The sequence below is a fragment of the Paenibacillus sp. GYB006 genome (assembly GCF_036577645.1).
GTDB lineage: Bacteria > Bacillota > Bacilli > Paenibacillales > Paenibacillaceae > Paenibacillus.
In genome coordinates, this window is sequence record NZ_JARBDA010000002.1 from 288357 (window position 1) to 749729 (window position 461373).

Genomic DNA, 461373 nt, shown 5'->3' on the forward strand with positions numbered 1-461373 from the left:
AGCGTTACCTTCTGTACGGAGCTTGGCATCGGATATCGGCATTAATTTGCACACCGTAAACAAAGCTTATCAGCTTCTTAAGCAAGAGGATTATATCCATATTCATCGCCAGAAAGGTGTCGTTGTGAATCCAAACGGTATGCCTGAGGCCAATAAGGAATTCAGTGATAAACAAAATGCACAGATTAGACCGCTGATCGCTGAGGCAATTTTAAGAGGGGTTACCCTAACGGAAATGAAGGAAATGATGGAGCGTATATATCAAGAGATTGAGCCTCCCGTGAATAAAGCTGGTAATAAAAAGGAGTGATAGGCATGCCTGGAATTTATTTTGTCTTGCTGATTACGTTGTTTTTACCCATGGTAGTTCTTACCTCATTCATCCCTTATTTTACAAGACAGACAGAAAGTTTTGGGATTACGGTGAGTGAAGAAGTGTTCCACAGTGCGGATTTGAAAAGGATGCGTAAAGGGTATGCGGTTAGCAATTTTGTGATTCAAGCTATTCTTGCTGCATTCGCCATGGCAATGACGGTTAGGATTTCTGATTCTGCTAACGTTTCGGCCATGTGGATTATGATCTATGTGCTCATAAGTATTGTGACACAGTTATTAACCATGATTTACTTTCATAAGAAAATGAAAAAATACAAAGAAGAACGTTTAACGGATATGAAAATGCCTCAAGTGAAATTAACGATTGATATGAACTTCCGTAAGCAGAAACTCGTGATCTCCAAAAAGTGGTATTTGATTCATGTGGTCCTGATTATAGCGACTTTTATTTTCACACTGGCGAATTATGATCTGTTTCCTGACAAAATTGTGATGCAATATGATTTCCAGGGAAATCCGACAACGATTAAAGATAAGACGATCGGTACTATATTTATGCCAGTCGTTATGCAGATCATGATGACCCTGCTGTTTATGTTTATCAATACGGTCATTTACCGTAGTAAACAACAGGTAGATACAGAGCACCCAGAAGTATCTTTGGAGAAAAATCGGATCTTTCGGCTGCGGAATTCGGTCTTTAATTTATTTGCTTCCCTGATGCTTATTATGCTCTTTAGCTTTATGCAATTCCAAATGTTATATCCAGTAGATCCGGTAATATTAGCGACTGTCTGCATTTCAGTCGTTGTTCTGATCCTAGTCGGTACAGGTATTTTATATGTCACGACGGGTCAGGGAGGAAGCAGAGTCAAGTCGCCTGTGGCACCTTCTTCAAAACCACCTCGTGATGATGATCAGAACTGGAAGCTCGGGATGTTTTATTTTAATCCTCAGGATCCTTCCTTATTTGTAGAAAAAAGAATGGGGTTTGGGTGGACGATTAACCATGCAAGACCACTGGCCTGGATTATTTTCGGTGGAATCATTGGGTCGATCGTGCTTGTAAGTGTCCTATTATAAGAAGTAATTGTTTGAGTGTTTCATTCATCATAAAAAGCTAGTAACTCTCTTCATAAAGAGCAGATACTAGCTTTTTGATAAACCGTATTTATTTAATGGCGAGTTTGTTCTTCAATCACGCGTTCAATCTGTTCAGCGATGTGGGAAGCACCTTGTGCAATGTCAGCACGATCGAAGTAAAGACGAATATGACGTTCATCCAGATCAAAAGCTTGTTCAAAAAATCCCATGAGGCCTCTTGCTCTCCGGTCAACCTCCACAAGCACATGAATACCTTCTTCATCCAGATTCATCATGAGTTCCAGCTCATGAACACGGCCAGCGAACCGGGAACTTGGATAGTATTCAAATTCCTGTACGAAAGGAACTCCGCGGCCGAGCTTAGTAGCATGTTCACAAGTAGAGGATTTAAAATGGAATCCTAAATATTCAACTGCTTCAAAAACCGCATCCATATAGAAGTGAGGCTCCACTTTAATCGCATCATGATCTGTTGGATCAATGGCCATTTCAATATCAAGCCCTGTACTTAGCCACACGGGCTGTCCGTCATATGTAACAGGTGTCTCAAGAGGGAGAGGAAAACTAAAAGGAATCTCTATTTTTTCTCCACTGCGAAGAAGCAGGCGATCCGAGACATCAAAGCAGGCGAGTGTATGTTTGTATTCCGATTTTCGATCGTTTTGTTCTCTTATGTAGCGTGTCATCAGCTGAATGTAAATGCGTTCAATTTCTTGATCCACGTGGCCTCCTTGAATGCGAACGACACCTTTCACGGTTTCACCGGGTACATAAGATACTTTCTCGAGTAAAGTGTCAATCTCAGCAGAACCGATGCCTACCTTTGCAAGCATTTTGTTAAAAAAAGACATAAATGATAAGCCTCCTTATGGATATAAATGGTTTAATCCTATTACGTATCAGATCACCCCTATGTTTCACCTTTTGATACAGCTATATAATACCGATTGGACTGTTATGAAACCGAGTACTTATTAAAATTGCGCAGAATGATTTTGTTTTCCCTGTTTTTTGAGATATACTGCTATATGTAGTATGCACCAGGATTTGATAGAAACCACCCATTATACCTAACAAGGTATGATAGATTCGTAGAAGTTACCGGAGGTATCATCATGCAGTTAATTAATAAGGCATTGGTACAAGAACAGCTGGACCGATATGCAAACGAAGACTTATATCTTCATATGGAACTTACAATGGGCGCTTATGCCGCCCATAATGATAGCTCGAAGCATCCTGCTTCGAACTTTATTAAGAATATACCAGTTCAATATTCAAAGGGCACGATTGAAGGGGATACTTACTATCGTGTTGGTTTAAAGATTAACGATGGATGGGTATACACGGAAGGTCTTACTCACTGGGAAGAAAATGAAGAAGGACGTGTACTGCTTGCAGGTCATGACGCAGAAGGGCGCCTCATCGTATCTTTGCTGCTTAGCAGAACACTGTTTTAGAAAGAGGGGTTCTTTATGGAACAAAAACGTATTCTAGTTGTATTACCGCATCCCGATGATGAATCATTTGGTATGTCAGGGACGCTTGCTAAATTGATTAATGAAGAAGGGGCAGTGGTTACCTATGCATGTCTCACACTCGGTGAGATGGCTCGAAATATGGGGAATCCGCCCGTTGCTAACCGTGTTACGCTGCCGGCAATTCGCAAGGAAGAACTCAAGCAGTCTTGCCGTGCGATTGGCATCCAAGACTTAAGAATGCTTGGCTTCCATGATAAAACGATTGAATTTGAAGATCGCGATCTTTTGGATGGCACGATATCAGCACTGATTGAGGAGCTGAATCCGTCGATCATCTTTACGTTCTATCCGGGGTACAGCGTACACCCAGATCATGATGCTACAGGAGCAGCTGTTGTGCGTGTTGTTGAAGCGCTCGAAGAAGACAGACGTCCAGCCATCCAGTGCGTTGCGTTCTCAAATGGTCATAAAGAAGCACTCGGCGAACCGGATGTCTCTTATGATATTCAGAATTTCAAACTTAATAAAGTGAAGTCTATTCAGGCTCACAGCTCACAGTTCCGCATTTTGTCCGGGGATTCTCTCTTAAAAGACAAACAGTTCCAAAAACGTTTGGAGACGGAATACTTTTGGACTTATCCTGTAAAATAATGATTCATTAAAGAAGGTATTCTAAACCTTTCTTTATCGTATGTCTAAGCATGTCAAAACCTCCTGCCGAGTTAAGGCAGGAGGTTTTTTGTAAGCTTACCTATTAGGAGGTAGGCGTATCAAGCAGGTGAGACCATTTCTGGATCATGGCCGGAGAAGCTTCAACGGTAAGTTTTGTACCGTCTTCCTCATAACGGGTTGATTTTACATACGCATGTTCATGTAGATAAGAGACGAATTGATCATCACCATAAGGAATGGTGACCTCGACTTCTTTATAGTGGCCAAAGATAGCTTTACGGATCGCTTGCTCCATTTCCTCAAGACCGGCTCCGGTCTTGGCTGAAACGAGAACAGCAGGCTGCCGAAGATCTTTTGATTCAAGCGGAAGCATTCGAAGATCCGTTTTGTTATAGGCATAAATAACTGGGATTTCGTCTGCTCCGAGCTCTCGAAGTGTTGTACTCGTAACCTCAATGAGCTGCTCCGCATCCGGATTAGCACTATCGACGACATGGATTAGCAGATCTGAATCCAGTACCTCTTCCAAGGTTGAACGGAAAGCTTTGACCAAATGATGGGGCAGCTTGCTGACAAATCCGACGGTATCGGTGAGAAGGAAACTTTTTCGATCTGCAAGTTCCAGCTTTCTAACGGATGTTTGTAAGGTAGCAAACAGCATATCTTTTGCAAAAACAGCTTTAGCCTCGGGTGCATGGTGCTTCTGCAATAGAGCATTCATAAGACTTGATTTACCCGTGTTGGTGTACCCTACAAGGCTGACTACCGGAATTTCTGTTTTTTGCCGTCGTCTTCGCTGAGTCTCACGCTGTGAGACAAGCAGTTCAAGTTCCCGGCTGAGTTCGGTAATCTTATCCTCTATACGGCGCTGAGACAGTTCTAGCTTTGTTTCACCAGAGCCTCTATTCTTGGTGCCAACACCGCCTCGCTGTCTGCCTGACGAAGAACTAATACCAGATAAACGGGGCAGCACATATTGTAATCTGGCGAGTTCTACCTGCAGCTGAGATTCTCTCGATCTTGCACGTTCGGCAAATATATTCAAAATTAATGTTGTTCGATCAAGAACGGATGCCTCTAGTCGTTTCTCCAAATTGCGAACTTGGGAGGGGGAAAGTTCGTCGTTAAAAATAACAATATCCACCTCTAGTGTATCCAGGAGCCTCGCCAGTTCTTCAATTTTACCCGTACCTAGATATAAGGAAGGATGTACTCGCTCCGCTTTTTGCGTAATGACAGCCTCCACGGATATATGACATGCGTCAGCCAGATTTGCGAGCTCCTCCATAGAATAATTAAAATCTTCCTGTCCCTTGCGCTCAAGACCCGCAATAATTGCTTTTTCTTTGATTATTTGTTCCATTTGGTTGTCCTCCTTAGGTTTGAATAATAAAAAAACACAGGCGGACTGCTGCCTGTGTTACGCATGAGAACTCGGTGATCATTGTCGTTGATGTGATATTACGAATACAAATATACATTCCTTCTCATGGGAGAATAGAGCTGAACAAGTTGCATCTTCTGCTGAGCTCTATCAATATTCAACTTTGTTAACTGCCGAATCTTGAAAGAATAATATACGTAAACGAAAAAAGGGCAGGCATGATTCGTCCTGACCTCGTCGCTCTACATTATGCTGGATTTTTGAATACCCAAATAAAATAGATCGAATCCGAGTCCTCTGTCCGCACACAGTAGACAGAGTCTTTGCCTATTTAGTTAGTAGGGGCAAAAGTAAATCTTACTCGAATCCAATTAATAATCATTCCGGTATCCCTCCGTTCCTAAAGTTAGGGTCATCTTAGCATAATAGAAACAAAGATAGCAAAAGAAAAGATAGATATAATGATTTTTTACCTGATCAGCTTGTCCTTTTATTTTTGTAAGTAAGCCATCTTTTCCTTACCATCCGCATACATATGTTCATAAAGGAGCGTGATAGGGTATGGAATTATTACTACATCGTTATTTTGAATTGAAGCAGCGAAAGAAAGCGATAGATGAAGAACTGTCCGTACTTCGGGATGAGATTATCCTGGTGATGAAAGAAGAGGGTGTGAATCTGATCGATGCAGGAGACTATACTGCAAAACTCGTAGGTCAATCGAAAAAAGAATATGATGATGATAAATTATATAAAGCACTCCCTGATGCAGACGTATGGAAGCTGATTTCAAAAGCAGATCATGCCAAAATTGCTGCACTGCTGAAACTAAAAGTGATATCAGAGGAAAGCATTGAGCATACGTATGATACGAAAAAAACGGAACTTTTGATCGTAAATAAAATATAAGTATAACGGCAAGGACAATTCCATATAAGGACAGGGTAGAAGCGGCAAAGAAGTAGAATGTGGTACGATAGTAACATCAAGAACAGTCAGAAAGGCGGCAGGTGGCTTTATTTTATGAAAAATTTATTAGTAACCGGATATCGGGCTCATGAGCTCGGTATTTTCAACCAAAAACATCCCGGCATTCCTTTTATCAAGCAGGCTCTTCGTTCCAAACTTGTCCCGCTGATTGAGGATGGAATTGAGTGGGTCATTACACCCGGACAGATTGGAATAGATCTATGGGCTTGTGAAGTTGCCATTGAATTAAAAAAGGAGTATCCACAGCTCAAATTATCCATTATTTCGGCCTTTGCTGATCCGGAAGAAAACTGGTCGGAGGATAAGAAAACGTACTATGAAGAAATTAAACGCCATGTGGACTATTATGGTGTGGTGAGTAAACAGCCTTATATCGGTCCTTGGCAGTTTGCTGCGAGAGACGAACTGTTATTTCGGAAAACGGACCATTTACTGCTTGTGTATGATGAAGAGAGCGGCCCAGGGAGTCCTAAATTTGTGAAGGAACAAGCACTCAAAAAGCAGCAGGAAGATGGATATGGCATCACCATCATTCACTCTGAAGATATCCAGAACATGGCTGATGAGATGACCGGTTTCTACGAAGAAGGAGAAACAGACTGGGTGGAATAAATAGGTGCGTATGGCATTCATGCGTTGACACTGATAATCATTATCGTCTAGTATAATGATATAGGTAATGATATTAGAGAGGGTGTTTAGATCATGTTGGTCCAACTTCGTAAAATTACGGTAAAAGAAGGTTTCAGTGAAAAGATTGTAGAGCGTTTTGGCAAACCAGGCGGACCGATGTCCGAGATCCCAGGTTTTATTGATCGATCGGTGATGGTGAAGAAAAACCGTAAAAAAGGGGAAGAAACAGAAGAAGTAATCGTCATGATTCGCTGGGAATCAGAGGAAGCATGGAAGACTTGGGAGAAGAGCCCTGCTCACATTGAGGGTCATCGGAACAAACGAAATCAGGAGAAACCAGACTATTTGCTAGATACCGAAGTATCCATGTATCTTGTGAAAACGCCAGAACAGGTGGAAGTGTAATCATCTTTCTACATAATCATGAATAAGGCCATACAAAACATGGGACATAGGTATCTTCCCTATTATTAATATGTTATAATTTACCACATGATTCTGCTAACGTTATGAGGTGAAAGAGTGCATATTTTATGGGAAAATATCGTGATTACGTTAATCCCCATTGTTTGTGTCATCGGATTTATTGTGTATGTATTGATACCGCCAAAAAGAAAATAAGGAATAAATAAGAACTCTATCAATCTCCGGATTGGTAGAGTTTTTGTGGTTTACCTGAGTTTTTCGTCCAAGCAAATACTAGATCAAATCATATATTACAAGGGAGGTGATAAATCATGGTTAAGATATTTATTGACCCTGGTCACGGAGGATCCGATTCAGGGGCGCTAGGGTATGGTCTAAAAGAAAAAGATCTAACACTGGCGATCGCTACTCGGGTTCGTTCGATATTGCTCACAGAATATAGTAACGTATCTATTTTAATGAGCCGCATGAAGGATGAAACGGTGACTCTGACACAGCGTACCAATGCAGCGAATACATGGGGAGCCGATTATTTTTTATCAATACACATTAATGCTGGCGGAGGTTCAGGATATGAGGATTTTGTATATTCGGGATCTAGCACACGCGCCATAAACTATCAGACGAATATGCATAATGAAATTATAAAGTTAAATACACTAACTGATCGAGGGCAAAAGACGGCAAACTTTCATGTACTAAGGGAATCTCGTATGCCTGCCATCTTGACGGAGAATGGATTTATAGATACAAACAGCGATGCAGCCCTGCTTAAATCAGCTTCACATCTTGATTTAGTTGCTCGCGGACATGTGAATGGACTCGTGAGAAATTTCAATCTAACAAAGAAAGTTACTACTGTACAGCATACGGTTGTTAGTGGAGATACAGTCTATGCTCTAAGTCTAAAATATGGGAGTACATTACAGCAGATCAAAGAGTGGAATAAACTGGACAGCAACTTTACCATTCATGTTGGTCAGGTTCTGAGAGTGAAATAATGTTGTAAGGCTACTGGTAGCTGTTGGAGCACGCTGTTGGCAAAGAGCCAAACAGGTGCTTTTTTTGATTTTAGTTATATAGATAGGAATAATAGCGCGTTAGAGTATAATGTTAGAAAATGGAACTTTAGGAGGGAACTGCTTGTCCGCATCACATCATCAGCGCATTTATTGTGTACATTGTAATGCTGAGATTGAATCAAGGTATGATCTCTTGGTGAACCTCTCTTTTTTTTCGTTATCTGCCTATCACACTTCTTGTTATGCAGAAGCCTCAAAAGGCCAATCTATTTTTATAAGCAACAGCCCAGTAAATGGTGCAGAATTCAGCTGGACTTCTGGTTTTGCCTTCCTTCTTGGAATGATTTTCTTATTTATTCCTAAAGAAAACATAGGGGGTTCAGGAATGTGGAGCCTGAATGTGATCTTGTTACTTCTCCCGTTTGCGCGGGTATGTTCTTGGTACATTTACGAGCGGCATCTTGATAAATAAAAGGTTGAGGAGAGTATGGAGAATTGATGAAAGCCACTCAGCAAAAAACGGGGAATGAACTTGTCTCCATCGAAAATAACAATCCTATTTTACATTGAACATGCAAGAGTAAATTCAGCCCATTAACTGATGCAGTTAGCGGGCTATTTTGCATGTGCATGGCTCTAGCTGAAAGTGAACGTCACAGAATAGTAAGATTTTATGGAACAAAATAGGTGTAAAGTAGCTCTAAAGGGTCATTTCAGTTATAGAATCATTGCTTTATCATTATAATGAGTATGGAACATCATGAATATTGTTTTTCGAGAGGAACGGATTGATTATGAATAAAAAATTACCGAAATGGTGGCCTTTTGCCGCAATTGGAGTGGTCGCTGTAATCCTCATAGCAGGGGCTTTGTTTATGTTTAGCGGAAAGGAAATTATGCCGTCTGCTGGAGGGAGCGGGCAGGCAGAAGAAGAACTGGAAGGATATGAAGTCATTACGGTTCAGGTCAAATCAGACGGTTTCTATCCCGATAAGATTGAGGTAAAACAAGGAGTACCGACCAAAATTAATTTTAGAAAAGATACCTCCCTCACATGCATTACGGATGTTGTATCCAAAGATTTAGATATGCTGAAATATTTGGAGAAAGGTGATAACTACTACACCGTGGATACCACCCTTGATCCAGGTTCTTATTCATTTAATTGCGGAATGTATATGTATTACGGAAATATAACAGTAATTTGACACAAAGTGACCTTATCTAATATATCTGCGGAAAAGAATAGATAAAAGGACTGTTGCCTGATAGGTACAGTCCTTTTATCATATATAGAGTAGCTCATCCTCATCTATGTATAATTTTTCGTATCAACCAGATAACAAAGACAAGAGCTGCAATGAGCAAAATTAGTCCAGGTATACTTATATTATTCATAATTGTGACCACTCCTTATCGTAATATATAGTAAATAATACCATTTTATTAAATGTAAACATATAGGAAATGAAAAGTAAATCTCAAATGAAGGCGGGAATTTTAACAATGAGTACATATAAAAAGCCAAAAGTAACGGTGATCGGAAGTTCTTCAATGGATCTTGTAGTCACGTCAAGTAAACGTCCTGGCGCAGGTGAAACGGTACTTGGTGAATCTTTTCGGACGGTACCTGGAGGAAAAGGAGCTAATCAGGCTGTGGCTGCTGCGAGACTTGGAGCCGAGGTTTACATGGTAGGACGTGTTGGTGAAGACACGTATGGAAAAGCTATTTTGGACAATTTTAAGCAAAATCAAGTGATGGTTAGCTATGTTCAGCCGGTAGCCGAGATGGAGAGCGGGACAGCTCATATCATTTTGGCTGAAGGAGATAACAGCATTATCGTAGTAAAAGCAGCTAATAATGAGGTGACCCCTGCTTATATCGATCAAGCCGCTGAAGTGATTCGTACCTCCGATATCGTACTTATTCAGCAAGAGATACCGGAAGAGACGGTGGAACATGTAGCTGCAATTTGTAAAGAAGCAGGTGTACCTCTTGTCCTCAATCCGGCGCCAGCAAGGAAAATAAGTCAGCAACTCATTGAAGATGCTGCCTATATTACACCAAATGAACATGAAGCACAGATGATGTTTGAGGGAGAGGATACAGAGGATTCTTTACGTAAATACCCGAATAAACTGATCGTGACCGAAGGAAAGAAGGGAGTTCGTTATTATGACGGCGAACAAGAGGTAGTGGTCCCTGCTTTTATCGTGGAAGCAATAGATACAACAGGTGCAGGCGATACATTTAATGCGGCATTTGCAGTGGCGCTGGCAGAAGGAAAGTCAATAAAAGAAAGTATCTCCTTTGCTAATCTAGCAGCTTCTATATCGGTAACCAAATTCGGAGCGCAAGGTGGAATGCCGTTTCGTCATGAAGTGGAGGATCGGCAGTAGTATCCTGCAACGATAGTTTTTTGCTGAAATATTAAAATTTAATATAAATTTTACATGATACGGGTGATAGGGGAATAAGAGCATCGTATACTAAACTAGATTACAGACTAGATTACAGATTAGAATACTGACATCTTATTTCTTCTATCTTGTGAGGAAGGTGCTGATTTTGTATGAAAACACCGCTGATTATTGCCCATCGAGGGGCAAAAGGGGAAGCTCCAGAGAATACAATAGCTGCTTTTGAACTTGCTTTACAGCAAGGCTGTGACGCCTTTGAACTTGATATTCATCTATCCCAAGATGGAGAAATCATGGTTATTCATGATGATACCGTCCGTCGTACTACGAATGGAAACGGGTATGTAAAAGAGATGACGATGGCAGAACTTCAGCAGCTGGATGCCGGATCGTGGTTTGATTCTTCTTATGAAGGAGAATCGATCCCTACTTTAAGGGAAGTATTTGAGCTTGCTCCCCGTCATCTGATGATTAATGTTGAAATTAAGGGCGGGATTTCCGAAGGGGTGGAAGAAAAATTGGTAGCGCTCCTAGAGGAGTATGACCTGTATGATAATGTCGTCGTATCTTCTTTTCATTTTGACAGCTTACGCACTTTGGAAACATTGAATTCGAAAGTCAAAACGGGCCTACTATATGCTCAGAATTTCGCTCACCCTGAGTTATTACCGAATACGGCAGGAGTAAATGCTTTTTCTCTGCATCCGTATTTCATTCACTTAGAAGAGACAGACTTTAGATCGGTACAGAATGAAGGATTGCAGATGTATGCTTGGACGGTAAATGAAGAGAGTGTGATGAACAAATTGATAGAAAAAGGAATCGATGGCATTATTACCGATTATCCTGGCCGATTAAAAAAAGTAATGGAAGAAAAGAAAGTTAACCGCTGAGCGCGTAACCCGGCGGCTAGTTATATACAAAAAGAGAGAAATCTACTCATCCGTAGATTTCTCTCTTTTTTTTGGATTCGAAAGCGCAGAATAATTACGTCGATAAGTGGATGAAAGCCACATATGCTGCGCTTCCTGATTATCGCTTTTCTTCTTCATCCTTATTCTCATCCGTTATCCCCTGTTCATCTTCGGTAAGATTAGAAATCGTAATGGAATCCGAGTTTTTGGTCCAATCAATCTGTTCGAATCTCGGATCCGGTTCAACAATAGAATCAAAACCGGCACCGCGGTCTGTTTTGTCTTCATGCATCTTATTTTCACCCTTTCCGTTTGGATAGTTTCACCCAAAATTTTCGTAATTATGTATCATTACCGCATGAGGATAAGAGTGAAACAAATAATCGATAGGTGTACAGAGTGTGATTTTGATAAGAAAAGTCCAATCGCACAGGCATAGCGAAGTTTTCTGTAATCTAATAGGGTATACCCTGGCTGAAAGGAGGCAAAGTAAATGGAACTGCATGAATTAAAGGGTGGGTATGATGTCCTTTGTAGTCTCGGCCATAACTGTCTTCCTGCAAGCCAGCTGAATCACAGTAAAATTCGGAATATTGCTGGAGTTATCGACTGGATGATTTCCCCTCATTTATCAGGGGTCAGTGCCCTGCTACGTGATCGATTCCGACATATCATGCTAAGAGATAATCTCAGATATTATGGGGCAAGTATTGATTCAGGTTGTTATGTCATTCGGGACGCAGCCTATGATCTATACTCCGTTCATGATTTTCCGATGGAAGATAATGACCCAGAGATTCTTGAAAGCTATTCTGGTCTAAAACAAAAGCTGGATTATAGAGCAAGCCGATTTTTGCAGCTTATGCAGAGTGGCAAGCGAATCTTTTTTTTACGAACGGAAGCCACTTCACATGAAACAGAAGAGCTGTTACAAGTTCTAGATGACCTCGTGGCAGGTGATTATAAATTACTGGTTGTGAATCACGCGCAGGTACCTTATATAGTTCAAATTGATTATCAACTGCCGAACGTTTGTACACTGCTCATTCCAGAGGTAGCAAACATGTTTCAAGATAACCACACCTTATGGCGAACCATTCTGGAAGGGATCTATAACACCATGACCAACGAAGAAGTAAATAGCTATCTATTACAAAATTACAACATATGAAAAATTCACATTAATAATAAGAGGTTTCTTGTTTCTTTTAATCGAGGCAACACTACTACTTTACCTATCATGAAAAACGAAAAACATCCGGTTCATGAACGTAGTCCATATCGCCGGATGTTTCTATTCGTGTTATAAAGTGATCACTGAATCCTCAGATAACGAGGCTTGTACATCAATAATTCGCTGATTTCGGCTTCCGCGAAAAAGAAGCGTAGTATCTTTCAATTCCATTTGAAAAGGACCATCGATGATGACATCACAAAGCTCAGCAAGCGAGCGCATGTCTGGGTCCTCCAGCAGTTTTTCATAAACAAAACCGGTATAAGCCCAAAGGGTTTTTCCTGGACAAAGTTCTTTATACTTCCGAATGAAATCGGTGCATGCAGGAGCAGAGAAGAAAGGATCTCCCCCGCATAAGGTCAGCCCATCAAGTAATGGGTTGTCCGCAATTTCCTGGATGATACGCAGTTGTTCTTCTTCCGTAAAAGGTTTACCTGCTCTAAAGTTCCAGGAAGATGGATTAAAACAGCCGGGACATGCATGCTTACAGCCACTTATAAAAACAACAGCCCGAAGACCCGCACCTTCATTAATAGATTCTGGAATATAACCGCAGATGTGTAAAGGGATCATAGATGTTTAACCCGATCTCTGACTTCCGCTTGTTTAGCTGAATTGAATCGAACTGTGTAATCTCCAGTTAAATATCCAGTTACTCTGCGAAGTCGGCTAAAATGAATGTCATTTTCATTTATTCCACAGCTTGGACATTCCGTACCAATGACACCTTCATAGCCGCAGGAAGGACAGCGATCTAATGGGTGGTTGACTGAGAAATAACCGATATTTTGAGACAGCGCATATTGTACAATTCGGCGGAATGCATCCTGATTATTACGGGCATTTCCATCCAGCTCTACATAAGAGATCGCCCCTGCATTGCAAAGTTCATGGAATGGTGCTTCCAGCTGAATTTTCTTCGCAGCGGAGATCGAATAGTAGACAGGAACATGGAAAGAGTTCGTATAGTAATCACGATCATTAATTTCAGGTAGAATTCCGTATTTATTTCGATCCAAAACGGTGAATTTTCCTGACAAGCCTTCTGCTGGAGTGGCAAACAGGGTAATGTTCAGATTGTATTCATCCCCTTTTTTGTCACAGAAGTTCCGCATGGTTTCAATAATATGAACCGCTTCTTTATAGGATAATTCGTCTTCCGCATGATGTTTTCCATATAATGCTTTCATACATTCAGCGAGTCCAATAAATCCAATCGACAATGTTCCATGCTTCAGCAGGGCTGCTACGGGTTCATCAGGATTTAGATGTTCGCCGCCTTCCCAGACACCTTCCCGCATCATAAAGTCAGAAGCTTTTGCAGGTTGAACAGATTGAATAGCGTATCTATGCAGCAGTCCTTCTAAAGCAATCTCCATTACGCGGTGTAAATTCTTGTAGAATTCTTTCATATCAGGTTCTGTCCGTTTACGCAGCGCAATCCCATGTTCAATGCCAAGCTTCACAAGGTTAACCGTATTAAAAGAGAGGTTTCCTTTTCCGCTTTGACGGTTGCGGCCAAATCGGTCAGCGATCGTACGCGTGCGGCAACCCATGGTAGCAATAATGGTATCTGGTTCATTTTCACGATAAAACGGCAAATTAAATGTAGCATCGACATTTACGAAGTTCGGATATAATCTCCGGCTGGAACATTCGAGCGCTTTTACAAAAATATCGTAGTTGGGTTCGCCAGGAGCTTGGTTAATCCCTTGTTTACACTGGAAAATATGTTGAGGGAACACAGGAGTTTCTCCATGGCCGAGTCCTGCGATTGTAGCATCAAGAAGCGCATTGGATACAAGTCTTCCTTCCGCAGACGTGCATAATCCATAGTTTAGGGACGTAAACGGAATTTGACCGCCTGCCCGGCTGCTCATTGTATTTAAGTTATGAATAAGAGATTCAGCAGCTTGATGTGTCTCTTGAATGGTTTCATTCATGGCAAAAGCGTAGGCTTTAGGACAGGTCGTTTGTGCGAGTTCGCTATTCATATGGATATGTTCTTGATCTACTTCCGCTGTTTCTTCAAATAATTGTTTTCCTTTTCGGAAGTGCTTTCTAAAGGAGCGTGCTACATAAGGAGCCAGGTCCCAATCGATTTTGTTGGCAGAGACACCGCCAAATTGACTGTTTTGCTGAGACTGAAAAATAATAGCGACAAGTGACATCGCTGACATGATCGACTGAGGGGTTCGAACAGAACCATTTCCTGTGTTAAAACCACGTTCTAGAAGCCGATCAAAAGGAATAAAGATGCAGTTTGTTGTACCAAGCGCATATTGGTCAAGGTCGTGAACATAAAGTTCGCCTTCTGTTATAGCTTGAGCAACCTGTTTGGGAAGGACATGCTTCATGACATGTTTTTTCGCAGTTTCAGATCCGATTTTACTCATCTTTCCGCTGAAAGAGTCTCCATTCAGATTTGCATTTTCTCTAAGCAGATCGGTGTCCTTACTGCCTAAGATTTGGTCCATTATATCTGTGAGTTCATCTGCTTGTTTAGGGTTAGGTATAAATGCTTCTAATTTTGCCATAATGAATGATCTCCTTCTAAATCCGTTTTCTGTTATGTGTAGTTTGTTTTGGATGAATTCTATGTTTTTGTAATACGGTACATACTATATATTGATCTATTTGAGTATCATACCTACAAGATGTACTCGGAGTGTATGACAAAAATCACAGTTTGGCCTGTGTAAAATCCTAAACAGAGACTCAAAAAAGTTCATAAACCCTTGTCATTATGGGAGGAAGCGCTATGCAATATGAAGTGAAAAAAACATAAAAAATAAAGGGAGAATGCTTTATAAATAAAATAATTAAAAAACAGTTATAGAAAGGAAATACAGATGCAGAAGGAACTGGGATGTGTTATGTTGTAGCAGTGCGATAAATCACTATAAGTAAGGATACTTACTCCTTACATTGTCCGTATACCTCATCTTCAAAAAAGGAAGGTGAACGGATTTACATATACATAGATAGAATGGGATGGAGGAGAAAAATTGAATACAACTTCACTGAATGATTCGGCAGATAACAACGAAAATAAGAGTGCCGACTCTCCGAAAACCGGTTTGCTTCTTGCTGTTTTATTGTCGGGTGCCTTTGTAGCTATTCTTAACGAGACGTTACTGAATGTAGCTTTATTTCAAATCATGGGTGACCTGAGTATTGAACCTCACCTAGCTCAGTGGCTTTCGACTAGCTACATGCTTGTCATCGGTATACTTATCCCCGTATCTGCATATTTAGTTCAGCGGTTTACAACAAGACAACTTTATCTATCTGCAATGGCCTTATTCCTGATCGGGACAGTTCTTGCCGCAATTAGTTCAAGCTTTGGTATTCTTCTCTTAGGAAGGGTCATTCAAGCCGTCGGTACGGCTGTGCTGATTCCACTGATGATGAATATTATCCTGGCTGTCATTCCTATGGAGCGCAGAGGAGCTGCAATGGGACTGATTGGACTTGTTCTTATGTTTGCGCCCGCCATAGGACCGACATTATCTGGTTTTATCCTGCAGCATTTATCATGGCGCTGGTTATTTATTTTGGTAGCTCCGATCGTTGCCTTAACGTTGATCTTCGGATTTATGAAGTTAAGAAATGTTACAAGTACGAGCAGACCGAAGCTGGATGTGTTCTCCGTTATTCTTTCAACCATTGGCTTTGGAGGAATTGTATTCGGATTTGGAAGTATGGGGGAAGGCGGCAGCACAGCGATTCAGAGCTATGTGATCTTTATTATCGCGATTGGTGCTATATCTCTTGCTCTCTTTGTGTGGAGGCAGATGAAGTTGACCGCGCCTGTTATGGATATAAAGGTATTTATCTATCCGATGTTTTCTGTTGCTGTGGTATTATCCATCATCGTGATGATGACTATGTTTGCTATGATGCTCGTTTTACCTCTTTATTTGCAGGAAGTCATGCTTTATAGTGCTCTGATGACCGGACTTGTCATGTTGCCTGGCGGACTTCTGAACGGACTCATGTCACCAATCATGGGGAAATTATTCGATAAATATGGGCCACGGGTGCTTCTTTTGCCTGGAATGTTGATTATGATTGTTACAATCACTTGTTTCTTATTGCTGCCTTTACAGTCTGCTTGGCTCGTGGCCATTCTTCAAACGTTCTTAATGATCTCTATTGCGATGATTATGATGCCTGCACAAACCAATGGACTGAATGCTCTTCCTGCAGAGTTATATCCGCATGGGACAGCGGTTCTGACTACGCTGCAGCAAACGTCAGGTGCTCTCGGTGCAGCAATCTTCATCTCGATCATGCAGAATGGGGAGAAGAAAGCGCTAAGCGGCATAGCGAATCCTGGAACGGCTGAATTGAATGCAGCAATGACTGCGGGTGTAATGGACGCATTTAAGATCGGACTGATTCTCGCATGTCTCGGTTTCGTCCTTGCTTTGTTCGTGAAAAGGGTGGCAGGACAGACAGCGAATAGTACAGCATCTTCGGTACTTAGCGAGACGGAACTTGTTACAGGAACGGCAACTGTAAAAGGAAAATAAATTAGTATGCAATTGTACTTACTGAATCATATATGGCAGAGTGGAATGCAATATGAAAAGGTGGATCAAATTGAACTCAATTTGATCCACCTTTTTTGTGGTTATTAGGATTTACAACACTTATCTCCCCTCATTTGCTAATTAGTGGTAAAATAATGTCTTGAAATGAGGTGGGTACAGGTGAATACGCCGAAATGGCTAACTGCAAGAACAGTATTCATTGGATTTTTATTGCTGTTAATCATGAGTTGGGCAGGGAATGTATGGTATTACTTCGGGGTGAGACTCGATAAACCTTTGTTCCTTGTGCATTTGGGGAGTTACGATGTAAACCAAGAAGAAATCCCAATTTATTATCTGGAGAACAAAACGGGTGATAACAGGGTCATATATATCAAGTTTGATGAGCTGCCTTATTCGAGCTACCGAATCGAAGAAGTGAAGGAATATACACACCATGTTCTAAAGGTCCTTTACTATAAGCCGCTAAGAGAAGAAAATGAGCAAAATGAACAGCAGGACCTTGTCATTCATGAAATGGAAGTGGTGTACCAAGGGATTGAGCCTGAACGAATCCCGATCGGTGAAATTCGTATTGAGACATTTGATCAGTCAGATGAAGATTCGATTGTCCTTACTACGTCTAGCGGCGGTTCTCCTGATGGCAGCGGACTTACGGCTCTTCGGATGAAAGAACCCGCAATCCTTGAACGCGTGTCTCTAAATCAGTCTGATATCGAACCGGTTCTTCAGCTTATGGTGAATGATACGGATTATACCGATCTACAGGAATGGAAATTGAACGCAAATGACCCCATTCGGATCAGCTACAAGTGGAATCTTCCGAAGAAGGGTGAAGGATCAATGAGGGTATATAACCCCGTGGTTCAGCTTCATTTTAAAAGGGAAGATGGTTCAACCAAGGTAGAAGCAATAGCGCTCAATGAGAGTTCTGTTTATTTCTCAGAAGAGCAAGTGAGGTCCTATATACAAGAGAGGTAAATGGATTGGAGTATTTATTGCGTACAAAGGTCACTACACCCCTTAGGAGAATGGGGATCGGATTTATTTTCATAATCATTAAAGTTAACTTTCATATTAATTCCTATTCATTTGATATATTTGCTGATTTTATAGGGTTTTTCTTGATTTATAGAGCTGCTGTGGTATTAAGCGAAAAAACATCTGCTTTTCATGTTGTCTCATGGCTTGCTCTTTTGCTATCCATCCTCTCCCTGCCTAAGAATTTCATGCCGTCAGTAAGTACTGCTGAAACATTTCAAACCATCTCGGTTGGTAACCATATCTATACGCAAGGCTTACAATTACTCATGATTATACTCCTATATTTCATATACAAGGGTCTTTGTGATCTTCCTTTATGGTACTATATAAGATCGGGTTTACTAAAACAGTCGATGCAAAAAAGAAGCTTATGGCTGATCGGCTGTCTGATGCTGGAAATGCTCATCTATCCATTTTTTCTTAATCTAGTTGAGGATAAGCTCGTTTTTGTCATTGTTCCTGTGCTGCTTTCGGCTATCCTTTGTATCCTTTTCGTACGAGTATTGTACCGAATGGCAAAAGCAGCCGAGCACATCAGAGGATGACGTAACAAAATATTATGCGATGAGAAGGAAGGAAGAACACGATTGAAGTACAAAGAACTGATCCATTCATCAAAGAAGCGTAAGACTACATTTATAGGATTAGGGCTATTATTTATTTTGCTAATCTTATGGGCGGGAAACATTGGGTATTACAACAGTATGCAGCTTAAGAAACCTGTTTTTCCTACCCACTATTTGACGACAACGATTTTTAAAGGAACCAATTGGATGGAAATTGATTACTTTGAAAACAAGGGACCGGGAAAGAAAGTGAAGTCTATCTCGATCGAAGAATTCAAGAAGGAATCTTATGCCAAAAGGGAAAAAACATCTTATAAGTATCAGTCAGCATACCAAATGCATTTTGAATTCACCGAAAAAGATCTAGAGTATTTGCCTGATCAGAATAATGAACTCATCGTAAACACCATAACCGTAAATTATGATGACGGCACCTCGGAACAGGTTCCGATTGGTGAACTTATCTTTCGTGCCGATCCAGAAAAATCTCAGGGTTTAGCCATGATTCATGGGGGATCTTCTTCTGACGGTTCGGGATATGAGGTATTTGAGATGAACTCAGATGCAGTGCTTGAGAAAATTGAATTAAGTCATACCGATAAATTAAAAGATTTATTCCAGCTTCGTGTGTATGGCAAACCGTATGATCAAGTTACATACCCTAAACAAATTAAAAAAGGTGATCGTATCCATTTTCAGTATGCGTCTATAGAACCGAGACTTGCGCAAGATGGGTTTATTTCATATTCTGTAGGAATTTTAGTGCATTTTAGATTACCAGACGGTACCAAAATAGTTTACGATCTTCTGACAAGCAACCATTTTTATTATTCATCGGATGAAATTAAAACGATTGTGCGAGATGGGGGTGCAGTGAAATGACGAACCTCTCAATTCAGCACATCAGTGAAAAAGCACTTCGCCGAATGGCATGGGGATTTACCCTGCTTATACTGGATATTAATATCATGAATTTTGACATTTTTAATGACCTGTTAGGATATGTACTCATTTTATACTCGCTTTCTTCCTTAGAAGCAGAGTCTGCTCTATTTCAAAAAGTGAAATGGATTACGTTTATTCTTTTGATCGAATCTTTTATAAGAGATTGGGTTCCGAATTTAAATAGTGGGATCTGGTTCCCAGACATATCTCTGTCTTCCATTGTATATGCGCAGTCTTCCTCCATAGTCAATTTACTGATGATCATGCTGTTGTTTACTTCACTTGGGCAATTATCGATATGGCATCAAATGAGTGATCCATCGCTGGAAGAGGCGTTCATAACTAGACGCAACGCATTAATTGGTTTGCTTGTCCTTCAGCAATTTTTCTATCCTTTTATTATCAATTTGGAAAAAGAATGGGCAATCGTGATGACGATCTATGCAGTCTTATACGTGTTTTTCATGTTCTTATTGATTCGGCTTTTGTTTCGCTTGGCTAATGCATATGGTGCGGTACACCAAGGACAAGATAAAGATAAGAGTATTATGGAGAGCGGTAATCCATACTTATAGAATGGGTATTTATTATTACGTCGGATACTAAATAGAGATAGAAGGGAGAAATGAGGGATGGCAAGAGAAGTACACGCAGTACCTTTTGGTTACGAACCACCGAAGGAAATGTATAAAGGATCACTGATCTATTATGATGATTTTGAGAAAATAACAGATATACAGTTATCTAAAGCATTCCAAACCGTAAAAGAACGTAAATTCACAAAGTTCATTCTCTATCCACTGCATGAAGCGACAGTAAATCGGATGACGAATCACCCAGTGCTTCCGTTTTACAAAAGAGAAGATCGTTTGCATGAATGGAAAAGAGAACAGAATGATAGCATCATTACCTTGGAGAACTGGGAAGGCAAAAGAAAAAAATATACGCCTATGGAAGCGGCACTACGACATGTAACCGAGAAGTACAAAGGCCCTTTTTTTCTGATGCTGTCAAGCGAATATGCGAATTGTTTTGCTTCTTACCCTTTTTTTGATGAGTGGATCACTAAGATTAGATTGATACTCGTTGATCATCCTAAATTTACGCATCCAAAATTAGAAAAGAATCAGCATCGATGGGAAGTTTTATCGTAATGTGATAAGGAATTCAGAAATTACTCGTGTTCCTTTTATATATATTAGATCTTCCATCGCATAACTTGATTAACGCCCATGGATACTACTCCTACACCATTATGAACGCAAAGGAGATCTACAATGACAACAGTGCTACAGGTGGGAACAGGCATCGCGTTTTTATTGCTGGGGATGAGTAAATTTATGTCCAAAGAGGTGGCCGCCAAATATAAAAGTTTTGGCTTGCCGAAGTGGTTTCGTTATGTGATGGGAATCTTAGAAATGGTAGGGGCTATTTTACTCTTTATTGGCAGCTGGAATCTCTTGCTTGGAGCAGTAGGTGCTTTTTATCTTGCGATTATGATGGCAGCGATGGTTGTTATGCAAATCAGGCTCGGAAAAGGATCCATGTCGGGAGTCTTACCTTCTGTTACTTTAATGATGATTTGTTTTGTTATAGTGAGCATGAACCTTGTAAGTATATCGTAAGCAAAAGAAAGACTGCATTTTCTTATCATAAGAAGATGCAGTCTTTCTTTTTTTGCCTGAGGAAAGTTGTTGGTGGTAAATGGAATAAAAAATTTTCACTATTTTTTAATTCAAAATGAATAAATTTGTTTACATAATATTGAGTATGTCTATATATCCATAATTACATATATTTTTATGGAACATAATGACATATCTTCGATATTTATAGAGAGAGAAGGATTAGGAATATGGATATTTTTTTCGCAATCTTACCCGCTATATTCTGGGGGAGTCTTGTTCTGGTTAATGTCAAAATTGGGGGAGGACCCTACACCCAAACGCTTGGAACTACGTTAGGTGCTTTACTATTTTCAATAGGATTATACATATATGATCCGGTTCATCTGGATATGAAGACAATAATCATTGGTCTCATTTCCGGGTTCTTCTGGGTTCTGGGACAAGGTGGACAGCTGAAAACGATTGATGTGATGGGTGTCTCTAAAACATTGCCTATATCTACCGGTATGCAGCTGGTGGCGACAACGTTATTTGGGGCCTTTATCTTTAATGAATGGAATTCAGGGAAATCGGTCACGTTAGGAATCATTGCACTCGTACTTATTGTTACCGGGGTTATTTTTACATCCATTAAAGGAAAGAACGAAAAAGACGACGGTGAAGGAAACTTAAAAAAAGGGATTCTTATATTACTTGTATCCACCTTTGGTTATCTTGTCTATGTGGTTATCGTTCGTTTATTTGGAATAGATGGTTGGGATGTACTGCTTCCGCAGGGGATCGGGATGGTAATTGGTGGTTTAGTCCTTACGGCAAAACACAAACCTTTTAACACTTATGCACTTAAAAATATATTACCAGGCCTAATTTGGGCAGCAGGGAATATGTTCTTGTTTATCTCGCAAGATAAGGTCGGGGTGGCTACAAGTTTTACCCTTTCTCAAATGAGTGTAGTAGTAGCTACACTAGGCGGGATCTTTATATTAAAAGAACATAAGACAAAAAGACAACTCGTTTTTATTTCCATCGGAATTCTACTTATTATCATTTCTGCAGTTCTACTTGGAATTTCAAAATCCTAGAACAAAACCCTCAGCGTAAGGTCTTAGACCGAAACTGAGGGTTTTTCTTTATAATGCTGAATAGCTAGTTCTTTAAACCTTTCCGCAGCACAAGATAAATAATGTCCTTTCATCCAGCATAGCGATACCGTTCTTGAACTGCCGGCATTTACAATACGGCGCAGCACGATACCTGAATAAGCAGACGATGTCCATGATCTCGAAGGAACAATCGCAAGTAATTGTCCTGCTGAAACCATACGTTCTACAAGGATGGGATCCTCACTCTCTAGTGCGATAGAGGGCTGTATGCCAGCCATTGCGAAACAACGGTCTGTAATGACACGCAGGCTGCTTGAAACCGGGGCCATAATAAAGGATTCGTGCCTAACTGATTGCAGATGAATCGTCTCTAAGCTGGCAAGCGGGTGAGAATCCGGCAGGGCTAGAAGGAGTTCCTCATTGTATAAACAAACTCTTTCCATGGTCTGCGGTATGACCGGCATACTAGTCAAGCACAGGTCATGATGATAGCTTCCCTCTACATAGGGTACAATTGCTACATTAAACTCCGGAAAATTCTCTTTAAACTTCATAATAAGTTCTGGAACATCTTGAGTATGTACGTCTATTGCCAGCTGAACAGAACCTTTTTTGCCATCTGTTGTATCTTGTAACTGTTTTTTACCTTCCTCCAGCAGCTGTAAGGCTTCTGTCGCATACTTCAAAAAAATTCTTCCATTCTCATTTAGACGTATATATTTACCCAGTCGATCAAACAGAGGGGTATTTAATTCTTTTTCCAGTTGACGAATTGCTTTGGTTAATGCGGGCTGTGCCATATGTAATTCTTCAGCTGCACGGGTCACATGTTCTAGTTCGGCAACTTTAATAAAATAGGATAGTTGAGCAAGTTCCATCAAGATTAACCTCCATTCTGACAGTAAGAACACACTCCACCCAAGCTCCTATTATATTTAAATTTTTCCCATGTGTAGTATGAAGTTGGTTACAAAATGATGAACATACCTCAAAAAAACGAGTGAACTCCAACTATTTTCCTTCATAAGTGTTTAATGTATAGAAAGAATACAATGGGATTAGAAAGAAGGGTTCTTCTTATGAAAAAATATTGGAATCATATTGTATCTGGTTTATTGATCTTCTCGGTTGTTGCCGGCTCTTATGCTACCGCATCATTAGCAGATGCAAGAGAAATGCAAAAAGAGGTTTCCATAGATGATAAAAGTTCTTCATACGGATCAAAAGCTGCAATTCAGAATGACGTGTATATTCTTCCTTTAAGAATGATCCATGATTTAGCGAAAGTGGAGCTAACCTGGGATAACGTTCATAAAAGAGCAGAGGTCAAATCACAATTAAAAAAATATATAATCACCGCTGGAGAAAAGATAGTTCAGACCAGCTCTAACCCGGTTCGACTTAAAACACCGGCTGAACTGCGAAATGGCAATATCTTTGTTCCAGCCACTTTATTGGCAGAGATGTCTGGAGCAAAAGTAACCATATCCGAGGACGATGTTGCAGCAAAGTTCACTACAGCCAATTACTATATAATGCATCCTGAGGGAGAGCCAGATATTACCCTGCTTCCAATGAAAATAGGGAAATATGATTATATCGAAGGGATGAAGCTGAAAGTCTCAGGAAAAACCTACTCCTTTCCTGATTGGAAAGGAATGTGGGGATGGAACTATAAACCTGAATTGATCACGGAAGACATTTCTGGAGACGGGCACAAAGAAATTATTGTCGTGAATACGCTGGGGTATGGTACGGGACTATTCAATCAAGAAGTTAAAGTATGGAATCCAGTAACCCTGAAAGAGGAAAAGATCGATTCGCTTAAAAAGATAGTAGAAGAAAATATAGAAAAATCTACGATTAAGGCAGATAAGAATCAAATACAGATTAGCCTTCAGATCAAAGGGCACAAAGAACCCATCACTCAAGTGATTAAAGATCCGTATGCGAGCGAAATGAGTTTGAATGACGGTCTTGGTTTTGGTGCATGGGAGAGATACATGGTAACTGACGGGAAACTAATGATGCGAGCAAGTGCAAACTATACAAATACATCTCCCGCGGGGGATCTCATCGTGACGTTTCAATACAAAGATCATAAATATCAAGCCGACGAAATAAAATATGAACCGCTTGGTGATTAGGATCCTGCATATACTCAATGATGAAAGGTACTACTATTCATAATAAATGCATGAAAAAGCGTAGTAGTATATAATAAAAATGCACAATATAAATAGACTTGGATAGATACACTGGAGGAGATTGTATGTTTAAATGGTTAAAAGGCAAGACACAGGCAAAAATCGAACTACTTGAAGTGATGGCACCTTTGACAGGTAAGGTCGTTCCTTTAGAACAGGTTCCGGATCCGGCATTTGCGCAAAAAGCAATGGGAGAAGGAATTGCAATTGAACCAACCGAAGGAAAAGTGGTAGCTCCTTTTGACGGTAAAGTTGCTCATTTAATTGAAAAAAGTAAACATGCTGTTATTTTAGAGCATGCTTCAGGAGCGCAAGTTCTCATTCACATTGGTGTTAACACTGTATCTCTCAAAGGAGAGGGATTTAAAGCTCATGTAAGCACAGGAGATGAAGTAAAAGCAGGTCAACTTCTGATTGAGTTTGATATGGATGCTATTCAGGCTGCTGGATATCCGGTAATTACCCCGGTTCTGATTCCAGACGGAGTAGATGCAATTAAGAGTGTAGAGCCTCTTGAGAATGCAGGTTCCGTAACAGCAATGTCTGAAACGGTTCTTCGTGTACATCTTAACTAAATAATAATTTTTGATAGTATTTTACGGGATGATTGCCCCTGCTGGCAGTCATCCTTTTTTATTGCTTTTTTAAAAGGTCTTTTGATCCAATCCTCGGTGGGTATCTGGCAGCTATGTTTAATTAATTATCTGATGCAACGATATGCCTGCTTATACGTACTATTTTTTAATAAGTAAATCTGCAAAAAGGAGCAGTGAATGATGTCTATGTCTATCTATTCAGCACAGCAAGAGGCTGTTTTAAAAGTACATATTGAGGAAGCGGGATATGAAACGGGGTCAGCTGCCATTCAGGATATTGAATTTAAAGTTATGCCAGGAGAACTTCTCGGTCTTATTGGCCCTAATGGGGCTGGAAAAAGTACAACTATTAAAGCCATTCTGGGCTTACTCAAAGAATGCAAAGCGAGTGTAACGATCTCAGGTGATCCGCCGAGATATGCATATGTACCAGAAAGTCCAGTGTATTATGAGGATTTAACACTTTGGGAACATTTAGATCTCGCCGCTGCTGCTTTTGGTATGGAAGATCAGCAATTTGAGATACAGGCTAATTTGCTGCTGGAACAGTTTGACATGACAGCAGTAAGAGACAAACTACCCGGAGGTTTTTCCAAAGGGATGAAGCAGAAGATGATGTTAATGATTGGATTCTTATCGAGACCTGATGTGTATATCGTAGATGAACCTTTTATCGGGCTGGATCCAAGGGCTACTAAGGATTTTCTTGAGCTGCTTGATAGGGAAAGAAAACGTGGTGCAGGCATTCTCATGTGTACGCATGTGCTGGATACCGCAGAGCGGATATGTGATTCTTTTATCCTGATGTCAAAGGGAAAGATTGCGTCCAGAGGTACCCTTGAAGATATAAGGTTGGCTGCAGGGCAGCCGAATGCTTCACTATTTGACTGTTTCACTCTTTTAGCATGAGCATGAGCAGGAAGAGGGAGGAGAGTGATGTCATGGTGCAGATAACACCGAAAATGATATTTTGGCGTAGGTTTCGTACCTATATCGAACAGCAAAGAAAGGCACTCGCTACAGTTGTAGACTGGATCGTGATGCTATATATCCTCATACCCGGTTTGTTGATTGGAGGAGGTATTTATATTGACTTCTGGACAGACCCACTTCCCGTTTGGTCCGAGCGGATTCCCCTTTCTTTATTTGCTATCTTGATCTGGTTCTTGTTCTCAGGTAAGATGTTGCTCTTTTTAGAAGATGCGGATGTGTTGTTTCTCAGGCAGCAACAGACGTGGATGAAGAAAATTATGTTTCGTGGTGTGCTCGTAAGTTCTTTAATGAACATAGGTAAAGGTTGTTTATTGTCCGTACTCGTCCTTCCTTTTATGGTGAGGAATTTTGAATTTTTTCTTGAGGATTGGATCACATTTTTTATTTATATCGCAGTATTGTCTTGTGTAACTGGTTTAGCAGGAAGAATCGTTAGTGTGAGCAATAGTGGATGGAAAGGAAAGTTTCGATCACTACTCCCTGATGTAGCAGCGATTTTACTAATCATTATATCGACACTAAACCATGCCTTATTATTATCCGTAGCTGGAATCCCCCTTATCATCCTGCTGGCCGCCCTACTTCTATGGCTAGTACGAAGAAGGATCCATATGACGGGGACCTTTATGAGAGATGTCGAAGAAGATAACACAACCAAGATGGGGCTTACGGGGAAATTATTGTCGCAAGCTACGGAGAAACCTACAAAAAGCACCAGTAAAACGTGGCTGTTCACTAAATCACAGCGATTATATAGGGGGCAACCGGAGAAAAGACTAGCCAATGCTGGAATTAAAGCTTTTTTAAGAAAGAAAGAAACTCTGCTTATGTACATGCAGATTTCGTTCATTGGCATACCGGCAATCTGGCTTCCTCCTATATACATCAAATGTATCGTGTTTGTGCTTATCCTATTTATGATTGCTTATTGGTTATTTACGAGATGGCACATTTTTTCAAATTCTGATTATCTGAAAGTACTACCCTATACGGAAGTCCAACATCAGTCAGCAGCTGTTCTGGCGGTTCGTACATTATATAGTTTTCCAGCTTTTCTGTTATCCGCGGCCTTTGGTCTCAGTGTCCAGCCAGGAATTTACGGAATTTTACTGGGTATAGTTACGACGGCCGTCTCCATTTGGATCGTTCCCGGAGTGGCTATAATTGCTACCTATAGGCAGAAATCTAAAGAATAATAAAACCTCAAGTTAGGAGCCCTGTAGGGAAGATCCAGAAACCTTTTATCATGCCGTCATCTCGGACAGTGCTGCTCTAGTACGTTTTATAAGGACGATAATTTTCTTGTGGATAGTAGTAATTAAAAGGATGAGCCTGGTTCCACCCATAGCCGTCGGAAGAATATCCTTGAGGAGACGGGATTCCACTTTGTGGATGAGAATAGGGATGCGATGGATGTGAAGGATGTGAAGGAGATGGAGCAGGGGTTTCAGATGATGGATCTGTAGCTGTAGAACCACTCCGTTTCTTACATCCTAGCGGAGGCCCTAAAATGATAGATTCCTGTATAGGTGCGACGGCAGCAGCATATTTTTCTTCATCAACGCAATAAGCAAGACTCATAATTTCTTTTGGAGTAAAACGTAGGAAGTCTGAACCGTATACAATATCCGGCGTTGCTTCATCAAAAATCGTAAGAAAATGAGTGTCGTCTTTCATAGCTACAATCCAGTGAAACCAACCGAGCGGTAACATGGATACTTGGCCGGGCTTTATCCGATAGGATTTGAGTTTCTGAGTAAAGGGGTCAAATACGGAAGTTACAACTTCACCGCTGATCACAAAGACGAGTTCATTTACATTGGTATGCCAGTGTGGCTGTACAATAAACCCTTTATTCATATGGACATTGAAAAAACCAGTTTTGATAGCGGGGAGCTGCTCCTCAAAAACTTGTGTAATATAATTATTTGCATCTCGCTTGTAGTTGATGGTCTTGTTTGAATCCGCGCTTAGATTAAGGTTCGGTGATTTTAAAATGGGATCCTTATTCATTGAGTGGCCTCCGCTTCAGGTATATTTATCTCACACCATATGCAGGCCGAGCAAAGAATGCTCCGCATATCCCCATTTTTTAAGATTTAGGAACTTTTCTTAGACATGCAAAAAAGCACATGATCCTAATTTTCATAGAACCATGCACTTTGATATCGGGTAAGGAGTCTGTTTATACTGATTTTTTCGCTTTGAGGGGTTTAACGGCTTTCTTGCTGTTTTCCTTCTCTTTGATTAGATCGGCAGTCAGCTGCCCAGATAGGGTTACCATAGGTACTCCGCCTCCCGGATGTGTGGAACCTCCCACGAAATAAAGGTTGTTCATGAGCTCACTTTGACTTGGTATTTTAAATCCGCCGTTCATTTTGCGGTCTGTGACCACTCCATAGATCGAACCGCCGTTTGATCCGTATAAATTTTGAAGGTCATCTGGAATAAAAGTGTACTCATATTCAATATGATCACGTATACCTGTAAGTCCCATTCGTTCCAGTTTGTTCAGCACCAGCTCACGGTACTGATCTTTATAAGCCTGCCAACTTTTGCCCGTTTTAAGCGGCGGAACATGGGTTAAGACAAATAAATTTTCCTTGCCTGACGGAGCCTGAGAGGCATCTGATTTACTGGAAACACCAATATATACGGTTGGGTCATCAGACGGAATTCCTTTGTTAAATATATCATGGAATTCTTTCTCTGGATTATTTGAGAAGAAGAAATTGTGATGCAGTAACTGTTCATAAGTTTTGTCCACACCAAGGAGCAACACAAGTCCGGAAACGGTTGGTGCATATTTGTTTAATTTCTTCGCTGTACTGATCGCTCCATTCTGATCCTTCAGCAGGGAGTAATAAGTAGGGATAGCCTCTAGGTTGGATACAACGAGATCCGCATCGATGATTGTGCCATCTTCGAGTGTTACCCCTGTTGCAGTCTGACCTTTGGTATTAATACGGGTGACTTTTGCATTTGTTCTTACGGGAACTCCTTGTTCTTCGAGAACGCGCAGCATTCCTCTTGCGATATTATACATTCCGCCCTCAACATAATAGATCCCGAGTCCGAGCTGTACATATACAAGCTGGGAAAGTACGGCAGGTGCGTGATAGGGTGAGGACCCGATATACATAATGAAAAAATCGAACAATTGACGCAAATGTTTATCTTTTACGTATTTTGACGTACTCTGAGACATGGTGCGGAGCGGGTCCATTGCGAGCAATTCTTTTACCGTATGCATGGCACGAAGCTCTTCGAGTCCAGATAAACTCTTACTGTATATGCTGCTTCGATTGAGATCATAAAGTTTCTGGCAGTACTGTAAATATTTCAAAAAACCTTTTGCGTCTTCTTCTGAAACATCCTCGATATTAGACAGCATCTGCGGGAGATCACTTGTGACATCAATAGATACGCCATCTTCGAAAAAAGTTCTCCATTGCGGTTCTACGCGAACAAGCTTTATATAGTCTTCCAGTCTTCTCCCTGTACTTTGGAACAGTTGTTCAAGAACCCAAGGCATGGTTAGAATGGAGGGCCCGGTGTCAAAAGAGTAGCCTTTTCCAGAACGGATATTTAGTTTTCCACCGGCTCGTTCATTCTTCTCAAGTACCTCAACATCATATCCGTCTGCAGCTAGACGCATGGCACAGGATAGACCGCCAAGACCGCCGCCAATGACAACTGCTTTTTTACTCATAAGGATTGCATCCTTTCTATATCACCATGTAACTGGTTCATTATTATTAATGCACAAGGCTGTAAATGCATGTTAATTGTATAAATGACATCAGCTCAGGTTCATAATGTTGCTAGTATTTGATTTCAAGTTCCATCTTTTCCGTTTTTTTAAGAGATTAAACCAAGTTCACTACTCATTTAAAGAAAAGAGGTCTTATAAGTGACCTATGTATGGATTATTGCAGGATGGATTTCCGGCTTACTCATGTTAAGTGGGATGAAGCCTTTGATTCAGCAAACAAAACATAATCAAAGGGACAGGGGGGAGAAGAGAAAAGTAGATCAGCTCCCTTCTGTGAGTATTATTATTCCGGCTCGGAACGAGGAGGGCAATCTTACTTCGTTACTGCGCTCCATACAGGAACAAACCGCTTTGCCTATTGAAGTTATCGTTGTTGATGACGGCTCTGTAGATCGAACAGCAGAAATAGCGGCCTCATTTGGAGCAAAGGTATTGGACCCAGGTGAACTGCCGCAGGGCTGGCTTGGTAAAAACCATGCCTGTGCAAAAGGGGCTGAAGTGGCGAAAGGTGAGATTTTTATATTTCTGGATGCAGATATCACTTTAAGTCCAAATGGAATAGAGATCTTACTTTCTCGTTATACAGAGGGGCTCTTGTCTGTTCAGCCGTATCATCAGATGATGCGCCCTTATGAACAGTGGTCCGCATTTTTTAATGTCATTATCCCGGCCTCCATCGGCAGTGGGAAAGATGGAACAGGCGCTTTTGGTCCTTGTATTGTCTGTAGCAGAGATGCGTATAAGGAAAGCGGAGGCCACGAGCTCGTAAAAGGGGAAATCCTCGATCATCATACACTTGGGAAATGTTTTGCGAGCTTAGGATATCAAGTGCGAAATTATATAGGAATTTCGGTCTTGTTTTTTCGAATGTATCCTGAGGGTTGGAGCTCTTTATGGCGAGGGTGGAGTAAAAGTATGGCATCCGGTGCAGCTGCCACCCGGTTTCGTCGGCTCCTGCCGGTAATCGTCTGGATCATGGGTATGATTTCGTCCTTCTTTTTATTAATAGACAGCTTTTTTACAGAGGATATTTGGATTGGAATGGTCATCTATGCTCTCTACGCTTTAGAAATAGCAGTGTTACTCAGAAGAGTAGGGAATTTCCGCTCGTGGGTGTGGAGTTTCTATCCATTGCCGTTGCTATTTTTCCTTCTCTTGTTTATTCGTTCTATCTTAATGACGTTTGTGAAGAAAAAAGTGAAATGGAAAGATCGTGAAATTGAGCTTTAGTGTCTAATAAGTAGCGATGGAGCTTAAACAAAGCAAGCAAACGATTCATATGTGAAAGGAGTGGACAGGTGCAAATATGGGAGTGGTCAGGACCGATTACGATAGTGGCTAATATTGCGGCATGGTTTATTCTTCATATGAGTATTTCCTATGTGTTCACTGTTCTACCGGATCGGTGGTTTGATGGACTGCGTTTAAGGGCTTCTAGCAAAGAACTTTCATTTTATGATCATGTTTTGCATATTAGACGATGGAAAAATAGATTGCCCGATGGAGCGGTATGGATAGGACAGGATTTTAGAAAGCAACGGATCATGAGAAGTGATACCGCATATCTTCACATATACCAAAGAGAGGCCTATAGAGGAGAATGGTGTCATTATGTATCCATTATGCCGGTACCGTTGTTCTTCCTATGGAATATGCCGGCTGTAGCATGGGGGATGGTGGTGTATGCATTAGCAGCCAATGTACCCTGCATTCTGTCCTTACGTTACAACCGGGCGCGTATTGTTCGAATTCTGCAACGAAGAGAAGAAGTGATCCCTGCTTATTTAGGTAAGATGAACGAAGACCCCTCAATGGATTGAAGGGTCTTTTGGTCGTTCTATTTTATTAAGGGTAAAATACAGATTCTAGATCGCGTCTTGACTTACCTCAATTTTCTTCAAAATTCGTGCTGGATTTCCGCCAACGACGACGTTATCCGGTACATCTTTGGTTACAACCGAACCCGAAGCCACAACTACGTTGTTACCAATCGTAACGCCTGGGTTAATGATGGCGCGTCCCCCAATCCATACTTTATCTCCAATCGTGACGGGTGCGCCATATTCCTCACCTCGGTCACATCTGGAAGTCGGATCAAGCGGATGCGTTGCCGTGTATATATGAACTCCTGGACCAAGCAAGCAATATTTCCCTATGTTTACTTCGCATACATCAAGTATGACACAGTCGAAGTTTGCATAGAAATGATCACCTACATGGATATTATAGCCGTAGTCACAGCGGAATGTTGGTTCAATATAGAAATGTTCACCAACGGTTCCAAGCAGTTTTCTCATGATCTCGGCCCGATGTTCTGGGTCATTTTCAGTGGATTGATTATAGATTCTTGTAAGACGTCTTGCCTGCTCACGATCTTGTGTCAATTCAGCATCCCATGCTAAGTACAGTTCCCCTGCGAGCATTTTTTCTTTTTCTGTCTTCATCGAAAGCTCTCCTTTAACGATTGCTGCCATTCATAGAAAAATGTTAGTTTCATATCATTTAATGTTCAGTTTAGTGTACTCAGTCATGAGATGCAATGGATGACGAGTCTATTGATGAATAGAGTTCGCGGAAAGATCAAGCCACTCTACTTCCTCTCGAGTAAGCTGTATCTCAGCACCTCTTTGGCAGGACTCGAGTTCTGCTGGATTCTGAGCACCGATCAGGGCACAGGTTGGATAAGCTTGACTCAGTACATAGGCAAGAGCAATCTGGATGGTAGTGACTCCTTTTTTCTTAGCCAGCTCCTCGGCTCTGCGAAGTCGTTCCCAATTATCGTCATTGTAGAATACACGCACCAAATCTTCGTTGTCTGTTATTTCAGGAGTATACCGCCCTGTGAAAAATCCTCGTGCTTGGGAAGACCAAGAGAGAACGGGGATCTGGGTTTGTTCATGGAACTTGCTTGTCGCTTCGTCAACAGAAACACAGCCGTGCCAAAAAGGTTCTTTGGCTTTGGCTAGACTAAGATTAGGACTGCTGAAGGTAAATCCTTGCAGCCCGTTTGTCTTCGCATAGTGATTCGCTTCCTGAATCCGTTCCCAGGTCCAATTTGACGCGCCAGCAGCCCCGATCCGCCCTGCATCAATATGTTCATTGAGTGCTTCGATAATATGTTCAACAGGAACAGATGGATCATCCCGGTGAAGGCCGTATAGTTCAATATGATCTGTCCCAAGCCGTTCTAGACTTACAGACAGGTCGTGGTCGATTGCTGCTTTATGAACTCTTGCTCCCGTACGATCTGGATGAGCACCTTTGGTAAAAATAACGATCTCGTCACGATTATTCATTTCTTTCAAATACCTGCCGATAACTTCTTCACTTTGTCCTCCGCAATAAATATGAGCAGTATCAATGGTATTTCCACCAATCGCAAGGAAAGCATTCAAGTTGGTTACGACCTGATCATAGTTGTCATGACGAAAATAATCCGTTCCTTTTATGAGCCGAGAGACAGGTTTGCGAGAACCTTTGATCGTTATTTTTTCCATGGACGGTTCCTCCCTATAGTTCGATTCGTTTCCGTTGCTCGGCTGAGCGCAGGGCAGATTCCAGTACTTTCATGTTAAAAACAGCATCTTGTGGATCAAATTTAGGCTTGCTTCCATCCAGTACAACATCAGCAAAATCATCAGCCATTAAGGCATAATGATTCACTCGTGGGACTTCTACCACCCGATTACCGAGTTTTCCTGTGATCGAGAAGGAAGAATCGGTGTCTGGATCACTCGCAAAAGCGGAAGGGACTTTAAGTACGCCATCTGTGCCGAGCACTTCCATCTCATTTCGGAAAGCAGCCCACATTCCGCAGTCAAAGATGAGAGAGATGGAATTCGGGAATTCAACAAAACCTGAAGTCATCATGTCTACTCCGCCATGCTTCTCTGAGAACAATGCTTGTGCGGTTACCGCCTCCGGTTCTTGACCGATGAGAAGTCTTGCTACGCTGATCGGATAGCAGCCTACATCGTAGAGGGAACCGCCGCCCCAATCTTTATGATAGCGAATATTTTCCGTGTTAGCAGCACTATTGAAAGTGAAGTTCGCATGAATTCCGCGCAGCTCTCCAATCTCTCCAGATTGAATAGCATCTTGAATCATTTGATACCTAGGATGATGCCGATACATGAATGCTTCAGCAAGATGAACACCAGCTTTCTGACATGCTTCCACCATTTTCTCAGCTTCCGCTGAATTCAGTGCAATCGGCTTTTCGCATAAAATATGTTTACCGGCTTCTGCCGCACGTAAGGTCCATTCAAGATGAAGATGATTCGGCAGCGGGATATATACTGCATCAATATCATCGCTCGCGAGTAATGCTTCATAACTTCCAAAAGCGTTTTCGATATGTAACTCTTTTGCCGCTTCATCTGCTTTTTCTTGATTTCGGCTTGCTATTGCGACAACTTCATTTCGGATGGAACCGCGAATTCCCGGAATTACCGATCTTTTCGCAATACTGGCTGTTCCAAGAATGCCCCAACGTAACGTTTGATTCATGTTTTTACCTACCTTCTGATATATTATTATCATGATATTGTCATTGTATTGAATTCTATTCAAATTTAAAATGATAATATTTTGCAGTTTATTAACACAATATTGTCTTTATAAGGGAGACCAGCGATGGAACGCCAAAGTCACTTAGTTACGATAACAGATCAGCGATTTTTTTGTTACCCTGAGTCTGTCGGCATGTTTAGCAATACCCCCAAACATTCGGTAACCCGTGAGAAAGGGGCCCTTAATAATTTTAATATTCACTACGTAGCAGCTGGCAAAGGTTATGTGGAGATGGAGGGGGCTGTATACGAACTTGAGGAAGGTGACGCCTTTTTGTATTTTCCTTTACAGGAACAAAGGTATTACAGCAGTACGAGTGAACCTTGGGATATCAGATGGGTGCATTTTTATGGAAGCAGCAGTTTAACTGACTATATGCTTGGGCGCGGGTTTCAGGATCACCGGATCTGGACGCTCCGTCAGCCGGAAGGGTGGAAGAAAGCGCATTTGGACCTGCTTACCGAAGCGGAGAATCATAAAATGCTGAACCCGACCATTCTATCTACATTAACCTATGCCGTAATTACAGAGTTTGTCCACCAAGCAGAAGCGCATACGAAGAGCAGAACCGGACGTTCTACGGACCGAATTACGAAACTGCTGCCTAAAATTCAAAAAGAAGCGGCAAGTCCGTTTATTTTAGAAAATTGGGCGGAAGAAGCAGGGGTCAGTGTCCATTACTTTTGTAAATTATTTAAAAAAGCGATGCAAATGACGCCGATGGATTTTATAACGCAGTGCCGTATTCAAATGGCGAAGCAAGCATTGCTGGAACATACAGAAAGAACAATCGGTCAGATCGCTTCCGAAACAGGATATCCAAGCGCCAGTTATTTTAATCGTCGGTTTCTTGAACATGAAGGGATGACTCCAACCGAATATCGGAGATTATTTGGAAAATAAAACGGAGTTACCTTAAATCGAATGAGATAGATAACGAAATGTGTTCAGTGATGTGGGAGGAGAGGAAGAACGAAAATTTGATGTTTGTATTATGGGAACATTTGTTCTATAATAAGGAAGTTGATTTGTTCTAACTATAAATTTCCTATCAGACCGTAATCTAGGAGGCGCTACTATTTATGTCTAGTGTACTAAGTAAGAATGAGGTCATCCGTCATCGTGAATTTCGTTTCTTGGGTAAGGCAGCAGTGACCAGCAACCGAGCTGAATTGAAGGGAGAAGGGATAATTCCTTCACTTTGGTCTAATTTTTATGCAAACAATGTACTAGAACGTATACCAAACAAAATAAATTCATCAATTATTGCCTTATATACGAAGTATGAATCAGATGAGACCGGTGCCTATACAATTGCGCTAGGAACAGAGATTATAGAAGGACAAGCTGTCCCTTCTGGATTAGAAGAATGGGTAGTTCCTGAATCTAAATATGTTGTGTTTACGACGCGTATAGGTCCGGTACAAGAAGTTGTTGTTGAGACTTGGCAGGAGATATGGGAATGGTCTAAATATAACGAGCGGGCATTTCAGTCAGATTTTGAGTTGTATGATCTGCGTTCAGTTGATCCAATGAATGGCCAAGTCGATATTTATATCTCCGTTAAGTAATGATTTAGTTGCTGATTGAAGTGGAGTACCGTTAGGTGTGTAACGTAGCTTTGTTATTATTCCGCTTTTTGTTTCTACTGAAGAACAAGACCCACCATATAAGTAAATATAAGTATCCTATACTTACATAGATAGACCAGGTGGAACCTTGCAGCAACTGATGAAATAAGTGTTCCAATTCATTATGTCCTTCCGCTCTTCCGATGCTGTTGACGATACTAATTAAAGGCACAGTTACAGTTACTATAATCGCGAGTACAGACCAAATAAGCATCTTCATTCGAAACGCACTAAATAAAGCAGTTCCGAGTGTTACCCACTCCATTTACTTACCTCCATCTTAGATCGTTTCATACAGGATAGTGAGTAGAGTAAACTTCCCTTAAAGCTTCTTGCGCTAAATCTGCATATAACAAGGGAGTTTACTCTATCGTATGGAAGCAGGGAACCAAACATGCCGGAGATCAATCCATCCCTGACTTCCTAGCTTTATCCCACGGATACCGGGCAATACTGCTGTTTCAAATGGTTTGTCATATAGGATATGAAGGATGCTTTCTTCCATGAGCATAAGTTCCAGATCGATTAATTTGGTGAGACGGTTGCTCGGATTCTTTGTCCGTTCGATTTCTCGTAATCTCGTCAGAATCGGATTCTGAAGATCCTGTCCTACATGAGAAGATATTGTCAAATAAAGATCATGTCTACGGAGTGATTCGTCTTGATCGAGCAGAAGCGAAAAGAGAATCAGATCGGCTTCCATACGAACAGGCCCTTTAAACAATTCCACAGGTACAATTTTAACCTTGCAGTTATATCCGTTTTTTTCTAGCTGATAAGCAATGATAGCGGCATCTTTTCGGTACTGAGGAATGGTAGCGAGTATAAGGGGGATGCCTGATTCCTCACGGTTATCCTTAGACCCATTGAAGGGTTCTAGTACATATTCTGACGCAGACAGGCTTATACTCGTTAGCACTTTTTTTCGGATATTTGGATCCTGAAGCGGTCCGTCTTTTTTGGTATTACAAGTAACTAGCTTCCGTACAAAGGATTTGCTTAAAGCCTGTGTATCCCCTGTATAATTGGCAGAATTTCCTCCAAGTAGAACAGGAAACAAAGGATTAGAAGTTTCCGCTAAATCTGAATCTTGATCTTGTATGTTCCAAGGGACTTGAATGATTTCTACCACGTCAAGATGCGGTCTCGTTTTGAAATAGTCTGGAAAAGCCTCCAAGATACACATACTTGTATTATGCTCGGTTATTCGGAATGGTCCAGTACCGTATATGTTGGTTAAATTTTGAACAGACTCTTGCTGTTCTAGATTCTGATCTGAAGGAACAATGGCAGCCCGGGTGGTACATAAAAAAGAAGGGAAGTACTCGTTAGCTTGATGCAGAGTAAATTCAACACACCGACTGGAGATCGCAGTCACCGAAGCAATGGATTGAATTACAAAATGGTATAGCAAGGGTTCATTACATCTCTTTAGTCTATTAAATGTATAAAGAACATCTTCGGCATGAAGTGTTTTTCCGTGATGAAATCTTACCTCTTTTCTCAAATAAAAGGTCCATACTTTTCGGTCATCACTCACCTCGTATTCATGTGCGAGATGGGGCAGGATTGCTCCAGTTTCTGGATCTGAGGTGAGTAAACCATCAAATACATGACTTGATACAAATGACTCAGCAAGCAGGTTGATTCGAAGCGGATCAAGCTCGTGAATCTGCTGACGTAAGGGAAGACGCAAGATATCCCACTGTTCACCCACTCCATTCTGCTTGGAATGGTGTCCAAAATAACTCATGAGCCAACCCTGTAAACGTTCAGGTAGTCGAGTAGAGTTTGTATACGTTTTAATATCATCCATCACTTTCTTCATTTCATGACGATCGATCGCTTTTATCATCGTAAGCGCTGCAATTTCTTCAGGATCGACCCGAAAAAATAACTCTGAACGTTTGCCTCGTCCTCTTTGTGCATGCCATTCAATCCAGCCGCTTGCTTCCATTTTACGGATTATATTGAGGGCATTTCGATGTGTGCATTCAAGGGTCAGCGCAAGTTCATCCAGTGTAATCTGCACCGAAGGTTCAGCTCCATAATAACCATGTAATCGCAAAAATTGAGAATGTAATTTCATTACGCTACACCTCCGTTTATAAAATACGAAAATTCTAGAGATTATCTTTCTATTTATTTTCTTATTTTATCACCTAAGATAAAAGGTATAAACCAATTTCACTTCGGAGGTTGTAACGTATGAATCTTGCATTGCCAATCTGGAGGTCTCCCATAAGGAATCTGATGACATTGTTAGCTGCGTGTATACTAGCAATCCTGCATCAGTATTTATTTTATGGACACATACCTGGTATTTCAGTTCCTATTTTTGTTCTCTTTTTTTATGGGTTTATGTTAATGTTTGCGGGCGATCGTCTTGTCCCATACACCAAATTCAACGGATTACTTTCTTTGGTCATTGTCATGTTGTCATTTTCCTATGTTCTATTTGATCAATTTTTCTTTCATTTTCTTAATTTGCTTGTTCTCCCAATTCTTATAGCGATTCACCTTACCATGTGGATGGGATATCAGACGAGAGATTGGTTCCAAAAAGGGATTATTTATGACACTCTGCTTCATGTAATTCCTAGAAATTTCAGACACTTTCCTACCGCATTTTCGAGTGTTACTTCTTTTATTTCTGAGAAGATGGCTGAGGGTACTAGGAAAACAGTTCTCAAGATATTTATTGGTGTGGCCATTTCAGCACCGTTGCTCGTTTTAGTTATCACATTACTTTCATCCGCAGATGGTTTATTTGAAGCCTTTTTAGGTTCGATTCCGAACTGGCTAAATCAGATCACGTACAGTGAAGGCTTTTTCCGTCTGACATGGGTATTTATCTTTACGCTGCTGTTTTTTGGTTATGTGACTGGTTTTGTTAAGCCGGAATCGCAGAAAGAACAGATTATGAATTCATTTTCTAAGGAAGATGACTCTGATGACGTAGAGAAAGGAGCTATTTCCGCTGACAGAGTCCCGGTACAATCACAAAATGAGTGCAATTCGAAGAATGAAGAGATTGAGCCGAAGACGCTGTTGCTTGATCCTGTTATTAGCGCTACGGTCCTTGTACTCATTAATATCGTATATATTATCTTTATTGTGCTTCAATTCTCTTATCTATTCGGAGCTTGGGAGGGAGCACTGCCTGAGGGAATCACTTATGCGGATTATGCACGAAAAGGGTTTGCTGAACTGATGCTTGTGGCTCTGCTTAATTTCACCATACTGATGACGGTTCTTTTGCATACCGCAGAGAGCAACCCTATAGTAAGGCGCATCAATCATTTCATGACGTACATACTTGTGCTTAATTCCCTAATTATTTTGTATTCCGCTTACTCCAGACTCCATATGTATGAAGAAGCGTACGGCTTTACGCACATCCGTTTTCTAGTTCATGTTTTTATGCTGTTTTTAGCTGTACTCATGATCATTGCAGGACTATGGATTCATAACAAGCGAATACCGCTTGCAAAATGTTATATTATTCTTGGGTTGATCGCTTATGTCATAGTGAACTATGCAGGGATGGATTCTTATATCGCTGAGAAAAATATTGAGAGATATCATCTTACGGGAGTACTTGACGAACCATTTTTAACTTCTCTTTCTGCAGACGCCGTTCCGATCTTGATCGAATTCAGTGACGAGTATCCACAAATGAATGATCATTTGAAAGGTCTTTATCAGGAGTTTGCAGGGCAGGAGAAAGCATGGCCCTCGTTTAATATGGCCGAATATAAAGCGCAGCAAGCAATAATCAAGCATTTATCATCCCAGCCTTCAGTCAAATAATCGTATAGAGCAGGAGATAGGATATGAATCAAAAGGTACTTACAAAACAAGAAGAAGCTCTGCTTGAAGCAGCAGAAGCATATGTAAAGCAAGAACTTAGCGGAGAAGGTACAGGGCACGACTATTGGCACATTTACCGTGTTGTTCAGACAGCAGAGAAAATCGCGATCGCAGAAGGAGCGGATCTTTATATCTGTAAACTGGCTGCCTATTTACACGATATCGCGGACGAGAAACTGAATCCTTCCAAAGAAGCGGGGATGTCTAAGGTAGATACATGGCTTAAAGAACATCATGTATCTGATGAAGATCGCTCGCATGTACTCGAGATTATAGGGAATATGTCTTATAACGGCGGGCATAATCCGCCTATGCGAACACTTGAAGGCAAGGTTGTTCAAGATGCGGATCGGCTGGATGCGATTGGTGCGATTTCTGTGGCTAGGGCTTTTGTATATGCCGGTTCCAAAGGGCATTTAATCTATGACCCAGAGGTAAAACCGAGAGAAGAAATGACACAGGAACAGTATCGTACAGGCAAAAATACAGCAATCAATCATTTTTATGAAAAACTTCTAAAGCTCAAGGACTTAATGAACACAAAACATGGAATTGAACTTGCTGAAAAAAGGCATCAATTTATGGAACAATATCTAGATCAATTCTTTAAGGAATGGGAAGGAAATGTTTAAAAACAGCAATTTATTTAACTGATATTGTTGCTTATACTGCTGAGACGTATAGACTATGCATTTATTTTACAAGATGCATAGTCTATTTTATTTTCCAATCCTATGAAACAAACTTCATATAACAACGTTATATATTTTATGAATGAGTACAGTACAGAGAATGAAGGGAGAGAAGGATAGATGAAAAGATTACATGTTCTTAAGATAGGGACAGCTGTTATTGCAGCAAATATATTATTCACATCACAGCCAGTGCAAGGAGCAGCTGCTTCAAGTCCTTCCTATGAACTAGTATTAGATTCAGGGAGTGTTATTGAAGGAAAAGCAGTAATCAAGCAAGGGGTTTCTTATTTGCCGCTTCTGCAGATCAGTAAGGATCTTTCATTATCCGCTACTTTAGATCAATCTGGGAAAAGAGTTACCGTCCTCAGTCCCTCCATGAATTTAGCAGTTAGACTAAACAGTAAGCAGGCAGTAGTTAATGGCAAGGGAACTACGATGTCAGCGGCTCCTTTTAAGAATGGACAAGAGATATACGTGCCCGCTTCTTTTCTTGTTTCCGCACTGAAGGGAGAAGGACTGACATATGACCGCTTGGCAAAGAAGTTATCCGCTACGGGTATATATTCGGGGAATGATTCCAGCGTTTATGGTGGACTACGGTACGAGATTAGCCAAGAGGGCAAACTTTTTACAATCAATGCAAAGGGGAAGAAAAACCAACTTTATGATTTTAAAAAAGAAATATATAATCAGCCCGTGTATCAATTTACGAAAACAGCGAAAGGCCTCGTTATCTTGAATATCTCTGATTATTATGGAGAGCCCATGCTGAATAAGCAAACTTTTACGGTTGTCATTAAGAATGGTGCTGTCATTAGACAGAGCTATGTGAAGTATTACAATCGTTTCGAAGAAAATGCAGTTCTGTCTGTAGATAAGAAGGAAATTGTTCTTACGGATGGAGATACGTTACGTATACTTGAAGATGGAACAGGAAAGATCTCTCAAACGTATGATTTGAAAAAACTGGGAGGCGAAGATGATACATACTTCGTAGAAGCGGTTGACAAAGAGTACCTGCTTATTCGCCCAAATAAAAAAGGATTGCTAACCTATATTGATCGTCCTACGGGAGAGCAGAGTTTACTTTATAAAAAATTGCTAGGTAAAGCAGATCAGGAATATGCTGAAATCAACGACGTTCCATTTTTTGGCGATCAAATTAGGTTTACCGAACGTAAAGGGGATACCCTTACTTTTCATATCGGACCCATGACGGGAAACGCTTCTGATCAAACAATGAAGATTCTGCCGAGTTTATAAGCTGCTGAATAAGGAAGAGACCTTCTGTTATTCATCCATAACGGGAGGTCTCACTTATAAATCAAAAAAATACAGTGATATTTTTAATAATGTGAAAATAATCACAAACATATCTTGTTTCTCATGTTAAATTGAATTCAAGAGATAAAACAAGGAGATGAGAGAAATGAAAGCAATCGAAAATGACCAAGTAACCCGGAACTTACTCATGTACTGTTATACCTGTGAAGATGCAACATTTTGTACTACAGAAGAGGAGTGCAGAGCTTGCTGGGCCGACCAAGGAATGTTTGATGCAGAAGTAAACGATGGGGCAGGAGAAACACAGCAATTCCTTCGCATGGTACACATGTAAAGGTAAAGGGAGAAACCAACTGTATAGAAATTTAGAACCTACTGTAGAAAGACCATCCCGGTATAATTAAAAAAATAGAGATCATACCCGGAATAGAAGTAAGCCGAATATAGATTGTAGAGAGATTCACATCATAAAAAATGAATACAATCGTAAAAAGCAGAGAACTCCTGAGGTCAAAGCAGAGGGGTGTCTGCTTTTTTGGTTTTACACATATTTTCATAACTCTTTAAAAGGTATAATGAAATTGACACATTTATATTTCTTTTGTTATAAAATTGATGAAATTAATACCATTATTCATTTGTAAAAAGGATATAATAATAGTAGTTAAAGGAGGTGAATCCTTTTGTTATGGTTTGAGCTTCAAGAACTCCATGATTTTATTCCATATTTAGTATCGATCGGTTTGATTTTTGCTGTTACTTGTATTTCATTGTTACATCTATCAGGTGAACTTCGTAGACTTGGTGTGCAAGGCGAAGCCGTATGGCCTGAATATGTTCCTGAACCAATGCCGTCGGATGCCGATTTTTATGTAACATCCGTCATTTTGCTCCTTCGAAGATATAAAATAGCACCTGATGATGATTCTGATAAGTATCACTCCTCGTTATTGAATGATGCAAAACACAATAACGAGGAGGATATACATGGAAAAAGCAAAAGGATTCTTTCCTATTCAAAAACGGACGGTGCGGATTTACGCTATACTAGCAAGTTTACTAGCGGTATTTTTACTTTCAGGTTGTAGCTCTAATGTGAGTGAAATCAGTAGTACAACACCAGGGTTCTTTAATCACTATATTGTCTTTCCGATTTCTTATATCACACAGCATCTGGCGGGATGGTTTAACGGCAGTTATGGGCTAGCCATTATAGCTCTGACACTCATTGTTCGGCTGTTATTATTTCCGCTCATGATGCGTCAATCGAAATCACAGCAGAAAATGAAACGTGTAATGAAGGCAATGCAGCCTGAACTCGATGCGCTGAAAAAAAGCTATGAGAACAAGAAAGATACAGCCAGTCAGCAAAAAATGCAGCAAGAAATGATGGAACTTTATAAAAAACATCAGTTTAATCCACTTAATATTGGCTGTCTGCCTATATTAATTCAACTGCCGATTCTTTCGGGAGTGTATACTGCGATCAGACTTATGCCGGATATGAGCAGTCACTCGTTTTTATGGTTTAAACTTGGGGAACCAGATATGATACTGGCACTCATTGTAGCTGCCATTTACTTGCTTCAATCTCGCATATCTATGCAAGGAATGCCAGCAGAACAGAAGAAACAAATGGCCATCATGGGCTACATTTCACCGATCATGATGGCATTCTTCTCAATGAGTGCACCTGCAGCAATCCCGCTATACTGGATGGCAGGCGGTACTTTCCTTATTTTCCAGACACTTTTATTCCGTAAAATGTATCCGGTAGATCAAGGAACCGAAAATACGGAAGCAATATCACTTCCTGGTTCAAAATCGAAGAAAACTAAAGATCCCAATCCCGCATAATATAAAGAATCTAAAGAACAGCTTCCTGATTGGGAAAGCTGTTCTTTTTTATGTCTAGAGTATACGTTCACCAAGAAGTGATCCAATAAGACCGACCAGGAGCTCGGAAGAACGCTCATGATCATCAAAAAGGGGATTGTTCTCTACGATTTCAGCAGAAGTAAGAATGCTGGATTCGTAGAGCATTTCCATAGCAAGGTGTACTTCCCGGTAACTAAGCCCTCCAGGAACCGGAGTGCCTGTCGCCGGAGCAATCTGCGGATCTATACTATCAATATCAAAAGAAAGATGGACACCATCTGTTCCAGACGAGGAGATACGAATGGCTTCTTGCATTACATACGCCATACCAAGTTTGTCAATATCATGCATCGTATAGCAAGTAATGCCTTCTCTACGGATGAATTCTCGCTCTCCATAATCGATTGATCTTGCCCCTACAATAACGACATTTTTGGGATTGATGGACGACTTATTGCCGCCAATCGATGTAAGCTTTGGATCTCCCATCCCTAGATTGACAGCTAAGGACATGCCATGAATATTACCAGAAGGGGTAGTAAGCGGCGTGTTTAAATCCGAATGTGCATCCATCCAGATGATACCTAGACTCTGATGATGTTTTCTAAGTCCGCTAATCGTTCCAATCGCAATACTGTGATCTCCGCCAAGGATAAGGGGGAAAGCTCCATTATTAGATAAACGGTATACCTCGTCAGCAAGTTTGGAATGGACTAATATGTTCTCGTTTAGATGTTTCAATAGTGGGGAACTTGAATTACTTTCTTCTATAAAAGGGGGGAAGTGAATTTCTTGGAGTGTGTGTTTCATTTGGAGCGCATGCAGTTTGTTTACAAGTCCGGCCTTCAGAATGGCTTTTGGGCCTTGGCGAGTTCCTCGCTGACTCGCTCCAAGATCAAAGGGGACAGACAAAATAGATACAGGGGTATTTGGATTTTTCATAACCATGCCAACCTCCTCAAGACTTGAATAAATTCCTGATTAAGATCCCGAAGAAGTAACGTAAAGGCGGTCTTTCTTTTTTTATAACTTATTCTGATTTTGGTTAACACGTTCACTTCTTTTCAATGTATTTTGCAATAGGATATTCCATTCCTTACGTAGTTGTCATGTGATGAAGGTTTGTATATGATTAGTCATAATTGCAAGTCTAGTAGTCTCGGATTCTCATTCTAATAGGGCAAGGAGGGAATGAAAATATGAATATAGAGGAACTAAATTTAGCTGCTGATCGTCTGAAATTGCTTGGTGATAAAACAAGATTGACGATGTTGTTACTCCTACAAGAACGGGAATGGTGTGTATGTGAATTCGTTGATATCTTTGAAATGTCCCAGCCAGCCATAAGTCAGCATCTGCGAAAGTTGAAATCTCTCGGCATTGTTAAAGAGGAAAGACGTGGTCAATGGATTTATTACTCTTTATTTATTGAGGATAAGCCTTATATCTCTGCAGTACTTGAACAACTTCCTAGTGGGAGTGCTTTACTCCGCGAGAAAGGCATCAGCGAACAACGATCCGAGTGTGGTCCAAAAGTATAATATTTTTTCTGTAATATATAATCATATTCCTATATAATAATGATCTCACAGAGCTAATTAGTAGAGGTTTAGACAACAAGAATTTGTAGCGGGGGGCGTAAGGTGGGCTTGGTATTTATACCTATTATTATTTTTATCGTAACGCTGATTTTGGTCATATGGCAGCCTCGAAATCTATCGATTGGCTGGTCTGCTTGCGGGGGAGCTGTAATTGCTTTGCTCGCAGGAGTGGTTGATTTTCATGATGTGTGGGATGTGACCCAGATCGTATGGAATGCGACACTGGCATTTATAGCGATCATTCTCATTTCGTTAATACTCGACCGGATTGGATTCTTTGAATGGGCTGCACTACACATGGCAAGAGCCGCTAATGGTAGTGGTGTTCGCATGTTTATTTACATCAGTTTGCTGGGCGCGATGGTGGCTGCTTTTTTTGCTAACGACGGGGCAGCACTTATTTTAACGCCCATCGTTCTTGCTATGGTTCGTGCTTTACATTTTGATGAGAAGAAGATCTTTCCATTTATTATCGCAAGTGGATTTATTGCGGACACGACATCACTTCCGCTTGTAGTGAGCAACCTTGTAAACATTGTGTCTGCAGACTTTTTTGGAATAGGATTTGCTGAATATGCAGGTCGAATGATCATTCCTAATCTGTTCTCATTAGCTGCAAGTATCGGTGTTCTCTATCTATTTTTCCGTAAAAGCATTCCAAAGCACTATGACTCTACGCATCTCCGGAATCCTTCCGAAGCCATAGCAGATGTAAGATTATTCCGAATCTCATGGATTGTGCTTGCCTTTCTATTGATCGGCTATTTCACAAGTGAGTTTATCGGTATACCTGTTTCCTTTATAGCCATTCTTATTGCTATGGTATTCTTAATTGCAGCAAGAAAAAGCGAAGTCGTTCCCGTGAAAGAAGTCGTTAAAGGTGCTCCTTGGAACATCGTGTTCTTCTCCATTGGAATGTATGTCGTTGTTTATGGACTTAAGAATGCCGGATTAACCGATATCTTGGCACAGGTGATAGAGTTTATTGTGCAAGAAGGACTCTTTGCAGCTACGATGGGAATGGGCTTTATTGCTGCGATCCTTTCTTCTGTTATGAATAATCTGCCTACAATTATGATCAATGCACTTGCGATCGATGCAGCAGAAGTAACGGGAACTATAAAAGAGGCATTGATCTATGCGAATGTCATTGGATCCGATCTCGGTCCAAAGATAACGCCGATTGGCTCTCTTGCGACACTATTATGGCTGCATGTTCTCTCTGCAAAAGGAATCCGTATCTCGTGGGGAACCTACTTTAAGACAGGTATTCTCATCACGATTCCTACTTTATTTATCACGCTGCTTGGTTTATATCTTTGGTTGTTAATTTATTAAAATCTACATACTTATTCAGCAGAATAAGCTGCATTAGTTTAGAATGCAAAAGATTGAGTGTAAAGAGAGCTATAAAATGGTACCTGCTCGGGACGTTTTATAGCTCTTTTTTTATCCAATCATGATTCATTTTGTAATGAATTCGTTTATTAACGTTGGGGTTAGATTCGTAATTATTGACTTTGTAAAAAGGATGTAGTAATATTCATGCATGTGCATGCATTGATTAATTTGACTGTAAGCTGTTTGTTGGAACGCAATGCTTCATACCTCAAATGTAAAAAAGGAGAGTGTATATATGTTAGACTTATTTAGTTCGTATCAGATCAAAGGATTAGATCTTAAAAACCGGGTGGTTATGCCCCCGATGTGTCAATATTCAGTTACCAAAAAAGATGGAGTAGCAAATGACTGGCATCATACGCACTATGTTAGCCGTGCAATTGGCGGTACGGGTCTGATTATCGTTGAGATGACAGATGTAGAGCCGGATGGACGAATAAGTGATTACGACCTTGGACTATGGTCCGACGAACAGATTGCACCACTCGCTAAAATTGTGGAAGATGTACATCACTACGGTTCAAAAATCGGCATTCAAATTGCTCATGCAGGACGTAAAGCGGAGGATGCGAATCCACCTGTCGCTCCGTCACCTATCGCTTTTGATGAGGGATGGAAGACACCACGAGAACTGACAACGGAAGAAGTAAAAGGAATGGTAGAGAAATTCCGCCTTGCGGCACGTCGTGCTGTGCAGGCTGGATTTGACACGATTGAACTTCATGGAGCACATGGGTACCTTATTCATCAGTTCCAATCACCGATTACAAATAAAAGAACGGACGAATACGGACAGGATCGTAATAAATTTGCGGTTGAAGTCATTCGTGCAGTAAAAAGTGAAATGCCGGAAAGTATGCCGCTGATCATGCGTATCTCAGGAACCGAATTTGTTGAAGACGGATATCGTATTGAAGATAGTATCGAGTTCAGCAAAGCTTATAAAGAAGCTGGAGTAGATATGATCCATGTAAGTGCAGGGGGAGAAGGCCAGATTACAGCAGCAGGACGTCCGGGCACGCATGTTGCTTATCAGGTTCCTTTAGCAAGAGCGATCAAACAAAATGTTGATATTCCTGTCATTGCTGTAGGCAGATTGGATGATGCTGCGCTTGCGAATGCGGTTATTGGTAACGAAGATGCAGATCTTGTTGCTGTAGGTCGTGCTATGCTTAAGAACCCGTACTGGACTTTAAATGCGGCAGAGCAGTTAAGAAAAGAAATAGAACTTCCTGAGCAGTATAAAATGGGATTCCGATTGAAATAAGTACAGAATGTATTGTAACTCGTGTTCATTCTTAATGTTTGCTATACTACAGTTATTGATTGTTTTGTCGTTGCATGGGTTCATTTATTATCCTGAAGGGAAATTACAATATGGAATCAAATCTTATGAATGACTTGATCTCGAACTGGCAGTCGCTAACTCAAATGATAACGAATATCGAGAATACACTTGAACAACAGTTACAAGAAAAACACGATTTATCGCTGAATGAATATTATATGCTCTTGTTCCTATCGGAAGCACCCATGAAGAAGTTGCGATTGCAGCAGCTTGAATCCATGGTGGGACTCAGCCAGTCGGCTATGTCGCGACTCGTAGCTCGCTTCGAGAACAAAGGATGCGGGGCGCTTGCGCGGCATGCTTGTATAGAAGATCGCAGAAGTGTATATACGGCGCTGACAGAGATTGGTCAAGAAAAAGTGAATAAGGCTACACTTACGTTTCAAAAAGCACTTGCAGATGCATTGCCAGATATGGAGATGGAAGAGCTTATAGTTAAGCTGCTTCAGTCCAAGCGTAAGTTCAAGTGAATATTTTACTACCGAAAAGGCTGTTGATTGATTACAATTAGCAGCCTTTTTGGTATGTGCAAAGAAGTTCTCTACATGAATTATTGTAAAACTGAATCAATTTCATAACTCATGAAAACGATAAATTTGTCACTGTATATAGAAAAATAGAACCATTTTGATTTACATAGTCTTATTTAAAGCAACTAAAGGTATTACGAAATTGATTTACTATAAATGAAATTCAAACATATATCTTTTCTGTAAGTTATATCCATAATATGTCACGTTGTGATACAATCACGGTACGACATATTCACTTCATTTTAGCTGCATGGGTATAAGTAAAAGGAGGAAAGTAGTCTGGTTATCGAAAAAACACTAAAAAAGTATCTACCTATGTCAGAAACGGCATTTTATATTCTGCTCTCCTTAGCAGAGCCAAGGCATGGATATGGAATTGTGAAACATGTAGAAGACATATCAAATTCTAGACTTCGTTTAGGTTCGGGAACGGTATATGGAACGTTAACAAAAATGCAGAAAGATGGAATTATAACGGTATTTGCCGATGAGGAAAGAAAGACAGTTTATGAAGTGACTGATCTAGGCAGGACGTTAATCACAGCGGAGATCAGCAGACTTGAAGAGTTACACGATAACGCGCAGAAATACAGGAGGTTTTTTGGTGAAAATAAAAGTATGTAAACCCTTTTGGAGTTATGATGTGCAGAAAACAGAGGAATGGCTTTCATCGATGTCGGAGAAAGGTCATGAATTAATAGAATTGAATCGGTTAACTCGATATTTTATATTTCAGCAAGGGGAACAGAGAAAAAGGTTGTACAAGATAGGGTTCGATAAAGTTCAAAAGAAGTCATTGTCTAGCTTTTTATCACATAATGGATGGGCAATGGTTTTGCAGAGTGGAAACTGGTATGTAGCGGCTAATGATAAACCTTCAAATGAAATTGAAAGCTATCCTGTACGTGAAAACATAATCAAACATAATAAAAAAATCATGTATCTTTTTGGGAGTATCTCTATTTATTTAACAGTAATTGTTTTATTCTACTTGCTAATAGGATTTGTTTTATCCTCCAAAGTTCAGTTTGGTTTTGTGAAAAGTCCGCTTTGGATTATCACCTTCCTCTCCGCAGGAATGGGGATCATGCTATGGTCACTTTCCTTTTACTCTATTACCAAGATAAAGAGGTCAAATAAGAGGTTGCTTGGTGAAAGTAATCATTCACTAGAGAGCAATTATTCACAAGAGAGCAGAAGACAAGAGGAAGAAAGACCGAGCAGGGATGAAATAAAGCGGATAAGACGTTCAGGGCAAATCGTAGTAAAGCGAAGGTATGCTTGGACTTATGCGCCGGATAAGCTTGAAAAATGGCTGGAGACAATGGAGGAAAATGGGCTCAATCTATATTATGTGGGGAAAACAGGAAGCACTTTTTATTTCAAAAAGGGGACTCCCCGTAAAGTAAGTTATTGTGCAGATTACCAAAACTATGTAGATGAAGATTACTATACTTTTCACAAAGAGGCGGGTTGGAAGCTGATTTATTTTACACCGTTCAACTTTCAAATATGGACTTTATGGAGCCATGAGTATGCAATAGGGGAAGAGCCGCCTCACATCTATAGTGATAAATCTAATCAGTTAAAACATGCTAAACGCATTGCTGCTACCTACTCATGTATATCTATACCTATTGTAGTTGTCCATCTTCTAAAAATAGGAGAATACAGTCAGTTACTACACATTCAAAATTTTGATTTATCTCAAATAGTTCAGTCTTTGCTCAATATTTTGGTCGTTTGCATTTTTGGTTCTTTCACCATTCGAACCTGGTTGTATTATAGACGACTTCGATCATTATAGATAATTAGTAAAACCGCTTATTCCAAATAGCAGGGCCAAGCATATGATAATCTATCACTAGAAATAGGAGGTAGAGAAGGTATGAGCCAATTTATAGACTCTAGAACATCTCAGAATGCTTCGACATCAAACTCGATATCCATCCCCATTCTTCTGCTTAATACCCCGCAGTTATTTGGCCAAATTGGACTATTAACAGCTGGTGCAGGACCCAATCCGCGTGTGGTATTCAGTGGGACGATTTCCGTACAGGTTCCGCTTGCTTTAGCAGGTATTACGATAAGAATTGTGAGAGGAACAGCACCGACAGATCCCATCGTATATTCTGCAACTTCCACATTTGACCTCAGCCTATTAGCTCCACAGATTATTAACTTTACTGCAACAGACTTTAATCCACCCGTCACTCCTCAGTTGACCTATTCCGCTTATGTCATCTCGAATCTACTTGGTACGATACGTGTAGGACCAGAGACATTTAATGGACAACTTTATACGGATTAATGTGTGTTATCAGGTATTGAATAGAATAGATTCTATTTGAAAAAAGAGAAAGGCAGTGAGGTGACCTCACTGCCTTTCGTATGTAACAACGTTAACCTTCCATGATCTTAATATAACAATCCCGGTTACGTGGTCCATCAAATTCGCAAAAATAGATCCCTTGCCATCTTCCAAGCAGTAGTTTCCCGTTCTGTATAATAACTGTCTGAGATGTTCCTGTCGTGATTGCTTTCAGATGGGAGGCAGTATTACCTTCGGCATGCCGATATTTCGGATGGTTCCAAGGATAAACTTCATCCAGTCTCATCAGTACATCATGTTTGACATCAGGATCGGCATTCTCATTAATGGTGATACCTGCAGTTGTGTGCGGGGTATAGATGACTGCTAGGCCGTCTAAAATCCCGCTTTTACGTACATAAGACTGTACGTCCCGCGTAATATCTCTCATTTCATCTCTTTTGGATGTATTCATTTCTATTTTGTGCAACATGTCTTTCCCTCCTGAACGAAATGTTATTTATACATTACACATCGTTTACGTAAATATAACTATTTCTTTAATGATGAATCAATGAGTTATGAAATTGATTCTATAGATTATGTATTACATCATGAAACGAAGTAAAGCCATACAGGCAACACCAATAATGACGGTGAGAGAGAGACTTTTTGTCCATATAGCAGTAATGACGGATGGAATTAGTGCAATCACTACATGCCAGTCAAAACGAAGCAGGCTGCCCGTATCTAGCAGCATACTTTCAGTAACCAGCGCTGTCAGAATGCATACAGGGATATAAGAAAGCCATTTTAGAACGACCTCAGGCATCTGTACACTGCGAACAAAAATAAAAGGAATGATGCGTGGAAGCAAGGTAACGATCATACATCCTAGAATCAGCCCAATCATATTCATACTTATCGTCATCGATCTGTCACCACCCCAATGGTTGCCACAACAATGGTTGAAATGAGTACGGCGATATGAGAAGGAAGCAGGGAAGAGAGAACAATCATCGAAATAATCATATACAGAACTAGGGACAAGCGGTGCGTTAGTTTGTTTTTTGGAGTAGATTGTAACTGCAATACTAATAAAGCCGCAAACATAGCGACAAGAGCAAAATCAAGTCCGAGCGCTTCAGGATTGGATATCCACTGGCCCGACACCGCTCCTAGCGTACAAGCAGCGATCCAGCATAGATAGGCTGTAATATTTAATCCGTTCATCCAGCGATTACTGAGTTTACCCTGTGCGGCGATCCGGCTTGCAGCAACACCAAATGTCTCATCGGTTAATAATGCTCCAAAACCTATGTTTTGCGGCAGCGAGTAACGGGTCAAATAAGGCGCAACGGTCAGACTTAGTAGAAAGTGCCTCAAATTAACAATAAAAGTGGTAAAAATGATCGCTGAAGCAGGTGTGCTCGTCACAAGGAGCGCGCAGATAATGAACTGTGCCGATCCCGCATAGACAAGAATAGATAATAAAGCGACTTCAAGAATGCTTAGATTAGAGGAGATGCCTACGATTCCAAAAGCGAATCCGATGCTCATATATCCTAGTAAAGTGGGGACACAGTCTTTTACACCCTGTACAAACGAATCCTCGCTAGCTGTTCGGGTTTGATGAAGCAGAGGTAAGCTCATGAAGATTTCTTCCTTTCAAGTAATAAAGTGCTTTTTTATATCAGATTACTATAGTAAAGAGTTCAGCTGGTTGTCAATCAATGGCAAAGAAAGATAAACTCTATATAGTTAAAGTGACCGCAATAATAGGGAGGGGCAGGTTGAGATGATAAATGATTTATGGATGAAAGATAGGGTTAGCACGAAAGAACAACTTCGTATGAAGATTGAAGAGCCTCGGGAAGCGATCATCAGAAAATCTGTGGATGTCGTAGACGAACATATTGAAAAGTATTTGCAATTGTCTTCCTTATTCTTTCTAGGTACAGCGAATTCCAAAACACAGTTGGATGTTTCTCCGAGAGGAGGAAAACCTGGATTTGTTAAAGTGCTTGATCAGAAGCATATTGCTTTTCCAGATCGTAGTGGGAATAAGAGAGCGGATTCTTTACTTAACATCATTGATAACCCGAAGGTGGGTATGGTCTTTATTATTCCGGGTCTTAATGAAGTGCTTCGTATCAACGGAAAAGCCTTCATCACTCAGAATGAAGATTTTATTCAAAGTCAGGAATGGGACGGGACAACGACAGGACTTGCCGTTGTGGTCGAAGTTGAAGAATGTTTCATTCACTGTCCAAAAGCCTTTATCCAAGGCGCAGTATGGTCATCCGAAAGCTGGCCTCAGAAAGACGAATTGCCTAATACGGCTGAGATGTATAGAGCACATCTCCTGTTGAATGGGATCACATTATAACTCTTTTTGTTTTAAGAATGGGGACAGGAGGGATTGACCAAGAATGCTGAATATACCGCAGATCACATTGCTGAGTAAAAATCGGAATATGTTCTGGGCATTTGCGGGTATGCTGATCTCTCGTCTTGGAGATGGTGTATATTCTGTTGCCGTCATTGCGCTTGCCTATGGGATTACACAATCTGGAGCTGGAACTGGAATCGTACTGGCTGCTTTTGCACTTTCTAGCTTTCTGTTTGGATCCCTATCTGGCGTAGCATCGGATCGGTGGAATCGTAAGATGCTGCTCGTTAGTTCGAGTCTTCTATGCAGCGGTGTTGTTATAACAATGGCTGTACTGTCTTACTCAGGAACCTTGAACGTGACAAGTTTAACGATCCTCTCTTTCTTACTTGGTGCGGCTACTCAATTTTTTGAACCTATTGTGAATACCTTAATTCCTAGGTTCGTGACCAAAGATGAACTCACAACCGCGAATGCAACGATCGGGATGACAGATAGTCTTGGCTATATTGCTGGGCCCGCTGCAGCTGCCGTTCTTCTTGCATGGTTACCGATCGAGATCGTTCTACTGATCAATGCAGCTTCCTTCTTATTCGCCTCTCTCGCTGCATGTTTCCTACATATACCGCAAATACCCAAGACCGAAAAGAAGCAAACTTCTGTTTTTACAGAGGCAGTGGAAGGATTTACATTTGTCTATCAAACCAAACGTATTCGGCAATTGTTCATCATTAGCTGCTTGTCCTTACTAGCATATTCCCCCTTCTTTGTACTTCTACCCTTATTTCTAGACCAAGATTTATTATTATCTGCTGAGCGCCAGTCTGCCGTGATTGGAATGATTTATTCTTCACTTGCGTTAGGACAATTAGCAGGGTATGCGGTGGTATCGTATTTGCGCTTCAGTACATTTAAGCTGCTCGGCATAGGGTATTTGCTGCAAGCGATCGGCTTTGGCTGCCTGATATTCGTTCATGAAGAGCTGTGGATTGTCTTTTTTATTTTTATTGCCGGGATTTCTTTTGGTCTAACCGGATCTGCCTTCCACACGAATTTGCAGTCTAACACTCCAGATGATCGCCTTGGAAGAGTCTATGGTGTGAATTATACCGTCAGCGGACTTATTGCACCGATCGGAAGAAGCGGCTCAGGTATACTGGCGGATGCTCTGGGAACCAAAGTGATGTTTTCAGGCATGACGTTTCTGTTTCTCGTATCGTCAGCGATGTCATTTTGGCAGACGAAAGGGAAAGCGGCTGCACAAGAGGAAAATAACCACTTGCCTATGTAAAAGGACTTATAATAAACGCATTTTAAAATGTACACTAAAACAAAGCATACGAAGAGACATTTTGTTTCTTCCTTGCTTTGTTTTTTTGATTTAAGGCTAATTTCATTCCATAACTCATACGATGAGTTAAGGGAAGTAATTAACCATGTGAAATAAGGGGAGATGCGAAGTTGTTGTCCTTCTTATTATTTGTTTTTGCTGTGGCGGCTGCGATATCAAGTGTTGATACGACATGTGGACTAAATGTGCTGGGAAGCCTTGAGAGTACAAAGGTCAGCAAAATGAAGTATGCAGTAGTCTATATTTTTTTCTGTACACTTGGGGGTTTGTTAACAGGACTAATTATCGGCGGAGCAAACCTTTTACTGAAAGGAATTCAAGTGGACTTGTATTATAAGCCTGTTATTATCATTATTTTCCTGATTTTTATTGGACTTGAACTGTGGAACAAAGCAGGGCTGTTGCCTTCCGGTAACTTTATCGTACCATCTGTCTGGATTAAAGATGCAGGATACCGCACAGCAGCGCTATGGGGAAATATTCTGGGGATGGGCTTTATTACTTTGCAAGCAGGCGTATTATTTCATTGTTATGTCCTAATCTCTTTGTTTTCTGCTCCCTGGTGGCTAAGTGTGGTAGCGGGTTTTTGTTTTGGAATCGTTCGAGGTATGGTGTTCAGTCTTCCTTTTATAAGGTCGGTCGTCTATCAGATGCTGGAGAAAAGGGTGTTCAGACACACAGCGCTTACTGCCATGCGGCTATTCGCTTCTTACATACTTCTTGTAGGTTCCATTATTCTTATTTTCATGAACTAGTCTAAGATCGAAGGAGACCTGATGATCATGTATGATCTTACAGCGATGTTACTAACACTTCCCATGCTCTTTTCTATAGTCAGCTATATATGGAGTAAGATCTTCCGTGATCCGCATCATTTCCCAGGTAATTCCCATATGCATCTATTATTAATCGTAATGCAGTTTATCTCGGTTACTATCCTTTTTACAATATCATCCGCTATGGGATTACTTAGTTTGTCTGTTCTTTATCTTATTCAAGGAATCGGTGTTATCTATTATTTACAGCGTAATGGAAGGGTCGATTGCGGATGTTTTGGTTCACAAATTGCATCTAAACTAAGCTACCGGCTTGCCGCTGGCAATGGGATTTTAGCTGTCATTTCTCTCTTTATTTTCATGGATCGCTGGCTGCAGACTAAGGAATTACCTTTATCTTTATCGCTGGAAGGTCTCCTGATGGAACTTTTGTGTATGATATTTGCTCTGGTTTGTGTAGTCGGAGTGCCGGATGCCGTCTACGCTATTCGCGCTTACCGTGCTATAGCCGCTACCTATGTTGAAAAAATAACGAAGTAGAAGGTGTTTTCTCATGTCCACATTCTTTTGGGTATCGTATGCGATTTTATGGCTGCTCGTTGTTCCGTTAGTTATCCTCAATCTAATCTTGTTCAGGCAACTCGGCATTATGATTATGGGGACAGCAAGAGGAGTGAATCAGTCAGGTATTCCTGTTGGTGAGAGGCTTCCGGCAGCCACAACTCCCCACCTAGATGGCAGGCAGTGGTCTACAGAAGAACTGAATGGAAGACCTGCTCTGATGTTATTTGGGTCGCCAACGTGCAGAGAATGTGCTGAAATCCTGCCTGATTTTCAGCTGATGACGAGAGAGCATCAGGTACAGCCGGTTCTTATGTTATTCTCATCGGCAGAACTGGCCGAGGATTATGCTCATCAAATGGAGTACGAGAATGAAGTCGTTCTAGTAAGTTCCGAATTTGCTCATCAGCTGGATGTTCAAGTGACTCCTTATGCTTATGCAATCGATTCGCAGGGTGTCATTAGACATAAAGGACTCGTCAACAGCCGGGAACAACTAGAAAGTTATATTAAATCGGCAAAGGTTTCCTAGTTATAAGGGGGAATTGGATGTGGCGTAAACCTGTTAATAAAGACGAGCAAACACAAGATTCGATCAGCCGCATCACTCGAAAATGGACGCGTAAAACCTGGCTGAACCGAATTTCTGAGCAGATTGCTTTGATGCTCGCTAAGTTATTGATTAATCCAAGAGAAGATGTGGCTAAAGTCTCTTTTTTATCGGGAGCTTGCTCTCCGCCACACGGACAATTTTGCACCGGATGCGGAGCGGACGGCTCTTGCCCCTCCACGTATGTTACTTGCACAACGAACAATTCATTGAATGGATGCAGAGGTTTATGTCCGCATCCTTCCGGCTGGTGGTATACGAGTGATCCGGTAGGGGTAAGAGCGAAATGTATGGATTGTGTGAGTCAGTACGTTCAGCCTAACAGCGGGAATATGTGGTGTTATAAAGGTGCTCAGATTACGGGACAATATGTCATTTGCGGTTGTAAGTCTACGAACTTATATTAATTTAGGTGAAACAATTTCATAATACCTTTCGTTGCTTTAATCAGGAGTATATATAGGTGATAAAATTTTGGAGGAAATGAAGATCATAAAAAAGAGCACTCGTAACCTGACAGATCAGGCGATGAATGCTCTTTTTTTCGTAAAAATGCTCTCTTTTATTTAATGAGATTAATTTACGAGTTCAATAAATTTGCTGGCTGCCGTGGACAGCGGCATATTACGCATAGTCATAAGACCCACTTGAGAGGGAGGCATTTGGATATCGAGTTGAATTTCAAATAGAGAGCCTTCTTCAAGTTCTTTCGAAATGAACTCTTTCGTTACATAAGAGATGCCAAGACCTTTTCGTGCAAGTTCAATTAACAAATCTACACTGCCTACCTCGATTTCAGGTTTGATTTGATGTCCGTAGGTCTGAAAAAGTTCTGTTATTGCCATTCGTGCCCGGCTGTTGCGTGAAAATAAAATGATTGGATACTCAAGCAGGTGTTCGAGTGTTAATACGCGATCTTTAAGTTCCGCATAACGAGCTCCCGCCACAAAGCAGTCCTGCAGGTGAACACCACCAATGACCTCGATTTGTGGATCAACGATCGGCATCCGAACGACACCTAGATCAATCTTGCCTTCCTTCAAGAAAGCAATGGTTTCTGGAGTTGTCCCGTGATTAAGGTGAAGCTTAATACCCGGATATTTCTGATGATAGCTCTCTAGATAAGGAAGCATGTAATGTTTGAACAAGGAATCGCTTCCGCCGATTCGCAGATCACCGCTATCTAGTTTCTTAAGTGCCGTCATTTTTTCTTCAGCGAGTGAAATTAGAATATGGGACTGTTCTATATAAGAATATAGAGTTGCCCCTTCTTGGGTTAAAGAGACCCCTTTGGAAGTTCGGTAAAACAAGGTGACACCCAGGCTTGCCTCCAGTTGTTTGATCGCGTGACTGACACTTGGCTGAGTAATAAACAGCACTTTTGCTGCGCTAGAGAGGCTTCCGGTTTTCGCTGCCCAATAAAATACTTTGTATAGTTCGTGATTGATCATAGACGTCATCTATAGCTCCTGTGAAATATATTAATTACCTGTATAGGTGTGATTTGTATTATAGTGGATTAAAGATTGAAATACCAGATTTAACTAAAAGGTTTAACTAACAGGCATCAACGGAGAGGAGAGAAATCATGGAGGCTATTACATTTGTATTGTTTGGAGCCACAGGGGATTTAGCGAAAAGAAAAATCTACCCTGCTTTATATAATTTATTTATTGATCAAAAATTACCTGAATCGTTCTCTGTATTTGGTCTTGGAAGAAGAGAACTTTCCGATTCTGATTTTCAGGCCAATGTTGAGAAATCTTTACGGATGTTCTCCCGGCGCAAAGTGATAGATCAAGAAAATCTTCAAAAATTTATAGAGGTATTCCGCTATCGTGTTCTTGATGTTGGTCATAAAGAAGATTACAAAACATTGCTGCAAGAAATTGAACAACAGGAACAAAAAATTCAGACGAAGTCGAATCGGATGTTTTATTTGTCTGTAGGACCTCAATTTTTTGGAACCATTGCTGCTAATATTCAGGAAAGCGGACTCGGAAGAACAAGTGGATGGAAGCGCCTGGTGATCGAGAAACCGTTTGGACATAATTTACAGTCTGCACGAGAGTTAAATGAAAGTTTGTCCATTGCTTTTAAGGAAGAAGAAATTTTCCGTATTGATCATTATCTTGGCAAACCGATGGTTCAGAAACTGGAAGTTCTCCAAAATAACAATCCAGTCTTTAAAGCCTTGTGGGACAATCGCTATATAGCCAATATTCAAATTACGTCCAATGAGACCGTAGGTGTGGAAGAGCGGGCTGGTTATTATGATCAAGCGGGAGCAGTAAGGGATATGTTCCAGAATCATATGCTGCAATTGCTCATGATGCTGACGACTCACTCTCCGAATAATACAACAAATGATGATGTTCGGGAGAAAAAGAAAATCGTCATGAATTCTTTGGAGCAGCTGCATAAAGAAGATGTCAAATCTTATGTGATCCGTGGACAATATGGGGCAGGAGTGATTGATGGGAATCCAGTCGTAGGCTATACTTCGGAACCCAACATCCCTGAAGACTCCAGTAATGATACTTTTATTGCGGCGAAGCTAAAAATTGACGACTATTTCTGGCGCGGGGTTCCTTTTTATATCCGTACAGGTAAGAGAATGAAGGAGAAATCGACACGTATTGTGATCGAGTTCAAAGAGCCATTGAAGAAGTCCGGCGGAGCACAAGAAGAGAATAAAAAGCCGAATTTGCTCGTTTTTGAAATCAGTCCAGACGAAAGAATTTCGCTGCATCTGAATACAAGAGATCCTCTGAATAAAGAGAAGATCAAACCGATGTATATCGATTTCCACGAGAGCCAAGCGAATTTACCGGAAGCATATGAGAATCTAATCGGTGATGCGCTACACGGAGACTCTACGTTCTTTGCACATTGGGAAGAAGTGGAGTTGTCATGGCAATGGGTCGAGCCGATTTTAGAAGCATACAACGAGAATCTTGTACCTCTTCATATATATGCTGCGGGAACCAACGGACCTTCTGCTTCGGATGAATTGCTTGAGCAGGATGGATATCACTGGTGGTTCGATCAAGAAGAGGAAAAGAGAACTGAAATAATAGAAGAAGAGCTTAGTCTTGCAACAAAAAGCCCTGTGCTTCAATAGAAGGAACGTATACAACACGTTTACGATAAATTTGAAGCCTACAAATCATACCCAATAAACGGAGGTAATATCGATGAAATTCTTTATTGACACAGCTAATCTGGAAGACATCAAAAAGGCTTACAAAATTGGAGTGTTGTCTGGAGTTACAACAAATCCCTCTCTAGTTGCTAAAGAAGGCGTGAAATTTGAAGATCGTATCGAGGAGATTTTACGTGAAGTACCTGAAGTTGAATCCGTATCGGCTGAAGTAACACCTGATGCAGAGACAGCGGAAGACATGATTGCACAAGCTAATGAACTGATCAAAATCAATAATAATGATAAAAATATTACGATTAAACTTCCGATGACACTTGCTGGTTTAGAAGCATGCCGTTATCTGACTAAAAAAGGTGTAAAAACCAATGTAACCTTGATTTTCACAGTTAATCAGGCGCTTTTAGCAGCACGTGCGGGTGCAACCTATGTATCCCCATTCCTGGGTCGTTTGGATGACATTTCAGAAGATGGCGTATTGCTTGTAGCTAAAATTGCTGAATTGTTCAAAACTCATAATTTGGATGCACAAATTATTGCCGCATCCGTTCGTCATCCAGACCACGTAACACGTGTTGCGATGGCGGGTGCACATATTGCTACTATTCCTTTCTCTGTTATTGAACAATTGTCCAAACATCCGTTAACGGATCAAGGAATCGAGAAATTTGCAGCAGATTGGAAAAAAACGGTTCAAGTATAATCGAATATAAGTTTATATTCTTGGCGGTAGCTCTCAAGCGAGGGCTGCCGTTTTTATATACCGAATAGTTATTCCCGGCTTATCCAAATATATAATTAATGGCATACCTGTCATGTAAAGTTTGGAAAATAAGAGGTTATAAAAGTATAATACGAGTGTAACAGTTTATTAAAAGGAGTGGAGACAATGCAAAACCTTACAGGGAAAGTCGCCCTAATTACGGGTGCAGGAAGAGGCATTGGACGAGCAACAGCTATTGAATTTGCAAAAGAAGGCATTCACGTAGGCCTCATCGCACGGAATAAAAGTCACTTGGAAAAAGTAGCAGAAGAACTACAACCCTACGGTGTCAAAGTATCAATCGCAACCGCGGATGTATCCGATCTTGAGTCTATTACAAAAGCTGTAGAGCATGTCAGTCAAGAACTCGGACCTATTGATATCCTGATTAACAATGCGGGCATCTCGAAGTTCGGTAATTTTATGGAACTTGATCCGAAGGATTGGGAACAGATTATTAAAGTTAACTTGATGGGTGTTTACTATACAACCAGAGCTGTTCTACCGCAAATGATCGAGCGTAAATCAGGCGATATTATTAATATCTCTTCTACAGCAGGCCAAAAAGGAGCACCTGTAACAAGTGCGTACAGTGCTTCGAAAGCAGGAGTTCTGGCATTAACGGAATCTTTGATGCTGGAAGTTAGGAAACACAATATTCGCGTAACTGCGCTTACGCCAAGCACAGTGGCCACAGATATGGCAGTAGATCTGAACCTGACTGATGGCAATCCAGATAAAGTAATGCAGCCTGAAGACTTGGCTGAATACATGGTATCTCAATTGAAACTGAATTCCAGAATCTTCATTAAATCGGCTGGTATGTGGTCCACGAATCCTTAAAACAAAAGAATGATGAACCGATGTAACCTCTTTCTATAGGCAAACACCCTTTATGAGTCGGCTGCATACATTGTGAGCAGGATGATTTATAAAGGAGGAATAGGAAGTGGCGTATCGCGGACATCAATTAATGTATCAATGTGAGCATCAGCTCGCAGACCACTTGAAAAAACATAAAGAGCATGCAAAACATACTTGCAAGCAATTGGTTAATCACAAGGTGAAAGTACTTACCATAGATGGAGAATCAATTGAGGGTATCGTAGTAAATGTAGATGATCATTATGTATTTTTGCAAGTCGAAGATCAGCGTGGATTTTATCCAGGCGGATATGGACCGGGTGGGGGTGGTCACGGCCATGGTCACGGCCCAGGACCTGGTTGGGGTCCTCCTGGCCACGGACCCAATCCCAATGTGATTCTTCCATTAGCTTTATTTAACTTACTGACAATCAGTTTATTATGGTGATTGATAAGGAGAGCCGCAGACTGCGGCTCTTTTTTATGTTGTTTACTTCCATAAGTTTTCACGCCCTGTTTAGTGAGCTGCACTTTTCATACATACAAGCGATGATTAGAATAGAATTAACGTGATTAACAATCAAGAAAGGCAGGCTATGAAATGAAGCAAGAAAAGACAAATGCGATGCGAATGCTGGATAAGCAGAAGATTTCCTATGACATGCTGACTTATTCCGTTGACGATGGAGACATTGATGGTCTATCTGTGGCGCGCAAAGTAGGAAAGTCTCCAGAACTTGTCTATAAAACCTTAGTGGCGCAAGGCAGTAACACGAAAGGGTATTATGTATTTGTAATTCCTGTGCAGTGTGAATTAGATCTGAAAAAAGCAGCGAAATCCGCAAAAGAAAAGAAAATCGAACTTATTGCTGTCAAAGACCTACTCGAAGTGACAGGTTACATTCGAGGGGGATGTTCTCCGATTGGAATGAAGAAACGTTATCCTGTATTTATTGATGAGCAAGCCAAAGATCTTGATAAAATCATAATTAGTGCAGGGAAAGTAGGATTCCAACTGGAAATAACGACAAACCAGCTTGTAGAAGTTACCGATGCTACATTAGCTCATTTATGTAAGTAACAATTTTTACGGCCATGGACTTTAACCCGCCTGTTACACCACTGCTGACTTATACAGCATTTGTTAGTACGAACTTGCTAGGAACGATTCGTGTAGGTCCCGAATCATTTAATGGATAACTTTACACAGATTAAAGCATGGTGTTTCCAATCAGAAAGAGATGCCTTTCTTGTTATCAGAGAAGGCATCTTTGTATTATCCTTTTCGAGTTGTTTTAGAGAGAGCATTCCATTCCTCTTCGGTGAGTTCTACTAGCCCGTTAAATTGTCCCGCAGCCTGAAGCCACTCCCCGCCGTCAATAGTGACGACTTCCCCGTTAATATAACCTGCGTAATCAGAAATAAGAAAAGCAGCAAGCGCACCGAGTTCTTCTTTGTTTCCGGCACGTTTTAAAGGTACTCTGTCGATTAATTTTTGTTCGAGACCAGGAGTCGGAGTTAATCTGGACCCAGCTCCCTCGGTTGGAAATGGACCTGGCGCAATAGCAACTTGGCGAATACCGTAAGGAGCCCATTCGACTGCAAGTGAACGTGTAAGCGCAAGTACCCCCGCTTTGGCTGCAGCAGAAGGAACAACATACCCCGACCCGCTGCCGCTAGATGCATAAGTAGTTACGATATTCAGCATGGTTCCGGTTTCTTTACGCACAATCCATCTTTTCCCAACTTCCAGTGTCATGTAAAAGGTACCGTGTAACACAATATTCAAAACCGCATCTACGGCCCGCGGAGATAACTTTTCCGTAGGACTAATAAAGTTCCCGGCAGCATTATTAACAAGGATATCAATCTGACCGAAATGAGCAGTAACCGCTTCCACAAAAGACGCTACTTGTGCTGCATCTCGTACATCACAGCTTTGGTAGAATACTTCAACTCCTTTAGCTGTAAAATCACGAGCGGACTGTTCGAGCACTTCAAATCTCCTCCCGCACCAAGCGAGTTTTGCGCCTAGATCTGCAAACATTTCACTCATGGCAAGTCCGAGACCGGTTCCACCGCCGGTAACAATAATGACTTTGTCTTTTAATAGATCAGGTGAGAAAGGATGCATAATAAGTCACTCCTTTGGGGATTAATCTAACCTTGTAACATGGAAGGTATACGGGATGCAATCTATCTACAGACTATCATGTAAAGCGGGTTCCGTCAGCATGTAGAGGTTCATATGATGAAGGATGGGGTACCGTACTAAGAGGATAGATGGTACGATAAAGTATATTCAAAGAAAGGAACATCGAGAATGAGCAACCCCATTGCGATTCAGGCTTATTACAAAATGGAGCGAAAGATTAATTCCTTGAACATGGAGATCATAGAACATCAGCGACTCCTAAAGTTATACCCGGATAAAATCGTATCAGCATATCGTGAGTTTCCCATCGAAAAAGTATTTGATTTATCTTACCGCTCCATGGGCAGTGGTCATGGGATGTTATATATACATACGCAGCAAGGTGTGTATCCTTACACACTGAGAGAGAATCCAAAATCTTTTATATTAGCGGTAAAACAATTCATCTAGAAGATGGGCGAAGGATCACAGCAAGAAAATTGTGAATGGAATTCAGCAACAAGTTTTTCTGACAACTGAAAAAAAGGGGATTATACAATATATGGAATCCCCAACTCCCTATGCTGCCATGGTGATCGGCGGTCTATTGTCTATTTTATGTATCATTCTTTTCTTATGGTATTCCCTTCTATTGGAATAATACGCTGATTTTCTGATTAAGATTTATCATTTTGGTGTAATTAACTTATCTAAAAAGAGTTATTACTAAAATGGTAGAGGTGAGTCTGTGATTGGCAAATTATTTAAGAATAAAGTATTTTCCATTTCTGCAATAGTTGCTGCTATTATTGCTTTGATGGGCGCAATTATGCCTGAGGCTTTCGGAAATACTGCAAATTATTTATTTGATTTCTCTAAAGATAATTTTGGATGGTTTTATTTGTTGTCAGTAGTCGTAATCATTGTATTTCTCATGTGGCTTGCAGCTAGTAAGTATGGTGCAATTCGCCTTGGAGGAGAAAAAAGCAAACCAGAGTACTCGTTTTTCACGTGGTTAGGTATGTTATTCTCCGCTGGATTTGGCGTTGGTCTTGTATTCTGGGGAGTAGCCGAGCCGATGAGCCACTTTTTTAACACACCGTTTGCGGGTGTGGAAGCAGGAACAACGGAAGCGGCACGCGTAGCGATGGGATATTCCTTCTTTCATTGGGGTATCAGTCAGTGGGCTGTATTTGCGCTCGTAGGTCTCGCTATTGCTTTCCTGCAATTTCGTAAAAATAGGGATGGTCTTATATCCACCGCTTTAGAACCTGTAACCGGGAAAAAGACAACCGTTAAAAATGGGATTGATATCTTAGCTGTTATTGCAACCGTGATGGGGGTTGCCACTTCCATTGGGCTTGGCGTTCTTCAAATGAGTGGAGGAGTCGAACAGGTTTCTGGTATAGGAAACAACACCATGATTCAACTGTTGATGTTATTTCTTATCTTCGTATGCTATATGATCTCGGCGATGACAGGACTTGATAAAGGGATCCGTATATTGAGTAATTTTAACCTCACTTTGGCGATAGCATTTTTGGTGTTTGTATTTACAATGGGGCCAACCGTCTTTATACTCGAGTCATTTACATTAGCAATCGGGGATTACATAACGAGTTTTGTTCAGTATAGTTTGCGGCTTCAACCTTATTCAGAAGGAACTTGGGTAGGAGAATGGACTATTTTTTACTGGGCATGGGCAATTGCTTCATCACCTTACGTTGGTGCTTTTATAGCAAGAGTATCAAAAGGAAGAACAATCAGGGAATTTATTGTGGGTGTCACGATTATTCCGACGTTGATTTCTTGTTTATGGATTGCCGCATTTGGCGGTACCGCGTTATGGTTTGATCTTCATGAAAATACAGGAATCGCTGCAGCTGTAAATGAAGATGTCTCAGTAGCTTTGTTCCAAATGTTTGATCAACTGCCGTTCGCCGGAATTATGTCCGTATTAGCGATCCTGCTCATTTTTACGTTCTTAGTAACGTCTGCAGACTCTGCAACTTATATTCTCGCAAGTATGACCAGCGGTGGTAGTTTGAATCCATCCAGTATTGGTAAACTTGTGTGGGGTACTTTAATGGCTTCTATTGCGGGAGTACTAATATACTCAGGGGGGCTTGAAGCTCTGCAGACCGCTTCCTTAATCGCTGCTTTACCATTTACGTTATTATTGTTACTGCTTCTTGTCGCGATGACAAAACTGATCAGAAAAGAACCGCTTCCGGTCAAGAAAGCTGATCTCAGACGATATCAGAAGATAAAAGAAGAGGCTAACAAAACACGGGTGTAAGTGGAAAATAATATAGTAAATAAGAGGAACCTCGATTCGTATTCGAGGTTCCTCTTATTTATATGAAAGCATTTATAATCGATATCCGATCGATTGTAAAAACCAATGAAGCGATACGATGGCTACGGCAATATGCAGCAAAATATTCAGCCAGGATTTTCGGGAAAGCTGAATGTCTTGAACAATCATTACAACCGACCAAATGAAAATAACAAGATAAGCGAGTTGAACCAGGATCGTTGGCATGATTCACCCCTTTTCTGTACCGTTTAAAATACTACTTGAATTTGATTTTAACTGGCTTCTTCGTATCTTGTTCTGCTGCCGGGTGAATGACATCACCAATCGCCTCTGAAGCTTGCTTGACCGTTTTCGTCACGCTGTGAATGGCTTCACCCACATCCCCGGCAGAGTTAAAGATTGGCTCGACGGAGCGGATTTTACCCTTTACATCGGAGGTAATGACATTGGCTGTTTGTATGAGTTTGGTTGATTCCTGAGTCAGCCCATGAATCGCATTTCTGACTTCGGATAATGTTTTGTTCGTTTCACTAAGCGTGCTCATCCCTTTCACCAGAACGCGTACTACATAATAGACTAAAACAATAAAAGCAATAGCACTTGCAGCAACGCTGATCGATATAATCATCTTCAAGCCTCCTTCACGTAAATATATGTCGTCCACATTAGGTTATTCCAAATTTAAAAGAAAGAACGGTATATTTATCTTTTTATAACAATACGATGAGGATGGATACTGTTGTAAAAAGGAGGCCTGACATTTATGTCTAAGCATCAGGAAGCCCAGCTAACTCAGCTTGTCTTGTCCCATCTGCCTAGTACGGCAACGGTCATAAACATAGAAGGACCATTGCCTCATCAGGCAATTTATATAGGGGATCTAACAGGAGATGAAATTCCTGAGATTTCTGTCGTTTACAAGGTAAATGAAGAGTTATATCTGATGGTGCTTGTTTTTACTGATCAGGAATGGAAGGTCGCTGCGAGAATAAAAGGCCACGGGTATGGTCTTACGCTATTGACCAGTGGACCTATCTTACATAACGATAGGAAGAGTTTACTGATTGGCTGGCAGATCGGAGCCGTTCGCTCTAAACTGTCGATCTATAAATGGGAAGATGGAAAGTTCATCGATGCAGCGCCGGAAGATTTATCTTATAGTTCCATTGAAATAATAAACATACCCGGAATATCCGGTGGGAATCAGACGAGTGACATTGCACTTTGGATACATGATACGGGGGAGGCTTACCGTGTAGAAGTACTCCACTTCAGGGAAGGAAAGTTCGTGCCTGCATGGGATGTCTATCCCTATTATTTTGTGAATGTGGTTCGATATTACGAGCGAAAAACGGAAGAACATCCGAATTATCCTTTGTATTGGTATTACCTGGCGGACGCTCAGTACCGTGCGGGAATGCTGCCCGCTGCGCTGCAATCGATTCATAAGAATCTGTTGTTCCAAAATCCTTATCCTTCTCGTAAAGAGATTCAGCAGTTACAATCAAAGATTGAAAATATTTACAAACATATGGGTGGGCAGATTACGGAAAAACAGATCACGGAAGAACAGATTATAGAAGAACGAATCATGGAAGAACAGATCATAGAACAAACGGCAACATCTACTATGAATAAGCGAGGAACATCCCTATTCCTCATAGCGGAGAAAACGACCGATGGTACGAAGTGGGGATATATAAATGCAGAGGGAGAATCTGTAATTCCTCTACAATATAGCGAAGCAAGGGATTTTCAGAAAAATGGACTTGCTGTTGTAGCTCAAAAACGGAAATATGGGTTGGTCGAGCTCTCAGGCGAGTATCTAGTAGAGCCTATCTATACATCGATATCGCCTTACGTAGAGCAACGGGCAATCGTAACTGTGGATGAGTATCATTTCGCTATGTTGAACGAAGAGGGGAAGAAAATTACAGAGCAAACTTATCCTTTTATCTCTAATTCGGCTGAGAATCGGTCTATTTATTCTACGGAGACAACAAATAGCTCAGGAAGTAGTGTTATACAGTATGGATATCTTGATTCCGAGGGGAACGAAGTCATTCCTGCACAATATGAAGAAGCAAGCGACTATGATCAGCAGAAAGCGATTGTGAAAATTAAGGAATATGAGTATGCGTTAATTAACGAAATAGGAGAGAGGCTGGCTACATATCCCTATTATTATGTAGGAAACTATAGTGATGGGTTCCTTGTATTTAAGGAGACAGCAAGTGGAACATATGGATATATGGATGAGAGAGGAACAGCGATGATTCCTCCTTCGTTTACAGGGGCGACCGCATTTCATCAGGGGCAGGCTATCATAAACACTTCAGATGACTATAAGCCAGGCTATGGAGTGATCGATAAGCAAGGAGTGTATATTATTCCTGCGGAATACCATGATATTCGTGATCTAGGAGAAGATCGCTGGGCTGTTGGAAGAACAGCAGATGCAAAACATCCGTTAGGTTTACCGCTTTACGCAATAGCCGATCGATCAGGCACACTACTGACTGATTTTTCATTCTTTGATGTATCCGAGTTTATAGATGGTCTTGCTTCTGTGAATAATCATGAACAGACCTATTTTATAGACCAAAGTGGAAATCCCGCTCCAGGGTATCCACATATCGAAGGAAGGGGCACATTAACCGTCAAAGAAGACGATGTGATCCAAGCGTTCATTGATCAAAGGCTATTCTATATGAACCGTGCGGGAGATGTCATCTGGGAGCCGAATAAGATGATTTCGCTTAATGGAACATACCGAGTTAAGGAAGAGAAATATAAGCCAAATCAAAATTACCTCGTTTATTATCCAGTAATAGAAGGAATGCCTGATGTAATTAGCGAACAAAGAGTGAATATCCGAATGAAGCAGCTGGCTGAAGTAAATAAGGTCCCTCTAAATAAGGAGAAAGAAGAGACTTTCACAGGGGATTATGATGTTATTTATTATAAAAAAGATCTTGTTGTCATTGAACTAAACGGTTATCACTATACCATAGGAGCGGCCCATGGCTTACCAACAAAAATACACGCGCTGATTCATCTTGTAACCGGTCGTATATTTATGTTGAGAGATTTGTTTAAAGCGGGTGCGGATTACGTGAAAGAACTGAGTAAACGGATTAGAAAGATCATCACAGATGATCCTGCGTATTCCTATGTATTTTCCGAGAGTTATCAAGGGATTAAACCCAATCAGCCGTTCTATGTATCTGACAATGCTCTTCATTTATATTTCGCTCCTTATGAAATTGGACCCTATGCTGCAGGTTTTCCTACATTTACGATTCCCTTTGATGAGATCAAGGAACTGATCTATAAAGAGGGTGAGTTTTGGAAATCGTTCCAGATTTGATAAAATAAAGACGTTAGTTAAAAGCTTTCCTGACTAGCAGGAGAGCTTTTTCTTCTTATTTCATCTTAGCTTTAAATGAATTCATGGCGTTAACCTATGAAAGAAAAATAGTGTCTTAACAAAAGGAGGGGATATTATGGTTGCTGGATTTATGCTGTTAATTATTGTACCTCTTATGCTGGTGATGCTGGGCTTGTATTATATTACGCTGGCGATATGGGAACTTCGTGCAGGAATAGACAGAACAAGATATGTGAAACTGATGTTTGGAGGGCTTGTTCTTGTTGTAATTGCTCCTCTTCTGTTTATTATCTATTCGTATGCCGGTATTATGAGTTTCTAATTCTTATAAAATTGTTTACTACGATAAATAGATCTTACATACACGTAGACGTGAAAACGCTAATCCGTATAATATATAATCATCTTCCTCTTCTAGAATATAGAAGATACTAGGATAACTCGGATGAATACAATATGAATAGGAGCGTAAACATCATGGACATCAGAATCGATGATCTAACCGGGCCAGAGATCATTACGTTAATTGAGGAACATTATAAAGAAATGTTGTCACAGTCTCCCGAAGATAGTATGCATGCGCTGGATTTGGAGCGATTGAAACAACCAGAGATTACCTTTTGGACGGCATGGGAAGATAATGAACTGCTTGGCTGCGGGGCAATGAAAGAACTTGATCCCACGCACGGAGAGATTAAATCGATGCGCACCGCTCCCCTGCATACCCGAAAGGGAGTCGCGAAGCGAATCCTTGAACATATGTTAGAAGAAGCACAAAGAAGAGGTTACCATCAGGTCAGCCTGGAGACAGGTACGTTAGATAGCTTTAAGCCGGCAATAAGTTTGTACATAAAAATAGGGTTCGAGTATTGCGAACCTTTTGCCGATTATGTAGAAGATCCATACAGTGTGTTTATGACGAAGCAACTGACAATGAAATGACGAAATGAAAATAAAAGAATTACAATACTAAAATTACAATGAAAGACGGAGAAATCTAAAGCAAGCCTGAGAAATCAGGCTTTTTTCGTTTTTTGCAAACGAATACAGCATGTTTATATTCGATTTATATTCGTACGAGTATACGTGTTAAGAGAGTTAGTAGATATAATTTATATCTAAAAAATGTTTCATTTTACCTTAATTGATAGTAATTAGTTATATAAGAATCGATTACATAAGTTATGGAATGGATTCAACTTGTGTTTATTACACTGTATAGGTGGACGTAATTAACATGAGGGAACTCGCTAACAGGAGGAATCGTATGTCTATATTGAAGAAAAGGATAGGGAACGTCGTATTGCTGTTCACCAGTATGCTGATGGCAGGAGTATTTTTCTCACATGTGAACGTTGCTGATGCCAAGAGTTCAAAAGTTTATGTCCAGGCAGGAGTAGAGACAGCAGATCAATATTCAAAACTTGAGGACCCGATCATTATACAGCAAGGCCGGATTTTGCTGCCTATTCGAGAGATTAGTGATTATCTAAGTCTGAATGTTTCATGGAACCAGAAGACGAAGTCAGCTACTTTATATGGTGTGAATAAGGAAATTAAGCTGACACATGGAAGCAAAACAGCATACGTAGATAAGAAAAAAGTGCTGCTTGATGTACCTCTTCAAATGGAAAAAGGTAAAATTTATGTTCCATTACAGTTTGTTGCCTCCTCGGTCAAACAGAAAGTGACCTGGGATCGTACTCTAAAGACGATTCTTATCCCTAGAACCTATGCGAAGGGGACAGCAGATCAAATGACCTATTGGATCAAACTCACTACAGGAGAGTTATTCCAGGCTAAAACTAATCAGATAGGAACAAAAATAGGTCAGGTCAGTAAGAGGTTTAAAACGATGAGGGAGTTTGAAGTGGAGAAGATCGCAGCAGGTACGTATTATTTACGGATGGAAGAAAGTTTTGGCATGGCAGGTACCAGTAGAAATACAGGACAAGTACTCGTTAAAAATGGAAAAGTGCTTGATGAAGACAGCTTCTCATTCCAAGGTTATTACGAGGATACAACACTTCATAAATCACATGGAAATGTGCTGTTGACCAACGGGAAGCAGGCAAGATTCTTAGATAAGAATGGTAAAGTAATTGCCTTATATAACCTAACAGACATAATGCGAAAAGATGAAATCTACATGGTAGAGCATTATAATCAGCGCATGCTGATCTTACGGGAGTATTCATCGCAGCATCTTATTGTTTATAATGTACAGTCTGAAAAAGCGGCTTACGTTCATGAACTCATCACGCTTCCTGAAAGGGAAAGAGAGTATTTAGAACAGGCAGGATTTGATCGGAATAATGAAATGGTACGGGATCATATTATCTTTTTTGACAGTATTATTGATGGAGTTATGACTTTTCATTATAAAAATAAATCGAACAACATGGTAAATACGTATACTCTTGATTTAAGTCAGATTTAACAAGGGAATGTGCGTCTCTTTTGATTTTGCTTTTTGTCAGGATAAAAAAGAACAAACAAACCGGCGTGAGAAGACGCGGCGGTTTGTTTGTTCGTATACTCGTATAGTAGTTATATCTCTTAATCCATCCCTATCGACCAGATATTTGAGGTGATTTTATTTTACGAAAATTCGCCATTGATTTTTGCTGATACCGCAAAGGATGATAACCAGCAGTGATGATCATATTCTTCGATCTTCCTAAACCTCCTGCATATAGAGAAAAAAGATCAACTACAGGAAAAAGAGAGGAAAGAGACCGGTAAAAGGACTGTACATAAGGATCCTGAGGTCCTCTTCCGATAATGTTCATCAGAAGGGTTCCATCTTCAGTTAGTTTATTGCAAGCCGTTTCAAAAAAATCCATCGTTGTCAGTTGTTCAGGAATACCACCTTCATGGAAAGCATCCACAACGATATAATCAAAACGGCCGCTCGTCATCTGTTTTAGTAATGTATATCCATCCTCAATGAGAACGGGGGGACCATCGTAGCCAAAGTATTCTTTACTTACGTCTGATACTTTCTGGTCAATTTCTGAAATGACTACATATTTGTCACGTAAAGCAGAGGATAAGGTTCCGATTCCATGTCCAATCAAAAATACATCTTCGTAAGAAGGGTTGTTGACTTCCATTAAATGCAGAATCGCTCTGGGATATTCAAACAAGATTCGCTCCGGCTGATTTAGATCAAGGATTCCCTGAATTGCATCATTTCCGAATTCAAGTACACGAAATCTTCCTTTTTCTCCGTAAACTTCAGAAGTATCATAGACGTAAATGGGTCTTGGTACCGTTTCTTGGTGTAAGTACTGTGTCATGTCTTAAACTCCTTTATCTATAGCCATCTTCTTATCTCACTATACCAACTTCTGTACAAGAAAATACAGTTTTATGTCATAATGGAGGATGGAATAGCAAAGGAAGAAAAGATAAAGTTTATTTCCGTTTATTTTTGTTGCAATCCGCAGAATAAGAAGAAGGTTCTTCGTACGTAACTCTTATTCCTAGAGCAGGATAAAATTCTTCTTTATATTCGCATTCCGCACAAGATTTGGTTACATGCAGTATGGTTAATTTGCTGGATAAAGGTTGCTTGCATTTGGGGCAATGCTGGCGAAAGAGACGGTTCAAACCGATCATAAGTATCACCTTTATTCCTATTTATTTAGTTGGGATTATTATAACTTGCCTTTTCAAGTTTGTATAGTCATCTATGTTGGGCGAATTAATTAATTGTGTTGTGAGCGAGAGGAGGGAACATCTTATGTTTATACTGCTTATGATCCTGCTCGGATTCATCGGTTCATTTTTTTCAGGTTTGCTGGGAATTGGCGGTGCGATTATCAATTATCCGCTTCTTTTATTTATCCCGCCGCTTCTCGGGATGGGTGAATTTACAGCCCATGAAGTAGCTGCTATTAGTATATTCCAGGTGTTTTTCTCATCCCTTTCTGGAATCATTGGGTATGGACTGCAATCTCGAAAAACAAAAACGAGGTTAATTCATTACTCACTCGCTGCTTGGATGGGCACCAGTATATTAATAGGAAGTCTGCTAGGAGGATTGTGGTCTTCGCGCTTTGAGGAGCAAACGATTAACATCATCTATGGAATCCTGGCGGTGCTTGCCGTAATTCTTATGTTATTCCCTGCAAGAGGCAAAGAAGAGATGCAAAAGGTAGAGGAAATTACTTTCCACCGATTTTTGGCGAGTTCGCTTGCTTTTGTTGTAGGGGTAGTTTCAGGTATTGTTGGAGCTGGGGGAGGGTTTATTCTTATTCCCATTATGATGAAAGTGCTTCGAATACCGGTCCGAATTACAATTGCGACTTCTTTATCGATCGTCTTTGTCTCGGCAATTGGCGGAGTGATCGGTAAAATAGGCGGGGGAGATATTCCGCTTCTTCCGATTCTTTTCACGGTTATTGGGAGTATCGCAGGGTCTCCTGTCGGTTCTTTGGTAGGTTCAAAAATGGATGTGAAGTATTTAAGATATGCCCTTGTCCTTTTGATTACCATAACGGCGGTAAAGGTATGGTCTTCTGTTTTATAATCGTTAAACTTACCAAAAAGACTGCTCACCGAAAGGTGAACAGTCTTTTTTGGAGTTGTTGTCATTTCATTTTCACGGTAATATTTCACGTTAAAATCGTAATGTAGCTTGGCATTTTTACTATTAAAGTCGTTTACGTTTGTAGAAAGTGACGAAAAGACAAGCCAGTATGACAATGATTAGAGATACGGCAACCGCAATGAAGTCTTGTGTAGTCCCTTGCTGCACATTTTGTTGATTTCCTCCACCGCCAGGGAATCCACCACCTCCCATCATACCGCCTTCAGGACGTTCCATACCGCCGCCAAAACCATCTGGTGCTTCACCCATGCCTCCGCCGAAGCCATCAGGAGGTGTGAAGCCATTTCCTTCTTCAGGCTGTACGTCTGGCTGAGCTCCATCAGTAGGAGTAGTATTACTCTGCTCACTATTTTGGCTAGCTATGTCTGATGGAACTTCTCCATCAGGAGGCTGGTTTGCTGTATTAGATTGATCCGTTGCAGCATCATTTTGGGTATCATTCTGAACAACGTTGTTTGCGGTATTAGCAGCCGTATGATCAGGTGCTGTTTGCGCATTCGCATTCTGTTTGCTAAAAGAAGCACCATCCGCTGCTGTTTGATCATCAGCAGTTGCACCGCCAGTATTACCACCGGGAGCAGTGCCATTAGGAGCAACATTTGCACCGTCAGTATTACCACCAGGAACAGCGCCGCCAGGAGCAACACCTTCTGCTGCATCGCCTCTGCCCATACCTCCGCCTCTGCCTCCGCCGCCCATGCCACCGCCGCTTCCGGAGCCGTCGCCGGAAGAAGGAGAGGTACCATCGAGCTGTTCAGAAATATCGGTGACTTGTGATGCATTGGTGGAGATCAGGCTCGTAACTCCTTTTTCAAATTCATCATAGGTATAAAATGCATTTGGATCTGCTTTTACATATTCCTCAATCATAGATTTGACTTCTTGCACTCTTGCAGTAAACGTATCATTAGCAAGGTATCCACCAATCGCTTCTGAAAGAATCTGATGATATTGCTCTTTATACTCATCTACAGCAAGCAGTTTTGCAATGAGTGGACGCTCATCCAGAGCTCCTTGCGTTGGCTCATCGATATACAGGCTATTTCTACCTAAGCCCCCAAAAGCCATATTGTAATCCCAAGGAAGTATAGAGAAGACTCCATCTTCTTCATAAAGATAGTAGTTTTGTTTATTCGACCCAAGATAACTATCTGTATTATTCGTCAGAACGTTCAGGGCAATATATCCTAATGCATCCTCTATATCGATATACTTCTCGTAGTCAGAACCATTATTGAGTTCGTTAAGCATAGCGATCAGTGCATCGCCATCTGATTTTTCAGACTTCACTTCAAGACCAGTATAGAGATCCGGATCATCACCGAGCCAAGTTAAATCACTGCCTTGCCCGGTCATTACACCTTTGTATAGTGAGCCATAGGAGGAACCGAAGTTCCGCTCCAGATAAGATTCATCGATCTGTTCAACAGCAAGATAAAATCCCCATAATTCATCATTAATGTAGATGTTAACGAAAGAATATTCAGGGGTAGGAAGACCCATCAATTCTGCTAATTCATAGGTCAAAAATTCTCGCATGCTGGTCGCATCACTATAGTTATTGTTTAAGTTGATTTTGCTAATGCCTTCGAGTGTCTGATTCACGTATTCATCAAAGGAAAGCTTGAAGCTGTAGCGATTCGAGTCTTCCATTTGAACAACAGAGCGAAGACTTAAATTCCCCTTCGTGCGAATACCAACGTTATCGAGTTTAATTCCGTTATATTCCACGCTTGCAGGTTTATATTCTTCCGCGCTTGCGTTGTCCAGCATGTCTTGAAATTGATCTCCGTCGATCGTTATTTTTACGTCGACAACTTTGTCTTTTGGAAAAACCGTTTCTTCTATTTTCTGTGTTTCCTTGGATACAGCGGTTCCTGATGAATCCGTGGAAGAGGACGAGCTGCCAAATTGACAGCCCGCCAGAATCAGACAGATGGAGCAGAAGCATAGAAGAAGACTAGTACATTTGTTCTTCATCTAGAGCACCACCTTATCTTTAGGATACATAATCACCGTTATAGCTGATAAGTACCGCATTTTTAACACCTTGAATTCCAGTAAGTTCGTTAACAAAGCTGCCTTCGCTATCTTTCAAACGAACTTCGAAGGTTACTTCAATATTGCCTGCAGTCACCGTTTTTTGTTTTACATTGTAACGTTTTACGATGCTGCCCAGTTGTTCGTGAATTAGTTTTTCCGTAGCATCGCTTTCGCAGTTCACGACAAGAAGGTAAGGAGTATCAAGAGATGTCCGTTTAATAAAGAAGAAGAGAATGAGACCGATAATAGCGGAACCGAGTGCTGCAAGTGTATAGAATCCTGCACCGGAGACAATCCCCGCTGCCGCAGCCCAGAACAAGAAAATCAGATCTGTCGGGTCTTTAATCGGTGTTCTAAAACGAACGATGGACAGCGCACCAACCATACCAAGAGACAATACGAGGTTGGAGTTGATCGCAATGATGACCATCGCAGTTACCATCGTCATCCCAATCAGAGAAACATTAAAGCTTTTGGAGTAAAGCACTCCACTGAATACACGCTTATAAAGTGTGAAAATGAAGAGACCAATCAGAAAAGCGACCGCTAAACTGATAATAATTTCGGAAATACTAATATCGGATGTGAAGTTTTCCATCACCGATTTTTTAATAATATCTGTAAAATTCGTAGTGTCGGTAGTAGCTTGTGTCGCTGCTGCCGTCGTAGAAACTGTTGCTGACATCTTAATAATCCTCCCAAGTGTTATACTTTAGAAATTTACGGCAAATGACATATTTTGAAGCCGATTGCCGGTTTAATCCTTCAAGCTGTAATGCAATCCGTATGTATTCCGGAATGTACTCATCAAATTTCACTTCCAGAATCATCAGATTTTCGTCGATTGCCCTTACAGGATGTAAATCTTTGTTGAACATATCAAGAGAGTGAAGGCCGGTTCGAAGGTCCTTATCAAACGTAATCCTCACATTGCCATGGTGACAAACAAAGGGCTCTCTTACATAATCAACAATGACTTTGGGACGTAACATCCGGTCCCGCATTTCATGATAAATTTCATACATCAGCGGTTTTTCAGGAACATTCAGTACTTCGTAATCACCAGCGACAATGGATTCATACATTTCTCTTGTCAGGGATACTTTTTGTTTTGCGATGAGATCCCCTTTTTTTACTTTCTTCTCAAAATGAATGACCTTGTCTTCCACATTGTAGATTCGAATCCGGTATTTAGCCCGATCGCGAACACCACCCAGTTTTTCGTGAAGAGCACGGTTGTCCATATCATCAAAGTACAAACTTCGAATGTGGTACTCTCCGGTATCTCCTACATTCTCATCGTACTTTACAATGTTTCTAAGTCTTTGCCGCAGAATCGTATACTGATGCTGATTGATAAGAAACTTAAGTTCATTGCGGTACTTTACAGGTTTACTCAGCTGCACATGAGCTGGGGTGAGCATAATTACACCTCTCTTTCTAGGGTAGATTCCACAAGTTACTCTGCTAACTGGAATCTGATTGTTTTCGGCTTGAGACCCATCTTACTTGGACTGTGTGAACTGTATTTGAACTGAACCTTAAAAATAGATGAATTTTACATTCTGATTACAAAAAGAATGAACAAAGTTAATGATTGTCAAATGAAGCACATAAAAAAAGACGGCCGACCACAAGGGTAGACAGTCTCACAGTTTTAGATTATGTAGATTAAAGACGTTTCCGTTTATAGAGATGTACAAATGCGGAAGCTAATAGAAGGAAGAGGATAGATACTACAGAAGATATGAAATCGGTCATTGATCCTTGTTGTGTATTTTGTTGATTAAAGGAAGGAAAACCTTCTCCTCCACCACCTGGTGGAAATCCCATGCCTCTTTCAGCACCTCCTCCAGGAAATCCTCCTCCAAATCCTCGATCTTGGCCGGGTACCTGGTTCCCTTGGGCACCATCTGGAGTGACAGACGGCATGGTCTGTTCAGGGGTGTTTGCATTCTCAGAAGTAGGAGTGGGAACAGCCGCTGCAGCAACGAATGAAGAGGACGAACTGCCGAATAGACAAAGGACCAGAATCAGACAGATGGAGCAAAAGTATAGAAGGAGAAGAGAGTATTTGTTTTTCACAAAAGAGCACCACCTTATTTTTATACTTTAAAACTTTCGGCAGATCCCTTCTTCAAGGTGAATTGCCGCTTCAAACTAAACGAAATAAATGAAAGTATAATAAAAGTTTGTGAACTGAATTTGAACGAATCCTTAAAAACGGATGAATTTAACATCGTACCCATAAAACGACGTAACGAATTTGGAAAAGGTTCGTTTGACTTCTAGTTTCATTCGGGTGTATCTTAGCAAACAGCTGCAGTTACCACCTCAGACTTTAAGTTACGTTATGGAATGGAGGAAGGAGATGAACCGAAAGGATACAATGTGGATTATCATATTTGCTGTAGTCATTGTTGCGGCTGTGCTAGGTATGCAGTGGTACTCCAAAGGGGATTCAGATACGAAAGCAAACCCGGTCGTAATAAGTACGATAAGCGAAGATTCTACGACGAGCCGTGCGTTTACTTGGCAAACGGATAATCCGAACTTGTCTGCAAAACTTCAGATTGTACAAGGGAAGGACACTTCTTTTGAAGGGGATCAAATCTTGAATTTCGAAGGAACAACGACATCACTTGTGCTGGATAACGGGGCAACGGTCGGAGTTCATAAAGTAGAGGCAACCGGGCTAACACCGGGAACCGTATATCAATACCGTGTAGGAGACGGATCAAAGGAAGGATGGAGCGATGTACTAACTTTTGAAACTGCTCCAGAAGAAGAGGATTTCTCCTTTATTTATACTACGGATTCGCAAGGTGAGACGCAAAGTGATTTTGAACTTTGGAAAAATACAATGAATAAAGCCTTTGAGACGTTTCCAGGTGCTTCGTTTGTCGTTCATGCGGGAGACTTTGTGGAAGATTCGGGTTCGGATGATGCGTGGAACTATTTTCTAGAAGAAAGCACTTCCTGGATTAGCCGTATCCCCATCGTGCCTGTCATCGGTAATAACGATGTGATGGATGATAAGTTTGAGCGATTTGCTTCTTACTTCCATATGCCAGATAACGGTGCATCCAAATTAACGGGAACAGAAACCAACTACTCCTTTGATTATGGCAGTGCACATATCGCTGTACTCAATACCGAAGGGAGTATCAAGCAGCAGACAGAATGGCTGAAAGAAGATTTGGCAAGTACAGATAAAGAGTGGAAAATTGTAGCGATGCATCGTCCAGTATATGGTGGAAACTCATATAAGAAAATCCAAGACTGGGCGGAAATTTTTGATAAATATGAGGTGGATTTAGTTCTGCAAGGCCACAATCATGAGTATTCGAGATCTTATCCGCTTAAACAAGGAGAAATTACGGGAGATGGGTCTGATCTGGTTCGTAATCACGAAGGAACCGTATATGTGGTTGCAAATGCAAGCGGTCCTAAATTCAATGAGAAAAAAGAGGACCAATTCTACCACAAAATTCATTTCCAGAATAACAAACAAATGTTTGCTGGAATCACGATTCGAGGTAATACTCTGACCTATCAGGCTTATGATGTGGATGGCAAATTGTTAGATGTGTTTAGTATTGAACATGAAGAGTAGTAACTTTTAATTTAAATAACGGCTGCTTTCGGAACGATTCTGTGTATTATTACTGCAGATTGTTTCGAAACAGCTGTTTTTTTTTAGTTTAAAAATAGATGAATACAAACGGACCATACATCTCTTGTTTTCTTGATGAAAAGAAGAATATATAATTTGTAAGGGTTTCCATTTTTGTATTGAAAGAATACATCATCAATGCTATTATTTAACAAAGAGCTAAATAGATTTACATAATTATTAAGCATATCAATTCTGTAAGCGTTTCATCTGCGAAGTGTATTCCCCTATTTGTACATGAAAAGGAGAGGGTAACGTTGTATCCATTATTCAAGCGAAGTAAGAAAGCAGCACTGCTCACGACAACCTTGACAGTTTTGTTTAGCGTCTTTGGTTCTACAGGAGCGATTTCTGTTAGTGAAGCGAAGGGGGCGAATGAGCAGACAAGTCCAGTTTTTCAAGAAGCTTCTGTTCATGATCCGTCCTTGATTAAAGTAGACAACACGTTTTATGTATTTGGTTCCCACCTTGCCGCTGCAAAATCTACAGATCTGATGAGTTGGAACTTGATTGATTCGGGAGTAAGAGACGGTAATAAGCTCATTCCGAACGTTACGGAAGAACTCAAAGAAGCTCTCGCCTGGGCACAGAGTGATACGCTTTGGGCAGCGGATGTCATTCAACTCGAAGATGGACGTTTTTATATGTACTACAATGCTTGTAAAGGAGATTCTCCTAGATCTGCGCTGGGCGTAGCTGTAGCGGACAATATCGAAGGTCCTTATAAGGACGAAGGTATTCTGCTGAAGTCAGGTATGTGGGATGAGATCTCAGAAGATGGCACGATTTATGATGCTACAAAGCATCCAAATGTAGTCGATCCTGATGTGTTCTATGATAAGAATGGGAAGCTGTGGATGGTATACGGATCCTATTCGGGCGGAATTTTCATTCTTGAAATGGATCCAAAGACAGGCAAGATCTTGCCTGATCAAGGATATGGCGAGAAATTAATTGGCGGTAATCACAGCCGTATTGAAGGACCTTATATTTTGTATCATCCAGAGACCGATTATTATTACATGTACTTATCTTATGGCGGACTTGACTCTGTTGGCGGATATAATATGAGAGTTGTTCGTTCCAAGAACCCGGATGGTCCGTACCTTGATGCAGAAGGCAATGATATGACTCAGGTCAAAGCAGATCCATCTCTGCCGCTCTTTGATGATCGTTCCATTGAGCCTTTCGGCGTGAAACTAATGGGGAACTTTCAGTTCACAAGAGAAATTGGTGACCCTGGATCAGGTTCCGGTTTAGGTTATGTATCTCCGGGTCATAACTCTGCTTATTACGATGAAAAGACAGGGAAATCATTTTTAATCTTCCATAGTCGTTTCCCGAACCAAGGCGAGGGACATGAAATTCGTGTACATGAGATGTATATGAATGCAGACGGCTGGCCTGTGGTAGCACCTTATCGTTATACGGTTCAGGAATTCAAGAAAAATATCAATGCAAATGATGTTCAGGGCACCTACCAAATCATCAATCATGGTAAAGAGATAACGAATGCGATCAAAACTCCGTTAAAAGCGGTGTTTGACAAGAAAGGTAAGATTACGGGTGATGTAAAGGGTACCTGGAGTCTTGGGAAAAATGGGGAAGCGGTAGTGAATGTAGATGGTTCACAGTATAAAGGCGTCTTCTCCAGAGAATGGGATTCATCCAAAGAACAGACGGTTATGACGTTTACTGCACTTTCGAATCAAGGGATTGCTCTATGGGGTAGCCGTGCGGAAGAACGGAAAGATAAAGATGTCGTAGCTGCTGTGAAAAAAGATCTATCGATCGGCGATACGACCGCCGTATACCAAAATCTTGTGTTACCCATTAAAGCTAGTGAAGACAGCACAATCAGCTGGACTTCGTCTAATAAAGAAGTTGTTTCTAATAGAGGGATAGTGAAAAGACCTGCAGCTGGTAAGGGGCAAGCTACCGTTCAACTTGTCGCAAAGATACAAAAAGGAAAAGTCGTAGGTACAAAAACATTCAACGTGACCGTTCTGCCCGAACTCACAGGACCCGTCATTGCGAATTATAATTTTGACGATGTACAAGGAACGAAAGTAAGTGATCAATCTGTAAATGGACTAAACGGAGTGCTTCAAGGGGGCGCGACGCAACTAACATCAGGTAAAAAAGGAGCTGCCCTTCAGTTTAACGGGAAAGATGGTTATGTGCAGGTACCAGGACTCGTTACCGATGCTCAAGATTTCACATTTGCTGCATGGGTGAAATGGAATGGTGGAGGAGACTGGCAGCGTATCTTTGATTTTGGAAATGGGCTTGGAAAACATATGTTCCTGACTCCTTCTCAGCATACAGGCGTACTACAGTTCACGATTCATAACGGAGTTGATCAAAGTTTGCTGTCGCAAGCGAAACTTCCTCAGAACGAATGGACGCATGTAGCCGTAACGCTTGAGGGGAATACCGGTATCATGTACGTGAATGGACAGCCAGTTGCTACGAATAAAGAAATGACGTATAACCCGAAAGACTTGCTTGCTAACGAATCTTACCTGGGTAAAAGCAGATTTGCAGCTGATCCCTACTTCAACGGAAGTTTAGATGAGGTTAGCATCTATAATCAAGCATTGAGCAAGGAAGAAATTCAGGATCTTATATCAAAATAATAAATTTACAAGTGCACAATAGAAAGCCGTAAGATTCATGGACTGGTTCTCTCAGATCCATCTGTCTTACGGCTTTTTTCTTTGTTTTTCATGTGTTTAAATCAAATTGATTTGCTTTATTGTCTACTTCGTAATGAGGAAGGTTGCCAGAAAAGATAAGTAAGTGATACGAACAGAAAGCCGAGAATGACGGAGTCAATTACTCGCACGACAAGGACTCCATATTCAGATAAGGATAACGGATCAATTACCATCCATAGCACGAATATTAAAACCATCAGAACCCCGAGAGATAACCAGTACCTCCACTTCCTTGAATTGAAATCCAAGATATAGGCAGAGATCGGCACTTCGTTTCGATGCTTCCATAAACGGCTTAGAGAGAAGAGAAATATAATGGTTAAACCAAACAAAGTACTGCCATGCTGCAATATTTTATAAACGGGAAGGTCATACGTGGAAATGGATAGAGTTTCTTGTAAGAGACTCCAGCGTAAAACCATAAACCCTCCTTGGTGTGTAAACGAGTCCCAGATCACATGGGTTGCCATACCGAGCCAAGCGGAATATACAAAAACAAGGAACTGAATCACCCTTGGCTTCCGTGGATGTTCTGACTTCGAAGGTGAAGTGAGGATACCCTGCACATCAGAAGGCAGATTGCTGAATAAAGGAGGATATACAATATACCGATATACTAGATAAGTTAGGATAACGAGGAAAAGGTTCAGCGTCATGAATCCATTTATCGTGTGGCCAATTTCGCCGGAAGGTCTACCTCGCAGGAAATACTCGAAGTCGGGTGCCATACTCCCAAGAACAAGCGCGGGAAAATGAAGATAAGTTTTGTTGCGAACGAAAGGAAGTACAGCGGCTGGATGAGCAAAGGTGAGTGGCATAGATGTTCCTCTTTCTTTTTTCTATTTAGCTAACTTTATGGCTTTTTAGACGTTAACTATGTGTATGGTTTAGCAATAACTAAAGAAATGGCGGGAAGCACATATGAAAGACGAAGTGGAAGAACAAAATGTAGCACAAATGATGAAAAAAGTATCGAATGACTCTTCTAAAAGTCAACTTCCGGAATTAGATGCCGAGAAATTACCTCGGGACAGAAAGAAACCTCGAAATAGATTATCAAAACGATTGTTTTATATCACTGGGTTCACCGTTATATTTCTTTTGGTCATTCTCGTACTGGAGAGGAATGGATTATCAGAAGAGGATAGGATCTTAATGGAAAAATTATCAGGGAAATTAAGCTATTTGGAGCTGTTACGAGAAGATCAAACGCTCTATAACGCGGTGAAACATGATTTATTGCAAGATTTACATATCACAGATACAGACGGAGATTATTCATTAACGGTAGATGGTCTCATAGCTGATGAGAAAAAAGCTGTTATTCTGTACACGTTAACTGCACCGAATCAAGCAAGCAGGAAAGATTCTTCTCTTAGGTATGAAATACTTGATGGAAAGAAAAATCATCTTAGTAGTTTTAGTTATGCAGCTCCACTTTCAGTCTATGATAAAGAAAAAGCTGAAAAAGTGCAGGTAGATGCCAGATTGTTGGATATCTCATGGTTTCCAGAAGGAGGAACCACTCCGGATACATTAATTTTAAATATTGAACTCGATGATAAAAAATTTAGTATAACCATTCCGAATGATCAGAGTCGTTATGCTGGTATGAAGAAAACATACCAACCTGAACAAGCTCTTACTATTGGGGATCAAAAATTAACGGTACATGAAGCGGTTATTACTCCGCTTGTAGCTTACGTAAGAATCTCAGCAGATCCGCTGAATACAAGAAACATAAACGGGATGATTTCCTTAGCTTTAATGAATGAGGAGGGGAAACACTATCCAAGTGGAGGTGGAACAGGAGATCTCATGTCTCCAGAAGGTTTGAATGCACGATTTATCAGTAATTACTTCGATTCCTTACCAGTGTCTCTGGTGTCAGAGGGGGCATACATTTCGGATAGGAATAAAAAGTTAGTTATTAATACCGATACGAAAGAAATGCTGCTCACTCCAAGTGAACATATAACCCTCTCGGAAGCCATTGTAAAGGATGAAGAGATTGAAATTTCGATTCTGACTAAAGACATCGATATACCTATTCCAAATATATATAAATTTTTTACGCTGTTAAGCAGTAATATTGCATTTACAGATGCATCAGGAACTGAATTTATGATACTTGATATTTCGAGAACAGCATCGGATAGTGATGGTGAAAAGGAAGAACAAACGTTATACTTTACGATCCCGAAAGAAGATTATCAGCAGCCGCTGACCTTTGAAGTCCATGAGTATCCTGGTTTTGTGAAGGAAAAAGTGAAAATTATGCTTGATTCAAAATAGATCATTTATAGGGAAGAGTCACTGCTTGTGCTGGTGGCTCTTTTATTTTTGGTGGAATAAAAACCAAATGGGCTGCACGTCAGTCTAATTAACAAATAGAGGAAATCAGACCGGGTGGAAAGGAGGAGGGAATGAGTGGATTTAATTGAATTGGCTGTGAAAGCAAAACAAGGAGATGAAGAAGCATTCTTAGAGCGAATGAGTGTAGACAAGCATAAATTATACGGCATTGCCTATTCCTATATGCTCAATCAGCAGGATGCGCTAGACGCGGTCCAAGAAACGGTGAGCAAAGTATGGGCAAAACGGAAATCACTGAAGCAACCTGAATATTTTACAACATGGGTCATTCGAATCTTAATACGCGTATGTATGGATGAACAGAAGAAGAAACGTAGAGAGGTGCCTACGGCTGCGGATCATATGGGATATGATGCAATACTTGCTCCGCAAAGTGTAGATTCCGATCACAAATTAGATATGGAAAAGCAGATTAGAAAGCTACAGCCGAAATATCGGATGGTCATTGTACTGAAATATTACCGTGATCTTACCATTCCGGATATCGCTGAACTTATGGACAAGCCGGAAGGGACGATCCGAACCTGGCTTCATAAGGGACTGAAACAAATGAGAACAGAAATGTTGGAAGAAAAGGATCAGGAAGAAAAAGAAAGCCCATGGACTGAGGACAGGAAGGTGAGGAAATATGTCTGAAAAACAAGATAAGAAATGGGAGAATGCTTTTGAGCTAAATAAACAACTTCATGATCAGCGGATGATGATGGTATCTGACTTCGAACTTGATCATGCAATCCGTAAGGGATTGTCACAAGGAAAGAAAACGGATAGGGATGTGAGAAAAAGGAGATCTATTTTTGTAGCAGCCGCAGCTATGATGAGTGTTTTTATGATATTCGTTGCGAGTATCAGAGTTTCACCAGCCTTTGCTTCCACAGTTCGGGACATGCCGGGTTTGAATAAATTCGTAGATCTCATTCGGTATGACAGCTTATTTGCAAAAGCATGGGAACATGATTTTCTACAAGAAGTGGGAATCTCAGATAGATCGGAAGATACCGTGTTTACGGTGGGAAGTATACTTGCGGATGAAGACCGGATTCTCATTCTCTATTCTCTGAAGGGTCCAGAAGTGAGGGAAGGGAAAGCGAATGATTATATGGCTTTTGAATTGACGAATGGAAAAGGAGAAAAGATTAGCGAGCAACGACTAAGCGTTCTTCCTAAAGAGATTGAGGAAGCAGTTGATACTTATGAAAAACTTGATTTTCGATTGTTAGACGGTCAAACGATGCCGGAACGGTTAATTCTGAAAGTGAATATGATTGGTCATCATTATGAAATTCCATTTACCGTGGATAAAGAACGTTTTGCGGGTATGAGAGAGGTCATTCCAGTCGATAAGCAGATGGAAGTAGATGGTCAGAAAGTGAACATTGATCAAGTAACGATTACGCCTCTTCAAGCAAAAGTACATGTCACAGCAGACCCCAATAATACAATGCAGATCAATGATCTAGTTGATTTAAGATTAAATGATAATACCGATTACAAAAGAAGAATGGAGACCGTACAGGGCGACTTATCAACAGGAGAGCGAACTTATTACTTTGAAAGTCCTTATTTTAGTCAAACGGACTCGTTGACTTTAGAAGCAAAAGGATTCTTTTTGAATAAACGAGATCAAGTATTTACATTTAATATAGAGACGGTAGAGACCATACACACACCTAACCCACACATTGTCTTAGATAAGGTAGAGGAAACAGGAGACGGAATTCAAGTAAGCATCAGTACAGAAGGAATTTATGACCAGACGGAATATCCATATTTCAATCCTTATGTACAATTTTTCAATGAAGATAACACATTCACAGATGCTGCGGGTAAAGAATATCCAATGAACGACGCTAAATTGTTAATGTGGACGGGACCCGGCACGGAGAGCCACGAAATGACGTTCTCTATACCCAAAAGGGAATATAAACAGCCTTTGTCTTTTAAGGTGAAGGAATACCCAGGATTTGCGAAAGCAGATATCAATATTAAAATAAAATAGAATTTGTCCTTATGTCGTTCATGTATCGCTTACAAGAAATGTGACGTGTAAACTTTTCAACTCATTCCATAAAAGCTATAATAGAAAGGATTGAGCCTGATTCTAAGTGAAAGAGAGCGATATATTATGGGTCGTAAATGGAATAACATCAAAGAGAAAAAGGCAAATAAGGACGCTAGTACTAGCCGAATCTATGCCAAATTTGGACGTGAAATATATGTAGTTGCTCGCCAGGGTGAACCTGATCCTGAGTCGAACCGTGCACTGAAAGTAGTACTTGAGCGTGCCAAAACTTATAACGTACCAAAAGCGATCATCGACCGCGCACTGGAAAAAGCAAAAGGCGGTTCCGAAGAAAACTTTGACGAACTTCGTTATGAAGGTTTTGGACCTAACGGTTCCATGGTTATTGTGGATGCCCTCACGAACAACGTGAATCGTACTGCTTCCGAAGTACGTTCCACTTTCAGTAAAAACGGAGGAAACCTCGGTGTAAGTGGTTCCGTTAACTACATGTTTGATTCAACAGCCGTTATCGGTGTAGAAGGAAAAACAGCGGATGACGTGCTTGAACTGCTAATGGAAGCAGATCTTGATGTACGTGACATTATCGAAGAAGATGATTCTGTTATCGTGTATGCTGAACCAGATCAATTCCACGCTGTACAAGATGCTTTCAAAAATGCTGGTATTTCCGAATTTACGGTAGCCGAGCTTACAATGCTTCCACAAACCTTCGTATCTCTAGAAGGCGATGCACTTGCTCAGTTCGAGAAACTGATCGATGTGCTTGAAGATCTGGAAGATGTGCAGCAAGTGTATCACAACGTCGAGTTCGAAGATTAAGGTGTACTCTAGCCATTTCTCTAGCCATGAAACGGAAAGTTGTTCTTAAAACCACCAATTGTTTCAATAAGCGAGAATATACATTTTTTTGCTTGTTGGATTTTATAATGATCTACGTTTTGAGTCTGAATTAATGAGAATGGCGTATTGTTAAACTCACTTTTTGTATTGAATATCTATACAAGGAGTGAGTTTTTATGTTATTAGAAGATGTTTAAAAAGAGTTTTTATTTGATCTGGAGATAAAGAATTACAGTGTTCGCACCATTAAAGGCTATCGAAATAACAATAGAGCTTTCCTGAAATTCTTGTGTAACGCATTTGCAGTTACAGAATTGAGGAAGTTAGTACATCGCACATTAAATCGTATCTTATGAACTTGAAGAAAAAAGGATTGTCTAAATCGTATACTAATGGGATTCAAAAAAATATTCGTTCAATTTTCAAATTCAATGTGGAGAAGGTTATATTGCTGAGAAAAGAAATCCTTTTATAGGGGTAAAGTCGTTGAAGCAACCCAAAAAAGTTCTTATTCAAACATTCGATGATGATGAAGTGAAGAGAATGATCAGTGCATTCAAAGGTGATTATTATTTGAGTTTACGAAACAAGTTGATTCTGATGTTATTTGTAGATTTAGGAATCAGGAATCTGGAGCTTTGTACTCTGGGTACACTTGATGTGAGAGATAGTGTTATAAAGATACATGGCAAAGGAAATAAAGAAAGAAATTTGTACATTTCACCTTTTCTTAAAAAGCACATCATCAAATACGAGAGTGAAAGAAGCATATTTCAAAGACAAGCTGATGACTGATTCAAATTTTTTTATCTCAAAATGGTAGAATAATCCAATATCCGTGAGCATATTCGTTGCAGTCGTCATACACTAAGACATTATTATGTCAGAAACAATTAAGATTGGGTTTAGATATTTATAGCCTTAGTAGATTGTTAGGTCATGAGTCAACAATCATTACAAATCGCTATCTGCAATCGATCCAAGATGAGCAGATTCAGAATTAGCTAAAAAGACCACAAAAAGTGACGGCATTTAAAGATGTAAGATTGTCAGCTCAACATTCAGGCATACAATGGCCCATCGAATGAGTGCAGATGTGTTCTCACTTCAAAAAATGTTACGGCACTCTGACTTGGATATGAGCAAGAAATACTTGGCTTTATGGGGAACTGCCTCGAAAGAGCAAAATAATAAGTTTAATCCTTTAAATCATTTGGATTTATAAGGTTTTAACGCGCTCTCATAAACATTAGTTGATTTGTTACATACATCCTAACGTAGATAACCATTCGAGAATATTTTGATTTAAAGCTAATGTGATTTCACCTAGAAGTCGTATAAACCGGCTGTAGAGTATCGAAGTCAACACTCAGTTAAGGAGTCGGTCTTAATTATTAAATCTTTTACACATGTAAATATAGAGTCACCCATTCGAACATTACAAATGGGTGACTATTCAAGTGCTTAACATCCTTGGCAAGTCTGAGAATCATTTGTACCTCGGCAGTCTGCCTTAATAACGAGTTAATTGCTTTGATGAGAAGCCTTTTATCAGCCCTATCTTCGATAGCTTCTATTCCTTCAATTCGAATAACTCAATTGTATTCACATCTAAATCCGAAATCACTTTCTTTAGTTTTCCGTCGAAATGTTTCGTTCGCTGGGCTCAATATGTGAAATATATGTAACGTGGATTTCGCTTTTTCAAACAAAGTTTCCTGTGTGTGGCCGTTTTCTTTGCGTAACATTCTCATACGTTCTCCAACGAGTTATAAAAAATCAGAAGACATTCTTTCACTTCCCTTCCGTTCAAGCGTATGGAAGGAGTGTGGACATTCACATAATCTTATATCAGAATTTTTATTGAAAGAATATTATATATACGATACTATATTTGGTATGTGACTTTAGAACTAGGAAGGTGCGTGAAGATGAGAATAAGGAACTACATAATCAGCTTTACTTGTATATGTTTGATTCTACTGGGAACAGCCTGTGAATCAGAGAGTGATAAACGGAAGGCAAGAATTAAAGAACTTGATAAGGAGATTAATCAGTTAAAGAAAGAAACTGATTTAATGAATGATTATCTCGACGCCTGCGAAAAGGTGAGCAAATGTTAAAATATACTATGGATTTGGGGATGTAAAAATGTATCTTGGCTTTGGAGGGGTATTAGCAATCCTTGCGTTCATCATGTTTTTCATTGCTATTGGTGGCGGTGGTGATTATCCGATTGTAGGGTGGATTCTATTTATCGGATTTGGAATTGGTTCGTGGTACTCCTATAAGAAGAATAATGAACTTGAAGAAGAAAAGATGTCTCAGAAGCGGCATGAAACGGATGATAGGTTAAAGCGTATTCCCAACTACAAATCGTCACAAAGATACACCTCAGCCAATGGCGATGTTACATTATCAATTGACGAAACGAACAAGCAAATATCATTAGTTTCCCTTAATTCATACAAAGATAAAGTGTATAGCTACCGTGACATATTGAAATCTGAGATTTTGACAGATGGTATGAGTGTTACTTCTACAAACAGGGGTAGCCAAATTGGAGGAGCGTTGCTAGGCGGTTTGCTTGCTGGAGGAGTAGGGGCATTGATAGGAGGACTTTCTGGCTCGACGACAAGCCAAGAAAAAGTGAAGAAGATTGAGTTGAACGTAATTGTTAATGATACAGTAAACCCGATACATAAGATTGCTTTTTTAGATTCGGAATTTTCCGCATATGCAAAGGACACTCAGGAATATAAAGATAGCTACAATACAGCATATCATTGTCATCAATTAATCGGTGTTCTTATTAGGCAAGCCGACGAGGAAGACAAGCGAACAGAGACTTCAACGATTAGCAATAGTTCTCAAAGTAATGTGTCCGTTGCTGATGAACTTAGAAAACTTGTCCAGTTAAAGGATGAGGGAATAATCAGCGGCGATGAGTTTGATATACAGAAGAAAAAGCTAATAGGGTAAAACAAATAAACCAGTAAGAGGAGAAAACTTGTTACTGGCTTATTTTTGTAAGGCGTTATACTATCGTTTGTATTGTTCTTTTAATCTGCCTCATTGTATACGTATCAAGAGAATTATAATCTTCTCTCAGCATTGAGTACATTGTGAGATTTTTTACAGTGACGCCCACCTCCATAGCGAGTTAAATAATTGAAAATCTAAAATTTTTTTCTGACACAATAAAATAACAGGTTTATAAGAGCCCACTGCAGATTCCTAGCGAGTGGGCTTTGTTTTTCTTTTTTTGTTTCTCACAAGCGATAAAATACATCTGAAGGAGAAGTATAAGAACATAATTATCAATTGTAAAAAAACAAGCAGATGATAAGTTGGTTGTGATAGTGTCGTGATACAGGGGGCTTGTCCAAAGTGAATACTAAAGGTTTAAATAAATTGAATATGATAGGATGGATATAACAACAAGTTATACTATCTGTTTCTATAGTAATATGTAAATATCGATAGGAGAGGTTGAGATTGAGCTTTGACTACAGGTTATTAGGGAGAAAACTAAAAGAAGCTAGACAAAATCAAGAGTATACTATCGATGAAGTTGCAGAATATATTAATAAATCTGAAAAAGATTATAAAATGATTGAAGATGGTGAATATGTAACTCTTGAAGGAGATACTGTTGTATTGTTATCGAAGTTATTTAAAGTTGATTTCCGTTATTTAATTACAGGTAATTATCCGTCAGCAGAATCTCAAATCACTAGTTTATTCAGACAAAATAGTGAACTATCAAAGAACGATAGACGGGCTATACAATCGTTTATTAGATTATGTGAAACGAAAAATGATATTGAGGAAATGCTTGGATCTTATAAACCTGTACCTCCGAAGTATTCGATGAATGACTTTAATGTGGATAATGAAAAACAACAAGGGATTTTAGCAGCTGATTTCGAAAGGAATCGGCTCAAAATTGTCGGTGATATTCCTAATATTTATTCATTATTACGACAACAAAAAATTCACATTTTCAGAAGAACCTTAGATGATAAAAATATCTCGGGGGTATATATTAAACATCCCTATGCCGGTCATTGTATTTTGATAAACTACGTTGATGATATTTTCAGACAAAATTTTTCAGCAGCGCATGAATATTGCCATGTGTTATTTGACTCAGATAGCGAGCAAAGAATAAGTTATGAAAGAACCAATGATTATGTTGAAGTTAGGGCTAATAACTTCTCTAGTAATTTCTTAGTGCCATCATCTGCTTATCATCAATTAATAAATAAAAAAGACGTGTCCTATGAGTATCTTTCCAATTGGATAATTACTATTTGTAGGAAATATAAAGTGAATAAACATGTTGTTATTTATAAACTTTCAGATTTGAAAATAATTACAAGTAACACAAAAAATAAACTGTTATCTGATTTTAGTTTTAAAGTTATTAGCAATTATAAGGAAGATCCTGAATTAGTAGGTGTTTCTCCGAATCTTGTTAAACCAATCACAGAGTTAATAAAAAATGGTATATCACTTGAGTATATAAAGTTATGTAAAAATGCTTATGACGATGGGGTGATCACATTTTCGAAATTAGTTAATTCCCTAAATACAGATTTTTATAAGGGAAAACACATAGTTGATATTATGGATTTTATAATGGAGGTGTGATGTATGACGACGGTTGCGGTTATTGATACATGCGTTATTCAAAATTTCTGCAATATAAATCGATTTGATTTGTTTGGAAAGTTGAAATATTTTCTTTTTACAACAATATATGTTGATTTGGAGATAAGTAACGCTGACACTGCTACTAAGCTAAAGTATGAGTCTCTTATCAGCAAGGAAACAATTAAAAAAGTGAATCTTACTATTCAAGATTTAGTTCAAATGTCACAAATACCCGAAAGTAAAAAATATAGTGATGCAGAATTGTCTTGTATTGTAAAAGCAAAACAACTTAATTCTTCTGCTCTTACTGATGATAAGAGAGCCATTAATTTTATCAGAAATTATATAGATGGTGTTCTTATCAAGGGAACAAAAGAGATTTTAGTTGAAGGGTATGTTCAAGATTATTTAAATGATAATGATTTGAAAGAATTGCAAGACAAATTAAAGGGGTATAAATTTCATATAAAAGAAAACCTAGTATTTGAAGCAGCTGCTTTAAAAATGTTAGGTATAAGTAATTAGATATATAAATTTGATAATTTGAATTGGATGTAATAATAAAGAAAATCAGGCAGTACTAGTTTTTTTACAAAAATATAAGCGAAAAGCTTATGAAGTAAGGTTTATAAGATTTAATCCTGTGCTTAGCGAATTTTGGGGTCATATTAAAGTAGGCTACGCTGATCATAAGACGAAATAAGTTATCATCCACAATAACCGTAATGAATACTTGGTAGTAGCAATCATTGTTTTGGATGAGTCATTTAGTGTTTTGAATTGTAATAATTTTGGTGAAAAAGATAATTTAATGATGTAAACTTGAGTGGTAGTACTTGGGTCGATTAATGTGTCCCCAAATACAAATTTAGAAAAGAAGAGTTGATTATATGGAAACGAACTTTATCCAAATTTCGGATATTCATCATCATTTTTCAAACTACGATTCGTTGAAAATGAGACTAATGTTAGAAGAATATCTAAAAGAATTGTCACAGGGAACTAGGTTCGACTTTGTATTGATAACTGGCGACTTAAGTGACAAAGGAGCTGGTTTTAATGATGAGATAAGTGGTTTTTTAGATTTGATATTATCAAGCCTAAACTTAACAAGAAAAGATATTTTTATTGTTCCTGGGAATCATGATTTGAAGAGAAACGTCCCGAGAAAATATGTAATAGAGGGTATAAAAGCTTCATTATCAAAAGATGAGCTAGATGAAGCTTTAAAAACAGAAGATACTAAAGGAATATTACTCGAAAGTTTCAAAGATTTTTTTGAGTTTTATAAAGAGTATACAGAAGAAGATTATCCGAGAGAGTCTTTTCATTTTATTAAAACCAAGGGTAAATGTAATATAATCCACTTGAATACCTGTTTGACAGCGTACACTTCAAATGAAGAAGGAACTCTTTTGATAGGAAGACAGAAATTGATTGGTTGCCTTTCAGCGTTAAAGAGAGATCCAAGTAAAATCAACATAGCGATTGGTCATCATACAATTGATTGTTTTCATCCAGATGAGATAACAAGTATTGTTGCAAATTTTGATGACTTTGGGATTGATATGTATTTATCTGGACATGTACATAAACCAAAATACCATATTGAAGCAAATGTCCATACTCCTTACATCAATTTGGTAAGTGGAGCAACACATTCTGATGATTATGCGGTTGGTGGATTTATATCTGCAAAAGTTGCCTTTGATAGTCATGAATTGGAAGTTCAGTATCATAAGTGGCACAATGTAGACGAATATTGGTCTACAACAAATGATATGGGGAGATTGGCAAAAAGCGGAACTCTTAAACATAAATTAAAGAAATTTGAGAAAAGAGCAAAACAACTAGATGTTTCAGTTGATTTAACCTCTCTAAGGGATGATATTGAGGATAAAGTAAGGATTGATGAGGACGAATTTAAACAATTCATAATTGATTTTCATCAACATCCTAAGAAGAAGGGGGAAATTACAAGCTATCAGACAAAACAAAAAGAAATCGAAGAAAAGTTTGATAATATGCGTTGTAGCTCATCATTTGAAAAAATGTTTCTTGATTACGCTCAATATTTCACAGCGATAGAGGAGATATTAAATTCAACTTCATATATTGAAGCAGATAAGAAAGAAATTGTTTCAGAATTAGTTATTGAAACTTATTTGGGCATTCATAGTAAATATGATTCAGGGGATGTTATTTTCACAACTATGGTGGATGCGATACAAAAACAATATTCGGAAACGTTGAGCTATTCACCTGCAAAGACTAGAAGGTATATCCGTATTCTAACTTGTTGGAGTATTTATGACTGTAATATTTTCAATGAAAACAAGGTTGAGGCTTAAAAATGCTGAGTCAAATAAACTTTATAAATTCACTATTCCGTTATGTCAATGTTCAAGAAATTAGCATAGCGGAGGAGGTAATCAAAATGGACTATTTCCTAGTCTCTAAACATCAAATAGTAGAAGAAAATATTCTATTCACTTCTAAAGTGTTATATCAGTTGTTAGATAATGAATTACATGTTGATGAATTATTTTTAAAGTATGCTAATGAAAGAAATATCATATTAAATCTAAACATAGAAAGAATTTTATATCTATCACTTACTTTGCTTTTTGCAATGGGATTAATAAGTGCTAACCAAAATATGATAATGAGGGCTATACAATGATATTAAACGAGTTAGTTATTTATAGTAGTGACTCTGAAACGATTTTAAAAAAGTATCCCTTCAATCGATTTGGACTAAATGTCATTCTAGGTGAAAAGAGCATACTCAACGAAGAGACAAATGGTGTTGGCAAATCTACGATGATAGATTGCATCGAAATCTTGCTTGGAAAGACAATAAGTAAGTCTTACGAACAAAATTCAGAATTAATAAGTCGTAGCATCTTCTTGATCTTAAAGATTGAATCCAATGGAGCAATTATGTATTTGGGGCGTCACCTTAATACTCCTAAAAAGGGATTTATTCTTGTTTCCGAAGAAATTTCGTTTCAAATAAGCGAATGGGAGAGTTACTCTCTGAAAAATTACAAAGAAAAAATTGGTGATTTGCTATTCTTGAAACAAAATGAAACTTCTTTTTCGGCACTGCGCGAATATATAGTCAGGAACGAGAAATTTGGATTTAATGATATAACTTTGGCTGGTCGAAAATCTATTGTTAATTATTCTCTTTTGGCATTTTTATTTGGACTACCTCATAGATTTGAGTTTGAGATTCAGAATATTAAGGCTTCAATTGATTCATTAAGACAACAAATTAAGTTGATTGAATCAATCGGTATTCAAGTAGACAAGCTAAAAATTAAAGAAGAAGAGTTGGAATCAGAAGTATCTCAAATAAAAGCTGCCTTGGATTCGTTAGAGATATCAGATAGGGTTCAGATTAACACTGACAGATATTCAAAGCTTAAAACTGAACTACAGTTAACTCAAAGTAAAATATTTGAACTGGAGCATGTTATTAAGCAATATCAAAAAAACATAAATAATTTAACAAAGAAAACAAGAGACATTAAACAACTGAAGGACATAGAACCTTTTTTTGAACAGCTTGTTGGGTATTTTCCATTTAAAGTAAAACGGAATTATGAAGAGATTGAAACTTTTTATGATTTTATGGTTGACAATCGAGGTAAGTATTTTAATGACAAGATAAGTGTCATGCAATCAGAAATAGCTGAGTTAAAAGAGAACAGACAGAAAATAGAAGATGACTTAAGAAATGTAAGTCAACTTCTGAAAAACAAGAAATTTGTTGAAGATGTTGCTTCAGTAATAAAAGAACTAGAAGAAAAACAAATGGAATTAGCACAAATAAAGGTTAGATTAGCAGAATACAACAACAAAAATGGGATAAATGATAAAATTAACAAACTTGAAGCTGAAAAATTGAGACTCACATCAATAAAGAATGATGAGTTTAATACGTATAAAGAACATGTTGAATATTTACAAAAAATATTTAACTCGATGTGCTTGGAGACATATAATCAAATAGGAGTTCTAAATTTTGAGTTTGAGAACTCCTCAAAAAGTACTGCTTCCACCGGAAGAATTAAAATCAGATGCACTATTCCAGATGAGAACTCGCATGGAAGACTATACATGAAAATTAATATGTTTGATTTGACTTGGTTATTATATAGAATTGAAAAACATTTACCAATTAATTTTTTATTCCATGATGGTTCTTATTCAAAGCCAGATGTGGCGGTTAAACCAAAGCTATTGAGCTATATTGACTCCCAATTAAAGACTGGTGAACGAGGGCAATACTTCGTTACTATTAATATTGATGAATTAGATACGAGTGACATTGAGGTTCTGGAAGACAATAACTGTGTTATTGCAAAGCTAAATAGGAGCAAAGATGAGAATAGATTTTTTGGTTTCAAATTTTAAACGTACCGATTCCCTAAAAAGTTATTAAAGTAAGGGATGGACTTAATCGTTCTCTAATTTTATACAAAAAGTGAGTTGTAACAAACCAGTTTTTCGAACTGAGCCTGTGCATCCTCGGGAAGTTCAATATGGTTTTCAGCAAATGTATCACAATGTTGAGTTTGAAGAGTAGACGTACACGTAAGTTCGTTTCGAGAGTTTAACTTTCGATATTAAGAACCCTCCATACCGCCTCAACAAGCGGCTGGAGGTTCTTTTTATTTGTTTGAAAGAATCAATTTCATAACACCTTCATGAGTTATGAAATTGATTCGAATAAGATAAAATATAACACCATCAAGGAGAGAGACATGAAACTGGTATCTTGGAACGTAAATGGGCTTAGAGCTTGTGTGAAAAAAGGGTTTATGGATTATTTTCATCAAATGGATGCGGATATTTTCTGTCTACAAGAAACAAAACTGCAAGAAGGACAGATTGAACTGGAGCTCGGGGAAGAGTATCAGGATTACTGGAGTTACGCCGAGAAAAAAGGATATTCGGGAACTGCGATATTTACTCGTATTAAACCTTTGTCCGTTCAGTATGGAATGAGTGAAGAAGACCCGGACGTGGAAGGCCGAATGATCACTTTAGAATTTGAGTCTTTCTATCTGGTGAACGTGTATACACCGAATGCTCGGAGAGATCTATCGAGACTAGCTATGCGGCTGGAGTGGGAAGAACAATTTCGAGAGTATATTACGGGCCTGGATCAGAAAAAACCTGTGGTGATTTGTGGAGACCTGAATGTCGCGCACCAAGAAATAGATATCAAGAATGCGAAGAGTAATCGGGGCAATTCCGGATTTACAGATGAGGAACGAGAGAAAATGACGAGACTGCTGGAATCCGGATTTGTAGATACATTCCGTTATTTTTATCCTGATCAGACAGATGTATATAGCTGGTGGTCTTATATGGCAAAGGTTCGAGAGCGAAATATCGGCTGGCGTATTGATTATTTTCTAGCATCAGAGAGAATTGCTCCCCAATTAATAGACGCATCGATCGATAGTCAAGTTCTCGGAAGTGATCATTGTCCGATCGTGCTTGAAATAGATATAACTAAATAAAATGGATTAATGCAATTTTGTTTGGTTTTGTTAGGTTAGGTATGTCATGCTTTTTATCAAAATAACTATTTTTGTTATGGAATTTTACGAAAACCTATTTCCAATTTGAACTGATAGCGTTATCATAGGGGATGGAAATGAACGTATATATCAGGTAATTGGAGAGGGGAAGTAAGCCGTGAGCCAACCGTTTCAACAGGGAGAGACCGTTCTTTTTATAGGAGACAGCATTACTGATTGTGGTCGAGATTACAGTAACAATTGGAGCCTTGGCAGTGGATATGCTCTGCTGACAGCAGCTGAAGTTGGGAAACAATATCCTGAGCTAAATATGAGGTTTTTAAATCGGGGTATTAACGGCAACCGAATTACGGATCTGCAGCAACGATGGGAAGAGGACTGTATCGCTCATCAGCCTGATTGGGTGTCGATCTATATCGGTATTAATGACACTTGGCGTTATTATGATCAAGGTGAATTTACTTCACCCGAAGATTTCTATCGTACATATCGTGATCTGATTGTTCAAACCAAGGAAAAAACAAATGCAAAACTGGTCCTCATCGAACCATTTGTTCTTCCTGTTCCGGCAGGGCAGAGAGAATGGAGAGCAGACCTTGATCCAAAAATCCATGCGATTCGCCAGTTAGCTCGTGAATTTAAAACATATTATATTCCTCTAGATGGTTTATTTGCTTCAAAAAGCACGCAACTCGATCCGGCTTTCTGGGCCGAAGATGGAGTACACCCAACAGCGGCAGGCCATGCACTGATTAGTAAAGCATGGCTCGATGCAGTTCAATCCTAATATAGGGAAGACACAAAACTTTTATCAATAAAAGAAAAACTACCTCTGCAAGCATCCATTAAGGATGAGAGCTAAAGGTAGTTTTTTTATTTTACAATCAAATCAATTTCATAATACCAACATCAACCCATTATACAAGCACTTTACGGAATTCTTCGGTGAGAAGCGGTACTACTTCAAATAAATCGCCAACAATACCATAGTCTGCGACTTTAAAAATCGGTGCTTCTGGATCTTTATTAATGGCAATAATGACTTTGGATTGACTCATGCCCGCCAAATGCTGGATTGCTCCGCTTATGCCGCAGGCGATATAGATCTCAGGAGTAACGACTTTACCGGTCTGACCGATTTGAAGGGAATAATCACAGTATCCTGCATCACAAGCTCCACGGGAAGCGCCGACAGCGCCTCCTAGTAAATCGGCAAGTTCTTCGAGCGGTTTGAATCCTTCTTCACTCTTGACACCGCGGCCTCCAGAGATCACTACTTTGGCTTCCGTCAGATCTATTTTTCCTGTAGCTTTGCTCACGACATCTTTAATCACGGTACGCAGGGAAGGAGCAGGATAAGCGATATCCACTACACTTGATGGAGCAGCAGTCTCACTTAATTCAGCAGGTTTAATATTATTTGGACGAATGGTAACGACAGCAGGAGTGGATTCGAATACACGTTTCTCAAATGCTTTCCCTGCATAAAGGGGCCGGGTGAAAATCGTTTCCCCGTCTTCATTATCAATCGCGGTTACGTCAGAAATTTGACCTGCTTGTAAATAGGCTGCTACTTGCGGAGCAAGATCCCGTCCAATGGCGGTATGACCAAAAAGTACGATATCTGGTTTCATTTGATCCAATGCAGCCTTAATTGCAGCAAAGTAAGCATCGGGATTATAGTGCGTAAGGTCTGCATGTTCCATGGCGACAACCTGATCTGCTCCGTAAGGAAGAATCGCAGATACCGCTTCTGTAATTAGAGATCCAGCAACAAAAGCGCAGATGGTATCCCCTTCCTTCGCAATGATCTGAGCTGCACCTAACGTCTCCTTAGCAACTTGACGTAACTTACCTTCACGGCTTTCAGCGTAAATGAATATCGTTTTGCTCATTAGCTTAACCTCCCGGGCAATATAGAATAAATTAAGCAGGGGATCATGGTTCACAAAAAAATTGCATGTAGGACATTCTACTTGCCATACAGTTATAAAAACATCACAATTGAAAACGCATTCAAAAGTTAAATCACTTTAGACTTCGTTCGCAGTAAGGAAACAAGTTCGGATACCGCTTCGGCAGGTTCACCTTTTAGAATTTGCCCAGCACTTCGTTCTGGGGGGAGCGTGAGTTCGGTTTGTTTTGTCGCTGGCTTCACTTCATCCTCCGTAAGGTCCAGATCTTCAAGTGTATAGGTTTTGAATGGTTTTTTCTTCGCTTTCATAATGCCGGGCAGGGAAGGATAGCGGGGTTCATTTAGTCCTTGTTGAGCGGTGAATAGGGCTGGTAAGGGGAGGGTAAGTATTTCAAGATCTCCCTCAGCGTCACGGTGAACTTCCGCGGTCGTACCGTTTATCGTAAGTTTAGTGATGGAAGCGGTATGGGGGATATTGAGCAGCTTTGCAAGCCGAATCGCCACTTGGCCTGATCCGCGATCGACTGAGAAATTACCGCCAAGAATGAGGTCCGGATTTTCTTTGGATAGATAGGTATATAGAACTTTGGAGACAGCATACTCATCATTCGGAATTCGATCATCCGAGATGAGGACTGCTTCATCGGCACCCATTGCAAGGCCAGTGCGCAGCGCTTCTGCGGTTCGACTGGGACCGAGGGATACAAGGGTTACGCTGCCGCCAAGCTCATCACGAAGTTTAACGGCTTCCTCCACTGCATATTCATCATAAGGGTTAATGACAAACTTGACTCCATCTTCCATAATCGTACCTTGCTTCACTACGATTTTTTCCTCTGTATCAAATGTTTGTTTCATGAGCACTACAATTTTCATCGTTTACGCTCTCCCTTCAAAATGAATGCTTGTGAGTTTTTTATATGTGAATCGTAGAGATGTAGAACCTCTCTACTTGGAAACGCCGTGAATAAAAAACTGAAGTGTTTCATCCACTTGATCACGTAAGGAGTACTTTTGACCAGAAAGAAGCCAAGAAGTAACGACCTCGTCCATGGAACCGAAAATTAAATTTCGCACAAGTTTCACATTGAGGTTCGCCCGAAACTGTCCATTGTCGATCCCTTGTTGAACAATATTCTCGATCAGCTCGATGTAAGGTTTCAGCGTAATCCCTATTTCTTTTCGCAGTTCTAGTTCACTTTGCCGCATTTCAATCTGAGTCACATAAGCAAGCTCTGGATTATTCTCAAGTTCCGTGTAATGAATGGTGCATATTATTCGCAGCGCTTCACAAGCATCATTCGTTTCAGCTACGCTTTCATGAAACTTATTTACCAGTTCTCCAAGCTTCTCTTGGAACAGATGAATGAGTATGTCCTCCTTTCTTTTGAAATACAAATAAATCGTTCCATCCGCTACGCCGGCTGCCTTGGCAATCTTGGAAACTTGCGAACGGTGATAGCCGTTTTCAGCAAATACCTTGAGAGCGCCCTGAAGAATCAAATCATATTTTTCTGTTTTTTTACTTGTCATATCGTCACCTCGATGTTAGACTACAATTAAATTTATGAATGAATACTCATTCAGTTTCTTTTCATCATCATAGAATACGTTCTTATCATTGTCAACGACGGGTTAACAAATCCTAAATATGCAGCAGTTACATCTACTTTACACAGAAATAGAGACGTTCATCATTCACGGTATTTGACGATTTCCATGTTGTTTTACAGTCAAACGGAGTATGGAAGTCTCTTTTTTACACACTAAATGAAAGCGCTTCATACACAAGTTTCCCTGATCTTGGCTTGGTGAGAAATAAAGAAGGGAGTGACACACGGTAGAAAGACGATAAAGAGAAGGATTCAAGGAAAAGAATGAAGATACAAGGGGCTGATGAGGATGATCTTGCAAATCGGTAATGCGCTGCTCTTTTTCCTCGTTACCGGTCTAGCGGTATATCTGTTCCTAAGAGTCGTGTATCACCGGTATCTGTACATTCGTTTAGGAAAGCCGGCTGACCTCAGGCGAGATGTGAACGAACGATTACGAACCTTTGCCGTTCAGGTATTTGGTCAAACGAAACTTTTTAAAGATCCAAGAAGCGGTATTATGCACTTTGTTGTCTTTTACGGTTTTATTATTTTGCAGTTTGGTGCACTGGATATTATCTGGAAAGGCCTAAGTGGTCATCGGCTTCCGATTCCAGGTTATGAAGGATTTATTCTCATGCAAGAGGTTACGGTAGTTCTCATTCTTTTGGCGATCGCGTACGCGGCATACCGCAGATATGGGGAGAGGCTGGACCGATTAAAACGTGGGTTTAAACCTAGTATTGTCGTCATCTTTATTACTACGCTTATGATATCAGTACTTTTTACCATGGCATTCGAGAGAGTAAGAGAAGGCGTGGCACCGTCTCTACTGGCTCCGATCTCATCAAGTCTTGCTGCTGCTGTAAGCTGGATGCCTGACATGGCAATAAACGCACTATACTACGTATGTTGGTGGCTGCATCTCATCATCTTGCTATCATTCCTGCTGTATGTTCCTCAATCAAAACACTTTCATCTCATAACAGCCCCTATCAATATTTTATTTCGCAGAACAAATGCCCCAGGGAAATTAACCGCATTAGACCTCGAAGATGAAGAAGCTGAATCCTACGGTGTAGGTAAAATAGAAGATTTTACTCAGAAACAAATGCTTGATTTTTATGCATGTGTTGAATGTGGACGCTGTACGAATGTATGTCCTGCAACAAGCACAGGAAAGATGCTGTCTCCAATGCATATGATCGTGAAACTGAGGGATCATTTGACGGAAAAAGGAGCTCTACTCACGTCAAAATCCCCTTGGGTACCCGCTGGCGTATTTGGATACTCGGGAGTTTATTCGATGGGTGATACAAACCACGAACTCAAGGAGTGGAAGGGCGAAGGTATCACTGATATTCGTCCTACGATGGCAGCTCAGAAGAAAGCATGGCATCAGGTGGAAGGTGTGAATGTCAAGGATGTTCAGCTTATTGGCGGAGTGATGACAGAAGAAGAAATATGGGCTTGTACGACTTGCCGTAATTGCGAAGATCAGTGCCCAGTATCCAATGAACACGTAGACAAAATTGTTGATCTGCGCAGACATCTTGTTCTTATGGAAGGCAGTGTGCCGCAAGAAGGACAAAGGGCGATGCAGAACATTGAGCGTCAAGGTAACCCATGGGGCATCAGCCGGGCTGAACGCAGTAAATGGGTGAAGGAAATCGATCCGGAAGATACGCTTCATCTTCAGATTCCGACCGTGAAAGAGAATCCGGCATTCGAATATTTATTTTTTGTAGGTTCAATGGGTTCCTATGATAATCGCAGTCGCAAAATAACCCGCGCTTTTGTTCGTCTGATGAATGAAGCAGGCGTGAACTTCGCCATTTTGGGTAACGAAGAAAAAAATTCAGGCGACACACCGCGCCGGATGGGTAACGAATTCCTATTCCAGCAACTCTGTGCAGAGAATATTGAGATTTTTAAAAAATATGGTGTCGATAAAATCGTCACCGCATGCCCGCACACCTTCAACATTTTTAAGAATGAATATCCTGATTTTGGACTAAAAGCAGAAGTGCTGCACCACACGCAGCTCCTAGACCAACTTGTGAAAGAAGGAAGACTCTCTCCGAAACATACAGTTGAAGAAAAAATCACGTATCACGATTCCTGTTATCTTGGTCGGTACAACGGTGTTTATGATCAGCCGCGTGATGTGCTAAGGGCTATCCCAGGGGTAACGCTGCTTGAGATGGAGCGAACTCGTGAAAACGGAATGTGCTGTGGTGCCGGCGGCGGGCAGATGTGGATGGAAGAGGATGAAGGAAAACGGGTAAATCTAGCCCGAACGGAGCAAGCCCTTGCGGTATCACCGACGATGATTAGTTCCGCTTGTCCTTACTGCCTGACGATGCTAGAAGATGGTACGAAGCTGCAAGAAGTAGAAGAGCAAGTGAAAACTCGGGATATTGCTGAGATTTTGGAAGCGTCTGTATTTGGAAGGAAAGAAACCCACGAACGGGAGGTCGTAGTTAAATGAATAAAACGTTAGCAAAAGATACGGCTCACAAAACTGCTTCTAGGACGATTTCAAAAGCCGCCGTTATCGGGTCCGGTGTCATGGGGTCGGGTATTGCAGCCCATCTGGCCAATGCAGGCATTCCTTGTTTATTGCTTGATGTTGTTCCAAAATCGCTAAGTCCAGAGGATGAAAAAGCAGGGTTAAGCCTTGCGGATCCTAAGTTTAGAAATAAACTGGCGGCAAAAGCAATTGCAGCTCTTCCTAAATCCAGTTCGGCTCCGCTTTATGCGGCAGATTTTGTAGAGCGAATTACACCGGGGAATATAGAAGATCATTTCCATCTACTAAAAGATGTGGACTGGATTATTGAAGTGGTGACGGAAAAGCTCGACATAAAGAAATCCATTCTAAAACAGATTGAAGGAGTGGTAAAAGAAGGAACGATCGTAAGTACCAACACTTCGGGAATCTCGGTTAATGCGATGGTAGAGGATTGCAGCGAACATTTCCGCAGGAATTTTATTGGAACTCATTTCTTTAACCCTCCCAGACATATGAAGCTGCTCGAGATCATTCCTGGATTTGATACCGATCCGCAGATCACAGCATTTATGGCGGACTTCTGTTCAAGAAGGCTTGGCAAAGGGGTCGTACTTGCAAAAGATACACCTAATTTTATATCTAACCGAATTGGCACGTATGGACTGCTCGTTACTTTACATGAAATGAAAGAGAACAACTATACCGTAGAAGAAGTGGATGCAGCTACGGGTCCTGTCCTCGGCAGGCCGAAAAGCGCGACCTTCCGCACTCTGGATCTTGTCGGAATCGATACGTTTGTCCATGTTGCTCAGAATGTATTTGGCAGCGTTCCAGACGGACCTGAGAAAGACATTTTCGCTGTACCTGACGTTCTAAATGAATTGGTAGCAAAAGGTTGGATTGGAGAAAAGGGCGGCCAAGGTTTCTATAAGAAAGTGAAAGGGGAAGAGGGCAGCAAAATACTCTCACTTGATCTGTCCACGATGGACTATAATCCAAGCGCAAAAGTTAGATCTGCTTCCATCGAAGCTGCAAAAGCGGTAAAAGGGTCAAAGAAGAAAATAAAAGCATTCCTTACCACCAATGACCGTTATTCGGAACTGGCTTGGAATGTGCTTAAACAAGTACTGATTTATTCCGCTGAAAAATTAGGAGAAATCGCGGATTCCATTGAGGATATCGATAATGCAATGAAATGGGGTTTTAACTGGGAACTTGGACCATTTGAAACTTGGGATCTGATTGGATTACCCGAATCCGTACAGCGGATGGAAGCAGAAGGTCTTGTCGTACCAACGTGGGTCAAAGAATGGATCGCCGCGGGTAACAAGTCTTTCTATGAGCAAAAAGACGGAGCTGTACTCCACTTCTATAAAGGAGCTTACAAAGAAGTCGAAACACAGCCAGAACGGATCTCGCTTCAAAGCTTAAAGGCACAGAACAAGATTATTCGCCATAACTCGGGTGCGAACCTGATTGATCTTGGAGATGACGTCGCTTGTCTAGAGTTTACTTCACCGAACAATGCCATTGGTGCAGATATTCTAGTCATGATCCAGCAAAGTGCCGAGGAAGTAAGAAATAATTATCGCGGACTTGTTATTGCGAATGAAGGACGTAACTTCTGTGTGGGCGCCAATCTAATGCTCATGCTGATGGAAGCCCAAAGCGGGGACTGGGATGAAGTGGATGATATCATCCGTTTATTCCAGGGCAGTATGATGAAATTAAAAGGTCTTGAAAAACCGGTAGTGGCAGCACCCCACCGAATGACACTAGGCGGCGGTGTGGAGGCTTGCCTTCCAGCAGATCGCATTATTTTCTCCGCAGAATCTTACTTTGGATTGGTCGAGACAGGTGTAGGACTCATTCCTGCGGGAGGCGGTTGTAAAGAACTAGCACTTATGACAAGTGACCGTTATCCAAATCCTGATTCAGATCTTCAGCCTGAGTTAAACCGTATTTTTGAAATGATCGCCATGGCAAAAACATCAACAAGTGGTCATGAAGCGCTGCGTATGTATGGTCGCCGTCATGACAGTGTCGTTATGAATCAAGATTTCCGTATATACGAAGCAAAACAAGCGGTACTTGAAATGGAAAGGGCAGGATATCAGCCAAAAATATCTGGTAAGGCAAGAGTAGCCGGAAGAGACGGACGTGCGGTCCTGCAAGTGGGAGCACTTGGATTAAAAAACAGCGGGTACATTAGTGATCATGATTATTTGATTGCGAAGAAACTGGCACACATCCTGACAGGAGGAGATGTAGCTCCAGGAACATTGGTTAGTGAACAATATTTGCTTGATCTGGAACGGGAAGCTTTCCTCAGTCTACTTGGAGAAGTGAAAACACAGCAGCGTATGCAGCACATGTTGTCCAAAGGCAAACCGCTACGTAACTGAATCAATTTCATCATTTTAATGAGTTGTGAAATTGATACAACTAGTCTCTTAATCCAAAAAGATGAGGTGAAAATCATGAGAGAAGCCGTGATTGTATCGCTGGCTCGGACTGCGATCGGGAAAGCGAAGAAAGGGAGTCTCGCGCAGACGAGAGTAGAAGATCTAGGGAAAGCGGTACTTGAAGCCGTTATTGACCGTGCACCTGGACTGCAAAAAGAAGATGTAGACGATATCATCCTTGGTTGTGCGATGCCAGAGGGTGAGCAAGGTTTAAATGTAGCAAGGATTATTTCGCTATATGCAGGGTACCCGGTTACGGTTCCTGCGCTGACCGTCAATCGCTTCTGTTCATCTGGCTTACAAGCCATTTCTTTTGCAGCAGAGCGTATTATGCTTGGGCACGCAGATGTCATCATTGCTGGCGGTGTGGAAAGCATGAGTCATGTACCCATGACTGGATTCAAACCTGCCCCTCACCACCGGATTGTGGAAGACATGCCGGAAGTTTATATGGGTATGGGGCATACGGCAGAAGAAGTGGCACGCAGATTTAGTGTGGATCGCGAAGCACAAGATGCTTTTGCCGTAGGAAGCCACCGCAAAGCAGCAGCAGCCATTGCTTCCGGTAGATTCCGAGAAGAAATCGTACCTGTCACTGTAGCCGCCACTTCAGTAGACGAACAGGGAAGAGTGCGCAGCCGTACCTTCACTTTTGATACCGATGAAGGTGTACGTGAAGATACATCAATGGAAGGACTCAGTCGTCTCAGACCTGCATTTTCCATCAAAGGTACGGTAACGGCAGGGAATGCTTCTCAGACCAGTGACGGAGCTGCGGCCGTTGCGGTGATGAGCCGTGAAAAAGCACAGGAACTTGGGCTTACACCGCTTGCTACTTTCCGTTCATTTGCCCTTGCCGGGGTAGAGCCGGAGGTAATGGGAGTAGGTCCCGTCGAAGCGATTCCCAAAGCACTTAAAATGGCAGGAATCGAAAAAGACGACGTAGATCTCTATGAAATTAACGAAGCTTTTGCATCGCAATGCCTTCATATCATTCGAGCCTTGGAACTCGATGAGAACAAGGTCAATGTGAACGGAGGGGCAATAGCCCTGGGTCACCCATTAGGCTGTACAGGCGCCAAACTTACAGTCAGCTTGATCTCCGAACTGGCGAGGCGGGGAGGAGGCTACGGTGTAGTAAGTATGTGTATCGGCGGAGGGATGGGAGCCGCCGGGGTGTTTGAAGTCCACCCACAGAAACAGTTCAGCATGGGGTATTAAGGATGCGATGAGCCGACAGAGAGGATTAAGTTCGTGGCTGAAAGCAAGAATTGAAGCGGAACGCAGCCAAGCTGATTCTTATTACCTCATTACTCATACTCACACTAAGTAGTTCGCTTTACCCAAGGCAGTTTCAAGGGGAGAAACCTTGAAACTCGCCCCTGCCCACACCCAATTTGTGTAGGAGCAGTATGACCTGTAGGCGGTGCTCAACCCTGCTTGCGTAGAAAGCGGAATCGTCCTGAAGAAGCGAAGCGCTCGCCTTTGAATCTGGATTTCAACCTTACCCCCTTCCATCAAGAAACCCAGATTCAACAGCGATCGTAAGGATGATCCGCATTCGAAGCACCGCTTAACGATGCTCAGCCGATCCGCATTCGAAGCACCGCTTAACGATGCTCAGCCGATCCGCATTCGAAGCACCACCTAACGATGCTCAATGGATCCGCATTCGAAGCAGCACGCTGATTCACCACAAATCCCCTTCCGGAAGGAGCTACCACTCATGACTGACAACCAAACCAAAGAACCAAAAATCAAAGGCGGAAGTTTTATCATCGATAACGTAGATATGAATCGCATCGTAACCCCCGAGGATTTTACCGAAGAACACCGCATGATTGGAGAAACGGTTCGTGATTTTATTGATGGCGAAGTCATTCCTAAAGATGAGGAACTAGAGAAACTAAATTATGACCTGACCGTAGAGCTGCTTCAAAAAGCAGGAGAGCTTGGACTTCTTGGAGCAGATGTTCCTGAGATGTTTGGGGGAATTGGTCTTGATAAAGTAAGCTCAACGATCATTACCGAGTATTTTTCCAAAAGTTCAGGGTTTGCCCTATCCTTTGGTGCTCATGTCGGAATCGGGACGCTGCCCATCGTTTACTTTGGTACAGCGGAGCAGAAGCATAAATATTTACCCGACTTAGCAAGCGGAGCGAAAATCGCTGCATACTGTCTGACCGAGCCAACATCCGGTTCTGATGCTCTGGCTGCAAAGACAACAGCTCGTCTCACGGAGGACGGAGAGTACTATATTTTAAATGGATCAAAACTATATATCACGAATGCAGGATTTGCCGATATTTTCATTGTCTATGCGAAGGTGGAGGGAGAGCATTTTACTGCTTTTATTGTAGAGAAAGAGATGGAAGGATTTACGATCGGGCCGGAAGAAAAGAAAATGGGAATCAAAAGTTCCTCTACACGTCCGCTCTTTTTTGAAGATGTGAAAGTCCCCAAAGAAAATTTACTCGGAGAGATTGGAAAAGGTCACCGGATCGCTTTTAATATTCTTAACATCGGTCGGTATAAACTTGCGGCAGGTACCGTGGGTGCGTCGAAAGAATCGATAGAACTCAGTGCCAAGTATGCGAATACGCGCAAACAATTTGAAACCCCGATCTCGAGCTTCCCGCTCATACGTAAAAAACTGGCCGAAATGAATATTATTACGTTTGTGATGGAAAGTATGGTGTATCGTACAGCGGGGCTGTTGGATGAAGCTCTCGCAGACATTGATTACAATCATCCTGATGCAGGTGTTCACTCAGCAAACGCAATTTCGGATTATGCCATTGAATGCTCGATCAATAAGGTGTTTTCTTCAGAAGGTCTCGATTTTATTGCAGATGAAGGAGTCCAGATTCATGGAGGGTATGGATATATTCAGGAATATAAAATTGAACGAATCTACCGAGATTCCCGTATTAATCGAATTTTTGAAGGAACGAATGAAATTAACCGCCTCCTTATCCCCGGTACCTTAGTGAAAAAAGCGTTAAAAGGGGAAATCGCCCTTCTGCAAAAAGCACAAGGTCTGCAAGGTGAACTGCTGCAAATGGTTCCGGCGCAGGAATATGAAGGGGTGCTCGGACAAGAGGAATACATTCTGGATATGGTGAAGAAAATATTCCTGCTCACAGGCGGCTTTGCCGTGCAGAAACTAGGTACCAGCCTAGAGAAAGAACAAGAGGCTTTGTCCAATCTAGCGGATATTTTAATTGATGTGTTTGCACTGGAGAGTGCGCTGCTTCGTACCAAGAAACAACTAGCCCGCGTACCAGAAGAAAAAGCCATGAACATGGTGGAGATGACCAAAGTGTATGCTTATGAAGCCCTGCAAAGAGCAGAAGCTACCGCCAAGGAAACACTCACTTCTCTTGAATCCGGTGATATGCTCCGGATGCAGTTATCTGTGCTGAAAAAACTAACAAAATTAAGTCCAGTAGACAAGGTAGCACTGAAACGCAGCATTGCCGCTAGGGTGGTAACAAACGAACGTTATACCGTATAACTGCGCATCATCTTTGCTAGATATAAAATGGTTTTGGATGAGGAGTAGGTCAGCAGGAAGCATTCCGAGAGGAAAGGATTGATATTCGATGAATGCAAAGCCCTGGCTTCCGTATTACCCGACCGAAGTGGCCCCTAGTTTCGATTATCCTAAACAGAATCTGGCGCAGTTTCTGATCAGCTCTGCTGGGCAGTATCCGAACCGGCCGGCCATGTATTTTATGGGAAAGACCATTCGTTATAAAAAGCTGCTAGAGTCTGCTTACCGTATGGCAAACGCGCTGAAAAGTAAAGGACTCAAGAAGGGGGATCGGGTGGCTATTATGCTACCCAATTGCCCGCAGGTTGTGATTGCATATTATGGAACCCTCCTTGCAGGGGGCATCGTTGTAATGACGAATCCGCTCTATGTAGAGCGGGAGCTGGCATATCAATTGCAGGATTCAGGAGCGAAGATCATGATTACCCTGGATCAATTTTATTCAAAAGTTCAGAATGTTGCAGAGGAAACGAGGCTTGAACATACCATCGTTACGGCTATACCAGATTACTTGCCTTTTTTTAAAAAAATATTGTATCCCTTCGTCGCTAAAAAACAAGGACCGCTGCCACAAATTGAATACAGCCGAACTGTCCATTCGTTTACCGCACTTCTTGCTTCAGCGGACGATGCACCTTGCTGTGAAAAGGTGAATGCAGATCATGACTTAGCATTATTACAGTACACCGGCGGGACGACTGGTGTCCCTAAAGGGGTCATGCTAACCCACACGAATCTCATTGCAAACACCATCCAATCCGCCAATTGGTGTTATCAAGTGGAGAATGGCAAAGAACGATATTTAGCTGTACTGCCTTGTTTTCATGTGTTTGGGCTTACTACACTTCTCAGCCAAGGGGTCTACCGTGCAGGGATGCTAATCCTCTTACCTAAATTCGATCTGAATTCCCTTCTCAAAATCATCGATAAGAAAAAACCGACCCTTTTTCCAGGAGCACCCACGATGTATATTGCCCTTATTAATCATCCTAAGATCAAAGAGTACGACTTATCCTCGATTAATGCCTGTATCAGCGGCTCATCTGGGCTTCCGCTTGAAGTGCAAGATCGTTTTGAAGAGCTGACAAAAGGAAAATTAATCGAAGGTTACGGACTTACGGAAGCTTCACCTGTAACGCATGTAAACCCGATATGGGGAAGAAGAAAGATAGGAACGATCGGGATTCCGGTTCCTGACACCGAAGCGAAAGTGGTGAATCCAGTTACAGGTGAAGACGTTCTGCCGGGGGAAGCAGGGGAACTCATTGTCAAAGGACCGCAGGTGATGAAAGGATATTGGAATAGGCCTGAGGAAACCTTTGATACGATTCGAAACGGCTGGTTATTTACCGGTGACATGGCAACCATGGATGAGGAAGGCTATTTTTCGATCATTGACCGGAAAAAAGATATGATTATTGCAAGCGGCTTCAATATTTATCCGCGTGAAATTGAAGAAGTTCTTTACGAACATCCAGCCGTAAAAGAGGCTGTTGTAATAGGAATAAAAGATGCGTACCGCGGTGAAACAGTGAAAGCCTATATTGTCCTTAAGGATGGAAAGACGCCTGATCCGAAAGATATAGAAATGTTCTGTCGTTCCCAGCTTGCAGCTTATAAAGTGCCTAGACACTATGTATTCCGTGAATCACTTCCGAAGACCCTTGTAGGTAAAGTATTACGCCGTAAATTACTTGAGGAAGAGGAAGAAACTCCGGCAGGTTGAAAGTTTTGCGGCCTACCCGGATAGAGAAGGAGGCTCTTTTTGATGGAGAGCATGGAAGGAAAGCAGTATATAGAGTCTTTGACCAAGGCGGCGGAACACACTTTTTGGGGATACCTTGGATGTGAGCTTACAGCCATTCAAAAAGGTGAAGTGGTGGTAACGCTTGATACGAAGCCGCACCATCTGAATCTCATGGGAATTGTTCATGGGGGTGTACTTTCTTCGCTGATGGATAACGCAATGGGAATTGCGGTCATGGTAAGGCGTCCCGGAGAAGCTTCAGTGACCAGTAACCTGAATGTGCATTTCGTTAAACCAGCGAAAAAAGGCCCACTTACCGTTACCGCAAAAATAGTTCATGAAACCGGCCGATCGCTAACGACCGAATCACGAGTGTTAGATCGTGACCATGAACTGGTTGCACTAAGTACGGGTTCATTTCGGATTACAAAATAGATAGAAGCGTGAACCACAGCAAAGGAGATATTTCATTTTAGCTGACAGGACTCGGGCGAACCACCAAAGGTTCGTCTATTTTTATGACTTTAATCTTATATGATTATGATTACATATGTGCATATGGTTTAAGTAGATCGTATGGTAATGATGTGAATAACCGGGATATAGACAGGAGGCAATATCAATGAGAAAAAGTAAATTCACTAAAGGGATTACCACCCTTGCAATCACCGCAGCAATGACGATGAGTGCAGCTTCAGCAGGAGCGGCTTCTTCTTCAACTAGTGATCTATTGGGAAGTAAGCCAGCAGGTTCTGACAAATTTCAGTTTAGTGATATTCAGTTTTTAACTGGAAATACAGGTCGTGTTGCCGGAAACGGGTTCATGATTGGTACTTCAGATTTCGGCAATGATTGGCAATCGATCTATACAGGTACATGGCAATTTACACAGCTGGATTTCATTAATAACACGACAGGATGGATGCTTGCCAAATCTGCGGTGAATGGTCCGAATGCTCTGCTCTATACCAAAGATGGAGGCACGACACTAACCAAAATCAAAACGGGATCGATGAATCTTGAACGGATCTCTTTTAAGAACGAAAACTTTGGTTTTGGTTACTCTCGGGCATTTACCTACAAAACAGCAGATGGTGGACAACACTGGACGAAAATAAAAACACCAGCGAATACAAGATATGCCGATTTCACAGATGAGCAGAATGGGTATGCGCTTGTCGTGGTTCCTGGGTACGGATACAAGATTCATAAAACAACAGATGGAGGCAAGAATTGGCGCTCTGTTTTATCCGTTCCTTCTGAAAGCATAAGCGGGGGTGAAATTGCGGTAGAAAGAAATCAAGTGTGGGCCCGACTTAACGGAGGAGCGGGGATGTCTCAACAATCGTATGCTCTGTACTCTTCGCAAAATGACGGAGAAAGCTGGACGAAAGTAATCAGCCAAAATACAGCAGGCGGAGGCAAAGCACCTGGGAATTCAGCAGGTATCGTAAATGAAGGACCCGCTTCTCCGGGCGGTCATCCTGGGAATATATCTATAGCACAAGGCATCGTTTACCTTGGGGGGTTCTCCCCAGCAGGTGAGAAGATTGGAGTAGGACGATCCGCTAACGGAGGCAAAACGTGGACTAACATGCCATCGATCACCGGATTCGAAAACGATATTGATTTTATTAATGGGAAAATAGGATGGATGGCGGATACCAGCTCAGAGGGAGCCATTTATCTTACCAAAGACGGAGGGAAAACCTGGACTTCGAAGCTGAAGATCAATAAGTAGCATTGATAAATAAACGTATTAAAATGAACTAAAAAAGAGCTTTTCTGCCTAAGCGTTATGGCGGAATCGCTCTTTTTTACTTGCGAATAGGAAATCACTAATTCTCAGAGTCCAAATAACGATACAGCGTCGATTTGCTGATTCCTGTTTCCTCGCGAATTTGGGCGAGACTATACTGATTGCTCTGATACATAACGATCGCTCTTTTCACATTATCATCCGCTTTACGAGGTCGTCCGGGGTGATTGCCTTTTTGTTTTGCTTCGTAAAGTCCTTTTTTCGTCTTCTCACTAATGACATCACTTTGAAAATCCACTAAATGTTTGACGATTTCAGGAAAAGGATATCCTTCGGATTTACTCGTATCAATGCCTTCAGCAAAAGAGCAGAGATGAGCTTGTTTCTCTTCCAGCTTTTGTAGTAGTTCTACGAGATGTCTGGTCGAATCGGCAAGCGCAAACAATTTGTATACAACGACGATATCGCCTTTGCTGAGTTCATTCATTAATTGTTCAAGTTCACTTCTTCTTTTAGCGGATGCATGTTCTTCTATAACTATTTTATCACAGGACAACGGATCTAAAGCACGAGTCTGCATGTTCAGATCCTTGTCATCCTGATAGGGTCTCATATATCCGATACGCATAGGTTTTTCTCCTAAACTATACTTTTACTCGTTATCATAACATACTTTGTAGTATCAAAAAGGTTCCATTTAGGAACGATTCGTGATACACTCATGGAAAAATACTACATGATTTATATCACAGTGAAAAGGTGTGGAGTTAAGTTGGTTGAACGGTTAAAACGTAACTGGTTTTTTAATGTACGGGCGGATATATTATCCGGTATGGTTGTAGCACTAGCGCTGATTCCAGAAGCTATTGCTTTTTCTTTGATTGCAGGTGTAAGTCCGATGGTTGGACTTTATGCATCGTTTTGTATCGCGATTATTATTTCGTTTGCAGGAGGAAGGCCGGCTATGATCTCAGCGGCAACAGGAGCCATGGCGCTCGTGCTCGCCCCGCTTGTAAGAGATCACGGGATTGAGTATATGATTGCGGCTACGATATTAACCGGTGTTATTCAGTTTCTGTTAGGTACCTTCAAGGTTGCTCGTCTAATGAAATTTATACCGAGAGCGGTTATGATCGGTTTTGTCAATTCCCTCGCTATTCTTATCTTTATGGCGCAGGTCCCTTATTTTTTAGGGAAATCAGTAATGACCTTTGTTTTTCTAGGGATTACATTACTGATTCTAATCTTCGTTCCAAGATATGTAAAAGTGGTCCCGGCTCCTCTGATTGCGATTGTTGTCCTTACGATTGTTTCTACTGTAGCGGGTGTACATCTTCAGACGGTAGGTGATATGGGCACAATTACGAAGACTCTTCCCAATTTATTGTTTCCTGATGTACCTCTGACGCTACATACGCTGCAGATCATTTTACCTTATTCCTTTGCACTGGCACTGGTAGGTTTACTAGAGTCACTGCTGACTTCTTCTATTATTGATGATATGACGGATACAGAAAGTGATAAAAACAGAGAAGCAAGAGGACAAGGCATCGCGAACTTCATCAACGGATTCTTTGGCGGTATGGCAGGGTGTGCGATGATCGGTCAATCGGTCATTAATGTGAAATCAGGAGGCAGAAGCAGGTTATCTACCCTCGTAGCTGGACTTTTCTTAATGTTCCTCATTCTCGTTCTTGGCGATTTTGTTGTCCTTATGCCCATGCCGGTATTAGCGGGAATTATGATCATGGTATGTGTGGGCACTTTTGACTGGACTTCCTTTCGTTATTTGGGAAAAGCTCCACGAGGAGATGCATTTGTCATGCTTATGACGGTGATCATCGTGGTAGCAACTCATGATTTATCTAAAGGTGTGATTGCAGGGGTCATACTGAGTTCCATCTTCTTTGTTGCCAAAGTTTCTAAACTTACCGTAACAAGTGAGAAGAAAGAGAATGAACAAGTGTTTTATGTCAAAGGACAGTTGTTCTTTGCTTCAACACAAAGTTTTGAAAAAGCGTTCGATACGTATGTTCAAGAACAGCATATCGTCATTGATTTTTCTGATTCGCACATTTGGGATGATTCGGCTGTGGGAGCGATTGATAAAATCAGACTTAAATATGCAGAGAATCATAATGAAGTTACCTTGATTAGCCTAAATGAATCCAGTCAGAAAATACTTCATCAGCTAGCTGTTATTCCTGAAAACACAGCGAACAGTGTAAGTTCGTAACCTGTAATTGGTTTATACATGTGCCGTCTGTTTAAATATTCATAATCTTAACCAAATCAAGTGATAAAAGAAGGATCGATATGAAAAAAACAAAGTACATTCCAGCGTTATTGATATTACTTATTGGATCTTTATTTCTAAATATGTTTCTCTATCAGTCACATAAAAATGAACAACATATATTTCAGACCAATCTCAATCAAAGAATAAGCAGTGAGCTTACTTTCTTTGCTTCTCAATTAGAAGAGGGGAAAATTCCGAATACTTCTCTTTTAAATTCGGCATCCATCATTGATACTTTATCGTATTACTCTGATATGAAAATAAGCTTCAATTTAGCATTTCTCATACAAGAGAAAATAGGAAATGATCAAACTATAAAAGATACAGATAAACTTAAAGAAAAGATTAGGAGTATACAAGAAGCTCCGGATCAAGAGAAAATAGTTGAACTGGGTATCCTTCTTAAACAATAAAATAAATAAAGGCCGATCTGTTTATATAAACAGACGGTTTTTTTATGTTCATTGTGATATTGATTTTTATATCGCTGCGATATATTATAATATAGGCTTATATCATCACGATATATTTGAACGGAAGTGTACTCCAAAATAAGAAAAGGAGGGTATGTATTTTGTATGAACTATTTGTTCTGGGAGAGTTAATGGATAGACCTATGCATGGATACCTACTTCATCATATCCTGTCCAGAATTATAGGTCCGGTAAGACAAGTTAGTTGGGGAGTGCTGTATCCGCTTATTCAAAGACTTGAAAAAGAGAAGTTCATTCAAATGTCAGGGAAAGATGGTAATAGGAAGGTTTATTGTATTACAGAAGCGGGTAAAGAGCAGTTTTTTCGATTAATGGACGAGAAAACATCGTATAATTCCGATGCAAAAGATTATTTTGATATCAAATTTGCAAATCTTCACCATGTTTCTAAGGAGCTGCAAGAACGGATCTATGAGGACTATCGTCAGTACTTGTGTTTTCTTCAAGAACATTGTGATCTTGGAATGAAAGTAGTTAAAAGAAATCCCATATTTACTGAGAAGGAACGCAAAAGCATTCAGAGGACGTTACTTCACCGGGCACATTTCATACGTTCAGAGATTTCTTGGCTTGAAGAGCAGCTAAGGGAACTACAGGACGAGGAAGAAAGTGAATAATAATCTTTTATGATTATTTCATATATACTTAACAGTTTTATAAATTGGAGATGAGAAAATGAAAAAGAATCGAGCTGCCTCGTTTGTAACCATTGGACTTTTGCTTGGAATTTTTGCTTCGGCTATTGACAACACCATTGTAGCTACAGCTATGGGTACCATTGTAGGTGATTTGGGTAACTACGACCAGTTTATTTGGGTTACTGCAGCTTATATGGTGGCGATGATGGCAGGTATGCCGATATACGGTAAACTGTCTGACATGTATGGAAGAAAGCGGTTTTTTCTATTTGGATTAACTGTGTTTATTATTGGTTCAGCCCTTTGCGGATTATCTCAGACGATGGGACAGCTTATCGCGTTTCGGGTCATCCAAGGGATTGGCGGCGGAGCACTGATGCCTATCGCATTTACCATAATCTTTGATTTGTTCCCTGTTGAAAAACGTGGAAAAATGACAGGGATGTTAGGTGCCGTGTTTGGATTATCAAGTGTGGTAGGTCCGCTATTAGGTGCGTTTTTGACGGATTCCTTAAGTTGGCACTGGATTTTCTATGTAAACCTTCCGATTGGTGCGTTATCGATCTTCTTCATAGCTAAATATTATAAAGAAACATTGGAACATCAGAAGCAGAAAATTGACTGGGCAGGGGCATTTACACTTGTTTTGGCAATCGTATGCCTTATGTTTGCACTGGAGCTTGGCGGTGGCAAATATGCATGGGATTCTGCTTTAATTATCTCCTTGCTTGTAATCGCAGCTGTATCTTTTATCATCTTCATATTTGTTGAGATCAAAGCAGAAGAACCGATTATTCCCTTCTGGATGTTTAAGAAACGTTTGTTTGCCACTTCACAAGCGCTTGCCTTTATCTATGGTGGAACATTTATCATTCTTTCGGTGTTCATTCCGATCTTTGTACAAGCTGTATACGGCGGTTCAGCAACGAACGCTGGGGTTGTACTGATGCCGATGGTCATCGGGACAGTAATCGGCAGTATGATCAGCGGGATTACACAGACAAAAATCCGTTTTCGTTCGCTGATGATTTTGTCTGTATTTAGTTTCCTGGCAGGTATGATTTTACTGTCAACGATGACACCTGAGACTTCAAGAATCATCTTAACGTTATACATGTTTATTGCTGGTTTTGGTGTTGGGTTCTCCTTTTCACTGTTGCCAACGGCTTCCATCAACAAACTTTCCCCGCGCTTCCGCGGAACGGCGAACTCGACGAATTCTTTCTTGCGTTCGTTCGGGATGACAGTAGGTCTTACCATCTTTGGTACGCTGCAGACACATACTTTCACTAGACGTCTAACAGAAGCTTTTGGCGGAGCGAGCAGCGGTTTTGCTGGAGATATGGACACGAGAGAAATCTTCACTCCCCAAGGTCGTGCACAAATTCCGCCTGAGGTTCTAAGTAAAATTACGCAAGCGATGTCGGATTCCATCACACATGTATTCCAGATCGCCATTATCCCGATTGCGATTGCTGTTGTTATCGTGTTCTTCATGGGATCGGAACGTGCACAGTCAAGTGAAGCGGAATTGAAAGAGTCAGTCTAATTATTAAGGATGTAAACTGAATATCTATTAAGACAAAGACCATGAGAAGATACTCCTCTCATGGTCTTTGTTTATAAATAATAGAATACTTCTGCGGGTCTAGCTAGAAAACATCATCTCTAGCAGATTAGAAAGGAGCAAATCCTTCCTGACTGATCCGGACCTGCTGTTCGGGATAGACTTCACGCATCCGGCGAGCCACCACTTGATATGCTTCCGGATGATACCAGTCACTATATCTTAGTTCTTCGTATTTATCTCGTATGCCGTCTTCTGCTTGAAAAAAAAAATGGGCTCCATCTCCCATGAAAAAATCATCAATGCATACTAAATCTACGACCGGACGAAGGAGTTCGGGAAATGCTTCACTGCTAGGCAGTACGGGTGCGATGGCAACTTGTGTAGGAATTCCAGCTTCGCGCAGCTTGCGAAGTGTTTGTATACGAGCCTGAATAGGTGGGGCAGAGGGAGAGAAATGGGAGCGAATCTCATCAAGATCGGTTTCCACAGTCATACTTACCCGGACCCGATTACTCAGTTTTTGTAGAAGATCAATATCTCTTTTTACGAGCGGACTTCGGGTTTGTACCAGCAGAAAATCGGGCTGAACCTCTGTCATAACTTCAAGCAAAGAACGCGTGATTTCTTCTTTGTATTCGGCAGGTTGATAGGGGTCCGTACTTGAAGACATAAAGATCGTAACCGCACCCTTTTTCTTTTCTCTGATCAGTTCTTTTGTCAGTAGTGCAGCACTTTCTTTCTTTATGTCTACCCAGGTTCCCCATTCTTTTCCTCGGAATAAAGAAACGGGCATTTTACGAACGTAACAATAGGAACAGCCAAACGTACAGCCCGTATATGGGTTAAGGGAATGGGAGTATCCAGCCAGGAAGCCAGTGCCCTTATTTAGTAAAGTTTTAGGTTGTTTATATTCATAATCTATACTCATAAGTTAAATCCCTTTCAAGAAATGGTATTATCTTTCCTCATTATATTACACCTATAATATCCAATAATCGAATATACGGACATGTACTGAATGTTCGAGCAGACACCTAAGGACGTTAAAAAGTAGAACCTAAGGAAGTTGAAGAGTAGATATCAAAAAAAGCAGCGAGCCTATTAGTAAGGCTGCTGCTTTTCATCATTTAGTGCTGGAATACAGGCTGTTCCGTGAGTACGCCATCTTCCATATATACGACCCGATCACAGAGATCGAGCATCCGGGTATCATGTGTAACCATGATTGCCGCTTTGTTTCTTTCTTTTACTTCTTGTGAGAGCATTTCCACGACGGCCCGGCCCCGTTCAGAATCAAGACTTGCTGTTGGTTCATCGGCCAGCAGAATTTCTGGGTCATTCATCCAGGCTCTAGCAATCGCAACACGCTGACGTTCACCGCCCGAGAGATTTTCCGGATAAGCATGGGCGCGGTGACTTAGCCCAAGTCTACTTAACATCTCATCGGCTTTCTGGTTTGCTTGTTTTCCTTTCTTACCAGACAGTTCAGCGATTAAAAGGAGCTGATCCTTTACCGTCAGATAAGGGATGAGATTGGCCGATTGAAATACAAATCCGATTTTATCAAGACGTATTTCATTCATTTGCTTCTCTGAGAATTGACTCAGATCTTGTCCACCAATGACTATACGTCCACTGGAAGGCGCAAGCAGTGCACCAGCAACGGAGAGAAAGGTGCTTTTCCCGGAACCGGATGGACCGACTAGGGCAACAAATTCACCGGCCTTTACATTCAAGGTTACATTCTTCAGTACTTTAATAGAAGAGTCGCCGTCACCAAATGTTTTTGTAATATTTTCTAGTTGTAATTTAAGATTTGCTGTGTTCATTAAGCAGCCCTCCCTATAGCTTCGATCGCATCAATTTTAGCAACTCGGTACACGGACAGTAGAGAACCAAGGATAGATACTACGATAAACAGAATCGAACATAGAGCAACTAGTGATGGACTCAGGTCAAATGGCATACTTGCAGGAAGTATAGCTGCAACACCATAAGTTAGCAGGATGCTCAAGGCGAGACTAACCAACGTTATGATTAAAATTTGGGACATCACATTACGCACTAGGTAACTGTTTTTTGCGCCAATGGCTTTGAGTACACCAAATTGATTCATCTTTTGAATGGTAATCACGTAGAAGAATACAGCCAGAACAAAGGCAGCAATGACAAATAAGAAGGCAATCATCATGAGAAGCGAGCCGCTTTCTTCTTTATACCCAGGAATTCCAGCTAACGTGTCATCCTTGGCGATGACTTCAATGTCACTGATCTGACTGACTTCGTCCGCAATGGCATCTGTTGTTTTTAAAGCGATCGCGTTAAAATGGTAAATCTCACTATCCGGATCCGCATCATGAAGTGCAAACCATCCTGCCATATTCATGTGAAGAACCGGAGTATGGCTGTAGGATTGTCCTTCCGTAAAACCAATAATGGTGAACGACTTGCCTGAGGATTGATCCTGGATTCGGTCGCCAACCGCAAATCCTTCCTCCTTCAGAGAAATATCAGCGACCACTTCGTCCGCCGTTTTATTGTCGATCATTGAACCCTCTACAACGGTCGGAGCGATAAAGCTGTCCGTATCAATAGCAAAAAAGGAAGCATCAATTTTGGTGCTTGTCCCTTCTTTGGTTAATGTACTCATCTGCAGACCGAGAGGTGTAGCCCCTTGATCCCCAGTAATGGATCTTACTTGGTCCAATGTTTCACTCGATAACAAAGAACGATTCAGTTTGAGTTCGGATTCATTCTGCATAACAATGTAATCAGCGTCCATATTTTGCAGCGACGATACGTTGTCATTACTGAGACCCTTGGCAAGACCCGTAACGAACAAGACGAGCCATGCAATGAGAACCATAATGAGACCGATCAGCAGATAGCGTAATTTGGCGTGTTTCATTTCTCGTAAAGCTAAAAACATACGTTTCAACCCCATTCCTTAAGCTTTTCTATATTTTTAATTTCTCACCCACTGCTTAAGTATCAGGTTGAAATATGAACGGAGGATGAACAGCATATTACAAATGGAACATATAAAAAAACTCCCCAGATTTTCAATCAGGGGAGGAGATCGGGATCCATATTTGAATGCATGTACCTTTTCCTAGTTCACTATGAACCGTAATTTGTCCATCGTGCATATCAATAATTCGTTTTACAATCGCGAGTCCAAGCCCACTGCTGCCTTCGCTGCGATTTCGAACTTTATCGGTTTTATAGAATCGATTGAAGATATAAGGGAGGTCTTCTTCCTTGATCCCTATGCCGGTGTCTTCAATTTCGATCACATGATGGTTACCTTTCTCTTCAAGCCGAATTCGAATGGTTCCTCCGGGATCAGTGAACTTAATACTGTTCGCAATTAGATTAACCCATACTTGATGCATCCATTTTGGATCCGCATAGACCTGTGCGGAAGAAAGCTGTAGATCTAAAGTAATTTCTTTTTCCCGCCAGTTCCATTCCAGCATATACACAACCTGTTTAATCTGATCTTTGGCAGAATAAAGCTGCTTATCAATGATGGATTCCTCTTTATCCAGTGAGGCTAGAGTGAGCAGTTGTTTACTTAATTGAGATAGTCTTCGGCTCTCGGAAGAAATAACATCAAGGTAATGCAAGCGTTCCTCTTCTGTTAACTGATTTGATTTCAAGCGCTCAGAGAATCCTTGGATTGAAGTAAGGGGGGATTGGATTTCATGAGAAACGTTAGAGACAAACTCTTGTCGCATCGATTCGAGTTGTTCTAAGCTTTTTGCCATCTGTGAAAAATGATTAGCCAGCTTACCAATCTCATCTCGTCTTCGAGCATTTAACTTAATATGATAATTGCCTTTGGCAATTTGTTTGGTTGCTTCCGTTAAGCGAGTGATGGGCTTCACAATATATCTCGTGCTAATGAAGACAAGTATAATACTGATTAGTGTTGTCAGAACGAGAAGTAAGGCAAAGAAAATACGAAGTTCTCCGAACTGCAGCTCTACATTAGGGCGAACAAAAAGAGCGTGCGTCTTCCCGTTAACAGTAATAGGCATCCCAATCGAGTTGCTGAGTGAATTGTCAAAAAAACCAGTAATAAATAATTTTGCAGGAAAGTCTTCAATGCCGTGATATACTTGTCCGCCGAGCACCTGGCGAATAACGTCTGCATCTAAATTTTTCTTACGAAAATCTCCGCCATAAAAAGTTCCTTGATCCGGTGAGTCGGCTAGATAGATTTGATACCCTAAATCTCCGATGCTGTTAAGATAAGCAGGTAAGTTCACTTCCGGGTTCTCTTTATAGAACTGAATGATATCGATTGTCATGTCTGTCATCTTTTTATCGTTATAAGGCTTCAAATTATACTGGTAGTACGTATTAGAGATGACAAAAGCCAGCAGGCTGCTGAGCAGCATGACCAATGCAGTCGTAAGTACAATACGAAGATACAGTGTTTTCACCTTGAGCAGACCTCCAGTTTATACCCAATACCGCGAATTGTTTTTATAACAAAATCATCGCTTCGATGTTGGAATCGCTCTCTAAGACGTTTAATATGTACATCAACTGTACGATCATCTCCCCTGAAGTCGGCTCCCCATACGAGATGAATTAATTCTTCTCTGGAATAGATTCGGTCTGGGTAGCTGGCGAGCTGGGATAATAACTCGAATTCTTTCATGGGAAGCATTAATAACTGATCATCACAGTACACTTCATAGCTGTCTCGATCAATGATCGTTCTTCCGAGTGTAATCTTTTGAGAATTAACCATTCGGTAACGTCGTAACAGTGCTTTGATACGAAAAATAAGTTCTTTTGGCTCAAAAGGTTTGGTTACATAATCATCCGTTCCTAGCGCATATCCTTTTTCCTTATCAATGAGTTGATCTTTCGCAGTCAGCAAAATGACAGGGATATCATAATACTTGCGAATTTCCTCAACCAGCTCATACCCATCTTTGCCAGGCATCATAATGTCAACGACGGCGAGATGAATTTGTTCCGTAGATAGAAGCGAGGAAGCCATCGTTCCATCAGCCGCTTCGTATACGGTATATCCTTCTGCAGATAGATAAAAATGGACCAGTTCCCGGATATGTACGTCATCATCAGCAACTAAAATGTGGATCATAAGAGTTCATACCTTTCTTTATTGTTAAAACTTTGAAATAGAAGGATATAACGCACAAATTTTAGGTTAATGTACAGTAACCCATGCTATTCAACAAATTATCTTATACCCCGAACCGAAGAAAGGCAAATGAACACATCATAATAGTGAATTAAGAAGGGATGAAGAATATGATTAAACAACCTACCGTTACACTTCCAGATGGAACGAAGCTCCCGGCGATTGGACAAGGAACATGGCATATTGGAGACGACCCAAGCAAAAGAATGGAGGAAATAGCAGCACTCCGGCTGGGTGTAGAACTCGGGATGAAAGTGATTGACACCGCCGAAATGTATGGTGAAGGTTTATCAGAGGAACTGGTAGGTGAAGCGATTCACGGGATCAGAGATGAAGTTTTTCTTGTATCTAAAGTATACCCCCATAATGCAGGAAAAAACCGAATCATTACAAGCTGTGAACAAAGCCTTAGAAGACTAAAAACAGATCACCTGGATCTTTATTTATTACACTGGAGAGGCGACATTCCGCTTGCAGAAACCATCCAAGGAATGCAGCGACTCGTTGAGGAAGGAAAGATTGACCGCTGGGGTGTATCGAACCTGGATAAGGACGACATGGAAGAATTAATACAGCTGGATAAAGGAAATCGATGCATGGTAAATCAGGTGCTGTATCACCTGGGATCGAGAGGAATTGAAGTCGATTTATTACCGTGGCAAGAAGAACATCAGATGCCAATCATGGCTTATTCTCCTTTAGCTCAAGGAGGAAGTCTTAGAAAAGAGTTAGTGCAGCACGAGACGGTGATAAAAGTAGCCGAAAAACACGGCATTAGTCCATATCAATTACTATTAGCCTGGACACTCCGCTCCGGTAATGTTCTTTCGTTGCCTAAATCTTCGAGTGAAAAGCATGTTAAGGAAAATGCATTCGTATATGAAGTAATGTTGTCAGCGGAAGATCTTAAACAACTGGATGAGGCTTTTCCGGCACCTATGAATAAGGTTCCACTTGATATCGTATAAAAAATAGAATAAACAAGCCCCGATTAGATCACCATACACTATGTAATCGTGAAATGGTTTTACATTAGACACCATTACCAAATGGTGATAACACTTGGATCAAAAGGGGCTTGATATTCATGTCAGTTTTCATTGGTATTGTAGGAATACTCTTGTTGCTTGGTGTATGTTATTTACTGAGCAACGATAAAAAGAATATCAATTTCAGGGCCATTATCGTCCTGATTTTAGTTCAATTGGCAGTAACCATAGTCATGTTCAAAACGACATTTGGTAATATGATTGTAGAAGCAATTTCTAATGGAGTTTCCCACGTACTTACCTATGGACATGAAGGAATTAGTTTTATTCTGGGTGATCTGGTTCCGGCAGATGGCAGCATCTTTTTCTTTAATGTTCTTTTGCTGATTATTTTCACGTCCACGCTGCTTTCCATTCTTACCTATCTTCGAATATTGCCAATAGCAATCAAGTACATAGGTGGTGCTTTGGCTAAAATTACTGGATTATCGAAAGTACTCACTTTTAACAGTGTGAATAGTATTTTCTTTGGCCAGTCCGAGGCATTTCTTGCGATTAAATCCCATCTCGATAAGATGAATCGGAATAAGTTGTTTGTTGTATCGACTGTTGCAATGGCAAGTGTCTCTGCCTCGATCATGGGGTCTTATATGACGATGATTCCTCCACAGTATGTGCTTGTCGCGATGTTGCTTAATGCACTATCGGGACTCATTATTACGACCTTTATGGCACCGACGAAGGAAGCAGAAGAAGAAGTAATTAATATTAAAGATGCTTCAAATTCGAAATCCTTATTTGAAGCAATATCAGCCGGAGCGCTCGATGGAGGAAGGATAGCACTGATCGTAGCAGCTATGTTGGTTGCATATGTAGGTCTTATCGCACTCGTTGACGGCTTATTAGTAGCTGTGATCGGACTTTCATTCACTCAGCTTTTAGGCTATATATTTAGCCCGATCGCTTTTATTATGGGGGTTCCATCGAATGAAATAACAACAGCAGGTGCGATTATGGGGACAAAGCTCGCAACGAACGAATTTGTAGCCATGTTGGAGTTTCAACCTTTGATTCCGGGGCTATCCGCAAAAACGGTAGCGATCGTGTCTTCGTTCCTCGTTTCGTTTGCTAACTTTAGTTCTATTGGGATTATCTCGGGTTCCATCCAGGCGCTAAATGGTGAAAAAGCAAAGATAGTCGCTACTTTTGGACTTAAAATGCTGCTCGCAGCTACCTTTGTTTCGATCCTGACGGCTACGATTGTTGGATTGTTCGTCTAAAAGAAATCAGGACAATTAAAGAATACTAATGACGGAGACAACGTGTCTTCGTCTCAGACTGTAGACAAACTAGCTTAAACTAGTTTGCCTGCAGTCTTTTTATTTTTACAAAGCAAAGAAGGAAGTGGATCGATATCGTAGATCTAGTAATGAAACTGTTACCGTCATCGTAAGTATAATGATGAGGTGATAACATGAACGAACCGTTTAACAATGAAAATAAAAAAACAGAGCAATTGAAATCTTTTATACGAGATAATACGGGTAAACCACTCACTTCAAATGAAGGAATTAAGATTTCAGATGATGAAAATTCGCTAAAAGCAGGAGACCGCGGACCTACCCTGCTTGAAGATTTTTTATTTCGGGAGAAGCTTGCTCATTTTGACCGTGAGCGAATTCCCGAACGTGTTGTCCATGCCCGCGGATACGGAGCACATGGTATTTTTCAGGTATATGAATCTCAAGAGGAATTAACAATGGCTCATTTTCTGCAAGATCCCAGCTTGAAAACACCTGTTTTTCTAAGGTTTTCACAAGTTGCAGGATCGAGAGGAGCGAATGAAACAGACCGTGATGTGCGCGGTTTTGCAACTAAATTTTACACAGAAGAAGGAAATTTTGATCTGGTAGGCAATAATATTCCGATCTTTTTTATTCAGGATAGTATTAAATTTCCGGATCTGATCCATGCCGTAAAGCCAGAACCGGATAATGAGATACCGCAAGGGCAGACAGCACATGATACATTTTGGGACTTTGTTACTTCGAATCAAGAGTCGGCAGCGATGACCCTCTGGATTATGTCGGATCGAACGATTCCTCGCAGTTTCCGCATGATCGAAGGGTTTGGAGTACATACGTTTCGGCTCGTTAACAAACATGGAAAATCACGATTTGTGAAATTTCACTGGAAACCGCTGCTGGGTCTTCATTCTCTCCTATGGGATGAGGCTCAAAAGATTGGGGGTGTTGACCCTGACTTCCATCGCAGAGACTTGTGGGAGAATATTGAAGCAGGCAACTATCCAGAATGGGAACTAGGCATTCAGGTCATTGAAGAAGAGGATGAGTATAAATTTACCTTTGATATCCTTGACGCTACAAAATTGTGGCCTGAGGAGCTTGTTCCGGTACGCAAAATCGGGAAGATGACACTTAATCGAAATGTAGATAATGTTTTTGCAGAAACAGAGCAGGTTGCTTTACACCCGGGAAATATCGTCCGCGGAATTGATTTTACGAACGACCCTTTATTACAAGGAAGATTATTCTCCTACACAGATACACAAATTTACCGGGTTGGGACGAATTTTCAGCAACTTCCGATTAATAGACCGGTTTGTCCCGTTCATAATAACCAAAGAGACGGTAATGCCAGGTATGTAATCGACCAAGGGAAAGTAGCCTATCGTAACAATTCACTCGCGAATAATACACCCTACACGGTCCCTGGAACAAAAGGCGGATTTGTAACTTACCCATCATTAGTACACGGATATAAAGTAAGAGCGACAGCCCCTAGTTTTGAAGATCATTTCTCACAAGCTAAATTGTTTTGGAATAGTATGAGTCCCGTAGAAAAACACCATATTATTGACGCTTACTCTTTTGAACTTGGAAAAGTGAACTCGATCGAAATTCGGCAAAAACTGGTGAACATGCTTGCTCATATTGATCGGGTACTGGCTACACGCGTGGGGGAGAATTTAACTTTACAACCGGCAGAAGTTCCCGAATCTACAGTGACTGAATCGAGCCCCGCACTGAGTATGATGAACACCCGTTATCTTCCGAATACCTTAAAAGTAGGTGTGCTCGTTGATGAAGGGTTTGCAGGTGAAGAAACAAGAGAAGTATTAGAAATGTTAATTAAAAATGGATTGAAACCGGTGATCATCAGTGTTAGAAATGGTATGATTCGTGATGATAAGGGAGACCAGTGGGTAGTCAATGCAAGTTTTTTAACGACATCTCCTGTACTTTATGATGGTCTTTACCTAGTAGGAAGTGAGAATGCTGATCCGTATTTTAATAACCGGGCGAGGGCATTTATTGTGGAATCTTATAATCATTTTAAACCGATTGGAAGTTCACCCTTAGGAGAGAAGTTGCTCCAGGAACTCGGCATCGTCGGTAAACCAGGCGTAGTTACTAACCATTCAGCAAATGTTTTCTCAAAAGTATTTACCGAAGCCATGGCAAAACAGCGCTTCTGGGATCGTTACTAAGCTCATTTTAGAAAAAGATAGTGAAAAAGAGGGTCTTTCCTGAATACAGGAAGACCCTCTTTCTATAAATAAAATGATAATTTATTTCTATTTGAATCCATTTATGAATTTGATTCACTGATAAATCTGTTTTTTGCTGCTCCAAGCCCGCAGATGAAAATTAAGATACTTGCCGCGAACAATAAGAACAGTGGAATCGTCCAGCTTGCAGTCAGATCATGCAGGTAACCAAACATCATAGGACCGACAGCTGCCATAAGATAACCAACAGATTGCGCCATACCGGATAGTTCGGCTGCTTCTTCTGCTGTTTTTGTACGAAGATTGAAAAACATCATCACTAGACCAAAAGAGAAGGAACCGGCAATTCCAATCAGGGAAACCCAGAGAGGAACGAGGGCGGTACTTCCGAAAATCAGTCCTAAAATTCCAACCGTATACAGCGAGAAAGTTACGTAAACAAGTGGAATTTGGCTTTTCATTCGGCTAGCCAAGATCGGAACCAGAAAAGTAAATGGCATCATCGAAAATTGGGTGAGGGATAACATCCATCCGGCTGTGTCTGCTACCATTCCGCGGTCCATAAGGATCTCTGGCAACCAGGAAACAATATTATAAAAAATAAAAGATTGCAGTCCCATGAAGAAGGTGATCTGCCAAGCGAGCGGTGACTTCCACATGTTCACCTGAGATCGGTAAGAAGCTGAGGTGGCTGCACTTAGCCGGGCCGATCTCATCCGAGGCAGCCAGGTCGCCAGGGCAAGAACGGTAAGGATGACCCAGCAAGCAAGAGCACCTTTCCAGCCGATTCCAAGCTGCACAGCAAGCGGGATACTGATTCCAGAAGCGAGAGCACCGCATATATTCATTGACAGTGTATAGGCACCAGTCATAACTCCTACTTTATTCGGGAATTCCTGCTTCACCAGACTCGGTAAGAGAACATTACATACGGCGATGCCAAGTCCAACGAGTATCGTACCTGCAAAAAGGGATCCAGCGCCAAATAAGGTGCGTCCTATGGCCCCAAGCGCAATGAATAACAAGGCACAAAAAATAACCCGTTCCATGCCGAATCGGCGTGAAAGTTTTGAAGCAAATGGGGAAAGTACAGCAAAAGCAAGTAAGGGTACAGTGGTGATCATACCGGCTAATGTGTTAGATATCCCTGTACTTTCTTTAATAGAACCAAGCAATGGTCCGATGGAAGTAATGGGAGCACGTAAATTTGCTCCTATTAAAAGAAGGGCAACTACAAGAATAAAGCTTTCGCTTATTCTCCATTGCCGCTGTGTTACTGCGGATTTTTCAATTGATTTCATTCATGCTGCCTCCAAGTTGTATAAAATGTTGTTTAGATTCTTCGATGTAATGATGGACAGCATCTACTGCTCGTACCTGATCTTGTTCTACAATTGCGTTTAACAGTTGTTCATGCGTGTCTTTACTGTAGTAGGCGTCGCCTGTCTTTGCGGTTATTTTTGTAACCATCTCTTTGAGGGCATCTGTAATATGTTCATAGAGGTCCATTAGAAGACCATTCTTGCTTGCTGCAACAATCGCCTTATGAAACGCTACATCCCAATCCGCAAAATCTTCATACTGTCCATTCTGTATCGCTTCATTCTGACACTCAAAACATAGCCTGATTTGTTCGATGTCGGACTCGGTTCGGTTATTCGCTGCGAGATAGGCCGCTTCTCGCTCCAAAGCGTGGCGTACTTCGAGAGATTGAATATAATCCGTTCTGTTCACTCTTTTCTGTAATACAGGACCAAGGGAACTAGATGCAGAAACATAGGTTCCATCGCCTTGCCTCGTTTTCAAAAGTCCCGCATGGGTTAAGGCTTTAATCGCTTCTCTAAGCGTATTTCGGCTAACTTCTAATTGACCCATCAGTTCGGGTTCAGGAGGAATCTTTGATCCGAGAGGCCATTCTCCCGTTTCAATTAATTGTTCCAATTGGTCTACAATCTGTTCTGTCAGCGAACGCTTCGTTGTTTTACGTAAATTCATTTCTGTACCTCCAAACGTAGGATGTTTGGCCCTTTGATATTATAGCTGTCCGAGGGGTAAAAAGAAAAGGATAAAAACGGAAATGGTTCTCTTTATGAAAATAAGGTGAATCTAACGTAACTCATGTAGGGTTCAATGCGTTTACATAAGATAAGGAGGTGTTCTGATGAGAAAAAAGATGAAAAAGCGGACCGCTGTGCTCATTACCATCTTGGTACTTACACTGGCTGCTTGCGGGCAGAATGGAGCAAGCGGACCATCAACAGAACCTGGAACCGATCAGGAAAACAATCGACCAATTGAACCAGAAGTGATCGTGAAGGAAACCAGCGGAACATTTACAGGACTCGCAGATTCGCATACCATTGAAGTCATTCTTGAGAATGGGGAACCGCAAGCTTATCAATTTGGCGAATCGCTGATGGAAGAGATCTCTATTCTTCAGGAGAATGATATCGTATCTTTAAAATATGAAGAGAAGCCGATTGAAGGAGAAGATACCTTGAAGCAGCGGGTACTTATCGAGATAGTTAAAACAGGGACAAGTGGTGGAACTATACCTAACGAAGAGGATGCAAATTCCGAAAGTCGTCCCGATACCAAAGAGCTGACACTTACGTTAGAAGGGATGAGCGAACAGAAGGAAGCCAGGATCATCTCTGCTGCGGACGGTTATTCCTTTTATGTTTTTGATATTTTCACGTTCAATCCGGAAACGGGGCTACTTACGATGGACGTTGATCCGAATTATGCGGTCCAGATCGAGAAACTGCCTGCTGATATACAGCTCCAGGAACAGGAGGAGAAAGGAACGCGGGCCCTTGCTGAGTATGGAGAGGTAGAGGTCGTATCTGAAGAGAAGAGACCTGAAGCAATGAAGGATGCCAGACTCTTTCTAACTGCAAAGGAAGAAAAGAGCGGAACATCACGTCAATATATTGTGAAGGAACTAGACGGAAATGATTTCGTTTTTATCATCACAATTCCAGTAGGTGAACCATCGGAAGGTTTTGTACCGCATGTTTATGCGAGTTTAAACACGATTGAACTGGAACATGAATAATCAAAATGTCAACAGAAAAAGTCAAGAGAAAAGCGCCCCCCTTAAGAACAAGGGGATGCGCTTTTTTAATTCATAAAAAACTGCTGGCGGTATCTCCGCGGAGAGATGTTCTCCTGCTTGGTAAAGCAAGAAGTGAAATAAGCAGCTTGATTAAATCCGACTTCTTCTGCAACACGGCTGATACTGTAATCGGTTTGAACCAGTAGAAGCTTGGCCTGTTCAATTCGGTACCGCTGCAGGTACTCTACTGGAGAACAGCCATACTCTTTTTGCATACAACGAGCAATATATACGGGATGGAAATTAATGTTCAGACCCATGGTATGAGCTTTGAATTCATCCCGGTAGTGTGACCGCAAATAACTGGCTGCTTTCTCAGCACAGGCTAAAGAAGGAGAAGCGGAAGGATGTACGCCTGTTGCGGCAAGCAGCTGAATCAGTTCTTGAAAAAGAACTTGCTGATTCCACAGTGCTCTTGTCTGATGTCCGTTCTGTACAAGTCCTGTGAGCGTATCTAATAATTCGATCGTGCGCTGCATTTGGGTTAAACGACCGAACTGAGGGATTTCAATCGTAAAATAGTTGGGAATCATAAACTGCAGCTCAATTGCATCCTCCTTTTGAAACATCTGTGACTTGTCGATGCCCCATTCTCCACTCGTCTTAAAATGCAGCCAGTAGTAGGTTGTATCTGCAGAACAATCCTTCGTCCCATAATGATGAGCATCCGGTCGTAGAATAAGATACATCCCAGATTCAACTTGGTACGGTTCGCCGTTCTCCATCACATCAAGTTGACCGCTGACGACAACAAGCAGATCGAAGATGCCAAAATTCTTTCGATTAGGCTGTTTGCCTGCATAAGGTGCCTCACAAAGACCGCTTATGATGTACTCCGGAAGAGGAGGGACCGTAAAATGTAAAGTTGTCATAGGTATAACCTTTCAAATCGAATTGAGGTTTCAAATTTATAAGTATGAGTTCATAAAATGATATTATAAATCCATTATACCAACTATAATTTGAAAAGTTAACGCGCTGTATTCGTCATTTTACTTATAGCGCCACTTTCTCATCGGAGGTTGGAATACTAGATATGAATACCAAAAAATTCACCCTGTGGGTGCTGGCTTGGCCTATTTTTATTGAGCTGTTTCTACAGTTTTTGCTTGGAGCGGTAGATACATTAATGGTCAGTCGTATTTCGGATGACGCAGTAGCCGTCGTTGGATTTTCAAATCAACTGTTTCAAGCGATGACGGTTCTGTTCACAACGGTGGCCAGCGGAGCAGGAATACTGATTGCTCAGAAGCTGGGATCGCATAAAAAGATGGATGCCCGTGTCATTGGAATCATGGCGTTCACGGTAACAACCATCCTTGGAGCGGTATGCAGTGTAATCCTTGTTGCATCTCCACAAAAAATTGCAATGGCATTACAATTACCGGAGCATTTACTGCCGCTGGCAGGTATCTATATCTCGATTGTTGGCGGAGGCATGATCTTGATTGCGATGATGGCCACAATGAGCACTGTCATACGGAATACAGGGAATACGAAAGGACCCATGTATGTCGCACTTGGGATGAATGTGATTCATGTGTTTTTGAATTATGCTTTCATCTTTGGAGCGTTTGGATTTCCACAGTGGGGCTTGACGGGCGTAGCTATTTCTACTGTTGCAAGTCGCTTACTCGCAGTCATTTTGCTTCTCCTAATGTTCTTACGGTCCTTTGAATACCGGATCAAGTGGCGGGAACTAACCGTATTTAATCGGCCTTTATTCGGTGAAATACTGAAGATTGGATGGCCGCTTGGCGTCAATATGTCTTGTTGGGTGTTTTCTCAGCTTATTATTTACTCCTACATCGCCACACTTGGTGCGGCAGAACTAGCGGCGCGGACATATATGAATACGCTTGAATCGTTCTGTTTTCTGCTTGGGTCATCGATCGCAATGGCAGCACAGATCCAAATAGCGCATCTCTTCGGAGCTGGCCGAGTCCGGGAAGCTTACCGGAGTGCCTACCGTGCACTGGGTGTCGGGGCGATCTATGTGGTTGTGAATGCGCTAATTCTTTATCTATTTGGAAGACAGCTTCTCGGACTCTTTACGGATGATCAGACGATTATCGCGATTGGTGCATCCTTGCTTGGGATGAACCTCATTCTTCAGCCTGGCAAAATGCTGAATATGGCACTTGGTAACTCGCTTAATGCGATTGGTGATACGAGATTCACCATGTATATCTCGCTCGGGTCCATGTGGATCATTGCTACAGGAATGTCATATGTACTTGGGATTCATCTAGGTTTTGGTCTGATCGGTATCTATTCTTGTATGATTGTGGATGAGTACTTAAGAGGGATTTTGTCTTATGTGAGGTGGCGGGGTCAGAAGTATTTACGAAAAGCAGAAGCGGCAGAACAGCAAAAGCCTGATGGGGTGTCGGTAGAACCTGTCGTAGTAATTTAAGGTTGACAAAGGAAATGAATACCAATATAATCCATTTAACCAATTGAAAATTCAAATGTGCTGATTAGAAATAGTAGAAGTGAGGAACTCTTTCAGAGAGCCGTTGGCAGGTGTGAATACGGCAGCAGTTACCACTTTGAACTCGTCTATGAACAGCTGCCTGAATATAGTAGGGTTCGCCGGGATTCCGCCGTTACAAGGATAGATGGTCTTCGCCATCGAACAAAGATTGTTTCCTATCCGTACATCTGTAGGGGTAAGAAACGAATTAGAGTGGTACCGCGGGTTAACCTCGTCTCTATAGCAGAGACGGGGTTTTTTGTTTGCTAAATTCCGGGTTTAGCAAGCCTCGTGTTTACATAAAATGAATTACATTCTTATTTTCCGTGAGGAGGAAGTTTACATGACAAATCGCAATGTATTGGTACTAGATACGACCCTGAGAGATGGAGAACAAGTTCCTGGAGCGAAACTAAACACCTTGCAGAAAATTGAATTTGCACAACAGCTGAAACGGTTAAATGTAGATATGATCGAGGCAGGTTTTCCCGCTTCTTCTCAAGGAGATTTTCATGCGGTTCAACAAATCGCGAAAAAAGTAGGAGATCAAATCTCAATAACGGCTCTCGCAAGAGCGGTGAAAAGTGATATTGATGCCGTTTATGAAAGTATTAAGCTGGCACAGAATCCGTTCATTCATATCGTGCTTGGAACTTCTAATATTCATCTCGAGAAAAAATTCGCTCGATCAGAGGATGCCGTCATGCAGATGGGAGTAGATGCGGTGAAATATGCGAAGACGCTGCTTCCCGAGGTACAGTATTCGACGGAGGATGCTTCTCGGTCTGATTTTGAATATTTGTGGAGAACGATTGAGGCAGTAGTGAAAGCTGGTGCGACAATTATTAACGTTCCAGATACCGTTGGATACGCCGTTCCTGAAGAGTTTGGTGATTTGGTAAGAAGAATTAATGAACGCCTTAAGAATCTAAACGATAAAGTGATACTAAGTGTTCATTGTCATAATGATTTGGGGATGGCGACGGCAAATACGCTGAGTGCCATTAAGAACGGGGCGGAAAAAGTAGAGTGTACCATTAATGGACTCGGTGAACGTGCAGGGAATACCTCTCTAGAAGAAGTCGTCATGGGGCTAAAGGTAAGAGAGAACTTTTACGGCTGTACGACCCGAATACAGACGAAAGAAATTTTGCAGACTTCCCGGCTATTGACGCATTTAACAGGGCTGGATGTCCAAGTGAATAAGGCGATTACGGGGGATAATGCTTTTGCTCACTCCTCTGGAATTCATCAGGACGGTTTGCTCAAAGATAAGAATGTATATGAGATCATGTCACCTGAAGAAGTGGGCGGAGAAAAAATGGAGCTCATCCTTACAGCAAGATCGGGACGGCATGCATTTAAAAATGCAGTGGAACGTATGGGGTTCAGCGTTTCGAGTACAGAAGAATTTGAATTTTTATTTGAAAAGTTCATTACCCTGGCCGATGCCAAAAAAGAAGTGTACGACCATGATGTATTTTATCTGGTGACCGAACATTTAAACCAGCCACAGTCAAGAGGACACTTATATGAATTGGCATCCTTTCAAGTGGTCACGAACGATCAGTATCCAACGGCCAGTGTAGAACTGAAAAAGGGAGATGATGTCCTCAGAGGAAGCTCCATCGGTGACGGGCCGATTGATGCGCTTTATAGTGTCATTAAAACGTTAACGGATCTGGATGTTCAGCTGACCCACTACAAAATAAATAGTATATCCAGAGGGAAAGAAGCGGTCGGACGAGTGCATTTGCAGATCTCATGTGATGGAAAGACGTACACAGGGCGTGCGATGGATACGGATATCATTAAGGCCAGTGCGATCGCATATATTAATGGGATTAATGCAGTGATCTTGGATCAGATGGAGCTTACGGAAGACCTGGTGGAACAATAACAATTCATGAACTTCATCTCATTATCATCAAAATAACGATCAAAAAAGATGACTCTCGGAAATATACTGAGGTCATCTTTTTTTGATTCATTTAATGTGCTGAATCCATTTCATAATACCGTTAGTTGCTTTTGATTCCGCGAAAACCTATTTAAAGGAAGCATAACCTTGGTCAGCCATTACTACACTGCCGTTAATCGCTTCCGCTTCTTCTAGAGATACAAGGTAAACGGTTTTAGCTACGGCTTCCGGTTGAGTCAGTTTGCCGCCCATAACTTTATGAGCCATCTCATCCGCCATACCTAGATCTTTGTATCCTTGAATAATAGGAGTGTCTACCACACCTGGAGCAACCGCAACAACACGAATATCATACTGCGCTAGTTCTAGTGCAGCCGATTTACTCATCATAATGACAGCACCTTTGGTAGCATGGTAAGCGAAAGATCCTGGCGATGCAAGGAATCCATATACCGAAGCCGTATTAATAATTACCCCTTTGGTACCAAGTTCTCTCATTTTTTTGCTGGCTGCGATAATTCCGTGAGCTACTCCGTGTTGGTTCACATTAATGACGCGATGGTAGGTATCCCAGTCAAGAGCAGCAACGGGGGTAGGCAGACCAATTCCCGCATTATTGAACATGACATCAATACGTCCGTATTGTTGTACAGTTTGCTCCACAAGCGCTTCTACACTTTCATAATTAGACACGTCAACTTGAATAAAAGCAGCTTCGCCGCCATTTTTCTCGATCAAAGCAACGGTTTCTTTACCGCCTGCTTCATTATAATCTGCAACAATAACACGAGCGCCTTTTCTTGCGAAAATGAGGCTTGTTTCGCGGCCAATTCCACTTGCTCCGCCTGTAATAACAGCAACTCTTTTTTCATTACTCATGATAAAATCCTCCTATGTGAACTACTTATTTGTGATATGAATCATTGCTTCTGTTTAACTTACATTTAGTATATACTCGTTTTATCATTAACTATATTTAAAGTATTTTAAGTGAAAGTAAGAATAAGTTAACTAAAGGAGGGGAGATCTATGAACATGGATCAACTCTTGTATATAACAGAGACAGCCAGAACAGGATCGCTCACCAAAGCATCTGAATCATGTAATGTTACGCTATCTGCGGTTAGTCAGGCGATTACGAGTCTGGAGAATGAACTGGGGTTCCCTATATTTAAAAGATCGCGAGCGGGGGCGGTCCCTACCGAAGATGGAAGACGTATTTTATCCAAAGCATATAAGGTGCTTGAAGCATTGGATGAACTGAAGCAAGAGGCTGAGGTTCAACCGGAACAGCTTACAGGTGTTATTAGAATAGCGACCATTCCGCTTCCGACACTGATCTACACCGATGCAATTATTGATTTTAAGAAACAATTTCCCGGAGTTACGCTTGAACTATGTGAGATGAGTACGAATGATATCATTCAGGAAATGAATGAAAGACGTTTTGATGTGGGACTGATTATATTTGAAGAAGAGCTGAGACATCAGCATAAATCCTTATTATTCGGTAAGCTGATTCAGCAAGAAATGGTCGTAGGAGTTAGCAAACGCTCTCCCCTTGCCTTACAGGGTTCGATTACCCCAGAAGAGATTTTGAAGCATCAAATTGTTTTATATAAAGATGATCTGCTGCTGAAATTTTACGAAGATCTCCAGCAGAATTATGGAAAAGGTCAACTGTTATTTTCAACGAATCAGACTTCGGTCATTTCGAAATTGGTTCGAGAAAATGTGGCAATTACGATTGGATTTGATTTGTCATTTGGTAAACATGCGCATATGTCCAGCAGTGATATTGTAGTCTTACCGCTTGCAATCCAAACTTCCGTCTCCTCTTATGTAGGATGGGTACAGCCGAACAGGAGAAACATCCCAAAGCAAGTATCTGCTTTCTTGAATCGGTTGGCAAATCAATATCGTTTTCATGAACGTAACGAAAGCTTGTAAAATAAAAAAAGACGATAAGCAAACTAGTGTAAGCTAGTTTGTCTACCGCCCTGAAACCACCCTATAAGACAGTTCTTTTATTTAGCTGCAAGCTCTCCGTGCTTGGCAACATATCATCGATTACTTCATCATTCACTTTGATACTCAGTACGACACCTATACAGAGCATATTAATGAGCAGAGAAGAACCCCCAAAGCTAAGAAAAGGCAAAGTAATCCCCGTTAAAGGCATAAGTCCGATAAACATGCCGACGTTCTCAAAAATTTGATAGATGAACATAGCAACAATACCCACAATTAAAATAGGACCGGCTTTATTTTTACATTCAAGTGCGATATAGATGAGCCGGTATATAAGTATGAAATAGAGAAATAACAAAAGAGATACACCTAGAAACCCAAACTCTTCCGCAGCGACGACGATAATCGAATCAGAGTAGGTATAAGGAACATAACCAGTCTGAACCATCGTCCCTTGCATATACCCCTTTCCTAATAAACCGCCCGACGCAATCGCGATTTTCGCATTTCTTGTATGGTAAGAAGCATCTTTGCCTGCTTCTTCAGGCAAAAGCCACGGATCGATTCGATCGAGCCAGTGCCCTTTTTCCGTATTAGAAAGATAGGTAGTAATTTGATCATGAAAGGTAATATATGACTTGATTCCACCGACAGAAAGAACAGCGATGAGCAGAAGTATAATAAGTGCATGTCTGTTCTTGATGTCCCCGATCCATAGCATCCCGATTAAGATGACAAGATAGCTAAGTGCATTTCCCATATCATTTGTTTTCATGACTAATGCAAATGGAAGAAGGGTGACAAGCGAAAGGGGGATGATATTTCTCCAGAAGGTGAGTTTCTTGTTCTGTTTCATTAAGATACCGCCAAGCGTAATGATCAGTATAATTTTAAAGACTTCGGCGGGTTGCACATTAAATAAATGAGGGATAGAGATCCAGCCCCTGGAGCCGTTGATCACCTTGCCGAAAAACGAGACATACACAAGCAGCAGTATTCCTGCTCCGTAGATATACCAATAATATTTCAATATGAGCTTGTAGTGAAACAACGCAGTCACAAGTAAAGCCGCAAAACTAAGTAGGTAATAAATCACCATTTTCATTTCGGACCCGGCAAATTTTTCTGGGCTATATTGAATCCCGCTATGTATTAAAAGAATGCTGGCGAGCATGAAAAAACAAAGGATCCAGATGATTGTGGAATCTATCTTTTTTAGTTTTTGCAACATGTAAATGAATCACTCCTTTGTTAATTTAATGCTACATCTCACTAAATTATAGATGAATAACGTTTTATTTACCAACCCGGAAGGAGTTTTCATTCTGATTTCGAATGTTTGAAAGACAGCACTTCGGTTTAAATGGATGGTCATTCATCCCTACTTTATACATAAGGAGAGGAAGCGTTATGGAAATCGTATCTTTCGCAAGAAATAAATATCATGACCAGGCGACAGAACTATTTTTGCAGGAAAGTAAAAAGCTAAAGGAACTTCTTGCACATGCAGATATTCATCATGTAGGAAGCTCAGCAATTCCCGGCACCCTGACGAAAGGGGATGTCGATATTCAGGTTCGAGTAAAGCAAGAAGACTTTGATGAAGCAGTTCGTGTGCTGGAATCTTTATACCCGGTCGATGAAAAAGGAGAACAAACGGCCTCTTTTCGTTCCTTTTATACAAAGGAGACAATCCTGCCATTGGGTATTCAGTTAACCGTATGTCACACTAAACATGATGTATTTCATAAATTCCGTGATGTATTGTTGATTAATGAAGGATACCGAGATCAATATGATGAACTGAAGGCTTCCTATGAAGGAAAAGATTTGGAGAGTTACCGAGAAGCCCAGCGTCATTTTTTTGATCAGTTAAAGAAAACACCGGAGTATAGAAGTATGTAATAACTTGGGCAAGTAGGTAAAGTGGAAGGAATACAACATGGTGCAAACGTTTGGAGAAACGGACATCAGGAAGGAAGGATACGAGATGAGAGAGTTGCAAGTAAATACAAGATATGGTGCGTTAAAGGGACAGAACATAAATGGAGTGGCTGTATGGAAGGGAATTCCTTATGCGAGACCGCCCGTGAATGAACTGCGTTTTGAAGCTCCCGAGCCGCCTGATTCCTGGGAAGGTGTCAAGGAAGCTGATCAATTTGGACCGGAGTGTATACAGCCAAGAACAGAAGGGGGATTATTTCAGACTCCAGGATATGAGCCGAAAGAATCTGAAGATTGTCTTTATCTGAATGTGTGGGCTCCAGAACAAGTAGCGGAACAAAAGCTTCCGGTTATGGTATGGATTCACGGAGGTGCATTCGTCACCGGTTCAGGCAGCACCTCGTTCTACGATGCAACACAATTTGTGAAACGCGGTGAGATAATTGTCGTTACACTGAACTACCGACTCGGACCCTTTGGATTTATGCACTTATCACCGCTTGGTGAATCATTTATTTCGAACGCGGGACTGCTTGATCAAATTGCGGCCTTGGAATGGGTGCAAGAGAATATAGATGGTTTTGGAGGAGACCCCGGCGCAGTGACTGTGTTTGGTGAATCGGCAGGAAGTATGAGTATTGCTGCTCTTATGGCGATGCCAAAAGCAAAAGGGCTCTTCCAACAGGCCATTATGCAAAGCGGCGCTTCTCAGCATATACCAGCAGAACAAGCTGCCCAGGTTACAGCTGGTATGCTGCAGATGCTAGGAATCGGTTCAGACGAGGTTCACAAACTGAAAACCCTGCCTGCTGAACAAATCCTTGCTGCAGGAGAACGCTTCAAAGAGCAGACAGGTGCAGGTCTTGCCTTGTTATTCCAGCCCGTCGTGGATCAATCTACTCTTCCAAAATCACCTGTTCAAGCAATTAAAGATGGCGATGCAAGTGACGTTCGGCTCCTTATTGGAACCAACCTTGACGAAGGGGCACTATTTATCCGTCCAGAAACAGAGATCATGAACGATGGTGATATTGTGCGAGCGATGGAAATGATGACAGGTGTACCTAATGGGCATGAAATCGTCTCTCATTATCCGAACACAACAGATGGACAGGCACAGTTAATGACAGATCTATTCTTTTGGCGTTCCTCCGTGCAGTTCGCTGCTGCTCAGTCTCAATATGCACCGGTGTTTATGTACCGATTCGATTGGACTCTTGAAGGTCATCCGCTGTTAAATAAAGCGATCCATGCAGGTGAAATTGCTTTTGTATTTCATAATTTGCAGTTTTTTACCTCGATGGGAATTACGCCAAGTGATTCAATGCAGCAGCTTGCTTCTACGATGCAAGACGCATGGATTGCATTTGCAAAACGGGAAGTTCCCGTTCCAGGAGGTCATGAGTGGCCTCCATACTCAATAGAACATAGAGCAACGATGATCTTTGGTACGGATCTTGAAATGATTCAAGATCCGGATCAAGAAAAAAGAATACGTCTAGGATTATGATCTAAAAATAGCCCCTTAATGAGTCAATCTCATTAAGGGGTTATTTATTGTGAGTCTAGCGAAAAAAAGAGAAATCTCCTCACTATTTGGAACATTTTATCACTTATTATAGTTTTATCCCATTTCATTAGAAACTTTTTCAGGGATTAAGCGTCTAATAGTAGACAAATTCGAAGAGAATAGAAAATAGAATCAAAAGGAGTCTAAGCATGAAACTGAAGAAATTATCTATGCTGACCGTTCTAGCTTTGTCCCAAGTGGCAACAGCAGTCCCGGTGAGCGCACAGGAAGCGGCTACTTCTACTGCTCAGCAGGTCGTTGCTCAAGAAGTTTACGGAGTGAATAAAACAGCAGAAGAAGGTCAAAATGCACCACAAACACGTGTAACGAAACAAGAAACGGAAAACAAAGTGGCAACAGAGTCAGTAGAACCAGCAACTGAAAAAGAAACAGCAACGGATTCAAAAACATGGAAAGCGGCTTCGATTACGGAAGAAACAGAACCTACACCATCAACAGAATCAGCAACAGGAGTTACTAAATCAACAAATGAGACAACTGTGACGAATGAAAAAACGGATGAAGTTACAGGAGAAGTAACAGGAGAAGTAACAGCCACACCTAATGTGAAGACAGCACCAAGCGAAGAGTCTGCGGAATCAAAACCAGCGACTAACGCGGCTAAAACTGCAACACCAACCGATTTGGTTCTTTATTTTAACAGTACAAAAATGGAACAAGGCGGAGTCACATACAATGCTCCTCAGCCTATGCAAGTTAAAAAAGGAGTATCCTATGTTCCGATCCGCGCTCTAGTGGACCGTGTCGGGTATAAAGTAAGCTATGATAAAAAGACGAAGGAAACCGTCATTGTCAGCGGAGCTAATGAACTGCGGTTTAAGACAGACAGCAGCAAATACACGGTAAATGGCGTGACGAAAACGATGAAAGGTACTTCCTATCAGACGAAAAATACGTTTATGGTTCCTCTGACTGCGATTACAGCAGCCTTGGACATTAAATATAAAGTCGATAACATAGGTAAGAAAGTCATTATGGATCTGGCAACCAAACCTGTTGCTAAGTTCACGATTCAGCCGGGTGAGATTATGGCGGGACAAACGGTAGTTACATATAGTACAGATTCTTCTTCACCGCAAGGGCTGTCTATTGTTGACGAACGCTGGGAAGGGAAACAGGAAGTGTTTGCATCTGCTGGAAAGTATGATGTTTCCTATTCTGTACAGGATTCAAATGGTACATGGAGCGATCCTTATACAGTGACCATTGAAGTTAAGCAACCTAATCTTCCTCCAGTAGCTATGTTTACAACGGATAAAGAAGAGTACAAAATGGGTGAACTCATTACGATCACCGATCAAAGTACGGATGACGGTAAAATTGTAAAACATGACTGGAATAACAACGCTTATGCGTTCTTTACACCAGGTCCTAAAAATATCAGCCTGACGGTAACTGACGATAGCGGACAAACAGCTACTTTCGAAAAAACCATTGTTGTAACAAGTGAGACGCTTTATTCACAAGATGAATTTAATCGCATGTTCTTGCCGGCCGGCGAAAAATTCGTATTTGATGGTTCTGCGGTTCCAACTTGGTCTAAAGTTCCGTATACATTCAGCGATGAACCAAGTACTCTGATCCGTAGTAACAGCCCGGAAACCGTGAATTCGGAAGGGATTGTATACCAAGAAACGGCAGCTGGTAACACACGCTTCATGATTCACCATGTGAACAATACAGGCAAGAATGTGAAGATGTACGTAGTAGCAACCAATACGAGCTTCACAGAAGCAACGATTAAAACAGAAAACCTTGGATTTGCAGGGCCAAGCCCCATTGCGACAGCTGCTGGGAAGTCATCTGTTGAACGTTATTTTGAATCCATGCAAGATGGAAGCAAACGTTCATCAATAACACTTGCTCCAGGCGAAAGCAAACTTGTCATGACAGAGCTAAGTAAGTCTGTTATGAAACAAGGCGGCGTAATCTCGTTGTTCTCGGACATGAGCAGTGATTATTCAATCCAATACGATGTAATCATGATTGATGAGAAACTGGATCCGTTAACTGTGCTAGAGAAACTTCCTATCCTGGATCGTGATGGCGTTCATAACCGGGGTACCTACCCTAATTCCACCCGCGTTATTCGTTATTCGGAACCAGTAGGAGCGACTTCTATGCGTCTTGCTCTCGGAGACAATCAAGATGATCCAAACCTAGCAGGTATGGACCCGATGCTCGGTGTAGAAGCTTCTAACTCAGGTAATTTTGGTGTACTATACAAAATCACACTTGACCGTGTAGCGCCAAATACATTAATCTCATTTAATCCGCGCGGAGGAAAGTATTCTGGTTATGCAATGGTTAATGGAGATATAACAGCGATCTATTCGAAAGGTCAAGTTAGTGCTCCTAATGAGCAAGCCGTACTCTACCGCACAGGTGACTATGAGCAAAAAGTAGAAATTCTACTGACGGCAGCACCAGGAAGTAATCTTCCTGTTAACTTGCTGTTTACACAAATGCAAAAAAAATAAATGCGTTGATCAGAGTCGTCTTCTATCCTGTATAGGAGACGGCTTTTTGTTATGGAATGAATCCTGAGGAGCAGGTTAATGATATCACTGCCTTACTAATGGGTAATAGAGGTGAAATAGGTACCAGTAAATGAGGTGTAGTACATGGATGAATATGGTCTCCTCTTGATTAAACTCATTACCGCTTTTACAGCATTATGGGCAGCAACGAGATTATTAGGAAAAAGAGAAATTACACAATTGTCTCCTTTTGATTTTATATCGGCTCTCGTATTTGGAGACCTCGTAGGAGATACCATATATGATGAAGAAGTTTCCGTATGGAAGCTTATCTTCTCTCTAGCTATATGGGCGCTGTTATCTTATGTATTTGACAAGATTATGGGATACAGTAAATCTTTGCGTGAAAAATTTGAAGGGAATCCGGACTTGTTAATCAAGAATGGTGAGATTGATATGGAAGCCATGAAGCGTAATAAAGTGGAGTTTGAAGAATTAAAAATGATGATGAGACAACAAAATGTTTTCTCATTAAGTGAGGTTGCATATGCCGTGTATGAAACAAACGGTTCGCTCAGTATTTTGAAAAAGTCAGATTCCGATCAGCCCAGCCGAAATGACCTGGGACTGGATACGAAACCTGTTCAACTTCCTCGGACCCTTATTGTAAATAGTAAGCCAAACAGAGAAGCTCTAGCCGCAATTCACCGGGACGAAAAATGGCTGCTTACAGAACTAGCTAAGCAAGGTTACCATACGATTGATTCTGTATTTTATGCGGAATGGACAGAGGATGGAGAAGTTCAGGTAATAGATCATTATCAAAGTGGTAATGGGAAAAAACACGAAATTTCGTTCTAGTACATGATAAATAGGAGCTTACGACCAAGATGACATGCATCTTTGATCGTAAGCTCCTTGGATTTTTATTGATTACATGATTTAATCCGTTTCATGCATCAATTAGTAACTTTTAAAAGCTTTAGCGATGATAACGAGCAAAATGAACAGAACAAGAATCGCTGCAACGTTAGATTTGTTGTTTCCATATCCTTCGTAGTTTCCATATGCTTCACTCATGTAGTTCACCCCCTCCTTGTTTCTAATCTATCTTATGCATGAACCGAATCATGCGATTGCACGTTTGTCATAAGTGAGAAAGAATAGATCATTATTCCTAAGTAATTCATCTACGATAAAACAAATCGCTGACACGTTGTAGATCTAACCTAAGTTTCATTTGAAAAGCATAAAAGATTTGAATACCGGCAAATAGTGTCGGTATTTTTCAATAATCCATGGTAGAATTTGGGGTAATACAATATTTTGCTTGTGAACCACAATTTTAAAATTGAAGGAGTGGATCATACTTGTCCCTCGAGCCCAAAGATCAGCATATTTCTGAACAGGTTACATGTTGGAAGGATCAGGCTTTTCAACAAGCAGTTAAGAAAGTACTCATCACCTCGGAGCGAATCGGTGCGAATTTTCCACATGCCAGTCATCAAGGGGCTTACGTGTTAGAAGAACCTGCATGGTGGACTGCTGGATTTTGGCCGGGTATGTTATGGGTTCTGTATGAAGGCAGCGGAGAACAGCAGTTTCGCGACATTGCAGAACAATGTGAGAATCATCTGGACAAGGTACTTGATGGCTATGAGCGGCTGGATCATGATATGGGATTTATATGGACACTTACAAGTCTAGCGAATTATAAACTGCATGGCGGTGAAGAATCTAGGCGTAGGGCTTTTAAAGCGGCTAATTACTTAATGGGTAGATTTAACCTCAAAGGGAATTACATAAGAGCGTGGAACCCTTGGACACCGGGGGAGATGAACTCGGGACTTGCGATTATCGATTGTGCGATGAATGTACCTTTACTCTACTGGGCTTCTAGGGAGAGTGGAGATCCAAGGTATGCTCATGTAGCTAATGCACATATGAATACCGTCCTATCGCATTTTATTCGGCCTGATGGGTCGGTCCGTCATATCGTTCGGTTTGATCCAGATACAGGAGAAGTGGCAGAATATCTCGGGGGTCAAGGGTATGCACCGGATTCGGCGTGGTCAAGAGGAAACGCTTGGGCTTTGTACGGTCTAGCTCTTGCCTATCATCATACCGGTAATGAAGCCTATTTGAATGCATCCAAACAAACGGCGCACTTCTTTTTATCACAACTGCCTGATGATTCTGTACCTGCTTGGGATTTTCGAGCACCGGAAGATACCAGACACATCAAAGATTCTTCTGCTGGAGCATGTGCAGCTAGCGGACTTTTACTTTTATCAACACTTGTTCCTGAGTGGGAAAGGGCAGTTTACCGGCAGGCAGGGGAGCGGATTCTAGAGTCACTCTACAAAAACTATGGAGCATTTGATCATCCCGAGGAAGAAGGTTTGATTATGCACGGTACGAGCCATTATCCCGAAAAACAAAATGTAGATGTCCCATTAATCTACGGTGATTATTTCTATGTGGAAGGTCTTGCTAGACTGCGTGGGAATCATCAGGTTTTTTGGGAGTAGGGTTCAGAATAAAGGAGCAGGGTTCGTAATAAATAAGAAAATAAAGGTGGACTCATCATGACAATACATACAGAGTATACAAATAGATCTTGGCGTGCTGCCAAATTAGATCATTTAGGCTCATCCATATTTGCAGAAGTGGCAAGCTGGAAAGAAGAAGCGAAAGCAAATGGAAAAGACTTGATTGATCTTGGAATAGGCAGCCCTGATCAGGGGCCATCCCCTTTTATACGTGAGACCCTAAGCAGGGAAGTATTGAAAGAGGGAAGTTATGCATACCCCAAATCGAGTGGGAGTGAAATATTCCTTACTACTGTGGCGAAGTGGATGAATCACCGATTTCAAGTCGATCTAAATTCGCAGACCGAAATTATATCGCTGATGGGCTCTCAAGATGGTCTAGCTCATCTGGCTCAGGCCATCTGTAATCCCGGGGACTTAGCGATGGTCCCAAATCCAGGGTATCCCATTTATTCTGGATCACTTGCTATTGCGGGAGTAAGAGCTTACGAAATTCCGCTTAAGGAAGACAATCAGTTTATGCCGGATTTGGATGCGATACCTGATGAGATATGGGCAGAGGCGGTCTTTATACTGCTGAGTTTCCCTGGGAACCCGATAGCATCTGCTGCGTCGCAGGAGTATTTCGAAAAATTAATCGCTAAAGCGAGCAAGTGGAACGTTCTCATTGTACATGATATGGCCTACTCCGAAATGGGATTCGATGGTTATCGCCCGATGAGTATATTAAGTATACCGGGTGCCGCCAAAACTGCTGTGGAATTCCATTCCTTTTCCAAAAGTTTTCAAATGGCAGGCTGCCGGATTGCTTTTCTCGCTGGTAATGAACAAGCGATCCAGTCTTTAAGGATCCTCAAGGAAAATATCGATTATGGTGTATTTGAACCGATTCAGCAAGCTGCGGTCACAGCCTTGGAACAAGCCATCGCAGAGGGAGAAGATTATACAGGGCCAGCCCCGCTATATGAAGCCCGCCGTAATCTATTCGTTGATTTACTTGCAAAAGAAGGTTGGAATATTAAAAAACCATGTGCGACGATGTTTTTGTGGGCAGCGCTCCCTGAACCGTTTCGCGGGAAACCAGGGGTATGGAATTCAAGATCATTTGCTAAAGCATTATTACTTCACAGCGGGGTGACTGTCATACCTGGTGATGCATTTGGCAGTGAAGGCGACGGTTATGTACGAATTGCACTTGTGCAAGAACAAGAGCGTCTGGAGGAAGCAGCAAGAAGAATTGGGGAATTTATTCGCAGTTATTGCTAATTGCTTGATCATGAGAATCCTGGTGACAGGATTCTTTTCTTATCTAATGTAAAACTTTACTTGAAGTACTGCGTTATTATGAATAGACAGAAAGGGGTAAGCATATGAAAAGAATCATCTTGGGAATTACTTGTGTATTCATTATTTTATTAGGGCTTCTACTCAGATCAAAAGTGCCCTTTATGGGTGATTTTTTATGGGCAGCGCTCATTTTCTTTTTGTTCTCCTTCGTTTTTTTGAATGTTCCTCGTAGATATCAATTCATTATTCCTTTATTATTCTGTTATTTCATAGAATTTACTCAGTTAGTTCATGCTCCTTGGATCAATGAGCTCCGTGAAAATAGGTTCCTTCAGCTGATTCTAGGACATGGTGTTTTCGGTGTCCTGGATCTCATTGCCTACACTTCTGCAATTCTGGTATCTTACGTAATAACCGGTATTATAGAACGCCGTATTGTCCGGTATAACTAGCAACAATGGAGATAGAATTAATTTATTAATGTAAGCATACATACGACGAGAAAAGCGATCGGTACTATACCAGTCGCTTTTTTCATTTTCAAAAATATGAAATAAAAGGAATTTATTCTTGTTTAAGGTAGAAATTAGTTGTACTATATACATAGATTTACGATACATAGATTTACGAGGTATGAAAAGGGGATGTGAAAATGTCTGTAAATAAGGAGCTCCTTAAGGGGAGTACAGTAATTCTGCTGCTCACTGTGCTAAATGAACGAGAAATGTATGGATATGAGTTGATCAAAGAAATTGAAAACAAGTCGGATCAGGTGTTTGTCATGAAAGAAGGGACTCTATACCCTATTCTCCACACCCTCGAGTCAGAAGGTCTGCTTAACGCTTACTGGAGTCAGCAGGATGGGCGTAAACGAAAATACTATCAGATTACAGATGAGGGAAAGAGAAAACTTCAGGAAAAGAAGAAAGAATGGATTCGGTTTCGTACAGCAGTCGATACTGTAATAGGGGAGAGAGGATAACGTGCAGAACAGTGAAGAGAATGAAGTGGTTCAGCAATTTTTGGATCAAGTATGCCGCCATATTAAGGTCAAAAAGATGCACCCTGAAATCCGAGAGGAACTTACGAATCATATCGAGGATCGGATAGAGGAATTGCAGCTCCGAGGCAGTTCGAAAGAAACTGCGATACATAAGGCTATCGAAGAAATGGGATCTCCCGATGTGATTGGGAAAAGCATTAATGAAACCCATAAACCAGTGCTCAATTGGAGGATTGCCCTTATTGTTGCGACCATATCATTAATTGGAGTTATTGGAGCAGTCAGTATTGACGTATCGGGTTCATCTCCTATTCCTGATTTGACGGCTAGAAAGACACTGCAAATGGGGATTGGAATCATATTTCTTGTGTGTTTTTATTTCTTTGATTATCAGAAGCTGAAGAAATATTCAGACCAAGTTTTTTTTCTTCTACTATTTATGAATGCATTTATCTTAATAAATAGTCCTATGATTAATGGTGTTAAGGGTTATGTGATACTAGGTCCTTTCTCTATAAATATGTTATACAGCTCTGTTATATTGCTCTTGTTGGCACTTGCGGGAATGAAGCCGATAAAAGAAATGAACTGGATCCATACCATCCTGCACACTTTTTATCGAGTAGTTATCCCTCTATTAATTCTCACTTATATAGGCAATTCTGTACTTTACGGCGGTATAATGTACATGACTTTGTATATGATGTTGATGTGGCTCACCAAAAGAAATGTAAAACAGTTTGCCATCGTTACCATGATTCCTACTGTAGCTTTGTTGTATTTTACAATGCCTCATTTCAATACAATCAAGGAAAGATTCATGCAATTTCTGCAACCGATAGAGGATAATGCCTATCTTCAGATGAAATCAATGGAGGCAATCCGATCAGCAGGATGGTTTGGACAAGGATTTGCTTCCAGTAATCCCGGACTTGGTTATGTTCAAAGCGATTCTTTATTTCCTTATTTGATATACTGTTTTGGCTGGATTTTTGGCCTCATCACCATTATTCTGATCGGATTGTTCCTTGGATATTTAGTACAGTTACTATCCAAAGTCAAAGAATCATACGGCAGGCAACTTATTTGTGTCGTGTTGTTCTTTTTTACGATAAGATTTGCATGGCCTATACTTATGTCATTTGGATTTCTTCCGTTTGTAGGCATGGAATTACCCTTCATCGGCTATGGAGGAACGAATCAGTGGCTTGACTTATCAGCTATTGGACTAGTTCTATCTATATATCGCAGAAAAAATATGATTCCTACGGCTGAATTTGCTTCTAGCCATCTTTCTTCATCTAAATTATAAAATATTTGGGAGTCGCTGATTTACCGTTAGTTTCAAAAGTGATAGAATCTTTCTCGCATATAAACAAATAGAAGAAGAAAAAGTGAAATCGTACTTTCGATTTCACTTTTTTCTTCTTCTAGAAGCAAGTTATTTCTGGAATCTTTATTATGTAATGAAATTGAATTGATTAAATCGTCCTATTGTTCTTTTCCTTCGATGACAAGAATCGCTTTGTTCAAAGCAAAGGCAAAGATAAAGAACCCGACTGCACTAAAAAGACCATCGAAATAAGGGAAATCTTCTAGTATAAGATCGGCATTTACAATCTCGAGCTCTTGTAATGCTTGCTTAAGAAGATAACTATCTAGATTAAAAGATATAGTTCCTAGAATCAGAGTCGCTACTCCAAGTTTATAAAGGATGGATACATTCACTTTTTTAAAAAGCCCTTTTTTATCAATATTCTTTATCAATCTGCTGATATACCAAAGAAAAAGGAGTGCCCATCCCATTAAAGAAATACTGCTAAGAAAAGATAGGGTAAGAAAAGAGGTGCTGCTATAAAGTTCGGGATGCTCGTAAAAGTAAAGATTTACATAAGAGAACACAGGTTCAAACGGTCCTAAAAACAAAGTAATCGGATGATCTGGGAACCACAGATGAAAGACGTGATCGATCACAGTAAAAATACCGCCAAAGACGGCTGTGATGTAAAATAAAATCATACAAAGAATGTAACTGGGCTTAAGCAACTTTCTTAATTTCATAAATAAACTCCTTTTAGTAGTCTTGGTTGTCATATAAAACATCTTAAGCGATTCCTTAATGTTAAACAATAAATTCCAGAAGTTATTTTAACCCTCCTTTGATAGGAAGTGATTTGTTATAATGAAATCGTGATGGAGGTATAGCCTTTATGGATGATAATCAGAATAGGATTCAGCGAAGTGCAAATGGCGGGAAATCGATCCCGAAACAGTCCATTCATCAGAAGAATGAGATTCGCTTTGCGGAATACGAATGGATGGATGAAGAGAAAGAAGCAGAGATTCCGAGGAGAAAAGATTTTTCTCATGCTCGGTCAGAACCTGAGAAAGAAGTTCAGGATCTTACTTATGTCCCTATTGACGCTGAATGGGACGGGCTTGATTTTCTAGATGATATGCAGGTGGACGACTGGAGTCCATGGAATGAGGAGATCAGTGAAGACGTCTTCTCAAGTAAGCAAGTAAAGAACAACAAGACTCCGGCTCCCTTATATAATAGGGATGTTGATCCTGCTTTTGATATAGATAAAGTAAAACCTATCATTATGCCAGAAGATACCTTAAAACGAAAAGGGAACCTTGTCGTGTCTCCACAAACGTTTGAACGAGATGCAGATTGGGAAAAGCAGTTCATGTTCCTGACACGTGAGCAAACCTTTGTGAAGCAGGCAAGAGAATTTGAATCTGTTGTTTGTTCGGAAGCACCTTTTGTCTCTTATCGTGCCTACTGGCCAACCTATGAACAGATGAGTTCAGCCCAGAAGAGATGGTATTTTTATTGGCGTAAGGAAGTAAAACAAGGCAGATATCCAGATACAGATCTATCCTACTTGTTTCTCTATATTTATGAACTGATCCATGGTGTAGGATGGACTGCTCCTGAGGAAGGTCTCGCCTTACTGGACGAAGTCTGGTTTGGTTATGGAGAGCGCGAGAAGAAGATCGATACGTACATGCGAGAATGGATATTTGATTTTTGTTTAGTACACGGACTTGAAATGCCATATAAAGAGCTCATGGAAAAAATCCCACGCAAACTGTCTGATGAATTAAAGGAACGCGAATGGATGCGCAGGTTTACTTCAGATCCTTTAGATTTTTCTTGGGATATGCTTGCGATGTTATTAGATTATAATGCGGAACAGAGCAGCTTCTTCAAGGAACAAGGACGTAAAGAGATGAAAATCTATGCTCCTAAGGTGATCGCCTTAGTTGATCGGTACTGGTTGAAAAAGCATGGGCTTCGTCTAATCCATCGTTTTTGGCCAGAAGAAGTGACAAGAAAGAGGATTCTATTCCGCAGTGCGGTGTATGATCATGATTTTTATGGAAAACACGCGGAAGTCAGGGTGTTTCCGATCAGCGAGCATCCTCCGCTTCGTGCCTATTTAACACAGCTGGTGCGTTATACGGAGAATAAGCTTCGTGAATTGATGGGGTTTAAAGGTCGACTTCGCGGAGTGAAGTTGGAATCCGAGGTGGAAGAGCTGGTAACCCGTTACCTGAGAAGAGAAATAAAAGAACGCGAAGTACAAGCAGCGAAGAAAGCTCGTCCTGCGGTGACGATTAACACGAAGAAGTTAAGACGTTTACAGCAAGAGTCGGAAGAAGTACGGGAGATGCTGATGATCGATGATGACAATGCAGAAAATTCTGCTAAAGAAGCAGGTTATGTTGATACGCCGAGAAAGCAAGCTGCACCAATTCCAGGCAAACTGCAAACGATCCAAACGGAGATGAACTTTGACGGTTCTGTGCTATACAGCCCTCCACCTGCAGATGAAGATCAATCTCCTAATATGGAAATTTTGAAGGCAGAAGAGACTGACGTTGAAAGAACTGTCATAAAAAGTTCTGTCGTAGAAGAGACTGACGTGAAAACTATGGATGTAGAAACGAATGGTGCAGAATCGACTGGTGTAGAAACGACCGATGTAGAAATGAATTCAGTTATAAGTGGGGAACAGTCAGATTATCACTTCGTGTGGGATACCGACAATATGGATGAAGAATGGCAGGAGCTGGCGGAGCGGTTAAATTCAGACCAACTGGAGGTTCTCTATATACTTAGGGATAAAAAAGGGTCTTCTGAGCTGCAAAAGATCGCTACTAAGGCGGGATCCATGCCTGAACTAATGATTGAAGAAATTAACGAAATATCGATGGAGATTATTGGCGATATTTTGATTGATGGGGAAGAAATTACAGAAGAATATATAGAAGCATTACAAACTTTGAGTTATACGGATGAATAGAGGTGAACGGCTTCATGAAACAACTGAAAATACCAAAAAGACTAACGACAGCGCTCGTCAATTCTTTAACCGCAGGGGTCGTGCCAAGAGTGGGTCTGGAACATATCGCGGTTGGACGTAAACCGGAGGTCGAATCGATCCTGAGAGACATGGATAACATTGCGGAAGGCGGGGCTGCTTTTCGGCTGATAACAGGACGATATGGGAGCGGGAAAAGCTTTTTGCTGCAAATGATTCGGGGATATGCCATGGATCGTGATTTTGTAGTAGCTGATGCGGACTTATCTCCGGAGCGCCGCCTAGTGGGAACGAAAGGTCAGGGACTCGCAACCTATCGTGAGCTGATGATGCATTTATCTACGAAAACGAGGCCTGACGGCGGTGCACTAGAGATTATGCTGCAAAAATGGATTGCTTCACTTCAGCAGGAAGTGATGATGAGCAGTGGTCTGCGTCCGGATGATCCGGCAATGAATGAAGCGGTCGAAATGAAAATTTACGCGGTAACGAGTGACATGCAGAACCTCGTACATGGATTTGATTTTGCTAAAGTTCTTGCCGCTTATTGGTCTGGATATAAACTTGCAGACGAGGACCGCAAAGCAGCTGCGCTGAGATGGCTTCGGGGTGAATTTCCTACGAAGACGGAAGCGCGCAAGGAGCTTGGTGTTGGCGTAATTATTGATGATGATAACTGGTATGACTATATGAAACTATGGTCTGAATTTGCTGCGAAAATTGGTTATAAAGGGTTGCTGCTCTTCATCGATGAAGGGGTTAATCTTTATAAGATAACAAACACAATATCGCGGCAGAGTAACTATGAGAAACTGCTAACCATGTTCAATGATACGATGCAAGGGAAAGCAGAACATTTGGGGATTTATATGGGCGGAACTCCGCAATTTGTTGAAGATGAAAGAAGAGGACTTTTTAGTTATGATGCCCTGCGCTCAAGACTGATCGATGGACGATATGGCGGCGGTGCGCTCAAAACGTACACTTCACCCATTTTGAAGCTAGACTTGTTGTCTCATGAAGAGATTCTCATCTTGCTGCAAAAACTGCGTGATATTCACGCGATGCATTTTGGATATGAAGCACAGCTGAGCGATGAACAGTTGATTGCTTTTATGCAAGCCGCAGTAGGACGCCTTGGAGCAGAAGAAATGCTGACGACACGGGAAGTGGTCAGGGACTTTATGGATCTTCTTCATACCTTACATCAGCATCCGGAAGCAACATTTGAAGGTTTGCTCGGTGAGAAAGAAGCAGTATCTGCCGGCAACCAAAAAGTGAATCATTCTACGAACAAGGACGATCTGGATGATTTATTCTCGGAGTTTGAACTATGAGCAGTGGGCCGTTCAGAAGACTGGCACCGTTCATTCAAGAATTTATTTACAAAAAGAAATGGGATACACTGCGTGAAGCGCAAGTAGAAGCCTGCCGTGTCCTTTTTGATACAGATCATCATCTGCTTATCGCATCCGGAACAGCTTCGGGGAAGACGGAAGCTGCTTTTTTTCCTGCGTTAACGGAGTTATATCATGATCCATCCGAATCGGTGGGAATTCTATATATTGGTCCGCTTAAAGCGCTCATTAACGATCAGTTTGAACGGGTTAGTGATCTTCTCAAAGAAGGACAAGTTCCTGTATGGCACTGGCATGGAGATGTCAGTCAAACAGAGAAAACAAAACTGATGCAAAAACCATCGGGTGTACTCCAGATTACGCCTGAATCCTTAGAGGGACTCCTGATGAATCGTCCAAATGCCATTCCTGCACTGTTCCATGATCTCAGATACATTATTATTGATGAAGTTCATGCATTTATGGGCGCAGATCGAGGGATGCAGGTGATATCACAGTTAACTCGTATTCAGCGAATGGCAGGCTGTAGTCCCAGAAGAATCGGTTTATCTGCGACACTGAGTGATTATGATGCAGCAGCAGGATGGATTGGAGCGGGTACGCCTCAAGCGGTTGAGGTTGTATCCCCACAAGGAAGACGTAAACTGAGAATCTCGATCGATCATTTTTCGTTCCCGGATGCGAGAGACGAGAAGCAGGCGGAGCAACTGGAACTGGCTAAAAAAGCCTACTACGATTATCTATACGACGTAACGCATCTGAAAAAGGCACTTGTATTTACGAACAGCCGGTCCGATGCAGAATTAACTACACTTGAGCTGAGGCGAATTGCTGCGAAAAGAGAACAGCGAGATGTGTTCCACGTTCACCATGGAAGCATCTCGGCCATGCTGCGAGAAGAGACAGAAACAGCGCTTCGTACCGGGCAAGGACCGGCAGTAGCTGCGGCTACGTTAACGCTCGAACTCGGAATTGATCTCGGGGAGCTGGAGCGCGTGATTCAGTTAGGAGCGCCTTATAGCTGTTCAAGCTTTGTCCAGCGTCTTGGAAGGTCTGGTCGCCGGGGAGATCAGGCATCTGAGATGTTGTTTCTGTGTCCGGAAGAAGAGGACGAACAAGCTGAACTTCCGGCCCGGATGCCGTGGACTTTGCTTCGTGCGATCGCAGTAACGGAGCTATACGTAAGGCATAAATGGGTCGAACCAGTCTACATCCGAAAAAAACCAATTGGCGTACTCTATCACCAAACGATGAGTACACTGAAAAGCATGGGAGAGGCGGAACCGGCGGAACTGGCTAGAGCGGTGCTTACGCTCCCTTCGTTTCGGCAGATTGAACCTGCTGAATATAAAACGTTCCTGCAGTATCTCCTTGATATCGATCATATTCAGCGGACAGAGGAAGGAACGCTCATCATCGGTCTAGGCGGAGAAAAAATTGTGAATAACTACCGATTCTATGCTGTGTTTAAAGATGATGAAGAACATACGGTATATAACGGTTCGGAGGAGATTGGCTCGATCACAACCGTTCCCCCACCAGGTTATTGTTTCTCACTTGCAGGGAAGCTATGGAAAGTAGAAGAAGTAGATACGAAGCACAAAGCCTTATATGTAAAGTCGGCGAAAGGCAAAGTGGATACGCTCTGGCTCGGTGCCGGCGGAGATATTCATACACTTGTGATACAGAAAATGCGCGAGGTACTGGATAGCGATGATCTCTATCCTTACCTTACGCCAAGCGCAGCCAATCGACTCGAGCGTGCGAGAAGACTTGCAAGAGAAAGCGGACTTCTGAAAAGTATCGTCATTCCGGCAGGAGGAGACTCGTTCTTTATTTTACCGTGGGCGGGCAGTAAACAGTTTTGCACCCTAGAACGAATGCTGAAGCATAACCTGGCAGGACGGCTTGAACTTCGTTCCCTCGTTCCAATGGAACCTTATTATATGGTGGTTGCCGGTAATACAGATGATTCAGCGATCTGGAATGCGATTCTTTCCGAACTTGAGAACAATAAGGACGCAAGTGCACTCCTTGATGAAGATGAAGCCCCTTATCTGAGTAAATATGATGAGTTTGTTTCTCCGCAGCTTGTACGTACCGCATTTCAGGTGGATGGTCTTGATTTAGAAGGACTCGCTAAAGTATTGATTGATAGACATTCAACTACTTCGGTTATCTGAATATGTTTTTTAAACTCTCGTTCTTAAGTGGACAAGTCAGACTGCAGGCAAACTAGCTATACTAGTTTGTCTGCAGTCTTTTTTATTGTCTCAAATTGGGAGAGTATTAGATAGGTTGCCCGGGACAAGCTAATTTCAAAAACGTAGTAAGTCTCTAGAAAAATAAAAAAAGTAAAATTATGGTTGACACATTTACCCTTCATGCATATAATACAATTAACAAAATGATAATTGTTATCTGAGGAGAGTAATGCGATGTCTAATAAAGCAGCCCTAGAACAATATGATATTAAAAAATACAGAACACCTGATGGATATACTTCGGACATTGCTGTCTTTACCATTGTTCCTGTTAAGAATCAAGAATTCAGACCCCCTGTTATGGATCTCAAAATCATGCTGATCCAAAGAAGTATGCTTGATGGGGAAGGAAGGCCCAATATTGAGGCTGGGAAATGGGCGCTCCCCGGTGGCTTTGTAGATGCAAAGGAAACCGCTTTTCAAAGTGCAGAGCGTGAGCTGTACGAAGAAACCGGTATTCAAAATATTCATTTGGAACACTTTGGAGTATATGATAAACCAGGTCGCGATCCCAGAGGTTGGATTATAACCAATGCACATTTTGCGATTGTACCTGAGCATAAACTCTCAGCAAGAGAAGCGAATGACGATGCATCTGATGTTCAGCTTTTCTCGGTAAGTGAGGTGCTTGAACTAGATCTTGCCTTCGACCATGCTAAGATCATTACTGATGCCATACAAGTGATTAGGCAGAAGCTGCTTGAGACGACAGCTGCAAAGCAGTTCCTACCGGAAGAGTTTACTTATTCTGAACTTCAGGCTGTTCTCCTCACGGTAACGAACGATTCGGCGATCGCCCTAGAAGCAGCCTTTGCTAGAAAAATCAAAAACCTGCCTTTTATTGAGGAAGTAATAGGGCAGAAGACAACAAGAACATCGAAAAGGCCGACCCAATTATATCGGTTTGTAGACGTACAGCTTCATAAGTCGATCTATCATGCTAAGCTATAATTTAATTGTCTCTAAAGGCACTTCGCAAACTACCTGTGAAGTGCTTCCTAAAACGTGTATGTAAAAGATCATATTCGCCGTTTGCCGCCACAACAATTAACAAATATATAATAGTTAAAATATAATTAGAGGAGCTGTTATCAATGAATAAGAAAAAAGCCCTGATCAATATCGATTATACAAACGATTTTGTTGCAGATGATGGAGCACTGACCTGTGGAGAACCTGGTCAAATCATTGAAAAAAGGATTAACGCAATAACGAATGAGTTTATTCATAATCATGAGGATGTCTTTTTTACAATCGATCTTCATCAAAAAGAAGATGCCTATCATCCTGAAACGAAACTTTTCCCTCCGCACAACATGGAAGGTACAATTGGGCGCAAACTATTCGGAGGATTGGGGAAAATATATGAAGATCATAAAGATAATAATCATGTGTTTTGGATAGATAAGACGAGATACAGCGCATTTCAAGGAACCAATCTTGAGCTAAGGCTTCGGGAACGAGGGATAGAAGAACTGCATCTTGTCGGGGTTTGCACCGATATTTGTGTTCTTCATACCGCTGTAGATGCTTATAACAAAGGTTTTCATCTTGTTATTCATGAAGATGCCGTCGCAAGCTTCGATCAAGCCGGTCATCACTTAGCACTGAAACATTTTGCTGGGACACTGGGCTCAGCGATCTATAGAAATGGAGGAATAGTGAAATGAAAAAAATGAAACTTCCGCAGTATAATCATCTGGATGATAGTTTAGCACTTCATACGGATCGGTATCAGATTAATATGGCCGAGGTTTATTGGAAAGAGGGTATGCATAAGCGTAAAGCTGTATTTGAAGTATACTTCCGCAAGCTTCCTTTTCAGAATGGATATGCTGTTTTTGCTGGATTGGAACGCGTAGTTCGATATCTATACGACTTTTGTTTTACGGAGAGTGACTTAGCATATCTAAGAGAAGAGGGATACGACGAGGCTTATCTTGAATATCTGCGCAGCTTAAGGTTTACCGGTACCGTGAAATCAATGCAAGAAGGAGAACTAATCTTTGCGAATGAACCGTTGATGCGTATTGAAGCACCGCTCGCTGAAGCACAGCTTGTAGAGACGGCTATTCTGAACATGGTCAATTTTCAAACCTTAATTGCTACGAAAGCTTCTCGCATTAAACAGGTTGCAGGTAATGACTCTTGCATTGAATTCGGAACGAGAAGGGCTCAAGAGATGGACGCTTCGATATGGGGGACGAGAGCAGCTTATCTTGCCGGGTTTGAGGCTACCTCTAATGTCAGAGCAGGAAAAATGTTTGGTATCCCTGTTGCAGGAACGCATGCTCATTCCATGGTGCAGGCCTACCGTGACGAGTATATTGCATTTCGGAAATATGCGGAAGTTCATACAGATTGCGTGTTTTTAGTTGATACTTATGACACGCTAAAGTCTGGCGTACCCACAGCTATTCAAGTGGCGAATGAACTGGGTGATCGGATTCATTTTAAAGGTATTCGCTTGGACAGCGGTGATCTCGCTTATCTATCTAAGGAAGCCCGCCGCATGCTCGATGAAGCTGGTTACACTAATGCCAAAATTTATGCTTCTAATGATCTTGATGAGCATACGATAATGAACCTCAAATCTCAGGGGGCACGAATCGATGTATGGGGAGTCGGAACAAAGTTAATTACGGCCTATGATCAGCCTGCACTGGGTGCAGTTTATAAACTGATTGCTATTGAAGATGAAAAAGGTGAAATGGTGGATACGATCAAAATCAGTTCGAATCCTGAAAAAATTACAACGCCCGGGCTTAAAAAAGTGTTCCGGATCATCAATAAAATGAATGGAAAATCAGAAGGAGATTATATTGCACTTGAAGAGGAAGAACCGGATAAGGAAGAAGTACTTCATATGTTCCACCCTGTTCATACTTTTATTGGGAAGTTCGTTACCGGATTTGAAGCTAGAGAGCTTCATCAGACGATTTATGAAAATGGAGAATTGATATACGATCTTCCAACCCTTCAAGAAATTCGTGATTTTGCTCAGCGTAATCTCCATTTATTGTGGGACGAATACAAACGGACACTGAATCCGGCAGAATATCCTGTGAATTTAAGTAAGCAATGTTGGGATAACAAAATGAAACGGATCGAGGAAATAAGAAAAAAGGTAGAAGCGTTTATGAAAAGGTAAAGGAGGAAAGATAGATATGGGGAGAGTTGGCATATACGGATCATCTTTTGATCCCATTACAAATGTGCATCTCTGGACCGCCAGTACCGTAGCTCACCGTGCAAAGCTCGACAAAGTGATTTTCCTTCCTTGTTCAAGCAATCGTCCAGACAAAAAAATGAATGTCAGCGATGAACATCGGATGAACATGGTCAACATGGCGATTCAGAACAATCCGAAATTTGAAGCAGACCGGTATGAGATGGAGCAGCCCGGCTGGGAGATATCGACTTATCTCACACTTAAGCATTACAGAAAAAGATTTCCTGATGATGAGATCTATTTATAATGGGGGCGGATCTGCTTGTTGATATTGGAGAAGGAAAATGGAAACGAGCAGAAGAATTGATCCAAGAAAATAAATTTATTGTCATGGCTCGGGACGGAATTAACATGCTGTCAGCGATCAGTAAATCACCTATCCTCAGAAATTCAGATGATGGCTATACTTTTCACTTAATTGACAAAGGATTGGCAATGGAGATCAGTTCTAGCTATATTCGGGATGAACTTAAAATGGGAGGCGAACCCCGCTATTTAGTTCCTGATCCGTGTTATGACTATATAAAAACCAACCATTTATATGAATGAATTCATTTCATACTCATGAAAAGGTATTATGAAATTAACTCGAATAGGGAGGATTTAAAAATGGATAAGCAACAAGAAATTAAGGAGTCTTTGCACGTAAAACCTGTCATTGTTCCAAAGGATGAAATCAGGGAGAGAGTTAATTTTCTAAAAGATTATTGTAAGAAGGCAGGAGCGAAAGGGTATGTACTCGGAATTAGCGGAGGGCAGGACTCTACGCTCGCCGGGCGACTTGCACAGCTGGCTGCTGAATCTCTGCGTCAAGAAGGATACGAAGCTAAGTTTACTGCAGTACGGCTTCCTTACGGTACACAAAAGGATGAAGCTGACGCTCAGGAAGCACTGAAATTTATTCAGCCTGATGATACCATCGTGTTTAATATCGAAGATCCTGTAAATGCCTTAGTAAGTGCATATAGCTCCTCCACGGGTGAAGAATTAGGGGATTTCCACAAAGGAAATGTCAAAGCCAGAATGCGAATGATTGCTCAATACGCCATAGGAGGCGAAAGGCAAAGCCTTGTTATCGGTACAGATCATGCAGCAGAAGCAGTCACTGGATTTTTCACTAAATTTGGTGATGGTGGTGCGGATATCGTTCCTCTTACAGGACTGACAAAGGGGCAAGGGAGAGAACTGCTCAAAGAATTGGGTGCTCCTGAGCGACTGTATTTAAAGACACCGACAGCTGACCTATTGGATAATAAACCACTGCAAGCGGATGAAACGGAACTTGGTATAAAGTACGACACGCTGGATGACTTTCTTACAGGAAAACAGATCGACCCGGCAGCAACTGCTAAAATCGAGCAGCGTTATCACATGACGAAGCATAAAAGAGAACTTCCAGTTACCCCTTTTGATCATTGGTGGAAGGAATAGGTGCAGATTGAGAAAGTCGCTTATTAGCGGCTTTTTTGCTATAGATACTCATCTATTTTGAAATAAAGACTTAGAAAGCGAAGTTTAGGGAATATTTAGTACTACACTTTAAGTATGAGTAAAGGAGTAAATAACCTTGAATTTCCTTGAATTGATTACGGCAGCGATGCCGATTCTTTCGGTGTTGATTTTCCTTGTGATCTTGCGGATGCCCGCAACCGTCGCTATGCCGCTTAGCTTTGCAGTAACTGCTGTTCTGGCTTATTTTGTATGGGATATGCCGCTGATTAACCTTACAGCTTCGACACTTGAGGGTGTATTTGTTACTCTTACCGTGTTATTTATCATCTTCGGAGCGATCCTGCTTCTGAATACGTTGACTCATGGGGGAGCACTTGCAGTGATCAGGGAAGGGTTTATGAATATCTCTGAAGATATGCGTGTACAGGTTATTATCGTAGCCTGGTGTTTTGGAGGTTTTATCGAAGGAGCAGCCGGTTTTGGTACACCAGCAGCGATAGCAGCACCATTGCTGTTAGCCCTTGGATTTCCTCCTATTGCGGCGGTAGTGGTGGCATTAATTGCTGACAGTACGCCCGTAGCTTTTGGAGCCGTGGGTACAACCTTTAATGTGGGAATCAGACAGGGTCTTGATGAAACATCACCCGTATTTATGAACTATTTGACAGAGCAAGGTATAGATATCAGCGGCTTCTTGCAAGCCATTGCAATGCGGTTAACCCAGATTGATATCTTCATCGGTACCTTTATTCCTCTAATTTTAGTTCTCATGATTACAAGGGTATTCGGTAAAAATAAGTCCTTTAAGGAAGGATTTCAAATGGCTCCATTTGCGATCTTTGCAGGACTAACCTATACCATACCAGCAGCACTCGTTGCTACTTTTGTAGGTTATGAATTCCCTTCTCTGCTCGGAGCATTAGTCAGCCTGATCATTGTTGTTCTTGCCGCTCAAAAAGGGTTTTTACTGCCTAAAGGAGAACCATGGTGTAAATTTGGTCCTTCGGAGTATGTCAAGAAAGAGATAAAAGCAGAAGAGGAACAGGAAGCATCGGGGCATACGTTAACACTGGCAAAAGCATGGGTTCCCTATATTCTTATTGCGGTATTGCTTGTTTTGACTCGTGTGATTAAACCATTACAACGGTGGTTACAGGGGATAAGCATCTCGTGGAACGATATCATGGGAACAGGAATTAGTCAGAATTGGCAAATTCTATATTCACCAGGATTTATCTTCTTGCTAGTTGTCGCAATTACCGTAGTTCTTCATGAGATTCCAAGGAACAAGATGAAGCTAGCTTTCTCTGAAGCGGCAGGATCTATGGTAGGAACTGCGATTGCACTGGTATTTTCTACGGCCATGGTACGCATCTTTTTGAACTCTGGAATAGAGGGAGCCACATTACAAAGTATGCCGACAGAACTAGCGCAGCTTGCATCTAATGTGTTCGGCGGAGCGTGGCCAATAGCTGCCCCATTCATAGGAACACTGGGCGCTTTTGTGTCAGGCAGTGCAACATTCAGCAATATGATGTTTAGTTCATTGCAATTTGATGTAGCTACCGTGAATGGGTTTGCCCCAGATCTGATCATTGCACTGCAGGCGATCGGAGCTGCTGCGGGAAATATGATCTGCGTTAGTAATGTCGTCGCTGTATCTGCTGTCGTTGGGGTACTCGGTAAAGAAGGACAGATCATCAGACTAGCGTTAATACCAAACTTGTTTTACGTTATCTTGTCGGGGATTATCGCCATGTTGATCGCTATGGTATTTATTTAAACGAAGAAGCGGACTACGTATTAAAAAAGATTGGAAAGAAGCGGCTGAACATGATCAGTCGCTTCTTTCTGTTTATGATGAGTATATAGAGTGGTTCGTCTCGAAACACTACTCATTCTTTTGTCAAAGCAGCGCAGAACAAAGAACCAATTTTCTCAAAGTAAAGTCCAATCTCTTATTCAAACATATAATATAATATCTTATTTGTTAGAGAAGGGAGGAGAGTAGAATGGCCCAAGGCATAGAAAGTATTGGTTTATGGATTGCGGCCTTGGGAACTACGCTGATCGCCTCCGTCTCAAATCAAGGGGAAACCTCCAGATTATATGTAATTGGTACATGTTCTGCTGCGATAGGAGCTATATTATCGGCTTTGGCGGCAACGAGGACAGTGAAGATTAGGAAGGTAGTCAGAGAAAAACTTGAAAAACGGGGAACGTTTCTAAGGGCCATTGGATTCGCATTAGTAGCCGAAGCAAAAGGCATGCCGAGCAGTGTCCGGATTGCAGGGGCCTTTAGATCCATCGGTAATGCAGTGGCGTTGTTAGGTCTTGAGCTGCCTGAATCTAATAAAAAGAGAGAGAGGCTGATAGAAGAAGGCAATGTATTGGCTGTACTAGGGGGGACCTATGAGATAGTGGAGGCTGAAAGACCAACATCTAGAGTGGAACGGATTCGCTACTATGGGAATATTTTAGAGACAGTCGGAGATGCCCTCAGTCTAAATATAGAATGAAAATAACAGGCATTTCCGATAGACGAATAAACGTCCTGGGAAATGCCTGTATTGTTCTTTATTCTTTTGTGGCGTCAGCTTGATCTGCTGTCACATTTTCTTGCTCTTTAGCAAGTCCAGCGACGATCTGGTCGGTTGGCTGGGTTAGCAATTGGTACATAAGAGCCGCTGCTTCTTGACGAATAAGCGGTTTTACCGATTGGTAATTAGCAGAACCATTTCCTTGTAGTTTAACTTCAGGTCCATAAAGGCCTAGTCCGATCATCATTTGAACAGCAGGGACAGCCCAGGTATCTGTTTTTCCAGAGAGCTGTACACTACTGAATAATTGATCTGGGTATTGCTGTTTATAAATTCTCCATATCATCACTGCTGCCTCTTGGCGGGTAATGACCTGATCTGGTTTGAACAGCTTCTGATCTGCACCTTCAATCATGCCTATCTCATAGCCTGCCTGAATATAGCCGGCAGCAGAATGAGTAGCCCAGTCACTACCAGGTTCTGGTTGCGTTTTGCTTTGTGGGATACCGCTGAGTTCAAGGATTTCCTCGATAAACTCTGCGCGAGTTAGTGCATTTTTCGGATGGAAATAGGTGCTCGGATCGTTCGAATAATGACCAAGAGATTGCAGTCCATAAATAAACGTTCCATAAGCGCTGCCTGGACGAACGTCTTTATACCCGGCAGCTTTTACTCCTTTCTTTTCGTATCCGAACGGGTTTAAATAAGGTTCTTTCATATATATTGTTCCGTCCGTATTTTCTTTGAAAGCGGTGAATTGACCGCTGAGTTCATCCATGAATAAATTATCGTCCACTTGAATCAAGGATCGAGCACCGAGATAGGCATCAGATATCTCCATTTTACCAGCCTGATCGTCAGCATCTGTAAGTTTACTTACGATCGTTTTCAAACGAAGATCAGAATAAAGCCCTGCGTAACGCTGCAGTTCCTCTGCTGTTTGCGGTTCAAAATTATCGAGCTTGGCTGGTTCTGCATACTCTGGGAAGAAAGTAGAGATAAATGCAGGATAGAATAAATTACGTAAAGCACCCGTTTGGTTATAAGTAAGGAAGACACCTGTATTTTGCTCAGGAATGAAGAAGAGATAAGAGCTGAAACCAATAAGATCTCCTGCCTTAGTTATAATTTTGGAACTGCTTCCTGCTCCGGGAATTTGAAATGGTGCTTCAAATCCATAGGTGGTATCAGGTAATAGGGGATGAATCTCAGAACGGTATGTTTCCATACTTGTTACTGTAGCGTCTTTAAGTATGCGGTTCGTTCCGTCAGTACCTCCATTCAGGAAAGCAATCATAAATTTGCCTATATCTTCAGCAGTAGACATCATCCCCCCTTGAGGCATAGGAGCAGGGGAAAGGGCGTATAGATCAATGGGATTATGAGCAGCATCATAAGCTATGGACAGTTGTTTTTTGAATTGATCGTTCAGCATAAAACCACTGTTTTGCATGCCAAGAGGATCAAACACGTGTTTCTGTATATAGGATTCAAATGGCTCTCCGCTGACATTTTGGACAACGAGTCCTAGAAGCAATGATGCAAAGTTATCGTACATATAGGAACTACCGGGTTCACGAACAACAGGAGGCATGTGCTCTTGAACATAGTCCTCCATGGATATGTATTTGTCAAAATCGGCATGAATATCTTCTGCCTTAGGATCGCGTATTTCAAAACCGGTCGTATGGGTAAGTAAGTTTTCAATGGTTACGGGTTTATCATAGGGATTATCGAAATCAAGACCAGGGACATAAGTTTTAAAATCATTCTTAAGACCTATTTTCCCTTGTTCGACTAGCTGCATAATGGCAACTGCCGTGAAAGTTTTAGATACAGAGGCGATGCGAAAAGCTGTTTTTTTCGGATCAACGGGAGACTTTTCTTCGAGGTCAGAGTAACCATACCCTTTTTCTGCGATCACTTTGCCGTCCTTAACAATAATAACGGAAGCGCCTACATAATGAGATAAAGCCTGCTGTGAGTTAAAGAATTCATCTAGAAATACCTGAGCTGTTTCGGGAGAAAGATTTTTTGGAACGCTAGCAGTAGATGAGAGGGATGAATCGGCGTGTACGGATGGTAAGAGTACACCTAAGAAGAGGAATAGAGCTAGAAAAGCAGCTAATAACGCTTTCCTTCGAATAAAGATAGGTGAAAAATTCATACAATCACTCCTTCTTTAATATCGGTATTCCGTGTGTTCTTCACGGATATCAAGCTAATTATAGCAGAGACCTTATACCAATAAAAGGAATTTAATCCTTATTGATGAACAAAAAAAGGGAAAGGAGCGGAATAGAAAAATATAAATTAATAATGTAACAATTGTCATAATTAGGAAATGTAATTTAAAGTATTTTCATCTTAATTTAAACAAATAGAAAAATTCCGAAGAGATTAAATTGAAAAAGGTATAAAAAATCCTTAAAGAATAGCCGATTAGTTATTAGGACCTATGTGAAGGGGGATGTTTACATAGGTATATAAGATAAAAAAATGTTTTTGGGTTTTATTAACATTAATTTCAGAAGATTAATATTTGCTGTACTACATTTCAATATAGAAGGGATGGATGACGTAAAGAGAAGGCCAAATAGGGTCACTGCAGGATGGGAAATCGAGATATTTTCCTATGAAAAACCACAAGGACATATTAGGAGGAGAAACACAGTCATGAATAAAATAAACAACTTTATACAGAAGTTGAATTCCATCTTTAAGAATCAAAGTATTGTCACACGAAATATGATATTTACAAGTCTATATATCATCCTAACGGGTGCGGTAGTGATTTGGTACAGTTATTATATTCAAGGAAATGTTCTTACGCATCAGCTTCAATCTGATTCCGGAAAGATAATGGAAACTCTAGTTAAACAAGTGTCAACGGAAGATGCCCAAGAAGCGAAAGATACAATAGACCCAAATTCCCCTGTACAACAGAGATTAATGGAAACCTTTAGTGAGTTAGTCAGTACGCATCCTAATATTGCACAGGGTTACATATTTGGTCCCGAGCTTGAGGATGGGAACAAAACATCTGTAATAGCTCTATCTCCAGCCCTCCTAGATCTGTTTATGGAAAGTAATATGGCGCTTGGTGATTTATATGAGCAACCCCAACTACACGTAGATGCCGTAAATGAGATGTTGGATACAAAAGAACTCTCCTTTACGAAAGCCTATAACGATGATTTTGGTACGTGGATCACGGTCCTGTATCCTTTTTTAGATAATAACGGTGAAGTATTTGCCTACATGGGGATTGATGTAGATGCAAGTTTAATTGCTTCAGGTAAAAAAGAGTTGCTCACTTCCACGTTAATTGCGCTCTTGATCACTTTAATCATCGTACTTGCTATGCAGTACTATACGCTGAAACGTACGTTTAAACCGATCAGTGATTTAAAAGGTGCCTTAGAAAAACTAAGTAACGGTGATTTTACAGTTCAATTAAAAACAAGTGATGATGAATTTGGACAAGTAAATGCGAAGTTTAATATGACAGTTAACCATATGAACGAATTAGTGAGTACGATAAAGAAAGTATCGGAGCAATCTGCTGAGCAATCGAATGTTTTATTTTCAACTGTAGAATTAAATAACAAGAACGCATCAGAAATTACGAAAAATATGAAAGAAATGTCTGATAGTGCAGATATGCAAAGTGTTTCGATCACTGAAAGTGTGGTCTCGCTAGAAGAAATAACGACAGGTGTTACTACGATCGCGGGAAATACGACAGAATTATCCGAGATTTCTTTACATATGAAAGAGCAGTCTGAATTAGGTAATCACAATATTGAGCAAGTCATTGAGCAAATGAATTCGATTAATTATTCTGTCAAAGATTCTGTAAATATTATCGAAAAATTACAGAGTCGGTCTCAGGAGATTGGACAAATCGTACAGGTAATTACTGAGATTGCTGCACAAACAAATCTACTGTCTTTAAATGCAAGTATAGAAGCAGCTCGTGCTGGCGAAGAAGGACGCGGTTTTGCAGTTGTAGCAGGTGAAGTCAAAAAATTATCTGAGGAATCCAAGAAGTCTGCCGATCAGATTGCTGAGTTAATCCAGTTTATTCAAGATGAAACGGAACTCGCAGTAAAAGCAATCGGTGAAGGGGAAGAGAAAGTCGAGACAGGCATTCGTGTCGTAAGAGAAACGGGCTCGCTATTTGAAGGAATATTAATTTCAACAGATTCAGTGACGAGCCAAATCCAGGAAGTATCCGCTGCTACACAGCAAATGGTCGCGGAAACGGAACAGATCACAGCTTCTATTAAGCAGCTTGCTGTACTAGCTGAGAAAAATTCTTCCGTATCTACAGAAATCCAAATGGGTACTCAGGAACAACAAGCCACGTTTGCGCAGATCTTTGAGTCTGCTGAACAACTGAATCAGGTATCAGGCAGATTAGAAAGATTAGTTGAACAATTACAAGTAAAATAAAATAGGAGCTGATCGATTTTGAATGCAACGCTACTAACTAAACATGGCAAAGAGTATTGGATTAATGAGTTACAGCTGCCTTTGCCAGGATTTTATATGTATACAGACTACCCAGCAATGATGTCAGGCAGAAGCATGAAGGAAATGAACATTTTACTGGATGGGAAAATACCAAGACTTGAACAACTACGTCCTTTGTACAATATAAACACTTGGATGCTTTCAAGTTATATCGTATTTTTATACAAAATGAGTGGTGATAAAGATCTACTGATCGGAGTGAGCGATCACAAAGGCGGCATTTTACCACTGCGCATGACGCTAAGTGGATTAGAGAACTTTCAAACAGTATATGATCAAGTAGGTATGAAGCTGCAAGCGATCGAAGAAACGGATATTACACTTACAGAAATTGGAGATTTTCTGGGACAAACTATAGCTTTCCATACGCTTTACGGAGATCAACTCCACCATCCGAACAGTGATTTACATTGGTTTGTAGGGCAGGGAGCGTTGGATAGCTGGAAACTTCATATTGTCTATGCACAAGAGTTGTATGAGGAATCAACGATTCGCAAATTCTGCGATAATTATTTATTTCTCTGTAACGAGCTAATTGAACATATGAATATGCCGATCGATCAAATTTCTATAGTAACACCTGCTGATTTAGCAGCCTACGAGAAGCTCAATAATAGTAAAAAGGATCTGCCTTCTGAACTAACAATTACATCCATGTTTGCTGCGTCAGTAGAAAAGTATCCTGAGCGGACCGCAATTTCTTATGGTGACCAAGAGGTCACTTACCAGGAGCTGGATCAGTTATCTAGTTGTCTAGCTCAAATGCTGCTCTCCAATGGACTACAGAAAGGTGAGTTCGTATCTATTTTTATGGAGCGCAGTCTTTCTACTATTGTGAGTCTATTTGGTATTATCAAAGCTGGAGGAGCTTATGTTCCGCTTGACCCTTCCCATCCGGATGAAAGAAATGCTTATATTATTGAAGATACGAAGTCAAGACTGATTCTGGCTCAGTCTGATTTCACGACAAAATTAAATACACTTTTATCAGATTTCGAAGTAAAGCCATTGATTATTTATCCGAAAATGAATATGGAGGCATATGCGGAAGATTCGAATGTTACTCCTACTATAGACTTGAACGGTGATGATCTAGCTTATGTTATCTATACATCCGGCTCAACAGGTAAACCAAAAGGAGCACTCATTTCTCATAAAGGTGTTGTGAATTTGGCGTTCGCCACACAAGATCATCTCCAGTTGACAGAGCAAGACATCATTTTACAGTATTCTACTTTCAGTTTTGACGCTTCTGTGTATGATTTGTTCAGTTCTCTTGTCAGTGGTTCCAGACTTCATCTGTTAGCAGATGAAGAACGTTTTTCCATTGATGCTTTTACAGAGGCAGTAAAACAAACAGGAGCTACGAGGTTTGCTATTTTGCCGACAGTCTTCTTCAATCAGCTTGCAGCTCATTTACCAGAAAATCAAACGCACATTTATCATAATATTAAAAGTATTGCGGTAGCAGGAGAAGCTCTGCCCGGTGAAATGGTACGTATGCTTCAGAAAAAACTATCCGTACCTGTTATTAATCTATATGGGCCTACAGAGATTACTTCCGTTGCAACAGCGCATGTGATTGACTATGAACTTCCAGAACATATTTCTACTGTATGTATTGGTAAGCCGCTTGCAAACTATGAATTATATGTGGTAGATGCGAATAATAAGCTTTGTCCGACTTGTGTAACCGGCGAACTATTGATTAGTTCGATTGGACTTGCGAAAGGGTACTTACATCTACCGGAAAAAACAAAGGAAGTGTTCATAGCTGATCCGATTACAGAAGGTTCAGGGAAAATATTATACCGGACAGGAGATTTGGTCAGACTTTTGCCAAATGGCGAAGTAGAGTATAGAGGCAGAAAAGATTTTCAGGTAAAAATCAGGGGCTTTCGGGTTGAAATTGGAGAGATTGAAGATAATCTGGCTAAGCATGACCTCGTCAAAGATATTGCCGTTATAGCAAGACCGGACCAAGATGGTGTAAAGATTTTAGTAGGCTTTTATACATCAAATCATGGTCAGGCTATTGCTCAAAGTGAGCTTGTGCAATTTTTAAGCAAAAAGGTACCAAATTACATGATACCGAAATACTTTAGCCATTTAGAACAAATGCCTTTATCACCCACAGGCAAAATGGATCGTAAAAAACTAGCTCTGTACGAAATAAATACAGAACATGATGATACTGAATATGAAGCTCCTGAGAATGAACTACAGATACAAGTAAGCGAAGCTTGGCAAAAAGCGCTGGGACTAACTAGAATCGGCATCCATGATGACTTTTTCGAAATTGGAGGGTATTCACTAAAAATCCTAGAAAGTCTAGTGATTTTAAAACCTCATTTTCCGCAGCTGAAAATTAATGATTTCTTCGTGTACCCTACGATATTCAAATTATCAGAGAGAATAGAAGAGATGGGTAGAGAAGAATTACTTCAAGATGCAGTAGATATGGCTAATCTTCCAATTCAAGATTTGGTAGAATATCCGCTTACCTTTGGTTCGGACGAAGCAAGGGAAGAGAACTTGTCTAAACAAAATAATATTTTACTAACCGGTGCGACAGGTTACTTAGGATCCCATCTGCTCTATGAATTATTACATAAATCAGAAGCCGTTATATATTGTCTTGTACGGCCCTCTCGTGAGCTGTCTCCTATAGAGCGTTTAACGGATGTAATGAAAGGGTATTTCGGAAATTCTATCGCGAAGGTTATGAAAAACCGTGTAGTAATTATTGAAGGTGATCTCTCACAAGAAAACCTTGGTTTTAGTGAAGCGGACCGAATGCTCGTAGATAAGCTGGTTGATTCGATTGTACACTGCGGTGCCGATGTAAAACATTTCGGAGATTCCGAACATTTTGCAAATGTGAACATCGATAGTACGAGACGACTACTAAAACTAGCGAAGAAAAAACCGCATACACGTTTTCATTTTATTTCTACACTGGGTATACCGGAAGATTTGGCTTTTAACGGTCAATGGAACGGTGTTATTCAGGGATCAGGTTACAAAACTTCCTATATTGAGAATGTATACACGAACAGTAAGCTCGAAGCTGAAAAACTCGTTGTGAAATATGGTGAGGAAGAAGGCATAGCCGCTAGTATCTATCGTGTGGGAAATCTTTCTTGCAATTCTACTACAGGGGTCTTCCAGAAAAATATTGATCAGAATGCATTTTACCGGATGCTGAAAGCAATGCTTCTATTAGAGAAGGCACCTAATGTAAGATGGGAAGTTGATCTAACTCCGATTAATTATGCGGGAGAAGCCATTATTGCTCTAGCTCTTCAGAAAGAGACGGTCGGTAAGGTATTCCACATTTGTAATCCGGTCACGATTCCGTATGAACAAATGGTCGAACACTTTAACAACTACGGCTATGATATTAACTTGTTTGCACTCCCTGAGTTTGAATCTTGGCTGCTGAATCCAGCAGAACCGAAAGATCAAGCAGGACTTGAACTGGCTATGGCACAGCTGGAAGGCGATGGAGCGAAAAATTCAGCATTTCGCTATGCTTGTCCGCAAACATTAGAGTATCTGGAAGGTACAGGTGTAGTATGTGCTGAACCGGATGAATCTTTTATTCATCAATTAATTAGTTATGCAGTGAAGATTGGATATTTTCCTAAGGTAAGCAGCTAAGAGAAAAGTGAAGATAATTCCACAAAGAACCGGCATTTGCCGGTTCTTTTTATTTTGGCAAGTTTTCCTTATTTTAAATTCTGTTTCCTGTGCCGAAATGAGAAGCTCCTGATGCCACTAATCGAGTAAGACCGGACGAACACAACAATTACTCAGAGTTTTAAAGCACAATCAAGTGGTCTCGCAATCACAAATGGATAAATGTTACTTTTAATTCACTGTTACATCTACGAGCAAATTTATAATTATTTTTTACCTAGGAAAAAAAGAAAACATACGGTAAACTGGTAAAGATTTACTGCTGGAATTAGTTTTATTCTAAGTGGTTTGAATCCATTTTCATAACAAAATTGATTCATTTATCTACATATTTACACATATATGGGGGTGGGCAATATGCCCAAAGAAAAGACCAAAGAAAAGAAAGTATCAATGACATGGTTGTTTCAGTATTTGAGGCCAGTAAAAGGCCGATTAGCGAGCTTGCTGATCATGTTGTTAGTTTCAACGGGACTGCAGCTGATCAGCCCGCAAATCATTAAACGATTTATTGATACGGCAGCAGTTGGAGGTGTACTGACAACACTTATACAGCTGGCAGGGCTATTTCTGGTCGTGGCTGTTCTAAATCAGGTCATAACCGTAGCAGTTAGTTACTTAGGTAACGATGTCTCTTGGCGTGCGACCAACCGACTTCGGGGTGACTTATTGAAGCACTGTTTAAGGCTTGATATGCGGTTTCACAACATGAAAACACCTGGTGAGATGATCGAACGTGTGGATGGAGACGTGACGAGTATTTCGAACTTTTTCTCCATGTTTATCGTTCAGGTCATTGGGAGCTTTGTTCTGCTCGCGGGTATTCTCGGGTTCATGTTCACTGTGAATTTACCTATAGCTATCGTTATGACGGTATTTACCCTTGTTTCGATCTTATTTATGGTATTCATTCGTGATTTAGGTGTTGCTCCGTCCAAGGATGAGCGTGAAGCAAGTGCTTCCTTATTTGGACTCATTGAAGAACGGATTGCCGGTATTGAAGATGTGCAAGCGAACGGCAACGTGCCTTATGTGATGAACCGATTTCATCAATTAATGCGGGCCGTATTCCTAAAAGGGAGAAAAGCCTGGATGATTCGGGTCATCCCATGGAATACGACGGTAATCTTGTTTGCCTTAGCGGTTACTGCTGTGCTGCTACTTGGCGTACATTACTATTTAATAGGTCAAATAAGCCTGGGTACGCTTTTTCTAATCTACCAATATACCCAAATGTTAAATGACCCGATTGAGATGCTGGGCGATCAGGTACAAGAATTTCAAAAAGCAAAGTCTGGCATGCTTCGTTCAAGAGAATTACTCTCCCATCGAAGTAGTATTGTGGACGGGGAACAGGAGCAGCTTCCTGAAGGAGCTCTTGGTCTAGAGTTTGATAAGGTGAGCTTTAGTTATAACCAAGATAAACCTGTGCTCAGAAACATTAACTTTACTGTTAAACCGGGAGAAAGACTTGGCATCATCGGGCGAACAGGCAGCGGAAAATCCAGTCTCAGCCGGATTTTGCTTCGTTTATACAATATAGACAGCGGAGTGATTCGTGTGGGTGGGATAGATATTACTTCACTGAAGCTTCCGGCACTCTATCGCAGAGTTGGCATGGTTACACAAGATGTCCAGTTGTTCGATGGCTCACTGCGTGACAATCTAACCTTATTTGATGCAGGTGTGTCTGATGATTCTATTCTGAAAACGACCGAGCAGCTTGGACTTCGCAAATGGATTGATGCACAGCCGAGAGGGCTGGATACACATTTGACGGCGGGAGGTTCCTCGCTATCGGCAGGGGAAGCACAGCTATTTGCTTTAACGCGTGTCTTTTTAACAAAGCCGAATCTAGTCATTCTCGATGAGCCTTCATCTCGGCTGGATGCAGCCACAGAAACGATGCTGCAAATCGCAGTAGATCAATTAATGGAAGAGTGCACCGGCATTATTATTGCGCACAGACTAGCTACATTAGAGAAGGCAGATAAAATTCTAGTGCTAAGCGATGGCGAAATCATAGAGTTTGGAGCACGGGAAGAACTTGCACAGCGTCCAAATTCGCATTATGCAAGACTGCTGGCGACAGGCACAGAGGAGGAACTAGCATGACGGTAGCTGGATTTATAGGAAGATTATTTCGATATAATCCCTTTTTATTTTTAATTAATGGAGTGTTATGGTGTGTATTTCACTCTTTACCCCTCGCTATCGGAATTGGCATGCAGTGGTTCTTTGATCGGGCAACCGCTGCAAGTTCAAAGGACTATATGTGGCTTGCGGTTCCGCTGATCTTTATTGCTGTAGTAAGGTTCATCAGAGTAGGTACTTTCTTTACAGCATTCTATCAATGGATAACCTATATCTTTCATATTCAAGCGATTCTTCGTACGAATATGCTCTCAGGCATAATGCGCTGGCCTGGTCGGAATTTACCCGCATCACCAGGAGAAGCGATGAGTCGTTTTCGAGATGATGTCGATGAAGTTGTAGAGTATGTAGAGTCATGGGTAGATTTTTGGGGGAAACTTGTTTTTTCTATCGTATCGATCAGCATTATGGCGAGTATCAACTGGAAGATCATGCTGGTGGCAGTTCTACCTCTGCTCCTTGTTACTTTCCTTAATAATTTGTCAGGGAATCGAGCCCGCAGATATGGACAGAAAAACAAAGAGGCAACGGGGCGCATTACCAGTTTTATTGCGGAAACCTTTGGTGCTGTTCAAGCACTGAAGTTAGGTCAGGCCGAAGATCATGTTCATGATCGCTTTACAACATTGAATGAAGATCGCCGTCAAGCGGCGCTGAAAGATAATCTGTTCAAGCAATGGATGAGATCACTCAATCAACATGTAATCAGCATATGTACGGGTCTCATTCTTCTTATGTGTGCTTCTGAAATGCAGGCAGGCCGATTTACGGTTGGAGATTTTGCTTTATTCACCACGTATCTAGCTAATATCGGGTACAGTATTTCACTATTCGGGTACATGGTTTTTCAACATAAGCGCCTTAAAATATCGTTTGACCGAATGCGTACTTTGTTTCGTCCCGGTGAAGAAGATCGAATCATCGAATCACGGAAAATTTATCTGAATGAGGAACCTCCTGAGCTTCCTATCATTCATAGTGAACCGAATGAACAGCTGAGAGTACTCGAGGTAAACCGTTTAACCTATCATTATCCGAATACAGATAAAGGAATTTCAGATATTAATTTTCGTCTTGAACGGGGTAAGTTTATTGTCATTACAGGCCGGATTGGTGCTGGTAAATCTACGCTGGTCCGCACGCTGCTTGGACTGCTTCCCAAGCAAGGGGGCACGGTTCGCTGGAATGGTGAGGAAGTCGATCCTGCTACTTTCTTAATGCCTCCAAGAGCCGCATATACACCGCAGGTTCCGCGTCTATTCAGTGATACTCTAAAAGAGAATATCGTTCAAGGAAAGAGATCAAATGTAGAAGAGTCTTTAAATAAAGCAATTCGTCTTGCTGTCATGGAGAAAGATATTACCCATTTAGATCAAGGGCTTGAGACTTTTGTGGGACCGCGGGGGGTAATGTTATCTGGTGGGCAAATTCAGCGAGCAGCAACTGCACGTATGATCATGACGGGAGCGGACTTGTTCATATTTGATGATCTATCAAGCGCGCTGGATGTAGAGACAGAGCAGCTAGTATGGGATGGTTTATTTAAAGAAAAGAATGTAACCTGCATTGCCGTATCTCACCGTAAAGCAGCACTTACTAAAGCGGACCATATTATTGTAATGAAGGATGGGCGGATTGAAGCAGAAGGCAGTCTAGCCAAGTTGCTTGAAGAAAATGAAGAAATGCAGCTATTGTGGCAGGGAGAACAGGTCCCAGCCAGGGTTTAAATAGGAGTATATTCGGGTAATTTTACTACACCTCTTTATTCATTGGAGAGGTGTTTTTCGTTATGCTATGGGGATATGATTCATTTTGTTATCTCAAGTGTTCTATGTTAGTATGATAGCGAAAATGTAGAAAGAAATTTATATAATCAAAGAAATGATGTAAGGTCAACTTTTTCAGACAACAACAGGGGGAACAGCATGAAGAAGAAAAAGAAAATGATAGGTACGATTGGCGGACTGCTGTTATTAGTTGCAGTTGTATTTGCTATGTACATACTCATAAAAGGGATGCCAAATGAACAGAAGTTCAATGAAGATGGGGAAGTTACCATTCATTATCAAAGTACATATATTGACGCTGTACCTGAAGATTTCAAGACAGCAACGAATGAGGAAATGGCTGAAAAGATGTTTGGTAGTCCTGATTTTTACAATAAAATGAGCGAAAAAGATACATTAAAACTAGATGCAACATTCTCGCCAAATGGAGAATTTTATAAAGCGGAAGGGGAAGGTAAACTAACGATATTAGGTAAAGAATACCCTTTTTCGGTATCAAGCTCACAACTTGAAAAAGAGGTGTTGCAATCAGGGGATCATCTCATCTGGGGCAGTATTAGTGGAGGCTTTGTAGATGAAGGCGGAATAAAAAGAGAGATGATCTTAAGTATAAGTACCGTCATCGAAACGGAAGAGGTATTTTACTATGCCACGCTCGGAGGAGTTGTAATTTCATTTGGTGATTTCGGATTTGAAACGAAAGAAATCAGGGATATTCTATTGAATAATCCAATCTGAGTCTTTAGCAAGTATGTAAATAGAAGGGATACAGGATGATTCTAATACCGAGAAACGGCCATGATGTACGTTATAAAAAAATGAAACAACGATTGAAAGAGGAGATTTTATTAGAATATCATCAGCATCAAGGAATTCTTGATGTGTTCGATTATTGCCTTTCTGAGGAAGAAGCTAAGGAAATGATCATCCCCTATGAGTATCATTTGAAACATGTGAACAAGTTTATTTCCTTTTTCAAGGACATGTTTGCCAAATACACATGTACCGTCTATTTTAACAATTATATTAAAAAATTAAACAAGGAAGAAAAGAATAGGCTAGGGGATGTAGACTTCACGATCTATAAAAAACTGCTGAAGAAACAGCCTGGGTGTGTAATCGTCGAGAACATAGAAGAACTTATTCTGCTAGTGAAGCTGTCCGTATTAGAAATAAGTTTTGTTGATTATATCTTTGGTCAAGGGGAAGTGGTTGTCCAAGGGAATTTTGATCTCAGTTTTCCTATATATTTTCAACAAGATGTTGTTACAAAAATGGTTTTTAACAATCGTCTTTTTATTAGAACCTAAACCTGGGTATACGCAGGACATGGTACCGAAGCGCCCACTCACGAATATATTGGAGTGAAAACCAAACGATACCGGAGGGGAACCCATGTATTACAATACGTATTATCCAGTGAGATATTGTTCAGCAACTCCAACTTCTTATTATTCGTACGGGCAGATGCGTCAGGAAACGACTACTTACAAATCACTGGAAGAAGCACTGACTCTCATAAAAAATGCTATTAGCGGCGAGCGTGAGGATGAACTGTTTTACGATTACTTAATTTCAGAAGCACCGTCCCAGGAAGAAAAAGAAATCATTGAGAGTATTCGTAATGATGAGCGTAAGCATAATCAAATGTTCCGTAGGATTTATCAAGATCTGACAGGACAAACCATTACTTCTCCGACTGATGTCGAGTTTAAAAAACCAAGTTCTTATATAGAAGGAATTAAGAAAGCTCTATTCGGAGAGCTCTCCGCAGTCGAACGTTATCGGGATATCAGAGCAGGGCTCCCTAGCCAGTATTATCGAGATATGGTTTATGAAATTATCACAGACGAACAAAAACATGCAGATAAATATAATTATCTCCTGAATTTGTATCTTAGTAAAATGATGAAAAAGTAAATTGGAAACCTATATTTAAATCGATCCGTGGAAAACTCCACGGATTTTTTGTGCTTTAGGAACAATATTGATTGACAAAGAATGGTTATTTTATATAATGATTGGTAGACCGACCGTCAGTCAATACATGAAAAGGAGACCCATTGAATGAGAATCTCAAAAGCTCCGGAAGACCGCAGAAACGAAATATTAGACACGGCAGAGCAACTGTTTTTCACCAAAGGATATAGCAAAACTACAGTGAATGATATGTTGCAGGCTATTGGTATCGCCAAAGGTACATTCTATTATTACTTTAAATCAAAGGAAGAAGTGATGGATGCCGTTGTGATGCGGTTTATCGAAACTGGAGTTGTGGCTGCCAAGAAAATTGCCACGGATAAGGAGCTTACTGTCCACGAAAAGTTGCTCCAGATCATTATGGCGCAAAAGCCAAATACCCCGAGCAAAAGGCAGATGATTGAAGAGTTTCATGAACCCGATAATGCACAGATCCATCAGAAAAGTTTAACGGAAACCATACTGCAATTAACACCTATTTTGACAGGAGTGATTGAGCAGGGAATCGAGGAAAAACTCTTCCACACCCCTTATCCTCGTGAATCAATAGAGTTTCTGCTTATTTCATCCCAGTTTTTGTTTGATGAAGGAATATTCAAATGGACACCTGAAGAAATTGTGCAAAAGATACAAGCTTTTATTTATATGATGGAGTCGACACTCGGGGCAGAGAGAGGAAGTTTTTCTTATGTGTCCCAAATGTTTGAATAAATTTCTCATGTTGAAAGGTGGGGGGGCTATATGGAGACGCAGACGCAGGTCAATAAATCTTTTGGGTATTTCATGGTGCTCTGGGCCGGAGAATGGATATCCAGTATTGGCAGCGGTATGACAGCGTTTGTGCTCGGTGTATATGTATACCAGATGACAGGGACGGCTAGTAGTGTTGCAATGGTCACTTTATGTGCTTTTCTTCCCACCATTATCCTTGGACCTGTTGGCGGAGTGCTATCAGACCGATTTGATCGACGTCTAATGATGATTATAGGCGATTTATTTTCTGCGTTTGGCCTATGATTTGTACTCATCGCGATGTTGCTGGGTGAACCAGCTCTTTGGCAAATATACGTTGGAGTGACGTTTAGCTCTGTGTTTGTTTCTTTGCTAGAACCCGCTTACAAAGCTACGATAACGGACTTACTAACCGAAGAGCAGTTTGCAAAAGCTAGTGGACTTGTACAACTTGCCGGCGCCTCTAAATATCTTCTCTCCCCGATTATTGCCGGAATACTCCTCACAATCATGGATATAAGGAACATACTCATCATCGATATTGCTACCTTTTTTATTACGCTCTTTGCTGTGTTCTTTGTGAAAAGAAATCTGCGAGTGATACAAAAAACGAAAATAAAAGTGACGTTTATCAAAGATCTGAAGGATGGCTGGGATATCCTTATAGCTTCGAAAGGTGTTCTGCAGCTTACAATTATTCTTTCAATTATTACTTTTTATATGGGCCTTCTCCAGACATTATTTACTCCGATGCTCCTACCTTATATGAATTCCAGAACCTTCGGCACAATCATGTCTCTAAGCGCATCCGGTATGCTGATCGGGAGCCTCTTTATAGGGTTATTCAATATGAAAAGAAACTATATCCCTGTGTTAACCATAGGTCTTGGTTTTGCCGGCTTCTTCTTTTCCCTGTTAGGGATAACAACGAATATTTACTTTCTTTCCGTGTTCGGATTTATATTCTTTGCTGCGCTTCCTTTTATCAACACAAGCGCCGATGTGATGATTCGTAAAAAAATCTCTAGTGAAGCACAGGGACGGGCATGGGGGATCATCGGGATCCTTTCCCAGCTTGGTTATGTAGCTTCGTACGCATTAGCCGGAACTCTGGCGGACCTTGTATTTAATCCACTATTACGTGAAGGAGGACCCCTTACTCCTACTTTAGGGAATATTATTGGGATCGGGGAGGGACGAGGTACAGGATTATTGTTTATCGTCTCGGGACTCCTCATCGTGATCCTTTCTCTTATCATTCCACGTATTAAATCGATCCGAGCACTGGAGAATACTTAGTTGATTTAAGAAGAAAGGGGAAGGTACCGATCTATGCTGCTGCACATCGTAAAGAGAGATTTTCAAAGAAATAAAATCATAACGACCATCTTATTTTTCTTTATTATGCTCTCAGCCCTGCTCATTGCTTCTGCTTCACATGTCATTACGGAATTATCGAGTTCTCTAAACAATCTATTGTCTCAATCCAAAGCTCCTCATTTTGTACAAATGCATGCTGGACCCATCGACAAGAGAGGCATCGAAGAATTTGCGAGGACCCATCCTCTCGTCAAGGAACAGCAGACGGTAGAGATGCTAAGAATTGACGGATCAAATGTATTTATAGGATCTTCAGAACAGTCGGAAGCAAATAGTGTTATGGATATCGGCTTTGTAAGACAGAACGTTTCTTTCGATTTGTTATTGAATTTAAAGAATCAAGTTATTCAGGTGGCTCCAGGAGAGATTGCAATGCCTATTTATTACATGCAGCAGAAGAGCCTCGAACTTGGTGATACTGTCCTCATTCAAACAGAGCGTTTCAAACGAGAATTTAAAATTGTTGATTTTGTGCGTGATGCTCAGATGAACCCCGCTATGGTCAGTTCAAAGCGTTTTGTCATAAGTGAGAAGGATTTTGCTGTACTTAGAGAAAATGTGGGAGATATGGAATACCTCATTGAATTTCTACTAACCGATCTAAGTAAACTGAGCGATTTTAGTAGTAACTATTTCTCATCCAATATGCCAAATAAAGGTCCTACGATTGATTATTCTTTATTTACTTTGTTGAATGCACTGACAGATGGAATGATAGCAATTGTCATTATTATTGTAAGTTTTCTGTTAATGGTTATAGCTTTACTTTGCTTAAGACTTACAATTACCGCAACGATGGAGGAGGATTATCAAGAAATTGGCGTCATGAAAGCAATAGGTTTATCTAACCTCGATATCAAACGAATCTATCTGGCAAAATATATTGTGATATCCGCTCTCGCAACGAGCTGCGGGTATTTAATATCCCTAACGACCATAAATTTAGTTACCGCTAATATTAGTCTATATTTGGGTGCTGTCACGAAAAGCTTGCTTTCTTATGTCATCCCTTTTTTGGCTGTCGGTCTAATTTTCTGTATCGTCGTATTTTTTTGTAAAGTAATGCTTAGAAGGTTAAATCGAATATCAGCAGTAGAGTCACTGAGGTCAGGTACTTCTTTGAAGTCACAAACTCCGATAGGAAGAGCACAGCTTAGCAGATGTAAATATGTGAACGTAAACGTTTTTCTCGGAATAAAAGATGTCTTCAGACGAGTCACCATGTTTACATTATTGTTTTTCGTGTATGCATTGAATGTATTTATCATTATGGTGCCGCTAGGATTGTTACACACGCTTCAGTTGCCTAGTTTCATTTCCTATTTGGGGGTAGGACAGAGTGATATCCGCATTGACTTACCACAATCGGCCAACACTCAGCAAAGATTTTCACAGATAATAACCGCATTAGATAATGATCCCGACATAGAAAAGTTCTCTCCACTGATTACCTCCCGCTATCAGGTACAGAATGATGAAGGTGTTTGGGAAAGTGTAAACGTGGAAACGGGTGATTTTTCGATTTTTCCTTTGTCGTATATAAGCGGATCAGCTCCAAAAGGGAGTCATGAACTTGTGCTTTCTGACCTTCTTGCTAAGGACTTGAACAAAAAGGTGAATGACACGCTTGTTATAAAAATGGGAGAGGTACAAGTGAAAATGAGGGTTAGTGGAACCTTATAAGATATAACGAATGGTGGTCGAACCGCTAAAGCGCAAATACCTTATGATTCAAAGAATGTGATGTGGCATGTCATAGCGCTAGATGTGAAACCAGATGTTTCAGTGCATAAGAAAGTAGATCAATTCACAGATGCCTTTTATCCGGCAAAAATAACTCATCTGAAAAGCTACCTAGCACAAACTCTAGGCAATACAATCAGACAACTGCAGTTTGTCACCATTCTAGCAATTGTCATTTCTTTGTCTATTACAGTTCTTATTACGTCTTTATTTCTAAGAATGCTTTTGGCAAAAGATGCTCCTCAATTAGCGATGATGAGAAGTCTCGGTTTTACAATTCGGGATATCCAAATTCAATATTTGATAAGAATGCTTTTACTGGGAGGGACGGGGGTTATTATTGGAACATTAGGTACGGTTACCATTGGGCAAGGGCTTATTCAAGTAGTAGGTTCATTTATGGGTGCTCCAAAAATTCATTTAGAATTTAATTCGTTAATCACGTATGTTCTTTATCCGCTTCTTTTCTTAGCTATGATATCGATTACAAGTTTATTGAACACTCGCGCAAAGAAAAAGTATAGTATTGCTGAACATATTTCCAAATAAGAGGGGGCATCGGTATGCCTATATTAGCAGCGAAGAAATTAAATAAAGCCTATGTTAATAGCCAGGGATTTCGGCAATCCGTGTTACAAGGTATTGAACTGCAAATTTGGTCCGGGGAGTTTGTTGCGATTATGGGGCCTTCCGGTTCTGGTAAATCAACCTTGCTTTATTCAATCAGTGGTATGGATAAAATAAGTTCGGGAAGTGTTGTCTTTGAAGGGCAAGAAATTGCTTATCTATCCGAGGAAGAATTGGCAGAATTAAGGCTTCATAAGATGGGATTTATTTTTCAGCAAATGCACCTGCTAAAAAACTTGAACATTCGTGACAATATCATTTTGTCAGCCTATCGTGCAAAGAAACACAGCCGAAATACGATCAATAAAAGAGCTGATAAATTAATGAGTAGAACAGGTATTTTATCTCTTGCAGATCGTGATATCACACAGGTATCGGGAGGACAATTACAGAGGGCTGCTATCTGTCGTGCGCTCATCAATGAGCCATTGATGGTTATCGGTGATGAGCCAACAGGTGCACTGAACTCTAAATCTGCGGGTGAAATCATGGAGATTTTGACCGAAATAAATAGCGAAGGGACTACCGTACTGCTCGCAACACATGATTCAAAAGTTGCTGCTAACGCGGAACGAATACTTTACATGCTTGATGGGAACATAACTGCACAGCTGCATCTGGGCAAATATAATAAAGTGAATGGTGATCTGAAAGATCGGGAAGAACGAATCACAGCTTGGTTATTTAAATTAGGATTTTAAGAGAACCGCGGAAAACCCCGCGGTTTTTTTGCGTCAACAAGGAACTCATCTCTTTAGACAGAGCTATATGAAGGAACTTAATCCATCATGAAGTGTCATTATTTATGAATGAAGCGAAGATAATAGGGACATATTATGTATGCTCCATAGTGGAGAATATTAGCTATGGAGTAATATGATGAGGGAAAAGGATAAAGCCATTATGTCAGATTATAGCAAGCAAATTGAACAACAATTAAAAACATTATTGAACGAAAGTGAAGGACTGATTACAAAGCCGATAGGTGAAAAAATAGCGATATGTTTTATGTCTGGAATGGTGGACTGTGAGCAAATCAATCAGAATGTAATCGGGAAAATTATAGAGAAAAATCAATATGAAAACATAGAATCTCTTTCAGATCAGATTGCCATCGGCAACTGTAAAATGTTTGATGAGATATCTAATGCTATCCAGGAATTGCTAAGTGGAAGTGCTCTTGTTTTTATGGAGGGCAGCAAGGAAGGGATTATCGTTAGTGTAGCTAATATCCCTGCTCGTGCACCTGCTAATGCCGAGAATGAAACCACCATTTATGGACCGATGATGGCATTTACCGAGTCCATGGGAAAAAATATTGCACTACTTCGTTCCTACATTACAAGTCCGAAGTTAATTCAAGAAGAAATTCAGTTAAATACAGAAACCAACACGGTAGCAACGATGCTTTATATCCAATCACCCGATGTCCTTCCGTTTATTGAGACGATCCGAAAGCGGATCGAAAGGCGGAAAGTAGCAGGTTTTTTTGGAAGTCCGTTATTACTGAAGCTTTTAACGGATAATAAATATTCACTTTTTCCAGAAATGTCATTAACCGAACGACCAGACCTTACCTCGCGCGCCTTATTAAAGGGGAAAGTTGTTGTCTTAATGGAAGGGAACTCTCAAGTTATTATTGGTCCTACCACATTTTTTGATTTCTTCTACTCGGTAGAAGATCGGTACAATACGTGGGGAATCGGAACATTCACTCGCTTATTAAGAGCGATTGCTTTTATTTTCTCGATTTTCCTCACACCGATGTATGTAGCTGCCTTAACATATCACTATGAAGTGATTCCTGTACCCTTGTTAGAGCCGCTAATCAGTACAAGAATAAGGGTTCCGTTTCCGCCGCTCTTAGAAGCCTTGCTTATGGAAACATCCATTGAATTATTAAGAGAAGCAGGGGCACGTCTGCCGACAAAAGTGGGACAAACCATGGGTATCGTAGGTGGTATCGTTATTGGTCAAGCTGCCGTTCAAGCAGGATTTACAAGCAATACACTCGTCATGCTCGTTGCCCTTGCCGCACTTGGTTCTTTTACGACACCAAACTATATGATGGGTTCTACCATTCGTTTTGTACGATTCCCTATGCTGATCGCTGCCGGGGCTTTAGGGTTAATAGGCATTGCTTTCTTTGCTATCTTCTTGTTGATTCATTTACTGAAAATGACAAGTTATGGTAAACCATACCTGTATCCTCTCTATCCACCGGATACCAAAGGGATGCTTAATGCCACATTGATTACAAATTCTACACAGTTTGCATATCAAACGGATTTAACGAAAAGGAACGATTCTTCTTGGAGATCCAAATGGATGAAGAAGTTGAAATCTGACAATGATGATTGATCGGGAGGTAGAGCTATGAAGATTAATGTCTTTCCACCTAAAAATATGATGCTCCATGCATACCTTCTCTTCTTTATCATAACCAATACCCAGGTGGGGGTAGGGATATTTACTTTCCAGAGAATAGTATATGAAGCTTCCATGCGAGATGCATGGATCTCCGTTATTATTGCTGGGGTCGTTACCCATTTGATCATGTGGCTTATCGTCCGTACCTTGCAGAAATATAAAACGGCTGATCTATTTGGCATTCATTACGACCTGTATGGCAAATGGATTGGTATGGTATTTAATTTGGTTTATATCGTGTACTATTTTCTCGTTACCTTTGCGGTGATGAGAAACTATGCTTCTGTAGTTCAGGCTTGGATATTTCCTGATATACCAACTTGGGTGCTGATCATCTTAATCAGCTGTTTAGCATTTTATGCAGCGATGGGAGGAATAAGAGTCATTGCTGGCATATGTTTGTTTAGCTTTATAGTTACGGTGCTGACTCTCATCCTGTTTCATTCTTCGATACAGCATGCAATATGGACACAGCTGCTTCCTGTGTTTGATTCAAGCGCTTGGGACATAATGAACGGCGCAGTGAGAATGGGATTTAGTCTGGCAGGATTTGAGATTATTACTGTGGTTTATCCGTTTATACTGAATAAGAACCGAGTTATGTTACATTCACAACTCGCAGTTTTATTCAGTAACGTTCTATACCTTTTTATTATGGTTATATCGATCGGGTACTTTGCTCCAGATCAATTATTACGATCTCTCTGGCCGTCTCTGAATATGCTCAAAATTGTCGAGTATCCTTACCTGGAACGGCTGGAGTTTATCGTTATCTCCGCATGGATGTTAGTCATTCTTTCCGGAATCCTGTTAAATACATGGCTGATTACAAGAGGTTGTAAGAGAATGTGGAAGTTAAACCCAAAACCCGTTTTAATCGCCGTGTTTTTTATCATTCTATTGATGTCGTTTGTATTCCATAAGCGTCTTGAAGTGAAAAATTTTATGATTCGACTTGAATTAAGCAGCATCTTTTTTTCTTTTATTTACCCAGCATTGCTTTGTTGCATCGTGTTTATTGTATTTGCATGGCGTAAAAAGAAACAGCGAAAAGGAGGAGAACATACATAATGAAGCACCTGCGGATCCTATTATTCCTACTCGTTATGTTTCTTCTTAGCGGCTGTCCTAAAGCAAATATACTAGAGCAGCAATCCCTTACCCTTGCTATTGGCTATGATGCAAAAGAAAATCATTCTTTTCAAGTAACGGCGACTCTATTAGAGTCGGAGGAGCATGCGGAAGATACCAGTCATATAGTCACGGTAGAAGCGGAGACAAGTAAATCTGCGCGGAGGAAACTCAATGAGAAGCTGCCGAATGAAATTGCAACAGGCCAAACAAGGGTCGTTTTATTAAATAAAGCGATCTTTGATCTAAAAATGTTGAATGAGGTTTATGTTTTAAGTCGGGATCCGTTTTTTGGAGATATGATTAAGATTGCGATCGTAGACGGTTCTACAGAAGATTTGTTAACACACCCGTATGAGAAATATAAGAATGTCGGGATGTCACTTAACAGTTTGCTTGATCATAATACGAAATTTAACTGGGTACCTGAGTTAACGCTTCACGATTTCACATATTTCAGGGACACGAATACATTAGATCTCGCAATCCCAACATTAAAAAGAGAAGGGGAGGAAATTGTAATCAACTCGCTCTCTTTGTTACATGGTGGGGACATCGTAGGAGAAGCATCCCCAAAAGAAGGTTTTTTTCTAAAAGCACTAAAAGGGAAAAGAACACCCTTTCTTTATGAAGCTATCATTAAGAAAAAAGATATGAAAAAAAGCGGAATGGATCAGTATTTCCTGACAGAATTCAATGATGAAAATACAGACGAAGTAAAAGTAGTGTTTAGTATTATTAAAAATAAAGGAAAAGTCAAATTAATAGACGAGGAATCGAGAACATTTGAGGCCTCTATAGATATGGATATTAACATTGAGGAAATATCTCAAGTGTATGATTTTAAACAGAATAAAGCCATTATTGCTTTGGAGAAACAATTAGACATAGAAGTAACTAAAGATCTGCAATCGTTTCTCGATAAGATTCGGAAAGTAAATTCCGATATTATTGGTTTTGGTGAGCTTTACCGAAGTCATGCGAAGGACGGCAAGTTTGTCGACGAGCAGTGGGAAGATATTTTTCCAAATACAAAGATTCATGGGAAAGCACAAATTGATACAATTCGTACTGGAATAATTGAGTAAGGACCACATGAAAAAGGATGATTCCTTTATCGGAATGGTCCTTTTATGTGTGTTATTGCCGAGGAAGTTTAGAAGCATAAGTAACTCTCATTTGCTGAAGATGAGTTAGTTTATCTACATGATGTTCCGGCAGGCTCATCCCAATATGTAAAATCAAATTTTCAATTACATACATAGGAGCGATCATCGAATGAAATTCCCAAACTTCTCCGCGCCCCGCATAAAGAACAAGATCTGCATGATCTAACCTCGGATAGATGAAACGATCTGTGATCAGGATGATACGGTAATGAGCTTCACGCGCATGATCCATAATGACTTCAATTTCGGGCAGAAGATGAACAAATCCGAATACAAGAATGACATCCTTCTCACCTGCATGCATGAGCGTCTCCAATAGTTCGTGACCGCTTGCCGCCATTAGTTGAATGCCTATTCCAAAACGTCGTAACCGAAAAGCAAACAGTTCTGCCAGCGAAATACAAGGTCCAGGGCTATATACATACACTTGCCTTGCCTGTTGGATCATGGCGGATGCCTCTTTCAAAAGTTCAGGAGAAAGCCTCTTACTCGTCTCCTCCAAGTGGTGCAAGCAGCTATTTAGCAGCATCTCCGGCAGTGAAAGTTCCTTTACTAGGTTCATCGTTTCTTGAAGTTTAATCGCGGGTGATGTTTCCAGTCGAAATCGAAGTCTTGCTTTAAATTGTTTGGCGTTCACAAATCCAACCGCTTTCCAAAACCTCGAAACAGAAGCGATGCTAATTCCAAGTTCATCTGCCATTTCTTGTTCAGTCAAATAGAGTACACGCTGTTCATTGCGCTGAATAAATTCCGCAAGCAGCCTTTGATTCGTCGAAAATGATTTCTTATTCCAATTCTCATACATGCTCATCCCACCTCAAAGGTTATTCTATTTCTCTACCTTACAGGTGAAATGTCATGTAAATATTTTTACATCATTAAAAATAATGAAAAAAAGTTAACACAGCGTTGATAAAACTACAATTTAGCGTTAATCCCTCCTTCCTATAATGAGATTATATTATGAGATGTTAAGGGAGGATTTTATTAATGAGTACGTTGTCTACACGCTATACGCTGACACAATCTCAAAAAATGATGATTTTTGTACTGTCGATGTCTTTGTATGGCTTGTCTAACATGTTCACCGAGCTCATACCCAGCATACAGCTAGGACCGATTGAATTGTCCGTTGAGTATTTCGCATTTATTCCACTCACCCTTTGTATGCTGTTTCATCCACTTTATGCAGCGGTAGGTGCGTCTGTTGGAGAAATCATCTTTGGAGAGCTGATGCTGGGTCAATTCGGAGGAATTGGTGAAGTGGAAAAATTCATTACATTCTCCCTTGCTATGTATACAGCTGGTCGAATGGTGTCAGATCCGACGAATAAACGGCAGGTGGGTATCGCCGCAATGACAGGAGTTGCTATCCATCAATTGCTGAGTGCAATCGTTGATGTTGTTAAGGTATGGGTTGGTGTAGAGGAACTTGAAGCAGTTCAAGGACTAGCCGAAAGTATTGTAATCATTGAAGGTGTCGGATTCCTTAATGATGTTTTATTCTCTGGTATTTTGTTTGCTCTGCTGCCGACACTGTATTTGGTTCCACGTCTATATGGCAAAATCGAACCGCTTCTTGGGATGAGACCGCGCCATAAAAATACGAAATATGAAATGTCCAATTGGTTGTCCCCCAAATTTGTCATTATAGGCGTAGTACTTGCACTCGTTGCCGTCGGTGCTGAAATTATGTCCGAAACGGATTGGAGTTTTGGGGAATGGGAGCTTCCGTTTGCAGAATCTTCAGAAAGCACACTGATCTGGGTTAGCATTGCAGCAGCAGCTGTGATTGCTATCGTCACAATCTTTATCCTTCGCAGTAAGGCTGGAAAATCTTCGAACAGGACGGATACGAAAAATGCGTGAGCCTTTAATCGAATTATCACATGTTTCTTTTACATATCCCGGGTCTGACCAGCCTGTCTTGAGTGATGTATCGTTAACACTGCATAGGGGAGATTTCACAGCGATTATTGGAAGTAACGGTTCAGGGAAGTCCACCCTTTGTAAATTGTTTAATGGTCTGATTCCTCATTATTACACAGGAGATTACTTCGGAGAGTCGAAAATATGCGGACAATCGTCTGAGACCAGTAGTGTAGCGGAATTATCTAGAAAAGTAGGATACGTATATCAAGATTTCGAGAATCAACTGGTTCGTCCTACCGTACTTGATGATGTCGTCTTTACCCCACTCAACTATGGTTATGCTGACTATCAAGCTCGAGGCCAAAAAGCGCTGATGATGATGGGGCTATCTAATGTGAAAGATGAGTTTATCTGGTCACTCAGCGGCGGGCAAAAGCATCTGCTTGCACTTGCAGGTGCGCTTGCCATGGATCCCGACATTTTAGTGATTGATGAGCCGATATCACAGCTTGATCCACAGCATGCGAGGCATATCTATGATATTTTAAAACGCTTAAACGAAGATTATGGCAAAACCATTGTTGTCATCGAACATCATGCCGAATTTATCGCTGACTATTGTAAGGAAGTTGTTCTTATGGATCAAGGAGCAGTCGCATGGAAGCGTCCAACTCGGGAAGCTCTATCTTCTGTAGACACATTACTCCGACTTGGGATCTATCCGCCACAAGTGACCCAGGCGGCATGGTTGGATTTGAAGACTCGTGAATCATTACCAAAAGAGGGAACTTCGCTCCCGATTCGTATAACAGAAGGAGAACATTGGTTTCATTCGCGGCCCGTTACCTTGACTCTTCAGAACACAGAAAAACCAGAAGTGGTTACAGAATCTGGTGCTCGGAAAAAAGTAGTTGTGGCAGAAGATGTTCGTTTATCATACCGTACCATTCATAAGAAGATGCACCCTGTCCTGGATGGAGTGAATGTAACTCTGCATTCTGGTGAAGCGGTTGCGATTATCGGCAATAACGGTGCAGGGAAATCATCCTTACTTAAACTGATCGCAGGAATAGTGAAACCTACAGGCGGATACTTAAATGTGAATGGATTTTCGCTAAAAGGAATGAGCCCGGAGCGAATGGCAGGACATGTATCTTATGTATATCAGAACCCCGAAGAGATGTTTATTGAGGACTCCGTTGAAAAAGAAGTCGGTTATTATGTTCATGCACACCGTCTGCCGGATGCGGAAGAACGTATTCATAACGTACTAGAAAGTTTCCGTCTTACTGGACTTAAAGATCGGGACGCAAGATTGCTCAGCGGGGGTCAGCAGCGGCGGGTAGCTTTAGCGATTGGAGCCGCTATACAACCATCCATTATGCTTCTTGATGAACCGACGGCAAATTTGGATATTGCAACAAAGCAGGAAATGCTCAGTGTACTCTCTACTTTGAAATCACATGTAGAGACGGTCGCTATCGCAACTCATGACATGCAGCTTGTGGCGGAGTGGGCAAGCCGGATCATTGTGATGCATCAGGGGGTTGTCATTGCAGATGGTACGAAGGAACAAATCTTTGAAGATGCAAGGCTGCTTGAACGAGCGGGTCTGCTTCCTACGCAGCTCATGGAACTTAGCCGGTGTCTTGGATTGCCAAAAATCTGTTACTCACTGGATGAATTCATTTCATTTTACACATCTAGAGAACAATCTCAACCGGAAGGAGAGGATACCGCGTGGAAATCGTCAAAAAGACACTTGACCGCATATCTGTAGAACGAATCAAGCTGGAATTACTCGGTACGGCTTATGGTAATTCCACCACATTTATTGGAAGGCTTGATCCGCGTACGCTTTTATCTTGGTATTTGTTTTTTGCCATTGTTCCCTGGTTTATTCATAACCGGACGATTCTAATCGGCATGTTCGTATTTATGGTGTGTATGACGGCGTTATCTCGCGTTAGTTCGATCCTTATTTTCATATTATGTTTAGGACTCGTGGGTCAAGTAGGATGGATGTTCTTATTCTCGATGCTATTTGGAGGCGATCTATCCTCCCTTTTACCGCTCCTTACGCTAACACTGAAGTTATCGGTCATTTCACTTGCCAGTATCGCTGTATTTTCAAGTATGGATCCGGAAAAATTAAGTGATGGCTTGTCCGCTCTTGGTGTACCAGATACATTCTCATTTAGTTTGTCATACGGGTACCGCATTCTACCTACTCTATTAGAAGAGTTTCATCAGATTCTGTTGTCTTTCCGTTTAAGAGGAAGGTCTCCCGAACGGCCCGGTTTTCTCTACATTCGGGTTATCATTTATTATCTGCGCCTGACGGTACTTTGTTTCTATCCACTGATGCTAAATACGGCCAAACGTTCCAGAACAACAGTTGAAGCACTTGAAACACGCGGGTTTACTTATGGGCTTAATAACCGTGAAGTAAAGAAGATGAGATTATCCTATCTTAAACTCGGCATGCTAGATTTGTATTTCATTGCATTCTCTATCCTTTATATTACCTGGTTGTTCTGGTTCGGTCTGAAATTTCCATCCATTTTGTATTAATTGATATGAACATATTTAGAAGGAGATGAAGTAACATGTTAATCGATTTACACACCCACGGAAAACTATCCAAACAATCTGATTTCTCACTGGATTATTTTCACGAAATGATGCAAGAAGCAAAATTGAACGGGGTAGATGCTGTAGCTTTAACCGAACATTTTAACACGAAAAATTATGGGGCGATGTATGAAGCACTTGATTCCGCATTCCCTTATAATGGTCACTACTATGAAGCCCATGGGGTTCGGGTATTCCCAGGAATTGAAGTAGATATAAGAGAAACAGGACATATTCTGCTGATTGGTAAAAAAGAAGAAATCTTAGCGATTCGAGCGGAACTGGAGCCCTTTACATCTAAAGAAAACTTCATTCCATTTGCACAGCTGCTAAAGCTTGCTGACACTTATCATGTATTTAAAATAGGAGGGCATCCATTCCGAGATTCAACTCCGCTGCATCAATTAAATAGAGATCTGCTCATCCAATTAGACGCGCTGGATCTCAATGCAAAAGATTTATACAAACAAGGAGTAGAAGTGAATCGTCAGAAATTAGAACCGTTTGCTGAGGAGCTTGGTCTTCCCATTGTTGCAGGGAGCGATACTCATCAGTGTCTCCAATATGGAAGTGTTGTGAATCGTTTTGACGAACCAATCGATACGGTTGAAGATTTAAAACGAGCAATTCAGAGCCAAAGATATGAGATCCAGATTTCCGAAGCACTTGATATAAAAGTCAAAGCATCTGTGATGCTGAAGAAAGTACTCAAACAATTAAAAGGTGAACCGCCCTCACGCGAAGAGTTGGAGGAAGTAGGCATCGGCTAAATTGGTGAGTAAAAAATGGTAGGCTAACTAGAGTAAGTTAGCTGTCTACCAACTGGCCTAATCGAATTTGATTAGGCAGACTGCAGGCAAACTAGCTTAAACTAGTTTACCTGCAGTCTTTTTTATTTTTAGTATGTAGTAAAATACTTATGTAACTGATGTAACTAGGAATACAATAAAAACGTTTATTAATTGAAGTGAAATGTATACGATAAAGGGATATAAGACACAATTTGGAATCACCAAGGACAACTCGTAAGGTTATAGAGGGGAGGAAACTTATTAATGGATGCTACTATTACATGGGTGATTTTGTTTGTCGGGATTATGGAACGAATACTCCACTTATGGCTGGTAGAAGATGACCCAGAGTGTATAACAGAAACTTCCGGTAAGAACGTTTATAGATGGGGCAGCATTTTACTGATTATAAGTGGAGTAACAGCTATTTTTTTATGGGAGCAGGGATCACTGGAATTTATTTGGATTATTTTTGCAACTGTGTTTTTAATATTTCGTGCATTTATGGAATGGAGATTCATTCGAGAAGAGAGGGAGCATGTTGTAACTCTGATGACCGTGGTTATTCAAAGCATTTGTTTTCTGGTATTTGTCAGTTGAAGTAAAGCTATGATGAGGGTGTGTTAATGTGACGTTTAGTACATTGGTTATATTATTCGTGTTCATAGTACTTATTCTTGCTGTTCCGTTTGTACGATTTGTAAGAAGAAAATTAGCTCCTACATTTGCAGGTTTCACAAAACGAACAAAATACATATATTCCATACTTGTGATGATCGTACTTCTTTACCAAATCAGTTTTTTACTTGTCTTTTTAACAGACCAATTATATAAACTGACAGAGCCGTGGGCCAATCTATATTGGGGTAGTGCTGGGATACTCGGAATAGTGATCGGCATGATTGGAGTCAATTTCCGTTCAAAAACTGTTTTGCTATGTTCTATCTTTCAAATGATCTTAGGTATTCTACTTTTGATGTTATTTGTTATGTTAGCTGGAATAACTTCGATGTGAGTTTATTAAAATTAAACCTTTAAGAGTAACGAAAACCACAAAAGATTGTGGTTTTTTTATGATTGTAAACCAAAAATAATAATTACGGGTTTACAATAAAGGGACATGAAGATATAATTCTATTACATTAGATGTCGGCTCTAATAGAATAATTGTTTCACAATGATATCGGAGGTATTCACTTGAAGACAAAAGAAATGGTATTCGCTGCATTATTCGCAGCATTTATAGGCGTGCTCGGGATGCTTCCGCCAATTCCCCTAGGATTTATCCCCGTTCCAATTACTGCCCAGACACTTGGTGTTATGCTGGCAGGATGCTTTTTAGGGAGGAAGACGGCTGGAATAAGTTTGATTTTATTTATCGTATTAGTTGCTTTAGGTTTACCGCTATTATCTGGAGGACGTGGAGGATTAGCCGCTTTAATAGGACCGGGGGCAGGATACATACTAAGCTGGCCCATTGCCGCATTCTGTATAGGATATATGACGGAGAAGGTATGGGGAAAGCTGAAAACATGGAAATTATTTATGATTAATGTTGTTTTTGGTGTCTTGCTTGTTAGTTTAATTGGTGCACCCGTTATGGCGCTCGTAACGAATACATCAATTTGGGCTGGCCTTATAGGTGCTCTGGCATTCATACCAGGAGATTGTATCAAAGCTCTGATTGCAGCATTCGTTGCGGTTCAATTAAAAACGATTAGTCCCATTGAAGATAAAGTCCATCGATCTTAAAAAAACGGAATTTTAAGTCATAAATAGGTGTGATGAATTTGAATATAGTAAAGGCGATATTGGAATGCGGGAAGCATCAGCCTGATAAAATTGCTTTAGTTCATAATGAGAATAGTCTTTCTTACTCTGAATTGGTAACAAGGATCAAAAAAGTAGCTCATGGCTTTAAGCAGAAGGGTTTCCATCATGATAAGATTGCAATTTTATCAACGAATCGTATAGAATTCGTAGAAGTTTTTCTTGGTATCATCTATGCAGGATGTGTTCCTATCCCTCTAGATCCAAAATGGAGCCAGTCGGAGGTTAACACCATCCTACAGCAATGCGATCCTCGTATGATTTTTACGGAGGAAGCCTATACGAGAAAACTACGCATGTCCGATAATGAGATCCCGCTCCTCACCTTTTCACATGAAGAAACGTGCTCCTATGCCGGTTGGATTGATTCTTTGAACCCGGCAGCCGAAGTGGATGAAACAAACGAATTATTATTTATCGCTTTCACATCAGGTACAACAGGGGTGCCCAAGGGATACATGCGCACTCATTTGTCTTGGATGAAAAGCTTTGAAGCAACAAGCGAAGCTTTTGAGTTTCATAACATGGAACATATTATGGCGCCCGGTCCCTTTGTACACTCTTTGTCACTATTTGCTTTAATGCAGAGTCTGGTAAGTGGAGCAACCTTTCATATCGTAGAGCATTTCCATGCAAAAAAGGTGCTGGAGCTATGTGAAAATATTCCGGGCATGATTCTGTTTGTTGTTCCTACGATGATTGAATCGATGATGCGGGAGGCCATCCCAGGTAGGGCATACATGCAAGCGCTGATCAGTTCGGGAGGGAAATGGTCGGAAGGATCCAAAAAAAGATCCATGGAGGTTTTTGGTGGAGCAAAAATGTACGAATTTTATGGTTCCTCTGAAGCGAGCTATATTAGTTATATCGATGTATATGCAGAAAATAAACCGAATTCGGTTGGTAAACCATTTAGAGGCGTAGAAATCTCTATACGTGATGAGCATTTTAAAGAATTGCCCGTAGGAGAGATTGGACAGCTATATATCCGAAGTGAAATGATGTTCTCAGGATATTATGGATTACCTGACGAAACAGCAAATGTCTTCCGTGATGGGTGGCTCATGCTTGGAGATTATGTTTCTATAGATGAAAATGGATATTTACACCTGGCTGGCCGTGCAAAAAATATGATCGTATCCGGGGGCCTGAACGTTTTTGCAGAGGAAGTCGAATCCGTTATGCAGCTCATTCCGGCGATTGAAGAAGTAATGGTGTTTGGGCAGCCTGATGACTATTGGGGAGAACAGGTGACGGCACTTATACAATGGAGCGGAGAAGAACACTTGTCTCTAAAAGAAATTAAAGAGCATTGCCGTAGGTACTTAGCCAGCTACAAAGCTCCAAAACAGCTTATTACAGTAGATCAATTCATCTATACTAGCAGCGGGAAGATCGCTCGCCATGAGATGAAGGAATACATGAGAAGAGTGATGCTATGAAAGAGGCTGTTGTTGTCATGGCAAAACGTACGCCTATTGGTAAGATGGGCGGATTATTATGTGAACTGGAACCAGAGTCATTATTAGCACCGCTTATTCAGCATATTGTCACTGAAACAAACCTGCAGAGCGACCTCATTGATGATGTTATTATTGGCAATGTGGTGGGACCAGGAGGTAATATTGCACGAGTGGCTGCACTTGCAGCGGGGCTTCCTGTCACAGTGCCAGGTGTCACGATTGATCGGCAGTGTGGTTCTGGCTTAGAAGCGATTAATATAGCAGCCAGACTCATTCAGAGTGGTGCGGGTGAAGTCTATCTAGCAGGCGGGACCGAAAGTACCAGCCGGGCTCCATGGAGAATGACCAAGCCGCAAACCTTGATGGGTGTCCCGCAGCTGTATACGCGTGCTCCGTTTACTCCAAGTGCGTATGGCGATCCGGATATGGGCATAGCAGCGGAGAATGTAGCTGAAAAGTTTCAGATTTCCAGAGAAGCACAGGATGAGTATGCTTTAAAAAGCCATCAGAAGGCGATTCATTCACAGCAATCCGGCAGATTTATTGAGGAGATTGTTCCGATCGAAGTGGCTGGAAAGCTCATGGGCACCGATGAATGTCCGAGAGCCAACACGAGCATGGAAAAGCTGCGGAAATTGCCGCCTATTTTTCTGGATCAAGGTACGGTTACGGCCGGAAACGCTTGTCCGATGAATGATGGGGCTGCGCTAGTTCTAATCATGTCCCTCAATAAATGTACTGAACTTAAATTAAAGCCTATCTTGCGCATTGTGGATACTCAGGCAGCAGGGGTAGATCCTCATTATTTAGGGATTGGGCCCGTTCCAGCTGTTCAAAAATTGGTAAACCGTCAGCAGCTGACAGTGGACGATTTAGATATTGTTGAATTCAATGAAGCCTTTGCTTCTCAAGTATTGGCCTCATTAAAAGAGCTTCAGATCCCCGAGGAAAAGGTCAACCGTGGTGGCGGGGCGCTGGCTTTAGGCCATCCTTACGGTGCATCCGGTGCTATTTTAATGACGCGACTATGCGCTGAAATGCTGCGAAAACCTTTCAAACGCGGGCTTGCTACACTTGGTATTGGCGGAGGAATTGGTCTTGCCACTTTAGTGGAGGCGGTGGAATGAATGAGCTTCATAAGCGGATTTATGTATCTGCAGAGTCGATAACTCGGTATGCGAAGAGCATCGAATTCTCCGTGCCAACATCAAGTGGTGAGTTGATTGCTCCAGCCACAATGCCGATTATTTTTTGGAGTGAATTTGATATTCCGTGGCTCCCTATGAACGGACCTCTAATTCATGGATCACAGCAATTTAGCTACGAGGCTCCACTTACGGCGGGTATGACTCTGGATTGTGAATTATCGTTACAAAAAGTAGAGAAAAAAGCTGGGCGTCATGGGAATTTGACCTTGTATACTCATAGACTCGTGTGTACCAGTGAGAACAAACTTATCGTTACAGCAGAAACGGTATTAATCTCCGTAGGTGATGGAATATGAAAAAGCGAATTACAGCTGACCATGTTCAGCAGTATGCTGCTGCCTCTAAAGATAGAGCTGCCATTCATTTGAATGCTGAAGCTGCAGCCAGGGCCGGTTATAAACGGCCAATTGTACATGGAATGTACATTATGGGTATTGCACAGTCCTTGTATTTAGCGGACCATCCAGCTCAGTGGATCAAAACCTGCAACATGAAATTTATCAATCCACTATTAACAGATACGTTAGCAAGTTTTCACTTTGAAGTTTGCGCAGATCATATTGACATAACTGTTACAGCAGAAACTGGCGAAGTTATTGCGAAGGGCACTTTTTCAGTGGAAGAGAGGTTCTAATGGGTAAAACAGCTTTAATTACCGGATCGAGCAGGGGGATTGGAAGAAGTATTGCTCTTCAGCTTGGATTAAGCGGTTATCAGGTCGTTATCAATGGTACCAAACAAAGTCTTATAGATGAAGTGGTAAGAGAAGTTCAGAGCTCAGGAGGCGTGGCTACTGGATACTGTGCTAACGTTGCTGACCCATTAGCAGTTACTGCGATGGTAGACCATGTTGCAGCAAAGTATGGCAGGATAGATGTATTGATTCATTGTGCTGGTAACTTACATGACCAAAAGTGTATACGTATGACGGATCATGAGTGGAACTCGGTTATCGATGTCCATTTACATGGTGCATTCTATTGCACTCAGCGAGTATTGCCTTATATGACTCCATATGGAGGCGACATTCTGTTCATGACATCGACTGCCGGGTTATCAGGTTCTGTAGGACAGTTGAATTATAGTGCAGCAAAAGCCGGAGTGCTCGGCATGGTGTGGACTTTAGCTGCAGAGCTTGCGCGCTATCAGATACGGGTAAATGGTATTTCGCCTGCCGCATTAACGGATATGACTAGACCTGTAATTGAGCATGTAAAGGAAAAGTGCGCTAGGCGCAAAGAGTCATTTCCTGATTTCTGGAAAGTCGGTGATCCGGATGATGTCGCGCAATTCGCAGCCGCATTGCTGGCACAACCTGATCAGGATATAACAGGTGAAATTTTTGGAGTTAATGGTTCGAAGGTGACCCAATGGCAAAAGCCGGCACCTTCCTTTTTCGAAGACGGAATAGAGAGGTTTTTCACTGCTTGGCACCAGAAGAAGGGAACGAAATAGATGCTTATTTTTGATCATGTACATTTTTATTATCAACAAGAACAACAGGTCTTAGAAGACATAAGCTTTACCATTGAGTCAGGTGAGTTTGTGGCGATGGTTGGGGCTAACGGCAGCGGAAAATCTACGATAGCTAAGCTTATGGATGGATTGCTCTTGCCCAAGCAGGGCCAAGTGAAACTAGGTAATCTGAACACTTCAAATCGGGAAGATCTTGTGAACATTCATGAGCAAATCGGGATTGTTTTTCAAAATCCGGAGGATCAGTTTATCACCACAACGGTAATAGATGAGGTATTGTTTGGTCTTCAGAATATTCGGGTGCCTAGAGAAGAAATGGATCATCGTGTGGAGCATGCCCTACAAGCGGTTCATATGGAAGATTATAAAGAAGCGATGCCGCACCACCTGTCCGGAGGACAGAAACAGCGTGTCGCTATAGCGGCAATACTAGCTATGCGTCCTCAGCTGATTATTTTCGATGAAGCAACCTCCATGCTTGACCCGCTGGGGAGAAAACAAGTGCTGTCCATTATGAAGGAACTGCATAGTCAGGGTATGACCATTATTCATATTACCCATCATATGGATGAAGTACTATATGCCAAACGTGTACTCCTCTTACATCAAGGCCGTATTGAATATGATGGTGACCCGGAGACCTTTTTTAAAACCGTGCGGCTAGATGACTATCAACTGGCTATGCCCTTCTCCGTTCGACTACATCAAGGATTGAATCTACACACACCGCTTTCTGCAGATTGGAAGGAGATGATTCGTTCGGAATGGGATATGAATTAATAGATGTAACAGTGAAATATGGTGGACAAGCAGCTTTGAACCATGTCAGCTGTACGATTCACGAAGGTAAATGGATCTCCGTCATTGGACGAACGGGTGCGGGTAAGTCTACCTTTGTCAAAGTATTAAAGGGGCTGCTTCCTATGGTTGATGGAGAATATCGTATAAATGAGCAGACCGTCCCAAAAGATCGCAAAGGAAGGATGAAAGTAGTACCTGATATTGGTTTTGTTTTTCAGTATCCGGAACATCAAATGTTTGAGACGAGCGTTTATAAAGAACTCGCTTTTGGACCAAAGTTGCAGGGTTCTACTTCGCAGCAGATCGAACAGGCTGCTGAGTCCATACTTCCTGAGGTGGGTCTTACCCAGGATATTTTGTCATGCGCTCCATTTCAATTAAGCGGGGGACAAAAACGCCGTGTCGCGATTGCTTCTGTATTAATGATGAACCCAAAGCTGCTCATTTTGGACGAACCAACCGCGGGACTTGACCCCGTAAGCCGAGTCGCACTACTGAGGATGCTGAAAGAATGGCAGCAGAAAGGAAACAGGACTGTTGTTTTCGTGTCGCATCATATGGAGGATGTTGCTGAATATTCAGATGAGGTCATGGTGTTCCATGAGGGGCAATTAGTAGGGCATGAAGATACCACAACTTTGTTTTTAAACAAATCAGATCTGCTTGCAAAGGCAGGATTATCCTTACCTGAACCCGTGCAGTTCTTACATCTCATGGAACAATTACACGGACAAAAAATTACCGTAAAGAGCTGCAAGGAGCAGGAAATTTTCGCACAACTGCTGCCTATTTGGCATGCAAGGAGACTTACAAATGGTGAATAATATACTACTAGGAGAATACTCAGAGGGGGATTCGATTCTTCATCAATTAGATCCGCGAACCAAGCTTTTAAGTCTATTCGTGATCATGCTTAGCTTTCTGCTCCTGAATACATTTATTAGTTACGGGTTTGCAGTCATTTTCATCATAGGTATTATCCGATTATCCAAGGTCCCCTTTCGTGTTGTATTCAGAAGCATAAAACCGATTTTATTTATTTTGGCGTTCACTTTTTTCTTTCATGCGCTCACAACGGAAGGCGCTATTTTGTGGTCTTACTCTTTTATCAGTGTAACAGTGGAAGGACTGCTAAATGGAACGCGATTTGTCTTGCGAATCGTTTTACTAGTCTTACTCGCATCCATGTTAACGTTAACCACCAAACCGTTATCTTTGGCTCAGGGCTTGGAAAACCTGCTGTCCCCGTTATCTAAAATCGGTGTGCCAGTAGAACAGTTTTCACTTATGATTGTCATTGCGATTCGCTTTATTCCTACGATTATGCAGGAACTCGATCGCATACTTCTAGCACAGAAGGCAAGGGGGCATGATATAGCTTCTTTGTCATGGATGAAACGTATTTTCGCCTTTGTCCCCATTCTCGTACCGCTTATTTTTACGACCGTCAAACGCGCTGAACAGCTTACTTATGCGATTGATGCACGGGCTTATGGAAATGGGAAGGGAAGAACCGTTTATAAGCAACTTCAATTTAAGAGAATGGATGTGATAGTTGGAGGATTAACCATCCTGTTTCCCATGATTTTGCTGATGATTAAGATAGGGGGGGTATAAATGGATGTATACGGAGCTGTCGTAGACAATGCAACAAGATGTGTTCATTATCATACGGAGAAAGATATTATTGCGATTAAATTCAAATGCTGCAACCGATATTATCCATGTTATAAGTGTCATGAGGAACATGCTGATCACGCCATTCAGCGCTGGCGACAGGAACAGTTCAGTGAACTTGCAATCCTATGCGGAAATTGTCACACGGAATTGTCTATTACAGAGTATATGAAGACGGATAGCTGTCCACATTGCCAGGCTTTATTTAATGAAAGATGCGCTGCACATTATCACATCTATTTTGAAGAAAGAAACCGCCTGTGAGGGAAAAGTTTCTTTCTTTATTTTCCTACTGAACACGATCATAAAACTTTTGCCAATCTTTTTTTCCTACATGAATAAGATCGAGTACCGTCTTTTTTATGACAGTATGGATTGCTTCTCGAAAGAAACGCATTTCTTCACGAATTGCTGCTTCCACCAGGCCATTGGATTTTTCATAGTTTGTTCTTTGGATCCCGAGTTCAATTTGATGTTGTGCTTCATGATCATCTACCATATCAAGAAGATGATCAAAAGCGATAAGAACGTCTGCATGTAAACTTAACTTATTCTCTGTAATCATGAGATCTCTAAATTCTTGTAAACTTTTACGCATAAAGGGTCACTCCATTTTATCTTTCTAAGCAGGTTGCACAGGAAATCATTGAAGAATAATCTTTAATCATCAGCTAATTTAATGTTATTCTACATATGATGATATATACATAATAAATCAGGAAATGGAACATTTTTTAATGGTGGAGATTCAGGGCTAGCTAAATGACAGGGGGATAAAATATGGTTACATTAGATCCTATGAACCAAGAAGAGTTTCAGCAGTACATGCGTTATGCCATTAAAGATTATGCAAAAGATAAGATTATTTCTGGTAATTGGTCGGAAGAAGAAGCGATGGATCGCTCTGAGCAAGAATTTTCCAGACTATTGCCAAAAGGTGAGAAAACTGAATTTAATCATTTGTATTCCATCTTTGATGAAGAGCAGCTATTAGGAATGATATGGATTGCACCTGAGTCATCCACCAATTATAAAGAAGGCTTTATTTATGATTTTGTGATATGGGAGAAATATCAAGGGCAGGGATATGGCAAACAAGCCATGAAAGAAATCGAAATGAAAGCAAAAGAACTCGGCATGGAGAAAATTCGGCTTCACGTTTTTGGTCACAACCAAGTTGCACGAGGATTATATGAAAAGATGGGATATGAGATTACGAATATCAAAATGGCTAAGTCCATTTGAATAAAGAGACCGCTGACATAAGTGCCAGCGGTCTCTTTATTCAGAATTAGGGTCAGAAATTTCAAGTTACAAATGTAAATATGAAATGAGAGAACGTAACTTCTAAACACCTAGATATTCTTTAATCCCCTCTACAATTGCCTGTGCTGCTTTATCTTGTACAGCTTCTGTAAAGAGTGCTTCTTCTTCTGCTAGGTTACTAAGGAATCCAATCTCCAGCAGTGCGGCGGCCATCGTTGTTTCTCTGATTACTTGATAATTCCCTTCTTTAACACCGCGGTCTTTAAAACCGAGCGCCTTTACAAGATGTTTATGAATAACCTTTGCTAAATCTTTACTGCTGCTTCGCTGATAATAATAGGATTCGGTCCCGCTAGCTTGAGGGGAGGCTAGGACACTATTCCCATGAATCGATACAAATATATCTGCTTTTAATTGATTCGCTAAGGCTACTCGTTCCGTCCGGGTAGGGTATACATCTTCATCACGAGTCATAACTACATTGATCTGCGTTTCATTTTCTAATAAAGCTTCTACTTTTAAGGCTAAAGCTAAAGTAAAGTCTTTTTCATGTGTATTTGTAATACCGATTGTACCTGGATCGCTGCCGCCATGACCGGGATCGATGACAACGGTTTTACGTCCCGAATTGTCAACCGGTGGAACAGGAAGAGGGAGCGGAACAGCAGTGTTATTTTCATCTGCTTCCGTTACATCGACAACGAGTGTATTTGATTCCATTTCTGTCTGAAACTCAAAAGGAATTTCTTCGTCGGCAACGATAACAATTCGAACAACTTCAGGATCACGACTGAATAAGGAATATCTCACCTCAGAAACACTGGAGTATCCGCTAACATCCAGTTTTCCTATCGTCCCTATATTTAAAGATTGTGAAAAGGAGCTTGAGAAAGTCGCGTTCGGGATATCGACCACAATCCGTTGAGGATTAGCGAGTGTAGATATAGAAGGTTTTACTTCCCCATCTAAAGATACGACGAGCTGGTTGTTAGCAAAATACATATCATTCACTTGTTTGACAGATTCCTCATAGGTTTCTTCCTCACTGCCATTTGAATCTGCTACAGGAATACTGCTTGTAAGCGTAACTACTTTATTCTTATTATCCCATTTCACAGCAAGTCCCATATTTTCACTTACAAACCGAAGCGGCACGACGACCGTTTTATTCAGATTTTTCGGTGAAACTTCAAGCAGGGATGGGGTGTCATTGACCAAGGCTTCTTTTTTATTCACGGTGAGCGTTAAGGTATCTGTATCATTCTGAATTTTGACGCGTTTTATCTTTTGATCCCAGGTTACTTTAAAGTTTAAATTCTCTGCAACGACACGGATGGGAATCATGACCGAATTATTGATGATGCTCACTTGTGCATGGGAGGGCAGTTCGATTTCTTTACCATCAAGAATAATTTTGGCTTTAGGCGGATTACTCGAAGCATGCCCGATGCTTGGAAAAATACTGCATAATAATAAACTGAAAAGAAATAAAATCATTGTTTTTTTCATCGCGCACCTCAATATTTGAATAATAATCTTTTTATATGGACAATATTCAACATTTTACCATAATTATCCTGCTTTATTTACACGATAAAATCTTTTCCTTTCTTCGCGTCGAATGTTTGGGAATTGCTGAGTTACGGTATAGAAATAGTAGAGTCAATGAATTGGAGTCCTATTTTTTAAATTTAGTACAGAAAGAGAAAGGGGTATTTTAAGATGAATCAAAAACAACTAGAACGAATGGGATCAGGAAAAGGATTTATTGCAGCGCTAGACCAAAGCGGAGGCAGTACTCCCAAAGCCTTGCTACAATACGGAGTAAAGGAAAATGAGTATCGTAATGAAGAAGAGATGTATACCCTAGTTCACGAGATGAGAACACGAATTATAAAGAGTCCTGCTTTTTCTTCAGATTATATTTTAGGAGCGATCTTATTTGAAAATACAATGGATCGTAAAATAGACGGGAAATTTACTGGGGAGTATTTGTGGGAGGAGAAAGGAATTGTTCCATTTCTCAAGATTGATAAAGGACTGACTGATGAGAAAAATGGAGTTCAGCTCATGAAACCGATGCCTGAACTAGATCGTTTGCTTGACCGAGCAAATGAAAAAGGGATTTTTGGGACGAAGATGCGCTCCGTGATTAAAGAAGCGAATAAAGAAGCAATTAAAGAAGTCGTAGAGCAGCAATTCGAAGTTGCCAAGCAAATCTTGGCGAAAGGACTCATGCCGATTATCGAACCTGAAGTAGATATATATAGTGAAGATAAACAAAAATCCGAAGAAATTTTAAAAGAGGAATTACGCAAGCATCTGTCTACACTTGATGAGAATGTAAAAGTAATGCTGAAGCTCTCCTTGCCAAGCAAAGATAATTACTATAAGGAATTAGTCGATCATCCTCATGTTCTTCGAGTTGTGGCTTTATCTGGGGGGTATGAACGAGAAGAAGCGAATGAGAAATTGGCACGCAACCATGGAGTTATTGCAAGTTTCTCACGTGCCCTAGCGGAAAGTCTTGTTGCAGATCAGACAGATCAAGACTTCAATAAGCTGTTAACGAGTTCCGTAGAAACGATCTATAAAGCTTCTTTAACATAGAAAAATGTGAATGTCATCTCGAATGAAGATCCATTAATAACTTTACAGTCTAAAGCAGCCTCTATTAGGAGGTTGCTTTTTTTCGTATCTGAATTTCCAAAGAAGACCACTGATAATTAACGTAACAATTGGTTAGACATTCTTGTTCTTATCACCGGCAAGATTGTCTAATAGACACACGAATCAAGTAAAGATTATGATCAATAGCAATGATGATTGGTGGAAAGATCGCCATGGGAGGTGATTAGCAGATCAAAGGGAAGGCTGATTTCATTAAATGATGAGGGAGTGTTTATTTTTGAGGATTCGAACAAGGAAAGCAAGAAAAGTGGTATCAGGACTACTCGCTGTATTTCTCGTGTTTTCATCAATACCACCCGTTTATGGCGCTAATCATCTTTCTCATCTTCTAACGAGTGTGGATTTTGAAAATGGTGATACAGGGGGCTTTATAGAAGAAGGAGCTTCTACTTCAATTGAGTCGGATGATGGAGCCAATCACTATTTGAAGTTGACGGGTAAGGACAGTGGTACAAGTGCTATTGTAAAAACACTGGCTGAGCCTGCAGCGGATGCTCAAATTCAGTTTCATTTTGATTGGAAACCTAATGATATGTTATCACCTGAAAATAGTAGTGAAGTATTATTCAGCGACAGCCATAATAATCCCCTTTTTCGACTGGTGAAAGCGGGCGGAGCGAGTGGCGCTATTATGTATGGTGTGGGTACTACAGGTACGGATCTATCTACTACACTGCCTGTGACGGGAGTAAGCACAGACCAAGGATGGTTATCTGTAAATGTGAATTTTGATACTCGTAATAAGACGGTTTCTATGAGTGTATACGATAAAGAAGGGTCTTCTAATTACTTTGCGAGTTCTTTTCTAGATATCAGTTCTTTCGATAATGGGAACAGCAGCGTCGCCAAGATGTCAGTCATCGGTAATAATGTAAGCGGTAACAACGAGGTGGTTACTGCTGGTTTGGATAATTTGGAGATTTATGAAGCTAAAGAGTCCGTTCTAAGCGAAGGCAGCAATGCGATCGTTTCTATCGTGACAGAGTACAACGATGAGATTACCGTACCTAAAGGGGTAGCGATAGAAGACGTAGTTACCTTTCTACCAGGTACGGTTGAAGTAGAACTTGATAATAATGTGCGAATGGAAGGAATTGAAGTGAATTGGGATAGTGCTGACTATGATCCTAATCAATCAGGAGTTTATTCATTCACGGGCACGCTAGTTAATGGGAAAATCCCGAATGTATCTAATGACAATAACATTAAGGCCGTCTCTACGGTTAACGTAGCTGAGACCAGTGATGCTCCTGTAATTGAAGAATTTACTTCGGTTTATTATAGCGATTTTGGCGATACCACTGCTCCGACGAACTGGGGTTTCACGACAGCGAGTGCAACATTATCTTCCCACATAAGTGACTTAGCCGGAAACAGCACACCAAAGCTTCAATTTAGTGTTGTGAATCAAAGCGGTGGACGTGTGGCAAGTAAAAGTTTTGATACCCCAGTTAAAGGAGATAAGATTCTTGTCGCATTTGATTGGTATCCCGGCAAAATTAGTGACAAGGGGATCAATAATGCTAACGAAAACAGCGGTGAGTTTAGAATTAATGACAGCTCAAATAATACCATTTTCACCTTAAATCATACGAATAAGGCACCTCTATCTTTCTATGTAGGTGGTCAGTCAGGTACCGCTGTTGTGACGGGAATGACAAATTCGGAGACTTGGTACAACGTAAATATTACGTTTGATTTAGCTAGTAATGAAGCAACTTTGTTACTGAAGGATGTAGCTACAGATCGGATAGAGGAACACACGATTTCGATTGCAGATATCAAGTTTGATGGTTCAGTCGAAGCAGTGAAGCTAGGAGGGGTACGTACCTCTGGGAATAATCTGAATTGGACTTCTTATCTAGATAACTTAGGAATTTATAATGTTTCTATAAAGGCAAATACCATCACTAGGGTGGATAACCTTCCTTACCACCGAGTGTATGTGAATGAAAAAACGGATGCAATTGATTCCATTGGTCTGCCAAATCAAGTTACCGTGACACTTGCAGATAACAGTAAAGTCGATGTAGCTGTCAGTGAGTGGAGCACGGTCGGTGACACTTGGAATGCGGCAAAAGCGGGGGTATTTGAATTCCAAGGCACTTTAGCTGTAACAGAGGATCTGTCCAATAGCTATAATCGGTCTGCAACGATGTATGTCTACAATCGTTTGTCACCACCTGTCTCTGTTCGGCAGACAGAATGGCTTGATCGAGGAGTAATTGCACTTAACTCAGATGATGGCGTTTTTGTCAGCTGGCGTCTGCTTGCGGATGAATACAATCAGGATGTGTCTTTCTACATCTACCGCAATGGTGAGAAATTAACAACAGAGCCTTTAACGGTTACGAACTTTGCTGATTCTGGGGGAAAGCCAGGGGATACCTATCGTATTGAAACCTTGGTTAAAGGGAAGCGAACGGAGAAAAATGAAGTCGTTGCAGCAGGAACAGACTATCTTTCGATTCCAATGCAGAAACCTGAGGGCGGTACTACCGCTTCTGGATCCTATACTTATAGTGTTAACGATGCAAGTGTAGGAGATTTAGACGGTGATGGGAAGTATGAGGTCATTGTGAAATGGTATCCGTCGAATGCGATTGACAGTTCGCAGCGAGCAATGACGGGACCTACTATTTTTGATGCATACAAACTGGATGGGACGCTGCTGTGGCGCATGAACATGGGCCTGAATCTGACTTCAGGCGCTCATTATAATCAATTTATTGTTGCTGATTTCGATGGAAATGGGAAAAGTGAGGTATTAATTAAAACAGCAGATGCAACGACGGTATATGGAACAACAAACGGTATCTACGACAGCGAGAAGGTAATTAGTGTGATCGGAAATGCCGAAGATAACGGGAAATGGGTGAATGATGGCGGACATGTATATGGTGGTCCGGAATACATGTCTATATTTAATGGAGAGACAGGACAAGTAATAGATACCGTTAATTATGCATTTCCGCTCGGCGAGGTAGGATCGTGGGGAGACACATGGCATAATCGTTCCGATCGATTCTTGGCAGGGTTAGCATATCTGGATGGAGTGAAGCCAAGTGCCGTATTTGGAAGAGGTTATTACGAAAGAACAACCTATGTCGCATATAGTTTGGTCAGTGGTAAGCTCCAGGAAAATTGGACGTTTGACTCGACAGAAGAAGGAACAGGGGGAGGACTAGGATTCCATAGCTTGGCAACTGGTGATGTAGATAATGACGGTTTCGACGAGATTATTGCCGGATCACTAACACTTGATCATGATGGCAAGATTTTATATGCAATGGATGGGGAACAAGGACGCGAGAAAGGTTCACACGGAGATGCTCTGCATGTAGGTGCATTTGATCCAGATCGTGAAGGGCTACATGTCATTAGCGTACACGAGGATCCAGCTGTAGCTTCTTTAGAATATCATGATGGCGCAACGGGTGAGACGATCATGTCATTTAATGCCTATGTGGATGCAGGTCGTGGACTGGCTGCAAACATTACGACAAATCCTGGTTATGAGTTTTGGGGGGCAGCAGGACGAGATGTAACTACAGGCGGCGGCATATACAATGTAAAAGGAGACGCAATTGCGGATAGCTACCGAGATATTGGTCTTCCGGTCAACTTCGCGCTGTATTGGGACGGGGATTTATTACAAGAACTTCTCGATAAAACTTCAATTACAAAATACAACGAAAAAACAGCTACAGCAGGAGTTATTCGCACTTTTGCTGATGTCGTCAGCAGTAATGGAACGAAGGCGACACCAACACTTCAAGCCGATATTTTAGGCGACTGGCGCGAAGAAGTGCTGTTGCCTACGACAGACAGTACAGAGCTGCGGATATTTAGCACAACGATTCCTACCGAATACAGACTATATACCCTGATGCACGATACAGTATATCGCATGGGTATCGCTTGGCAGAATACAGCCTATAATCAACCGCCTCATCTCGGATTCTACCTTGGTGAAGATATTCGGGAAGACTTACTATCTGGATCTATTCAGGCTCCGAATGTAGTCTACACCAATAAACCTTTCAAAGAAGATGGAGGAACAACAGGTCCAAGTGATACAGGAGGTTCAACGAATTCAGGAAACTCAGAAGGCTCAGGAAGTGGCGGGACAGTAATTTCTACATCGGACGTTACTATTAAAGCGGACGGGTCTGCCGCTATTAAGTTAGCTGGTAAGTTCGATACGAATACAAGCCGAATCGAGGCTGCAGTTACAAAAGAACTTTTCAGTAAGTTGTTAATGAAGGCGCAAGTTGATGTAAACGGGACAAAGCAGCTGATCGTGGATCTTACAGATAAGGGACAAGCTTATCGTGTTCGTCTTCCTGTAGATGCGATACAGTCTGAAGCTGGCCAGCATCAATTAACAATTACAAGTGAGTTCGGGGATATTATACTTCCTTCTAATCTCTTAGAAAAAGAGAACTTGAAAGAAAGTGATGTTATTGAAATCATGTTTGCTCATGTGGACCCTATAAATTCATCAGACAAAAAGGTAGTCGAAGTAAAACTTCTCATTAATGGGACTTCAGCAGAATGGAAGAGATCGAATCCTATTAAAATCTCGATTCCTTACACGCCTACTACCGAGGAGGCGAAGGAACACGAACACCTTACTGTTATGAGGGTCGATGAAAAAGGAAATCGGAATTTTGTATATAATGGACGATTTAATCCTGCTACGAGCAGGATCGACTTCAAGATCAATCAATCTACGAAGTACGCTGTATCTTTTGTTCATAAAACCTTCTCTGATCTGCAACATGTGTCATGGGCACAAAAAGAGATTGAGGTACTCGCTTCAAAAGGGATTGTGGAAGGAACGTCTGTAATGAACTTTAGTCCAAAAATTCAGATTTCCCGAGCTGACTTTCTAGTCTTACTAGTGAGAGCACTTGAACTAGACGCGGATATAGACGGCAACTTCAAAGATGTAGACGCAGACGACTACTATTACAATGCAGTAGGAATCGCTAAGAAATTGGGTATTGCAAATGGACAAGGAACCAATCTATTTCTACCCCAAGAGCTAATATCAAGACAAGACATGATGGTTCTAGCAAAAAGAGCAGTGGATCCAGCGAAGATCAAACTTCCTATTGATAACTCCAAGAAGATAGAGTCTTATCTTGATCAGGGGGAAATAACAGATTATGCGCTAGAGTCGGTTACATCATGGGTAGAGAACGGATTCATTGTAGGGCATCATGAGAAAATTAACCCTAAAGGGTTTACTTCAAGAGCAGAAGCCACCGTATTTATGTACCGGATCTTTCAACTTTCTGAATATTAAACAATGCGACTCTAAAGGAAAATATCCCAACATTGAACTGCACTCCAATTGTTAAGCACAATCTAACAATTGGAGTGTTTTTTTGGTTTCTTGAACCATCAAACTTTCAAGCAATAGCTAAAATGGTATACGAAGATTGGGTTGAGGTAATGAATAATTTGTTTTTTTCCTTTATTCCAATGCGTTTTTCGTACTCTCCGAAGCCACCGCTTTAATCAGATCGGGGACATCAAGGAAATATAATGGTATTATACAGGCAATCAGTCTTTATGGTAAAAACATCAGAATATAGATATTAGTAGAAATAGCAATCATAAAATGTTATTTATTAGGTAGTAAGACATACACAGGGAGCTGAAAAAGGAGAGAAGTGCAATATGGGGATTTTACAAGAGCTTTTAAAAGATATTCCCGTTCCAAAAATGGCGAAAGTAAAAGTTGATTTTGAGGACAATCAGATCAAAGACTTGGAAACAGAACTAAGAAAGAAGCTGGATCGAGAGAAAATCCTAAGCAAAATAAAGCCTGGAATGGAAATTGCGATCGCCGTCGGGAGTAGAGGACTCGACAGACTTGTGGAGATCACTGCTGTGACTGTCAAATTTCTGCAAGATGCCGGAGCTAAACCCTTCATCGTGCCAAGTATGGGCAGCCATGGCGGTGCTACAGCGGAAGGACAACGCGAAGTACTGGCACATCTCGGGGTAACCGAAGAAAGTATGAATTGCGAGATACGTTCCTCTATGGACGTCGTTCAACTTGGAGAGCTGTCTAATGGATTACCTGTGTATATAGATCAATATGCAGCTAATGCTGACGGAATCGTCGTTATTAACCGCATTAAGCCCCACACTGCTTTTAGAGGTCCAGTTGAAAGCGGAATCATGAAAATGATTAGTATTGGTCTGGGTAAGCAAAAAGGTGCGGAAGCTTGTCACCAGCTGGGATTTAAATATATGGCCGAGAATGTGCCTGCCATGGCAAAAATGATAATGGAGAAAAAACCAGTTTTGTTTGGAGTAGCAACCGTAGAGAATGCATTTGATAAAGTAGCTGTCATTGAGACCCTCACACCAGATGAGATTGAGGGGAAAGAAGCAGGATTACAGATGAAAGCAAAGGAAATGTTACCTAAACTGTTCTTTGATCAATTAGAAGTACTTGTTATTGATCAGATTGGCAAAAACATAAGCGGTGATGGAATGGACCCAAACATTACAGGCCGATATCCTACGCCTTACGCTCATGGAGGACCTGATGTGAATAAGATGGTGGTCCTGGATTTGACTCCGCAGACGGAAGGGAATGCGAATGGGGTAGGTACAGCGGATTTTACAACTCAAAGACTCGTAGACAAGATGGACCTCGAAACGACATATGCGAACGGATTAACTTCCACCGTAGTTGCACCGACTAAAATTGCAACGACATTACCTAACGATCGCGAAGCGATTCAGGCAGCGATTAAAACAAGCAATATTCTAGATTTTCATCAAGTAAAAATGGTTCGTATTAAAAATACACTCGTACTTAATGAGATCGAAGTATCTGAGGCTTTAATAGAAATGGTGAAACAGCATCCTCAGATGGAACTGGTATCGGATTTATATGATATTCCTTTTGACAGTGAAGGAAACTTATTTTGACACAGGAGGAGAAAAATGACGAATCGATTTGAACTTACAGGAAAATCAGAGGGATCAACCCTGCTTGAAAATAAATATAACAAATTACAATCGATTCTTCTTGAAATGAAGTCAGTCGTCGTTGCCTTCTCCGGCGGGGTTGACAGTACCTTTCTTCTAAAGGCAGCTGTCGATACCTTAGGAGCTGACCATGTCCTGGCGGTTACTGCAGATTCAGAGACCTATCCATCAAGTGAATTGGAAGAAGCCAAGGAACTGGCAGCGCAGATTGGCGTAAACCATCAAGTAATCGAAACATCTGAACTTGCCATTCCGGGGTATGCGGAAAACAATAAGAACCGCTGTTATTTTTGTAAAAGCAGCTTGTTTGATCATCTCATCCCTGTACTCGAGCAAATGTCATTTCAGAATATTGTATACGGTGTCATTGCCGACGATATGAACGAGTTTCGACCGGGAATGCAAGCAGCAAAAGAAAGAGGGATTCGCGGTCCTCTGCTTGAAGCAGAACTATACAAACAAGAGATTAGAGAACTTTCTAAAGAACGTAATTTACCTACATGGGATAAGCCTTCCTTTGCGTGTCTATCATCTAGGATTGCTTATGGGGAACAAATTACGAATGAGAAGCTTAAAAAAGTAGAACGAGCGGAGGCTTACTTAAAATCACTCGGAATCCGCCAGGTTCGCGTTCGGACACATCAGGAGATTGCAAGAATTGAAGTGGAACCGCAAGATATGAAGATTGTATTAGAACATCATCCTTTTATCGTACAAGAACTTCAAAACTACGGATATAAGTACGTTACGATGGATTTGCTTGGTTACCACAGCGGTAGTATGAATAAAGTTCTTTCTATGTAGTAAGGGAAGATGGATCGTTACAAACGAGACATTCTGTTATTCTTCTATACCTATTCTAGTCAGGAAGCGAAGTTAAGAGGTGCATGAGATGCTGGAGAACATACTAAATCAAGTGAAAAATGGAGAGCTGAGCGTAGCGGAAGCTAAGGAACACTTAGCTGCTTTTGAAGACTTGGGCTTCGCAAAGGTCGATCATCATCGAAAAAAACGCCAAGGTTTCCCCGAAATTGTCTATGGTGAAGGCAAAACATCGGAACAGATTATTTCCATTGTCCAGTCTTTACGTTCTCAGAATAATCAGGTACTCGTCACGAGAGTTTCACTTGATAAGGCGGAAGATATTCGGAAGGTTTTGCCTGATTTAATATATAACGATGCCGCAAGAATTCTATATTGGAAAGAAAAAGAGACCCATAGTAACCTGCCCGGTTATATTGCTGTGATTGCTGCCGGCACTTCGGATATTCGTGTAGCGGAAGAAGCAGCCGTTACGGCTGAAGTCCTTGGGAGTAGCGTACACCGTATTTACGATGTGGGTGTAGCGGGCATACACCGTCTACTGCATCATGCGGAAGAAATCCAAAATGCGGTTGCATCTGTTGTAGTAGCTGGGATGGAAGGAGCTTTGCCAAGTGTGGTAGGAGGCTTAGTTGCTCATCCCGTCATTGCTGTCCCTACAAGTGTTGGTTATGGAGCAAACTTTAACGGTTTGTCTGCACTGCTTACGATGCTAAATTCTTGTGCTTCAGGCATCAGTGTTGTCAATATAGATAACGGATTTGGCGGCGGGTATAATGCTGCACTCATTCATAAGCTGATACAAAAGGGGTTGTAAATTTTGAAAACACTATATCTTGATTGCTTCTCTGGTATTAGCGGAGATATGTTCATTGGCGCGTTACTTGATGCAGGAGCTGATCCGGTTCATTTAAGAGAAGAACTACGCAAGCTTCGTATCGAAGATGAGTATGAGTTGAGATGGGAAAAGGTCTTGAAAAATGGCATCACATGCACTAAGTTTGATGTAATTTTGCAGGAAGATTTTAAGCACTTGCATGAACATACTCATGAAAAAAGCGAGCATAAGAATGAACATTCTCATTCTCACGAGCATCAGAGTCATGAGCACGCTCATACACATGAACATCATGGACATGGGCATTCCCATGATAACGACCAAACACATGAAAGTCACAAACATGTACATACCCACGAGCATGACGAAACACACGTAGATCACAAAAATGTATATATCCATGAGCATGACCAAACACACGAAGGTCACGAATATGGACATACCCATGGTCACGACCATACACATGAACATAGACATGATCATCGTTCGTATAAAGACATCGTTCGATTAATTAAAGCGGCTGGCTTTTCAGAACAAGTGGAAAATACAGCATTGCAAATTTTCAAAAAAATCGGGGAAGCAGAAGGGAAAATACATGGAGTTCCGCTGGAAGAGGTGCATTTTCATGAAGTGGGCGCGGTCGACTCTATTATCGATATTGTAGGTGCCGCTATTCTGTTCCATCAGTTAGGCATACAAGCTGTGATATCCTCGCCCATTCCAGTTGGTAAAGGAAAAATCCGCATTGATCATGGAATGTATCCTGTGCCAGCACCCGCAACACTAGAAATGTTACGTGGTATTCCTATAGAGCACTCAGATATTAGGGGGGAACTGACAACCCCGACTGGCGCCGCACTCATTGCGGTCTTGGCAGAGGAGTTTGGGTCCATTCCCTCCATGAGAATTCAAACGATTGGCTATGGAGCAGGAACAAAAACCTTCCCGGATCATCCGAATGCACTTCGGGTTATCATTGGGGAGTAGCTGAATACCGAGAGGAGCTGGACTATGGAATCTCACCATCCTCCGAGTCATGAACATGTAGATATGGAAATGGTCAAAATGGAAGTGAATCTGGACGATATTTCCGGAGAATGGCTGGGATATGTTATGGATTTACTATTTGAAAACGGGGCTAATGATGTATTTTATACACCGATCTTTATGAAAAAAAACAGACCAGGCACCTTACTGCAATTGCTGTGTTCTACTGCTAAAATAGAGAAAATGAAAGAAATCCTCTTTACGGAAACAACAACACTTGGGATTCGTTATTATCCATTAACCGTGCACCGCTTGGAACGAATTTTTGAACAAGTGGAAACGCAGTGGGGGAATGTGACTGTGAAGAAGGGAATCTATGCAGGACAAGTAGTTCAGTGGGCTCCTGAATATGAAGAATGCAAACAGATTGCAATTTCCCATGGAATTCCTTTAAAAAAGGTATATGACGAGATTCGTAAAAGCACTTATACTTAACATGTAAATAAGAAGACGCGATAACGCGGGTATTTTAAACTGTACTTTTTGTAAGATTTGACTTTAAGAAAAGAGAGAAATACAATAGTTCTATGATGATCAAACCATACTCTTCAATGAATGATGTAAAACGGGTTAAAATTTTCAAAGCATTGTCAGAGGTAAAACGTATAGAAATGATTCGATATCTTTATCACCACCGGGACAGCAACACGTGTGGTACGATTGGTGAATCGATGGGAATGGATAAATCAAATGTATCTTATCATCTTAAGATTTTATACGAAGCGGATCTAGTCAGTGTGACACGCATGGGTCAGAATAAGTGCAGTAGTCTTCGAGAAGATACATTTACCGAATTTTTACCGGGTTTCTTGGACAGTTTGTAACTCGAATGTCCAGAAACCCATCATTTTTTGATAATAATTTGAAAGTTTTAGAACTATCAAAGTATAGGCTGCCGATTCATCATCAGCGTTAGATTTCTGATCGAGCGGGTAATAAGTAGATGTGAAATAATTAAAAAATTATGAAGTAATGGAGTAGTGATCATATGAATCAGACAACAAAGAATAGACAAGTATTATTAATAAAGCGTCCGGAAGGGTTGCCTACACCGGGTGATTTTGAATTTACAGATGCAGAAGTAAAGCAACCTCAAGAGGGACAAGTTGTCGTAAAAACTTTATATTTATCGGTAGATCCTTATATGCGCGGCAGAATGAACGATTCGAAATCATATATTCCTCCTTATCAATTGAATGAAGTAATTAAAGGCGGAGCTGTAGGAGAGATCGTAGAATCAAAGTCAGATAAGTACAAAGCAGGGGACAAAGTGATCGGTATGCTGGGCTGGCAGCTCTTCAATACAGTAGATGATAACAAAGTTACCAAGATTGATGAGTCGATCGCCCCTGTATCTGCTTATTTGAGTGTTCTTGGTCTTACAGGACTTACTGCATACTTTGGGTTACTTGATATTGGCCAACCTAAAGAAGGAGAAACAGTGGTTGTCTCAGGCGCAGCTGGTTCTGTCGGCATGTTCGTGGGTCAGATCGCTAAAATCAAAGGAGCGCGTGTCGTTGGTATTGCGGGTACCGATGAGAAATGTGACTACTTATTGAAAGAACTGAACTTTGACGCAGCTATTAACTATAAAACGACAGAAAATATCAAACAAGATTTGGAAAAGGCATGTCCTGATGGTGTCGATGTTTATTTTGATAATGTAGGTGGATCCATTTCAGATGCAGTGATGAGTTTGCTAAATGATCATGCACGTATTCCACTGTGTGGCGCAATATCTTCTTACAACAGTACGGATGGAGATGTGGGACCACGTATCCAAAGTCAGTTGATTAAGACCCGTTCTTTGATTAAAGGATTTGTACTTAGTGATTATGCAGATCGTCAGTCAGAAGGACTTCAGGAGCTTGGGAAATGGTTATCTGAAGGAAAACTAAAATACGAAGAGACCGTAGTTGATGGTTTTGATAACGTCGTAGAGGCCTTCCTTCAATTGTTTAAAGGCGCGAACCTAGGTAAGATGCTCGTTAAAGTTAGCGAGTAAAATACGAATCATACTAACATATAGAGGAGAATGTGAGCATGGAAAATTACGAGAATTTAGCAAAAAGACAGCGGGCATTCTTCAAAACAGGTCAAACGAAACCTATTCAATATCGAATGGATTCATTAAATACATTGCAAAACGCGATCAATACAAATGAAAAAGAAATTCTTGCTGCTTTGAGAAAAGACTTGAATAAGTCGGAGGCAGAAGGATATTCTTCCGAAATTAAACTAGTACTTGAGGAAATTAAGTATTCTTTAGAGAACTTGAAAGCATGGATGGAACCTAAAAATGTAGAAACGCCTGCTTTTATTACAGATGCATCCAGCGTAATCTATCCAGAGCCTTACGGTGAGGCTTTGATTATTGCTCCATGGAATTATCCGTTCCAGTTGGCCATTTCTCCTCTTGTCGGAGCCATTGCGGCAGGTAACTGTGCGGTGCTGAAGCCCTCAGAGTTCACACCAGCGACATCAGGCATCATTGCTAAAATGATCAGAGATAACTTCCCTGAAGAGTATATTGCAGTAGTAGAGGGAGAAGTAGAAACAAGTACTGCTCTTTTGAAAGAAAAATTCGATTATATCTTCTTTACAGGAAGCACGAATGTCGGAAAAGTGGTAATGGAAGCTGCATCGAAACATTTAACTCCGGTTACTTTGGAACTCGGCGGTAAGAGTCCTTGTATCGTGCATAGTGATGCTGAACTTGATACTGCAGCTAAGCGGATTGCAAGAGGGAAGTTTCTCAATGCAGGGCAAACCTGTGTTGCTCCAGACTATCTTTTGATTCAGCGTGATGTAAAAGATCAATTTCTCAGCAAACTTAAAGAAGCGATTCACGGATTATATGGAGAAGATATTTCCAAAAACCCTGATTTCCCTAAGATCGTAAATGAAAAACAATTTAAACGATTAAGTGCTTTCTTAGATAATGGTAATCTGTATTTTGGCGGTAGAACAGATGCTTCTAGACATTTTATTGAGCCAACTATACTTGATCAGATCTCTTGGGATGATTCGATTATGCAAGAAGAAATCTTTGGTCCAATTCTTCCGGTGATTGTATATGATGATTTGAACGAGATTATTGAAGAAATTACAAATCGTCCGAAACCGTTAGCTTTCTATGTTTTCTCTGAGAGCAAAGAAGTACAAGATGAGTTGTTGAGCGGGGTCTCCTTCGGCGGCGGCTGCATCAATGAAACTCTTGCGCACTTAACTTCGCCTTATCTACCTTTTGGCGGTGTGGGTGAAAGCGGTATGGGCTCTTATCATGGTAAAGCAAGTTTTGATACATTCACGCATCATAAAAGTGTTTTGAAACGCAAAGCAGAGTAAAACAGCGGGTATAGAGAATCTCCATCCTTAGGATGAGGATTCTTTTTTAATGGAGTCAAAAGGTGTGATGATTGTGGGTGAGATCTTGTGGAAAGAAGGATAAAATAACGGCGAGTTGCTATTTTATTAGGAACAAGTTAGATTATTCTTTGGTCTAATCATAAGGGGATGATGAATTAATGAAGAGAATACCACTTAAAATGGTCAGAAAAGACTTACTTGCGATTCCAGAGTACTCACTTCCTGATGGATTCCATATTAGGTTGTTTGAAAAAGGTGATGAACATCATTGGGCACGGGTTGAAACCAGTGTAGGTGAATTTAAAAGTGAAGAAGCTGCGCTGGAGCGTTTTAATAAAGAATTTGGACCCTATCTTGATGATATGACAAAGCGCTGTCTATTTATTGAGAATAAAGAAGGAGAAGTCATTGCTACTACAACAGCCTGGTATGGTGATTTACTAGGTAATGGAGAAATATCAGGCAGAATTCATTGGGTAGGCGTTACTCCTGAATATCAAGGGAAGAAACTTGCCAAACCGTTACTCAGTGCTGCAATGAATATACTAGCTGATCATCACTCAAAAGCGTACCTTACCTCCCAAACTACAAGTTATCAAGCGATTAATATGTATTTAAACTATGGATTTGAACCTTTCCTGACCGGTCCAACTTGTGATGAAGCGTGGTCTTTGTTGGAGGATGTACTGAATCGTAAAATAATAGGGTAAGCCTTACAGTAACCCGAAAGATAGTCACTTTACAAGAAGAGTGGCAGTCTTTCGGGTTTATTTTTATTGAACTTTTAATGAAATCTATGTATCGGCACTTTTCCTTCAGATCCAATCTTCTACGATAAGGCGCAGCCGTGTCATTCGTAACCTATGAACATAGAATAGATTAATACAAGCGATTAATAGGAGGTAAGCTGAAAGGAGGGAGACTTGTGCCATATTCGACGGGTTTAATCTATAATTCTTCAGGTATAAGCGGGGCAACCCAAATCTTAGTAACGTGTTTAAATGATTCCCCATATATCCCTTCTAATATTGAAATTCAAGTTTTCAAATGGAATGTATCTTTAACCAGCCGAACACCAATTGGCCTTAATTTAATTCAAGTTCAACCGCTCACGACCAAAACATTACTCTACACACTTTCAGACGCAGGATATTATGAAGTTCAAAGTGATTTTTTCAGTGCAACAAGCACCATAACACATGTATATGGTATTGATTCAGCAGGAGGAATCATTCAGCGTGTTCTTCAATCTGAAATGACTTATATTGATCAATTTACAATTACTTCTTAGAAAAAGGGAGGGTGAACGAAATGCCAGTGGTTAATATTACTGCGGGACTTGGCGGTACGCAGTTCGAGCCTTCCATTGCAGTAAATACTTTGAATCCAAATGTTTTATGCGTGGTGGCGGTAGATACAAGTTCGGGACCTACACGAACCGGTTTTTATCGATCAATAGATGGTGGATTAACATGGACCACTGAGATTCTTCCTCAGCCTGCAGGATACTCTGGAGCAGAAGCGCCTACGATAGATTATACATTTCCTCAAACATTCATTGTAACTGTACATGTTTTTAATGATTTGAATGACGGTACAATCGTCAGCTATACTTCTTTTGATGACGGTGAAACATGGTCACCGCCTGTCTTTGTTCAGCGTGGCTATGGTACAGTAGTTCACAATGATGAACCATTTATATCAGTAGATCGATCTCCCGGTAGTCCATACCGTGGTAATGCATATGTCGGTTATACGCCGCTTGCTGGATCTGCGTCTTCTATCTTTGTACAACGATCCTTAGACCAAGGTTTGAACTGGGAAGCACCAGATCGCATTTCAGATCCTCGAGGATTTCACGATCGTGCAGCGCTTGCGATTGGTTTTTCAGGGCAAGTCTATGCTGGTTTTATATTAACAGGTCCAATCAATCCAATTGCTTTTTTACGAATTTCATATGATGGGGGAGTAACCTATCAACCTCCTGTTCTAAGGCAGTCTTCATTCATATCCTCTGTAGTCAAAGCACCATCTCCATTGCCTGTACCTAATTATAACTTTCGTGTTCAGACGAATTTAAGTTTGGGTGCAGATATTTCAAATGGTCCCTTTAGCGGTAATGTATATGGCGTATGGAATGATGCAAGAAATGGTTATACAGATATTCTGTTATGCAAATCTCCCGATGGTCTTCTTTGGACGGCGCCGGTCAGTATTACGGGAGCTCCAGCAGGTTCACAAAACTTCAGCCCTTCTATTACCGTGTCGCCATTTACGGGAACCATACGTGTGATCTACTATACGAACCGGATTGACGGATTTCTTTTGGATGTGTTTGTTGCCGAGTCATTTGACGGGGGAGCTTCCTTTGCGAACCGACGTGTCACAACGACCTCATTTAATCCGAATGGAATATCTCCGATCCCTACAGACCTTATTGGTGATTATATTACGGCTGCAACGATTGCTCCTGATAATCTGGCGGCCGTATGGAATGCGACCACTCTTCCTACAGGGAAAATGGATATTTATTACGGGACCTAATTTTTGAAAAGGGAAGATCATTGATAGACTAGAGTAATCGTATTAACATTTGTATATATCTTGTATACAAATGTATACATAAAATAGAAAGGGAATCAACGCGTAACGAACATGGAACTAATGAAGAATTAAGGCATAAAGAAGGTGGGAGACACCGAGACCATGGCCATAACAAGGAAAATATACAAAAAGAAGTGAAATACAAAAAGGATGCAGAGCTATGATTGCTTGCATCCTTTTTGTATTTTCCTGTTATTCAGACGTAGCTGCCGGGTTCAACGTTTTTACGGAATCTCTGTAGATGATTTCACCTTTTACAACCAGTCTGCCAAAACGAACATCTGGATGATTGATTTGACGAAGAAGAGACTGAACAGCAGTTTGAGCCATTTGATTGATGTTTACATCAATGGTCGTTAGATGAGGCTCCGTAAGGGTGGCATAAATATCATTATCAAAACCAACGACGGAGCAATCTTCTGGTACCCGGTGACCCATCAGCTTGAGCTTCTGTACAACGGAGTATGCGACTTGGTCACAGTTACATACAAATGCAGTAGGAAGCGGAGAGGGGAGTTCAATGTCAATGTAGGTTCCCTGTTCGTCCCGATCATTAATAATCCACTTAGGTTCTAAATGAACGTGATGCTCAAGCAGTGACTTGTAATACCCTAAGAAACGATCCTGAATACTGCTTGTGGAGTAAAGGTTACCCACATATGCGATTTCCCGATGTCCTTGTTGGATTAAATAATTCGTAAGTTCATAGGCACCATAGAAATTATCCGTAACTACAGAATCGATACTCGAGTGTTCGTCATAAAAATCCAGAAACAGTTTTGGTTGTTCTATGTTCTCAATTACTTCGATATAAGACTTATTAATCTGACCAAGAACGATAAAACCATCTACTTTACGGTCGTAGTAAATTCTAGGAAGAAGGAGTCCTTCTTCATCAGAACTGCTAAGAATGTGCAAAATCCCATAATACCCAGTGGCTTCTAAGGACTTTGATATTTCTTGATAGACACGTAGATAGAAGGATTGATCAGGCCCCGTAAATCTTTCAGGAATAATGACCCCAATGTTGTAGGTTAATCCTTCGCGCATCGTTTTAGCTGCCATATTCACTCGATATCCAAGTTCACTTGCCAGCTGTTTAATCCGTTCCTTTAGCTCATCACTTACGCCTTCTTTATCATTAAGTGCTTTCGACACCGTTACACTACTCACGCCAAGCTGGTTCGCTATGTCACGCATAGTGATGTTTTTATTCATCACATCATCTCCTTTATTCCCGCGGGTGTAGATTATATATGAAGTAAACTAATGATTTAAAGTAATTAGTTATACGCATGTTAAGTATACCTTCTTCTGGGAAACGAATAAAGAAGATGAATGAAATAATGCAACGACAAATATAGTAAAAATCGAGCTTATTTCGTTACTTTTAATAATGCTTCATTCTTCCTAATCAATTGTGCACGCTGTGCTGCGGAACCCAGGGAACGGAATGTGTCGGCTGGTGTATTAAATGTATAATCGATCAATTTATCAATGGTTGTTGTTGCCACATGAATACGGGTATCGCTGGATGCATAATAAATGAACACTTCTTCCTGATCATTAACAACAGCCCCGTTACAAAATACAACATTTGATACATCTCCGACTCTCTCATCATCATAAGGAGCAAGGAAATGGCCGCCTGGTTTGGCGATGATTTCTGTAGGGTCCGAAAGACTAGTCGCAAACGTATAGAGCACATAGCGCAGTCCGGCCGCTGTATTTCTTACTCCATGAGCAATATGAATCCATCCGCGGTCTGTTTTAATCGGTGCAGGACCTTGTCCATTTTTCACTTCATAAACGGTATGGTACTGACGCTCGTCAATAATAAATTCTTCATCAATCACAGGATTTAAAATGTCTTCACAGTAACCAAAAGCAATACCGCCTCCAGATCCTGTAGAAATAAAGCCGTCCTGAGGACGAGTGTAGAACGCGTATTTTCCATCAACAAATTCAGGGTGGAGAACAACATTACGCTGCTGCGGTGAATTGGTCTTAATATTAGGAAGTCTTGTCCAAGTCTTTAGATCTTGAGTACGTACGAATCCAGCTTGTGCAACTGCACTAGATGTATCAAAAGGAGCTGCATCCGGATCTTTTTGTTCAGAACAGTAGATGCCATAAATCCATCCATCCTCATGTTTCACGAGTCTCATGTCATACATATTGGTCTCGTTCTCATCAATGTCTTCCCACACTAAGGGTTCTCCTACAAAACGAAAATTATCGATACCGTTATCGCTTTCCGCTAAAGCAAAAATGGATTTACGGTCCAGACCTTCGGTGCGTGATACAAGTACGTATTTACCATCATGATAAATCGCGCCAGGATTTAATGTAGCATTAATCCCGAGTCTTTCCATAAAGTAAGGGTTTTGTTCTTCATCCAGATCAAATCTCCAGTGAAGGGGAACGTGATGTCGTGTAAGAACTGGATTTTCATATCGATCGTAGATTCCATTGTAAAATTGTTCGTTCACTTTATTTTCTTTATTTAGCAATTCCTCTTGTTTTGCAAGCAGTTCATCATATTTTTTGTGTACCATTATTTATTCATCCTCTCCATAATTTCTAGACAAAAACGGCTGTTATGATAGGGACACTTCCAAGCCCCAGCGATCTCACGCTGATCATGGCTGCCATCTTCCTTAACTGCCCACACCCATTCGCTTCCAGGTCTTGAGTCAATAATATGGTCTTTCGTATATTTCCATAGGTTAGTAACAAGATCTATGAATAATGGATCATTTGTACGCTGGTAGGCGTTGTAGAATCCTACAATAGCCTCAGCCTGTACCCACCATATTCTTGTCGTATCTAAATGATCTTTTTCGCGTTCATTAGCAAGAGAGCCATCGTTTTGAATGGCACTTTTTGCAACGGAATAAGCCAAATCAATTATCATTTTTTTGTGATCGGGATTTTCAGAACCAATACCTTGCATAGCGTCATCGATAAGCCAGCTTGCTTCAATATCATGACCGTAAGAAGTAAGGTCAAGTAGAGAATTCCAGTTCTGATCAAAGAAAACATGAAGTCTGCCAAGCTTTGCGTCAAACATACGGTCGTGAAGGATATGGAGCAGATTTTCAAGTGCAGCTCGAACTCTGCTGTCTGGCCACACACGATAAAGCGTAGTATACGCTTCCAAGATATGAATGTGGGTATTCATCGTTATGCTTGCGATGACATTGTTTTCACTTAACATCTCATTAGGCTGTTCCTGCCAACTGCGATTAAATTCTTCCTTATAGGCGTTGATCCCAAGATCATAACCTTTTTCTTCTATGAGGAAAAATAGAGACTTTGCAAGTTCCAAAGCTTCTTCATTGCGTAATGCCCGATAATATTCACTTAAACTATATACGGCAAAAGATTGGTTATAGATATGTTTGCGCGTATCGAGGGGATTACCTTGGTAATCAACAGACCAATATACACCGCCGAATTCAGGATCAAGAAGTTTCTCTTTCAGGAAACGGAAGGAGTGATGGGCATGATCAGCATATGCTTGAGAGTTTATGTAACGATAAGCAGCTGAGAAAGACCATAGAATCCTTGAGTTTGCGATTCCGCCTTTTGCTGCGGTTTTATCTAACTTCAAGCTGTAATCCAGCTCTCCATAATACCCCCCTTGTTCGTCATCCTTCATGTTTGCCCAGAAAGGAAGAATATGAGATATCCATTCATCTTGAATCTCGGCAGTTAAGGTGTTCAAAGATTCGACCAAAAAGTCACAACCTCTCTAAAATGAAATTCATTTAAGTAAACGATAACTTAATCAAATATTAAATACCTTTTTAATGCTTGTCAATCATTTCACGGAAATAGATCGGTATAAAAGAAGGAAAGATAGAAACTAAAATAAGGCTTGACTGGAAAGCGTTATCATTATAAACTTTGGTTTGTAACTTAATCGTTAACTTAAAAACACTTGAAAGGGGTTATGAATGTGAGTAAGAAAAAAGGGTTATTTAAGTTTTTATCTGTGTTTCTCATCATCTCCATCTTGGCAGCATGTTCTTCTAATGGAGGAGATGATTCAAGTGGTTCGGCTTCAGACGATCCTGGGGCAATTAAAGGAGAAATCACCGTTATCACGCAGAGAACAGATATTGTTGATACGGTATTTAAAGATTATGCCAAGAAATTTAATGAAAAGTATCCTGATGTAAAAGTGAATTTTGAAGCACTTTCTGATTATGAAGGTCAAATCAAGATTCGGATGAACACGGATGAATACGGTGATGTTCTTTTAATTCCAACCAGTGTTCCTGTTGCGGATCTTCCAAGTTTCTTTGAACCACTAGGAAGCTATGATGAAATGAAAACAAAGTACACAGGTATTGAAGAACGGATGGTAGACAATACAATCTACGGAATTCCAGTAGCGATTACATACTCCGGTGTCATCTACAACAAGCAAGTGTTTAAAGATGCTGGTGTAACGGAAATCCCGCAAACGATTGATCAGTTTATGGAAGCTCTTAGAAGTGTGAAAGCAAACACAGATGCTACTCCTCTGTACACAAATTATGCAGCAGGTTGGCCGCTGACACAGTGGGAATCTGATCTTACGACGGTAGCTGGCGATGTTGATTATGTAAACGTTACACAGCCGAACAGTGATGATAACTTTGTAGCTGGTCAGCCGCACTATGATCTTTATAAAATTTTGTTTGATGCAACGAAAGAAGGTTTGATTGAACGCGACCCTACGACAACAGACTGGGAAAGTTCAAAAGCAGAGTTAGGACAAGGGAAAATAGCGACGATGGTTCTTGGATCTTGGGCAATTGACCAAATTAAAGCTTCGGCAACGAATCCAGATGATATCGGATTTATGCCATTCCCTACCAATGCAGACAACGTAATTGTACCACTTGGAGCCGATTACAACCTCGCAATTAACGTAAATAGTAAGAATAAAGCGGCTGCAAAAGCATGGGTAGATTTTTTCATTCATGATTCTAACTATGCAGTAGAACAAGCAGGCAGCATCAGTGCAGTGGTTGGCGCGGAACTTCCTGAAATTTTGAAAGAGTACGGCGATAAAGGTGTTGTGTTTAAAACGATTACAGCTTCCAAAGAAGGACAAGAAGGTCTAGTAGATAAGATTGATAAAGAAGCGGAAGTTGGTCTGTGGCAGCCTGACTTTAAGAAAAGAATTATTGAAGCTGCGCTTGGTAACCGGAAAGAATCTTACGATGACATTATGAAAGACTTGAATGATGCATGGGTAGAGGCACGTAAAACAGTAGCCGAATAGAGATAGTGAAAGGTTCAGAAGATCATCTAGGTCCGTGCGGATGATCTTCTGAAATTTCATAAAATGGCTGGATAAGTGGAGGTATGGCATGTTTAAATTATCTAATTTAAGTTACGCCAATCAGAGAAAATTAATAATACTGGCGTTCTCGTTAATTCCGATTATTCTATTAGTTACATTTGCTTACCTGCCCGTAGTTAATATGTTCAAATACAGTTTTACGAGCTGGAATGGTTACAGCAAAAACATGGAATATGTAGGTTTTAAAAACTATATTAACATTTTTACGAATCCTGAATATTTTGCCGTGTTTAAAGTAAGTTTGTATTACTTTGTAGCTACCTTTTTCCAAATGGGACTGGCTCTTTACTTTGCAACCATCTTAAGTTTTAAAGTTCGCTTTAAGAACTTCTTTAAAGGGGTTTTATTTTTTCCTTATATGTTGAATGGGGTTGCCATTGGTTTTATTTTTCTGTTCTTCTTTAGACCAGATGGAACCTTTGATACGTTACTGAATGCACTGGGACTCGGTGAGTATATTACGCTTTGGCTTGGTAATCCAGATGTAATTAACATTTCACTTGCAAGTGCTTCCGTATGGAGATATATGGGCTTTAACTTCATTATCTTCCTCGGGGCTATTTCCTCGATTGATAAAGATATTTATGAAGCAGCGGATATTGATGGTGCGAACAAATGGCATCAATTCAAACATATTATTATCCCGAGTATTAAACGAATCGTACAGCTGAATCTGATTCTTGCAATTAGCGGCGCGATCAGTGCTTTTGATATTCCGTACATTATGGTTGATGGAGCAAATGGCAGTAAAACGTTTGTTATTCAGACCATTGATATGGCGTTCAAATACGGGAAGTTTGGTCTTGCTTCAGCGATGGCAGTGGTGCTCTTATTTATCGTCATCATTGTTACCTTGTTGCAGCGCCTTGTCATTAAGGAGGATAACTGATGTTTACCCTTAAGAAATCAGTAGCGTCGGCTATTAAATATATATCGCTCATCGTGGGTTCTCTTGTCGCTATTGTACCGATCCTTGTTGTGTTTTTTGCTTCATTTAAAACAAAAGAAGAGTACGCAACGACGAGTCCGATTACACCACCGGCAGACTTTACAAACATAAGTAACTATGTAACTGCCTTTATTGATGGGAATATGCTTATCGGATTTATGAACACTTTTATCATTTTAATTATCTCCATTGTGGGTGCAACCTTAACTGGTTCTATGATTGCTTTTATCCTAAGCCGGTTTAAATTTAGAGGCAAAAAATTGCTTATGGGTGCTTTTCTGCTTGCAACACTGATTCCGAGTGTAACTACACAGGTAGCCACTTTCCAGATTATTAATGCTCTTGATCTTATGAATACAAGATGGGCAGCAATTGTCCTATATTTGGGGACTGATATCATTGCGGTTTATATTTTCTTACAATTCCTAGATACCATTTCGCAGGCACTAGATGAGTCGGCAATGCTTGATGGTGCGTCGTACTTTACGATTTATTGGAGAATTATATTGCCATTACTTATGCCGGCGATCGTCACTGTCATTATTGTAAAAGGTGTCAATATTTATAATGACTTCTATACACCTTTCCTATATATGCCGAAGACGGATTTACAAGTGATATCGACCGCATTATTTAAATTTAAGGGTCCTTATGGATCCCAATGGGAAGTAATCAGTGCAGGGATTATGATAGCGATTATTCCTACACTTATTATATTCATGAGCCTTCAAAAGTATATTTACAATGGTTTAACAAACGGTTCTGTTAAATAATATCAGAAAATGGAGAGGGGATTTTACAATGTCAAAAGTAAATATTATTGGACAAGCTTTGCCGAACATGCCATGGGAGAACAGACCAGAAGGGGTTACAACACCCGTATGGAGACACTCTGCAAACCCAATTATTGATCGTAATCCAGTGAAAGGAATTGCGCGAATTTTTAACAGTGCAGTCGTGCCTTTCGGAGATGGCTATATGGGTGTATTTCGTGCCGAAACAATAAACGGACGTCCTCATTTGCATTTAGGAAAAAGTAAAGATGGCTTGAAGTGGGAGATTGAAGAAGAAGCGATCGTGTTCACAGATGATAATGGTCAGCCTTATCGACCGAACTATGCTTATGATCCTCGCGTAGTAAAAGTAGAAGACACTTATTATATCATTTGGTGTACAGATTTTTACGGCGCTGCTTTGGGATTTGCAAAAACAGAGGACTTCAAAACATTTACTAGACTTGAAAATCCATTCTTACCTTTCAACCGTAACGGAGTTCTGTTTCCGAAGAAGAAAGACGGTAAATTCTTAATGTTGTCTAGACCAAGTGATAGCGGACATACTCCATTTGGTGATATTTTCCTTAGCGAAAGTCCTGATCTCGTATACTGGGGGAAACATCGTCACGTCATGAGTAAAGGCGGACAAGGATGGTGGCAATCTGTAAAGATTGGCGGCGGACCAGCACCTATTGAAACTTCAGAAGGTTGGCTGATGTTCTATCATGGTGTAACGGGTACTTGTAACGGTTTCGTATATAGCATGGGTGCCGTTATCCTTGATAAAGATGAGCCTTCAAAAGTGAAATATCGTTCCTCTACTTTTGTACTTACTCCTGAGACTTGGTATGAAGAGAGAGGATTTGTTAACAATGTAATCTTCCCTTGTGCCACTCTTCAAGATGCGGATACAGGCAGAATTGCCATCTATTACGGAGCTGCGGATTCCTATGTAGGCGTTGCTTATACCGATGTAAACGAAATTGTAGAATATATTAAAAATACGCATGAAGATATAGCAGACGATCATGAAATTGGCCTCATCTAATAATGGATGTTCTGTAATTAAAGCATTTTATCAACAAGAACTCTAGATTCAAGATGTGTGTTATACCTGTAGTTAATTCCATGCTTTCTATAGGAAGGCATGGAATTAATATATACAGAGATCTATCATAAATCCGGATTAGGCTAAATCTCTAAACTAAGTGGAGGTAATTATGCGTAATTTTAAAAGGTGTTTTATTTCAACACTCGCCGTATTATTTATATTTGGCGCATTTTCGTCGGCACTACCGAAAGCGGAAGCTGCAACTGGTTTTTATGTAAGCGGTACCACACTCTATGACTCTACGGGTAAACCATTCAAGATTCGCGGTGTTACTCATGCCCACTCTTGGTATAAGGAAGATTCAGCAGAGGCAATGAAAGCAATTGCGAAAACAGGGGCAAATACCGTACGTATTGTCCTGTCAGATGGAACGAAATATACAAAAGATGATGCAGCTGCAGTAAAACATCTGCTTGATTTAGCTGAACAAAACAAACTGATCGCGATCCTTGAAGTGCATGATGCAACAGGGAGTGACGAATATAGTGCGCTAGATAGTGCGGTAAACTATTGGATTGAACTGAAAGATGTTCTTGCAGGAAAAGAAGATCGGGTGCTTATTAACATTGCGAATGAATGGTATGGCACTTGGGACAGCACTGGATGGGCTGAAGGATATAAGAAGGCGGTTCCTAAACTGAGAGAAGCAGGAATGAATCACACCTTGATTATAGACTCGGCAGGATGGGGGCAATATCCGCAGTCAATCGTTGATAAAGGGAAAGAAGTATTTCAAAGCGATCCAAATAAAAATACGATGTTCTCGATTCATATGTACGAATACGCTGGAGGAACGGCGGAGCAGGTGAAATCTAATATTGATGGAGTTATGAATCAAGGGCTTGCGGTAATAGTAGGTGAATTTGGTAATAAACACACAGATGGTGATGTGGATGAGGTAACCATTATGAAGTATTCTGAGAAAAAGCAAATTGGCTGGATTGCTTGGTCTTGGAAAGGGAATGGCGAAGAATGGGCGTATCTGGATTTGTCTAAAGATTGGTCCGGAAATAGTCTGACAAAATGGGGAACGACCGTTGTACATGGTACTTATGGTTTGCAGATGACCAGCACAACGGCACCGGTTTTCAAGTAAGTACATTTTTATCCTTACCTAATTTGTAAATGTAATCGTAGATGGCTCCTAGTTGATCTGGGGTCATCTTTTTTATTTGATTTGGCAGGTTCAAAAATCCTCATATTCACGGACTTTGGAATCATTTTTGTAGGATGATCGAAAGAGATATCTTATACAAATAAAGAGCAAAAATAAGCAATACAGACCATTTACTGTAAGCGTTTTCCTCTGTAAAATTCAAGATAACTTAATCGATAAGGTTAGTTTTATGCATTATTTATTCCTCGTTGAATAAGTTAATTAAAGTTCTGTTTTCACTTATCTTGATTTTACTTCCATCTATAAGATGAGAATTAAAATAATAACAAATGGGAGGTAGTTATATGCTTCGAATGAAAAAAAGTTTGATCTCGATGTTGGCTGTTCTTACTGTATTTGCCTTTGGAGGAATCCCGAAAGCAGAAGCTGCAACTGGATTTTATGTAAGCGGAACCAAAATCTACGACTCTACGGGAAAACCTTTTGTCATGAGAGGGATTAACTATGCACATTCATGGTTTAAGTCTGATCTAAATGCGGCAATTCCAGCGATTGCAAATACGGGAGCAAATACCGTACGCATCGTATTATCGAATGGAAGTCAGTACACGAAAGATGATATCAATAGCGTGAAAAATATCATTTCTTTAGTATCACAACATAAAATGGTCGCTATTCTTGAAGTACATGATGCGACAGGAAAAGATGATTATGCATCACTGGAGCAGGCTGTGAACTACTGGATTAGCATCAGGGATGCTTTCATCGGAAAAGAAGACAGAGTCATGATTAACATTGCAAATGAATGGTATGGAAGCTGGAACGGCAGCGGATGGGCTGATGGATACAAGCAGGCGATTCCAAAGCTTCGTAATGCGGGTATCAAAAACACATTAATTGTGGATGCTGCAGGATGGGGTCAGTACCCGCAATCGATTGTCGACTATGGGCAAAGCGTATTTGCAGCGGACTCTCAGAAAAACACAGTGTTCTCCATTCATATGTATGAGTATGCTGGAAAAGATGCAGCGACCGTGAAGTCAAATATGGAGAATGTGATAAACAAAGGTCTACCACTGATCATTGGTGAATTTGGTGGATATCATCAAGGTGCAGATGTGGATGAAACCGCAATTATGAAGTATGGTCAAGAGAAAGGAATCGGCTGGCTGGCATGGTCTTGGCATGGAAACAGTGCCGATTTTAATTACTTAGATCTAGCAACAGGTCCAAATGGAAGTCTTACGAGCTGGGGGAACACCGTGGTTCATGGTACAAATGGAATTAAACAAACTTCGGTTAAAGCCGGTATCTTTTAATCGATTTATTGATGTTGATCGTTAGGTTCCATAAGAATAGAAATTATAGTTCTATAAGATTAAGAATATATTTTACTTTAACAAACCCGCCTTCTTTTTGGAGTGCGGGTTTGTTATCATGGATACAGGTTGTAAGGAAAGGAATGTAATACATGAAGAAGAAAGTCATTGTCATCGGTTCAGGAATTCTAGGAGCATCAACAGCTTACCAATTAGCAAAAAAAGGAGCAGAAGTCGTTATTATAGACCGCGGTGATAAAGGGCAAGCCACCGATGCTGCTGCCGGTATTATATGTCCATGGTTATCACAAAGGCGTAATCAAGATTGGTACCAGCTTGCCAAGGCAGGTGCAAGTTTTTATCCTAATCTAATTCAAGAGCTTGAAGCTGAAGGGGAAACGGATACTGGATATGCTAAAGTGGGTGCACTTAGTATCCATACAGATGTAGAAAAAATTGCGAAAATAGAGGAAAGAGCACATAAACGCAAACCAGATGCGCCGGAGATCGGCGAAATTACAAGACTTAATGAGAAAGAAACCCGTGAACGGTTTCCTCTATTAAAAGAAGATTACCATGCTGTACATATTAGCGGTGCGGCACGTGTTGACGGCCGTGCGCTGCGTGATGCACTGATCCGCTCGGCAGAGCGAAAAGGGGCGGTTTTCATTCATGGTGATGCAGTACTTAAGTATCATTCAAACCGAGTAACTGGGGTCACCATTGGAACCGAGAGCATTTCAGCTGATCAAGTGATCGTCTGTGCAGGTGCTTGGGCTGCATCTCTGCTGGCACCTCTAGGTATTTCTTTTCAAGTTAGTTATCAAAAAGCACAAATTATGCATCTGCAAGTTCCAGATGGTGAGAATACAAATGAGTGGCCTGTAATCATGCCGCCTTCGGATCAATATTTGCTTTCTTTTGATAATCAAAAGATGGTTATTGGAGCAACACACGAAAATGACATTGAAGGTTATGATACAAGGGTTACCGCAGGCGGGATGCATGAAGTACTTACAAAAGGGATGGAAGTGGCGCCAGGTTTAGCAAATAGCTCACTTCAAGAGGTTAGAGTTGGATTTCGCCCCTTTACACCGGGATTTTTGCCAGTGTTCGGTACGGTTCCAGAGTGGGAGGGGCTGTTAGCCGCGAATGGACTTGGTTCATCGGGTCTAACGATGGGGCCTTACATTGGAAGTCAGTTAGCTAAATTAGCACTCGGGATGCCACTTGATATGGATCTTCATCCCTATGATCTACGAAAAGCAATGGAAGGGAACTAAATATGAAAAAGGAGATCTAGATACTTGCATACTTTTATCCAGATCTCTTTTCGTTATCAATGTTCGTTTTCCAGATTCTCTTCCATTTTTTTGAGCTTTCGATAGATAACAGAACGATGAATACCTAATTTCTGAGCAGCTTCACTTATGTTACCCTGGCAGGAATCAAGCACTTTTTCAATATATCGTCCTTCTGTGATCGTTGTGAAATCTTTTAGTGAATGAAAATGAGTCTGATTGTTGTTAATGAAATGATCGAGGGCAAACCAGTCTGTAACGATTTCATTCATGTTTTTAAAAGGCAGATTATTGATAACGATTAATCGTTCAACGTAATTACGTAATTCCCGCACATTTCCCGGCCAACTAAGCGATAACATGTGCTGAAATTCATCTGCACTTAATGAAAAATGTTTGTTGTATTTTTGATTGAATTCATCTATAAACCTAGAGACGAGACCCACGATATCTAATTTACGATCACGAAGAGGAGGAATATGAATAGGGATGACGTTAATTCGGTAAAAGAGATCTTGTCTAAATTTTCCCTGCTTCACGAGTTTCCAAAGGTCACAGTTCGTAGCGGCAATGAAACGACAATCAACCTTAATATTTTCAATTCCTCCGACTCTTCGAAGTTCATTCGTCTCAATGACCCGAAGTAATTTTGTCTGCATATCTAGAGGCATCTCTGACAGCTCATCAAGAAATAGGATCCCTTGGTGAGCTGTTTCAATAAGTCCTATTTTCCCTTTTGACTTACTGTCATAGACACCATCTTCATAGCCGAACATTTCATATTCAAATAAGGAACTCGGAATGGCAGCACAGTTTAAAGTGACAAAAGGACCATTAGAACGATTGCTTTTTTGGTGTATATAATTAGCAATCACTTCTTTACCTGTTCCCGATTCCCCTGTGATTAGAATTTTACTATCGTAAGGAGCGATTTGGTCACATACTTTAATAATCTGTTTCATGGCAATACTTTCAGCCACAATATCAGGTGGAGATATGGAATTATCCAACTCATTAATAATAGAAGCTTCAATTTTCTCAGCTTCTAGTTTACTTTCTTCAATAGGACATTCATTAGATGTCGTTACTACAAGCTGAATTTCTCCATCTGGCTCAAGGATCGGAATGGAAGTAGATAGAATACTAAACCCTCGGTTGGTATTGATTTTTTTCGTAACCCTTTTTTTTGTTCTAATCGCTTCCATCGTAATCGAATAATCGTAGTATCCCGCACTCACAAGATCCATGACGTTAGATCTTAAAATCTCTTCAAGTGGTATTCCAAGTGTAATTGCTGTAAATTCATTAGAAATTAAAATATTCCCTAAACGATCTGTTACGAAGAGGGTAGAAGGAAGATCATTCTGCTCATGCGATTTTCCTGAAATCTCTGTGTTTGTCATAAGTGTCATTCCTTTATCAGCAAACCAAGTTTATTTCATTAATAAGAAGTACATCTCTATTATAGGGGAGTTTAAACCATTCTAAACAAACGATATGAAAAGGAACATATCATAGAAAAGCCTGGACATTCAGGATGAATATCCAGGCTAAAGTGTGATATTAAGCAAATGTTAACTCGCGTACCTCATGGAATTTAATTTTTCCAAGTTTTTCAAATACTTGTTCAGCTTCTGCAAACATGGAAGTAATCATTTCCTCTACCGTTGTGATTTCGTTGCACAATCCGCAAATCTGACCAGCCATGACAGAACCATTATCTGTGTCTCCTTCGAAAACAGCTCTACGCAGGGAGCCAAGAGATAATTTTTCTAATTCATCTCGGCTTGCTTTTGCATCTTCAAGTTCCAGGTATTTCGCAATCATACTATTCTTAATACTGCGAACTGGTCCGCCGATACTACGGCCTGTTACTGTTGTGCTTGTATCTGTAGCTTCAAGTACTGCTTTTTTAAAGTTCTCGTGAGTTGGGCATTCAACAGTTGTTAAGAAACGAGTACCTACTTGTACACCTTGAGCACCTAAAGCAAAGGCAGCTGCAACACCGCGGCCGTCAGCAATACCGCCAGCACCGATTACAGGGATAGACACAGCGCTCACAACTTGAGGAAGAAGAGCCATTGTAGTCGTTTCGCCAACATGTCCGCCAGCTTCTGTTCCCTCAGCAACGACAGCGTCAACTCCTAAAGCTTCCATTTTCTTTGCAATTTTTACGGAAGGGACTACAGGAATAACAATAATATTGTTTTCTTTAAATGTTTGCATGTATGGAGCCGGAGTTCCCGCACCAGTCGTTACAATTTTAACACCTTCTTCAATAACGACTTGAATAAGTTCTGGGATGTTGTGCATCATGAGCATTAGGTTCACGGCAAACGGTTTATCTGTAATTTCACGAGTTTTACGAATTTCTTCACGAAGACGATCAGCGGATAATCCGCCAGAACCGATAATACCTAGCCCGCCTGCATTAGATACAGCACCTGCAAGAGGAGCAAGTGCAATTTGTGCCATAGCACCTTGGAAGATCGGGTATTTAATTCCTAGAAGTTTTGTAATAGACATGTGTAATTCCTCCTAAAGATAATGAAGTGTTTTTTAATTTTTTTTGATTCATTATTTAATTATTTATTTGTTATTCTGCTGCTTCCATTGACATCTGTTTGGATGTTGAATTTTGTTTATTCTTTTTATCCATTGCGTTATAGACGAATGTTAACAGTAGACCAACTAGAGAAATAACGAGTGCGATGTAAAATGCGTTAGTGAAATTTCCATCATTCGCTGCAGCTACACTAGAAGCAATTCTTGGTCCAAAGAATGCAGCTCCAGAGTATCCGATGAAGACAACTCCGTAGTTCACACCATAATATTTCATACCGAACTTTTCGCCTACAATGGAAGGGAAGATACCCATGGTTCCACCAAAGCAAAGTCCGATACCCACAATAGCAATGACAAAGCCAGTAACTGTAGAAGACTGTGCAATAATAAACATCATGATTGAAATTACGAGATAGATCATCATAAGGCATTTAAATCTACCGATTTTATCGGAAACAGCACCCCAGAATACACGGCCCAAGCAATTGCTTAGACTGTACAAACTAACATAAAGTGCAGCTACTGCTGGAGTTAAACCAAACATCGTTTGACCAATTACAGAAGCATTGGAGGTTACCATCATTCCGGACAATGCACCAATCAAGAACATAGATGCAATGACATAGAATAATGGAGTTTTGATCATTTCCTTCCAGTTGAGGTTCACGCTGCTTTTTGCGCTTGAAGTGACTGGAGGAATCCAACCTTCCGGAATGTATCCTGCTGGTGCTGGCTTAACTAAGAAGCCGCAGCCTAGAATAATAACCAGGAAGGCAATACCCAGAGTAACCATTGCCATATTAACACCGCTGCTGCTAATTAGAGCATTCGCGATAGGAGAAATAATCACTGTACCGCCACCGTAACCAGCCGTTACGATACCAGCTGCAAGTCCGCGTTTATCTGGGAAAAGTTTCGCATTGTTACCAATCGTTGAAGCATATACAATACCTTGACCTATACCGGCGATTAAACCATATGTGATATAAAGCATCCATGGAGCGGTTGCTAGTCCGGATAGTAGGAACCCAAGACCAAACATCGTACCACCGATAAAAATAGCTTTCTTCGCTCCGCCTTTATCCACTAATTTACCGCCGAGAATCATTGGGACAGGAGAAATGGCAGCATTGATGGTAAATGCCATCATAATATCTCCCATCGAAGCATTAAATTTTTCGGATAATGGTAAAGCAAATATACTGAAGGCGTACACCGCACCTACACATAAATTAATGAGAGTAGAAGCCCACAAAATCGTCCATCGATTCAGTTTTGTTTGCATGATTTTGTCCCTTTCTAGAGATTATTAATTCTTGGATTGTTTAAAAAGAATGTTTTTTAATTCTCCCCATTGCTCTTGGAAGATACCAGGATCCATTTGTTTCAGATCAGGGGAGATAACAGGTTCAAATTCCATTTGATCTAGAATATGTTTTTGAAGATCAACACCTGGTGCAATTTCGGTCAGGGTCAATTTTCCGTTTAATAGTTCAAACACAGCACGTTCCGTTACATAGATAACAGGTTGGTTCGTTTGTGTCGCATAAGCACCGCTGAACGTGATTTGCTGAACTTGTTTAACAAATTTTTTGGATTTACCTTCTTTAATAATGTTCAGTTTTCCATCTTCCACACGGACGTCTAATCCTCCAGCAGTAAACGTTCCTGCAAAGACTAATTTTTTAGCGGACTGAGATATATTAATGAAACCGCCGCATCCAGCAACACGAGTTCCGAATTTACTTACGTTCACATTGCCGTCTCCATCGGTTTGAGCCAGACCAAGTACGGAGAGGTCAATTCCGCCGCCATCATAGAAATCAAATTGTGCATGATGATCGACAATGGCTTCACTGTTATATGCATGTCCAAAATCTTTCAGGCCTGCTGGTACACCGCCGATTGATCCTGCTTCGGTTGTAAGAATCAGCTGATCACTTACTCCTTCTTCCGCAGAAACGATAGATACATTGACAGGAATGCCGACACCAAGATTAAGAATAGTGTTAGGTTTTAACTCAGCAGCAGAGCGGCGAGCAATCACTTTACGCTCATCAAGCGGAAGTGCTTCAATGCTTTCCGTTGGTACTTTGATATGACCTGAGAATGCTGGGTTGTACTGCGTGTTTTCCGTTTGGAAGTGATTTTCAGGACTAGCAACAACGATGTGGTCAACTAGAATACCAGGAACCACAACATCTTTTGGACTTAGTGAGCCAGCCTTCGCAACCGATTCAACCTGAGCAATAACAATACCGCCCGAGTTACGTACCGCTTGAGCAATCGGAAGTACTTCCATATGGAGTCCTTCTTTTTCAAGGGTTAGATTTCCGTTTTCATCTGCTACTGTGCCTCGAATGAGAGCAACTTGAATAGGGAAGGATTTATAGAATAACCACTCTTCGCCTTCAAGTTCGATTACTTTTACGATATCTTCTTTTGTTGAGGGAGACATTTTGGCACCTTCGATTCGTGGATCAACAAATGTGCCAAGTCCTACTTTTGTAATAACACCAGGACGTTTTGCTGCAATTTCACGATAGAGCTGAGTAATAACGCCTTGTGGCAGGTTGTAAGCTTCACATTTATCTTCTTCAATCAGTTTTGCCATAGCAGGTGAAGCAATAGCAATGCCGCCAATCCATCGTTTGATCAAGCCTTCATGACCTAGATGACTCATTCCTTTGTCACGGCGATCACCGACTGCACTTGCATGAATTACGGTCAAATTTTTTGGATGACCTGTTTCAAGAAATCGTTTTTCGATCGCAATACCCATTTCTTCAGCCCAGCAGGACAATCCAAAACCACTTGCTGCCACTGTATCGCCATCATTAATCAGCTTTGCAGCTTCCATTGCAGTAATAACTTTTGACATTAGGACACACCCCTTATTATCTTAATCCAATATTTGTATAGTGAAAGGATTCACATGTAATCGCAAATATCTGTATTCATTTTCTTAAGTCAGACACAAATGTTTGTGAATACTTTCACTTGTATCTTAGTGCAAGTCTTTTTTTTCGTCAATTGAAGGGAAGATGGCATTATGATCCGGAAATTGTGTAGATAAATTGCTACAAAAAATGGGCTATTTTCTGATTTTGAGCAGTGAGTATGTACTCTATAAATAAGAGAAACAAGAAAAAATGAGATGAAATAGTGAAAATCGGTGTAGCTTTTCAGCTTTAATTTTTTGGCTGATTATAATAAAAAAGGCTGTTACTATTCCATTCTAAATGGAGATGGGTATGAGATTTATAAGGATTTTTTGATGCTAAAGTGAGTTAAATCATAGAAATGAATATCTAATTTCTGAGCAATCTCTAAACGAAGCTGATGTGGTAATAGATAAAATGAGAGTATAAATCATAGTTTGAACAGTTTATGAATTACACAGAGAATATTCATTTGCAGGAATCAAGACAGAAATTTCGCATTTTTCGTTTTCTTGCGACAACATATTTTGGCTTAATGCAGGAACGAGACGGAGATACGCTAACTGTTGTGCTTGTAGGTTATGAGCGCATCATAGCGGGAGAAAACGTAAAAAGAGCCATACTTTTCGTAAGCATGACTCTTTTCTTATACATCATTTTATTTTACGATTTCAGAATCCTTTTTAATCCAACTCGTAATTCCATCATCTTCAATAATAGAAATGACTGCATCAGCGATGTCTGGATTTTGCATGAGTTTCTCCTGGATCCGGAACTTGACATCATCAGCATCTGCCAGCGTCAGTCCTTTATGAAGTTCAATTAATCCTTCCACATGGTAATAACGTCCTTCCTGAAGGATGCGCATCATTTGGATATCTGCCACATGTGTATCTGCAAAAATCGTCTGAGACACCTTATCTTCGATATCTTGAGGGGCAGCAACCCCGATCAGCCCAATCATATTGTCATATCCGACCCGGAAAGCAACGGCAATCATCAAACAACCAATGAGCGTGGTCACGATTCCATCTAAGAGTGCAAAGTTAGTGAGCGCAATGACGACGACAGAGATTAAGGCAAGGAGCGCACCTAACACTGCAACCACGTCTTCATAAAATACAAGTCTTGTTGGGGGGGCAGCTCGCCCCACATTTTTGATAGCAGCCGGAACAAGAGCAAATCCTTTCGCCTCAGGAGCCCGTGATTCTTTGAGAATTTCCTTCATTGCTTTAATTAAAATGGTACCATCAATGAGAATATTCAGTACCAGCACAGATATATTAATCCAAAGACCACCTGAATGACCGGCAGGATGCTGCAATAAATGAATTCCTTCATGAATCGTCTCATAGGCCATAATCGTAACGACAATAACAGCTATCATACAGAAAATGTTGATTACACGTCCAAATCCAGTAGGGAATCGATCTGTTGGCTTTTTCTCAGATAATACGCTTCCGACAAAGACAAATCCCTGATTGATCGCGTCTGCGAGCGAATGCATGGCTGAGGCAAACATGGCACCGCTGCCGCTGAATATAAATGCTCCTCCTTTACATAGAGCAAGCACTGCATTCCCCGCCATAGCGATGGCGGACGAAGTATTTCCTTTCTTTACGAGCGAAATAAAACTTTCCGATTTCGGTTGTTCAATCACTTTTTCTTTTCCTCCTAGAGACAGTTGTAATAAATGTTTTGCAAATAAGATTCGCTTGCTTGTTATCTATGTTTTTCCATGTAACTGAATTATAACTTTTTTACCCATTTTAGGTTGAAGTAAAAAGCGCTGTGAAACTTTTATTTTTTATTTAGGTTTTTCAGTAACATCTATGATTTTTACAGTAAGATCTATAGTTTGTCAGGTTTTCGTCAACCAGGATACCCGTCATAATAGACAGGAAGCGTCACAAAGTGATTTGAAAGCGTTTGCTTTGTGGTGTAATCATAAGGGAGGGAACGTAATGAGGAGTAAAATATCAAGTGTATTAGCTTTCATCATGTGCATAACCATCATGGCACCACAAGGCTTATGGCTTCCCAAAGCAGATGCTGCTGCAGTCGGTGATACGGTTGTAAGCAGTGATTTTGAGTCAGGAGCTGACGGGTGGTTCAAGCGCGGTTCTGAAACCGTTACACAAAGTACGTATGATGCTCAGAGCGGCAACGGAAGTTTGCTGACAACGGGGCGTACAGCGACATGGAATGGACCAGGGATGAATGTAACAGAAAAACTGGTAAAGGGTGCTACCTATGAGTTCTCAATCTATGCCAAATTAAAAGAAAAAGGTTCAGCTACTATTGAATTGACACTGAACCAATCTGGGTTGCCAGAAAATGACCCAGTTACTTATGTCAAAATCGACTCTAATACCGTAACAGAAGCTGATTGGGTCCATCTGGAAGGACAGCTTCAAGTTGATAAGCGTGCGAGCGGATATCAAGTGTATGTACAATCTACCGACAATGCAACGGTTGATTATTACATCGATACGTTCTCTGCTAAACTTGTCAAACTGCCAGAAGACTCTGAGCCAGCATTACCGGGTGATGGGGAAATTGACCAACCAGGTAATTTATTCGATTTTGAAGACGGCCAAGGTGAATGGATTCGTCGCTTTGGAGATGGGCAGATCAGTGTTACTGATCTAGATAATCATACGGCAGGCGGTTCTAAAAGCTTGTTGACTACGATTTCTGAGCAGTATGATGGACCTCTTCTCGAGGTACTAAAAAATATGAATCCAAACGATAAATACGACTTATCCGCATGGGTGAAAATGGCACCTGATTCAAAGCCGACGACACTTCGTATATCGGTTCAATCAGGCAAAGAAAGCTTTTCAAATGTGTCCTCAGACGTACTTGTCACATCAGGAGAGTGGATACAGTTGAAAGGTACATATACTGTACCTGCGGCACCGGAAGTACTTAACGTTTATGTTGAATCAGCAGAAAAGCCTGCTGAGGCAAGATCGTTTTACCTAGATGATTTTCAGATATCATTAAGTGCTCCTGCATCAGGTCAAACGCCGTTGCCAATTCAAACTGACATTGACGCACTCAAAACGGTTTATGAAAAATACTTCGATATTGGGGCAGCAGTGGAACCTCCTCGATTGAGTGGAAATATTCAGCAGCTTCTTGATTTTCACTATAATTCCGTTGTTGCTGAGAACTCAATGAAACCGCAGTCCCTGAGTCCGTCCGAAGGGAAATGGAACTTCTCGTCAGCGGATATAATTGCACAGTATGCAAAGGACAATAATCTAAATTTGCGGCTACATACTCTTGCGTGGCACTCACAGGCTGCAGAGTGGATGTTTAAGGATGCAAATGGCGTAGCTCTTGAAGCAACGGAAGCGAATAAGCAACTCGTTCTGGATAGACTAACGAATTATATACAAGTTGTGCTTCGCCACTTTAAGGATATGGGAGTTACAATCCATGACATTGATGTAGTTAATGAAGTCATTGACGAAGGTCAGCCGGACGGTATGCGCAGAAGTGAATGGTACCGGTTAACTGGGATTGACTTTATTAGAACTGCATTCAAGGTAGCGAGAGAAGAACTTCCAAATGCGAAGCTGTACATCAATGACTATAATACACATAGTCCCAAAAAACGCGATTTCATGTACGATCTTGCTGTGAAACTTAGAGACGAAGGTGTACCTATCGATGGAGTCGGTCACCAAACACATATTAATATCAGCGGTCCTTCCACCCAGCAAATCTCAGATTCGATTCGAAAATTCGGTGAAGCAGGTTTTGATAATCAATTAACAGAGGTTGACGTATCTGTATATACCAATAATACGACGAGCTATGATACGATTCCTGAGAACTTGCTCGTATCGCAAGGGTACCGATACAAAGAATTATTCAAAGAGTTGATACGCCTAGATGATCTTGGAAGAACAGATAAGAACCCTGAAGGTTGGATCAGCAATGTGACACTCTGGGGCATAGCAGATGATTTTACCTGGCTTCATAACCGTCCAATCGATCGCCAGGATGCACCTTTTCCATTTGACAAGCAACATCAAATTAAATATGCATACTGGGGAATGGTTGAAGCGGTAAAAACAATATTCCCTTCCAAACTTCCTGTCTCCGGAAAAGCGGCTTCCGCAGCGCAAGGTACACCAAAAGCAGGGGATCCTCAAGATATTGCCTGGGGTACAATTCCGGCTATGAAAACGGAAAGTCTTGGTACACTTGAAGCAGATGTAAAATTGTTGTGGGACGCGCTTCATTTATATGTTCGAGTGGCAGTGAAAGATAACACGAAAGACTCTACAGATAAGATTGAACTGTTTACGGATGAGGGTGGTAACAATAAACGGACATTTACACGCGATGACTCATCAGTAACTGAAGTAGAAGGTGGATACGTATTAACAACAGCAATTCCACTGGAAGGAAAACTCGGAGATAAAGTCAAATTCGATGTAAGAGTAACTGACCTTGGTGTTAACGATGGCTCTGAACAGGGCGGGAATGGCATGATCGTATCATGGAGTGACCCGCGAAATGCGCAGGAGTATGATACACAAGGATACGGGGTACTCACTTATATTGAAGCAACGAAAATCGGAACTGCTATCAAAGGCACACCTATCATTGATGGTGAACTGGATGCAGTTTGGGCGAATGTACCTGTGTATAAAACGGATGTGAAAGTTGAGCAGACAGGCAGTGGAGCAGCCAAAGCAGATTTCCGCACGATGTGGGATGATGAAAACTTATACGTATATGCAATGGTCACAGACAGCGTATTAAGCGATGCTATTAAAGAAAGTGCTCATGAACAAGATTCCATTGAAATTTTTGTGGATCAGAATAATGGAAAGACAACAGCATATCAAGATGATGATGGTCAGTATCGTATTAATTTCAAAAATGTGAGAACGACCGCAGGGCATGCATCGGAAGATAATTTCACTTCGCAGACTAAAATTGTTCCAGGAGGGTATGTTGTCGAAGCAGCAATATCACTGGATAAGATTAAAGTGACTCCAAATACAGTAATTGGTTTTGATCTACAGGTAAATGACGATCAGGACGGGGGTTCCAGGGATAGTGTATTCATATGGAATGATCCTACGGGTCTATCTTATACGAATACATCGAGGTTCGGTGTTCTTCAGTTCAAGGATAAGGAGACTGCTCCAAATCCGAATCCAAATCCAACACCAAATCCATCACCGAGTCCAGCGCCAAGTCCGTCACCAAACACCAATCAAAATACAAATGAGTCAGCTACAATACAGGTGAGCAAGGATGCAAATGGTCATGCTACCGCAAAAGTAAGCAATGCAGCTTTCACTGAAGCGTTGAAGAAAGTAAAAGCAGGCCGAATCTTGTTCGAAATTCCGTTACCAAGCGGTACAACAAAGGTGAATGTGAAACTGCCAGTTGACCAGATTAAGACAGCTAAGGCATCTGGTGTCAAGGAATTAGAAATCAATGCGGGTCTAGCTAAATTAGTTGTGCCGAGCACTTTCATTCCTGACTCGGCGGATACGACCGATGCAGAATTCAGCATCGAAAAAGTGGACAACAATTCATTAACGGATGCAGTTCGCAGTAAAGTCGGAAACAATCCTGTGCTCGACTTCCAATTAACCATTGGCGGAAAGCAAATCAGTAATGCAGGCAAAAACCAAAAGATTCAAATCGCAATTCCTTATACTTCAAAAGATAATGAGAAAAAGGAACAAGTGGTCGTGTACTCCATAAACGGCAACGACAGCTTGCAGATTATTAACAACGGACACTATAATCCAGCTACCTCTATGGTAGAGTTTCGTGTTAATGACTTCAGTAAATTCACAATGGGACATGTAAATGTGAACTTCACTGATTTAAATCAAACGGAGTGGGCGAAAAAAAGCATTTCTGCGTTAGCAGCTCGTCATATCGTGAAAGGTGCAACGGATCAATCGTTTTTACCTCGAAAAGAAGTTACACGTGCTGAATTCGTACAAATGCTGATCAGTACACTTAACCTGGAAGCTGCGAATACAGAAGTAAACTTCAGTGACGTAGAGAAGGGGCAATGGTATTCTGAAGCGATTACAGCAGCATATCAAGCAGGAATCGTTCAGGGTAAGAAGAATGGAACCTTTGGCGTCCATGATAAAATTACTCGTGAAGATATGGCAGTAATGACGCTTAGAGCATTAAAGGCGACTGAATTCACGGGGATCATGAACAACCAAGGATCAACTTTTGCAGATCATTCAGCAATTTCGGATTATGCCAAGGAAGCGGTAGCAACGATGAAGCAAGCAGGCATCATCAGCGGTATGCCAAATGGCAAATTCCTGCCTAAGGCTACAGCGATCCGGGCAGAAGCAGCGGTGATTTTGCATCAATTACTAAGTTTGAACTAATATAATGTAAAAGGGACGTTGTTAACTATTTAGCTGTGAGCTGAATAGGAAGCAGCGTCCTTCTTTTATGCAGCTCACTTCACGAAGAGCTTAAATTTAACTTTTTCAATCTATGCTAGTTCTATATTCTTATATACCAAACTTAAAATATTATATTTATAAAGTGATTTTCTCGATATAGTATAATGATATGTTCATATATAGGGATAAGGAGACGTACATAACAGTGAAAAAAAGTACAGGGAAAATCAACAAAATTTATGCTATGCAGCTTGCTACCATATTTATCGGTTTTATCATTTTTGGTTTCTCAGAAAATAGTAAAGGACCTGCGATTCCGCGAATTCAATTCGATTTTATGTTAAATGAGTCTCAGCTGGGTACCTTATTATCGCTTAATGCGTTAGGTTATTTGCTTGCTTGTTCTTTTACAGCTTACCTGACAAGAATATGGGGAATCAAACGGGTGACGGTTATATCCTTTGCTTCTATGGCTCTCTCGGGTATACTCATTTTTTTCTCGCAGCATTATGCCATGTTTTCAGCTTCATATTTCTTAATGTATATCGGTAACGGGATGCTGGAGATCGGGCTAGCCATACTGGGGGCTCGTATTTTTGTTAAGAACACGGGCACGATGATGAATTTAACTCACGGTTTCTATGGTCTGAGTTCAACGGTAGCCCCGCTTATTGCAACTGGTCTAATGAAGGTTACCATTAACGGTTATACACTGGACTGGCGTGGAATGTATCTGGTTATGCTGTTATTATCTATTATTCCTATTGTTTTCGCGTTATTTAGTTCTTTTCCTGGCGATGATATTTCAAGGGAAGACCGTGTTTCTCTTAAAACGCTAATTAAAGATCCTGTTTTATGGCTCATGGTGCTTATCCTATCCTTTGGTGTTGTATCCGAGTTGGCTGTAGGAGGCTGGCTCGTTAACTTTTTAGAAAAAGCTTACGATTGGGATACCGTTGCCGCATCGGGAATGCTCTCTGCCTTCTTCTTATGTTTTTCACTTGCAAGACTATTACTTGGACCGTTAACAGATAAAATAGGTTTTACATTATCCTTAACTATTTTTTCGGGGATCTCTGCGGTTTGTACGTTTATTGCTATTTTTGGCGGGGAAGAACTAGCCTTTTTCTTTGCCGCTGCTGGAATAGGGATTGCTATGATTTATCCAACGGTAATGGCATTTATTGCTAGGAGATATCCTAATGGGAGTGACACGGCCATAACTTTTACGGTAACGCTTATGGGAGTCGGCAGTGTCATAGGTAATTATCTAATCGGGTTAGTTATCGAAATAACAAAAGGTATTTTCGGAGCAGATACTCAGCTAGGGCTGTATCGCGGACTCCAAGCTGGATATGGATTTATCGGTTTATGTGCAGCTTTGTGCATGGTAACCGGAATAGTTTTATATATTTATTTAGGTAAAAGGAAAGAGATCATTTGAGTTAAAGATAGGTTCTACATACATCTATTCAAAACGAAAGTTATCATGAAAAAACAACCTTAGTCCAGTTGAGTGCCGAACTAAGGTTGCTTTTGATGTTTTTTAATATAAAGATCTGTTAACTTACTTCAAAAATTGGCTGCCTTATACATAGAGAGAGTTACTCATCAGAGAGAGATTTATTTATACACACGAACAGGCAGGGAGATTAAGGTTTGCCCTGTCGCTGCAGGCGTTAAATTTTGTTCAAGCACAAAGTCTGATACGGGTTCAATTCGCGAGAATTTATCCATGAATAACCCGATCCCTATATTCGCTTCAAGCCGGGCGAGAGGAGCACCCAAGCAAAAATGTGGTCCATTGCCGAAAGTTAAATGCTGTTTGTTGTTGGAACGGTGAATGTCTAAAGCAAACGGGTTGCTAAATACTTCTTCATCCATGTTCGCTGCGCTCATCCAAGCAACAACCACATCTCCTTTCTTTAAGGGAACACCTAGCAAGTCATTATCCTGTTTGACAGTCCGGTCCATTTTCGCAATGTTAAACCGGAAACGGAGCATTTCTTCTACCGTGTTAGGCAGCAGTTCGCGGTTTAATCGGACCTCTTGGTATATTTGATCATTGTCATATAGAAAAGAGTAAAATGTGTTTGCTAATAAATGACTCGTTGTTTCGATGCCGGCACCGAGAATAAACATCGTCATTCTTACAATCTCGTCATCCGTTAGACGTTCCCCGTCTACTTCAGCTTGGATCAGATCCGATATGATGTCGTCCGCTAGATTTGATCGTTTCTGTACAATATAAGGGAAGAGATAATTATAGTATTCCTTGGCAGCTTCACGTTTTAATTCATTCACCTTTTCCGCATTCTCTTTTGGAATGGGAAGGAATAAATCGTATACCCAGTTTTGGAATAACTCACGGTCTTTGGAAGGGACACCTAGCAGGTCGGCAATCACTATGGTAGGAAGTGCGCTGGCAAAATCTTTAACAATATCAATGACTTCATTTTCTTCTATATCACTGAGAAGCCCATTCACAATTTCATGAATCCGCGGCTCCCATAATTTTAAACTGCGCGGAGTAAAAGCAGCAGAAAGTAAAGAACGGCTCTTTCTGTGTTCAGGAGGATCGGACATTAGATTCACTTTTCCCATATGTTTTCCTTCATCGTTATCTGCTCCAACGCTAATGGTTGTACGCGTTCTAACACTAGAGAAATGTTCATAATCACTAAGCACTTTTTTTACATCTTTATACCGATATACATTCCAGGTATTCGTTGCTTCATTAAAGCTTACCGGTTCATTTTCTAGTTTGTTCTTATACCATTCGTATGGGTTAAATTCTTCACTAGGTGATTCAAATTGAGTAATTTCCTCTAAGGAGATGATTTCATTTTTCATGTCGTATCCTCCTCTGTTTTTTGAATTCGATGTTATGTTCCTTACTGGCAAGTTATGTTAAGTTAACATATGTTATTTTAACATATGAGAGTAAATTGGTGATACATCCCAACGACCCATGGCTTAAAGTCTAGTACCTATTAAAAATATGTCGAATTCTGATTGAATTAAGACTAGCGGTTATTTCGATAACAAGGCATAATTCAGATACAACAGTAATTATGAAAGGGAAGTATTCATGTATATCGAACTACTTATATTAATGCAGATTGAAATATCTCCGAAATATGGATACGAGATCAAAAAAGAAATACAGAATGATTTAGGATATTTAACGGATGTCAATCACAATATGCTATATCCGACGTTGCGGCGTTTTACAGAGCAAGGTTTTGTTACGAAGAAGATTAATGAACAAAATGGGAGACCCAACCAATATGTATATGAAATTACGGATTCTGGTCGAAGCAAGATTACTGATTTAATAAATGCTTTTTCAGATAAAGAGTCAAAGCATCAAATTGAGTTTTTGATCAGGGTATCTCTTTTTCAGCGAATTTCGAAAGAAAACCAGCTTCGAATCTTGAATATGAGAAAAAAAGATCTGGAATTACTTGAAGCAGATCTTACGAAATGGCAAAAGAAACATGTTCGTGATATGTACAGGTATGAAGTGTTACAACTATCCATCGCTCAGGTGAGAGGCGAGATGAAATGGATACAAGAGCTGATTCGTAAGGCGGGGGAGTAGAAGGAGTCAACTTTTCTGTCCTCTTTTTATAATATGTAAATGAAAATAAAATTCTTGACATTTACTCTGAGTGGTACAGGTGCTTGACAGCCGTTTGTTATACTATAACTACTACCCATTCATAGGAGGCATCATATGTTTCAACATAGTAATCAACATTACGAAGAAGTTAATTTTAGTACTCAAGATCTGCGGTATGGAGAACTCATCAGCTGTACATTTTATCGTTGTTCATTCATGAACGGTTCATTAGAAGAGATCACGTCCAGCAACTGCCGATTTATGGAGTGTGATTTTCGTGGAGCATCTCTGGACGGTTCCATTCATAAAGAAAGTGCATTTGAGAATTGCAACTTTAAAGGAGCTAATCTTTATGTTTCGAAATTTGAACAATGTAAAATGACGGGCTCCGATTTATCAGATGCAGATATTGATGGCATCACGATCGTCGAAGGGGATTGGTCATATACGAATCTAAGACATTCCAGGCTGGTTAAACAGGACCTGCGAGGAATTAAGTTTTATGAAGCTGATTTGTCAGGTGCTAATCTGGAAAAAGCCGATTTAAGAAATAGTGATTTAACAATGGCCGTATTAGCGAAAGCAAATATGCAGGGGGCTGATCTAAGAGGAGCTGCGATGCAAGGCGTGGATTTCAAAACGCTGAGCATTGCAGGCGTGCGAATGGACACGGATCAGGCGGTATTGTTTACACTTTCTCATGGAGCAAAGATGGACTAACGAGCGGAACTAGAGAAAATAAACGATAACATCGGTATAATGCTGGTGTTTTTGTCTTTTTTAAATCTACTGTTTATTTTACGATAAAATAAGTAAGAACCGTTTACATAAGACGGTTCTCCAAAGATTCGATTGCAAGTAGTAGTGCAGTTAAGCGACGTTCATTTAATGTTTTTTGAGAACTGCCTTCTTTTGCTTTTGCTATTTGTTTTTCAATAGAGGGAAGGATACCTTGCAGGACTTCTTTAGAAGTCATTATGATCTCTTCGTTATAGTTAAAACTCTGCTCATTCCAAACCCTTTTTAAGCTTTCTAAACCAATCTTCACTGCGTTTAGTCTCTTTTTGACAAGAGTGGTGCTTGAACCTTTTTCTGTCATGGTGTTATAAGCGTTAGTAAGTTTATTCATCGTTGACTCCAAGGATGTTATGGATAAATCCTGGGTTTCTTTGCTAATCGTATTTATATCCATATTTATATTCATATACAAACCACACTTTCCGTTTTTTAATAATCCAACTTCCTTTACCCCGTTGCTAAACGCTTTGCTCTCAACTTGGCAATCTCCGAATACTTATCCTTTATCTTTTCTAAACTTTGCTGGGCTTACCCCTACCATTCTACGAAAGAGATGGGCAAAATGATTATAGTTATTAAATCCTACATCATGTGCTGCTTCGGTTGCCGTTCTCCCCATATGTTCCATATAGATGGCAGCCTGCTTGATTCTCATTCGATTCACATGTTCAATAATACTTTCTCCTATTTCTTCTTTAAAAAGATGGGACAGTCTTGAAGAAGATAAGCCGGCTGCATCTGCTAAATCTTGAATTCGTATCTCGTTATTCATAGAGTGAGACAGGTTTTGCAAAGTAAGGATAATTCGCGGGTCGTGCTTTCTATGTAATTGCTTTGCGAGCAGCAAGATAATCTCCCGAATTGTATTTTCACATAAAGCATACCAATAATCTGATCGCTCTCTTGCATGGTAGAGGATATGTTCCAATCCATCGATAACTCGCTTTTGTGTATATCCCTCCGCGATAGGTACAATAAGAAACTCCTCTTGAGGCAAATAACTTATTTCCATAAGTTTATGAAAATGAACCCAGATAAAGTTCCAGCGACTGCCTTTCACTGTACCATATTCATGAGGAGTGTCGGCACGTAGTAGTCCAAGTTCTCCTGCATGGATATGTTTACACCCCTCGGGTGTATGGAAATATCCTTCCCCTTCGATTGTGTATACCATGAGCCAGTCTCCCATTCCCTTGGGACGACTATGACTATATGTGTCGTCTTCATTAAAATGTCCGCTCAGAATATCGCCGTAACTTGTAGCTGTATAATTCACAGTTTGATATTGAGGAGCCATGTACTGTCCTCCTAATTCCAGACGTTAGCAGAATCCATGCAGTTTATAGCAAGAATCCTACTTCTTATCTATTATGGATTCATGTAAGCTGTTGTCAACCGATGAGGTATGTTTAAAAAGGAGATGAGTAATCATGAACAAACGGTTGAAAACGCTATCCCCCGATCAGTGGAATCTGTTTCAAAAGGAAGGGTATATCATCGTAAAAGGGTTGTTTAGTGAGGAAGATCTGTGCCGGATTGATGATACATTTGATGAGATCAGTAATGTAACTATTCCAGGTTATTTCGAACCTGATTTGGAGACTGTTTCAGGCGATCCACTAAAACGTTACCCAAGGGTCATGCATCCGCACCGTTTCAATGAAACGGCCAAATCCTATATGTTACATAAACCGGTACTTAATGTACTTGAAGATCTCTATGGTGAAGAAGCGTTAGCTGCACAAAGTATGTTCTATTATAAGCCACCCGGCTCCCGAGGTCAGGCACTGCATCAAGACAATTTTTATTTGCAGGTAGAGCCTGGCAACTGTATAGCAGCTTGGACTGCCATTGATCCTGCTATGCTTGAGAATGGTGGACTACTTGTAGTCCCTCAAACTAGCGAGCATGACATCGTATGTCCGGAAGAGGCGGACTCCAAAGAGTCTTTTACGACGCACTATGTGAAACCGCCAAAGGATGCAGCAGCCATACCCGCAATTATGGATCGCGGAGATGTATTGTTCTTTAATGGAAATCTCATTCACGGTTCGTACCGAAATAAAACCAAAGATCAATTCCGCCGCGCTTTTATATGTCACTATGCGAATGCATCCGCCACTCATATCAGTAATCATTATCGTCCTCTATTTCGTGCAGACGGTTCTGCTATTGATCTGGAGATAAATCCGGATGGGGGACCTTGTGGTGTAGAGTTCGATAATGTTTATCCTCATTAATTATGTGCACTATAAATAGGATTATAACGGATAATTGTATATCAATTGCCGAATGTAAACGCTATAATATGATCTAAGTTTATTGCCTTTTATGGATAATTATGGTGGAGAGGCGGGGATAGAATGGTCCTGATTCAATCAGAGTATGAGTGGGCAACAAAGGTGGCTGGTTCCATTATGGAACGAACACCTAAGCTGTATGCGGGTGAAGGTTATAATGGAAAATGGTCGTATGATTACGGTGTAATATTAAAAGGGTTCGCGAAGCTTTGGAAAGTTACTGGTGAGGCTCCATATTTTCAGTATATTCGGGACAATATGGACCACTTTATTCAAGATGATGGTACGATCCGAGGGTACCGCCAGGAAGAATATAATATAGATCATATTAATAATGGTAAGCTTCTGTTTGTACTGTATAGTGAGACAGGTGAGGAAAAATATAAACAGGCTGCTAGTCTTCTTCGCGATCAGCTTCGCAGTCATCCGCGCACTTCGGAAGGCGCTTTTTGGCATAAACAAGTATACCCACATCAGATCTGGCTGGATGGGCTTTATATGGGGGCGCCTTTTTACTTAGAGTATTTGCTGAATTTTGAACCAGATGGGGATATCGAAGATGTAACCCGGCAATTTATTGTTTGTGAACGACATACCAAAGACGAGCAGACGGGACTCTTATTCCATGCTTGGGACGAGAAACGGGAACAGCCGTGGGCAGATCCAGTAACGGGTTTGTCACCGAATTTTTGGGGAAGGTCACTTGGATGGTATGTGATGGCTTTAGTAGATGTCCTGGAACTTTTGCCAGCAAATCACCAAGATCGGGGGGAGCTTATTCGGATCTTAAACGACACACTAACTGCTCTTCGTAAGGTGCAAGATCCACATACGGGAGTATGGTATCAAGTCGTGAATGAAATCTCACGCAAAGGAAACTACTTGGAAGCTTCCGCTTCGAGTATGATTGTGTACGCCATAGCGAAAGGACTTCGTCTGAATTTGCTCTCTTCGGAATGGTTAGACGTACTAGATCAAGCATATGCTGGTCTTATTGCTGAATTTATTCTGGAGACAAAAGAAGGCTGGGTAAACCTGAATAAAAATTGTCAGGTTGCAGGACTTGGCGGCAATTCCCGCCGAGATGGAACTTATGCTTACTATATCAGTGAACCGATCATAACGAATGATCAAAAGGGACTGGGAGCATTTTTGCAGGCAAGTACTGAATATGAGAATCTGAACCGGTCCGCACTCTAAGCATTATTTAATGAGAAGTTAAATAGATCATAGAATTCTACCGCAAGAAGTCGTCGAGTGTGACGGCTTTTTTGCATTCTAGAATTCTACTAATATCAGGCAGCAAGCAGCCTATACGATCCTTATCTATAAAAAATGATGAACATCATGTCTATTAACTATTCTAGTGAATATAGACGTATTTCCGTAACGGAAACTCGCCGTCCTCCATATTATATAAAATAGATTTTGAGACAGTGGAGGGAGAACGATGGAAGCATTACGTTTACTCATGATTATAGATAAGTTCGAGGTAGGTGGAACAGAGACCTATGTATCCGCTGTCGTAGAAGAAATGTCAAAACGAAAGATTGCTGTGTATGTAGCAGGTAAACCAGGGAGTCTACTGTCAAAGTTTAAAGCGATCGGCTGTCCTACTTTTACGAGTATTCGTAATCAGGCGAAGTTTGAAAGATGGATTGTAAAACATAAGATTAACATGATCAATGCTCATCACGAAACGACAGGATTACTCGGCAGTCAACTCAGTAAGAAACTGAAAATTCCTTTTGTATTCACCATTCACGGAACCTATTATCCCCGCTCCTTGATTACTAGAGTCCTCAAGAAATGTGACGAGCGTAAGGCGGTAATTAGTGTCAGTTTTCCCGTGAAAAAATGGCTGGAAGAAAAAAATATCTCCTCTATTGTAATCCCAAACGGGATCAATACAGAACAATTTATATATAGCAAAAATAGAGAACTGCTCAAACAGCTTGGCATCCCACGAAAATCGAAGGTGCTTTTATATGTCAGTCGTTTAGAAGATGAAAAAGGAGATGTCTGTAAAGATTTTATTCGAGCGGCTCAGCGTTTTATGGATAAAGATGCGGACGTACATGTGGTGATTGTCGGCGGGGGTCCTGATCTGAATAGTGTTAAAAAACTAGCTGCAAAAAAACACGTTCAGCGTATTCACATATTAGGAGAGCGACTAGACACGGTCTCTTTATTCTCCATCAGTGATGTAGTAATAGGCACAGGAAGAGTGGCTCTTGAAGCGATGTCCTGTAAACGTCCCGTTATTGCGATTGGCAGCAAAGGGGTCTTTGGTATTGTGAAGCCAGAAAACTATAATGTGGCCTGGAAGTATTATTTTGGCGATCACAGAGCGAAACAAACGGTCGATACGAAAAGAATTGAGCGTTTAATCGGGATTGCACTTCGTTCGAAAAAAACATCTGTCGTATGGGGAAACGCAGGGCGAGAGTTTGTTAAAAATAAGTTTCATATATCGGGTATCACAGATAAATTACTCGCTGTATACCACAAGATGACCTAACTAAGCCGGGGGTGTGCTATATGGTAAACAAACTTATGATTGTCGCTCATCCGGATGACGAGATTATCTTTGGAGGAGCTTTTCTTTTAGCTGAAAAGGGATGGAAGGTCATTTGTGTAACAAATGCGAGAAACAAAGTTCGTTCCAAAGAGTTCAGAAAAGTAATGAAAGACATTGGAGCTGAATATGAGATGTGGGACTACAAGGATAAATGGGGGGGAGATTTCAACCGAAAGTCATTAAAGAGAGATATAGAGAGAGTGCTTAAAGAGAATCCCGAAATTAATATGATCGTCACCCATAGTAAAGGAGGAGAGTACGGTCATTCACAGCATAAAACGCTGCATGAGATTGTGAAAGAGATCGCACCGGATAAACTCTATATTTTTAAACGTTCGAAGCAAAAATTGGCTAAAGGAGTATTAAAGCAAAAATACACGCTCCTAAAACGATATAAAAGCCAAGATATTGATTGGCTGAGACAATATATTGAACACGAGAATGTACGAAAATACAAATAAAAGGGAAGTTCCTTTTTTAAAAATATCATGGCGAAAAGGGCTGTGAGATCATCCCCTCTACGGAGTTCTCAGTCAGCCCGCTGCTCGCCATAAGGCGGTTTGCTTTATTCTATGACGGAAGAGAAGTTAATAGGATTCATATGAAAAAGAATTCTTTGCATGCTCCTCATAATCATCAGGAATATTAGCAGTTGCAAAGTTTACAAAATCATCCGTGTAAGCGACAAGTTCACAAGATTTCATATACTGCTTGGTATCTCTTTTTTGCGTATGAGATTGGATGTTTTTTCGGCGAACACAGACGTAGTTCTTACTTGAGACATAATAGATTTTGTACCCTGCGTTGTAGCACTTTTTCAACCATTTCGCGTCAGATCCTCCGATCGTATCTTCCGGAAACTTAATTTTTTTCCATACGTTTTTTCGAAAGAACAACGTACCGCCTTTCAGTCTTCTTCCGAGCATGTGTTCTTTTCCTTTACGATATTCCATGAGTGCTTTCTTTTCTTCGAAGTACACATAAGTGGAGTGTTTACCAACGATGGGTGCTTTTTTTGCCTTCAAGGCGAGGAGAGACTCCTTTAAATAATGGGGACCATAATAATCATCATCATCGAATTTGGCGATAAAAGTTCCCTTTGCTCTTTTAATTGCCCAATTCAAACATTTTCCTAATGTGTACCGCTCGGGGAGCTTATAAACTCTCACATTATCATAATCTTTTGCTTTTCTCTTCCATGTTTTCAGACTCATACTGTCGTTATTTAAAATAATGATTAGCTCCTTATTATGCCACTCCTGCCGTTCATAATTTGAGAAAATGTTATCCATGAATTCAGGTCTCATGGTGCAAGCGATGATAGAAGCCATATTATCTGTTCAACTCCTTATCTATAATCGCTTTTCTTTTATTCCACGTGGAATTTTTCGTAACTTTATATTTTTTCTTTTTAATGACTTTTTTATAGAGTTTAAGAAAGTTATCTGTCATTACTTTATCTGAATAATATTTTTTAACATACAAGCGGCATGTTTTTGGAGATGGATACGATTTACCGCTCTTCACTTTGCGTGACATCTCATTCACATTATTACAGAGCAGCTGTGATAAGCCATGCAGCACTTCAGGAATGGCTCCCGCTTTGAACGCAAGCACGGGGGTGCCGCAAGCCAGTGCTTCAATAAGAACTAGACCAAAGGGTTCATTCCAAGTCGAAGTGAATAGGACACAGCTTGCTTCGGATAACAGTTTCATTTTTTGTTCACCGCCAACAGGACCGATAAACCGGATCTTGTCATTTAAGTGCGGTTTAATTTGTTCATTAAAGTAAGCTACATAATTTGGGTTGTTATTAAAGGTCCCTGCAATAATAAGCTCTTTGCCTGTTTTCTGGGCGACCTCAACCGCAAGATGGACTCCTTTTCCGCTCATCATTCTGCCAATAAAGAGTAAGTAACCTTTTTTCTTCTTTTTATAAGGATAGTCACTTAAACGAATACCGTTATGAACGTAATAGCCTTTTTTATTGATATCTCTTATTTTTTTACTGACAAATACAGGAATTTGGCTTCCTGCCGCACTTTTAGAGTGTGAATTACGGATTGTCGGAATTGGAGGATTAGACTTGGCTACAATGCCGTAGTGGTCATGAATGATATCTACATCAGAAGGCGTGTTTTTGATAATAAAAACCAGTTGATCTTCTTTACTATCTGAAGGATATTCAAATGTTTTCGTGGCGCGAGTGTTTGAGCCTTTTTTGGCAAATAGGATCACTTCATGACCGCGATTAACAAGTTCCTCTGTAAGATAATACACATCTCGCTGCGTACCCCCATAATCAATAGGCGGTACGGGGAGTGAATTCGTTGATACCTGAACAATCTTCAAAATGAATCTGCCTCCTTTGAACTAGCCGAAGCTAAGCCTTACTACTCCACAGTCTATGCCGTCTGCGTAGAGAAGGAATGGGCCTTTTTAGAACCTATTAACTAATGTCTCTTTCTTCTATGAGGTACGAGAATCCAATCCAAAGCTATTTCATTTTCATAGAATATTGAGAATGCAGTAATGGAAAGGAGTGTGCGATCCTTTGAAAGGACTAATCCTATGTGCAGGAAAAGGAACCCGGTTATATCCATTCACCGTTTCTTATCCCAAAACATTGATTCCTGTAGCGAACGTCCCATTGCTTCACGGATGCATTGATAAATTAATTGATCAAAACATAACCGAGATTGGGATCGTGATCCATCCTTCTCAGGAATCTAGTATCAGAGAAAGTGTGCAAAAGATAGACGAACAAAATATGAGAATTACGTATATCTATCAACGAAAGCCCGCCGGGATTGCAAATGCAATTTTGCAGGCGAAGGATTTTATTGGTGAGGAATCCTTCATATTGCTGCTAGGAGATAATCTAATCTCTACTTCACTAGAGATACTCAAAGATCAAGTGGATATTGAGAAAAATGATGCTGCTTTATTGTTAGCTGAGGTGGATCATCCTCAAGATTATGGAATTGCCGAGGTGACTGGCTCAAAAATTGTAAGACTGGAAGAAAAACCGCAAAAGCCTAAATCCAATCTTGCTGTGCTGGGTGCTTATGCTTTTTCATCGTCCATCTTTAAGGCAGCCGAAACGATCAAACCTTCCGCTAGAGGGGAATACGAAATCACGGATGCGATCCAGTGGCTGATTCAGGAAGGGTATCCCGTTGCTTATCAAAAGACAGAAATATCGAGTATTGATGTAGGAACCGTAGAAAGATGGATTACAGCCAACCGAAAAATGCTGAAAGAAATGCCGTATGAGAGTAATATTCATCCTTCGGTCATTGTAAAAAACAGTACGATTTTTGGACCTGTCTCTATTGAACAGAACTGTGTTATAGAAGATGCGGTGATTGGTCCTTATGTATCAATTGGAGAGAATTCGACAATAAATGGCTGCTCTATACAGGATAGTATCCTCCTCAGCCATGTTCATCTAAAGAAAATAGGGCACCTCCTTCGGAAGATGGTGGTTGGCTCAGGTTCTACTTGGGTCGGGATCGAACAAAAAGGAGAAGATCAGGGATGAATATACTTTTGATTGGCACAGGGTATGTGGGAACAACAACAGCTTTGGTATTTGCCGAAATGGGATGGAAGGTTACGGGGCTTGACACAGATCAGCAGAAATTAAATCAACTGCAAAAAGGTATCTTATATTTTCATGAACCCGGCTTAAAGGAACTGCTGATAAAACATAACAATTCAGGTCAACTTCAATTCACTTCTAATAAGAAAGAAGCCATCCAAAAAAGTGACGTCATATTTATTTGTGTGGGAACTCCTTCACGTCCAGACGGGAGTGCAGATCTATCCTATGTGAAACAGGTAGCAGAAGATGTGGCTTATCATATGAATGGCTATAAACTTGTCGTAAATAAAAGTACCGTTCCCGTAGGAACACAGGAAAAAGTGACGGAATGGATCTCAGAATCGAATCGGCATGCACACCCTTATGATGTCGCGTCTAATCCTGAATTTTTACGTGAGGGAAAGGCATTAGAAGATTCATTACATCCGGACCGTATTATTATTGGAACAAAAAGTGACCGAGCGGCAAAATTACTCCAGCAGCTGTATTCCTCTATGACTTGTGAAATCATCGAAACTACCCCGCGCACGGCCGAACTCATCAAATATGCATCCAATGCATTCCTTGCCACCAAAATTTCTTATATGAATGAACTTTCCAGATTAAGTGATCGACTAGATGTAGATATCAGAGAGGTAGCTCAAGGCATGGGTCTTGATCTTAGAATTGGGTCAAGATTCTTGCAAGCCGGAATTGGCTATGGAGGATCCTGCTTTCCTAAGGATGTATCTGCGCTGCAGCAAACCGCAGAAGAGAACGGAATGAAACTTCAGATATTAGAACAAGTGGTAAGCGTAAATAAAAGCCAATATCTATACTTGCTCGATAAAGCAAAGAATAGATTAGGAGATTTTGCAGGCAAGAAAGTAGCTGTTCTAGGTTTAGCATTTAAACCTGACACAGACGACATCCGTGAAGCTCCGTCACTTCGTTTGATTCAGGATTTACTGGGTCAACAAGCCACTGTTCATCTATATGACCCGATCGCCAAACTCCCCGCTGATTTCACACATGATCATCTGACCGTTGTTCCTATGGCTGAAGATGTATTTAAAGAGGCAGATGTAGTATTCATATGTACCGAATGGACAATGTTCCAAGAACTAGACTGGAAATCAATGCATCAGCAAATGAAGCAGCCCAACCTTTTTGATGGACGGAATATGCTTGACGCGGAGACCATGAAGTCATTAGGTTACTACTATGAAGGCATTGGTTATAAGTAGAAGACAAAAATAGCGATCACAGGAGTGAATACATTCTATTAATGATGTTCTTATAAGGAAAAGTGACGTTCTAATAGGGACAAGAGCTTATTATACTAGCTGCCAATTTGGCGGCTTTTTTCTTGTAAGACATGTAAACTAAATGTCATCTGAATGTAACTTTCATAGAAATGACTATGTTACTATGTATATATTACAAATAATACCAGGAGAATGATACGACATGAAAAAACGATTCAAAGTCTTGATGGTGACGTGTTCTGCTTTTGTATTGATATCTGGTTCTGCTGTCGCTATGACATCCTTGCCACAGATTTATATTAATAATGTAGAATATGCAAATTCCTATGGGAAATTAAAAATCGAAGAAGGTACGGCAATGATTTCTTTACGCACCATGGTGCAGCTGTTTAAAGGAGAAGTGGCATACAAAGACCACGGTATTTATATTACCCTTCCAGAAGCAACTCATTTAGCTAGACAAGTAAATGGTCTGATGAACGGGCTTGCTGCAACAACACCGGAAGAAGCAGCAAATACATGGATTCGCGGAGTTCAGCGTCGAAGCGGTCCAACTCAGTATGCAGTGATGACTTCAGAATTACAGAAAAAAACCAAACAAGAATTTGAAGATAATTCCTGGGTTACAGGCGGATCGAGTCCGCATATGGGAACGGTAACGAAGATGGATACAAAAACCTTGTCAGCTGATAAAGTACAAATTTCATTTTCCTATCCGCTGCTCGTAGCTGCAGATGGAATTATAGATTATGGGAAAGCAGTCCTCACTATTGTGAAAGCAGGTGACCCTGAATATTGGGCGATCTCGGAAATATCTTTGAAAGATCCTGGGGATACGGGTCTTATGATTGGTGCAAATCTGATTGATTAGTAGGTCAGCTTCTTCAATTGAAGAAGCTTTTTTCTTGTGGTATTCTTGATTATGCAAATCGTAATATAAACATGTAATTATATGTTCATCTCCTAAAAGAATTGATATCGTTTTGCTTTGCCGATCCTTGTGATCGGTTTTTTATAATTGGAGGAAGGAGATACATACCTATGAAAGGTACACACGATTTAACTCAAGGCCCAATTATGCCGACCTTAATGAAATTAGCACTTCCCATTGTTGCGACGAATTTCATCTCAACAACGTATGGCATTGTGGATATGATCTGGGTTGGGAGACTTGGCAGCGGCCCGGTTGCGGCCATTGGTACAGCTAGTTTTTTTATCAATTTAGCAATTGCTTTGTCTACCTTGATAACGATTGGTACGGGGATTAAAGTATCTCATTGTATGGGAGCGGGTCAGGAAGACAAAGCTAAGTCCTATGTGAAAAATGGATTTGTGATGTCTGTTTTGTTAAGCGTACTGTATATGATTTTTGTCTTTCTTGCTCAGGATCAGCTGATTGGTTTCTTTGATCTTGGAAGTAGTGAAGTGGAACGAATGGCAAAACAGTTTCTACTCATTTCTATTTTAGGGACGGTCTTTTCCATACTGAATACGTTATACGCTACGATATTGAATGCTATGGGGAACAGTAAACAACCATTTCGTATTTATACGATAGGACTCATTTTAAATATTGCCTTGGACCCATTCCTCATCTTCGGTTTTGGAAATTTTGAAGGATGGGGTGTCGTAGGGGCTGCTATCGCGACACTGACAGCGAATATCGTTGTGACCCTGTTATTTTTCTTGCAGACTCGTCATTCTAATCTGGTTACAATAGCACTTGTATGGGATGCCAAGCTTCTAAAAGAAGTCATCCGCATGGGGGTTCCGATCACGATCCAACGCGTTACTTTTACGATGATTTCAATTATTATTGCCAAATTAATTGTACGTTTTGGAGCGGAGGCTATTGCCGTTCAAAAAGTAGGAATTCAAATCGAATCGATCTCTTATATGACCATTGGAGGACTACAGGGTGCGATCGCGGCCTTTTTCGGACAAAATTATGGGGCCCGGCGGATGGATCGTATCCATGAGGGTTATGCCAAAGCGCTCTCGCTGACTTCTGTATTCGGTATTGTTATTTCTCTTATTTTTATACTATTCCCAGAGCAACTGTTTTCTCTATTCTTATCAGATGCGAAGAGTCTCGCTCTTGGAACGGATTATATGCGAATCTTAGGCTATTCTCAGTTGTTTATGTGTCTCGAACTAATGACAGTGGGTGCATTTAATGGAATAGGTAAAACGCATATTCCTCCGCTATTTAGCATCACTTTTACAGCACTAAGAATACCGCTTGCTATCATTTTATCGGAACCTTTCGGTTTAAATGGGATATGGATGGCAATTGCACTAAGCAGTGTGTTTAAAGGTCTGGTTCTCGTCTATTGGTTTAGAAGATCTTTACGCAAAATGACGGTTCCACAAACGGTGATCTAAAACAAGAAGGAAGGTTCATTCATGAGATTACTAGATCATAAATTCATCCAAACATTAAGGGAACACTCATTACAAGAAGAGCTGCTCCAAGGTCGATTTGGACTGGAAAAAGAAAATGTAAGGGTGAATCAAGAAGGAAAGCTTGCCTTAACTCCTCATCCAGAAGCTTTTGGGAATAAGCTTGAGCATCCTTATATTCAAACGGACTTTTCGGAGAGCCAAATGGAAATGATTACGCCCACTTTTGAATCGATAGAGGAAGCTTATTATTTTTTAGAAGCGCTGCAAGATATCGTATCTCACGAATTAATGGAGAAGGGAGAATATTTGTGGCCGAGCAGCAATCCCCCAATGCTGCCAAAAGAAAATGAAATTCCAATCGCGCAAATGAACGATCCGATTGCGGATGAATATCGTCATGAGCTAGCGGATAAATATGGGCGAAAACGCCAGCTGCTTAGCGGAATTCATTATAACTTCTCGTTTGAAGAACGTTTTCTTCGCGAATTGCACCACATCGAAGGCGGCAGCGAAGAATACAAATTGTTCAAAGATGCGGTTTATTTTAAAGTAGCTCGCAACATGCTTCGGTACCGCTGGATGTTGATCTATTTAACGGGGGCAAGCCCTGTGTTCGATAGAACTTATATGGATATTTGTGTAGCAACAGGACATTCCGATGATAACGAAAGCTATTATTTTCCGAATATGAACTCACTGCGAAATAGTTCATGCGGCTATCGAAATACAAAACCGATGAGGGTTTCATATGATTCAGCTAAGGATTATGTTCGTGATTTAAAAGAGTTGATTCAGAAAGATGAATTACTGAGTGTAAAAGAATTTTATAGCCCGGTTCGTATCAAAACCGCAAAAGGCATAGATCCACTGCAAGAACTGCTAGAAGATGGAGTCGCTTATTTGGAACTGCGATTCATTGATTTAAACCCGCTTTATAAGAATGGAATCAGTATTGATACCTTAAGACTTATTCATTTGTTCTTACTCTTTATGTTGCTGAAGAAGGACGAGCCGTTTAGCGAGCAGGATCAAAGGATAGCTGATTTGAATCATGATCAGTTAATTACAAACGGGATGACCGGTCATTTACACGATAAAGAGAACAGCAAAAAATGGATGAAAGAGACTGCGCTCACTTGCATAGAAGAAATGGAAGAGATGGTGGCTCTTTTGTTCCCTAAGAAAGAGATGTATGTGCAAATTTTAGAGAATGCGAAACGAAAAATTATGCATCCAGAACTTAGTGCTGCTTCGATCGTGAAGTCCGAAATTCAAAAATCTTCGTACCTTACGTACCATCTCGAAAAAGCGAAAGAATACGCCGAGCAAAGCATTTTGACGGGATATCGTTTTTCCGGGTATGAGGATCTTGAACTATCCACTCAACTTCTTCTAAAAGCGGCGGTAAAACGCGGAATAAAATTTGAAATACTAGACCGAGAAGAAAACTTTGTTGTATTAACCAAAGGAAATCATAAGGAATACGTGAAGCAAGCGACAAAGACATCGTTAGATTCGTATAGCACCGTCTTGATTATGGAAAATAAGGTCGTTACTAAGGCTGTACTATCTCAGCATGGCATACGCGTTCCGTCCGGTGAAGTGTTTCATCGTTTAGACGAAGCTAAACAATCGTATGATATGTACCGAGGTAAACCAATCGTGATAAAGCCGAAATCGACCAACTTCGGACTTGGTATTACGATTTTTAACGAAGAATATTCTAGAGAAGACATGGATAAAGCTTTCGAGATCGCTTTTACGCATGACCGAACCGTTCTTCTTGAAGAATTCATGACAGGGAAAGAATATCGTTTTCTCGTGATGGGGGATGAGGTTGTGGGGGTGCTGCACCGGGTTCCTGCCAATGTCGTCGGAGACGGTGTTCATACCATTCAGGAATTGGTTCACGAGAAGAATAAGGACCCACTTCGGGGAAGAGGGTACAAGACACCTTTGGAGAAGATTCAGCTTGGAGATTCAGAAGAGATGTTTCTGAAGAATCATAATAAAGGATGGAACGATATTCCTGCAAAAGGGGAAGTCATCTATTTAAGAGAAAACTCGAATATCAGTACAGGTGGAGATAGCATTGATTATACGGATGAGGTGGATGAAAGCTATATGCGGATTGCGATTCAATCAGCGAAGGCTGCCGGTGCAACCATCTGCGGAGTGGATATGATGATTGATGATGTTGATGTTCAAGCGACAGAATCGAATTACAGCGTTATCGAAATCAACTTCAATCCTGCGATTCATATTCACTGTTACCCATATAAAGGAAAGAATCGGAAGGCGAATGAAAAAGTGCTTGATCTGCTGTTTAATAAGGATCAATCGTAATTCGAATGAAATTGATTAGATTCGTTTTAATATAGTCATTACAGGGTAGTATTGTCCCCTCCAAGCAGCAACTTATAAAGACTCATGTTATCATGTAGAAATGAGTGAACTTGGAGGGGAATAAATGAAGCTTAATCTTGTACCCCGAGTTTGAATATGACACAATAACGATAACGAATGATGAGAGAAAGAAGAGAAAGAATGTAATCTTCATCAACTATATGCGTATAAATGAGGGATTAACCATGAAACAAGACCCACTTCAAACTATTGAGCACGAGATCGCATTGCTAGTACGTCTTACAACCGCTTATAAGCCTCGCCTAGGAGTTCTTGATCGTTCTGAGTATCTTCTGCTTAGCGAACTGGATAATGATAGTCCGCTCGCGATGAATATCCTTGCTGAGAAATTACAACTTAGTCTTTCCACAGCAAGCAGACAAGTTGCTACGTTAGAAGCAAAGCATTTCATTCAGCGGTTTCCTGACCCTCATAATGGACGAATTAGCCTTTTGGAAATTACGCAGGAGGGGAAAGAAGTTCTACAGAGAGTTCAGCGCGCTAGGTATGAAGTATATGAAAAGGTGCTTCAAGATTGGACTCATGATGAATTAAAAACCTTAGAAGCCAATTTGACTCGCTTAAATCGAGATTTCAAAAGATGGAATAAAAAATAATCTACATAATTAGCAACTTCACTACTGGATAATTTTAGTGATTGATTTAATAATACGAAGTTGTATAATGTAACTTACTCACTATAACTTGTAACATACAACTTGTATATTACAAGTTAGTTTATAAAGTGAGTTATTTTAATTTAGGAGGGTTTCATTTATCTATACGCTAATCTTTAATTTTCTACTAGGTTAGGGCGTAAGACAACTAGAGGAGGACATATATGAGTCAAAGCAATCAGGCAACGATGACCAATCCAAAGAAATTAAGTATTCCTAAATACATAATTATGTCGATTCTTACCATCTTTTCGATTGGACCACAATATTTTCTTAATCTTTCTTATACTGTTGGACAAAGTGTTATTCAGAATGGGCTTCATCTGAGTGCGCAGGAGATGCTTATTCCTTCAAGTTTATCCAGTCTTGCATTTGCACTTGGCATACCATTAGGACGTGTTTTTTCTAAAAAATTTGGACTGAGAAACTTCTATCTTAGCCTTGTGTTTGTTTTTCTGTGCGGGACCATTATTGATGCATTATCCTATAATATAACCACGTTAATCATCGGAAGGATGATCCAAGGGCTTAGTGCGGGGATGCTGTTTTTAACGATCCTGTCTGCTAAATTTCTTTCATTTCCGAACCATTTACGTCAGTTCTTCATGTTCTCGGTCGTTGTGGGACTCTTTGGTGCGTCAGCCATTGGAGCGATATTTGGTACGATATCTTTAAGCACGGATGCTTGGCGCTGGCTGTATATTATTAATATATTTTGCTCACTGCTTTGTCTCTGCGTTGGTTTTGTTACATTACCTAAACAAAAAGCAGAACAAAAAGAAAAAACGGTGATCAACAAAAACGGACTTCTCTTATTAGGTCTTCTGACGGCAGCCTTCGCTTTTCCTATTCTTAATCTACAAGAAAAAGGCTTTGATTCCGTTTATGTTTGGCCTTTTCTCGTTATAGCTATAATTCTTATGACGCTTCTTTTCAATAATGATAGTCGAAATGAATTTCCTATTGTGCCAATACGTGCTTTAGCCCAGCCCAAGGCTGTGTTTGGTACAGTAATGGCAGCAGCGGGACATATCTCACTTATTGTTATCTTTGTTGGGGTTAATGGATACATGCGAACGATTAAAAATGTTTCATTCATCGACTTCACTTATTTTTATTGCTGTTTCTTTATAGGCATTGTCATATCCGCTATCTTATGCGCTCTATTCTACGATAGGTGGGGAGCAGGAATTCTAGGAATCGTAGGTTCGATACTCACCGTTATCGTAAGTATGAAGTGGTCCTCAATACAACCTGAGGCATCGCTCACTACGCTTAATTTCCAAATGGCTTGTTTAGGCTTTGGCCTCAGTATGACCTTTATATCAGGCGCAATAGGAACTTTATTTGCAGGAAATGCACATCAAGCATCCAGTCGTTCAGCTTCACTGCACACGATCAGAAACTATGCAGGTGCCGTCTTTGCACCATTCCTTGGGTGGTTTCTCTACCTTCTGAATGCAAATCAATATGAAAAACAGATAGGGCAGCTCAGTCAGATCGATACGATAGCAGATATAAATGCCAAGAAGGCAGCGATTCTTAGCACTTACCATGGACTATTCGCGATTCTGCTTATATTAGGTGTTATTATGTTAATTGCATCGATAGGGAAAATGGCAACCGGTAAAGGTCATGCATTAGTGAAAAAAGAAAAAACTACCGTTTAATCTTACTATCCAGGCGAAGGACTTCTAAGTTCTTCGTCTTTTTTATCTTACATGATATTACATGTGTAAAGATGCTAAAATGAAGAGATGGTGAATAAATCCACACCGAAAGCAAGTAATGTTGGGAGCAAAATGTGATGACACAAAATAGGAATACAACCGTATGTATTGTTGGCGGAGGACCTTCAGGGTTGCTATTAGGCCTCTTGTTAGCTAAGCAAGGAATCCATGTGACGGTGCTAGAGAGTCAACCGAATTTTGAACGTAAATTCAGAGGCGAAGTGTTACAACCTCGTTTCATTCGATTAATGAAACAATTAGGACTGGATCAGCATCTGTACCAGTATGAACATATAAAGCTGTTAACGGGAGAAATCTGGAGCGAGGATAAACTGATTTCGTCTATCGATTACGCAGAGGATACGCCAGAAGCACCTTTTTCCGTACGAATGAAGCAGTCTGTATTACTCCAAGCTCTATATGATGAAGCAGTAAAGTATGATCATTTTCACATGATTTTTAATGCCAGAGTGAAGTCATTGATCACAGAGGAAGACAGAATCAGTGGGGTGGTTGCTCTTACTCAGAAACAAGAAGTTCGAATTCATGCCCATCTGACTGTAGGTGCAGACGGACGTTTTTCAACCATTCGAAAACTGGGTGATTTTACGTATAAATATAAGAATCATGATTTTGATGTGATTTGGTTCACCGTACCCATTCAGGAAGATCAGCATAAAGATATTTTTTTCAGAGTAACTAATTATCGCAGTTTCATTGTTGTACCCAGTTCAAGTGACGTACTGCAAATCGGGTTTACAGTGAGGAAAGGGGAATGGGAGGTAATAAAGCAGAGGGGAATCGGTGCCCTCTCTGAGGAACTAATCAGCGTATTCCCAGATTTACAAGAACCGCTGCGTGAGATTACTGATTTTAAGTCCTTTGTTACCTTAAAAGCCGATGTATTCTTTGTTGATCAATGGTATAAAAAAGGTTGTGTACTCATTGGAGATGCCGCTCATTGCTCGTCTCCAGTAGGCGCAATCGGGATTTCTTTGGCAGCAGAGACAGCAGCCGTTTTAGCGGATTTAATTCATGCGTCTATACAAGATGAGGATCTCGATTTTAGAGAAGTAGAGTCTTTAACCGCTTTACGAGCGAAAGAAGTGATGATGGTCCACCGGATGCAGGGATTGATCGCGAAGGCCATTATTAAAGCTCCAAGATGGACGAAAAAATGGGTGATCGCATCTGCACCACTACTTTCTAAAACGAAGTTATTTCATCTTGCAAAAAGGAAGTTTTTATTAGGAAAGACAATTGATCGTCTAGGTAACTAGCACCTTCTTTTATTGACAAACATTCCATACCCTCTATAATCTAAATGAACAAGTGTTCAATAAATGGCTGGAGGGATTGTCATGCGTTTGGAAGGTAAAGTTGCGGTCGTTACCGGAGCTGCATCAGGTATGGGGAAAGCAATTGCAGAGTTATATGCGAAAGAGGGAGCAAGCGTTGTTGTGTCAGACCTGAACATCGAAGGTGCAGAAGTGGTCGCATCAGGTATTGAGGCCAATGGCGGAAAAGCGATTGCTGTAAAAACCAATGTTGCCGATCTGAACGATATTAATGAAATGATTGATACGGCAGTTAACGAATTTGGAACACTTGATATTTTAGTGAACAACGCAGGTATTATGGATAATATGGGTCCAGTCGGTGATGTTAACGATGAGAGCTGGGATCTCATTTTTGATGTCAATACGAAAAGTGTTATGCGCGCAATCCGTAAAGCACTTCCGATCTTTTTGGATAAAGGAAGAGGAATCATTATAAATACAGCTTCAACAGGCGGTTTTAGCGGAGCTCATGCAGGTGCAGCTTATACAGCGTCCAAGCATGCCGTTATTGGGATTACGAAAAATACGGGCTTTATGTATGCACAGAAAGGTATTCGTTGTAATGCGATTGCTCCGGGTGCAACAATGACTAATATTTCTTCTACAATAAAGAACGTGAATGAGTTTGGAGCTTCGAGAACAAAAGTTACACAAGGCGCTATCCCTCGCATTGGGCAAGCAGAAGAAATTGCTGGGGTCGCTCTATTTCTAGCATCGGATGAGTCGAGCTTCGTAAATGGTGCGGTGCTTGCTGCGGATGGTGGCTGGACAGCAGGTTTCTAAAGGGTTATAAAATAACCGTCCTCAGCGTTTAAAAAACTCATTGCCTCAAGGGAGACGATGAGTTTTTTGTATTTGAGAAAATCTATCCTAGTCAAGAACGACTGGGATTCTGTACAATATAAAGATAATTATTCAAATTATACCTGCTGAATGGAGAGAAGGGGACTTATGGAGAGAAAAAGAAAAACGATCTTATTTCAAGGAGACTCCATTACCGATGGGAATTGGGGACGAGATATGGACCTGAATCATATTCTTGGACATGGTTATGTATATCTTCTTGCAAGCCAGTTAGGAGCGGAGTTTGCAGCAAGCCAGCCTCATTTTATAAATAGAGGGATTAGTGGAAATCGAGTCTCCGATCTGTATGCACGTTGGAATGAAGATACGATTAGTTTACAACCTGACCTGATTAGTATTCTTATTGGTGTTAATGATGCAACGAGCCTTATTTCTGGTGATCCACGCGGAGCTACAGACCGTTTTGAACGAATCTATCACCAGTTGCTGAGCGAAACAAGAGAAGTGCTTCCTCAGACAGGATTGGTGCTATGTGAGCCTTTTATTCTTCAAACAGAGTTAACAGCAAATAACTGGACAGAGCTGCGTAAAAAGACAGATGAGTATCGCTCTATCGTTAGGGAACTCTCACATACATACCATACCTTATTTATCCCTCTGCAAGAGGTATTTGATCAGGCAGCAGACAAAGTGACCCCTGAATATTGGATGTGGGATGGAATTCACCCGACCGCTGCGGGACACGAGCTTATTGCTAATGAGTGGCTAAAGGTTGTGCAGCAAAGTGAGTACGCTATTGGGTAGGTAAAAATCAAAACCAGGAAGTAGTAGACTGCTCCTGGTTTTATTGCCCCACGTGTTGACGGAAAAGAAAATAACAGGTCGGCTGTTATTAACTAGGTATGTTTGTTGTAGCGAAGTGTACATAGAAGCTGAATGACTTTATTACGTTGTTGGTTAGAGAGGAAAGGTAGTGATGAAAATAAAATGAAAGTAAAAGTAATGTATATATCCATCGTTGTGATTGGTCTTTTTGTACTTTTTTATCCGGATTTATCCGAAAGATACTATGATTATCAGCAGCAGAAACTGATTCAAAGCTGGGAGGAAAGTTTTCAAAATATTCAGCAAACTGAAGAAGAAATGGATCAGGTAAGTGAAACGAATCATGATGAAATGATGAATACAAGTCTGGAAGATCTTAAATCGGCTTTTAGTGAATATGAGAATATGGAAGGAATTTTAACAATTAATAAAATTGTTTTGAAGCTGCCGATCTTGCAGGGAGCTACTCAAGAAAATTTGAAAACAACCTTAGCGAGTATTGAAAATACGAGTAAAGCTGGCCAAACCGGAAATTACGCGATAGCAGGTCATAGAAGTCATACCTATGGGCGAAATTTTAATAGACTCGATGAGTTAGAGATAGGAGATATCATAGATATTAGAAACGAAGATAGCTCGTTTCAATATCAAGTTACTGAGAAACTGATTGTAGAACCTCAAGATGTTTGGGTATTGGAGGGGAATGATGTGGATAAAGAGTTAACGTTGGTTACGTGCGATCCGCTGATTAATCCCACACATCGCCTTATAGTCAAAGCCAAATTAGTCGAATGAAAAATAGTACAGGAAATTTTAGCATTAAGTTACTAAATGATATATAATATGTCGAAGTATGTGAGCCGCAAAGGGCAATAATAGAAATCTAGCGAGAAGTGGACATAATATTTTCAGTAACTGCCTCAGATAAGAAGAAATTAATGAGTTCTAAGGCGATAGGAAAATATAAAATAGTATAGCTGAAGTTACGATGTTAACAAAAGCTATTAGGAGAGAAATCGAATCTCTCTAAAACGATTTTGTAAAGTCCAACTTCCGCATAAAGGGAGACCCTTCGTGTTTTTGTTGTGTCTTCATGTTGCTCTTGGCATACTCAGCTTCATTATTTTAATTGAGAGGTGGATGTGAGAGTTTTGAACAATTTCAAGAGAATGCTTCCTCTGTTTTTGGTAGTCATGGTATTGTGCAATTTGGTATTTCCTTCTGTGTCAATCCATGCTGATGAAAAGACGGCTAGTTCGGAAGAGAAGACTGTGGTGACAGTTACTGATTCTGTCTATTTGGAGGACGATTCAGTAAACACGGATAATTCTAGAGGACTAGAAATAAAGGAAAACATTATTACTAGTGTTAAAATGTACAATCAAAAACCAGAAATTAACGAGAGTAACGATTTAATAATAAAAGGAGAATCAATTGAGCAAGTACGACCGAACATTGACGATGAAGTAGCTGTCATTTTCACTTGGGAGGTTGAATACAAAGGTAAAGACTCCATCTATACGTTTAATTTACCAGACAAATTCAAGATTGGATCGGAATTAAGCGATAGATTGGATGGAGATGTTGGACAATACTTCGTTAAACCTAATGGCGAAGTTACGTTTATCTTTGATGAAGATGATGCTTCGATCGGACAGACATTAGAAGGTAATTTCTATGTTTGGATATCATATGATGAAAGTAAGATGGATGATGGCTTACAGCAACAATTCGACTTTAGTTCCGTGGGACAAGGCATTATTAATGTGAATTTTGCGAACAATGCCCAAGATGCATTCACTAAATCGGGTGAAGCAAATAAAAATAACTTTAACTCTGATGAAATAACATGGACGATTGATTTCAACCAAAGTGAGAATACAATCGAGAATGCAGTTCTGTCGGATACTCTTCCTGATGATTTAAAACTAAAAGGCAATATTGAAATTCGACCTTTGGTAGTTCAATTAAACGGGTCGGTGATCGCAGGAAATGTAATTGATACAAAAACTGAGTTTCCGATTAACTTTGGAGATATTGATCAAGCGTACCGAATTACATATACCACCAGTGTTGTAGCACCAACTACAGCCCCTTTTACAAATCGAGAATATAAGAATGAAACTAGTTTGACCGGTAATGACGGACAGTACGACCAATCTGCTATTGGTAAAGTCACTGTGAGTTTCAATGAACCGTTAAACAAGACTGGCCAAGACAGTGAGTATGATCCGGTTACCCAGACGATTACTTGGAAAGTTAAGTATAATTATAATCAACAATCGATTTCCCAGGCTGACGCATGGATTGAAGACTCTTTTGACACAACGAAACAGAAATTAGTCGAAGATTCTGTGAAAGTTTATCAAGTGGACATCGATAATAGCGGAAAGCCGACTGTAAATAAAGATCCGTTGGCGTCTAGTGAATATACTCTAAGTGGGGTAAATAGTGGGTTTGATGATGGCTTAAAGTTGCAATTCAACCATAATATCAATACGGCTTATGTAATTGAATATCAGACGCAAGCGATTGATCGGGTTTATAACGATACCACGGTAACCAATTCCGTATATATGTACGATGGAACAAAAGTAGAAACGGAAAAAGGCATCAAAGAAGTGATTTTTGCAAAAAGTAAATTGTCTGAAGATTTCAATAAAAAAGAAATTACGTGGAAACTCGTTCTAAACCGTGATTTGAAGGACATGACGGACATTGTTATCACAGATGATTACTCGGATAGAAATATGAAATTGAAACCTGGATCGTTAGTGGTTTCTGGAATTAAAGAAGGAGACTATCAGCTTGTAGCGAATAGTGGTGACGCAAATTATGAGAAAGGGTTTGTTATTCAGTTAAACAAAGACGTAACGGTTAGTAACATGGTTGAAATCACCTATACGACAACGTTTGATCCTACAGCTGAAAATAAGCCGAAAGATAATGAGTATAGAAATACAGCCACGCTAGCGTGGAATGAATCGGGTATAGCAAAGGGTCCTATTACCAAATCTGACGTTGTAATACCTCAAGATTATACGGTTTATAACGGAAATAAAATAGGTGAATACAATGCAAAAGATAAATCGATAACCTGGACTGTTGATGTGAATTACAATTTGTTTAATATTCAAGATGCAATTATGAATGACGAATTTACTGGAAACCAAACTTTTGTAGATGGATCTTTGAAGGTTTACAATCTTAATTTAAACGAAGCTAATAATGCTACTTCAGTCGGCGATGAGCTTACGTTTGCAGAAGATCAATTTAAACTGAATGAGGACAAAAAGGGCTTTCAATTGAATCTTGGTAACATAGGTGAAAAAGCGTATCGTATTAAGTATAAGACGAGTCTTGATGGAGCAACCCCTATTGTTGGTAATTATTCTAATCATGCAACCTTGAGGGATGGAAAAAGCGGTCCAATGCGGTTTGACAAATCTGCAGTGGTTACACCTAAGCATGGGGGTATTTATGTAAACAAAACAGGAAAACAAGAAGGATCAACAGACATTGCCTCCTGGACGGTAACGATAAATCCAAGCCAGTCGTATATTGCAGCAGGTTCTAAGCTCACTGATACGTTATCTGAGAATCAAATTTTACTCGCAGATACATTGAAATTATATAAAACAGAGTTACCTGAAAACAATTCTGGTCAGATTTCAAAAAAATCAGAGTTGGTTGATGCAAATGATTATGATCTAGAAGTTAACGGTAATACCTTTACGTTTACATTTAACAAAGCATTAAACACTGCATTTATTCTAGAATATAGTTCATACATTAATGCAAATGATGGTGAGAAAATTAGTAATAAGGTTGATTTTGCAGGACAGTCTTCTTCTGTAAAGGGAGATGATAATCAAGAAGGAATTAAAGTTTCACTGGCTGGAGCAGGTGGAGGAGCATCAACGGGTAAAGGTAAGATCAAGATAACGAAAGTTGATGATACAGATCAACCGCTCGCAGGAGCTATTTTCCAGATTTACAATGCTACTGGAACTACACTCTTGGAAACCTTGAAACCTACGGATGAATACGGAGAGACAGAAACCTCTAGAGACTACAGATCTAATAATAAAACGAACGGATTGCCGTACAAGTTAAAAGAAGTATCTGCACCTAGTGGATATTTAGTAGATTCCGAATATGGCTCTGAAACAGGAAAAATAATAGAATTTAAGGATCCTAGTGTACCGTTTAAAGTGATGAATCAAAAGATTCGTCAGGGATTTGAATTAACAAAGGTTGATTCTAATGATTTTACGAAGAAGTTAAAAGGCGCAATTTTCGAGCTGCGTTTGAAGAAAGGCCAAGATACAGAACTTGTGGAAGTTTTGACAACTGGTGAAGATGGAAGAATAGCATTAGGGAATTTAGTTCCAGGAGACTATGAATTGATAGAAATACAAGCTCCTGAGTATTATAAATTGGATGCAACACCGATTTCTTTTACCATTGTTTCTAATCAAACGCAAATCATTACGTTAACGCAAACAAACGAACTAGGCACAGATGGCAAATTAGTCGTTACTAAAGTGAATGCTAAAGATCAGTCTGTATTAAAAGATATCGAATTTGAACTGCGCGATAGTACAAATACCGTGATAAGTAAGAAAAGTACGGATGTTAACGGGGTTATTGAATTTGATAGTCTGCCATATGGACCTTATAAATTAGTAGAAACTAAGGCAGATGGTTTTGTTATTGAGATACCAGAAACCCAAGTCTCCATTACAAAACCGGAAACTCAAATTACGATTGAGAATAAAGAAAACGACCGTTCAGTAACTTTAATTAAATACAATTCATCAAAAACACTGGCCCTTCCAGGAGCTGTTTTTGAACTGCGAGCGTTAAGCGAAATCTTTGACCAAGATGCAAATTATGAATATCAAGTAGTTACAGGTATAGAGGAAGCTAAGCTCACAACTGACCAGAATGGCGCGCTTTATTTGGAAGATTTAATGCCGAATAAATATCAGTTGGTTGAAATTAAAGCACCAGCAGGTTATGTGTTAGATAATACTCCAGTGGATTTTGAAATTACAAATAAGCAAACGGAAACTTTTATCGTTGAAAAGACGAATAACAAGATTTCCACTCCGGTGGATCCAAGCGAACCTTCTACAGGTAATCCGAATCCGCCAGTTGATCCGAATCCTACCCCTATAGATCCAGTAGATCCGGAACAACCAGTTACACCTGAAGAGCCTAAACCAGAGGATCCTGATACGTCTGTTGATCCTGAACCAGAAAATCCAGGAGTGTCTGTTGACCCTGGTGAACAGGAGCCAGGGACATCAATTGACCCGATTCCAGGTCAGACTACAGATGATGAAGGTGGAATAGTCTCACCGGATGAAACATCAAAAGATGATGGAACAACAGGTAATTCTACACTAACCGGAGATTCTGGTACTGGAGGAGCGACACTTCCTAAGACAGGAGAAACTAGCCACCTGATAACGAGAGTGGTTGGTTTAGGCCTTGTATTGTATGGAGGAACAATGTTGCTGCTCAGAAGAAGACGAATTCAGCAGCATAAATAAGAAACGACGTGGAAGATCGAATGTAATTCAGTAATAAGTTTTCGAAAGAGTAAACAAATCAAATATAAGAAGCACTCATTCACTCACTTTCATGCTACCTCGAGAATTAACGGATTTGCGGAAAGCACGAGGAGTAAAGCCCGTAACCTGACGAAATTGTCTGGAGAAATGTTCTACGTTCTTATATCCACATATGGATCCAATGTCAGCTATACTTAGCTGTCCGTGACTCAGTTTTTCTTTTGCAAGTTGGATCCTGCACTGAATAACATCGTCCATACAGGAGATGCCGAAAGTAGACTTGTACAAGGCTTGTAAATAACCAGGACTAATATGTAGATAATCTGCCATGATAGGGACGGTCCAATGGAAACCTGGATTATTATTTATTGTTTTACGCAAACTGAGCAAATTTTGATAATGTTGTGTGTTTTCTTTAGAATTTGAAGCTTCTAAAAGTTTATTGAATAGAATCCTCATCAAATAATCAATCGAGAGCTCTCTATAATCACAGCTGAAGAAATTTTCGGTGGCAAGCAGTTGAAACAACTGGTGGCAATATCCCGGATCCGGCAAGGGAATGGGGATTCCAAGCGGAATAGTAGTTCCGGTCACATAGGATTCACTAGAATCAAATCGAATCCAATCGTTAACAAATTGATGAGAACAGGCACGATAAAAAATCTTTTGATGAGGTGGAAACAGTACTGCGCAGTTTGCGGGATATTCCTTTAATGCTCCTTGTATCCAAAACTCGGCTGGTGTTTGAGTGAGAATGAGCAGCCAAAAATCATGTCCATTTGGTATGTCATAGATAAAATCATCAGGATGGGCTGCGTCGTATCCAACATAGTAAATTGTAGTCATACAAAATCTCCGATCATAGAATACATCAAGTTTTTATCAGTATATATCATTGTTTGAAATAGAACTATATTCTATAATTTTACACATGAAGCTTATGTCTGGATATCATTTGAAGTTAACCGGATGAATTCATCAATCTTCGAAAATATCAAAAAGATGAAGGAGATACAACATGAAGAACAATCCGATTATATGGGCCGATTACCCGGATCTTGACGTGATTAGAGTAGAAGATACGTATTATATGGTTAGTACGACGATGCATATGATGCCGGGGTGTGTTATTCTGCGTTCTTATGATTTGATCAACTGGGAAGTAGCTACTCATGTATACGATATACTTGAAGATACACCTGCTCAAAGGCTCGAGGGAGATCAGCAAATCTATAGCCAAGGGATGTGGGCAGCATCTATCCGTCATCACAAAGGGAAATTTTATGTCATTTTTGTAGCAAACGATACGCACAAAACCTACTTGTATACAGCAAGTGATATAAATGGGCCGTGGACAAAACAGTATATTGAAGGGTTTTATCATGACTGTTCTCTTCTATTTGATGACGACGACCGTGTTTATCTCATTTATGGTAACGCTGACATTCATCTTACCGAACTAAAAGAAGACTTATCTGGACCAAAGCCAGACGGACTGAGTCGAATTATCGTGAGAGAACCGGGAGAGTACTTCTTAGGTTATGAAGGCGCCCATCTATATAAAATAAACGGAAAATACTATGCTTTCTTTATACATATTACACCTGCTACAAAAGGACGCAGAACGCAGGCTTGTTATGTTGCTGATTCTTTAGAGGGTGAATTTACAGGCGGAGAAGTTTTTAATGATGACATGGGGTATTTTAATGCAGGAGTAGCTCAAGGGGGGATTGTCGATACGCCTGATGGAGACTGGTATGCTATGTTATTCCAGGATCATGGTGCGGTAGGCCGTATCCCGGTTATCGTTCCTCTGCATTTTGAAGATGATTTTCCGGTATTTGCGAAAGAGGCCCCAACATGTATTGAGATCCCAAGTACGAGACCCGGTTATGAGTATAAGCCCCTGATCGGAAGCGATGATTTTCGTTATGATACGGATGAGAATAGAAAAGTGAAGCTGAAAGATTTCTGGCAGTGGAATCATATCCCGAATGATGAACTATGGTCGGTGACAGATAAGCCGGGGACATACCGTATTCAATCGGGAAAAATCAGTCCCAATCTAACGTTTGCTCAGAATACGTTGACGCAGCGAGCGATGGGGCCTGCATGTGAAGCAGTAGTTACACTAGATGGCAGTGAACTGCAAGAGGGGGATTATGCTGGTTTGAGTTTCTTAATCGGCACCTATGGATTGATTGCTCTAACGAAAGAGGCTGGGCAATATTACTTGGTAATGATCGCTCGAGATACCGACGATAAGTCGATCTTTGGAAATTTAGTAGATATGAAGCCCGGTGACATCTATGCAAAAATTCCCGTAAAAGAAAACAAAGTGACGCTGAAAGCATCGGCGAACTTCATAAATAACACGGATGAGTGTATGTTCCACTACTTAGACGGTGAGAGCTGGAGAAAACTTGGAATTACACATCATATGGTGTATAAATTGGATCATTTTATGGGATGCCGCATCGGTTTATTTTTATTCTCTACAGAAAAAATCGGGGGAACTGCTGAGTTTTCTAATTTTGAGTATAACGTATTAAATTAAACACGATCTATTGACGAATGAGAGCCCTGGTTAGAGGGGCTCTTTTTTGTGTTTCCTGCGTTTTTATAAAATCAACAACAATAAATGACAAAAAAACCTGTCCATGCATAACGCGCGAGTATCGTCACATAACATGAATCAAAGAGCATTTAAGGAGGAAATAGGAATGTTTAAACGAGTAGACCGTCTCGCAATTGAATTGCCGCTTCCCCTGTCTTCAGGACCGGATCCGAACGGTGCCAGTGCAGTTCAGGAACTTATGGGTGGACGCTTTGGAGAGATGTCGACCTTGAATAATTATATGTTTCAGTCCTTCAACTTTAGAGGCAAATCTAAGTTGCGTCCGTTCTATGATATCGTGGCGAGCATCACAGCAGAAGAATTTGGTCATGTTGAGCTTGTAGCAAATACGATTAATATTATGCTTAGCGGTACGACATCTCCAGGAGATCCAGATACAACACCGCTGCGAGTAGGTAAAGATGCACGGATGACATCTCATTTTATTGAGTCTGCACAGACGGCACTTCCTTATGATTCTATGGGAAGACCCTGGAACGGGTCGTATGTGGTAAGCAGCGGGAATCTTATATTCGATTTATTGCATAATTTTTTCCTGGAATGCGGAGCGCGCACACATAAAATGAGAGTGTATGAAATGACAGATCATCCGGCGGCTCGGGAAATGACCGGATATTTACTTGCGCGCGGCGGTGTACATATTTTGGCTTATGCGAAAGCGCTTGAAATGGCAACAGGAGTCGATGTAACCAAGCTATTCCCCATACCTAGGCTCGATAATAAAGTATTTGATACGACAAGAAAGTGGGAAGCAGCCGGAGAACACCGAAGACTTTACACGTTCAGTGACAAAGACTATCAGCAAATTGCCCAGATCTGGAAAGGGGTTCATCCAACAGATGGGGGGAAACTTGAGGCGTTTGCGGGGCTGCCAGGATATAGTGGACCCGTACCGGAACTGCCGGATTTACCCGAAGAATTTGCGCCGGGAATCTCGGCAGAAGATCTTATTCAGATAGCAGAAAGGTTAAAGCGATCAGCAGGTTTATAATTTTATATAGTTAAGATTATTTCTAATATATGTAACAAACGATGAATGCCGCAGCCAATCAGCGCGGCTTTTTTTAGTTCTCAATGACAATATTAATTGTTCCAAAAAATTGTAGTTGATATAATCATATTTATTGCTGCAAAAGGGGAGAACATCGACTAATACCTAAGTATCAATCTAGTATTGCTGAGAAAGATGTACATAGTGATAGGGGGCTATTATTGATTACTTGTTATTAGAACTTCGTAAGAGAGGAAAGAGTATGGAATGCATTTACCCGTAGGTGTTATTGTTAATTGTTTCACCGTTTTAATTGGTGGTTTAGTTGGAGCTTTATTAGGAAATAAAATACCAGAAAGATTACGCACGGCGTTACCCTTGACACTCGGATTAGCCTCAATGGTAATGGGAATCAGCCTAACCGTTGAATTAAAAACCTTGCCTGCCGTAGTCCTATCCTTAATTTTGGGAAGCATAATCGGGGAAATCTTTAAATTAGAAAAAGGGATTGAGCATTGTGCAACCCTTGTTCAGAAACCGATTAACAAAATTTTTAAGGATACGGGAAGAATTCAAGATCCAAAACTGTTCATGGAACAATTTGTGGGTATCGTGGTCCTTTTTTGTGCAAGCGGTACTGGTATTTTTGGCGCTTTTAATGAAGGGATGACTGGGGACCCATCGATTCTATTAACCAAGTCATTTCTTGATTTCTTTACCGCAGCGATTTTTGCAACTGCTCTTGGTTTTATAGTTATGACCATTGCCGTGCCCCAATTCTTTATACTTTTAACTTTGTTTTTGAGTGCAAGTTTCATCGTACCTATGACGGATGCAACGATGATTGCAGACTTTACAGCTACTGGCGGAATTATTATGATTGCTACAGGTTTCCGTATTTGCGGAATAAAATCATTCCCTATTGCAAACATGTTGCCCGCGCTCTTGATTGTCATGCCGTTATCTCATTTTTGGGTTACAGTAATGGGTTAATGTAAAATAAAAGGAACCCATGTCTTGAAAAAGACGGGGTTCCTTAATAAACTTCTTTAAAAACTCAGCTAGTTCTTTGTGAAGAACTGGCTGAGTTTTTTTGATTTCTTATTTATCGAATTCATCAAAATTGAAATCATCATCTGTCAGAGGTTCTACTTTCAAAGCACGAATGTAACCATTTCCTTTTTTGGAGAAGAAGTCATGCTGTTTGGTGTGAGTGCTAATCCCGTTTAACACAATCGGGTTCACTTCTTCGTCATCAAATAAAGGTTCAAAACCAAGGTTCATCATCGCTTTGTTAGCGTTATAGCGCAAGAATACTTCTACATCCTCCACTAAATCAATAGGGGTATAAACCTCTTTCGAGTATTGCAATTCGTTGAGATGAAGCTTTTGTAATAAATCGACGAGGTTCTGATACAACTCTCTTTGTTCTTGAGCATCTAAAGTGGCATAGATCTCCTGTGCTAACACACCAACATATACACCGTGAATACTCTCGTCACGTAGAATGAGATCAATGATTTCCCCACTGCACGTTAGTTTTCCTTGCCCCGCTAAATAGAGCGGATAGAAGAAACCACTGTAGAACAAATAGCTCTCAAGCAGGACAGAAGCGCACATCGCCATATATAAATCTTTTGAAGTTTCTATGCTTGTATAATATTCACGAATGATTTCGGCTTTGGTTTGCAGATAAGGATTCTCTTCTACCCAGCGAAATACTTGGTCAATTTCTTCCGTTGATGCCAGGGTTGTGAAAATACTGCTGTACGACTTCGCATGAATTTGTTCCATCATTGCCATAAAACTAAGAACGGCTTTACGCTGCAGCCCGTCAACATGCTCCATAATCTGGGGCATCCCAACGCCCCCTTGAATGGTATCTAGGAGGGTAAGGCCTCCAAGAACTTTCATATAAGCATCTTTTTCAGTCTCACTGAGCGTAACCCAGGTCATTTTGTCATCGGATAAAGGGATTTCATCATCGGTCCAAAATTGCATGATGTTCTGATTCCAGAACATCAGTGTGAATTCATCATCTGCACGATTCCAGTTTACAGCTTGAATTGCCGCCATTTTATATCAAACTCCTATCTTCAGTAGCTCTAAAAGATCATTACTTTTTATATAGAACAAGCAAGACACTCTTCCATTGTTAGCTTGTTAGTACGTGTATAATACAGAGATTTGAGCCCTTTGTGAGCAGCATAGACGTAGCACCGAGCTAAGTATCTGGTCGATACATCACTGTTCACATGCAGTACGGTCGAAATACCTTGGTCAACGTGAGGCTGAATTTCTGCAATCAAGTCAATCACTTTGAATTGATCCATCTGATACGCCGATTTGTAATAGAAGAGATTATCTTTTTGCAAGTATGGCATTGGATAATACGTTGTTGAATTTGCATAGGTACGTGTCTCAATCTGCTCTACGATCGGCATTACACTGGATGTTGCGTTTTGGATATAAGAAATGCTTGCTGTTGGAGCAATAGCCATACGATACGCGTGATAGAGACCATGTTCCATGACCTCAGACTTCAGTATTTCCCAATCCTCCGGAGTAGGAATGTAGATTCCATTAAATAATGCTTGTACTTTGGATGTTACAGGACGGTAATCGGTGGTTAGATAACGATCGAAATAAACTCCTGTCGCATAATCTGATTTTTCAAATCCATAGAATCGCTGCCCCGTTTGCTTAGCAAACTCCATACTTTTTTCCAAGGAGTGATAATTCATTGTCATGAAGAAGGTACGCACAAAGTCTTTGGCTTCGTTGCTCTCATAAGCAATCTTGTTTTTGGCAAAATAGCCGTGAAGATTCATTACACCGAGGCCGACAGAATGCATTTCAGCATTTGCTTTTGCGACACCTGGAGCATTGTCAATATGAGTCATATCGCTGACAGAGGTCAGTGCAATCATACCTTCATGAACTGATTCCTTGAGCTTGCCGCTCTCCATCACATTCACGATATTAAGAGAAGCGAGGTTGCAGCTAATATCTTTGCGGATCATGTCGGGCTGACCGTAATCCGTAATTTCAGAAGTTTCCTGCAGTTGGAAAATCTCTGTACAGAGGTTTGACATTTTTACTTGTCCTACATTTTTTAGCGGATGAGCTTGATTCGCGTTTGTTTTATTGACGATATACGGATAGCCGGATTCAAGCTGAACCATCGCTATTTTGGTCAGCATATCGCGAGCACCCATGACTTTTTTCTTCTTCACACGATCGTCAGCCAGCAGCGTGTCATACATCACGTCAAGATCCATATCATCTAAATGTGTTCCATAATTCTTATATACACTATAAGGAGCGAAAACATAGAGCGGCTCATTATCTTGAGCGAGCTTATAAAAACGATTCGGAACAATAAGTCCAATCGAAAGGGTTTTTAGACGGATTTTCTCATCTGCATTGATTTTTTTGCTATCGAGGAACTCCATTACATCCCAGCCAAAAATATTATAATAAGCTGCTCCCGAACCTTTGCGTTGTCCCATCTGGTCTGCATAAGAGAAACCATCTTCCATCAGTTTCAGAACAGGCGTAATTCCTTTAGCAGCACCTTCAACACCCTTAATAGCTTCCCCGCGAGCACGCAGTTTGGATAAGTTAACCGCAACGCCGCCGCCAATTTTGGATAATTGCATACAAGTGTTCAGTACATAGTTAATCGAGTTGAGTGCATCATCCATTTCAAGCAGGAAGCAAGAAACGAGTTCACCACGCCGACTTTTTCCTGCATTTAAAAATGTGGGAGTTGCAGGCTGAAGGCGCTGCTCCATCATTGAACGAGACAACAAACAAGCCGTATCAAAGTTACCTCGCCCTAGATGAAGAGCGACTGCCGCTACACGATCAGCATACGATTCAAGGTAGGTTTTTCGGTCACGGCTTCGAAGTGCATAGTCCGTATAGAACTTGGATGCTGCCATGTAGGAAGGGAACTGGTAACCATAGCCGTGTGTAATTTCAAATACGGTTCTAACTTCATCCAGGGTATAGACAGCATAAAAATCTTCGTAATAATCTTGTTCAATCATATATTTAATCTGCTCATCGATACTCGCAAATTGCAGACTTTTACTTTTTACTTCTTTCATGAATTCCTCTACAGCTTCTTTGTCTTTATGTAATTGAAAGAAACCATCAGAGTCACGCTGTAGTAACATGTTGTTTAATTCAATATGACGCAATGCGGCTCACCTCTTGTTTAAAATATTCAACATCACTTTTTGTACCGGATAATTCGAATTTACTAATAACAGGAACGTTATAAGATGCGGATATTAAATCTGCACTTTTGGCAAAACGTTCACCCCAATTGCGGTTACCGCTGGCAGCAACGCCAATCAGGTATTTTGAGTTTTTTTGCAAAAAAGAAGACACCTTCTCAGGTATCTGTCCAAAACCTGTCGTATATGTGATGAGTACGTAGGGTTCATCAATCGTCATTTGATTCTGAATTTGAACTGCCGGAAGTGACAGCTTCGATATGAATCTTTTTACATTCCCAGTCATGGAATCATAAACAATTAACAATATCTTATCCCCCTTGATTGGTAAAAAAGGCATTAAATTCATACTATATATAGACTGTGTTTATAATTTTATATCAATATATAGAATTGTCAAATGTTTTTAAGAGTCATGTATGACTCTTTATTCCAAATTTCCAAGATAGAGATTGAAACCTGAGATGATTCCAATTCGTATTCATAACTATATAAATAGGAGGCGATTTTAAATGAGTGGAAGAGGTTGTTTTAAATGCGGAGGTTTGGAAGCGGACACCAAAGAAGTTGCGATGACAGGTACTGGATTATCAAAAATGTTTGATATACAAAATAATCAATTTATTGTAGTTTACTGCAAAAATTGCGGGTATTCCGAATTCTATAACAAGAAATCCTCGAAGGCTTCGAATATCATCGACTTCTTTTTCGGTGGATAAGTTTTCGAAAGAGAGCCTTGGAATTACTTTTTGAATAAAAGAAAATAAGGACGAATATTCAGGGACTACCCTGGTATTTCGTCCTTTTTCATGTTTTTTAACATCTTGAATACATAATATTCTTATACCATTTACCCATCGTTTTTTATATATCAACTCTACCTGAAAACGCTTTATAATATGTGAATTGACACATAGAAGGGAAGAACTTTATGACTCGTTTGTTTGTTAAAGGTGCAGACATCTCCATGCTGAAAGAAGTTGAAGACTTCGGAGGGAGATATTATCTAGGTGAGGAACAAAAAGACTTATTCGAAATATTACAAATAAAAGGACTCAATACGGTTCGATTGCGCTTGTGGGTGAACCCATATGATGAAGAAGGTAAGCCATATATGGGCGGCACGAATGATCTGGAGACGACGATTGAACTGGCAAAAAGAGCAAAAGCACACGGAATGCAATTTATGCTGGATTTTCATTACAGTGATTTTTGGGCAGATCCCAAGAAACAAGACAAGCCAAAGGCTTGGCAGTCTTATACAGGTGATAGGTTGGAAGAGGAAGTATATCGCTATACCAGGGAAGTGCTTGAAGTATGCAGACTGTGTGATGTTATGCCGGATCTGGTACAAATCGGGAATGAGACAACGAACGGCATGCTTTGGCCAGAAGGTAAAACACCTAACTATGTTCCTGAGAAGCAAAGTTTTGAAGAAACAGAAGCAGCGCAGTGGGATAAGTCGTACGATTCTCTTGCAGCATTCTTGAAAGCAGGGGTGCGGGCAGCGAGAGAAGCAGGACCTATGAAAATTATTTTGCACCTTGATGCCGGTGGGCAAAATGTATTATACCGCACATGGTTTGATGAAATGAGTAAACGTAACGTAGATTATGATATTATCGGGTTATCTTACTATCCGATCTGGCATGGCGGTCTCGAAGATTTACAGTTTAATTTGGAAGATATCAGTGCTCGCTTTAATAAAGAGGTGCTTGTTGTAGAAACGGCTTATGGACATACGACGGAAAGTTTGTCTGGAGCAGATATTTTCACAGAAGAAATGTCCAAGATTGCTGGATACCCGCCAACAGTGGAAGGCCAGGGGCAGTTTCTTCAAGATTTAATGGAGACAGTCCGTAAAGTTCCTGACGGAAAAGGTCTCGGTATTGTATACTGGGAGCCGGCGTGGCTGCCGGTAAAAGGGACGAGCTGGGCAAGTTTGGCCGGTATGAAATATGGCAACGATGTCTCGGAAATGGGAAATCATTGGGCCAACCAAGGATTGTTCGATTTTGAGGGTAAGGCGCTTGCTTCATTAGATGTATTTCTAAAATAAAAGAATCGAAATAATCCAAGTATAGAGTTGTTTTGAGCTCTTTACTTGGATTTTTTTTGTTATCATATGAATATTGAAGGATCTATTTAAGGGGGAGGAGAAGATGAACTGGGGCGACGAGAACAAAAGATGTGTATTTAATACAATAGAGCGCTCACTTCCATTATTTGTTGAAACGATTGGATATAGTGCTTGGGAACGGATATTTACACGAACAGACGGATACCCGTATTATCACTGGCTATATACTTTGGAAGGGGAAGGAAGTATGGAAATGGGGGGAGAACGCTTCCTGCTGACATCAGGTCAAGGAGTACTGCTCACCCCATTCACACCTCATTCCTATTCCCCTGCATCGGATCGATGGGTAACCGTATACATTACATTCGGCGGCACTGCTGCTGAAGCTGTACTGAACTCGCTTGATATGAATACTTCTGCAATTTATTCTATCGATTCAGAAGGTGCATCTTTCGTATCTCTCATGGAAGAGATGATTCATAAAGCGGACTGGGGTACGGAGCTCTCTGGAATGGAATTATCTACAGCACTCTATCGTTTTCTTATGCTGCTCAGAAATTACGGTATGCGTGACGAACAGCCCTCATTATCTCAATATTATGATAAACTTCGTCCCGTTGTGCGATGGATGGAAGAGCATTTTTCATCGAACGTGGGACTGGCTGAGATGGTGGAACAAGCGAATATGAGTGTTTCGTACTTGAATGAGCTTTTTCGGGATGCATTTGGTATGAGTCCTTACTCTTACCTGATCCACCTGCGTCTCCGTCAAGCTAAAAAAATGATGATCATGAATCCTGATAAAACTCTCAAAGAAGTGTCCGCACAGACTGGCTTTAACGATGTGAGTCATTTTGTGGCGACGTTTCGAAAAAAGGAAGGGATTACACCGGCCAAATACAGAGAACTACATACTTCTACGGAGAGAACAGATTAAAAGGATAGATTATTAGTACTAACGCTCATACTGATAAAGGAGTATAGATGAAAAACGAGAATGAAGTTGAACCTATGGAAAGCTTCAGTCGGTTCATGCTATTTACCGTCTTAATTTCGGTGCTAAGTATGTTATTACTATATATACTAACGATGATTCAACCTTATGATCCGTTCCCAGGATACGATTTTCGTTCATTGACTAGTTTAATTACTTATTATCTTGGATTCCTAATTCCTGTCATCATTATTTTCTTTATATCAAATATGATAATGCTTCTATTACATGATCGCATGAAGAGATTATCTTTGATTTGGAGATGTATGTACTATTTACTGATGGGGGTCATACTTAGTATTCCCTTTCATTTTCTAATTCGACCTGAGTGGTTTGTTGTTTATCTTTGTTCCATTGTTCCTCCATTTATTTTTGGATGGGTGCTTGAGAAGAAATGGTTAATACAAATCTCAAAAAATGAATTGAATAAAAATCAAAAAGGCAACCGGTAAAGCTGGTTGTTTTTTTATATGAATTTTTCATATAAGGTTAATTCTTGATTTCTACTCAGAGGCATAACCTACCATTAATATTATTATTTCAACATATGAAAAATTCACAATAATAAGATCTATATCGTTTCTATCTACTCCTCCTATAACCAACCTTATTTGATATCTATCTCATTAACTTAGTATTAAAAACAAAAAAACATATTATTCTAAAAAAAGATAGATTATAATATCGAAAAAATTAAAAATCCACTAAAAAATAGAAATGGGAGGAATCCGATGATTCAGTAGCCGTTTTTAGAAAAAGGAACGACCATTGGAGTAACTGCACCTTCATCGGGAGTTGAGAATACACTACATAAACTGCTTGAGCAGGCAGTCCTTCGTCTAGAGGGGAAAGGATACCGCGTGGTTTGCGGTCAAACGGTGTGGGCTCAGCACAAAGCAAAATCAGCATCTGCCAGCATACGTGCAGATGAACTTAATGATTTTTTGCAGAATGACAAAATCGGTATGATTTTTCCGCCTTGGGGCGGGGAGTTATTAATTGAGATCGTGGATCAGATTGGATATGAACGAATTCAACCAAAGTGGATCCTGGGTTACTCAGATACTAGTGTGTTGCTGCTGGCTATTACGCTAATGACGGGTATTGCTACAGCGCATGGTACAAATCTGATGGATATAAGAGGAATATATTCGGACGAGACGACTGCCATGTGGGAAACGGTTCTAGCTACACGGCCGGGTAAAACAAATCAGCAAATCTCTTCAGAACGATATCAGAAGAAATGGAAACATGAGGAGCCTTCACCCTGTATTTTCGAATTAACAGAACCTACCGAGTGGAAGACAACTTTAGGATCTGATGTGACTCTGCGTGGTCGTTTACTAGGTGGCTGCATTGATGTGATCCGGCATTTGATAGGGACTCCTTACGGTGATGTTGAGACATTTCAGCGTCAGTATATACATGGTGAACCGATTCTTTGGTATCTAGAAAATTGTGAACTCAGTGCAACGGACCTTCGAAGGTCTCTTATTCAAATGAAACTGGCAGGTTGGTTTGCACATTGCAGTGGTATTTTATTTGGACGAAGCCATGCGAATAAGCCAGTAGAAGGTTATGATGTACTGGATGTATACGAAGAAATTGGGGCAGAACTGGGTATCCCTATCGTCTACGATATAGACTGTGGGCATATGCCACCTCAGATTACTTTGGTGAACGGAGCAGCAGCTGAAGTTGAGGTGAGAAATGGCAAAGCTACAATCATACAGATTTTCGAACGATAAGTTTTAGTCGTATTCGCTAGAAGACAAATCATATCTGATGTTTTTAATGTATTCGTTAGAAAAGTTCGACAGTAGAACATCTGGCTCGCTCCAATTATGTTAAATTAGAAATATGAAATATTTAAATATCATAGGAATGGTGTGGTGAATCTTGATTTTTGAAGAGGTTATATTGAATACTCACGAATTAGAGGATTTGAAAACATTTTATGTCCATACCTTAGGGTTCGGTTTAGTAAAAGAAGATACCAATTCCTTTACAGTTGCTGTTGGGCAAACGAATCTCACATTTGTTCTAACCGAAGCAGAGGAAGAGAAACCTTTTTATCACTTCGCAGTGAATATTAATGAGGACAAGTTCAAACTTGCCAAGGCATATTTGTCAGAACGGGTTACTTTGCTGAAAGACGAGTCGCAAGATGAGTTCAAGTTTGAAAGTTGGAACGCTCACGCTGTCTATTTTTGTGATCCGGCAGGGAACATTGTTGAATTTATCGCTCGCCATAATATTAAGAGTAAAAGTGTTTCTTCCCATGAATTTACGAATGAAGATATTCTATGTGTTAGTGAAGTGGGATTACCCGTTCCGGATGTGGAAAGCGTAGTTTCTGCATTAGAAGCAGACATGAACCTGCCTTTATGGAAAGGGGATCGCTCCATATTTCAGCCTGTTGGGGATGAACATGGACTATTTATTGTAGTGGTTACAGACCGGATCTGGTTGCCAACGAGTCAGAAAGCTACCATCTTCCCGGTAACCGTTAAAATGAAAGATAATGATAAGAAATACAAATTCTCCAATTTACCTTATCAAATTATTTAAACAGAAAAATTTTTTTGAATAAAGGTCATTACCGCTACTTACATCGATAGAAATACATACATTAATAGACTGGTTGGTGTGATAATTGAAAATCATTGCGCTTGAAGAACACTTTACTAACCCTGCACTGAATGCAGATATTCAAAAACAGGTTGAAAAATTGTCACCTCACTTTTATGAAGCTTATGGCAATAATGGACTAGGAGGCTCACCCAGTCAGGAAGAGCTGATCGATATGGGAAGCCTTCGCCTAGCAAATATGGACGCGAATGGCATCGACATTCAGTGTCTGTCGTATTCAGCTCCGGGAGCACAAATCCTTCCCCCATCGGAAGCTATTTTTTTCGCAAAAGAAGCTAACGATTATTTGGCAGACGCCATAAAAGCACATCCTGATCGTTTTGTTGGATTTGCCATGTTACCTACCGCTGCACCGGAACAGGCTGCACTTGAATTAGAACGAGCCGTTCGTCAGCTGAATTTCAAAGGATTTATGATAAATGGACGTACGGATGGACTGTTTCTTGATCATGTGAAATTTCGTCCTATTCTTGAAGCAGCGTCTGCTCTGGACGTTCCCCTCTTCTTACATCCTTCGTTAATATCGAAGGAAATACAGGAATCTTATTATGGTAGTTTTGATCCGCTTGTCAGCACTCGCTTTGCCACGTCAGGTTTTGGATGGCATGCCGAAACAGGTATTCATGCCATGCGTATGATTCTTGGCGGTATTTTTGATGAGTATCCTAATTTGCAAATCATTCTAGGTCATTGGGGAGAAATGATTCCTCCATTTTTGGATAGAATGGACTCCACTCTGTCTGAGGCGGCGAAGCACCTTCAGCGCAGTGTATCGGAGTATTTTACGAGCCATATGTACGTTACGCCAAGCGGTATGTGGAGTATCCCACAGCTGATGATGAACATGGAGATTATGGGAGCAGATCGAATTATGTATTCTGTAGATTACCCTTTCATCAAGAATGAAGAGGCACGAGCTTTTATAGAAAATGCCCCAATTCGTAATCTGGATAAAGAAAAGATATCTCATATAAATGCAGAAAAACTGCTGAAACTATAAATGGATATTACAATACAAGACTTCAGATGAAATCTATATGGAGAAATCCTGGATAAGTCGCCATCACGGCGGCTTTTTTAATATTCAATAAACAGCTTTCAATATACATTTGAAGGTAATAAAAACATATACTTGGCATTAATCGAAATATAATAATATAACTCATTCTAAAATGAATTTTAAAATGGGTCTTAACAACTACCTGCATGATGTCGATATATAAATAATACTAACTTAATAGAGTTTACATAGGAGGAAGAAAATGCAGTTTACAGACTTAGGAAAACAATTTATTAATGGGGTATGGAGAGATGGTAAGAGTGAAAAAACATTACCTGATATCAATCCATATAATGATGAAGTTATTACTACGTTCCATATAGCGAATGTCGCTGATATTGATGATGCATATCAAGCAGCACACCAAGCAAAACTCGAATGGGATAAAGTTAACGCATACAAAAAAAGAGATATTATAGAAAAAGCAGTTACATACATAGAAGCAAATGAAGAAGAAATTACATCCCTGATCATTCAAGAACTGGGTGGAACGCGTATGAAAGCAGCTTTTGAGATTGGCCTAGTGAAAAATATGATTAAAGAAGCAGCTACATTCCCAATTCGTATGGAAGGCAAGATTTTACCTTCTACGGAAGATGGTAAGGAAAACAGATTGTATAGAAGCCCAGCAGGTGTGGTGGGAGTAATTAGTCCATTTAACTTCCCATTCTTCTTGTCCATGAAATCTGTAGCACCTGCACTCGGTGCCGGTAATGGCGTAGTATTGAAACCACATGAGGATACACCAATCACGGGTGGAACTCTCATTGGTAAAATCTTCGAAGAAGCAGGATTACCAAAAGGGCTATTAAATGTGGTTGTTACCGATATTAAAGAGATTGGCGATGCATTTGTAGAACATCCAATTCCAAGAATTATCTCATTTACTGGATCGACAAAAGTCGGAAGTTATATTGGTCAACTGGCCGTTAAAAACTATAAAAAACCGCTGCTTGAACTGGGCGGAAACAGTGCGTTTATTATTTTGGAAGATGCAGATATTGATTATGCAGTACAAGCTGCAACGTTCAGCAGATTTACACATCAAGGCCAAATTTGTATGTGTGCAAACCGAATTGTTGTACAAAACTCAGTATATAAAGAGTTTGTAGCTAAATTCAAAGAGAAAGTCACTTCGTTAACGACTGGTGATCCGAGTGATCCGCAGACGGTAATTGGTCCGGTTATCAATCATCGTCAAGCAGAGACACTTCAAAAACTCATAGCAAAAGGTATTGAACAAGGCGCAGAACTTCTTGTAGAAGGCAAAATCACGGGCAGAATGGTAGAGCCGACCGTTCTTGTTAATGTGAAGACGGATATGGCAGTAGCTCAAGAAGAGTTGTTTGGCCCGGTTGTATGTATTATTCCGTTTGAGACCGAAGAAGAAGGAATTGCAATAGCTAACGATACACCGTTTGGACTTAGCGGAGCCATTCATACATCCAATGTTGAGCGCGGAGTAGAAATGGCGAAGAAAGTTCACACAGGCATGATTCATGTAAATGATATTACGATTAATGACGAACCGATTGTAGCATTTGGCGGCGAGAAACAATCAGGGATGGGCCGTTTGAATGGACAATGGAGCTTGGATGAATTCACTACGATGAAATGGATTTCAGTCAACTACGGACAAAGAAGTTTTCCGTATTAATGGGTAGGGGGAGATACCATGAATCAGGAATCAGAAGATCACACGCAGCACGAACTGATTAGAGCTTTCGTAAAGATCGCACCCCTATTGAAAAGACTAACCAATGATGACATTACGATTGGTATTTATGATACCGAAAAGCTGATCATTAACATTCCAGGCAATACGTTCTCACTGAATGTCACTCCTGGCGACCCTTTGGTAGAAGGGGATATTGTAACCAATGCGATTAGGGATAATACCGAGCTTTCGGCGGTTGTTCCAAAAGAATTATTTGGATTTCCGCTGGCTGCCCGTGCAATACCCTTACATGATGAACAGGGGAATGTTATTGGCGGTGTGGGAATGGGTACCAGTCTAGAAAAAGCGAATAAACTGTTTGAAATGGCAGAAAGTTTCTCCGCTATTGTCGAACAGACTACGGCATCTATCGAAGACATCAGTCAGTCGGTAACCCACCTTAACGATCGGGTGAGCGGCATAACAAGCCAAATGGATGACGTTAGTTCCAGTGCGCAGCAGATTGGTAAGATCTCTGGTGTGGTTAAGGAGATATCAGATCAGAGTAACATGTTAGGACTTAATGCAGCTATAGAAGCAGCAAGAGCTGGAGAAGTGGGAAGAGGTTTCTCTGTCGTAGCCGACGAGATTCGAAAACTGGCGACAAGTTCTAAAGAGAATGTGAATCAGATTAATGGCATTACGAATAACATTCAGGAACTTCTGATGCTATTAAATCATGCTTTTTCCGATATCCACGCATTAACAGATACCCAGGCTATAACGATTCAAGAATTCTCAGCAACAATTATGGAGATCAGCAACAAAGCCGAGGAACTAGCACAAGTTGCTCAAGAAACACTTTATACAAAAGTAAATAAATAGTTATTGGTATGAAAAGAGGAGATACAGGCTTTCTGTATTTCTTCTTTTTTATTTTTCGTAATTTTATAACCTTTGTTGTGTAACTTCACGCAATAGTTTGCGTTAGATTATAATGAACGATATGTCAGTTTTAACAAGAGTAAGCATGAGCTTGACTTGACCTTGACCTTTAGTTATTAATGAATAATGTTTTTGGAGGCGGAGATATGGAAATTTGTAAAAGATACAAACGATTAATTTGGATAATAACCATTGTTCTTCTTAGCGTACTCCTTTTCTTCTTTATCATGTTTCTCAATGATCGACCAGGCGGGTTTTCTGATCATCGTACATCCAAGGCTTTAGGAATGACGAGTTCAATCAAGATTCCACTTGGCAAGACTCCTGAAGAGGCTGTCCAAAAATTCAGAGGGAACGATTCACCTAACCGAGTCATTTATCAAGAGCCTGTTGAAGAGGGAGTGCTAGTTTTCATGAATCATCCCGAAAAAGAGGATACAACGAATCTTCAGGTGGAGTTTGTAAGGAAAGCAGGGCTCGGATGGAAATGGGTATGGGGCGGAGGATTTGGTTCATCAAAATCAAATGCTGCTCTCATTTATATGAGTATGTCTAAAATAGATAAGTTATCTACCCCTTTCCCCATGGTCATCGGCAATGTTTTGGACCCGTCTATAAAAAGTATAACGGCCGAGACCAAGGAAAGTGGAGTGCATAAGGCCAAACTAGTAGATATTGATTCGGAAAAAACGATCTGGTTTGTGAATATACCTTCGTCTAGTGTTCCTCCTATAGAAATTAAAGGATTTAACCAAGAAGGGGGACTCGTAGCTGAGACTATTATAAGTGAGTTTAATGACAGTAATAAGATAGAACTTATACGCTGATGTGATGAAATCCATCCACAGAATTTTCAGTTACGTTTTATTGATAATTCAATATTTATGAGCTTCTTTTATAAGTTTGACCATCGGGAAGAAATGCAGATATCTGTATTTCTTCTTTTTTATTCTCTGGATACTTGCATATTAAATTCAAGTGATAAATAAACTGAGTTTAAGATAATTGGCAATATATGTTGATTTGAATTAATAATACTTCCAGCCTATATCTGTAAGCGTTCTTATGACCGATAAAAGAATGGAATATGAGAGGAGTTATTTTATGCGTATACGAAAAAAGTTTAACAAAATGGTAATTCTGGCGCTGAGCATCATTCTTGTGCTTACCACCTTTGTAATTCAGCCAGTTCTAGCCAGTGAACCGTTTCTGGATACCTTTGAGGAAGGTGATTCAAATTGGATTGCCACAAGTGGGAGTTGGTCCGTCGTTAGTGATCAGGGGGGTGCGGTGTATTATCAATCAAGTAGTAGTGAAGGTCGAACTTCTGCGGGTGATCTGGATTGGAGGGATTATTCCGTTACAGCAGATGTGAAAATCACTGATTTTAATGGTTCTACCCGTACTTATGTAGCTGGACGATACACAGATGCAAACAATTACTATGCAGCTTCGCTGTTTAACAATGCTGGCGGGAAACTGGAGATTCGTAAAAAAGTCAAAGGTTCGTCAACGACATTAGTCACCAAAGCTGACTATGAGCTTAAGACAAATGAGTGGTATCACATTAAACTTGAAATGAACGGTGCAACGATTAATATGTATGTAAATGATGTATTGGAGCTTTCCGCTACAGATACGGATCTAACGCAGGGAAGTGTGGGGCTCGTAACTTTGAAATCTGCTGCAATGTACGACAATGTGAAGATTTCAGATGTAATCTCTTCCTTACCAGAGCCTTCACCTGGCACACCGATCGACCCACCAACGGAAACGCCAGTTGATCCACCAGTAGTTCCACCAGTAGATCCGCCAGCGGAGACACCAGATGATACATATGCACTTAGTGAATACAATCTGGGTGGCTTTGCAACGGGAACTACAGGTGGAGGTCAAATTGCAGACACGGATCCTCGCTATGTTAAGGTATACAATGCTTCGGATCTCGCTCTAGCCTTGAAGAAAGGTTCGAAATATAAGGTCATAGAGATCATGAATGATTTGGATCTTGGCTGGAATGAGATTCCTGATGCAGCTAAGGCAGCACCTTTTAGCGCACATAATGCAGCACTGACACACCCAGTATTGAAGGAGACAGGGGTAAGCAAAATAAACATCGATAGTTTTGATGGACTGACGATTTTTTCGTCGAGCGGAGCAACTATTAAACATGCTGCCTTTACTTTTAAACGGAGTAACAACATCATTATTCGCAATTTGGAATTTGACGAGTTGTGGGAGTGGGACGAAGCCTCGAAAGGCGATTACGATAAGAACGATTGGGATTACATTACGGTTGAAAATAGCAGTAATATCTGGATCGATCATACGACATTCCATAAAGCCTATGACGGACTTATCGATATTAAAAAAGGAAGTAATGGTGTAACGATCTCTTGGTCTTCATTTGTAGGGGATGATCAGAGTTCGAACAGCTGGGTTACGCAGCAGATCAATGCGCTTGAAGCGAATAAAACAGCTTATCCGATGTACGCTTATTTGAGAAGCAGTTCTGTCGGAATGAGCAAAGAACAGATTATCGCGGTCGCAGCAAGTCAGAAGAAAGGGCATCTCATTGGAGCTAACGAGTTTGCTACAGATAATCCAGATCTAGAAGTCACCTTGCATCACAATTATTATAAAGATATTCAGGACCGTATGCCTCGCTTACGAGGAGGTAACGTGCATGCATACAACATTGTCATGGATAATGCGGAAGCTTGGACAATGAAGAATAGCATTACATCGGATATGGCTAAGGCCATTTCTGCTAAAGGGTATCATTTTGGAATCACTAGCAATGGTGCTATCTCAACTGAAAATGGTTCAGTGTTACTAGAAAAATCCGTTATTCGTGGTGTTCAGTACCCGCTTCGTAACAATCAGGTGAGTGCGACTCAAAGTAAATATACAGGTAAAATTACAGCCGTAGATACGATCTATGAGCTGGATGAAATTCAGTATAGAGGTGGAAGTGAGGATGCTGGTAGTCCACTCTCACCAGTTCCAGCAGCAGTAATCCCTTTTTCTTGGAACGGTTTTAGTGTATTGCCGTACAGTTACACAGCAGAAGATCCTGCGGGACTTCAGGCAAGATTAACGGCTACGGATGGTGCAGGAGCAGGTAAGTTATCCTTGAGCACGGTTCAGTGGCTATCAACAAACTATAATTAAAAATTGATTAATTGAATAATAGATCCTGATTAGAGGGCTGTCCTAATGTAGATTTTCTACGGAGGGACAGTTCTTTTTTTTTGTATTCTTCTTTTCTTGTTCATTCAATTTAAAGTAACAAGGATTTTAACGCAAATGAATCGACAAGGTAAAATGTGGGGGGAAGAGATAAGGTCATATTGTCAATTGGTCTAGCATCTAAATAAAACTCTTTCAACGCTCAGGATAAAATGTAACAAGTTAATTTCAATAGCGTCAACAAGTTAAATTCAAAAGCTCATGAATTATTTAGTGTACATAGGTAATTGAAATTAACTCTTACCTTATTTTAAAGTACAGCATGTCAGTAGTATACAATACTATATGCACACTAAAAGAAAGAACGTTTCGAGCTTTTAAAGGAGATACATCTGTTTCACAATCTGGGTATTCGGTTATCGCTACAGAGTTTCAAGATTCGAAAATTAAAATTAGAATGATTGTCCAAGAAATTACTATTGCTAACAACAACAGACAAATTGATAAGTTATTCTAATTCTAAAGTATTAGAGACAATAATTCAAAATACCTATATAATATTTATTGTAAAAACAAACATAAAAATCTAAATAAAACGAATCTGAAGATAAAATAAGTATTCTACGATTGAAGGTAGAAGCATAGTTTAGATTTTGTTTTAGATTTTTTTGTTTTTATTGACCTTTTCAGACAGTTCTTTTAGTGCTTTTTTAATCTGAGTTTTACTTTGCATTTTAGTTATATTTTTTATTATTTCACTAGGTTTCATCTCATTACCCCTAATAAGTGATTAGTATTGTAATATGTTATGTCAGTAAGCTTCTTTTTAATACAATTAGGAGGAGAATATGGAGAAAATCATTCTACATTTGTCTGATCTACACTATGACATTAATAACTCTAAAGATATAGATATTGTCTTGGCAGCATTAAAAGAGGATATTAAAAAACAGGGACTGAAGTTTAATTATATTTTTTTTAATGGAGATTTAGTCAACAAGGGGAACGATTTAGAAAGCTACGAATTAGCTGTAGAAAAATTTATTAAACCTCTTTTAGAGATAACAGGGTTAACAGTAAATGAATTTTTTGTAGTTCCAGGTAATCATGAAGTTGATAGGGGGGCGATCAATCAATTTGTTGATGGTAATTTGACTGAGAAATTCTCGGATAGAGATATTTTGAATTCATTTATTGATAAAATAGAAGAACAACAACAACTTTTAGTGCGATTAAATAAATACCACAACTTTGTTCGAGACATACATAAGGAAAATAGTTATTTATATAATCGGAACCCTTTATCTACGACATATGTATTTGATCATCATGAAATTAAAATAGGGTTAGCATGTCTGAATTCAGCTTGGGGAGCTTATGGTGGTGATGAGGATTTTGGGAAAATTCTCCTAGGTGAAAGACAAGTTGACAATGCAATTGATGAATTAAAACATTGTGATTATAAAATAGCTATGATACATCACCCGATAGAATGGCTTAAAGATTTTGATAGGGAATCAGTTTACGACCGATTAATTGCTGGATTTAATCTAGTATTGACAGGACACATTCATTCCCAAAATTATAGAGAAATTGCATTTGATAACCATAATACTATTTTCCTGAAGTGTGCTTCTATATTCCAGGGAAGAACTATAAATGGTTATTCTATACTCAAATTGAATTTTACATCTAATGAACTCGAAGTATTATTTAGAGAATATTTTGATGGTGGACGACGTGTCTTCGGCAAAGCTGAAAGAGTAGCTGAAGAGGGCAAGATGGTATTTCCACTTGAAAAAAAAAAGAGTGGCTCATTTCTAGAAAAAAATATACAGATTAAAAAGGTTCTAAAAGATAAGGCTTTTCCTGATATAAACAATAAACTTCTATCAGTTGCATCTGATTCAATGGCACCTAAAGATATTAATGATATATTTGTTGCTCCAATTTTAACTTCCAGGCCAGAAAATAGCGGTAAAGCTAATGAACAAATCATGGATGATCGAGATATAGATCTAGAGGTAGTTTTAAATGAAAAGCACAATGTATTATTTATCGGAAAAAAAGAGATGGGTAAAACAACATTATTAAATTACATTTGTAACTATTACCTGAAGAAACACGATATCTTGAAAATACCAATCATTATTGACTTTAACGAATTACCTAAAGGAAAAAATGTGTTTCAAAAAGCAATTTCTAATTTTCTAATAAATTATGATATAAACGATTTTGATGTTAATGAAAATCTGGTTGAAGGGAATTGTATCTTATTAATTGATAACTTCAACTTAAACAATGAAAAAAATCTCAGAAAACTGAAAGATTTTGCGACAACTTTTGAACTAAATCGTTTCATCTTAACAATGAAAGAAGATATACTCCAAACTATGAAAGTCAAAGATTTACCGGACTTAGGTTTTGAATATAAGGTTAATTATATAAATGCATTTAGAAGAGGACAGATTAGACAATTGGTAAAAAACTGGTTTTCGTTCAAAAAAATAGATGACGATGTTATTCTTGAAAATGTAATGACAAGTATAAAAAAAATAGGTCTTCCTCGTACCCCAATGTTTGTTTCATTAATGCTTTGGATCCTCGAAAGAGAAGCTAACTTTACTCCTGTAAATGAAGCTTCTGTAATAGAGAACTTTATAGAAACGTTATTAGAAAAATTGAATCCGGATGAGTCAAAGTATGAAACTATTGGGTTCAAGATAAAAATTGATTTCTTGACATTTTTAGCGAAAAAAATGATTAAAGGTGATAAATACTACATTGAGAAATGTGCATTTGAGGAAATCTACGTGAGTTATTTTAATAAGATTGGTTTAGAAGTAGATTATGATCTGAAGCAAACATTTTTTGATAAGGGTATTTTACTAAAAGTGAATGAATTTATATATTTTAGATTTACATGCTTTTTGGAATATTTTATTGCACTAGAAATGAATGAAGACAAGGCTTTATTTAATTACATTACTGATGAAAGTAATTACTTAGATTTCGCAAATGAGATTATTTATTATACAGGTTTAAATCAAAAAACCAAAAGTTATGATATTTTAAAATTAGTTGAAAAACGGATGTTAGAATCATTTGAAGAAATAGATAAAATTGTAGATATTGATAAACTATCAAGCCTTCCAGTCAGAGAACTTCTGACAAATTTTAAAGATGATGAAAAAGTATCGGAAAAGATAGAATCCATGAAATTATCTGAAGATGAAAAGGATATTATTTTGGATGATCATATAACTACTAATGACTCTTCAGGTTATACAAAAATTAGGAGTAATAAAATTAAAGAAGATTTTATTTACAATTTAATGTTGTATTCAAATGTTCTTAGAAATTGTGAGTTGGTGGAGATTGACTTTAAACTTAATGCACTTAAAGTTTCCGTTGAAAAATATTGTGTTTTAATTGGACTATTATATAAAGTTTTATATGAACTTGTAGCTAAAGGCATTGAAGAAGGAAAAGAAATAGATAACGATGATGATCTGATGTATATGATAACTATAGGAGTTCCTTTAGCTATGCAAACAATAGTGCTAAAAGACTTAGGTTCCCCTAAGTTAAAAGTTGTAATATCAAGATTAATAGATCAGGTTGAAACTGATTTTGAAAGATTGATCCTTACTTGTTTATATGGTGATTTAAGATTAGAAGGATATATCGCTAAATATCAAACTTTGTTTAGGACTACAAGATCTAGTCTAATAAAAGAGATAATTAAATCTAAACTATTTTATTACCAAACCTTTTTTACGATGCCAAGGCTAGAACAAGAACAATTAGTAAACCTACTCTCTGACATAATGAGTAGTGAAAAAGGTAAAGTTAAAAATCCCCATGTAAAAGGGAGGATTAAACAAGAACTACTTAAAAGAGATTTACTAAATAAACATAAGAAAATTATCGAATAATAATGCAGATTGTAGATAAAAGGCATTCAGAATGTATTCATTCTGAATGCCTTTTGTCCTTATTAAATCAGGAGTAATTTCATCTGAATTACGCCGGGATTGGTCTATTCCACGACATTCTCGCGATTTTCTTGAAATTCATGGCAGCAAACGTAAGCATCACCTTCATAAATTTTTGTTAATTTCCTCTTTTATTTTACAAACCAAATATCTTCTGGCACGGAGTTGGATTTTGAGCACACTTCAAGTGGTCACGCTTAACAACAATTACTACTGATAGAAAATAAAATAAATTGGTTACTTAATAAATTTGCGGGATGCGTTTGATAGCAACTTTTCTAATGTTTTTAAGAATCAACGATGAGTTGTTTTGTTCATAAAGAAATATAAAGCCTATATTTAACTGCTGAAAAAATAAGGACAGAGGTAATAGATTGAGTTTAGTAGCAATCTCTAATTTATATTTGAGCCTTATTGATAATAAATCAAAAAGATGAGAGGTTTGTGTCCATATAAATTGATAAACGGAAAAAAAGAAGCTCATGAGCCTCATATTCTTTTTATCTGAAATAAAATCTACTTAATAAAGTAAGAAGTCATTATTTAATGTGGTAATATATGTTTATTATGTAAGTTATATCGCATTCAAATAAAGATACGGGGGTTGATTGAAATATGAAGACTTCAGATTCAACATATGATGTTAGTAAAACAAGTCTAGGTATGGAAGCGGAGCTAAACCGCCTTAAAGCTCAAGCTTTGATGGGATGGGAGAAAGAATGTAGATATTTGCAGTGGTATGGTTTGTCAGATGGAATGAACGTGCTGGAAGCAGGATGCGGACCTGGATATGTGACGGAACAGCTTATCAAGAATTTCCCTAATAGTGAAATAACGGCGTTGGATTTTGATTCTGCTTTACTGCAAAAAGCGGAAGAGAATCATAATTCATCGAAAGTGAAGTACGTACAAGCCTCCATATACGATACGAAGCTTCCTGATGATCACTATGACTTTGTGATTGCTCGTCTCATTTTCCTTCATTTGTATGATCCCTTAAAAGCAGCATTAGAAATTTTCCGGGTGTTAAAACCTGGTGGGAAAGTAGCGATTATCGATATAGATGATGGGATTTTTGGAGTTGTAGAACCTAGTATTGAATCCTTCCGTTCCGTTCTTGATAAATTAGTAGCGATGCAACGAAAAGCAGGCGGAAATCGAGAAATTGGGCGAAGTCTACCAAGATTACTGAAACAATCAGGGTTTTCTAATATTGATATGGAGGCTGTTTCTGTACATAGTGATTTAGTTGGATTAGAGGGTTTTCAGGAGCAGTTTCATCCGAATAGATTTGAGCAATTTTATAGACTAGGCATCTTATCTGATAACGATTTTCATAATATTGAAAAAGCTCATGATAATTTACTAAATAACCCAGATTCTTATGCCATGATGATTTTTCATATCGCTTGTGGAACGAAATCTATTCAATGAAATGAAGAAGAGACGGAACAGAGGTAGCTGTAGTCCATCTCTGAAGAGGTGAAATTTGTGTTTTCTAAACAAGAAATAAAGCGTATTTTGGCCTCATGTTTGAGCTTATTATTTCTCGCTTTCTTTGCTACCTTCACTGTATTCTTTATGGATAGTAAGCAAGAGGATGCTCTTTCATTTACGTTATCAATGGACGAATATGCTCCGTTTGTTTTATTCGTTACGTTATTTGCGGTGTATCCTATTCTCGTTGTTGCATTTACAACACCTTTTTTAATCCTAAAGTATTACAACGTGAGTATTTGGGTGCGCGTATTCGTATACATCATTGCTGGGGCGACCATTATGGTAATTCCCACCTTTTTAGATAGTTATGAATTTATTTCTATACTGGTCGCATTACTCTTTGGTTTGTTCGACTTCATATGGTCAAGGAAAGACACATCAATAGACTGAGCGAGAGGACGATGACTATGGCTATTCAACTTGATAATAATTTGTGCAGTATTCTTAACATTCGTTATCCTATCGTGCTTGCTGGAATGGCAGGGATACCGAATATGGCGAACCTAGTATCCGCAGTTTCTAATGCTGGCGGGCTTGGAACCCTTGGTGCAGGATACATGACTCCTGAAGAAATGAGAAGTGCGATTAAGAAAATAAAGCAACAAACACAGGCTCCTTTTTCTGTGAATCTTTTCTTACATGGGGTTCCAGACCCATCTAAAGATGTTGAAAGCGTACAGTTTGAGCTTAACAAAATACGAGAGCGTATTGGAGTACCTATTCCTTCTACTAAAAATATGAATACACCCGATTATTTCGAAGAGCATTTTACCGTCTTATTGGAGGAAAGAGTTCCTATCATTAGCACTACATTTTCAATTCTTCCTGAAGCCAAAATGCAACACGTGAAATCAGCAGGTATGAAGGTCATGACTACAGTAACAACGGTGGAAGAAGCGATCCAAGCGGAACAAAGTGGCAGTGACGTAATTGTTGCGCAAGGCAGTGAAGCAGGAGGACATCGTGGGACGTTTGATCTCTCTAATGATCCTTCTGGGGCAAATATTGGAACAATGGCACTTATACCACAGATTGTGGACCTAGTTCAGATCCCAGTTGTTGCTGCAGGAGGGATTATGGATGGAAGAGGGCTTGTCGCAGCATTAGCTTTAGGAGCACAAGGGGTTCAAATGGGAACCCGATTCTTAACTGTTACCGAGTCAGGAGCGCATCCTGTTTATAAGAATGCGTTACTTGAAAGTACAGAGGAAAGCACAGTTATTACCAAAGCATTCTCCGGAAGACCAGCCAGGGGGATAAAGAATGAATTCATAAAGCAATTTGAAGCTAGTGATGTTGAACCACTTCCTTATCCTATACAAAATGCACTCACGAGAGATATTAGAAATACTTCTGCTCGTCTTAATAACCCTGAGTATATGTCGTTATGGGCGGGTCAAGGTACTAGAATGTTAACTGCTGATCAGTCTGCGGGTGAAATCATCAATCAGATTGTACGGGAAGCTTGTAAAATTATTGAATAGATTGTGCCCTAATCGAGATGGAATCTTCTTTCTACTATAATCAGTTCAGTTTAGAAACTGCTCCATATGTTTCAATTAGAGAGGAGAGCCTGCCTAGTGAGTACTCCTGTCTTTCTACTGATATTTTATGTGGTGATTTGTTTACTCATCAACGAGATGATTAAATTTCATGACCTTAAACAGGGTGAAAAGCCGAATCACTGGGGATTAAGAATCGGGCTTGTGCCATTACTAGCCCTTCTTCCTTTTGTACCTATCATATTGTTCACCTTTTTTTATACCCTCTTTTTCTACTCATTTAGTGAGTTCACGAATATATTTAGTGCGAGTTCACATCAAAGTTTATTCAATTTTTCGTTAGCCATGTTAATTGGTTTTTTTATATGTGAAGAAGTATTAAAACCAATGGTCATTACCATATTAAAAATGGGTTTGCGTCTACATATTTCAGAATACTCAAAGCATGTGATTACGATTGTCATAAACAGCATATTCATATATCTTATATCCAGATATTCTCATGGGATCTACATCCACAGTTTTACATCTGCCATTTCTATTGCCGTTTTTTATAGTATGATCGACTGGATTCTGATGCTCATCATTCATCTATACAATAAGTTAAAAGCTAAATTGTAGGGGGAGTAACCTTGAAGTTACAAGAACTCATCAATCAGCTTCATGTGAAACACACAAATGGGGATACAAATGTGGAAGTATCAGGGGTTAGCATCCATTCTCAAACTTTGAAGCCAGGGGACATTTTTGTTTGCATACCGGGCGTGAATGGACTTCAGGAGGATCGACATCTTTTTATTGATAAAGCCGTGGAAGCGGGGGCTGCTGCAGTCATTGTCGAACGGGATGTGAAAGTAAGTGTTCCAACGGTAAAAGTATCCGATGCAAGGTACGCTCTGGCGGTCTTATCCAACCATTTTTATGGTTATCCAAGTGCTGAGCTAAAATTGATTGGAATTACAGGAACCAATGGGAAAACGACAACGAGTTATATGCTTGAATCGATTCTCACGGAAGCAGGGTACCGAACAGGACTCATGGGGAATATCGGAACAAAAATAGGATCTGAATGGTTTGAAACAGATATAAACACGCAGGATCCAAATCGTTTACAATACAATCTTCGAAAAATGAGAGATCAGTCCGTCGATTTTTGTGTCATGGAAGTTTCATCACAAGGTTTACATATGGGACGTGTTTTGGGGTGTGATTTTAGAACCGCTGTACTTACCAATGTATCGCAGGATCACTTGGATTATCACGGAACGATGGAAGAATACATTGCTGCCAAAGGATTGTTATTCTCACGAATGGGGAACTCTTTTTCAGCTGACCCTCTAAAGAAGAAATATGCAATTCTGAATGCAGATGATGAATCGAGTCATGATTTCAAAGGAGTGACACCGGCACAAGTTGTTACGTACGGAATAGAGAGCAAAGCCGATGTGATGGCAGAAGACATTCAGCTTACTTCAAAAGGCACAAAATTCACCGTCAGTACATCTATAGGCACGGAAATCATGGAACTTAATCTGGTTGGTAAATTTAATGTTTATAATGCACTTGCAGCCATCAGCTCGGCAATAGTTGAAGGGATATCACTAGAAAACATAAAACGCGGGTTATTATCACTGCAAAGTGTTGCTGGGCGAATGGAAATTATTCATGCCGGTCAAGATTTTCTTGTACTGGTTGACTATGCTCATACACCGGATGGGCTAGAAAATGCCCTTACTACATTACGTGAATTTGCTGAGCAGCAGATCATAACTGTGTTTGGTTGCGGTGGAGATCGGGATAAGAAGAAACGCCCCATCATGGGTAAGCTGGCAGCGGAATACAGCGACATCGTTATCGTGACATCCGATAATCCTCGTTCGGAAGATCCTGATCAGATTCTTCTTGATATTGAACAAGGGGTGCTGGACTGTGATGACTTCACAGGTCAGTACGAACTCATCACCGATCGCAAACAAGCAATTGAGCGAGCAATCAGCTTAGTGAGGCCAGGAGATATTATATTGATTGCAGGAAAAGGGCATGAAACTTACCAAATTTTAAAAGATCATACGATACACTTTGATGATCGGGAAGAGGCAAAAGAAGCGATCTTTCGGATTAAATCCAATCACTAGTTACTAATGTTGAGATTGGCGAATAGACGGTTATTTTAAAAGTCCATCAAGTAGAAGAGGTCGCCAGTTGGCGGCTTTTTTTTCGATTAAGGAACAATCGTTCATTCTTAGTAAAAATCAGCTTAAAAAATTTATTATCTCTCTAACCATTTACTGGTCAATTATAATTACCTAAAGATATCTTCAGGAAAAGGAGCACTATGATGGCTAAGGGATTTCAGATGGATACCGAGATCAATCGGAAAGATACGCTAAAACAAACCAAGCAAGCTGCTCTCTATGCACTACAAAAATACGAGATTAACTGGAATTCTATTCACTTCATCCAAATATCGGAGCATGTCACTTTTCGAATTGCTGCTGACCAGGGGGAATCGTTTTTACTCCGTATTCATTCGGCAGGCAAAAATCCGAAAGAGATTAGCTCTGAACTAGAATGGACTACAGCGATGAAAAGTAAGGGCATAACTCTGCCTGTTGCCGTGCGGAATAGGGGGGGCTCTTTAGTTACTACTGCATACACAGATGACGGAAAGCAGTACTATGCCACTTTATTAACTTGGGTCGAAGGTGAGCGTGTAGAGAAGGGGGAGCATACAGAAGAGACGATACAAAAGATGGGGGAATTGATGGCACATCTTCACGAAGCAAGCGCTGATTTTAGCCCATCCACTAACTTTTCACGTCCTTCTTGGGGCATTCATACTTTTGAGAGAGATTGGGCTCATCTAGAACTCAATCACAGGCATTTTATATCAGATGAAGCAATAGAGTTGTATTCACTGGCTGCTCAGAAAGTGACAGAACTACTTAAAACACTTACAAGTCACGAACATGACTATGGGATGATTCATGCTGACTTACATAATGGAAACATCGTGTTCTTTGAAGGTGAACCTTATCCAATTGATTTTGGCAGGTGCGGGTTCGGTTATCACTTGTACGATATAGCTCAGTCCATTCTTGGACTATTCCCTCCGCAGCGCCTTCTTTTTATGAAAGGGTATGAGAGAATTAGACAACTTCATGGTGAATACCTACCGAAGTTGGAAGCTTTCTTCATTATGGCACTCATTGAAGCCTATAGTTTTCATGCAGACGATTCTGCCGAGTGGGATGGGTTAATTGAAGAACAACCTTATGCGGAAGCCATATTAAAAGCTTATTTAAACGGTGCACCATTTTTATTCGTGCCACTGGAGATTTCTAGCTAGCAGCTATTAACTAAATAGAGGCAATATGGCGGCTAACGTTAACTATAAAATAATATCTTTCATTTTAGCGAACCTATTGTAAACAAAGATACACCTTATCGATCTAAGATGGTGTATCTTTGTTTATGTGGACTTCAAAGAAAATAACAGATATGATGGATAGTAAAATGATGATTTCAGTAATCTAAGAGTCAAACCAAAAGAATTGTTCTAAATGTCTCACAAGATCTATTGTAATGTTTACTTATACTAGAAAGGATTGTGGTGACGAAGATGAGTACGACTCATGGATTTAAAAAGGGGAATGTTCCAGCACTCGATATACCATTTGTGAGAGTGATGGCTGAAGCAACACAGCATATGTGGAGATTTGGCTGGGACGAACGAAATGGAGGCAATGTCAGCTATCTTCTTGATGAATCAGAAGTGGCTGCCTATATGGATATTGAACGAGTGATCCGTACATTTAAGCCTGCATTTCCAGTTAACGAACTAGCGGGAAAATACTTTATCGTAACGGGTTCCGGGAAATATTTCAAAAACATTATTGATGATCCAGAAGCTAATCTAGGTGTGATTCGTATATCTAAGGATGGAGAGACCCTTGAACTTCTTTGGGGATTACCAGATGATGCGAAGCCAACAAGCGAGCTGGCTGCCCACTTCATGAGTCATATTGAAAGGATAAAAATTGATCCTAATCATCGTGTAGTCATACATAACCATGCGACAAATGTGATAGCGATGACTTTTATTCACGAATTAAATGAGGATAAGTTTACGAGAACCTTATGGGAAATGTGCACGGAATGTATCGTTGTTTTCCCTGACGGTATTGGAATTATTCCTTGGATGGTACCCGGTTCTAGTGAGATTGGACGCGAGACCGCACTCAAAATGGCGGAACACCGTGCCGTGTTATGGCCGCATCATGGTATCTTTGGTACAGGCAATTCTATTGACGATGCGTTAGGTCTTATCGAAACGATCGAAAAAGCAGCTCAGATCTATATGTTAATAGCACACCACGAAATCAAGCAAAGAATAACAAACAAAGAATTAATCGTACTTGCAGAGGAATTTGGAGTTGTACCACGTCCTGGAATATTAAATTAATCAATTCGAAGCTTCTATCCATTAGGATAGGGCTTTTCTTTTTGTAATTAAACAAGAATGAGCAGGACTTTCTTTGACAGAAGATTCGGGGAATGAGAAAATAGGATTCGATGTAAAAAATGTAGAGTGTAATGAAAGTGATGACAATATAGGAGGCATATCAATGAATCAGCGTTTTCGTATAACACGATCGATGCAAGAAAATATAACAGAACAAGCGATTACTTTGGAAGAGTGCAAAGATTACTTTGCAACGAAACCCGATTTCACCTACACGGAGGTATTTACCGTGAAAGGCACGGAGAGCACGATGTCGATCAAAGGTGATTTTTTCATGTGGAAGCATGAGGATCTTGAAATTCCATTCCGACTTTACATGGGAGACATCTACGTAGCCGTTGCAAACGAAGCAGTCATTCCTAAAATGCTAGAAATTTCATCAGATCTTCGAGCTGATGTGGTTGAAGGGTAAACCTTATTTTTAAAAGAATCATAGCCTGCTAGATGAATAATTTCGTTCAGGTAACCAGGCACATTTTGATCCCCATACACAAAAATATGGGGGATTTTTACCATCCCCCATAAAGTAATCTTACTATTCAAGATATTTTCTACTCACCACATGTGGCTGCAGCTTACTCACCTATTGGATTAAAGCTATCCTTAACGCTCACATTGGAGAACTTCGCATAGTTCAACTGCTCAATATCATTCGCTACATCATTGCTGTCTACAGCCATGCCAACAAATATGGAATCTCGCATCGCGATCGTTTTCTCGCCGATTTTTGTCCAGTTGCTACCGTCTGCTGAACCATAAGCATAGAAGGTATCACCTTTGCGTCCGAGTTTGAGCCAGTATCCTTGTTCCACCCCGCCCAGTTTAAATGCAATGTCAGGAAGGAGTTGAATACCTGCTTCTTGTGCTGCAGATGGGCTATCCAACGTTTCCGTTAATCGATCAAAGTCCGCGCCCTTGCTGTTTCTTCCTGCTAGGTAGGTAGACCAGCTGTAATCTTTCGATAATTTCACCGAAGAGAGTCCTAAAGCAGCGGTAGCGCTATCCTTTTTCAAGTCATCTCGAATCATCAGACCTGTAAAGGCATGATTATCCACAGAACCAATCTCCTCCAGCTTCGCGGTAATCTCCATATCACCTGATAATTCCTTATAAACGAAATGGAAATCGTCCTTATCTGCATCATTCTCACGTGATTGTTTTGTGCTGCCTTCACTCATCCCGAGTTTCCCATTACCTTTCACGGTAAATACTCCATCTGTCATACTTGCAGTGCCCTTAAGATCAGGAGATCCAACATCGTCAGATTTATAACCTTCACTAGCAAGAGAGCGAGATGGTGCGTTTACATGAATATTAGCAGCGGTAGTTTGAGTTGTATTTCCTTTCGAATCCGTAACTCTTGCCGAGATATAATAAGAAGCATCTGCAAGATCTTTAATCGTGTATTCGTAGTTATTCCCTTTTTTCACCGCATCGCCAAGATACTCCGAACCATTGTATACAGCAACCTTACTAATTTTATGTCCGAATTTGGAGTCCGCTTTGATTTTCACGGAGACGGCTTCTCCTACTTTCAATTGTGTATTATTATCTGGTTTTGTCATTTTAGCTTCGGGATTCTCCGCCACATGATTCATATCGACTAGACTATTGATGTAGAGTTCAAGCCAGGTATAACCTTGGTCTGTCACCGTCTTATATGCATCTGTGGTATCCCAGATCTTGTTTTTCTTTTCCCAATTATCCTCAATACCATTTTGATTCGTGTCATAATTCGCAGGATGCTGTTCCTCAATCACGCCAAAAGGAGAGATATAACCTCCAACCTCATGTTCTGTGTTGATGTATCTACCTAAACCTTTTTCTACCTCAGCTACAATTCTTGCATCGATTGCATCACGACGAGGATAGGTGGCTCCTGCTTGCTGCAAGATCGTGTCAAGTAATTTACCATTCGCTATTTTCACACCATTTTGTACATAATCATCAAAAGCTTGATTCGTAATTCCATGATTTACTCCCGTGCTATCTGCGGACAGATAGGGTGTAGTTGCATAGGTCGTCTTTGTGTCACCTTCGACGTCACCTGAGTTTTGGATATGTTTCGAGGAAGGATCGAGTAAACCCGTTGTTTTATTATTAATCCGATTGCCTGAGATGTAGAACCCGCCAATCTTTTTAGATTCGCCAGCATCTAGGACTCGGTCTGCTACATTATCCCTGGTGCCTGGGCCTGCGATCTCTACGTTGTTCATAAAATTAGTATAGGTAAAGCCGCCGCCATATGTAGTATTAAATCCCCAGTTATAGATGACGTTGTTAGAGAATTGAACGACAGCGACATGATCTGCGTTTGCCGCTCCAGCATATCCACCGCCGAGTCTTGGATTCCGCGAAGTATGATTTGCGTACAGATTATGATGGAAGGTTGTTTTATCTCCACCCGCAATACCGCCGTAGCCATGACGACCTTTAGAGTGCCCCGATAGCGTCAGACTCTCTGATATGATCGACCACTGAATTGTTCCATTTTCACCTCTGTAAGTAGACAGGGTCTCATCTGTGTTCCAACTGAAGGAGGAGTGATCAATAATGAAATAGTTGTTGTCTCTTCCCCATAGGGCATCCATTGAATCACTGCCATTATAGACATTGGTTGCACCTGGGCGGAAGGAGAGATACCTGATGATAATGTTTTCCGAATCGCTGATGTTCGTATCCCAGCCCGCAATGGTAATTCCATTGCCAGGTGCCGTTTGACCCGCAATGGTCAGATTTTTAATGTTTTTCAGACGAAGGGTGCCTTTCAGTTCAATGGTACCGGAAACGTTGAAAACAATCGTACGTCCTTCTTTAGGAGTAGATTGAATCCCATATCGAAGCGATCCTTCAATGGGTTGATCTTTTTCAGCATAATCCTTAAGGTTTGTAACAATGTAAACATCGCCGCCTCGACCGCCGCTGGTGTAGGCACCGCCGCCTTCTGCACCTGGAAAAGCGGGAATCAAAGCTCCTTTGAACTGACTTCCTTCCGCTGCCTGTACAGATTCAAGACCAAAAGGCTGCAATCCTGTGAATGAAAGCGCTACCGAAAAACTCAAAAAGACGGTCATCATCTTTCTTGAACCTCTTCCTCTTAACTTCCATTTCATCTGATTGTTGTATAACATGAATGCATCCCTTAGGACGTAACTGCAATCCTGTTATACTCCCTCCCCTCATTAATATGTTGCTTACGCTATTACTTTAAATCTTCTCCTATGTATTTACATGCCATAAATCTACTTTTTTGTGCCAAATATTGTAGTTTGATCTTGTACTAAGGAGGATATCTATATTATGTTCTTAGTAGTGCAGTTGAGTTCGTAAGGGAATTCCAATGCGAATAGGGGAGGAGTAAGGTATGAAAATCAAATACCAGCATCGCGATCACGATTTTCATCTATTTATTTCTACGAATAATACGTATCCTCTTCATTTGCATAAGAATGTCGAAATCACCATGGTGTTATCAGGGGAGATTAATATTACGATTAATCAGCAAGATTATGTTTTGTCTGAAGGAGAGATGTCGATCGTTTTTCCTAACCAGCCTCATAGCTATAAAACGATGAAAAACAATCAGATTTTGCTGATCTTTTTTGATGCTACCTTCCCAGGGGACTATACAGGAGATTTACTAAACTATATACCAGACAGTCCGATCATCCCAAAAAAAGAGGTCATGATGAACGCCCTCACCATGCTGTGCAAATTATATGATGAACAAGTAGACAGACGCTTGATTAAGGCATACCTAACCGTGATTCTAGGACATGCGATGCCGTTATTGTCTCTGCAAAAAGCAGATTATACGAAAGACATGAATATCATTCAAAAAATACTTACCTATATAGACCTCCATTACTTAGAGCCGATCACGCTTGATACCCTTTCAAAAGAGCTCGGGATCAGTAAATTCCATGCTTCCCGGACATTCTCCGAACAGTTCCAAATCTCTTTCCGAGATTATATTAACGCCCAGCGGGCCGCTTATGCTTACATGCTGCTGACGTCCACTACGAAACCGGTCACCGCTATTGCGTTTGATTCTGGATTTAATAGTTTGCGATCTTTCTATCGTGCTTTTAAAAAAGAATATGCCATAGCACCTAATGAATTTAGAAGAAATATTTCGGAAGCCATGCGTTTATAGTAATATAGAGAAAAAATATATAGAAACGATGTTGATGATGAAAATTGAACTAGACAACCGGCAAATTGAATTTCATGTGGAATACGGACCACGCAAAAAACTCTCGATTCAGATCTATCCTTCGGGCCTGATCATCGTGAAAGCACCAAAGCATACAGAAGATGAGGTAATCATGAACGCCGTACGTCAGCAAGGAGATAAGATTGTAAAACAACTCCGCGCGATTGAAGCTGCTCGTACTCCGTCAAAGATAAGAGAATACGAAGAAGAAGGGAAATTCCTTCATCTTGGAAAGTATTATTTCTTGCACGAACTCATTGAGACGCAGGGACGAACAGAAGAAGAGTTAAGAGCTGATTTAAAGAAATTTTACTTCACAAGCTGTAAGAAAGTGATTAGCGAACGTATCAAAATTTATCAAAAGCAGCTTAAAGTTACACCCAAATCCTTTGTTATTGAGGAATCCAGGACGAAGTGGGGGAGCTGCAACTCAGCGAAACAGCTTACTTTTAATTACCGTCTTGCTATGGCGCCGATCGAGGTCATCGATTATGTCGTAATTCATGAACTCTGCCATCTGCTACATATGAATCATGATCGTTCTTTTTGGAGACGAGTCGGAAGTATAATGAAGGATTACAAAGAAAAAGAGGCCTACCTTGCGAGGTATGGGCACGATATGTCATTGTAAACATCGCTAACAAACCATATATTGTAAGGTTTGTTCTTTTCTTGTGCATGTGTTGTAGAAACCGCTCATAAAACTTGAATTTTCGCTTTCTGACTAATAATATTAATCCATAGAAATGTTTAGGATAAGGGGAAGTTTGAGAGAAAATGAAAATACAGCAGCCGTATAGTATAAGAAAAGTGCAAGCTGATGAACGTGACCAAATCGTCGAATTTATGATGAGGGTACGTAAAGAAATCTTCCCGATGTTAACTCAGGATGAGCTTCCGCCAGACCTACTTAATTTTAATGAATATTATATGGAGCAGGAAGATGCAGCGATTTTTGCTGCTTTTTTTGAGGACGGAACGGTGATTGGAACCATCGCGATTACTCCATATGATGGGAGATTTGTTCAACTGGATCGATTCTATCATCATAGTAAAACCGCAGAAATCGTGAAATGCTACGTTGATCGGAACTACAGGAGATTCGGTCTGGGGTCGATTTTATTTGATGAAGCCTTGCAATTTTGTAAGCAGGTTGGCTATGAAACGCTATATTTGCATACCCATCCGTTTCTACCGGGTGCGATCCCATTTTGGAAGTCAAAAGGTTTTGAAGAAAGACTTGCTGAAGATGATCCAATCTGGAATACACTTCATATGGATGTACAAGTAGAACAGCATCATGGATAGGACCATACTTTTATAACAAAAAGGGAGCACACGAAGTGAAGAAATTACAGATCAGTATGACCTTATTACTCGGTTTACTCATGGTATTCGTTACAGGATGTCAAGGGGGAAATGTGGCTAGCACGGAAGATCGTTCACGCGATGAAATTGTCTATGCCAGCACAAAAGATATAAGAGATATCAACCCTCATTTATATAGCGGGGAAATGTCAGCCCAAAATATGGTGTTTGAATCACTTGTTATCAATACGGACGAGGGTGTAAAACCTGCTCTCGCTGAAAGTTGGGAAATTTCAGAAGACGGGTTAGAGTATACCTTTCATCTAAGACAAGATGTTACTTTTACCGATGGAGAGCCCTTTAATGCGGAAGCTGTAAAGTTAAATATGGATGCAATATTAAAAAATAGTGAACGCCATGCTTGGCTTGATATGGTAAATGAGATCAAAGAAAACGTGGTAGTCGATGAATATACATATAAACTTGTATTAAAGCATCCCTACTATCCCGCTTTAACTGAACTCGGCCTTACTCGTCCATTCCGATTTATCTCGCCCAAATCTTTTATTGATGGGGAGACAAAAGATGGAGTTAGCAGCTATGCAGGGACAGGTCCTTGGGTGTTAACGGAACATAAAGAGGGGCAATATGCGGTATTTACGGCGAATGAAAATTATTGGGGTGAAAAACCAAAAGTCTCTACGGTGAAGTGGAAGGTTATGCCGGATCCGCAAACGATCTTGCTTGCTCTTCAAAAAGGAGAAGTGGATCTCATTTTTGGTGCTGACGGCGATATGATTGATATTGACTCGTTCAAAGCATTAGAAGAACAAGGTCAATATACAACAGATATAAGTAAACCGGTTGCTTCTAGAGCTATTCTACTCAACTCAAACAAGCCGATTACAGGTGATGTTAAAGTCCGTCAAGCTTTTCAATATGCAATTGATAAAAAGTCCATCGCTGATGAGATTCTGAATGGTTCGGAATCTGTGGCAGATACGTTACTCTCGTCAACGGTACCCTATAGTGATCTGAATTTAGAGGTAAGATCATTCGACCCAGATGAGGCAAACAAACTTTTAGATGAGGCGGGCTGGGTACTTGGAAATGACGGCTATCGATATAAGGATGGAAAAAAATTAGAGCTTTCTATTTACTACAACTCTAACAATGCGCAAGAAAAAACAATCAGCGAATTCATCCAAAGCGATTTCAAAAACGTTGGGGCTGAATTGAAAATCATCGGTGAAGAGAAACAAGCATTTTTAGATCGACAAAAATCAGGTGAGTTTGATCTCATGTACTCCTTATCATGGGGTACCCCGTATGACCCTCAGTCTTATCTATCCTCATGGAGAATTCCGGCACATGGTGATTATCAAGCACAGATTGGACTGGATCAAAAAGAATGGTTAGATAATACCATTACAGCCGTGATGATTGAGGCAAGTGAAGAGAAGCGTCAGGAGATGTATAAAGACATTCTCTCCTATATACATGATGAGGGAGTATATATTCCTCTGACGTATTCGCGTACAAAAGCGGTTTATGTTCCGGAGTTAAAAGGTGTAACATTTAATGTTTCCCAATACGAGATACCATTTGAAAAAATGTATTTCGAACAATCATAATTTAAGGTGAAAAAGGCAGATCTCAAGAATCTGTCTTTTTCATTCATTTTAGGGAGAATCACAAAATGGGAAATTACATGATAAAAAGATTGCTAAGCATGATACCCATCTTATTAGGTATATCCTTTTTATCTTTTATTCTGATTAATTTAAGTCCAAGTGACCCGGCTGAAGTCGCACTTCGTGTGAATGAAATAACACCGACAGAAGCAGCAGTTGCGGAAATGCGCACAGAACTTGGCCTCGACAAGTCATTTATTGAAAGATATGCAGCATGGGTAGTAGACAGTTTGCAAGGAGATTTTGGTAACAGTTATATTACGAACAAACCGGTCATTAGCGAAATGAGCCGAGCAATTCCAGCGACTCTACATTTAGCAATGGTGTCACTAGCGATTATTTTGACGATTAGCATCGTGGCCGCAGTCATATGTACAGTTTATGAGGGCACGATGATTGACCGTTTTATTAGAGGAATGGTTTTTGTATCGGAGGCAATACCAAGTTTTTGGATTGGCTTACTCCTCATGTGGTTATTTGCAGTAAAACTAAATTTACTGCCAACGAGTGGAATGGAGTCGCCGAGCTCCGTTATTCTTCCGGCTGTTACTCTTTCTTTTGCCTATATATCAACCTACGTAAGACTGCTTCGAAATAACATGGTGAAGAACAAGCTAGAGAATTACGTGCTGTATGCAAAAGCTCGCGGCTTAAAGGAACGAAAGATTTTCGAACATATATTTAAAAACTCTCTGCAATCCTCGATTGCTGCACTAGGCATGTCCATCCCTAAACTTATCGCAGGTACGGTTATCGTGGAGAACATCTTTGCATGGCCAGGAGTAGGCCGATTATGTATTACAGCGATATTTAATCATGATTATCCAATCATTCAAGCTTATGTACTTCTTATGGCAGTATTATTTGTAGGCTGTAATCTACTCGTTGATATCATTACGATGTTATTAGATCCAAGACTTAGAAAAGAGGCTTAACTGTGGGGGTAATAAATAGATTAAAAAATGATCGTCTAGCGATGGTATGTATAGGATTTCTATTTGTTGTTATTTTAGCTGGGGTGTTCGCACCTATGCTTGCACCGCATAATCCGATTGAAACCAATGTAAAAGAGAAATTTGCAGGGATAAGTATGAGCTATCCACTAGGTACAGATCAGCTTGGGCGCTGCATTTTGTCAAGGTTACTCTATGGGATCCGTACCACGGTATTTACTTCCTTATTAGCAATGGCAGCAACGATTATCATAAGTACAATTCTAGGAGTCATCGCCGGGATTTCACGTGGCAAAGTAGATGAACTCATTATGAGAATATGTGATGTGTTTTTATCTTTTCCAAGTGAAGTGATGATTCTAGCGATTGTGGGAATGATGGGTCCCGGCTTATTCAATGTGATTCTCGCAAGTATTATCGCAAAATGGGCTTGGTACACTCGGATGATCCGTACGATTGTTTTAAAATATACTGACAAGAATTATATCCGGTTTGCTAAAGTGTCAGGTTGCAGTACGAGGCATATTGTAAAAACGCATATTTTACCGGGAGCAGCTGGAGAAATTGCAGTGTTAGCTACACTGGATACGGGGTCTGTCATCTTGGTCATTTCAGCCCTGTCATTCTTAGGATTAGGAGTACAAGCTCCGACACCTGAGTGGGGGATGATGCTTAATGAAGCAAAAAATGTGATGATTGTACATCCTTATCAAATGCTTGCTCCTGGAATAGCGATTCTGCTTGTAGTAGCAGCTTTTCATTTCGTAGGGGACAGCCTGCAAGACGCCTTTGATACGAAACGGGGAACGAAGAAGGGGTGAGATGAACTTGAGTGTGTTAAAAGTAAAGGGCTTATTCATTACAGATGAACGGAAAAAGACAGTCCTCGTAGAAAATGTGAATTTTACGTTAGATCGCAATCATTGTCTTGGTATTGTCGGTGAAAGCGGAAGCGGTAAGTCCATTACCACAAAGGCTATACTGGGACTAACTCAGCCCTCACTGAAGGTTACAGGGCATGTTTATTTTGATGGCGATGATCTATTGCAGCTAGGTAAGAAAGAGATGAGAAAGATAAGAGGCAAGAGGATCTGCATGATCTTGCAAGACGCGATGTCTGCCTTTGATCCGTTATATACCATGGGAAGTCAAATGATTGAAACCTTGTGTGAGAACCTTGAAATATCGAAAAAAGAAGCGAGAGTTCTCTCTATTATAGAGCTTGATAAGATGCAAATTAAAGAACCTGAACAGGTGCTGAAGAAATACCCGCATCAGTTATCAGGCGGTATGCTGCAGCGGTGTATGATTGCTATTGCGATGGCAGTGAAACCTGATATTATTATTGCGGATGAACCTACAACAGCCCTTGATTCGATTACGCAAAATGAGGTAGTAAAAGAGTTTGAACGACTGAGAAGTGAACTCGATACGGCTGTTATTTTTATATCTCATGACCTTGGTGTTGTACAAAGACTAGCGCAAACGGTACTTGTCATGAAAGATGGAAAACAAGTAGAGTACGGGAAAATAGAAGATGTATTCTCAAACCCGGAGCAGGAGTACACGAAGTTTTTAATTCGTACCCGAGAACAATTAACGAAGTCCTTTTCAGATGCGATGAGAAAGGATGATTCTGTGTCATGCTTGAAGTGAAAAATGTGTATAAGAACTATAAACGATCAGGGAATGGACTTCGAAAAGAGAAGCTGAACGTATTACAGGATGTTTCTTTTCAGATACATGCAGGCGAATGTGTAGGCTTGGTTGGAGAGAGCGGAAGCGGAAAAAGTACATTAGGCAGGCTCATCTTAGGTCTTGAAAAAGCCGACGCTGGCTCCATACGTATGGAAGACAAAGAGATAACGACATGGATCAAAGAAAATAAGGGGCAAATGAGCGTTGTTTTTCAGGACTATACCTCATCCGCTAATCCTTACTATAAAGTGAGTGACGTCATTAGTGAGCTGCTTCGAGCCTTTGGAACAGCTGGGGAAATCCAGGAACAAGTGGAATCCTTGTTACAAAAAGTCGGACTCCCTTTATCGGTGGCAAATAAGTATCCCCATGAACTAAGCGGCGGCCAATTACAAAGAGTGTGCATCGCGAGAGCGATTAGTAGAAATCCAAGATTTCTAGTGCTGGATGAAGCGATTAGCTCACTTGATGTGTCAACACAATCACAAATTATGGAACTGCTGTTCAGGCTGAAAGAAAACGATAATATGACGATTCTCTTCATCGCCCATGACCTGCAGGCCGTATCCCATTTATGTGATCGAGTCCTGTTTATGGAGAATGGCCAAATTGTAGAGCAGATTGCAACTAAAAGCCTCTCTGTGGTTCAGAATGACTATGCAAAAAGACTGCTGGATTCTGTTATTTCATTTCATGTCTAAACGGAGGAAATGATATCGACATGCTGGAGTATGCAGGTCTTGGCATAGCGATGGGAAATGGTAATGAACGACTCAAGCAAAGAGCGGACTTTGTTACGAAAAAGGCAAGCGAAGACGGCATTTCCTATGCATTAAGAAAATTTGGCGTTATTTCGTAACGGGAAACGGGCATGGATTACGGATTACTTTTGGGGAGGTTATAATTAGTGGTAAACCAAGAGCATGAAGAAGAATTAACTGGGGGAAATGTCTCTAAAGTGTACCGAGTAGCTGATACGGTACGGCGAGAACTTCATTCGGACAGCTCTAGAATCCATAAACTGTTACAGCATCTAGAGGATAAAGGTTTTCATTATGCCCCAAAGTTTTTAGGAATCGATGAAAAAGGAAGAGAGATATTATCGTTCATCGAAGGGGAAGCTGGTAACTCCCCCGTTAAAGAGTATATGTGGTCTAATGAAACATTAACTAAAATAGCGAAAATGCTCCGTCTTTACCATGATTCTGTTACAGATTTTCCATTTGATTCTAGCTGGGAACCCATTGATCTTACTCCGGAGCCTCTTGAGGTCATCTGTCATAATGATTTTGCGATATATAATATTATTTTTGAAAAAGAAACGCCGGTAGGTATTATAGATTATGATGTTGCTGGGCCAGGTCCAAGACTTTGGGATATCGCTTATACGCTGTACACCTGTGTTCCTTTAAGCAGATTCTATTTGTCTAAAACAGGAGAACCTATTCCTTATGATCCAGTGAAGCATGCAGGTCGAATAAAACAAAGGATCGCTTTGTTTCTTGAGTCTTACGGTACAGAAATAACAAGTGATGTTCTCAATATAGTATTGCTGCGTTTAGAAGGGCTGTGTAAAACGATAACGAGAAGAGCGAAGCAAGGGGAAGTCGCATTTCAAAAAATGATAGATGAAGGGCATCTGGAACACTATGAGAGCGATATTAGATTCATTCAGGAACATGGTAAAGCGTGGGTGTAATTAGTTCTACTTATTGGTTCGTTTTCTTAGTTTGTCTTTAGAAACAGTTCGTAAGCCCTTATTCTATACGAATGAGGGCTTACTTATTTGCGTTCATCTACTCCATTAAAGCTTCTTCCGGTTCTAAACGAGTGGTCATATTGGAGTGAAACAACTGATAGGCTCGCCACGCTGCCCTACTTTCAAGAAGTGATTTGCTTATATATATTCCCTCTTCAATGGAACCAGCATGTTCCGCTACAAACAGCCTTACTCCGGCATTAAAAAGAACCTGGTTTGTGAATGGCATTAGGCCATTCCCTTGAAGGACATCTAGTGTCACTTCTGCCTGTTTCGCTTGTGTCCATTCCACCTCAGGTACGTATGAATCTATTCCGTACATCTCAGGGTCCAGAACATGAAGAGCCGTCTCTCCATGTTCAATAAGATAGGTTCTGGTCGGTCGATGGATATGTAAATCTTCAGACCCTTCGGAACCCTGTATAATCATTGAGCGTCTATAGTTTAGGTCAGTAAGTACCTTTGCTGTCTTATGAAATACCGTATTATGAAAAATACCGAGTACGAGGTAAGGCGAATGACTATAGTCTATTAGCTTTTCTGCAGTATTAAATATCGTTCTAAGGCCCATTTCTTCTCGAAGAGGACGGATTTTATGGAGCTTCCCTCCATACCTTTCAGGAGGTGCAAAACGTACACCGCTTTCCTTCGCGGCATTCAATAAATTCTCATCTGAAATCAATTTTGTGTCTATGCCTAGGGATTTAAGTAGTTGAGGATAGGTTACACCCCATTTAGGAGGAATCGGTTCAGAACCGTGTAAAGTAACTTTGACTCCAGCAGCTGCAACGACAAACGCGGTTGCAAGCGAAGCATAAAAAGATTGTTTTCGACCATCGTACGGTCCGGCAAAATCAATGCCGCCGTGTTTGTAAGAGCGGTCAGCGTGATTCCGGCATACCTCAACGAAGGCTTTCAGTTCATCAGCACTTTCGATCTTAAGTCTTTCTGAGGCTAGAAAAGCTCCGGTCTGTGCAGGAGTGGAGATACCAGACAAGATCATTTCTGCACATACGGTTGCTTCCTCGTAAGTGAGGTCTCGAGCGCCTCTTTTCCCTCTGCCGACTTCTTTAAGATAATGAACCATGTTCATACAGATCCCCCCTAAGAAACTTACGCTTTCAGCATTTGATGTGCTTTTACGATCGAAATCGCAACATCAACGATGCGCATTCGTTCATTCATCGCCTTTTTGCGGAGTATGTCATAAGCTTCAGATTCACTGATTTTGTTAACTTCACTTAGTATTCCTTTCGCCATATCAATCCATTTCCGATCCTCGATTCGAGTAAGTAACTGTTTGCGTTCACTAGCCCATTCCTGTCGCTCAAAATAACGCTTTTCACTAAAGTGAAGTGCCCAATCCAGTTCATATTCTTTCATGGAAGGAGTCAGAACCCCATCGATGGTTACCTCTGCTTCACAAGAAGTAATAGAGGAACCTGCTGTGTCTGGACTGCACCACCACAGGATAGGCAGGGACTTGATTTCGCTAAGTTTCTCTGCCCACAGCTTAATATCATAAACCGGCAAATGGAGGACTGCAGCGTCGGCCTTTGAAAGAAAGGTGCAGATTTCGGCTTCATTACTTACAACTTGAATAAGATACCCGCTTTCTGTAAGCAGCTTTTCTGGACGGAGATGCTCATGTGATATCTCCATGTTTTGGCGATTGGTTTCTACTAGTAACAAAGAACGCATCGAAGGATCAGCACCCCCTGAATGTTCAAATACTGGAATTTTCAAGTCCGTTAGATCTTTCTGTTTATTTTCGCTTGTTTTTTTCCAAAAATCAACTTAAATTTGTTAGATAACCTTACTTGAAGTTATTTTCAAGAATGAATATATGTATGAGGGGGATTTTTACGTCATGTATATTGACATAAGGTTGAAGCCGATTTATAGTAGTTACAACAATTTCATAAACGTGTACGAATACAATGGCGTATTCGTCTAGGTATGGCAACGAAGCCTGTCCTCGCTTAATAGTTAGGGAACAAATATGTTCTCCTATAGCGTGGCAGGCTTTTTTTATTAATTAGAGATTTAGAAAGGGAGTGGCGATGATATGAATGGTCGTAATAAGCTTGTACTTATAGGGAATGGAATGGCCGGAATACGTACCTTAGAGCATTTGCTTAAGCTTGCACCAGATAAATACGAAATTACGGTGTTCGGAGAAGAGCCTCATCCAAATTACAATCGGATCATGTTATCCTCGGTACTCGCTGGTGGTACTTCGGTAAATGACATTATTCTAAATGACTATGCTTGGTATGAAGAAAATGACATTCGGCTTTATACAGGTGATCCTGTAACAGAAATAAATACGTTGAAAAAAACGGTCACATCTTCTTCGGGAATCATCGAGTCTTATGATCAGTTGATCTTTGCAACCGGATCGAAAGCATTTATTCTCCCTTTGCCGGGTGCGAATAAGGAAGGGGTCATAGGCTTTAGGAATATAAAGGACTGTGAAATGATGCTTGAATCGTCACAGAAATATAAGAAAGCTGCGGTGATTGGCGGTGGACTTTTGGGCCTTGAGGCAGCGCGAGGGCTTCTAAATCTAGGTATGGAAGTTACCGTTATTCATAACAGTGAGTATGTAATGAATCGGCAGCTTGACGAACCTGCATCGATAATGCTTCGTCAGGAGCTTGAACAACAAGGGATGAAATTTCTAGTAAATAAACATACAAAAGAAGTGACGGGAAGAAAACGTGTAAATGGGATTAGGTTTAGCGATGGAGAGAGAATGGAAGTGGACTTAGTTGTCATGGCTGTTGGAATATTACCGAACATTTTATTAGCAAAGGAAACAGGACTAGTAACTAAACGAGGGATTATTGTAAATGACCATATGGAGACCAGCATAAAAGATGTGTATGCCGTTGGTGAATGTGCTGAGCATAATGGAATAACTTATGGTTTAGTCGCTCCGCTCTATGAGCAGGGCAGTGTTCTTGCTAAGCATTTATCAGGAGTAGGACACCAAGGATATCATGGCTCAGTAACTTCGACCAAACTGAAAGTTTCAGGAGTTGATGTATTTTCAGCTGGGGATTACTTAGATTCAGCAGATACACGGTCGATAAGATACCAGGATGAAGTGGAAGGTGTATATAAAAAAATAGTTGTTCGCGGAGATCGGCTGGTCGGAGCTGTGCTTTTCGGTGATACAAGCGACGGACCGTCTTTGTTCTCGATCATTCGAAGTGCTGAATCGGTCACAGGACGGGAAAAAGAGATTTTGCTTGGTATGAAGATGGAGGGTCCTTCCGGCGGCGCAAAAATACTCGAGATGAGCGAGGATGAAATTGTCTGCGGATGTAATGGTGTGACAAAAAAGAAGATTGTAGATGCGATTGGGCAAGGTTGTCACAGTGTAGCGGAAGTGAAAAACTGCACAAAAGCTTCAGGTTCTTGCGGAGGTTGCAAACCGATGGTGGAACAACTACTTACTGCCTATGCAGGAGAAGAAGCCGCGATAAAATCGAAAGAAGGCATCTGTTCATGTACCTCACTTGACAGGGAGGGAATCATTACTGGCATCAAGGAAATGGGTCTGAAAACGGTGAAGGAAGTTATGTATGTGATGGGATGGAATGAGCCTGAAGGCTGCACGAAATGCAGGCCTGCTCTTAATTACTATCTTGGTATGATCTGGCCTGGAGAATATGTGGATGAGAAGGAATCAAGATATACCAACGAACGTTATCATGCCAACATCCAGAAAGACGGCACTTTTTCGGTAGTACCACGCATTTACGGCGGGGTGACCTCACCAAGCGAACTTAAGAAAATTGCGGAAGTAGCAGAGAAGTATGAAGTACCTATGGTGAAATTTACAGGAGGGCAGCGTCTGGATTTACTAGGTGTGAAGAAGAAAGATTTGCCAAGCATGTGGGAAGATCTTGCTATGCCATCTGGGCATGCCTATGGTAAAACACTTCGTACAGTGAAAACGTGTGTCGGTTCTACTTTCTGCAGGTTTGGAACACAAGATGCCATTGCTTTAGGAATTAGACTTGAAAAAGCCTTTGAAAGACTGAATACTCCTCATAAAGTAAAAATGGCAGTATCAGGCTGCCCCAGAAACTGTGCGGAGTCCATTATCAAGGATTTTGGCGTCGTAGCCATTGATGGCGCTTGGGAACTTTATGTGGGGGGGAACGGAGGAATAAAAGTGCGGGCGGGAGAGCTGCTCTGTACAGTGAAGACGGAAGATGAAGTAATCGAATGGGCAGGCGCCTTTATTCAATATTACCGAGAACAAGCGAGCTGGAGTGAACGGACTTCTCACTGGCTGGACCGAGTAGGTCTTGTTTCTATTAAGGAGGCTCTTGCAGATTCCGTATTCAGATCAGAACTTGTCGCTCGACTGAAGGAGACTCTTGAGCATACCGTAGATCCTTGGAAGGAGATCGTGGAAAACAAGGAGCTTAGGAAAAATTTTGAGCCGCTAAATCGATTGGAGTTAACGCATGAATAAGGAGGGGATAGCATGAGACAGAGATATTTGGTAGCTCATGAGTCTGACATTGATATGCTGGGAACAAGGGTTGTGACGATTGAAAATACAGAAGTTGCCTTATTTAGACTCAGCGACGGAACCATCAGGGCTCTTGAGAATCGCTGTCCACATAAGGGCGGTAAATTGTCGGAGGGCATGGTGTGCGGAAATATGGTGCATTGTCCTCTTCACGATTGGAAAATTCATCTTGCCAGCGGGAAGGTTCAGACCCCTGATGAAGGTGAAGTCTCCGCTTATGTCGTGGAAGTGGATCCTCCGAGTGGTATCGTATATGTAACGATATGATGAATCAATGACAGTGGTATAACCTTCCATACGAAGGGATATAGAGCTGACTTCTCCTTTTGGAGCTGTAAGCTCTAGCCATATCTCTCGAACACTCTGAGGGGAAGTGACTTCATCAGATGGGACGGAGCAGGTGATAGGATTGAATATATATTATAGAGAAAAGCCGTGATGATGGATCACGGCTTTTCTCTATGGAGCGAATTAGCTAACTTCGCAATATATTTTAATGAGGATGATCCAAGCCATTAGTCATTACTCCAAAAACAAGTAAGGTTTTCTCAAGTGTGTTATAGAGGACATAAGGTATGTAGACAAAGAGAGAGATCCGGAAAATACCGTCCGCTCCCGAGCTGTCGCTTAATGGCCTCCTACTGAATATATCGTATGGATAAAAAAGATCCAGGAGGGATGTTAGTCATGTAATCTGACCCTAATCAGCACGATCAAGAATGGGTCGCTTATATGCCCGAGCGTAACGAAATGGGATAAAGTTATTCCTGCACGCAGGCAGGAATAACTTTCAAGCAGGGATGGTTTTGAGAAAAATGAACATAAAAAATACAGAGGATCTTGATCAAGATCTTCTGCATTTTTTATGGTTATATTTTCATCTCTCCCGTAGTAGGCAGAGCCGCGCTGTTATCGATTTTTATTTTCGCCTGATTCTTCAGCCACGTTCTTCTCCACTGCAAACTCATTGTAAAGACGAGAATAGAGGATAGTACAGCGATAACACTTAAGATGAGAAATCCTGCTGTATAGGATCCAAGTGATTTATATAGGTTTCCAAGTAAGAGAGGCAAGGCATATCCCCCGAGTCCCCCGGCTGCACCGACAATACCTGTCATAAGTCCAATCTCAGATCCAAATCGTAAGGGAACAAGCTGGAAGACCGAACCGTTCCCGGCTCCAAGACACATCATGCCGACAAACAAGAGTGCAATAACGACGGGAAGCGGCGGTAAAAAGGAGACTGCTGCCAGCATAATCCCTGCGCCCGCATAAAGGATGGTAAGAATACGAGTCCCGCCAAATCGATCAGATAGAAATCCTCCTACAGGTCTGAAGAAGCTGCCTGCAATAATGCAGAAGGTAGCAATATCTGCTGCTCTTACAGCAGACAGACCATACTGTGTATTAAAGAAGATCGTCAAATAATTGGATAAACCGACGAATCCTCCAAAGGTGACGCAGTAGAATAAACAAAGAATGAGAGCGTCTTTTTGACGTAGTACCGCTGCGTACTGCTTTAAGGTCTTAGGTGCTGGGCGGTTGGGGCTGTTTTTGGCGAAAATCGTGAACAGAATAAATACAATGATAATGGGGATCGTGGCAATCCCGAATACGACTTCCCAGCTCCCAAAATGCGTAGCCAGTCGGTTAGCGAAAAGGGTGGCAAATACGGTTCCGCTATTTCCCGCACCAGCAATTCCCATGGCCAGTCCTTGATGTTCTTTCGGATACCACTGACTTGCGAGAGGCAGAGCAGCGGCAAAAGAGGCACCGGCTATTCCGAGCAGTAAGGCAACGACATATAGTTGAGAAAGTGAAGTAACCCATTGCCAACCTAATAGGAGGGGGATTAAAGTAAGCATCATACCGATCTGAGCTGTGAGTTTGGGACCGATGTGGTCCGATAAATAACCAAAAACAAGTCTTAAAATAGAGCCGCTGAGTATCGGAAGTGCAACGAGATTTGCTTTTTGTACGGCATCCATCGGATAGTCTGATGCAATAATAACACTGAGGGGGCCGATTAACCCCCAGATCATAAAACTGATGTCAAAATATAAAAATGAGCCGAGGAGTGTAGGCTTATGACCGCTTTCCCAAAAACTTTTTCTCTTCATCGTTATTCTCTCCCTTTATTTTCATCTAAAAAACCAAAAAAACCGCAATCTGTCCTTGATAAAGGAACAAATCGCGGCCACATTGCCGTGTAACATGATTCACTTCTTTGTGAATCAACGATGTATTTAATTGAAATGACTTACACTGGATTATAGAAACAGTATTTGCATATGTCAATATACTTAACGTAAATTTATAAAAAAACTAAAAAATATATTATCGATGTTAAAATTATTGACACTGGAATCACCTTGTAATATTCTTTTCTTACAAGTTCAGTTTACGATAATAGTTCAGCACAACGACGTGCTGTTTTGAGAGGCAACGCCGCCCCTTTTCTTTTAGAAAAGGGGCTTTTTTGTTCTTTTATACTGATTGATATAGGTAGGCATGACCTCGGTGAGATGGATAAATAGGGGGCTGATCCAGTGAAAAAACAATTAGTCGTCATTGGTAATGGTATGTCGGGAATGAAATGTATAGAGGAAATTTTGAAGATAAATAAAGACCGTTTTGAGATTTCGGTGCTCGGTGATGAGCCTAGACCGAACTACAACCGTATTGAACTATCGAAGGTACTCCAAGGAGGAACCTCATTTGATGACATTATTCTTCATGATTGGGCTTGGTATGAAGAAAATGGAATCCATCTATACACAGGAGAGCGAGTTACCCGGATTAGACGTAAGGATAAATGGATTGAAACGAATTCCGGAAGGAAGGTTCGTTACGATGTACTTTTGATCGCTACGGGTTCCTCAGCATTCATCCCCCCGATACCAGGTTCTGATCAGGAAGGCGTGATTACTTTTCGGAGCGTTGATGACTGTATGATCATGATGGACTACGCAAAAAAGTATAAGAAGGCGATTGTTATTGGGGGAGGACTTTTAGGCCTGGAAGCTGCTAGAGGACTGCTTCATTTAGGGATGGAAACCGAAGTCATTCATAATGCAGCTTATTTAATGAATCGTCAGTTGGATTCCATGTCCGCAGAATTACTTCAAGTCGAACTTGAAGCACAAGGTATGAAATTTAGACTAGGGCAACAAACCGTACAAATCCTGGGCAGCAATAGAGCAAAAGGAATTCGATTGGCTAATGGATCTAAACTTGACGCAGATCTTATCGTTTTTGCTGTTGGGATCAGACCTAATGTTGAACTCGCTAAAGATAGCGGACTCAAAACGGGCCGAGGCATCATCGTAGACGATTATTTACAAACAAGCGACACAGATGTCTATGCAGTGGGCGAATGCGCAGAGCATCAAGGGATTTGTTATGGTCTAGTTGCGCCCCTTTATGAACAAGCCAGTATTCTCGCTAGGACATTATGTCAGCATGAGATAGAGCCATACAGAGGTTCTATTCCTTACTCTAGATTGAAAGTATCAGGTGTGAATTTGTTCTCGGTCGGTGAAATCGGGCCCGATATCCCCATAGCATTACAGGAATATGACCGGTTGAATTATAAATATAAGAAAGTAACGATGAAAGATGGACGTGTGAAAGGAGCCATATTATATGGGGACACCACAGACTCTCCTATCCTTCTTGATTATATAAGCCGTCAGGTAAGTACAGAGGAGCTTATTCAATTAACGGTTACTCCAAAATCAGAAAATAAAATGGAAGCTTTAATGGAAGCGATGCCGCCTAGTGACACGGTGTGTGGGTGCAATCAGGTCTCTAAACTAGCAATCATGAAATCGGTGCAGACAGACGGACTTACAACCGCTGATCAAATAAAGCAAAAAACAAAGGCTTCCGGTTCTTGTGGAGGCTGCCGACCTATGGTAGAAGCACTTGTAAAGGTCATTCTATCGAGTGACGCTGAAAACAGGGGAATGAAGGATCAGGAAAAAGAAACGCTAAGCGTTTGTCCATGCATGTCATTAGGTCACGAAGAATTGAAACAGTATATCAGATCTCTAAGAGAAGCACGAGAAATATCATTTGAAACGATAACCCCTAGTGAGATTCGAAAATTACTTGGATTAGAAAAAGAGAATGGCTGCGCAACCTGTAACGCAGCCATCACATTTTATATAAAAACTTCTCAGATGCAGTCTGCCCCATCCCCTTGGTCTAATGATTTTAAGGCATACTTAGCGTGGTGTGAAAATCTGTTTCTTCCGCACTCGATCCAAGCGGCTGCAACTGAACAGAAGGATTCCATATTTGGAATACTGCTTTATGACATTGCAATTCAAGCTTGTCCTGCCGGCTATGAAGTCTTTATTGGGGGTCACGCTGAACATCCGGTAAAACAAGGGCTGCTTGTATGGTTATCGTCTACAAAAGAAGAAGCAATTGAGGTCGCAGTGGCATGCGTGAGGTTGTATCAAAAGGAAGCTTGGTTCAATGAAAAAACATGGGAGTGGACTGAACGAATCGGTATTATGAACCTGCGTGAGCAAGTAATGGTACAGCTAGGTATTGCGAGCGAAATGATAAACATGAATGAGGCATATTTCAGCTAACCATAATGGGATGGAATATTAAGGGGGTGCAGGGATGAAAAAGGAAGACGGTTCATCAAAACACAGTGGAGTAGGGGATGTTACTACAGCAATAACCAAAATGACAAGTTCTGTCATCACTCAATGCCCCTTTTGCAGTGTTCAATGCAAAGCAGTGGTGACGATCAAACCGAAACAAAAACTCGGTAGAACCAGTGAAAATGGCGAGGCAGATCATCAAGTTACAGACGTAAAAGGCTATGATAACAAGGCTTCAGAAGGGCGAATATGTGTAAAAGGTTTACATGCACATCAGCATGCAGAGAGCACTAGCAGACTCATGTATCCTCTAATTAAAAAAGATGGTGAGTTTACTAGGGCTAGTTGGGAGGAAGCCATCAATTATATAGTGGGAAATATAAAAGCAATCCAGTTGAAATCAGGACCGGATGCGATTGGGGTATATGGCGGTGGTTCTTTAACGAATGAGACAGCCTATTTATTAGGCAAATTTGCTCGCGTTGCCCTTAGAACCAAATATATAGATTACAATGGCAGGTTTTGCATGTCAGCGGCAGCTTCGGCAGGGGCGACCGTATTCGGCATGGACCGCGGTCTGACGTTTCCGTTAGCAGATATTGAGCACGCAGAATGCATTGTTTTGGCAGGTACCAATATTGCGGAGTGTCAGCCTACACTCCTGCCTTATTTTACAAGAGCTCAGGCAAGCGGTGCACAAATAATTGTCATTGATCCGCGCCGAACCTCAACTGCAGCGATCGCAGACTTACACCTTGCAGTACGGCCAGGAACGGATTTACTGCTAGCCGATGGAATTTTAAAAATCATAATAGAAGAAGGACATATAGATAAGAACTTTATTGAGAATAGAACGAGAGATTATGATCAATTAGGATCGTATTTGGATTCGTTATCCATTCAGGATATTGCGGCAACTACAGGGATACAAGAGGAGCAGATAAGACGTGCTGCACACATGTTCGGGAGAGCAAAGACCAGCATGGTACTTACAGCAAGAGGTGTGGAGCAGCAGACAGATGGGCATCTTGCAGTAAGACATTTTATTAATTTGCTGCTGGCAACGGGAAATATCGGTAGAGAAGGCTGTGGTTACGGAGCTATTACAGGTCAAGGCAATGGGCAAGGCGGAAGAGAACACGGTCAAAAAGCAGATCAGCTCCCCGGATACCGTTCTATAGAGAATGAGGAGGATCGAGCGTATGTGGCTTCCGTGTGGGGAGTGAGTCCAGATCAGCTGCCGAGAAAAGGGGTGTCTGCCTATGAAATGATGGAGCTTGTGGATAAAGGGGGCATTGAAGCGCTATTCGTGATGGGCTCGAATCCGATCATGTCTAATCCGAATGCTGTACTTGTAGAAGAGGCGCTTAAGAACATTCCCTTTTTGGTAGTAGCGGATATGTTTCTATCTGAAACAGCACAATTAGCAGATGTCGTGCTTCCGGTAACTTCGTATTTTGAAAATACAGGTACATTAACAAATCTGGAAGGAAGAGTACTGCTTCGAGAAGCAACGGGATCACCGCCGGGAGAATGTAAACAGGACTGGGAGATTTTAAGAGAGTTAGCGTTTGCTTTAGATAAAGGGAAACATTTTGATTACTCTTGTAGTGAGGATATCTTTAATGAACTGCGGTTAGCGAGCCGAGGAGGAATAGCCGATTATTATGGGATTACCTATGAAAGGCTTCGTAAGGAAGAAGGAATCTACTGGCCATGTAGATCGGAAGATGATCACGGGTCAGGACGGATTTTCGAGCAGAGGTTTGCTCATTTAGACGGCAGAGCCGTGTTTACTTCTCAGCAAAATGATGTACGGCGGGAAAGTATTACAGCAAGTTATCCTCTCATGCTAACAAATGGCCGCGTGCTGTCCCATTATTTGACGGGGGTACAAACAAGGCGTAGTCGAACACTTTTATCAAGGCAAGTTGAAAGTTATGTAGAGATGCATCCAGAAACCGCGCGGCATTATAGGGTAGAAGAACAGAAATGGGTGAAGATATCATCACGTTATGGAGAGTTTCAGGTAAGATGCCGTTTTAATGATCAAATTCGAAAAGATACTTTGTTTGTACCGATGCATTGGGGCGGTGTCCAGAATGTAAACCGAGCCACCCGAGCAGAGCTAGATCCTTTTTGTAAAATGCCTGGGTTTAAGACAACTGCCGTACGGATTGAGCAGGTTACTTGATTTTTATAAGATTCCTAGCGGTCTGAATACGAAAAAGAGCAGCCAAATTAATACGCAAAAAAAGTGCAAATGAAAAAAGTCCTCTGGACGTCATCCATGTTTAACCTGCAGAGATGCAGTTATTATTTGATCCGAAAAATACGAGAAAAGCAACCTCCTGTTGGGTTTTTCCCAGAGTTGGTTGCTTTTCATTGTATTCATTATAAGATCTTCGATATCTGTAAATATAATTTTATTTTTCTATTGGGAACTTTTGTATGTGGTTAAGTATAATTTCAGATACCTCTGGTTCATTAAACTGTGTTAGCCAGTGACCCGCATTTAGTTCATGGAAATCATAATAACCTTTCATATAGGTGTGACTTTTCTCTACTCCTGCACGGGCAAGCGCTAAATCTTCGTTTCCCCAGATGAAAGCGGTTGGAGTTTCAACATCTCCATATGGAATCTGTTCTTCAACCTGCATGATGCCGCGATACCAATTGATAACAGCAGTTCTAGCCTCAGGCTGTGAGAAAATCCGCATATAATCCTCTAACGTTTCTTGATCGAAGCCTTCCCATAAATGACGCAAAACAGCATAATCATTAGCAGCTATTAAGGATTCGGGAACATCCGGCTCCATAAATTTAGATACATAGGCACCTTTTTGTTTTTGTACCGGATCATTTTCGAGCGCCCATTTGTAAGCATCCCAATGAGGCACAGACATAGCAGTCCAAGTCTGTATCCGCTCAGGATATAAAGTGACAACGCTCCAGCCAACGGCTGCCCCCAGATCATGTCCAACCAGGTGGAATTTACCCGAGCAGCCCATTACATTTGCAAATCCAATGACATCAGCAGAAAGTTTTCTCAAAGAATAATTTTCATAGCCGTCTGGACGGGCCCCGTCCGAATATCCTCTTTGATCAGGAGCTAGACAGCGATAGCCGAGCGCGGCCAATTTAGACATTGTTTCTTCCCATATAATCGAACTTTCTGGAAATCCATGAAGGAAAATGACCAGCTCACCTTCTTGCTCTAATCCTGCCGTACGGCAGCGGTACTCCATACCATTCATTTTGAGTGTAGTTGTAGTAACAGTATTGTTCATAAGATCTCCTTATAGCGTAATAAATTATTAGATATTATTAGAGTGGTAAATCTTGGTGTATACGACTCCTAGTAAAATAAACTACCCTTCCCGCTTGCATATGTCAAGTTATCCATATGTATTAGAAGTCCTCTTCGTAATATGTAAACCACTCTCATAATGTTTACCGCCTTTCTACGGAGAAACGTTTCCGTAGAATCGAATCTTTCAAATCTTTTAAAACTACGTACGGCGAAAGCCGACGGATCACTTTGCGATAGCAAAGAAACATTCACTCACAATTCATAGCAATTCACAGCGATTCACTCGTAATTTGAACTCGTTATTTAGTACTCATTATGGTACTCGTTATTCCAGTTTTGGAGTTTAAGCGGAACTTGTGTTAAACAAGTGAAGATCAATAGATGCCCGGTGAGGTTTTTGGATCGTGAGCGACTTTTGGCTTTGCGCAGCAAAACAAGTGGAGCGAATGAGCCAAAATACCGAATAAACTCTGATATGTGAATGGCAACAGGAAGAAGATAAGTCTATAATCTGATGTAATATGAAAATCGATAAAAAGGGGGAATGAATAATTTGTTACATTGTTAGAGTCTGAATTGTAAGCGTGACCATATTTGAAAAAGGAGTGATTTCATGCCAAAAGGTACGAACAAGCTTCCCATATGGAAAAAAGCCGCTGCAGCCGGAATAAGCGCTGTCCTATTAAGTACGGGAGGTTATGCTTCTGCAGCACAGGATCTAAACGGAAAGGGGCATCAGAATATGGAAAACCGCATTCAGATGGAGTATTTGGACCGAGGACTTATTGCGGTAAAGACAGGAGAAGGTAACTTTTTGAGTTGGAGGTTGCTCGCTCAAGAGGTATCAGGAAGCAGTGAAACCGGGCTGACAGGCACTGATTTTCATGTATATCGAGACGGAGAATTTGTAGGTGAAGTGACAAACAGTACGAATTTTCTTGACCCCGCAGGTGCAGCAGGTTCCTCTTATTACGTCTGTGCAGTGTCTAATGGAAAAGAGGTGGATCGAAGCAACTCCGTTACGCCTTGGAATCATGGATATTATGATCTTCCAATTCAAAAGCCTGCTGACGGGATCACGCCAGCCGGTGAAAGCTATAGCTACTCTGCAAATGATATGAGCGTAGGGGATGTGGATGGGGACGGACAACTAGAGTATTTTGTAAAATGGGACCCGAGCAACGCTAAAGACGTATCCCAAGTGGGATATACGGGAAATACCTACGTTGACGCCTATACGATTACGGGAGAATTGCTGTACCGAATTGACCTGGGTGTTAATATTCGCTCTGGTGCGCATTATACGCAGTTCCTCGTTTATGATTTTGACGGGGACGGCAAGGCAGAACTAATGTTTAAGACGGCTCCGGGAACAAAAATTCTTCATTATAATCAGCAAGGAGAGATTACATCCGAAGAATATATCACAATGCTGGACGAAGATCTGGCTGCAGGATATACAAATGAAGATGATTATCGAGTAAGCAGAGAAGGATATTACGAGCACATGGTGGACATGTTTATGGACTGGCATGACTACGAGGAAGTACGTAATGGAAGCTGGCCGCAAACCCTCGAAGAAGCTTTCGGGATTGAAACGAAGTATGAATATCCTCTATCTCGTACTGATGCGGAGCAGTTGACGGATTATTTTATGGACGTATTTGCTCCATCTAAAGATGCGAATCGGAATAAGTTTCGTGAATTCGAAGGGTTTATTTTATCTGGTCCTGAGTACTTAACTGTGTTCGAGGGAGCAACGGGGCAAGAGCTGAAGACCATCCGTTATAAACCAGGTCGTACCGACGATGGACTGCGCTGGGGTGATTATGCGATGAACCGTATAGAGCCTGGGAACAGGGTAGATCGGTTCTTGTCCGGTGTTGCGTATCTGGATGGACAGCAGCCTTATGCTGTATTTGCAAGGGGTTACTATACTCGAACAACCTTAGTTTCTTATAACTGGGACGGAACGAACTTGAATGAATATTGGTATGTAGACAGCGGCTGGGTTCCCATGACGAATCCATTCAGAGATGGTCCACACGGAAGGCCGGGTACGGACCCTCAGTATGGTGAGATTACGACTCAAGGAGCACATTCGCTCAGTGTAGCTGATGTGGATGGGGACGGTAAGCAGGAAATAGTATATGGATCAGCGACGATTGATCATGATGGGTCTGTGTTGTCCAATTCTTCCGCAGTTATGCCCCCTGAAAGTGCTAACCCTGGCGCAATTGCCAACCTAGGTCATGGTGATGCACTGCATGTAGCCAATATTGATCCAACGCGGGAAGGACTTGAAGTATACATGGTGCACGAAGGTGGACCTTATGCCCCTTATGGTTATGCGCTGAGAGACGCCAAGACAGGAGAAGTCATCTATGGCGGTTACACGGGAAAAGATACCGGACGCGGCATGATTGGTGACATTGATCCAGAACGTCCAGGGCTTGAAACCTGGGCCGTCGGCGTCTACACCGCTCAAGGTGAAAAGATCAGTGACAAAATGCCGGGTACGAACATGAGCATCAAATGGTCGAAAGATATGACAACTCAAATCATCAATGGAGCACTGGAGAATACGCCGACAATTGATGATTGGAAAAAAGGGACTGTACTTACTGCGGAAGGTACACGCACGAATAACCACACGAAGGGAACGCCATCCCTTGTGGCGGATGTGTTTGGAGATTGGCGGGAAGAAATGCTTGTCCGCACGGTAGACAGCAGCGCCATTCGTATATATACGAATACGGAAGTAACAGAGCGCAAGCTGCATACGCTCTTACATGATCCTCAGTACCGTGCGGGAGTAGCTACACAGAATACAGGCTACAATCAGCCTGTGTACACTAGTTACTACTTTGCTTCGGATACCGATTTTAGTAAAGTGAACGTTCCAAATGTGTTCATTCCCGGATTACTGAATGTTCTTGAACAGCACCATGGCATGTATGTCGAACAAGGAGAACTCGGTGGTGCTGTGGTGAATCAGACAACGAATTCACTTAAGCAGGCACGTCATCATTTTGACAAGCAAGATCTGAAACAGGCCTCATTCTTCCTTGAGAAATACATCTCGCAACTGAATAAACGAGAGGGGAAAGACACGGTTAGCGAGAAGGCGAAAATGAATTTAATTCATCATGCGGAGCTGTTAGTTGAACAGTGGAAATAGTGTTTCTATCTACATTATACTGAGCATATTATTACGGAATTACGCAGTTAGTTGCTAACATTACGTTTAAAGAAGGCAGCCACTCATCTAAAATGCACTCTAATAAGATGACTTTTTTTCAAAGTGTCTATCTTATAGGGTACATTTTACCATGAGGGCTGCCTTCTTTATTTTATTGTAGCGTACATTTTGAAGAGTGCTTTGAAGAAGCTCCCTTTCATTTTGGCCGGGGAACGACTTGGGTAGTGTAACGCTTGAGTAAACCTATTCATTACCTATATCCCGACGTTTGCGGGTGATATCATACGTTATATCAGATAGGATTTAAGTGAATGGGTCTGGAGTATTCATCGGCATCATAGCTGTTTCAATACTTCGTATTACCTGATTGCGTAGTTTTACCGGCGGCATATCCTTTGAACAAGGTTGGCACATTATGATAACGTGTATTTGTTATTTTAGCAGCACTGCTGCTGCTGTCTGTACGGAAGATGGAGTCCTTCACATTGGAAATGTTAGAACTATCCAGCGTGAAATTCACCGCATAAGTAGTTCCTCCGTTCTGACGTGCCAGCTTACCGATGTCATCAGCTCTAAAGTTCTTAATGTTAATGGTCCCGGATGCATTGGCCTGGAACACTTTGTCGTAAGCTTTATATGCACCGCCGCCTGTAATATTGACCGTGCCTGAGGCTTTCAGTGTCATTGCATCCTCGCCTACATCCTGCCACGTAACATTAGATATTGTAGCGTTTCCGTAACAATGTACCCCGTCAGCGCCAGGAGCGCCAATGATTACATTCTTCAGCGTTGCATTTTTCTCAAGTCTAAAGATCGGTTTCTGGTTCTCTCCCTGTCCGCCATCTCCCAGGGTACTTGGATTAGCCACATAGGTTTTACCGCTGCCGTCAAAAGTTTGGCCTTCGGGCACGATAATCGTTGTGCTGACTACAATTGGCGATGCGGCTGACACCGAAACGGGCTGAGCAACATAAAACATCGAGAGCATGGCAAAAGACAGAAACAACCCCAAAACTTTTTTCAATAAATTCCACCCTTTCTAGTGTAGGTTGTTTGGTACCGACCTTACGTCGGTACCACGGGAGTTGTGCGCAGATGTGCACCTCTGCGCACAACCCGACTATAACAGAATATTCTGTAAGCGATAACATAGAACAAGGGGAATAAACTTGAAGAACATATATTTTCTAAGGAGAAATGACAAGCAATACATAGACGACTGGAATTAAATAGATTAATATGGATAATAATGTAAAATAGAACGAGAGGTGCTGTTATTGTGGCTGAGCTTGATTTCCGAGATTTTCTTATTGTTAATGAATATGGGCTTATCGGCGTAACCCTATCCATGTTCTGTTTTGTTATCATACTTGAATTTATGAAAAAAGATGTGAAAATAAAATGGAAGAAAGTATTTTTCAATACAGTAGGAATTACGATTATAGTCTATCTATTCAATGCTGTTTTCGTTTTATTTAAAGCAATATTTTAATAAACCAGTCCCTATCTTTCAGCAGTAGGGCTGGTTTTTCGTTTGTCGTTATATGACTCTGCATCAAATTTTAGAAAGCCATTTTTTCTTCCGAATAAGAAAATAGTAAAGTATTTTTGTGTAAAATGAACTTTTATAGCTTTTGCAATCTCTTATCTATGAAAGGGGGGAGAACATGAAAATAAGCCGTCTTGTCAAACAAGCCAAAAAAGGCAATAAAGAAGCGTTATTACAACTAATCCTAGCTGATCAGGACGCTTATTATCGTCTTGCCTATACATACATGGGAAATGAACATGATGCGATGGATGCAATGGAAGATATGATCGTTACACTCTATGAAAAGATCGATCAACTGCATAAAGGAGAAGCATTCTACAGCTGGAGCAAAACCATTCTTGTAAATCGATGCAAAACTTTACTACGGAAAAAGGAACGTTACCTGTCACTTGAGGAAGATGAGGAATCAGCATATTCCGTATTTACCGATTACTCACCTTATCGTGATACGGAGTCAGAAATGGACATGCAGGTGTTGCTATCTCATTTAGATGGCCCGCAGCGAGAAGCCATCGAACTTCGTTATGTTCATGATCTTGCCTATCAGACGATCGCGGACATGACCGGTGTTCCGCTTGGCACAACCAAATCAAGAATTTCAGTAGGAATGAAGAAATTAAAACTTATGATGGGAGGTGAGCGTGATGACGATAATCGAGGAACAATTAGAAAGACACAAACAGACCTCACATATGATAAAGGCTCCGTCAGAACTTGAGAGTAGACTTCGGAGTACACTTGAACAAGTGCCTGTTAAGAAAAAGAAAAGAAATAAAACGATGACATGGTTTGCCTCATCCGCTGCTGCTCTCCTTCTGATATTCGGATCATATCATTATTCTGCATTTGCTTACTACGGGGGGATGTTGCTTAATAAAATGGAACTGAGTTCTCTTAGCTTTAGTGAAGTAGCGGAGAGAGGATATGGGCAAACGGTCAATAAAAGCACAACATTAGATGATGGAACGGTTATTACTATTGAAGGGGTTATTGCAGACGATAATGCATTTTTAATGTATTACAGTATCGATCGACCTGAGGGAACCATATTTAATGAAAACGGTATAAGTCGTTATTTTGTACATCATATTAAAGGTTTCTTGACCGATTCCGAGTCACGAGGGGGTGGAGTGAATTTCAGCAAAGACGAGACTCATTCCGAAGGAGTCTATAAATTTGAGCCTGTTAGTCCATTCTCTAAAACACTAACCGTTACATTTATAGATTGGCCAGATAACGGGGAAAAGGTATCTTATCCCATTTCTTTCAAGTACGAAGCCAATAAGGCACTAAAAAGTATCATCAAAGAAAAGATTTCAAAGTCTGTTACTGTGGATCAGGGGGCTGTCCATTATGACTCCATTATTGCTACTCCAACATCTACAATCGTGAAGGGGCACTATGAATTGGATATTGAAGGTTCACCTAGATTTCCTGCTGAAACAAAGCTTTATGTTAATGGAACAGAAGTGAAACAATGGGAAATGAACTCAGAAAGTGTTTCCAAACTAGGGGTACCCATCACCCCTACTTTTAGACTTGAATATGATGTAATTCCTACCGAGAAAGTAGAAACCATTGAACTGGTCCTTGAAAGTTTTCCAGGAAAGCAAAAAGTAGAAGAACCGATATCTCTTGCTTCTCCATCAGATCAATCCATTAAACTGGGCAGTGAAAAAATATGGATTCGAAGCGTAACCAAAACAGATACGGGTTATGATATCGTCATCGCTAGAAAAGAATTCACATTCCTAAAAACAGACAATCTATCCGTGCTAGCAGGCGGTAAAGTAATTCCTGTATCTTCCATTTCTGATTCCCGTCAATGGGATTTGAAAAACGGTAATATCTTATGGGAGCAGACGTATTCTTTCAAAACATCAGACAAACCGGATTTCCTCTTGCTAGACGAATTTGATTATATCGAAAAACATAATAAGAGCATATCGATCCCAATAAATAAGAAGTAAGAAGTATGAATTAAAAAAGATGAATGTGAACCGGAGAGAAAGTAACTTCTGAAAAAGAAGAAACTGACCTCCGGTTTTTTATATCATAAAATAAGGTCCATTGTAGACAAAGAAAACCTATGCGATAATCAAAGAAAAATGTAAAGAGATGGTAACAAAATAGAAAAATGCATCTTGCATATGACAAATCTGTTCTTGATAATTATCATAATGCAACTCGTCATTTCTATATAACTAGTGAAGTGGGGTCTGTCCGTGCGGTTATGCGTAATGAATAAGATCAATATTGCGCTTACAGTGTTCCTTAGTTTTCAGTTACTATATGCCTGCAGTCCTAACAACGAAGTAAACAAAGTTTTTGATCCACTCGCAGATGACAATATAACAAGACTTGAGTATGAAGAGATGGGATTAAGCAAGTATGACCCGCCCATCAAGGTCTCTTTTGTAAGAGAAACGAGTGCTCAGCTTGATGAACTAATTAGAAGTTTGCCAGGACAAACATTAAATGATAACACCTGGAGTCAACTTTACGAAGAAGTTTTAGGAATCCAAATTACGTATGATTGGAGCGCTAAAGGAGACTTATTCGCCCAAAAATTTAGTGTTGATCTCTCTTCAGGTAATATTCCTGATGTGGTACGAGTGGATGCTGAGCAGTTGAGGCTGTTAAGTAATGCAGGGTATATTCAAGATTTGACTAAGGTATTTGATACGTATGCTACCCCGCTAACCAAAGAAATTTTGAACCAAGAAGGATCCGGCCCATTTGAAGCAGCCACTATAGATAGAAAGCTGATGGGTATTCCTGAAACGGATTCCTCGATTGAGAGTGCGCAGGTACTTTGGCTTCGTACCGATTGGCTTGAGAGACTGAACCTGGAACCACCACAGACGATGGATGAGCTAATCGCAATTTCGAAAGCGTTTACAGAGCGAGATCCTGATCAAAATGAACAAAATGACACATTTGGGCTGGCAGCAACTCAATATTTATGGGATCCCGTTATGGGACTCACCTCTTTTATGGCAGGTTATGATGCTTTCCCAATGATGTGGATTCATGATGATTCAGGAAAGCTTGCGTATGGAGGTATTCAGCCCGAAGTAAAATCGGCGTTGTTGTCACTGCAAAATATGTATCGTAATGGATATTTGGATAGTGAATTTGCGATGAAGAATGGGATCAAAGTCAAAGAACAAGTGGCCAAGGGCAAAATCGGAATGTTATACGGAGAACAGTGGGGTTCGTTTCTTGTTCAAGTGAGCCGTGAGAGTGATTCAAATGCGGATTGGCGAGCGTTTCCTATCGTTTCTGTTTCCGGAGAAGCACCAAAGGTACCGCTAAAGTTCAATACAACTCATTTTATTGCTGTAAAAAGAGGGGTCGAGCATCCTGAAGCGATCATAAAGATGTTTAACTTGCATTTAGAAAAGAACTGGGGGAAAACAGCAGAATACGAAAAATACTATAGTTCTCCCTATCCGGTTTGGCAGCTTTCTCCTATAACACCCTATCCAGCAAGGAAAAACATGGAGGCTTTTCAACAATTGAAGGAAGCCCGCATAACAGGGGACCAGTCTAAACTGAATGAAGAGGCCAAAGCAATCCAGAAAAATATCACGACGTATCTATCTGGAAGCGGTAACATCGAGATTGGATGGGGCTGGGAACGAACCTATGGTGAACAAGGGGCTATGGCCATTATTGATCAATACGAAAAAAACAATCAATTATTGTACGAAAGTTTTGTAGGCACTCCAACGGAAACTATGATCGAAAAACAGTCCATTTTGAATGAAATTCAACTCCAAGTGTATATGGACATTATACTCGGCAGGCCTATTGAAGAGTTTGACCGTTTTGTCGAGCAGTGGAAGAAGCTAGGCGGTGATCAAATAACAGAAGAAGTCAATCAGTGGTTTTTAGAACAAAAACCATAACTTCTTATACTTAAAAGGAGAGGATTTGACTGAGAAACTAAGATATCTTCTTATTAGAATATTTATCATCTCGCAGCATCGGAGGCATTTGTTTGTTTAAATTTCCCGCTGTTTCCCTACGTAATTCAATATTTGTACGTTTGGTGTTTACGTACCTCTTCGTTGTTATTCCGATCATTGTATTGGGATTGTATCTCTATCAATGGAGTTACAAGAATGCAAGTGAGGACATATCAAGAGCAACTTCAAAGCAATTGAATTATTACTTAGGTACCCTTGATCGGGAAGTGGAATGGATTGAGCTTCAATTGTTCGATATGGTAGAAGATAGCGGGCTTAATACACTTTCTGTAACATGGGATTTCATTGATAATGCGGATAAAAGATCAGAATTAAGCAGATTGCTTCAACGGATGACCTCTGTTCAGAACAGCAGTCCCTATATTAAAGATATTTACATTCATATTCGGTCGATCAACAAAACGTTATCTACAGCTGAAGCCATTCAGGATTTGGATCTCATCCAATATTATTTCTTCCGTTCCGGCGCTAAAGAAAGTGACCATCGATTGATCAAATGGAGTAATTCGATATATCTTAACGGTTCTAAAGAAAGCGGAAGAAAAGGAGCGGAACCACTTTTCACAGTTCAAATTGAGCTTGATGTCGAAAAACTGCTAAAGTCCTTGGAACAAGTAAACCTATATCCGGAAAGTGGTTCTTTGTTATTGTCAGAATCAGCTGGGTTCGTGCTCAGCACGGACAAGGTTGCAGATCTAGCCATTCAAGATTTTATAAGAAATTCCCCTTCAAGTAATGATGCCGTTGTCATGAAGCTAAAAAACAAGAAGTTTCAAATGAATAAAGTGTATTCGGATGCAACAGGACTGTCTGTAGCTATGTATTTACCTGAAGAAACAGTAAAGCGGCCGCTGAGTACATTTTCTAAATGGGCGTGGATATTCATTATGACATCCTTTCTTGCTATCGTCGTCTTTTCTTACTCTTCGTACCGAATTATTCATCAACCGTTGTTAAAACTTATTCAAGGGTTTAAGCGCATGGAAGGAGGCTCATTAGACAGCCCCATCGAACATGAACGTAAAGATGAGTTTGGATATTTATATACTCGTTTTAATCATATGTTAAGTAAACTGCAAACCCTCATCGATCAGGATTTCAAACAAAAAATGATGATGCAAAAAGCGGAGCTGAAACAGCTGCAATCTCAAATCAATCCGCATTTTCTATATAACAGTTTCTTTATTTTGAATACGCTCTCAAGAATGGGAGATGCAGATCGGATTGAGAAATTTACAAATATGCTGGGGGAATACTTCCGTTTTATTACTCGTAACGGAGAAGACTATGTTGCGTTGTCAGAGGAAATAAAACATTCACGAACGTATACTGAAATCCAAAATTTACGATTCTCAAGACGTATTACTATCTTTTTTGATGAGCTGCCAAAAGAAATGGAAAGTATACGGGTACCACGTTTGATCGTCCAACCGATTATTGAAAACGCCTATGAACACAGTCTTGAGAAAATGGAAGAGGACGGAATTCTTCATGTTGCTTTCGAGAAGAACCCAAATGAAATATTAATTCGTATTGAAGACAATGGAAATGCAATAACGGATTCGGAGATTGAATCACTTCGTGAACATCTTCATCATACAGCCGACTCTTATGAAATAACGGGAATGATGAATATTCATCGGCGTCTTGTACTTACGTTTGGCGAAGGAAGTGGATTATTTCTAGCAAAAAGCAAGCTGAATGGCCTTGAAGTGCTTATACGAATCAAGACGGAGGAGGCGATCAATTGTATAGGCTCTTGATTGTGGACGATGAAGAGATTATTACAGACGGATTATATGAAGTACTGCAGCAATTCAAGCCAGAAATGCTTGATATTTATAAAGCATATTCCGCTAAAGAAGCTCTTAAGTGGATGTCCAGGAGCCGGATTGATATTGTACTTACGGACATTCGCATGCCCGGAATGAGCGGTTTGGACTTGAGTCAAGAAATTCAAACACACTGGCCAAGATGCAAAATTGTCTTCCTGACCGGTTTTAGTGAATTCGATTACGCGTATCAAGCTATTCAGCTGCCAAATGCACGATATTTACTAAAAACAGAAGGGTACGAAAAGGTAACCCAGACGGTACTTGAAGTCGTCCAGGAACTAGATCAGGATATTCAAACCCGTCAATTGATTGAAAAATCTCAAGAACAGATCGGTACCCTTCAGCTCATGGCACAGGGGGACTATATTAGACAGCTGCTTCAAGAAAGTCACGTTGTCATGGATCGTGCAGATTTTCTAGCCCAAGATTTTAAAGAACTTGGTATTGCTTTAGATCCAAAAGTTCCTGTTATATTAGCGCTTGGTCGATTATTTTTTGCTGAAGGAACCGGTTACTTAGAAAAAAGCAGACTTCTCACGTCAGTTAGAATGATCTGGGATTCCTTTATATCCGAGAAAAGCAGCAGTATAGGAACGATAGATAAGCAAGGGGACCTATTGTGGTTGCTTCAACCCAGTTATGAGGAACATGATTCTTTTCATCTCGTTCGCTTTATGGAGGGAACACTTGAGCTCATTCAAGAAGCGTGTCAGTCTTCACTGAGCTTGACGCTCAATTTTACGCTAAGCGGCAGGGCATGCGACTGGACACAAGTAACATCCCAATATGAGAGACTTCGTCAATTGCAACAGCTCAAGATTGGTAATGGGATTTCTATGATCTTAGTAGACCGAGCAGAGACATCAGATAATCTTGGTCTAAAAGATGTTTCTTATATAAGTCATCGAATTGAACGATTAGAGGCACATTTGGAAAGTGGAAAAGCGGCGGAGTTCATGGATGAACTAGACGAATTGTCAGTTACCTTGCTGCAGACAAGCAGCTCAGTTCATAAAGCACGCGAAGGATATTACGCAGCCGCTCTTGTTTTATTTTCGCATATCAACCGGATGGGAATGCACAGCCATATGGGTAATATCAACAAATTGATGCAGCTCGATGGACATGCCTCGATGAAAGAAGGATTCTTGTATCTTACGAAGATTGCGGAAATGATTTTTCAATATAAAAATAAAGACGAACGAGATCGTGCTACTCAGGTAATCGAACATATCTGTCAGTATATTGAGGAAAATTTGAACGAGGATCTCTCATTAGTACGGTTAGCAGAGCTTCACTTTTTCAACCCATCCTATTTATCTAGATTCTTCAAACAAGAATATGGCATCAATCTATCAGAGTATATCGATAAAAGTAGAACTCGAAAAGCAAAGGAGTTACTTCGTAATCACGAATTAAAAGTGCGGGACGTTTCTATATCCGTGGGCTACGAAGCAGCCCATTCATTCACACGCTTCTTTAAAAAGATGACCGGTATAACGCCGCAAGAGTTTCGAGACAGTTTGTACAAAGAGTCGGCTGTTGGCCGTAATAGTTAAAAAGGGGATATACCCGCTAAAAAGTCTGCAGATATGAGATGCTGCAGGCTTCTTTGCCTGTGTTTCAGGACTAGAACTAGACAGGTACTGGATATACGATTCGGCAGGTTGTTGCCCGTAAATGTAAGCGATAAACTTTTTAGAGAGACTAAACACGAAGTATGCCATCAGATTGCACCTGATATGTAGATCGCAATTTGAGAATATGATTACTTAACGAGGAGTTGAAGAAAGCAATGAAAGAGGAATTTAGCTTATATGAAGATAGGAAGAATGAGGTAAATGGTGTCACGGTTGATGGAGTAAAGTTCAGTGATGACTCACAGGCTAAGGCGGTTGGCAAGCAGCCTCGGAATGGTAACCCCGTCGTATCCCATAAATTTGGTGCAGATCCTTACGCACTGGTGTATGAGGAACGGGTGTATCTATACAATACTCACGATGTACTGGAGCACGATACGGAAGGGAATGTGAAAGAGAATACGTATGGGACAATCAATACACTTTCTGTAATTTCTTCTGATGACCTGATCAATTGGACAGATCACGGCACAATTAAGGCGGCGGGAGCAGAAGGTGCTGCAAAATGGGCGACACAATCGTGGGCACCAGCTGCAGCTCACAAGAAACGGACCGGGAAGGACGAATTTTTCTTATACTTTGCTAATAATGCAAGCGGAATTGGAGTTTTGAAAAGTGACAGCCCGACTGGGCCTTGGGTGGACCCTATCGGCAAACCGCTTATATCACGGGAAATGCCAGCAGCTGCAGGTGTGACTTGGTTATTTGATCCTGCTGTTCTGGTCGATGAAGATGGAACAGGGTACCTGTATTATGGAGGAGGTATCCCCGAAGGAAAATCAGAGATGCCAAATACCGCCCGTGTAATTCAGCTCGGTGAAGATATGATTAGTGTTGTTGGCGAGGCAAAAGTAATAGAAGCTCCCTTTATGTTCGAGTCTGCGGGCATCCATAAATATAATGGGGTGTACTACTACACGTATTGTTCTAATTTCTATCCGGGAGCACGTCCTGAAGGGAGTCCACCGGCGGGAGAGATTGCATATATGACGAGTGATCATCCGATGGGGCCTTGGACTTATCAAAATACGATTCTGAAAAATCCAGGTCACTTTTTTGGCGTAGGCGGTAATAATCATCATGCCATCTTCTCACTTCATGACACATGGTATATCGCTTATCATGCTCAGACTTTATCAGCTGCAATGGGTGTTCCTAAAGGATACCGTTCCACACATCTTAATCAAGTCGAGTTTACTGAAAATGGGGATATAAAAGAGATCACGGCAGATTTAAAGGGTGTGGACCCAATTAAAACGCTAAATCCATTTCATATTGTTGATGCGGTAACTATGGCATGGAATGCAGGAATAAACGTCCGTTCTTTTACTGTGGCAGATGAAGACGGACATTCCGATAAACTTGTCATTTCTAATATACATGATGGTGATTGGATTGCAGCAGCAAATGCAGACTTAGCGGAAGGTGCTTCCTCCATCGTAGCTTGGGTTGTTGGAACAAGTGAAGGTGAGATTGAAATTCGGATGGATAATCCAAATGGTGAATTATTAGGAACCCTTGTCGTACCGCATACAGAAGACGTGGAGCGGTGGGAGGTAATCAGCACAGAAATTTCAAATGTGAAAGGGATCCATGATATTTATTTTGTTTTTAGAGGTGAATCAGAGAAAGAACTGTTTCAATTAGGTGCATGGCAATTCATTCGTTAGTTTAAAGAGGGGGTGCCTCATGCCATATACAGAGCAGGATAGGAAGACTTACGGTGATCCGATTCTTGAGGCCGTCGGTGTGTACCGAAGGTTTGGGCGGGGGAATACGATGGTTACTGCACTAGATAATATTCATCTATCTGTGCCCGCTCGCAACATGGTGGCACTGCAAGGAAGATCAGGGTCAGGGAAAACGACGCTTCTGAATATACTTGCTACGCTAGATGAACCGACAGAAGGAACCGTCATTCTACAGGGACAACAAATTACCGGGCTGTCAGAAGCAGAACGAAGCAAACTTCGCCGTAAAGAAATTGGACTCGTCTTTCAGTCGTTTGGGCTGATCCCACTTATGTCAGCATACGAAAATGTTGAATTTGGTCTTCGCATTGCAGGCGAGTCGGTTAAAGGAAATCAAGAAGCTGCAGAACGAGCACTGGAGCGAGTAGGTATGAAGGATAGAATGAAACATCGACCTATGGAATTATCGGGCGGTGAGCAGCAGCGCGTGGCGATCGCAAGGGCGATCGCACATGAGCCTGCCATTCTAATTGCTGATGAACCCACGGCTGAGCTGGACAGCAAGATGGGTCTGCAGGTGATGCGTGTATTTCGGGATCTAGTGCAAGATTCAGGAATGACGATTGTCTTAACAACACACGATCCGGGGATCATGGAGCTTGCTGACTATGTTATTGCATTGGAGGATGGCAAAATTGTACCCTAATCGATATAAGCATCATCGTACGTATAAAAGAAAACCAAATGTAAAGGTAAGCATTCTTCTCGCTGCCATGCTTACTCTTACGGGCTGTTCTCTTCTTCCTGTTGAAGACGAAAGTCTTCAGCCGCCGCTTGTTCAGCCTGCCGAGGAAGAGCTTGATATTGTGGAGGCGGCCCGTGGCAATATCGAGACTTCTTTAAGAGGAACGGCCAATTTTGTTTCGGCAAGCTCAGCGACGCTGTTCTTTAAAGAAAACGGAGGACGTCTAAAGTCTATGAAGGCAAAAGTTGGAGAAGAGGTAAAGGCTGGTGAATTACTGGCGGAGCTGGAAACAGACGATCTCGATCTTCAAATCCGTTTACAAAAATTGAACGTTGAGCGTGCGAGATTATTGTATAAAGAGGCTCAGCAATCCGGTGTTGTTAAAACGGAACTCAGACTGCGTGAAATTGATATGGAGCGAGAGGAATTGCAGCTGGACAATATGGAGAAGAAACTGTCTTCAGCAAGAATTTATGCTCCGATCTCAGGTATTGTTACCTTTACGGAAACACTAAACACAGGAGATATTGTAAGCGCTTATCAAACGATAATTACGGTCGCTGATCCTTCTGATATGAAGCTTATTTATACCGCTTCTGATTCCAAAGATCTACTATCAATCCAAACCGGAATGCCGGTAGGTTTGAAATACAAAGGTAAGGATTATGAAGGTACGGTGTTACAATCCCCTGCTGAAGCACCTCAGACGACAGATGAAGCAAAGTCGGAGCGAAATTCGGTGACCATCATTATAGGTATGAAAGATGCACCAAGTGATTTGAAAATTGGTCACAGCGCGGAACTCACGATTAAATTACAAAGCCGTGAGAACGTAATCCTTCTTCCAAGGTCTGCTATTCGCTCTTACATGGGGCGCAGTTATGTTCAGGTAGCTGAAGGTGACCAGCGGAAAGAAGTCGATGTGGAACTTGGACTTACCACACCTACACAGGTGGAGGTTGTGAAAGGTCTGGAAGAAACTCAGCAAGTTATCTTGAATAATTAAGATTTGTATCCACTTTTAGGACAGGAAGGAGGGGGTGATCATATGGCTTTGTGGACGATGATCCTTCGCAAAATGGCAAGTAACAAATGGCTGCAACTAAATTTGTGGTTTGGCCTAACCATATGTGTGGCGTTGTTTAGTTCTATGCCGCTCTATTCAGATGCCATTTTGCAGCGGACATTGACCAAGGAATTACAGGAGATCCAGCATCAGAGCGGTGTATATCCTGGGTTTATGCGCATCAGTACAAGTGTATCTTCTTCTGTTATGGATGAGAAGACGATCGAGGCGATCTCTCGTGCTGATCAATTTGCTGCAAGTATCCCGGTTCGAACGGGAATCGATGCGATGTCTTTCTACCAGCAGCGGATGACTCATAAGATGAAAGTGTATGGAGCCGATGCTTCTGACCAGGAAAAGCAGATACAGAAAACAACAGGGATTTTCAAGTCTTTATCTGATATGGAAAAACGGGTGAAGCTGACTGAGGGACGTATGCCGCTGGACCGGCAAGATGGTGTATTCGAAGCGCTTGTGACACATAAGTTTCTGCTGGCAGTAAAGCGCGGACTTGGCGATGAACTGTTGATGGTATCGCCGGAAGCGGATCGAAGTACATTCCGTGTGATTCCTGTTGGTTTGATTGAAACGGATCCGGCTGCGGATCCATATCTCCCCTATTTGACAACTGATGAAGAGAACGGTTTTCTTATTCCTTTCGAGCAATTTGAGCGTGAATTTATCGAAGGTGGAAAAGCCCGCCTTACCGAACTAGAGTGGCGTTTTGCCTTGAATTACGAACAGCTAACGGTAGAGAAAACAGGACAGTTCACCAAAGCAGCTACGGACGTGAAACGTTATTTCCGCGGGAAACTTGGAGTGGAAGAAGTAAATATTCCAGCGACCGAGACGGTAGCATCGTATGAGGGAAAACAAAAGAAGCTTGACTTAATGATGTTGTCTCTCTACGTCCCCGTTATGATGATGTTGGCATTCTACATATATATGTCCGCGAATCTTATTATTGATCGGCAGAAGACGGAAATCGCTGTACTGCGCAGCAGAGGTGCCAGTCGTTTTCAAATCATGTGTATTTACGTACTCGAAAGTACACTTTTAGGCATCAGTGCACTGGCTGTTGGACCTATACTTGGGGTATGGTTCACTAAAATACTTGGAGCTTCTAACGGGTTCCTCGAGTTTGTTCAGCGTTCTGCTCTCGAAATCAGCTTATCAAGTGATGCTTATCGAATTGCCGTCATTGCTGTGACAGGCGCCATTTTGCTTATTTTAATTCCTGCGTTTCTTGCCTCAAAAGTAAGTATCGTCAGTCATAAGCAGCAGAGTGCCCGGCTTGCTCATACCCCGTTCTGGTATAAGGCGGGAATTGATTTCCTTTTAGTCGGGATCTCATTGTATTTGCTTTATAATTTCAATAAACGACAGGCTGACTTAAAGCGGTTGGCGCTGGATTCAGAATTACTGCAAATGGATCCACTCGTGTTTTTAATTCCTGCATTATTCATTCTCGGCGGAGGACTCCTTGTGCTGCGGGTATATCCTTGGCTGATTCGGATCATTTACGTATCAGGGAAGAAATGGTGGTCCCCGCCGCTTTATAGCTCACTCGTGCAGATTAGCCGCTCTTCCGGACAGTATCTAACAATCAATGTGTTTCTAATCATGACCGTCGCAACAGGTATATTTAGCGCAAATGCGGCTCGAACGATTAACGATAATCTGGATAGCAAAATCCAATATTCCGTAGGAACAGATATCGTAATTACGTCGAAATGGGAAAGTAATGCACTTCCACCTGTAAATGTGGCTTCAGCAGCTCAGACGGGTTCGGCGAACAGTGAATTTACCGAACAAAGACGTGTGCAGTATACGGAACCTCCTTTTACCCCATTTGAAGAACTGGAAGGTGCAGAGTCAGTAGCTAGAGTATTTCGTAAAGAGGAAGCACGTTTTAGTGCAAAAGAGAGCGGCACATCAGGAAAGGTAGAACTCATAGGCATCAATACGCTGGAATTTGGTAATACAGCGTGGATGAAGAACGGATTGATGGATCATCCAATGAACAGCTATCTAAATCTGATCGCCCCAAATCCGAAAGCGGTCCTCATCTCACGTTCGCTCGCGGATAAAGCGAAGCTTGAAGCGGGTGACACCATCAGTGTTGCTTGGGATGGACTCAATCAAATTCCGCTTACCGTCTATGGCATCATCGATTACTGGCCAAGTTGGAATCCGCTCGCTGTTAGTCGTGATGCAGAAGGTAAGGGGACAGACCCCTTACTGATTGTCGGACATCTAAGCACCATTCAGAACAGGCTGGCCATTGAGCCATATGAAGTATGGCTCAAGCTGAAGGACGGGGTGTCCAGCCAAGATATCTATACGCAGCTGGAACAGCGTAAGGTACCCGTTACAAGTCTTCGGGACGCGACGCAAGAGCTGGTTCGTTCCGTGAATGACCCTTTCCGTATGGCTATTAATGGAGTGATGACGCTTGGATTTGTCATTTCTATGCTCATTTGTTTCTTTGGTTTTCTGCTGTTCTGGACATTAACATTAGCGGGAAGATCGCTCCAATATGGAGTGCTCAGGGCGATGGGTATGCCTTTCCGGCACATCATCGGTATGCTTGTCAGCGAGCAGATGTTAACTTCGGTAGCTGCTGTCCTCATAGGAGTGATGATCGGTAATGTAACAAGCGAACGATTCGTTCCTTTGTTTGAAATGTCATTTGCGACAACAGATCAGGTACCGCCTTTTCAAATCACCTATCAGCTCAGCGACTATTTACAAGTATACGGTATTATCGGAAGTATGCTGATCATTGGACTTACCGTAATCAGTTTCCGTTTATCACGTACCCGAATTGCCGAGGCGTTGAGACTGGGAGAGGAGTAAGCCTTGATATATTGCGAAGGACTTGTGAAAATATATAAAACAGCCGAACTTGAAGTCGTTGCGCTTCAAGGACTCGATATGACGATAGAAGATGGCGAACTTATGGCAATCATCGGCAATTCAGGCAGCGGTAAATCTACGCTGCTCAATATGCTTGGCGGGCTCGATAAGCCTTCAGCAGGCAAATTATTTGTAGATGGTAAAGACATGCTTTCTTTTACAGAGAAAGATTTAAAGGTGTATAAACGAGAGACGGTAGGGTTCGTATGGCAAAATAACTCCCGTAACCTGATTCCGTATTTATCAGCCATAGAAAATGTTGAACTGCCGATGCTACTGCACGGCAAGCGGAGCCGGGCGCGTGCAATAGAACTGCTTACCGCGGTTGGACTGGAAAAACGGATGAAAAACCGCTTAAGCGAGCTGTCTGGTGGTGAACAGCAGCGGGTAGCAATCGCCATCGCACTTGCAAATAACCCGCGTTTACTGCTGGCAGATGAGCCCACTGGATCACTTGATACGAGTACATCGGACCAAGTCCTGGATCTATTTCGATCGCTTAACCGTTCTACGGGTCTTACGGTCGTCATTGTTACGCATGATCCCCACTTAGCCCAGAAGGTTGATCGGGTTGTGCAAATTCGTGATGGTAAGACCTCAGCAGAAATGATTCGGCGTACCTCTTATTCGGAAGAACTTGCAATATTGGATGCAGAGGAAAAGCAGAAGATGTCAGACAGTCATATTGAATATGCTGTTATTGATAAGGCGGGGAGACTTCAAATCCCAGCGGGATACCTCGATACGGAAGAATTTAAGGATAGTAATAAAGTTCGTGTTGAAATGGAGGAGGGGCGGATTGTTCTTTACCCTCCTAAAGAGACAAAATTGTCTGGTTAGATCAAGAAAGAGGTATGGTTCCTAATGGTACTTTGATATCTGCGAAAATAGCCGCTTACTTAAAGATAAGTAAGCGGCTATTTTGTATGGGGAAAGGCAGGGTTCAACCATTTTACGCGGTGACCATTTTCATTTTTCGATATTCGTTGGCACTCACACCCGTGTATAACTTAAATTTTTTATAAAACCAATCCATTTCATAATATCCAACTTCATTTGCAATCTCATATACTTTCATCTCGGTCTTTTCAAGAAGTTGCTTCGCTTTTTCCATACGTTGCTGCAACAAATAGGCATTAAAGGTCATATTCTCGTGATATTTAAATTTTTGCCCGAGATACGAATAGTTAAAATGTAAAGTACTCGATATTTCCTTTAAGGTGATATTCTGTCCAAGAGATTCGGTCACATATTCTTTCACTTTATCAATAACAGATTCTTCTGAATCAACTGCTATATCATAACTGGCTCTCTCATTCTCCGCTTTTTCTGCATTTAATTTTCGCTTCATGAGCTGTAGACATGATGTCATATCTTCGCTAGAAACAGGGGCAGGTAAATAGTCGCTGACCTGATATTGCATTGCTTTTCGGGCAAGCTGAAAGTCAGTACTATCACTAATGAGAATAATGGGAACGGGACTTATTGTACGTACATGCTTGCATAGTGTAATCCCTTGTTCAGGGCATTTTACAATATCAATCATCAGCAGAGAATAACATTTCGATTTGAGGAGAGATAAAGCAGAATCGGGTTCATTCGTGTAATCTTCTAAACTGAAACCGAGATTACTCCGATTAAAGAAATCTTGCTTTTTTGCATCCCAATGATGATGTAAATCAACGAACAGGATCTTATACATAATCATAGCCCCCCATGCGATTATTTATGAATCATGTGATCCTCTCTATGTAAAATGATTACGCTTTCATTATGTGAAAATAAAAGAAAGTTCTCAATGTGCATATCTTTATTTATCTAACTTTTGTTTACTTCTTCTTACATTACAAATGGCCGCTGCCAAGGCACCTATATTTTGAGGGGTACTAAAACACGTATATCGCAGGTTGTTTGCCTTATTATGTAAGCGCTACACTTTGATTGTGCTCACAAATCAAGAGGGGGATTGAATCATGCGGATCAGCAAAACGATCATTGTGCTATTCATGATAATGGTGTTGCTTGTAGCTTGTAGCAGTGGTTCAGGCAACGAGAAAGAGGTCAACACAGATGTTACACCAACGGAAGATGTTGGCGAGGTAAACAGCGGCGAAGATGCAGCTGGCAACACAGATGAGGAGGGTGTATACAGCACCCCGGAAATGGATTTTGATATGGGTGGCAGAACAATCAAAATTGTTTCGTGGTGGGATATGACGATCGGTGAGGATAACCCAGATAATATTCAGCGTAAGAAAAACCTCGAGGCATTAATGGAAAAGCATAATTTTAAAGTTGAGTACGTGGCTGTTGATTATGGGGAATATCAAGAAAAGGTGACAGCGTCGCTGCTTGCAGGCGAGCCTCTTGGAGATATTGTTCGTCTTGGTAAGACTTATGCGGTTCCGACTCTGGTTAAACAGGATTTGCTTTGGCCTATCGATGAATATACGAAGAACCCTGTTGCCTTTAATCAAAAGGTAACGAATGAATACTACACTTACGAAGGCAGAGGGTACGGATTTACTGAGAATCAGGCGAATCTAGTTGTGGGGATTTTTTACAACCGCACTCTTATGAACCAACTTGGTATTAAACCGCTTCAAGATTATGTAAATGAAGACAATTGGAATTGGGATACTTTTATTGAAGTTGCTAAAGAGGCGAACAGAGATACGAATAATGATGGCAAGCTGGATACATGGGGTTTGGCAAATAATTCTCTTTTAGAGCAAGCTTTGTATTCAAATAATACTTCACTTACCAAAGGCGAAAAACAGAATCTAGATGATCCTGCGACAGTGGAGGCTCTTAACTTTGTTAACCGCATCGCTAATGAGCAAGTCACAAGACCAACAGAGGGCGGAGACTGGACTGAACCAGGTCAGTTTGTTCGTCAAGGAAATACTTTAATGTACGCCGGTGCACTACATGAACTTAACGGTTTGAAAACGGATATGCCTGACTATGATTTAGGTTTCGTCCCTTTCCCTAAGGGACCAAGTGCAACCGAATACCATTCTGCAGAGGCACTTTTCCAAGCACTTACCATTCCAAAATCTGTAGAGAATCCGGAGCAGTTAATGTATATATGGGAAAAGATTAACGATATCGATTCCGTATATGATTACCCAGATCAAAGTTCATATGAAACCGTATTCTCAAATGAAGAAGATCTGAACAATGCAAAAATGGTTGCACCGAATATGCTCGTGCTTGATCATCATACGTTTCCAAATCTGAAATTTTATGATTTTCAAGGAGAGCTGAACAGCGGTGTTTCTGTCTCAACCGTAATTGAGAAGTACAAAGCAACTTTTCAAGCAGCGATTGACGAAGTATACGGCAATTAAACGTTAGATATTGATCCCTATCAGCCCCTTTAAGCACTTGTTTAGAGGGGGGGGATCAATTTATTACGTCATGCAGCTGGAGGGGAGAAAGCGTTGAACATCCATAAGAAACGATGGGCCATTTCATTGCTCGTTTTTAGTTTATCCGCCGTATTTATAGGCTCTTTTTATCCTTTGAAATCCATCATGGCCAGCGAAAAGATGGAACCGATATCTGATTTTGAAGCGGTCGTGAGTTCTGACGATGAGAACGGTTATTCCGCATACCTGGAACGTCATACTCGTGCGGCAAGACCTGACCGTGCAATCCGAATTGAAGGGGAAAGTTATGTAAACGCTACAGGCGGCGAATTCGAAATAGCAGACCATCCATATGAACTTGATGGAACTGCTGTCTTAACACCGGAAGAAGGAATGATATCCTGGTCTGTGCCTATTGAGGAAGCAGGTTTATATAACGTGAGAGTACATTACTATCCGATCGAAGGAAAAAGTTCGGCTATTGAGAGGCAATTAGAGATTAACGGAGAGGTTCCGTTCAAGGGTGCGGAAATTCTTTTATTTGACCGAATCTGGGGAAATAAAATGGATGAAATTCAGCAGGATGATCGGAATAATGATCTTCGTCCAAGACAAGTTGAGAAACCTTCATGGCAACATGGCACTTTAACAGATCGAGAAGGTTATTATGATGAACCGTTTTCGTTTTATTTTGAATCCGGTGAACAAGAGATTTCTTTGACCGCATTAAGAGAACCGATGGCGATTGATTATATCGAATTGTATCAGCAGTCAGGACAGAAAACGTATGAACAGGTAAGCAGTGAATATGCCTCCGCTGGACTAACGCCAGTAAAGGATCAATACATGCTGATTCAAGCTGAGGATGCGGCGTATAAGTCTTCCCCAACTTTAGCACCGATATCAGACCGCTCGAGTCCGACCGTAATTCCATATGATGTATCTAAAATCCGAATCAATTCGATCGGCGGTACGAACTGGAAACTACCAGGTCAATGGATTGAATGGGAAATCGAAGTTCCTGAGGACGGATTATATCAGATTGCGCTAAAGGAAAAACAAGATCAACTTCGCGGAATATACGCGACAAGAAGCTTAATGATTGACGGGGAATACCCATTTCAAGAAATGAAACGAATTCGATTCAAATTTCATCGTGATTGGCAGATGAACGTCCTTGGTGGGGAGGAGCCTTATTTATTCCACTTAACAAAAGGGAAACACCAAATTCGTATGACCGTCTCCCTTGGAGAAATTGCCCCGCTGCTAAGAACGATTGAATCAAGTGTGCTGGAACTGAATGAGATGTACCGAAAAATACTAATGATTACGTCGAACACACCGGATCCTTATCGTGATTATCAACTCGAGAAGCGGATCCCAGATATGATAGAAGTGTTTGAAGAGCAAGCAGAAACGATTTCAAATGTAGCAGATTATCTAGAGAAAGTAACAGGAGAAAAGAGTGATAAGGTTGCTATTCTTTATGCAATGGTATATCAGCTAAAAGAAATGGTGCAGCGTCCTGAGACAGTGGCTCAGCGGCTGGATTCATTCAAAATCAATGTCGGCGGACTTGGAACATGGATTTTGACTGTACGTGAACAACCGCTTTCTCTTGATTATATGGTTGTTTCGTCACCTGACGTGAAACTACCAAGAGCGGAAGCTACCTTTTTTGAAGAAATAAAGCACGAGATTGGTGCTTATATTGCTTCCTATACGGAGGATTACGACAGCATCGGTAATATTGCTGAAGGTAACCGTTCCCTTGATGTATGGGTAACTACAGGGCGAGATCAGGCTCAGGTATTAAAAGCATTAATCGACGATACGTTCACTCCGGAGACGGACATCTCTGTAAATCTTAGACTTGTTCCTTCTAACATCTTGTTGCCGGCTACTCTTGCAGATGAAGGACCGGACATTGCGATGCAGATTGGTGAAGACCTTCCAGTGAACTATGCTATGCGGGGAGCTGCTGCGGATCTGACCCAATTTGATGATTATGACGATGTTGCAGCTCGGTTCCGTGAAAGTGGACTAACACCGTATATGTACGATGAAGGGGTATATGCACTCCCAGAGCAGCAGACGTTCCCTATGTTGTTTTATCGCAAAGACATTTTGAAAGAACTGGAACTTGAGCCTCCAAAAACCTGGAAAGATATCTACAATATGATTTCCGTGCTTCAAAAACATAATATGGAATTCTATTTGCCTCTGGAATCATCGAATGCAAGTCTTGTGCCTAATGCGACTTTTTCGATGCTCTTGTACCAAAATGGAGGAGAATTCTATCAAGAAAACGGGATGCGAAGCACGCTTGATTCCGATATTTCGATGGATGCTTTTAAAAAGTGGACACAATTTTATACCAGTTATAAGTTCCCGCTGCAAGCGGATTTCCCTAACCGATTCCGGACAGGTGAAATGCCAATTGGTATTGCCGATTACACCACCTACAATATGCTGACCGTAATGGCGCCTGAAATAAAAGGACTCTGGGATTTCACGATTGTACCTGGGTCTGAACTTGCCGACGGATCGGTGAACCACGAGGTAGCGAGTCATACAACAGGAGTTATGATGCTGAATAATGCGGACGATAAGGAATCCTCCTGGGAATTTATGAAATGGTGGACAGACAAAGATGTTCAGATTAGTTACGGCAGAGAGATGGAAGGTCTGATGGGTGAGGCGGCAAGGTACCCAACAGCCAATACAGAAGCATTGGAAGAACTTCCTTGGCCTGTGAAGGATTATAAGAACCTGGAAAGTCAGTGGAAATGGGTACAAGGGATCCCGCAAGTACCTGGCGGTTATTTTACAGGCAGGCATCTGGATAATGCCTTCCGTAAAGTAGTGAACGCGAATCAGAATCCACGGGAAGCATTCTCAGATTATATCCTTTACATTAACGATGAAATCGAGATCAAGCGAAAGGAATTCAATTTGCCTTACGAATAAGGGGGTGGGGAAAAGGTGCAGACAAGAACGAATGTTCAGCCAATAAAAGAAGCCGTCCATCCAACACGGCCAAGCCGAATGTTTCGAATTAAGAAAGAATTTCATCGAAGCAAACATTATTACCTGTTAATGAGTCCATACATGATCATCTTTTTCTTGTTTACGGTAATACCTGTTGTATTGTCATTCGGTCTCAGTTTTTTCTATTTCAACATGTTGGAGTTTCCACGTTTTGTCGGTTGGCAGAACTACGCCAGACTGTTTTTGAATGATGATATCTTCATGATTGCTTTAAAGAACACATTGCTGTTCGCTGTCATCACAGGACCAGTCAGTTATATAGCCTGTTTTATATTTGCATGGATCATTAATGAGTTATCACCTAAGGTCCGAGCATTCATGACTCTCATTTTTTATGCGCCTTCGATTTCTGGGAATGTGTTCTTTATATGGCTCATCATTTTTTCTGGAGATAGTTACGGTTATTTAAATGGGTTCCTCATGAAAGCTGGATTTATTCTAGAACCCATTCAATGGTTGCTTGATGAGAAGTATATCCTTGCCATTGTAATGATCGTTCAGTTATGGCTCAGTCTAGGCACGAGTTTCCTCGCATTTATTGCGGGGCTGCAGACGATTGACAAAACGCTCGTTGAAGCGGGAGCCGTAGACGGTATTAAAAATCGGTGGCAGGAATTGTGGTACATTACCCTGCCCTCGATGAGACCTCAACTGATGTTTGGGGCGGTCATGCAAATCACAGCCTCCTTTGCTGTTGCAGATATCTCCATTGCACTAGCAGGCTTCCCAAGTGTTAACTATGCAGCTCATACCGTTGTGACGCATTTGATGGACTACGGCACCATTCGATTTGAGATGGGATATGCTTCAGCGATCGCAACCGTCTTGTTCTTCTTAATGATTGGCTCGAACAAGCTGACGCAGAGACTCCTTAGAAAGGTGGGAGAGTAGACGTGGTATTAAAAATGAGAAATATTTTCCGAACACAGAAGAAACTTAATCGTTCCTTACCTGTCAACATTATGTTGTTCATCATCCTGGCACTATTTGGTGCATTCATGGCATTACCGCTTATTTATGCCATCAATAACGCATTTAAACCGCTGGATGAGATATTCATTTTTCCACCACGTTTCTTTGTTATCAATCCAACGATGGATAATTTCTATGACTTGGTGTCCTTAATGGGAAATTCGTGGGTGCCTTTAACAAGGTATATCGCTAATACACTGCTGATTACCATTATTGGCACAGTGGGTCATATTTTACTCGCTTCTGCAGCTGCTTATCCGCTGGCGAAGCACCGGTTTTTCGGTTCGAAAATCCTGTTTTCTATCGTTGTTCTATCCTTGATGTTCTCTGCACATGTTACATCCATTCCCAATTACATGGTTATGTCATGGCTTGGCTGGATAAATACACATGCATCCATCATTATTCCATCTCTTGCTTTTCCGCTAGGCTTGTTCTTAATGAAGCAGTTCATGGAACAAATTCCGGATGCACTTATTGAAGCTGCAAAGATTGACGGAGCAAGTGAATATCGTATTTTTTGGAGTATTATTATGCCGAATGTGAAGCCTGCATGGCTTACACTTATGATTTTACAATTTCCAGCACTGTGGGGATCTGACGGAGGAAGTTTTATCTACAGCGAAAATTTGAAGACACTTCATTATGCGCTTGGTCAGATTATACAAGGCGGTATTGCCAGAGCAGGTGTCGGGGCAGCCGTTGCACTGCTGCTGATGATTGTTCCAATTACGCTCTTCATTATTTCCCAGAGCAGTGTTATGCAGACAATGGCGACATCAGGTATGAAGGATTAGAAGGGAGCCTTGCACGATGCGGAAGACGAAATCGAAAGGAAAGAAGCTGCTCCTATCAGCAATCTGCTTCATGCTTGGTGTTACGCTGGGCGGGGGAGTAGCAGCTGGTGAGGGGACTTCTTATAATTATTCTTTTTGGGGAGAGACCGTTGAGGCGCCTGCAGCCTATCAGGCAACCGAGTTGTATACCGGATCTGATCTTGGCGTAGGACCATTAAAAGAACCGAGTGATCTGCATGTATCGAGTGATCAGCGGATTTATGTACTTGATTCAGGTAACAACCGAGTTATTGTACTGAACAATCGTTTCACCGATGCGGTTACGATCACCTCTTTCGATCATGATGGAGTGGAGGATACCTTTTCAAATCCTCAAGGGTTATTCGTTACAGATCAGAATCATGTCATCATAGCGGATACAGGAAATAACCGAATCGTTCATCTGGACCAGGATTTTCGTTTAGTTAAAGTGATTGGGGCGCCAGAGTCGGATCTGCTGCAAGCTAATTTTCAGTTTCAGCCCGTTCGTGTCGTAATGGACAATGCACAGCGATTATATGTCATGTCGACGGGTGTATTTGACGGATTTATGGAATTTAATGCCGAGGGAGTATTCACTTCTTTTATTGGAGCAAACCGAGTGAAAATCGATCCTATCGATTACTTTTGGAAGCGAATCTCCACACAAGCTCAGCGTAGTCAGATGATTATGTATACACCTACGGAATTTACGAATCTTGACATTGATAATGAAGGTTTTATCTATGCGACCAACGGGGATCAGTGGGGAGACAATATTAAAAAACTGAACGCACAAGGCAATGATATCTTGCGGCGAACGGGTTATTTTAACCCCCAAGGCGATATTAATTATACGGTAGATGCGGGTCCTTCCCGATTGATTGATATTGAAGTTTCCGATAGTGAAATGTATAGCGTGTTGGATTCGAAGCGCGGAAGAATTTTCACATATAACGGGGATGGACACTTAATGTATATCTTTGGCGGTATTGGTAACCTGCTTGGTGAATTTAAAACACCAACAGCGATCGAACGTGTAGGTGATGACTTTATCGTGCTTGATAAAGCATTGGGTGAGATCACTTTATTCCGTACGACCGCTTATGGAAGAACACTTAATGAAGCTGTGCGCAGCTATTATAGCGGTGATGAAGAGAAAGCATTTGAGTTGTTTAATGAAACGATAAATATGAACGCAAATTTAGAATTTGCTTACTCTGGAATCGGTAAAGCGCTGCTTCGGCAAGGCGATTATAAAGAAGCGATGAGTTATTTTGATCGAAGTATGGATCTAGCTAATTACTCCAAGTCGTTCCTGCTTTACCGCAAAGAATTGTTACGAGATTATTTCGGTACGATCATGACTTTACTCGTCGTGATTGTAGTGACCTTCATGGGAGCTCGTATTTACCGAAAATCTGTGCGGAGAAAAAGAGGTGTGTCTGCTTGAATAAAGAACTCGTAACATTCCCGTTCCAGCTCATCGTACACCCGTTTAACGGATTTTGGGATTTGAAGTATGAACAAAGCCAGAAAAAGAATTTGATGATCTCTTACTGTATTCTGTTTTTACTAGTGATCACGAATATTTTAAGCACACAGTACAGTGGTATTTTGGTCAATTTGTATAATCCAAAGGACATGAATAGTCTTTTGGAAGTCGTATATATCGTTGTTCCGGTATTATTTTGGTGCGTTGCCAACTGGTCACTGACTACGCTTATGGATGGAGAAGGAAAATTTGTTGAAATCTTTACATCGACATGTTTTGCCTTACTCCCCCTTGTTATCATTAACTTTCCTTGGATTTGGCTGAGTAACATCATTTCCTTACAAGAAGCCACTTTTTATTATTTTTCCAATGCGCTTGCTATCTTATGGTTTCTATTCCTGCTATTCGTAGGGAACATGACCGTACATCAATTTACTCCTGCAAAAACAATTGGCATTATGCTGCTAACGGTTGTTGCAATGGGGTTTATGGCCTTTATCGGCATGCTGTTTTTCAGTCTGGTTCAGCAAATTGTGGCCTTCATATCCGTCATCTATCAAGAACTGGTTATGAGGAGTTAGGGAAGGAGGGAGAGAGATGAATATGAATTCCAAAAAAGCACTTATTGGTATAGGCCTCGTTTGCTGCCTGCTTCTCAGCAGTTGTTCAGGTACGGATTCCACTAATCTGGTCAGCGCAAATCAAACGGAGACCGAGACGAAAATATTTGATCAGGGTAAGCCGCTGACAGCTTCCTTCACGGATTCCCGCGCAGCGAATATGAAGGGAGTAGCCGAAAATGATGCATTACGATTGCTCGTAGACGATCAGTCTGGATCGGTGGCTGTCATTGATAAAACCAGTGGTGAAATTTGGTACAGCAATCCTTCTGACCGAGATACGGATGCTTTGGCCGCCGGTGTTAATAAAAGTGAGTTATCTGCGCAACTGAAGCTTCAATATTACAACTCATTTGGTCAAGTGAATGCGGTTAACTCGTATACAGATGCAGTGATGCATAAGCAAGTTAATTTTGAACCGATTGAGAATGGAGTAAGAGTGAATTATCAATTCGGGACAAGTGCCAAGTCAGCTGAGGATATGCCCCAAAAGATAAGTAAAACGCGTTATGAAGGGCTTCTCGCTAAATTAGATAAAACGAATCAGCGGGCACTTATGCTGGTTTACACAGAAGAGAGTGATAGCGGGGTTTATGTTCGTAATGATGGTGCGTTAAAAGGTCTTCAGCTCGAACGAGCACTCAAAGCATTTGAAGAGGCAGGGTATACGGAAGAAGAGCTTGCCATCGATATTGAAGAAAACAACTTAGATCAAACCAAACCAGAACCTCGATTGTTTCTTGCTTCTATTGAGTACACGCTGGACGATGACAGCCTTTTAGCAAGAGTACCTGCGGATCGAATTGAATATCCAGCAAAATATCCTCTCGGAACGCTGTCCCTTCTTAGTTACTTTGGGGCAGGAAGTTCAAAGGAGGAAGGTTCTCTATTCGTACCGGACGGATCGGGTGCGCTCATTCATTTTAACAATGGAAAAACGCAGTATCCTGCTTATCAACAGCCGGTCTATGGTACAGATAAAACCATGGATCGAACGGAAGATGCGTTAAGCACGGAAGCCATAAGATTGCCGGTATTCGGCATTTTGCGGGAAAACGCTGCATTCCTCGGTATTATTGAAGAAGGAGCACCCGCAGCAACGGTTAATGCGGATATTAGCGGCAAGGTAAACAGTTACAACTATGTATACCCAAGCTTTACTGTACTGAATAAGAGAGACATGACTTTGGATGCGAACGGACAACAACGATCCATTCCTTCATTTCAAGAGCGTCCGATGGCGACCGACTTTACTATTCGCTATGCATTCCTTGGCGGCAATCAAGCCTCCTATTCAGGAATGGCAGCTTATTATCAACAATATCTAGATCAGAACAATGGTCTTCCGCAAAAAGAACAATCCGAACAGAATTCGGACAATATTCCGTTTTATCTTCAACTGATTGGCAGTATTTCAAAACAAAAGCATTTTGCCGGCATTCCTTATCAGGCCTTAGAACCGTTAACTACGTTCGAGCAAGCTAAAGACATTATTAATGAATTACAAGAACGTGAAATTCGTGATATTAAGCTGAGATATGCAGGATGGTTTAACGAAGGACTCAATCATAAGGTACCCGATAAGATCTCAGTTGATCAGGCGATTGGCGGAAAGGCAGGGATGAAATCATTCGCTTCGTTTGCAAAAGAGCAGCATATTTCATTATTCCCGGACGTCGCCGTTTTAATGGCCAATTCAGGTTCTAGCTTTAATAAAGCAAAAGAAGCAGCAAGAACGCTGAAAGGGGATCCTGCAACGCTGTATCCTCTCAATGTAGCTATGGGACGCCGAGATCGCAGCAGACTGCCTTCGTACATTATTTCTCCAAAGACAGCAAATGCATATATGGACGACTTACTAAAGGAGTTTCAGAAATATGACACAGGCGGTATCTCACTCAGAGATCTGGCAGATGTACTTAACAGTGATTTTCGTAAAAATAAGCTGATTGACCGGATAGAATCTGAGCAGTTATCTATACAGTCTCTTGAAAAAATAAAAGAATCGGGGATCGATGTTTTGGCAGAGGGCGGGAATGCTTATACACTTCCATACCTTACAGACATTATGAATGCACCGATGACAAGCAGTAAGTTTAAGATTGAAGACGAAGAGATTCCATTTTATCAAATGGTCGTGCGTGGATACATCGATTACACCGGCGATCCTTATAATCTATCTACGTACACCGATGTGAAGCCATACATTTTAAAAAGTTTGGAATATGGGGCTAATGTATATTTTGAATGGATTCACGAACCTAACTACAAAGTAAAAGATTCTGAAGATAGTCATTTATATGCCGTGAATTACAAACTATGGATCGATGAGGCTTCTGATATCTACCGTGAAGTCAATGCTATCCTGAAGAACGTGAAGAATGAAAGCATTACTCATCATGAGAAACTTGCTGACGGTGTGTTTCGGACAGAATATGAGAATGGCTTATTCATTATTGTGAATTATAATCGCTCTGCCGTTACATTCGACGGGCGAACAATCGAAGCCGAGAGTTATGTGACGGGTGGTGCAGATTTATGAAGTCCTTTATGAAGCTTGGATTGAAAGAACGAACTTACGCACAACAAAAAGCATTTTGGGGATTCATCTATGTCTTGCCATGGGCATTGGGTTTCATTTTCTTCTTTTTGGTTCCATTGTTATCTTCACTCAGATACAGTTTCAGCAATGTAGAGGCAAATTCATCGGGGATTTCCATATCGTTTGCTGGAATGAAGAATTATATCGAAGCATTAACAGTCAATACGAGCTTTAACCGTACATTGACGGAAGCGATCATTAATATGGTGGTCAATGTACCGCTGATTGTCATCTTCAGTTTGTTCCTGGCGGTTCTCTTGAATCAGAAATTTGCTTTACGGTCGATAGCCAGATCGGTGTTTTTCTTACCAGTAATTTTGTCTTCTGGTATCATTCTGAGTTTAGAGAGCTCAAGCTTGGTTCAAGCGATCAATGATCAAAGTCAGAGCTCAGGTATTTTAAGAGGGTTTGGCAGTTTTGAACTTTCGAATATGATGCTTCAGGCGGGTGTCAGTGAAACCATCGTTGATTATTTGACGGGAGCTGTGGACCGAATTTATCAGATTGTCAGCCAATCTGGAGTACAGATCCTCATTTTCCTGGCAGCCATTCAGACCATATCGCCTCAATTGTATGAAGCATCGAAGATCGAGGGTGCTACAGGATATGAAGCATTTTGGAAAATTACCTTTCCCATGGTAAGTCCGATTATCCTGGTAAATATGATTTATACCATTATCGATTCCTTCTCTCGTAATGATCTTACGGAGCTAATTCGTAATACGGGTTTCGTGAATTTTAATTTTGGTCTTAGCTCGGCAATGGCCTGGATTTATTTTGTGGCAATAGCCATTATCCTGTTGATCAGCACGTATCTCGTATCTAGAAAAGTCTTTTATCAGGATTAGGAAGAAGGTGGGTAAGGATGATCTTTTCCCGGTTTATATCTCTTGACAATTGGAAGAAATGGTTATGGGTAATCGTCCGGTTTACACTAATTATAGGATTGTCATTTGTCATTTTGTTTCCGATACTTCAAAAAATTTCAACGGCAGTTAAGCATCAGAACGACTTGTATTCTCCCATTGTGGTGTGGATTCCACAGAATTTCACGCTTGATAATTTCATTAATGCCATTCAAATTATGGATTATTGGGAGACCTTACTGAATACATTTGCATTATCCGCAACAACGACGATTCTGACAGCGATTTCATGTGCATTTGCTGGGTATGGTTTTGCCCGTCTGAAGTTTAAGGGAAGCAATCTGTTATTTGCTGGAGTGATCTTGACGATACTCGTTCCGCCGACTACGATTCTAATTCCTATCTATCTAAACTTAAAAGATTTTAATCTTATGGGGATTATTCCGTTATTTACAGGTGGAAAATCTATTAATTTGCTTAACACGTATTGGCCGTTTATTTTGACATCAGTAACAGCAAATTCACTTAAGGCAGGATTATATATCTTTATCTTCCGTCAGTTCTTTAGAGGTGTTCCTAAAGAGGTCGAAGAAGCGGCCTATATCGATGGTGCAGGTGTAGGTAAAACATTTATTCGAATCATGTTACCGAATGCCGTTCCCGCTATTGTTACAACACTTCTCTTCTCTTTTGTCTGGCAGTGGAATGACAGCTTCTTTACAACAACGTATCTGACTTCAAGTAAGGTTATGTCAACCCAATTGTCTTCACTGCCTTATAATCTGGCAATCGAGCTCTCCGGAGGCGATGCTTCAAAAGCGGATCCATTCTACTTAAGTATGGTGCAAGATACGGGCATTCTGCTTGCGATTTTACCGCTTATTATCATTTATTTATTCGTTCAGCGTTACTTTGTTGAAAGTATTGAACGAACAGGTATTGTCGGATAGTTCAATGAGATCACTTCGAAAGAAAGCGTCTTGCCACTCTAAGAGCTTGTGCAAGGCGTTTTTACTTGTTCAAAACCACGGGTGTAAATGAATAATCATTCTTATGTGGAGGGTGCTATGTCCTATTATGATCAGATTCCGAAGTATATTGCGGAGCAGTTAACGGGAGAAGTGCTGTTTAGCGCAAAAACGGACCTGCTTCGAAGTGGTAGTTTTGGTGAGCAATGGATTGTAGTGACAGACGATGTGATCTACTTGTGGGGAACGGGGGATTTACCGGAACAAATCATATCCTTGTCAGAAATCAGTAAAGCGAGAACCGCAAAAGGGATCGGCGGAGGTACACTGCTTGTTGATACAAAGGAAGGACCTATAGCGATTGGTCGGTACACAGCTGAACTTTCATCCATATTTGGTTTCGCAGCGAAGCTGATTGAAGCTCTTGTTAAAGAAGAGACGATCCCGATGATTTCGGAGAAAGATCTGCCACGGCACTGTCCAACATGCGAATTCCCACTTAGCGAGGGGACACAGGTTTGCCAGTTTTGTATGAATAAAGGTCAGGCGGCTGCAAGAATACTCCGTTACGCGAAACCCTATCGATTAAGGATGGCTATAGCGGCTATTTTGCTTATCCTTACAACACTTGTAGAACTAGCACCGCCATATCTAATAAAACTAATTATTGACGATGTGCTTCAGCCGAAGGCTGCGGTCTCGGCACTTCTCTTTTTCGTACTAGCGCTAGGAACAACAACCATTATGATGACCTTAATGCAAACCGTCCGTGGTTATATCGGCATTTGGGTTGGCTCGAAGCTGATGGGTGACATTCGTAATGATATTTATCGTTCTCTGATGAGGTTGTCACTCGCCTATTTTGATAGAAGGCAAACCTCTCAGTTTATCGGCCGAGTCAATAGTGATGCAGAGTCTATGCGCCAGTTCATGACAGATGGTGTGATGTATGTCAGTGGCGAGATGCTGCGAATCGCAGCGATATGCGTCATTATTTTCGGTTTGGATTGGCAACTGTCCTTGCTCGCTTTACTGCCCGTTCCTTTCATCATCATTGTATCTGTTACCATCTGGCCTAAGATTGGCCGAAGGTTATACCAGCAGTGGCGATCCATTTTCCGTCTTAACACGATGGTTGGAGAATCCATGCAAGGGATCCGGGTTGTGAAAGCATTTGGACGTGAAAATGAAGAGATGACACGTTATGATCATGCTAATCTGGAAGTTGTTCGAAATAATATCAAAACGGAAGGACTTTGGCAGTTTATTTTTCCTGCTTTCCAGCTCATTGCTGGAGTGGGGACACTGCTCATTTGGTATTACGGTGGGGGAAAGGTCCTCGGAAATGAAATTCAGCTAGGCGTACTTTTGGCGCTCGTTACTTATCTTGGGATGTTATTCGGGCCGCTGCAATGGATCAGCCAGATGGTAAGCTGGGCAAGCAATGCATTCACGGCAGCTCATCGTATATTTGAGATTATGGATACACCGTCTGAAGTACCTGAAGCCAGTAATCCCGTACCGATAAAAACGATCAAAGGCGACGTAGATTTTGAACAAGTGACCTATGGTTATGAAAAGCATCATCCTGTACTAAAAGACGTAAGCTTACAAGTGAAAGCTGGGGAGATGATTGGACTAGTCGGCCATTCAGGTGCAGGAAAGTCAACATTTATTAACTTAATATGCCGGTTCTATGATACGGACGAAGGAACGATTCGTATTGATGGTGTTCCTATTCGGCAGATTAGTCAGCATGACCTTCGCAGACAGATCGGCGTCGTATTACAGGAAACTTTTTTGTTCGATGGTTCGATTTCTGACAATATTGCCTACTCAAAACAAGATGCATCGCCTGAAGAAGTCATGCGTGCGGCAAAAATCGCAAACGCACATGATTTTATTGTTAGATTGCCAGACGGCTACGATACCAGAGTAGGAGAAAGAGGACATAAGCTGTCTGGCGGAGAAAAACAGCGGATCGCGATCGCGCGAGCAATTATCCATGATCCGCGAATCCTTATTTTAGACGAAGCTACGGCCTCTGTTGATACGGAGACAGAAAGGCAAATTCAAGAAGCAATCAATCGACTCGTGCAAGGCAGAACTACGTTTGCTATTGCTCACCGTCTGTCAACACTGCGAAATGCTGATCGACTGGTCGTCTTGGATCGAGGCAAGATTGCCGAAGTCGGAACACATGAGCAGCTGCTCAACCAACCGGATGGGGTATACCGAAAATTAGTCGATGCTCAGAAAGAAATGTCACAGATTAGGGGAGTGGGCGTGAATGGCTGAACATTTTGATATTCGGCTGCTAAGACAGCAAGATATTATCCTCTCAAGAAACAAGGGAGGAGTCATACAAGGAACGGTGAATGAGAAATATTACGATGAACTTATCGTCTATCGCTGTTTCCCATTTCAATATGATTCTTCCTATATCTCCATCCGAAATGCGGAGGACGAAGAACTAGGCATTGTCCGCGAGATTGAGGAGCTGGACAAGGAAAGTGCATGTGTACTGAAAGAAGAGCTTGAACTTCGTTATTTCTTGCCAAAAGTGACACGCATAGACAGTGTGAAAAACAAATCGGGTTTATGGCTATGGGAATTACAAACGAACTTAGGACCGACTCGAATGGTGATGCGAAATCTCCATGAACATCTTCTGTATCCAGGAGAGGGCTGGATTATCATAACAGATATGAATGGGAAACGATGCGAAATCAAGGATTGGCGGATGTTAGATTCTCACAGCCAGAAACAGCTTCAAGAAATCATTTAATCCTCATGATGAAAGGGGTACGAATCGATGAATGGAACGCTGAAACTTTGGTATGAAAAAGCTGCGGATAGTTGGAACGAAGCATTGCCGATTGGAAGTGGAAAACTCGGAGCTATGATCTTCGGACGGACTCACGTGGAACGAATCCAATTGAATGAAGATTCCATCTGGTCTGGAGGACCAATGGACCGTAATAATTCGAGTGCGCTCGGTCATCTTCCGAAGATTCGCCAGTTGCTTCATGAGGGACGTCTTAGCGAAGCCGAGAAACTGGCTGCGATGTCCTTATCCGGAACGCCGGAGAGCCAGCGTCACTATGAACCGCTGGGTGATCTTACTATGGAATTTGGTCATGATGAATCGGAAGTTGTCAATTACCGGAGAGAGCTTGACCTTGAGCACAGTATATCTACCGTACATTATGAATGGCGTGGTATACGTTACGAAAGGGAGCATTTGGCGAGTTTTCCTGATGAGGTCATTGCCGTGCGAATCAAAGCTGATCAAACAAGAGCGGTATCGTTCAGACTCCGGTTTACACGGGGACGACAACGATTCATTGATAGTTTGCATACAGAAGCAGAGGGGCGGCTTATCATGAAAGCCGGAACGGGAGGTAAGGACGGAATTCAAATAGGTTCCGTTGTCGACATACAAGTCAGTGGGGGAGAGGTCACGAACTGCGGGGAGTTCCTCCTCGTCAATCAAGCAGATGAAGCCGTCATTCTCGTCTCCGTAGGAACAACTTATCGATATGAGAACCCAGAACTGTATAGCCGAGAAACGGTAAGAGAAGCGAAACAGAAAGGATATGAACAGCTGCGGTTAACTCACGTTGCTGACTATCAGCGTTTGTTCAAACGAGTCTCCCTATCACTTGCCAAGACAGATGAAGATTTTGACAATCGGCCAACGGATGTGCGAATGGCTGCACTTCAGGAAGGCTTGGAAGATCTCGGTTTAGTAGAGCTCTATTTTCAATACGGGCGCTACTTGCTTATTTCAAGTAGTAGACCGGGTTCATTGCCTGCCAATTTGCAAGGGGTCTGGAATGAACATTTTACGCCGCCGTGGGATTCCAAATATACGATTAACATTAATACTCAAATGAATTATTGGCCGGCAGAAATGTGCAATCTAGCCGAATGTCACGAGCCTTTATTTGATTTGATAGAGAAGATGCGTCCAAATGGAAGGGTGACAGCACGCCAAATGTACGGCTGCGGTGGATTTGTTGCTCATCATAATACAGATCTGTGGGGAGATACGGCACCACAGGACATTTGGATATCTTCGACAGTCTGGCCAATGGGAGCAGCATGGTTATGTCTTCATCTGTGGGAGCATTATCGCTATACATTAGACCGAGATTTTCTCATAAAATCATATGAAATAATGAAGGAGTCCGCGGTCTTCTTTCTGGATTATCTGATAGAAACTTCGGATGGAAAGCTAGTGACTTCACCATCCGTCTCGCCAGAGAACAAATATCGTCTACCAAGTGGTGAGACAGGTGCACTATGTATCGCTCCATCCATGGACAGCCAAATCCTTGACCATTTATTTGGGGCTTGTATTGAAGCAGCTGAACTGCTAAATATCGATCATGCACTGCGTGAACGGTTTCGTAAAGTGCGATCATGTCTGCCTCAGCCGAAAGTCGGTCGCCACGGACAGCTACAGGAATGGATAGAAGACTATGAAGAAGTGGAGCCTGGTCACCGGCATATCTCTCATCTATTTGCACTTCATCCCGGCTCCAGAATCACTCCGCGAAGTACGCCAGAATGGTCTGAGGCCGCTCGGGTCACGTTATATCGCAGGCTTTCTTTTGGAGGAGGACATACGGGATGGAGCCGGGCCTGGATCATCAATATGTGGGCACGACTCCGCGATGGAGAGGAAGCTTATCGTAATATATCTGACCTATTACGTGATTCAACACTGCCGAATCTGCTGGATAACCATCCCCCATTTCAAATTGACGGGAACTTTGGCGGGACAGCCGGTATTGCGGAGATGTTACTACAAAGTCATGAAGGGATCATTGATTTACTTCCTGCCTTGCCGCAAGCATGGACCTCCGGGATGGTTAGCGGTCTACGGGCACGCGGAGGATTCGAAGTTACAATTCACTGGGAAGAGAACAATCTTCTACAGGCTGCTGTGCACGCGAAATTCAGCACCGTATGCCAAGTTCGAAGTGAAGGACATCATTTAACGGTTAGGACAGAAACGGGGTCAAACATCGAAACGGTAAGGGATGGTGACGTGGTTCGTTTCGATACGATAGCAAATGAAACCTATCTTATTGAGATAGAAGATCATGTTGTTGAAAAAGACCTGTGAAAGTATGGATTTCATTAATCTGTGCGGAGAAATACTACCGTTTAACAGGTTGTTGTAGATAAAAGCAAAAGCTAAACTTTTGAGGAGAACAATCCACCGCATTACGCCAGTCATCCAATTCTGAATGAGTATAGAGGGGGTCAACAAAATTGGGAGATCAGACAGTTGATCAGAAAGTAGCCATACCAAAGCTCCATGAGGTTTATAGGGAACTGTTTCACATTGGAGCGGCTGTTAATCCGATGTCATTAATTACACAAAAAGATCTGTTGTCACAGCACTTCAATAGTGTAACGGCAGAGAATGAAATGAAATTTGAAAGAGTTCAACCAGAGGAGGGAAGGTATACATTTGAAGCAGCAGATCAGCTAGTTGCTTTTGCAATGGAGAACAACATGGCAGTCAGAGGTCATACCCTTGTGTGGCATAATCAAACTCCGGATTGGGTTTTCGAGAATCATTCGGGAGGCAGAGCTGACCGGGAGACTTTACTCACCAGAATGAAATCTCACATCGATGAGGTCGTTGGACGCTACAAAGGAAGTATTTATGCCTGGGATGTTGTTAACGAAGCCGTATCAGACAGTGGCGAGCAAATACTGCGTAAGTCTAAATGGCTTGATATGATCGGTGAAGACTTTATTGCAAAAGCTTTCGAATATGCACACGAAGCGGACCCGAATGCGCTCTTGTTCTACAACGATTACAACGAATCTGTACCTGAAAAGCGAGAAAAGATATATGCACTTGTCAAGTCGCTGATAGAACAGGGGGTTCCCATACACGGCGTTGGTCTGCAAGCACACTGGAACCTGTTACATCCGTCGCTGGATCACATAAGGGAAGCGATTGAGCGATATGCGAGTCTTGGAATGAAGCTTCATATTACAGAAATGGACGTCTCGCTCTTTGCTCATGAAGATAAGAGGACGGATCTCACTTCACCGACGGAAGAGATGCTTGAACTTCAAGCTGAGCGTTATGCCGGGTTCTTCCGATTATTTAAGGAGTACAGTGATCACATCACTTCTGTTACTTTTTGGGGCGCCGCGGATGATTACACTTGGCTGGATCATTTTCCTGTCCGTAATCGTAAAAACTGGCCATTTCTCTTTGATACACAGCATAAACCGAAAGCTTCCTATTGGGATGTAATTGATGCTGTTGAGTCCTAAGATCGTATAGGGATTTAACTATAGGATTATAAGATAAACGATAAGAGAATTGTGAATTTGCTTGAATTTTGATAATACCGATTATATGAGAGAGGAGGAAGGATATGGCTGTAATGCAAATCAGCTTCTTTTCAAAGTGTATGAAAAGAGAGGTGACTTTCAATGCATTGTTGCCGCTTGATCAAGCCGCAGAGGAAAGTCCAGATTCTAAAGAAAACACGAAAGGTCTGAAATCTCTGTATTTACTTCATGGTTATTGCGGAAGCCATACGGATTGGCTTAGCTATTCGAGGATACGAGAACTTTCCGATCGGCATCAAGTGGCCGTGTTTATGCCTGCGGGAGAGAATAAGTTCTATCTCGATAATGAAGAGAGAGAAGAATGGCTTGGGGAGTATATTGGACGCGAACTCGTACAATTTACTCGGCGCATGTTCCCCATATCCTCTGAGCGAGAGGATACCTTTATCGGAGGGCTGTCAATGGGCGGATATGGCGCCATACGTAACGGACTCAAGTATGCTGACCATTTTGGAGGGATTATCGCCTTGTCGTCAGCGCTGCTGCCATACTCATTACCTGATATGCGACCACATGTTCATAATGGGATTGCTAGTTACGATTATTACAAAAGTGTATTTGGCGATCTCGATCTTGTTCTTGGAAGTGATAAAGATCCGGAGGAGCTGATCCGCTGTCTTAAAAAAGAAAAGTTAGATATACCGCAAATTTACTTGGCTTGTGGAACAGAAGATTTTTTACTTCATGTCAACCAGCGGTTGCATCAATTTTTATTGAGCGAAGATGTCGATCATACATATGTCGAAACTTCAGGTGCTCATACATGGGATTTTTGGAATGAATATATAGCTGATGCTTTGAAATGGGCTATACAATCAAGAAATGAAAGCGCTGTATCTTGAGGTTGTTAATTATAGGGGGGATAAACATGCAGATGCGTAAATTGGGAATGCTGCTTTGTTGTTTTCTGTTAGTGTTTATGGTGGCATGCAGCAGTGGCGGGGGAGGTACAGCTTCTGAACCAGAACCAGGAAATGTAAGCACGGGAACGGAAGTAGAAGACGCAAATAAAAATGAGGAAGCACCAGTAGAAGAGGAAGAAGTCACCGGGACACCTGAGATGGATTTTGACATGGGTGGCCGGACACTTAAATGGGTATCTTGGTACGATGAATCGGTAAAGGAAGATAACCCAGACAGTATTGAAGTGAAGAAAAACTTGGATGCTCTAATGGAAAAACATAATTTTAAAATCGAATATGTTGTAGTCGATTTTGGCGAATATCAAGATAAAGTAACTGCATCGCTCGTAGCCGGCGAACCTCTCGGAGATATTATCAGGGTAGCTAGACCTTGGATGATTCCGACACTGGTTAAGCAGGATTTATTCCACCCGGTAGATGAATACACCAAGAACGAAAAGGTGTTTATTCAGCAGTACACGAACGAATACTCGCAATTTGAAGGAAGAGGCTACGGATTTAGAACAGGAATTAATGGAGCTTCTTCCGGTGTTTTTTACAATCGTACGTTGATGAATCAGTTAGGTATGAAGCCATTACAAGAGTATGTTAACGAGGACAACTGGAATTGGGATACCTTTATACAGGTCGCTAAAGAAGCGAATAAAGATTCGAACAATGATGGGAAATTGGATATTTGGGGGCTGGCTACTGCTTCTATTCTTGTTCAGGCTATGGCCGCAAATGAAGCTAACTTGGTTGCTGGTGATAAACAAAACTTGGATGATCCAAAAACATTGGAAGTATTAAACTTCTTGTCTACACTTGCTACGGAGTCTGTTGCAAGACCTACTGAGGGAGGAGATTGGACTGAACCAGGACAGTTTTTCCGTCAAGGTAATACTTTAATGGTTGCGAGCAGTGATTATGAAATAGAAAATTTCGCAAAAGATATGCCGGATTATGATATCGGATTCTTGCCGTTCCCTAAAGGACCAAGTGCTACCGGATATCACTCTCACAACACCATACCTAACTATTTAACCGTTCCAAGTGCTATCGAAAATCCGGATCAAATCGTCTATATTTATGAGAAAATGCATGATTTTGAATCCATGTACGATTATCCGAAACAATCTAGATTCGAGACAATGTTCAGTAATGAGGACGATCTGAACAATGCCCGTAATGCGGGAGAAAGCATTAAAGTAATTGATACCATTGATGGTTATCCTAGCATGCCTTATTATGAATTTGGCGGTGAAATTTTAGAAGGCGTGTCCGTATCAACGGTTGTTGAGAAATACAAAGAACCGTTCCAAGCGGCAATTGATGAAGTCTGGAAAAAGTAAAATAGTATAACACACGTAATAGAGCAGTCCGAGCGGAGTCTAGTTATAACTTCGAGCGGACTGCTTTTTATTAAAACAAGTTTACATCGCAAATTTATTTAGAGAGGGAATGATAAATTTGAGTTCACTTACTAAAAAATCAATTTGTGCACTGCTTGTTTTTGCTTATGTGATGCAGCTTCTATTTTCCTTTTCAGACCATCCAAAAGTATTTGCAGCAAGTGATGTAAATGTTAATTTTTCTTCTGAAAAACAAGTCATCCGCGGCTTCGGAGGGATTAATCACCCTGTATGGATCGGCGATTTAACTCCTGCTCAAAGAGATACTGCGTTTGGTAACGGAGTAAATCAGCTAGGTTTTTCTATACTGCGAATTTATGTAGATGAAAATAGAAGCAATTGGTACAAGGAATTGCCAACGGCGAAACGTGCCATTGAACAAGGCGCTATTGTTTTTGCATCGCCATGGAATCCTCCTAGTAGTATGGTAGAGACGTTCAATCGTAATGGGGATACGAGCGCAAAACGGCTTAAGTATGATAAATATGCAGCTTATGCTCAGCATCTAAATGATTTCGTAGCTTATATGAAAGAGAACGGTGTTGATTTGTACGCGATCTCTGTTCAGAATGAACCCGATTATGCTCATGAATGGACCTGGTGGACACCTCAAGAAATACTGCGTTTTATGAAAGAGAATGCAGGTTCCATACAGAGTAAAGTTATTGCTCCCGAGTCATTTTCTTATCTTAAAAATATGTCAGATCCTATATTGAATGACCCGCAAGCTCTCGCGAATATGGATATACTTGGCGCACACACATATGGCACAAACTTTTCTGACTTTGCCTATCCATTGTTTAAACAAAAAGGGGCAGGAAAAGATCTTTGGATGACGGAAGTGTACTACCCTAACAGCAATAATAACTCAGCAAATCTCTGGCCTGAGGCGCTGGATGTTGCTTATCATATGCATCACGCGATGGTAGAAGCGGATTTTCAGGCCTATGTGTGGTGGTATATTCGTAGACAATATGGTCCGATGAATGAAGATGGTACGATAAGTAAACGTGGATACAGTATGGCTCATTTTTCAAAGTTTGTTCGTCCTGGATATGTAAGAGTTGATGCCACTAAGAATCCGGATACGAATGTTTTCATCTCTGCTTACAAAGGTAACAATAAGGCCGTAATTGTAGCGGTTAACCGGGGAACATCAAGTATAAATCAAAAGTTTAATTTACAAAATGGAACTGCTTCCAAAGTATCTACATGGATTACAGACAGCAGCAGAAGCATGGCAGCAGGTACCGATATTACGGTAACGAATCATTCTTTTACCGCTGAGCTGCCTGCTCGAAGTGTCATGACATTTACAGCTGATTTAGGAAATGTCAGTGGAAGTGAGTCTACAACCTATGAAGCGGAGTCTGGTACAACGTTGACAGATGCTGTAGTTGAATCTCTCTACAGTGGATACAGCGGAACTGGATATGTTAATTTTAGTGCTGACTCAAACGCGGCAATTCAGTGGAATTCGATCTACTGCGCAGTGACAGGAACGAAAAATATAAAAATTCGGTATGCACTGGAGTCCGGAACTAGGAATCTTGATATCTATGTAAACGGAACAAAGGTATTAAGTAACGTTCCTTTTTCCGCAACGGGAGCATGGGGAACATGGGGCGAAAAAACGATACAGGTTCCTATGAACAGTGGAAATAATATAATAAAGATGGAAACCACAGGAACGGAAGGTCCAAATATCGATAAAATTGAAGTATCTGCTCAGTATTAATTATAATGAATGAAATGCAGCTGGTCAGTTGATCAGCTGTATTTTTTATAATTTCATTCAGGGAGGATTTTACATTAAGGGTGTCAAATATAAGTGTTCTACTGTTAGGAGGATGTGTGTGAAATGAGAGACCAAGCTATGAATAGGGGGACTTTTTTAAGATATTTATCACTAATCCTCTTGTGTGTTTTTATTCTAATATCAAGTATCGTATATACGCGTTTCTTTACTAAAGAAGAAATTCCTGAAGGAATAAAGTATACCCAAACAACTACTGACAATGGGGTTGCTTTACACGTATTGCAGACGGAACCAGATCATATATCGCTGCTGACGATTAACGATAACGTTGTGCGTTCCGGACTGCCTGGAATTAATGGCGGATTCTTTTGGGAAGATCAGTTGCTCAGTATTGCGGTGATGGATGGTGTGCCTACTAACAGAAGTGTTAAGGAATATGGATCAGGCTGGTTTAACACCAAATACGACCGTGGAACGATGGTATATGATCGGATCACAAAGAAGGTTGACGTTCAGCGAGTTGCAAGTGCCGACGATCTACGGATTACAGATGAGACAAAGTTCTGGGCGCAGGGTGGAGTAAGTATGAACTTAATGGATGATAACAGGTGGTATCAAATTGCGATTGATGAAGAAGGACTTCCGTTTCCTAGCGATAAGCGGTTGCGCAGTGCAATGGCTTATGATACATCAGGAGACATCTACCTTATTGTTTCTTCTACCAAATGTACGGCTAAGCAGTTTCGTGCTGCGATAAAGAGTAGTATTGCCGTTGGAAAATTACAGGAAGGCATTTTTCTAGACGGGGATGGTTCCTCACAACTGCTCGCCGGTAACGTTAAGCTGAAGGGTGATGATAGAAAAGTGGTGCAGATGATTGCTGTAAATGGAGAGGGGCGCTAGAAATGTACAAGCTAGGATAGACACGGCATAATGTCGTAAAATAGATCAATTTTAAAAGATAAGTCTGCAATAGTTCGAGATTAGGGGGCGCAATTTTGATAAGTGATAAGAAATTAAGGCGACTTGATTTTGTTCAATCTCTTGTTTTTGATAATCTTCTACCAGTTAATAACAGTTTAAAGCAACATCAGTTTTGGTCACAACTGTCTGGGGTTTCAAATTTTGCTTCAATGCTTGCTATACGGAGAGGACAAGACCCGGAAAAGGCTGCAATCGCGGGGTTACTTCACAATTACTATTTCGTTAAGACGGGAGTAAAGACCTTTCCAGGCCACAATAGTGCTGATGCTGTAAGACCCATCCTACGCAGCTCCGAACTCTTTTCTGATGAAGAGATGTCTATCATTCTTAGATCTATCTTTTATCAAGATGATCGACAGCGCAGCCATGGTCCCTATGAGGAAATTTTGAAAGATGCTATTTTGCTGCAGATGTACTTTCACAATACGGATAGACATGTACCTACAACGGATATACATAGACTACAAAATGTACTTAGAGAGTTAGGGATGCCGGAAGAAACAGTAAAAGCGGTTGCTACCGCCAATCATATTGATTCGAAATTAATAAATTTACATAGGGAAGACAGACGTTCTATGCTTGCTGATTATGCAGAAACCTTGGCCAAGAAGAATATTATAGGCGTACCTGAAAATGAGGTTTACCGAGAGATTTGCAAGTATTGGCCAGACACTGATATTTATAAAGTGCTGGAGAGTAACTGGTGTGCTGCATTTGTATATCACTGCTGTATGCAGGTGGGTATACTACTGCCGATTCGTTATCCGAACCATATGTTTCGGCTTGCCGGGGTTGGAGCGTTGCTAGATTGGGCAAAGCTGCCCGAAACTGGATTTTTTAATGATGTTAATCAAGAAGAGTTTAATCCGGCTCGTGGTGATATTGTTATTTTTGAGAAACTACTAACTGATCAATCTCATGATCATATCGGAATTGTGTTAGCTTGTGATGATCATCAAATTAAGGTTGCAGAAGGTAATGTAGATAATAAGAATGTTTCCAGCGTTTTATATAGGGATAGAAGTCATTGCATACTTGGGTATATTCGAATAGGGGACATCTACCAGTATCAATTCAATGGAGAGTACATCCCCATTCCATAATTTCAGGCGGAGAAAAGGTGTATACAACTGCTTAACAATAATTGCTTAAGCAAACGATATGTAAAGATAGAAACAACCAGCCTCTAAGTCTGAGACTGGCTGTTTTATTTATTACTCCGCATTGTTACCGATGTTGCTTAATAGATCCCAAGACCATTAGGCCAATTTCCATACCATGAGTAATTTACTCGTCTTTCTTGCTCAATATCACTGAGTTTGTATTTAACAATCCCGTCACGACCGACAAAGATCGGTTTATTTGTATTTATCTCATAAAAACGTGCCCAAATTGCTGGAGCAGTTGGATCACTCGTCACGACTACATCATCACTTGTCTTTACAACTTTGATTCCAGTAATTTTCACAGCTTTAAACCAATCTTCTGCAGCTTTGATCGAAGCGGCAATTTGAGTTGTAGAAGATCTAGTTTTGAGGAATTTAACAATCCCGACACTTTCTTGGCCGGAGAGAGAAGGAACTTCGTATGCTCTTGCCCCAGCGGGCTTTAATGTTACTGAATCATGCTGTTGTCCCCAAACCGTTAGCTTTCCATTGACAACAACCTGCATTTGCAAAATAAGGTTTACACCTTTTGTAACTGCCGTTTTACATCTTCCCGCTAGAGTGCTGTCAATAAAGGAAAAGTCTCCTTTTTTGTTAGCAACATCATCTAGCAGTATCATTACGTTAATCAAGGCATTGTCATTAAAGGTAATGTGTTTATGATAACCGGAGCTGTTATACACTTGCGGCCAGCCGCCATTTGCATATTGCATGTTCAACAAGAAATTGATTCCTTTGATCGCTGCAGCAGAATACTTGCTGTCTTTCGTTTTTTGATACTCAGCTGCAAGTCTCCTAATCTCGGTATAAGTGGCCTTGTTATCAATCGTAGACTTGGCCCACTCTCCGCTGGTTGTCGTATAATCCTTTTTCCAACCGCCATCGGATTGTTGGTATTTTAGAATGTCTGAGATGCTTGCCGTTTCCCCAGAAGCGGCATTTACGGCAGAAGGAGATAGAAACAGGATACTTAAAGTGGAGAAGAACATTGTTAAAGCGAGTAGAAAGGAAATTCGTTTGATTCTTGTTTTACGCAGGTAAACCAGCTCCTTTTTCATTTTGGTTTTACATGTGAAGCGAATACAATGTACCAATCCTATCATAATCCACTGAAAAAAAGAGGGGTTAAACAGGCTTAGAAATAGAATGTTGTAAACGCTTCCATATAATATACCTTATTATAATAAAACAGAAACAAAATATGTCTATTTTTTGCAATGATTAGATAGTAATTTCAATCGCTAGATAAGTTTAGTTGGAACAAATGATTAGATGGTGCGTTTATTCAAGTAGAAGGATAAGGAGGGGAGTCATGCGTAATTTATTTTTTATATTTTTACTGTCCGTATTATTATCTGGATGTGCTTCTGAACAAGACCTTACCTTAGAAATTGCTACAAGCAGGGCACTAGATAAGGTTCCTGGCTGTGGAAATGACTTAGAAACTTTTAACAAGGTTAATGAGAGCCAAGAAAAGGAAGATGGATTTGTTATCACCATTCAGCAAGACTGTGAACCAAAAGACGGAGAGGGACCTCAGATGCGTTCGGATTACACCTATTACGTGACTAAAAATGAAGTTAAGATCGTTAAAGATAATAATTAGATTCTTGGATGGTGTTACATTGGTGGCGGAATATGAATAAGGAGAATGATGATGAAAAGGAAAATAAATGTGATTTTACTAATTTGTCTATTAGTGAGCATCATGACAATTTCTATACCTTCAAATGCATATGCTTGTTCTTGTGTAGAGCCTATAAGTGTTCAAGATGAACTCAGTCGATCAGAAGCCGTTTTTTCGGGACGCGTAATTGAAGTAAAGGAAGAGAGAACGAATAGATATCTATCGAATGCTGTATTATTTGAAACTAGTGAGATCTGGAAGGGTGGTTCAGAATCTCAAATCATAATTCGTACCGGCAGCGGTGGAGGTGATTGTGGGATTCAATTTAAAGAAGGAGAAGATTATTTAGTATATGCGAAATCATCTTCTATGTATGGTGACAGAGAAGAGCTTGTAACTATTATTTGTGATCGGACGAGTGTATTAGCTCAAGCAGAAGAAGATTTAACTATTTTAGGTGAAGGTAAAGCACCTACAAATCAAGTAGATCTTACAAGGGAATTGAATCGTATAAGCTCAGATATATGGATGACAGTGCTTGGAATCGGATTATTAATTATTGTCGTGGCTTTCTTGGTATGGAGAAGAGTAAGAAAGAAATAAGCCAGCTAACTCTACATTCATTATCAAAATTAGTATATTTCACAGGATTTATTGAACGAAAGGGGGATAAGGGTGGCAATCTTTCAGTCAAGAAAGAGAAAATATAACATGTCAGTAGAGTGGGTAAAGGAACATGCTCATCATGTGGATACCTTGTCCGAATCTAAATCGGATCATTTCACCTTTTTAGAGAACATTTTAAAGGATAAACGAATTGTATGGCTAGGTGAAAATGGCCACGGTATTGCTGAGCATAATCTTCTCAAAACCAAATTGATTGATTTTCTCTATCATAAAATGGGATTTAAAGTGATAGCATTCGAGAGCGGAATTACTGAATGTTATACCTCGAATTTCCTGAAAGATGAACTTTCACTTGATGAATTCATAGACCATTCTGTCTTTCCGTTTTGGAAAACAGAAGAAACATATTCATTATTCCAATCATTAAAAGCTAACGAGGACTTTAATCTGATCGGTTTTGATTTTCAGCCCTCCAGCAAACAGAGTCTGTTGATAGCGTTTTTAAATAAAATCAATATTGATTTTCCATTAGAATTTATACAGAACATACAAAAAGTGGAAGAAAACATAGCCCATTGGTTTGGCCGAATTAGCAATTATACAAGAAGAAGGAAGAGGGTACCCAAAGAGACATTGCAAGAATATAAACTTATTCAAAGTGAACTAAATGAGATTATAGATCAATTATATGATCTTCTGATGGATAGAAAAAAGGATTTTATTAATAATGGTTTGGACTTGCCCTTTACATTCATTCAGAAAGAACTCGATAATAGACGTCTTTTCCTAAATCATTTAACAGATAACTACCAAGATTATATGAAATATCGGGATCAGATCATGGCAGCTAACTTAGAATGGATTTGTAATGAATTATATCCGAATGAAAAGATAATCATTTGGGCTCACAATGCTCATATTTATAAAAATTACCAAGCATCAAATAATTACAAACCAATGGGTTCATTAATTAGTAAAGAGTTAATGGATGACTCCTATTATATGGGTCTCTTTATGTATGAAGGAGAGGCACATTTATTGAATAGAACAGTCTATAGAATTGGCCCTCCTCCAAAAAAGAGTCTAGAGGATTATATGAATCATACCGATTCCCTTGTTTCGTTTCTTGATTTCTCTAATGTCACGGCACAACCATACAATAAGTGGATATTTGAGAAAACACTGATCTTAGAGCATGGAACGGTGAGGAAATTTATTATCCCAGCTGAACAATTGAGCGGAATATTTTTTGTGAAAAAGGTTTCACCACCTCGTTACCTATAATCATCTGTAAATCCAAATAGATTCGTTAAACAAAATAAAAATGCACCTTACTAAAATTGAATTTAGTAAGGTGCATATTAAAATATGTGAAACATGATAACCGGATTGTGATGTAAGAAATCATGTCCAATATTTGTCTTCCATGTTACAGAATAAAGACATTTGGATTCATCTTATTTTGTATAGTTATCGAAGTAACCTTGGATGTAAATCATTGGTGTTCCTTTGTCGCCGCTTCCTGAAGTTAGATCAGACAATGAGCCAATGAGATCGGTTAGTCTACGAGGCGTTGTGCCTTGAGCTTCCATTTCACCAACGAGATCGTCGTTCTTGTTCTGGATGAATGCAGTGATTGCTTGTTGTAACTCTTCACCACGAAGATGGGAGAAGTTGTTATCTGCCAAGTACTTCAGTTTTACTTCATTTGGAGTACCACTCAGTCCCTCAGTGTAAGCAGGGGAGACAACAGGATCTGCCAGTTCCCAAATTTTACCTACTGGATCTTTGAAAGCTCCATCCCCATAAACCATGACCTCAACCGTTTTACCAGTTAATTCTTTCAATTTCTCTTGAATACGATCAACGATAGGTTGACAATTATTCGGGAATAATTTCACGCTTTCTTCCGTTGCTTTATTAGACCCAAGAAGACCATACGCTTCGTTAAAGCCGCTGCCATTAATGGATTTGGATAAAATATCATCAAGACCGTATACTTTTTCAGCACCATTGTTCGTTAAAATGCGTTTCGTTCTGAAACGGGAGTGAATATCACAAGTCAGAACATATTTTGTATATTCTAAAATGGTTTTAGGGTTATTAGAGAAGATGACCTCGCAAGTTGTACCTTCTGCTTCAATGAGAGATTTATAATATTCAATGTAATCCACACCCGTAAATGGATGTTTTTTATAACCAAAATGTTCGCGGAACTGAGCTTCTGACAATACATCAGTCCAAGGATTGATGCCTTTCACATCCAGTTCGTCGATGTCTACCAGGTGATTACCTACTTCATCCGCAGGGTAGCTTAACATTAAGATGACTTTCTTCGCGCCCTTTGCAATCCCTCTCAAGCAGTTAGCGAATCGGTTACGGCTAAGAATTGGGAAAATAACACCAACCGTTTCGTCACCGAATTTTTCATTTATATCTGTCGCAATATGGTCGATTGTCGCATAGTTCCCTTGCGCACGAGCAACAATGGATTCCGTTATGGTAACAATGTCACGATCCTCGATCGAAAATCCTTCACTTTTTGCTGCATTTAATACTGTATCCACTACGATTTCTTCAATAGAATCACCTTGGTTAATGATCGGACCACGAAGTCCACGTACAACGGTTCCTACTGCTCTTGACATAATAATCTCCCCTTTATCGAGTTCGCGTTATGTATCTTAGTAACGAAATGTTTAAACACTATGATTTTACTATACCTCTGAAAAGTGTTATAAGTAAAATTAATATTTGTAATGTTTGATATAAGGAGAATTAATATGATCGGAAAATTAGATTTATATCGCGTATTTAATGTGGTCAGCCAACATAAAAGCTTTTCTAAAGCGGCAGAAGAACTATTTTTGACCCAATCTGCAGTGAGCCAGGCGATTACAAAACTTGAGAAGGAGTTAGAAATTCCGCTTTTCTATAGAACCTCGAAAGGCGTAGTTCTAACAACAGAAGGTAAATTATTAAATGAACATATTAATTCTGCGCTAGGGATCATTCATGCCGCAGAAGATAAAATGCTGGAGTTCAAGTCATTAAAGACAGGGCAGCTGCGAATTGGAGTAGGGGATACCATCTCTCGTTATTATTTACTGCCTTACCTAGAGAAGTTTCACAAAGAATTCCCGGGCATCAAATTAAATATTATAAATGGAACGACAATGGAAATCTGCGAGTTTATAAAATCGGGAAAAGCGGATCTTGGCATCTGTAATTTGCCCATTCATGGGGAACATCTAGAGGTCATTCCTTGTAAGGAAATTCAAGATATTTTTGTGTGTGGAGAGAAGTACAAAGATCTGATTTCAAAACCGATTAGCTTAGACGATTTAATGGACATGCCCCTTATTTTTCTAGAGAAGAAGTCGAACTCAAGAATGTACGTAGAAGACTTTTTGAAAAAAAGAGGACACCATCTTTCTCCCGTTTTTGAACTTGGATCCCATGATTTAGTATTAGAGTTCACAAAAATTAATTTAGGCATTTCCTGCGTCATTAAAGAGTTTTCAATGGACTATCTCGAAAGAGGAGACTTATACGAGATCATACTAGAAGAGGAAATCCCTAAAAGAAATATTGGCATATGCTATCTGAAAAATGTTCCATTATCACGTGCAGGACAGAAGTTTGTGGAAAATATAAACCAAAGAGCCCAGTCTATTTAATTTAGACTGAGCTGTTTGTTATTAAATTTAATTTACTCTTTCTCTTCAGTCATTAACTGATTTTCTGGAATTTTATTTCTCCACCACAGTCTCGCCTTCTATTAGTACTGGCTGATAATAAGTGCTCGTAGGGAGATCTTTTTTACCTTGTAATTTCTTGATAACCCAATCTGCCGCATCTCGTCCCATTTGTTCTTGCGGGTGTGTCAGCGTAGTTAGTTTAATGTTTGCATTTTTTGCGATATAGGAATTGTCTTGTCCGATAATAGATAATTCATCCGGTATCGAAATATCTAGTTGTCTGCACACATTTACGACTTCGAGCCCTACCTCATCGTTATAACAAACAATCGCTGTGAGCATATCTCTATTTTCAATTAAGAAATTTTTTATATTAACGGATAAATTCTGCTTTGACTCTGTATCAAATGAGAGCACTTGCTCCGGTTGAAACCGTAACTTAGCTTCACCCAGCGCTTTAATATACCCCTTCATTCGATATTTACCTTGTAGGTCATCCATTTTCGAGATAATTCCTATTTTTTTATGTCCTTTAGAAATTAATTCTTTTGTAGCTAGATAGCTGGATTGTACGTCATCAAGACAAAAGAAAGGAACTTCGAGTTCTTCATAATAAGCATTGATCATAATGAAGGGAACATCTTGTTCTTTGAATGTTAGGTAGTAAGCAATATTGGGATTGTATAGATTACTTTTCGTAGGTTCAACAATTAAACCATCTACCCCATAAGAGAGCATCATTTCTAATGCTTTTTTCTCTTGTGCGACATCATTATTTGTACTTGCTAATAGCAGCGAGTAATTATCCTCATTAAGCCTTCCTTCAATACCACGGATAATGGAGGGGAAAATGTAATCGGAAATATAAGTTGTGATGACACCAATGATTTTATTATTGGAATTTCCATTCGATTTAGATCGGTATTGGTTGCTGACATAAGTACCTGATCCTTTTTCACTTCTGAGAAAACCCTCGTTTGACAATTCTAAAATCGCTTTTCGTACGGTCTGCCGGCTAACTTGGTATTGCTCTTGTAATGCAGACTCTGTAGGAATCTGTTCCCCGACGTTATAAACGCCTGAAAGAATATTACTTTTTATATCGTCAATGATAAATTGATATTTTGGTTTCACTAAAGTTCACTTCTTTCATCGTAGTTAGTTAATATATCAAATTTATATAAAATAGTTGTAAGTACAAATTTCATTAATATCTAATCAAAACAATTATTTTATCTTATTTATGTACAAAGTTCAAAACAATTATATTATCTAAGCAGCTTTATGTCACATAATATCTTTATGTATACATAAATTCCAATAAAGAGGGACCGTTGTTGTTAATTTGTATGTATATATTTTAAATGTTGTTGACAAATGTACGAACAAAAAATATACTGAATCTGTCAAAAGGAAAGCGCCTTCTTTCGATTAAAAGGTTTTTAAAAGTGCTATCTGAGAGGGGACAACCGTAAGAATGAGCCAGCTAAATATCAAACAAGCAATTACTAAGGGAGAAACTTCACTTGGTATCGAATTTGGATCCACTCGAATCAAAGCAGTCCTCATTGCGAATAACTTTGAAACGATTGCTTCGGGGAGTTACGAGTGGGAGAACAAGTTAGTCGATGGGTTTTGGACGTACAACTTAGAGGATATCATCAGTGGGCTACAAGCAGCCTATAGCGAAATGAAGCAAGAAGTAGAGAAGAAATATGAAGTTACACTACAAACGATTGGTTCTATTGGATTTTCCGCAATGATGCACGGTTATATGGCATTTGATGAAAATGATCAGCTGCTTGTTCCGTTTCGGACATGGCGCAATGCGACAACCGGTGCTGCAGCAAAAGAGTTAACAGATCTGTTCCAATTCAACATTCCAGAACGTTGGAGTATTGCTCATTTATATCAAGCTATTCTTAATGAAGAGGAACATGTGCCACGTATTCGTTTTATCACTACGTTGGCAGGATTCATTCACTTTTTACTTACAGATCATAAAACAATCGGCATCGGTGATGCCTCTGGTATTTTCCCAATTGATGAATCAACAAAAGATTACAACGAATCGATGATGAGACAATTTGATCAACTTACTTCAGCCAAAGGTTACCCTTGGAAGTTGCAAGATATTCTGCCTCAAGTATATGTCTCAGGTGAAGAAGCTGGTAAATTAACGGCAGCTGGAGCCAAAATCCTTGATAAATCAGAAAATTTACAACCAGGTATTCCACTTTGTCCTGCTGAAGGCGATGCGGGTACAGGAATGGTTGCTACCAATAGTGTCAGAAAACGCACCGGGAACGTCTCCGTAGGAACTTCCGTGTTCGCGATGATTGTATTAGAAAATGATCTTTCCGAATTACATCCGGAAATTGATATGGTAACCACTCCAAATGGCAGTCCGGTTGGAATGGTACATGCCAATAACTGTTCTAGTGATATTAATGCTTGGATGGGGCTGTTCCGCGAATTTTCACAAGCGATGGGTTATAAAGCGGATACAGAAAAACTATTCAGTGTCATGTTTAATAAGGCACTAGAAGCGGACCCAGACGGCGGCGGACTGCTAAGCTACGGTTATTTTTCCGGCGAAAATATTACAGGATTAGAGCAGGGACGACCACTCTTTGTCCGCACCCCTGAAAGTAATTTTAATTTAGCTAATTTTATGAGAACCCATCTTTTCACTGCATTTGGAGCTCTTAAGATCGGAATGGACATTCTGACGAAGAAAGAAAATGTAGAAATCGACAGCATCTTAGCACATGGCGGTTTATTTAAAACTCCTCTCGTTGGACAGAAGATGGTTGCAGCAGCACTGAATGTTCCTGTGTCTGTGACAAGCACAGCTGGAGAGGGCGGCGCATGGGGAATGGCCATTCTTGCATCTTACATGATTAATAAAGATACAGATGAAAGCTTAGAAGATTTCCTGGACCAAAAAGTCTTTAAAGATGTTGTGGCCGAGGAAGTTCACCCGGATGAAGTTGATGTCAAAGGTTTTGAAATCTTTATTGAACGATACAAAAAAGGTCTGGCGATTGAGCAGGCTGCTGTAGACAACTTAGCATAAAAGGGGAGGGAATCCGGTGTTAGAACAACTAAAAGAAGAAGTGTTTCAAGCCAATCTCGAACTGCCTAAACAAGGACTTATTAAATATACATGGGGCAATGTAAGTGCGGTCGATCGTGAAAGCGGTTTGTTTGTAATTAAGCCAAGTGGTGTTGACTACGAAACGATGAAAGCTAGTGATATGGTCGTTGTTGATTTAGATGGCAACGTAGTGGAAGGTGAGTATAGACCTTCTTCGGATACGCCAACTCACGCAGTACTATATAAACATTATCCAGAAATCGGCGGCATTGTTCATACGCACTCTCCATGGGCGACGATATGGGCTCAAGCGGGACTTGATGTTCCTGTCATGGGAACTACACATGCAGACACATTCTATGGTTCCATTCCCTGCGCACGATTCTTGACACAAGAGGAAGTTGACCGCGGTTATGAAGCGGAAACAGGTCATGTCATCATCGAGACTTTTGAGAATCGCGGTATCGATATTATGGCAGTACCAGGTGTCTTGCTTAAGGGTCACGGACCATTTACTTGGGGAAAAGATGCAAAAACAGCAGTTATGAATAGTGTTGTGCTGGAAGAAGTTTCGAAAATGAATTTATTTGCTAGAGAGTTAAATCATTTTGCTGAGGAATTGCCGCAGCGCATTTTAGATAAACACTACTTACGTAAACATGGAAAAAACGCTTATTACGGACAAAAGTAAGTTAACTGAATCAAGGATATCGTTTTACTAACTTGAAACTGATCTCACTATAAATATTAGAAAAGAGGATTCATATGACAACAGTTAGCACAAAACAATTTTGGTTTGTTGTTGGTTCACAGCATCTATACGGAGAAGAAGCATTAGCAGAAGTGAAAGCTCACGCTCAAGAAATGACGGATGCATTAAATAATAGCGGTGTTCTTCCTTACCCACTCGTATTGCAAGATCTGGCAGTAAGTGCAGATAAGATTACAGACATTATGAAAGAAGTTAACTATCGTGATGAAGTTGCCGGTGTCATTACTTGGATGCATACCTTCTCACCAGCAAAAATGTGGATTCGCGGAACAAAACTGTTACAAAAACCTTTGCTTCATTTGGCAACTCAATATAATGAAAGCATTCCTTGGGCAACCATCGATATGGATTTCATGAACCTCAACCAAGCTGCTCATGGAGACAGAGAGTACGGATTTATTAATGCTCGCCTGAACAAACAAAACAAAATTGTTGTAGGCTACTGGGAACGTCCTGAAGTGCAAAAACAAATTGCAGAATGGATGGACGTAGCGGTTGCTTACAATGAAAGCTTCCATATCAAAGTTGCTCGTTTTGGCGACAACATGCGTAATGTAGGGGTTACTGAAGGAGATAAGGTCGAAGCACAGATTCAATTTGGCTGGACGGTTGATTACTTTGGTATCGGTGATCTTGTTCAGGTGATCAATGAAGTTACAGAAGAAGAAATTAATGATCTGTTTGCTGAATATGCAGAATTGTATGATTTTGAATACGGTACTTACAGTAAAGAAGCTTGGGAAGCAAGTGTAAAAGTACAAATCAGCTATGAGATCGCGATCAAACGTTTCTTGGATCAAGGCGGCTACAATGCTTTCACAACAAACTTTGAAGATTTACATGGAATGAAACAACTTCCAGGACTTGCTGTCCAACGTTTGATGGCACAAGGATATGGTTTTGCTGGAGAGGGCGACTGGAAGACAGCAGCACTGGATCGTTTGCTCAAAGTCATGAGCCACAATAAGTCTACAGGCTTTATGGAAGATTACACTTATGAACTCACAGCTGGACAAGAGTCCATCCTTCAATCTCACATGCTTGAAGTAGATCCAACACTCGCTAGTAGCAAACCTAAAGTAGTCGTATCTCCACTAGGTATTGGCGATAAAGAAGATCCAGCTCGTTTGGTATTCGACGGAAAACAAGGAGACGGAGTTGTCGTATCTATGGCTGACTTCGGTACACACTACAAGCTTTTGATCAACGAAGTTACTGCTTTTGAACCAACAACACCAGCTCCAAAACTTCCTGTAGCTCGCGTGCTTTGGAACGTGAAACCAAACTTCCAAGATGGGGTTAAAGCTTGGATCGAAAATGGTGGCGGTCACCATACCGTTGTATCTCTAAACTTAACTACAGATCAAATTGTAACTTACGCTAAACTCGTAAACCTGGATTATGTAGTCATTAAGTAATCATTTATTATTATCATAGAAATCTAGATAGGTAACAAAAAAAGTGTCATATATTTGCAGCCGTCCTATAAAAGGGCGGCTTTTTTCTGTGGGGGTCGATTTACATGTGAAAAGTGAAGTAAAACCTTTAATTTACATAATAGTTTTGTATGCGCTTTCAAATTATAATCTTTCCGTAAAGGAGGTGGTTATTCCCGTTCAAGCATGATGACACAGGCAGAGATAGGTATGTTGCTACTGGAAACAAAAACAACCAAGAAACTGCTGCATGTTGTAAAGCGAAGATGAATCAAAAATAGGTCAGGAGGTAGTTTATGTTTAAAATGAAAAAGAAAGTTGGAGCGGTAATCCTTGCAGTGTCCATGAGTTTAGGAATATTTGCAGCAACCTCGAGTGCAGCAACCGATTATTGGCAAAATTGGACAGATGGCGGCGGAACCGTGAATGCGGTCAATGGCTCTGGAGGAAATTACAGCGTCAACTGGAGTAATACTGGCAATTTTGTTGTCGGTAAAGGCTGGACCACGGGATCACCGACCCGCACTGTAAATTATAATGCGGGTGTCTTTGCTCCTTCAGGTAACGGATACTTAACCCTCTATGGATGGACTAGGAACTCATTGATTGAGTACTATGTCGTTGATAGCTGGGGCACATATAGACCGACGGGAACATTTAAAGGGACCGTGACTAGTGATGGGGGTACTTACGATATTTACACGACAACAAGGTACAATGCACCTTCCATAGACGGAACACAAACATTTACACAGTACTGGAGTGTTCGTCAATCCAAGAGACCAACCGGAGTTAACGCGTCCATCACGTTTGGCAACCACGTTAACGCATGGAAGAACGTAGGAATGAACCTAGGAAGCAGTTGGTCATATCAAGTATTAGCGACAGAGGGATACCAAAGTAGTGGCAGCTCTAATGTAACGGTATGGTAACACTCTGACCGAAGGAACGGAAGAATAACATTACAGATCACTTTTCAAAAAAAGAAGTCTTTCGGCTTTGCCGGAGGCAAGTTATAGGCCCCCAGCGGCCTATAACTTTTTTCTATACGTAAAAAGGAGATAAGTGAATGAAAAAGCGATCCATTTTCTTTTTATCATTATTATTAGTTCTGATTAGTGCTTGTTCGCAACAAAAGCCAGTAAACAATGATAACTTTGTACTCGTGGAAGGCGGGTCGTTTATTAATAAAAACTCCAATTATTATGGCGAGGAAGTAACCATTCCAAACTTCTATATGAGTAAATATGAAGTGACTCAAAAAGAGTGGGTGGAAGTAATGGAAAGCAATCCTTCTAATTTTAGAGGGGAACAATTACCAGTAGAAATGGTTAGCTGGTATGACGCGATAGAGTATTGTAACGCAAGAAGTGAAAAAGAGGGTTTGAAACCATTTTATAATATAGATAAGAGCCAAAAAGATCCGAACAATAAGAATGAGAATGATCCCATAAAATGGGTTGTTACGATGAATGAGGGAGCTAACGGTTACAGACTGCCGACAGAAGCAGAGTGGGAATACGCCGCAGGCGGAGGACAAATGAGCAAGGGCTACACATATAGCGGCAGTGATCAAGCAGATGAAGTAGCATGGTACTGGAGAAACGCAGGAGAAAAATACTTATCTGGTGATTGGAACTGGCCTGCGATCGAAAATAACGGGACAAAGGCGAAAAGCGTAGGGCTTAAGGAACCTAACGAACTAGGAATTTATGATATGTCAGGTAATGTAAGAGAATGGTGTTGGGATTGGTACGCAGATGAGAGTAACAAAGATTCTTTTCGTATCGTAAAAGGCGGCGGGTGGATCGGGGATATTAGCAGTAATGAGATATCTTTCCAAGGGAAATTCGATCCGAATGGATTTGGAGCGGATCAGGGTTTTCGTGTTGTTCGGGGCGAGTAATTATGCGGTTATGCATAGCCCGAATCAGTTGCAAACAACTTGGAATATTTAGGAGGGGGAAATTAATAACTTCTTTTAACAGAAATCAAACAATATTTATATCTCGAAAATGAAAAGAGTATTGAAATGTCGGTATTAATTTACTGTACAAATGCTTCCCTCCTACGTAAATTAATGAGTAAGTAAAAGTCATCATAGAGAGGGATCAATATGTCAAAGATTAAACGGGGAGAAATTTGGTCAGGACTTTCGCACACACGTGATTACGTAGTAACTCAGTTAATTGTGACACGTGAGGAAACGGAAGATGAGGAAGGACCGGAGATCGTAACAGTTCAATTTTTGCGTGGAAAATCTAATCATATTCTCGAAGTAGAAGTGGATGGTCAGGCAATAGGAGCGGAACGTGCTGTCGTTATGTTAAATACAATGAATACGATACCCATATCTAATCTAAAGGAAAAGATGGGATGTTTGTCTCCTGAGGACCTGGAGAAAGTTTTATCAACCATCGTCAATGTTATGTTTGATTTCAGTCGTGAGCCTAAGAAATAGTATGCTGAAAAGTCGCTGTTGGCGGCTTTTTCTTCTTGACGAATAGGTTCATACTTAGCACAATGATAAAAGGCTGCCGGTATAACGGCAGCCTTTTAAGCGAGATTGATGAAGCACCTAGATGTTAATAACAAAGAGAGAAAAAGAGGGACCTAAATGGACACCACGAAAATCCAAGTTCTGGTGGTTGATGACCACGCACAGGCAAGGAACGCAATATGTGAGATGTTAGGATCAGTGGAGAGATTTGAAGTCATTGGTGTAGCCACCAGCGGTTTACAAGCTATCGAATTTGTGGAACGAAAGCTTCCAGATCTTATTCTTATGGATATTGAAATGCCCGAACTGAATGGGTTTGAAGCCACAAGACATATTAAAGCGCGTTATCCCTTTATTAAGATCGTTTTGGTTACGGTATCTGTTGATATGTTGAATCTGCTTGAAGCACTTAAATACGGGGCTCAAGGTTATCTGCTTAAGAACCTCAATCAATCCACTTCGCTCGAATATTTAGACTGCGTAATGAATGAAGCAGCACCTCTAAGTAGAGAACTAGCATACGAAATTTTGAAAGAAGTGCATATTACAGAAAGAAAGGAAACGATAACTCACCTTACCTCAAGAGAGCGGGATATTTTATATGAAGTGGCTAGAGGTTTGACGAATAAAGAGATTGCTTTAAGATATGAAATTTCGGAATATACGGTAAAAAATCATCTTAAGAATATACTGCAAAAGCTTCAAGTTCAAAACAGAGTCCAACTGACCCGGTATGCTGTGGAGCAAGGACTTATCTAAGGCACTGCTATGATTTTTGATTTATTTTAGTAAAGCGGCATGTTAATTTGGTCATGTTTTATAAAAAGATATGATGAAGGTCACTACCTGTCAAAGTAAGTAATTTATTTCACAAAGTTGTCATTTCATTGTCAGCTATTTGTCAATTCTTATCCCCCTATCGAGCCATGTGTGATTCTTCACTCCTAGGTATAATGTTGTAGTTATTTACACTAGAAGGGAGTAGTACATCATGGATGTGCTTGATTTAGCAAGGATTCAGTTTGCTACAACTACAATTCTGCACTTTGTATTTGTGCCGATATCCATTGGATTATCTTTGATGATAGCCATTATGGAAACCATGTACGTTGTGCGAAAAAAAGAAATGTACAAAAAAATGGCTAAATTCTGGGGACATTTTCTTCTGATCAACTTCGCACTCGGAGTGGTAACCGGTATCTTGCAAGAATTTCAATTTGGAATGAACTGGTCGGAATTTTCACGATTTGTTGGCGATGTATTTGGTACACCGCTTGCGATTGAAGCTTTGCTTGCTTTTTTTCTGGAATCTACATTTATCGGACTCTGGGTATTTGGATGGAATAAACTTCCTAAGAAACTGCATTTGATGTGTATGTGGCTCGTAGCCATCGGTACAATGCTCTCTGGATTCTGGATCTTGACGGCGAATTCTTTCATGCAGCATCCCGTTGGATATGAAGTAATTGACGGAAGAGCACAAATGACAGATTTCTGGGCAGTAATTACGAACGGACAAGTATTGTGGGAGTTCCCTCATACTATTTTTGCTGCGTTTGCAACTAGTGGATTCTTGGTTGCAGGTATTAGTGCTTGGAAACTTCTTCGCAAAAAAGACGTGGAGTTTTTTAAATCTTCATTTACTACAGCAGTTATCATCGCTGGGATTTCCTCGATGTGTGTAGCGATGTTCGGTCATGGACAAGCTCAATATCTTGTTGAAACACAGCCTATGAAAATGGCAGCAAGTGAAGCACTTTGGGAAACGAGTGATGATCCTGCTCCTTGGACTGTATTCGCTCTGATCGATACAGAAAATCAAGAAAATAAATTTGAACTTAACATTCCTTATATGCTGAGCTTCTTGTCTTACAATAAATTTTCCGGCTCTGTTCAAGGAATGAATGAACTGCAGGCACAATATGAAGAAACTTATGGACCAGGTGATTACATACCGCCTGTTCGAACAACATTCTGGAGTTTCAGAATTATGGTTGCCAGCGGAACTGCGATGATTCTGCTTTCATTTTACGGTATTTATCTTGCGATGCGCAAACGTCTCGATCAAGCACGTCCTTGGTACCTGAAATTAATGCTTTGGTCGATTGCACTGCCATTTATCGGTAACACTGCTGGATGGATTATGACAGAAATTGGTCGCCAACCTTGGACCGTTTTTGGTCTGTTAACAATTGAAGACTCTGTATCCACTTCTGTCACTAGTAATCAGGTTCTGTTCTCTGTCATTTCCTTTACGAGTCTGTACCTAATCCTACTAGGTGTTTTAGCATTCCTGTTCGTGCGTGAAGCTCGTAAGAGTCCTTATCAGGATGACAATGCAATACCGACGATAGAGGATCCATATACACATCAAGGGAGAGATCGTCATGTCACTGAATGATTTATGGTTTTTACTGATTTCTGTTCTTTTTGTCGGGTTTTTCTTTCTCGAAGGATTTGATTTTGGCGTGGGCATGTCCCTCGGCATTTTGCCTCGAAATGATATCGAAAAAAGAATGCTGGTTGGTACCATCGGGCCATTCTGGGATGCGAACGAAGTTTGGTTGATTACAGCGATTGGGGGGATGTTTGCAGCATTTCCTCATTGGTATTCCACTTTACTAAGCGGCTATTACTTCGTATTTACTTTCATTTTGCTAGGACTGATTTTACGTGGTGTGGCTTTTGAATTCCGTAATAAGATGAGTAGTTCGGTTTGGCGCAAAATATGGGATATTAGTATCATGATCGGAAGCTTAGCAACACCATTCCTTATGGGTATGATTCTTGCCGGCATTGTTCAAGGTGTACCCATTGGTAGTGATATGAATATTGCAATCGAAGGAAGAAATCTGGTAAATCTCTTTACCGTATGGGCTGGTCTTGCAGTGGTTATGTTATGTCTGCTTCACGGACTTGTCTTCATTTCCCTGCGTACAGAAGGGGAACTCAGAGAACGTTCACGTAAATATGCATTAATTACGCTGCCGATCACAGCAGTATTTCTTGCTGTGTTGGCACTTCTTGCTTCTAGCTCCACGGATCTGTATACAAAACGCGGCGGCTGGCTCATCGCAGCAATTATTCTAGGCGCTGTAATTTTTGTACTGGCTGCATTATTTTTACGAAAAAAACTAGAGAAACAAAGCTTTATCGCGACAAGCCTTCTTGTTGTACTCACTTTTGCTACTTTGTTTATTGGACTGTTTCCACGTGTAATGGTTAGCTCTTTAGACAGTGCCTTCGATCTTACCATCTACAACGCGGTATCTGGTCCGTATACTTTGAAATCGATGACGATAGTGGCCGCTATTTTCCTTCCATTCGTACTCGGTTATCAGTGCTGGAGCTATTATGTATTCCGTAAAAGAGTATCTGAGAAGGAGCTTGCGGAGCACTAATGGACAAATCATGGTTCACTTTACGAGGGATTAAAATTCATCTGACTGTCCTTGGACTGATTTCTTTGCTCCTTGGTGCAGCTATTATAGGTCAAGCTCTGTTTCTTGCCCAAGGAATCAGCATGTTATTTCAAGAACATCCACTAGAATCGGCTTATAAGCCACTCATTCTTTTTTTGGTTTGTCTCATTGCTAGATACACCATCGTCTGGATGCAGCGAAAAGTATCTGGGCGGTTTGCGGAGGAAGCAACAGAGAGAATGAGGGAGCAGCTGATTGAGGGTATATTTGGACAACGTGAGATACAGCTTGCTTCTGGCAGCAGTGCGGAGAAGATTACGCTGGTCATGGAAGGGGTAGACAAGGTTCGTACTTATCTGGAGCTATCAATTCCTAGGTTTGTAGATATGATGGTTTTGACACTCGTACTCTGGGGATGGACCATGAATCTTGATCTTATATCGGGCGGCATTCTAACGGTTACCTTACCTCTTCTTGTTACGTTTTTCATTCTGCTTGGACTTGCAGCAAAAACACAGGCTGAGCGACAATGGACATCTTATCGAATGTTGTCCCATCACTATACTGATGCGCTTCGCGGTCTGAAGACCTTAAAGTATTTAGGACGAAGCAAAGATCATGGGAAGACGATTCACTTGGTCAGCGACAATTATCGAAAAGCGACGATGAAAACATTGAGAGTTGCTTTTTTATCATCTTTTGCTCTTGATTTCTTTAGCATGCTATCTATTGCTATGGTTGCAGTAAGTTTGGGGATCAGACTCATTGATGGATCTATGGGTTTTACAGCAGCCCTCACCGTTCTTTTGCTGACTCCTGAGGTGTTTTTACCTGTGAGAATGCTCGGTTCCGACTACCATGCTTCGCTTGATGGACGTGAAGCATGGCAAGCTATTAGAAATATGCTAAATACGCTAGATTCGAATAGAAAAGATATGAAAGAGAAATCAGAGCTTGAACCTAATCATAGGGAGAGAGTTCAGCCGTTTGATGCAGATCCATTTCGGTTGTCCTCCGGACTTTCGATTTCATTGTCAGATGTAGTCGTTACGGGGGAGAATGAGCATCCTGTATTAAATAGAATTTCGGCGAGTTTTTCAGCACAGACAGCTAAATTAGGCTTGATCGGCATGAGCGGTGCTGGAAAAACGACTTTGCTGCACTTACTGGCAGGATTAATCGAACCAACAGAGGGAACATTTCAGGTAAATGGAATCACGATTGAAGGAGATGTACGGTTGCAGTGGCAGCAGCAAGTCGCTCTTATTCCGCAACATCCTCATATTTTTAGCCAATCGGTGCTGGATAATTTGCGATTTTATTGTCCAGATGCTACTACCGAGCAAGCGGAGGAAGTGATTGATATGGTAGGGCTTCGTTCACTTATTGATGCACTGCCTTCAGGCATTCATGAACCAATTGGGGAAGGCGGCAGAAGTATTAGCGGGGGACAAGCACAGCGGATTGCTCTAGGACGGGCTTTGCTCAGCAAGCGACCTATTCTTATTTTGGATGAACCGACCTCTCACCTTGATATTGAAACCGAGTGGGAACTAAAGCAAACGATACTAAAACTGCTTGCAGGCAAACATCTGCTGCTTGCTACACATCGTCTTCATTGGATGAAAGAGATGGAAAATGTATGGCTTATGAACAACGGTGAGCTTACAGATTGCGGAACTTCTAATGCCTGGGTAACCAAGAAAAAATGGAGCGCTGGAGTGGAAGAAGGGGTAGTGAGCACATAAAATGCAGAACATCAAACAAAAGAAAAGGAAAGAGCATTCATCGTGGGTTGCTCCCTATGTTAAGGAATACGCAGGGCTGTTTTTGCTTATCATTATTCTGTCCTTTTTATCCGCAGGCTGTGCCGCTGCCATGATGTATACAGCAGGCGCACTTATATCAAAAGCTGCACTGCGTCCGGAAAATATACTTATGATCTATGTACCCATTATACTTGTCCGAACCTTTGGATTTGGTAAAGGGGTTATCCAGTACGCAGAACGGTTGCTGAGCCATAGTACCATTTTAAAGGTGCTTGGGCGAATGCGTGTAAGAATGTATCAAACAATTGAACCCCATGTGCTGACGGTTCGGCGCAGTATTAGTACGGGTAGAGTGTTAGGGCTGTTAGCAGAGGATATCGAGCGGCTCCAAAATTTATATTTAAGAGCACTTCTACCTTTGTGTTCTTCCATTTTAATCTTTGGCGTTGGCATTGTTGCGCTTGGAATGTATGATGTGAAGTTCGCTTTATTGATAGGATGTTTTGTAGGTTTTCTCGCATTTATCATTCCATGTATTGCACTTTTCAGTACAATGAAACGAAGACAGGAATGGAAAGATCGGCGCAGCCGTTCTTATCAGGAACTTACCGATGCCGTATTAGGATTGACTGACTGGGTTATGAGCGGGCAGTCCCGCTTATTTACTGAAAAGTTCAAGAAAACACAGCAAGCATCTGCGCGTATCAATCAATATTTAAGAAGATATGACTGGCGTCTGAACTGGTTTGTTTATAGCCTATCTGGTCTGGTTATCATTTGTATGACTTTATGGGCTGGTACTTTTGCTGAAGCAGGAAAGCTTGACGTTGTATGGATTGCTGCGTTTGGCTTAGTTGCCTTTCCGTTAATGGATACGCTGCTTCGTACGAGTAATGCCATCATGGAACTTCCGGAATATCGCAGGTCTATCGAACGAATCGAGCAGATGGAACAAGACGCTAACATGGTAGCTAAGATAATGAATTATGATGCAGATCAAGATGAAGTGCAATACTTTGATAATGTCGCGTCTGTTATGCTTGAATTGCAGGAGGTTGGCTTTCGATATCCAGAGTCCAAAGAATGGGCGGTTCGTCAGGTAAACTTACAAATACCTCAAGGAAAAAAAGTTGCGATTCTAGGAAGAAGCGGTTCTGGCAAGTCAACTCTTCTTCAGCTGATCCAAGGTTCGATCTTATCGTCGGAAGGCAGCGTACTCATAAATGGCGATGCTGCTGGGGCGAACCAGAATAGATTATTCTCTTTTCTGAACCAGTCTCCTTATCTATTTGATACTTCTGTTGCCAATAATATACAATTGGCATGTCCAGACGCTGATGATGAGCAAATACATGAGGTAATAAAGATGGTAGGGCTTGATCGTCTTATTGATGGTCTTCCACAAGGAATTCATACATCAATGCATGAGGCAGGAAGCCGTTTTTCGGGTGGAGAAAGGCAGCGTATTGCTCTGGCACGTGTATTGCTCCAAGATCGTCCAATTGTGTTATTAGATGAACCTACCGTTGGATTAGATCCGATTACTGAGAAAAAATTGATTGCTACCATACTCGACTTATTGAAGGATCGTTCACTTGTATGGGTCACTCATCACCTGGCAGGACTTGAACAAATGGATGAGATTATTTTTATGGAGGATGGTTTCGTAAAAATGAGAGGAAGCCATCAAACACTGATGGCAAATGAACGATATCGTAATCTATACGAATTGGATCATTTTTCTTATTTATTGTGATAAAAGCTTTGTACGATTATTAGATGTGGCATGATGATCATATAGATCTGGAGATTTCAGAGGGCGAATGATAATTATCATTACGCTCTCTTTTTTATTGTGACACTAATCATAGAAATGGATGTTGACTGTTCTCTATTCCTTAGTAAGCAGACATGTTGATACTGCCATCCAAATATTATTGATAAAGGTAATTATTCAAAAATATAGAATTAAATCAAAGTCGAAAATAGTATTCTAAGGTGGTGAACTTTACAAAAATTAGGGAGAGACAAAGTCAAGGCTAAGGTTCGAGAATTCAGGAAGGAAGTGTATTGATTGAAAAAGTTCAAGATTTGGACACTGTCCACCATTTTACTTACCACTTTTTTTGTTCCGATCTCGAGTGTAGCGAACGCAAGTCCTGTAACGAGTTTAATAGGGGGTGAGACTCCAATATCACTTGAAAATGAGTATAAGTTTAACTTTACTAATCAAGATATGCCTGGATACAAGGCCGTTGTGTATGATGAAGAACATGGTGCTCCTCTATATGACGCATCGGCAGGTTATGGCTTTATAGAGCAGACCAGTGCGATGCCAGCACGGGAAGTGCATACCGAAGAGATTACCTCGGATGGTACAGGTTTCTTCATTACAGAGCCTAGTTTTTATGCTGAACCGAAGTATGAAAAGGACAATTATAATCATTATGGTATGGCTTTTCGTATTCAAGCTCCTCCCGGTGCATATCGTGTATATGTAAAAACGACCTCTGATGCTGCGGACACCACAGTATCGGTATCAGGTATGCAGACCAGCCGCTTGCTGAAAGGTGGTTATTGGGATGCTGCGAGGCTGGTACCTATCAAATATATAGCTGAAGCAAAAGGGAAAGAGTGGACTTACACATATGTTAACGGACGAGATTATTTGGATATCGAAATTGAACCTAATAAAATGAATACCACGGTAGGAATTGAAGAAATTGTGTTAGAGCCAATTGCGCCCCAAAAACGTGAACCTGGAAATCGTCCTACAGTATTTCTTCTCGGCGATTCCACTGTTAAGTCCTATACCTTCGAAGAAGCCTCAATGAGCGGATGGGGCCAAGTCATTGATTCTATGTTTCATTTAAACAAAGTGAATATCATAAACTACTCTATGGGTGGACGTTCTTTTAAAAATGCGTACACAGAAGGGCGCTTGAATGATATTTTACTAAGTGGAAATACGGGAGACTATGTGTTTATCCAGTTCGGACATAATGATGAGAGCACGGATGAGTTCAGACGTTATGGCAGAGGATCAACGGAAGCTATGTATCAATCGTATCTTGAAGAGGTTTACCTGCCCGCCATTCGTGCCCAGGGTATGATCCCTGTCCTCGTAACACCAATGTCCCGAATTAAAGGGGATGCGAGTCCTGGATATGTATACACAAACTCCTTCAAGACTCGGCAATTTCCCGATATTTTGAAACGAATTGCAGAAGATAAGGGGATAACACTGATTGACCTTAATTCTGCAAGTGTTGCTTATTATAACGAGATCGGTGTAGAAGCGACAACAGCGATGTTCATGTCGATTGAAGCAGGAGAAACACCGGGTAAAACGAGTGACGGAAGCTATGCAAACGGACATCCATCGAAAAAAAATGACGGAACCCACTTCAAAGAAGCGATGTCTAAACAATATGCAAGAATGATCGTTACAGAGCTTTTGAATAGGGAACAAGAAGGGGATACGACTGCTGCTGTCCTTGTGTCTTATCTGCAAGGCAATGTAAGGCGCGCGGCTATATCAGGGGACTGGACTAAGATTTTTCCTGAGATAACGAATGACACAACGACAGGTAAAGGGGCATATTACCGCAATCAGATTGAAAAATTAATTCAACTCGGTGTGATGAGTAAAGACCGTCGTGGTAACTTTAATCCAGAATCGACGATAACAGTAGATGAATTTGACGAAAGCCTTTCCAAACTGATGGGAATGAAGAAAAAGGAATTTTCAGAATACAAAGATGGAGATTTGTCACGAGAAATGATGGCCTCCATGTTAGGTGATGCATATCATAGGAAATTCCCGGTGAAGCCGAAATATATGACGGATTATAACGGAGCGAGCGTAATACCCGGAGATCCTAATTATGATCCAAATCTAGATCCAACGCTTAGAGGAGCCCTGTACTATCCTTTAGTATCGTGGGAGCAACTTGCAGATACTTCAGAAATTAACCCCGAGTGGATTTCAAAAGTGAAGGATGCTTATGAACTTGGGCTTATTCGATCGGAAAAAGGAATTGCCAGAGGCAAGATGATGAACGGAAATGAATTAGAACCGAAAGCTGCTGTTACTCGAGAAAAGGCGGCGAAGGCACTTTATTTTATGTGGGTGCTTACGAATGAAGTGAATGTAGAAAATGATGTTGCCTCTCTGAAATAGATTATGTATGGTAAGAAAGATGAACGAATGCTCCAGAGAGCCGGTGGTTGGTGTAAACCGGTGCAGACATCTTTCCGAATTACACTTCCGAAGTTGGAAAAGGGAACATGATCGAATCCAAAGTAACTTTTCCCGGCATCCTCATGCCGTTAATCAAATGAAGTGAAAGAAGTTAGGAATGCTTCTTTAATCAGGGTGGTACCGCGAGACAATCTTCTCGTCCCTTTATGGGATAGAAGGTTGTCTTTTTGTTTTTTAATTATAAGGAGGAATACTCATGGAAACAAACCATCCACTTTCCAAGGAACAACAGCGAGAGGTTGAACGGCAAATTAGTATCATTCGGCGAGGAGCCGCAGAGATCATACCAGAGGATGCTCTGACTCAAAAGATTGTAACATCAGTCCTGTCTGGAAAACCTCTTAAGGTGAAGCTGGGTCTCGATCCTTCATCACCAGACATCCATGTTGGACACACCGTAGTTCTGCACAAGTTAAGACAATTTCAAGACTTAGGGCACGAAGTTCAGCTCATCATAGGCGATTTTACAGGAAGAATCGGAGACCCCACCGGGAAATCAGAGACAAGAAAACAATTGTCAGAAGAAGATGTAAAACGAAACGCAGCTACCTACGAAAAGCAAGTCTATAAAATACTGGATCCAAAACGAACAAAATTTCATTTTAATTCCACATGGCTTGAGAAAATGGATTTTCAAGATGTAATGCAGTTAGCTGCGAACGTTACGGTTGCAAGAATGCTGGAGCGTGATGATTTTGCAAAAAGGTATAAGAATAGCCAACCTATTCACATCCATGAATTTTTTTATCCATTAATGCAAGGATATGATTCGGTGGCGCTTGAAAGCGATATTGAGATTGGTGGAACCGATCAGACATTTAATGTTTTAATGGGTAGAACGTTGCAGGGGGTATTTGGTTGTAAAGATAGTCAAGTTGCTGTACTAATGCCACTCATGGAGGGACTTGATGGAGTCCAGAAAATGAGCAAAAGCCTCGGAAACTACATCGGCATTGATGAATCACCTAATGAAATGTTTGGCAAAACCATGTCCATCCCAGACGAGTTGATGATTAAATATTATGAACTTAGTACCAACATTTCGAATGATGAACTATTGAAGCTGAAGCAAGGTCTACATAGTGGGGATATACACCCACGGGATGCTAAAATTCAGCTGGCAAAATATTATGTTCGAATGTTTCATAACGAGCAGGCAGCAGAACAAGCAGAGGAACACTTTATTACCGTATTTCAGAAGCGTTTGATTCCAGAAAATATAGAAGAACGGCATGTGAATAACGAACTGCTTGAACAAGGGAAGATTTCAATCTGTAAGCTGCTTATCGAACTTGGATTTGTATCGTCAAATAGTGAGGCAAAGCGAAGTGTGGTTCAAGGGGCGGTTAAAATAAACGGAATCAAGATTCTGGATCCTTATGATCAGGTGAAAATAAACAACGGAGATATTATTCAGTCAGGAAAAAGGAAGTTTGCTAAATTAGTCATAGCTGAACACATCGATACAAATCAAATGTAGAATCCGTACACCGATTCCTATGAAATCATTATATTATGGGGGATTATCATGTCAGACGAAGTGAATAAGGAAATACTTGAGGAACTGAAAAGAATAAACGAGAAACTAGATCATCTAAATAGCAGGAAAGGCCTGTCGACACCATTAGCAATTATGGCGATCATATTTGGATTTTCATTTGTTGGACCGCTTATTTTGATGCTGATAGGCGTTATTTTCTAGAGTCATCGGTTTAAAAGATTTTTGCAGAACGATATAGGGACGGTATTCAATAGATATTGTATTTGGATTTAAATGTAAATATATGGTATATTCATCGTGTTAAATAGAGAACACCATATAACGAATCCTATCTTTTTTTAAGTGGAGAGTTCGGTGTATCTTAAGGAGATGGTTAAGATGATCATGATTATTTTGGGAGTCATAGTAATTTCCCTTACGTTGTATGATTTCAAAAAACCTGACTCGAAATTGATGCGAACCTTAAAGCGTGTCCCTGGCGGCGATAAGAATGTAGACATAAAACAAACCAGCCCAGCTTTGCAATGGGTGTAAGTACGGGTGTAGTGTTTATCTTGATCGGTGTAATAGCAAAGATATTACCTCTCTTATGAGAGACACACTTTCCTTATTAGAGGAGCAGTATTAAATGAAACTTTTCTTATTATCAGTTTCCATAATTGTATTGCTTTGTACTGCATGCAACAACGAGACAATAAAGAATGAACCCAAACCTAAAGCAGCTATAATTCAATTTGAAAATGAAGAAGATAAAAAGCTCCAACAAACTCAAAATATGAGTCTATATGATGCTGATGTTACAGATAAACAACAAACCTTATTACTAGATCAAACCGGAAAGTTCACTAGTGGTGAATATAAGATTTCATTCTCTTATACGCAAGGGTACGATTTAAGACTTTACCTCGAAAATATAGAAGGTGTAGCTTATGATTGGACTTTAGTCGATAAAGATGGGCGTAAAATTAGATCTGGAAGGGTCTCTCCTGATGACTCCCAGCTTGAAATCATTCCAAATGCTGAGGATGCTTTTGTTCTTAGGAGTGGCATCTACTCATTATCTATGATTAGTATAGACGGTTCAAATAATAGCTACAAAGTATCTGTGAATTCCATTGATTGCTTTGAATGTGGTTCTGAGAGATGATATGATCATATGTTTTTGCAGGTGATTATTATATGAAAAGGAGCTGTATTTTGTATGCCAAAGATTCTTAGCTGTTATCCGGAAGGTAAACTGAAAGCACTCACGATGAGTTATGACGATGGTGTTCTATCTGATAAGAGACTGGCATCCATCTTTAACGAGAATGGAATCAAGGGAACCTTTCATATCAACTCGGGGATGTTTGGCGATACAAGGTATCGGGCCCGGCTGAGTGAAGAAGAGTCCCTCGAAGTGTACCAAGGTCATGAAGTATCCGTACATACTGTTACCCATCCTTCGATTGCCCGCTGTCCTAAGGAACAAGTCCTTTATGAAATCATGGACGATCGAAAGAATCTGGAGCGGCTATTTGGGTATCCCGTTAGAGGAATGTCTTATCCTAATGGTTCGTACAGCCAGGAGATCATCGAAATGCTTCCTGTTTTCGGAATCGAATATGCAAGGGTTGTACAGACAACGGGCGGATACCAGCTTCCAGAAAACTTTTTGGAGTGGAAAGCCACTTGTCACCACAATCAGAATCTGATGCAGCATGCAGAAACGTTTCTATCACTGCCTCGAAAGAATATTAACCTGCTGTATGTATGGGGTCATAGTTACGAATTTGATGATAAAGACAATTGGGATGTTATAGAACAGTTTTGCGAGTATATTGGTGGGCAAGACGATATTTGGTACGCCACGAATATTGAGATTGTTGATTATGTAAAGGCATACAAGAATCTAAGATTTTCAGCAGATCAACATTTGGTCTTTAACCCTTCTGCTCAGAGTGTATGGGTGCTGCTCGACGAACAGCCTGTTGAAATTCCTGGGGGAGAAACTCTTACACTATTCTAATCTTATATAAAGGGATGCATAATATGGTATCAACTAAAGGGTAGTTCTGATCAATGTATAGAGCTATCCTTTTAAAGTTGTGAAGGAGGGGAAACTCGTGAATAATACTCTGGCTGTAAAAGTAGAAAATTTAACGAAAACATTTGGTGGTAACGATATTATTAAGAACTGCAACATGTCAGTACAAAAAGGCTCAATTTATGGATTCTTAGGGGCCAATGGAGCAGGAAAAACGACAGTATTTAAAATGCTATCCGGTCTCCTAACACCTAGTATGGGAGAAGCACTCGTTTTAGGGAAAGATACGGTACAGCAACGAAATGAAATTCTGCAAAACATAGGTACCTTGATTGATATCCCTATCTTCTATGAGCATCTATCAGCCACAAAAAATCTAGAAATCCATCTGGCATATATGGGTGCGGATACGACAGATATAAGTTCTTACTTATCAATGGTTGGTCTAAAAAAGACAGGTACTCAGCCTGTTTCCAAGTTTTCTCTCGGCATGCGTCAACGATTAGCAATTGCGAGAGCTATCGCTCATAGACCTCAATTGTTGATTTTGGATGAACCGATTAATGGTCTTGATCCGATGGGTATTAGAGAAATGCGTGAACTACTCCTTGACCTAGTGAAGAGCGAGAATATGACCATACTCATCTCCAGTCATATCCTGACCGAGATTGAGCATATTGCCGATACCATCGGTGTTATTGTTGATGGAACCGTAGTTCGAGAGGTTTCTATGTCAGATATAAAAGCAAAATATCCGAAAGGTCTTGAGGATTATTTTATGGCGATCATGATGGGGAGAGATGTTGATGCTTAAGCTTATTAAGCTGGAATTAGAGAGAAACCATGTCCGTACATATGTAACGCCGAGTATCATTATTGCATTATCCATGTTAGGAATTCTGTATCTTTTTGCTTATTTACCCCAACTTGAACCTGATGATAAGGATATGCAATTGTTTATCGGTTATAACAACCTTATTCCTTTATTCGCAGTACTCAATATGGCTGCTTTTTGTGTCTTATCTGCTGTGATGTACTCCAAGTTTATTATCGATGATTATTCCGGAAAACGCCCTCTATTGCTGTTCTCATATCCAGTCAGCAGAAAAAAGATATTGCTTTCCAAATTAAGCGTTGTGAGTATATTCACGATTCTTTCATTAGTCATTAGCGATGTGCTTATTTTCACCATATTTGGAGTTACAGAAAGATTTATCCCCCTCGTAAACGAACCATTTACTGTGGCATTCATGCTTCTCGCTCTTAAAACAACAATTATTATGGCTTTTATATCTGCAAGTATCGGTATTATTGCAGTTGCCATCGGATTTATTAAAAAATCAGTCCCATCTACGATCGTAACAGCCGTTCTTCTTGGTTCATTGATGTGCAACATTCTAGTAAATGCGACATTAAACATTGGAACTCTATATTTAATTGCACTGATCGTGATCATTGTTGGAATTCTCTCTTCGATAAATCTGATGCACAAAGTACATTCAATGGAAGTGGAGTAAAAAGTCCTAAACCATACCTCCAAGATGCGAAACTTGCGCCGCCAGCAAAAACAACTTCTCAATCAACATCACCAATCACGGGAAAGGTCTTAAGATGAAGATGGAAGAATCTATATCGCGATGGAATGAAATAAGGACCCCTTGCTTTCTAGAAGCAGGGGGCGAACTTATTATACCTTCTATTCTGAGTATCGCTTAGAAAGTTTATTTTTATGAGATAAAAAAATATCTTCAAGAGATATATTGTATTTATTTGCTATAACAGTGAGATTGCCTAGAACATCGCCTAATTCCTCTGTTAACTCTTGTTTCTTATCCAGATAGGAACCGGATATTTCATCGGGACGATCTCTGCCGATTTCCAAATCTCTTATTGCGCGAGCCACCTCACCCGTTTCTTCTGCTAAAAACCCAATTCGAATGAAAATATCTAACTCAGACCATCCTCTTTGTTCATAGTATAGCTGAACCCACTTTTGAAATTCTCTTACATCCATATGTATTCATCCTTTCTATTACTCTATTTAGTTTAACATAGAACAAGTTGTTTGATACAATATATGGTATGAGGGGGAGAGTTAAATGAGAAAAATAGCTGTATTTTGTGGATCGAGTGATGGAACAAGTGTTGAGTATAAGGAGGCGGCTAAGAGATTAGGACAAGAATTAGCGAGACGTAATATTGGCCTTGTGTATGGTGGAGCTAGTGTTGGGGTCATGGGAGCCATAGCGGATGCAGTCTTAGAAAACGGGGGTCATGTTACTGGTATTATGCCTAGATTTCTAGAAGAAAGAGAGATATCACACAAAGGTTTAACAGAACTCATTGTAGTAGAATCTATGCATGAGAGAAAAGCGAAAATGGCTGAACTTGCAGATGGATTTATCATGTTACCAGGGGGTCCGGGCACTTTAGAAGAGTTCTTTGAAATTTTCACGTGGGCACAATTAGGACTACATCAAAAACCCTTTGGTTTTCTCAATGTAAATCGATATTATGATCCGCTCTTAACGCTATTTGATCATATGGTGAAAGAGGGCTTTCTACAGGATAAATACCGAGGAATGGCGATATCTACGGAGGATATAGGTGAACTTCTTCAACTATTCCATACTTACGAACCTCCTGCAATCAAAACATATATTACAGAGCAACAGACCTAAGTTAGGCAACTATGAATTCAAAATAATTTATGGGGAGATGTCATTGTACCCTTTATATATTTATAATTAATCTTTAATCAAAGAACATAAGCTTTATTCATAAAACACATAAACTTCATATTAGGGCATTCTCCAGATGGGGATTGAGGTTTTCATCTCATCCGTAACCCATCATAGTGGGATGCTCTTTTTTATTACTGATTGTATATTATTTGAAACATTATCTTATTCTGGGTCGTTAACTTTTATAGTGAAGTTGCAGATCATGTATATATGCAGTTATGTTATCCGAAGATCTGGTGGTTAGTTATAGTTTTTTAGATTAATGGGCTAAAAGGTAACTTAAAGCTACAGGAAGGGGAATGGGTATGATGAAACGTGGAACTTTTAAAACAGCAGTATTGAGCGGACTGATAGCGGTGGTTATTTTGTTAATGCCAGCGAACCTCTATGCTTCAGATCTATCAGGTAACAACGGGAAGATATTATCGGATGTCGTAGCAATCTCTGGAGGAGAGAGGGCGGTTTATGCGATCAAAAAAGATGGTACGGTCTGGGCATGGGGTGGCTTTCGAAATAGCGGGTTGCTCGGAAACGGATACACGGTTCCATCTACGTCTCCTGTTCAGATGAAGATCGACAACGCGAAAGATATTGCAAGCGGGTCTAGACATACACTGATCTTGAAAAAGGATGGCACAGTCTGGGCAACGGGATCAAATGAAGATGGACAGCTTGGTATTGGGATTACATCTTATGACAAAGTATTAGAACCTGTACAGATAAAAGAGTTAGTAAATGTGAAGGCGATTGCCGCTGAAAGTAATCAGAGCCTGGCGCTACTAGAAGACGGTACAGTGTGGCAATGGGGAATGACAGATCGAGTAAATCCCCCTTCTAATAAACCCGTTAAGGTTGAAGAGCTTTCTTCCGGTTTGGATATTTCGGTTGGTAATGGTTCAGCGATGATGCTGGATAATCGAGGGAAAGTATATGTATGGGGGACGAGGCTATATGACACGAACCCAGACAAATTAAGAAATCCAACAGCAATAAGCGGAGCAAAAGAATATACGGCAATCGCTACATCTCGACAGAGAGGAGCTGCTATACAAACAGATGGAGCCGTATGGACATGGAACAACTCAAAACAGTTTCCTACTCCGGGGGAACTGCTGATTCCGGTAAAAGTCCAGAGGACAGAAAATGCGCGTCAGATTGTCGGCGGCAGCAGTTCTTCTTTTATTAGCATCATTAAAAAAGACGGTACAGTATGGACATGGGACAGTTACTCGGATGGGCCTTCTTACAAAGCTTTACAAGTTAAGGGAATCAATGATGCAGTGGATCTGGCAAGCAGCCAGTTTAGTGGCCATTATGCGCTTCTAAAAAACGGGACAGTTATGAAATGGACCATGGAACTTGGAGAGCCATCTGAACCGAAACCTGTTAATGCTCCTATAAAAGTGGTCATGAAAGGAGAAACACTAAGTTTAGTCATTCCACCGATCATTATTAACAATGTTAGCTATGTACCGCTACGAGGAGTATTCGAACCGCTAGGCGCTACCATTGAATGGAATCAAGGTAACTTCACAGGTGTGGTGAAAAAAGATGATATTACGATTGAGATTAATACTTCTTCTGAAGGAATGAAACTGAACGGTGAGACTTTAACGGGCGAGTTGAAACCAATAAGTGTGAATTACGTGACAATGGTTCCTCTTCGCTTCCTTTCAGAAACGTTAGGAGCCGAAGTCAAGTGGCAGTCAGATAAGAATACCATTTATATTAATCTACCAAAGTGAAGATCAGAAACAAGACGAGAATAAACTTTCTACAAGGAGATGAACAAAGATAATGTATCTGATCGCACAAAAAAATGTTGGAATTGTTAATCAGCTCATTGATATTTACAGACAATCAGAAGTCTTATTTTCACCAGAACAAAGTTCTAATCTTCAACTGAAAATAAATATTACAAACATAAAATCGATGCTAAAACAAGTTCTTTCGAACTGTGATCTTCAAGATTTGAAAACTATTTATGCGGTAGCTTCCATTGGAATTCATGAAAGAGGGGAAAGAAATCATTTTTATAATAACACGGTAGAAATTATTGAGATCGAAATTAAAGAGAATGAGGAAGAGCTGCTAAATAAGCATAGTAGGTATATCGCGCTACTTACGCATGAAGAGTTAATGGATTTCTTTTTACACCGAGTAACCCTAGCTCCCGGATTAATTGAGGGAATGAAAATCCTAAAACTGACTTGAGGTGATTACTATTATGATTATTGCAATTATGATACATGAGGATCCATTTTACTATAATGTAATCGACGAGGTTGGTACTAATTTAGAGGAGTTACAACAAGAGTTTGGAAGCTGGATGAGTACGATCGAAGGAAATCACCCATTTAGAATATATACAGAATTTGTGGAAAGAGATGGAGAGATATCATTTGCTGATTATGTAAATGTCTATGGTCCAGATGACTTTATTGGCTGGCTTAATGTTGACAAATATAATGATAAAGTTGCAGTTAGGGTCAAAAACACAGGTGATATCGTGCCTGAAGCAACAATACATTTTTAATTGGTGTTGAAGATCACAACTAATACAATTATTTCGCGTATTAATTTCATAGTTATCAATGAACATAGATTGAATCAAATTGAACAAAATTTGTGTTGATTATTTCAATTATTCAGAGGAGCTTAGACAACAATGAGTATACATAAAGTAGATAAACGAAAAGCACGGAGAATAAAACGCAGGGCTGCTGCAAAGGTAGGAAATAGTAGTCTTGTTAACGAACTGAACGACAATGAAGTCGGGAGGATCTTTGGGGAAGCTTTATTTTCTTTTCTAAATGAACATCGACACAAGCCGCATTTCGAACTGTGTACGATTAGCAGAGACCAAGGTGTAACTTGGACAGAGGAGAATATAAATGTAGCTATCACCGACCCGAATTTGTCCATTTTAAAGGTGGGAGATTGGATTAAAAATAGAGAAGATGAAAGCATATCTGTTGTTGTAGCTAATGAAGGCGAGAATAAAATACATGGTGCCTTTCAGGATGAGCCTGATTCCCCTCTGTATCTCCCGGAAGGTCATTTATACAGGAACGTAATAATTAGTAGCTTCTAAAATCTAGGATAAAGAGAATAAGAAATAAAGCTAACTTGGGATTTAAGTTTACTCGAATGAGCCAATATGAATCTAACCAGTGATGCTAACTCAATAAATAAATAATGCAACAGTAGTCGAGTATCCGGCTACTGTTTTTTTCATAGGCTCTTATAACATTTCATTTACCATTCACTTCATTCAAATGCTAAATATTGCATAAATTACGTCATCGTATATATTATTGACATAATTTATGTCAAGGAGGCTCCTTTGAAAAATTTAATTACTAAAACCGTCTTGGAATATCTGGTGATGATTAACGATCAATCCTATTCTGGCATTGGCCGCGAACTAAACATTACACCACAGCAGTTCTCGGATTGGATCAAAAAAAGAAGACCAATTCCACAGGAAAGAGTCCGACTTCTCAGCAATTATTTTGGGGTGGAAGAAACAATACTTATAGATCATCAGTACTTCGTAAAGCCGCTTACACCCATTGCTAGAATCGAGTTGCACAAGTTATTGCTGGGTCGGAAGCTTACAGAGCTTAAGACAGAAGAAGTAAGCAAAGAAGACATCAGGCCTTACTTGGAGAAAAAGAAGCAACTCGAACAAGAGTACAGGGATCAACTTCGCCTTACTAGAATGGCAGCCATATTGGAAAAAGGTGATGAAAGAGCAGGAAATATATTCGATATGGTTATTGAGGAATTAGAGTCAGGAAGAATGGATGAGTTGTTTAATAAACTTAGGAAGTAAGGTGAGGTTATGAGTACCGCTATCTTTGTAAACCAAGATGGAGTGAAATTGCTCGGCAAAAACCAGGATGTTCCTTATGATGGAGCTTATTTTTTCACAAATAAGAAAGGGGTTCACAAAACGGCTATGATTATGCCGCCAGATCGTCCGATGCAGTGGGTCTCCAAGTACGGCAGCGTGACGGTTTCACAAGTAAGCAAAGAATTTCCAAACGGTGGAATGAATGAAGCGGGTCTTGTGGTGGAACAGACAACACTCTGGGAATCAAGTTATCCTGAACCAAAAGATCTCCCGGCCATCGGTGAGTTGCAATGGATTCAATTGATGCTGGATACCTGTGCAACCGTTGAAGAAGCAAAGAATAAAGCGACATGTGTTCATATCGTAAATCCGCTGTCTCGTCTCCACTATATGATCTGTGATAGAACGGGAAAATGTGCAATATTTGAATTTTTAAATGGAGAGTTGTCTATATATTCTGAAGAAAGTCTCCCTCTAAAAGTGATGGCTAATACTCCATACTTAGAAGCCATTAGGAAGTTTAAAGATCCTGAGGAAAAGCGGGAAAAGGAACGGAGCGATTACGAATTAAATTCAATGAAACGATTCACTCGTGCGGCAGAATTACTGGAAAATTCAAGAGCGGATGTCTCATTTGTTTATGACGTCCTTCAGTCTATTAAAAGAGAGGATACAGCTTTCAGCTTAGTTTACGACATAGATCATTTGAATATCTATTATACATCCAATAGATTTCCTGACCGAAAAGAAATCCGTTTTCAACAGATTAACTTTGCAACCACGGAAATAATTATAAACTTACAGCAGAATAATGAAACCAGTCATGTCATCTATCAGGCTGATTTAAACCGTGCGATAGTAGAATCTTTTTTTCGTGATCCTGTTTTGAGTGCAGCTTTTAAATGGGAAATAAGCGATGAATTGATCTCTTACATGACGGGATATCCTGACTCCTTTAAGTTGAAATAATACACCCCGGTTTTAGTAATACTGTGTGAAATCAGCGTTGAACGCTGATTTTTCTGTTTTAGAGGTGGAATTTTAAACTTTATACTAATCTCAGATTTATAGGTAAATCTTAATATAAACAAAGATTGACAATACATAACCTTTCCAATATACTAAATATAGTAACTTACTTTTATATACCTATTGTAAAAATAAACGACTCTATAAATCTGGATGTAAGAAAAGAGGGGTAACATGGAACAATATCGGATCAATGCAGATAACGGCTTAGAATTTGGTCTTTATACATTAGGTGATCATCTAGCAAATCCTAACACGGGTAACAGAATATCTGCCAAACAACGAATTCGGGAAATTATTGATTTGGCTCAATTAGCAGAGCAAGCAGGAATTGATTTTTTCAGTGTTGGCGAGAGTCATCAAGAGTATTTTGCCACTCAAGCGCATACCGTTGTGCTGGCAGCAATCGCACAGGCTACAAAGAAAATGAAAATAGGAAGCTCATCAACGATTATAAGCACCTCTGATCCGGTTAGGGTGTACGAAGATTTCGCTACGATTGATTTGATCTCAAATGGTCGAACTGAAATTATTGCGGGGCGTGCTTCGAGGGTGGGACTCTATGATTTGTTAGGTTATGACCTCAACGATTACGAGGACTTATTTGAAGAAAAATTCGACTTGTTATTAAAGATAAATAAAAATGAATTGATCAATTGGAAGGGTGAATTTCGAGCCCCTCTCAATGCTGTGAGAATTCTCCCTCGTCCTGAAGAAGGAAACTTACCGATATGGAGAGCGGTAGGAGGGACTTCTGCTAGTGCGATCAAAGCCGGTATTGCAGGCGTTCCTATGTTTTTGGCCCATTTAGGCGGACCTGCATCCGTGTTTAAAAGAGCTATTGACGCTTATCGTGAAGCTGCAAGACAGAGTGGCTTCGATCCACTGAAGTTGCCTGTAGCGACTGCCGGATTCTTTTACGCGGATGAAACGACACAGAAGGCACAAAGAGCCTATTACCCATATATTAATGAAGGAATGAAATTAACAAATGGACGTGGTTTTCCTAAACAGGCGTTTGCTCAAGGAGCCGATCCGCGCGATATCATGAACATTGGAAGCCCGCAGCAAATCATTGAAAAAATTCTTTATCAACATGAACTGTTCGGTCATCAACGATATATTGCGCAGATGGATTTTGGTGGAGTACCTTTTGAAAATTTAATGAAAAACATAGATATCATCGGTAATGAAATTCTACCGGCGATAAAAAAATACACAGCAAAAAAATAAGATCTTGGAGGTCGGAATTATGAAAATCGTTCTATTGTCTGGATCAAAGATTGGTTCAAAAACGAGAGTCGCTATGAATTACACAGCAGCTTCTTTTCATAAAAAATACCCGGATGCAGAAGTTACCCTTCTAGATCTGGCGGAGTTTGATGTACAGTTCAGTGATGGTCGCAATTATCTGGAATATGAAGGGGACACCAAGTATGTAATTCATACAATCATGGAGGCAGATGTAATCGTAATCGGAACCCCCATATTTCAAGCTTCCATCCCAGCAACACTAAAAAATATATTTGATTTAGCGCCCGAAAAAGCTTTCCGCGACAAGGTGGTTAGTATGATCGTCACGGCAGGTTCTCAGCGTCACTATTTAGTAGCGGAGCAGCAATTGAAACCAATTTTGTCTTATATGAAAGCGCAAATTGTTCATACCTATGTTTTTATAGAAGAAAAAGATTTTCAACGAAAAGAAATAGTAAATGATGATGTGCTATTTCGTATAGAACGTTTGGTGGAAGATACCTACGTACTATCGGAGACTTATGCCAATATTAGAGAGGCTGAAGAAGCCAAATATGGATTTTAAGGAAGTTTTGTTATGAAATATATTGATATTAATTCAAAGCCAGTGGTAGATTCTACACCTATTACATTAGTAATAGGAAAATTCGATGGTATCCATAAAGGTCATCAAGAGCTGATAAAAGTAGCGCGTGATTATAGGGATGGCTTATTATCAGTGATGAGTTTTTCTGAACACCCATTGTGGGTCCTGAGAGAAGACCCTGAATATATAAGTTCGCTCACTCCGCTCAAAACAAAGCTGGACATCTTGCAAACTCATGGAGTAGAACAATATTTCAATGTTCATTTCACAAAGGAATTTTCTGATTTAACTGCAGAGGAATTTGTGGATATTTATTTAAACGGTTTAAACATTCGGAGGATCGTTATTGGAGAAGATTTTCATTTTGGGAAAATGCGAAGTTGGGATACAGATGACTTGATTTCCCTATATATGCAGCGAGGTATTGCTGTTACTGTTATTCCTCTAGTAAAAGAAAAAGGGGAGAAAATCAGCAGTTCTTCTATCCGATCACTTGTAAAGCAGGGTGAAATGGAGACTGTTTCAAATCTATATGGTCGTCCATATGCGATTAATGGGAAAGTAATTCATGGTAAAGCGCTAGGAAGGACATTGGGTTATCCAACGATCAATCTAGGCGGGGACGCTGACCTCTATGTACCTCCCAATCCCGGTATATATTTAGGCACAGCAGAAATACTTGGCGAAGGAATAGATGCTGGTCGCTATAATGCCTTAATAAGTGCGGGTTACCGTCCGACTGTAAATGGGCAGTCTTATTCTATTGAAGCTTATCTGTTAGATTATTCAGGCGATTTATATGATAGGATGGTGTCGCTTGAATTTTTGAAATATGTCAGGGACGAAATAAAGTTTACTGATCTTGATCAGTTGATTACTCAAATGAAGCTAGATGAAGTTTATGCGCGAGATTATTTCGGTTAATTGTACGTATTATTCGTCAACAAATTTGCAACATCATGCATGGACATGTAATAAATGGAATTATTGATTAATATCTAATGCTTTTGAAACAAATCTGCACTTATCGCTCAGCCTTCGTTCTATGTAGCAATATAATGTAACAAATCCTTAATATAGCAAAATAACAAAAGATAATTACTTGGTATTCAGGTATAGTTTAGCTACCAACGATGGAATAGGAGGAGGGGCATAATCTTGAAGTCAAACCAAGGGATGATCAATCCATTTGAATTATTGAAAAGAAATCAATCCGTAATGGTTTATGTTTCTGATACGGAAAATAGTGCAGTGCATCTTGCTGTAAAAAATGTAACCCGAGATATAGACAGGGTTTGCGGCTGTAAAGCCGTCATTACGAAAGAAATAGAACAGGGCAGTATCGTGATTGGTACTCTTGTAAATAATCAGTCCTTGCTAGCTCATCTACTAGAAAAAGGGGTTTCACTTGATAAGCTGAAGCAGGAAGATGGTTCATATCACTGGGAAGCTTTTCTTCAAGAAGTAGTTAACGGCGTATTCTATATCATAGGAACGGATAGGCGAGGTACCGTTTTTGGAATCTATGATCTATGTGAGGCGATCGGTGTATCCCCATGGTATTACTTTGCAGATGTTCCCGTAAAAACAAAAGATGTATTCCATCTGCCACTTGATTTTTCAAAAGCGGATTGGCCTTCTGTGAAGTACAGGGGAATCTTCTTAAATGATGAGGAAGAGCTGGATGAATGGGCTAAGCTTCATACTACAGATGGTACGATCGGTCCAGCTACCTACCAACCTATTTTTGAACTGCTACTCCGTTTAAAAGCAAATTTCATCTGGCCAGCCATGCACGTGAATTATTTTAATGAAAATCCCGAAAATGCTGCACTCGCGGATCGAATGGGGATTGTGGTGGGGACATCACATTGCGATATGCTGCTTCGCAGTAATCAGAACGAATGGGAACCTTGGCTTGAGGAAAAAGGTTATACGGACGCTGTATACGATTATTCTATCGAGGGACAAAATCGTGAGATTTTGGAAGAGTATTGGCGGGAAAGCGTCGAGAATAACAAAAGTTATGAAGTGTGTTATACCGTTGGCATGCGCGGAATCCATGATTCTCGTTTTCATACTCAGGCAATCGATGAAGATCTATCAATGAATGAGGATGAGAAGACAGAAGCAAGAGTTTCTTTGCTAGGGGAAGTCATACAAAATCAAAGGGGAATCATTAAAGACGTCATTGGTCAGGAAAGGGAACAACATTCGTTACAAACCTTTATTCCTTACAAAGAAGTATTAAATCTTTATGATCGCGAACTTGAGTTACCTGATAACGTGACCTTAATATGGGCAAATGATAACTTTGGTCATGTACGCAGGTATCCGAATGAAACGGAGCGCAAACGAACGGGTGGAAACGGGTTATATTACCATAATTCGTACTGGGCTGCTCCAGGAACCGCAATGAGCTATCTATTTATTAATTCCATTCCTTTGGCTCACACGGGGAATGAGCTGAAAAAGTCTTATGAGTCTGGAATACGGAAACTATGGATTCTAAATGTAGGGGGACTGAAGCCTCTTGAACAGGATATGGAGTTTTTCTTGCGATATGGCTGGGAAGCAGGCAAAGATAAGGCATTAACGAAAAATGCATTACAGTTTACTGAACACTGGATTAACGCTAATTTTTCCGGAAATCACGGTGCGGAAGCAGCCGAATTATATGAGATTTTTGCACAGGTAACGAATGTACGAAAAATTGAACATATGAATTCCAATGTCTTTTCACAAACCGTACTTGGTGATGAAGCAGGCCGTAGATTAATGAAGCTTGAGGATATCTTTAGACGGGGAAATAACATTATCTATCGTCTTCCACAGGGGGAGCGAGACGCATTTTTTCAACTATTTCTAATGAAAATCCACGCTTCCTATTATACCAATCATGAATTCTATTATGCGGATCGGAGTGTCCTTTCGTATGATCGTGGAAACATGCAGGCGGCAGATCACTATGTCGAACTTTCCAAAAAAATGATGGATTATAAGCGAAGCATGCTTCATTTTTATAACAAAAAAATGAGTGGTGGTAAATGGGAGGGCATTCTCACTCCCGAGAGCTTTCCTCCTCCGCCTACAGCCATGTATCCTGCGAGAAAACCTGCATTACAAATATCGGGAAGCGGCATGAGCATTCATCTATGGAATGAAGACGATGTGCTGCATTTCTCTATCTATGGACGAAGACAAAAATGGTTGGAGATAGGTAATTTAGGAGAAGAAAAGCTTCCTTTTCGAATCGAGGTAACCGAAGGGGCTGACTTTATTTCAATTTCCCAAAAAGAAGGATCGATCCAAACCGAGAAGAGGATCTTGGTGTCAGTGAATGATCCCATGAAGCATGCGGGCAAGACTGGACTCATTACCGTCCAAAATCTTAAGGAGGGAACTGTTCATTCCGTACGTGTTCTAATAGAAGAACATGTAGAAGTTCCGCAAGCGTTCAGTGGATATATAGAAGCGGATGGTTATATTGCTATTCCCGCAGCTTCATACCATCACTATAGTTGTGAGACTGATACCGAGCTAAAGTGCGGCTGGGTGACTGTTCCGGGGATCGGAAGATATGAAGGCGCAGCAATGATGGCTTGGAACTCAAGCTTACGACCACTTGATGGAGAGGTGAAGAAACATCCTTTTATAGGATACGACATTCTATTAAAAGAGAGCGGAGAGTTCGCACTGGAGTTACATCGCTTTCTTACATTACATTCTACAGGGAAAATTCGGTTTGGAATTGGAATAAATGATGCCGAGCCTATTATAGTCGAATCAGAAACCCGTGATGAATGGATGGGGAACTGGAAGGAATCCGTCTTTAATAATGGAGAGAAAATGGTAATTAAACTCCCTTACTTGTCTGCAGGTAAGCATGTTTTAAATCTGTATATGGTTGATCATTATGTAACAATCAGCAAGATGATACTCTATACAGACGAGCCGAATATCGCATCCAATTTAGGTCCGATTACCAGTTGGCATAATCACATACCGGTTTCTGAACAAGAATTCGAATGTCCTGACGTAGAGTGGAATGAAGTTGAGCGCTTATGTAATGAGTTGTATAAGACAAAAGAGAGTGAAGTACCGCTTCCGAATGTACTTTATGCTACGAGAGATTTTTACAAAACGGTTCACAATGTTTTCTTGAAAGGTGTAAATATACCGCAGGCATCACTTGGTAAGAAGCGCTATGCTAATCATGTTAATCCAGATGCTAGAAAAGATATAATTAAAGAATTTGGTACAGGGAAATTTCTAGAAACAAATGGCGTTGTTGCGATCGAGGCGGAGTATGTGTTGGAAAATTCGGAAAATGCTTATCTCACGTCAAGTATGGACGGGACTGCTCTTTCTTGGAGTCATTTACAGGCCGAAACCAATGGCAGAACAGGGCTTGCCATGCATGTTTCTAAACCTGGCATCCTATGGGAAGATCCAAACCTTGCGCCGGCTATGCATTATCAAATGAGGATTCATACTCCTGGAACATATCATATTTGGCTGCTTCTTCGTCATTATAATGACCAGTCGGATTCTTGTTATTTGTCGCTGGATGGCGTTGTGAGACCCTTATCTGAGCAGTTAGGTCAAGGAAAATTTCATACTTATAACACGGCTCAGTTGTATTACTGGTGTTACATTTCCGCTTTGGAACTGACGATGGGTGACCATCTATTTTCAATCCTTGCGAGAAAGTCCGAACTCAGGATTGACCGTATCTATATGTCGATGGGTGAAGAATTGCCTCCTGCAGATCTCATATGGAAAGACTCGATAAGAAAAGATTAATAGTCAAATCAATAAATTTTAGATATGGTAATCTATGTATTGCAAAGAACAGGTAAAAAACAGAGATTAGCATCACGACTTCTAGCGAGGGAGAAATGTACCATGACCAAAACCTTATCGTTAAAACGCTTTCACTTAGGTGCTTGTTATTATCCAGAACAATGGGACAAATCACTTTGGACAGACGACCTGAGAAGAATGAAAGAGATGGGCTTTAGTATCATTCGAATTGGCGAATTTGCTTGGTCCATCTTTGAACCAGAGGAAGGTAAGTTTGAATTTACGATGTTTGACGATTTTCTAGAACAGGCAGCTATAAGCGGTATAAAAGTAATTATGGGAACCCCGACCGCTACACCGCCCGCATGGCTTACTCATAAGTATCCTGAGGTGCTGAACGTATCTATGGAAGGGGTTACATATCAACATGGACAGAGAAGGCACTATAACTACAGCAGTCCAGTGTATTTAGAGCTTTGTGAACGAATCACTAGAAAGATGGCACAACACTATAAAGATCACCCGGCCATTATAGGCTGGCAGATCGATAACGAGTTCAACTGCGAGATTAATGTTTTCTATTCGGAAGCAGATCATCTTGCATTTCGTCAGTGGCTGCAGAAAAAATATGATACGCTAGAGCAGCTCAACTCCGCATGGGGTACTGTATTTTGGAACCAAACGTATACCAGCTGGGATCAGGTGTATCTTACTCGTCCGACGGTATCTGGATCACCGAATCCGCATCAAGCTTTGGATGAAAAACGATTTATTTCCGATAATACGATCTCATTTGCAAAACTGCAGGCAGATATTCTTCGAACAGAAGCACCTAATCATTGGGTGACAACAAACGGTGTGTTTGGACATTTGGACAGCCACCTTATGACGGATGACCTGCTTGATTTCTTTTCTTATGATTCCTATCCTCAGTTCAGTACCATTTATCCAGACCTTGGAGATAAGCCATTACTGGACCGTAAGTGGAGCTTGTCTTTAAGCAACGTCAGATCCATGTCACCGAACTTTTGCGTGATGGAGCAACAATCTGGACCTGGGGGATGGGTGAACAAAATGGAGATGCCATCTCCATTACCGGGACAAATGCGATTATGGACTTACCAAAGCATCGCTCATGGAGCGGACATGATCTTATATTTCCGCTGGAGAACGGCAACGTTCGGTACGGAAATTTACTGGCATGGGATCAATGATTATCACAATCAGCCGAATCGCCGGGTAGCGGAAGCAAGTCATATTGGACAAGAGCTGCAAAAGGTTGGAGAACGAATTGTAGGTAAACATAACGTGGCAGAAGTCGCTTTAGTTCGTGATTATGATAATGAATGGGATGGGGAGCTGGATCAGTGGCATGGTCCTTTGACCAAGCAAAGTGAGCTTAGCTGGTATAAAGCACTTCAATACGGACATATTCCCGCTGATATATTTATGATCCGCCCGGGTATGGAGTCAGAGCAACAATCCGAGTTGTCCAAATACAAAGTACTGATCTACCCACATCCAGCAATTCTACGGGACAGCACAGCTGCGATGTTACAGAAATATGTAGAGGGTGGCGGGATTGTTATATTCGGCTGCCGAACAGGGTATAAGAATGAATTCGGACACTGCCGCATGCAGCCGCTTCCAGGCCCAGCAGCCGAGATGTGTGGCATACATGTTGAGGATTTCACTATGGTAAATGGAACCGCATCACCCGTATCAGTGAAGTTTACAGATCAAGATATTGATTTTACAGCTCCAAGCTTCAACGATATCTTACGTGTTCAATCCGATACGGTAGAGGTATTAGCACACTATTCATCAAGCTATTATGATGGGAAACCGGCTTTGACCGTCAATCGTATAGGTAAGGGACTTGTCTACTATTGGGGTGCAGCGTTTGATTTAGCATTAGCAAGTGAACTTCTAGGGCGATTGCCTGTGAAATCTCCATTAGCTGGATGGTGCCAAGCTCCCTCTACTGTAGAAGTTGCTGTTCGTGCAGATGGAGAGGAAGAATTGGTATTCCTTCTCAATTACAGTGGAGAACCGGCTGAGATTATACTGAGCGCTGAGGCGGAGGAACTACTCTCTGGTTCCAAGCTGACGGGTGCCTTGCAAATGGAACCGTATGGAGTTTGGATACTAAAAAAAGAGAAGTGAAAGCTACAGTGTTCGTTTATTTCTCAAATGGGTGCGTAAAGCCTATTAGGTAAAATAGAAAAATAACCGGAACTGAGTTCAGTTCTGGTTATTTTCTTTATATTTATTTCCGTTTTCCATTGTGTGAACTTTACAATTCAATCCTTTCCTCTTAATCTATTTTGATTAATTGCCATTGTTGATTAAGATTGCCGCGATAAAGATTTTGCTGTAACTTTGCTCCGTCAGCCGTTGAGGACCCAACTACCTCTACAGCTTTATTGCTATTCATATTAAGGATGCTCCAATAACCGCTGCTTAGCTTAATTAATCTGAACTGTTGCGCGGTATTGCCCAAGTCCTCCCATAACTGAATCGCTTCCCCGTTGTTTTTCGTTCCATTTCGTACATCCATGACTTTATTATCGGATGAACTTACACTTCCGAGTTTGTAATAGTTATTGTAAGTGCCCAGGTCCTGAACCACCCAGCGCTGAGCTGTTGCATTATTATCAGGCCACTGCTGAAGCTGTAGTCCATTTGTATTCTGACCTCCTGGCACGTCAATGGCTTTACCGGAAGCTCGATTCACTAGTTTATAAGTGTTTCCGGATGTAATTCCGTTCCAGATCCCATTCCAAGGGTTCATCTGCGCACGCTCATAATACCATTCGAAAATGAAGCGGGCCATGCCATCCCGAGAAGGATTTCCGTCATACAATAAACCGGCCGTTGGGTCCGCAAAAGTACTTCTTGGGCCTGTGCCAAGCAAAAATCCGTTCATATGAACCGCAATACTCACATTTCCTGCAGTCGTGAAGATCGCTTTTGTATTTTTGCCAAAACCTTCATTTGAACCATTAAATAGCTCCCAATAGGAAGAGTCTCCAGGAAGTGTTTTGAACCACGTTGTCTCTGTAATGTTAATAGGATATTTATCAGCACAAGGCTTGATATTGGTATCCCATTGTTGCTGTAAGGTTGTATAGTCATCTTTGGCACCGTAACCTGGATACCAATGGACAGAATAGCCGATGTTGTTCAGCGGATCCGTTAGCGGGTGAGATGCACACAGCTGATAGTACTGATCCCAGCCTAATCCTGCCGCCCATATCACATTATCTGCACCTTTGCTTCGAATTGTCGAGATCATAGAATTTTGAAAGTCATTAAGTGCGCCCCAGTGTGCTACAAAATCAGATTGGCTGGGATGACCTCCCCATTTTCCGTTAGCATAAGACAGAACGGGTTCATTAACGAGTTCAAACATCACATTATCTGCGCTCTTAATCTTCGGCTCAGAGGCGAGGTAGCCCCAGATTTGATTGAATTTATCGAGATTTGCTTGCGTGGTTGCTTGATTGTCTTTCAGTGTGAAATCGAGTCCAATCGTTACATAAACGCCTCTAGTCTTGGCATATTCGATATAAGGGATAAGGACATTTTGCGTAAATGCTTGTGCACCAGCAAAATTGTATGTGCCTGCTGCAACATCACCCATATCTTCTTTGTCGATAAATAGGCGAACCTGATTCATATACCATCCATGGCTGTTCCCATATTTCGGAGAAGTGTCGGTAAACGTATTCGTAATATCCTTTAAATAGTCCAAAATCGCCGCATGGCGGTTACTGCCGTTACGATCTAAATAGTAATTACTAGCCTGGTAAGTCCAGTATGAGCCCCCTGGTTGATGCCATCCATTTAATAAAACCGCTTGGCCACTGCTGTTTACCAGCTGGTTTCCACTAACATGAAGCTTTGGTGCAGGTACACCTTCCCACGCATTTGCCGCTTGTCCGTTCAGCAATAAGGGGATCATAAGAGTTACCACGAGCAGGCATTTTACTGTCCAGATCATTCTTCTCCTCTGCATTAATCAGTCAACTCCTTCATGATTTTTGCGTTCCTCAGTAAGTATGACTTTGGCTGCTTAGTATAAGTAAGATCACCTCCATTCTGTGATTATCCAGTAAGGACATTTTGGGGTACAAAAAAACTAGATAATCAAATGTTGTATGCGTTTACAAAAGGAGTGTACAATCATGTAAGAGGAGACAACAACCTGTCTAATTATTGATGTGTGGTAGATTCAATTCATCATTCAAACCATTATTGACAGGTAGATGTAACTGAACATAAGAGCTACAATGATGCGATGAACGTATAAACCGGGCACACTAAAAAACCTTTATGATTACTTAGAAGCTCTCTAATAAGTAGCACACGAAAGGATGATGATTCATGTTTAACCCTGCACCGGGATCGATGAATGAAGCTCAGGGTCCGACAGCACCGCGCGATCCGCATCAAGTTCCTCCATCTTTGAATGAGCCTGCGATTGATTTTGAATCACAAGCCTATCGTAATATGATAGATAAGTCGCTTTTATCCAAAGGCAATACTTACAGATTGAAAAAGGCGATTGATAAAGCGAAACGTGGTGAGCCTGTCACGGTGGCTTTTATTGGGGGTTCAATTACTCACGGAGCAGGGGCAGAACCGCTTCATCTAAATTGTTATGCTTACCGGTCATATGATCTATTTAAGCGTATGTTCGCTGGAGAAGATGGGAGTTCCATTCGCTTGATCAAAGCAGGAGTGGGTGGTACACCCTCAGAGCTGGGGATCGTACGTTATGAACGTGATGTTCTGCGAGATGGCAGGGCCAATCCGGATATCGTGATCATAGAGTTTGCTGTTAATGATGCGGACGATGAGACAAAAGGGAATTGTTACGAAAGTCTGGTGCTCAAAGCACTTGGTGCAGAGAACAAGCCGGCGGTCATTTTATTGTTCAGCGTGTTTGAGAGCGATTGGAATTTTCAAGATCGGCTCGCTCCTGTCGGCTGGCATTATCATCTGCCTATGGTCAGTATTAAGGATGCCGTAGTAGATCAGTTTCAATGGACCAAGGAACAAGGAAACGTCATTTCTAAAAAGCAATTTTTCTACGATATTTATCACCCAACGAATGCAGGACATCAGATCATGAGCGATTGTCTTAGAAAGTTATTTGAAGAGGTCGACCGATCTTCCCTTGACAAAGAAGATGATGCGAATGGGAAGCCGCCACTGATCGGAAATGATTTTGTAGACATAAAACTGCTCGATCGCCTGAATGGCGACCGTATTGCTGTAATTGATGAAGGTGGTTTTCGGGAGGTAGATACTGATCTCCAGAAGACAGAGATGGATGATCATTCGCATGGTACCCCATTATTCCCTAATAATTGGATGCATACAGGCACATCAGACAAACACTATTTTAAAATGACCTTGCGAAGCAAACGGCTCATCATGGTTTTTAAAGACTCGGGAAATGAGGATTTTGGAACTGCAAGTATTTGGGTTAATGGTAAACAGGTGAGGACAGCAGATCCGCATAAGGTAAATTGGACCCACTGTAATGCGATTTTATTATACAATGAACAGGAAACGGATGAGCATACGATTGAGATTAGAATGGAAGATAACCAGGAAAATAAGCGATTTACCATTTTAGGTTTCGGTTATGTGCCCTAAGTAAAGATTACCGCCTGCAAGTTTGATATAATAGCCCACAGAGAGGGGGATAAATATGCACACGATAGAAAGTTTAATGAAACAATTAGAACAGTTGAACATTGATAGGGAAGGTACGTTGTTGATCCATTCTTCGATGAAAAGTATCGGGCCTGTCGAGGGCGGTGCAGACACCGTTTTGGATGCGTTTACAGAGTATATGAAGGACGGGCTGTTGGTGCTGCCTACCCACACATGGTCTTACATAAATGGTGATAACCCAAGATTTAATGTGGAACAGTCACCTTCCTGCGTTGGAATCCTGCCTGAGCTTTTCCGTAAACGGCAAGATGTCGTGCGTTCCTTACATCCCACTCATTCGGTGGCCGCATTAGGTCAGGATGCTATTGAATTTACTAAGGACGATCATCGTTTTGATACTCCCTGTGCGAGAGGTTCTGCCTGGGGGAAATTACTCGACCGAAAAGCGACTATATTATTAGTTGGGGTTGATTTAAAACGCAATACCTTTATTCATGGAGTGGAAGAGTGGGTGGACATATCAGGCAGATTAACGGATGCCCATGAGATGCTTTACACCGTTTTACCCGATGGAACCGAAATTTCTGTACCGTCCCGCAGACATTGCGGGTTATCGTGGTCAGAGCATTTTTGGAAAGTAGATGAGGTTCTTGAAAATAACGGTGCGATGTATAAAGGACAGCTTGGAGATGCTGTTGTCAGAGTTTGCGATGCAGCTAAGGTAGCCAACATCATCACTGAAATGCTCGAAGCAAATCCGGATTTATTCTCAGATAATAATCCCTTAGATCGTGAGTACTTATTAGTGAAGTCCGTTCAGTAACATTTAAATATCTTACAATAAAGCTATAAAAGTAAACGTAAAAAGCAACCACTTTATTAAGGTGTGGTTGCTTTTTATCTGCTCATTTAATTCTTGACTTGGTATCGCTTCGTATGAATTTTTATTGTAACGCTTCGAGTACAGCCTCAATTTCTTCGACTGTGAAATTCTTAAGCGCCATTTTCTGTAGCTTCTCTTTGTTTTCTTCGGTCAGCCCTTCAGATGCGATTTCCTTGACATGTTTTATATCGGATACGGATACTCGGCTGACAACGAATTTTAAAGCCTCATCTTGATTTTTAAACACCGTATCCTCTTTGTCCTCTTTATCTTTTTTAGGCGAGCTCTCTACTGTGTTTTCTTTCGTACTATTTTTTGTTGTATCGTTGTTAGTATTTTTTGTTATATCTTTAATATCATCTTTAGTTATATCTTTGGCTTCATTTGCTATATCTTTTAAATCGTTTGTTATATTTTTGGAGTCACTTGTTAAATACTGTTCTTTTAATTGATTAATTGCTTGTTCTACTTCCGGCTTAGCCAGTTCTGCTGATATTTGATTTGCAGCCGTATGAATTACGGTATTATATGCCCACTTTCCTCCAAAGAAAAGCACAACAAAACAAGCTAGAAGGATGATCCAAGTTTTCTTTTTACGCATAAAATCCTCTCCTTATTCAACGATCATACCACACATTTTAAGTTATATAGAAGCCCCTAATGGTCTTTGTTATCTATTAAATACTTATAATTACAAAGGTTGCAAGTAGGTGTTCTATGAAGATGGAATTTGGTTGGAGGATTAGTAATGAGCAAAAAAGAAAACAAAGCTACCTAGGAACTTGTTTTACGGGAATAGATGTTAATGGGAATAATGGTGTCTTACAAAGATTTGATAGTATAGAAAGAGAAGCAAAAAAATAATTGACGAGGAACTGATCGATAAAGATAGAGTAAAAGAGGGGTACGAATAACAACTAATCGTTATTATTCGTACCCCTCTTTTATTTTCCAACTGTTATGGGCAAATCTCACTTCTATATGGATACAACTCGAAGGAAGATCTAGTTAGATGTCTATCTATTAAGTAGAGTTTTTCATGTGAATTATGTGGGTTAAAATGGAATCCATCTACGTTAACTTAACCGTTACCACCTTGAAAAGAAGGATATTTTGTCATTCCTCCGTCAGCAAAAATGGTAGTACCAGTCACATAACTAGATTCATCTGAAGCTAACCAAGCTGCCACGGATGCAATTTCTTCTGGCTTCCCAATATAACCGATCGGTATCAGATCCTGAACAGCGGCTCTCGATTTTGGATCTGCAAACTTCACCGCATTGATGGGGGTTTCTATAGCACCTGGCGCGATATTATTGATTCGGATGCCTTTAGGTGCAAATTCAAGCGCCAGCGTTTCGGTCATTAATTTGACGCCGCCTTTGCTAGTTGCGTAATGGACAAAATGAGGCCATGGTATCTGCTCGTGAACACTAGATATATTAATGATTTTCCCTTTAATTTGATGATCCAGCATGTAACTGATCGCTTCACGGCATCCTAAGAATGTACCCGTCAGATTTACATCAATTACTTCTTTCCAATTCTCGAGTGTCATTTCTTCAGATGGAACCTCGTTCTCAATTCCCGCATTATTAACCCAAATATCAACTGACCCAAAGCTTTCATGTGCGCTTTGTATAAGTGCTTTTATATCCTCTTCTTTAGAGACGTCGCCTTTCTGACTGATCGCACGGCCTCCATTTTGGACAATTTCTTGAATGATCTCTTTCACGTTTTCTTCTTTGCTGTGATAATTAATGACTACATTTGCTTTCTCTCGGCCGAATCTTAGTGCCATTGCTTTTCCTAAACCTGTAGATGCACCTGTAATGATGACTGTTTTGCCTTCCAATTCTTTATACATAGTAACCTCCTGAAAAATTAATAAGTTTAGCTATCTAATATTATTATTAAACTATTTACATAAAAGTAAGCAGTTTAGGAATTGGATTTTAATGGTCAAGGTGTATCGTAACTTTTAAAAAATAGATAAGTAGTTAAATAAGTATGAAGAAATATTCATCTAATATTCATCCATTTAAATACAAAATAAGGAATCAATTGGTAGATTTATAATTCTACTTCTATTATCATAAGTCTCAAACGGGAGAAAGGGTGTGTAGATAAGTGGAACGTGAATTGGCGCTTGAGATCGTTAGGGTAACAGAACTAGCAGCACTGGCTTCAGCTCCTTGGATGGGCAGAGGTGATAAGAACAGTGCGGATGAGGCAGCGACTTTGGCGATGCGCGCCATGTTCGATTCTGTATCTATTAAGGGAACCGTAGTCATTGGAGAAGGTGAAATGGACGAAGCGCCCATGCTTTACATTGGCGAAGAGGTTGGGAACAATGAGGGACCTGAAGTGGACGTTGCAGTCGATCCTCTGGAAGGAACGGAAATTGTAGCGAAGGGGCTTAACAACGCACTCTCCGTTATCGCAGTTGCGAATAAAGGAAATCTGCTTCATGCGCCCGATATGTACATGGAAAAGCTCGCTGTTGGTCCTGCACTCGTAGGAAAAGTGAGTATTGAGGATCCCATAGATGTGACCATTCGCAAAGCCGCTGCCGAGTTAAACAAGAATATTTCTGACCTGACCGTGATGATCTTGGATCGGGATCGTCACGAAAGTATTATTAAGACATTGCGGAAGGTGGGCGTGCGAATTAAATTTTTGAGTGACGGTGATGTAGCAGGAGCCATGGCACCCGCATTTCCCGAAGCAGGCATTGATATCTACGTGGGTTCAGGAGGAGCACCCGAGGGGGTACTTGCGGCAGCTGCGTTATCTTGCCTTGGTGGAGAAATCCAAGGAAGACTCATGCCTGCTAATGCGGATGCATTTCAGCGCTGCTTGAAGATGGGAATTGCAGATCCTTATCGAGTGCTTACGATGGAGGACATGATCGGCAAGGACGATGTCATTTTTGCGGCCACAGGAGTTACACCAGGTGAAATCCTCGGCGGAGTAAGATACCTTGCTGACGACAGAGCGGAGACACATTCGATTGTCATGAGAGTCAAAACCAAAACAATCCGCTACATACGAACACAGCATTTCCTTCCAGGGAAGGAAGTACTTCATAAGGTTAGAAAAGCACAAACGGCAGAGGAATCGGAGGAAGCGAGTGGGCTTAAGCAGCAGGCGAAAGTTCAAAAAGAGGAGAATCTCGCTGAGTCATTGAAAGAACCAGTAAGAGAACCAGTACAAGAGTCAGTGAAAGAATCGTTGAAAAAAGGCTGATGTTCATATCTGTTTGAGCGTTGAGCAAAATATGCGTTTGTGGTCTTCGAACATTAGAATTCCTTCATTCTATATAAGAAGACCATAAGCGCTATTTTGGAAATAAGAACATCTCGATGGTATGATCACTCTGTTTCTACTTTTCCTGGCTTGAAGATCTGAAATTAAAAAGGTGGGCTTCACTGTGAAAATGATGTGGAGAGTATATGTGTTTTTATTCATTGTCTTATTCGCGGGTTATTATTGCTGGATTCAATTGATGCATAGCAGTTTTAATCTGTTTAGTATTACCGGTATAGTACTGCCTTTTATCTTATTGATTGCGTTATATATGGTTAATCGGAAAGTAGCTAGTTGGGGCACCCATGTAGCACTAGTAATATGTGTAACTATTTTCACGGGCGCCTTGTATCAATTATGGGTGCATGAGCAAAAATCTCATTTTACGATGGTTAATTGGGTAGCTGAGCCGGAAAACCGTGTATGGATGGTAGACGACCTGTTAGCAGAATACGACTTTGTTGGTATGGATGCATTATCGTTAGAATCTATACTCGGCAAAGAAACGGAAACTGCCTATTTCCAAGCACCTAATCGATCGGTGTATTATCTTGGCAACGAGCGTGGATTCATTTCTATTGATAGTGAGTGGCTTGTGTTTGATTTTGACGAAAAAGATACAGTGGTGAATGTAGAAATAATGCGAGATTAGAGACAGAATTAGATCGTGTTTATAGGAGGAAATGCTTTGAAGAAAAGTATGAAGCGGATCTTGTGGAGCAGCTTTACCCTTGTCATTGGCGTTATTGTATTGAATTTTTATTCGTACAAGTGAAGAATAGTTGTCAATTCGGAGATGGATCAATATAAGAGGAACACATACACTGATGATGTTGAAAGATAAACCAGATGAAAATACTTGAAGTACACACCCAAAAGAAGAGGGAATGGAAATAATCGAGGAGAACAATGAAAATAGATATGAAATGATAAATGATACTTCTTTTAAATTTATATAATTGTCTTAGAATCTTGTATTTCTTAATACATACAATAATAAAGTCGCTGATGGCGGCTTTTTTACTTATAACTTTAATAATTTCATGTTTTAAAACGGAGCCTTCCTTTCAAACTTTTCACTTTGAGTATGCGTCTATAAGGAAAAGGTTACGAAAGGAAGGTCTAATTCATGTCCACAGCCAAAAATAAACAAGCTAATAAACGTATTAACAGTTTAGCACTACGCCGCATCTTCATAAGTATCACAGCTGGATTCATTACGGTTCAGGGAGCAATCGGTGTTCTTCCATCCCAGGCAGTTGCTGAACCAGCAGATATTTCGATTCAAAACTGGTATAATTCTTCGGTTATTTCTGTTCCTGAACTAAAACCTACCTGGACAGCACAGGCAGACAGCTATTTTGATAAAGATGTGACCTATTCAGGTGTACGGACGATTGCGGAAGAGGGCAAAGTCTTTACGTTTGCTGGAAAAAAGCTAGTAGCCATGAATGCGAAAACAGGAAAGCGGATATGGAGTTACGGTAATCATTTAAATCCCTATATAGTTTATGACAACGGCATCATTTACGGTCTGTCAGAGGATCAGAAACCTTACGCACTAAACGCTAAAACAGGAAAATTAAAATGGAAGTCAAGCACATCCTTATTTGTTGATACGCGGGATTATATGAAAGCACTGAAAGCGGAGAAAGATACACTCTATGCAATTAATGGAAGCACAACCTTCGCATTTGATAAGACAACGGGGAAGTTACGCTGGAAGACGAACGAACCGATGGCTGAAGGCAGTGGCACAGATTATCTTGAAGAGGCGGATGGGGTCATCCTCCGTACATTTTATGTACAAGGGGCTCTCACTTCCATCCAGCTGAGTGCTTTTGACAAAAAGACGGGCAAAAAGCTATGGAGCGATTTTGGCCAGGGGGAAGCTCTTCAAATTAAAGACGGTCTTGTATATTCAGTAGATTATTATTCTGATTTAATGTCTGACTTTCAGTCGTTACCTGAGCGCAAATTTATAGTAAATGCCTTTAACCTTAAGACGGGAGAATTGAAGGGTAGCCGGGAATACAAATGGAAAGTACCGGGGGAGCCACCATATGAGTATGACAAAAAAAAGATTCTTTTGAAAGGAAGCAAGCTTTACATTGAACAAGCCGATAAAGTAGCGGAATACAATTTTGATACTTATAAGGCGGATCAACAACCTTTACGGACTTTCAAACGTCCTTATGGTGAGAACTGGGAGCTCGCAGAGATTCTTCAGGAGCGGTTGGTCTATAAAAACACAACGACTGGTGAAATTACAGGTGTCAAAATGACCAATGGACAGCAGATTGGCTGGAACGGGGATGCACCCGTTGCACAGATTGATGTTTATGGAAACGGGATATACCGGGCACAGCGGAACGGTACACTACTCAGCATTAACCTGACGACAACTAGGCCCGTTTTTAGAGTGAAAACGGGGGGAGATTTGCACGAAGCAACATTAAAGACAGATGGGATGATCATTATCCAAGCTGAGGGCAAACTTATCGGGGTGAAGATACCTGCCAGCTTATAAGTTGGTTTTATCTAAATCAGAACTTTCTAAAATGGAGTACCCTCTTAAGAATTTTTAAGAGGGTACTTCTGTTGACATAAAAGTTTAATCAATTCTATAGAACTCTTAATGAGGGATGAGTGGGCGGATCCCAACTTGTGTCATCACGGTGAACCCCCAAATAAAGTAAGCTTTATAAGAGAGATAAGTTTATAATATAGAAGGAGTTGTATAAATTGCTACCTAAATTAGAAAGCGATTACATAGATAAACTATAAACTTTAAAGGAGACAGCATTATGCTAACTAAAATGAATCTAGAGGGAAACTGGAATTTACATCTGGATGAAAAAAAGTCCGATAACGGGCTCTTAACCACATACACAGACACCATTTCCTTGCCAAATACAACATCTCATGCAAAAAAAGGCCGAAGAAATGAAACGGTTTTAGTCGGATCTTTAACTGACGAGTATTTATTTGAGGGTTACGCTTGGTTTTCAAGAGAAATTGTTATTCCGGATCACTTGGCTGGTAAACGTTGTTATCTTCATCTGGAAAGAACAAGAGTAACAACCCTCTGGATCGATGGAGCACTATGGGGGACACAAAACAGCTTGAATACGCCTCATCGTTACGAAATTGCATCAGGACTAACCGCAGGAACACACAGGATTACGATTCGGGTAGACAATACCAATTATCCAACAAAGGGTGGACACCTTACATCAGAAGATACACAGACCAACTGGAACGGGATTACTGGGAAAATGGAACTTCAATTTTTTGAACGTGTTTTTCTAAAAAATGTCCAAGTATATCCTAATCTTGCTCACCGCTCATTTGATTTCAAAGCAGAACTTGTGGGTGAATGTCAGGATATTCGTGTCGTCGTCTCGTCTCAAACCCTAAATACGAGTCACGTTCATACGCCAAAAGAGCAGATATTCCTTGCCAATTCCAATGATCTGCATGTTACATATCAGCTGGGTGAAGACGCACTGTTATGGAGTGACGATGAACCTAATGTGTACAAACTCCATATTTGTTTACAAGATTCGAGTGGGAAGACTCTCGATTCGGAAGAAGTTATAACAGGGTTACGAGAATTTAAAGCGGAAGGTGACAAGTTTTCAATCAATGGTCATAAAACATTCCTTCGCGGTAAGCATGATGGATTGATCTTTCCGCTTACCGGTTATGCACCAACAGACGTCGATGAATGGATTCGTATTCTTGGCATCTCTAAATCCTATGGGATTAATCATTACCGTTTTCATACCTGTTGTCCTCCCGAAGCTGCATTTATCGCTGCGGACCTTCTCGGAATTTATATGGAACCGGAGCTTCCGTTTTGGGGAACGATCACTGATGAATCCTCTGATTCACATAATAAAGCTGAGCAGGACTACTTGATTAGTGAGGGATATGCAATGCTGCAGGCTTTTGGCAACCATCCTTCGTTTGTAATGATGTCTATGGGGAATGAACTGTGGGGAAGTAAAGATAAACTGAATTCGATATTAAAAGCTTATAAAGAGTATGACAGCCGTCATTTATATACAGAAGGATCCAATAACTTTCAGTTTGCTCCAGACATTCTAACGGAAAGTGAATTTTTTTGCGGCGTGCGATTTTCCAAAGACCGCTTGTTCAGAGGCTCGTATGCGATGTGTGATGCCCCTCTTGGGCATGTGCAAACAGATTTACCAAACACTTTGAAAGACTATGACTCAAATATTTTTCCAGAGCAAGACAGCACTTCGGACAATTCCGGTAAAATGGAAGGGCAAGAAATTCAGATTCAATATGGCACAGGTTCCAAAACAGTTACCGCGGATGCTGGAAGTGAGCAGCTTATTTCCCGTGTACCCGTCATTTCACATGAAATAGGTCAGTATGCTACGTTCCCTAATTTTGAGGAGATTAAGAAGTACACAGGTTCTATAAAAGCGAAGAACTTTGAGTTATTCCGCGAGCGTTTAGAAGCTAAGGGTTTGGGACATCTTGCTGCAAAGTATTTTACAGCTTCCGGTAAACTGGCTGCAGTTTGTTACAAAGAAGAACTGGAAGCAGCTTTTCGTTCTAAACACCTCGCCGGGTTCCAGTTACTTGATCTACAGGATTTCAGTGGCCAGGGAACTGCGTTAGTAGGCATACTAGATGCGTTCATGGATTCAAAGGGAATGATTACACCTGAGGAGTGGAGAACATTTTGTTCCGACGCTGTGCTTCTAGCGAGGTTCTCTAAATATAACTATGAAGCTGGGGAACTCTTCGAGGCGCGGATAGAGCTGAGCTACTTTAGGAAAAAGACTTTAGATGGATGTGACCTTAAATGGGAGCTGCTATGCGAAGGTAATAGTCTAGCGGAGGGGATTTCAAAAATACCTTCATTAAATGGTCAGCAATATATCACGATTACGGATGTTCGCATTCATATGCCAAGTGTCTCGGTCATGACAAAAGTGATCCTGCGGCTGTCTATTCCAGATACCGATATCTATAAGACCTATGAACTTTGGATTTATCCGAATGAGCTGGAAGTAGACTGGCAAGGGGTGCACCTGTTTACCGAGATTTCAGAGAAAGCCTTGGAGCTGCTTGAGCAAGGAGAAGATATCATGCTTTTCCCGTCACCTGATCACATACAGAATGCGGTTCAAGGGTTCTATTGTACTGATTTTTGGTGCTATCCGATGTTTCGCTCCATCTCAGAGAGTATGAACAAAGAGGTTCCCGTTGGAACGATGGGATTACTAATTCAAAAAGACCATCCTATATTTGAGCACTTTGCCACAGACGAATATTCGACTTATCCGTGGTGGAGTATTGTCTCCCAGTCATCGTCCATCATTCTAGATCACTTAGAAAAAGACTTGAATCCTCTGGTTCAAACCATTGATAATTTTGAACGAAACCATAAACTTGGTCTGCTGATGGAATGCCGTGTTTTGAATGGAAGAGTTCTTATGGGTGCACTTCATCATGAGCACCTGATGACTACAGTAGAGGGTAGACAGCTGCTATACAGCTTCCTTCAATATGTGAAAAGTCCAGCTTATCAGCCCGTGACCCGTCTCGAAGTAGAAGAGCTTCAGCGTTTATTTAGCTGAAACGATGATCTTCTTACAACGGAATACAACTGAAAGAATAATGTAATACAATCGAATTATTAATCCGCTGATCTCGCTATAATGATCAGCGGATTTTTTGCTTTTACAATCGAAGACGAATCTCTGGTAGTATCCTAAAATGTATATTTTATAATTATGGGACGTTCGCTGGATTTTCCTCCAATTCATTTAAGTAGTTAAATTATGCTATCCTAGCAGAAGTGATGATTGCTTTGGCACGAACGGTGAAAACCAGTCACAGTTATGTCTGTGGATTAACTGTAAGATAAAGAAAGTGGGGACGATGTTTTGAATTCTTCTGTAACTACCAATGGAAAATTAAATCCGGTATCTTTTTCTTTTATCCGGTTTTATATGTTAGCTTTTTTGTTTTTCGCTGCGAATTCTGCGCTGACTATTATTCTTCCCTTGCGGAGTGAGGCTGCTGGATTAAACCAGGCTGAAATTGGTCTGATGATGGGGGCGTACATGTTTACATGTATGCTCCTAAGACCGTTTGCGGCGGGACTTCTAGGGAAGTATGGGCCGCTTCGTGTGATGAAATGGCTGCTATTCTTACATGCTTCAACGCTGCTATTGTTTATCGTCTCTGGGGTGGAAATGTATCTTTCGCTGCGGGCACTGCAGGGTGTGGCTACGGCATTTTTCTCCATGACGATGCAGGCAGGGATTGTAGAAAAGCTGGAGGATAAAGACCGGGCACAGGGGCTGTCGATGTACACCTTGTTTACGATGGTTCCTTCTTTGGTCATCCCTATACTTGCGATTCAAATTTGGGAAAATGCAAACAACATCTGGTTTACTGTGCTGATGATTGGACTCGCAATTTTCCCGCTTATCATTGGACACAAGGTAGATTTACCGCAGAGTACGGTCCAAAACAAATCATATACGCTGTGGGATATGGTGCGTTCATTCGGTAGTATCTGGCATAGCACGCCACTGTTAATTAGTAGTAGTGTCATGTTGTTTGCCTCGTGTGTATTTGGGGCAACCGCGACCTTTCTTCCGCTGTACATGGTATCGACCGAGGAAGCGAGTGCCGGAGTGTTTCTAACGATTCAGGGGCTCATTGTAATTCTATGCAGATTCATTCTGCGTAAAAAAATTCCCTCAGACGGCAGCTGGAATACCTGGCTAATGGCGGGTCTGCTGTTATGTGCTGCTCTGGGAACCGAGCTGCTTGCGCTGATGGAGACGATAGGAGGACTGGTTTACCTGTCCGCGGTACTCAGCGGTTTTGCCGTGGCATTTCTATACCCGACATTAACTACTTATTTGTCTTTTGTACTCCCCTCTGAATCCAGATATGTGCTTATGGGTATTTTTATGTCCTCGTATGATTTGGGCTTCTCTCTGGGCGGACTCGTAATGGGCTTGGTTGTACAGAGCAGCTCGTATTCCACGATGTTTACGATCTGCACGCTTCTTTCCGTCATTGCCTTGATCTTGGTAGTGGTTTTCAGAGAGCAGATGGAAGCAGGGAATAGGGCCCAATCAGCAGCGTCAAACTGAATAAAACTTATGTAATGAAAGTTGATTACTCATATTTACAATGATTAGCTCCCTTGAAGGCTCAAGGGGGCTAAATTTGTTTTTTTTGAGCAAGGATGTTTTTGTTACGACTTAAGTAAGGGGGGAGAAGTTGGCAGAAGGATTGAATTTTATTAATATTTTAACTATAATTAATTAGCATACATATTATTTGTATACATACGAATTAGAAAGGGAGGTTGCCGATGAATCTTAGCACAGAAGAAATGTACGGGTATTCCATAACGAAAACCAGTAGAGCTTTACTTCGTTTTTTATCAGCTCATCTGAAAAGGTATTCCATTACACCGGAGCAATGGACCGTACTAAAAAGAGTTTATGAAAATGATGGTATTAAACAAAAAGAACTCGCCTCCATCGCAGACAAAGACCCCGCCACGTTGGCGAAGATCCTAGATATATTGGAACGAGGCGAGTTCATTATTCGCAAAACGAATCACACAGATCGGCGCTCCTACTTCATATTTATTACTGAAAAAGGAACAGATCTAAGAAATGAAGTTTTTGGACAATTGGAACACCTATTCGAACAAGTTCTAGAAGGAATATCAAATGAAGAATTAACGATTTTTACTAAAGTACTTCAACAGATTGAGAAAAATGCAACGAACGATACGGATATTTAGTTTTGAATTGAGGTAGACAAGATGAATAATCATATTTCTTATAGCTCTCGGCGACGAGCTAAACACACGTTCCCAAAGAAACCCATGTACAAAGAAGCTTTTCAAATTAAGCCTATTCCTTTGAACTGGTTTAGAGGAGTAGGCTCTGCAATTAGTGTAGGTACACCAGCCCTGTTGGGCGTATTAATGGGGAATCCTGCCTTAGGAATCTTGGCTTCTATAGGAGGATTCACTTTTTTATATGTGTCTAATGAGACCTATGCACAGCGTGCTGTTCGATTATTTTGGGTTGCTCTTGGTTTGGCAGTTTCCTTTGCGCTAGGAGCATTATGCTCTTACAATACAATGTTAACGGTGCTTATGTTCGGTATCGTAGGGGGATTATCTACCCTTATGTTTACTCTTTTTCAGATCACGGGACCGAGTGGAATGTTCTTTGTTCTTGCGTATGCAGTAGGTACTTCGATGACAGCGAATCTAAATGTCATTCTGCAAGATACTCTCATTCTATTTCTTGGCGGATTGTTTGCTTGGATGGTAGGTATGGCTGGGGTTATTATGAATCCTCACCGTACGGAGAGTAAAGCAAGTTCTGCGGTATATTATAGTCTGGCAAATCTACTATCTGCCGTAGGGACCGCACAGTTTACGGATCTGCAGCACCAAACGGCCTCTCTCATGCAGCAGGCGGATCGTACTTTGATGAATTCGAAGTGGTTCGGACGGAGAGACAAACCATATACAGAGAAATTAAGAGCTCTTAATACACAGGCAAGAGAAATTTTCCTTTCCATACTTGATATCTCCCTAATGCCAAAACATGAAGTAGAAGAACAACTCAGCAATGCTTTACAAATCATAGGTGATCAGTTGCTTGGAAAAGAGAACGAATCAGGATTTGCAATGCTAACCTTTGAAGACGAATTAAATCATTCAATAAAAAACCTGTATCTTAACATTAACATGGCTGTTGAGATTAACTCAAAAAATGCAATTGATTATAAAACAGATCCTAAGGACTACAAAACGAAAGCAGGATTTCGCGTATTATTGAAAAATGCGTTTACATCTGGATCCAATGCTCCTTTTATCGCGCTTCGATACGGAATCATACTTGTTATTTCAGCTGCGATTGCATATGGATTTCATTTCGACCGGTCTTACTGGGTACCTTTATCAAGCGCATCGGTTATGGGTGGAGCAACGTATGTGGCGAGTCTTCATAGAGGTATACAGCGCTCTTTGGGTACCATCATCGGAATTATTGTAGGTGCCATCTTATTATGGCTGCACCCTCAATACGTAGCGGTTCCGTTAATACTAGCCAGTCTGCAGTTCGTTGTCGAGCTAATCTATGGTCGGAATTATTCAATAGCTGTTATCTTTATTACACCGAGCACTTTGTTAATCGGTTCGACTTTACAACCAGAATTGACAAGCGAATATTTCATTTCTGCGCGGATCGTTGATATTATCATAGGAAGTGCGGTAGCTATGGTCGGCATTACCTGGTTATGGAGGAAAACGGCTTCGAAAAGATTACCTTCTGTTTTTAAAGAGGCGGTAGAAAGAGAAGGTGAGCTTTTAGCTGCCATTTTAAACTGTGAAAGTATCGAGGTTAGAAAATCAATCGAAGAAAAGCTTCAAAATGCGCTCATTCAGCTGAGACTTGTGTATGATAATGCTTTTGCTGAATCGATGAGAAGAAATGCACGAACCACCATTTTATGGCCTGCTGTAGGTGATAGTTTACATCTTGGCTACATGTTATTAGCTGCGTCTCGTAATGATAACCATATTAGTCATGTTTCAAGTGATCGAATTGAGAAGTATCAACATGGTTTTGCAGTGCTTGCGGAATCCATTGAAAATAACAAAAAACCAGTTATGGACATGCCTGCGTTGCCTGAATTCCCTTCGATATATGAAGACATTATGCAGCTAAAACGTTCACTTCGAGTCCTTGACTCTTCACTGAATTTCAAGAGATTTTAATTTCTCTCTAATAATATAAAAAAAACTAAACAAACATTCATTCTTATTTCTAGAGTGGAATTATTTATCAGAATAAAAAACGGAGTGTTAGCAGTGATGAGTTCATCAACTGTCATTTCGTTCAATCAATAACTTTTTAATTTATAACATCGTATGCATAGAAGAAAAAATCGTATTGGTGTTATGAATACTCTTCTAGGATTCTGTCGAGGGACAAGAATATGGTCCCATTGAAGTCGCTATTTTAGCGGCTTTTTTATTTTATCGGTACAAGTTCTTGTCCCAAGCCAAGGACAAGAACTTGTACCGATTACCGGAATGAACAAGAACATCGTCTAATTACCGATTAGACAGATATCTAAACTTTAAACACATGCACATCAAACCTCATTAAGATCCATAATACATAAAATGGAACATCGGAAACGATGAGAACTAAACGCAGGAGGCTAGGTATTAAAAATGTAAACAGAGGAGGTTGGATGAGAATCTTGATTCATGTGATAAAAGTAGGAGGGGAATTTAGTGTTTAAAGATAGTAAGATTTTTTGAAATACTAGGGAATCCGTGATAGAATACTGCCAAGACAAACTTGTATATACAAGTTTAGAGTTTGTGAATAATCCACTATTTGATTAAAGGAGACGAATCAGATGGCTATCAAGTTAATTGCAGTCGATATGGATGGTACGTTTTTAAATGATAATCAAAGTTACAATCGAAAGCGCTTTATGTATCAATATTCAGAAATGAAAAAACAAGGGATTAAGTTTGTTGTTGCAAGCGGCAACCAATATTTTCAATTAAAATCTTATTTTCCTGAAATTGAAGAGGAAATCGCTTTTATTGCTGAAAATGGAGCCTATATTGTTGATGAGGGAAAGGACATCTATAACGGTGAGATGTCTACGGAGACTATTAGTGAAGTCCTAAAAATGCTCAAAAAGTATGACTATCCTGAATTAGTGGTTTGTGGTAAGAATGGAGCCTATGTTCACGCTTCAGTTTCAGAAGAGTTTTATCAGCAAACATTACGCTACTATCACAAACTATCTAGGATTACTGATTTTGAAAAAATAGATGATATCATATTTAAATTTGCGACTAGTTTTCCAGAAGATATTGCAGCTTCTGTAATTGATGAATTTCATAATCATGTAGGTAAGTATGTCACTCCTGTTTCTAGCGGTCATGGTGACATTGACTTAATCATCCCTGGAATTCATAAAGCGAGAGGAATTAAACTACTACAAGAACGTTGGGGAATTGCAGATGAAGAAACGGCTGCTTTTGGAGATAGTGGGAACGATTTTGAGATGATCTCTCATGTTAAATATGGTGTTGCTATGTCCAATGCTATTCCTGCTGTAAAAGATGCTGCCATGCATATCACTGGTTCAAATAATAATGAAGGTGTATTGGACGCTATAGATTTAATTATCAATAAAAAATCGCCATTTTATTGATAATATTTCTTTAAGGCATAGTTACATGGTTTATGTAACGAAAAGAAATAATGGTGGAAATGAGACGCACTTTAAAACTATGAAGGATGATTTCTTTTGCTATTGTTATTTTAGGGGTATTTGTTCTTTAACTATTGTAGCCTTACTCATAATCCGAATTGGTAAATCAAAGAGAGTTCAAAACAGTTACGAATTAAATTAATTAAGAAGAGTAATGTGAAAATACGTATGAAAGAAGTGGGAGCCTGCGGATACCCTAGATCGACATACTATTGCGGCTTATTATTTTTTAACATCAATCTAAAGGAGAAGGGGAAATTTGATGAAAGAATACATTATTGAAAAACAAACTGGGAGAGCTTTTGAATTAAAAAAAGGAGAGTCTATTACAGTCATCGATATTGAGGGAAAACAAGTCGCAGATTTTTTTGCAGTGAACGCTAACAATCATAATGAATTCTTCTCAGCAGGTGTAACTGTTGACTGTAAAGAGTCATTACTTATTACGAAAGACGATATACTATATACAAACTTGTACCAAGCTATGTTCACCATTACACAAGATGATGTTGGTGTGCATGATATGATGATTCCTTGTTGCAGGCCGGAAACGTACGACCATTTTTATAATAATGGTGAAGGGCATAGCAATTGCTTCGATAATATCAATCAAAATTTGCAGGAGCTTGGGGTTCCTCATTTTAACACGTTGCAACCAATGAACCTTTTTATGAATACAAGCATTACGTCAGAGAAAACGATAGTGATAGATCCTCCGCTGTCAAAACCCGGTGATCGAATTACTCTAAAGGCTGAAATGGATGCCATAGTGTGCATATCGGCCTGCAGTGTCAGTGAAGGTTCATGTAATAATTGGGAATGTAAACCCGTTAAGGTGATCATAGAAGGGGCATAACAGGTCACGGATAGTGGAAGCAAAGCCAATGGGAGATAGTTAATCCTGCTAAATAACAACATGAATGAGTTATCTCTACTTTAAATTTGCCATGATTCCCCTCAAGGCACACAGTGAAAAAAGAGGATCATGTAAAATTAAAATGAACTCAGCACTGAAAACCCGGAGGGGATTTTTGCTATGCAAGCGAAAATAGGCTAAACCATGCCGTACTCTATATCATGAATAGTTTTATCACTATCACCTAATTCTTGATTATCTTATGATTAAAATAACTGAGAGAAAATACTTTCGAATCTCTCATTCAGCCAAAACCCCACCTAATAAAGCCCCACCTATTTGTCCTGTTCTGGATACTTTATTAATGGAAACCTCATCTTGAAGTATCTCAGATTCAACTATCTTATTGAAATCATAAACGTATGTACCAGTAATATCTGCAATAGCCGACTTTGATCTATCTTCGTCTAGAGCTATTATACAATTGGCTGCTTGTTGAATGTTGCCTGGAGAGAAGTCATTAATATTAGAAATCGCTGTCTCCAATTTTTGCATTGCGTTTTCTTTCTCTGCTGTCTCAGTAGATGATAAATCAAGAAATCCTGTGACACACAAAGAGAATAGCATCTACATGATTGGCGCAGCACTTATTCCATTTATAGCTACTAGAATTATACTCGGTATTATAAAGACTGCATTTATAAAAGTTGTAAATGAATAAATCCTCGTCGGCTATTATTTATGCTCTCCTAAGAGCATTACAAAGCATCTATATCTTAAAATATCGGATGTGAAGATTAATGTTGGAATCACTAATTAAGTCGATTACTGAATATGAAGCGTCGCAGGAAATCAATCCTGAGGCGCTTTTTTTATTTATGTGACGAAAGCTTTCAACCAATTATCCTGGATAGTCAAACGACCACTTAATTGTTAACCCATTTTCTTTCATAGGTTAGCTTTTGACCATATTCGAAATAAAAGCTTGAAAGTGACGTAACGTCATTCATTATAATGGCACTATTGATAATCCTTGAATAGAAACCGCTTAATAAAAGGGGATGGGAACATGAAGAAAGAAGACATGATTATATATGGATGCGTAATTATCGGTGCAGGAATTGGTCTCTTTATTGATCACCCGCTGCCAGCGGTATGTGTCGGTCTTGGAGCAGGCTATCTAATCAATTTCATGATGAGTAGGAAGTAATCTGAAGTTTGGAGGCATGAGAAAATGATACATATAAAAAACTTAGCAGAGCAAACAAATATTACAGTGAGAACGCTGCGTTACTATGAACAAATTGGACTTTTGGTATCTTCCTCTAAAACGGAAGGCGGACATCGGCTCTATACAGAGGGAGATCTACAAAAGCTTCAGCAAATTCAATTTTATAAAAACATGGGGTATCGACTTTCAGATATTAAAGAGATGTTAACTGATCCTGAGTGGAATTGGAGTGATGGGTTAGCCAATCAGTTAACATTTATTTTGGAAGAGCAATCAAGGTTAAATGAAATGGAGCAAACCTTACGTGCGTTAGTAAGTGGCATTGCCGTCGAGGAAGGGAATCAGGAAAAAGCAATTCAACAACTGATTAAGTTATCTTTGCAAGATAAAAGAGGACTTGATCAATATAGAAAATCGACATTTACGGATGCTGAACTGGGTCTATGGGCTAAACTGCCGAAAATGAGTGTGGGCAATCCTGAGTCTATGGAATGGATAGCCCTTGTTAGCCTATTAACGAAATACTATACGTGTAAGGAACCGTTATCATCACCTTGTGTGCAAAATGTTATTCGGAGAATGCTGGAGAAACAAGAAGCAGAGTATGGAGGGGAAGACGCCTTTATCGATAAGTTATGGGAAATGCGAAAAAATCCATCAGCGTCTGAACAACTGGGGTTATACCCCATTAAATCGGAAGTCCTTGAATATATGGACCAGGCTTACGGAATTTTTATATCTAGCGTTGAACAAACAAGTACCGAGGAGGGAGGGCGCACATGAACACTGAACTGTTACTCATGATCGGTGGATTATCCCTACTCGATACCCTTAGTCCTGCTACATTAGGGATCACTGTATATTTACTTCTAACTGAAAAGAAAAAAGTAGGCTTAAAATTAATGGTATATTTATTTACAGTCATTGGATTTTATTTTAGCGCAGGTGTGGCAATCAAGTTAGGATTTGGATTCTTTTTCGAAGTGTTCTCTACGTTCTTACAGAATCGTGTGGTCAGTTGGATGCTATTTATTGTAGGTGGGATTTTGTTTATTTGGAGTTTTTATGTTCCGAAAAGAAAGAAGTCTTCCTATACAAGTCCAATAACCAAAACGAATTCGAGAATGATCGCACTAGGAGTAACAACGTCACTTGTAGAAGTGGGGACAGCTCTTCCTTATTTCACTGCCATTGCTCTTATGACTAATTCAGGTTTGGTATGGTATGAGTGGCTCCCATTACTGTTCGCTTATAATGTAGTCATGGTACTCCCGCCATTCATTTTGTACATGTTATATATGTTATTAGGTTCAGTAATGCAGAAGCCTTTAAAGTTCATCCAAAATCAGGTGTCGAAGAGTTCAAGCTCACTCGCTTCGTGGATCATGTGTATTGTTGGGTTGTTATTAATACTTTATAGTGTGGATTATTTATAATACAGTGGTCTAGTTTACTTGAACTAACATCAAGGTGCGATATCTATTTTCGGTTAATTTGAGACGGATTTTGTAGTTAGCTGACGAAGTAAGCAAGCTCATAACATAAAAATAAAGGCGTCTGCTCATAAAACATGAGTAAGATGCCTTTATTTTTATCGACAACTTGGCGTTGCTAATTCTGTGATCGCATAATTTTGAAGGCTTTTTATGTTTCCGTATTTTCGGTATTCCGTGGGCGTTAGACCGACGATTTTTTTGAATGCCGCGTTGAAAGCATCGATACTGTAGTAGCCGACGTTTTCCGCGATCAAGCTGATCTTTAGATCACTGTTTCGCAGGATATCACAGCTTTTCTGAATGCGGAGATTAAGGAGATACGATCCGAACGATTGTCCGGTATGTTGGTGGAACAGGCGCTGAAGATGCCTAGTACTCCAGCCTGATAGACGGGAAAGCTCGGACAACGTTATAGCCTGATGAAGGTTCTGCTTCAAGTAAAAGAGGACATGTTGAAAGTGGGTGGACTTGTTAGTGAGATGATCCGGATTTTTTTCTCCATACTTTAACCTGTAGACCGTAACGATAAGCTCATTCACAAGGGAGTAAAGTATCGCTTGGGAGCCGATCTCTTGCATGGACATTTCCCGGTGCAGCTTCAACATTATACCCTCGATTTCCCCATGCCGGTCGAAAACCGAAAAGTAAGAGAATGATTTGCTCCTAAGGGAAGACAAATGCTCCCGAATCTGCACTTCATGAAGAAGCGATATCCGGTTCGCTAGTTCGGCATCGAACAAACAGTTGTAGACAACAGGGGGCTTAGTGTTCTGTCCGGGTGTGGAGGGTCTGAATACATGGGATACCCCGATCGGAATCGTTATTAGCAAGCCCTTGTGGATCGGAAGCGTCTCTTGTTCGGTGTGGTGAAAACCCGTTCCTTCGGCAACATAACAATATTCGATAAAATCATGCTCGTGATATGGAACCGTAAAATCCTCAGTAAATCGAGTGACCGATATGTGTAGATCATCTCGTATAAAGAAGTTTCGTTCGAACAACGTGTTTGGTGCTTCATCGGAACCTCCCTCGTATTGGCATGTAGGTTTAGTTTATCACAAAAGATAACAGCAATGTCCTTCTGCGAGGGATAAAATGTCCATATTAAAAGGGGGTTGAAGGGAGACGGACGGATATAATGAAAACGGAATGTCAATTCGAATGTCTCGTTTCATAGGCGAGGCGCTGAAAGGATGAGAATTAGATGAATAAGGCTCCAGAATGGATCTGGTATCCGGGCGATTATGAGATCTTCCACCATTTGCTGCTGAACACCCGGAGAGAAGAGAGGGATTATCATTGGCCGGCGTTTTGGCGTTTGGACGACTGTTACCATAATGTTCGATTCCGCAAACAAGTAGAATGCGATAAACCTGAACAGATGATTGTTTATGCTCACGGTGTTGGACATGTGTGGGTAGATGGAAAAAAGCAAGCTCTTCGAAAGCCAATTGAGCTTTCATCCGGAACTCATATGATCGAAATTCATGTTGCCCGCACGGACGGACTGCCGTGTATCTTCGTGGATGGAGAACGAAGCACAAGCAATTCCTCCTGGGAGGTTAACGAGTTTAGCTTTGATTGGCTTCCGGCCGGGTGCAATGGCTTATATATGGATAAAGAGGATGACCCGAACATTTTTGCATTCCGTTATCAGCCCATTTCTCCGCAATCAATTGAGAAAAAGCAGGACAGTGTGCTCTATGACTTTGGAAGAGAAACCTTTGCAGCTTTGTTAATAGAAAAAATAGCAGTCCAAAAGGAACTGTCGCTCTATTACGGTGAATCCTGCGAAGAGGCACTGGACACGGAGCACAGCATACTCATCGACGTGATTCCAGCTGGTATGAAAAATTATCGTTGTCCTCCTCGGGCCTTTCGTTATTTATTTATACGGGGAGCCGAGATTGACGATTTGGAGTTGACCGCATTATACGAATATCTACCGCTTGAGAAGAGAGGGAGCTTTTCTTGTTCGAACGAATCGATCAACCAGATCTGGGAGGTCGCAGAATATACGTTTCATTTAAATAGCCGGGAGTTCTTTTTGGACGGCATTAAGCGGGACCGCTGGGTATGGTCAGGAGACGCTTACCAGAGCTATTTGATCAACAACTACGTCTATTTCGATACGGATATTGCCAAGCGTACGATTATTGCTCTGCGCGGAAAAGACCCGATCGTGAAGCATATCAACACGATTCTTGATTATTCGTTCTATTGGATTATGAGTATTCTGGATTATTATCAAGCCACGAAAGATAAGGATTTTATCGCCTTTATCTACCCGCGGATGAAATCGATGATGGATTATTGTATTTCACTTACCGATGAAGACGGTTTTATTCGAGGTCGGAAGGAAGATTGGGTTTTTATCGACTGGGCGGATATCGACAAAACCGGCGCCGTTTGTGCGGAACAAATGCTTATGGCAATGAGTCTGAGGGCGACATGGACTTGCGGGGAATTTCTCGGAAAAAGAGAAGCGGATTATTTGAATCGTTACGAACAGCTCAAGAGACAGATTAACATGCGATTCTGGGACGAGGAACTGGGGGCATATATCGACAGCTTTGAATCCGGCAAACGCAACGTCACTCGGCATGCCAATATTTTTGCGTTACTGTGGGATTTTTCAGATTCGGAGCAGAGGGAGCGCATTATCACTAACGTCTTGCAAAATGATACTGTGCCTCCGATCAGTACACCATATTTTAAGTTTTATGAGCTTGAGGCGATGTGCAGGATCGGACAGTTGGACGATGTATCCAACCAGATGGTGGATTATTGGGGCGGCATGCTTCAATTAGGAGCAACTACTTTCTGGGAGGAGTATGACCGAGCCGTTACCGGGAGGGAACGATTAGGCATGTACGGCGACCGTTACGGCAAAAGTTTATGCCATGCATGGGGGGCTAGTCCTATTTACTTGCTTGGGCGTTATTACTTAGGAGTACATCCGACCTCGGCAGGATACGATTCATTCGCAGTAGAACCGCGGCTTGGGGGATTTGAATGGGTGAGAGGCACGGTACCGATTAACGGAGGTACGGTATCTGTTGAACGGACTCGGCAATCGCTCCGGATCGTCACTGATAAAGAGGGAGGATGTGTACGGATTCAGGGTCAGGAATTTCCGCTTATGAAAAATGTTCTTTTTGAAATGAACCTAAGCTAATTTTTTCTTCGTAGTTGTTCCTACCCACCTGCACGCTCTTCTTGAAGAAGTGTATACGACTAGCTCACTTCATAAAATTAAAGTGCAAGAAATCAACATTTTACCCCACATTTTAAAAACTTTTTCCTATGAATAGAACTACAATGAAGACAAGAACAAAAGATTAGATACAGAAGGAAGGGAATCGTATGGTGGGTACTGAAGAGCAGCAATGGCTGGACGATTTAATTGCTAAGATTGAGACCAAAATGGCTTGGGTAAGCGATAAATCAAGGGATAAGATTCCATATACCACAATTGATGGGACACATGATGATCGTTCTGTACATAATCCTTCGGGAACAGTGACTGATGGAATTAATTGGTGGACTAATGGTTTTTGGGGCGGTATGATGTGGCTGATGTATCATGCCACCGGCGAGCAAAAATATAAAGATATTGCTTCTATATCCGAGGATAAATTGGACAAAAGCTTTGATGATTTTTATGGACTGCACCATGATGTTGGATTTATGTGGCTTCTCACGAGTGTAGCCAACTACAAACTTACGAATAATCCTGATTCCCGTAAAAGAGGCTTGCACGCAGCAACTCTTCTGGCCGGAAGATTTAATCCCGTCGGGGGTTTCATTAGGGCATGGAACGATTTAGAGGGGGATGATACGCGGGGCTGGGCCATCATAGACTGTATGTTCAATATCCCGCTCCTGTACTGGGCGACTGAAGAAACAGGAGATCCTAGATTCAGTCAAATTGCGAACACGCATGCGGATACAGCCATAACGGCGTTCGTTCGATCGGATGGATCTGTGAACCACATCGTGGAATTCAATCCGTTTCAAGGGGGGATCGTGAGAACACATGGGGGTCAAGGATATGAGGTAGGCTCTTCCTGGACGAGAGGTCAAACATGGGCACTATACGGATTTATGATGAGCTATCATCATACGGGTAAAACTGAATATCTGGATACTGCCAAGCGGATCGCACATTACTTTATATCCAATATTCCCGAAGATGGAGTTATTTCTGTGGATTTCAGGCAACCTCCTGAACCTCAAAGGGAAGATGATACAGCTGCTGCAATTGCAGCTTGCGGTCTGATCGAGATTGCAAAGACGGTTCAAACGTACGACAGGAAGATATATCTCGGAGCTGCGTTAAAGCTGCTGAAAGCATTGGAGTCAAGAAGTGATTGGACAAAACAATCGGATGCCATCGTGCAAAAAGGATCTTCGTCCTATCATGCGGATATTCATCATCAACCGATTATTTATGGCGACTACTTTTTTATGGAAGCTATATTTAAGCTGAAGGGAAATGATCTTTATCTTTGGTAATGTTGGATCAATAAAGGATTTATATTATTGTTGAACTAGACTATTTAAAGATTTTAGGGCAGGGGGCGATCGTGATGAAACGTATGTTTGAGGCGGTAATTTTCGGAGGATCCAAGCTGTTTTGGGACTATCGCCATATAAATACAACACATTACAAAGGTTATTATCATTGGCACCAGTGTTGTGAAGTATTATACGTTCATGATGGAACAGGGCACGTCATTGTCAACGGTAAATCATATCCGATACGTCGCGGGATGTTATTCTTTTTCCGACCCTATCAGCTGCACCATGTTTATGCCAATGTGAGCTCTAAAGACCCCTACATACGAACAATCTTCCACGTTGACCCACAGTTAGTTAATGAAATGCTCCAGTCACTACCTAAACGTAGAGCTTTATTTACCTCACTATGTAACGGTAATCATAGTATACAATCATTTGACCTATTATCTTACGAATCTGTCGTCGAACGAGATCTGGAAGACTATCAATATTCAAGGCAAGAAGGCAAGGGAGAAGATACGGAAGAGATCGCGATGTTGATTCTCCGGCTTCTTGATATCCTCTTCCGTGACACCAATTCTGAGATGAGAGGGCCAGTTGTAGCAGGGGAAGGAAAATCAAACGGCTACGCGCAAAAAATAATGAGTTGGATCGATGAGCATTATCAGGAATCATTTCGTTTGGATGACCTTGCTGAAGTCATGCATTTATCGAAATTTTATTTATCAAAACTCTTTCATGAACAAACGGGCAGTACCCTTAAGGAATATATAACTGCAAAACGAATGAGGCAAGCATGTAGACTCCTTGAGACGTCGACAAAGTCAGTCGAATGGATCGGTTCGGAAGTAGGTATTTCCAACCCATCATACTTTGTCCAAGTATTCAAGCAAGAAGTGGGCACTACACCACTCAAATATCGAACAAGGTTCATTCAATCTGATTATGTAAGAGAGGATGAAAAAGTAGTAGAAAAGGCTTCTTCTTCATGGGAAGCGAAAGTTACAAAGTACCACAAATAATAAACATTTTCTTACATTCTTTCATCATTATTAAGAACGGATTACAGATAAAATGAAAGTGTAAAAGCGTTGGTGATTTAGACTTATTCACACGTTTAATTGTAGGAATTAACAATATGGATAGAGACTCGTCTCTTTAGAATCGTTGGAAGGAAGTGCAGGGCTTTGAATGATCTGAACACTGTCCGAGGAAATGAAAACGGTACCAATTATATGGTGAAGCGTCCAAATAAATGGAAGGAGACGTTAAAAGAATATAAGAAAAGCAAATACTTGTTTTTTATGCTCTTTCCCACTTTAATCTGGTTTGCGATTTTTCACTATGGCCCATTGTATGGCATTCAATTAGCTTTTAAGGATTTTAGCCCTATAAAAGGAATCTGGGGAAGTGAATGGGTGGGATTGGATCATTTCAGATTCTTGTTCTTCCAGTCACCTGACTTTACGAGGATTTTTCGAAATACATTGTTAATTAGTCTTTACAATATTATATTTGGTTTCCCCGCTCCCATCATTCTAGCGCTTCTATTAAATGAGTTGCGTTCTAATATGTTTAAGAGATTCGCACAGTCTATTTCTTATATTCCCCACTTTTTCTCATGGGTTATTCTCTCAGGGATCATTATTGTCATGTTGTCGCCATCCGAGGGACCTGTGAATTATATTTTACAGATGTTTGGCATGGAGCCGATTTACTTCTTGGCAGATCCTAATTATTTCCGGCCAGCCCTTGTCGTTACGGGGATTTGGAAAGAAATCGGTTGGGGCACCATCATTTATTTAGCAGCGCTTTCAGGAATAGATCCTACATTATACGAGGCTGCTGTTATCGATGGAGCTGGTAGGTGGAAAAGAATCCTTCATATTACGCTACCATCGATCCTACCTGTAGTCTCAATCATGTTTATTTTATCGCTCGGCGGAATTCTTAATGCAGGGTTTGACCAAATCTTTAACTTATATAGTCCGGCTGTCTATGAGGTTGCCGACGTAATCGATACTTATGTCTACCGAGCAGGGATTGTACAAGGACAGTTTGGTTTAACAACAGCAGTCGGATTGTTCAAAAACGTCATAGGGATCGCGCTGGTGCTAGGCACAAACTATGCGATGAAGAAAATGGGGCAGGAAGGGGTCCTCTAAAAGGGGGGCTTAAGGAGGTATATTCAAATATGAAACTTGCAATGGGAGAACGAATTTTTCAATTTATCCTTATCACATTCATATCACTGTTGTGTCTGATAACCATTTATCCTTTCTTGCATATTGCATCCTTATCCTTAAGTAGTCCAAGTGAAGCAGCGCGGTTTGGTTTTCATTTTTACCCACGAGAGATTGATTTCTTCGCATGGAGTCAGGTACTAAGTCAGTCCAAGATCTGGACTGGATTTGGCAACTCGGTACTTAGGACGGTCGTAGGAACGGGCTTATCACTTATCGCAATGTCCATGTGTGCCTATCCTTTATCACGCAAATATTTGCCGCATCGTAGTTTCTATACCATGTTTATACTGTTTACGATGTTCTTCGGCGGAGGGATCATACCTACCTACTTATTAATGAAGTGGTTACATTTGCTCGATAGCAGATGGATCTATATCTTGCCTGGACTTATTCCCGTATTCTCCATGCTTGTCCTGCGTAATTTTTTTATGGGTATTCCAGCGGAATTAGAAGAATCAGCAAAGATTGACGGTGCTAATGATATCAGTATCTTGTACCGTATCATACTCCCCCTATCGAAGCCGGTACTGGCAACATTAGCGCTCTGGTCAGCAGTTGGGCATTGGAATGCTTGGTTCGATGCTGTTCTCTATATATCAGATCCAGCAAAGCAAGTTCTGCAATTCTTCCTAAGGGAGATTGTTATAACAAATACGGACGCAGAAACATTCGGGCGATCTGTTGTCGGTAATTTCCAATATACGGCTTCCATAAAGGCAGCCACCATTATGTTCGCTGCTCTCCCAATTCTGATTGTTTATCCATTCCTGCAAAAGTATTTCGTTAAAGGAACGATGATAGGTTCACTGAAAGGATAGTTGTTATAACCGGGCAGGTGTTTTCACTCTCGTTTATATAAAAGGAAAGTTATAAAGAGGAGGGTCTAAATATGAAACGTTGGAAGAGATTCGGTTTGGCAGGGCTGCTATCCGTTTCCTTGGTTGCAACAGGCTGCAGCTCAAATGGTAAAGTAAACAATGATGCAGAAAAACGGGGGGAAGATGACCCGATTGTAATCATGACAAATGCTTCGACATGGGATATGCCTACTGAGGATGACAATCCAACTCAAAAGTATCTGGAGGAGCGTTTTAATGTCAGATTCGTTAATATGAGAGGGAATGACGAAAATTTTAAAGTTAAAGTCGCATCTGGCGAAATTCCTGATATATTCCCACATAACATCAGTGAAGCAGATATGACGAATTGGGCTAGGCAAGGCGTAATTGCAAGCATTTCGATTGATGAAATCAAAAAATATATGCCCACCTATGTAAAAGAAGTTGAAGAAATTGACCCAAGTGCCTGGGATGTCGGGATTATAGATGGAAAAAATTACGGGGTCCCGCGCATATGGCTGAACGGATCATACGGTTTTATTCCTACCTATAACGGTGACTGGTTGAAGGCCATCGGCTACAATGAAGCTCCAAAAACATTGGAAGAATTGGAAGATGTCTTCACTAAATTTCGTAATAACGACCCAGATGGCAACGGGAAAATGGATACTTACGGGATGAGTGGACGCGGTAAAGACGTAAGAGCCCAAATGTTCAACTCCATCTATGCGGCATATGGCGTAAATCCTTACCAATTTATGTTGACTGATGAGGGTACTGTGACATGGGGTGGCATTACAGATGAGGCTAAGGAAGCAACAAAACTGCTCAGAAAATGGTATACAGAGGGACTCATCGATCCTGAATTTATGACTGATAACGGAGAGCTGATCGGTCAAAAATGGAGCAGTCATAAAATCGGGTATGTAGACAACAGTATGTATCATCATCTCTTTGGTGGTATGGAAGCCGATAAAACGAATGGAACCAATCCTGTATATGGCAAAGGGCTTATCGGTCCAGCTGGGGAATCGCTTGTTATGTCCAACGGTGCGTTGCAGGTTCCATTGATCTTTGGCAAGCAGGTTGAGGAGGATGATGCAAAGCGTATTCGAATCCTGCAGATACTTGAAGAAATGACCTCGGTAGATGAAGTGTATTTGCGGACCGTCTTTGGTGAAGAAGGAGTGTCTTATGACCTGACCAATGATGCAGTTGTTATGAAAGAACCTTATGCAAGTTCGCCGGATGATGCGCGTCTGATGGGCTTCGGTGGTTACTATAATCCATTGGTAGAACGTGATTCTAGCATGTGGAAGTATCATTTCACAAAAGAAAAACTAGAGTTCAGAGAAACCGCTAATGAGGGAATGAAGACGATCTCGGATGTACTCGGGCCAACATCTCTAGAAAGTAAGGGGATGTATTGGGCTACGTTGATCACTCTACAAGACGAGTTTTATACAAAGGCAATTATCGAAAATAATGATCTCGATGCTGTATTTGAAGCCTTCAAAGAAAAATGGCTTAAAAGCGGCGGCCAGCAAGTACTAGATGAGGCAACGGAAGTTTACAAAGCTCGCCAAGAAGCTAAATAAAATACAGTAATTAAACATAGTAGACAGGGGCCACTATCATTTTACCTTCTTAAAGACGGATAAAATCTAGCGGCCTTTCTGCCTGTTATTAAGGAGGAGAGGTGACGAGTGATGTCTCAAAGTACAGTAAAGGTATACCCTGCACCTTCAGGTGCAAGGAATAACTCTGATTTTTCGGTAAGATTGCGGACGCCAGGCGGTCAATGGAAGACTTTATTCAGTTATAACGTCAAGGTGGATATGCACGATGTCCGAAATGCATCTATGGTTACGTTTGATTGTTCTGGCTCTGTAGAACTTGAAGTGAAATATAATGTTGGTTTGGTCCAGAGTGCCGAGATCCGTCCGCTTTCATATGGAGTACAGTGCGATATTAAAAAACAAGTGATTAGTTTGAAAATAGATAAGCCAATGCTGCTGTCTCTGGAAGTGAATGGCGAGAGATTTCATAATCTACATATATTTGCGAATCCGCTAGATGATTACATTATAGAAGCTGAAGACGAAGGGTCCATTATATTGCAGCCTGGATTGCATCAGGTCAGTGAACTCCGCAAAAAGCTAGATGGTATGCCCTCCCGAGCAATTATATTTGGTCCAGGGATACACCGTTTGGATGAATCGCGTTTGGAACTACCCTCCTATACAACGGTTTACGTAGCAGGAGGAGCAGTCATTTACGGCGGATTCATCTGCAATCGTGTAGAGGATGTGATCATCAAAGGCCGAGGGATATTATATATGTCTGATTTTGAGAAAACAACATATTACCGGGGAGTGGAAGTTAACTATTCAAGTCATATTCATATCGAAGGGATTACTGTTATTGATCCGCCTCATTATACGGTTCTCCTCGGTCAGTCGGAATACATCCGAATCCGTAACCTGAAGACCTTCAGTACTCGTGGGTGGTGTGACGGGATAGATATGATGGCTTGCCAAAATGTTGTCATCGAAGGCGGATTTTTACGTACATCTGATGATTGCATTGCGGTATATGCCACGCGAGGAGAATTCCGGGGTGATACGCGAGATGTAACTGTTATCGGTTCAACCTTATGGGCTGACGTTGCTCATCCAATCAATATTGGCACACACGGTAATTATGACAGTGATGGAGACTATATCGAGAATCTGCATTTTTCGAATATTGATATTATAGAGGATCATGAACCGCAGCCAGACTATTGGGGATGCATGGCCATTAATGCAGGCGACAACAATACGATTCGGAATGTAAACTATGAAGATATCCGTATTGAAGATTTTGAGCTAGGGGAATTGTTTAATCTTCGCGTGTTGAAAAATGAGAAATATAATCCTGCTCCGGGCAAACGAATAGAGGACATTCACTTCAAAAATATTCACTTTAACGGAACCTGCAACCATCCTTCTCATATTGAAGGATACGATGAGAGCAGAATTGTTAGTAATGTTACATTCGAGAATGTAACGGTGAATGGTGAGAAATTCTGTATGGATCCTAAATATATAGTACTTGGAAATTACGTGGATAACCTGAAGGTCATTAATAATTAATGATGTGAAAGAGAGGTTCTGCAGTATGTCTATAACACGAACTAATGGGCTTGTCTGGAAAGATAGAGATGGCAATCCGATACATGCTCACGGCGGTCATATCTTGTATTATGACAGCTTCTATTATTGGTACGGTGAAGACCGAAGGGATGATTATTATATTAGCTGCTACCGGTCTGAGGATTTATTCCATTGGGAATTTCGTAATCAAATCATTACAACATCCACCAATGAAGAAAAAAATTCAATTACTTTTATACGTTAAAATCCATAAATAATTAGGGTTCTCCCAACCATTGTATAAGAGAAGGCTGACATATTTCTATAAGGAAGAAAAAACTGATTAAAGACCTTTACCTAATCGAAGGGGATGGTGAAAAGATGAGAAGATTTTGGTCAATCGTCTTTGTTTTTAGTTTGTTAACAGGTGTGCTTTCCTTAGGTAATAATGATAATGTCGCTGCCGCCAACTCGGATTTTGTTCATCCAGGACTTTTGCATACTCAGGAGGATTTAGTTCGTATTAAGCAAATGGTAGAAGCAGGTGAACAACCTTACTTAGACGGATGGAATCAGTTAGTAAACAGTCCGCTTTCCGCGGCCAGTTGGACTCCTCGGGCTACAGCCACAATTATTCGAGGCGGAGCAGGCGATAATGTGAGTTTACTGTACAATGATGTAGCTCGTGCGTACCAAAATGCACTGCGCTGGAAGATCAGCGGCGACACGGCACATGGTGATACGGCGCGGAACATTTTGAACGCTTGGTCCTCCACACTTACGACGGTTACAGGTAATGCGGATCGTTATCTAGCAGCGGGTTTACAAGGATATCAAATGGCGAATGCGGCTGAGCTAATGCGAGACTATCCAGGATTTGATGTAACAGGTATGCAGGAAATGCTGCTGAGCGTGTTCTACAAGCCTCTTAACGAACGATTTCTTATCGGTAATGAATATGGACGTGATCATAATGACGCATACATTCAAAATTACTGGGCTAACTGGGATTTAAGCAATATGGCAGCGACCATTGCGATCGGGATATTCTGTGACCGCAAGGATATTTATGATATCGGGGTTGAATATTTCAAGCATGGGGCTGGCAATGGATCGATTTATAATGCTATTCCATTTCTACATCCTGATGGGCTTGCTCAATGGCAGGAATCAGGACGTGACCAGGCACATACCCAGCTCGGCATTGGCTTAATGGCTACGGTAAATGAGATGGCATGGAATCAGGGGGACGACTTATATGGCTGGGCGGATAATCGCTTTATGAAAGCAGCTGAATATGTGGCCAAATATAATAACGGTGAAGATGTAGCATTTGCAGCATATGAATGGGGTTCTGGAACCAATGGGACTGTCCAAACACATACCGTAATATCAGGAGCTAGTCGGAATGAATTTCGCGCAATTTGGGAAATGATCTATAACCATTATGCAAATCGAAAAGGTATGTCAGTTCCAAATATTACAGCCCGCGCGGCTTTAATAAGAACAGAAGGCGGTCCAATTACACAGTACCCTTCGACATTTGATCATCTTGGATTTGGAACATTGCTCTATACACGTCCGGCAGGCAGCGGTAGTTCCGCCGTACTTCCCTCTGAGCATATTATGGATGGAACATACCGATTTACAGTGCGTCTGGATGGGAAAGCAATGGAATCAAGTAGTCAGAATACGGTACAGAAATCGACATATACCGGCGGAGCAAATCAACAGTGGATGGTAACTCATATGGGGGGTGGCCAGTATAGTATTAAGAATGTGGAGAGCGGGCTTTACCTAGGGGTAGCAAATGACTCCCTTATTCGCGGCACCAATTTTGTGTTATCAGCGAACACGGGTGGAGATAGTCAGAAGTTCGCGTTTATTCCTGTAGGTGAAGGATTTTACCGGATTACTCCTATACACACGAACCTGCCAGTAGATGTTCTCAATGCATCATCTGGGGAAGATGTTCCTCTTATTCAGTGGCGATATTTGCTTGGAAAGCATCAGCAATGGAAGCTTGAATCGATGTAATAAATAAATAGGTTATAAATAAAGGGGATTACTGCATAGCAGTGATCTCCTTTATTTTTGGGGAAGACAGCAATATTTTTACATTATTATATAGATTTCAGCCATAATTCGAAACCTCAAAGCGATATACTTTATCTGAGAAAGCCGCATGCTCTTCTCGTGCATAGCAGAAGTAACTTATCACAGGGATTTGGATACGCTTTCAAAAAGACTGGAGTGGAGGTGAATTGCTGAAATACCATTAGCAAGATAATCCCCTTATTCGGCAATGATTAGAAGGAGGTTAGATATGAGAAGGAACGGTATCATTATCAAAAAACAATTTACGATGGTCTTAAGTATGTTTCTAATTATAACCATGGTTGCAGCATATTTACCTATAGGTGAAAGTACAGTACTAGCGAACGAGGGAACACCGATCGCAACTGACAAAGTCACCATTACAGAGGTGGTTTCGGATGAAGGATTTACCCATCCTGGGATAGGACTAACGAAAGAAATATTAGAAAATATGCGCACGCAAGTGATTGCCAAAAAGGATCCGTGGTATACCTATTACGACTGGATGTCTAAATCTGGATATGCTTCTAAAGTTTTTGCATCAAATCTTTTTGCAAGCTCCAACCCTGACGGGACTGATAATCCAAGAACGCATGCAGTAAATAATAAAGGAGCTTTTGTTGCAGATGGTTTGAGAGCGTATACACAAGTAATTATGTATTATATAACCGGGGATGAAGCTTACCGGGTAAATGCGATGCGAATCATACGTTTATGGGAGCAGATGGATCCAAGTCAATATACTTATTTCACAGATTCCCACATTCATATGGGGATACCACTCAACCGGATGGTTGCTGCTGCAGAAATTTTGCGGTACTCTAGCGCTGAAAATGAAGACCCGAAATGGAAGTGGACAGAGGAAGATACAGCGAAATTCACTACTAATCTGATAGAACCAATGACAGAAACATTTTTGTATTTTAATGATAAGTTTATGAATCAGCATCTTTACCCATTGCTGGGGGCCATGTCCGGTTATATTTTTACAGATAACCTGGATAGATACGAGGAGGGTGTGGAGTGGTTTACCGTAAACAAAACGGCGATAGACCAAGGTCAAAACGGTTCTATTAAACAGTTATTTCGATTGGTAACAGAGGACATTATAACAGGTGAACCGATAAACCCGCCAAGGGTCCAGCATGTTGAGATGGGACGTGACCAGGCGCATGGCGCCGGTGACCTTACCAATGTAGAGATTTTAGGGCGATTACTGGAAGCTCAAGGAACAAAAGTTGATCCTAAAGAGGGTACACTTTCCATTTCTCAAGATGCCATCAGTGTTTACGAGTATCTGGATAATCGCGTGCTTGAGGCGTCCAATTATTTTGGGCAATTTATGATGGGATATGATACACCTTGGACACCTGTCGCAGCTCATACAGATCCTGATGGGAACCCTACTATTATTTATAAGAACATATCAGGTGCATACAGAGGACGCATTGGCGGCAATGTGTATGGCCAGTATTACTATTATAAGTACCAGATGGGACTAGATATGGAACAGGTAGCTCCATACTATATGGAAATGTTTAACAAACGTCATCCTTTCTGGTGGGAGTCTCCGGATGGAGGGGCAGATTATTGGATGTTTATTCCTAAAGAGGCGGAAGTGGAAGGAGCGTCTACTCTTCCAAAGGTTTCGCCTGATCCAAATTTTAATGATATTGAACTGCGAACTACCGCTCTTGATAATTATTCAGTCGTCAAACAGGAAGATGATACTGGTTATGTTGAGATCACTGCCACGGAGAATGGTAGCAAAGTTGCCTTTGTTGCATCAGGTACCGGAGAAAAAACAGTAGGTATAAAAATACGGACCAACAGTACAGCGAAACTGGAGATCAATGGATGGACAGAAGACACTATTGTTCTACCTGATACCAAGGGCCAGTGGAAATATGTGACGTTTACGATGAATGCATTCCAGGGGTTGGGTGATCTGATTTATTTCAAAGTTATTGGTTCCGGGACTACAGTAGATATCGACCATTTTCATCTGAAAGCTGCAGAGCAACTAACACCTCCTGCTTTTGAAACAGGGAGCACCTTACTGAATTTGTATGGTTACACTGGGTCCAAGTCTACACTTCGGTATGACTTTTCGGCTGAGGATGCTGGAATGGATGATAAATTATCCTATGAGATTAATCACAAGCCAGAAGGAGCGGTATTTGATGAGAATACGGGAGCATTTACCTGGCAGCCAGAACAGGAAGGAACCTATTCATTTGTTGTAAGTGCAACTGATGGAACCACGGTTACAGCGAGGTCTGTAGTCATTACAGTCACCCATGATCGTCAGTCTGCGATAGAAGCTGTAGTTACAGCTTTTGATGAGGAGAAAACCTACCTTTCCTCAACCTTGAAAGCTTATAAAACCGTGTATGAAGATATTATGAATGCAGTTGCAACTGTACCGGACGAAGATTTCTATCAGAAGTTATCAGAACTGAATGTGGCTGTTCAGAATCTTAAGGAACTTACACCCTTAATGAACGATGGCAGTATGAATTATATCAATATGGTTGTTACTTCTACTTTTGGAACTCAAATCGCCAATCTAGTAGATGGTGCTCCTGATAGCTTTGCGGGATATTATCTAGCAGATAACTTAAGTTACACTATGGATTTTGGCACTGATTTTAAAATAGCAGTAGATAAAATAGGTCTTCAGGTGAGAGCAAGTTTTCCTGAAAGAATCGGCGGTGTCGCCGTATTTGGTTCTAATGATATGGCAACATGGACCCGGTTAAATCAGGAACTCTCTGTAGTATCAGAGGATATGCAGGAGCTCGAAGTCAGCGATGAACATAAGAAAACGTCATTCCGTTTCTTAAAATTGCACATGATTGAGCCATCCAGTACGATGTTCGAAATGGCTGAACTTAGAATTTTTGGAGAGAGGAAAGAGAACGATAGTAAGATCCCGTCCGTCTCTCTAAGCTCTGCTGAAAGTGAAAACGAGCGGGTGGATGTTGGTGATACAGTACAGTTATCCTTTCAATCCACTGAACCGATCCGGGATGTGCAGGTTTTTATCCAAGGAAAGCAGGCAAACTTAATATCCGATGATCAGCAGAACTGGAGCGCGACTGCTGTGATGGACAGTTCGACTCCTACAGGTCAACTCCAGTTTACTATTGATTATCATACTGCTGACGGAAAACCTGCTGCTCAGATAACAATGACAACAGACAATACACGGTTATATCTTGTAAATCGGGCTAAATTTATCGATGTTCCAAGACTGGCTGAGGTTTTTGCCTCTGATAATCAGTGGGGGAACGGTTTGTCTAAGGAAGAGATAGGATATTTATTATTTGATGGCAAGAAGGATACTTTCGGTGATCTTGCTACAAGTAAAGGATCATATTATACATTGGATTTTGGTGCGAATGGAAATGTTAAGCTAAGTGACGTTATTATGCTGCCAAGATCAGGTATGGTTGCAAGAATGAACGGGGTCGTACTTCAAGGCTCTAATGATAACGAGATATGGAATGACTTAACACCGGCTGTAACGGAAGCAAAGAATGACACATGGACTTACATCAGCAATGCACAATTCCTGGATAATCATGCTTACCGCTACGTAAGAATCTTCAATAGCGGGGACTGGTCCGGAAACATAGCTGAGGTAGAAATGTACGGAGATTTTGAGACTCAGAGCATCGATTCTATGGTGAAAGATTCAGACGGTTATACCAAACTTAGTTATTACCTTTATATGCAAGAGGTTGACCGCATTCGGCTAGCCATCAGTTTACCTGGATCCGACAAGCAGGCATTAATTAATGAACTGTTCAGGGCGGAAGGACTTCTTGTATCTGTCACAGATCTCCCTACGGAAAAATTCACTATTGATTCTTCAATGGTGACAGCTTCAACCGTACCTTGGTCTGGCGGTGGTACAGCTGAGGAAAATGGCTGGAGAGCATTTGATAACGACATTAATACTTTTACAGACACCAAAGAGAACCCGTCTTGGATTTTAATTAATATGGGTGAGAACAATATGGTGTCTCTTGGTACTTTTAAGTTTTATCCGAGAAATCCTAGCACGAATCATATCCAGCGAGTGAACGGAGCGATTCTCCAAGGTTCCCATGATGGAATAAACTTCTCGGATTTGCATACCATTAGCGGGGTAAGTTCAGCTCAGTGGTACACCGTTCCAATAAACAATGAGGAATCTTTCCAGTATGTACGGTATTATTCTCCTGCTGGAAATAGCAATGTGGCGGAGCTTGAATTTTACAAAGAAACAATCGACCATACGCTGCTTGAATTCCTGCTGGAAAAAGCGGAGGCTCTCGAAGAAGGAGAATATGATAAGGATAGATACGCTGTCATGCTGGAAGCAAAATCCACTGCTCAAGAGATTGCAGATGCAGAAATAAGCAATCAAGCTCAAATTGACGAGGCAGCAGCAAATTTACTGCAAGCGTTAAAACAGTTAGAAGCACAAGTGGATATCATTAATCTAAAACCCGTGGAAGTGATGACTAGTGTAGGTGTTGCTCCGATGCTACCTACAGTCGTGAGCGCCGTTTATAGTGACGAGACTGTAAAACTTGTACCCGTGGAATGGGAAACGATTGATCCCGCAAAGTACGAACATCCTGGCGACTTTAGCGTTACAGGTGCAGTGTATGGAACGACCTTACCGGCAGTTGCTAAGATTGTAGTTATGGACGAGGAAGTACTGCTTCCGCCGACGAATCTTCAGGCATCGTCCATTACGACTAATTCGTTGGTTCTAAACTGGACTGCACCAACAGGTAACAAATCCGTGACGGGATATGAGGTCATCACTAATGAGCAACTTGCAGGAACAGTAACACACGATACTTACAAATATAGCATTAATGATCTGTCACCGGACACTTCTTATATCTTCAAGGTGGTTGCCTTTGATGAAGCAGGGAATAGGGCGGTAAGTGATGGTTATACCGTCAAAACTGCTGCGCTTGAGCAAAATCCGGTGGATAACGTGACAACAACACCTCCTGCGAGTAGCTCCTACGGATCGGTTCAGAACAAAGAAAAATCTCAGGTAGATATAAAAGGAAATGAGATTCAGGTGGAACTAGACGTTAAAAATGGAAGTTCACAGTTAACGCTAAGTATAGAAAACGTAAGCACGGCTATTTCTAACGCGGTGAATGACAAAGACAGTACACTGCTGATTGATCTGAAAGCAGAGGAGAAAGTCTCATCCTTTGTTCTGAAGCTCCCAGTAGAAGCTTGGAATCAAGCGAAAGAAGCAGGCATTCAGCACATTATGATTAGATCTGGTCTTGTAATGCTTACAATAAATACTAATGGAATTACAGAATTACCAAAAGAGGGACTTATTGCTCTAGAAGTGAGAGCTATGAGCCAAGATGCTGAAGCTGCCTCCTCGTCAGGCAAATTTAAGGATAAGCCTGTCTATGAATTCATTCTCTCGGTAGACGGCAAGAATGTAGAAACTCTTAATGGAAATAGAGCGATGAAGATACAGATTCCGTACACTCTTCATGATGGAGAATTGCATCATAGTATAGTGGCCGAATCTGTTCATAATTTGAGATATGAAATCGTGCGCAGTTCTAAGTATGATGAGGGTTCTGGATATCTCACCTTCTATGTGAATCATTTAGGCAAGTATACAGTAGGTTATAATCCTGTCGTATTTAAAGATATGACAACCTATTCTTGGGCACAGGATAGTGTAGATGTTCTGGCTGCCCGCCAAATTATTAACGGAATAGGCGATAACCGTTTTGCTCCTGAACGCAAGATTACTCGTGCTGAATTTGTAAAGATGATAACAGAAGCCTTCGAAATGGTGCAAAAGGGAAAAACTTCTACACTCAGTGATGTTAAAGCTGGGGAATGGTACAGTGAACCCGTGGCAACAGCACAAGCACTCCATATTGTAACAGGTTATGAGGATGGAACTTTCGGTGTGGATCAAGAGATTACCCGAGAAGAAGTAGCAGTGATGGTTGTTCGCATCCTGAAAGTTGCCGGAATCCAGCTACCAAAAGAAAATATAACCGTCACTTATCAGGATACTCCCAAAATCGCGAGGTACGCGGAGGAAGCCGTAAAAGTTTTAAGTGAAGCAGGGTATATGAAAGGACAAGGTGAGAATCTTTTTGCTCCAAAGGAGAAAACTACACGGGCAGAAGTGGCTGTTTTGATAGCACGCATCTTG

General features: G+C 40.7%; 384 protein-coding genes, 4 pseudogenes and 2 other annotated features (2 of these 390 running past the window's edge). Of the genes and pseudogenes, 308 read left to right on the top strand and 80 right to left on the bottom strand.

Annotated features, from left to right (window positions below):
- On the top strand, nt 1–310 hold the 3' portion of the coding sequence (locus tag PV403_RS06795; RefSeq protein ID WP_332083966.1) for a GntR family transcriptional regulator. The gene continues 101 nt to the left of window position 1, outside the view; only the last 310 of its 411 coding nucleotides appear in the window; its start codon lies beyond the left edge, outside the window; its stop codon occupies nt 308–310.
- A 5-nt stretch (nt 311–315) separates the two neighbouring features.
- A complete protein-coding gene (locus PV403_RS06800) occupies nt 316–1419 on the top strand; it encodes a DUF1648 domain-containing protein (protein ID WP_332083967.1) in 1104 nt (367 codons plus the stop codon).
- Between the two features lie 92 nt (nt 1420–1511).
- On the opposite strand, the gene PV403_RS06805 is transcribed toward PV403_RS06800, so the two are convergent.
- The gene (locus tag PV403_RS06805) at nt 1512–2291 is read right to left on the bottom strand and encodes a sporulation protein (RefSeq protein ID WP_332083968.1); all 780 of its coding nucleotides are present in this window, start codon (nt 2289–2291) and stop codon (nt 1512–1514) included.
- A 264-nt stretch (nt 2292–2555) separates the two neighbouring features.
- On the opposite strand from PV403_RS06805, the gene PV403_RS06810 reads away from it, so the two are divergent.
- Nucleotides 2556–2900, top strand: a complete 345-nt coding sequence (locus tag PV403_RS06810; protein ID WP_213531368.1) for a YojF family protein — start codon at nt 2556–2558, stop codon at nt 2898–2900.
- Between the two features lie 15 nt (nt 2901–2915).
- Entirely contained in the window at nt 2916–3572 is a 657-nt protein-coding gene (bshB2, locus tag PV403_RS06815; protein ID WP_332083969.1) for a bacillithiol biosynthesis deacetylase BshB2, read from the top strand.
- Nucleotides 3573–3675: 103 nt separating this feature from the next.
- Here bshB2 and hflX read toward each other — a convergent pair whose 3' ends face one another.
- Nucleotides 3676–4956: a GTPase HflX gene (hflX, locus tag PV403_RS06820; RefSeq protein ID WP_332083970.1), complete on the bottom strand. Its 1281-nt coding sequence runs from the start codon at nt 4954–4956 to the stop codon at nt 3676–3678.
- A 582-nt stretch (nt 4957–5538) separates the two neighbouring features.
- On the opposite strand from hflX, the gene PV403_RS06825 reads away from it, so the two are divergent.
- The 8 genes from PV403_RS06825 to PV403_RS06860 all read left to right on the top strand — a co-directional run bounded on the left by PV403_RS06825 (nt 5539) and on the right by PV403_RS06860 (nt 11362).
- Nucleotides 5539–5886, top strand: a complete 348-nt coding sequence (locus PV403_RS06825; protein ID WP_191799571.1) for a hypothetical protein — start codon at nt 5539–5541, stop codon at nt 5884–5886.
- A gap of 114 nt (nt 5887–6000) precedes the next feature.
- Nucleotides 6001–6579, top strand: a complete 579-nt coding sequence (locus tag PV403_RS06830; RefSeq protein WP_332083971.1) for a DUF1273 domain-containing protein — start codon at nt 6001–6003, stop codon at nt 6577–6579.
- 93 nt (nt 6580–6672) lie between these two features.
- Nucleotides 6673–7005 carry an antibiotic biosynthesis monooxygenase family protein gene (locus tag PV403_RS06835; protein WP_160031796.1) on the top strand — a complete coding sequence of 111 codons (333 nt, stop codon included), beginning with the start codon at nt 6673–6675 and terminating at the stop codon, nt 7003–7005.
- A 332-nt stretch (nt 7006–7337) separates the two neighbouring features.
- Nucleotides 7338–8027 (top strand): N-acetylmuramoyl-L-alanine amidase family protein, encoded by a 690-nt coding sequence (locus PV403_RS06840; RefSeq protein WP_332083973.1) that lies wholly within the window; start codon nt 7338–7340, stop codon nt 8025–8027.
- 142 nt (nt 8028–8169) lie between these two features.
- On the top strand, nt 8170–8520 hold the full coding sequence (locus PV403_RS06845) for a hypothetical protein (protein ID WP_213531375.1): 351 nt from the start codon (nt 8170–8172) through the stop codon (nt 8518–8520).
- A 322-nt stretch (nt 8521–8842) separates the two neighbouring features.
- A complete protein-coding gene (locus tag PV403_RS06850) occupies nt 8843–9256 on the top strand; it encodes a cupredoxin domain-containing protein (protein WP_213531376.1) in 414 nt (137 codons plus the stop codon).
- Between the two features lie 298 nt (nt 9257–9554).
- Nucleotides 9555–10448: a ribokinase gene (rbsK, locus tag PV403_RS06855; RefSeq protein ID WP_332083974.1), complete on the top strand. Its 894-nt coding sequence runs from the start codon at nt 9555–9557 to the stop codon at nt 10446–10448.
- Nucleotides 10449–10621: 173 nt separating this feature from the next.
- Nucleotides 10622–11362: a glycerophosphodiester phosphodiesterase gene (locus PV403_RS06860; protein WP_332083975.1), complete on the top strand. Its 741-nt coding sequence runs from the start codon at nt 10622–10624 to the stop codon at nt 11360–11362.
- A 139-nt stretch (nt 11363–11501) separates the two neighbouring features.
- Here the strand turns inward: PV403_RS06860 and PV403_RS06865 are convergent, their stop codons facing one another.
- A complete protein-coding gene (locus PV403_RS06865) occupies nt 11502–11675 on the bottom strand; it encodes a hypothetical protein (RefSeq protein ID WP_213531380.1) in 174 nt (57 codons plus the stop codon).
- A gap of 201 nt (nt 11676–11876) precedes the next feature.
- Here PV403_RS06865 and PV403_RS06870 point away from each other — a divergent pair, with 201 nt between their 5' ends.
- Nucleotides 11877–12554 carry a DUF1796 family putative cysteine peptidase gene (locus PV403_RS06870; RefSeq protein ID WP_332083976.1) on the top strand — a complete coding sequence of 226 codons (678 nt, stop codon included), beginning with the start codon at nt 11877–11879 and terminating at the stop codon, nt 12552–12554.
- A gap of 132 nt (nt 12555–12686) precedes the next feature.
- On the opposite strand, the gene nrdG is transcribed toward PV403_RS06870, so the two are convergent.
- On the bottom strand, nt 12687–13190 hold the full coding sequence (gene nrdG / locus PV403_RS06875) for an anaerobic ribonucleoside-triphosphate reductase activating protein (protein WP_332083977.1): 504 nt from the start codon (nt 13188–13190) through the stop codon (nt 12687–12689).
- Nucleotides 13187–15154: an anaerobic ribonucleoside triphosphate reductase gene (locus PV403_RS06880; protein ID WP_332083979.1), complete on the bottom strand. Its 1968-nt coding sequence runs from the start codon at nt 15152–15154 to the stop codon at nt 13187–13189. The genes nrdG and PV403_RS06880 overlap by 4 nt, the downstream gene beginning before the upstream one ends.
- Nucleotides 15155–15625: 471 nt before the next feature.
- On the opposite strand from PV403_RS06880, the gene PV403_RS06885 reads away from it, so the two are divergent.
- The 8 genes from PV403_RS06885 to PV403_RS06920 all read left to right on the top strand — a co-directional run bounded on the left by PV403_RS06885 (nt 15626) and on the right by PV403_RS06920 (nt 22441).
- A complete protein-coding gene (locus PV403_RS06885; RefSeq protein WP_332083980.1) occupies nt 15626–17155 on the top strand; it encodes an MDR family MFS transporter in 1530 nt (509 codons plus the stop codon).
- Between the two features lie 180 nt (nt 17156–17335).
- Entirely contained in the window at nt 17336–18157 is an 822-nt protein-coding gene (locus tag PV403_RS06890; protein ID WP_332083981.1) for a hypothetical protein, read from the top strand.
- Nucleotides 18158–18162: 5 nt separating this feature from the next.
- The gene (locus tag PV403_RS06895; RefSeq protein ID WP_332083982.1) at nt 18163–18765 is read left to right on the top strand and encodes a hypothetical protein; all 603 of its coding nucleotides are present in this window, start codon (nt 18163–18165) and stop codon (nt 18763–18765) included.
- A 42-nt stretch (nt 18766–18807) separates the two neighbouring features.
- Nucleotides 18808–19668, top strand: a complete 861-nt coding sequence (locus tag PV403_RS06900) for a hypothetical protein (protein ID WP_332083983.1) — start codon at nt 18808–18810, stop codon at nt 19666–19668.
- Complete coding sequence (locus tag PV403_RS06905; RefSeq protein WP_332083984.1) at nt 19665–20306, top strand: hypothetical protein; 642 nt, start codon at nt 19665–19667, stop codon at nt 20304–20306. The genes PV403_RS06900 and PV403_RS06905 overlap by 4 nt, the downstream gene beginning before the upstream one ends.
- A 57-nt stretch (nt 20307–20363) precedes the next feature.
- Nucleotides 20364–20885, top strand: coding sequence for a hypothetical protein (locus PV403_RS06910; protein WP_332083985.1), 522 nt, complete (start codon nt 20364–20366; stop codon nt 20883–20885).
- Nucleotides 20886–21008: 123 nt separating this feature from the next.
- Complete coding sequence (locus PV403_RS06915; RefSeq protein ID WP_332083986.1) at nt 21009–21356, top strand: DoxX family protein; 348 nt, start codon at nt 21009–21011, stop codon at nt 21354–21356.
- 230 nt (nt 21357–21586) lie between these two features.
- Nucleotides 21587–22441, top strand: coding sequence for a GRP family sugar transporter (locus PV403_RS06920; RefSeq protein ID WP_332083987.1), 855 nt, complete (start codon nt 21587–21589; stop codon nt 22439–22441).
- A gap of 23 nt (nt 22442–22464) precedes the next feature.
- Here PV403_RS06920 and PV403_RS06925 read toward each other — a convergent pair whose 3' ends face one another.
- Nucleotides 22465–23340 carry a LysR family transcriptional regulator gene (locus tag PV403_RS06925; protein ID WP_332083988.1) on the bottom strand — a complete coding sequence of 292 codons (876 nt, stop codon included), beginning with the start codon at nt 23338–23340 and terminating at the stop codon, nt 22465–22467.
- A gap of 201 nt (nt 23341–23541) precedes the next feature.
- Here PV403_RS06925 and PV403_RS06930 point away from each other — a divergent pair, with 201 nt between their 5' ends.
- From PV403_RS06930 to PV403_RS06945, 4 genes are all read left to right on the top strand, one after another.
- On the top strand, nt 23542–24609 hold the full coding sequence (locus PV403_RS06930; RefSeq protein WP_332083989.1) for a stalk domain-containing protein: 1068 nt from the start codon (nt 23542–23544) through the stop codon (nt 24607–24609).
- Between the two features lie 125 nt (nt 24610–24734).
- Entirely contained in the window at nt 24735–25244 is a 510-nt protein-coding gene (locus tag PV403_RS06935) for a PTS sugar transporter subunit IIA (protein ID WP_213531401.1), read from the top strand.
- Nucleotides 25245–25442: 198 nt separating this feature from the next.
- Nucleotides 25443–26174, top strand: coding sequence for an ABC transporter ATP-binding protein (locus PV403_RS06940; RefSeq protein WP_332083990.1), 732 nt, complete (start codon nt 25443–25445; stop codon nt 26172–26174).
- A 32-nt stretch (nt 26175–26206) separates the two neighbouring features.
- The gene (locus PV403_RS06945; RefSeq protein ID WP_332083991.1) at nt 26207–27454 is read left to right on the top strand and encodes an ABC transporter permease; all 1248 of its coding nucleotides are present in this window, start codon (nt 26207–26209) and stop codon (nt 27452–27454) included.
- A 76-nt stretch (nt 27455–27530) separates the two neighbouring features.
- Here PV403_RS06945 and PV403_RS06950 read toward each other — a convergent pair whose 3' ends face one another.
- Complete coding sequence (locus PV403_RS06950; RefSeq protein WP_332083992.1) at nt 27531–28271, bottom strand: cupin domain-containing protein; 741 nt, start codon at nt 28269–28271, stop codon at nt 27531–27533.
- Between the two features lie 172 nt (nt 28272–28443).
- Nucleotides 28444–29970: a phytoene desaturase family protein gene (locus tag PV403_RS06955; RefSeq protein ID WP_332083994.1), complete on the bottom strand. Its 1527-nt coding sequence runs from the start codon at nt 29968–29970 to the stop codon at nt 28444–28446.
- 201 nt (nt 29971–30171) lie between these two features.
- On the opposite strand from PV403_RS06955, the gene PV403_RS06960 reads away from it, so the two are divergent.
- Together PV403_RS06960 and PV403_RS06965 are read left to right on the top strand one after the other, a co-directional pair.
- On the top strand, nt 30172–31263 hold the full coding sequence (locus tag PV403_RS06960) for a glycosyltransferase (protein ID WP_332083995.1): 1092 nt from the start codon (nt 30172–30174) through the stop codon (nt 31261–31263).
- A 68-nt stretch (nt 31264–31331) separates the two neighbouring features.
- Complete coding sequence (locus PV403_RS06965) at nt 31332–31853, top strand: hypothetical protein (protein WP_332083996.1); 522 nt, start codon at nt 31332–31334, stop codon at nt 31851–31853.
- 45 nt (nt 31854–31898) lie between these two features.
- Here the strand turns inward: PV403_RS06965 and PV403_RS06970 are convergent, their stop codons facing one another.
- The 3 genes from PV403_RS06970 to PV403_RS06980 form a co-directional block, all read right to left on the bottom strand.
- Nucleotides 31899–32477 carry a sugar O-acetyltransferase gene (locus tag PV403_RS06970; protein ID WP_213531413.1) on the bottom strand — a complete coding sequence of 193 codons (579 nt, stop codon included), beginning with the start codon at nt 32475–32477 and terminating at the stop codon, nt 31899–31901.
- Between the two features lie 108 nt (nt 32478–32585).
- Nucleotides 32586–33530, bottom strand: coding sequence for an aldo/keto reductase (locus PV403_RS06975; protein ID WP_332083997.1), 945 nt, complete (start codon nt 33528–33530; stop codon nt 32586–32588).
- 13 nt (nt 33531–33543) lie between these two features.
- Nucleotides 33544–34542, bottom strand: a complete 999-nt coding sequence (locus tag PV403_RS06980) for a Gfo/Idh/MocA family protein (protein ID WP_332083998.1) — start codon at nt 34540–34542, stop codon at nt 33544–33546.
- A gap of 126 nt (nt 34543–34668) precedes the next feature.
- Between PV403_RS06980 and PV403_RS06985 the strand changes: the two genes are divergently transcribed.
- On the top strand, nt 34669–35508 hold the full coding sequence (locus PV403_RS06985; RefSeq protein WP_332083999.1) for a helix-turn-helix transcriptional regulator: 840 nt from the start codon (nt 34669–34671) through the stop codon (nt 35506–35508).
- Between the two features lie 179 nt (nt 35509–35687).
- Nucleotides 35688–36176 (top strand): GyrI-like domain-containing protein, encoded by a 489-nt coding sequence (locus tag PV403_RS06990; RefSeq protein WP_332084000.1) that lies wholly within the window; start codon nt 35688–35690, stop codon nt 36174–36176.
- Between the two features lie 31 nt (nt 36177–36207).
- Here the strand turns inward: PV403_RS06990 and PV403_RS06995 are convergent, their stop codons facing one another.
- Together PV403_RS06995 and PV403_RS07000 are read right to left on the bottom strand one after the other, a co-directional pair.
- Nucleotides 36208–36501: a hypothetical protein gene (locus PV403_RS06995; protein WP_332084001.1), complete on the bottom strand. Its 294-nt coding sequence runs from the start codon at nt 36499–36501 to the stop codon at nt 36208–36210.
- Nucleotides 36502–36603: 102 nt separating this feature from the next.
- Entirely contained in the window at nt 36604–38325 is a 1722-nt protein-coding gene (locus PV403_RS07000; RefSeq protein WP_332084002.1) for an ABC transporter substrate-binding protein, read from the bottom strand.
- Between the two features lie 119 nt (nt 38326–38444).
- On the opposite strand from PV403_RS07000, the gene PV403_RS07005 reads away from it, so the two are divergent.
- From PV403_RS07005 to yidC, 6 genes are all read left to right on the top strand, one after another.
- Nucleotides 38445–40049: a DUF4153 domain-containing protein gene (locus PV403_RS07005; RefSeq protein ID WP_332084003.1), complete on the top strand. Its 1605-nt coding sequence runs from the start codon at nt 38445–38447 to the stop codon at nt 40047–40049.
- Nucleotides 40050–40072: 23 nt separating this feature from the next.
- On the top strand, nt 40073–40741 hold the full coding sequence (locus PV403_RS07010) for an HD domain-containing protein (protein WP_332084004.1): 669 nt from the start codon (nt 40073–40075) through the stop codon (nt 40739–40741).
- A 180-nt stretch (nt 40742–40921) separates the two neighbouring features.
- Nucleotides 40922–42067 (top strand): stalk domain-containing protein, encoded by a 1146-nt coding sequence (locus tag PV403_RS07015; protein WP_332084005.1) that lies wholly within the window; start codon nt 40922–40924, stop codon nt 42065–42067.
- Between the two features lie 166 nt (nt 42068–42233).
- On the top strand, nt 42234–42422 hold the full coding sequence (locus tag PV403_RS07020; protein WP_191799612.1) for a hypothetical protein: 189 nt from the start codon (nt 42234–42236) through the stop codon (nt 42420–42422).
- 349 nt (nt 42423–42771) lie between these two features.
- Entirely contained in the window at nt 42772–43176 is a 405-nt protein-coding gene (locus PV403_RS07025) for a hypothetical protein (RefSeq protein WP_332084006.1), read from the top strand.
- The gene (gene yidC, locus PV403_RS07030) at nt 43076–43945 is read left to right on the top strand and encodes a membrane protein insertase YidC (RefSeq protein WP_332084007.1); all 870 of its coding nucleotides are present in this window, start codon (nt 43076–43078) and stop codon (nt 43943–43945) included. Before PV403_RS07025 ends, yidC begins: the two co-directional genes overlap by 101 nt.
- A gap of 54 nt (nt 43946–43999) precedes the next feature.
- On the opposite strand, the gene rocF is transcribed toward yidC, so the two are convergent.
- Complete coding sequence (gene rocF, locus PV403_RS07035; protein WP_332084008.1) at nt 44000–44908, bottom strand: arginase; 909 nt, start codon at nt 44906–44908, stop codon at nt 44000–44002.
- Between the two features lie 263 nt (nt 44909–45171).
- Between rocF and PV403_RS07040 the strand changes: the two genes are divergently transcribed.
- From PV403_RS07040 to PV403_RS07070, 7 genes are all read left to right on the top strand, one after another.
- Entirely contained in the window at nt 45172–45507 is a 336-nt protein-coding gene (locus PV403_RS07040; protein WP_283771251.1) for an ArsR/SmtB family transcription factor, read from the top strand.
- Between the two features lie 108 nt (nt 45508–45615).
- Nucleotides 45616–46905: an arsenic transporter gene (locus tag PV403_RS07045; protein WP_332084009.1), complete on the top strand. Its 1290-nt coding sequence runs from the start codon at nt 45616–45618 to the stop codon at nt 46903–46905.
- A 298-nt stretch (nt 46906–47203) separates the two neighbouring features.
- The gene (locus tag PV403_RS07050; RefSeq protein WP_213531434.1) at nt 47204–48235 is read left to right on the top strand and encodes an NADH:flavin oxidoreductase/NADH oxidase; all 1032 of its coding nucleotides are present in this window, start codon (nt 47204–47206) and stop codon (nt 48233–48235) included.
- Nucleotides 48236–48345: 110 nt separating this feature from the next.
- Nucleotides 48346–48786 carry a MarR family winged helix-turn-helix transcriptional regulator gene (locus PV403_RS07055; protein ID WP_332084010.1) on the top strand — a complete coding sequence of 147 codons (441 nt, stop codon included), beginning with the start codon at nt 48346–48348 and terminating at the stop codon, nt 48784–48786.
- A 378-nt stretch (nt 48787–49164) separates the two neighbouring features.
- Complete coding sequence (locus tag PV403_RS07060) at nt 49165–49473, top strand: PadR family transcriptional regulator (RefSeq protein ID WP_442951739.1); 309 nt, start codon at nt 49165–49167, stop codon at nt 49471–49473.
- Nucleotides 49454–50656, top strand: a complete 1203-nt coding sequence (locus tag PV403_RS07065; protein WP_332084011.1) for a DUF2812 domain-containing protein — start codon at nt 49454–49456, stop codon at nt 50654–50656. Before PV403_RS07060 ends, PV403_RS07065 begins: the two co-directional genes overlap by 20 nt.
- A gap of 81 nt (nt 50657–50737) precedes the next feature.
- Nucleotides 50738–51160, top strand: coding sequence for a hypothetical protein (locus tag PV403_RS07070; protein ID WP_332084012.1), 423 nt, complete (start codon nt 50738–50740; stop codon nt 51158–51160).
- Between the two features lie 91 nt (nt 51161–51251).
- On the opposite strand, the gene PV403_RS07075 is transcribed toward PV403_RS07070, so the two are convergent.
- The 3 genes from PV403_RS07075 to PV403_RS07085 all read right to left on the bottom strand — a co-directional run bounded on the left by PV403_RS07075 (nt 51252) and on the right by PV403_RS07085 (nt 52813).
- Nucleotides 51252–51653, bottom strand: a complete 402-nt coding sequence (locus PV403_RS07075) for a secondary thiamine-phosphate synthase enzyme YjbQ (protein ID WP_332084013.1) — start codon at nt 51651–51653, stop codon at nt 51252–51254.
- A 114-nt stretch (nt 51654–51767) separates the two neighbouring features.
- Nucleotides 51768–52091 (bottom strand): AzlD domain-containing protein, encoded by a 324-nt coding sequence (locus PV403_RS07080; RefSeq protein ID WP_213531442.1) that lies wholly within the window; start codon nt 52089–52091, stop codon nt 51768–51770.
- Nucleotides 52088–52813: an AzlC family ABC transporter permease gene (locus PV403_RS07085; protein WP_332084014.1), complete on the bottom strand. Its 726-nt coding sequence runs from the start codon at nt 52811–52813 to the stop codon at nt 52088–52090. Before PV403_RS07085 ends, PV403_RS07080 begins: the two co-directional genes overlap by 4 nt.
- 145 nt (nt 52814–52958) lie before the next feature.
- Here PV403_RS07085 and PV403_RS07090 point away from each other — a divergent pair, with 145 nt between their 5' ends.
- From PV403_RS07090 to PV403_RS07115, 6 genes are all read left to right on the top strand, one after another.
- A complete protein-coding gene (locus PV403_RS07090; RefSeq protein ID WP_332084015.1) occupies nt 52959–53549 on the top strand; it encodes an MSMEG_1061 family FMN-dependent PPOX-type flavoprotein in 591 nt (196 codons plus the stop codon).
- 43 nt (nt 53550–53592) lie between these two features.
- The gene (locus tag PV403_RS07095) at nt 53593–54843 is read left to right on the top strand and encodes an MFS transporter (protein ID WP_332084016.1); all 1251 of its coding nucleotides are present in this window, start codon (nt 53593–53595) and stop codon (nt 54841–54843) included.
- A gap of 170 nt (nt 54844–55013) precedes the next feature.
- Nucleotides 55014–55658 carry a hypothetical protein gene (locus PV403_RS07100; protein WP_213531448.1) on the top strand — a complete coding sequence of 215 codons (645 nt, stop codon included), beginning with the start codon at nt 55014–55016 and terminating at the stop codon, nt 55656–55658.
- A gap of 27 nt (nt 55659–55685) precedes the next feature.
- Nucleotides 55686–56219, top strand: a complete 534-nt coding sequence (locus PV403_RS07105; protein WP_213531449.1) for a MauE/DoxX family redox-associated membrane protein — start codon at nt 55686–55688, stop codon at nt 56217–56219.
- Nucleotides 56220–56232: 13 nt separating this feature from the next.
- On the top strand, nt 56233–56772 hold the full coding sequence (locus PV403_RS07110; RefSeq protein WP_213531451.1) for a thioredoxin fold domain-containing protein: 540 nt from the start codon (nt 56233–56235) through the stop codon (nt 56770–56772).
- 17 nt (nt 56773–56789) lie between these two features.
- On the top strand, nt 56790–57257 hold the full coding sequence (locus tag PV403_RS07115; protein ID WP_332084017.1) for a hypothetical protein: 468 nt from the start codon (nt 56790–56792) through the stop codon (nt 57255–57257).
- Between the two features lie 168 nt (nt 57258–57425).
- Here PV403_RS07115 and PV403_RS07120 read toward each other — a convergent pair whose 3' ends face one another.
- The gene (locus tag PV403_RS07120; protein ID WP_213531455.1) at nt 57426–58310 is read right to left on the bottom strand and encodes a LysR family transcriptional regulator; all 885 of its coding nucleotides are present in this window, start codon (nt 58308–58310) and stop codon (nt 57426–57428) included.
- A gap of 128 nt (nt 58311–58438) precedes the next feature.
- Here PV403_RS07120 and zwf point away from each other — a divergent pair, with 128 nt between their 5' ends.
- The 5 genes from zwf to ybaK all read left to right on the top strand — a co-directional run bounded on the left by zwf (nt 58439) and on the right by ybaK (nt 62721).
- Nucleotides 58439–59974 carry a glucose-6-phosphate dehydrogenase gene (zwf, locus tag PV403_RS07125; protein WP_213531457.1) on the top strand — a complete coding sequence of 512 codons (1536 nt, stop codon included), beginning with the start codon at nt 58439–58441 and terminating at the stop codon, nt 59972–59974.
- Between the two features lie 73 nt (nt 59975–60047).
- The gene (gene fsa / locus PV403_RS07130) at nt 60048–60716 is read left to right on the top strand and encodes a fructose-6-phosphate aldolase (protein ID WP_213531459.1); all 669 of its coding nucleotides are present in this window, start codon (nt 60048–60050) and stop codon (nt 60714–60716) included.
- Between the two features lie 186 nt (nt 60717–60902).
- A complete protein-coding gene (locus PV403_RS07135; RefSeq protein WP_213531461.1) occupies nt 60903–61619 on the top strand; it encodes a 3-ketoacyl-ACP reductase in 717 nt (238 codons plus the stop codon).
- Nucleotides 61620–61725: 106 nt separating this feature from the next.
- Nucleotides 61726–62088 (top strand): hypothetical protein, encoded by a 363-nt coding sequence (locus PV403_RS07140; protein WP_249716962.1) that lies wholly within the window; start codon nt 61726–61728, stop codon nt 62086–62088.
- A 153-nt stretch (nt 62089–62241) separates the two neighbouring features.
- Complete coding sequence (gene ybaK, locus PV403_RS07145) at nt 62242–62721, top strand: Cys-tRNA(Pro) deacylase (RefSeq protein WP_213531463.1); 480 nt, start codon at nt 62242–62244, stop codon at nt 62719–62721.
- A 195-nt stretch (nt 62722–62916) separates the two neighbouring features.
- Here the strand turns inward: ybaK and PV403_RS07150 are convergent, their stop codons facing one another.
- Nucleotides 62917–63774 carry an SDR family oxidoreductase gene (locus tag PV403_RS07150; protein WP_213531465.1) on the bottom strand — a complete coding sequence of 286 codons (858 nt, stop codon included), beginning with the start codon at nt 63772–63774 and terminating at the stop codon, nt 62917–62919.
- A gap of 189 nt (nt 63775–63963) precedes the next feature.
- On the opposite strand from PV403_RS07150, the gene PV403_RS07155 reads away from it, so the two are divergent.
- Both PV403_RS07155 and PV403_RS07160 read left to right on the top strand, forming a co-directional pair.
- The gene (locus PV403_RS07155; protein WP_213531466.1) at nt 63964–64245 is read left to right on the top strand and encodes a hypothetical protein; all 282 of its coding nucleotides are present in this window, start codon (nt 63964–63966) and stop codon (nt 64243–64245) included.
- A gap of 277 nt (nt 64246–64522) precedes the next feature.
- Entirely contained in the window at nt 64523–66073 is a 1551-nt protein-coding gene (locus PV403_RS07160; protein ID WP_213531468.1) for a BCCT family transporter, read from the top strand.
- A 72-nt stretch (nt 66074–66145) separates the two neighbouring features.
- On the opposite strand, the gene PV403_RS07165 is transcribed toward PV403_RS07160, so the two are convergent.
- Nucleotides 66146–66319, bottom strand: coding sequence for a hypothetical protein (locus tag PV403_RS07165; protein ID WP_213531470.1), 174 nt, complete (start codon nt 66317–66319; stop codon nt 66146–66148).
- Nucleotides 66320–66350: 31 nt separating this feature from the next.
- Complete coding sequence (locus PV403_RS07170) at nt 66351–66722, bottom strand: DUF948 domain-containing protein (RefSeq protein WP_213531472.1); 372 nt, start codon at nt 66720–66722, stop codon at nt 66351–66353.
- 135 nt (nt 66723–66857) lie between these two features.
- Between PV403_RS07170 and PV403_RS07175 the strand changes: the two genes are divergently transcribed.
- From PV403_RS07175 to PV403_RS07190, 4 genes are all read left to right on the top strand, one after another.
- Nucleotides 66858–69464, top strand: coding sequence for a WG repeat-containing protein (locus PV403_RS07175; RefSeq protein WP_332084018.1), 2607 nt, complete (start codon nt 66858–66860; stop codon nt 69462–69464).
- 136 nt (nt 69465–69600) lie between these two features.
- Nucleotides 69601–69807 carry a hypothetical protein gene (locus PV403_RS07180; protein WP_249716963.1) on the top strand — a complete coding sequence of 69 codons (207 nt, stop codon included), beginning with the start codon at nt 69601–69603 and terminating at the stop codon, nt 69805–69807.
- Between the two features lie 155 nt (nt 69808–69962).
- Nucleotides 69963–70427 (top strand): GNAT family N-acetyltransferase, encoded by a 465-nt coding sequence (locus tag PV403_RS07185; RefSeq protein ID WP_213531476.1) that lies wholly within the window; start codon nt 69963–69965, stop codon nt 70425–70427.
- A gap of 325 nt (nt 70428–70752) precedes the next feature.
- Nucleotides 70753–71925 carry a copper amine oxidase N-terminal domain-containing protein gene (locus PV403_RS07190; RefSeq protein ID WP_332084019.1) on the top strand — a complete coding sequence of 391 codons (1173 nt, stop codon included), beginning with the start codon at nt 70753–70755 and terminating at the stop codon, nt 71923–71925.
- A 130-nt stretch (nt 71926–72055) separates the two neighbouring features.
- Here the strand turns inward: PV403_RS07190 and PV403_RS07195 are convergent, their stop codons facing one another.
- Nucleotides 72056–72787: a spermidine synthase gene (locus tag PV403_RS07195; RefSeq protein ID WP_332084020.1), complete on the bottom strand. Its 732-nt coding sequence runs from the start codon at nt 72785–72787 to the stop codon at nt 72056–72058.
- Nucleotides 72788–73233: 446 nt separating this feature from the next.
- On the opposite strand from PV403_RS07195, the gene PV403_RS07200 reads away from it, so the two are divergent.
- A complete protein-coding gene (locus PV403_RS07200) occupies nt 73234–74022 on the top strand; it encodes a sulfite exporter TauE/SafE family protein (protein ID WP_332084021.1) in 789 nt (262 codons plus the stop codon).
- Between the two features lie 123 nt (nt 74023–74145).
- Here the strand turns inward: PV403_RS07200 and PV403_RS07205 are convergent, their stop codons facing one another.
- From PV403_RS07205 to PV403_RS07220, 4 genes are all read right to left on the bottom strand, one after another.
- Nucleotides 74146–76083 carry a CotH kinase family protein gene (locus tag PV403_RS07205; RefSeq protein WP_332084022.1) on the bottom strand — a complete coding sequence of 646 codons (1938 nt, stop codon included), beginning with the start codon at nt 76081–76083 and terminating at the stop codon, nt 74146–74148.
- 19 nt (nt 76084–76102) lie between these two features.
- Nucleotides 76103–76831 carry a DUF4956 domain-containing protein gene (locus tag PV403_RS07210; protein ID WP_213531485.1) on the bottom strand — a complete coding sequence of 243 codons (729 nt, stop codon included), beginning with the start codon at nt 76829–76831 and terminating at the stop codon, nt 76103–76105.
- 1 nt (nt 76832) lies between these two features.
- Nucleotides 76833–77546, bottom strand: coding sequence for a polyphosphate polymerase domain-containing protein (locus PV403_RS07215; protein ID WP_191799832.1), 714 nt, complete (start codon nt 77544–77546; stop codon nt 76833–76835).
- A 271-nt stretch (nt 77547–77817) separates the two neighbouring features.
- On the bottom strand, nt 77818–78231 hold the full coding sequence (locus tag PV403_RS07220; RefSeq protein ID WP_332084023.1) for a hypothetical protein: 414 nt from the start codon (nt 78229–78231) through the stop codon (nt 77818–77820).
- Between the two features lie 286 nt (nt 78232–78517).
- Here PV403_RS07220 and PV403_RS07225 point away from each other — a divergent pair, with 286 nt between their 5' ends.
- Nucleotides 78518–79762: a purple acid phosphatase family protein gene (locus PV403_RS07225; RefSeq protein ID WP_332084024.1), complete on the top strand. Its 1245-nt coding sequence runs from the start codon at nt 78518–78520 to the stop codon at nt 79760–79762.
- 317 nt (nt 79763–80079) lie between these two features.
- A complete protein-coding gene (locus PV403_RS07230; RefSeq protein ID WP_332084025.1) occupies nt 80080–82461 on the top strand; it encodes a family 43 glycosylhydrolase in 2382 nt (793 codons plus the stop codon).
- A gap of 116 nt (nt 82462–82577) precedes the next feature.
- Here the strand turns inward: PV403_RS07230 and PV403_RS07235 are convergent, their stop codons facing one another.
- Nucleotides 82578–83360: a DUF4184 family protein gene (locus tag PV403_RS07235; protein WP_332084026.1), complete on the bottom strand. Its 783-nt coding sequence runs from the start codon at nt 83358–83360 to the stop codon at nt 82578–82580.
- A 103-nt stretch (nt 83361–83463) separates the two neighbouring features.
- On the opposite strand from PV403_RS07235, the gene PV403_RS07240 reads away from it, so the two are divergent.
- From PV403_RS07240 to PV403_RS07300, 13 genes are all read left to right on the top strand, one after another.
- A complete protein-coding gene (locus PV403_RS07240; RefSeq protein WP_332084027.1) occupies nt 83464–84837 on the top strand; it encodes a DUF4179 domain-containing protein in 1374 nt (457 codons plus the stop codon).
- A gap of 135 nt (nt 84838–84972) precedes the next feature.
- Nucleotides 84973–85554 carry a sigma-70 family RNA polymerase sigma factor gene (locus tag PV403_RS07245; protein ID WP_332084028.1) on the top strand — a complete coding sequence of 194 codons (582 nt, stop codon included), beginning with the start codon at nt 84973–84975 and terminating at the stop codon, nt 85552–85554.
- Nucleotides 85547–86917 (top strand): DUF4179 domain-containing protein, encoded by a 1371-nt coding sequence (locus PV403_RS07250; protein ID WP_332084030.1) that lies wholly within the window; start codon nt 85547–85549, stop codon nt 86915–86917. Before PV403_RS07245 ends, PV403_RS07250 begins: the two co-directional genes overlap by 8 nt.
- A gap of 126 nt (nt 86918–87043) precedes the next feature.
- Entirely contained in the window at nt 87044–87763 is a 720-nt protein-coding gene (locus PV403_RS07255; protein WP_213531496.1) for a YebC/PmpR family DNA-binding transcriptional regulator, read from the top strand.
- A 507-nt stretch (nt 87764–88270) separates the two neighbouring features.
- On the top strand, nt 88271–88579 hold the full coding sequence (locus tag PV403_RS07260; protein WP_213531498.1) for a tyrosine-type recombinase/integrase: 309 nt from the start codon (nt 88271–88273) through the stop codon (nt 88577–88579).
- Nucleotides 88580–89935: 1356 nt separating this feature from the next.
- Nucleotides 89936–90766 carry an SHOCT domain-containing protein gene (locus PV403_RS07265; RefSeq protein ID WP_213531500.1) on the top strand — a complete coding sequence of 277 codons (831 nt, stop codon included), beginning with the start codon at nt 89936–89938 and terminating at the stop codon, nt 90764–90766.
- Between the two features lie 516 nt (nt 90767–91282).
- Nucleotides 91283–92440: a helix-turn-helix domain-containing protein gene (locus tag PV403_RS07270; RefSeq protein WP_213531502.1), complete on the top strand. Its 1158-nt coding sequence runs from the start codon at nt 91283–91285 to the stop codon at nt 92438–92440.
- 3 nt (nt 92441–92443) lie between these two features.
- Entirely contained in the window at nt 92444–92968 is a 525-nt protein-coding gene (locus PV403_RS07275; RefSeq protein ID WP_213531504.1) for a hypothetical protein, read from the top strand.
- A 365-nt stretch (nt 92969–93333) separates the two neighbouring features.
- Nucleotides 93334–94794, top strand: coding sequence for a metallophosphoesterase family protein (locus tag PV403_RS07280; RefSeq protein WP_213531506.1), 1461 nt, complete (start codon nt 93334–93336; stop codon nt 94792–94794).
- An 86-nt stretch (nt 94795–94880) separates the two neighbouring features.
- Complete coding sequence (locus tag PV403_RS07285) at nt 94881–95126, top strand: ABC-three component system middle component 6 (protein WP_213531508.1); 246 nt, start codon at nt 94881–94883, stop codon at nt 95124–95126.
- Nucleotides 95123–96868: a DUF2326 domain-containing protein gene (locus PV403_RS07290; RefSeq protein ID WP_213531510.1), complete on the top strand. Its 1746-nt coding sequence runs from the start codon at nt 95123–95125 to the stop codon at nt 96866–96868. Before PV403_RS07285 ends, PV403_RS07290 begins: the two co-directional genes overlap by 4 nt.
- A 350-nt stretch (nt 96869–97218) precedes the next feature.
- Nucleotides 97219–97983, top strand: coding sequence for an exodeoxyribonuclease III (locus PV403_RS07295; RefSeq protein ID WP_213531512.1), 765 nt, complete (start codon nt 97219–97221; stop codon nt 97981–97983).
- Nucleotides 97984–98161: 178 nt separating this feature from the next.
- On the top strand, nt 98162–98791 hold the full coding sequence (locus PV403_RS07300) for an SGNH/GDSL hydrolase family protein (RefSeq protein WP_213531514.1): 630 nt from the start codon (nt 98162–98164) through the stop codon (nt 98789–98791).
- Nucleotides 98792–98921: 130 nt separating this feature from the next.
- Here PV403_RS07300 and PV403_RS07305 read toward each other — a convergent pair whose 3' ends face one another.
- From PV403_RS07305 to PV403_RS07315, 3 genes are all read right to left on the bottom strand, one after another.
- Complete coding sequence (locus tag PV403_RS07305) at nt 98922–99899, bottom strand: electron transfer flavoprotein subunit alpha/FixB family protein (protein ID WP_213531516.1); 978 nt, start codon at nt 99897–99899, stop codon at nt 98922–98924.
- 128 nt (nt 99900–100027) lie between these two features.
- Nucleotides 100028–100795 carry an electron transfer flavoprotein subunit beta/FixA family protein gene (locus PV403_RS07310; RefSeq protein ID WP_213531518.1) on the bottom strand — a complete coding sequence of 256 codons (768 nt, stop codon included), beginning with the start codon at nt 100793–100795 and terminating at the stop codon, nt 100028–100030.
- Between the two features lie 72 nt (nt 100796–100867).
- The gene (locus PV403_RS07315) at nt 100868–101452 is read right to left on the bottom strand and encodes a TetR/AcrR family transcriptional regulator (RefSeq protein ID WP_332084035.1); all 585 of its coding nucleotides are present in this window, start codon (nt 101450–101452) and stop codon (nt 100868–100870) included.
- 369 nt (nt 101453–101821) lie between these two features.
- On the opposite strand from PV403_RS07315, the gene PV403_RS07320 reads away from it, so the two are divergent.
- The 7 genes from PV403_RS07320 (at nt 101822) to PV403_RS07350 (ending at nt 113535) form a co-directional block, all read left to right on the top strand.
- Nucleotides 101822–104002, top strand: coding sequence for a heterodisulfide reductase-related iron-sulfur binding cluster (locus PV403_RS07320; protein WP_332084036.1), 2181 nt, complete (start codon nt 101822–101824; stop codon nt 104000–104002).
- On the top strand, nt 103999–106431 hold the full coding sequence (locus PV403_RS07325) for a 3-hydroxyacyl-CoA dehydrogenase/enoyl-CoA hydratase family protein (RefSeq protein ID WP_332084038.1): 2433 nt from the start codon (nt 103999–104001) through the stop codon (nt 106429–106431). The genes PV403_RS07320 and PV403_RS07325 overlap by 4 nt, the downstream gene beginning before the upstream one ends.
- 75 nt (nt 106432–106506) lie before the next feature.
- Entirely contained in the window at nt 106507–107712 is a 1206-nt protein-coding gene (locus PV403_RS07330) for an acetyl-CoA C-acyltransferase (RefSeq protein ID WP_332084039.1), read from the top strand.
- Between the two features lie 505 nt (nt 107713–108217).
- A complete protein-coding gene (locus PV403_RS07335; RefSeq protein ID WP_332084040.1) occupies nt 108218–110008 on the top strand; it encodes an acyl-CoA dehydrogenase family protein in 1791 nt (596 codons plus the stop codon).
- A gap of 88 nt (nt 110009–110096) precedes the next feature.
- The gene (locus tag PV403_RS07340) at nt 110097–111773 is read left to right on the top strand and encodes a long-chain-fatty-acid--CoA ligase (protein ID WP_332084042.1); all 1677 of its coding nucleotides are present in this window, start codon (nt 110097–110099) and stop codon (nt 111771–111773) included.
- 42 nt (nt 111774–111815) lie between these two features.
- On the top strand, nt 111816–112229 hold the full coding sequence (locus tag PV403_RS07345; RefSeq protein WP_332084043.1) for a PaaI family thioesterase: 414 nt from the start codon (nt 111816–111818) through the stop codon (nt 112227–112229).
- Between the two features lie 187 nt (nt 112230–112416).
- Complete coding sequence (locus tag PV403_RS07350; RefSeq protein ID WP_213531533.1) at nt 112417–113535, top strand: WD40/YVTN/BNR-like repeat-containing protein; 1119 nt, start codon at nt 112417–112419, stop codon at nt 113533–113535.
- A 97-nt stretch (nt 113536–113632) separates the two neighbouring features.
- Here PV403_RS07350 and PV403_RS07355 read toward each other — a convergent pair whose 3' ends face one another.
- A complete protein-coding gene (locus tag PV403_RS07355; RefSeq protein WP_213531535.1) occupies nt 113633–114181 on the bottom strand; it encodes a recombinase family protein in 549 nt (182 codons plus the stop codon).
- Between the two features lie 144 nt (nt 114182–114325).
- Between PV403_RS07355 and PV403_RS07360 the strand changes: the two genes are divergently transcribed.
- The 4 genes from PV403_RS07360 to PV403_RS07375 all read left to right on the top strand — a co-directional run bounded on the left by PV403_RS07360 (nt 114326) and on the right by PV403_RS07375 (nt 118533).
- Nucleotides 114326–115789 carry a SulP family inorganic anion transporter gene (locus tag PV403_RS07360; protein WP_332084044.1) on the top strand — a complete coding sequence of 488 codons (1464 nt, stop codon included), beginning with the start codon at nt 114326–114328 and terminating at the stop codon, nt 115787–115789.
- Between the two features lie 80 nt (nt 115790–115869).
- A complete protein-coding gene (locus tag PV403_RS07365) occupies nt 115870–116265 on the top strand; it encodes a hypothetical protein (RefSeq protein ID WP_213531539.1) in 396 nt (131 codons plus the stop codon).
- A gap of 161 nt (nt 116266–116426) precedes the next feature.
- Nucleotides 116427–116963, top strand: coding sequence for a PadR family transcriptional regulator (locus tag PV403_RS07370; protein WP_213531541.1), 537 nt, complete (start codon nt 116427–116429; stop codon nt 116961–116963).
- A gap of 58 nt (nt 116964–117021) precedes the next feature.
- Nucleotides 117022–118533 (top strand): MDR family MFS transporter, encoded by a 1512-nt coding sequence (locus tag PV403_RS07375; protein ID WP_213531542.1) that lies wholly within the window; start codon nt 117022–117024, stop codon nt 118531–118533.
- Nucleotides 118534–118660: 127 nt separating this feature from the next.
- Here PV403_RS07375 and PV403_RS07380 read toward each other — a convergent pair whose 3' ends face one another.
- From PV403_RS07380 to PV403_RS07400, 5 genes are all read right to left on the bottom strand, one after another.
- Entirely contained in the window at nt 118661–119482 is an 822-nt protein-coding gene (locus tag PV403_RS07380; protein ID WP_332084045.1) for an SPL family radical SAM protein, read from the bottom strand.
- 199 nt (nt 119483–119681) lie between these two features.
- Nucleotides 119682–120383 (bottom strand): ABC transporter ATP-binding protein, encoded by a 702-nt coding sequence (locus tag PV403_RS07385; RefSeq protein ID WP_191799674.1) that lies wholly within the window; start codon nt 120381–120383, stop codon nt 119682–119684.
- Nucleotides 120383–121483, bottom strand: coding sequence for an ABC transporter permease (locus PV403_RS07390; RefSeq protein ID WP_332084047.1), 1101 nt, complete (start codon nt 121481–121483; stop codon nt 120383–120385). Before PV403_RS07390 ends, PV403_RS07385 begins: the two co-directional genes overlap by 1 nt.
- Before the next feature lie 133 nt (nt 121484–121616).
- Nucleotides 121617–123005, bottom strand: coding sequence for a sensor histidine kinase (locus PV403_RS07395; protein ID WP_332084049.1), 1389 nt, complete (start codon nt 123003–123005; stop codon nt 121617–121619).
- On the bottom strand, nt 123002–123679 hold the full coding sequence (locus PV403_RS07400) for a response regulator transcription factor (protein WP_213531550.1): 678 nt from the start codon (nt 123677–123679) through the stop codon (nt 123002–123004). Before PV403_RS07400 ends, PV403_RS07395 begins: the two co-directional genes overlap by 4 nt.
- A gap of 161 nt (nt 123680–123840) precedes the next feature.
- On the opposite strand from PV403_RS07400, the gene PV403_RS07405 reads away from it, so the two are divergent.
- The 3 genes from PV403_RS07405 to PV403_RS07415 all read left to right on the top strand — a co-directional run bounded on the left by PV403_RS07405 (nt 123841) and on the right by PV403_RS07415 (nt 128239).
- Nucleotides 123841–124707: an aldo/keto reductase gene (locus PV403_RS07405; RefSeq protein WP_285742121.1), complete on the top strand. Its 867-nt coding sequence runs from the start codon at nt 123841–123843 to the stop codon at nt 124705–124707.
- Between the two features lie 119 nt (nt 124708–124826).
- Nucleotides 124827–126008 (top strand): NupC/NupG family nucleoside CNT transporter, encoded by a 1182-nt coding sequence (locus PV403_RS07410; protein ID WP_332084054.1) that lies wholly within the window; start codon nt 124827–124829, stop codon nt 126006–126008.
- 194 nt (nt 126009–126202) lie between these two features.
- On the top strand, nt 126203–128239 hold the full coding sequence (locus tag PV403_RS07415; protein WP_332084055.1) for a catalase: 2037 nt from the start codon (nt 126203–126205) through the stop codon (nt 128237–128239).
- Between the two features lie 101 nt (nt 128240–128340).
- On the opposite strand, the gene PV403_RS07420 is transcribed toward PV403_RS07415, so the two are convergent.
- Nucleotides 128341–129561 (bottom strand): CynX/NimT family MFS transporter, encoded by a 1221-nt coding sequence (locus PV403_RS07420; protein ID WP_332084056.1) that lies wholly within the window; start codon nt 129559–129561, stop codon nt 128341–128343.
- Nucleotides 129548–130255 carry a FadR/GntR family transcriptional regulator gene (locus PV403_RS07425; RefSeq protein ID WP_332084057.1) on the bottom strand — a complete coding sequence of 236 codons (708 nt, stop codon included), beginning with the start codon at nt 130253–130255 and terminating at the stop codon, nt 129548–129550. The genes PV403_RS07420 and PV403_RS07425 overlap by 14 nt, the downstream gene beginning before the upstream one ends.
- Before the next feature lie 166 nt (nt 130256–130421).
- Here PV403_RS07425 and PV403_RS07430 point away from each other — a divergent pair, with 166 nt between their 5' ends.
- Nucleotides 130422–131318, top strand: a complete 897-nt coding sequence (locus PV403_RS07430; RefSeq protein ID WP_332084058.1) for a hypothetical protein — start codon at nt 130422–130424, stop codon at nt 131316–131318.
- 65 nt (nt 131319–131383) lie between these two features.
- Here PV403_RS07430 and PV403_RS07435 read toward each other — a convergent pair whose 3' ends face one another.
- Nucleotides 131384–132250 (bottom strand): AraC family transcriptional regulator, encoded by an 867-nt coding sequence (locus PV403_RS07435; protein WP_332084059.1) that lies wholly within the window; start codon nt 132248–132250, stop codon nt 131384–131386.
- A 155-nt stretch (nt 132251–132405) separates the two neighbouring features.
- Here PV403_RS07435 and PV403_RS07440 point away from each other — a divergent pair, with 155 nt between their 5' ends.
- Both PV403_RS07440 and PV403_RS07445 read left to right on the top strand, forming a co-directional pair.
- A complete protein-coding gene (locus PV403_RS07440) occupies nt 132406–133794 on the top strand; it encodes an MATE family efflux transporter (protein WP_332084285.1) in 1389 nt (462 codons plus the stop codon).
- 51 nt (nt 133795–133845) lie between these two features.
- Nucleotides 133846–134097, top strand: a binding site (T-box leader).
- A 100-nt stretch (nt 134098–134197) separates the two neighbouring features.
- On the top strand, nt 134198–135754 hold the full coding sequence (locus tag PV403_RS07445; protein WP_213531565.1) for a 2-isopropylmalate synthase: 1557 nt from the start codon (nt 134198–134200) through the stop codon (nt 135752–135754).
- 147 nt (nt 135755–135901) lie between these two features.
- Here PV403_RS07445 and PV403_RS07450 read toward each other — a convergent pair whose 3' ends face one another.
- On the bottom strand, nt 135902–136654 hold the full coding sequence (locus tag PV403_RS07450) for an SDR family NAD(P)-dependent oxidoreductase (RefSeq protein WP_213531567.1): 753 nt from the start codon (nt 136652–136654) through the stop codon (nt 135902–135904).
- 150 nt (nt 136655–136804) lie between these two features.
- Between PV403_RS07450 and PV403_RS07455 the strand changes: the two genes are divergently transcribed.
- Nucleotides 136805–137725, top strand: a complete 921-nt coding sequence (locus PV403_RS07455; protein WP_213531569.1) for a LysR family transcriptional regulator — start codon at nt 136805–136807, stop codon at nt 137723–137725.
- A gap of 61 nt (nt 137726–137786) precedes the next feature.
- Here PV403_RS07455 and PV403_RS07460 read toward each other — a convergent pair whose 3' ends face one another.
- Entirely contained in the window at nt 137787–138977 is a 1191-nt protein-coding gene (locus PV403_RS07460) for an FtsW/RodA/SpoVE family cell cycle protein (RefSeq protein WP_213531571.1), read from the bottom strand.
- 179 nt (nt 138978–139156) lie between these two features.
- Between PV403_RS07460 and PV403_RS07465 the strand changes: the two genes are divergently transcribed.
- The 4 genes from PV403_RS07465 (at nt 139157) to PV403_RS07480 (ending at nt 144622) form a co-directional block, all read left to right on the top strand.
- On the top strand, nt 139157–139651 hold the full coding sequence (locus tag PV403_RS07465) for a GrpB family protein (protein ID WP_332084062.1): 495 nt from the start codon (nt 139157–139159) through the stop codon (nt 139649–139651).
- An 85-nt stretch (nt 139652–139736) separates the two neighbouring features.
- A complete protein-coding gene (locus PV403_RS07470; protein WP_332084286.1) occupies nt 139737–141200 on the top strand; it encodes a carboxylesterase/lipase family protein in 1464 nt (487 codons plus the stop codon).
- Nucleotides 141201–141409: 209 nt separating this feature from the next.
- Nucleotides 141410–143761 (top strand): stalk domain-containing protein, encoded by a 2352-nt coding sequence (locus tag PV403_RS07475; protein ID WP_332084063.1) that lies wholly within the window; start codon nt 141410–141412, stop codon nt 143759–143761.
- A 144-nt stretch (nt 143762–143905) separates the two neighbouring features.
- Entirely contained in the window at nt 143906–144622 is a 717-nt protein-coding gene (locus PV403_RS07480) for a DUF421 domain-containing protein (protein WP_332084064.1), read from the top strand.
- Between the two features lie 102 nt (nt 144623–144724).
- Here the strand turns inward: PV403_RS07480 and PV403_RS07485 are convergent, their stop codons facing one another.
- Entirely contained in the window at nt 144725–144841 is a 117-nt protein-coding gene (locus PV403_RS07485) for a YjcZ family sporulation protein (protein WP_213531580.1), read from the bottom strand.
- 290 nt (nt 144842–145131) lie between these two features.
- Between PV403_RS07485 and PV403_RS07490 the strand changes: the two genes are divergently transcribed.
- From PV403_RS07490 to PV403_RS07510, 5 genes are all read left to right on the top strand, one after another.
- Nucleotides 145132–146292 carry a glycoside hydrolase family 88 protein gene (locus PV403_RS07490; RefSeq protein ID WP_332084065.1) on the top strand — a complete coding sequence of 387 codons (1161 nt, stop codon included), beginning with the start codon at nt 145132–145134 and terminating at the stop codon, nt 146290–146292.
- 57 nt (nt 146293–146349) lie between these two features.
- The gene (locus PV403_RS07495) at nt 146350–147579 is read left to right on the top strand and encodes an aminotransferase class I/II-fold pyridoxal phosphate-dependent enzyme (RefSeq protein ID WP_332084066.1); all 1230 of its coding nucleotides are present in this window, start codon (nt 146350–146352) and stop codon (nt 147577–147579) included.
- 104 nt (nt 147580–147683) lie between these two features.
- Nucleotides 147684–148052: a ribosomal maturation YjgA family protein gene (locus PV403_RS07500; RefSeq protein ID WP_213531582.1), complete on the top strand. Its 369-nt coding sequence runs from the start codon at nt 147684–147686 to the stop codon at nt 148050–148052.
- Nucleotides 148053–148252: 200 nt separating this feature from the next.
- On the top strand, nt 148253–148582 hold the full coding sequence (locus PV403_RS07505; RefSeq protein ID WP_191799695.1) for a PadR family transcriptional regulator: 330 nt from the start codon (nt 148253–148255) through the stop codon (nt 148580–148582).
- Between the two features lies 1 nt (nt 148583).
- Nucleotides 148584–149915, top strand: a complete 1332-nt coding sequence (locus PV403_RS07510) for an FtsW/RodA/SpoVE family cell cycle protein (protein WP_332084067.1) — start codon at nt 148584–148586, stop codon at nt 149913–149915.
- 179 nt (nt 149916–150094) lie between these two features.
- On the opposite strand, the gene PV403_RS07515 is transcribed toward PV403_RS07510, so the two are convergent.
- Entirely contained in the window at nt 150095–150664 is a 570-nt protein-coding gene (locus tag PV403_RS07515) for a hypothetical protein (protein ID WP_213531585.1), read from the bottom strand.
- Between the two features lie 149 nt (nt 150665–150813).
- On the opposite strand from PV403_RS07515, the gene PV403_RS07520 reads away from it, so the two are divergent.
- The 10 genes and pseudogenes from PV403_RS07520 (at nt 150814) to PV403_RS07565 (ending at nt 163762) form a co-directional block, all read left to right on the top strand.
- On the top strand, nt 150814–152919 hold the full coding sequence (locus tag PV403_RS07520) for a TerB N-terminal domain-containing protein (protein ID WP_213531587.1): 2106 nt from the start codon (nt 150814–150816) through the stop codon (nt 152917–152919).
- A 14-nt stretch (nt 152920–152933) separates the two neighbouring features.
- Nucleotides 152934–154274 carry an ATP-binding protein gene (locus PV403_RS07525; protein ID WP_213531589.1) on the top strand — a complete coding sequence of 447 codons (1341 nt, stop codon included), beginning with the start codon at nt 152934–152936 and terminating at the stop codon, nt 154272–154274.
- A complete protein-coding gene (locus PV403_RS07530) occupies nt 154271–156478 on the top strand; it encodes a DEAD/DEAH box helicase (RefSeq protein WP_213531590.1) in 2208 nt (735 codons plus the stop codon). The genes PV403_RS07525 and PV403_RS07530 overlap by 4 nt, the downstream gene beginning before the upstream one ends.
- A gap of 255 nt (nt 156479–156733) precedes the next feature.
- Nucleotides 156734–157510, top strand: coding sequence for an NUDIX hydrolase (locus tag PV403_RS07535; protein WP_213531592.1), 777 nt, complete (start codon nt 156734–156736; stop codon nt 157508–157510).
- 143 nt (nt 157511–157653) lie between these two features.
- Nucleotides 157654–158229, top strand: a complete 576-nt coding sequence (locus PV403_RS07540) for a cysteine hydrolase family protein (protein WP_213531594.1) — start codon at nt 157654–157656, stop codon at nt 158227–158229.
- On the top strand, nt 158226–159710 hold the full coding sequence (locus tag PV403_RS07545) for a nicotinate phosphoribosyltransferase (RefSeq protein WP_213531596.1): 1485 nt from the start codon (nt 158226–158228) through the stop codon (nt 159708–159710). Before PV403_RS07540 ends, PV403_RS07545 begins: the two co-directional genes overlap by 4 nt.
- 16 nt (nt 159711–159726) lie before the next feature.
- Nucleotides 159727–160340, top strand: a pseudogene (gene nadD / locus PV403_RS07550) (nicotinate (nicotinamide) nucleotide adenylyltransferase).
- Between the two features lie 60 nt (nt 160341–160400).
- Nucleotides 160401–161222 (top strand): ammonia-dependent NAD(+) synthetase, encoded by an 822-nt coding sequence (nadE, locus tag PV403_RS07555; protein WP_213531598.1) that lies wholly within the window; start codon nt 160401–160403, stop codon nt 161220–161222.
- Between the two features lie 136 nt (nt 161223–161358).
- A complete protein-coding gene (locus PV403_RS07560; protein ID WP_213531599.1) occupies nt 161359–163026 on the top strand; it encodes an L-lactate permease in 1668 nt (555 codons plus the stop codon).
- A gap of 229 nt (nt 163027–163255) precedes the next feature.
- Nucleotides 163256–163762 carry a DUF6944 family repetitive protein gene (locus PV403_RS07565; protein WP_213531601.1) on the top strand — a complete coding sequence of 169 codons (507 nt, stop codon included), beginning with the start codon at nt 163256–163258 and terminating at the stop codon, nt 163760–163762.
- Nucleotides 163763–163820: 58 nt separating this feature from the next.
- Here the strand turns inward: PV403_RS07565 and PV403_RS07570 are convergent, their stop codons facing one another.
- The gene (locus PV403_RS07570) at nt 163821–165950 is read right to left on the bottom strand and encodes a serine hydrolase (protein ID WP_213531603.1); all 2130 of its coding nucleotides are present in this window, start codon (nt 165948–165950) and stop codon (nt 163821–163823) included.
- A 509-nt stretch (nt 165951–166459) separates the two neighbouring features.
- Here PV403_RS07570 and PV403_RS07575 point away from each other — a divergent pair.
- The 15 genes and pseudogenes from PV403_RS07575 (at nt 166460) to PV403_RS07645 (ending at nt 187076) form a co-directional block, all read left to right on the top strand.
- Nucleotides 166460–168241 carry a methyl-accepting chemotaxis protein gene (locus PV403_RS07575; protein ID WP_213531605.1) on the top strand — a complete coding sequence of 594 codons (1782 nt, stop codon included), beginning with the start codon at nt 166460–166462 and terminating at the stop codon, nt 168239–168241.
- 18 nt (nt 168242–168259) lie between these two features.
- Nucleotides 168260–171985: a non-ribosomal peptide synthetase family protein gene (locus PV403_RS07580; RefSeq protein WP_332084070.1), complete on the top strand. Its 3726-nt coding sequence runs from the start codon at nt 168260–168262 to the stop codon at nt 171983–171985.
- Between the two features lie 396 nt (nt 171986–172381).
- The gene (locus PV403_RS07585; RefSeq protein ID WP_332084071.1) at nt 172382–174139 is read left to right on the top strand and encodes an ABC transporter ATP-binding protein; all 1758 of its coding nucleotides are present in this window, start codon (nt 172382–172384) and stop codon (nt 174137–174139) included.
- Nucleotides 174136–175905 (top strand): ABC transporter ATP-binding protein, encoded by a 1770-nt coding sequence (locus tag PV403_RS07590; protein WP_332084072.1) that lies wholly within the window; start codon nt 174136–174138, stop codon nt 175903–175905. Before PV403_RS07585 ends, PV403_RS07590 begins: the two co-directional genes overlap by 4 nt.
- Before the next feature lie 198 nt (nt 175906–176103).
- Nucleotides 176104–176703, top strand: a complete 600-nt coding sequence (locus PV403_RS07595; RefSeq protein ID WP_332084073.1) for a hypothetical protein — start codon at nt 176104–176106, stop codon at nt 176701–176703.
- A 35-nt stretch (nt 176704–176738) separates the two neighbouring features.
- A complete protein-coding gene (locus PV403_RS07600) occupies nt 176739–177275 on the top strand; it encodes a hypothetical protein (RefSeq protein ID WP_332084074.1) in 537 nt (178 codons plus the stop codon).
- Nucleotides 177276–177360: 85 nt separating this feature from the next.
- On the top strand, nt 177361–177885 hold the full coding sequence (locus PV403_RS07605) for a ferritin-like domain-containing protein (protein WP_332084075.1): 525 nt from the start codon (nt 177361–177363) through the stop codon (nt 177883–177885).
- Between the two features lie 147 nt (nt 177886–178032).
- The gene (locus tag PV403_RS07610) at nt 178033–178656 is read left to right on the top strand and encodes a TetR/AcrR family transcriptional regulator (RefSeq protein WP_332084076.1); all 624 of its coding nucleotides are present in this window, start codon (nt 178033–178035) and stop codon (nt 178654–178656) included.
- Nucleotides 178657–178728: 72 nt separating this feature from the next.
- Nucleotides 178729–179976, top strand: a pseudogene (locus tag PV403_RS07615) (MFS transporter).
- Between the two features lie 33 nt (nt 179977–180009).
- Nucleotides 180010–181740, top strand: a complete 1731-nt coding sequence (locus PV403_RS07620) for an ABC transporter permease (RefSeq protein WP_332084077.1) — start codon at nt 180010–180012, stop codon at nt 181738–181740.
- A gap of 60 nt (nt 181741–181800) precedes the next feature.
- Complete coding sequence (locus tag PV403_RS07625; protein WP_332084287.1) at nt 181801–182349, top strand: ABC transporter permease; 549 nt, start codon at nt 181801–181803, stop codon at nt 182347–182349.
- 14 nt (nt 182350–182363) lie between these two features.
- Nucleotides 182364–183128: an ABC transporter ATP-binding protein gene (locus PV403_RS07630; RefSeq protein ID WP_213531617.1), complete on the top strand. Its 765-nt coding sequence runs from the start codon at nt 182364–182366 to the stop codon at nt 183126–183128.
- A gap of 202 nt (nt 183129–183330) precedes the next feature.
- On the top strand, nt 183331–184788 hold the full coding sequence (locus PV403_RS07635) for a spore germination protein (protein WP_332084078.1): 1458 nt from the start codon (nt 183331–183333) through the stop codon (nt 184786–184788).
- Between the two features lie 15 nt (nt 184789–184803).
- On the top strand, nt 184804–185928 hold the full coding sequence (locus tag PV403_RS07640; RefSeq protein WP_213531621.1) for a GerAB/ArcD/ProY family transporter: 1125 nt from the start codon (nt 184804–184806) through the stop codon (nt 185926–185928).
- The gene (locus PV403_RS07645; protein ID WP_213531623.1) at nt 185928–187076 is read left to right on the top strand and encodes a Ger(x)C family spore germination protein; all 1149 of its coding nucleotides are present in this window, start codon (nt 185928–185930) and stop codon (nt 187074–187076) included. Before PV403_RS07640 ends, PV403_RS07645 begins: the two co-directional genes overlap by 1 nt.
- Nucleotides 187077–187128: 52 nt before the next feature.
- On the opposite strand, the gene PV403_RS07650 is transcribed toward PV403_RS07645, so the two are convergent.
- On the bottom strand, nt 187129–187962 hold the full coding sequence (locus tag PV403_RS07650) for a MurR/RpiR family transcriptional regulator (RefSeq protein ID WP_213531625.1): 834 nt from the start codon (nt 187960–187962) through the stop codon (nt 187129–187131).
- Nucleotides 187963–188147: 185 nt separating this feature from the next.
- Here PV403_RS07650 and PV403_RS07655 point away from each other — a divergent pair, with 185 nt between their 5' ends.
- From PV403_RS07655 to PV403_RS07725, 15 genes are all read left to right on the top strand, one after another.
- Nucleotides 188148–189026, top strand: a complete 879-nt coding sequence (locus tag PV403_RS07655) for a cell division protein FtsQ (protein ID WP_213531627.1) — start codon at nt 188148–188150, stop codon at nt 189024–189026.
- A complete protein-coding gene (locus PV403_RS07660; RefSeq protein WP_213531629.1) occupies nt 189019–190809 on the top strand; it encodes an ABC transporter ATP-binding protein in 1791 nt (596 codons plus the stop codon). Before PV403_RS07655 ends, PV403_RS07660 begins: the two co-directional genes overlap by 8 nt.
- Complete coding sequence (locus tag PV403_RS07665) at nt 190770–191603, top strand: energy-coupling factor transporter transmembrane component T family protein (protein WP_213531631.1); 834 nt, start codon at nt 190770–190772, stop codon at nt 191601–191603. The genes PV403_RS07660 and PV403_RS07665 overlap by 40 nt, the downstream gene beginning before the upstream one ends.
- A 35-nt stretch (nt 191604–191638) precedes the next feature.
- On the top strand, nt 191639–192433 hold the full coding sequence (locus PV403_RS07670) for a PHP-associated domain-containing protein (RefSeq protein ID WP_213531633.1): 795 nt from the start codon (nt 191639–191641) through the stop codon (nt 192431–192433).
- Between the two features lie 285 nt (nt 192434–192718).
- Entirely contained in the window at nt 192719–193054 is a 336-nt protein-coding gene (locus PV403_RS07675) for a DUF4181 domain-containing protein (protein ID WP_213531635.1), read from the top strand.
- Between the two features lie 597 nt (nt 193055–193651).
- Entirely contained in the window at nt 193652–194206 is a 555-nt protein-coding gene (locus PV403_RS07680; RefSeq protein WP_213531637.1) for a biotin transporter BioY, read from the top strand.
- Nucleotides 194207–194238: 32 nt separating this feature from the next.
- Nucleotides 194239–195726, top strand: a complete 1488-nt coding sequence (locus PV403_RS07685; RefSeq protein WP_442951740.1) for a class I adenylate-forming enzyme family protein — start codon at nt 194239–194241, stop codon at nt 195724–195726.
- Nucleotides 195723–196874, top strand: a complete 1152-nt coding sequence (locus PV403_RS07690) for a thiolase family protein (protein ID WP_213531642.1) — start codon at nt 195723–195725, stop codon at nt 196872–196874. The genes PV403_RS07685 and PV403_RS07690 overlap by 4 nt, the downstream gene beginning before the upstream one ends.
- A complete protein-coding gene (locus PV403_RS07695) occupies nt 196871–197251 on the top strand; it encodes an FAS1-like dehydratase domain-containing protein (protein ID WP_332084080.1) in 381 nt (126 codons plus the stop codon). Before PV403_RS07690 ends, PV403_RS07695 begins: the two co-directional genes overlap by 4 nt.
- Nucleotides 197248–197589: a MaoC family dehydratase gene (locus tag PV403_RS07700; protein WP_213531646.1), complete on the top strand. Its 342-nt coding sequence runs from the start codon at nt 197248–197250 to the stop codon at nt 197587–197589. The genes PV403_RS07695 and PV403_RS07700 overlap by 4 nt, the downstream gene beginning before the upstream one ends.
- Nucleotides 197589–198410 carry an SDR family NAD(P)-dependent oxidoreductase gene (locus PV403_RS07705; RefSeq protein WP_213531648.1) on the top strand — a complete coding sequence of 274 codons (822 nt, stop codon included), beginning with the start codon at nt 197589–197591 and terminating at the stop codon, nt 198408–198410. Before PV403_RS07700 ends, PV403_RS07705 begins: the two co-directional genes overlap by 1 nt.
- Nucleotides 198411–199211, top strand: a complete 801-nt coding sequence (locus tag PV403_RS07710) for an energy-coupling factor transporter ATPase (RefSeq protein WP_213531650.1) — start codon at nt 198411–198413, stop codon at nt 199209–199211.
- Entirely contained in the window at nt 199196–200056 is an 861-nt protein-coding gene (locus PV403_RS07715) for an ATP-binding cassette domain-containing protein (RefSeq protein ID WP_213531652.1), read from the top strand. The genes PV403_RS07710 and PV403_RS07715 overlap by 16 nt, the downstream gene beginning before the upstream one ends.
- Entirely contained in the window at nt 200046–200849 is an 804-nt protein-coding gene (locus PV403_RS07720) for an energy-coupling factor transporter transmembrane component T family protein (RefSeq protein ID WP_213531654.1), read from the top strand. Before PV403_RS07715 ends, PV403_RS07720 begins: the two co-directional genes overlap by 11 nt.
- Nucleotides 200850–201173 (top strand): CHY zinc finger protein, encoded by a 324-nt coding sequence (locus PV403_RS07725; RefSeq protein ID WP_213531656.1) that lies wholly within the window; start codon nt 200850–200852, stop codon nt 201171–201173.
- A gap of 25 nt (nt 201174–201198) precedes the next feature.
- On the opposite strand, the gene PV403_RS07730 is transcribed toward PV403_RS07725, so the two are convergent.
- Nucleotides 201199–201507, bottom strand: a complete 309-nt coding sequence (locus tag PV403_RS07730) for a hypothetical protein (RefSeq protein ID WP_213531658.1) — start codon at nt 201505–201507, stop codon at nt 201199–201201.
- A 182-nt stretch (nt 201508–201689) separates the two neighbouring features.
- Between PV403_RS07730 and PV403_RS07735 the strand changes: the two genes are divergently transcribed.
- Nucleotides 201690–202154, top strand: a complete 465-nt coding sequence (locus PV403_RS07735; RefSeq protein WP_213531660.1) for a GNAT family N-acetyltransferase — start codon at nt 201690–201692, stop codon at nt 202152–202154.
- A 102-nt stretch (nt 202155–202256) separates the two neighbouring features.
- Here PV403_RS07735 and PV403_RS07740 read toward each other — a convergent pair whose 3' ends face one another.
- Nucleotides 202257–203684: an N-acetylmuramoyl-L-alanine amidase family protein gene (locus PV403_RS07740; protein WP_332084081.1), complete on the bottom strand. Its 1428-nt coding sequence runs from the start codon at nt 203682–203684 to the stop codon at nt 202257–202259.
- Between the two features lie 213 nt (nt 203685–203897).
- On the opposite strand from PV403_RS07740, the gene PV403_RS07745 reads away from it, so the two are divergent.
- The 12 genes and pseudogenes from PV403_RS07745 to PV403_RS07800 all read left to right on the top strand — a co-directional run bounded on the left by PV403_RS07745 (nt 203898) and on the right by PV403_RS07800 (nt 220506).
- Nucleotides 203898–204785, top strand: a complete 888-nt coding sequence (locus PV403_RS07745; RefSeq protein ID WP_213531665.1) for a fructose bisphosphate aldolase — start codon at nt 203898–203900, stop codon at nt 204783–204785.
- 298 nt (nt 204786–205083) lie between these two features.
- Nucleotides 205084–210180 (top strand): rhamnogalacturonan lyase family protein, encoded by a 5097-nt coding sequence (locus PV403_RS07750; RefSeq protein ID WP_332084082.1) that lies wholly within the window; start codon nt 205084–205086, stop codon nt 210178–210180.
- Between the two features lie 377 nt (nt 210181–210557).
- Nucleotides 210558–211826, top strand: a complete 1269-nt coding sequence (locus tag PV403_RS07755; protein WP_332084083.1) for a lactate racemase domain-containing protein — start codon at nt 210558–210560, stop codon at nt 211824–211826.
- 15 nt (nt 211827–211841) lie between these two features.
- Nucleotides 211842–212690 carry an ATP-dependent sacrificial sulfur transferase LarE gene (gene larE / locus PV403_RS07760; protein WP_442951741.1) on the top strand — a complete coding sequence of 283 codons (849 nt, stop codon included), beginning with the start codon at nt 211842–211844 and terminating at the stop codon, nt 212688–212690.
- Nucleotides 212691–212778: 88 nt separating this feature from the next.
- On the top strand, nt 212779–213525 hold the full coding sequence (gene larB / locus PV403_RS07765) for a nickel pincer cofactor biosynthesis protein LarB (protein WP_332084084.1): 747 nt from the start codon (nt 212779–212781) through the stop codon (nt 213523–213525).
- Between the two features lie 48 nt (nt 213526–213573).
- Nucleotides 213574–215028: pseudogene (gene larC, locus PV403_RS07770) on the top strand (nickel pincer cofactor biosynthesis protein LarC).
- Between the two features lie 92 nt (nt 215029–215120).
- The gene (locus PV403_RS07775; protein ID WP_213531678.1) at nt 215121–215417 is read left to right on the top strand and encodes an ArsR/SmtB family transcription factor; all 297 of its coding nucleotides are present in this window, start codon (nt 215121–215123) and stop codon (nt 215415–215417) included.
- Between the two features lie 164 nt (nt 215418–215581).
- Complete coding sequence (locus tag PV403_RS07780) at nt 215582–216598, top strand: NADP-dependent oxidoreductase (RefSeq protein ID WP_332084085.1); 1017 nt, start codon at nt 215582–215584, stop codon at nt 216596–216598.
- Between the two features lie 38 nt (nt 216599–216636).
- Nucleotides 216637–217941, top strand: coding sequence for an aldehyde dehydrogenase (locus PV403_RS07785; protein ID WP_332084086.1), 1305 nt, complete (start codon nt 216637–216639; stop codon nt 217939–217941).
- A gap of 179 nt (nt 217942–218120) precedes the next feature.
- Nucleotides 218121–218672 (top strand): GNAT family N-acetyltransferase, encoded by a 552-nt coding sequence (locus PV403_RS07790; RefSeq protein WP_332084087.1) that lies wholly within the window; start codon nt 218121–218123, stop codon nt 218670–218672.
- 215 nt (nt 218673–218887) lie between these two features.
- A complete protein-coding gene (locus tag PV403_RS07795) occupies nt 218888–219253 on the top strand; it encodes a hypothetical protein (protein ID WP_332084088.1) in 366 nt (121 codons plus the stop codon).
- A gap of 20 nt (nt 219254–219273) precedes the next feature.
- A complete protein-coding gene (locus PV403_RS07800; RefSeq protein WP_332084089.1) occupies nt 219274–220506 on the top strand; it encodes a sialidase family protein in 1233 nt (410 codons plus the stop codon).
- A gap of 252 nt (nt 220507–220758) precedes the next feature.
- Here PV403_RS07800 and PV403_RS07805 read toward each other — a convergent pair whose 3' ends face one another.
- From PV403_RS07805 to PV403_RS07815, 3 genes are all read right to left on the bottom strand, one after another.
- Nucleotides 220759–221784, bottom strand: a complete 1026-nt coding sequence (locus PV403_RS07805; protein ID WP_332084090.1) for a substrate-binding domain-containing protein — start codon at nt 221782–221784, stop codon at nt 220759–220761.
- 158 nt (nt 221785–221942) lie between these two features.
- Nucleotides 221943–223124 carry a glycoside hydrolase family 130 protein gene (locus PV403_RS07810; protein ID WP_213531690.1) on the bottom strand — a complete coding sequence of 394 codons (1182 nt, stop codon included), beginning with the start codon at nt 223122–223124 and terminating at the stop codon, nt 221943–221945.
- On the bottom strand, nt 223124–224296 hold the full coding sequence (locus PV403_RS07815; RefSeq protein ID WP_332084289.1) for an AGE family epimerase/isomerase: 1173 nt from the start codon (nt 224294–224296) through the stop codon (nt 223124–223126). Before PV403_RS07815 ends, PV403_RS07810 begins: the two co-directional genes overlap by 1 nt.
- 234 nt (nt 224297–224530) lie before the next feature.
- On the opposite strand from PV403_RS07815, the gene PV403_RS07820 reads away from it, so the two are divergent.
- From PV403_RS07820 to PV403_RS07850, 7 genes are all read left to right on the top strand, one after another.
- Nucleotides 224531–225847: an ABC transporter substrate-binding protein gene (locus PV403_RS07820; protein ID WP_332084091.1), complete on the top strand. Its 1317-nt coding sequence runs from the start codon at nt 224531–224533 to the stop codon at nt 225845–225847.
- 88 nt (nt 225848–225935) lie between these two features.
- Nucleotides 225936–226817, top strand: coding sequence for a carbohydrate ABC transporter permease (locus PV403_RS07825; protein WP_213531694.1), 882 nt, complete (start codon nt 225936–225938; stop codon nt 226815–226817).
- Nucleotides 226817–227650, top strand: a complete 834-nt coding sequence (locus tag PV403_RS07830; RefSeq protein WP_285741938.1) for a carbohydrate ABC transporter permease — start codon at nt 226817–226819, stop codon at nt 227648–227650. Before PV403_RS07825 ends, PV403_RS07830 begins: the two co-directional genes overlap by 1 nt.
- Before the next feature lie 28 nt (nt 227651–227678).
- Nucleotides 227679–228701 carry a glycoside hydrolase family 130 protein gene (locus tag PV403_RS07835; RefSeq protein WP_332084093.1) on the top strand — a complete coding sequence of 341 codons (1023 nt, stop codon included), beginning with the start codon at nt 227679–227681 and terminating at the stop codon, nt 228699–228701.
- A gap of 172 nt (nt 228702–228873) precedes the next feature.
- Nucleotides 228874–229860: a glycoside hydrolase family 5 protein gene (locus tag PV403_RS07840; RefSeq protein ID WP_332084094.1), complete on the top strand. Its 987-nt coding sequence runs from the start codon at nt 228874–228876 to the stop codon at nt 229858–229860.
- A 374-nt stretch (nt 229861–230234) separates the two neighbouring features.
- Entirely contained in the window at nt 230235–231200 is a 966-nt protein-coding gene (locus PV403_RS07845) for a glycoside hydrolase family 5 protein (protein WP_442951750.1), read from the top strand.
- Nucleotides 231201–231352: 152 nt separating this feature from the next.
- A complete protein-coding gene (locus PV403_RS07850) occupies nt 231353–232483 on the top strand; it encodes an NAD(P)/FAD-dependent oxidoreductase (RefSeq protein WP_332084096.1) in 1131 nt (376 codons plus the stop codon).
- A gap of 56 nt (nt 232484–232539) precedes the next feature.
- Here PV403_RS07850 and PV403_RS07855 read toward each other — a convergent pair whose 3' ends face one another.
- From PV403_RS07855 to PV403_RS07875, 5 genes are all read right to left on the bottom strand, one after another.
- Nucleotides 232540–233913 (bottom strand): sigma-54 interaction domain-containing protein, encoded by a 1374-nt coding sequence (locus tag PV403_RS07855; RefSeq protein ID WP_442951742.1) that lies wholly within the window; start codon nt 233911–233913, stop codon nt 232540–232542.
- A gap of 151 nt (nt 233914–234064) precedes the next feature.
- Nucleotides 234065–235027 (bottom strand): DUF561 domain-containing protein, encoded by a 963-nt coding sequence (locus PV403_RS07860; protein ID WP_213531707.1) that lies wholly within the window; start codon nt 235025–235027, stop codon nt 234065–234067.
- 70 nt (nt 235028–235097) lie between these two features.
- Nucleotides 235098–236351, bottom strand: coding sequence for an L-lactate MFS transporter (locus PV403_RS07865; RefSeq protein ID WP_332084098.1), 1254 nt, complete (start codon nt 236349–236351; stop codon nt 235098–235100).
- A 24-nt stretch (nt 236352–236375) separates the two neighbouring features.
- Nucleotides 236376–237947: an acyl CoA:acetate/3-ketoacid CoA transferase gene (locus PV403_RS07870; RefSeq protein WP_332084099.1), complete on the bottom strand. Its 1572-nt coding sequence runs from the start codon at nt 237945–237947 to the stop codon at nt 236376–236378.
- 719 nt (nt 237948–238666) lie between these two features.
- The gene (locus PV403_RS07875) at nt 238667–239668 is read right to left on the bottom strand and encodes a cation diffusion facilitator family transporter (RefSeq protein WP_332084100.1); all 1002 of its coding nucleotides are present in this window, start codon (nt 239666–239668) and stop codon (nt 238667–238669) included.
- A 304-nt stretch (nt 239669–239972) separates the two neighbouring features.
- Between PV403_RS07875 and PV403_RS07880 the strand changes: the two genes are divergently transcribed.
- Both PV403_RS07880 and PV403_RS07885 read left to right on the top strand, forming a co-directional pair.
- Nucleotides 239973–244409 (top strand): endo-1,4-beta-xylanase, encoded by a 4437-nt coding sequence (locus PV403_RS07880; protein ID WP_332084101.1) that lies wholly within the window; start codon nt 239973–239975, stop codon nt 244407–244409.
- 265 nt (nt 244410–244674) lie between these two features.
- Complete coding sequence (locus tag PV403_RS07885; RefSeq protein WP_332084290.1) at nt 244675–245874, top strand: MFS transporter; 1200 nt, start codon at nt 244675–244677, stop codon at nt 245872–245874.
- Nucleotides 245875–246053: 179 nt separating this feature from the next.
- Here the strand turns inward: PV403_RS07885 and PV403_RS07890 are convergent, their stop codons facing one another.
- Nucleotides 246054–247283 (bottom strand): cytochrome P450, encoded by a 1230-nt coding sequence (locus tag PV403_RS07890; RefSeq protein ID WP_332084103.1) that lies wholly within the window; start codon nt 247281–247283, stop codon nt 246054–246056.
- Between the two features lie 238 nt (nt 247284–247521).
- Between PV403_RS07890 and PV403_RS07895 the strand changes: the two genes are divergently transcribed.
- Nucleotides 247522–248034, top strand: a complete 513-nt coding sequence (locus tag PV403_RS07895; protein ID WP_332084105.1) for a PadR family transcriptional regulator — start codon at nt 247522–247524, stop codon at nt 248032–248034.
- A 135-nt stretch (nt 248035–248169) separates the two neighbouring features.
- On the top strand, nt 248170–248775 hold the full coding sequence (locus PV403_RS07900) for a pentapeptide repeat-containing protein (RefSeq protein ID WP_332084106.1): 606 nt from the start codon (nt 248170–248172) through the stop codon (nt 248773–248775).
- Nucleotides 248776–248878: 103 nt separating this feature from the next.
- Here PV403_RS07900 and PV403_RS07905 read toward each other — a convergent pair whose 3' ends face one another.
- On the bottom strand, nt 248879–249241 hold the full coding sequence (locus tag PV403_RS07905; RefSeq protein ID WP_332084291.1) for a hypothetical protein: 363 nt from the start codon (nt 249239–249241) through the stop codon (nt 248879–248881).
- A 108-nt stretch (nt 249242–249349) separates the two neighbouring features.
- Nucleotides 249350–250150: a helix-turn-helix domain-containing protein gene (locus PV403_RS07910; protein ID WP_332084107.1), complete on the bottom strand. Its 801-nt coding sequence runs from the start codon at nt 250148–250150 to the stop codon at nt 249350–249352.
- Nucleotides 250151–250283: 133 nt separating this feature from the next.
- On the opposite strand from PV403_RS07910, the gene PV403_RS07915 reads away from it, so the two are divergent.
- The 4 genes from PV403_RS07915 (at nt 250284) to PV403_RS07930 (ending at nt 254195) form a co-directional block, all read left to right on the top strand.
- Nucleotides 250284–251093 carry a phytanoyl-CoA dioxygenase family protein gene (locus PV403_RS07915; RefSeq protein WP_332084108.1) on the top strand — a complete coding sequence of 270 codons (810 nt, stop codon included), beginning with the start codon at nt 250284–250286 and terminating at the stop codon, nt 251091–251093.
- Between the two features lie 123 nt (nt 251094–251216).
- Complete coding sequence (locus PV403_RS07920) at nt 251217–252353, top strand: glycoside hydrolase family 88/105 protein (protein ID WP_332084109.1); 1137 nt, start codon at nt 251217–251219, stop codon at nt 252351–252353.
- A 250-nt stretch (nt 252354–252603) separates the two neighbouring features.
- Nucleotides 252604–253674, top strand: a complete 1071-nt coding sequence (locus PV403_RS07925) for a glycosyltransferase (RefSeq protein ID WP_332084110.1) — start codon at nt 252604–252606, stop codon at nt 253672–253674.
- Between the two features lie 20 nt (nt 253675–253694).
- Nucleotides 253695–254195 (top strand): PIG-L family deacetylase, encoded by a 501-nt coding sequence (locus tag PV403_RS07930; protein WP_332084111.1) that lies wholly within the window; start codon nt 253695–253697, stop codon nt 254193–254195.
- 126 nt (nt 254196–254321) lie between these two features.
- Here the strand turns inward: PV403_RS07930 and PV403_RS07935 are convergent, their stop codons facing one another.
- Both PV403_RS07935 and PV403_RS07940 read right to left on the bottom strand, forming a co-directional pair.
- The gene (locus tag PV403_RS07935; RefSeq protein ID WP_285741903.1) at nt 254322–255065 is read right to left on the bottom strand and encodes a glycosyltransferase; all 744 of its coding nucleotides are present in this window, start codon (nt 255063–255065) and stop codon (nt 254322–254324) included.
- 1 nt (nt 255066) lies between these two features.
- Nucleotides 255067–256086, bottom strand: coding sequence for a glycosyltransferase (locus tag PV403_RS07940; protein WP_332084112.1), 1020 nt, complete (start codon nt 256084–256086; stop codon nt 255067–255069).
- 202 nt (nt 256087–256288) lie between these two features.
- Here PV403_RS07940 and PV403_RS07945 point away from each other — a divergent pair, with 202 nt between their 5' ends.
- The 12 genes from PV403_RS07945 to PV403_RS08000 all read left to right on the top strand — a co-directional run bounded on the left by PV403_RS07945 (nt 256289) and on the right by PV403_RS08000 (nt 274337).
- Complete coding sequence (locus PV403_RS07945; protein ID WP_332084113.1) at nt 256289–257278, top strand: sugar phosphate nucleotidyltransferase; 990 nt, start codon at nt 256289–256291, stop codon at nt 257276–257278.
- Nucleotides 257275–258567: a UDP-glucose dehydrogenase family protein gene (locus tag PV403_RS07950; RefSeq protein ID WP_332084114.1), complete on the top strand. Its 1293-nt coding sequence runs from the start codon at nt 257275–257277 to the stop codon at nt 258565–258567. The genes PV403_RS07945 and PV403_RS07950 overlap by 4 nt, the downstream gene beginning before the upstream one ends.
- Nucleotides 258568–258790: 223 nt before the next feature.
- The gene (locus tag PV403_RS07955; RefSeq protein WP_332084115.1) at nt 258791–259459 is read left to right on the top strand and encodes a hypothetical protein; all 669 of its coding nucleotides are present in this window, start codon (nt 258791–258793) and stop codon (nt 259457–259459) included.
- 170 nt (nt 259460–259629) lie between these two features.
- Nucleotides 259630–260973, top strand: a complete 1344-nt coding sequence (locus tag PV403_RS07960) for an MATE family efflux transporter (protein WP_332084116.1) — start codon at nt 259630–259632, stop codon at nt 260971–260973.
- A gap of 21 nt (nt 260974–260994) precedes the next feature.
- On the top strand, nt 260995–263340 hold the full coding sequence (gene gshAB, locus PV403_RS07965; protein WP_332084117.1) for a bifunctional glutamate--cysteine ligase GshA/glutathione synthetase GshB: 2346 nt from the start codon (nt 260995–260997) through the stop codon (nt 263338–263340).
- A 245-nt stretch (nt 263341–263585) separates the two neighbouring features.
- Nucleotides 263586–264017: a MarR family winged helix-turn-helix transcriptional regulator gene (locus PV403_RS07970; protein WP_332084119.1), complete on the top strand. Its 432-nt coding sequence runs from the start codon at nt 263586–263588 to the stop codon at nt 264015–264017.
- A 224-nt stretch (nt 264018–264241) separates the two neighbouring features.
- The gene (locus PV403_RS07975; RefSeq protein ID WP_332084120.1) at nt 264242–265747 is read left to right on the top strand and encodes an MFS transporter; all 1506 of its coding nucleotides are present in this window, start codon (nt 264242–264244) and stop codon (nt 265745–265747) included.
- Between the two features lie 137 nt (nt 265748–265884).
- Entirely contained in the window at nt 265885–267087 is a 1203-nt protein-coding gene (locus tag PV403_RS07980; protein ID WP_332084121.1) for an FAD-dependent monooxygenase, read from the top strand.
- Between the two features lie 81 nt (nt 267088–267168).
- A complete protein-coding gene (locus PV403_RS07985; protein WP_332084122.1) occupies nt 267169–267930 on the top strand; it encodes an SDR family oxidoreductase in 762 nt (253 codons plus the stop codon).
- A 168-nt stretch (nt 267931–268098) separates the two neighbouring features.
- Nucleotides 268099–268755: an SGNH/GDSL hydrolase family protein gene (locus PV403_RS07990; protein ID WP_213531742.1), complete on the top strand. Its 657-nt coding sequence runs from the start codon at nt 268099–268101 to the stop codon at nt 268753–268755.
- A 183-nt stretch (nt 268756–268938) separates the two neighbouring features.
- A complete protein-coding gene (locus PV403_RS07995; protein ID WP_332084123.1) occupies nt 268939–269571 on the top strand; it encodes a class D sortase in 633 nt (210 codons plus the stop codon).
- 356 nt (nt 269572–269927) lie between these two features.
- The gene (locus tag PV403_RS08000; RefSeq protein ID WP_332084124.1) at nt 269928–274337 is read left to right on the top strand and encodes a collagen binding domain-containing protein; all 4410 of its coding nucleotides are present in this window, start codon (nt 269928–269930) and stop codon (nt 274335–274337) included.
- A 75-nt stretch (nt 274338–274412) separates the two neighbouring features.
- Here the strand turns inward: PV403_RS08000 and PV403_RS08005 are convergent, their stop codons facing one another.
- Nucleotides 274413–275204 (bottom strand): helix-turn-helix domain-containing protein, encoded by a 792-nt coding sequence (locus PV403_RS08005; RefSeq protein WP_332084125.1) that lies wholly within the window; start codon nt 275202–275204, stop codon nt 274413–274415.
- Nucleotides 275205–275376: 172 nt separating this feature from the next.
- Between PV403_RS08005 and PV403_RS08010 the strand changes: the two genes are divergently transcribed.
- From PV403_RS08010 to PV403_RS08020, 3 genes are all read left to right on the top strand, one after another.
- A complete protein-coding gene (locus tag PV403_RS08010; RefSeq protein WP_332084126.1) occupies nt 275377–276915 on the top strand; it encodes a glycoside hydrolase family 43 protein in 1539 nt (512 codons plus the stop codon).
- A gap of 166 nt (nt 276916–277081) precedes the next feature.
- Nucleotides 277082–277987, top strand: a complete 906-nt coding sequence (locus PV403_RS08015) for a manganese catalase family protein (protein WP_332084127.1) — start codon at nt 277082–277084, stop codon at nt 277985–277987.
- A gap of 267 nt (nt 277988–278254) precedes the next feature.
- A complete protein-coding gene (locus PV403_RS08020; protein ID WP_332084128.1) occupies nt 278255–278980 on the top strand; it encodes a DUF554 domain-containing protein in 726 nt (241 codons plus the stop codon).
- A gap of 108 nt (nt 278981–279088) precedes the next feature.
- Here PV403_RS08020 and nrdF read toward each other — a convergent pair whose 3' ends face one another.
- Genes nrdF through nrdI form a run of 3 tightly spaced genes read right to left on the bottom strand, consistent with a single transcriptional unit; the run spans nt 279089 to nt 282541 of the window.
- Nucleotides 279089–280063, bottom strand: a complete 975-nt coding sequence (gene nrdF / locus PV403_RS08025) for a class 1b ribonucleoside-diphosphate reductase subunit beta (RefSeq protein WP_332084129.1) — start codon at nt 280061–280063, stop codon at nt 279089–279091.
- Between the two features lie 47 nt (nt 280064–280110).
- A complete protein-coding gene (gene nrdE, locus PV403_RS08030; protein ID WP_213532262.1) occupies nt 280111–282195 on the bottom strand; it encodes a class 1b ribonucleoside-diphosphate reductase subunit alpha in 2085 nt (694 codons plus the stop codon).
- The gene (gene nrdI, locus PV403_RS08035) at nt 282182–282541 is read right to left on the bottom strand and encodes a class Ib ribonucleoside-diphosphate reductase assembly flavoprotein NrdI (protein WP_213532263.1); all 360 of its coding nucleotides are present in this window, start codon (nt 282539–282541) and stop codon (nt 282182–282184) included. The genes nrdE and nrdI overlap by 14 nt, the downstream gene beginning before the upstream one ends.
- Before the next feature lie 205 nt (nt 282542–282746).
- Between nrdI and PV403_RS08040 the strand changes: the two genes are divergently transcribed.
- The 19 genes from PV403_RS08040 to PV403_RS08130 all read left to right on the top strand — a co-directional run bounded on the left by PV403_RS08040 (nt 282747) and on the right by PV403_RS08130 (nt 306751).
- Complete coding sequence (locus PV403_RS08040) at nt 282747–282953, top strand: zinc ribbon domain-containing protein (RefSeq protein ID WP_191799791.1); 207 nt, start codon at nt 282747–282749, stop codon at nt 282951–282953.
- A gap of 212 nt (nt 282954–283165) precedes the next feature.
- Complete coding sequence (locus PV403_RS08045; protein ID WP_332084131.1) at nt 283166–284293, top strand: glycoside hydrolase family 53 protein; 1128 nt, start codon at nt 283166–283168, stop codon at nt 284291–284293.
- A 103-nt stretch (nt 284294–284396) separates the two neighbouring features.
- Nucleotides 284397–285251 carry an AraC family transcriptional regulator gene (locus PV403_RS08050; protein ID WP_332084132.1) on the top strand — a complete coding sequence of 285 codons (855 nt, stop codon included), beginning with the start codon at nt 284397–284399 and terminating at the stop codon, nt 285249–285251.
- Between the two features lie 47 nt (nt 285252–285298).
- Entirely contained in the window at nt 285299–285760 is a 462-nt protein-coding gene (locus PV403_RS08055) for a hypothetical protein (protein WP_332084133.1), read from the top strand.
- Between the two features lie 315 nt (nt 285761–286075).
- Entirely contained in the window at nt 286076–287056 is a 981-nt protein-coding gene (locus PV403_RS08060) for a S66 family peptidase (RefSeq protein WP_249717157.1), read from the top strand.
- Nucleotides 287057–287228: 172 nt separating this feature from the next.
- Nucleotides 287229–287879, top strand: a complete 651-nt coding sequence (locus tag PV403_RS08065) for a VOC family protein (RefSeq protein ID WP_332084134.1) — start codon at nt 287229–287231, stop codon at nt 287877–287879.
- An 85-nt stretch (nt 287880–287964) separates the two neighbouring features.
- Entirely contained in the window at nt 287965–288960 is a 996-nt protein-coding gene (locus PV403_RS08070) for an amidohydrolase family protein (protein ID WP_213532267.1), read from the top strand.
- Nucleotides 288961–289222: 262 nt separating this feature from the next.
- Nucleotides 289223–290677, top strand: a complete 1455-nt coding sequence (locus PV403_RS08075; RefSeq protein WP_213532268.1) for an aldehyde dehydrogenase family protein — start codon at nt 289223–289225, stop codon at nt 290675–290677.
- 18 nt (nt 290678–290695) lie between these two features.
- Nucleotides 290696–291562, top strand: a complete 867-nt coding sequence (locus PV403_RS08080; RefSeq protein WP_332084135.1) for a methyl-accepting chemotaxis protein — start codon at nt 290696–290698, stop codon at nt 291560–291562.
- Between the two features lie 206 nt (nt 291563–291768).
- Entirely contained in the window at nt 291769–292449 is a 681-nt protein-coding gene (locus tag PV403_RS08085) for a hypothetical protein (RefSeq protein ID WP_332084136.1), read from the top strand.
- A gap of 277 nt (nt 292450–292726) precedes the next feature.
- On the top strand, nt 292727–294796 hold the full coding sequence (locus PV403_RS08090) for a pectate lyase family protein (protein ID WP_249717104.1): 2070 nt from the start codon (nt 292727–292729) through the stop codon (nt 294794–294796).
- Nucleotides 294797–295662: 866 nt separating this feature from the next.
- Entirely contained in the window at nt 295663–298752 is a 3090-nt protein-coding gene (locus tag PV403_RS08095) for a metallophosphoesterase (protein ID WP_332084138.1), read from the top strand.
- Nucleotides 298753–299427: 675 nt separating this feature from the next.
- Nucleotides 299428–300246: a class I SAM-dependent methyltransferase gene (locus PV403_RS08100; protein WP_332084139.1), complete on the top strand. Its 819-nt coding sequence runs from the start codon at nt 299428–299430 to the stop codon at nt 300244–300246.
- 57 nt (nt 300247–300303) lie between these two features.
- Entirely contained in the window at nt 300304–300702 is a 399-nt protein-coding gene (locus tag PV403_RS08105) for a hypothetical protein (protein ID WP_332084141.1), read from the top strand.
- A gap of 17 nt (nt 300703–300719) precedes the next feature.
- Nucleotides 300720–301796 carry an NAD(P)H-dependent flavin oxidoreductase gene (locus tag PV403_RS08110; protein ID WP_332084142.1) on the top strand — a complete coding sequence of 359 codons (1077 nt, stop codon included), beginning with the start codon at nt 300720–300722 and terminating at the stop codon, nt 301794–301796.
- 650 nt (nt 301797–302446) lie between these two features.
- Nucleotides 302447–303949, top strand: coding sequence for a UDP-N-acetylmuramoyl-L-alanyl-D-glutamate--2,6-diaminopimelate ligase (locus PV403_RS08115; RefSeq protein WP_332084143.1), 1503 nt, complete (start codon nt 302447–302449; stop codon nt 303947–303949).
- Between the two features lie 203 nt (nt 303950–304152).
- Entirely contained in the window at nt 304153–305163 is a 1011-nt protein-coding gene (locus PV403_RS08120; RefSeq protein WP_332084144.1) for a phosphotransferase enzyme family protein, read from the top strand.
- A gap of 273 nt (nt 305164–305436) precedes the next feature.
- Nucleotides 305437–306279 carry a rhamnulose-1-phosphate aldolase gene (gene rhaD, locus PV403_RS08125; RefSeq protein ID WP_332084145.1) on the top strand — a complete coding sequence of 281 codons (843 nt, stop codon included), beginning with the start codon at nt 305437–305439 and terminating at the stop codon, nt 306277–306279.
- A 163-nt stretch (nt 306280–306442) separates the two neighbouring features.
- Entirely contained in the window at nt 306443–306751 is a 309-nt protein-coding gene (locus PV403_RS08130) for a hypothetical protein (RefSeq protein WP_332084146.1), read from the top strand.
- Between the two features lie 163 nt (nt 306752–306914).
- Here the strand turns inward: PV403_RS08130 and PV403_RS08135 are convergent, their stop codons facing one another.
- Nucleotides 306915–309470, bottom strand: a complete 2556-nt coding sequence (locus PV403_RS08135; RefSeq protein WP_332084147.1) for a pectate lyase family protein — start codon at nt 309468–309470, stop codon at nt 306915–306917.
- A 233-nt stretch (nt 309471–309703) separates the two neighbouring features.
- Here PV403_RS08135 and PV403_RS08140 point away from each other — a divergent pair, with 233 nt between their 5' ends.
- From PV403_RS08140 to PV403_RS08185, 10 genes and pseudogenes are all read left to right on the top strand, one after another.
- The gene (locus tag PV403_RS08140) at nt 309704–310495 is read left to right on the top strand and encodes an AraC family transcriptional regulator (RefSeq protein ID WP_332084148.1); all 792 of its coding nucleotides are present in this window, start codon (nt 309704–309706) and stop codon (nt 310493–310495) included.
- Nucleotides 310496–310532: 37 nt separating this feature from the next.
- Nucleotides 310533–311186 carry a M48 family metallopeptidase gene (locus PV403_RS08145; protein WP_332084292.1) on the top strand — a complete coding sequence of 218 codons (654 nt, stop codon included), beginning with the start codon at nt 310533–310535 and terminating at the stop codon, nt 311184–311186.
- 146 nt (nt 311187–311332) lie between these two features.
- Nucleotides 311333–311863 (top strand): GNAT family N-acetyltransferase, encoded by a 531-nt coding sequence (locus PV403_RS08150; protein WP_332084149.1) that lies wholly within the window; start codon nt 311333–311335, stop codon nt 311861–311863.
- A gap of 35 nt (nt 311864–311898) precedes the next feature.
- Nucleotides 311899–313497, top strand: a complete 1599-nt coding sequence (gene nikA, locus PV403_RS08155) for a nickel ABC transporter substrate-binding protein (RefSeq protein WP_442951743.1) — start codon at nt 311899–311901, stop codon at nt 313495–313497.
- Between the two features lie 65 nt (nt 313498–313562).
- Nucleotides 313563–314492 (top strand): nickel/cobalt ABC transporter permease, encoded by a 930-nt coding sequence (opp1B, locus tag PV403_RS08160; RefSeq protein ID WP_332084150.1) that lies wholly within the window; start codon nt 313563–313565, stop codon nt 314490–314492.
- Between the two features lie 2 nt (nt 314493–314494).
- Nucleotides 314495–315331, top strand: coding sequence for a nickel/cobalt ABC transporter permease (opp1C, locus tag PV403_RS08165; protein WP_332084151.1), 837 nt, complete (start codon nt 314495–314497; stop codon nt 315329–315331).
- A gap of 13 nt (nt 315332–315344) precedes the next feature.
- Nucleotides 315345–316166 (top strand): ABC transporter ATP-binding protein, encoded by an 822-nt coding sequence (locus PV403_RS08170; protein WP_332084294.1) that lies wholly within the window; start codon nt 315345–315347, stop codon nt 316164–316166.
- Entirely contained in the window at nt 316154–316909 is a 756-nt protein-coding gene (locus tag PV403_RS08175) for an ABC transporter ATP-binding protein (protein ID WP_332084152.1), read from the top strand. Before PV403_RS08170 ends, PV403_RS08175 begins: the two co-directional genes overlap by 13 nt.
- Nucleotides 316906–317067 (top strand): annotated as a pseudogene (locus PV403_RS08180) (HAD hydrolase family protein); the annotation flags it as partial. The gene PV403_RS08175 and the pseudogene PV403_RS08180, both read left to right, overlap by 4 nt.
- 48 nt (nt 317068–317115) lie before the next feature.
- Entirely contained in the window at nt 317116–317907 is a 792-nt protein-coding gene (locus PV403_RS08185) for a phosphotransferase (protein WP_332084153.1), read from the top strand.
- 97 nt (nt 317908–318004) lie between these two features.
- Here PV403_RS08185 and PV403_RS08190 read toward each other — a convergent pair whose 3' ends face one another.
- Both PV403_RS08190 and PV403_RS08195 read right to left on the bottom strand, forming a co-directional pair.
- Nucleotides 318005–319060: an anthranilate phosphoribosyltransferase gene (locus PV403_RS08190; protein WP_332084154.1), complete on the bottom strand. Its 1056-nt coding sequence runs from the start codon at nt 319058–319060 to the stop codon at nt 318005–318007.
- A 20-nt stretch (nt 319061–319080) separates the two neighbouring features.
- Complete coding sequence (locus tag PV403_RS08195) at nt 319081–319668, bottom strand: ANTAR domain-containing response regulator (protein ID WP_332084155.1); 588 nt, start codon at nt 319666–319668, stop codon at nt 319081–319083.
- A 367-nt stretch (nt 319669–320035) separates the two neighbouring features.
- Here PV403_RS08195 and nirB point away from each other — a divergent pair, with 367 nt between their 5' ends.
- Together nirB and nirD are read left to right on the top strand one after the other, a co-directional pair.
- Complete coding sequence (nirB, locus tag PV403_RS08200) at nt 320036–322462, top strand: nitrite reductase large subunit NirB (protein WP_332084156.1); 2427 nt, start codon at nt 320036–320038, stop codon at nt 322460–322462.
- Nucleotides 322463–322474: 12 nt separating this feature from the next.
- Nucleotides 322475–322789: a nitrite reductase small subunit NirD gene (gene nirD, locus PV403_RS08205; RefSeq protein WP_332084157.1), complete on the top strand. Its 315-nt coding sequence runs from the start codon at nt 322475–322477 to the stop codon at nt 322787–322789.
- Nucleotides 322790–323391: 602 nt separating this feature from the next.
- Here nirD and PV403_RS08210 read toward each other — a convergent pair.
- Nucleotides 323392–324642 (bottom strand): nitrate/nitrite transporter, encoded by a 1251-nt coding sequence (locus PV403_RS08210; RefSeq protein WP_332084158.1) that lies wholly within the window; start codon nt 324640–324642, stop codon nt 323392–323394.
- 429 nt (nt 324643–325071) lie between these two features.
- Between PV403_RS08210 and PV403_RS08215 the strand changes: the two genes are divergently transcribed.
- Together PV403_RS08215 and nasC are read left to right on the top strand one after the other, a co-directional pair.
- Nucleotides 325072–327126 (top strand): FAD-dependent oxidoreductase, encoded by a 2055-nt coding sequence (locus tag PV403_RS08215; protein WP_332084159.1) that lies wholly within the window; start codon nt 325072–325074, stop codon nt 327124–327126.
- Nucleotides 327127–327226: 100 nt separating this feature from the next.
- Nucleotides 327227–329338 (top strand): assimilatory nitrate reductase catalytic subunit NasC, encoded by a 2112-nt coding sequence (nasC, locus tag PV403_RS08220; RefSeq protein WP_332084295.1) that lies wholly within the window; start codon nt 327227–327229, stop codon nt 329336–329338.
- Between the two features lie 232 nt (nt 329339–329570).
- Here nasC and PV403_RS08225 read toward each other — a convergent pair whose 3' ends face one another.
- The gene (locus PV403_RS08225; RefSeq protein WP_332084160.1) at nt 329571–330434 is read right to left on the bottom strand and encodes an alpha/beta fold hydrolase; all 864 of its coding nucleotides are present in this window, start codon (nt 330432–330434) and stop codon (nt 329571–329573) included.
- 636 nt (nt 330435–331070) lie between these two features.
- Here PV403_RS08225 and PV403_RS08230 point away from each other — a divergent pair.
- Nucleotides 331071–333638, top strand: coding sequence for a rhamnogalacturonan lyase (locus PV403_RS08230; RefSeq protein ID WP_332084161.1), 2568 nt, complete (start codon nt 331071–331073; stop codon nt 333636–333638).
- Between the two features lie 367 nt (nt 333639–334005).
- On the opposite strand, the gene PV403_RS08235 is transcribed toward PV403_RS08230, so the two are convergent.
- On the bottom strand, nt 334006–334683 hold the full coding sequence (locus PV403_RS08235; protein ID WP_442951744.1) for a pectate lyase: 678 nt from the start codon (nt 334681–334683) through the stop codon (nt 334006–334008).
- 255 nt (nt 334684–334938) lie between these two features.
- Between PV403_RS08235 and PV403_RS08240 the strand changes: the two genes are divergently transcribed.
- The 11 genes from PV403_RS08240 to PV403_RS08290 all read left to right on the top strand — a co-directional run bounded on the left by PV403_RS08240 (nt 334939) and on the right by PV403_RS08290 (nt 349942).
- On the top strand, nt 334939–335151 hold the full coding sequence (locus PV403_RS08240) for a hypothetical protein (protein WP_332084162.1): 213 nt from the start codon (nt 334939–334941) through the stop codon (nt 335149–335151).
- Between the two features lie 175 nt (nt 335152–335326).
- Nucleotides 335327–335929, top strand: coding sequence for an RNA polymerase sigma factor (locus tag PV403_RS08245; RefSeq protein WP_332084163.1), 603 nt, complete (start codon nt 335327–335329; stop codon nt 335927–335929).
- Nucleotides 335856–337181, top strand: a complete 1326-nt coding sequence (locus PV403_RS08250) for a DUF4179 domain-containing protein (RefSeq protein ID WP_332084164.1) — start codon at nt 335856–335858, stop codon at nt 337179–337181. Before PV403_RS08245 ends, PV403_RS08250 begins: the two co-directional genes overlap by 74 nt.
- 270 nt (nt 337182–337451) lie before the next feature.
- A complete protein-coding gene (locus tag PV403_RS08255; protein WP_332084165.1) occupies nt 337452–339125 on the top strand; it encodes an extracellular solute-binding protein in 1674 nt (557 codons plus the stop codon).
- A 92-nt stretch (nt 339126–339217) separates the two neighbouring features.
- Nucleotides 339218–340969, top strand: a complete 1752-nt coding sequence (locus PV403_RS08260) for a sensor histidine kinase (protein WP_332084166.1) — start codon at nt 339218–339220, stop codon at nt 340967–340969.
- The gene (locus PV403_RS08265; RefSeq protein ID WP_213532324.1) at nt 340954–342600 is read left to right on the top strand and encodes a response regulator transcription factor; all 1647 of its coding nucleotides are present in this window, start codon (nt 340954–340956) and stop codon (nt 342598–342600) included. The genes PV403_RS08260 and PV403_RS08265 overlap by 16 nt, the downstream gene beginning before the upstream one ends.
- Nucleotides 342601–342836: 236 nt before the next feature.
- Nucleotides 342837–344351: a glycoside hydrolase family 43 protein gene (locus PV403_RS08270; RefSeq protein ID WP_332084167.1), complete on the top strand. Its 1515-nt coding sequence runs from the start codon at nt 342837–342839 to the stop codon at nt 344349–344351.
- A 19-nt stretch (nt 344352–344370) separates the two neighbouring features.
- Complete coding sequence (locus PV403_RS08275; RefSeq protein WP_213532326.1) at nt 344371–345078, top strand: ABC transporter ATP-binding protein; 708 nt, start codon at nt 344371–344373, stop codon at nt 345076–345078.
- The gene (locus tag PV403_RS08280; RefSeq protein WP_213532327.1) at nt 345059–346123 is read left to right on the top strand and encodes an efflux RND transporter periplasmic adaptor subunit; all 1065 of its coding nucleotides are present in this window, start codon (nt 345059–345061) and stop codon (nt 346121–346123) included. Before PV403_RS08275 ends, PV403_RS08280 begins: the two co-directional genes overlap by 20 nt.
- Nucleotides 346124–346165: 42 nt before the next feature.
- Nucleotides 346166–349042: an ABC transporter permease gene (locus PV403_RS08285; RefSeq protein WP_332084168.1), complete on the top strand. Its 2877-nt coding sequence runs from the start codon at nt 346166–346168 to the stop codon at nt 349040–349042.
- A gap of 3 nt (nt 349043–349045) precedes the next feature.
- The gene (locus tag PV403_RS08290) at nt 349046–349942 is read left to right on the top strand and encodes an ABC transporter ATP-binding protein (protein WP_332084169.1); all 897 of its coding nucleotides are present in this window, start codon (nt 349046–349048) and stop codon (nt 349940–349942) included.
- Between the two features lie 112 nt (nt 349943–350054).
- On the opposite strand, the gene PV403_RS08295 is transcribed toward PV403_RS08290, so the two are convergent.
- Complete coding sequence (locus PV403_RS08295; protein WP_332084170.1) at nt 350055–350804, bottom strand: response regulator transcription factor; 750 nt, start codon at nt 350802–350804, stop codon at nt 350055–350057.
- A gap of 271 nt (nt 350805–351075) precedes the next feature.
- On the opposite strand from PV403_RS08295, the gene PV403_RS08300 reads away from it, so the two are divergent.
- The 18 genes from PV403_RS08300 to PV403_RS08390 all read left to right on the top strand — a co-directional run bounded on the left by PV403_RS08300 (nt 351076) and on the right by PV403_RS08390 (nt 376418).
- On the top strand, nt 351076–352455 hold the full coding sequence (locus PV403_RS08300; RefSeq protein ID WP_332084172.1) for an ABC transporter substrate-binding protein: 1380 nt from the start codon (nt 351076–351078) through the stop codon (nt 352453–352455).
- 93 nt (nt 352456–352548) lie between these two features.
- On the top strand, nt 352549–355446 hold the full coding sequence (locus PV403_RS08305) for an extracellular solute-binding protein (protein ID WP_332084174.1): 2898 nt from the start codon (nt 352549–352551) through the stop codon (nt 355444–355446).
- Nucleotides 355447–355524: 78 nt separating this feature from the next.
- Nucleotides 355525–356418, top strand: coding sequence for a carbohydrate ABC transporter permease (locus PV403_RS08310; RefSeq protein ID WP_332084297.1), 894 nt, complete (start codon nt 355525–355527; stop codon nt 356416–356418).
- A gap of 14 nt (nt 356419–356432) precedes the next feature.
- Entirely contained in the window at nt 356433–357296 is an 864-nt protein-coding gene (locus PV403_RS08315) for a carbohydrate ABC transporter permease (protein ID WP_213532479.1), read from the top strand.
- A 16-nt stretch (nt 357297–357312) separates the two neighbouring features.
- Nucleotides 357313–358767 carry a hypothetical protein gene (locus PV403_RS08320; protein ID WP_442951745.1) on the top strand — a complete coding sequence of 485 codons (1455 nt, stop codon included), beginning with the start codon at nt 357313–357315 and terminating at the stop codon, nt 358765–358767.
- Complete coding sequence (locus PV403_RS08325; protein ID WP_332084175.1) at nt 358764–359390, top strand: YIP1 family protein; 627 nt, start codon at nt 358764–358766, stop codon at nt 359388–359390. Before PV403_RS08320 ends, PV403_RS08325 begins: the two co-directional genes overlap by 4 nt.
- A 16-nt stretch (nt 359391–359406) precedes the next feature.
- Nucleotides 359407–361971 (top strand): DUF5696 domain-containing protein, encoded by a 2565-nt coding sequence (locus tag PV403_RS08330; protein ID WP_332084176.1) that lies wholly within the window; start codon nt 359407–359409, stop codon nt 361969–361971.
- Nucleotides 361968–362879, top strand: coding sequence for a carbohydrate ABC transporter permease (locus tag PV403_RS08335; protein WP_213532338.1), 912 nt, complete (start codon nt 361968–361970; stop codon nt 362877–362879). Before PV403_RS08330 ends, PV403_RS08335 begins: the two co-directional genes overlap by 4 nt.
- A 17-nt stretch (nt 362880–362896) precedes the next feature.
- A complete protein-coding gene (locus tag PV403_RS08340) occupies nt 362897–363847 on the top strand; it encodes a carbohydrate ABC transporter permease (RefSeq protein WP_332084177.1) in 951 nt (316 codons plus the stop codon).
- A gap of 117 nt (nt 363848–363964) precedes the next feature.
- Nucleotides 363965–366163, top strand: a complete 2199-nt coding sequence (locus tag PV403_RS08345) for an ABC transporter ATP-binding protein (protein WP_332084178.1) — start codon at nt 363965–363967, stop codon at nt 366161–366163.
- A complete protein-coding gene (locus tag PV403_RS08350) occupies nt 366156–366653 on the top strand; it encodes a DUF1854 domain-containing protein (RefSeq protein ID WP_332084179.1) in 498 nt (165 codons plus the stop codon). Before PV403_RS08345 ends, PV403_RS08350 begins: the two co-directional genes overlap by 8 nt.
- 27 nt (nt 366654–366680) lie before the next feature.
- A complete protein-coding gene (locus PV403_RS08355) occupies nt 366681–369002 on the top strand; it encodes a glycoside hydrolase family 95 protein (protein WP_332084180.1) in 2322 nt (773 codons plus the stop codon).
- 149 nt (nt 369003–369151) lie between these two features.
- Nucleotides 369152–370177, top strand: a complete 1026-nt coding sequence (locus tag PV403_RS08360) for an endo-1,4-beta-xylanase (protein WP_332084181.1) — start codon at nt 369152–369154, stop codon at nt 370175–370177.
- A gap of 104 nt (nt 370178–370281) precedes the next feature.
- Nucleotides 370282–371100, top strand: a complete 819-nt coding sequence (locus PV403_RS08365; protein WP_332084182.1) for an alpha/beta hydrolase — start codon at nt 370282–370284, stop codon at nt 371098–371100.
- A 26-nt stretch (nt 371101–371126) separates the two neighbouring features.
- Nucleotides 371127–372512 (top strand): ABC transporter substrate-binding protein, encoded by a 1386-nt coding sequence (locus PV403_RS08370; protein ID WP_332084183.1) that lies wholly within the window; start codon nt 371127–371129, stop codon nt 372510–372512.
- 109 nt (nt 372513–372621) lie between these two features.
- Entirely contained in the window at nt 372622–374310 is a 1689-nt protein-coding gene (locus PV403_RS08375; protein WP_442951746.1) for a carbohydrate-binding protein, read from the top strand.
- Nucleotides 374311–374433: 123 nt separating this feature from the next.
- Nucleotides 374434–375234, top strand: a complete 801-nt coding sequence (locus PV403_RS08385) for a phosphodiester glycosidase family protein (RefSeq protein ID WP_332084184.1) — start codon at nt 374434–374436, stop codon at nt 375232–375234.
- 95 nt (nt 375235–375329) lie between these two features.
- Nucleotides 375330–376418, top strand: coding sequence for a CHAP domain-containing protein (locus tag PV403_RS08390; protein ID WP_332084185.1), 1089 nt, complete (start codon nt 375330–375332; stop codon nt 376416–376418).
- A 137-nt stretch (nt 376419–376555) separates the two neighbouring features.
- Here the strand turns inward: PV403_RS08390 and pelA are convergent, their stop codons facing one another.
- Entirely contained in the window at nt 376556–377539 is a 984-nt protein-coding gene (gene pelA, locus PV403_RS08395; protein ID WP_332084186.1) for a pectate lyase, read from the bottom strand.
- Nucleotides 377540–377793: 254 nt separating this feature from the next.
- Here pelA and PV403_RS08400 point away from each other — a divergent pair, with 254 nt between their 5' ends.
- The 3 genes from PV403_RS08400 (at nt 377794) to PV403_RS08410 (ending at nt 380019) form a co-directional block, all read left to right on the top strand.
- Nucleotides 377794–378087 (top strand): hypothetical protein, encoded by a 294-nt coding sequence (locus PV403_RS08400; protein ID WP_332084187.1) that lies wholly within the window; start codon nt 377794–377796, stop codon nt 378085–378087.
- 51 nt (nt 378088–378138) lie between these two features.
- Complete coding sequence (locus PV403_RS08405) at nt 378139–378711, top strand: LPXTG cell wall anchor domain-containing protein (RefSeq protein WP_332084188.1); 573 nt, start codon at nt 378139–378141, stop codon at nt 378709–378711.
- Between the two features lie 72 nt (nt 378712–378783).
- Nucleotides 378784–380019 carry an erythromycin esterase family protein gene (locus PV403_RS08410; RefSeq protein ID WP_332084189.1) on the top strand — a complete coding sequence of 412 codons (1236 nt, stop codon included), beginning with the start codon at nt 378784–378786 and terminating at the stop codon, nt 380017–380019.
- 173 nt (nt 380020–380192) lie between these two features.
- Here the strand turns inward: PV403_RS08410 and PV403_RS08415 are convergent, their stop codons facing one another.
- The gene (locus PV403_RS08415) at nt 380193–381383 is read right to left on the bottom strand and encodes a coenzyme F420-0:L-glutamate ligase (protein ID WP_332084190.1); all 1191 of its coding nucleotides are present in this window, start codon (nt 381381–381383) and stop codon (nt 380193–380195) included.
- A gap of 135 nt (nt 381384–381518) precedes the next feature.
- On the opposite strand from PV403_RS08415, the gene PV403_RS08420 reads away from it, so the two are divergent.
- Nucleotides 381519–382415: a LysR family transcriptional regulator gene (locus PV403_RS08420; protein WP_332084191.1), complete on the top strand. Its 897-nt coding sequence runs from the start codon at nt 381519–381521 to the stop codon at nt 382413–382415.
- A 72-nt stretch (nt 382416–382487) separates the two neighbouring features.
- On the opposite strand, the gene PV403_RS08425 is transcribed toward PV403_RS08420, so the two are convergent.
- Nucleotides 382488–383570, bottom strand: a complete 1083-nt coding sequence (locus PV403_RS08425; protein WP_332084192.1) for a GntR family transcriptional regulator — start codon at nt 383568–383570, stop codon at nt 382488–382490.
- A 343-nt stretch (nt 383571–383913) separates the two neighbouring features.
- On the opposite strand from PV403_RS08425, the gene PV403_RS08430 reads away from it, so the two are divergent.
- From PV403_RS08430 to PV403_RS08520, 19 genes are all read left to right on the top strand, one after another.
- Nucleotides 383914–385515 (top strand): xylulokinase, encoded by a 1602-nt coding sequence (locus PV403_RS08430; protein WP_332084193.1) that lies wholly within the window; start codon nt 383914–383916, stop codon nt 385513–385515.
- 16 nt (nt 385516–385531) lie between these two features.
- On the top strand, nt 385532–386227 hold the full coding sequence (locus PV403_RS08435) for an L-ribulose-5-phosphate 4-epimerase (protein ID WP_332084194.1): 696 nt from the start codon (nt 385532–385534) through the stop codon (nt 386225–386227).
- Between the two features lie 74 nt (nt 386228–386301).
- A complete protein-coding gene (araA, locus tag PV403_RS08440; RefSeq protein WP_332084195.1) occupies nt 386302–387726 on the top strand; it encodes an L-arabinose isomerase in 1425 nt (474 codons plus the stop codon).
- 314 nt (nt 387727–388040) lie between these two features.
- On the top strand, nt 388041–388676 hold the full coding sequence (locus tag PV403_RS08445) for a glycoside hydrolase family 11 protein (protein ID WP_160031541.1): 636 nt from the start codon (nt 388041–388043) through the stop codon (nt 388674–388676).
- 137 nt (nt 388677–388813) lie between these two features.
- Nucleotides 388814–389650, top strand: coding sequence for a formylglycine-generating enzyme family protein (locus PV403_RS08450; RefSeq protein ID WP_332084196.1), 837 nt, complete (start codon nt 388814–388816; stop codon nt 389648–389650).
- Nucleotides 389651–389860: 210 nt separating this feature from the next.
- Nucleotides 389861–390205: a type II toxin-antitoxin system PemK/MazF family toxin gene (locus PV403_RS08455; protein WP_332084197.1), complete on the top strand. Its 345-nt coding sequence runs from the start codon at nt 389861–389863 to the stop codon at nt 390203–390205.
- Between the two features lie 156 nt (nt 390206–390361).
- Nucleotides 390362–391003 (top strand): response regulator transcription factor, encoded by a 642-nt coding sequence (locus tag PV403_RS08460; protein ID WP_332084199.1) that lies wholly within the window; start codon nt 390362–390364, stop codon nt 391001–391003.
- 232 nt (nt 391004–391235) lie between these two features.
- Entirely contained in the window at nt 391236–392645 is a 1410-nt protein-coding gene (locus PV403_RS08465; RefSeq protein ID WP_213532359.1) for a cytochrome ubiquinol oxidase subunit I, read from the top strand.
- Nucleotides 392632–393645, top strand: coding sequence for a cytochrome d ubiquinol oxidase subunit II (cydB, locus tag PV403_RS08470; RefSeq protein ID WP_332084200.1), 1014 nt, complete (start codon nt 392632–392634; stop codon nt 393643–393645). Before PV403_RS08465 ends, cydB begins: the two co-directional genes overlap by 14 nt.
- Entirely contained in the window at nt 393645–395414 is a 1770-nt protein-coding gene (cydD, locus tag PV403_RS08475; RefSeq protein ID WP_332084201.1) for a thiol reductant ABC exporter subunit CydD, read from the top strand. Before cydB ends, cydD begins: the two co-directional genes overlap by 1 nt.
- Nucleotide 395415: 1 nt before the next feature.
- Nucleotides 395416–397191, top strand: a complete 1776-nt coding sequence (gene cydC, locus PV403_RS08480) for a thiol reductant ABC exporter subunit CydC (protein WP_332084202.1) — start codon at nt 395416–395418, stop codon at nt 397189–397191.
- A 318-nt stretch (nt 397192–397509) separates the two neighbouring features.
- The gene (locus tag PV403_RS08485; RefSeq protein ID WP_332084203.1) at nt 397510–399618 is read left to right on the top strand and encodes a GDSL-type esterase/lipase family protein; all 2109 of its coding nucleotides are present in this window, start codon (nt 397510–397512) and stop codon (nt 399616–399618) included.
- Nucleotides 399613–399846, top strand: a binding site (T-box leader). Its footprint overlaps the gene before it by 6 nt.
- Nucleotides 399847–399895: 49 nt before the next feature.
- Nucleotides 399896–401179 carry a tyrosine--tRNA ligase gene (tyrS, locus tag PV403_RS08490; protein ID WP_332084204.1) on the top strand — a complete coding sequence of 428 codons (1284 nt, stop codon included), beginning with the start codon at nt 399896–399898 and terminating at the stop codon, nt 401177–401179.
- A 48-nt stretch (nt 401180–401227) separates the two neighbouring features.
- Complete coding sequence (locus PV403_RS08495) at nt 401228–401401, top strand: hypothetical protein (protein WP_332084205.1); 174 nt, start codon at nt 401228–401230, stop codon at nt 401399–401401.
- A 177-nt stretch (nt 401402–401578) separates the two neighbouring features.
- Nucleotides 401579–401734: a hypothetical protein gene (locus PV403_RS08500; RefSeq protein WP_332084206.1), complete on the top strand. Its 156-nt coding sequence runs from the start codon at nt 401579–401581 to the stop codon at nt 401732–401734.
- A gap of 94 nt (nt 401735–401828) precedes the next feature.
- Nucleotides 401829–402347: a hypothetical protein gene (locus PV403_RS08505; protein ID WP_332084207.1), complete on the top strand. Its 519-nt coding sequence runs from the start codon at nt 401829–401831 to the stop codon at nt 402345–402347.
- Between the two features lie 54 nt (nt 402348–402401).
- The gene (locus tag PV403_RS08510; RefSeq protein WP_332084208.1) at nt 402402–403208 is read left to right on the top strand and encodes a polysaccharide deacetylase family protein; all 807 of its coding nucleotides are present in this window, start codon (nt 402402–402404) and stop codon (nt 403206–403208) included.
- A gap of 97 nt (nt 403209–403305) precedes the next feature.
- Complete coding sequence (locus PV403_RS08515; RefSeq protein WP_332084209.1) at nt 403306–404040, top strand: ABC transporter ATP-binding protein; 735 nt, start codon at nt 403306–403308, stop codon at nt 404038–404040.
- Nucleotides 404033–404743 (top strand): ABC transporter permease, encoded by a 711-nt coding sequence (locus tag PV403_RS08520; protein ID WP_332084210.1) that lies wholly within the window; start codon nt 404033–404035, stop codon nt 404741–404743. The genes PV403_RS08515 and PV403_RS08520 overlap by 8 nt, the downstream gene beginning before the upstream one ends.
- 179 nt (nt 404744–404922) lie before the next feature.
- Here the strand turns inward: PV403_RS08520 and PV403_RS08525 are convergent, their stop codons facing one another.
- Nucleotides 404923–405240, bottom strand: a complete 318-nt coding sequence (locus PV403_RS08525; protein ID WP_332084211.1) for a MazG-like family protein — start codon at nt 405238–405240, stop codon at nt 404923–404925.
- 85 nt (nt 405241–405325) lie between these two features.
- Between PV403_RS08525 and PV403_RS08530 the strand changes: the two genes are divergently transcribed.
- From PV403_RS08530 to PV403_RS08585, 12 genes are all read left to right on the top strand, one after another.
- Nucleotides 405326–405907 (top strand): TIGR00730 family Rossman fold protein, encoded by a 582-nt coding sequence (locus PV403_RS08530; protein ID WP_332084212.1) that lies wholly within the window; start codon nt 405326–405328, stop codon nt 405905–405907.
- 368 nt (nt 405908–406275) lie between these two features.
- Complete coding sequence (locus PV403_RS08535; RefSeq protein ID WP_332084213.1) at nt 406276–407715, top strand: stalk domain-containing protein; 1440 nt, start codon at nt 406276–406278, stop codon at nt 407713–407715.
- 52 nt (nt 407716–407767) lie between these two features.
- Nucleotides 407768–408184 (top strand): hypothetical protein, encoded by a 417-nt coding sequence (locus tag PV403_RS08540; protein WP_332084214.1) that lies wholly within the window; start codon nt 407768–407770, stop codon nt 408182–408184.
- 13 nt (nt 408185–408197) lie between these two features.
- Nucleotides 408198–408506, top strand: a complete 309-nt coding sequence (locus PV403_RS08545; RefSeq protein WP_332084215.1) for a hypothetical protein — start codon at nt 408198–408200, stop codon at nt 408504–408506.
- Nucleotides 408507–408638: 132 nt separating this feature from the next.
- Nucleotides 408639–409064: a hypothetical protein gene (locus tag PV403_RS08550; protein WP_332084216.1), complete on the top strand. Its 426-nt coding sequence runs from the start codon at nt 408639–408641 to the stop codon at nt 409062–409064.
- Between the two features lie 252 nt (nt 409065–409316).
- Complete coding sequence (locus PV403_RS08555; RefSeq protein ID WP_332084217.1) at nt 409317–409808, top strand: XRE family transcriptional regulator; 492 nt, start codon at nt 409317–409319, stop codon at nt 409806–409808.
- A 9-nt stretch (nt 409809–409817) separates the two neighbouring features.
- Nucleotides 409818–410798, top strand: a complete 981-nt coding sequence (locus tag PV403_RS08560) for a linear amide C-N hydrolase (protein WP_332084218.1) — start codon at nt 409818–409820, stop codon at nt 410796–410798.
- A gap of 234 nt (nt 410799–411032) precedes the next feature.
- Nucleotides 411033–412091 (top strand): LLM class flavin-dependent oxidoreductase, encoded by a 1059-nt coding sequence (locus tag PV403_RS08565; protein WP_332084219.1) that lies wholly within the window; start codon nt 411033–411035, stop codon nt 412089–412091.
- A gap of 19 nt (nt 412092–412110) precedes the next feature.
- Nucleotides 412111–412677 carry an NADPH-dependent FMN reductase gene (locus PV403_RS08570; protein WP_332084220.1) on the top strand — a complete coding sequence of 189 codons (567 nt, stop codon included), beginning with the start codon at nt 412111–412113 and terminating at the stop codon, nt 412675–412677.
- Between the two features lie 12 nt (nt 412678–412689).
- Entirely contained in the window at nt 412690–413622 is a 933-nt protein-coding gene (locus PV403_RS08575; protein WP_332084222.1) for a bifunctional riboflavin kinase/FAD synthetase, read from the top strand.
- 234 nt (nt 413623–413856) lie between these two features.
- Nucleotides 413857–417504 carry a glycosyl hydrolase 115 family protein gene (locus PV403_RS08580; protein ID WP_332084223.1) on the top strand — a complete coding sequence of 1216 codons (3648 nt, stop codon included), beginning with the start codon at nt 413857–413859 and terminating at the stop codon, nt 417502–417504.
- Between the two features lie 102 nt (nt 417505–417606).
- Nucleotides 417607–419670: a beta-galactosidase gene (locus PV403_RS08585; protein WP_332084224.1), complete on the top strand. Its 2064-nt coding sequence runs from the start codon at nt 417607–417609 to the stop codon at nt 419668–419670.
- 151 nt (nt 419671–419821) lie between these two features.
- Here PV403_RS08585 and PV403_RS08590 read toward each other — a convergent pair whose 3' ends face one another.
- Entirely contained in the window at nt 419822–421525 is a 1704-nt protein-coding gene (locus PV403_RS08590; RefSeq protein WP_332084225.1) for an RICIN domain-containing protein, read from the bottom strand.
- Between the two features lie 368 nt (nt 421526–421893).
- On the opposite strand from PV403_RS08590, the gene PV403_RS08595 reads away from it, so the two are divergent.
- On the top strand, nt 421894–423174 hold the full coding sequence (locus PV403_RS08595) for an SGNH/GDSL hydrolase family protein (protein WP_332084226.1): 1281 nt from the start codon (nt 421894–421896) through the stop codon (nt 423172–423174).
- 55 nt (nt 423175–423229) lie between these two features.
- Nucleotides 423230–424018, top strand: a complete 789-nt coding sequence (locus PV403_RS08600; RefSeq protein ID WP_332084227.1) for an AAC(3) family N-acetyltransferase — start codon at nt 423230–423232, stop codon at nt 424016–424018.
- Between the two features lie 121 nt (nt 424019–424139).
- Here PV403_RS08600 and PV403_RS08605 read toward each other — a convergent pair whose 3' ends face one another.
- The gene (locus PV403_RS08605) at nt 424140–424679 is read right to left on the bottom strand and encodes a hypothetical protein (RefSeq protein WP_332084228.1); all 540 of its coding nucleotides are present in this window, start codon (nt 424677–424679) and stop codon (nt 424140–424142) included.
- 122 nt (nt 424680–424801) lie between these two features.
- Here PV403_RS08605 and PV403_RS08610 point away from each other — a divergent pair, with 122 nt between their 5' ends.
- Complete coding sequence (locus PV403_RS08610) at nt 424802–424942, top strand: hypothetical protein (protein ID WP_332084229.1); 141 nt, start codon at nt 424802–424804, stop codon at nt 424940–424942.
- A 217-nt stretch (nt 424943–425159) separates the two neighbouring features.
- On the opposite strand, the gene PV403_RS08615 is transcribed toward PV403_RS08610, so the two are convergent.
- The gene (locus tag PV403_RS08615; protein ID WP_332084230.1) at nt 425160–425945 is read right to left on the bottom strand and encodes a glucose-1-dehydrogenase; all 786 of its coding nucleotides are present in this window, start codon (nt 425943–425945) and stop codon (nt 425160–425162) included.
- 263 nt (nt 425946–426208) lie between these two features.
- Between PV403_RS08615 and glpX the strand changes: the two genes are divergently transcribed.
- From glpX to PV403_RS08660, 9 genes are all read left to right on the top strand, one after another.
- Entirely contained in the window at nt 426209–427327 is a 1119-nt protein-coding gene (gene glpX, locus PV403_RS08620; RefSeq protein ID WP_332084232.1) for a class II fructose-bisphosphatase, read from the top strand.
- A gap of 184 nt (nt 427328–427511) precedes the next feature.
- On the top strand, nt 427512–428039 hold the full coding sequence (locus PV403_RS08625; protein ID WP_332084233.1) for a hypothetical protein: 528 nt from the start codon (nt 427512–427514) through the stop codon (nt 428037–428039).
- Nucleotides 428040–428516: 477 nt separating this feature from the next.
- Entirely contained in the window at nt 428517–429917 is a 1401-nt protein-coding gene (locus PV403_RS08630) for a PQQ-binding-like beta-propeller repeat protein (protein ID WP_332084235.1), read from the top strand.
- A gap of 277 nt (nt 429918–430194) precedes the next feature.
- Nucleotides 430195–433011, top strand: coding sequence for a glycoside hydrolase family 2 TIM barrel-domain containing protein (locus PV403_RS08635; protein ID WP_332084236.1), 2817 nt, complete (start codon nt 430195–430197; stop codon nt 433009–433011).
- Nucleotides 433012–433320: 309 nt separating this feature from the next.
- Nucleotides 433321–434547: a staphylopine family metallophore export MFS transporter CntE gene (gene cntE / locus PV403_RS08640; protein ID WP_332084237.1), complete on the top strand. Its 1227-nt coding sequence runs from the start codon at nt 433321–433323 to the stop codon at nt 434545–434547.
- Between the two features lie 224 nt (nt 434548–434771).
- Complete coding sequence (locus PV403_RS08645) at nt 434772–435212, top strand: MarR family winged helix-turn-helix transcriptional regulator (protein WP_332084238.1); 441 nt, start codon at nt 434772–434774, stop codon at nt 435210–435212.
- 21 nt (nt 435213–435233) lie between these two features.
- A complete protein-coding gene (locus tag PV403_RS08650) occupies nt 435234–437207 on the top strand; it encodes an FUSC family protein (protein ID WP_332084239.1) in 1974 nt (657 codons plus the stop codon).
- A 653-nt stretch (nt 437208–437860) separates the two neighbouring features.
- Nucleotides 437861–438673 carry a Cof-type HAD-IIB family hydrolase gene (locus PV403_RS08655; RefSeq protein WP_332084241.1) on the top strand — a complete coding sequence of 271 codons (813 nt, stop codon included), beginning with the start codon at nt 437861–437863 and terminating at the stop codon, nt 438671–438673.
- Nucleotides 438674–438995: 322 nt separating this feature from the next.
- A complete protein-coding gene (locus PV403_RS08660; protein ID WP_332084242.1) occupies nt 438996–439589 on the top strand; it encodes an urea carboxylase-associated family protein in 594 nt (197 codons plus the stop codon).
- Between the two features lie 300 nt (nt 439590–439889).
- On the opposite strand, the gene PV403_RS08665 is transcribed toward PV403_RS08660, so the two are convergent.
- Nucleotides 439890–440144: a hypothetical protein gene (locus PV403_RS08665; RefSeq protein WP_332084243.1), complete on the bottom strand. Its 255-nt coding sequence runs from the start codon at nt 440142–440144 to the stop codon at nt 439890–439892.
- 514 nt (nt 440145–440658) lie between these two features.
- On the opposite strand from PV403_RS08665, the gene PV403_RS08670 reads away from it, so the two are divergent.
- Genes PV403_RS08670 through PV403_RS08680 form a run of 3 tightly spaced genes read left to right on the top strand, consistent with a single transcriptional unit; the run spans nt 440659 to nt 442256 of the window.
- Entirely contained in the window at nt 440659–440799 is a 141-nt protein-coding gene (locus PV403_RS08670; protein WP_332084244.1) for a hypothetical protein, read from the top strand.
- Nucleotides 440800–440823: 24 nt separating this feature from the next.
- The gene (locus PV403_RS08675) at nt 440824–441603 is read left to right on the top strand and encodes a MerR family transcriptional regulator (protein WP_332084245.1); all 780 of its coding nucleotides are present in this window, start codon (nt 440824–440826) and stop codon (nt 441601–441603) included.
- Nucleotides 441600–442256: a GAP family protein gene (locus PV403_RS08680; protein ID WP_332084246.1), complete on the top strand. Its 657-nt coding sequence runs from the start codon at nt 441600–441602 to the stop codon at nt 442254–442256. Before PV403_RS08675 ends, PV403_RS08680 begins: the two co-directional genes overlap by 4 nt.
- Nucleotides 442257–442411: 155 nt before the next feature.
- Here the strand turns inward: PV403_RS08680 and PV403_RS08685 are convergent, their stop codons facing one another.
- Nucleotides 442412–443317, bottom strand: a complete 906-nt coding sequence (locus PV403_RS08685) for an AraC family transcriptional regulator (protein WP_332084247.1) — start codon at nt 443315–443317, stop codon at nt 442412–442414.
- 203 nt (nt 443318–443520) lie between these two features.
- Between PV403_RS08685 and PV403_RS08690 the strand changes: the two genes are divergently transcribed.
- The 10 genes from PV403_RS08690 to PV403_RS08735 all read left to right on the top strand — a co-directional run.
- A complete protein-coding gene (locus PV403_RS08690; protein ID WP_332084248.1) occupies nt 443521–445494 on the top strand; it encodes an alpha-L-rhamnosidase-related protein in 1974 nt (657 codons plus the stop codon).
- Nucleotides 445495–445682: 188 nt separating this feature from the next.
- Nucleotides 445683–446834, top strand: a complete 1152-nt coding sequence (locus PV403_RS08695) for a glycosyl hydrolase family 88 (RefSeq protein WP_332084250.1) — start codon at nt 445683–445685, stop codon at nt 446832–446834.
- A gap of 74 nt (nt 446835–446908) precedes the next feature.
- Complete coding sequence (locus PV403_RS08700; protein ID WP_332084251.1) at nt 446909–447862, top strand: AraC family transcriptional regulator; 954 nt, start codon at nt 446909–446911, stop codon at nt 447860–447862.
- Between the two features lie 165 nt (nt 447863–448027).
- Entirely contained in the window at nt 448028–449005 is a 978-nt protein-coding gene (locus PV403_RS08705) for an ABC transporter permease (protein WP_332084252.1), read from the top strand.
- Nucleotides 449006–449034: 29 nt separating this feature from the next.
- Nucleotides 449035–449904 carry a carbohydrate ABC transporter permease gene (locus tag PV403_RS08710; RefSeq protein WP_332084253.1) on the top strand — a complete coding sequence of 290 codons (870 nt, stop codon included), beginning with the start codon at nt 449035–449037 and terminating at the stop codon, nt 449902–449904.
- A 71-nt stretch (nt 449905–449975) separates the two neighbouring features.
- On the top strand, nt 449976–451523 hold the full coding sequence (locus PV403_RS08715) for an extracellular solute-binding protein (RefSeq protein ID WP_332084254.1): 1548 nt from the start codon (nt 449976–449978) through the stop codon (nt 451521–451523).
- 111 nt (nt 451524–451634) lie between these two features.
- Nucleotides 451635–453062, top strand: a complete 1428-nt coding sequence (locus PV403_RS08720) for a glycosyl hydrolase family 28 protein (protein ID WP_332084300.1) — start codon at nt 451635–451637, stop codon at nt 453060–453062.
- Between the two features lie 25 nt (nt 453063–453087).
- On the top strand, nt 453088–453327 hold the full coding sequence (locus tag PV403_RS08725; protein ID WP_332084255.1) for a hypothetical protein: 240 nt from the start codon (nt 453088–453090) through the stop codon (nt 453325–453327).
- Nucleotides 453328–453443: 116 nt separating this feature from the next.
- Nucleotides 453444–455099, top strand: a complete 1656-nt coding sequence (locus tag PV403_RS08730; RefSeq protein WP_332084256.1) for an RICIN domain-containing protein — start codon at nt 453444–453446, stop codon at nt 455097–455099.
- 289 nt (nt 455100–455388) lie between these two features.
- Nucleotides 455389–461373, top strand: partial view of an S-layer homology domain-containing protein gene (locus PV403_RS08735; protein WP_332084257.1) — the 5' portion only. The gene runs 12 nt beyond the window's last position; the window shows 5985 of its 5997 coding nt (coding positions 1–5985); the start codon lies at nt 455389–455391; the stop codon falls past the right edge of the window.

Excerpts from the sequence above, each read along its gene's own strand:
- PV403_RS06800 (WP_332083967.1), top strand. The coding sequence starts at position 316 with ATGCCTGGAATTTATTTTGTCTTGCTGATTACGTTGTTTTTACCCATG.
- PV403_RS06805 (WP_332083968.1), bottom strand. The coding sequence starts at position 2,291 with ATGTCTTTTTTTAACAAAATGCTTGCAAAGGTAGGCATCGGTTCTGCT.
- PV403_RS06810 (WP_213531368.1), top strand. The coding sequence starts at position 2,556 with ATGCAGTTAATTAATAAGGCATTGGTACAAGAACAGCTGGACCGATAT.
- bshB2 (WP_332083969.1), top strand. The coding sequence starts at position 2,916 with ATGGAACAAAAACGTATTCTAGTTGTATTACCGCATCCCGATGATGAA.
- hflX (WP_332083970.1), bottom strand. The coding sequence starts at position 4,956 with ATGGAACAAATAATCAAAGAAAAAGCAATTATTGCGGGTCTTGAGCGC.
- PV403_RS06825 (WP_191799571.1), top strand. The coding sequence starts at position 5,539 with ATGGAATTATTACTACATCGTTATTTTGAATTGAAGCAGCGAAAGAAA.
- PV403_RS06830 (WP_332083971.1), top strand. The coding sequence starts at position 6,001 with ATGAAAAATTTATTAGTAACCGGATATCGGGCTCATGAGCTCGGTATT.
- PV403_RS06835 (WP_160031796.1), top strand. The coding sequence starts at position 6,673 with ATGTTGGTCCAACTTCGTAAAATTACGGTAAAAGAAGGTTTCAGTGAA.
- PV403_RS06840 (WP_332083973.1), top strand. The coding sequence starts at position 7,338 with ATGGTTAAGATATTTATTGACCCTGGTCACGGAGGATCCGATTCAGGG.
- PV403_RS06850 (WP_213531376.1), top strand. The coding sequence starts at position 8,843 with ATGAATAAAAAATTACCGAAATGGTGGCCTTTTGCCGCAATTGGAGTG.
- rbsK (WP_332083974.1), top strand. The coding sequence starts at position 9,555 with ATGAGTACATATAAAAAGCCAAAAGTAACGGTGATCGGAAGTTCTTCA.
- PV403_RS06860 (WP_332083975.1), top strand. The coding sequence starts at position 10,622 with ATGAAAACACCGCTGATTATTGCCCATCGAGGGGCAAAAGGGGAAGCT.
- PV403_RS06865 (WP_213531380.1), bottom strand. The coding sequence starts at position 11,675 with ATGCATGAAGACAAAACAGACCGCGGTGCCGGTTTTGATTCTATTGTT.
- PV403_RS06870 (WP_332083976.1), top strand. The coding sequence starts at position 11,877 with ATGGAACTGCATGAATTAAAGGGTGGGTATGATGTCCTTTGTAGTCTC.
- nrdG (WP_332083977.1), bottom strand. The coding sequence starts at position 13,190 with ATGATCCCTTTACACATCTGCGGTTATATTCCAGAATCTATTAATGAA.
- PV403_RS06880 (WP_332083979.1), bottom strand. The coding sequence starts at position 15,154 with ATGGCAAAATTAGAAGCATTTATACCTAACCCTAAACAAGCAGATGAA.
- PV403_RS06905 (WP_332083984.1), top strand. The coding sequence starts at position 19,665 with ATGACGAACCTCTCAATTCAGCACATCAGTGAAAAAGCACTTCGCCGA.
- PV403_RS06910 (WP_332083985.1), top strand. The coding sequence starts at position 20,364 with ATGGCAAGAGAAGTACACGCAGTACCTTTTGGTTACGAACCACCGAAG.
- PV403_RS06915 (WP_332083986.1), top strand. The coding sequence starts at position 21,009 with ATGACAACAGTGCTACAGGTGGGAACAGGCATCGCGTTTTTATTGCTG.
- PV403_RS06920 (WP_332083987.1), top strand. The coding sequence starts at position 21,587 with ATGGATATTTTTTTCGCAATCTTACCCGCTATATTCTGGGGGAGTCTT.
- PV403_RS06925 (WP_332083988.1), bottom strand. The coding sequence starts at position 23,340 with ATGGAACTTGCTCAACTATCCTATTTTATTAAAGTTGCCGAACTAGAA.
- PV403_RS06930 (WP_332083989.1), top strand. The coding sequence starts at position 23,542 with ATGAAAAAATATTGGAATCATATTGTATCTGGTTTATTGATCTTCTCG.
- PV403_RS06935 (WP_213531401.1), top strand. The coding sequence starts at position 24,735 with ATGTTTAAATGGTTAAAAGGCAAGACACAGGCAAAAATCGAACTACTT.
- PV403_RS06940 (WP_332083990.1), top strand. The coding sequence starts at position 25,443 with ATGATGTCTATGTCTATCTATTCAGCACAGCAAGAGGCTGTTTTAAAA.
- PV403_RS06945 (WP_332083991.1), top strand. The coding sequence starts at position 26,207 with ATGGTGCAGATAACACCGAAAATGATATTTTGGCGTAGGTTTCGTACC.
- PV403_RS06950 (WP_332083992.1), bottom strand. The coding sequence starts at position 28,271 with ATGAATAAGGATCCCATTTTAAAATCACCGAACCTTAATCTAAGCGCG.
- PV403_RS06955 (WP_332083994.1), bottom strand. The coding sequence starts at position 29,970 with ATGAGTAAAAAAGCAGTTGTCATTGGCGGCGGTCTTGGCGGTCTATCC.
- PV403_RS06970 (WP_213531413.1), bottom strand. The coding sequence starts at position 32,477 with ATGAAGACAGAAAAAGAAAAAATGCTCGCAGGGGAACTGTACTTAGCA.
- PV403_RS06975 (WP_332083997.1), bottom strand. The coding sequence starts at position 33,530 with ATGGAAAAAATAACGATCAAAGGTTCTCGCAAACCTGTCTCTCGGCTC.
- PV403_RS06980 (WP_332083998.1), bottom strand. The coding sequence starts at position 34,542 with ATGAATCAAACGTTACGTTGGGGCATTCTTGGAACAGCCAGTATTGCG.
- PV403_RS06985 (WP_332083999.1), top strand. The coding sequence starts at position 34,669 with ATGGAACGCCAAAGTCACTTAGTTACGATAACAGATCAGCGATTTTTT.
- PV403_RS06990 (WP_332084000.1), top strand. The coding sequence starts at position 35,688 with ATGTCTAGTGTACTAAGTAAGAATGAGGTCATCCGTCATCGTGAATTT.
- PV403_RS06995 (WP_332084001.1), bottom strand. The coding sequence starts at position 36,501 with ATGGAGTGGGTAACACTCGGAACTGCTTTATTTAGTGCGTTTCGAATG.
- PV403_RS07000 (WP_332084002.1), bottom strand. The coding sequence starts at position 38,325 with ATGAAATTACATTCTCAATTTTTGCGATTACATGGTTATTATGGAGCT.
- PV403_RS07005 (WP_332084003.1), top strand. The coding sequence starts at position 38,445 with ATGAATCTTGCATTGCCAATCTGGAGGTCTCCCATAAGGAATCTGATG.
- PV403_RS07010 (WP_332084004.1), top strand. The coding sequence starts at position 40,073 with ATGAATCAAAAGGTACTTACAAAACAAGAAGAAGCTCTGCTTGAAGCA.
- PV403_RS07015 (WP_332084005.1), top strand. The coding sequence starts at position 40,922 with ATGAAAAGATTACATGTTCTTAAGATAGGGACAGCTGTTATTGCAGCA.
- PV403_RS07020 (WP_191799612.1), top strand. The coding sequence starts at position 42,234 with ATGAAAGCAATCGAAAATGACCAAGTAACCCGGAACTTACTCATGTAC.
- yidC (WP_332084007.1), top strand. The coding sequence starts at position 43,076 with ATGGAAAAAGCAAAAGGATTCTTTCCTATTCAAAAACGGACGGTGCGG.
- rocF (WP_332084008.1), bottom strand. The coding sequence starts at position 44,908 with ATGAAAAATCCAAATACCCCTGTATCTATTTTGTCTGTCCCCTTTGAT.
- PV403_RS07050 (WP_213531434.1), top strand. The coding sequence starts at position 47,204 with ATGTTAGACTTATTTAGTTCGTATCAGATCAAAGGATTAGATCTTAAA.
- PV403_RS07055 (WP_332084010.1), top strand. The coding sequence starts at position 48,346 with ATGGAATCAAATCTTATGAATGACTTGATCTCGAACTGGCAGTCGCTA.
- PV403_RS07060 (WP_442951739.1), top strand. The coding sequence starts at position 49,165 with ATGTCAGAAACGGCATTTTATATTCTGCTCTCCTTAGCAGAGCCAAGG.
- PV403_RS07070 (WP_332084012.1), top strand. The coding sequence starts at position 50,738 with ATGAGCCAATTTATAGACTCTAGAACATCTCAGAATGCTTCGACATCA.
- PV403_RS07075 (WP_332084013.1), bottom strand. The coding sequence starts at position 51,653 with ATGTTGCACAAAATAGAAATGAATACATCCAAAAGAGATGAAATGAGA.
- PV403_RS07080 (WP_213531442.1), bottom strand. The coding sequence starts at position 52,091 with ATGACGATAAGTATGAATATGATTGGGCTGATTCTAGGATGTATGATC.
- PV403_RS07085 (WP_332084014.1), bottom strand. The coding sequence starts at position 52,813 with ATGAGCTTACCTCTGCTTCATCAAACCCGAACAGCTAGCGAGGATTCG.
- PV403_RS07090 (WP_332084015.1), top strand. The coding sequence starts at position 52,959 with ATGATAAATGATTTATGGATGAAAGATAGGGTTAGCACGAAAGAACAA.
- PV403_RS07095 (WP_332084016.1), top strand. The coding sequence starts at position 53,593 with ATGCTGAATATACCGCAGATCACATTGCTGAGTAAAAATCGGAATATG.
- PV403_RS07105 (WP_213531449.1), top strand. The coding sequence starts at position 55,686 with ATGTATGATCTTACAGCGATGTTACTAACACTTCCCATGCTCTTTTCT.
- PV403_RS07110 (WP_213531451.1), top strand. The coding sequence starts at position 56,233 with ATGTCCACATTCTTTTGGGTATCGTATGCGATTTTATGGCTGCTCGTT.
- PV403_RS07115 (WP_332084017.1), top strand. The coding sequence starts at position 56,790 with ATGTGGCGTAAACCTGTTAATAAAGACGAGCAAACACAAGATTCGATC.
- PV403_RS07120 (WP_213531455.1), bottom strand. The coding sequence starts at position 58,310 with ATGACGTCTATGATCAATCACGAACTATACAAAGTATTTTATTGGGCA.
- zwf (WP_213531457.1), top strand. The coding sequence starts at position 58,439 with ATGGAGGCTATTACATTTGTATTGTTTGGAGCCACAGGGGATTTAGCG.
- fsa (WP_213531459.1), top strand. The coding sequence starts at position 60,048 with ATGAAATTCTTTATTGACACAGCTAATCTGGAAGACATCAAAAAGGCT.
- PV403_RS07135 (WP_213531461.1), top strand. The coding sequence starts at position 60,903 with ATGCAAAACCTTACAGGGAAAGTCGCCCTAATTACGGGTGCAGGAAGA.
- ybaK (WP_213531463.1), top strand. The coding sequence starts at position 62,242 with ATGAAGCAAGAAAAGACAAATGCGATGCGAATGCTGGATAAGCAGAAG.
- PV403_RS07150 (WP_213531465.1), bottom strand. The coding sequence starts at position 63,774 with ATGCATCCTTTCTCACCTGATCTATTAAAAGACAAAGTCATTATTGTT.
- PV403_RS07155 (WP_213531466.1), top strand. The coding sequence starts at position 63,964 with ATGAGCAACCCCATTGCGATTCAGGCTTATTACAAAATGGAGCGAAAG.
- PV403_RS07165 (WP_213531470.1), bottom strand. The coding sequence starts at position 66,319 with ATGCCAACGATCCTGGTTCAACTCGCTTATCTTGTTATTTTCATTTGG.
- PV403_RS07170 (WP_213531472.1), bottom strand. The coding sequence starts at position 66,722 with ATGATTATATCGATCAGCGTTGCTGCAAGTGCTATTGCTTTTATTGTT.
- PV403_RS07175 (WP_332084018.1), top strand. The coding sequence starts at position 66,858 with ATGTCTAAGCATCAGGAAGCCCAGCTAACTCAGCTTGTCTTGTCCCAT.
- PV403_RS07180 (WP_249716963.1), top strand. The coding sequence starts at position 69,601 with ATGGTTGCTGGATTTATGCTGTTAATTATTGTACCTCTTATGCTGGTG.
- PV403_RS07185 (WP_213531476.1), top strand. The coding sequence starts at position 69,963 with ATGGACATCAGAATCGATGATCTAACCGGGCCAGAGATCATTACGTTA.
- PV403_RS07190 (WP_332084019.1), top strand. The coding sequence starts at position 70,753 with ATGTCTATATTGAAGAAAAGGATAGGGAACGTCGTATTGCTGTTCACC.
- PV403_RS07195 (WP_332084020.1), bottom strand. The coding sequence starts at position 72,787 with ATGACACAGTACTTACACCAAGAAACGGTACCAAGACCCATTTACGTC.
- PV403_RS07200 (WP_332084021.1), top strand. The coding sequence starts at position 73,234 with ATGTTTATACTGCTTATGATCCTGCTCGGATTCATCGGTTCATTTTTT.
- PV403_RS07205 (WP_332084022.1), bottom strand. The coding sequence starts at position 76,083 with ATGAAGAACAAATGTACTAGTCTTCTTCTATGCTTCTGCTCCATCTGT.
- PV403_RS07210 (WP_213531485.1), bottom strand. The coding sequence starts at position 76,831 with ATGTCAGCAACAGTTTCTACGACGGCAGCAGCGACACAAGCTACTACC.
- PV403_RS07225 (WP_332084024.1), top strand. The coding sequence starts at position 78,518 with ATGAACCGAAAGGATACAATGTGGATTATCATATTTGCTGTAGTCATT.
- PV403_RS07235 (WP_332084026.1), bottom strand. The coding sequence starts at position 83,360 with ATGCCACTCACCTTTGCTCATCCAGCCGCTGTACTTCCTTTCGTTCGC.
- PV403_RS07240 (WP_332084027.1), top strand. The coding sequence starts at position 83,464 with ATGAAAGACGAAGTGGAAGAACAAAATGTAGCACAAATGATGAAAAAA.
- PV403_RS07250 (WP_332084030.1), top strand. The coding sequence starts at position 85,547 with ATGTCTGAAAAACAAGATAAGAAATGGGAGAATGCTTTTGAGCTAAAT.
- PV403_RS07255 (WP_213531496.1), top strand. The coding sequence starts at position 87,044 with ATGGGTCGTAAATGGAATAACATCAAAGAGAAAAAGGCAAATAAGGAC.
- PV403_RS07265 (WP_213531500.1), top strand. The coding sequence starts at position 89,936 with ATGTATCTTGGCTTTGGAGGGGTATTAGCAATCCTTGCGTTCATCATG.
- PV403_RS07275 (WP_213531504.1), top strand. The coding sequence starts at position 92,444 with ATGACGACGGTTGCGGTTATTGATACATGCGTTATTCAAAATTTCTGC.
- PV403_RS07280 (WP_213531506.1), top strand. The coding sequence starts at position 93,334 with ATGGAAACGAACTTTATCCAAATTTCGGATATTCATCATCATTTTTCA.
- PV403_RS07285 (WP_213531508.1), top strand. The coding sequence starts at position 94,881 with ATGGACTATTTCCTAGTCTCTAAACATCAAATAGTAGAAGAAAATATT.
- PV403_RS07290 (WP_213531510.1), top strand. The coding sequence starts at position 95,123 with ATGATATTAAACGAGTTAGTTATTTATAGTAGTGACTCTGAAACGATT.
- PV403_RS07295 (WP_213531512.1), top strand. The coding sequence starts at position 97,219 with ATGAAACTGGTATCTTGGAACGTAAATGGGCTTAGAGCTTGTGTGAAA.
- PV403_RS07305 (WP_213531516.1), bottom strand. The coding sequence starts at position 99,899 with ATGAGCAAAACGATATTCATTTACGCTGAAAGCCGTGAAGGTAAGTTA.
- PV403_RS07310 (WP_213531518.1), bottom strand. The coding sequence starts at position 100,795 with ATGAAAATTGTAGTGCTCATGAAACAAACATTTGATACAGAGGAAAAA.
- PV403_RS07315 (WP_332084035.1), bottom strand. The coding sequence starts at position 101,452 with ATGACAAGTAAAAAAACAGAAAAATATGATTTGATTCTTCAGGGCGCT.
- PV403_RS07320 (WP_332084036.1), top strand. The coding sequence starts at position 101,822 with ATGATCTTGCAAATCGGTAATGCGCTGCTCTTTTTCCTCGTTACCGGT.
- PV403_RS07325 (WP_332084038.1), top strand. The coding sequence starts at position 103,999 with ATGAATAAAACGTTAGCAAAAGATACGGCTCACAAAACTGCTTCTAGG.
- PV403_RS07330 (WP_332084039.1), top strand. The coding sequence starts at position 106,507 with ATGAGAGAAGCCGTGATTGTATCGCTGGCTCGGACTGCGATCGGGAAA.
- PV403_RS07335 (WP_332084040.1), top strand. The coding sequence starts at position 108,218 with ATGACTGACAACCAAACCAAAGAACCAAAAATCAAAGGCGGAAGTTTT.
- PV403_RS07340 (WP_332084042.1), top strand. The coding sequence starts at position 110,097 with ATGAATGCAAAGCCCTGGCTTCCGTATTACCCGACCGAAGTGGCCCCT.
- PV403_RS07345 (WP_332084043.1), top strand. The coding sequence starts at position 111,816 with ATGGAGAGCATGGAAGGAAAGCAGTATATAGAGTCTTTGACCAAGGCG.
- PV403_RS07350 (WP_213531533.1), top strand. The coding sequence starts at position 112,417 with ATGAGAAAAAGTAAATTCACTAAAGGGATTACCACCCTTGCAATCACC.
- PV403_RS07355 (WP_213531535.1), bottom strand. The coding sequence starts at position 114,181 with ATGCGTATCGGATATATGAGACCCTATCAGGATGACAAGGATCTGAAC.
- PV403_RS07365 (WP_213531539.1), top strand. The coding sequence starts at position 115,870 with ATGAAAAAAACAAAGTACATTCCAGCGTTATTGATATTACTTATTGGA.
- PV403_RS07375 (WP_213531542.1), top strand. The coding sequence starts at position 117,022 with ATGAAAAAGAATCGAGCTGCCTCGTTTGTAACCATTGGACTTTTGCTT.
- PV403_RS07380 (WP_332084045.1), bottom strand. The coding sequence starts at position 119,482 with ATGAGTATAGATTATGAATATAAACAACCTAAAACTTTACTAAATAAG.
- PV403_RS07385 (WP_191799674.1), bottom strand. The coding sequence starts at position 120,383 with ATGAACACAGCAAATCTTAAATTACAACTAGAAAATATTACAAAAACA.
- PV403_RS07390 (WP_332084047.1), bottom strand. The coding sequence starts at position 121,483 with ATGTTTTTAGCTTTACGAGAAATGAAACACGCCAAATTACGCTATCTG.
- PV403_RS07400 (WP_213531550.1), bottom strand. The coding sequence starts at position 123,679 with ATGATCCACATTTTAGTTGCTGATGATGACGTACATATCCGGGAACTG.
- PV403_RS07405 (WP_285742121.1), top strand. The coding sequence starts at position 123,841 with ATGAAGAATATGATTAAACAACCTACCGTTACACTTCCAGATGGAACG.
- PV403_RS07410 (WP_332084054.1), top strand. The coding sequence starts at position 124,827 with ATGTCAGTTTTCATTGGTATTGTAGGAATACTCTTGTTGCTTGGTGTA.
- PV403_RS07415 (WP_332084055.1), top strand. The coding sequence starts at position 126,203 with ATGAACGAACCGTTTAACAATGAAAATAAAAAAACAGAGCAATTGAAA.
- PV403_RS07420 (WP_332084056.1), bottom strand. The coding sequence starts at position 129,561 with ATGAAATCAATTGAAAAATCCGCAGTAACACAGCGGCAATGGAGAATA.
- PV403_RS07425 (WP_332084057.1), bottom strand. The coding sequence starts at position 130,255 with ATGAATTTACGTAAAACAACGAAGCGTTCGCTGACAGAACAGATTGTA.
- PV403_RS07430 (WP_332084058.1), top strand. The coding sequence starts at position 130,422 with ATGAGAAAAAAGATGAAAAAGCGGACCGCTGTGCTCATTACCATCTTG.
- PV403_RS07435 (WP_332084059.1), bottom strand. The coding sequence starts at position 132,250 with ATGACAACTTTACATTTTACGGTCCCTCCTCTTCCGGAGTACATCATA.
- PV403_RS07445 (WP_213531565.1), top strand. The coding sequence starts at position 134,198 with ATGACAAATCGCAATGTATTGGTACTAGATACGACCCTGAGAGATGGA.
- PV403_RS07450 (WP_213531567.1), bottom strand. The coding sequence starts at position 136,654 with ATGAGTAATGAAAAAAGAGTTGCTGTTATTACAGGCGGAGCAAGTGGA.
- PV403_RS07455 (WP_213531569.1), top strand. The coding sequence starts at position 136,805 with ATGAACATGGATCAACTCTTGTATATAACAGAGACAGCCAGAACAGGA.
- PV403_RS07460 (WP_213531571.1), bottom strand. The coding sequence starts at position 138,977 with ATGTTGCAAAAACTAAAAAAGATAGATTCCACAATCATCTGGATCCTT.
- PV403_RS07465 (WP_332084062.1), top strand. The coding sequence starts at position 139,157 with ATGGAAATCGTATCTTTCGCAAGAAATAAATATCATGACCAGGCGACA.
- PV403_RS07470 (WP_332084286.1), top strand. The coding sequence starts at position 139,737 with ATGAGAGAGTTGCAAGTAAATACAAGATATGGTGCGTTAAAGGGACAG.
- PV403_RS07475 (WP_332084063.1), top strand. The coding sequence starts at position 141,410 with ATGAAACTGAAGAAATTATCTATGCTGACCGTTCTAGCTTTGTCCCAA.
- PV403_RS07480 (WP_332084064.1), top strand. The coding sequence starts at position 143,906 with ATGGATGAATATGGTCTCCTCTTGATTAAACTCATTACCGCTTTTACA.
- PV403_RS07485 (WP_213531580.1), bottom strand. The coding sequence starts at position 144,841 with ATGAGTGAAGCATATGGAAACTACGAAGGATATGGAAACAACAAATCT.
- PV403_RS07495 (WP_332084066.1), top strand. The coding sequence starts at position 146,350 with ATGACAATACATACAGAGTATACAAATAGATCTTGGCGTGCTGCCAAA.
- PV403_RS07500 (WP_213531582.1), top strand. The coding sequence starts at position 147,684 with ATGAAAAGAATCATCTTGGGAATTACTTGTGTATTCATTATTTTATTA.
- PV403_RS07505 (WP_191799695.1), top strand. The coding sequence starts at position 148,253 with ATGTCTGTAAATAAGGAGCTCCTTAAGGGGAGTACAGTAATTCTGCTG.
- PV403_RS07515 (WP_213531585.1), bottom strand. The coding sequence starts at position 150,664 with ATGAAATTAAGAAAGTTGCTTAAGCCCAGTTACATTCTTTGTATGATT.
- PV403_RS07520 (WP_213531587.1), top strand. The coding sequence starts at position 150,814 with ATGGATGATAATCAGAATAGGATTCAGCGAAGTGCAAATGGCGGGAAA.
- PV403_RS07525 (WP_213531589.1), top strand. The coding sequence starts at position 152,934 with ATGAAACAACTGAAAATACCAAAAAGACTAACGACAGCGCTCGTCAAT.
- PV403_RS07530 (WP_213531590.1), top strand. The coding sequence starts at position 154,271 with ATGAGCAGTGGGCCGTTCAGAAGACTGGCACCGTTCATTCAAGAATTT.
- PV403_RS07535 (WP_213531592.1), top strand. The coding sequence starts at position 156,734 with ATGTCTAATAAAGCAGCCCTAGAACAATATGATATTAAAAAATACAGA.
- PV403_RS07540 (WP_213531594.1), top strand. The coding sequence starts at position 157,654 with ATGAATAAGAAAAAAGCCCTGATCAATATCGATTATACAAACGATTTT.
- PV403_RS07545 (WP_213531596.1), top strand. The coding sequence starts at position 158,226 with ATGAAAAAAATGAAACTTCCGCAGTATAATCATCTGGATGATAGTTTA.
- nadE (WP_213531598.1), top strand. The coding sequence starts at position 160,401 with ATGGATAAGCAACAAGAAATTAAGGAGTCTTTGCACGTAAAACCTGTC.
- PV403_RS07565 (WP_213531601.1), top strand. The coding sequence starts at position 163,256 with ATGGCCCAAGGCATAGAAAGTATTGGTTTATGGATTGCGGCCTTGGGA.
- PV403_RS07570 (WP_213531603.1), bottom strand. The coding sequence starts at position 165,950 with ATGAATTTTTCACCTATCTTTATTCGAAGGAAAGCGTTATTAGCTGCT.
- PV403_RS07575 (WP_213531605.1), top strand. The coding sequence starts at position 166,460 with ATGAATAAAATAAACAACTTTATACAGAAGTTGAATTCCATCTTTAAG.
- PV403_RS07585 (WP_332084071.1), top strand. The coding sequence starts at position 172,382 with ATGCCCAAAGAAAAGACCAAAGAAAAGAAAGTATCAATGACATGGTTG.
- PV403_RS07590 (WP_332084072.1), top strand. The coding sequence starts at position 174,136 with ATGACGGTAGCTGGATTTATAGGAAGATTATTTCGATATAATCCCTTT.
- PV403_RS07595 (WP_332084073.1), top strand. The coding sequence starts at position 176,104 with ATGAAGAAGAAAAAGAAAATGATAGGTACGATTGGCGGACTGCTGTTA.
- PV403_RS07600 (WP_332084074.1), top strand. The coding sequence starts at position 176,739 with ATGATTCTAATACCGAGAAACGGCCATGATGTACGTTATAAAAAAATG.
- PV403_RS07605 (WP_332084075.1), top strand. The coding sequence starts at position 177,361 with ATGTATTACAATACGTATTATCCAGTGAGATATTGTTCAGCAACTCCA.
- PV403_RS07610 (WP_332084076.1), top strand. The coding sequence starts at position 178,033 with ATGAGAATCTCAAAAGCTCCGGAAGACCGCAGAAACGAAATATTAGAC.
- PV403_RS07620 (WP_332084077.1), top strand. The coding sequence starts at position 180,010 with ATGCTGCTGCACATCGTAAAGAGAGATTTTCAAAGAAATAAAATCATA.
- PV403_RS07625 (WP_332084287.1), top strand. The coding sequence starts at position 181,801 with ATGTGGCATGTCATAGCGCTAGATGTGAAACCAGATGTTTCAGTGCAT.
- PV403_RS07630 (WP_213531617.1), top strand. The coding sequence starts at position 182,364 with ATGCCTATATTAGCAGCGAAGAAATTAAATAAAGCCTATGTTAATAGC.
- PV403_RS07635 (WP_332084078.1), top strand. The coding sequence starts at position 183,331 with ATGTCAGATTATAGCAAGCAAATTGAACAACAATTAAAAACATTATTG.
- PV403_RS07640 (WP_213531621.1), top strand. The coding sequence starts at position 184,804 with ATGAAGATTAATGTCTTTCCACCTAAAAATATGATGCTCCATGCATAC.
- PV403_RS07645 (WP_213531623.1), top strand. The coding sequence starts at position 185,928 with ATGAAGCACCTGCGGATCCTATTATTCCTACTCGTTATGTTTCTTCTT.
- PV403_RS07650 (WP_213531625.1), bottom strand. The coding sequence starts at position 187,962 with ATGTATGAGAATTGGAATAAGAAATCATTTTCGACGAATCAAAGGCTG.
- PV403_RS07655 (WP_213531627.1), top strand. The coding sequence starts at position 188,148 with ATGAGTACGTTGTCTACACGCTATACGCTGACACAATCTCAAAAAATG.
- PV403_RS07660 (WP_213531629.1), top strand. The coding sequence starts at position 189,019 with ATGCGTGAGCCTTTAATCGAATTATCACATGTTTCTTTTACATATCCC.
- PV403_RS07670 (WP_213531633.1), top strand. The coding sequence starts at position 191,639 with ATGTTAATCGATTTACACACCCACGGAAAACTATCCAAACAATCTGAT.
- PV403_RS07675 (WP_213531635.1), top strand. The coding sequence starts at position 192,719 with ATGGATGCTACTATTACATGGGTGATTTTGTTTGTCGGGATTATGGAA.
- PV403_RS07685 (WP_442951740.1), top strand. The coding sequence starts at position 194,239 with ATGAATTTGAATATAGTAAAGGCGATATTGGAATGCGGGAAGCATCAG.
- PV403_RS07690 (WP_213531642.1), top strand. The coding sequence starts at position 195,723 with ATGAAAGAGGCTGTTGTTGTCATGGCAAAACGTACGCCTATTGGTAAG.
- PV403_RS07695 (WP_332084080.1), top strand. The coding sequence starts at position 196,871 with ATGAATGAGCTTCATAAGCGGATTTATGTATCTGCAGAGTCGATAACT.
- PV403_RS07700 (WP_213531646.1), top strand. The coding sequence starts at position 197,248 with ATGAAAAAGCGAATTACAGCTGACCATGTTCAGCAGTATGCTGCTGCC.
- PV403_RS07705 (WP_213531648.1), top strand. The coding sequence starts at position 197,589 with ATGGGTAAAACAGCTTTAATTACCGGATCGAGCAGGGGGATTGGAAGA.
- PV403_RS07710 (WP_213531650.1), top strand. The coding sequence starts at position 198,411 with ATGCTTATTTTTGATCATGTACATTTTTATTATCAACAAGAACAACAG.
- PV403_RS07715 (WP_213531652.1), top strand. The coding sequence starts at position 199,196 with ATGGGATATGAATTAATAGATGTAACAGTGAAATATGGTGGACAAGCA.
- PV403_RS07720 (WP_213531654.1), top strand. The coding sequence starts at position 200,046 with ATGGTGAATAATATACTACTAGGAGAATACTCAGAGGGGGATTCGATT.
- PV403_RS07725 (WP_213531656.1), top strand. The coding sequence starts at position 200,850 with ATGGATGTATACGGAGCTGTCGTAGACAATGCAACAAGATGTGTTCAT.
- PV403_RS07730 (WP_213531658.1), bottom strand. The coding sequence starts at position 201,507 with ATGCGTAAAAGTTTACAAGAATTTAGAGATCTCATGATTACAGAGAAT.
- PV403_RS07735 (WP_213531660.1), top strand. The coding sequence starts at position 201,690 with ATGGTTACATTAGATCCTATGAACCAAGAAGAGTTTCAGCAGTACATG.
- PV403_RS07740 (WP_332084081.1), bottom strand. The coding sequence starts at position 203,684 with ATGAAAAAAACAATGATTTTATTTCTTTTCAGTTTATTATTATGCAGT.
- PV403_RS07745 (WP_213531665.1), top strand. The coding sequence starts at position 203,898 with ATGAATCAAAAACAACTAGAACGAATGGGATCAGGAAAAGGATTTATT.
- PV403_RS07755 (WP_332084083.1), top strand. The coding sequence starts at position 210,558 with ATGGGGATTTTACAAGAGCTTTTAAAAGATATTCCCGTTCCAAAAATG.
- larE (WP_442951741.1), top strand. The coding sequence starts at position 211,842 with ATGACGAATCGATTTGAACTTACAGGAAAATCAGAGGGATCAACCCTG.
- larB (WP_332084084.1), top strand. The coding sequence starts at position 212,779 with ATGCTGGAGAACATACTAAATCAAGTGAAAAATGGAGAGCTGAGCGTA.
- PV403_RS07775 (WP_213531678.1), top strand. The coding sequence starts at position 215,121 with ATGATGATCAAACCATACTCTTCAATGAATGATGTAAAACGGGTTAAA.
- PV403_RS07780 (WP_332084085.1), top strand. The coding sequence starts at position 215,582 with ATGAATCAGACAACAAAGAATAGACAAGTATTATTAATAAAGCGTCCG.
- PV403_RS07785 (WP_332084086.1), top strand. The coding sequence starts at position 216,637 with ATGGAAAATTACGAGAATTTAGCAAAAAGACAGCGGGCATTCTTCAAA.
- PV403_RS07790 (WP_332084087.1), top strand. The coding sequence starts at position 218,121 with ATGAAGAGAATACCACTTAAAATGGTCAGAAAAGACTTACTTGCGATT.
- PV403_RS07800 (WP_332084089.1), top strand. The coding sequence starts at position 219,274 with ATGCCAGTGGTTAATATTACTGCGGGACTTGGCGGTACGCAGTTCGAG.
- PV403_RS07805 (WP_332084090.1), bottom strand. The coding sequence starts at position 221,784 with ATGAATAAAAACATCACTATGCGTGACATAGCGAACCAGCTTGGCGTG.
- PV403_RS07810 (WP_213531690.1), bottom strand. The coding sequence starts at position 223,124 with ATGGTACACAAAAAATATGATGAACTGCTTGCAAAACAAGAGGAATTG.
- PV403_RS07825 (WP_213531694.1), top strand. The coding sequence starts at position 225,936 with ATGTTTAAATTATCTAATTTAAGTTACGCCAATCAGAGAAAATTAATA.
- PV403_RS07830 (WP_285741938.1), top strand. The coding sequence starts at position 226,817 with ATGTTTACCCTTAAGAAATCAGTAGCGTCGGCTATTAAATATATATCG.
- PV403_RS07835 (WP_332084093.1), top strand. The coding sequence starts at position 227,679 with ATGTCAAAAGTAAATATTATTGGACAAGCTTTGCCGAACATGCCATGG.
- PV403_RS07840 (WP_332084094.1), top strand. The coding sequence starts at position 228,874 with ATGCGTAATTTTAAAAGGTGTTTTATTTCAACACTCGCCGTATTATTT.
- PV403_RS07845 (WP_442951750.1), top strand. The coding sequence starts at position 230,235 with ATGAAAAAAAGTTTGATCTCGATGTTGGCTGTTCTTACTGTATTTGCC.
- PV403_RS07850 (WP_332084096.1), top strand. The coding sequence starts at position 231,353 with ATGAAGAAGAAAGTCATTGTCATCGGTTCAGGAATTCTAGGAGCATCA.
- PV403_RS07855 (WP_442951742.1), bottom strand. The coding sequence starts at position 233,913 with ATGACACTTATGACAAACACAGAGATTTCAGGAAAATCGCATGAGCAG.
- PV403_RS07860 (WP_213531707.1), bottom strand. The coding sequence starts at position 235,027 with ATGTCTATTACAAAACTTCTAGGAATTAAATACCCGATCTTCCAAGGT.
- PV403_RS07865 (WP_332084098.1), bottom strand. The coding sequence starts at position 236,351 with ATGCAAACAAAACTGAATCGATGGACGATTTTGTGGGCTTCTACTCTC.
- PV403_RS07870 (WP_332084099.1), bottom strand. The coding sequence starts at position 237,947 with ATGTCAAAAGTTATTACTGCAATGGAAGCTGCAAAGCTGATTAATGAT.
- PV403_RS07880 (WP_332084101.1), top strand. The coding sequence starts at position 239,973 with ATGAGGAGTAAAATATCAAGTGTATTAGCTTTCATCATGTGCATAACC.
- PV403_RS07885 (WP_332084290.1), top strand. The coding sequence starts at position 244,675 with ATGCAGCTTGCTACCATATTTATCGGTTTTATCATTTTTGGTTTCTCA.
- PV403_RS07890 (WP_332084103.1), bottom strand. The coding sequence starts at position 247,283 with ATGAAAAATGAAATCATCTCCTTAGAGGAAATTACTCAATTTGAATCA.
- PV403_RS07895 (WP_332084105.1), top strand. The coding sequence starts at position 247,522 with ATGTATATCGAACTACTTATATTAATGCAGATTGAAATATCTCCGAAA.
- PV403_RS07900 (WP_332084106.1), top strand. The coding sequence starts at position 248,170 with ATGTTTCAACATAGTAATCAACATTACGAAGAAGTTAATTTTAGTACT.
- PV403_RS07910 (WP_332084107.1), bottom strand. The coding sequence starts at position 250,150 with ATGGCTCCTCAATATCAAACTGTGAATTATACAGCTACAAGTTACGGC.
- PV403_RS07915 (WP_332084108.1), top strand. The coding sequence starts at position 250,284 with ATGAACAAACGGTTGAAAACGCTATCCCCCGATCAGTGGAATCTGTTT.
- PV403_RS07920 (WP_332084109.1), top strand. The coding sequence starts at position 251,217 with ATGGTCCTGATTCAATCAGAGTATGAGTGGGCAACAAAGGTGGCTGGT.
- PV403_RS07925 (WP_332084110.1), top strand. The coding sequence starts at position 252,604 with ATGGAAGCATTACGTTTACTCATGATTATAGATAAGTTCGAGGTAGGT.
- PV403_RS07930 (WP_332084111.1), top strand. The coding sequence starts at position 253,695 with ATGGTAAACAAACTTATGATTGTCGCTCATCCGGATGACGAGATTATC.
- PV403_RS07935 (WP_285741903.1), bottom strand. The coding sequence starts at position 255,065 with ATGGCTTCTATCATCGCTTGCACCATGAGACCTGAATTCATGGATAAC.
- PV403_RS07950 (WP_332084114.1), top strand. The coding sequence starts at position 257,275 with ATGAATATACTTTTGATTGGCACAGGGTATGTGGGAACAACAACAGCT.
- PV403_RS07955 (WP_332084115.1), top strand. The coding sequence starts at position 258,791 with ATGAAAAAACGATTCAAAGTCTTGATGGTGACGTGTTCTGCTTTTGTA.
- PV403_RS07960 (WP_332084116.1), top strand. The coding sequence starts at position 259,630 with ATGAAAGGTACACACGATTTAACTCAAGGCCCAATTATGCCGACCTTA.
- gshAB (WP_332084117.1), top strand. The coding sequence starts at position 260,995 with ATGAGATTACTAGATCATAAATTCATCCAAACATTAAGGGAACACTCA.
- PV403_RS07970 (WP_332084119.1), top strand. The coding sequence starts at position 263,586 with ATGAAACAAGACCCACTTCAAACTATTGAGCACGAGATCGCATTGCTA.
- PV403_RS07975 (WP_332084120.1), top strand. The coding sequence starts at position 264,242 with ATGAGTCAAAGCAATCAGGCAACGATGACCAATCCAAAGAAATTAAGT.
- PV403_RS07980 (WP_332084121.1), top strand. The coding sequence starts at position 265,885 with ATGACACAAAATAGGAATACAACCGTATGTATTGTTGGCGGAGGACCT.
- PV403_RS07985 (WP_332084122.1), top strand. The coding sequence starts at position 267,169 with ATGCGTTTGGAAGGTAAAGTTGCGGTCGTTACCGGAGCTGCATCAGGT.
- PV403_RS07990 (WP_213531742.1), top strand. The coding sequence starts at position 268,099 with ATGGAGAGAAAAAGAAAAACGATCTTATTTCAAGGAGACTCCATTACC.
- PV403_RS07995 (WP_332084123.1), top strand. The coding sequence starts at position 268,939 with ATGAAAGTAAAAGTAATGTATATATCCATCGTTGTGATTGGTCTTTTT.
- PV403_RS08005 (WP_332084125.1), bottom strand. The coding sequence starts at position 275,204 with ATGACTACAATTTACTATGTTGGATACGACGCAGCCCATCCTGATGAT.
- PV403_RS08010 (WP_332084126.1), top strand. The coding sequence starts at position 275,377 with ATGAAGAACAATCCGATTATATGGGCCGATTACCCGGATCTTGACGTG.
- PV403_RS08015 (WP_332084127.1), top strand. The coding sequence starts at position 277,082 with ATGTTTAAACGAGTAGACCGTCTCGCAATTGAATTGCCGCTTCCCCTG.
- PV403_RS08020 (WP_332084128.1), top strand. The coding sequence starts at position 278,255 with ATGCATTTACCCGTAGGTGTTATTGTTAATTGTTTCACCGTTTTAATT.
- nrdF (WP_332084129.1), bottom strand. The coding sequence starts at position 280,063 with ATGGCGGCAATTCAAGCTGTAAACTGGAATCGTGCAGATGATGAATTC.
- PV403_RS08040 (WP_191799791.1), top strand. The coding sequence starts at position 282,747 with ATGAGTGGAAGAGGTTGTTTTAAATGCGGAGGTTTGGAAGCGGACACC.
- PV403_RS08045 (WP_332084131.1), top strand. The coding sequence starts at position 283,166 with ATGACTCGTTTGTTTGTTAAAGGTGCAGACATCTCCATGCTGAAAGAA.
- PV403_RS08050 (WP_332084132.1), top strand. The coding sequence starts at position 284,397 with ATGAACTGGGGCGACGAGAACAAAAGATGTGTATTTAATACAATAGAG.
- PV403_RS08055 (WP_332084133.1), top strand. The coding sequence starts at position 285,299 with ATGAAAAACGAGAATGAAGTTGAACCTATGGAAAGCTTCAGTCGGTTC.
- PV403_RS08075 (WP_213532268.1), top strand. The coding sequence starts at position 289,223 with ATGCAGTTTACAGACTTAGGAAAACAATTTATTAATGGGGTATGGAGA.
- PV403_RS08080 (WP_332084135.1), top strand. The coding sequence starts at position 290,696 with ATGAATCAGGAATCAGAAGATCACACGCAGCACGAACTGATTAGAGCT.
- PV403_RS08085 (WP_332084136.1), top strand. The coding sequence starts at position 291,769 with ATGGAAATTTGTAAAAGATACAAACGATTAATTTGGATAATAACCATT.
- PV403_RS08090 (WP_249717104.1), top strand. The coding sequence starts at position 292,727 with ATGCGTATACGAAAAAAGTTTAACAAAATGGTAATTCTGGCGCTGAGC.
- PV403_RS08095 (WP_332084138.1), top strand. The coding sequence starts at position 295,663 with ATGGAGAAAATCATTCTACATTTGTCTGATCTACACTATGACATTAAT.
- PV403_RS08100 (WP_332084139.1), top strand. The coding sequence starts at position 299,428 with ATGAAGACTTCAGATTCAACATATGATGTTAGTAAAACAAGTCTAGGT.
- PV403_RS08110 (WP_332084142.1), top strand. The coding sequence starts at position 300,720 with ATGGCTATTCAACTTGATAATAATTTGTGCAGTATTCTTAACATTCGT.
- PV403_RS08120 (WP_332084144.1), top strand. The coding sequence starts at position 304,153 with ATGGCTAAGGGATTTCAGATGGATACCGAGATCAATCGGAAAGATACG.
- rhaD (WP_332084145.1), top strand. The coding sequence starts at position 305,437 with ATGAGTACGACTCATGGATTTAAAAAGGGGAATGTTCCAGCACTCGAT.
- PV403_RS08130 (WP_332084146.1), top strand. The coding sequence starts at position 306,443 with ATGAATCAGCGTTTTCGTATAACACGATCGATGCAAGAAAATATAACA.
- PV403_RS08135 (WP_332084147.1), bottom strand. The coding sequence starts at position 309,470 with ATGTTATACAACAATCAGATGAAATGGAAGTTAAGAGGAAGAGGTTCA.
- PV403_RS08140 (WP_332084148.1), top strand. The coding sequence starts at position 309,704 with ATGAAAATCAAATACCAGCATCGCGATCACGATTTTCATCTATTTATT.
- PV403_RS08145 (WP_332084292.1), top strand. The coding sequence starts at position 310,533 with ATGAAAATTGAACTAGACAACCGGCAAATTGAATTTCATGTGGAATAC.
- PV403_RS08150 (WP_332084149.1), top strand. The coding sequence starts at position 311,333 with ATGAAAATACAGCAGCCGTATAGTATAAGAAAAGTGCAAGCTGATGAA.
- opp1B (WP_332084150.1), top strand. The coding sequence starts at position 313,563 with ATGGGAAATTACATGATAAAAAGATTGCTAAGCATGATACCCATCTTA.
- PV403_RS08175 (WP_332084152.1), top strand. The coding sequence starts at position 316,154 with ATGCTTGAAGTGAAAAATGTGTATAAGAACTATAAACGATCAGGGAAT.
- PV403_RS08190 (WP_332084154.1), bottom strand. The coding sequence starts at position 319,060 with ATGAACATGGTTCATTATCTTAAAGAAGTCGGCAGAGGGAAAAGAGGC.
- PV403_RS08195 (WP_332084155.1), bottom strand. The coding sequence starts at position 319,668 with ATGCGTTCTTTGTTACTAGTAGAAACCAATCGCCAAAACATGGAGATA.
- nirB (WP_332084156.1), top strand. The coding sequence starts at position 320,036 with ATGAATGGTCGTAATAAGCTTGTACTTATAGGGAATGGAATGGCCGGA.
- nirD (WP_332084157.1), top strand. The coding sequence starts at position 322,475 with ATGAGACAGAGATATTTGGTAGCTCATGAGTCTGACATTGATATGCTG.
- PV403_RS08210 (WP_332084158.1), bottom strand. The coding sequence starts at position 324,642 with ATGAAGAGAAAAAGTTTTTGGGAAAGCGGTCATAAGCCTACACTCCTC.
- nasC (WP_332084295.1), top strand. The coding sequence starts at position 327,227 with ATGACAAGTTCTGTCATCACTCAATGCCCCTTTTGCAGTGTTCAATGC.
- PV403_RS08225 (WP_332084160.1), bottom strand. The coding sequence starts at position 330,434 with ATGAACAATACTGTTACTACAACTACACTCAAAATGAATGGTATGGAG.
- PV403_RS08230 (WP_332084161.1), top strand. The coding sequence starts at position 331,071 with ATGCCAAAAGGTACGAACAAGCTTCCCATATGGAAAAAAGCCGCTGCA.
- PV403_RS08245 (WP_332084163.1), top strand. The coding sequence starts at position 335,327 with ATGAAAATAAGCCGTCTTGTCAAACAAGCCAAAAAAGGCAATAAAGAA.
- PV403_RS08250 (WP_332084164.1), top strand. The coding sequence starts at position 335,856 with ATGACGATAATCGAGGAACAATTAGAAAGACACAAACAGACCTCACAT.
- PV403_RS08255 (WP_332084165.1), top strand. The coding sequence starts at position 337,452 with ATGAATAAGATCAATATTGCGCTTACAGTGTTCCTTAGTTTTCAGTTA.
- PV403_RS08270 (WP_332084167.1), top strand. The coding sequence starts at position 342,837 with ATGAAAGAGGAATTTAGCTTATATGAAGATAGGAAGAATGAGGTAAAT.
- PV403_RS08275 (WP_213532326.1), top strand. The coding sequence starts at position 344,371 with ATGCCATATACAGAGCAGGATAGGAAGACTTACGGTGATCCGATTCTT.
- PV403_RS08280 (WP_213532327.1), top strand. The coding sequence starts at position 345,059 with ATGGCAAAATTGTACCCTAATCGATATAAGCATCATCGTACGTATAAA.
- PV403_RS08285 (WP_332084168.1), top strand. The coding sequence starts at position 346,166 with ATGGCTTTGTGGACGATGATCCTTCGCAAAATGGCAAGTAACAAATGG.
- PV403_RS08295 (WP_332084170.1), bottom strand. The coding sequence starts at position 350,804 with ATGTATAAGATCCTGTTCGTTGATTTACATCATCATTGGGATGCAAAA.
- PV403_RS08300 (WP_332084172.1), top strand. The coding sequence starts at position 351,076 with ATGCGGATCAGCAAAACGATCATTGTGCTATTCATGATAATGGTGTTG.
- PV403_RS08310 (WP_332084297.1), top strand. The coding sequence starts at position 355,525 with ATGTTTCGAATTAAGAAAGAATTTCATCGAAGCAAACATTATTACCTG.
- PV403_RS08315 (WP_213532479.1), top strand. The coding sequence starts at position 356,433 with ATGAGAAATATTTTCCGAACACAGAAGAAACTTAATCGTTCCTTACCT.
- PV403_RS08320 (WP_442951745.1), top strand. The coding sequence starts at position 357,313 with ATGCGGAAGACGAAATCGAAAGGAAAGAAGCTGCTCCTATCAGCAATC.
- PV403_RS08330 (WP_332084176.1), top strand. The coding sequence starts at position 359,407 with ATGAATATGAATTCCAAAAAAGCACTTATTGGTATAGGCCTCGTTTGC.
- PV403_RS08335 (WP_213532338.1), top strand. The coding sequence starts at position 361,968 with ATGAAGTCCTTTATGAAGCTTGGATTGAAAGAACGAACTTACGCACAA.
- PV403_RS08340 (WP_332084177.1), top strand. The coding sequence starts at position 362,897 with ATGATCTTTTCCCGGTTTATATCTCTTGACAATTGGAAGAAATGGTTA.
- PV403_RS08345 (WP_332084178.1), top strand. The coding sequence starts at position 363,965 with ATGTCCTATTATGATCAGATTCCGAAGTATATTGCGGAGCAGTTAACG.
- PV403_RS08350 (WP_332084179.1), top strand. The coding sequence starts at position 366,156 with ATGGCTGAACATTTTGATATTCGGCTGCTAAGACAGCAAGATATTATC.
- PV403_RS08355 (WP_332084180.1), top strand. The coding sequence starts at position 366,681 with ATGAATGGAACGCTGAAACTTTGGTATGAAAAAGCTGCGGATAGTTGG.
- PV403_RS08365 (WP_332084182.1), top strand. The coding sequence starts at position 370,282 with ATGGCTGTAATGCAAATCAGCTTCTTTTCAAAGTGTATGAAAAGAGAG.
- PV403_RS08370 (WP_332084183.1), top strand. The coding sequence starts at position 371,127 with ATGCAGATGCGTAAATTGGGAATGCTGCTTTGTTGTTTTCTGTTAGTG.
- PV403_RS08375 (WP_442951746.1), top strand. The coding sequence starts at position 372,622 with ATGATAAATTTGAGTTCACTTACTAAAAAATCAATTTGTGCACTGCTT.
- PV403_RS08385 (WP_332084184.1), top strand. The coding sequence starts at position 374,434 with ATGAGAGACCAAGCTATGAATAGGGGGACTTTTTTAAGATATTTATCA.
- pelA (WP_332084186.1), bottom strand. The coding sequence starts at position 377,539 with ATGAAAAAGGAGCTGGTTTACCTGCGTAAAACAAGAATCAAACGAATT.
- PV403_RS08400 (WP_332084187.1), top strand. The coding sequence starts at position 377,794 with ATGCGTAATTTATTTTTTATATTTTTACTGTCCGTATTATTATCTGGA.
- PV403_RS08405 (WP_332084188.1), top strand. The coding sequence starts at position 378,139 with ATGAAAAGGAAAATAAATGTGATTTTACTAATTTGTCTATTAGTGAGC.
- PV403_RS08415 (WP_332084190.1), bottom strand. The coding sequence starts at position 381,383 with ATGTCAAGAGCAGTAGGAACCGTTGTACGTGGACTTCGTGGTCCGATC.
- PV403_RS08420 (WP_332084191.1), top strand. The coding sequence starts at position 381,519 with ATGATCGGAAAATTAGATTTATATCGCGTATTTAATGTGGTCAGCCAA.
- PV403_RS08430 (WP_332084193.1), top strand. The coding sequence starts at position 383,914 with ATGAGCCAGCTAAATATCAAACAAGCAATTACTAAGGGAGAAACTTCA.
- araA (WP_332084195.1), top strand. The coding sequence starts at position 386,302 with ATGACAACAGTTAGCACAAAACAATTTTGGTTTGTTGTTGGTTCACAG.
- PV403_RS08445 (WP_160031541.1), top strand. The coding sequence starts at position 388,041 with ATGTTTAAAATGAAAAAGAAAGTTGGAGCGGTAATCCTTGCAGTGTCC.
- PV403_RS08450 (WP_332084196.1), top strand. The coding sequence starts at position 388,814 with ATGAAAAAGCGATCCATTTTCTTTTTATCATTATTATTAGTTCTGATT.
- PV403_RS08455 (WP_332084197.1), top strand. The coding sequence starts at position 389,861 with ATGTCAAAGATTAAACGGGGAGAAATTTGGTCAGGACTTTCGCACACA.
- PV403_RS08460 (WP_332084199.1), top strand. The coding sequence starts at position 390,362 with ATGGACACCACGAAAATCCAAGTTCTGGTGGTTGATGACCACGCACAG.
- PV403_RS08465 (WP_213532359.1), top strand. The coding sequence starts at position 391,236 with ATGGATGTGCTTGATTTAGCAAGGATTCAGTTTGCTACAACTACAATT.
- cydB (WP_332084200.1), top strand. The coding sequence starts at position 392,632 with ATGTCACTGAATGATTTATGGTTTTTACTGATTTCTGTTCTTTTTGTC.
- cydD (WP_332084201.1), top strand. The coding sequence starts at position 393,645 with ATGGACAAATCATGGTTCACTTTACGAGGGATTAAAATTCATCTGACT.
- cydC (WP_332084202.1), top strand. The coding sequence starts at position 395,416 with ATGCAGAACATCAAACAAAAGAAAAGGAAAGAGCATTCATCGTGGGTT.
- tyrS (WP_332084204.1), top strand. The coding sequence starts at position 399,896 with ATGGAAACAAACCATCCACTTTCCAAGGAACAACAGCGAGAGGTTGAA.
- PV403_RS08495 (WP_332084205.1), top strand. The coding sequence starts at position 401,228 with ATGTCAGACGAAGTGAATAAGGAAATACTTGAGGAACTGAAAAGAATA.
- PV403_RS08500 (WP_332084206.1), top strand. The coding sequence starts at position 401,579 with ATGATCATGATTATTTTGGGAGTCATAGTAATTTCCCTTACGTTGTAT.
- PV403_RS08505 (WP_332084207.1), top strand. The coding sequence starts at position 401,829 with ATGAAACTTTTCTTATTATCAGTTTCCATAATTGTATTGCTTTGTACT.
- PV403_RS08510 (WP_332084208.1), top strand. The coding sequence starts at position 402,402 with ATGCCAAAGATTCTTAGCTGTTATCCGGAAGGTAAACTGAAAGCACTC.
- PV403_RS08520 (WP_332084210.1), top strand. The coding sequence starts at position 404,033 with ATGCTTAAGCTTATTAAGCTGGAATTAGAGAGAAACCATGTCCGTACA.
- PV403_RS08525 (WP_332084211.1), bottom strand. The coding sequence starts at position 405,240 with ATGGATGTAAGAGAATTTCAAAAGTGGGTTCAGCTATACTATGAACAA.
- PV403_RS08530 (WP_332084212.1), top strand. The coding sequence starts at position 405,326 with ATGAGAAAAATAGCTGTATTTTGTGGATCGAGTGATGGAACAAGTGTT.
- PV403_RS08535 (WP_332084213.1), top strand. The coding sequence starts at position 406,276 with ATGATGAAACGTGGAACTTTTAAAACAGCAGTATTGAGCGGACTGATA.
- PV403_RS08540 (WP_332084214.1), top strand. The coding sequence starts at position 407,768 with ATGTATCTGATCGCACAAAAAAATGTTGGAATTGTTAATCAGCTCATT.
- PV403_RS08545 (WP_332084215.1), top strand. The coding sequence starts at position 408,198 with ATGATTATTGCAATTATGATACATGAGGATCCATTTTACTATAATGTA.
- PV403_RS08550 (WP_332084216.1), top strand. The coding sequence starts at position 408,639 with ATGAGTATACATAAAGTAGATAAACGAAAAGCACGGAGAATAAAACGC.
- PV403_RS08560 (WP_332084218.1), top strand. The coding sequence starts at position 409,818 with ATGAGTACCGCTATCTTTGTAAACCAAGATGGAGTGAAATTGCTCGGC.
- PV403_RS08565 (WP_332084219.1), top strand. The coding sequence starts at position 411,033 with ATGGAACAATATCGGATCAATGCAGATAACGGCTTAGAATTTGGTCTT.
- PV403_RS08570 (WP_332084220.1), top strand. The coding sequence starts at position 412,111 with ATGAAAATCGTTCTATTGTCTGGATCAAAGATTGGTTCAAAAACGAGA.
- PV403_RS08575 (WP_332084222.1), top strand. The coding sequence starts at position 412,690 with ATGAAATATATTGATATTAATTCAAAGCCAGTGGTAGATTCTACACCT.
- PV403_RS08585 (WP_332084224.1), top strand. The coding sequence starts at position 417,607 with ATGACCAAAACCTTATCGTTAAAACGCTTTCACTTAGGTGCTTGTTAT.
- PV403_RS08590 (WP_332084225.1), bottom strand. The coding sequence starts at position 421,525 with ATGCAGAGGAGAAGAATGATCTGGACAGTAAAATGCCTGCTCGTGGTA.
- PV403_RS08595 (WP_332084226.1), top strand. The coding sequence starts at position 421,894 with ATGTTTAACCCTGCACCGGGATCGATGAATGAAGCTCAGGGTCCGACA.
- PV403_RS08600 (WP_332084227.1), top strand. The coding sequence starts at position 423,230 with ATGCACACGATAGAAAGTTTAATGAAACAATTAGAACAGTTGAACATT.
- PV403_RS08605 (WP_332084228.1), bottom strand. The coding sequence starts at position 424,679 with ATGCGTAAAAAGAAAACTTGGATCATCCTTCTAGCTTGTTTTGTTGTG.
- PV403_RS08610 (WP_332084229.1), top strand. The coding sequence starts at position 424,802 with ATGGAATTTGGTTGGAGGATTAGTAATGAGCAAAAAAGAAAACAAAGC.
- PV403_RS08615 (WP_332084230.1), bottom strand. The coding sequence starts at position 425,945 with ATGTATAAAGAATTGGAAGGCAAAACAGTCATCATTACAGGTGCATCT.
- PV403_RS08630 (WP_332084235.1), top strand. The coding sequence starts at position 428,517 with ATGTCCACAGCCAAAAATAAACAAGCTAATAAACGTATTAACAGTTTA.
- PV403_RS08635 (WP_332084236.1), top strand. The coding sequence starts at position 430,195 with ATGCTAACTAAAATGAATCTAGAGGGAAACTGGAATTTACATCTGGAT.
- PV403_RS08645 (WP_332084238.1), top strand. The coding sequence starts at position 434,772 with ATGAATCTTAGCACAGAAGAAATGTACGGGTATTCCATAACGAAAACC.
- PV403_RS08650 (WP_332084239.1), top strand. The coding sequence starts at position 435,234 with ATGAATAATCATATTTCTTATAGCTCTCGGCGACGAGCTAAACACACG.
- PV403_RS08655 (WP_332084241.1), top strand. The coding sequence starts at position 437,861 with ATGGCTATCAAGTTAATTGCAGTCGATATGGATGGTACGTTTTTAAAT.
- PV403_RS08660 (WP_332084242.1), top strand. The coding sequence starts at position 438,996 with ATGAAAGAATACATTATTGAAAAACAAACTGGGAGAGCTTTTGAATTA.
- PV403_RS08665 (WP_332084243.1), bottom strand. The coding sequence starts at position 440,144 with ATGCAAAAATTGGAGACAGCGATTTCTAATATTAATGACTTCTCTCCA.
- PV403_RS08670 (WP_332084244.1), top strand. The coding sequence starts at position 440,659 with ATGAAGAAAGAAGACATGATTATATATGGATGCGTAATTATCGGTGCA.
- PV403_RS08675 (WP_332084245.1), top strand. The coding sequence starts at position 440,824 with ATGATACATATAAAAAACTTAGCAGAGCAAACAAATATTACAGTGAGA.
- PV403_RS08680 (WP_332084246.1), top strand. The coding sequence starts at position 441,600 with ATGAACACTGAACTGTTACTCATGATCGGTGGATTATCCCTACTCGAT.
- PV403_RS08690 (WP_332084248.1), top strand. The coding sequence starts at position 443,521 with ATGAATAAGGCTCCAGAATGGATCTGGTATCCGGGCGATTATGAGATC.
- PV403_RS08695 (WP_332084250.1), top strand. The coding sequence starts at position 445,683 with ATGGTGGGTACTGAAGAGCAGCAATGGCTGGACGATTTAATTGCTAAG.
- PV403_RS08700 (WP_332084251.1), top strand. The coding sequence starts at position 446,909 with ATGAAACGTATGTTTGAGGCGGTAATTTTCGGAGGATCCAAGCTGTTT.
- PV403_RS08710 (WP_332084253.1), top strand. The coding sequence starts at position 449,035 with ATGAAACTTGCAATGGGAGAACGAATTTTTCAATTTATCCTTATCACA.
- PV403_RS08715 (WP_332084254.1), top strand. The coding sequence starts at position 449,976 with ATGAAACGTTGGAAGAGATTCGGTTTGGCAGGGCTGCTATCCGTTTCC.
- PV403_RS08720 (WP_332084300.1), top strand. The coding sequence starts at position 451,635 with ATGTCTCAAAGTACAGTAAAGGTATACCCTGCACCTTCAGGTGCAAGG.
- PV403_RS08725 (WP_332084255.1), top strand. The coding sequence starts at position 453,088 with ATGTCTATAACACGAACTAATGGGCTTGTCTGGAAAGATAGAGATGGC.
- PV403_RS08730 (WP_332084256.1), top strand. The coding sequence starts at position 453,444 with ATGAGAAGATTTTGGTCAATCGTCTTTGTTTTTAGTTTGTTAACAGGT.